General features: G+C 68.3%; 434 protein-coding genes and 1 pseudogene (2 of these 435 running past the window's edge). 217 read left to right on the top strand and 218 right to left on the bottom strand.

Going from position 1 to position 450,173, the window contains the following annotated elements:
* Positions 1 to 1,119 carry the 3' end of a BTAD domain-containing putative transcriptional regulator gene (locus ACIBG5_RS07225; protein WP_396390641.1) on the top strand. Its footprint begins 1,704 nt before the window's first position, so 1,119 of the gene's 2,823 nt are visible here — the last part of the coding sequence; its start codon lies off the left edge, out of view; it ends in the stop codon at positions 1,117 to 1,119.
* Here ACIBG5_RS07225 and ACIBG5_RS07220 read toward each other — a convergent pair.
* The 3 genes from ACIBG5_RS07220 to ACIBG5_RS07210 all read right to left on the bottom strand — a co-directional run bounded on the left by ACIBG5_RS07220 (position 1,095) and on the right by ACIBG5_RS07210 (position 6,942).
* A complete protein-coding gene (locus tag ACIBG5_RS07220) occupies positions 1,095 to 2,309 on the bottom strand; it encodes a PQQ-binding-like beta-propeller repeat protein (protein WP_396390639.1) in 1,215 nt (404 codons plus the stop codon). The two genes, ACIBG5_RS07225 and ACIBG5_RS07220, sit on opposite strands and share 25 nt — an antisense overlap.
* A gap of 34 nt (positions 2,310 to 2,343) precedes the next feature.
* Positions 2,344 to 6,261, bottom strand: coding sequence for an ATP-dependent RNA helicase HrpA (gene hrpA / locus ACIBG5_RS07215; protein ID WP_396390637.1), 3,918 nt, complete (start codon positions 6,259 to 6,261; stop codon positions 2,344 to 2,346).
* Positions 6,262 to 6,534: 273 nt separating this feature from the next.
* A complete protein-coding gene (locus tag ACIBG5_RS07210) occupies positions 6,535 to 6,942 on the bottom strand; it encodes a universal stress protein (protein WP_396390636.1) in 408 nt (135 codons plus the stop codon).
* A gap of 175 nt (positions 6,943 to 7,117) precedes the next feature.
* On the opposite strand from ACIBG5_RS07210, the gene ACIBG5_RS07205 reads away from it, so the two are divergent.
* Positions 7,118 to 7,912 carry a TIGR03619 family F420-dependent LLM class oxidoreductase gene (locus ACIBG5_RS07205; RefSeq protein ID WP_396390634.1) on the top strand — a complete coding sequence of 265 codons (795 nt, stop codon included), beginning with the start codon at positions 7,118 to 7,120 and terminating at the stop codon, positions 7,910 to 7,912.
* Here the strand turns inward: ACIBG5_RS07205 and ACIBG5_RS07200 are convergent.
* Genes ACIBG5_RS07200 through ACIBG5_RS07190 form a run of 3 tightly spaced genes read right to left on the bottom strand, consistent with a single transcriptional unit; the run spans position 7,898 to position 11,218 of the window.
* Positions 7,898 to 9,502 (bottom strand): AMP-binding protein, encoded by a 1,605-nt coding sequence (locus ACIBG5_RS07200; protein ID WP_396390631.1) that lies wholly within the window; start codon positions 9,500 to 9,502, stop codon positions 7,898 to 7,900. The two genes, ACIBG5_RS07205 and ACIBG5_RS07200, sit on opposite strands and share 15 nt — an antisense overlap.
* Positions 9,499 to 10,389 carry an SDR family NAD(P)-dependent oxidoreductase gene (locus tag ACIBG5_RS07195; RefSeq protein WP_396390630.1) on the bottom strand — a complete coding sequence of 297 codons (891 nt, stop codon included), beginning with the start codon at positions 10,387 to 10,389 and terminating at the stop codon, positions 9,499 to 9,501. The genes ACIBG5_RS07200 and ACIBG5_RS07195 overlap by 4 nt, the downstream gene beginning before the upstream one ends.
* Positions 10,390 to 10,399: 10 nt before the next feature.
* A complete protein-coding gene (locus ACIBG5_RS07190) occupies positions 10,400 to 11,218 on the bottom strand; it encodes an alpha/beta fold hydrolase (protein ID WP_396390628.1) in 819 nt (272 codons plus the stop codon).
* 78 nt (positions 11,219 to 11,296) lie between these two features.
* Between ACIBG5_RS07190 and ACIBG5_RS07185 the strand changes: the two genes are divergently transcribed.
* Positions 11,297 to 12,424, top strand: coding sequence for a M24 family metallopeptidase (locus ACIBG5_RS07185; protein WP_396390627.1), 1,128 nt, complete (start codon positions 11,297 to 11,299; stop codon positions 12,422 to 12,424).
* A 6-nt stretch (positions 12,425 to 12,430) separates the two neighbouring features.
* On the opposite strand, the gene ACIBG5_RS07180 is transcribed toward ACIBG5_RS07185, so the two are convergent.
* Positions 12,431 to 13,426, bottom strand: a complete 996-nt coding sequence (locus ACIBG5_RS07180; RefSeq protein WP_396390626.1) for a GlxA family transcriptional regulator — start codon at positions 13,424 to 13,426, stop codon at positions 12,431 to 12,433.
* Between the two features lie 70 nt (positions 13,427 to 13,496).
* On the opposite strand from ACIBG5_RS07180, the gene ACIBG5_RS07175 reads away from it, so the two are divergent.
* From ACIBG5_RS07175 to ACIBG5_RS07165, 3 genes are all read left to right on the top strand, one after another.
* A complete protein-coding gene (locus ACIBG5_RS07175) occupies positions 13,497 to 14,771 on the top strand; it encodes an MFS transporter (RefSeq protein WP_396390625.1) in 1,275 nt (424 codons plus the stop codon).
* A 46-nt stretch (positions 14,772 to 14,817) separates the two neighbouring features.
* Positions 14,818 to 15,297 (top strand): redox-sensitive transcriptional activator SoxR, encoded by a 480-nt coding sequence (soxR, locus tag ACIBG5_RS07170; protein ID WP_396390624.1) that lies wholly within the window; start codon positions 14,818 to 14,820, stop codon positions 15,295 to 15,297.
* Between the two features lie 68 nt (positions 15,298 to 15,365).
* Complete coding sequence (locus ACIBG5_RS07165; RefSeq protein WP_396390622.1) at positions 15,366 to 17,498, top strand: RecQ family ATP-dependent DNA helicase; 2,133 nt, start codon at positions 15,366 to 15,368, stop codon at positions 17,496 to 17,498.
* Positions 17,499 to 17,501: 3 nt separating this feature from the next.
* Here the strand turns inward: ACIBG5_RS07165 and ACIBG5_RS07160 are convergent, their stop codons facing one another.
* The gene (locus ACIBG5_RS07160; protein WP_396390620.1) at positions 17,502 to 18,296 is read right to left on the bottom strand and encodes an ArsR/SmtB family transcription factor; all 795 of its coding nucleotides are present in this window, start codon (positions 18,294 to 18,296) and stop codon (positions 17,502 to 17,504) included.
* Positions 18,297 to 18,406: 110 nt separating this feature from the next.
* Between ACIBG5_RS07160 and ACIBG5_RS07155 the strand changes: the two genes are divergently transcribed.
* From ACIBG5_RS07155 to ACIBG5_RS07145, 3 genes are read left to right on the top strand one after another with little or no spacing between them, the layout of a single operon-like run.
* Positions 18,407 to 19,201: a GNAT family N-acetyltransferase gene (locus ACIBG5_RS07155; RefSeq protein WP_396390619.1), complete on the top strand. Its 795-nt coding sequence runs from the start codon at positions 18,407 to 18,409 to the stop codon at positions 19,199 to 19,201.
* Positions 19,202 to 19,220: 19 nt separating this feature from the next.
* Entirely contained in the window at positions 19,221 to 19,973 is a 753-nt protein-coding gene (locus tag ACIBG5_RS07150) for an SDR family oxidoreductase (protein ID WP_396390618.1), read from the top strand.
* Positions 19,974 to 20,002: 29 nt separating this feature from the next.
* A complete protein-coding gene (locus ACIBG5_RS07145; protein ID WP_396390617.1) occupies positions 20,003 to 20,761 on the top strand; it encodes a MerR family transcriptional regulator in 759 nt (252 codons plus the stop codon).
* Here ACIBG5_RS07145 and ACIBG5_RS07140 read toward each other — a convergent pair.
* Positions 20,699 to 22,252, bottom strand: a complete 1,554-nt coding sequence (locus ACIBG5_RS07140; protein WP_396390615.1) for an adenylate/guanylate cyclase domain-containing protein — start codon at positions 22,250 to 22,252, stop codon at positions 20,699 to 20,701. The two genes, ACIBG5_RS07145 and ACIBG5_RS07140, sit on opposite strands and share 63 nt — an antisense overlap.
* A gap of 78 nt (positions 22,253 to 22,330) precedes the next feature.
* Between ACIBG5_RS07140 and ACIBG5_RS07135 the strand changes: the two genes are divergently transcribed.
* Positions 22,331 to 23,674 (top strand): CapA family protein, encoded by a 1,344-nt coding sequence (locus ACIBG5_RS07135; protein ID WP_396390613.1) that lies wholly within the window; start codon positions 22,331 to 22,333, stop codon positions 23,672 to 23,674.
* Here the strand turns inward: ACIBG5_RS07135 and ACIBG5_RS07130 are convergent.
* On the bottom strand, positions 23,671 to 24,615 hold the full coding sequence (locus ACIBG5_RS07130) for a M28 family metallopeptidase (RefSeq protein WP_396390611.1): 945 nt from the start codon (positions 24,613 to 24,615) through the stop codon (positions 23,671 to 23,673). The two genes, ACIBG5_RS07135 and ACIBG5_RS07130, sit on opposite strands and share 4 nt — an antisense overlap.
* A gap of 130 nt (positions 24,616 to 24,745) precedes the next feature.
* Here ACIBG5_RS07130 and ACIBG5_RS07125 point away from each other — a divergent pair, with 130 nt between their 5' ends.
* The gene (locus ACIBG5_RS07125) at positions 24,746 to 26,512 is read left to right on the top strand and encodes a M1 family metallopeptidase (protein ID WP_396390610.1); all 1,767 of its coding nucleotides are present in this window, start codon (positions 24,746 to 24,748) and stop codon (positions 26,510 to 26,512) included.
* Between the two features lie 237 nt (positions 26,513 to 26,749).
* Here ACIBG5_RS07125 and ACIBG5_RS07120 read toward each other — a convergent pair whose 3' ends face one another.
* Together ACIBG5_RS07120 and ACIBG5_RS07115 are read right to left on the bottom strand one after the other, a co-directional pair.
* Entirely contained in the window at positions 26,750 to 27,130 is a 381-nt protein-coding gene (locus tag ACIBG5_RS07120) for a tautomerase family protein (protein WP_396390608.1), read from the bottom strand.
* 9 nt (positions 27,131 to 27,139) lie between these two features.
* The gene (locus ACIBG5_RS07115) at positions 27,140 to 28,021 is read right to left on the bottom strand and encodes a GNAT family N-acetyltransferase (RefSeq protein ID WP_396390607.1); all 882 of its coding nucleotides are present in this window, start codon (positions 28,019 to 28,021) and stop codon (positions 27,140 to 27,142) included.
* Positions 28,022 to 28,152: 131 nt separating this feature from the next.
* On the opposite strand from ACIBG5_RS07115, the gene ACIBG5_RS07110 reads away from it, so the two are divergent.
* Positions 28,153 to 28,830, top strand: coding sequence for a GntR family transcriptional regulator (locus ACIBG5_RS07110; RefSeq protein WP_396390605.1), 678 nt, complete (start codon positions 28,153 to 28,155; stop codon positions 28,828 to 28,830).
* On the opposite strand, the gene ACIBG5_RS07105 is transcribed toward ACIBG5_RS07110, so the two are convergent.
* From ACIBG5_RS07105 to ACIBG5_RS07060, 10 genes are all read right to left on the bottom strand, one after another.
* Positions 28,812 to 30,569, bottom strand: a complete 1,758-nt coding sequence (locus ACIBG5_RS07105) for a gamma-glutamyltransferase family protein (RefSeq protein ID WP_396390603.1) — start codon at positions 30,567 to 30,569, stop codon at positions 28,812 to 28,814. The two genes, ACIBG5_RS07110 and ACIBG5_RS07105, sit on opposite strands and share 19 nt — an antisense overlap.
* Entirely contained in the window at positions 30,566 to 31,549 is a 984-nt protein-coding gene (locus ACIBG5_RS07100) for an ABC transporter ATP-binding protein (RefSeq protein ID WP_393390023.1), read from the bottom strand. The genes ACIBG5_RS07105 and ACIBG5_RS07100 overlap by 4 nt, the downstream gene beginning before the upstream one ends.
* Positions 31,546 to 32,544 carry an ABC transporter ATP-binding protein gene (locus ACIBG5_RS07095; protein ID WP_396390600.1) on the bottom strand — a complete coding sequence of 333 codons (999 nt, stop codon included), beginning with the start codon at positions 32,542 to 32,544 and terminating at the stop codon, positions 31,546 to 31,548. Before ACIBG5_RS07095 ends, ACIBG5_RS07100 begins: the two co-directional genes overlap by 4 nt.
* A complete protein-coding gene (locus ACIBG5_RS07090; protein ID WP_396390599.1) occupies positions 32,541 to 33,422 on the bottom strand; it encodes an ABC transporter permease in 882 nt (293 codons plus the stop codon). The genes ACIBG5_RS07095 and ACIBG5_RS07090 overlap by 4 nt, the downstream gene beginning before the upstream one ends.
* Positions 33,422 to 34,375: an ABC transporter permease gene (locus tag ACIBG5_RS07085; protein ID WP_360447047.1), complete on the bottom strand. Its 954-nt coding sequence runs from the start codon at positions 34,373 to 34,375 to the stop codon at positions 33,422 to 33,424. Before ACIBG5_RS07085 ends, ACIBG5_RS07090 begins: the two co-directional genes overlap by 1 nt.
* 49 nt (positions 34,376 to 34,424) lie before the next feature.
* Positions 34,425 to 36,116 (bottom strand): ABC transporter substrate-binding protein, encoded by a 1,692-nt coding sequence (locus tag ACIBG5_RS07080; RefSeq protein ID WP_396390598.1) that lies wholly within the window; start codon positions 36,114 to 36,116, stop codon positions 34,425 to 34,427.
* A 183-nt stretch (positions 36,117 to 36,299) separates the two neighbouring features.
* Positions 36,300 to 36,800 (bottom strand): GNAT family N-acetyltransferase, encoded by a 501-nt coding sequence (locus ACIBG5_RS07075; RefSeq protein ID WP_396390597.1) that lies wholly within the window; start codon positions 36,798 to 36,800, stop codon positions 36,300 to 36,302.
* Between the two features lie 183 nt (positions 36,801 to 36,983).
* On the bottom strand, positions 36,984 to 38,174 hold the full coding sequence (locus ACIBG5_RS07070; RefSeq protein WP_396390596.1) for an SWIM zinc finger family protein: 1,191 nt from the start codon (positions 38,172 to 38,174) through the stop codon (positions 36,984 to 36,986).
* Positions 38,171 to 41,002: a DEAD/DEAH box helicase gene (locus tag ACIBG5_RS07065; RefSeq protein WP_396390595.1), complete on the bottom strand. Its 2,832-nt coding sequence runs from the start codon at positions 41,000 to 41,002 to the stop codon at positions 38,171 to 38,173. The genes ACIBG5_RS07070 and ACIBG5_RS07065 overlap by 4 nt, the downstream gene beginning before the upstream one ends.
* Before the next feature lie 48 nt (positions 41,003 to 41,050).
* Positions 41,051 to 42,943 carry an ABC transporter ATP-binding protein gene (locus tag ACIBG5_RS07060; RefSeq protein WP_396390769.1) on the bottom strand — a complete coding sequence of 631 codons (1,893 nt, stop codon included), beginning with the start codon at positions 42,941 to 42,943 and terminating at the stop codon, positions 41,051 to 41,053.
* A gap of 172 nt (positions 42,944 to 43,115) precedes the next feature.
* Here ACIBG5_RS07060 and ACIBG5_RS07055 point away from each other — a divergent pair, with 172 nt between their 5' ends.
* Genes ACIBG5_RS07055 through ACIBG5_RS07040 form a run of 4 tightly spaced genes read left to right on the top strand, consistent with a single transcriptional unit; the run spans position 43,116 to position 48,416 of the window.
* Complete coding sequence (locus tag ACIBG5_RS07055) at positions 43,116 to 43,898, top strand: TetR/AcrR family transcriptional regulator (protein WP_396390593.1); 783 nt, start codon at positions 43,116 to 43,118, stop codon at positions 43,896 to 43,898.
* A 29-nt stretch (positions 43,899 to 43,927) separates the two neighbouring features.
* Positions 43,928 to 44,602: a TetR/AcrR family transcriptional regulator gene (locus ACIBG5_RS07050; RefSeq protein ID WP_396390592.1), complete on the top strand. Its 675-nt coding sequence runs from the start codon at positions 43,928 to 43,930 to the stop codon at positions 44,600 to 44,602.
* The gene (locus ACIBG5_RS07045) at positions 44,596 to 46,329 is read left to right on the top strand and encodes an ABC transporter ATP-binding protein (protein WP_396390590.1); all 1,734 of its coding nucleotides are present in this window, start codon (positions 44,596 to 44,598) and stop codon (positions 46,327 to 46,329) included. Before ACIBG5_RS07050 ends, ACIBG5_RS07045 begins: the two co-directional genes overlap by 7 nt.
* Complete coding sequence (locus ACIBG5_RS07040) at positions 46,326 to 48,416, top strand: ABC transporter ATP-binding protein (protein WP_396390588.1); 2,091 nt, start codon at positions 46,326 to 46,328, stop codon at positions 48,414 to 48,416. Before ACIBG5_RS07045 ends, ACIBG5_RS07040 begins: the two co-directional genes overlap by 4 nt.
* A gap of 62 nt (positions 48,417 to 48,478) precedes the next feature.
* On the opposite strand, the gene ACIBG5_RS07035 is transcribed toward ACIBG5_RS07040, so the two are convergent.
* Entirely contained in the window at positions 48,479 to 49,090 is a 612-nt protein-coding gene (locus ACIBG5_RS07035; protein WP_396390586.1) for a CGNR zinc finger domain-containing protein, read from the bottom strand.
* 84 nt (positions 49,091 to 49,174) lie between these two features.
* On the opposite strand from ACIBG5_RS07035, the gene ACIBG5_RS07030 reads away from it, so the two are divergent.
* Positions 49,175 to 50,347: an MFS transporter gene (locus tag ACIBG5_RS07030; RefSeq protein WP_396390584.1), complete on the top strand. Its 1,173-nt coding sequence runs from the start codon at positions 49,175 to 49,177 to the stop codon at positions 50,345 to 50,347.
* Here ACIBG5_RS07030 and ACIBG5_RS07025 read toward each other — a convergent pair.
* Genes ACIBG5_RS07025 through ACIBG5_RS07015 form a run of 3 tightly spaced genes read right to left on the bottom strand, consistent with a single transcriptional unit; the run spans position 50,325 to position 53,244 of the window.
* On the bottom strand, positions 50,325 to 51,137 hold the full coding sequence (locus ACIBG5_RS07025) for an alpha/beta fold hydrolase (protein ID WP_396390582.1): 813 nt from the start codon (positions 51,135 to 51,137) through the stop codon (positions 50,325 to 50,327). The two genes, ACIBG5_RS07030 and ACIBG5_RS07025, sit on opposite strands and share 23 nt — an antisense overlap.
* Complete coding sequence (locus tag ACIBG5_RS07020; RefSeq protein ID WP_396390580.1) at positions 51,134 to 52,327, bottom strand: M20 family metallopeptidase; 1,194 nt, start codon at positions 52,325 to 52,327, stop codon at positions 51,134 to 51,136. Before ACIBG5_RS07020 ends, ACIBG5_RS07025 begins: the two co-directional genes overlap by 4 nt.
* Complete coding sequence (locus tag ACIBG5_RS07015) at positions 52,324 to 53,244, bottom strand: 5'-3' exonuclease H3TH domain-containing protein (RefSeq protein WP_396390768.1); 921 nt, start codon at positions 53,242 to 53,244, stop codon at positions 52,324 to 52,326. Before ACIBG5_RS07015 ends, ACIBG5_RS07020 begins: the two co-directional genes overlap by 4 nt.
* A gap of 71 nt (positions 53,245 to 53,315) precedes the next feature.
* Here ACIBG5_RS07015 and ACIBG5_RS07010 point away from each other — a divergent pair, with 71 nt between their 5' ends.
* The gene (locus ACIBG5_RS07010; protein ID WP_396390578.1) at positions 53,316 to 53,756 is read left to right on the top strand and encodes an Lrp/AsnC family transcriptional regulator; all 441 of its coding nucleotides are present in this window, start codon (positions 53,316 to 53,318) and stop codon (positions 53,754 to 53,756) included.
* On the opposite strand, the gene ACIBG5_RS07005 is transcribed toward ACIBG5_RS07010, so the two are convergent.
* Complete coding sequence (locus ACIBG5_RS07005; RefSeq protein WP_396390577.1) at positions 53,729 to 54,577, bottom strand: alpha/beta fold hydrolase; 849 nt, start codon at positions 54,575 to 54,577, stop codon at positions 53,729 to 53,731. The genes ACIBG5_RS07010 and ACIBG5_RS07005 overlap by 28 nt on opposite strands.
* A gap of 132 nt (positions 54,578 to 54,709) precedes the next feature.
* Between ACIBG5_RS07005 and ACIBG5_RS07000 the strand changes: the two genes are divergently transcribed.
* From ACIBG5_RS07000 to ACIBG5_RS06990, 3 genes are read left to right on the top strand one after another with little or no spacing between them, the layout of a single operon-like run.
* The gene (locus ACIBG5_RS07000) at positions 54,710 to 55,564 is read left to right on the top strand and encodes a helix-turn-helix transcriptional regulator (protein WP_396390575.1); all 855 of its coding nucleotides are present in this window, start codon (positions 54,710 to 54,712) and stop codon (positions 55,562 to 55,564) included.
* 30 nt (positions 55,565 to 55,594) lie between these two features.
* Positions 55,595 to 56,278, top strand: coding sequence for an HAD family hydrolase (locus tag ACIBG5_RS06995; protein WP_396390574.1), 684 nt, complete (start codon positions 55,595 to 55,597; stop codon positions 56,276 to 56,278).
* Positions 56,203 to 57,021, top strand: coding sequence for an HAD family hydrolase (locus ACIBG5_RS06990; protein WP_396390572.1), 819 nt, complete (start codon positions 56,203 to 56,205; stop codon positions 57,019 to 57,021). The genes ACIBG5_RS06995 and ACIBG5_RS06990 overlap by 76 nt, the downstream gene beginning before the upstream one ends.
* Positions 57,022 to 57,081: 60 nt before the next feature.
* Here ACIBG5_RS06990 and ACIBG5_RS06985 read toward each other — a convergent pair whose 3' ends face one another.
* Both ACIBG5_RS06985 and ACIBG5_RS06980 read right to left on the bottom strand, forming a co-directional pair.
* Positions 57,082 to 58,752 carry a hypothetical protein gene (locus ACIBG5_RS06985; protein ID WP_396390571.1) on the bottom strand — a complete coding sequence of 557 codons (1,671 nt, stop codon included), beginning with the start codon at positions 58,750 to 58,752 and terminating at the stop codon, positions 57,082 to 57,084.
* A 171-nt stretch (positions 58,753 to 58,923) separates the two neighbouring features.
* Positions 58,924 to 60,399, bottom strand: coding sequence for a KamA family radical SAM protein (locus ACIBG5_RS06980; RefSeq protein WP_396390570.1), 1,476 nt, complete (start codon positions 60,397 to 60,399; stop codon positions 58,924 to 58,926).
* Positions 60,400 to 60,542: 143 nt separating this feature from the next.
* Here ACIBG5_RS06980 and ACIBG5_RS06975 point away from each other — a divergent pair, with 143 nt between their 5' ends.
* The 7 genes from ACIBG5_RS06975 (at position 60,543) to ACIBG5_RS06945 (ending at position 68,608) form a co-directional block, all read left to right on the top strand.
* A complete protein-coding gene (locus ACIBG5_RS06975) occupies positions 60,543 to 61,586 on the top strand; it encodes an L-erythro-3,5-diaminohexanoate dehydrogenase (RefSeq protein ID WP_396390569.1) in 1,044 nt (347 codons plus the stop codon).
* A 3-nt stretch (positions 61,587 to 61,589) separates the two neighbouring features.
* The gene (locus ACIBG5_RS06970; protein WP_396390568.1) at positions 61,590 to 63,173 is read left to right on the top strand and encodes an amidohydrolase; all 1,584 of its coding nucleotides are present in this window, start codon (positions 61,590 to 61,592) and stop codon (positions 63,171 to 63,173) included.
* Positions 63,173 to 64,750 carry a lysine 5,6-aminomutase subunit alpha gene (locus ACIBG5_RS06965; RefSeq protein WP_396390567.1) on the top strand — a complete coding sequence of 526 codons (1,578 nt, stop codon included), beginning with the start codon at positions 63,173 to 63,175 and terminating at the stop codon, positions 64,748 to 64,750. Before ACIBG5_RS06970 ends, ACIBG5_RS06965 begins: the two co-directional genes overlap by 1 nt.
* Complete coding sequence (locus tag ACIBG5_RS06960; protein ID WP_360457889.1) at positions 64,747 to 65,499, top strand: OAM dimerization domain-containing protein; 753 nt, start codon at positions 64,747 to 64,749, stop codon at positions 65,497 to 65,499. Before ACIBG5_RS06965 ends, ACIBG5_RS06960 begins: the two co-directional genes overlap by 4 nt.
* Entirely contained in the window at positions 65,500 to 65,889 is a 390-nt protein-coding gene (locus ACIBG5_RS06955) for a hotdog domain-containing protein (protein ID WP_396390564.1), read from the top strand.
* Positions 65,890 to 66,489: 600 nt separating this feature from the next.
* Complete coding sequence (gene lnt, locus ACIBG5_RS06950; protein ID WP_396390563.1) at positions 66,490 to 68,055, top strand: apolipoprotein N-acyltransferase; 1,566 nt, start codon at positions 66,490 to 66,492, stop codon at positions 68,053 to 68,055.
* 55 nt (positions 68,056 to 68,110) lie between these two features.
* The gene (locus ACIBG5_RS06945) at positions 68,111 to 68,608 is read left to right on the top strand and encodes an FxsA family protein (RefSeq protein ID WP_396390562.1); all 498 of its coding nucleotides are present in this window, start codon (positions 68,111 to 68,113) and stop codon (positions 68,606 to 68,608) included.
* A 312-nt stretch (positions 68,609 to 68,920) separates the two neighbouring features.
* Here the strand turns inward: ACIBG5_RS06945 and ACIBG5_RS06940 are convergent, their stop codons facing one another.
* The 5 genes from ACIBG5_RS06940 to ACIBG5_RS06920 are packed head-to-tail and all read right to left on the bottom strand — an operon-like array spanning position 68,921 to position 73,930.
* On the bottom strand, positions 68,921 to 70,087 hold the full coding sequence (locus ACIBG5_RS06940; RefSeq protein WP_396390561.1) for a GDSL-type esterase/lipase family protein: 1,167 nt from the start codon (positions 70,085 to 70,087) through the stop codon (positions 68,921 to 68,923).
* Positions 70,088 to 70,101: 14 nt separating this feature from the next.
* Positions 70,102 to 70,659 carry a DUF5666 domain-containing protein gene (locus ACIBG5_RS06935; RefSeq protein WP_396390560.1) on the bottom strand — a complete coding sequence of 186 codons (558 nt, stop codon included), beginning with the start codon at positions 70,657 to 70,659 and terminating at the stop codon, positions 70,102 to 70,104.
* A gap of 13 nt (positions 70,660 to 70,672) precedes the next feature.
* Entirely contained in the window at positions 70,673 to 71,902 is a 1,230-nt protein-coding gene (locus ACIBG5_RS06930) for an ABC transporter permease (RefSeq protein WP_396390559.1), read from the bottom strand.
* A complete protein-coding gene (locus tag ACIBG5_RS06925) occupies positions 71,899 to 72,594 on the bottom strand; it encodes an ABC transporter ATP-binding protein (protein WP_396390557.1) in 696 nt (231 codons plus the stop codon). Before ACIBG5_RS06925 ends, ACIBG5_RS06930 begins: the two co-directional genes overlap by 4 nt.
* Positions 72,584 to 73,930, bottom strand: a complete 1,347-nt coding sequence (locus ACIBG5_RS06920; RefSeq protein WP_396390556.1) for an efflux RND transporter periplasmic adaptor subunit — start codon at positions 73,928 to 73,930, stop codon at positions 72,584 to 72,586. Before ACIBG5_RS06920 ends, ACIBG5_RS06925 begins: the two co-directional genes overlap by 11 nt.
* A gap of 235 nt (positions 73,931 to 74,165) precedes the next feature.
* On the opposite strand from ACIBG5_RS06920, the gene ACIBG5_RS06915 reads away from it, so the two are divergent.
* Positions 74,166 to 74,537 (top strand): RNA polymerase-binding protein RbpA, encoded by a 372-nt coding sequence (locus tag ACIBG5_RS06915; RefSeq protein ID WP_131296220.1) that lies wholly within the window; start codon positions 74,166 to 74,168, stop codon positions 74,535 to 74,537.
* Positions 74,538 to 74,591: 54 nt separating this feature from the next.
* Here the strand turns inward: ACIBG5_RS06915 and ACIBG5_RS06910 are convergent, their stop codons facing one another.
* Complete coding sequence (locus ACIBG5_RS06910) at positions 74,592 to 75,386, bottom strand: class I SAM-dependent methyltransferase (RefSeq protein ID WP_396390554.1); 795 nt, start codon at positions 75,384 to 75,386, stop codon at positions 74,592 to 74,594.
* Between the two features lie 50 nt (positions 75,387 to 75,436).
* On the opposite strand from ACIBG5_RS06910, the gene ACIBG5_RS06905 reads away from it, so the two are divergent.
* Positions 75,437 to 76,027, top strand: a complete 591-nt coding sequence (locus ACIBG5_RS06905; protein ID WP_396390553.1) for a TetR/AcrR family transcriptional regulator — start codon at positions 75,437 to 75,439, stop codon at positions 76,025 to 76,027.
* Here the strand turns inward: ACIBG5_RS06905 and ACIBG5_RS06900 are convergent.
* On the bottom strand, positions 76,009 to 77,379 hold the full coding sequence (locus ACIBG5_RS06900; protein ID WP_396390552.1) for an MFS transporter: 1,371 nt from the start codon (positions 77,377 to 77,379) through the stop codon (positions 76,009 to 76,011). The genes ACIBG5_RS06905 and ACIBG5_RS06900 overlap by 19 nt on opposite strands.
* Positions 77,380 to 77,433: 54 nt before the next feature.
* Positions 77,434 to 78,198, bottom strand: coding sequence for a glycerophosphodiester phosphodiesterase (locus ACIBG5_RS06895; protein ID WP_396390551.1), 765 nt, complete (start codon positions 78,196 to 78,198; stop codon positions 77,434 to 77,436).
* 26 nt (positions 78,199 to 78,224) lie between these two features.
* Here ACIBG5_RS06895 and ACIBG5_RS06890 point away from each other — a divergent pair, with 26 nt between their 5' ends.
* Positions 78,225 to 79,355 (top strand): aminotransferase class V-fold PLP-dependent enzyme, encoded by a 1,131-nt coding sequence (locus tag ACIBG5_RS06890; RefSeq protein WP_396390549.1) that lies wholly within the window; start codon positions 78,225 to 78,227, stop codon positions 79,353 to 79,355.
* On the opposite strand, the gene ACIBG5_RS06885 is transcribed toward ACIBG5_RS06890, so the two are convergent.
* The gene (locus tag ACIBG5_RS06885; RefSeq protein WP_396390548.1) at positions 79,316 to 79,762 is read right to left on the bottom strand and encodes an FCD domain-containing protein; all 447 of its coding nucleotides are present in this window, start codon (positions 79,760 to 79,762) and stop codon (positions 79,316 to 79,318) included. The two genes, ACIBG5_RS06890 and ACIBG5_RS06885, sit on opposite strands and share 40 nt — an antisense overlap.
* Between ACIBG5_RS06885 and ACIBG5_RS06880 the strand changes: the two genes are divergently transcribed.
* Positions 79,737 to 80,195: an RraA family protein gene (locus tag ACIBG5_RS06880; RefSeq protein WP_396390546.1), complete on the top strand. Its 459-nt coding sequence runs from the start codon at positions 79,737 to 79,739 to the stop codon at positions 80,193 to 80,195. The genes ACIBG5_RS06885 and ACIBG5_RS06880 overlap by 26 nt on opposite strands.
* Before the next feature lie 35 nt (positions 80,196 to 80,230).
* On the top strand, positions 80,231 to 80,845 hold the full coding sequence (locus ACIBG5_RS06875; RefSeq protein ID WP_396390545.1) for a methyltransferase domain-containing protein: 615 nt from the start codon (positions 80,231 to 80,233) through the stop codon (positions 80,843 to 80,845).
* Here the strand turns inward: ACIBG5_RS06875 and ACIBG5_RS06870 are convergent, their stop codons facing one another.
* From ACIBG5_RS06870 to ACIBG5_RS06855, 4 genes are read right to left on the bottom strand one after another with little or no spacing between them, the layout of a single operon-like run.
* Entirely contained in the window at positions 80,846 to 81,697 is an 852-nt protein-coding gene (locus tag ACIBG5_RS06870; protein WP_360438963.1) for a carbohydrate ABC transporter permease, read from the bottom strand. It abuts the gene before it with no gap.
* Positions 81,694 to 82,620 carry a carbohydrate ABC transporter permease gene (locus tag ACIBG5_RS06865; protein WP_396390543.1) on the bottom strand — a complete coding sequence of 309 codons (927 nt, stop codon included), beginning with the start codon at positions 82,618 to 82,620 and terminating at the stop codon, positions 81,694 to 81,696. Before ACIBG5_RS06865 ends, ACIBG5_RS06870 begins: the two co-directional genes overlap by 4 nt.
* 6 nt (positions 82,621 to 82,626) lie before the next feature.
* Positions 82,627 to 83,982 carry an ABC transporter substrate-binding protein gene (locus ACIBG5_RS06860; RefSeq protein ID WP_396390542.1) on the bottom strand — a complete coding sequence of 452 codons (1,356 nt, stop codon included), beginning with the start codon at positions 83,980 to 83,982 and terminating at the stop codon, positions 82,627 to 82,629.
* 40 nt (positions 83,983 to 84,022) lie between these two features.
* Positions 84,023 to 86,809: a family 78 glycoside hydrolase catalytic domain gene (locus tag ACIBG5_RS06855; protein WP_396390540.1), complete on the bottom strand. Its 2,787-nt coding sequence runs from the start codon at positions 86,807 to 86,809 to the stop codon at positions 84,023 to 84,025.
* Positions 86,810 to 86,990: 181 nt separating this feature from the next.
* Between ACIBG5_RS06855 and ACIBG5_RS06850 the strand changes: the two genes are divergently transcribed.
* Positions 86,991 to 87,887, top strand: a complete 897-nt coding sequence (locus ACIBG5_RS06850; RefSeq protein ID WP_396390539.1) for a helix-turn-helix domain-containing protein — start codon at positions 86,991 to 86,993, stop codon at positions 87,885 to 87,887.
* Here the strand turns inward: ACIBG5_RS06850 and ACIBG5_RS06845 are convergent.
* Positions 87,868 to 88,557: a TetR/AcrR family transcriptional regulator gene (locus ACIBG5_RS06845; protein WP_396390538.1), complete on the bottom strand. Its 690-nt coding sequence runs from the start codon at positions 88,555 to 88,557 to the stop codon at positions 87,868 to 87,870. The genes ACIBG5_RS06850 and ACIBG5_RS06845 overlap by 20 nt on opposite strands.
* 87 nt (positions 88,558 to 88,644) lie before the next feature.
* Here ACIBG5_RS06845 and ACIBG5_RS06840 point away from each other — a divergent pair, with 87 nt between their 5' ends.
* Positions 88,645 to 89,892, top strand: a complete 1,248-nt coding sequence (locus ACIBG5_RS06840) for an FAD-dependent monooxygenase (protein WP_396390537.1) — start codon at positions 88,645 to 88,647, stop codon at positions 89,890 to 89,892.
* On the opposite strand, the gene ACIBG5_RS06835 is transcribed toward ACIBG5_RS06840, so the two are convergent.
* Together ACIBG5_RS06835 and ACIBG5_RS06830 are read right to left on the bottom strand one after the other, a co-directional pair.
* Positions 89,811 to 90,269, bottom strand: coding sequence for a PGPGW domain-containing protein (locus ACIBG5_RS06835; RefSeq protein ID WP_396390536.1), 459 nt, complete (start codon positions 90,267 to 90,269; stop codon positions 89,811 to 89,813). The genes ACIBG5_RS06840 and ACIBG5_RS06835 overlap by 82 nt on opposite strands.
* Before the next feature lie 36 nt (positions 90,270 to 90,305).
* On the bottom strand, positions 90,306 to 92,429 hold the full coding sequence (locus ACIBG5_RS06830; RefSeq protein ID WP_396390535.1) for a peptidoglycan DD-metalloendopeptidase family protein: 2,124 nt from the start codon (positions 92,427 to 92,429) through the stop codon (positions 90,306 to 90,308).
* Between the two features lie 178 nt (positions 92,430 to 92,607).
* Between ACIBG5_RS06830 and lpdA the strand changes: the two genes are divergently transcribed.
* Together lpdA and ACIBG5_RS06820 are read left to right on the top strand one after the other, a co-directional pair.
* The gene (lpdA, locus tag ACIBG5_RS06825; protein ID WP_396390533.1) at positions 92,608 to 94,005 is read left to right on the top strand and encodes a dihydrolipoyl dehydrogenase; all 1,398 of its coding nucleotides are present in this window, start codon (positions 92,608 to 92,610) and stop codon (positions 94,003 to 94,005) included.
* Positions 94,006 to 94,159: 154 nt separating this feature from the next.
* Positions 94,160 to 94,447 carry a hypothetical protein gene (locus ACIBG5_RS06820; RefSeq protein ID WP_396390532.1) on the top strand — a complete coding sequence of 96 codons (288 nt, stop codon included), beginning with the start codon at positions 94,160 to 94,162 and terminating at the stop codon, positions 94,445 to 94,447.
* A 6-nt stretch (positions 94,448 to 94,453) separates the two neighbouring features.
* Here ACIBG5_RS06820 and tsaA read toward each other — a convergent pair whose 3' ends face one another.
* From tsaA to ACIBG5_RS06805, 3 genes are read right to left on the bottom strand one after another with little or no spacing between them, the layout of a single operon-like run.
* The gene (gene tsaA, locus ACIBG5_RS06815; RefSeq protein ID WP_393389866.1) at positions 94,454 to 94,867 is read right to left on the bottom strand and encodes a tRNA (N6-threonylcarbamoyladenosine(37)-N6)-methyltransferase TrmO; all 414 of its coding nucleotides are present in this window, start codon (positions 94,865 to 94,867) and stop codon (positions 94,454 to 94,456) included.
* A complete protein-coding gene (locus tag ACIBG5_RS06810) occupies positions 94,864 to 95,619 on the bottom strand; it encodes a metallophosphoesterase (protein WP_396390531.1) in 756 nt (251 codons plus the stop codon). Before ACIBG5_RS06810 ends, tsaA begins: the two co-directional genes overlap by 4 nt.
* A gap of 9 nt (positions 95,620 to 95,628) precedes the next feature.
* A complete protein-coding gene (locus ACIBG5_RS06805; protein WP_396390530.1) occupies positions 95,629 to 97,140 on the bottom strand; it encodes a PstS family phosphate ABC transporter substrate-binding protein in 1,512 nt (503 codons plus the stop codon).
* 120 nt (positions 97,141 to 97,260) lie between these two features.
* On the opposite strand from ACIBG5_RS06805, the gene ACIBG5_RS06800 reads away from it, so the two are divergent.
* The 4 genes from ACIBG5_RS06800 to ACIBG5_RS06785 are packed head-to-tail and all read left to right on the top strand — an operon-like array spanning position 97,261 to position 101,206.
* On the top strand, positions 97,261 to 98,619 hold the full coding sequence (locus tag ACIBG5_RS06800; RefSeq protein ID WP_396390529.1) for a dihydrolipoyl dehydrogenase family protein: 1,359 nt from the start codon (positions 97,261 to 97,263) through the stop codon (positions 98,617 to 98,619).
* Between the two features lie 45 nt (positions 98,620 to 98,664).
* Complete coding sequence (locus ACIBG5_RS06795) at positions 98,665 to 99,684, top strand: energy-coupling factor ABC transporter permease (RefSeq protein ID WP_396390528.1); 1,020 nt, start codon at positions 98,665 to 98,667, stop codon at positions 99,682 to 99,684.
* Positions 99,681 to 100,439 carry a cobalt ECF transporter T component CbiQ gene (cbiQ, locus tag ACIBG5_RS06790; protein ID WP_396390527.1) on the top strand — a complete coding sequence of 253 codons (759 nt, stop codon included), beginning with the start codon at positions 99,681 to 99,683 and terminating at the stop codon, positions 100,437 to 100,439. The genes ACIBG5_RS06795 and cbiQ overlap by 4 nt, the downstream gene beginning before the upstream one ends.
* Positions 100,436 to 101,206 carry an energy-coupling factor ABC transporter ATP-binding protein gene (locus tag ACIBG5_RS06785; RefSeq protein WP_396390526.1) on the top strand — a complete coding sequence of 257 codons (771 nt, stop codon included), beginning with the start codon at positions 100,436 to 100,438 and terminating at the stop codon, positions 101,204 to 101,206. The genes cbiQ and ACIBG5_RS06785 overlap by 4 nt, the downstream gene beginning before the upstream one ends.
* On the opposite strand, the gene ACIBG5_RS06780 is transcribed toward ACIBG5_RS06785, so the two are convergent.
* On the bottom strand, positions 101,207 to 101,911 hold the full coding sequence (locus tag ACIBG5_RS06780; RefSeq protein ID WP_396390525.1) for a GntR family transcriptional regulator: 705 nt from the start codon (positions 101,909 to 101,911) through the stop codon (positions 101,207 to 101,209).
* A 138-nt stretch (positions 101,912 to 102,049) separates the two neighbouring features.
* Between ACIBG5_RS06780 and ACIBG5_RS06775 the strand changes: the two genes are divergently transcribed.
* From ACIBG5_RS06775 to ACIBG5_RS06725, 11 genes are all read left to right on the top strand, one after another.
* Positions 102,050 to 103,087, top strand: coding sequence for an Ldh family oxidoreductase (locus ACIBG5_RS06775; RefSeq protein ID WP_396390524.1), 1,038 nt, complete (start codon positions 102,050 to 102,052; stop codon positions 103,085 to 103,087).
* Positions 103,088 to 103,119: 32 nt separating this feature from the next.
* A complete protein-coding gene (locus tag ACIBG5_RS06770) occupies positions 103,120 to 104,349 on the top strand; it encodes an iron-containing alcohol dehydrogenase (RefSeq protein WP_396390523.1) in 1,230 nt (409 codons plus the stop codon).
* A gap of 22 nt (positions 104,350 to 104,371) precedes the next feature.
* The gene (locus tag ACIBG5_RS06765; RefSeq protein WP_396390522.1) at positions 104,372 to 105,799 is read left to right on the top strand and encodes an NAD-dependent succinate-semialdehyde dehydrogenase; all 1,428 of its coding nucleotides are present in this window, start codon (positions 104,372 to 104,374) and stop codon (positions 105,797 to 105,799) included.
* Positions 105,800 to 105,802: 3 nt separating this feature from the next.
* Positions 105,803 to 106,756, top strand: a complete 954-nt coding sequence (locus tag ACIBG5_RS06760; protein WP_396390521.1) for a carbohydrate ABC transporter permease — start codon at positions 105,803 to 105,805, stop codon at positions 106,754 to 106,756.
* Positions 106,746 to 107,603, top strand: coding sequence for a carbohydrate ABC transporter permease (locus tag ACIBG5_RS06755; RefSeq protein ID WP_396390520.1), 858 nt, complete (start codon positions 106,746 to 106,748; stop codon positions 107,601 to 107,603). The genes ACIBG5_RS06760 and ACIBG5_RS06755 overlap by 11 nt, the downstream gene beginning before the upstream one ends.
* Before the next feature lie 2 nt (positions 107,604 to 107,605).
* The gene (locus ACIBG5_RS06750; RefSeq protein ID WP_396390519.1) at positions 107,606 to 108,688 is read left to right on the top strand and encodes a mandelate racemase/muconate lactonizing enzyme family protein; all 1,083 of its coding nucleotides are present in this window, start codon (positions 107,606 to 107,608) and stop codon (positions 108,686 to 108,688) included.
* 85 nt (positions 108,689 to 108,773) lie between these two features.
* A complete protein-coding gene (locus ACIBG5_RS06745) occupies positions 108,774 to 110,093 on the top strand; it encodes an ABC transporter substrate-binding protein (RefSeq protein ID WP_396390518.1) in 1,320 nt (439 codons plus the stop codon).
* A 1-nt stretch (position 110,094) separates the two neighbouring features.
* Positions 110,095 to 111,141, top strand: a complete 1,047-nt coding sequence (locus ACIBG5_RS06740) for a mandelate racemase/muconate lactonizing enzyme family protein (protein ID WP_396390517.1) — start codon at positions 110,095 to 110,097, stop codon at positions 111,139 to 111,141.
* Positions 111,142 to 111,279: 138 nt separating this feature from the next.
* Complete coding sequence (locus tag ACIBG5_RS06735; protein ID WP_396390516.1) at positions 111,280 to 112,068, top strand: SGNH/GDSL hydrolase family protein; 789 nt, start codon at positions 111,280 to 111,282, stop codon at positions 112,066 to 112,068.
* A 45-nt stretch (positions 112,069 to 112,113) separates the two neighbouring features.
* Positions 112,114 to 113,142 carry a winged helix DNA-binding domain-containing protein gene (locus ACIBG5_RS06730; RefSeq protein ID WP_396390514.1) on the top strand — a complete coding sequence of 343 codons (1,029 nt, stop codon included), beginning with the start codon at positions 112,114 to 112,116 and terminating at the stop codon, positions 113,140 to 113,142.
* A gap of 32 nt (positions 113,143 to 113,174) precedes the next feature.
* Complete coding sequence (locus ACIBG5_RS06725; RefSeq protein WP_396390513.1) at positions 113,175 to 113,990, top strand: SRPBCC family protein; 816 nt, start codon at positions 113,175 to 113,177, stop codon at positions 113,988 to 113,990.
* Here the strand turns inward: ACIBG5_RS06725 and ACIBG5_RS06720 are convergent.
* The gene (locus tag ACIBG5_RS06720) at positions 113,937 to 116,243 is read right to left on the bottom strand and encodes an ATP-binding cassette domain-containing protein (RefSeq protein WP_396390512.1); all 2,307 of its coding nucleotides are present in this window, start codon (positions 116,241 to 116,243) and stop codon (positions 113,937 to 113,939) included. The genes ACIBG5_RS06725 and ACIBG5_RS06720 overlap by 54 nt on opposite strands.
* A gap of 84 nt (positions 116,244 to 116,327) precedes the next feature.
* A complete protein-coding gene (locus ACIBG5_RS06715) occupies positions 116,328 to 116,861 on the bottom strand; it encodes a MarR family winged helix-turn-helix transcriptional regulator (protein WP_396390511.1) in 534 nt (177 codons plus the stop codon).
* Positions 116,862 to 116,914: 53 nt separating this feature from the next.
* Between ACIBG5_RS06715 and ACIBG5_RS06710 the strand changes: the two genes are divergently transcribed.
* From ACIBG5_RS06710 to ACIBG5_RS06690, 5 genes are all read left to right on the top strand, one after another.
* On the top strand, positions 116,915 to 117,625 hold the full coding sequence (locus ACIBG5_RS06710; RefSeq protein WP_396390510.1) for an SDR family NAD(P)-dependent oxidoreductase: 711 nt from the start codon (positions 116,915 to 116,917) through the stop codon (positions 117,623 to 117,625).
* A gap of 36 nt (positions 117,626 to 117,661) precedes the next feature.
* Positions 117,662 to 118,711 (top strand): LacI family DNA-binding transcriptional regulator, encoded by a 1,050-nt coding sequence (locus tag ACIBG5_RS06705; RefSeq protein ID WP_396390509.1) that lies wholly within the window; start codon positions 117,662 to 117,664, stop codon positions 118,709 to 118,711.
* Positions 118,712 to 118,803: 92 nt separating this feature from the next.
* Complete coding sequence (locus ACIBG5_RS06700) at positions 118,804 to 120,105, top strand: extracellular solute-binding protein (RefSeq protein ID WP_396390508.1); 1,302 nt, start codon at positions 118,804 to 118,806, stop codon at positions 120,103 to 120,105.
* A 102-nt stretch (positions 120,106 to 120,207) separates the two neighbouring features.
* Positions 120,208 to 121,059, top strand: a complete 852-nt coding sequence (locus ACIBG5_RS06695) for a carbohydrate ABC transporter permease (protein WP_396390507.1) — start codon at positions 120,208 to 120,210, stop codon at positions 121,057 to 121,059.
* Positions 121,056 to 121,937 (top strand): carbohydrate ABC transporter permease, encoded by an 882-nt coding sequence (locus ACIBG5_RS06690; protein WP_360439068.1) that lies wholly within the window; start codon positions 121,056 to 121,058, stop codon positions 121,935 to 121,937. The genes ACIBG5_RS06695 and ACIBG5_RS06690 overlap by 4 nt, the downstream gene beginning before the upstream one ends.
* A 628-nt stretch (positions 121,938 to 122,565) precedes the next feature.
* On the opposite strand, the gene ACIBG5_RS06685 is transcribed toward ACIBG5_RS06690, so the two are convergent.
* The 7 genes from ACIBG5_RS06685 to ACIBG5_RS06655 all read right to left on the bottom strand — a co-directional run bounded on the left by ACIBG5_RS06685 (position 122,566) and on the right by ACIBG5_RS06655 (position 129,047).
* Positions 122,566 to 122,916 carry a YciI family protein gene (locus ACIBG5_RS06685; protein ID WP_396390506.1) on the bottom strand — a complete coding sequence of 117 codons (351 nt, stop codon included), beginning with the start codon at positions 122,914 to 122,916 and terminating at the stop codon, positions 122,566 to 122,568.
* Between the two features lie 84 nt (positions 122,917 to 123,000).
* The gene (locus ACIBG5_RS06680; RefSeq protein ID WP_396390505.1) at positions 123,001 to 123,444 is read right to left on the bottom strand and encodes a carboxymuconolactone decarboxylase family protein; all 444 of its coding nucleotides are present in this window, start codon (positions 123,442 to 123,444) and stop codon (positions 123,001 to 123,003) included.
* A 44-nt stretch (positions 123,445 to 123,488) separates the two neighbouring features.
* The gene (locus ACIBG5_RS06675; protein ID WP_396390504.1) at positions 123,489 to 124,271 is read right to left on the bottom strand and encodes a sugar phosphate isomerase/epimerase family protein; all 783 of its coding nucleotides are present in this window, start codon (positions 124,269 to 124,271) and stop codon (positions 123,489 to 123,491) included.
* The gene (locus ACIBG5_RS06670) at positions 124,272 to 125,540 is read right to left on the bottom strand and encodes an ABC transporter permease subunit (protein ID WP_396390503.1); all 1,269 of its coding nucleotides are present in this window, start codon (positions 125,538 to 125,540) and stop codon (positions 124,272 to 124,274) included.
* A 5-nt stretch (positions 125,541 to 125,545) separates the two neighbouring features.
* The gene (locus ACIBG5_RS06665) at positions 125,546 to 126,856 is read right to left on the bottom strand and encodes an ABC transporter substrate-binding protein (protein WP_396390502.1); all 1,311 of its coding nucleotides are present in this window, start codon (positions 126,854 to 126,856) and stop codon (positions 125,546 to 125,548) included.
* Positions 126,857 to 126,866: 10 nt separating this feature from the next.
* Positions 126,867 to 128,009 carry a mandelate racemase/muconate lactonizing enzyme family protein gene (locus tag ACIBG5_RS06660; RefSeq protein WP_396390501.1) on the bottom strand — a complete coding sequence of 381 codons (1,143 nt, stop codon included), beginning with the start codon at positions 128,007 to 128,009 and terminating at the stop codon, positions 126,867 to 126,869.
* Positions 128,010 to 128,021: 12 nt separating this feature from the next.
* Positions 128,022 to 129,047: a hydroxyacid dehydrogenase gene (locus ACIBG5_RS06655; protein WP_396390500.1), complete on the bottom strand. Its 1,026-nt coding sequence runs from the start codon at positions 129,045 to 129,047 to the stop codon at positions 128,022 to 128,024.
* A 96-nt stretch (positions 129,048 to 129,143) separates the two neighbouring features.
* Here ACIBG5_RS06655 and ACIBG5_RS06650 point away from each other — a divergent pair, with 96 nt between their 5' ends.
* From ACIBG5_RS06650 to ACIBG5_RS06640, 3 genes are all read left to right on the top strand, one after another.
* Positions 129,144 to 130,034, top strand: a complete 891-nt coding sequence (locus tag ACIBG5_RS06650) for a LysR family transcriptional regulator (RefSeq protein WP_396390499.1) — start codon at positions 129,144 to 129,146, stop codon at positions 130,032 to 130,034.
* Between the two features lie 42 nt (positions 130,035 to 130,076).
* Complete coding sequence (locus ACIBG5_RS06645) at positions 130,077 to 131,027, top strand: SDR family NAD(P)-dependent oxidoreductase (RefSeq protein WP_396390498.1); 951 nt, start codon at positions 130,077 to 130,079, stop codon at positions 131,025 to 131,027.
* 128 nt (positions 131,028 to 131,155) lie between these two features.
* Complete coding sequence (locus tag ACIBG5_RS06640; protein WP_396390497.1) at positions 131,156 to 131,977, top strand: putative protein N(5)-glutamine methyltransferase; 822 nt, start codon at positions 131,156 to 131,158, stop codon at positions 131,975 to 131,977.
* Here the strand turns inward: ACIBG5_RS06640 and ACIBG5_RS06635 are convergent.
* Positions 131,934 to 133,922: a GTP-binding protein gene (locus ACIBG5_RS06635; RefSeq protein WP_396390496.1), complete on the bottom strand. Its 1,989-nt coding sequence runs from the start codon at positions 133,920 to 133,922 to the stop codon at positions 131,934 to 131,936. The genes ACIBG5_RS06640 and ACIBG5_RS06635 overlap by 44 nt on opposite strands.
* A 241-nt stretch (positions 133,923 to 134,163) precedes the next feature.
* Positions 134,164 to 134,871, bottom strand: coding sequence for a UMP kinase (gene pyrH, locus ACIBG5_RS06630; RefSeq protein ID WP_396390495.1), 708 nt, complete (start codon positions 134,869 to 134,871; stop codon positions 134,164 to 134,166).
* A gap of 84 nt (positions 134,872 to 134,955) precedes the next feature.
* Between pyrH and ACIBG5_RS06625 the strand changes: the two genes are divergently transcribed.
* Positions 134,956 to 135,726: a DinB family protein gene (locus ACIBG5_RS06625; protein WP_396390494.1), complete on the top strand. Its 771-nt coding sequence runs from the start codon at positions 134,956 to 134,958 to the stop codon at positions 135,724 to 135,726.
* 59 nt (positions 135,727 to 135,785) lie between these two features.
* Positions 135,786 to 136,469, top strand: a complete 684-nt coding sequence (locus ACIBG5_RS06620; RefSeq protein ID WP_396390493.1) for a VOC family protein — start codon at positions 135,786 to 135,788, stop codon at positions 136,467 to 136,469.
* Positions 136,470 to 136,508: 39 nt separating this feature from the next.
* On the opposite strand, the gene ACIBG5_RS06615 is transcribed toward ACIBG5_RS06620, so the two are convergent.
* Complete coding sequence (locus ACIBG5_RS06615) at positions 136,509 to 137,273, bottom strand: SDR family NAD(P)-dependent oxidoreductase (RefSeq protein ID WP_396390492.1); 765 nt, start codon at positions 137,271 to 137,273, stop codon at positions 136,509 to 136,511.
* A gap of 106 nt (positions 137,274 to 137,379) precedes the next feature.
* Positions 137,380 to 137,709, bottom strand: coding sequence for a nuclear transport factor 2 family protein (locus ACIBG5_RS06610; RefSeq protein ID WP_396390491.1), 330 nt, complete (start codon positions 137,707 to 137,709; stop codon positions 137,380 to 137,382).
* A 79-nt stretch (positions 137,710 to 137,788) separates the two neighbouring features.
* Here ACIBG5_RS06610 and ACIBG5_RS06605 point away from each other — a divergent pair, with 79 nt between their 5' ends.
* Positions 137,789 to 138,592: a MerR family transcriptional regulator gene (locus tag ACIBG5_RS06605; protein ID WP_396390490.1), complete on the top strand. Its 804-nt coding sequence runs from the start codon at positions 137,789 to 137,791 to the stop codon at positions 138,590 to 138,592.
* On the opposite strand, the gene ACIBG5_RS06600 is transcribed toward ACIBG5_RS06605, so the two are convergent.
* A complete protein-coding gene (locus tag ACIBG5_RS06600) occupies positions 138,589 to 139,527 on the bottom strand; it encodes a helix-turn-helix domain-containing protein (RefSeq protein ID WP_396390489.1) in 939 nt (312 codons plus the stop codon). The genes ACIBG5_RS06605 and ACIBG5_RS06600 overlap by 4 nt on opposite strands.
* 142 nt (positions 139,528 to 139,669) lie before the next feature.
* Here ACIBG5_RS06600 and ACIBG5_RS06595 point away from each other — a divergent pair, with 142 nt between their 5' ends.
* A complete protein-coding gene (locus tag ACIBG5_RS06595; protein WP_396390488.1) occupies positions 139,670 to 140,458 on the top strand; it encodes an alpha/beta hydrolase in 789 nt (262 codons plus the stop codon).
* A 20-nt stretch (positions 140,459 to 140,478) separates the two neighbouring features.
* On the opposite strand, the gene ACIBG5_RS06590 is transcribed toward ACIBG5_RS06595, so the two are convergent.
* Positions 140,479 to 140,913 carry a GNAT family N-acetyltransferase gene (locus ACIBG5_RS06590; protein ID WP_396390487.1) on the bottom strand — a complete coding sequence of 145 codons (435 nt, stop codon included), beginning with the start codon at positions 140,911 to 140,913 and terminating at the stop codon, positions 140,479 to 140,481.
* 85 nt (positions 140,914 to 140,998) lie between these two features.
* Here ACIBG5_RS06590 and ACIBG5_RS06585 point away from each other — a divergent pair, with 85 nt between their 5' ends.
* On the top strand, positions 140,999 to 141,307 hold the full coding sequence (locus tag ACIBG5_RS06585) for an NIPSNAP family protein (protein ID WP_396390486.1): 309 nt from the start codon (positions 140,999 to 141,001) through the stop codon (positions 141,305 to 141,307).
* Between the two features lie 11 nt (positions 141,308 to 141,318).
* Here the strand turns inward: ACIBG5_RS06585 and ACIBG5_RS06580 are convergent, their stop codons facing one another.
* The 4 genes from ACIBG5_RS06580 to ACIBG5_RS06565 all read right to left on the bottom strand — a co-directional run bounded on the left by ACIBG5_RS06580 (position 141,319) and on the right by ACIBG5_RS06565 (position 144,040).
* Positions 141,319 to 141,786 (bottom strand): NUDIX hydrolase, encoded by a 468-nt coding sequence (locus tag ACIBG5_RS06580; RefSeq protein ID WP_396390485.1) that lies wholly within the window; start codon positions 141,784 to 141,786, stop codon positions 141,319 to 141,321.
* Between the two features lie 23 nt (positions 141,787 to 141,809).
* Positions 141,810 to 142,604 (bottom strand): alpha/beta fold hydrolase, encoded by a 795-nt coding sequence (locus tag ACIBG5_RS06575; RefSeq protein ID WP_396390484.1) that lies wholly within the window; start codon positions 142,602 to 142,604, stop codon positions 141,810 to 141,812.
* Positions 142,601 to 143,020 carry a VOC family protein gene (locus ACIBG5_RS06570; RefSeq protein WP_396390483.1) on the bottom strand — a complete coding sequence of 140 codons (420 nt, stop codon included), beginning with the start codon at positions 143,018 to 143,020 and terminating at the stop codon, positions 142,601 to 142,603. The genes ACIBG5_RS06575 and ACIBG5_RS06570 overlap by 4 nt, the downstream gene beginning before the upstream one ends.
* A 78-nt stretch (positions 143,021 to 143,098) precedes the next feature.
* The gene (locus ACIBG5_RS06565) at positions 143,099 to 144,040 is read right to left on the bottom strand and encodes a helix-turn-helix domain-containing protein (RefSeq protein WP_396390482.1); all 942 of its coding nucleotides are present in this window, start codon (positions 144,038 to 144,040) and stop codon (positions 143,099 to 143,101) included.
* A gap of 96 nt (positions 144,041 to 144,136) precedes the next feature.
* On the opposite strand from ACIBG5_RS06565, the gene ACIBG5_RS06560 reads away from it, so the two are divergent.
* The 11 genes from ACIBG5_RS06560 to ACIBG5_RS06510 all read left to right on the top strand — a co-directional run bounded on the left by ACIBG5_RS06560 (position 144,137) and on the right by ACIBG5_RS06510 (position 155,014).
* A complete protein-coding gene (locus ACIBG5_RS06560) occupies positions 144,137 to 145,147 on the top strand; it encodes a saccharopine dehydrogenase NADP-binding domain-containing protein (protein ID WP_396390481.1) in 1,011 nt (336 codons plus the stop codon).
* A 70-nt stretch (positions 145,148 to 145,217) separates the two neighbouring features.
* On the top strand, positions 145,218 to 146,816 hold the full coding sequence (locus ACIBG5_RS06555; RefSeq protein WP_396390480.1) for a hypothetical protein: 1,599 nt from the start codon (positions 145,218 to 145,220) through the stop codon (positions 146,814 to 146,816).
* A 15-nt stretch (positions 146,817 to 146,831) separates the two neighbouring features.
* Positions 146,832 to 147,791, top strand: a complete 960-nt coding sequence (locus ACIBG5_RS06550; protein WP_396390479.1) for a hypothetical protein — start codon at positions 146,832 to 146,834, stop codon at positions 147,789 to 147,791.
* Between the two features lie 244 nt (positions 147,792 to 148,035).
* The gene (locus tag ACIBG5_RS06545; protein WP_396390478.1) at positions 148,036 to 148,485 is read left to right on the top strand and encodes a helix-turn-helix transcriptional regulator; all 450 of its coding nucleotides are present in this window, start codon (positions 148,036 to 148,038) and stop codon (positions 148,483 to 148,485) included.
* A gap of 5 nt (positions 148,486 to 148,490) precedes the next feature.
* Positions 148,491 to 148,901, top strand: a complete 411-nt coding sequence (locus tag ACIBG5_RS06540; RefSeq protein ID WP_360448667.1) for a VOC family protein — start codon at positions 148,491 to 148,493, stop codon at positions 148,899 to 148,901.
* 61 nt (positions 148,902 to 148,962) lie between these two features.
* Complete coding sequence (locus ACIBG5_RS06535; protein WP_396390477.1) at positions 148,963 to 151,338, top strand: ATP-binding cassette domain-containing protein; 2,376 nt, start codon at positions 148,963 to 148,965, stop codon at positions 151,336 to 151,338.
* Between the two features lie 84 nt (positions 151,339 to 151,422).
* Positions 151,423 to 152,496 (top strand): HAD family hydrolase, encoded by a 1,074-nt coding sequence (locus ACIBG5_RS06530; protein ID WP_396390476.1) that lies wholly within the window; start codon positions 151,423 to 151,425, stop codon positions 152,494 to 152,496.
* A gap of 27 nt (positions 152,497 to 152,523) precedes the next feature.
* A complete protein-coding gene (locus tag ACIBG5_RS06525; RefSeq protein ID WP_396390475.1) occupies positions 152,524 to 152,919 on the top strand; it encodes a tautomerase family protein in 396 nt (131 codons plus the stop codon).
* Positions 152,912 to 153,979, top strand: coding sequence for a serine hydrolase domain-containing protein (locus ACIBG5_RS06520; protein ID WP_396390474.1), 1,068 nt, complete (start codon positions 152,912 to 152,914; stop codon positions 153,977 to 153,979). Before ACIBG5_RS06525 ends, ACIBG5_RS06520 begins: the two co-directional genes overlap by 8 nt.
* Positions 153,957 to 154,295 (top strand): putative quinol monooxygenase, encoded by a 339-nt coding sequence (locus ACIBG5_RS06515; protein ID WP_360448680.1) that lies wholly within the window; start codon positions 153,957 to 153,959, stop codon positions 154,293 to 154,295. Before ACIBG5_RS06520 ends, ACIBG5_RS06515 begins: the two co-directional genes overlap by 23 nt.
* Positions 154,295 to 155,014, top strand: coding sequence for a class I SAM-dependent methyltransferase (locus ACIBG5_RS06510; RefSeq protein ID WP_396390473.1), 720 nt, complete (start codon positions 154,295 to 154,297; stop codon positions 155,012 to 155,014). The genes ACIBG5_RS06515 and ACIBG5_RS06510 overlap by 1 nt, the downstream gene beginning before the upstream one ends.
* 160 nt (positions 155,015 to 155,174) lie before the next feature.
* On the opposite strand, the pseudogene ACIBG5_RS06505 reads toward ACIBG5_RS06510, so the two are convergent.
* Together ACIBG5_RS06505 and ACIBG5_RS06500 are read right to left on the bottom strand one after the other, a co-directional pair.
* Positions 155,175 to 155,306: pseudogene (locus tag ACIBG5_RS06505) on the bottom strand (DUF6596 domain-containing protein); the annotation flags it as partial.
* Positions 155,307 to 155,372: 66 nt separating this feature from the next.
* Positions 155,373 to 155,720: a YciI family protein gene (locus ACIBG5_RS06500; protein WP_396390472.1), complete on the bottom strand. Its 348-nt coding sequence runs from the start codon at positions 155,718 to 155,720 to the stop codon at positions 155,373 to 155,375.
* A 127-nt stretch (positions 155,721 to 155,847) separates the two neighbouring features.
* Between ACIBG5_RS06500 and ACIBG5_RS06495 the strand changes: the two genes are divergently transcribed.
* On the top strand, positions 155,848 to 156,363 hold the full coding sequence (locus ACIBG5_RS06495; protein ID WP_396390471.1) for a putative immunity protein: 516 nt from the start codon (positions 155,848 to 155,850) through the stop codon (positions 156,361 to 156,363).
* A 48-nt stretch (positions 156,364 to 156,411) separates the two neighbouring features.
* Positions 156,412 to 157,077 carry a class I SAM-dependent DNA methyltransferase gene (locus tag ACIBG5_RS06490; RefSeq protein WP_396390470.1) on the top strand — a complete coding sequence of 222 codons (666 nt, stop codon included), beginning with the start codon at positions 156,412 to 156,414 and terminating at the stop codon, positions 157,075 to 157,077.
* 30 nt (positions 157,078 to 157,107) lie between these two features.
* On the opposite strand, the gene ACIBG5_RS06485 is transcribed toward ACIBG5_RS06490, so the two are convergent.
* A complete protein-coding gene (locus ACIBG5_RS06485) occupies positions 157,108 to 157,884 on the bottom strand; it encodes a maleylpyruvate isomerase family mycothiol-dependent enzyme (RefSeq protein WP_396390469.1) in 777 nt (258 codons plus the stop codon).
* A 94-nt stretch (positions 157,885 to 157,978) separates the two neighbouring features.
* The gene (locus ACIBG5_RS06480) at positions 157,979 to 158,533 is read right to left on the bottom strand and encodes a dihydrofolate reductase family protein (RefSeq protein WP_396390468.1); all 555 of its coding nucleotides are present in this window, start codon (positions 158,531 to 158,533) and stop codon (positions 157,979 to 157,981) included.
* 266 nt (positions 158,534 to 158,799) lie between these two features.
* Between ACIBG5_RS06480 and ACIBG5_RS06475 the strand changes: the two genes are divergently transcribed.
* Positions 158,800 to 159,666 (top strand): GNAT family N-acetyltransferase, encoded by an 867-nt coding sequence (locus ACIBG5_RS06475; RefSeq protein ID WP_396390467.1) that lies wholly within the window; start codon positions 158,800 to 158,802, stop codon positions 159,664 to 159,666.
* A gap of 80 nt (positions 159,667 to 159,746) precedes the next feature.
* Here ACIBG5_RS06475 and ACIBG5_RS06470 read toward each other — a convergent pair whose 3' ends face one another.
* Positions 159,747 to 160,709 (bottom strand): aminoglycoside phosphotransferase family protein, encoded by a 963-nt coding sequence (locus ACIBG5_RS06470; protein ID WP_396390466.1) that lies wholly within the window; start codon positions 160,707 to 160,709, stop codon positions 159,747 to 159,749.
* Between the two features lie 324 nt (positions 160,710 to 161,033).
* Between ACIBG5_RS06470 and ACIBG5_RS06465 the strand changes: the two genes are divergently transcribed.
* The gene (locus ACIBG5_RS06465) at positions 161,034 to 164,570 is read left to right on the top strand and encodes an ATP-binding cassette domain-containing protein (RefSeq protein ID WP_396390465.1); all 3,537 of its coding nucleotides are present in this window, start codon (positions 161,034 to 161,036) and stop codon (positions 164,568 to 164,570) included.
* A gap of 164 nt (positions 164,571 to 164,734) precedes the next feature.
* Here the strand turns inward: ACIBG5_RS06465 and ACIBG5_RS06460 are convergent, their stop codons facing one another.
* A complete protein-coding gene (locus ACIBG5_RS06460; RefSeq protein WP_396390464.1) occupies positions 164,735 to 165,250 on the bottom strand; it encodes a GNAT family N-acetyltransferase in 516 nt (171 codons plus the stop codon).
* 286 nt (positions 165,251 to 165,536) lie between these two features.
* On the opposite strand from ACIBG5_RS06460, the gene ACIBG5_RS06455 reads away from it, so the two are divergent.
* Positions 165,537 to 166,358: a MarR family transcriptional regulator gene (locus tag ACIBG5_RS06455; RefSeq protein ID WP_396390463.1), complete on the top strand. Its 822-nt coding sequence runs from the start codon at positions 165,537 to 165,539 to the stop codon at positions 166,356 to 166,358.
* Positions 166,359 to 166,538: 180 nt separating this feature from the next.
* Complete coding sequence (locus tag ACIBG5_RS06450) at positions 166,539 to 167,780, top strand: RNA polymerase sigma factor (protein ID WP_396390462.1); 1,242 nt, start codon at positions 166,539 to 166,541, stop codon at positions 167,778 to 167,780.
* 3 nt (positions 167,781 to 167,783) lie between these two features.
* Here the strand turns inward: ACIBG5_RS06450 and ACIBG5_RS06445 are convergent, their stop codons facing one another.
* A complete protein-coding gene (locus ACIBG5_RS06445; protein ID WP_396390461.1) occupies positions 167,784 to 168,356 on the bottom strand; it encodes a DinB family protein in 573 nt (190 codons plus the stop codon).
* A 137-nt stretch (positions 168,357 to 168,493) separates the two neighbouring features.
* On the opposite strand from ACIBG5_RS06445, the gene ACIBG5_RS06440 reads away from it, so the two are divergent.
* Together ACIBG5_RS06440 and ACIBG5_RS06435 are read left to right on the top strand one after the other, a co-directional pair.
* Entirely contained in the window at positions 168,494 to 169,216 is a 723-nt protein-coding gene (locus ACIBG5_RS06440; protein ID WP_396390460.1) for a VOC family protein, read from the top strand.
* 42 nt (positions 169,217 to 169,258) lie between these two features.
* Positions 169,259 to 169,717, top strand: a complete 459-nt coding sequence (locus ACIBG5_RS06435) for an NUDIX hydrolase (RefSeq protein WP_396390459.1) — start codon at positions 169,259 to 169,261, stop codon at positions 169,715 to 169,717.
* Here the strand turns inward: ACIBG5_RS06435 and ACIBG5_RS06430 are convergent.
* A complete protein-coding gene (locus ACIBG5_RS06430; RefSeq protein WP_396390458.1) occupies positions 169,706 to 170,542 on the bottom strand; it encodes an aminoglycoside phosphotransferase family protein in 837 nt (278 codons plus the stop codon). The genes ACIBG5_RS06435 and ACIBG5_RS06430 overlap by 12 nt on opposite strands.
* Positions 170,543 to 170,716: 174 nt before the next feature.
* Between ACIBG5_RS06430 and ACIBG5_RS06425 the strand changes: the two genes are divergently transcribed.
* On the top strand, positions 170,717 to 171,559 hold the full coding sequence (locus ACIBG5_RS06425) for an aldo/keto reductase (RefSeq protein ID WP_396390457.1): 843 nt from the start codon (positions 170,717 to 170,719) through the stop codon (positions 171,557 to 171,559).
* Here ACIBG5_RS06425 and ACIBG5_RS06420 read toward each other — a convergent pair.
* A complete protein-coding gene (locus ACIBG5_RS06420; RefSeq protein WP_396390456.1) occupies positions 171,550 to 172,059 on the bottom strand; it encodes a hypothetical protein in 510 nt (169 codons plus the stop codon). The two genes, ACIBG5_RS06425 and ACIBG5_RS06420, sit on opposite strands and share 10 nt — an antisense overlap.
* Positions 172,060 to 172,133: 74 nt before the next feature.
* Between ACIBG5_RS06420 and ACIBG5_RS06415 the strand changes: the two genes are divergently transcribed.
* Positions 172,134 to 173,000, top strand: coding sequence for a LysR family transcriptional regulator (locus tag ACIBG5_RS06415; protein ID WP_396390455.1), 867 nt, complete (start codon positions 172,134 to 172,136; stop codon positions 172,998 to 173,000).
* A 97-nt stretch (positions 173,001 to 173,097) separates the two neighbouring features.
* Here the strand turns inward: ACIBG5_RS06415 and ACIBG5_RS06410 are convergent, their stop codons facing one another.
* Entirely contained in the window at positions 173,098 to 173,403 is a 306-nt protein-coding gene (locus ACIBG5_RS06410; protein ID WP_396390454.1) for an EthD family reductase, read from the bottom strand.
* A gap of 176 nt (positions 173,404 to 173,579) precedes the next feature.
* Between ACIBG5_RS06410 and ACIBG5_RS06405 the strand changes: the two genes are divergently transcribed.
* Complete coding sequence (locus ACIBG5_RS06405) at positions 173,580 to 174,482, top strand: LysR substrate-binding domain-containing protein (RefSeq protein WP_396390453.1); 903 nt, start codon at positions 173,580 to 173,582, stop codon at positions 174,480 to 174,482.
* A gap of 103 nt (positions 174,483 to 174,585) precedes the next feature.
* On the opposite strand, the gene ACIBG5_RS06400 is transcribed toward ACIBG5_RS06405, so the two are convergent.
* Both ACIBG5_RS06400 and ACIBG5_RS06395 read right to left on the bottom strand, forming a co-directional pair.
* Positions 174,586 to 175,137 (bottom strand): isochorismatase family protein, encoded by a 552-nt coding sequence (locus ACIBG5_RS06400; RefSeq protein WP_396390452.1) that lies wholly within the window; start codon positions 175,135 to 175,137, stop codon positions 174,586 to 174,588.
* A gap of 36 nt (positions 175,138 to 175,173) precedes the next feature.
* Complete coding sequence (locus ACIBG5_RS06395) at positions 175,174 to 176,145, bottom strand: helix-turn-helix transcriptional regulator (RefSeq protein ID WP_396390451.1); 972 nt, start codon at positions 176,143 to 176,145, stop codon at positions 175,174 to 175,176.
* A gap of 52 nt (positions 176,146 to 176,197) precedes the next feature.
* Here ACIBG5_RS06395 and ACIBG5_RS06390 point away from each other — a divergent pair, with 52 nt between their 5' ends.
* Together ACIBG5_RS06390 and ACIBG5_RS06385 are read left to right on the top strand one after the other, a co-directional pair.
* Entirely contained in the window at positions 176,198 to 176,734 is a 537-nt protein-coding gene (locus tag ACIBG5_RS06390; protein WP_396390450.1) for a DinB family protein, read from the top strand.
* Positions 176,735 to 176,774: 40 nt separating this feature from the next.
* Positions 176,775 to 177,719, top strand: coding sequence for a helix-turn-helix transcriptional regulator (locus tag ACIBG5_RS06385; RefSeq protein WP_396390448.1), 945 nt, complete (start codon positions 176,775 to 176,777; stop codon positions 177,717 to 177,719).
* Here ACIBG5_RS06385 and ACIBG5_RS06380 read toward each other — a convergent pair.
* Positions 177,704 to 178,138, bottom strand: coding sequence for a GNAT family N-acetyltransferase (locus ACIBG5_RS06380; RefSeq protein WP_396390447.1), 435 nt, complete (start codon positions 178,136 to 178,138; stop codon positions 177,704 to 177,706). The genes ACIBG5_RS06385 and ACIBG5_RS06380 overlap by 16 nt on opposite strands.
* 93 nt (positions 178,139 to 178,231) lie before the next feature.
* On the opposite strand from ACIBG5_RS06380, the gene ACIBG5_RS06375 reads away from it, so the two are divergent.
* Positions 178,232 to 179,113 carry a toxin-antitoxin system, toxin component gene (locus tag ACIBG5_RS06375; RefSeq protein WP_396390446.1) on the top strand — a complete coding sequence of 294 codons (882 nt, stop codon included), beginning with the start codon at positions 178,232 to 178,234 and terminating at the stop codon, positions 179,111 to 179,113.
* A 31-nt stretch (positions 179,114 to 179,144) separates the two neighbouring features.
* Here ACIBG5_RS06375 and ACIBG5_RS06370 read toward each other — a convergent pair whose 3' ends face one another.
* Both ACIBG5_RS06370 and ACIBG5_RS06365 read right to left on the bottom strand, forming a co-directional pair.
* Positions 179,145 to 179,570 carry a nucleoside deaminase gene (locus ACIBG5_RS06370; protein WP_396390445.1) on the bottom strand — a complete coding sequence of 142 codons (426 nt, stop codon included), beginning with the start codon at positions 179,568 to 179,570 and terminating at the stop codon, positions 179,145 to 179,147.
* Entirely contained in the window at positions 179,567 to 180,415 is an 849-nt protein-coding gene (locus ACIBG5_RS06365) for an LLM class flavin-dependent oxidoreductase (RefSeq protein WP_396390444.1), read from the bottom strand. The genes ACIBG5_RS06370 and ACIBG5_RS06365 overlap by 4 nt, the downstream gene beginning before the upstream one ends.
* 94 nt (positions 180,416 to 180,509) lie before the next feature.
* On the opposite strand from ACIBG5_RS06365, the gene ACIBG5_RS06360 reads away from it, so the two are divergent.
* From ACIBG5_RS06360 to ACIBG5_RS06350, 3 genes are read left to right on the top strand one after another with little or no spacing between them, the layout of a single operon-like run.
* Positions 180,510 to 180,971, top strand: coding sequence for an Lrp/AsnC family transcriptional regulator (locus ACIBG5_RS06360; protein ID WP_396390443.1), 462 nt, complete (start codon positions 180,510 to 180,512; stop codon positions 180,969 to 180,971).
* Between the two features lie 33 nt (positions 180,972 to 181,004).
* On the top strand, positions 181,005 to 181,850 hold the full coding sequence (locus ACIBG5_RS06355) for a hypothetical protein (RefSeq protein ID WP_396390442.1): 846 nt from the start codon (positions 181,005 to 181,007) through the stop codon (positions 181,848 to 181,850).
* Positions 181,847 to 182,623: an SDR family oxidoreductase gene (locus tag ACIBG5_RS06350; RefSeq protein ID WP_396390441.1), complete on the top strand. Its 777-nt coding sequence runs from the start codon at positions 181,847 to 181,849 to the stop codon at positions 182,621 to 182,623. Before ACIBG5_RS06355 ends, ACIBG5_RS06350 begins: the two co-directional genes overlap by 4 nt.
* 7 nt (positions 182,624 to 182,630) lie before the next feature.
* On the opposite strand, the gene ACIBG5_RS06345 is transcribed toward ACIBG5_RS06350, so the two are convergent.
* Together ACIBG5_RS06345 and ACIBG5_RS06340 are read right to left on the bottom strand one after the other, a co-directional pair.
* Positions 182,631 to 183,065, bottom strand: coding sequence for an OsmC family protein (locus tag ACIBG5_RS06345; protein ID WP_396390440.1), 435 nt, complete (start codon positions 183,063 to 183,065; stop codon positions 182,631 to 182,633).
* 30 nt (positions 183,066 to 183,095) lie between these two features.
* Positions 183,096 to 183,746, bottom strand: a complete 651-nt coding sequence (locus tag ACIBG5_RS06340) for an SDR family oxidoreductase (protein WP_396390439.1) — start codon at positions 183,744 to 183,746, stop codon at positions 183,096 to 183,098.
* Between the two features lie 42 nt (positions 183,747 to 183,788).
* On the opposite strand from ACIBG5_RS06340, the gene ACIBG5_RS06335 reads away from it, so the two are divergent.
* Positions 183,789 to 184,559: an alpha/beta fold hydrolase gene (locus ACIBG5_RS06335; RefSeq protein WP_396390438.1), complete on the top strand. Its 771-nt coding sequence runs from the start codon at positions 183,789 to 183,791 to the stop codon at positions 184,557 to 184,559.
* Here the strand turns inward: ACIBG5_RS06335 and ACIBG5_RS06330 are convergent.
* The gene (locus tag ACIBG5_RS06330) at positions 184,553 to 186,430 is read right to left on the bottom strand and encodes a propionyl-CoA synthetase (RefSeq protein ID WP_396390437.1); all 1,878 of its coding nucleotides are present in this window, start codon (positions 186,428 to 186,430) and stop codon (positions 184,553 to 184,555) included. The two genes, ACIBG5_RS06335 and ACIBG5_RS06330, sit on opposite strands and share 7 nt — an antisense overlap.
* A gap of 51 nt (positions 186,431 to 186,481) precedes the next feature.
* Here ACIBG5_RS06330 and ACIBG5_RS06325 point away from each other — a divergent pair, with 51 nt between their 5' ends.
* Positions 186,482 to 187,402 (top strand): threonine/serine dehydratase, encoded by a 921-nt coding sequence (locus ACIBG5_RS06325; protein WP_396390436.1) that lies wholly within the window; start codon positions 186,482 to 186,484, stop codon positions 187,400 to 187,402.
* Here ACIBG5_RS06325 and ACIBG5_RS06320 read toward each other — a convergent pair.
* Positions 187,395 to 188,018, bottom strand: coding sequence for a rhomboid family intramembrane serine protease (locus ACIBG5_RS06320; protein ID WP_396390435.1), 624 nt, complete (start codon positions 188,016 to 188,018; stop codon positions 187,395 to 187,397). The genes ACIBG5_RS06325 and ACIBG5_RS06320 overlap by 8 nt on opposite strands.
* 82 nt (positions 188,019 to 188,100) lie before the next feature.
* On the opposite strand from ACIBG5_RS06320, the gene ACIBG5_RS06315 reads away from it, so the two are divergent.
* Positions 188,101 to 189,330, top strand: coding sequence for a Cmx/CmrA family chloramphenicol efflux MFS transporter (locus ACIBG5_RS06315; protein ID WP_396390434.1), 1,230 nt, complete (start codon positions 188,101 to 188,103; stop codon positions 189,328 to 189,330).
* On the opposite strand, the gene ACIBG5_RS06310 is transcribed toward ACIBG5_RS06315, so the two are convergent.
* Complete coding sequence (locus ACIBG5_RS06310) at positions 189,272 to 190,687, bottom strand: APC family permease (protein WP_396390433.1); 1,416 nt, start codon at positions 190,685 to 190,687, stop codon at positions 189,272 to 189,274. The two genes, ACIBG5_RS06315 and ACIBG5_RS06310, sit on opposite strands and share 59 nt — an antisense overlap.
* Positions 190,688 to 190,805: 118 nt before the next feature.
* On the opposite strand from ACIBG5_RS06310, the gene ACIBG5_RS06305 reads away from it, so the two are divergent.
* Together ACIBG5_RS06305 and ACIBG5_RS06300 are read left to right on the top strand one after the other, a co-directional pair.
* Positions 190,806 to 191,765: a DUF389 domain-containing protein gene (locus tag ACIBG5_RS06305; protein ID WP_396390767.1), complete on the top strand. Its 960-nt coding sequence runs from the start codon at positions 190,806 to 190,808 to the stop codon at positions 191,763 to 191,765.
* A gap of 190 nt (positions 191,766 to 191,955) precedes the next feature.
* Positions 191,956 to 192,903, top strand: a complete 948-nt coding sequence (locus ACIBG5_RS06300; protein WP_396390432.1) for a transcriptional regulator TrmB — start codon at positions 191,956 to 191,958, stop codon at positions 192,901 to 192,903.
* A gap of 1 nt (position 192,904) precedes the next feature.
* Here ACIBG5_RS06300 and ACIBG5_RS06295 read toward each other — a convergent pair whose 3' ends face one another.
* From ACIBG5_RS06295 to ACIBG5_RS06285, 3 genes are all read right to left on the bottom strand, one after another.
* Entirely contained in the window at positions 192,905 to 193,534 is a 630-nt protein-coding gene (locus tag ACIBG5_RS06295) for an HNH endonuclease family protein (RefSeq protein ID WP_396390431.1), read from the bottom strand.
* Positions 193,535 to 193,647: 113 nt separating this feature from the next.
* Positions 193,648 to 194,406 carry a YaaA family protein gene (locus ACIBG5_RS06290; protein ID WP_396390430.1) on the bottom strand — a complete coding sequence of 253 codons (759 nt, stop codon included), beginning with the start codon at positions 194,404 to 194,406 and terminating at the stop codon, positions 193,648 to 193,650.
* Positions 194,406 to 195,350 carry an aldo/keto reductase gene (locus tag ACIBG5_RS06285; RefSeq protein ID WP_396390429.1) on the bottom strand — a complete coding sequence of 315 codons (945 nt, stop codon included), beginning with the start codon at positions 195,348 to 195,350 and terminating at the stop codon, positions 194,406 to 194,408. The genes ACIBG5_RS06290 and ACIBG5_RS06285 overlap by 1 nt, the downstream gene beginning before the upstream one ends.
* Before the next feature lie 34 nt (positions 195,351 to 195,384).
* Between ACIBG5_RS06285 and pepN the strand changes: the two genes are divergently transcribed.
* The 3 genes from pepN (at position 195,385) to ACIBG5_RS06270 (ending at position 200,008) form a co-directional block, all read left to right on the top strand.
* Positions 195,385 to 197,841 (top strand): aminopeptidase N, encoded by a 2,457-nt coding sequence (gene pepN / locus ACIBG5_RS06280; protein ID WP_396390428.1) that lies wholly within the window; start codon positions 195,385 to 195,387, stop codon positions 197,839 to 197,841.
* Between the two features lie 188 nt (positions 197,842 to 198,029).
* Positions 198,030 to 199,391: a septation protein SepH gene (sepH, locus tag ACIBG5_RS06275; RefSeq protein ID WP_396390427.1), complete on the top strand. Its 1,362-nt coding sequence runs from the start codon at positions 198,030 to 198,032 to the stop codon at positions 199,389 to 199,391.
* A gap of 203 nt (positions 199,392 to 199,594) precedes the next feature.
* Positions 199,595 to 200,008 (top strand): hypothetical protein, encoded by a 414-nt coding sequence (locus ACIBG5_RS06270; protein ID WP_396390426.1) that lies wholly within the window; start codon positions 199,595 to 199,597, stop codon positions 200,006 to 200,008.
* A gap of 317 nt (positions 200,009 to 200,325) precedes the next feature.
* Here the strand turns inward: ACIBG5_RS06270 and ACIBG5_RS06265 are convergent, their stop codons facing one another.
* Positions 200,326 to 200,709 carry a helix-turn-helix domain-containing protein gene (locus tag ACIBG5_RS06265; protein WP_360448800.1) on the bottom strand — a complete coding sequence of 128 codons (384 nt, stop codon included), beginning with the start codon at positions 200,707 to 200,709 and terminating at the stop codon, positions 200,326 to 200,328.
* An 89-nt stretch (positions 200,710 to 200,798) separates the two neighbouring features.
* Between ACIBG5_RS06265 and ACIBG5_RS06260 the strand changes: the two genes are divergently transcribed.
* Positions 200,799 to 201,617, top strand: a complete 819-nt coding sequence (locus tag ACIBG5_RS06260; protein ID WP_396390425.1) for an NAD(P)H-binding protein — start codon at positions 200,799 to 200,801, stop codon at positions 201,615 to 201,617.
* Here ACIBG5_RS06260 and ACIBG5_RS06255 read toward each other — a convergent pair.
* Positions 201,610 to 202,170: a TetR/AcrR family transcriptional regulator gene (locus tag ACIBG5_RS06255; RefSeq protein ID WP_396390424.1), complete on the bottom strand. Its 561-nt coding sequence runs from the start codon at positions 202,168 to 202,170 to the stop codon at positions 201,610 to 201,612. The two genes, ACIBG5_RS06260 and ACIBG5_RS06255, sit on opposite strands and share 8 nt — an antisense overlap.
* Before the next feature lie 95 nt (positions 202,171 to 202,265).
* Here ACIBG5_RS06255 and ACIBG5_RS06250 point away from each other — a divergent pair, with 95 nt between their 5' ends.
* On the top strand, positions 202,266 to 203,633 hold the full coding sequence (locus ACIBG5_RS06250; RefSeq protein WP_396390423.1) for an MDR family MFS transporter: 1,368 nt from the start codon (positions 202,266 to 202,268) through the stop codon (positions 203,631 to 203,633).
* On the opposite strand, the gene ACIBG5_RS06245 is transcribed toward ACIBG5_RS06250, so the two are convergent.
* Positions 203,623 to 204,600, bottom strand: a complete 978-nt coding sequence (locus tag ACIBG5_RS06245; RefSeq protein WP_396390422.1) for a zinc-binding alcohol dehydrogenase family protein — start codon at positions 204,598 to 204,600, stop codon at positions 203,623 to 203,625. The genes ACIBG5_RS06250 and ACIBG5_RS06245 overlap by 11 nt on opposite strands.
* 39 nt (positions 204,601 to 204,639) lie before the next feature.
* The gene (locus tag ACIBG5_RS06240; RefSeq protein WP_396390421.1) at positions 204,640 to 205,512 is read right to left on the bottom strand and encodes a helix-turn-helix transcriptional regulator; all 873 of its coding nucleotides are present in this window, start codon (positions 205,510 to 205,512) and stop codon (positions 204,640 to 204,642) included.
* 131 nt (positions 205,513 to 205,643) lie between these two features.
* Here ACIBG5_RS06240 and ACIBG5_RS06235 point away from each other — a divergent pair, with 131 nt between their 5' ends.
* Positions 205,644 to 209,462: a discoidin domain-containing protein gene (locus ACIBG5_RS06235; RefSeq protein ID WP_396390420.1), complete on the top strand. Its 3,819-nt coding sequence runs from the start codon at positions 205,644 to 205,646 to the stop codon at positions 209,460 to 209,462.
* 99 nt (positions 209,463 to 209,561) lie between these two features.
* Entirely contained in the window at positions 209,562 to 210,557 is a 996-nt protein-coding gene (locus tag ACIBG5_RS06230) for a Gfo/Idh/MocA family protein (protein ID WP_396390419.1), read from the top strand.
* A gap of 74 nt (positions 210,558 to 210,631) precedes the next feature.
* On the opposite strand, the gene ACIBG5_RS06225 is transcribed toward ACIBG5_RS06230, so the two are convergent.
* From ACIBG5_RS06225 to ACIBG5_RS06190, 8 genes are all read right to left on the bottom strand, one after another.
* Positions 210,632 to 211,189: a GNAT family N-acetyltransferase gene (locus tag ACIBG5_RS06225; protein ID WP_396390418.1), complete on the bottom strand. Its 558-nt coding sequence runs from the start codon at positions 211,187 to 211,189 to the stop codon at positions 210,632 to 210,634.
* Positions 211,186 to 212,466, bottom strand: a complete 1,281-nt coding sequence (locus tag ACIBG5_RS06220) for an ROK family transcriptional regulator (protein WP_396390417.1) — start codon at positions 212,464 to 212,466, stop codon at positions 211,186 to 211,188. Before ACIBG5_RS06220 ends, ACIBG5_RS06225 begins: the two co-directional genes overlap by 4 nt.
* Before the next feature lie 56 nt (positions 212,467 to 212,522).
* Positions 212,523 to 213,776: an enolase C-terminal domain-like protein gene (locus tag ACIBG5_RS06215; RefSeq protein WP_396390416.1), complete on the bottom strand. Its 1,254-nt coding sequence runs from the start codon at positions 213,774 to 213,776 to the stop codon at positions 212,523 to 212,525.
* Complete coding sequence (locus ACIBG5_RS06210) at positions 213,777 to 214,652, bottom strand: NAD-dependent epimerase/dehydratase family protein (RefSeq protein ID WP_396390415.1); 876 nt, start codon at positions 214,650 to 214,652, stop codon at positions 213,777 to 213,779. It lies immediately after the preceding gene.
* Entirely contained in the window at positions 214,649 to 215,530 is an 882-nt protein-coding gene (locus tag ACIBG5_RS06205; protein ID WP_396390414.1) for a carbohydrate ABC transporter permease, read from the bottom strand. Before ACIBG5_RS06205 ends, ACIBG5_RS06210 begins: the two co-directional genes overlap by 4 nt.
* Positions 215,527 to 216,453, bottom strand: coding sequence for a sugar ABC transporter permease (locus tag ACIBG5_RS06200; protein ID WP_360448836.1), 927 nt, complete (start codon positions 216,451 to 216,453; stop codon positions 215,527 to 215,529). Before ACIBG5_RS06200 ends, ACIBG5_RS06205 begins: the two co-directional genes overlap by 4 nt.
* A 4-nt stretch (positions 216,454 to 216,457) precedes the next feature.
* Positions 216,458 to 217,840 (bottom strand): ABC transporter substrate-binding protein, encoded by a 1,383-nt coding sequence (locus ACIBG5_RS06195; RefSeq protein WP_396390413.1) that lies wholly within the window; start codon positions 217,838 to 217,840, stop codon positions 216,458 to 216,460.
* A gap of 130 nt (positions 217,841 to 217,970) precedes the next feature.
* Positions 217,971 to 218,747: an alpha/beta fold hydrolase gene (locus tag ACIBG5_RS06190; RefSeq protein WP_396390412.1), complete on the bottom strand. Its 777-nt coding sequence runs from the start codon at positions 218,745 to 218,747 to the stop codon at positions 217,971 to 217,973.
* 63 nt (positions 218,748 to 218,810) lie between these two features.
* Here ACIBG5_RS06190 and ACIBG5_RS06185 point away from each other — a divergent pair, with 63 nt between their 5' ends.
* Both ACIBG5_RS06185 and ACIBG5_RS06180 read left to right on the top strand, forming a co-directional pair.
* Complete coding sequence (locus ACIBG5_RS06185; RefSeq protein ID WP_396390411.1) at positions 218,811 to 219,191, top strand: VOC family protein; 381 nt, start codon at positions 218,811 to 218,813, stop codon at positions 219,189 to 219,191.
* Between the two features lie 37 nt (positions 219,192 to 219,228).
* Positions 219,229 to 219,705 (top strand): GNAT family N-acetyltransferase, encoded by a 477-nt coding sequence (locus ACIBG5_RS06180; RefSeq protein WP_396390410.1) that lies wholly within the window; start codon positions 219,229 to 219,231, stop codon positions 219,703 to 219,705.
* A gap of 370 nt (positions 219,706 to 220,075) precedes the next feature.
* Here ACIBG5_RS06180 and ACIBG5_RS06175 read toward each other — a convergent pair whose 3' ends face one another.
* A complete protein-coding gene (locus ACIBG5_RS06175) occupies positions 220,076 to 220,894 on the bottom strand; it encodes a sulfurtransferase (RefSeq protein ID WP_396390409.1) in 819 nt (272 codons plus the stop codon).
* The gene (locus tag ACIBG5_RS06170; protein ID WP_360448853.1) at positions 220,891 to 221,544 is read right to left on the bottom strand and encodes a thymidine kinase; all 654 of its coding nucleotides are present in this window, start codon (positions 221,542 to 221,544) and stop codon (positions 220,891 to 220,893) included. The genes ACIBG5_RS06175 and ACIBG5_RS06170 overlap by 4 nt, the downstream gene beginning before the upstream one ends.
* Before the next feature lie 114 nt (positions 221,545 to 221,658).
* On the opposite strand from ACIBG5_RS06170, the gene ACIBG5_RS06165 reads away from it, so the two are divergent.
* On the top strand, positions 221,659 to 223,302 hold the full coding sequence (locus ACIBG5_RS06165; RefSeq protein WP_396390408.1) for a S8 family peptidase: 1,644 nt from the start codon (positions 221,659 to 221,661) through the stop codon (positions 223,300 to 223,302).
* On the opposite strand, the gene ACIBG5_RS06160 is transcribed toward ACIBG5_RS06165, so the two are convergent.
* The 5 genes from ACIBG5_RS06160 to ACIBG5_RS06140 form a co-directional block, all read right to left on the bottom strand.
* Complete coding sequence (locus ACIBG5_RS06160) at positions 223,299 to 224,420, bottom strand: alkaline phosphatase family protein (protein WP_396390407.1); 1,122 nt, start codon at positions 224,418 to 224,420, stop codon at positions 223,299 to 223,301. The genes ACIBG5_RS06165 and ACIBG5_RS06160 overlap by 4 nt on opposite strands.
* 4 nt (positions 224,421 to 224,424) lie before the next feature.
* Positions 224,425 to 225,033: a DUF5998 family protein gene (locus ACIBG5_RS06155; protein ID WP_360448860.1), complete on the bottom strand. Its 609-nt coding sequence runs from the start codon at positions 225,031 to 225,033 to the stop codon at positions 224,425 to 224,427.
* Positions 225,034 to 225,090: 57 nt separating this feature from the next.
* Positions 225,091 to 226,740 (bottom strand): FtsX-like permease family protein, encoded by a 1,650-nt coding sequence (locus tag ACIBG5_RS06150; RefSeq protein WP_396390406.1) that lies wholly within the window; start codon positions 226,738 to 226,740, stop codon positions 225,091 to 225,093.
* Positions 226,737 to 227,447 (bottom strand): ABC transporter ATP-binding protein, encoded by a 711-nt coding sequence (locus ACIBG5_RS06145; RefSeq protein ID WP_396390405.1) that lies wholly within the window; start codon positions 227,445 to 227,447, stop codon positions 226,737 to 226,739. Before ACIBG5_RS06145 ends, ACIBG5_RS06150 begins: the two co-directional genes overlap by 4 nt.
* Before the next feature lie 108 nt (positions 227,448 to 227,555).
* On the bottom strand, positions 227,556 to 228,611 hold the full coding sequence (locus tag ACIBG5_RS06140) for a P1 family peptidase (RefSeq protein WP_396390404.1): 1,056 nt from the start codon (positions 228,609 to 228,611) through the stop codon (positions 227,556 to 227,558).
* Positions 228,612 to 228,684: 73 nt separating this feature from the next.
* Here ACIBG5_RS06140 and ACIBG5_RS06135 point away from each other — a divergent pair, with 73 nt between their 5' ends.
* Complete coding sequence (locus ACIBG5_RS06135; protein ID WP_396390403.1) at positions 228,685 to 229,194, top strand: DUF2087 domain-containing protein; 510 nt, start codon at positions 228,685 to 228,687, stop codon at positions 229,192 to 229,194.
* Here the strand turns inward: ACIBG5_RS06135 and ACIBG5_RS06130 are convergent, their stop codons facing one another.
* Positions 229,195 to 231,894, bottom strand: a complete 2,700-nt coding sequence (locus tag ACIBG5_RS06130; protein WP_396390402.1) for a GNAT family N-acetyltransferase — start codon at positions 231,892 to 231,894, stop codon at positions 229,195 to 229,197.
* 43 nt (positions 231,895 to 231,937) lie between these two features.
* Between ACIBG5_RS06130 and ACIBG5_RS06125 the strand changes: the two genes are divergently transcribed.
* From ACIBG5_RS06125 to ACIBG5_RS06110, 4 genes are all read left to right on the top strand, one after another.
* Positions 231,938 to 232,981, top strand: a complete 1,044-nt coding sequence (locus tag ACIBG5_RS06125; protein WP_396390401.1) for an SLC13 family permease — start codon at positions 231,938 to 231,940, stop codon at positions 232,979 to 232,981.
* 183 nt (positions 232,982 to 233,164) lie between these two features.
* Entirely contained in the window at positions 233,165 to 234,886 is a 1,722-nt protein-coding gene (locus ACIBG5_RS06120) for an AMP-binding protein (protein ID WP_396390400.1), read from the top strand.
* Between the two features lie 43 nt (positions 234,887 to 234,929).
* Positions 234,930 to 235,697: an ABC transporter permease gene (locus ACIBG5_RS06115; RefSeq protein WP_396390399.1), complete on the top strand. Its 768-nt coding sequence runs from the start codon at positions 234,930 to 234,932 to the stop codon at positions 235,695 to 235,697.
* Entirely contained in the window at positions 235,694 to 235,942 is a 249-nt protein-coding gene (locus tag ACIBG5_RS06110) for a DUF2630 family protein (protein ID WP_396390398.1), read from the top strand. The genes ACIBG5_RS06115 and ACIBG5_RS06110 overlap by 4 nt, the downstream gene beginning before the upstream one ends.
* Before the next feature lie 45 nt (positions 235,943 to 235,987).
* Here ACIBG5_RS06110 and ACIBG5_RS06105 read toward each other — a convergent pair whose 3' ends face one another.
* From ACIBG5_RS06105 to ACIBG5_RS06090, 4 genes are read right to left on the bottom strand one after another with little or no spacing between them, the layout of a single operon-like run.
* Entirely contained in the window at positions 235,988 to 236,410 is a 423-nt protein-coding gene (locus ACIBG5_RS06105) for a TIGR03667 family PPOX class F420-dependent oxidoreductase (RefSeq protein ID WP_396390396.1), read from the bottom strand.
* A 17-nt stretch (positions 236,411 to 236,427) separates the two neighbouring features.
* A complete protein-coding gene (locus tag ACIBG5_RS06100) occupies positions 236,428 to 236,829 on the bottom strand; it encodes a CoA-binding protein (RefSeq protein WP_360448890.1) in 402 nt (133 codons plus the stop codon).
* A gap of 21 nt (positions 236,830 to 236,850) precedes the next feature.
* On the bottom strand, positions 236,851 to 237,504 hold the full coding sequence (locus ACIBG5_RS06095; RefSeq protein WP_396390394.1) for a LuxR C-terminal-related transcriptional regulator: 654 nt from the start codon (positions 237,502 to 237,504) through the stop codon (positions 236,851 to 236,853).
* Positions 237,486 to 238,766 carry a sensor histidine kinase gene (locus ACIBG5_RS06090; protein WP_396390393.1) on the bottom strand — a complete coding sequence of 427 codons (1,281 nt, stop codon included), beginning with the start codon at positions 238,764 to 238,766 and terminating at the stop codon, positions 237,486 to 237,488. The genes ACIBG5_RS06095 and ACIBG5_RS06090 overlap by 19 nt, the downstream gene beginning before the upstream one ends.
* Positions 238,767 to 238,874: 108 nt before the next feature.
* On the opposite strand from ACIBG5_RS06090, the gene ACIBG5_RS06085 reads away from it, so the two are divergent.
* The 8 genes from ACIBG5_RS06085 to ACIBG5_RS06050 all read left to right on the top strand — a co-directional run bounded on the left by ACIBG5_RS06085 (position 238,875) and on the right by ACIBG5_RS06050 (position 249,986).
* On the top strand, positions 238,875 to 239,642 hold the full coding sequence (locus ACIBG5_RS06085; protein WP_396390391.1) for an ABC transporter ATP-binding protein: 768 nt from the start codon (positions 238,875 to 238,877) through the stop codon (positions 239,640 to 239,642).
* The gene (locus ACIBG5_RS06080) at positions 239,642 to 241,564 is read left to right on the top strand and encodes an FtsX-like permease family protein (protein WP_396390390.1); all 1,923 of its coding nucleotides are present in this window, start codon (positions 239,642 to 239,644) and stop codon (positions 241,562 to 241,564) included. The genes ACIBG5_RS06085 and ACIBG5_RS06080 overlap by 1 nt, the downstream gene beginning before the upstream one ends.
* 133 nt (positions 241,565 to 241,697) lie before the next feature.
* Positions 241,698 to 244,160, top strand: coding sequence for a DNA topoisomerase (ATP-hydrolyzing) subunit A (locus ACIBG5_RS06075; protein WP_396390389.1), 2,463 nt, complete (start codon positions 241,698 to 241,700; stop codon positions 244,158 to 244,160).
* 5 nt (positions 244,161 to 244,165) lie between these two features.
* Complete coding sequence (locus ACIBG5_RS06070) at positions 244,166 to 244,873, top strand: LppX_LprAFG lipoprotein (protein WP_396390388.1); 708 nt, start codon at positions 244,166 to 244,168, stop codon at positions 244,871 to 244,873.
* The gene (locus ACIBG5_RS06065) at positions 244,870 to 246,567 is read left to right on the top strand and encodes an MFS transporter (protein WP_396390387.1); all 1,698 of its coding nucleotides are present in this window, start codon (positions 244,870 to 244,872) and stop codon (positions 246,565 to 246,567) included. The genes ACIBG5_RS06070 and ACIBG5_RS06065 overlap by 4 nt, the downstream gene beginning before the upstream one ends.
* Before the next feature lie 46 nt (positions 246,568 to 246,613).
* The gene (locus tag ACIBG5_RS06060; RefSeq protein WP_396390386.1) at positions 246,614 to 247,555 is read left to right on the top strand and encodes a sucrase ferredoxin; all 942 of its coding nucleotides are present in this window, start codon (positions 246,614 to 246,616) and stop codon (positions 247,553 to 247,555) included.
* On the top strand, positions 247,552 to 248,049 hold the full coding sequence (locus ACIBG5_RS06055) for a beta-class carbonic anhydrase (RefSeq protein WP_396390385.1): 498 nt from the start codon (positions 247,552 to 247,554) through the stop codon (positions 248,047 to 248,049). The genes ACIBG5_RS06060 and ACIBG5_RS06055 overlap by 4 nt, the downstream gene beginning before the upstream one ends.
* Complete coding sequence (locus tag ACIBG5_RS06050; protein WP_396390384.1) at positions 248,049 to 249,986, top strand: beta-L-arabinofuranosidase domain-containing protein; 1,938 nt, start codon at positions 248,049 to 248,051, stop codon at positions 249,984 to 249,986. The genes ACIBG5_RS06055 and ACIBG5_RS06050 overlap by 1 nt, the downstream gene beginning before the upstream one ends.
* Before the next feature lie 603 nt (positions 249,987 to 250,589).
* Here the strand turns inward: ACIBG5_RS06050 and ACIBG5_RS06045 are convergent.
* Positions 250,590 to 250,886 (bottom strand): hypothetical protein, encoded by a 297-nt coding sequence (locus ACIBG5_RS06045; protein WP_396390383.1) that lies wholly within the window; start codon positions 250,884 to 250,886, stop codon positions 250,590 to 250,592.
* A gap of 60 nt (positions 250,887 to 250,946) precedes the next feature.
* Here ACIBG5_RS06045 and ACIBG5_RS06040 point away from each other — a divergent pair, with 60 nt between their 5' ends.
* Positions 250,947 to 251,576 carry a TetR/AcrR family transcriptional regulator gene (locus ACIBG5_RS06040; RefSeq protein ID WP_396390382.1) on the top strand — a complete coding sequence of 210 codons (630 nt, stop codon included), beginning with the start codon at positions 250,947 to 250,949 and terminating at the stop codon, positions 251,574 to 251,576.
* A complete protein-coding gene (locus ACIBG5_RS06035) occupies positions 251,573 to 252,190 on the top strand; it encodes a hypothetical protein (RefSeq protein ID WP_396390381.1) in 618 nt (205 codons plus the stop codon). Before ACIBG5_RS06040 ends, ACIBG5_RS06035 begins: the two co-directional genes overlap by 4 nt.
* Here ACIBG5_RS06035 and ACIBG5_RS06030 read toward each other — a convergent pair.
* Entirely contained in the window at positions 252,183 to 253,001 is an 819-nt protein-coding gene (locus ACIBG5_RS06030) for a carbonic anhydrase (RefSeq protein WP_396390380.1), read from the bottom strand. The two genes, ACIBG5_RS06035 and ACIBG5_RS06030, sit on opposite strands and share 8 nt — an antisense overlap.
* 135 nt (positions 253,002 to 253,136) lie before the next feature.
* Here ACIBG5_RS06030 and ACIBG5_RS06025 point away from each other — a divergent pair, with 135 nt between their 5' ends.
* Positions 253,137 to 254,432: a hypothetical protein gene (locus ACIBG5_RS06025; RefSeq protein ID WP_396390378.1), complete on the top strand. Its 1,296-nt coding sequence runs from the start codon at positions 253,137 to 253,139 to the stop codon at positions 254,430 to 254,432.
* On the opposite strand, the gene ACIBG5_RS06020 is transcribed toward ACIBG5_RS06025, so the two are convergent.
* Entirely contained in the window at positions 254,429 to 254,758 is a 330-nt protein-coding gene (locus tag ACIBG5_RS06020; protein WP_396390377.1) for a hypothetical protein, read from the bottom strand. The two genes, ACIBG5_RS06025 and ACIBG5_RS06020, sit on opposite strands and share 4 nt — an antisense overlap.
* 170 nt (positions 254,759 to 254,928) lie before the next feature.
* On the opposite strand from ACIBG5_RS06020, the gene ACIBG5_RS06015 reads away from it, so the two are divergent.
* Complete coding sequence (locus ACIBG5_RS06015; RefSeq protein ID WP_396390376.1) at positions 254,929 to 259,134, top strand: BTAD domain-containing putative transcriptional regulator; 4,206 nt, start codon at positions 254,929 to 254,931, stop codon at positions 259,132 to 259,134.
* On the opposite strand, the gene ACIBG5_RS06010 is transcribed toward ACIBG5_RS06015, so the two are convergent.
* From ACIBG5_RS06010 to ACIBG5_RS05985, 6 genes are all read right to left on the bottom strand, one after another.
* The gene (locus ACIBG5_RS06010; RefSeq protein WP_396390375.1) at positions 259,131 to 260,432 is read right to left on the bottom strand and encodes a Gfo/Idh/MocA family protein; all 1,302 of its coding nucleotides are present in this window, start codon (positions 260,430 to 260,432) and stop codon (positions 259,131 to 259,133) included. The genes ACIBG5_RS06015 and ACIBG5_RS06010 overlap by 4 nt on opposite strands.
* Before the next feature lie 11 nt (positions 260,433 to 260,443).
* Complete coding sequence (locus ACIBG5_RS06005; RefSeq protein WP_131357761.1) at positions 260,444 to 261,274, bottom strand: carbohydrate ABC transporter permease; 831 nt, start codon at positions 261,272 to 261,274, stop codon at positions 260,444 to 260,446.
* Entirely contained in the window at positions 261,271 to 262,263 is a 993-nt protein-coding gene (locus tag ACIBG5_RS06000) for a carbohydrate ABC transporter permease (RefSeq protein ID WP_396390374.1), read from the bottom strand. The genes ACIBG5_RS06005 and ACIBG5_RS06000 overlap by 4 nt, the downstream gene beginning before the upstream one ends.
* Positions 262,263 to 263,744, bottom strand: coding sequence for an extracellular solute-binding protein (locus ACIBG5_RS05995; RefSeq protein WP_396390373.1), 1,482 nt, complete (start codon positions 263,742 to 263,744; stop codon positions 262,263 to 262,265). The genes ACIBG5_RS06000 and ACIBG5_RS05995 overlap by 1 nt, the downstream gene beginning before the upstream one ends.
* A 4-nt stretch (positions 263,745 to 263,748) precedes the next feature.
* Positions 263,749 to 266,883 (bottom strand): endo-1,4-beta-xylanase, encoded by a 3,135-nt coding sequence (locus tag ACIBG5_RS05990; protein ID WP_396390372.1) that lies wholly within the window; start codon positions 266,881 to 266,883, stop codon positions 263,749 to 263,751.
* Between the two features lie 210 nt (positions 266,884 to 267,093).
* Entirely contained in the window at positions 267,094 to 268,194 is a 1,101-nt protein-coding gene (locus ACIBG5_RS05985) for a LacI family DNA-binding transcriptional regulator (protein WP_396390371.1), read from the bottom strand.
* Between the two features lie 220 nt (positions 268,195 to 268,414).
* Here ACIBG5_RS05985 and ACIBG5_RS05980 point away from each other — a divergent pair, with 220 nt between their 5' ends.
* Positions 268,415 to 270,433, top strand: coding sequence for an MGH1-like glycoside hydrolase domain-containing protein (locus ACIBG5_RS05980; RefSeq protein WP_396390370.1), 2,019 nt, complete (start codon positions 268,415 to 268,417; stop codon positions 270,431 to 270,433).
* Here ACIBG5_RS05980 and ACIBG5_RS05975 read toward each other — a convergent pair.
* Both ACIBG5_RS05975 and ACIBG5_RS05970 read right to left on the bottom strand, forming a co-directional pair.
* Positions 270,402 to 271,046 carry an HAD family hydrolase gene (locus ACIBG5_RS05975; RefSeq protein WP_396390369.1) on the bottom strand — a complete coding sequence of 215 codons (645 nt, stop codon included), beginning with the start codon at positions 271,044 to 271,046 and terminating at the stop codon, positions 270,402 to 270,404. The genes ACIBG5_RS05980 and ACIBG5_RS05975 overlap by 32 nt on opposite strands.
* A complete protein-coding gene (locus ACIBG5_RS05970) occupies positions 271,046 to 273,130 on the bottom strand; it encodes a type IIA DNA topoisomerase subunit B (RefSeq protein WP_396390368.1) in 2,085 nt (694 codons plus the stop codon). Before ACIBG5_RS05970 ends, ACIBG5_RS05975 begins: the two co-directional genes overlap by 1 nt.
* A 460-nt stretch (positions 273,131 to 273,590) precedes the next feature.
* Here ACIBG5_RS05970 and ACIBG5_RS05965 point away from each other — a divergent pair, with 460 nt between their 5' ends.
* Complete coding sequence (locus ACIBG5_RS05965; RefSeq protein WP_396390367.1) at positions 273,591 to 273,833, top strand: hypothetical protein; 243 nt, start codon at positions 273,591 to 273,593, stop codon at positions 273,831 to 273,833.
* Between the two features lie 180 nt (positions 273,834 to 274,013).
* On the opposite strand, the gene ACIBG5_RS05960 is transcribed toward ACIBG5_RS05965, so the two are convergent.
* On the bottom strand, positions 274,014 to 275,489 hold the full coding sequence (locus tag ACIBG5_RS05960) for a PLP-dependent aminotransferase family protein (RefSeq protein ID WP_396390366.1): 1,476 nt from the start codon (positions 275,487 to 275,489) through the stop codon (positions 274,014 to 274,016).
* An 88-nt stretch (positions 275,490 to 275,577) separates the two neighbouring features.
* Between ACIBG5_RS05960 and ACIBG5_RS05955 the strand changes: the two genes are divergently transcribed.
* Positions 275,578 to 276,201 (top strand): LysE family translocator, encoded by a 624-nt coding sequence (locus ACIBG5_RS05955; RefSeq protein ID WP_396390365.1) that lies wholly within the window; start codon positions 275,578 to 275,580, stop codon positions 276,199 to 276,201.
* On the opposite strand, the gene ACIBG5_RS05950 is transcribed toward ACIBG5_RS05955, so the two are convergent.
* Complete coding sequence (locus tag ACIBG5_RS05950; protein ID WP_396390364.1) at positions 276,202 to 278,193, bottom strand: glycogen debranching N-terminal domain-containing protein; 1,992 nt, start codon at positions 278,191 to 278,193, stop codon at positions 276,202 to 276,204.
* Between the two features lie 42 nt (positions 278,194 to 278,235).
* On the opposite strand from ACIBG5_RS05950, the gene ACIBG5_RS05945 reads away from it, so the two are divergent.
* From ACIBG5_RS05945 to ACIBG5_RS05930, 4 genes are all read left to right on the top strand, one after another.
* Positions 278,236 to 278,721, top strand: a complete 486-nt coding sequence (locus ACIBG5_RS05945; protein WP_396390363.1) for a DUF456 domain-containing protein — start codon at positions 278,236 to 278,238, stop codon at positions 278,719 to 278,721.
* 112 nt (positions 278,722 to 278,833) lie between these two features.
* Complete coding sequence (locus ACIBG5_RS05940; protein WP_396390362.1) at positions 278,834 to 279,367, top strand: hypothetical protein; 534 nt, start codon at positions 278,834 to 278,836, stop codon at positions 279,365 to 279,367.
* A gap of 69 nt (positions 279,368 to 279,436) precedes the next feature.
* Positions 279,437 to 280,138: a response regulator transcription factor gene (locus ACIBG5_RS05935; RefSeq protein WP_360448976.1), complete on the top strand. Its 702-nt coding sequence runs from the start codon at positions 279,437 to 279,439 to the stop codon at positions 280,136 to 280,138.
* Positions 280,138 to 281,631: a sensor histidine kinase gene (locus tag ACIBG5_RS05930; RefSeq protein ID WP_396390361.1), complete on the top strand. Its 1,494-nt coding sequence runs from the start codon at positions 280,138 to 280,140 to the stop codon at positions 281,629 to 281,631. Before ACIBG5_RS05935 ends, ACIBG5_RS05930 begins: the two co-directional genes overlap by 1 nt.
* Before the next feature lie 458 nt (positions 281,632 to 282,089).
* Here ACIBG5_RS05930 and ppk2 read toward each other — a convergent pair whose 3' ends face one another.
* Positions 282,090 to 282,998 carry a polyphosphate kinase 2 gene (gene ppk2 / locus ACIBG5_RS05925; RefSeq protein WP_396390360.1) on the bottom strand — a complete coding sequence of 303 codons (909 nt, stop codon included), beginning with the start codon at positions 282,996 to 282,998 and terminating at the stop codon, positions 282,090 to 282,092.
* Between the two features lie 118 nt (positions 282,999 to 283,116).
* Between ppk2 and ACIBG5_RS05920 the strand changes: the two genes are divergently transcribed.
* Positions 283,117 to 283,959 (top strand): phosphotransferase, encoded by an 843-nt coding sequence (locus ACIBG5_RS05920; protein WP_396390359.1) that lies wholly within the window; start codon positions 283,117 to 283,119, stop codon positions 283,957 to 283,959.
* Positions 283,960 to 284,109: 150 nt separating this feature from the next.
* Here the strand turns inward: ACIBG5_RS05920 and ACIBG5_RS05915 are convergent, their stop codons facing one another.
* The 10 genes from ACIBG5_RS05915 to ACIBG5_RS05870 all read right to left on the bottom strand — a co-directional run bounded on the left by ACIBG5_RS05915 (position 284,110) and on the right by ACIBG5_RS05870 (position 293,756).
* The gene (locus ACIBG5_RS05915) at positions 284,110 to 285,165 is read right to left on the bottom strand and encodes a Gfo/Idh/MocA family protein (protein WP_396390358.1); all 1,056 of its coding nucleotides are present in this window, start codon (positions 285,163 to 285,165) and stop codon (positions 284,110 to 284,112) included.
* 1 nt (position 285,166) lies between these two features.
* Entirely contained in the window at positions 285,167 to 286,009 is an 843-nt protein-coding gene (locus ACIBG5_RS05910) for a sugar phosphate isomerase/epimerase family protein (RefSeq protein ID WP_396390357.1), read from the bottom strand.
* Positions 286,006 to 287,166, bottom strand: coding sequence for an ROK family protein (locus tag ACIBG5_RS05905; protein ID WP_396390356.1), 1,161 nt, complete (start codon positions 287,164 to 287,166; stop codon positions 286,006 to 286,008). The genes ACIBG5_RS05910 and ACIBG5_RS05905 overlap by 4 nt, the downstream gene beginning before the upstream one ends.
* Positions 287,167 to 287,255: 89 nt before the next feature.
* Positions 287,256 to 287,933, bottom strand: a complete 678-nt coding sequence (locus ACIBG5_RS05900) for a YidC/Oxa1 family membrane protein insertase (RefSeq protein WP_396390354.1) — start codon at positions 287,931 to 287,933, stop codon at positions 287,256 to 287,258.
* A gap of 45 nt (positions 287,934 to 287,978) precedes the next feature.
* On the bottom strand, positions 287,979 to 288,245 hold the full coding sequence (locus ACIBG5_RS05895) for a DUF6412 domain-containing protein (RefSeq protein ID WP_396390353.1): 267 nt from the start codon (positions 288,243 to 288,245) through the stop codon (positions 287,979 to 287,981).
* On the bottom strand, positions 288,245 to 289,564 hold the full coding sequence (locus tag ACIBG5_RS05890; protein WP_393389367.1) for an RNA polymerase sigma factor: 1,320 nt from the start codon (positions 289,562 to 289,564) through the stop codon (positions 288,245 to 288,247). The genes ACIBG5_RS05895 and ACIBG5_RS05890 overlap by 1 nt, the downstream gene beginning before the upstream one ends.
* A 273-nt stretch (positions 289,565 to 289,837) precedes the next feature.
* The gene (locus ACIBG5_RS05885) at positions 289,838 to 290,458 is read right to left on the bottom strand and encodes an HhH-GPD-type base excision DNA repair protein (RefSeq protein ID WP_360445922.1); all 621 of its coding nucleotides are present in this window, start codon (positions 290,456 to 290,458) and stop codon (positions 289,838 to 289,840) included.
* A 1-nt stretch (position 290,459) separates the two neighbouring features.
* Positions 290,460 to 290,873, bottom strand: coding sequence for a universal stress protein (locus tag ACIBG5_RS05880; RefSeq protein WP_131515653.1), 414 nt, complete (start codon positions 290,871 to 290,873; stop codon positions 290,460 to 290,462).
* Positions 290,874 to 291,252: 379 nt separating this feature from the next.
* Positions 291,253 to 292,731, bottom strand: coding sequence for a glutamate--cysteine ligase (locus ACIBG5_RS05875; RefSeq protein ID WP_396390352.1), 1,479 nt, complete (start codon positions 292,729 to 292,731; stop codon positions 291,253 to 291,255).
* Between the two features lie 245 nt (positions 292,732 to 292,976).
* Positions 292,977 to 293,756, bottom strand: a complete 780-nt coding sequence (locus ACIBG5_RS05870) for an MBL fold metallo-hydrolase (RefSeq protein ID WP_396390351.1) — start codon at positions 293,754 to 293,756, stop codon at positions 292,977 to 292,979.
* 18 nt (positions 293,757 to 293,774) lie between these two features.
* Here ACIBG5_RS05870 and ACIBG5_RS05865 point away from each other — a divergent pair, with 18 nt between their 5' ends.
* Complete coding sequence (locus ACIBG5_RS05865; protein ID WP_396390350.1) at positions 293,775 to 295,130, top strand: DNA polymerase IV; 1,356 nt, start codon at positions 293,775 to 293,777, stop codon at positions 295,128 to 295,130.
* Between the two features lie 19 nt (positions 295,131 to 295,149).
* Here ACIBG5_RS05865 and ddaH read toward each other — a convergent pair whose 3' ends face one another.
* A complete protein-coding gene (gene ddaH, locus ACIBG5_RS05860) occupies positions 295,150 to 295,911 on the bottom strand; it encodes a dimethylargininase (RefSeq protein WP_396390349.1) in 762 nt (253 codons plus the stop codon).
* A 69-nt stretch (positions 295,912 to 295,980) separates the two neighbouring features.
* On the opposite strand from ddaH, the gene ACIBG5_RS05855 reads away from it, so the two are divergent.
* The gene (locus ACIBG5_RS05855) at positions 295,981 to 296,490 is read left to right on the top strand and encodes a hemerythrin domain-containing protein (protein WP_396390348.1); all 510 of its coding nucleotides are present in this window, start codon (positions 295,981 to 295,983) and stop codon (positions 296,488 to 296,490) included.
* A gap of 3 nt (positions 296,491 to 296,493) precedes the next feature.
* Here ACIBG5_RS05855 and ACIBG5_RS05850 read toward each other — a convergent pair whose 3' ends face one another.
* From ACIBG5_RS05850 to ACIBG5_RS05835, 4 genes are all read right to left on the bottom strand, one after another.
* Complete coding sequence (locus ACIBG5_RS05850; RefSeq protein WP_396390347.1) at positions 296,494 to 297,225, bottom strand: MBL fold metallo-hydrolase; 732 nt, start codon at positions 297,223 to 297,225, stop codon at positions 296,494 to 296,496.
* Positions 297,222 to 297,614, bottom strand: coding sequence for a YccF domain-containing protein (locus ACIBG5_RS05845; RefSeq protein WP_360445936.1), 393 nt, complete (start codon positions 297,612 to 297,614; stop codon positions 297,222 to 297,224). The genes ACIBG5_RS05850 and ACIBG5_RS05845 overlap by 4 nt, the downstream gene beginning before the upstream one ends.
* A gap of 93 nt (positions 297,615 to 297,707) precedes the next feature.
* On the bottom strand, positions 297,708 to 298,844 hold the full coding sequence (locus ACIBG5_RS05840; RefSeq protein WP_396390346.1) for a saccharopine dehydrogenase family protein: 1,137 nt from the start codon (positions 298,842 to 298,844) through the stop codon (positions 297,708 to 297,710).
* Positions 298,841 to 299,725, bottom strand: a complete 885-nt coding sequence (locus tag ACIBG5_RS05835) for an SDR family oxidoreductase (RefSeq protein ID WP_396390345.1) — start codon at positions 299,723 to 299,725, stop codon at positions 298,841 to 298,843. The genes ACIBG5_RS05840 and ACIBG5_RS05835 overlap by 4 nt, the downstream gene beginning before the upstream one ends.
* Before the next feature lie 73 nt (positions 299,726 to 299,798).
* On the opposite strand from ACIBG5_RS05835, the gene ACIBG5_RS05830 reads away from it, so the two are divergent.
* From ACIBG5_RS05830 to ACIBG5_RS05815, 4 genes are all read left to right on the top strand, one after another.
* On the top strand, positions 299,799 to 300,389 hold the full coding sequence (locus tag ACIBG5_RS05830; RefSeq protein WP_396390344.1) for a TetR/AcrR family transcriptional regulator: 591 nt from the start codon (positions 299,799 to 299,801) through the stop codon (positions 300,387 to 300,389).
* Between the two features lie 9 nt (positions 300,390 to 300,398).
* Positions 300,399 to 301,202, top strand: a complete 804-nt coding sequence (xth, locus tag ACIBG5_RS05825) for an exodeoxyribonuclease III (protein ID WP_396390343.1) — start codon at positions 300,399 to 300,401, stop codon at positions 301,200 to 301,202.
* Positions 301,203 to 301,259: 57 nt separating this feature from the next.
* Entirely contained in the window at positions 301,260 to 303,353 is a 2,094-nt protein-coding gene (locus tag ACIBG5_RS05820) for a S9 family peptidase (RefSeq protein ID WP_396390342.1), read from the top strand.
* A 391-nt stretch (positions 303,354 to 303,744) separates the two neighbouring features.
* Positions 303,745 to 304,704: an RNA polymerase sigma factor RpoD/SigA gene (locus ACIBG5_RS05815; RefSeq protein ID WP_396390341.1), complete on the top strand. Its 960-nt coding sequence runs from the start codon at positions 303,745 to 303,747 to the stop codon at positions 304,702 to 304,704.
* A gap of 229 nt (positions 304,705 to 304,933) precedes the next feature.
* Here the strand turns inward: ACIBG5_RS05815 and ACIBG5_RS05810 are convergent, their stop codons facing one another.
* On the bottom strand, positions 304,934 to 305,650 hold the full coding sequence (locus tag ACIBG5_RS05810; RefSeq protein WP_396390340.1) for an HAD family hydrolase: 717 nt from the start codon (positions 305,648 to 305,650) through the stop codon (positions 304,934 to 304,936).
* Between the two features lie 45 nt (positions 305,651 to 305,695).
* Entirely contained in the window at positions 305,696 to 306,940 is a 1,245-nt protein-coding gene (locus tag ACIBG5_RS05805; RefSeq protein ID WP_396390339.1) for a type II CAAX prenyl endopeptidase Rce1 family protein, read from the bottom strand.
* Between the two features lie 48 nt (positions 306,941 to 306,988).
* On the opposite strand from ACIBG5_RS05805, the gene ACIBG5_RS05800 reads away from it, so the two are divergent.
* Genes ACIBG5_RS05800 through ACIBG5_RS05790 form a run of 3 tightly spaced genes read left to right on the top strand, consistent with a single transcriptional unit; the run spans position 306,989 to position 310,248 of the window.
* Positions 306,989 to 307,954, top strand: coding sequence for a Dyp-type peroxidase (locus ACIBG5_RS05800; protein ID WP_396390338.1), 966 nt, complete (start codon positions 306,989 to 306,991; stop codon positions 307,952 to 307,954).
* A gap of 55 nt (positions 307,955 to 308,009) precedes the next feature.
* Positions 308,010 to 309,572, top strand: a complete 1,563-nt coding sequence (locus ACIBG5_RS05795; protein ID WP_396390337.1) for an ATP-dependent DNA ligase — start codon at positions 308,010 to 308,012, stop codon at positions 309,570 to 309,572.
* Positions 309,565 to 310,248: a class I SAM-dependent methyltransferase gene (locus ACIBG5_RS05790; RefSeq protein WP_396390336.1), complete on the top strand. Its 684-nt coding sequence runs from the start codon at positions 309,565 to 309,567 to the stop codon at positions 310,246 to 310,248. The genes ACIBG5_RS05795 and ACIBG5_RS05790 overlap by 8 nt, the downstream gene beginning before the upstream one ends.
* Here the strand turns inward: ACIBG5_RS05790 and ACIBG5_RS05785 are convergent.
* Positions 310,154 to 311,428, bottom strand: coding sequence for an MFS transporter (locus ACIBG5_RS05785; RefSeq protein WP_396390335.1), 1,275 nt, complete (start codon positions 311,426 to 311,428; stop codon positions 310,154 to 310,156). The genes ACIBG5_RS05790 and ACIBG5_RS05785 overlap by 95 nt on opposite strands.
* Before the next feature lie 44 nt (positions 311,429 to 311,472).
* On the opposite strand from ACIBG5_RS05785, the gene ACIBG5_RS05780 reads away from it, so the two are divergent.
* From ACIBG5_RS05780 to ACIBG5_RS05765, 4 genes are all read left to right on the top strand, one after another.
* The gene (locus tag ACIBG5_RS05780) at positions 311,473 to 312,045 is read left to right on the top strand and encodes a TetR/AcrR family transcriptional regulator (RefSeq protein ID WP_396390334.1); all 573 of its coding nucleotides are present in this window, start codon (positions 311,473 to 311,475) and stop codon (positions 312,043 to 312,045) included.
* Positions 312,046 to 312,918 carry a phosphotransferase family protein gene (locus ACIBG5_RS05775; RefSeq protein ID WP_396390333.1) on the top strand — a complete coding sequence of 291 codons (873 nt, stop codon included), beginning with the start codon at positions 312,046 to 312,048 and terminating at the stop codon, positions 312,916 to 312,918.
* An 83-nt stretch (positions 312,919 to 313,001) separates the two neighbouring features.
* Complete coding sequence (locus ACIBG5_RS05770; RefSeq protein WP_396390332.1) at positions 313,002 to 313,490, top strand: GNAT family N-acetyltransferase; 489 nt, start codon at positions 313,002 to 313,004, stop codon at positions 313,488 to 313,490.
* Positions 313,491 to 313,554: 64 nt separating this feature from the next.
* The gene (locus tag ACIBG5_RS05765) at positions 313,555 to 314,427 is read left to right on the top strand and encodes a helix-turn-helix domain-containing protein (RefSeq protein WP_396390331.1); all 873 of its coding nucleotides are present in this window, start codon (positions 313,555 to 313,557) and stop codon (positions 314,425 to 314,427) included.
* Here ACIBG5_RS05765 and ctaD read toward each other — a convergent pair whose 3' ends face one another.
* The 4 genes from ctaD to ACIBG5_RS05745 all read right to left on the bottom strand — a co-directional run bounded on the left by ctaD (position 314,428) and on the right by ACIBG5_RS05745 (position 320,037).
* A complete protein-coding gene (gene ctaD, locus ACIBG5_RS05760; RefSeq protein WP_396390330.1) occupies positions 314,428 to 316,188 on the bottom strand; it encodes a cytochrome c oxidase subunit I in 1,761 nt (586 codons plus the stop codon). It lies immediately after the preceding gene.
* A gap of 87 nt (positions 316,189 to 316,275) precedes the next feature.
* Positions 316,276 to 317,070, bottom strand: coding sequence for an LLM class flavin-dependent oxidoreductase (locus ACIBG5_RS05755; protein WP_396390329.1), 795 nt, complete (start codon positions 317,068 to 317,070; stop codon positions 316,276 to 316,278).
* Positions 317,070 to 317,900, bottom strand: coding sequence for an alpha/beta fold hydrolase (locus ACIBG5_RS05750; RefSeq protein ID WP_396390328.1), 831 nt, complete (start codon positions 317,898 to 317,900; stop codon positions 317,070 to 317,072). The genes ACIBG5_RS05755 and ACIBG5_RS05750 overlap by 1 nt, the downstream gene beginning before the upstream one ends.
* 115 nt (positions 317,901 to 318,015) lie before the next feature.
* The gene (locus ACIBG5_RS05745) at positions 318,016 to 320,037 is read right to left on the bottom strand and encodes a glycoside hydrolase domain-containing protein (RefSeq protein WP_396390327.1); all 2,022 of its coding nucleotides are present in this window, start codon (positions 320,035 to 320,037) and stop codon (positions 318,016 to 318,018) included.
* Positions 320,038 to 320,246: 209 nt separating this feature from the next.
* Between ACIBG5_RS05745 and ACIBG5_RS05740 the strand changes: the two genes are divergently transcribed.
* Positions 320,247 to 320,816: a TetR/AcrR family transcriptional regulator gene (locus ACIBG5_RS05740; RefSeq protein WP_396390326.1), complete on the top strand. Its 570-nt coding sequence runs from the start codon at positions 320,247 to 320,249 to the stop codon at positions 320,814 to 320,816.
* Between the two features lie 66 nt (positions 320,817 to 320,882).
* On the top strand, positions 320,883 to 322,076 hold the full coding sequence (locus ACIBG5_RS05735; RefSeq protein ID WP_396390325.1) for a Cmx/CmrA family chloramphenicol efflux MFS transporter: 1,194 nt from the start codon (positions 320,883 to 320,885) through the stop codon (positions 322,074 to 322,076).
* Positions 322,077 to 322,090: 14 nt separating this feature from the next.
* Here the strand turns inward: ACIBG5_RS05735 and ACIBG5_RS05730 are convergent, their stop codons facing one another.
* Positions 322,091 to 323,278 (bottom strand): MFS transporter, encoded by a 1,188-nt coding sequence (locus ACIBG5_RS05730; RefSeq protein WP_396390324.1) that lies wholly within the window; start codon positions 323,276 to 323,278, stop codon positions 322,091 to 322,093.
* Positions 323,279 to 323,406: 128 nt separating this feature from the next.
* Here ACIBG5_RS05730 and lexA point away from each other — a divergent pair, with 128 nt between their 5' ends.
* On the top strand, positions 323,407 to 324,060 hold the full coding sequence (lexA, locus tag ACIBG5_RS05725; RefSeq protein ID WP_396390323.1) for a transcriptional repressor LexA: 654 nt from the start codon (positions 323,407 to 323,409) through the stop codon (positions 324,058 to 324,060).
* Between the two features lie 3 nt (positions 324,061 to 324,063).
* On the opposite strand, the gene ACIBG5_RS05720 is transcribed toward lexA, so the two are convergent.
* From ACIBG5_RS05720 to ACIBG5_RS05705, 4 genes are all read right to left on the bottom strand, one after another.
* Positions 324,064 to 324,924 (bottom strand): alkylmercury lyase family protein, encoded by an 861-nt coding sequence (locus ACIBG5_RS05720; RefSeq protein WP_396390322.1) that lies wholly within the window; start codon positions 324,922 to 324,924, stop codon positions 324,064 to 324,066.
* The gene (locus ACIBG5_RS05715; RefSeq protein WP_396390321.1) at positions 324,921 to 325,322 is read right to left on the bottom strand and encodes a MerR family transcriptional regulator; all 402 of its coding nucleotides are present in this window, start codon (positions 325,320 to 325,322) and stop codon (positions 324,921 to 324,923) included. Before ACIBG5_RS05715 ends, ACIBG5_RS05720 begins: the two co-directional genes overlap by 4 nt.
* A 153-nt stretch (positions 325,323 to 325,475) precedes the next feature.
* On the bottom strand, positions 325,476 to 326,657 hold the full coding sequence (locus ACIBG5_RS05710) for an acyltransferase (protein ID WP_396390320.1): 1,182 nt from the start codon (positions 326,655 to 326,657) through the stop codon (positions 325,476 to 325,478).
* Between the two features lie 184 nt (positions 326,658 to 326,841).
* Positions 326,842 to 327,498 (bottom strand): response regulator, encoded by a 657-nt coding sequence (locus ACIBG5_RS05705; protein WP_396390319.1) that lies wholly within the window; start codon positions 327,496 to 327,498, stop codon positions 326,842 to 326,844.
* Positions 327,499 to 327,566: 68 nt separating this feature from the next.
* Between ACIBG5_RS05705 and ACIBG5_RS05700 the strand changes: the two genes are divergently transcribed.
* The 3 genes from ACIBG5_RS05700 (at position 327,567) to ACIBG5_RS05690 (ending at position 330,565) form a co-directional block, all read left to right on the top strand.
* On the top strand, positions 327,567 to 327,965 hold the full coding sequence (locus tag ACIBG5_RS05700; RefSeq protein ID WP_396390318.1) for a pyridoxamine 5'-phosphate oxidase family protein: 399 nt from the start codon (positions 327,567 to 327,569) through the stop codon (positions 327,963 to 327,965).
* Between the two features lie 29 nt (positions 327,966 to 327,994).
* Complete coding sequence (locus ACIBG5_RS05695; protein WP_396390317.1) at positions 327,995 to 329,425, top strand: GAF domain-containing sensor histidine kinase; 1,431 nt, start codon at positions 327,995 to 327,997, stop codon at positions 329,423 to 329,425.
* Positions 329,426 to 329,878: 453 nt separating this feature from the next.
* Positions 329,879 to 330,565, top strand: coding sequence for a hypothetical protein (locus ACIBG5_RS05690; protein WP_396390316.1), 687 nt, complete (start codon positions 329,879 to 329,881; stop codon positions 330,563 to 330,565).
* A gap of 5 nt (positions 330,566 to 330,570) precedes the next feature.
* Here the strand turns inward: ACIBG5_RS05690 and wrbA are convergent, their stop codons facing one another.
* Together wrbA and ACIBG5_RS05680 are read right to left on the bottom strand one after the other, a co-directional pair.
* Positions 330,571 to 331,179: an NAD(P)H:quinone oxidoreductase gene (gene wrbA / locus ACIBG5_RS05685; protein ID WP_396390315.1), complete on the bottom strand. Its 609-nt coding sequence runs from the start codon at positions 331,177 to 331,179 to the stop codon at positions 330,571 to 330,573.
* A 31-nt stretch (positions 331,180 to 331,210) separates the two neighbouring features.
* Positions 331,211 to 331,651, bottom strand: coding sequence for a YybH family protein (locus tag ACIBG5_RS05680; protein WP_396390314.1), 441 nt, complete (start codon positions 331,649 to 331,651; stop codon positions 331,211 to 331,213).
* Positions 331,652 to 331,761: 110 nt separating this feature from the next.
* Between ACIBG5_RS05680 and sigJ the strand changes: the two genes are divergently transcribed.
* On the top strand, positions 331,762 to 332,661 hold the full coding sequence (gene sigJ, locus ACIBG5_RS05675; protein WP_396390313.1) for an RNA polymerase sigma factor SigJ: 900 nt from the start codon (positions 331,762 to 331,764) through the stop codon (positions 332,659 to 332,661).
* Between the two features lie 14 nt (positions 332,662 to 332,675).
* Here sigJ and ACIBG5_RS05670 read toward each other — a convergent pair whose 3' ends face one another.
* Entirely contained in the window at positions 332,676 to 333,812 is a 1,137-nt protein-coding gene (locus ACIBG5_RS05670; protein WP_396390312.1) for a cation transporter, read from the bottom strand.
* Between the two features lie 280 nt (positions 333,813 to 334,092).
* Between ACIBG5_RS05670 and ACIBG5_RS05665 the strand changes: the two genes are divergently transcribed.
* The 4 genes from ACIBG5_RS05665 to ACIBG5_RS05650 all read left to right on the top strand — a co-directional run bounded on the left by ACIBG5_RS05665 (position 334,093) and on the right by ACIBG5_RS05650 (position 336,893).
* Complete coding sequence (locus ACIBG5_RS05665; protein ID WP_396390311.1) at positions 334,093 to 334,839, top strand: class I SAM-dependent methyltransferase; 747 nt, start codon at positions 334,093 to 334,095, stop codon at positions 334,837 to 334,839.
* A gap of 77 nt (positions 334,840 to 334,916) precedes the next feature.
* Positions 334,917 to 335,315 (top strand): VOC family protein, encoded by a 399-nt coding sequence (locus ACIBG5_RS05660; RefSeq protein ID WP_396390310.1) that lies wholly within the window; start codon positions 334,917 to 334,919, stop codon positions 335,313 to 335,315.
* Between the two features lie 37 nt (positions 335,316 to 335,352).
* The gene (locus ACIBG5_RS05655) at positions 335,353 to 335,697 is read left to right on the top strand and encodes a YciI family protein (protein WP_393389255.1); all 345 of its coding nucleotides are present in this window, start codon (positions 335,353 to 335,355) and stop codon (positions 335,695 to 335,697) included.
* Positions 335,694 to 336,893, top strand: coding sequence for an RNA polymerase sigma factor (locus tag ACIBG5_RS05650; protein WP_396390309.1), 1,200 nt, complete (start codon positions 335,694 to 335,696; stop codon positions 336,891 to 336,893). The genes ACIBG5_RS05655 and ACIBG5_RS05650 overlap by 4 nt, the downstream gene beginning before the upstream one ends.
* 10 nt (positions 336,894 to 336,903) lie before the next feature.
* Here the strand turns inward: ACIBG5_RS05650 and ACIBG5_RS05645 are convergent, their stop codons facing one another.
* Complete coding sequence (locus ACIBG5_RS05645) at positions 336,904 to 337,611, bottom strand: hypothetical protein (protein ID WP_396390308.1); 708 nt, start codon at positions 337,609 to 337,611, stop codon at positions 336,904 to 336,906.
* Between the two features lie 123 nt (positions 337,612 to 337,734).
* On the opposite strand from ACIBG5_RS05645, the gene ACIBG5_RS05640 reads away from it, so the two are divergent.
* Genes ACIBG5_RS05640 through ACIBG5_RS05625 form a run of 4 tightly spaced genes read left to right on the top strand, consistent with a single transcriptional unit; the run spans position 337,735 to position 340,451 of the window.
* Positions 337,735 to 338,640 carry a DUF929 family protein gene (locus ACIBG5_RS05640; RefSeq protein WP_396390307.1) on the top strand — a complete coding sequence of 302 codons (906 nt, stop codon included), beginning with the start codon at positions 337,735 to 337,737 and terminating at the stop codon, positions 338,638 to 338,640.
* Positions 338,641 to 338,643: 3 nt separating this feature from the next.
* Positions 338,644 to 339,126, top strand: coding sequence for a vitamin K epoxide reductase family protein (locus ACIBG5_RS05635; RefSeq protein ID WP_396390306.1), 483 nt, complete (start codon positions 338,644 to 338,646; stop codon positions 339,124 to 339,126).
* A gap of 43 nt (positions 339,127 to 339,169) precedes the next feature.
* Positions 339,170 to 339,832 (top strand): DUF6766 family protein, encoded by a 663-nt coding sequence (locus ACIBG5_RS05630; protein WP_396390305.1) that lies wholly within the window; start codon positions 339,170 to 339,172, stop codon positions 339,830 to 339,832.
* A 1-nt stretch (position 339,833) separates the two neighbouring features.
* Positions 339,834 to 340,451, top strand: coding sequence for a UdgX family uracil-DNA binding protein (locus tag ACIBG5_RS05625; RefSeq protein WP_396390304.1), 618 nt, complete (start codon positions 339,834 to 339,836; stop codon positions 340,449 to 340,451).
* Position 340,452: 1 nt separating this feature from the next.
* Here the strand turns inward: ACIBG5_RS05625 and ACIBG5_RS05620 are convergent, their stop codons facing one another.
* On the bottom strand, positions 340,453 to 340,776 hold the full coding sequence (locus ACIBG5_RS05620; protein ID WP_396390303.1) for a plasmid stabilization protein: 324 nt from the start codon (positions 340,774 to 340,776) through the stop codon (positions 340,453 to 340,455).
* Between the two features lie 117 nt (positions 340,777 to 340,893).
* Here ACIBG5_RS05620 and ACIBG5_RS05615 point away from each other — a divergent pair, with 117 nt between their 5' ends.
* Positions 340,894 to 341,856, top strand: a complete 963-nt coding sequence (locus ACIBG5_RS05615; RefSeq protein WP_396390302.1) for a TIGR03557 family F420-dependent LLM class oxidoreductase — start codon at positions 340,894 to 340,896, stop codon at positions 341,854 to 341,856.
* A gap of 146 nt (positions 341,857 to 342,002) precedes the next feature.
* On the opposite strand, the gene ACIBG5_RS05610 is transcribed toward ACIBG5_RS05615, so the two are convergent.
* Positions 342,003 to 342,455 (bottom strand): nuclear transport factor 2 family protein, encoded by a 453-nt coding sequence (locus ACIBG5_RS05610; protein WP_396390301.1) that lies wholly within the window; start codon positions 342,453 to 342,455, stop codon positions 342,003 to 342,005.
* 79 nt (positions 342,456 to 342,534) lie between these two features.
* Between ACIBG5_RS05610 and ACIBG5_RS05605 the strand changes: the two genes are divergently transcribed.
* Complete coding sequence (locus tag ACIBG5_RS05605; protein ID WP_396390300.1) at positions 342,535 to 343,038, top strand: winged helix-turn-helix transcriptional regulator; 504 nt, start codon at positions 342,535 to 342,537, stop codon at positions 343,036 to 343,038.
* Here the strand turns inward: ACIBG5_RS05605 and ACIBG5_RS05600 are convergent.
* The gene (locus ACIBG5_RS05600; RefSeq protein ID WP_396390299.1) at positions 343,035 to 344,558 is read right to left on the bottom strand and encodes a DUF4041 domain-containing protein; all 1,524 of its coding nucleotides are present in this window, start codon (positions 344,556 to 344,558) and stop codon (positions 343,035 to 343,037) included. The two genes, ACIBG5_RS05605 and ACIBG5_RS05600, sit on opposite strands and share 4 nt — an antisense overlap.
* Before the next feature lie 493 nt (positions 344,559 to 345,051).
* On the opposite strand from ACIBG5_RS05600, the gene ACIBG5_RS05595 reads away from it, so the two are divergent.
* Positions 345,052 to 347,172, top strand: coding sequence for a DEAD/DEAH box helicase (locus tag ACIBG5_RS05595; RefSeq protein WP_396390298.1), 2,121 nt, complete (start codon positions 345,052 to 345,054; stop codon positions 347,170 to 347,172).
* Positions 347,173 to 347,180: 8 nt separating this feature from the next.
* Here the strand turns inward: ACIBG5_RS05595 and ACIBG5_RS05590 are convergent, their stop codons facing one another.
* A complete protein-coding gene (locus ACIBG5_RS05590) occupies positions 347,181 to 347,885 on the bottom strand; it encodes a helix-turn-helix transcriptional regulator (RefSeq protein ID WP_396390297.1) in 705 nt (234 codons plus the stop codon).
* 113 nt (positions 347,886 to 347,998) lie between these two features.
* Between ACIBG5_RS05590 and ACIBG5_RS05585 the strand changes: the two genes are divergently transcribed.
* Together ACIBG5_RS05585 and ACIBG5_RS05580 are read left to right on the top strand one after the other, a co-directional pair.
* Positions 347,999 to 348,508: a DUF2231 domain-containing protein gene (locus tag ACIBG5_RS05585; protein ID WP_396390296.1), complete on the top strand. Its 510-nt coding sequence runs from the start codon at positions 347,999 to 348,001 to the stop codon at positions 348,506 to 348,508.
* 1 nt (position 348,509) lies between these two features.
* Positions 348,510 to 348,926 (top strand): hypothetical protein, encoded by a 417-nt coding sequence (locus ACIBG5_RS05580; RefSeq protein WP_396390295.1) that lies wholly within the window; start codon positions 348,510 to 348,512, stop codon positions 348,924 to 348,926.
* Here the strand turns inward: ACIBG5_RS05580 and ACIBG5_RS05575 are convergent.
* On the bottom strand, positions 348,915 to 349,538 hold the full coding sequence (locus ACIBG5_RS05575) for a DUF1684 domain-containing protein (protein ID WP_396390294.1): 624 nt from the start codon (positions 349,536 to 349,538) through the stop codon (positions 348,915 to 348,917). The two genes, ACIBG5_RS05580 and ACIBG5_RS05575, sit on opposite strands and share 12 nt — an antisense overlap.
* A gap of 85 nt (positions 349,539 to 349,623) precedes the next feature.
* Here ACIBG5_RS05575 and ACIBG5_RS05570 point away from each other — a divergent pair, with 85 nt between their 5' ends.
* The 6 genes from ACIBG5_RS05570 to ACIBG5_RS05545 all read left to right on the top strand — a co-directional run bounded on the left by ACIBG5_RS05570 (position 349,624) and on the right by ACIBG5_RS05545 (position 357,731).
* Positions 349,624 to 350,820 carry a hypothetical protein gene (locus ACIBG5_RS05570; RefSeq protein WP_396390293.1) on the top strand — a complete coding sequence of 399 codons (1,197 nt, stop codon included), beginning with the start codon at positions 349,624 to 349,626 and terminating at the stop codon, positions 350,818 to 350,820.
* 143 nt (positions 350,821 to 350,963) lie between these two features.
* On the top strand, positions 350,964 to 352,505 hold the full coding sequence (locus tag ACIBG5_RS05565; protein ID WP_396390292.1) for a hypothetical protein: 1,542 nt from the start codon (positions 350,964 to 350,966) through the stop codon (positions 352,503 to 352,505).
* Entirely contained in the window at positions 352,502 to 353,797 is a 1,296-nt protein-coding gene (locus ACIBG5_RS05560) for a hypothetical protein (RefSeq protein WP_396390291.1), read from the top strand. Before ACIBG5_RS05565 ends, ACIBG5_RS05560 begins: the two co-directional genes overlap by 4 nt.
* Positions 353,797 to 355,635, top strand: a complete 1,839-nt coding sequence (locus ACIBG5_RS05555; RefSeq protein ID WP_396390290.1) for a hypothetical protein — start codon at positions 353,797 to 353,799, stop codon at positions 355,633 to 355,635. The genes ACIBG5_RS05560 and ACIBG5_RS05555 overlap by 1 nt, the downstream gene beginning before the upstream one ends.
* Positions 355,636 to 355,651: 16 nt before the next feature.
* Positions 355,652 to 356,959 (top strand): penicillin-insensitive murein endopeptidase, encoded by a 1,308-nt coding sequence (locus ACIBG5_RS05550; protein WP_396390289.1) that lies wholly within the window; start codon positions 355,652 to 355,654, stop codon positions 356,957 to 356,959.
* A 4-nt stretch (positions 356,960 to 356,963) separates the two neighbouring features.
* A complete protein-coding gene (locus ACIBG5_RS05545; RefSeq protein WP_396390288.1) occupies positions 356,964 to 357,731 on the top strand; it encodes an amidohydrolase family protein in 768 nt (255 codons plus the stop codon).
* On the opposite strand, the gene ACIBG5_RS05540 is transcribed toward ACIBG5_RS05545, so the two are convergent.
* Positions 357,679 to 358,944 carry a sigma 54-interacting transcriptional regulator gene (locus tag ACIBG5_RS05540; RefSeq protein ID WP_396390286.1) on the bottom strand — a complete coding sequence of 422 codons (1,266 nt, stop codon included), beginning with the start codon at positions 358,942 to 358,944 and terminating at the stop codon, positions 357,679 to 357,681. The two genes, ACIBG5_RS05545 and ACIBG5_RS05540, sit on opposite strands and share 53 nt — an antisense overlap.
* 252 nt (positions 358,945 to 359,196) lie before the next feature.
* On the opposite strand from ACIBG5_RS05540, the gene ACIBG5_RS05535 reads away from it, so the two are divergent.
* From ACIBG5_RS05535 to ACIBG5_RS05525, 3 genes are read left to right on the top strand one after another with little or no spacing between them, the layout of a single operon-like run.
* The gene (locus tag ACIBG5_RS05535; protein WP_396390284.1) at positions 359,197 to 359,928 is read left to right on the top strand and encodes an ArsR family transcriptional regulator; all 732 of its coding nucleotides are present in this window, start codon (positions 359,197 to 359,199) and stop codon (positions 359,926 to 359,928) included.
* Complete coding sequence (locus ACIBG5_RS05530) at positions 359,925 to 360,305, top strand: VOC family protein (RefSeq protein WP_396390283.1); 381 nt, start codon at positions 359,925 to 359,927, stop codon at positions 360,303 to 360,305. Before ACIBG5_RS05535 ends, ACIBG5_RS05530 begins: the two co-directional genes overlap by 4 nt.
* Before the next feature lie 26 nt (positions 360,306 to 360,331).
* Complete coding sequence (locus ACIBG5_RS05525; RefSeq protein ID WP_396390282.1) at positions 360,332 to 361,282, top strand: nucleoside hydrolase; 951 nt, start codon at positions 360,332 to 360,334, stop codon at positions 361,280 to 361,282.
* Here the strand turns inward: ACIBG5_RS05525 and ACIBG5_RS05520 are convergent.
* A complete protein-coding gene (locus ACIBG5_RS05520) occupies positions 361,267 to 362,139 on the bottom strand; it encodes a polysaccharide deacetylase (RefSeq protein ID WP_396390281.1) in 873 nt (290 codons plus the stop codon). The two genes, ACIBG5_RS05525 and ACIBG5_RS05520, sit on opposite strands and share 16 nt — an antisense overlap.
* Complete coding sequence (locus ACIBG5_RS05515) at positions 362,136 to 363,257, bottom strand: tRNA-dihydrouridine synthase (protein ID WP_396390279.1); 1,122 nt, start codon at positions 363,255 to 363,257, stop codon at positions 362,136 to 362,138. Before ACIBG5_RS05515 ends, ACIBG5_RS05520 begins: the two co-directional genes overlap by 4 nt.
* A gap of 120 nt (positions 363,258 to 363,377) precedes the next feature.
* Here ACIBG5_RS05515 and ACIBG5_RS05510 point away from each other — a divergent pair, with 120 nt between their 5' ends.
* Positions 363,378 to 363,974, top strand: coding sequence for a DUF1989 domain-containing protein (locus ACIBG5_RS05510; protein WP_396390278.1), 597 nt, complete (start codon positions 363,378 to 363,380; stop codon positions 363,972 to 363,974).
* Between the two features lie 3 nt (positions 363,975 to 363,977).
* Here ACIBG5_RS05510 and ACIBG5_RS05505 read toward each other — a convergent pair whose 3' ends face one another.
* Together ACIBG5_RS05505 and ACIBG5_RS05500 are read right to left on the bottom strand one after the other, a co-directional pair.
* A complete protein-coding gene (locus tag ACIBG5_RS05505) occupies positions 363,978 to 365,537 on the bottom strand; it encodes a PucR family transcriptional regulator (RefSeq protein ID WP_396390277.1) in 1,560 nt (519 codons plus the stop codon).
* Positions 365,538 to 365,597: 60 nt separating this feature from the next.
* Positions 365,598 to 366,332 carry a class I SAM-dependent methyltransferase gene (locus tag ACIBG5_RS05500; RefSeq protein WP_396390276.1) on the bottom strand — a complete coding sequence of 245 codons (735 nt, stop codon included), beginning with the start codon at positions 366,330 to 366,332 and terminating at the stop codon, positions 365,598 to 365,600.
* Positions 366,333 to 366,402: 70 nt separating this feature from the next.
* Here ACIBG5_RS05500 and ACIBG5_RS05495 point away from each other — a divergent pair, with 70 nt between their 5' ends.
* Positions 366,403 to 366,975, top strand: coding sequence for a GNAT family N-acetyltransferase (locus ACIBG5_RS05495; protein ID WP_396390275.1), 573 nt, complete (start codon positions 366,403 to 366,405; stop codon positions 366,973 to 366,975).
* 6 nt (positions 366,976 to 366,981) lie between these two features.
* On the opposite strand, the gene ACIBG5_RS05490 is transcribed toward ACIBG5_RS05495, so the two are convergent.
* The 3 genes from ACIBG5_RS05490 to ACIBG5_RS05480 form a co-directional block, all read right to left on the bottom strand.
* Positions 366,982 to 368,946: an acyl-CoA dehydrogenase family protein gene (locus ACIBG5_RS05490; protein ID WP_396390274.1), complete on the bottom strand. Its 1,965-nt coding sequence runs from the start codon at positions 368,944 to 368,946 to the stop codon at positions 366,982 to 366,984.
* A gap of 312 nt (positions 368,947 to 369,258) precedes the next feature.
* Entirely contained in the window at positions 369,259 to 369,927 is a 669-nt protein-coding gene (locus ACIBG5_RS05485) for a response regulator (RefSeq protein WP_396390273.1), read from the bottom strand.
* Positions 369,924 to 371,063: a sensor histidine kinase gene (locus tag ACIBG5_RS05480; protein ID WP_396390272.1), complete on the bottom strand. Its 1,140-nt coding sequence runs from the start codon at positions 371,061 to 371,063 to the stop codon at positions 369,924 to 369,926. Before ACIBG5_RS05480 ends, ACIBG5_RS05485 begins: the two co-directional genes overlap by 4 nt.
* 178 nt (positions 371,064 to 371,241) lie before the next feature.
* Here ACIBG5_RS05480 and ACIBG5_RS05475 point away from each other — a divergent pair, with 178 nt between their 5' ends.
* Both ACIBG5_RS05475 and ACIBG5_RS05470 read left to right on the top strand, forming a co-directional pair.
* Positions 371,242 to 373,356, top strand: coding sequence for an MMPL family transporter (locus ACIBG5_RS05475; protein ID WP_396390271.1), 2,115 nt, complete (start codon positions 371,242 to 371,244; stop codon positions 373,354 to 373,356).
* Between the two features lie 39 nt (positions 373,357 to 373,395).
* A complete protein-coding gene (locus tag ACIBG5_RS05470; RefSeq protein ID WP_396390270.1) occupies positions 373,396 to 374,799 on the top strand; it encodes a peroxidase family protein in 1,404 nt (467 codons plus the stop codon).
* On the opposite strand, the gene ACIBG5_RS05465 is transcribed toward ACIBG5_RS05470, so the two are convergent.
* Positions 374,784 to 375,098 (bottom strand): hypothetical protein, encoded by a 315-nt coding sequence (locus ACIBG5_RS05465; RefSeq protein ID WP_396390269.1) that lies wholly within the window; start codon positions 375,096 to 375,098, stop codon positions 374,784 to 374,786. The genes ACIBG5_RS05470 and ACIBG5_RS05465 overlap by 16 nt on opposite strands.
* Before the next feature lie 53 nt (positions 375,099 to 375,151).
* Positions 375,152 to 375,469: an antibiotic biosynthesis monooxygenase family protein gene (locus tag ACIBG5_RS05460; RefSeq protein WP_396390268.1), complete on the bottom strand. Its 318-nt coding sequence runs from the start codon at positions 375,467 to 375,469 to the stop codon at positions 375,152 to 375,154.
* Between the two features lie 83 nt (positions 375,470 to 375,552).
* Here ACIBG5_RS05460 and ACIBG5_RS05455 point away from each other — a divergent pair, with 83 nt between their 5' ends.
* From ACIBG5_RS05455 to ACIBG5_RS05440, 4 genes are all read left to right on the top strand, one after another.
* Complete coding sequence (locus ACIBG5_RS05455) at positions 375,553 to 376,761, top strand: MFS transporter (protein WP_396390267.1); 1,209 nt, start codon at positions 375,553 to 375,555, stop codon at positions 376,759 to 376,761.
* Positions 376,762 to 376,861: 100 nt separating this feature from the next.
* Positions 376,862 to 377,437: a dihydrofolate reductase family protein gene (locus tag ACIBG5_RS05450; RefSeq protein WP_393389151.1), complete on the top strand. Its 576-nt coding sequence runs from the start codon at positions 376,862 to 376,864 to the stop codon at positions 377,435 to 377,437.
* A gap of 192 nt (positions 377,438 to 377,629) precedes the next feature.
* Positions 377,630 to 379,333 carry an MFS transporter gene (locus tag ACIBG5_RS05445; protein WP_396390266.1) on the top strand — a complete coding sequence of 568 codons (1,704 nt, stop codon included), beginning with the start codon at positions 377,630 to 377,632 and terminating at the stop codon, positions 379,331 to 379,333.
* A 20-nt stretch (positions 379,334 to 379,353) separates the two neighbouring features.
* Complete coding sequence (locus tag ACIBG5_RS05440; protein ID WP_360446092.1) at positions 379,354 to 379,545, top strand: hypothetical protein; 192 nt, start codon at positions 379,354 to 379,356, stop codon at positions 379,543 to 379,545.
* On the opposite strand, the gene ACIBG5_RS05435 is transcribed toward ACIBG5_RS05440, so the two are convergent.
* The 7 genes from ACIBG5_RS05435 to ACIBG5_RS05405 all read right to left on the bottom strand — a co-directional run bounded on the left by ACIBG5_RS05435 (position 379,526) and on the right by ACIBG5_RS05405 (position 383,457).
* Positions 379,526 to 380,041 (bottom strand): sigma-70 family RNA polymerase sigma factor, encoded by a 516-nt coding sequence (locus tag ACIBG5_RS05435; RefSeq protein WP_396390265.1) that lies wholly within the window; start codon positions 380,039 to 380,041, stop codon positions 379,526 to 379,528. The two genes, ACIBG5_RS05440 and ACIBG5_RS05435, sit on opposite strands and share 20 nt — an antisense overlap.
* A 23-nt stretch (positions 380,042 to 380,064) precedes the next feature.
* Positions 380,065 to 380,478 carry a hypothetical protein gene (locus tag ACIBG5_RS05430; RefSeq protein WP_396390264.1) on the bottom strand — a complete coding sequence of 138 codons (414 nt, stop codon included), beginning with the start codon at positions 380,476 to 380,478 and terminating at the stop codon, positions 380,065 to 380,067.
* 58 nt (positions 380,479 to 380,536) lie between these two features.
* Positions 380,537 to 380,770: a hypothetical protein gene (locus ACIBG5_RS05425; RefSeq protein ID WP_396390263.1), complete on the bottom strand. Its 234-nt coding sequence runs from the start codon at positions 380,768 to 380,770 to the stop codon at positions 380,537 to 380,539.
* 274 nt (positions 380,771 to 381,044) lie between these two features.
* On the bottom strand, positions 381,045 to 381,506 hold the full coding sequence (locus ACIBG5_RS05420; RefSeq protein ID WP_396390262.1) for an organic hydroperoxide resistance protein: 462 nt from the start codon (positions 381,504 to 381,506) through the stop codon (positions 381,045 to 381,047).
* Between the two features lie 181 nt (positions 381,507 to 381,687).
* Positions 381,688 to 382,386, bottom strand: coding sequence for a cation diffusion facilitator family transporter (locus ACIBG5_RS05415; protein WP_396390766.1), 699 nt, complete (start codon positions 382,384 to 382,386; stop codon positions 381,688 to 381,690).
* 65 nt (positions 382,387 to 382,451) lie between these two features.
* Positions 382,452 to 382,835, bottom strand: a complete 384-nt coding sequence (locus tag ACIBG5_RS05410) for an ArsR/SmtB family transcription factor (protein ID WP_396390765.1) — start codon at positions 382,833 to 382,835, stop codon at positions 382,452 to 382,454.
* Positions 382,836 to 382,896: 61 nt separating this feature from the next.
* On the bottom strand, positions 382,897 to 383,457 hold the full coding sequence (locus tag ACIBG5_RS05405) for a DJ-1/PfpI family protein (protein ID WP_360446106.1): 561 nt from the start codon (positions 383,455 to 383,457) through the stop codon (positions 382,897 to 382,899).
* A gap of 205 nt (positions 383,458 to 383,662) precedes the next feature.
* On the opposite strand from ACIBG5_RS05405, the gene ACIBG5_RS05400 reads away from it, so the two are divergent.
* Genes ACIBG5_RS05400 through ACIBG5_RS05390 form a run of 3 tightly spaced genes read left to right on the top strand, consistent with a single transcriptional unit; the run spans position 383,663 to position 386,311 of the window.
* Positions 383,663 to 384,670: an ATP-binding cassette domain-containing protein gene (locus ACIBG5_RS05400; RefSeq protein WP_396390261.1), complete on the top strand. Its 1,008-nt coding sequence runs from the start codon at positions 383,663 to 383,665 to the stop codon at positions 384,668 to 384,670.
* Entirely contained in the window at positions 384,670 to 385,485 is an 816-nt protein-coding gene (locus ACIBG5_RS05395) for an ABC transporter permease (RefSeq protein WP_396390260.1), read from the top strand. The genes ACIBG5_RS05400 and ACIBG5_RS05395 overlap by 1 nt, the downstream gene beginning before the upstream one ends.
* Positions 385,478 to 386,311, top strand: a complete 834-nt coding sequence (locus tag ACIBG5_RS05390) for an ABC transporter permease (protein ID WP_396390259.1) — start codon at positions 385,478 to 385,480, stop codon at positions 386,309 to 386,311. The genes ACIBG5_RS05395 and ACIBG5_RS05390 overlap by 8 nt, the downstream gene beginning before the upstream one ends.
* 433 nt (positions 386,312 to 386,744) lie before the next feature.
* Here the strand turns inward: ACIBG5_RS05390 and ACIBG5_RS05385 are convergent, their stop codons facing one another.
* The gene (locus ACIBG5_RS05385; protein WP_396390258.1) at positions 386,745 to 387,524 is read right to left on the bottom strand and encodes a DUF899 family protein; all 780 of its coding nucleotides are present in this window, start codon (positions 387,522 to 387,524) and stop codon (positions 386,745 to 386,747) included.
* A 113-nt stretch (positions 387,525 to 387,637) separates the two neighbouring features.
* Between ACIBG5_RS05385 and ACIBG5_RS05380 the strand changes: the two genes are divergently transcribed.
* On the top strand, positions 387,638 to 388,561 hold the full coding sequence (locus ACIBG5_RS05380; RefSeq protein ID WP_396390257.1) for an RNA polymerase subunit sigma-70: 924 nt from the start codon (positions 387,638 to 387,640) through the stop codon (positions 388,559 to 388,561).
* On the opposite strand, the gene ACIBG5_RS05375 is transcribed toward ACIBG5_RS05380, so the two are convergent.
* The gene (locus ACIBG5_RS05375; protein ID WP_396390256.1) at positions 388,551 to 389,315 is read right to left on the bottom strand and encodes a carbohydrate deacetylase; all 765 of its coding nucleotides are present in this window, start codon (positions 389,313 to 389,315) and stop codon (positions 388,551 to 388,553) included. The two genes, ACIBG5_RS05380 and ACIBG5_RS05375, sit on opposite strands and share 11 nt — an antisense overlap.
* A 304-nt stretch (positions 389,316 to 389,619) precedes the next feature.
* On the opposite strand from ACIBG5_RS05375, the gene ACIBG5_RS05370 reads away from it, so the two are divergent.
* Together ACIBG5_RS05370 and ACIBG5_RS05365 are read left to right on the top strand one after the other, a co-directional pair.
* Positions 389,620 to 389,997: a PLDc N-terminal domain-containing protein gene (locus tag ACIBG5_RS05370; RefSeq protein WP_396390255.1), complete on the top strand. Its 378-nt coding sequence runs from the start codon at positions 389,620 to 389,622 to the stop codon at positions 389,995 to 389,997.
* A complete protein-coding gene (locus tag ACIBG5_RS05365; RefSeq protein ID WP_396390254.1) occupies positions 389,997 to 390,713 on the top strand; it encodes a neutral zinc metallopeptidase in 717 nt (238 codons plus the stop codon). Before ACIBG5_RS05370 ends, ACIBG5_RS05365 begins: the two co-directional genes overlap by 1 nt.
* 9 nt (positions 390,714 to 390,722) lie before the next feature.
* Here the strand turns inward: ACIBG5_RS05365 and ACIBG5_RS05360 are convergent, their stop codons facing one another.
* From ACIBG5_RS05360 to ACIBG5_RS05350, 3 genes are all read right to left on the bottom strand, one after another.
* The gene (locus tag ACIBG5_RS05360; protein WP_396390253.1) at positions 390,723 to 391,550 is read right to left on the bottom strand and encodes a YhjD/YihY/BrkB family envelope integrity protein; all 828 of its coding nucleotides are present in this window, start codon (positions 391,548 to 391,550) and stop codon (positions 390,723 to 390,725) included.
* Positions 391,551 to 391,667: 117 nt separating this feature from the next.
* Positions 391,668 to 392,474 (bottom strand): class I SAM-dependent methyltransferase, encoded by an 807-nt coding sequence (locus tag ACIBG5_RS05355; protein ID WP_396390252.1) that lies wholly within the window; start codon positions 392,472 to 392,474, stop codon positions 391,668 to 391,670.
* Positions 392,471 to 393,445: an alpha/beta fold hydrolase gene (locus ACIBG5_RS05350; RefSeq protein WP_396390251.1), complete on the bottom strand. Its 975-nt coding sequence runs from the start codon at positions 393,443 to 393,445 to the stop codon at positions 392,471 to 392,473. The genes ACIBG5_RS05355 and ACIBG5_RS05350 overlap by 4 nt, the downstream gene beginning before the upstream one ends.
* A 90-nt stretch (positions 393,446 to 393,535) precedes the next feature.
* Here ACIBG5_RS05350 and ACIBG5_RS05345 point away from each other — a divergent pair, with 90 nt between their 5' ends.
* On the top strand, positions 393,536 to 394,141 hold the full coding sequence (locus ACIBG5_RS05345) for a TetR/AcrR family transcriptional regulator (protein WP_396390764.1): 606 nt from the start codon (positions 393,536 to 393,538) through the stop codon (positions 394,139 to 394,141).
* 45 nt (positions 394,142 to 394,186) lie between these two features.
* Positions 394,187 to 394,639 (top strand): hypothetical protein, encoded by a 453-nt coding sequence (locus tag ACIBG5_RS05340; protein WP_396390250.1) that lies wholly within the window; start codon positions 394,187 to 394,189, stop codon positions 394,637 to 394,639.
* A 1-nt stretch (position 394,640) separates the two neighbouring features.
* Here the strand turns inward: ACIBG5_RS05340 and lhgO are convergent, their stop codons facing one another.
* A complete protein-coding gene (gene lhgO, locus ACIBG5_RS05335) occupies positions 394,641 to 395,834 on the bottom strand; it encodes an L-2-hydroxyglutarate oxidase (RefSeq protein ID WP_396390249.1) in 1,194 nt (397 codons plus the stop codon).
* Between the two features lie 256 nt (positions 395,835 to 396,090).
* Here lhgO and ACIBG5_RS05330 point away from each other — a divergent pair, with 256 nt between their 5' ends.
* Positions 396,091 to 396,573 (top strand): hypothetical protein, encoded by a 483-nt coding sequence (locus ACIBG5_RS05330; protein ID WP_396390248.1) that lies wholly within the window; start codon positions 396,091 to 396,093, stop codon positions 396,571 to 396,573.
* 201 nt (positions 396,574 to 396,774) lie between these two features.
* The gene (locus ACIBG5_RS05325) at positions 396,775 to 398,382 is read left to right on the top strand and encodes a hypothetical protein (protein WP_396390247.1); all 1,608 of its coding nucleotides are present in this window, start codon (positions 396,775 to 396,777) and stop codon (positions 398,380 to 398,382) included.
* A 53-nt stretch (positions 398,383 to 398,435) separates the two neighbouring features.
* Here ACIBG5_RS05325 and ACIBG5_RS05320 read toward each other — a convergent pair whose 3' ends face one another.
* Positions 398,436 to 398,624, bottom strand: coding sequence for a hypothetical protein (locus tag ACIBG5_RS05320; RefSeq protein WP_131365368.1), 189 nt, complete (start codon positions 398,622 to 398,624; stop codon positions 398,436 to 398,438).
* A gap of 151 nt (positions 398,625 to 398,775) precedes the next feature.
* On the opposite strand from ACIBG5_RS05320, the gene ACIBG5_RS05315 reads away from it, so the two are divergent.
* Entirely contained in the window at positions 398,776 to 400,263 is a 1,488-nt protein-coding gene (locus tag ACIBG5_RS05315; RefSeq protein ID WP_396390246.1) for an alpha/beta hydrolase, read from the top strand.
* Positions 400,264 to 400,317: 54 nt separating this feature from the next.
* On the opposite strand, the gene ACIBG5_RS05310 is transcribed toward ACIBG5_RS05315, so the two are convergent.
* The 7 genes from ACIBG5_RS05310 to ACIBG5_RS05280 form a co-directional block, all read right to left on the bottom strand.
* Positions 400,318 to 400,833, bottom strand: coding sequence for a GNAT family N-acetyltransferase (locus ACIBG5_RS05310; protein WP_396390245.1), 516 nt, complete (start codon positions 400,831 to 400,833; stop codon positions 400,318 to 400,320).
* The gene (gene vanX, locus ACIBG5_RS05305) at positions 400,834 to 401,442 is read right to left on the bottom strand and encodes a D-Ala-D-Ala dipeptidase VanX (RefSeq protein ID WP_396390244.1); all 609 of its coding nucleotides are present in this window, start codon (positions 401,440 to 401,442) and stop codon (positions 400,834 to 400,836) included. It abuts the gene before it with no gap.
* The gene (vanA, locus tag ACIBG5_RS05300; protein WP_396390242.1) at positions 401,439 to 402,476 is read right to left on the bottom strand and encodes a D-alanine--(R)-lactate ligase; all 1,038 of its coding nucleotides are present in this window, start codon (positions 402,474 to 402,476) and stop codon (positions 401,439 to 401,441) included. Before vanA ends, vanX begins: the two co-directional genes overlap by 4 nt.
* Positions 402,467 to 403,495 carry a D-lactate dehydrogenase VanH gene (gene vanH, locus ACIBG5_RS05295; protein ID WP_396390241.1) on the bottom strand — a complete coding sequence of 343 codons (1,029 nt, stop codon included), beginning with the start codon at positions 403,493 to 403,495 and terminating at the stop codon, positions 402,467 to 402,469. The genes vanA and vanH overlap by 10 nt, the downstream gene beginning before the upstream one ends.
* Positions 403,496 to 403,560: 65 nt before the next feature.
* Entirely contained in the window at positions 403,561 to 404,115 is a 555-nt protein-coding gene (locus tag ACIBG5_RS05290; protein WP_396390240.1) for a VanZ family protein, read from the bottom strand.
* Between the two features lie 17 nt (positions 404,116 to 404,132).
* Positions 404,133 to 405,278 carry a lipid II:glycine glycyltransferase FemX gene (locus tag ACIBG5_RS05285; RefSeq protein WP_396390239.1) on the bottom strand — a complete coding sequence of 382 codons (1,146 nt, stop codon included), beginning with the start codon at positions 405,276 to 405,278 and terminating at the stop codon, positions 404,133 to 404,135.
* Positions 405,275 to 405,889: a M15 family metallopeptidase gene (locus ACIBG5_RS05280; protein WP_396390238.1), complete on the bottom strand. Its 615-nt coding sequence runs from the start codon at positions 405,887 to 405,889 to the stop codon at positions 405,275 to 405,277. The genes ACIBG5_RS05285 and ACIBG5_RS05280 overlap by 4 nt, the downstream gene beginning before the upstream one ends.
* Before the next feature lie 87 nt (positions 405,890 to 405,976).
* Here ACIBG5_RS05280 and ACIBG5_RS05275 point away from each other — a divergent pair, with 87 nt between their 5' ends.
* A complete protein-coding gene (locus tag ACIBG5_RS05275) occupies positions 405,977 to 406,651 on the top strand; it encodes a response regulator transcription factor (RefSeq protein ID WP_360446158.1) in 675 nt (224 codons plus the stop codon).
* Positions 406,644 to 407,732, top strand: coding sequence for a sensor histidine kinase (locus ACIBG5_RS05270; protein ID WP_396390237.1), 1,089 nt, complete (start codon positions 406,644 to 406,646; stop codon positions 407,730 to 407,732). Before ACIBG5_RS05275 ends, ACIBG5_RS05270 begins: the two co-directional genes overlap by 8 nt.
* 46 nt (positions 407,733 to 407,778) lie before the next feature.
* On the opposite strand, the gene ACIBG5_RS05265 is transcribed toward ACIBG5_RS05270, so the two are convergent.
* From ACIBG5_RS05265 to ACIBG5_RS05245, 5 genes are all read right to left on the bottom strand, one after another.
* Positions 407,779 to 408,297, bottom strand: coding sequence for an RNHCP domain-containing protein (locus ACIBG5_RS05265; protein ID WP_396390235.1), 519 nt, complete (start codon positions 408,295 to 408,297; stop codon positions 407,779 to 407,781).
* Between the two features lie 79 nt (positions 408,298 to 408,376).
* Positions 408,377 to 409,207 carry a hypothetical protein gene (locus tag ACIBG5_RS05260; protein ID WP_396390234.1) on the bottom strand — a complete coding sequence of 277 codons (831 nt, stop codon included), beginning with the start codon at positions 409,205 to 409,207 and terminating at the stop codon, positions 408,377 to 408,379.
* A 466-nt stretch (positions 409,208 to 409,673) separates the two neighbouring features.
* A complete protein-coding gene (locus tag ACIBG5_RS05255; protein WP_396390233.1) occupies positions 409,674 to 410,150 on the bottom strand; it encodes a (2Fe-2S)-binding protein in 477 nt (158 codons plus the stop codon).
* Positions 410,151 to 410,157: 7 nt separating this feature from the next.
* Positions 410,158 to 412,500, bottom strand: coding sequence for a molybdopterin cofactor-binding domain-containing protein (locus ACIBG5_RS05250; protein ID WP_396390232.1), 2,343 nt, complete (start codon positions 412,498 to 412,500; stop codon positions 410,158 to 410,160).
* A gap of 135 nt (positions 412,501 to 412,635) precedes the next feature.
* Positions 412,636 to 413,880 carry a PucR family transcriptional regulator gene (locus ACIBG5_RS05245; RefSeq protein ID WP_396390231.1) on the bottom strand — a complete coding sequence of 415 codons (1,245 nt, stop codon included), beginning with the start codon at positions 413,878 to 413,880 and terminating at the stop codon, positions 412,636 to 412,638.
* A 116-nt stretch (positions 413,881 to 413,996) separates the two neighbouring features.
* Here ACIBG5_RS05245 and ACIBG5_RS05240 point away from each other — a divergent pair, with 116 nt between their 5' ends.
* From ACIBG5_RS05240 to ACIBG5_RS05230, 3 genes are read left to right on the top strand one after another with little or no spacing between them, the layout of a single operon-like run.
* Entirely contained in the window at positions 413,997 to 414,323 is a 327-nt protein-coding gene (locus ACIBG5_RS05240) for a PadR family transcriptional regulator (protein ID WP_396390230.1), read from the top strand.
* A complete protein-coding gene (locus ACIBG5_RS05235) occupies positions 414,320 to 414,676 on the top strand; it encodes a DUF1048 domain-containing protein (RefSeq protein ID WP_393389023.1) in 357 nt (118 codons plus the stop codon). Before ACIBG5_RS05240 ends, ACIBG5_RS05235 begins: the two co-directional genes overlap by 4 nt.
* A gap of 1 nt (position 414,677) precedes the next feature.
* The gene (locus ACIBG5_RS05230; RefSeq protein WP_396390229.1) at positions 414,678 to 415,004 is read left to right on the top strand and encodes a DUF1048 domain-containing protein; all 327 of its coding nucleotides are present in this window, start codon (positions 414,678 to 414,680) and stop codon (positions 415,002 to 415,004) included.
* On the opposite strand, the gene ACIBG5_RS05225 is transcribed toward ACIBG5_RS05230, so the two are convergent.
* The gene (locus tag ACIBG5_RS05225; RefSeq protein ID WP_396390228.1) at positions 415,001 to 415,660 is read right to left on the bottom strand and encodes a GAP family protein; all 660 of its coding nucleotides are present in this window, start codon (positions 415,658 to 415,660) and stop codon (positions 415,001 to 415,003) included. The genes ACIBG5_RS05230 and ACIBG5_RS05225 overlap by 4 nt on opposite strands.
* Positions 415,661 to 415,717: 57 nt before the next feature.
* Positions 415,718 to 417,271 (bottom strand): DUF1254 domain-containing protein, encoded by a 1,554-nt coding sequence (locus ACIBG5_RS05220; protein WP_396390227.1) that lies wholly within the window; start codon positions 417,269 to 417,271, stop codon positions 415,718 to 415,720.
* Between the two features lie 193 nt (positions 417,272 to 417,464).
* Between ACIBG5_RS05220 and ACIBG5_RS05215 the strand changes: the two genes are divergently transcribed.
* The gene (locus ACIBG5_RS05215) at positions 417,465 to 417,836 is read left to right on the top strand and encodes a carboxymuconolactone decarboxylase family protein (protein ID WP_396390226.1); all 372 of its coding nucleotides are present in this window, start codon (positions 417,465 to 417,467) and stop codon (positions 417,834 to 417,836) included.
* Here the strand turns inward: ACIBG5_RS05215 and ACIBG5_RS05210 are convergent.
* The 3 genes from ACIBG5_RS05210 to ACIBG5_RS05200 form a co-directional block, all read right to left on the bottom strand.
* Entirely contained in the window at positions 417,833 to 420,145 is a 2,313-nt protein-coding gene (locus ACIBG5_RS05210; RefSeq protein WP_396390225.1) for a LuxR C-terminal-related transcriptional regulator, read from the bottom strand. The genes ACIBG5_RS05215 and ACIBG5_RS05210 overlap by 4 nt on opposite strands.
* Before the next feature lie 101 nt (positions 420,146 to 420,246).
* Complete coding sequence (locus tag ACIBG5_RS05205) at positions 420,247 to 420,780, bottom strand: potassium channel family protein (protein WP_396390224.1); 534 nt, start codon at positions 420,778 to 420,780, stop codon at positions 420,247 to 420,249.
* A gap of 42 nt (positions 420,781 to 420,822) precedes the next feature.
* Positions 420,823 to 421,152: a carboxymuconolactone decarboxylase family protein gene (locus tag ACIBG5_RS05200; RefSeq protein WP_396390223.1), complete on the bottom strand. Its 330-nt coding sequence runs from the start codon at positions 421,150 to 421,152 to the stop codon at positions 420,823 to 420,825.
* A 234-nt stretch (positions 421,153 to 421,386) separates the two neighbouring features.
* On the opposite strand from ACIBG5_RS05200, the gene ACIBG5_RS05195 reads away from it, so the two are divergent.
* Entirely contained in the window at positions 421,387 to 421,818 is a 432-nt protein-coding gene (locus ACIBG5_RS05195; RefSeq protein ID WP_396390222.1) for a hypothetical protein, read from the top strand.
* Positions 421,819 to 421,855: 37 nt separating this feature from the next.
* Complete coding sequence (locus ACIBG5_RS05190; RefSeq protein ID WP_396390221.1) at positions 421,856 to 422,980, top strand: AI-2E family transporter; 1,125 nt, start codon at positions 421,856 to 421,858, stop codon at positions 422,978 to 422,980.
* A gap of 17 nt (positions 422,981 to 422,997) precedes the next feature.
* On the opposite strand, the gene ACIBG5_RS05185 is transcribed toward ACIBG5_RS05190, so the two are convergent.
* Positions 422,998 to 425,286: an arylsulfatase gene (locus tag ACIBG5_RS05185; RefSeq protein WP_396390220.1), complete on the bottom strand. Its 2,289-nt coding sequence runs from the start codon at positions 425,284 to 425,286 to the stop codon at positions 422,998 to 423,000.
* A 164-nt stretch (positions 425,287 to 425,450) separates the two neighbouring features.
* Between ACIBG5_RS05185 and ACIBG5_RS05180 the strand changes: the two genes are divergently transcribed.
* Positions 425,451 to 426,260 (top strand): MBL fold metallo-hydrolase, encoded by an 810-nt coding sequence (locus ACIBG5_RS05180; protein WP_396390219.1) that lies wholly within the window; start codon positions 425,451 to 425,453, stop codon positions 426,258 to 426,260.
* A 35-nt stretch (positions 426,261 to 426,295) separates the two neighbouring features.
* The gene (locus ACIBG5_RS05175) at positions 426,296 to 426,595 is read left to right on the top strand and encodes a hypothetical protein (protein ID WP_396390218.1); all 300 of its coding nucleotides are present in this window, start codon (positions 426,296 to 426,298) and stop codon (positions 426,593 to 426,595) included.
* A 181-nt stretch (positions 426,596 to 426,776) separates the two neighbouring features.
* On the opposite strand, the gene ACIBG5_RS05170 is transcribed toward ACIBG5_RS05175, so the two are convergent.
* On the bottom strand, positions 426,777 to 427,415 hold the full coding sequence (locus ACIBG5_RS05170; protein WP_396390217.1) for a response regulator: 639 nt from the start codon (positions 427,413 to 427,415) through the stop codon (positions 426,777 to 426,779).
* A gap of 273 nt (positions 427,416 to 427,688) precedes the next feature.
* The gene (locus ACIBG5_RS05165) at positions 427,689 to 427,958 is read right to left on the bottom strand and encodes a sigma factor-like helix-turn-helix DNA-binding protein (protein ID WP_396390215.1); all 270 of its coding nucleotides are present in this window, start codon (positions 427,956 to 427,958) and stop codon (positions 427,689 to 427,691) included.
* 308 nt (positions 427,959 to 428,266) lie between these two features.
* Between ACIBG5_RS05165 and ACIBG5_RS05160 the strand changes: the two genes are divergently transcribed.
* The 11 genes from ACIBG5_RS05160 to ACIBG5_RS05110 all read left to right on the top strand — a co-directional run bounded on the left by ACIBG5_RS05160 (position 428,267) and on the right by ACIBG5_RS05110 (position 440,009).
* Complete coding sequence (locus tag ACIBG5_RS05160) at positions 428,267 to 429,829, top strand: amidase family protein (protein ID WP_396390214.1); 1,563 nt, start codon at positions 428,267 to 428,269, stop codon at positions 429,827 to 429,829.
* The gene (locus ACIBG5_RS05155) at positions 429,826 to 431,115 is read left to right on the top strand and encodes an MFS transporter (RefSeq protein WP_396390213.1); all 1,290 of its coding nucleotides are present in this window, start codon (positions 429,826 to 429,828) and stop codon (positions 431,113 to 431,115) included. The genes ACIBG5_RS05160 and ACIBG5_RS05155 overlap by 4 nt, the downstream gene beginning before the upstream one ends.
* Before the next feature lie 128 nt (positions 431,116 to 431,243).
* Positions 431,244 to 432,263, top strand: coding sequence for an ABC transporter ATP-binding protein (locus ACIBG5_RS05150; RefSeq protein WP_396390212.1), 1,020 nt, complete (start codon positions 431,244 to 431,246; stop codon positions 432,261 to 432,263).
* A 1-nt stretch (position 432,264) separates the two neighbouring features.
* Positions 432,265 to 433,875: an ABC transporter substrate-binding protein gene (locus tag ACIBG5_RS05145; protein WP_396390211.1), complete on the top strand. Its 1,611-nt coding sequence runs from the start codon at positions 432,265 to 432,267 to the stop codon at positions 433,873 to 433,875.
* Positions 433,876 to 433,878: 3 nt separating this feature from the next.
* The gene (locus tag ACIBG5_RS05140; protein ID WP_396390210.1) at positions 433,879 to 434,823 is read left to right on the top strand and encodes an ABC transporter permease; all 945 of its coding nucleotides are present in this window, start codon (positions 433,879 to 433,881) and stop codon (positions 434,821 to 434,823) included.
* The gene (locus ACIBG5_RS05135; RefSeq protein ID WP_396390209.1) at positions 434,820 to 435,782 is read left to right on the top strand and encodes an ABC transporter permease; all 963 of its coding nucleotides are present in this window, start codon (positions 434,820 to 434,822) and stop codon (positions 435,780 to 435,782) included. Before ACIBG5_RS05140 ends, ACIBG5_RS05135 begins: the two co-directional genes overlap by 4 nt.
* A 23-nt stretch (positions 435,783 to 435,805) precedes the next feature.
* Positions 435,806 to 436,801 carry an ABC transporter ATP-binding protein gene (locus tag ACIBG5_RS05130; RefSeq protein WP_396390208.1) on the top strand — a complete coding sequence of 332 codons (996 nt, stop codon included), beginning with the start codon at positions 435,806 to 435,808 and terminating at the stop codon, positions 436,799 to 436,801.
* A complete protein-coding gene (locus ACIBG5_RS05125) occupies positions 436,802 to 437,005 on the top strand; it encodes a hypothetical protein (protein WP_360446217.1) in 204 nt (67 codons plus the stop codon).
* Positions 437,005 to 438,399, top strand: coding sequence for an amidase (locus tag ACIBG5_RS05120; protein ID WP_396390207.1), 1,395 nt, complete (start codon positions 437,005 to 437,007; stop codon positions 438,397 to 438,399). The genes ACIBG5_RS05125 and ACIBG5_RS05120 overlap by 1 nt, the downstream gene beginning before the upstream one ends.
* Before the next feature lie 9 nt (positions 438,400 to 438,408).
* Positions 438,409 to 438,591, top strand: a complete 183-nt coding sequence (locus ACIBG5_RS05115; protein WP_396390206.1) for a hypothetical protein — start codon at positions 438,409 to 438,411, stop codon at positions 438,589 to 438,591.
* Positions 438,588 to 440,009, top strand: a complete 1,422-nt coding sequence (locus tag ACIBG5_RS05110) for an amidase (RefSeq protein WP_396390205.1) — start codon at positions 438,588 to 438,590, stop codon at positions 440,007 to 440,009. The genes ACIBG5_RS05115 and ACIBG5_RS05110 overlap by 4 nt, the downstream gene beginning before the upstream one ends.
* Here ACIBG5_RS05110 and ACIBG5_RS05105 read toward each other — a convergent pair.
* Both ACIBG5_RS05105 and ACIBG5_RS05100 read right to left on the bottom strand, forming a co-directional pair.
* Positions 439,976 to 440,836, bottom strand: coding sequence for a GntR family transcriptional regulator (locus tag ACIBG5_RS05105; RefSeq protein WP_396390204.1), 861 nt, complete (start codon positions 440,834 to 440,836; stop codon positions 439,976 to 439,978). The genes ACIBG5_RS05110 and ACIBG5_RS05105 overlap by 34 nt on opposite strands.
* A gap of 196 nt (positions 440,837 to 441,032) precedes the next feature.
* Positions 441,033 to 443,012 (bottom strand): GAF domain-containing protein, encoded by a 1,980-nt coding sequence (locus ACIBG5_RS05100; RefSeq protein WP_396390203.1) that lies wholly within the window; start codon positions 443,010 to 443,012, stop codon positions 441,033 to 441,035.
* Between the two features lie 169 nt (positions 443,013 to 443,181).
* On the opposite strand from ACIBG5_RS05100, the gene ACIBG5_RS05095 reads away from it, so the two are divergent.
* Complete coding sequence (locus ACIBG5_RS05095; RefSeq protein ID WP_396390202.1) at positions 443,182 to 444,696, top strand: MFS transporter; 1,515 nt, start codon at positions 443,182 to 443,184, stop codon at positions 444,694 to 444,696.
* 9 nt (positions 444,697 to 444,705) lie between these two features.
* Here ACIBG5_RS05095 and ACIBG5_RS05090 read toward each other — a convergent pair whose 3' ends face one another.
* The 3 genes from ACIBG5_RS05090 to ACIBG5_RS05080 all read right to left on the bottom strand — a co-directional run bounded on the left by ACIBG5_RS05090 (position 444,706) and on the right by ACIBG5_RS05080 (position 447,382).
* The gene (locus tag ACIBG5_RS05090; protein WP_396390201.1) at positions 444,706 to 445,581 is read right to left on the bottom strand and encodes an NAD(P)-dependent oxidoreductase; all 876 of its coding nucleotides are present in this window, start codon (positions 445,579 to 445,581) and stop codon (positions 444,706 to 444,708) included.
* Positions 445,582 to 445,658: 77 nt separating this feature from the next.
* Positions 445,659 to 446,624, bottom strand: coding sequence for a hypothetical protein (locus ACIBG5_RS05085; RefSeq protein WP_396390200.1), 966 nt, complete (start codon positions 446,622 to 446,624; stop codon positions 445,659 to 445,661).
* Positions 446,625 to 446,749: 125 nt separating this feature from the next.
* Complete coding sequence (locus ACIBG5_RS05080) at positions 446,750 to 447,382, bottom strand: DedA family protein (RefSeq protein ID WP_396390199.1); 633 nt, start codon at positions 447,380 to 447,382, stop codon at positions 446,750 to 446,752.
* Positions 447,383 to 447,550: 168 nt separating this feature from the next.
* Between ACIBG5_RS05080 and ACIBG5_RS05075 the strand changes: the two genes are divergently transcribed.
* Entirely contained in the window at positions 447,551 to 447,916 is a 366-nt protein-coding gene (locus ACIBG5_RS05075) for a response regulator (protein WP_360446233.1), read from the top strand.
* An 11-nt stretch (positions 447,917 to 447,927) separates the two neighbouring features.
* Here ACIBG5_RS05075 and ACIBG5_RS05070 read toward each other — a convergent pair whose 3' ends face one another.
* From ACIBG5_RS05070 to ACIBG5_RS05055, 4 genes are all read right to left on the bottom strand, one after another.
* Positions 447,928 to 448,662, bottom strand: coding sequence for a YoaK family protein (locus ACIBG5_RS05070; protein WP_396390198.1), 735 nt, complete (start codon positions 448,660 to 448,662; stop codon positions 447,928 to 447,930).
* Positions 448,663 to 448,669: 7 nt separating this feature from the next.
* Positions 448,670 to 448,867, bottom strand: coding sequence for a hypothetical protein (locus ACIBG5_RS05065; protein WP_396390197.1), 198 nt, complete (start codon positions 448,865 to 448,867; stop codon positions 448,670 to 448,672).
* A 114-nt stretch (positions 448,868 to 448,981) separates the two neighbouring features.
* A complete protein-coding gene (locus tag ACIBG5_RS05060) occupies positions 448,982 to 449,602 on the bottom strand; it encodes a hypothetical protein (protein WP_396390196.1) in 621 nt (206 codons plus the stop codon).
* A gap of 98 nt (positions 449,603 to 449,700) precedes the next feature.
* Positions 449,701 to 450,173, bottom strand: the 3' portion of a protein-coding gene (locus tag ACIBG5_RS05055; protein ID WP_396390195.1) for a response regulator. It continues 295 nt past the right edge of the window; 473 of the gene's 768 nt are visible here — the last part of the coding sequence; the start codon falls outside the window, past its right edge — the gene reads right to left on this strand; its stop codon occupies positions 449,701 to 449,703.

The raw sequence follows: 450,173 nt of genomic DNA, 5'->3' as shown, positions 1-450,173 counted from the left end.
CCTGCGCCGGGTCGGTACCGGCTGCACGAGCTGCTGCGGCTACTGGCCCGTGAGGTCGGCGCGGAGCGATCCGTTGACGAGAGGACCGCCGCACTGACGCGGGCAATGCGCTGGCAGGTCGCCACCGCCTGGAGTGGGTACGCCATGCTGCGCCCGGGCGACCCGCGGTTGGACACCGCCGGTGCGTGGGCCGCTGGCGGTACGACCTTCACCGGGGTCAGGGCAGCGCTCGAATGGTTCGAGACCGAGCGGGCCAACCTGCTGGCCAGTGCCGAGCAGGCTGCCGCGACGGACGGCGTACCGGACGAGATCCCTGGCCAGTTGGCGCGGGCGCTGTTCGCGTTCTTCCACATTCGCGGTCATCGGGGGGACTGGATACGGCTCAACCAGACCGCGTTGGCGGTCGCACGCCGTATGAAGGATGCGTACGCCGAAGGGTTCGCGCATCGCGACCTGGGTGCGGCGTACGAACTGCAGGGCGATTTCGATCAGGCCGCGGGGCATCTGCGGGCTGGCCTGCGACTGTTCACCGAGGCGGGTGACGACACCAGGCAGGCCTCGTGTCTGAACGGCCTCGGCACTGTCTACGACAGCCTGCAACGCTACGACCAGGCTGCGGATTGCCTCTCGCAGGCACTGTCGATCGCCCGCCGGCTCGGCGACCCGCACGGCCAGGGCGTCTACCTGAACAACCTCGGTCCGGTCTTGGGGCAACTCGGCCGGTACGACGAAGCCTTGCGGCATCTCGCCGAGTCAGGGGCGATCTTCGCCGAGCTGGGCAACCGTCGCGGCCAGGCGGCGGCAGTCACGAATCTCGGTGAGGTCCACGAAGCCGCCGGCGCACCTGGCGAGGCGCTCCCGAGGTTCACCGCGGGTCTCGCGATCTTTCGCGAGCTGGCCGACGAGGCGGGCCAGGCGCATTGCCTGACCCACCTCGGCCTCGCCCATCGCGACCTGGGCCGCGTCGACCAGGCGCTCGAGTGTCTACGGTCCGCGCTGGCGATCTGTGAGCGCACCGACGACCAGCGTGGTGCGGCGCGGTGCCTACGGCTGATCCGCGAGACCCTTCGCCAGGCCCGACCGCATGGCAAGGGTCAACGACTGAGTGCGAACGAGTAGACGTTCCCGCCGCCGTTGTCGCCGTACGTTCCTGCGTAAACCTTGCCCTGGGCCACGACCGGTCCGGAGTCGACCGCGCCGGACACCCGAGCCGACCACAGCCGCTGCCCGTTGGTTGCGCGCAGTGCGTAGACGCTGCGGTCGTCCGACCCGACGTACACGACGCCGTTCGCCACCACCGGCGATGACATCACCACGCCGCCGGTGCGGAAGCTCCATCGCGCGGCCCCGGTCGCTGCGTCCAACGCGAGCACGCGGCGGTCGTTGTTCGTGCCGATGTAGACCGTGCCGTTGACGACTGCCGGCGAGGACTGGAACGACGCGAGGATGTTCGTGGCGTACCGCACCTTCCACCGCTGTACGCCGGTCTCGGCGTTCACGGCGTACACATTGCCGTCCCGCGAGCCGAAGTACACGGTGCCGTCGACCACGGCCGGTGTCGAGGAGTTGTGCCCGCCGGTCGGGAACGACCACAGAACGGCGCCGGTCGCCGCATCCAGGGCATAGACCTGCTGGTTGAGCGACGCCGCGAACACCTTGCCACCGGCAACAGTCGGGCTTGAGTAGAAGCCGGAACCGCGACCGCCGTTGGGCTTGGCGTCCCAGATCCGCGTACCGGTGGCGGCGTCCAGGGCCAGCACCTGGTCCTCGGTGGTGGCGGCGTACACCACTCCGCCGGCGACCACGGGCGATCCGTTGATGTTGCTGACCGAGGCTCCGGTGCGCCACCGGGTCGCTCCGGTCACCGCGTCGAAGGCCCAGATCTCGGCGGCCGGCCGGTTGATCCCCAGGTAGACCACGCCGTCGTCGATTGCCGGCGACGTGAACGTCCAGTCGCCGGTCAGCGCGCTGTCCGGCTTCGCCCAGAGCTGCTGGCCCGTGGCCGCGTCGAGCGCGTGCAGCCGGCCGTCCAGCCCGCCGACGTACACCCGGCCGTCGGCGGTCGCCGGTGAGGACCAGACGCTCCCTCCGATCTTGGTCACCCACTGCTGCCGCAATCCGCCGACGGTCGACACCGACAGCGCTGTCTCGGCAGTGTTGACGCCCTGGTGAGCAGGCCCGTTGCGGAACTGGGTCCAGTCACCGGTCGCGACGGCGCTCGCCGGGGCTGTACCCACAGCCACCAGCGGCGTCATGACAAGCGCAGCGAGCGCGCACAGGGCCCGCACCCTCAAGAATCGTCCAGTCATGACCCGACGATCCCGCGCCGGCATCAACGATCGATCAAGCCGTCGCGAGCGCCTTGCGGATCCGCTTCTCCGAGACCGGGTACGGCGTACCGAGGGTCTGCGCGAACAGACTGATCCGCAGCTCCTCGAGCATCCACCGCACCTCGAGAAGCTCCGGGCTCGGATACTTGCCGGTCGGTACGGCGTTGAGCCGGGCGCGGTAGTCGGCATCGAGCGTTTGGATGATCGCCATGCCCGAGCGGTCGCGCATCGCGTTGGCGCCGATCTTGTCGAGTCGTTGCTCCATCCCGCGCAGGTAGCGCACGAGATCGGGCAGCCGGGTGGCTCCGGTCTCGGTGATGAAGCCGGGGTGGACCAGACCTTCCAGCTGGCCGCGAACGTCGGACAACGCCGCGAGCAGCGCCGGGCTCGATGCCCGCGAGATCAGCTTGTCCACCGTGCGCGCGTGGGCCAGCACCTGCTCGACCTGCCGCAGAATCGTCAGCACCGTGTCCGCGAGCTCCGACCGTACGGCGTCCCGCAGTACGGAGAACGCGGTCAGGTTCCATGCCGGGCCGTGCGCCGCTGTCATCAACTGGTCGACGGCCGCGGAGATCGCGTCGTCGAGCAGCTCGCCGACGTTGCGGTGCGGGCCTGCCATCAGCGTCATCTTCTGCTGGTTGGTCAGGTTGCGCTGGACCACGTCGATCACGGACGGCATTGTCAGCAGCAGGAGCCGGCGGGTGCCGTTCCACATCGCTGCCGCCTGGTCACGTTCGGTCTCCTGCAGCCTGATCGCGACGGTCTTGCCCTCGTCGACGAGCGCCGGGTAGCCGGCGACCGTGAGCCCGTTGCGGTGCTCGGAGAAGCTGCGCGGCAGGTCGCCGAACGTCCAGTCGGCCAGGCCGGACCGCTCCAGTCCACTGACAGCCTTCGACGCGACCTGCGAGATGGCGGCCTTGGTCTTCGGTTTGAGGCGCTCCTTGAGCTTGGCCAGGTCCTTGCCCTCGGCCACCGTCTTGCCCTTGTCGTCGATCACCCGGAACGTCATCCGCAGGTGCTCCGGCACCCGGCTCCAGTCCCAGTCGCCCGGCTCGATCAGTACGTCGCGCAGGTTGCGCAGTTCACGCGCCATGGCGTCGGTGAGCGGACCGGAGGCCGGGTCGAGGTGGGGGAGGATCTGACGGGCGTGGTCCGGGGCCGGCACGATGTTCCGCCGGATTGCCTTGGGCAAAGACTTGATCAGGGTGGTGACGAGCTCCTCGCGGAAGCCGGGCACGCTCCACTCGAAGCCGTCCGCGGTGACCTGGTTCAGCACCAGCAGCGGAATGTGCACGGTCACGCCGTCCGCGTCGGTGCCCGGCTCGAAGGCGTAGGTGAGGTCGAAGGTCATCCCGTTCTGCATCCAGTGCAGCGGGAACTCCTCCTCCTTGACCTCGGCACCCTCGCGGACGACCAGGGACCGCTCGAAGTCGAGCAGGTCGGCGTCACGCTGCCGGGCGTTCTTCCACCAGGTGTCGAAGTGCCGACCGGTGACGACCTCCGCGCCGACGCGTTCGTCGTAGAAGGCGAACAGCGTCTCGTCGTCGACCAGCAGGTCGCGTCGGCGGGTCCGCTCCTCGAGCTCCTCGACTTCCTCGACCAGCTTGCGGTTCTCGTGGAAGAACTTGTGGTGCGTGTCCCAATCGCCCTCGACCAGCGCGTGCCGGATGAACAGCTCGCGAGAAACCTCGGGGTCGACCTTGCCGTAGTTGACCTTGCGCCGCGCCACGATCGGTACGCCGTACAGAGTGACCTTCTCGTAGGCCATCACCGCGCCGGCCTTGCGCTCCCAGTGCGGCTCGGAGTACGTGCGTTTGATCAGGTGCTGCGCGATGTCCTCGGCCCACTCGGGCTCGATCTTGGCGTTGACCCGCGCCCACAGCCGCGAGGTCTCGACCAGTTCGGCGGCCATCACGAACTGCGGCGGCTTCTTGAACAGTCCGGAGCCGGGGAAGATCGCGAACTTGGTGCCGCGGGCACCGAGGTACTGGTGCTGGTTGGCCGGGTCCTTCATGCCGAGATGGGACAGCAGACCGGACATCAGCGAGACGTGGACCGCCTGTGGGTCGGCCGCCTCGCCGCTGTTCAGCGCGACGCCGATCTGGGACGCGACCTGGCGGAGCTGGGCGAAGATGTCCTGCCACTCCCGGACGCGCAGATAGTTGAGGTACTCGCTGCGGCACATCCGGCGGAACTGGTTGCCGGACAGCTCTTTCTGCTGTTTCTTCAGGTAGTTCCAGAGGTTCAGGAACCCGAGGAAGTCGCTGGTGGGATCGCGGAAGCGGGCGTGCGCCTGCTGCGCCTGCGCCTCGGCGTCGGTCGGCCGCTCGCGCGGATCCTGGATCGACAGCGCGGCGGCGATCACCATCACCTCACGGACACAGCCGTGCTTGTCCGCCTCGACGATCATCCGGGCCAGCCGCGGGTCCAGCGGGATCTGGGCCAGCTGGCGGCCGATCGGGGTGAGCCTGCGGTGCCGCTCGGTCGCCTTCGCGGACTCGATCGCGCCGAGCTCGGTGAGCAGTTGCAGGCCGTCGGTGATGCTGCGCTTGTCCGGCTCGTCGATGAACGGGAACGCGGCGATGTCGCCGAGCCCGATCGAGGTCATCTGGAGAATGACGGACGCGAGATTGGTCCGCAGGATCTCGGGGTCGGTGAACTCGGGCCGGCTCTCGAAGTGCTCCTCGGAGTACAGCCGGATACAGATGCCGTCGCTGGTCCGGCCGGAGCGGCCCTTGCGCTGATTGGCGCTGGCCTGCGAGACGGGCTCGATCGGCAGGTGCTGGACCTTGGTGCGATGGCTGTACCGCGAGATGCGCGCCGTACCGGGGTCGACGACGTACTTGATGCCGGGGACGGTCAGCGAGGTCTCGGCGACGTTGGTCGCGAGGACGATGCGGCGGTTCGAGTGGGGCTGGAAGACGCGGTGCTGCTCGGCGTTGGAGAGTCTGGCGTAGAGCGGCAGGACCTCTACGGCCCCGGGGCGGCCGCGTTGGCCGGCGTACTTGTCGTTGAGCGCGTCGGCGGTGTCGCGGATCTCCCGCTCACCGCTGAGGAACACCAGTACGTCGCCCGAGGCCTCGTGCTCGAGTTCGTCGACGGCGTCCAGGATCGCCTGGGTCTGGTCGCGGTCCAGTGTGCTCGGGTCGTCCGGGTCGTTGATCGGGCGGTAGCGCACCTCGACCGGGTAGGTCCGGCCGGAGACCTCGACGATCGGCGCGGGGTTGCCCTGGCTGTCGGAGAAGTGTTCGGCGAACCGCTCCGGGTCGATCGTCGCGGAGGTGATGATGACCTTGAGATCCGGGCGGCGGGGGAGCAGGCGCTTGAGGTAGCCGAGGATGAAGTCGATGTTCAGGCTGCGCTCGTGCGCCTCGTCGATGATGAGCGTGTCGTACCGGCTCAGGTCGCGGTCGCGCTGCAGTTCGTTCAGCAGGATGCCGTCGGTCATGAGCTTCACCAGAGACCGCTCACTGACCTTGTCGGTGAACCGTACGGCGAACCCGATGGTCTCGCCGAGCTCCGTGCCGAGCTCCTCCGCGATCCGCTCCGCCACGGTGCGTGCGGCGAGGCGCCGGGGCTGGGTGTGACCGATCATGCCCTGGATGCCGCGGCCGAGCTCGAGGCAGATCTTCGGCAGCTGGGTCGTCTTCCCGGAGCCGGTCTCGCCGGCGACGACCACGACCTGGTGGTCCCGGATCGCGGCCGCGATGTCGTCCTTCAGCTGACTGACGGGCAGCTCCGGCGGATACGTGATCTCGGGCACCGCCTGCCGGCGCAACTCCACGCGCTGCTCGGCCTGCTCCACCGCCCCGAGCACACCCTGCAACGCCTGCTCGCGCTTGTGCGCTTCCTTCGTACTCCGAACCCGCTCCAGCCGCCGCCCGAGCTGCTCCCGGTCATACACCGAAAGCCCCTCGAGCCGCGCCACCACGTTACCCAGATTGAGCTCAGCGGCCGGAGTCTGATCCGATGACGGTTTCGGGCCACGCCCCCGGCGACGAGGACGCCGGTTGGTGGGAGCAGGGGAGGGACTGGGTGACTCGGTCCGGGCTTCTGGCATAACCCCACCAGTTTAGGCGCCCCACGCCAGCGCCTCACCTGGGTTTAGTGGACCGCCAGGCCATCACAACCGTCGCCTCCGCACCGGCCTGCGCGGGCGAACGTTCCGTCCGCGTGGATTGTGATGGCGTGGAGGTCCGGCTCCTTAGTCTTCGTCCCGAGACGACGCCTTCACGGCGAGCACGGGGACGGGGGACTCGAGGAGGACCCTTTGGGCTGTGCTGCCGAGGATCAGCTTGCCGACGGGGCTTCGGCGGCGGAGGCCCAGAACGATCAGGCCGACGTCTTCGGCGCCGGCTGCCTTGAGGAGTTCGCCGGCCACGTCGCCCGAGGAGACGGCCTGCTGGATCGTCACCTCGACGCCCAGCTCCCGAAGCCGAGCCTCGGCGGCGGCCAGCTCGTCGGCGTTGGCATAGCGAGCGTCGATGTACGAGTCGCCACGGCTGGTGTTCAGTAGCAGCACCGACGCTCCCCGCAGCTCGGCCTCCACGGCCGCCGCCGTGAGCGCGGCCTCACCCTCGGGAGTTGGCACATAACCGACCAGGATCTTCACAGGTTCACTCTCCCATCTCCGGACCTGTGCCACTCATCAACGACGCGGAAGCCGACCGGCTCACGCTCATCCGGCGCATCGTCCAGGCGATCGGAGCGGGTTGTGCAGTGGCGCACGTCCGCCCCACCCCGGTTGCTTGACTCTGACACCGGTGTGAGGCGATAGCGTCGACCGCATGGTCGAACTGCAAGTGGTGCTGCCTGACGAATCGGCGACCATGCCGCCCGAACGGCTGGTCGAACTGGCCGTCGCCGCGGAGGAACTCGGCTACGGTACGGCGTGGTTGCCCGATCACATCCTGCCGCCGGGTGAGTTCGGCTCCGAGTACGGCGGGGTGTACGAGCCGCTGGTGACGATCGGCTACCTCGCGGCACGGACGACGCGGATCCGGTTCGGGACCTCGGTGATGATCCTCCCGCTGCGCAACCCGTACGTCGTCGCGAAGCAGGCAGCGACCCTGCATCGGCTGTCCGGGGAGCGACTGGTGCTCGGCGTCGGCGTGGGGTGGACCGAGCAGGAGTTCGCCGCCGTCGGTGCTCCGTTCCGCGAGCGGGGGCGACGGACGGACGAGTCGCTGGAGATCATCCGAGGGTTGTTCGCCGGTGAGGACCGCGGCGGTGTCTTCGAGCCGAAGCCGCGCGCCCCGCTCCCGATCATGATTGGTGGCGACAGTGCGTCCGCCCTCCGTCGGGTCGCACGCTTCGGCGACGAGTGGCAGGGCTTGGGTCTCGATTCATCGTCCTTCCGCGCGGCCGTCGCGAAGATCCGCGCTCAGACAGACCGGCAGGTCAAGGTCGGCAGGCGCCTGCACTGGTCCGGTGCAGCGTCGGAACTGGACGCCGTCGTCCGGCAGGGCACCGAACTCACCGAAGCCGGCGCCGATTCCCTGGCAGTCTCCTTCGGCGACCACAACCAAACCCTGGACCGCATGACCCGCTTCCACGACGCTTTCGGACTAGCCGTCGAGTAGCCGATTGCGAAGAACCTTGCCGGTGGCGTTGCGGGGGAACTCGTCCACGATGCGGATCTCGCGGGGCGTCTTGTAGCGGGCCAGGTTCGCGCGGACGTGAGCCATCAGGTCGTCCTCCGACACCGGCTCGCGCAGTACGACGTACGCGATCAGCCGTTGGCCGAACTCCTCGTCCGGTACGCCGACCACCGCGGCCTCGGCGACCGCGGGGTGACTGGCCAGGCACTCCTCGACCTCGACCGGGTACACGTTCTCGCCGCCTGAGACGATCATGTCGTCCTCGCGGCCGTCCACGAACAACCGACCGAGCCGGTCCAGGTGGCCGAGGTCGCCGGTGCTCATCCGCCCGTCGACGACCGTCTTGCTGGAGCCATCGGAGTAGCCGCCGAACACGAGCCCGCCGCCGGCGAAGATCCGACCGGTCTCGCCGGTGGGCACCGGCCGATCGTGGTCGTCGAGGATCCGGATCGAGCTGCCGAGACACGGCCGCCCGACCGTCCCGGGCGCGGCGATCAGGTCGGCGGACGTCGCAATGGTCGCGATGCCGACCTCGCTCGATCCGTAGGCGTCACACAGCACCGGCCCGAACTGCGTGATGAACCGCTCGGCCAGTGGCGCGCCGAGCGCGGACGCACCGGAGATCACCGCCCGCAGCGACCGCAGATCGTGCGTCGCGATCTCCGTCGGGCCGAGCTCCAGCATCCGCCGCAGCATCACCGGTACGGCGACCATCGAGCCGGCTCTGGTCCGTTCGGCCGAGGCGAGCACCGCGCCGGCGTCGAACCGGCGGGCCAGCACCAGCGGCGAGCCGAGGAAGAGCGCGAGCATCGAGGTCAGCAGACCGAGTCCGTGGAACAGCGGCGGGCAGATGACCATCGGCTCGCCCGACCGCAACCCGATGCGATTGAGCGCGCTAGCGGTCAGTCCGGCGAGGCCGAGCGCGGTCGGCACGCGGGGCGCGGCCTTCGGCGTCCCGGTCGTGCCTGAGGTGAGGATGGTGATGTGCCCGGGCGAGTCCGGGTTCGGCGCTTCAGGTGCATCGGATGCGGCGAGCTCGTCGAGATCCGAGAGCACGGACGGGACGTCCGCCGGTGGGTCGAACTCCGCGTCGTGGATGAGTAGATCGGGTCGATGCCGCTCCAGCACCGCGGCCAGTTGCGGGGGAGCGAACTCGGTGTTCACGAACAACACGTCCGCGCCCACCCGGGAAGCAGACAACGTCGCCTCGAGGAAGCCGCGGTGGTTCCGGCACAGCACCGCCACCTTGCTGCCGGCAACGATCTTGTGCTGGGCGTGCATCGCCGCCGCGATCCGTTCGCACCGGTGGTCCAGCTCGGCGTACGTCGCACTGCCGTCCTCGTCGATCACGGCGGCGCGATCGGGGTAGCGGATCGCGGCGATCACGCCCAGTGCGGCCATCGACTGGCCCCAGTGGCGCAGAGCGCGCTCGATCCCGATGAGGTGTGAAGGTCGTGCGGACCGCCAGACTCCGGACCTGAGCAACGCGACGGACACACCGCCGACCTCGGCCGCGCCCTGGACCAGCCAGTCCGGCGGCCGGATCGGCGCGATCGGCCGCGGCGCCCTCACGGCTGCCCCCGGCGTTTGGATCTCCCGTCGGTACGTCGGAAGTATTGCTCGAAGAGCCGGTCGGTGGGCACGCGCAACAGGTTGCCCAAGGCATCCGCCGGCAGGACCATCGGTGGCGTGATGTTGTGCGGTCGTTCGGCGACCGCCGTACACACCTGATCGGCGGCCTGCTCGGGCGACAGTCCGGGCATCTTGTTCAGCAAGGGGGTCGGCTCGCTCATCCGCGTGTGCACGAGACCCATGTAGACGGTCGACGTAGTGACTCGGTCGCCGCGGATCTCCTGCGCCACGGACCGCAGCCACACGTCGAACGCGCTCTTCGAGGCCAGGTACGCCGACCAGCGGGCCATCGGCGGTGTCCGGACTCCGGCGGTCGAGACGTTCACGATGTGCCCGGAGCGGCGTTCGCGCATCGACGGGAGCAGCTCGAGGACGAGCTTGGCCGGGCCGAGGTAGTTGACTGCGTTCGTCCGCTCGATGTCGTGGAAGCGTTGGTAGGAGTCGGCGATCGATCGGCGGATCGACTTGCCCGCGTTGCTCACCAGCACGTCCACATGTCCGTGCTCGGCCAGCACTGTCCGCACGAGCTCCTCGACAGCGGCCGGATCAGCCAGGTTGGTGGGGTAGACGAACGCCGTACCGCCTGCTGCCCGGATCTCGCCGGCCACCACCTCCAGTTGGTCGGCCGTCCGAGCCACCAGCAGCACGGTCGCTCCGGCCCGGGCGAGTCGCCGCGCGGTCGCTTCGCCGATCCCGTACGACGCCCCGGTCACCAGGATGACCTGTCCACCGACGGCAGCGGCCAACTGGTCGTCGCCGATGCGCGCCCGCCCGTTGGTCAGCGCGACAAGCAACGACCACCCGATCGACCGCTTCCCAGTCACCATGACCGTGACATTACCCGCTGGTAGGCGGCTGCGGCAGGCCCTGCGCGTCGTCGGCGACCCGCTGCAACCACTCGCGGGTCAGAGCAGCGAACAGCTCCGGTTGCTCGAGTTGGAGGTTGTGCCCCGCCACGTCGAGGACGGCGAAGCTCGCCCGCGGGTAGTGGGGGAGCAGGACATAGGTGTCCTCGTATCCGGTGATCGAGTCCTGCCGGCCGCAGACGATCAGCGTCGGGCGGGTCCAGACGGGACCGCTCTCCGGATCGACCGACAGCCTGCGCTTCCTCTCGATGCGATCGAGCGCTGCGGTGTCGGCGATCGCGAGCCCTGGCGCAACGTCCTTCCGGTACGCCGCCAAGGCTGTGGCGGTCCGCACGACGGCCAGCTCGGTGAAGTCCTCACCCTCGGTCAGCGACTCGACGACGCCCGGCTCCGATCGCAGCACGACGTGCTCGGGCACGGTGCGGTCCGCGTTCTCGACGACCGTGCCGATCGGGCAGATCAGGCTGAGACCGAGCACCTGCTCCGGTCTCTCCCGAGCCAGGGCTCGCGCCAGGTAGCCGCCGTACGACTCCCCGATGAGCAGGAAGGGCTCGGCGCCGATCTGCTCGTCGACGAAGCTCTGCACGGCCGCGAGGATCCCGTCCGAGCTGTCGATGTCGCCGGCAGGGCTCTGCCCCATGCCGGGCAGGTCGGGGTAGAGCCGGCGATAGCCGGGCAGGTCGGTGAAGATCGGCTCGAGGCAGCCGGTCATCAGCCGGTGGTCGGGAGTCCAGCCGTGCAGCGCCAGCACCGGAGTGCCGTCGCCGTAGGACACGTGGTGCAGTGTCATCAGAATCGCCTTTCGCCGAGCCCGGTCAGGGCGAAACAAGTTGTAGCAATCGCCGCCGACAGTTCTAGAGTCGACCTCATGGCTCGTCGCTCACCCCTTGGTCCTGTCCCTGAATCCGCGGTTCTCCGTTCCCGCCTGGAGCGTGCCCGAGAGGCCGCGGCCGGTACCGGCCTTCTGATCGCGCCGGGTTCCGACCTGCACTATCTCCTCGGTCAGCCCGGCGGATCCTTCGAACGCCTCACGACGTTGGTGATCCCCGCCGACGGGGCCCCGGCACTCGTCGTACCGAAGCTGGAAGCACCTGGGTACGACGGCCTGCCGCTGGAGGAACTCGGGGTCGAGGTCGTCACGTGGGTCGACGGCGACGATGCGTACGGCCTGGCGGCGGATCGGCTGCGCGGTTCGCAGCGAGTCGCGGTCAGCGACTTCACGCCCGCGCTCCACGTGCTATCGCTGAGAGACGCACTGCCCAAGGCGGAGCAGACTCTGGCCGGTCCGATCGTGCGTGAGTTGCGGATGCGGAAGGACGCGGCGGAGGTCGAGGCTCTGCGGAAGGCAGGCGCGGCGATCGACCGCGTGCACGCCCGGGTCGGCGAGTGGCTGCGGCCCGGCCGGACCGAGGCGGAGGTCGGCGCGGACATCGCGGACGCGATCGTCGAGGAGGGTCACGTCGTGGCCGACTTCGTCATCGTCGCCAGTGGACCGAACGGTGCGAGCCCGCACCACGCCCTGTCCGATCGGGTCATCGAGGCGGGCGACGTCGTGGTCGTCGACATCGGCGGACCCGTTGCCGAGGGCTACAACTCGGACTCGACCCGGACGTACGCCGTGGGCACACCGCGCGACGCCGACGTCGCCGCGACGTACGCCGTACTGCGGGATGCGCAGCAAGCGGCGGTGGACGCGGTGCGGCCGGGGGTGTCCGCGGAATCGATCGACGCGGCGGCGCGGGAGGTGATCGCGGCAGCCGGCTTCGGCGACTTCTTCATCCACCGGACCGGTCACGGGATCGGGCTCGACGTCCACGAGGAGCCGTACATCGTCGGTGGGAACGGACTGCTGCTCGAGCCGGGGATGGCGTTCAGCGTCGAACCAGGCATCTACCAGCCGGGCCGGTGGGGTGCACGGATCGAGGACATCGTGGTCGTCACCGAGGACGGCGTCGAGCCGATGAACCAGCGGCCGCACGACCTCGTCGTGCTCTGACGCCCGTCAGCCGGCGCGGAAAGTCTTGCGGTAGGCGAGCGGCGACACCCCGAGCTCGGACCGGAGGTGGTGCCGCAACGACGCCGCGGTGCCCAGACCGGCAGCGTCGGCGACGCGGTCCACCGAGAGGTCGGTCGTCTCCAGCAGCTCACAGGCATGCCGCACGCGTTGCTGCAGCAGCCACGCTCCTGGTGACTGCCCGGTCTCGGCCTTGAACCGGCGGCTGAACGTGCGCACGCTCATCCGGGCGTGCGCGGCCAGCCCCGGCAAGGTCAGCTCCTCGTCGAGCCGCCGCAGCGCCCAGGCCCGGGTGGGCGCCGTACCGTCGGTGCCTTCGTCCGGTACGACGCGCTCGATGAACTGGGACTGGCCACCGTCGCGCCACGGCGGTACGACGCAGCTCCGCGCAGCGCGGTTGGCGACCTCGCTGCCGAAGTCGCGGCGGACCAGGTGCAGGCACATGTCGACGCCCGCGGCCAGACCGGCGGACGTGACCACGTCGCCGTCGTCGACGAACAGCAACTCCTCCTGCAGGTCGATGTGCGGGTAGATGCGCCGGAACAGCTCGGCTCGCTTCCAGTGCGTCGTGGCCGGCCGCCCGTCCAGGTAGCCCGCCGCGGCGAGCACGAACGCGCCGGTGCAGATCGAGGCGATCCGCGTTCCGGGACGGATCGTGGCGAGGGCGGCGGCGAGGTCGTCGGGCAGGATGCCCTCGTTGCGCGGCTTCGGGTAGTAGGTCCCCGGGATGATGACCGTGTCGGCTTCCGCGAGTTCCTCGGGTCCGTAGTCCGGGAGCAGGCTGAATCCGGCGCTGGTCCGGACCGGCGACCGGTCCAGGCCGCAGACGCGGACGTCGTACAGCGGCTTGCCGTCCGCGCGGGCCGCGGCGCCGAGCACGGCCGGTGGGATGGTCAGGTCGAAACCGACCACCGGTTCGAGGGCCAGGACGGCGACCCGGTGCGGGCCGACCGCGGCCAGATGCCGCTTGCCTCGGGCTGTCATGGCCATATCTTGACACATGGTGGCGGTATGGCCACTGGTTCGGCGACGCTCCGGACGGCAATCTAGGCGGGTGACGCAGATTCTGCCGACGAAAAAGGCTGCCCGGGTGCATCTCGCCTGGGCAGTCGCCGCTGTTGGGTTCGTGACCCTGATCGGCGCGGCCGGGTTCCGGTCCGTGCCGAGCGTGCTGCTCGACCCGCTGCACGACGAGTTCGGCTGGTCGCACGCGACGATCTCGTCGGCGGTGTCGATCAACCTGCTGCTGTACGGCCTGATCTCGCCGTTCGCCGCGGCGCTGATGGACCGGCTCGGTGTGCGCCGGGTGGTCAGCGGTGCGCTGGTGCTGATCGCTCTCGGCAGCGGACTGACGATCTTCATGAACTCGTCCTGGCAGTTGCTGCTCTGCTGGGGTCTGCTCGTCGGTGTCGGCACCGGATCGATGTCCATGACGTTCGTCGCGACCATCACCGGTCGCTGGTTCGTTGCCCGCCGCGGACTGGTCACCGGGATCCTCACAGCGGCCGGTGCGACCGGGCAGCTGATCTTCCTACCGCTGATCGCGAACCTGGCGACCGACTACGGCTGGCGTGTGCCGGCCCTGGTCGCGGCCGGCACCGCACTGGCCGTCGTGCCGCTGGTGTTGCTGTTCCTGCGCGACTACCCGAGCGACGTCGGACTGAGGGCGTACGGCGCTCCGGAGGGGAGCACAGCCGGGCAACGGGTCGAGTCGACCGGGAGCAGCGCAGTGCGCGCGGTGACCGCGTTGTGGACCGCGTTGCGACGGCCGGCGTTCTGGTTGCTCGCGGGTGGGTTCGCGATCTGTGGAGCGTCGACCAACGGTCTGATCGGTACGCACTTCGTCACGGCTGCGCACGACCATGGCATGCCGGCCACGACTGCGGCGTCGCTGCTGGCGCTGGTGGGTGTGTTCGACGTCGGCGGGACGATCGTGTCCGGCTGGCTGACGGACCGGTGGGATCCGCGGTACCTGCTGATCGGCTACTACTCGCTGCGCGGGCTGTCGCTGCTGATCCTGCCGTCGCTGCTCGGTCCGACCGCGCAACCGAGCGTCTGGGTGTTCATCGTCTTCTACGGCCTCGACTGGGTCGCGACCGTGCCGCCGACGGTCGCGCTGTGCCGGGAGTGGTTCGGAGTGGACGGGCCGATCGTGTTCGGCTGGGTGTTCGCGTCGCACCAGATCGGAGCCGCGCTGGCAGCCACCGGTGCGGGCGCGATCCGCGACGTGCAGGGCAGCTACAACCTCGCCTGGTACCTGGCCGGGGGACTGTGCGCGGCGGCCGCGCTGATGTCCGCGAGCATCGGACGCCGACTCGTGACCACCTGACTCTCTGAGCTAGCCTCGATCTAGGTTGAGGTCGGAGGGCGGAGCGGTGGACATCGAGCCAGGTGAGTTGACGGTCGGGCAGCTGTCGCAGCGCAGTGGCGTGGCGATCTCGGCGCTGCATTTCTACGAGCGGCAGCACCTGATCGTGAGTCGCCGTACGTCGGGCAACCAGCGCCGGTACAAGCGCGACACGCTGCGCCGGGTCGCCTTGATCCGGATCGCCCAGAGGGTCGGTATCCCGCTCGCGGAGGTGGCGGCGATCCTGGCGTTGCTGCCCGAGAGCCGCACGCCGACCCGGCAGGACTGGGAGCGCATCTCGGAGTGCTGGCAGGCCGAGCTGGACAAGCGCATCCTGCATCTCGAACAACTCCGGGACGACTTCAAGGACTGCGTCGGCTGCGGCTGCCTGTCCCTCGACCGCTGCGCCCTCGCCAACCCGTACGACGCTCTGTCCGCGAACGGACCAGGCCCGCAGCGACTGGTGGCCGCGAACGGCGAGCCGTGTCATCCAGGAAAGTGCGCCTGACCGAGGGTTTTCCACAGGTCGGAGGCCGCGCCCAGCGAACTGGGGGTGCAGGCGTCTAGGGTTTCGGCATGGCTGACTCCAGTGCGACGCTCACTCTGACCGACACGCGCGCGGGGATCGCGGGCGGCGTGATCCAGGCGATCGCGGGGGAGAGCGCGCGGTTGCGGCCCGATCAGGAGACGGCGGTCGCCGCCCTGTGCGAGGCGGGCGCGCGAGTGCTGGTCGTCCAAGCGACCGGGTGGGGGAAGTCGGCTGTGTACTGGGCGGCGACCGCGATTCGCCGGGCCGAGGGGGCTGGGCCGACGCTTGTCGTGTCGCCGTTGCTGTCGTTGATGCGGGACCAGGTCGCGGCCGCGAGCCGTGCCGGGCTGCGCGCGGCGACGCTGAACTCGAACAACATCGACGAATGGTCGAGCATCGAGCACGACCTGCGTTCCGGGGGCATCGACGTACTGCTGGTGTCGCCTGAGCGGCTCGCGAATCCGGGGTTCGGGCGGCGGGTGCTCGACGGGCTGGCCGGCCAGGTCGGGCTGCTGGTGATCGACGAGGCGCATGCGGTGTCGGACTGGGGCCACGACTTCCGGCCGGACTATCGCCGGGTGTCCGACGTACTGCAGCAGCTGAACCCGAAGACCCCGGTTCTCGCGACCACGGCGACAGCGAACTCACGCGTCACCGACGACGTCGCGCATCAGTTGGGCGAGTCCACGCTGGTACTGCGAGGTCCGCTGGCGCGATCGAGCCTGCAGCTGGCGGTGGTCGATGCGCTGTCGCCGCTGGATCGGTTCGCGTGGGTCGTTGATCACCTGCCGAAGCTGCCGGGATCCGGGATCGTCTACACGCTCACCGTGGCCGACGCGCAGCGGCTGGCGGCGACCATCCAGGAGGTCCACGGGCGCGATGTGCCAGTGGCGGCGTACACGGGTGGGTTGGAGGCGGGGGAGCGGGAGAGTCTCGAGGACGCGCTGCGCGCGAACCAGTTGAAGGCGCTGATCGCGACCTCGGCGCTCGGCATGGGCTACGACAAGCCGGACCTGGGGTTCGTGGTGCACGTCGGATCGCCGCCGTCGCCGGTGTCGTACTACCAGCAGGTCGGGCGGGCCGGGCGTGGCATCGACCACGCGATTGTGGCGCTGCTGCCATCGGACGCGGATGCCGGTGTGTGGGACTACTTCGCGACCGCGACCATCCCTGTTCCGGAGAACGTGAATCGTCTGCTGCAGGCCCTCGAAGCCTACGGGCCTGATCAGCCGGCCACTGTTCCCATGCTCGAGGCGGAGACCGGACTGCGCCGGACGCGGGTCGAGTTGATGCTGAAGCAGTTGGCGGTCGACGGTGCGGTCGACCGGGTCGAGCGCGGCTGGGTGCGGACCGGCGTGGAGTGGAGCTTCGACGCCGCGCACTACGACGGGATCGTCGCGGTACGGCGGCGCGAGGCGGACATCATGCGCGCCTACACGCGTGGCGACCGTTGCCTGATGCAACTGCTCCAGGAGTCGCTGGACGACCCGTCGGCCGAGCCGTGCGGCCGATGCTCGGTGTGCCTCGGGGCGTTGCCGGATCCGCTGCTGCCTTCGGCGCAGGCGGAGACGGTGGCGACGGTCACTCGGTTGTTGCGCGGCGAGGTGCATGTGCTGGAGCCGCGGAAGATGTGGCCGGGTGGCGCGTTCGGTGCGAAGGGGCGCATCCCCGCGGAGCTGATGGCCGAGCCCGGCCGGAGCCTCATCTACGCCGACGCTCCCGAATGGCGCGAGGTCCTCCGTGCCACCCTCAACGCAGATGCCGAGCTCCCAGCCCAGCCTCTCGAAGCCTTGAAGTCCGGCGCTGTCGCCGCGTTGTCGCGCTGGCGCAGCAGCTGGTCAGGTCGCCCCGAGGTCGTCGTACCGCTGCCGGCCGCGGGCCACGGCCGACTGACCTCGGCGATCGCCGACCACGTCGCATCCGTCGGCCACCTGGACCGCGCGGAGCTCACGATCAACCCGACCGGCTTCACCGACGACCTGTCCTCTGCCGAGGAAGCCAAAGTCTGGCGGGACGGCCTCCACGTCGACGACCAGACGGCACAGTCGGTCGCGGGCCGCACCGTACTTCTCCTCGTCGACGCCAGTTCCTCCCAGTGGCCCGTCACCGTCGCGGCCGCCAAGCTCCGCGAATCCGGTGCGGCGGCAGTCCTCCCACTTCTCATCCACAAGCGTCCGTAGGGACTACTTCACGGCCGCGAGTTCAGGGGTGGATTCGACGAAGGACTTGAGGTCGGACAGGAGTGCGACCCAGCCCTCGCTCACCATCTCGCGGATGGCGCTGCCCGGCCCGAAGCCGCTGTGGACAACGGTCAGCTTGACCTGGTCGCCGGTCGGCACGAGCTCGAACGTCGCCGTGGACAGGGGCTCAGCGCTGGCCCTGCGGTACAGGTCGTCATCCATGTCCACCGCCTTGGCGAACTCGGGCGTCATGTGATGCCAGGCGTAGGACAGCCGCGTGTAGGGGTCGTGCTCCAGCACGACCTGGCCTGGCCCAGCCATCGTGACGTCACCCTGGTGCCAGACCAACTCGGAGCCGGCGGTCCAGTCGGTCTCGAACTGGACACCCCAGTACTGCTCGGTGAACTTCGGGTCGATCAGTGCCTGCCACAGCCGCTCTGGCGTGGTCTTGATGTACGTGGTGTAGACGAAGTCGTTGTCGCCCATGGTTTCGGCCTCCAGAACCGTCTTGAGATCGGCGAACAGCTCGACGCGCCGGCGGTCGTACCGGTTGATCCAGCGCTCGGCGATGGCGTTGATCGGCTCGGCGTTCAGGTGGTGCAGCTTCTCCCGGCCCCGCCACACGGTGGTGACGAGGTTCGCCGTCTCGAGGACGGCGAGGTGCTTGCTCACCGACTGCCGGGCCATGTCGAGGCCGGCGCAGAGCTCCCGCAGCGTCTGCCCGTTGCGCGCGTTCAGCATGTCGAGCAACTGCCGGCGGCTGGGGTCGGCCAGGGCGCGGAACACCTCGTCGTCCATCGCACTCCGATCAGGACATGCAGCCGTCTGGCTGCATGATTGACGATAGGCAGCCAGACGGCTGCATGTCAACGCCCGAATCCGATTGACGTGCGCTGGAGGATGAGCGGGTGGAGATCAAGAGCCTCGGCTACCGGACCGATCTGTTGCTGCTGGAGCTGAGCGGCAGCGAATTCCAGGACGCCGGTGAGTACGTCGTGATCCGGACGCCCGCGAACCCGACGTACTGGTGGGGGAACTTTCTCCTGTACCGCTCGATCTTCGCGGCCGGTGACGTGAAGTCCCGGCTGGAGACGTACCGCGCCGAGTTCCCGGCCGGGAAGCATGTTGCCTTCGGCATCGACAGCGTCGACGGCGAGATCGGCGCCGAGGACGAGGTCGCCGCCGCCGGCTTCACGGTCGACCGGAACGTGGTGATGACCGCGAGTCACGTCGTCGCACCCCGCCGGCCCAATGACGAGTCGACGTACCGGTTCATCACCAGTGACGACGACTGGGAGCAGGTGACCCAGCTCGGCCTGGCGACCGCGACGATGGAGGTCGACGACGGGTACGTCGAGTTCACCCGGCGCAGGGACGCGGCGCACCGTGCGCTGGTGGAGGCCGGGCACGGGAAGTGGTTCGGCGCGTTCGACGATGACCGGTTGCAGAGCTCGCTCGGGCTGATGTTCGACGGCAAGGGTCTCGCGCGATTCCAGCACGTGCAGACCCACCCGGACGCCCGCAACCGTGGCATCGCGAGCACGCTGGTCCACCACGCGTCGACGTATGGGCTGACCGATGGTGGTGCGCGGACGCTGGTGATGGTGGCGGACCCGGAGTACCTCGCGATCAGGCTGTATCGCGCGCTCGGCTTCCAGGACACGGAAACCCAGCTGCAGTTCACCCTGCCGCCTGCTTCGTGAGGCATGGCAGGGTAGGGGCATGACTGGTACTGACGGACGGCGCGGGGTCGCTCTGATCACCGGTGGGAGCCGCGGCATCGGGGCTGCGGCGGCGGTCGCTCTGGCGGCCGACGGCTGGGACATGGGCGTGAACTACCGGACTCGTGCGGACGAGGCAGCACGCGTCGTGAAGGCGTGCGCGCGGCTCGGCCGGCGCGCGGTCGCTGTCCAGGCCGACGTGCTCGAGGCGGACCAGATCGAGCACCTCTTCGACACTGTCGCCGCCGCACTCGGGCCGATCGGTGCCGTGATCAACAATGCCGGCATCGTCTCGCCGTTGGGCCGGGTGGCGGAGTACGACGCCGAACGGCTGGACCGGGTCTTCCGGATCAACTCGATCAGCGCCTTCCTGGTCGCGGGCGCCGCGGTACGACGGATGTCCACGGCGTACGGCGGTACCGGGGGCGTGATCGTCAACGTGTCGTCGCGAGCGGCCGTGCTCGGCTCGGCGGGCGAGTACGTCGACTACGCCGCGAGCAAGGCCGCCGTCGATGCGCTCACGATCGGCCTGGCGAGCGAGGTGGCGGAGGAGGGCGTTCGCGTCCTCGGCGTCCGCCCCGGACTGATCGAGACCGACATCCACGAGCCCGGCCGGCTGGACCGCATCGGAACCACGCCGCCACTGGCCCGGCCTGGCAAGCCGGAGGAGGTCGCCGAGGCGATCGCCTTCCTCGCTTCCGATCGTTCGTCCTACATGACCGGCACGACCCTCGACGTCTCCGGCGGCCGCTGACCGCCGGAGCTCTTGAAGGGAGGTGTGGCGTGGGGTTGCGGCCGGTGGATCTGGCGCGGCGGGCTCGGGTCTCGACACAGTTGGTGCGCAACTACGAGGCGGCCGGGATCCTGCCGCCGGCGCCACGGAGTGCGAGCGGGTACCGCCAGTACGGCGATGAGCATCTGACCGCGCTGTTGACCTATCGGGCGCTGGCACCTGGGTTCGCGCCTGAGGTGGCGACGTCGATCATGCAGGCCGTACATGCGGGGAACCACGAGCTGGCCTACCGGCTGGTCGACGCCGCGCATGCCGGCCTCCACCAGCAACGGCTGGCGACCGATGCGGCCAGCGAGGCGCTCGGGGCGATGGCGGCCGAGTTCCTGGACGAGATGCCGGCGAACGGTCCGTCGTTGCTGGTCGGTGAGCTGGCGCATCAGCTGGGAGTGCGTACCTCGGCGCTGCGGGTCTGGGAGGCGGCTGGGCTCCTGTCGCCGACGCGGGAGCCCGGGACGAAGTACCGGAAGTACGGACCGGAGCAGATCCGTGATGCCCGGATCATCCACATGCTGCGGCAGGGGCGCTACTACTTCGAGCAGATCAGGCCTGTCCTCGACGGCCTCCGTCGTACCGGCAGCACCGAGGCTCTTCGCAGTGCGATTGCCGAGCGCCGGGCCGCGCACAACCGTCAGACGAATGCGATGCTCCACGGCTCGGCCTTGCTGCACCAACTCCTCCAGGAGAGGTCAGTGCGGGATGGCCAGATGGGTCGGGGCGGCGCGGCCCCTGACGGTCACCTGGTCACTTGAGTGCCAGTTCTGCGCCTCCGTCGGGACTGCCTCTGAGACGGCGGTCATCGAGGCGATCAGCCGGCCGGGCGTCGACTTGGCGAGTTCGCTGAGGCGGGCGGCTTCGTTCACCGGGTCGCCGATGACCGTGTACTCGTGCCGGCGTACGTCGCCGACCGTGCCCGCGACCACGATGCCGGCGGTGACCCCGATTCCGGCTGTGACCTCGGGCAGCTCGTCGTCGAGCCGGGCGGCCAGCGTGCGGGCGGCCCGGAGAGCACTTCCGGCCGCGTCCGGTAGCTCGGCCGGGGCGCCGAAGATCGCGAGTGCGGCGTCGCCGGCGAACTTGTTGACGAACCCGCCTTGCTGGTCGACCTCGTCGACCACGATCGTGAAGAAGCGGTTCAGCAGTTGCACCACCGCGGCCGGTGGGTGCTCGGCGGCCAGCTCCGTCGAGCCGATCAGGTCGACGAAGAGGACGGCGACGAAGCGATCCTCCCCGCCGAGCCGATCACTCGCGAGCGCCTCCTGCACCACCTCCGGACCGACGTACCGGCCGAAGACGTCCCGGATCCGCTCGCGCTCGCGCAGGCCTTCCGCCATCTGGTTGAAGCCCGACTGCAGCGAGCCGAGCTCGGTACCGTCGAAGACCGGGATGCGGATGTTCAGCTCTCCCTCGCCGATCAGCGTGAGCGCGTTGCGGACCGAGCGCACCGGCGCGACCACCGACCGGGCCGACAGTACGGTGAGCAACCAGCCGTTGCCGATGGCCACGATGCCCAGGGCAAGGATCACGACCGAGAGCCGGGTCGTGGAGACGTCCTTCTCGAACAGGGCGACGATGGCCGCCAGCATCAGGCCGGCCACTGGTACGCCGGAGCCGACCGCCCAGAAGATCACGATGCGGGCCTTGAGGCCCGCCGCGAGCACCCGGCGTGGCGGTGAGGAGTCGGCCAGCGCCCGCGCGGCGACCGGCCGGAGCGCGAACTCGGTCAACAGGTAGGAGATCGTGCAGGTGATGATCATGCCGTCGAAGACCGTGGCCGCGACGCGGAGCGCGTTCTCCGGCTGGAGGGCGAGCGTCATCGCGGTGAAGATCACCCCGGCGACCGACCAGAGCAGCACCTCGATCAACGTCAGCCTCAGCGGCAACTGGAGCGTCGCGAGCTGCTCCTTCCGGGTGGCGTGCCGTTCCTCGTCGACCCACCGGGTGACGTGGCGGGTGAGCCGCGTGCTCCAGATGCAGCCGATCGCCACGGCGAGAAGGAAGTACAGCGGGATCACGATCGCCTCGGCGAGCTGGAGCTCGTCGACCAGCGGCGGTCCGGGCAGCACGAAGACGGCCAGCACGAACACGACCGCGGCACCGATCAGGTTGGTGACGATCGAGAACGTTGTCATCAGCACCTGCAGCCGGAACCGCAGCAGCGTCGTACTCTGGTCGGCCGGTCCGAGCAACCACGATCCGAACGGCCGCCGCTTCAGCACGAGTTCGGGTCGTCCCTCGGACATCATGGTGACAGTCTGCTAGCAACCACCCCGGTTCCCGCAACCGTCTTATTCCTTGGCGAGTCTGGCTACCGTGGATCCATGGCGGTATGGCGGCGTGTCTCGCTGGCTGCTGCAGCGGCAGCCCTGGTCGCCTGCTCGGACAACACCACAACGCGGCCCTCGCCCAGCCCTGCGAGTACGCCGAAGTCTTCGCCGAGCCGTCCGCAACCGACTCCCACCGTCAAAGAAACTCAACCGCTCGTTCTCGTTATTCATCCGACCCGGGCGGCACAGGACATCGACCTGGCGACCGCGAAGGCGATCGCGCGGGGAACGACCAAGTCCTGGCGGGGATTCCGCGTCACGTCGTTGCGGGACGCGCAACGATCCACCAGCGCACTCGCAGTCGTGTCTGCTGCCGTGGTCGGGCCGAGTGTGCGGCCGCTGACGGTCGGCGGGATCGACCCGCTGAAGCAACCCGTGCGGTATCCGCTCCGGACAGCCGGTGCGCAGCCCACCGAGCCGGTCGTCGATGTGACGTTCGGCGGTGATGTCATGCTCGGCCGACGGGTGGCGACTGCGGCGGCCAGGACCGGTGATGTGGCCGGACCGCTGCGCGTCATCGGACCGAGGCTGGCCGCAGCCGACGTCACCGTCGTGAACCTGGAGAGCACACTGTCCCGGGCAGGAACGGCACAGCAAGGTGGTGACTCTTTCGCCGCCCCACCAGGCGTGGTGAAGGGTCTGCGGGACGCTGGCGTCGATGTGCTGTCGTTGGCCAACAACCACACCGGCGACTTCCAGGATCGCGCCCTGCTGGAGACGCTCCGGTTGGTGCGAGCCGGCGGCCTCCAGCCGGTAGGGGCCGGAGGCAATGTCGCGGAGGCCGTCCGCCCCGCAATCGTAGAGCGTGATGGAGTTCGGTTCGGCTTCCTCGCGTTCAATGCGATCGGCGAGACGCCACGCGCGACGCCAACGAGCCCCGGTGCGCTCAGCGTGCGGATGCCGCCACGGACAGGACCGCTGAACGCCGGCGACCTGGCTGCGCTCACGAAGGCCGTCGCAACGTTGAAGTCCGCCGTCGACGTTGTCGTCGTACTGCCGCATTGGGGCCAGCAGTACACGCACACACCCGTTCCGGCGCAGCGGACGGTTGCGACTGCACTGACCAAGGCTGGGGCGGATCTGGTGATCGGCGGGCATCCGCACTGGGTGCAGGACGTGCAGTTCGCGGCCGGGAAGGTGGTCGCGCACTCGCTGGGCAATCTGGTGTTCGACATGGACTTCTCCCAGCAGACCCAGGAGGGCGTCCTGCTGGAGCTCACCTATTGGGGCAAGGCACTCAAGGCCGCGCGGCTCACGCCGTACGTGATCGGTAGCGACTTCAGCCCGCGGGTCGTGACCGGCGACCGGGCGGAGCAGATCCTGTCGGACCTCCGCTAGCTGTCGAGCCAGGTGGTCACCACACGACCCATCCGGCCGAGCTGGGCGGGCGACACAACCCGAGGGAGGTCGCGGGCGCTGTGATACTCGGCGTACGGCGTGCTTCCCAGCCGGACGCCTGGTAGTCCGGAGCGAACGAACGACCAGTGGTCACTCGACCTGTTCACACACGCTCGACTCGGCACGCGAGCGCGCGCTGCGACCGTCCGAAGCTCGTTCCGCAACGCGACGGCGTTCGCTTGAGCAGAGCAGATCGGTACGACGGTTCCTACGCCGACGCGGTCGAGGGACACCATGCCGCGAAGCGCTCTGCGCTGTGCGGGCGGCAGCGCGGCCACATAGGTGCGCGAGCCGTAGTGGTGGCGGTTGTCGCCGTCGCCACGTGGCTCCTCGGCGCCGAAGGCAACAAAGATGGTCGGGAGCCTCGGTGCCCGGCGTTGGTAGAGCTGAGCGGTGCCGAGCAGGACGGAGACGCCCGAAGCGTTGTCCTCGGCGCCGGGCGCCTGGGGGACTGTGTCCAGGTGCGCGCCGACGATGCGGTGCGGCGCTGACGGTGTGAAGCCTGGTTTGGCGGCGATCAGGTTCCAGCTGGTCCCGGCGCGGACCGGCACGCCCCAGGAGACCCCTGACGGCACGCGCACAGGCTGACGCGTGGTCTGGTAGCCGGCGGCGCGGAAGCGCTGCTCCAGCCAGGTGAGAGCGCGCAGGTACGCCGGACCGGTCGCCTCACGTGGACCTAGGCCCGCGAGGTGGCCGACCGTCTGCAGTGCGGCGCGGGTGTCGAAGACAGCTGGGGTCGGCCGAGGGGTGGGCGTGGGAGTGGGCGTCGGTCGGGGTTGAGGTGCGCTCGAGGATGGTGCGGGAGAAGGGAGGCGTGGCGGAGCGCTGCTGGTGCACGCGGCGGCCAGCAGGACGAGGATGGCGGCCAACGCGGCCCGCATGTCTCCATGGTGCCGGGCCGCACCAAGACAGCAGTGTTTTGGCACGGTGGTGCTGTTGGCTCAGATTGGCCGCCTGATCATGCTCCAGCCTGGGTACTGTTCCCCGGACCACCTCTCTCGGGGAGACTCTGTGACGTACGACCGGCATTCCTATGCCGAACCTGCCTTGGTTCGGACCACCCATCTCGAGCTCGACCTCGAGCTGGACTTCGACGAGAAGGTGCTGGCCGGCACGGCCACGCACACGCTCGCCTGGACCGGCACCAGTGACCGGCTCGTGCTCGACACGCGGGATCTGACCGTGCTGGCGGTCGAGGGTGCGACGGCAGACGGCTGGGAGCCGCTCGAGTACAGCGTCGCCGTACCCGACAAGGAGCTCGGCTCCGCGCTGACGATCCGCACACCTCAGCACCAGCGGGTGCGCATCAGCTACCGGACCGCGCCGACCGCGACCGGACTGCAGTGGCTGGAGCCGTCCATGACCGCGGGCGGCGTCATGCCGTTCATGTTCAGCCAGTCGCAGGCGATCCACGCCCGCAGCTGGGTGCCGGTGCAGGACACTCCGAGCGTCCGCTTCAGCTACGCCGCCCATGTCACCGCACCGCCCGAGCTGATGGTGCTGATGAGCGCCGACAACGGGACGACGTCCCGGCGCACCGGTTCGTACGACGTGGTGATGCCTGAGCCGATCCCGTCGTACCTGCTGGCGATCGCCGCGGGCGACCTGGTGTTCGAGCCGATCGGTGAGCGGTCCGGCGTGTGGGCCGAGCCGGAGATGGCCCGGCGGGCGGCGACCGAGTTCGCCGACACCGAGGAGATGATGCGGGTCACCGAGGCGCTCTTCGGGCCGTATCGCTGGGGCCGCTACGACATCCTCGTGCTGCCGCCGTCGTTCCCGTACGGCGGCATGGAGAACCCGCGGATGACGTTCGCGACGCCGACCGTGGTGATCGGTGACAAGTCGCTGGTCAGCGTCGTCGCGCACGAGTTGGCGCACAGCTGGTCCGGCAACCTGGTCACCCAGGACAGCTGGGACGACATCTGGCTGAACGAGGGCTTCACGTCGTACGTCGAGAACCGGATCGTCGAGGCGGTCTACGGCACCGAGTTCGCGGTGATGGAGACGGCGATCAAGCAGCATGCGACCGTGGTGAAGCTGGACCCGCTGACGCCGGCCGAGCTGGCGGCGGAGCTGCCCGGGCTGAATCACCGGTCCGAGTACCACGGCACGACCTCGTGCGGCCCGCTGAAGGGGTCGTGGTTCCTGTCCTGGCTCGAGGAGCGGTTCACGCGCGAGGTGTTCGACCCGTTCCTGCGTGGCTACTTCGACCGGTTCGCGTTCCGCAGCATCAACTCCGAGGACTTCGTCGCGCACCTGCGCGAGCACCTGCTGGAGCCGCACCCGGGCGTGGTGACGGAGGCCGAGGTCGCGGCGTGGCTGGACGAGGCAGGCATTCCGGCGTTCGCGGCGCGGGCGGTGTCGGAGCGCTTCGAGGCGGTCGACGAGGCGCGGGACAGGTGGCTCGGCACGGGCGAACTGCCGCAGGGCGCGGCGGCGTGGACGACGCAGGAGTGGCTGCGGTTCCTGGACGCGGCGCCGGACGTGCTGGGTGCGGTGCAGCTGCAGCAGCTCGACCGGGAGTTCGGCCTGACCGGTACGGCGAACGGCGAGATCGCCCGCCGCTGGTACCAGATCGTTGCCGCCAGCAGCTACGAGGCGGCGTACGCCGAGCTGGCCGGGTTCCTCACGAACGTCGGCCGGATGAAGCTGGTCCTGCCGGTCTACCGAGCACTGGCCGGAACCGACCGCGAGTTCGCAGCCGAGGTCTTCGCCAAAGCCCGCCCCGGCTACCACCCCATCACCACCGCCGCCGTCCAGAAGATCCTCGGCGAGTGACCAGGCGAGCTCGGGCTCGCGTAGGAAACGACGAACCACAGTCGACGATGGCCACCGGAGCCAGCCTCAACGTCGCGGTCGCCGGCTCCCTGGTCCTGTACCGCTTGCTCTAGCACCCACCACCTGATCAGCGTGCAGCTCGACAGGACGTGTCCCCCTGGATTCGACGATTGGCCTGGCCCGTGAGCCTCACCAGTCCGGGGTCACCGGCGACACATCCTGTCGAGCTGCACAGGTCTAGAGATACTGCGCTTCGCCGTTGGCGAAGGACCAGTCGGGGGATGCGTTCTCGGTGAGCGTGATGAGGACGTTGCGCGGGTCGGTGCCGGTGTAGTCGTGGACGAGCTCGGCGATCCGGCGGTACATCGCCTGCTTGACCTCGTCAGGTCGGCCGGCTCGCAACGTGATGACGATGAACACGACATCGTCGTCGCGCTCGATGCCGGGGAAGCCCCCGTACCGCAGTGTGCTGGTGGTGCCGTCGTGACTCGTGAGCACCTGGAAGAGATCGTCGGGCGGGATGCCGATCGTCTCGATCAGCGCGTCGTGCACGGCGCGGCCGAGGCCGGCGAGACGGTCGGGGCCGGCCCGGAGGGCGTCGATCCGGATCAGTGGCATGCCGACATACTAGTAGGTACAGACATCCAGGGTGCAGCGGTGCGTGGTCTCGGTCGGTAGGTAGCCGAGCTGGTTGTTGACTCGCTGCATCGGCAGGTTCGTGCTGACCGTGTCGGTCAGGAGGCCGTCGAGGTCGGGGAAGTGGGTGCGGACCGAGCGGACCTGCTCGGCCTTCATCCACAGGGCGAGACCGCGACCACGGTGCGCCGGGAGGACCGCGGTGCCGTAGTGCTGCGCATCGCCCTTGCCGTTCCCCGGTACGACGAGTTCGGTGAAACCCACGATCGTCCCGGTCGACCTGTCCACGGCCGCCACGGTCGAGAGATGATCACCGCGCTGCTCGATCACCCGGGCCGCGTGCCGGGTCCGCTCCAGATCCCACGTGTCAGCGCCGTACGCGATGTCTCCGGAGGGCGCGTCGTCCATCCCGGACCGCGCGTCCGTGAACGTCTGCGCCAACTCATCGGGAACGACACCTGCCCACGACTGCAACCGGTAGCCCGGGTCCTGAGGAACGATCAGTACGGCGTCGTTGAGGTCGGCCAGCCGCAGACGCGCGTAGACGAGCGTCAGGCCGATCGTGAAACCGCGTGCCGTGAGGAAGTGGTACGCCGGGGAGTCGTCCGGAGTATCGGCCAGGATGGTCCGGACCTCGTGCGCACGGGCCGCGGCGACCACCGCGTCGAGGAGACGGGCGCCGATGCCGCGGCGGCGCTCGGCCGGGTGCACGTTCAGCTCGAGCTCAGCCAGATGGGCATGGGACTCGCGGCTGTTGAGCCGGAGGAAGGCCGATCCGACCGGGTTGCCGTCGGCGTCCGCGGCGAGCCAGGCGATCCGGCGGCTGAACGGCCGGAAGTCAGGATCCGTCAGGGGAGTCAGCGTGATGCTCAAGGCGGCAACATATCGCGCCGGTGGATCACGTGCCCTAAGTGTCCTGAGTCGGGAGTTCGACGTGAGATTTCGGACACTGGCTCGCTCCATCGGCTACCGTGCTTCGGAGCCGACGGGGAGAGGAGCACCGGGTGGATCAGCCGGGTGGGGCCAAGATACGGACGATCGGTGCGGACCATGTCGCCTTGCGCGAGCAGGTGCTGACGGAGCTGCGTCGCCGGATCGTGGACGGCGAGTACGGGCAGGGCGAGCGGCTGACCGAGACCCGGCTCGCAGACGACTTCGGGGTGTCGCGCAATCCGGTGCGTGAGGCGCTGCGGGTGGTGGAGGCCGAGGGCTTCGTCCAGATCCTGCCGCGGCGTGGTGCGGTGGTCGCCACCCTCGACGACACCGCGGTGCGCGACCTGTTCGCCGTACGGCAGCAACTGGAGACGCTGGCCGCCGGACTGGCGGCGGAGCGCGCGGACGCCGCCGACGTCGCGCGGTTGCAGCGGCTGCTCGAGGACGCGAACAAGGCGAGCGAGGCCAAGGATTTCGACCAGCTCGCCGAGCTGAACAGCGCGTTCCACCGCGCGGTGATCGAGGTCAGCGGCAACCGCTGGCTGCACTCGATCTCGACAGCGATGTATCACCACGTCCACTGGGTGTTCCGCGTCGGCGCCGCCCAGCGGGCGCCACACTCCACGGAAGAGCACATTCGCCTGGTCGACGCCATCGCAGCCAAGGATCCGGACGCCGCCAGCACCGCAGCCGCCCTGCACGTGGCGGCTGCAGCGAAGGCGGCTCTAGGTCAGCGTCCTACCGCATAGCCCTGCATCCCGCGCGGGTTGGCGGCCGCGGCCAGCACGCCGTCGGCCTCCTTGCGTACGGCGCACAGCCGGCCGAGGCTCCACGCATCGCCTTCGGTGACGACGTGCCCGCGCCGTACCAGCTCGTCGCGGACGGCTGAGCCGAGGCGGCTCTCCATCACCAGACCGCCCGGCTCGGTCGCCCTCGGGTAGAACGACGACGGGAAGCCCGTGGTGTGCCACGCGGGTGCGTCGATCGCCTCCTGCAGATCCATGCCGGCGCCGAGGTGCCGCAGCAGGAAGAGCAGCTGCCACTGGTCCTGCTGGTCGCCACCCGGCGAACCGCAGGCCATCACCGGCTGCCCGTCGCGCAGTACGAGCGTCGGCGTGAGTGTGGTCCGCGGCCGCCTGCCGGGTGCGAGCGACGCGGGCAGTCCATCCTCGAGCCAGAACATCTGTGCCCGGCTGCCGAGACAGAACCCGAGCTCCGGAATCGTCGGCGACGACTGCAGCCAACCGCCGCTGGGCGTGGCGGAGATGATGTTGCCCCAGCGGTCGATGACGTCGACGTGGCAGGTGTCGCCCCGCGTCACGCCGTCCGAGGAGACGGTCGGCTCACCGGTCGTGGCGTCGCCGAGGTCATTGCCCACGGCAATCGAATGCAGCACGGGCTTCCGGCCGTCCGGATGGCCGGGACGAAGCTCGCGCGTTGCCTCCGGACCGACCAGCTTCGCCCGCTCCGCGGCGTACGCGGGGGAGAGGAGGGTCTTCAGCGGTACGTCGGCGTCGTCGCCGTACCAGGCCTCGCGGTCGGCGTACGACAGCTTCATCACCTCGACGGTGGTGTGTACGCCGTCGGCGCTGTCCAGGTCGACGTCACCGAGCTCGGCCAGTACGGCGAGCGACTGCAGCAGAGCCGGACCTTGACCCCAGGGTCCGGTCTTGGCGACGGTGTAGCCGTTCCAGTCCAGCGTGGCCGGGTCCTCCCAGGTCGCCTGGAACGCGGCCATGTCGTCGCCCGTGATGAGTCCGGCGTGGTCCTCGCCGCTGGAGTCTCGATGCGGCAGCCTGGAGAACTTGTCGACCGCCTCGGCGACGAAGCCTTCACGCCAGGTCTTGCGGGCCTGCTCGACCTGCGCCTGCCGATCCGCGCCGGCCGCTTCGCCCTCGGTGACCAGTCGCTCGAGGGTGGCGGCGTACGCCTCGTTGCGGAACATGCCGGTCGGCGGTCGCCCGTCACGCAGCCAGAGCGCGGCAGACGTCTTCCAGTTCTCCTCGAAGAGCTCCTGCACGGTGCTGACCGTCTCACCGACCCGCGGCACCAGCGGGTGGCCGTTGCGCGCATAGTCGATGGCCGGCTCGAGTACGACGCGCAGCGGTAGTGTGCCGTGGTCGTGCAGCAGGAGCAGCCAGGCGTCGACTGCACCCGGCACCGTCGCGGCCAGCGGTCCAGAGCCGGGTACAAGCGTCAGGCCGAGCGAGGTGTAGTGGTCGATCGTCGCGCCGGCCGGAGCGACGCCCTGACCGCACAGCACGCGCGGTGTGGGGTTGTCGGCGGTCGCGATGATCCCCGGAACCTCACCACCTGGGCCGTTGAGGTGCGGCTCCACCACGTGCAGCACGAACCCCGCGGCCACGGCGGCGTCGAACGCATTGCCGCCGAGCTCGAGGATGCGCATCGCCGACTGGGACGCCAGCCAGTGCGTGGACGAAACCATCCCGAACGTGCCGCGCAGCGTGGGCCGGGTGGTGAAGGTCATCGGGCAACTCCCTCTCCAGTACGAACATCGGGACCGGTGCCGTTGTCGTCGACCAGATGACAGGCGACCTGGTGTCCACCTTCTCCGATCACGCGCGGCTCCGGGATGACTGTCCGGCATGTGTCGACCGCTACCGGACATCTGGTGTGGAATCGGCACCCGGACGGCGGGTCGATCGCCGACGGCAGGTCGTCACCGAGCAGTACGGGCCTCCGCGCCCGCTGCTCGGCCGGATCGGGCACGGGCGCCGCGGACAGCAGCGCCTGCGTGTAGGGATGCGCCGGTACGCCGAAGATGCGCGAACGCGGGCCTTGTTCGACCAGCTGCCCCAGGTACATCACGGCGACCTCGTCGGCCAGGTACTCGACCGCGGACAGGTCGTGAGTGATGAAGAGGCAGGCGAAGCCGAGGTCGCGCTGGAGGTCGGCGAGCAGGTTGAGGACCGACGCCTGGACCGACACGTCCAGTGCGCTCGTCGGTTCGTCCGCGACCAGTAGACGCGGCTCTGAGATCAGAGCACGAGCGATGCTGACGCGCTGACGCTGCCCTCCGGACAGCTCGTGTGGTGAGCGCTGGGCGACCTCTGGGCGCAGTCCGACGCGACGCAGCGACTCGGACACCTTGGCTGAGATGTCTTTGCGGTGCATGAGCCGCAGTGGCTCTCCGACGATGTCTCCGACGGACAGCCGCGGGTCGAGCGAGCCCGCTGGGTCCTGAAAGACGATCGACACGTTCCGGCGGTGTGGACGCAACTGCCGGCGGGTGAGGTGCGTGACATCGGCATCGGCGAGTCGGACCGTCCCACCGGTCGGCTCCAGCAGTCGGACGATGCAGCGCCCCACCGTTGACTTCCCGGAGCCGCTCTCACCGACCAGAGCGACCACAGAGCCTTGGCGGATCCGCAGGGTCACCCCGTCGACCGCCCGGACCGGACCGAAGTGCATGACGAGGTCTTCTACCTCCAGAGCGAGGGTGCTCATCGGACCTCCACTGATTCTCTGACCGGGTTCCAGCACGCGACCCGGTGGTGACCAGGGGTCAGGTCCGGCTCGGTCGCCGTACAGGTGTCGATTGCTCGCGGGCAGCGGTCGGCGAAGGTGCAGGCGTCCGGCTGTTGGGTGAGGACCGGCACCAGACCTGGGATCTCGTTCAGCCGGTGGCTCTCCGCGTGACGGCCGGCGGCGGGTGAGGCACCGAGCAGACCGGCCGTGTAGGGGTGCTGCGGATGCGCGAACAGTTCGTGCACGTCGGCTGTCTCGACGACGCGTCCGGCGTACATGACCGCCACCCGGTCGGCGAGGTCCGCGACCACTCCGAGGTCGTGCGTGATCAGGACGATGCTGGTCCCGAGCCGTTCGCGCAGTTCCCGCAGTACGTCGAGGATGCCGGCCTGGATCGTGACGTCGAGCGCGGTTGTCGGCTCGTCGGCGATCAGTACCTTCGGATCGCAGGCGACCGCCATCGCGATCATCACGCGCTGGCGCATGCCGCCGGACAGTTGGTGCGGGTAGTCGCTGATGCGGCGCTCGGCCGACGGGATGCCGACGAGCTTGAGAAGCTCGATCGAGCGGTCCCGGGCAGCCTGCCGGTTCAGTCCGATGTGCGTGCGGAGGACCTCGCCGATCTGGTGCCCGACCGTGAAGACCGGGTTCAGCGACGTCATCGGCTCCTGGAAGATGTACGCCACCTCGCGGCCGCGGATCGTACGGAGTGTGCGTTTGTCGGCGCCGATCAACTCGACCCCGTCGAGCCGTACCGAGCCGTCGACCGTGGCGGTGCGGGGGAGCAGCCCGGCCAGACTCATCGCGGTGACGCTCTTGCCGCAGCCCGACTCGCCGACGACCGCGAGGACCTCGCCGTCGCCGACCTCGAAGCTGACGCGGTCGACAGCCGACACCAGGCCGTCCTCGGTCCGGAAGGTGATCGAGAGGTCGTTCACCTGGAGAACCGGCGCTGTCGTGATTCCTGCGGTCATCGGCGGCTCGCTTTCGGGTCGAGCGCGTCGCGCAGGCTGTCGCCGACGACGTTGAACGCCAGCGTCAGCAGCATGATCGCGACGCCGGGCATCACCGCGGCCCACGGTGCGCGGGACGCGAACTGCTGCGCATCGGCCAGCATCGTGCCGAGGCTCGGCGCCGGTGGCTGGATGCCGAGACCGAGGAACGACAGCACCGCCTCGCCCAGGATCGCGGCCGGGAGCCCGACCGTGGTCTGGACGATGACCACTGAGGCCGCGTTCGGGAGGATGTGCCGGCCCATCACCCAGACATCTCCGGCGCCCTCGACGATCGCGGCCGCGACGAAGTCCAGTGACTTGAGCCGCAAGGTCTCGGATCGAACGATCCGGATCATGCCGGGGATCTGCGCGATGCCGATCGCGATGGCCGCGTTGCCGAGGCTGGCACCGCGGATCGCGGCCAGTCCGACCGCCAGGATCAGGAACGGGAACGCGAGCACGAGATCGGTCATCCGGGAGATCAGCGCGTCGATCGCCCGGAAGTACCCGGCCAGCAGACCGAGCGGTACGCCGACCACCAGTGACGTCGCGACCGCGAGCAGTGCGACGTGGAGCGAGGCTCGCAGACCGAACATGATCCGGGACAGCACATCGCGGCCGAGGTCGTCGGTGCCGAGCAGGTGTCCCGCCGTACCCGGGGGCGCGAAGGCCTGACCGAGATTCGTCTGGGTCGGTTCGTGCGGTGCCAGCCAGGGCGCGAACACCGCCAGGATCACCGCGATCACGAGCACCACGAGACCGCTGATCGCGAGCGGGTTGCGGAGGATCCGCCGTACCACCTTGCTGCGGTTGCTGCGCAGCGGCGTACCGGCGGTGATTGCTTCGGCGACGGCCATCACGCGTCACCTCGCACGCGGATGCGCGGGTCGATCACGGAGTACAGCAGGTCGACCAGCAGATTGATCACGATGTACGCCGTCGCGGTCACCAGGACGACCGCCTGGATCACGGGGTAGTCGCGCTGGAAGACCGCATCGACAGTGAGCTTGCCGAATCCCGGCAGGGCGAAGATGCGCTCGGTGACGACCGCGCCGGAGATCAATGCACCGAGCTGCAGGCCGACGATCGTGACCACCACGATCAGGCTGTTGCGTAAGGCATGTTTGCCGATCACCGACTTGGGTGGCAGGCCCTTCGCCTCGGCCGTCCGGATGTAGTCGGCCGAGAGGGCGTCGAGCATCGACGATCTGGTCTGCCGCATGATGACCGCGGCGAGACCGGTGCCGAGGATCAGCGCGGGCAGCACCAGGTGGTGCAGGTTGCCGGCCGGGTCACTGAAGAACGGCACGAATCCGGACGCCGGGAAGAGGCCGAGGGCAACGGACAGGTACAGGATCGCCATCAGGCCGAGCCAGAAATGCGGCACCGACAGGCCGAGCAACGCCAACGCGTTGGCAGCCCACTCGGCCGGCCGGCCGCGGCGGACAGCCGCGACCACCCCGGCGCCGACACCGATCAGGCTGGCGATCAGGATCGCCAGCACAGACAGCTCGATCGTCACCGGCAATGCACTGCCGATCATCCCGCGCACCGGCGCACCGGTCCGGATCGACTGGCCCAGGTCGCCCCGGGCGGCGTGACTGACGAACTGCCAGAACTGCACGAGCCACGACTGGTCCAGCCCGTACTGCTCCCGGATCGCCCGCAACGACTCTGGATCCCGGTCCTCACCGGCGAGGGCGAGCGCCGGGTCACCCGGCAACGCCCGTACGCCGGCGAAGACCACGATCGTTGCCAGCACCAACGTGACGGCCGACTGCCACAGCCGATGGAAGAGGTATCGCCTCACGAACCCCACCACCTCGCCCGTTCCCGCCGCCCGCAGGCGGAGAGAACGCTCACTTGGCGAATCCGGCGAACGCCGTCCGGATCACGCCGTCCGGGAACGTCTGGACACCCAGGAGCTTCTTCGAGACGCCGGTCAGGTTGCGCTGGCGGTACATGTAGATCAGCGGGTCGTCCTCCTGCAGCTTGCTCACGACATCGCCGTACAGCTTGATCCGCTGCGCCTTGTCGGTCGACTGCCGCGCGTCGGTCAGCAGCTTGTCCACGTCGGGGCTGCTGTAGCCGGCGACGTTCTGGCTGCCTTCCGAGCCGACGAAGTTGTAGATGTTCGCGTCCGGGTCGACCCGGCCGGACCAGCCGAGCTGCAACAGCTCGAACTCACCACGGTCCTGCTGGTCGAGCAGTGACGCGTACTCGACCGGCTTGATCTCCAGCTCGAACCCGCCGTCCTTCACCATCGCCTGCAGCGCCTGCGCGAGCCGCAGACTGTCCGGGTTGTTGGAGGTGATCATGCTGACCTTGTACGGCGTGGGCACGCCGGCGTCGGCCAGCAGTTGCTTCGCCTTCGCCGGGTCGTGCGGCGGGCAGACCTGCGCGGCGTCGGAGGTGAACTCGCTCTTCGGTGAGACCGGCGAGCAGGCGACCGTGTTCAGCCCGTTGAAGATCGTCTTCACCAAGGCTTCCCGGTCGATCGACAGCGCCAGCGCCTGGCGCACGCGCGGGTCCTTCGCGATCGGGGTGTCGAGCGGCTTGAGCGGCTTGCCGATGCCGTTCGCGTTCGCGACGTTGATGGTCAGGCCCTGGTACCCCAGCGACTGCGACTGCAGCACGGTCATCGTGCCGTCCTTCTGCAGCTGCGGCGCGTCCTGCGTCGACAGCGAGTCGGCGATCTGCGCGTCACCGGACTTCAGGTTGGCCGAACGGATGCTGGAGTCGGTGATGATCCGGTACTCGATCGCGTCCAGGTGCACCTTGGCGGCGTCGTAGTACAGCGGGTCCTTGACCACCTTGATCGAGTTCTGCGCGACCCGGCTGGCGAACTTGAACGGTCCGACACACACCGGTGCATTGGAGAAGTTCGCGCCGAGCTTCGACACCGCGGCCGGGCTCAGCACCATACCGGCCCGGTCGGCCAGCGCGGCGGTCAGCGGGGCGAACGGCTTCGACAGCTTGATCACCACGGTGTTCGGGTCCGGCGTCTCGATCGAGGTGATCGGGCCGAGTTCGCTCTTGCGGCCGGAGCCGGCGATCGTCAGGCCGCGCTCGATCGAGATCTTCACCGCGTTCGAGTCCATCGTCCCGCCGTCGGCGAACTTCACGCCCTGCTTCAGCGGGATGGTCAGGCTCAGCCCGTCGGCCGAGATGGTCGGCAGCGCGGTGGCCAGTTGCGGCACGACCTTCGCGTCCGGGCCGAGGTCGTACAGCTTCTCGCACATGGTGTGGAAGACGTAGCGCGAGTACAGGCTGCGCGACAGCGACGGATCCAGCTTGTCCGGGTCCGCGGACAGCGCGACCGTGAGCGTGCCGCCCTGCTTGACCTGTGCCGGGTCGGCCGGGTCGCCGAACACGTCTTTGCCCTCCGCCGACTGGGTTTCCCCGCCCCCGTCATTGCCGGCCGGCTCGACGGGAGAACAAGCCGTTCCGACGAGCGCGAGCGCGATCACCCCCACCATGGTTCCGGCGACCATCGGGCGGCGGCAGCTCCTGCTGGAGCGGTTCAGTAAGGACGGAAGTCGACGAGTCATCGCGTGCTCCTGAGTAGGCGGTCCTGTCGACTGTTTCATGTATACAAGGCAGGTGCGCAAGTGATTCGGCGAGTTTGGCTGAACCTTTTACGACCGCCTGCCGTAGTCACTGCCGAACGCCCGAGTGCCGACCGCCGCGAGGCCGCCGGAGGCTGTGTTACGCCCCGGCGGCCCCGCGGTCGATCAGGTCGTCACTGGATACGTGAGGTCACCAGTGGGCGGTCGCTGATCACCGAGGGCGAGCGCCATCAGGTTCGGTCCGTCGTACTGCGGGTGATGGATGCCGAACTCGATCGCCTGCCGGAATCCGAACCTCGGATAGTACGTGTCGTGACCGAGCACGATGACAGTCTGCTCATCACAATCACGCGCGGTGTCGAGCGCCGCGATGACCGCCGCGCTCCCGGCGCCTTGTCTCTGGTACGCCGGAAGTACGGCAACCGGACCCAGGGACACGATCGGGGTGTCGCCGACGTGGGCGCGGGTGAGCAGCGCGTAGGCAACCGGTCGGTCATCCGGTGTGGTTGCCACGAGCGACAACCCCGGCAGGATGGCGCTCGGGTCCGAACGCAAGGCATCGAGGAAGTCGACCTCGAACTGGCGGCCGAAGGCCTGCCAGGTGATGTCACGGACCGTGTCGGCGTCGGCCGGCGTCTCGGCGCGGGTGTTCCAGGTGATGGACAACGGAGAATCCCTTTCGGGCAAGGGGTTCCGCCGGTCTTGGTCAGACGGAACCCGGGGTGAGTTGGATGAGCGTGTCGACTGCCGGGCATGCGGCAGCACTCGTTCGCGCCGACATCAACTCACCTCCTCGATGCTCCGAAGTTCCCGCCACCTTAGCCACGTTGTCAGATGGTCGCACCGGATTTACGACTCGATGGCCAGGGCGGTGAGTGGATCGGTCGTGGCGGGTGCCGTTGGGGTCCAGGTGTCGTCGACCAGGCGGTACGGGTGCCAGCGGCCGTGGTGGTCGAGTCTGAGCTGGGTGTCCGGGCCGAGGACGAGTTGGTTGCCGAGGACCTGGATGGTGAGCTCGTCGTCGGCGGCAAGCAGTTCGGTCCGGGCGCGGGCGAGCTCGGCGGGATCGGGTGTCCAGGTGTGCTCGAGGACGTCGAGGCCTGGCGCTCCGCCGTACCGCCAGGCTTGGATGCCCAGGGCAAGCTCTTCGGTCCGGCCGGTTGCGGTGGCCAGGGTGTCACTCAACTCGGGGAAGTCCGCGGCCAGTCGTACTGCGTCCTGCCATTCGTCGAGCCTCTGCGGCTCGCTGGTGCCGTTGAGCAGCGCACTCAACAACGCGCGAGCCCGCCGAGCGGCGTCCAACACGAGCAGCGGCAACAGAGTCGGCCCGAAGCCTGCGGGCGCCTCGATCCCAGTCACCGCCAGCTCGTCGATGACGACCTTCCCCGGCAGGTCCGGAACGTCGGGCAGCGCGCCGACCGGAGTCGCGAGTACGTCGTGCAGTGACGCGCCGACGTCGTCAGCTTCGTCAGCCGGTGCCGTCTGGCTCCTCGTTTGCAGTTGGTCGAGCAAGTCGTCGCGGGAGGAGCCGCGGAGAAGGAGGAGGACGAACGGGTCGGAGTCGAGCAGCCAGGCGACTTGGTAGCAGAGGGCCGCCGCGTGCTGGCAGGGGAGTTCCCAGCCGTCGCAGGTACAGCTGGGGTCGAGGTCGCCGATACCGGGGAGCAGCGAGACGCCCGCGTCGGCGGCGGCTTCCACCAGGTCGTGCGGCATCTCACCGTCGAGGAGCGCGGCGATGTGGCCCGCGCGAGCGGCTACTTGGTCGAGGAAGCGTCTCCACTCGGAGTCACTCAGCTCATCGACTCGAACGACGGCCTCGAAGGTGTCGTCGGGGGAGTAGACGGTCGCCGCGATCCGGCCCGGGCTGATCGTGATCGTCCCGACCTGACCGGAGTTCGCGTACCGCCGTCCCTTCCGCAGCTGGTCCGCATCGAGCGAGGTGTCCTCGAGTGCCTGCACCCACGTCCGCGCCCACCACGAGCGCCCTTGAGTACTCCGCCGCTGTGCCGGAAAGGCAGGAAATCCCTGAGCCTCCGTCATCGTGCACCTCTTAGCTCAACGAGGTCGGCGAGTTCGGTGTCGGAGAGTTCGGTGAGGGCCGCCTCGCCGCCGGTCAGGACGGCCTCGGCGAGTTCACGCTTGCTGCTCAGCATGGTGGCGATGCGGTCCTCGATGGTGCCTTCGGCAATCAAGCGGTGCACCTGCACAGGCCGCGTCTGCCCGATCCGGTACGCGCGGTCCGTCGCCTGATCCTCGACCGCCGGATTCCACCACCGGTCGTAGTGCACGACGTGATCCGCCCGGGTCAGGTTCAGGCCGGTCCCGGCCGCCTTCAACGACAGCAGGAACACCGGCACCTCGCCGTCCTGGAACCGCTCGACCATCTCCTCACGCTTCGGCACGGGCGTCCCACCATGCAGCAGTTGCGTACCGATGCCGCGGTCGGCCAGATGCCGCTCGAGCAGCCGCGCCATCGCGACGTACTGCGTGAAGACCAGGACCGCGCCGTCCTCGGCCACGATCGTCTCCAGCAGTTCGTCCAGCAGTTCGAGCTTCCCGGACCGTCCGTTCAGGCGCGCGTCCTCGCCCTCCTTCAGGTACTGCGCCGGGTGATTGCAGATCTGCTTGAGTCCGGTCAGCAGCTTCACGATCAGCCCGCGCCGAGCCATCCGGTCGCTGGCCTGCACTTCCGTCATCAGCTCGCGAACCGTTGCCTCGTACAACACCGCCTGCTCACGCGTGAGGGACACCGGCTGATCGGTCTCCGTCTTCGGCGGCAACTCGGGCGCGATGCCGGGATCGGACTTGCGGCGCCGGAGCAGGAACGGCCGCACCAGCTTCGCCAGCCGCTCCGCGACCTCCTCGTCCTTGTCCGCCTCGATCGGCGCTGCCCACCGATTCCGGAACGTCCCGAGCCGGCCGAGCAGACCGGGCGTCGTCCAGTCGAGGATCGCCCACAGCTCGGACAGGTTGTTCTCCACCGGAGTGCCGGTCAACGCCACCCGCGCCTGCGACGGCACGGTCCGCAACGCCTTCGCCGTACTCGACGACGGGTTCTTCACATGCTGTGCCTCGTCGGCAACGACCATCGCCCACCGATGACCAGCCAGCCGTACGGCGTCGCGCCGCAAGGTGCCGTACGTCGTCAGCACGAAGCCGTGCTCGGCGTCGTCGAGTGATCTCGAGGAACCGTGGAAGCGACGTACCGGGGTGCCTGGGGCGAAGCGCTGGACCTCGCGCTCCCAGTTGCCGAGCAGGGACGCCGGACAGACCACGAGGGTGGGGCCCGCGGTGGCGGTCGACTCCTGGCGGTGCAGGTGGAGCGAGATGAGAGTGATCGTCTTGCCCAGACCCATGTCGTCGGCCAGGCAGCCGCCGAGTCCGAGCGAGGTCATCCGGGAGAGCCAGCGCAGACCGCGGAGCTGGTAGTCGCGGAGGGTGGCGTGCAGGCCGGCCGGTGCCTCGATCGGTTCGTCGGCGCGGTCCGGGTCGGCGATCCGGGCGCGCAGATCCGCGAGCCAGCGCGTCGGCTCGATCGTGACTTGGCGGCCGTCGATCTCGGCGCTGCCGGTGAGTGCGGCGCTGAGGGCGTCGATCGCGGTGACTGGTTTGAGGATCCGCTCGCGGGCCTTCCGAGCCAGGTCGGGGTCGATCAGCATCCACTGGTCACGAAGTCTGACCACTGGTCGGGTCGCCTCGGCTAGTTGGTCCATCTCTGCCTCGGTCAGTGGCTCGCTGTCAGGGTCATTGCCGAGGGCAACCTGCCAGCTGAAGTCGAGGGTGGCGTCGCCGCCGAAGAAGCTCGGCAGGTCGCTGGGCGGTCCGTCCGACGACGTGATCGCGGCCCGAGCGGTCAGCGCACGCCCGAGGCTCCGCGGCCAGTGCAGGTCCACCCCGGCTGCCGTCAGCCGCTGCGCCGATCCCGCCAGCAGCTCACCGATCTCCTCGTCGGCCAGCTCCATCCGATCCGGTACGGCGGAGTCCAGGAGGCGACCCAAGGGTGTCCACATGCGGGCGGCCCGCCGGATCGCCAGCGTCGCGTCGATCCGCGCCCGTGGACCGAATCCGGCGACGTCCTCGGCCCAGACGTCGTACGCGTCCCGCACCAGAGTCGGGTCCTTCAGGCTGTGCAGCTGCACTACCGCCGAGAACGCCAGTGAGTCGGCCATCTCGATCCTCAACGAGATCCGCACCCCGGTGTCCAAACCCACCGACACCTCGTCGGCCCACGACCGCAACCGCTCCGCTCGCTGCGGGGTGGACGCCGCGAACAGCCCGGACTGATGTGCCTTCGCAGCAGCCGGCGACCGCGGCATCCCATCCGCAACCGCATCCACGAACGCCCGCACCAGATCCTCAGCAACAGGCAACCGCACCCCACCGCCACCGGCAGGCCCGATCGGCGCCGGACCACCCGATGGGGGATCTGGTTCGAGGGGGAGGGCTCGGGCTGACGGTGGCATGGCTTCGGCCAGTTCGAGGAGGCGGGTGACATCGCCCGCATCGAGGGGACCGGCACGCCAGGCGTCGTGGCCGGCCGGGGAGACGCCGGGAAGAAGCTTGCCCCGGGCCACCAACTGCAGTGCGATCAACGAGGCGCCGCCCCAGAAGGCGGCCGACGGATGAGCGCCGTGCGCGCGCCGCGCACGGCCCAGCACCGGCACGGCCTCCGCGACGGTCAGCTCGATCGCGCGGACCGAGCGCGGCTCCGCGTCGACGACCAGCTCCAACTCCGTCTGCTCACCAACGCCCAGCGGAAGCTGCCCACCGGCCGGATCCCAGAACGCGATCCGGCCCTCCCGCGGCGGATCGGCCGGCTTGAACACCACCGCACACCCCAACAGCTCCTGCTGCCCCGTACTCGCCAACCCGACGTCCTCCCTAACCACTTCTCATGCGATCCGCAGCAAACGACCTCAGACCGTGACAGCCTCCACATCAGCCGCACCGCTGTCCGGCTGATCGAACTGCGTCCGGTACAGCTCCTCGTACCGACCGCGCGCAGCGAGCAGATCCGTGTGGGTGCCACGCTCGATGATCCGGCCGGCCTCGATCACGAGGATCTGGTCGGCAGCCCGGATGGTCGACAACCGGTGCGCGATCACCACCGCCGTACGTCCGGCCAGCGCCTCGGTCAGCGCTGCCTGGACAGCCGCCTCGTTGGTCGAGTCCAGCGCCGCGGTGGCCTCGTCGAGGATCACGACCCGCGGTTGCGCGAGCAGCAGCCGAGCGATCGTGAGCCGCTGCCGCTCACCACCCGACAACCGGTACCCACGTTCACCGACCACCGTGTCCAGCTGATCCGGCAGCGATCTGATCAGTTCACCCAGCCGTGCCCGGGTCAGCGCATCCCACAGGTCGGCCTCCAAGGCCTCCGGCCGAGCGAGCAACAGATTCTCGCGGATCGAGTCATGGAACAGGTGACCGTCCTGCGTGACCATGCCGAGCGTTTCCCGCAGCGACTCCGCCGACACGTCCCGTACGTCGACCCCGGCGAGCTTCACCGCGCCCGAATCGACGTCGTACAACCGGGGGATGAGCTGCGCGATGGTCGACTTCCCGGCGCCGGACGAGCCGACGAGCGCGACCATCTGCCCGGGCTCGGCGCGGAAGGACACGTCATGCAGCACCTCGACACCGCCGCGGGTGTCGAGCTTGGCGACCTCCTCGAGCGAGGCCAGCGAGACCTTGTCCGCGGACGGGTACGCGAAGCCGACCTGCGCGAACTCGACCGCCACCGGCCCCTCGGGCACCCGGCCGGCATCCGGCTTGTCCTTGATCAGCGGCTCGAGATCCAGCACCTCGAAGACGCGCTCGAAGCTGACCAGTGCGGTCATCACCTCGAGCCGCGCACTCGCCAGCGCCGTGAGCGGTGAGTACAGCCGGGTGAGCAGCAAAGCCATCGAGACGACAGAACCCGCGTCGAGCTGGTCGCGTAGCGCGTAGAACCCACCGAGTCCGTAGACGAGCGCCAGCGCGAGCGCCGACACCAGGGTCAGCGCGGTGACGAAGATCCACTGCACCATCGCGGTCCGCACGCCGATGTCGCGCACCCGCCGTGCCCGGATCGCGAACTCCAGCGACTCCCGCTTCGGCCGGCCGAACAGCTTCACCAGCGTCGCGCCCGGCGCCGAGAACCGCTCGGTCATCTGCGTGCTCATGGTCGCGTTGTAGTTCGCCGCCTCCCGCTCCAGCGCGGCCAGTTTGGTCCCGACCCGGCGGGCCGGTATCACGAAGATCGGCAGGAGGATCAGCGCGAGCAGAGTGATCTGCCACGACACCCCGAGCATCACGACCAGGGTGAGCACCAGCATCACGAGGTTGCTGACGACGCCGGACAGCGTGTCGCTGAACGCGCGCTGGGCCCCGATCACGTCGTTGTTCAGCCGGGAGACCAGCGCTCCGGTCCGGGTCCGGGTGAAGAAGGCGATCGGCATCCGCTGGATGTGGTCGAACACCGCCGTCCGCAGATCCAGGATCAGTCCTTCACCGATCCGCGCCGACAGCCAGCGCGTCCACAGGCTGATCCCGGCCTCGGCGATCGCGATCACCGCGATCAGGAGGGACAGCTGCAGAACGAAGCTGAACGCCTCCCCGCCCACGATCGCGTTGACCACCTTCCCGGCCAGCACCGGCGTCGCGACCGCGAGCACGGCCGCGCCGACGCTCAGCACGAGGAACGCGATCAGTTGCCGCCGGTGCGGGCGCGCGAAGGCGAGGATCCGCAGCAGTGTGGCCCGTGAGAACGGGCGTTTCTCGTCCTGGGCGTTCATCGCGTGGTACAGCGAGTTCCACGCGGTCATCTCCATGCTCACGGCTGTGCTCCGCTGGGATCGGTCGATCGGGAAGGTCGATGATTCAGGACAGCACCGACAGTTCCCGACCGTAGAACCTCGACAGTGCTTGAGGTCAATCGACTTTTAAACTGAGTACGCTGTACGAAGTGCGGTTGAGTGTAGCCAATCCGGAGGAATCGCGCACATGAATCAGGAGTACAGCGGCAGCGGCGACCCGGCGCGGAGCCTGGAGCTGCTCTGGCGCCGGCGGCCGCAGCCGACCCGCGGGCCGAAGCCGGCGCTCACGGTGGAGGGGATCGTCGAGGCCGCTGTGCGCGTCGCCGACGCCGAGGGGATCGGAGCGATGTCGATGCGCCGCGTCGCCGACGAGCTCGGTGCCGGCGCGATGACGCTGTACCGCTACTTCCCGGGCAAGGGCGAGTTGCTCGACGTCATGCTCGACACCGTGTACGGCGAACTGCCGCGGCGCGAGGTGGACGGGGACTGGCGAGCCCGGATCGACGAAATGGCCCGGGAGAACCGCGAGCTGTACCTGCGCCACCCGTGGATGCTCCAGATCGCGGTCAGTCGCCCTCCGCTCGGTCCGCACGTGATGGCGAAATACGAGTACGAACTCGCGGCGATCGAGGGCATCGGCCTGACCGACGTCGAGATGGATGCCACGGTGGCTCTGGTGAACGGGTACGTGCACGGCGCCGTACGGACCGACGTCGAGGCGCGACAGGTGATCCAGCGGTCGGGAATGACCGACAAGGAGTGGTGGCTGGCACACGTGCCGCACCTGGACAAGATCGCCGACGCCCAGCAGTTCCCGCTCGCGACCCGGGTGGGGACGACGGTCGGGAATGAGTTCGACGCGCCGTACGACTCCGATCATGCGTTCGAATACGGTCTTGCGCGGCTCCTGGACGGCGTGTCCGCGCTGGTGGAGAACCGGTCTGGCCCGAAAGTGCGAAACAAGTTGTGAGTGAGTACTCACTCAGTTAATCTCGACACGTGACACCACGAGCCACACCACTGCCACCCGAGGAACGGCGCGCCGCCATCGTCCGGGCCGCGCTGCCGTTGCTGGAGGAGTTCGGCGCCGACGTGAGCACCAAGCAGATCGCCGAAGCGGCCGGCATCGCCGAGGGGACGATCTTCCGGGCCTTCGGCAGCAAGGATGCGCTGATCGATGCCGTGATGGCGACCGCGTTCGACACCAGTGACCTGATCACGGCACTGGAGAACGTCGACCGCTCGCTGCCGCTTCGGGAGCGCACCATCGCCGCGGTCGAGGTCGGTCAGAACCGCCTGCGCAGCGTCTTCAAGCTCATGTTCACCCTACGGATGCGCCGGCCGCCCGACTTCAAGTCCATGCCGATGGACGAGGCCCACCGCAAGCGCCAGTCCGACCTGGCCAACGCCGCGTTCGCCGACCTGCTCCGCCCGGATCAGGACCAGTTGCGCTTCCCGCCCGAAGAGGTGGTCCGCCGGATCGGGCTGATCACCTTCTCCGCCACCCACCCAATGATTTCCGGTGGCGTCGTACTGACCGCCGAGGAGATCGTCGACTTCGCGTTCGACGGTGTCCGCTGGCACGACTCCGGTCAGCACGCCGCCCCCGGGGGTGTCGCCGAGTACGCACTCGGCGGTGCTCGCCATCACGACTCTGGGGATGATCGATGCTAGTTCGACTCTTGCGTACGCACCTGCGTCCGTACGTGGGAAACCTGTCCATAGTGGTCGTCCTGCAGCTGATCGGGACGATCGCTTCTCTCTACCTGCCCAGCCTGAACGCCGACATCATCGACAACGGCGTGGCCAAGGGCGACACCGACTACATCATGCAAACCGGCGGCTGGATGCTCGCTGTCAGCCTGGTGCAGATCATCTGCACGATCATCGCGGTGTACTTCGGTGCGAAGACCGCCGCGCTGTTCGGCCGGGACGTCCGCGCCGCGGTGTTCCACCGGGTCGGCGAGTTCTCCGCTCGGGAGGTCAACCAGTTCGGTGCACCGACACTGATCTCGCGCAGTACGAACGACGTCACCCAGATCCAGATGCTGGTGGTCACCACCTGCACGATGCTGGTAGCCGCACCGATCACGATGATCGGCGGCGTGTTCATGGCGGTCCGCGAGGACGTCGGCCTGTCCTGGCTGGTGGCCGTCGCCGTACCGCTGCTGGCGATCTGCGTCGGCTTCATCGCGAGCCGGATGGTCCCGCAGTTCCGGAAGATGCAGAAGAACATCGACGGGGTGAACCGGGTACTGCGCGAGCAGATCTCCGGCATCCGGGTGGTCCGCGCCTTCGTTCGCGAGCCGCACGAGGTCGAGCGCTTCGGCGAGGCGAACCAGAACCTGACCGACACGGCCATCCGGGCCGGCCGGCTGATGGCGCTGGTGTTCCCGACGGTGATGCTGATCCTGAACGTGTCGAGTATCGCGGTGCTGTGGTTCGGCGCCTCCCGGGTCGAGAACGGGACGATGGAGGTCGGTGCGCTGACCGCCTTCCTGAGCTATCTGATCCAGATCCTGTTCTCGGTCATGATGGGCGTGTTCGTGATGATCATGGTGCCGCGCGCCGCGGTCTGCGCGGATCGGATCTCCGAGGTCCTGGACACCGAGTCCTCGGTCCGGCCGCCGGTCACCGCGATCAAGTCGTTCACCGGTCGCGGTCAGTTGGTCTTCGAGAACGCGTCGTTCCAGTACCCGGGTGCGGCCGAGCCGGTACTGCGCAACATCGACCTCGTCGCGTCGCCGGGGCAGACGACCGCGATCATCGGCAGCACGGGTGCGGGCAAGACGACGCTGCTCTCGCTGGTGCCGCGGTTGTTCGATGCCACCGGCGGGCGGGTGCTCGTCGACGGGATCGACGTACGCGACATCGAGCCGGAGGCGCTCTGGGAGCGGATCGGCCTGGTGCCACAACGGCCGTACCTGTTCTCCGGGACTGTCGCCAGCAACCTGCGCTACGGCAACCCGGACGCGACCGACGAGGACCTCTGGCACGCGCTGGAGATTGCCCAGGGCAAGGACTTCGTCGAGGCGATGCCGGAAGGGCTGGAAGCGCCGATCGCACAGGGCGGCACGAACGTGTCCGGTGGTCAGCGGCAGCGGCTCGCGATCGCGCGGGCACTGGTCCGCAAGCCGGAGATCTACCTGTTCGACGACTCGTTCTCCGCGCTGGACCTGTCCACCGACGCCCGGCTGCGGGCGGCGCTGCGGCCGATCACGGCGCAAGCGTGTGTGGTGATCGTGGCGCAACGCGTGTCCACGATCGTCGACGCCGACCAGATCGTGGTGGTCGAGGACGGCGCGATCGTCGGCAAGGGCCGGCATGACGAGTTGCTCGACACCTGTCCGACGTACGTCGAGATCGTCGAGTCCCAGCGATCCGCGGAGGAGGCAGCATGAGCGAGGAGAACAAGACCCCGCCCTCTCCGAACGGACAGGGACCGGCGGCTGCGACGCCCGAGGCGGCGCCGGCCGGTGGTACGACGACGGTGAAGGCGACCGAGCGGCCGACCACGGGCCGGGCGTTCGGGCCTCCGGGTGGTATCCCGGGGGACAAGTCGATGAACTTCGGTCCGTCGGCGAAGCGGCTGCTCGGGCGGTTGCGGCCGCATCGGCTCCAGGTGACCGTTGTCGTCGCACTCGCGGTCTGCAGCGTCACGCTGTCGGTGCTCGGGCCGAAGATCCTCGGCCGCGCGACCGACATCATCTTCTCCGGTGCGATCGGCAAGCAGTTCCCGAGCGGTCTGACCAAGGACCAGGTGATCGAGCAGGCCCGGGCCTCGGGCAACGGCCGGCTGGCCGACCTGCTCGGCGGGATCGACCTGATCCCGGGCGTCGGCATCGACTTCGATGCCCTGCGCAACGTCCTGCTGATGGTGCTCGGCCTGTACGTCGGCGCGTTCTTCCTGTCCTGGATGCAGGGCTACATCCTGAACGGCGTGGTCCAGCGGACCATCCTCGCGCTGCGGTCCGACGTCGAGGGCAAGCTGAACCGGCTGCCGCTGAGCTACTTCGACGGCGCACCACGCGGCGAGCTGCTCAGCCGGGTGACGAACGACATCGACAACATCTCGACCAGCCTGCAGCAGACGCTGAGTCAGCTGCTCACCTCGCTGCTGACGGTGATCGGCGTCGTCACGATGATGTTCGTGGTCTCGCCGCTGCTGGCCCTGATCGCGCTCGTCACGATCCCGATCTCGATGGTCCTGACCGCGGTGATCGCCAAGCGGTCGCAGGTCCGGTTCGTCGCCCAGTGGCGTCATACCGGCGCGTTGAACGGCCAGATCGAGGAGGCGTTCACCGGGCACGAGTTGGTGAAGGTGTTCGGCCGGCAGAAGGAGATCGAGGAGAGCTTCGCGAAGAAGAACGAGGAGCTGTACCAGGCCGCGTTCGGGGCGCAGTTCATCTCCGGTCTGATCATGCCGGTGATGATGTTCATCGGGAACGTCAACTACGTGGTCATCGCCGTCATCGGTGGTCTGCGGGTCGCCTCCGGCACGATGTCGCTGGGCGACGTCCAGGCGTTCATCCAGTACTCGCGCCAGTTCACCCAGCCACTGACCCAGGTGGCCTCGATGGCCAACCTGCTGCAGTCCGGGGTCGCCTCGGCCGAGCGGGTCTTCGAGGTACTGGACGCCGACGAGCAGGTGCCGGACGACGCGACGCCGGAGAAGGTCACCGACTCCCGCGGGCGGGTCGCGTTCGAGCACGTGTCGTTCTCGTACGACCCGGACAAGCCGCTGATCACCGACCTGAGCCTGGTCGCCGAGCCCGGCCAGACGGTCGCGATCGTCGGTCCGACGGGTGCGGGCAAGACCACGCTGGTCAACCTGATCATGCGGTTCTACGAGCTGAACGGCGGGCGGATCACGCTCGACGGTGTCGATATCACCGAGCTGACCCGCCACGACCTGCGGTCGCGGATCGGGATGGTGCTGCAGGACACCTGGCTGTTCGGCGGCACGATCCGGGACAACATCCTCTACGGCAACCTGAAGGCCACCGAGGAGGACATGCTGGCCGCGGCCAAGGCGACGTACGTCGACCGGTTCGTGCACAGCCTGCCCGACGGGTACGACACAGTGATCGACGAGGAGGGCAGCAACGTCAGTGCCGGTGAGAAGCAGCTGCTGACCATCGCGCGGGCGTTCCTGGCCGATCCGCAACTGCTGATCCTGGACGAGGCGACCAGCTCGGTCGACACCCGCACCGAGGTCCTCGTGCAGCGGGCGATGGCCGCACTCCGCTCCGATCGCACCAGCTTCGTGATCGCCCACCGCCTCTCCACGATCCGCGACGCGGACCTCATCCTCGTGATGGAGAACGGCGCGATCGTCGAACAAGGCAACCACCGCGAGTTGCTCGCGGCCGACGGCGCCTACGCCCGCCTCTACAACGCCCAGTTCAGCGGCGCGGTAACAGACATCGACGAGGAAGCCGCAGCCCTGACACCTACCCCGGCAGCAGCCCCCGCCGTACGCCGATAATCCGGGACGGGGACGCCTACCACCAGGCGTCCCCGTCCACGGCTATTGGAGAGCCGAGACTCTCAGGCTGAGTGGGGCCGCGTGCGTCGAGCGTAGGCACGAGCCGCGCGGACCCGGTCGCCGCAGCGGGTGGAGCACCAGTGGCGGCGGCCGTGGCGGAGCAGGTAGCGGTTGCAAGGTGGGGAGTCACAGGCGGCGAGGGTGTCAGCGTCGGCGCTGGTGAGGAGGTCGGCGGCGCTGGCGGCGATGGTGGCCAGGGCGCGGTCGAGGGTCTCGTTCGGGGGACAGATCGCGGCGCGGTACGGACCGTTCTGCTCGTCCCAGAGCAACAGTGACGCTGTCGGGACGCGGGTCAGGGCGTCGTTGACGGCGGAGAGGGCCGATGGCAGCGCGGGAAGCCCTTCGACCCGGGCCGCGAACAGCGCGCGCACATGTTCGCGCAGGGCGCGTAGCTGCGTCGCGCACATCTCCTGAACACCGGCGTCGTCGGCCGCGAGCGCGTGGCCGGTGAGCCACTGGTTCACCGCCTCCGGCGTACCGAGGAGGTCGACGTACTGACCGCCGGGCAGCGCGATCGCGGTGTTGACGAAGTCGAGGGCCAGGTAGTCCTCGGCGCCGGGGGCAGGTGGCAGCGGGGCGGTTGGTGCCGGCTCCGCAATCGACGGCTCACTCATGGATCTCATGGTACAGCTTGCCAATATCCGTGAGAACCGCCTACGGTTCTCACGGATAAACCGCAATGTATTCGTGAGGAGATCATGAGAGGCACACTGCTGGCGTTGATGGTCTGCGTCTTCGGCGTCACCACCGGCGAGTTCGTGCTCGCTGGGATCCTGCCCGCGGTCGCCGGCGATCTGGAGGTCTCGATCCCCGCGGCCGGCCTGCTGGTGACGGCGTACGCACTCGGCATGATCATCGGCGGACCGTTGCTGACAGCAATCACCGCCGGCCGTCCACGCAAGCGACTGGTGCTGGCTCTGCTGGTCGTCGCCGTGGCCGGCAACCTGCTGTCGGCTCTGGCGCCCGGGTACGAGGTCCTGTTCGCGGCGCGGATCGTGACCGCGCTGGTGACGTCGACGTTCTTCGCGAACGCGATCGTCATCGTGATTTCGTCCGCGCCGGCGGGCAAGCAGGGGGCGACCGTCGCGAAGTTTGTCTTCGGCATGAATCTGGCCATGATCCTCGGCGCACCGCTCGGCACCTGGATCGGCGAGGCGTTCGGCTGGCGCGCGACGTTCGGTGCGATCACCGCGTGCTGCGCCGTCGGGCTACTCCTGGTCGCCCGCTTCGTGCCAGGCAACCAGGCCGGCACGCGTACCCGGGCGCTGGGGGAGTTCGCCGTCTTCCGCGATCGCGACCTGCTGCTTGCGATCACCACCACCGCGGTCGCGAACATCGGTCTGCTCATGGTGTTCACGTATCTCGCGCCGTTGCTGACCGGACCTGGTTCGTTCGCCGCAGGCGCGGTCGCTCCGATGCTGCTGATCTACGGTGTCGGAGCAACGATCGGCAACCTGCTCGGCGGCCGGCTGGCGGACCGGGCGTTGTTGCCTTCCCAGCTCAGCGCCCTGAGTGTGCTCGTCGTCCTGCTCATCGCGCTGCGGGTCAGTCCGACGCCGGTGGTCACCGGCTTGCTGGTGTTCGCTGCCGGAGCCGTCGGCTTCTCCGTGATCCCCGGCATGCAGAGCCGCGTCCTGAGCACGGCCGCGGCTGCCCCGACCTTGGCGATCGCCGTCAACGCCTCGGCGTACCAACTCGCGGCAGCATGTGCCGGATGGCTCGGCGGCCGGATCATCGCCGGCCCCGGGCTCCCCGCGATCTACCTGGTCGCCGCCATCACCACCGTGCTCGGGATCGGGCTCACCGCACTCGCGTTGCGCCGCGACCGAGTTGGTCCGGGCGAACTCGTCAGCCGGACAGAGAACGCGTGAGGAACTCCCGGAACTCGCCGGGCGCGGAGAACATCGGCATGTGATCCGCGCCCGGCAGCACCTCGAGCTCGGTGTTCGGGGCCTCGTCGGCCAGGCGTCGGGCCCAGAGTTGGGTGCCCTGGAAGTCGCGGCCACCGACGAGTACGGACAATGGCGGCTTGAGCTCGGCGAACCGGGTCTTGATCGGGGGATCGAGCTCCTCGCCGTGATGGACGGGCATCGTCAGCACGCGGGAGTTGGCGATCGCCAGGCCGATCAGCAGGCGGCGGTCGGCGTTGTTCACCATCGGGCACCAGCCGCCGACGTCGTACGCCGCGGCAGTCGGGATGCCGTCAACGGCCAGGATCTCCTCGAGACGGGTGAAGTGTGCCCGCATCACCACGCGAGCCGCCGCCTCCGCCGGGCTTGCGTCCGGGAACTCCCCGAACGATCCGGCCACCGCGCACACCCGGCGGACTCGGTCGGGATACCGGTGCGCGAACCCCAACGCCCGCCGGGCACCATCGGAGGAGCCGATCAGCACCGCACGCTCAACGCCCGCCGCATCCAGGACCGCTGCCAGGTCGTCGATCTCGCTGTACGCCGCGTACGACGGTGACGAGAGCCCGTTGTCCCGGTAGTCCCAGGTAGTGACTCGCGCCGTCTCCGACAGCCATGCCACCGTCGAATCCCACATCCGGACGTCGGCCAGGCCGCCGTTCAGGAGCACGACATCCGGGCCTTGGCCGTGCTGCTCGTAGTAGAGGTAGCCGTCGGGCACCTCCACGAAGTTCCTCGTCGCGTTGATCATCGGGCGAGGCGGCGTACGGCGAGTTCGGCCAGGAGGGCGGCTCCGTCGGGGAGGACGGAGTCGTCGAAGTCGGCCAAGGGCGAGTGGTTGTCGGCGGCCGCGTCGGGGTCGGCGGACCGGCAGGCGCTGAGGTTGAGGTAGACGCCGGGGACCTCGTTGAGGACATAGGACATGTCCTCGGCGCCACAGCGAGGGTTGGCGCGTTCGCGGAAGCGGTCGGGGCCGAAGACGTCGACGATGACGTCGCGGGCGAACTGATACTCCTCGACGTTGTTGACTGTCACCGGGTAGCCGATCCGGTACTCGGCCTTGGCGACCAGTCCGTGCGCCGAGGCCATCGCCTCGACCAGTTGGATCGACGCCTGCTGCACCTTCGCCCGGGCTTCTTCGGAGAACGTCCGGACGGTCGCGTCGAAGAACGCGTCGTCCGGGATGATGTTCTCCTTCGTGCCGCCCGCGATCCGTCCGACCGTGAGCACGACCGGGTCGAACACATCGAACTGACGCGTGATCATCGTCTGCAGAGCGGTCACGATCTCGCAGAGCACCGGGATCGGGTCCTTGCCGCGGTACGGCGTCGACCCGTGCGTTCCCGCACCCACGACGCGGACGTTCAGCTGGTCGGCCGCCGCCATGAACGAGCCCGGACGGCTGCTCCACATCCCGCGCGGTTGTCCTGCGGACCCGACATGCAGTCCGTACGCCGCGTCCGCACGTCGGCCGGCCGCCTCGAGCACGCCCTCGCGGATCATGATCGGCGCCCCGCCAGTGGTCTCCTCGCCCGGCTGGAACATGAACACCACGTCACCGGCGAGCTCAGCCTGCATCGCCGACAGGATCTTCGCGGCGCCGATTAACCCGGCGACGTGGAGATCGTGGCCGCAGGCATGCATCATCCCGGGATGCTGGGACACGTACGGGACGTCGACCCGCTCGCTCACCGGCAGCGCGTCCATGTCGCCGCGGAGCAGGACGACCGGCCCGGGACCGCCTCCGCCGCGCAGTACGGCGGTCACCGAGGACAGCTCCTTGCCGAGCGTGATCTCCAGCGGCAGGCCGGCGAGCGCGTCGAGGATGAGTTGCTGGGTCTTCGGCAGTTCGAGGTCGTACTCCGGCACCTGGTGCAGCGCCCGGCGGAGGGCGACGATCTCGTCGCGGAACTGCTCCGCCAGCTCGACAGTCCGGGTCATGCCTTCGGTCCCAGGTTCAGTGCGTTCATGACCCGCTGGGCGCTGCCGCCCAGCTCGAGCAGTTCGACCAGGTCGAGCCATCGTTCTGGGTCCTCCACCTCGCTCGGGATGGTTGCGTCGAACGTGCCGACCGGCGCGTCCTTGGCCACCGCGACCACCTTCGGCGCGACGTCGAGGTAGTCGCTCGCCTCGAGGATCTTGCGCTTCACCGACGGCGACATCGGCGTACTCGGATCCGCGGCCGCGGCCCGGATCGCGTCCAGATCGCCGTACGCCGTGACCAGGGAGGCTGCTGTCTTCTCACCGATGCCCTTGACGCCGGGCAGACCGTCGGAGGCGTCACCGCGGAGCGTCGCGAAGTCGGCGTACCGGTTCGCGGGGACGTCGTACTTGGCGAGCAGCGCCTTCTCGTCGTACACGTCGGCCCGGCCGACTCCGCGCGCGGCGGTGTAGACGATCCGGATGCCGCGGCTGTCGTCGATCAGCTGGAACAGGTCGCGGTCGCCGGTGACGACGTCGACCGGCATAGTCGCCTGGTGCGAGAGTGTGCCGATCACGTCGTCCGCCTCGTGATCGGCCGCGCCGACGATGGCGATGCCGAGGGCCTCCAGGCAGGCGCGGATGTACGGCACCTGGACCTCGAGCCGGTCCGGTACGTCCTCGACCTGCTCGCCCTTCGGCGTCACGAACTCGACCCGCTGCGCCTTGTACGACGGGATCAGCGCGACTCGCCAGGACGGTCGCCAGTTGTCGTCCCAGCACGCCACCAGGTGGGTCGGCCGGTGGTTCTCGGCCAGCCGCGCGATGAAGTCGAGCAGCCCACGGACCGCGTTGGTCGGCGTACCGTCGGCAGCCTTCATCGTGTCGGGGACGCCGAAGAAGGCGCGAAAGTACAGCGACGCGGTATCGAGCAGCATCAGCCGCTGGGTCGTCTCAGCCATGGGGCGATGCTTTCATGCCAGGGTGCCGCGGCAGTAGGGTCTCCAGGATGGAGGACCTGGACCGCAAGATCGTCGGGCTGCTTGCCAGTGACGGCAGGATGAGCTTCACCGACCTCGGCAAGGCGACCGGCCTGTCCACGTCGGCGGTGCACCAGCGGGTCAAGCGGCTCGAGCAACGCGGCATCATCCAGGGGTACGCCGCCACCGTCGACCACACCGCGCTCGACCTGCCGCTGACCGCGCTGATCTCGATCCGCCCGATCGACCCGTCCCAGCCCGACGACTCACCCGAACGCCTCCGCGACGTCGCCGAGATCGAGTCCTGCTACTCCGTCGCCGGCGACTCCAGCTACATCCTCGTCGTCCGGGTCGCCTCCCCGGTCGCCCTCGAAAACCTCCTGGCCACCATCCGGGGCCGAGCCAATGTCTCCACCACAACCACCATCGTCCTCAGCACCCCCTACGAACGCCGCCCCCCAGCCCTCTGACCCATCTCCGCCGCCTGCTGGGTGAGGACCTGGTGGAGTCGCTCCGCGGTGGCTCGGGGGTGGAAGGTGTAGGCGTTGTGAGCGCCCGGGAACGGCTCGCAGGGGACTCCGAGGTGTTCGGCGAGGAGTCTGGCGCACTTGTTCGGCCAGATGTGGGTCGAGTCCTGGCCGGCTGCGGGGACCACGCGGGCGGGGGAGTTCTTGAGGTCGGTGAGATTGACGGTGTAGGCGCGAATGGCTGGGGTGTCGTGGGTCAGGAGCACCGCTGCGTTCGGGAAATGGTCGGGGCCGGGGGTCCGCAGGGGGTTGTCGGGTTCGCGGTCGGTCGGGTCGATGTCGAGGAACTTCGCGAACCAGCGGAGGGCAGGAGCGACCCCTTTCGTTGTGAAGATTTCCTCGACTGTGAGGAAGTCCTGGATGGCGGCGGCGCGCTCCGCGGCCGGTAGCAGTTGGGTGACGGGGGCTTCATGGGCGACGACCACGCCGACCTGATCGGGATGCCTGGTGGTGAGTTCCAGCGCGATCAGGCCGCCGAAGCTGCTGCCATAGACGTACGCCGGTTCTGTGGTGACGGTGGCGAGCAGGAGGGACAGGTCGTCGGCGTGCGTGGCCAGCGTCAGCGCGGGGGTGTCGGTGGTGCTACCGGACAGGCCTCGGCGGGCGTAGGTGAGGACGGTGTACCTGTCGGACAGGTGGGTTGCGAGCGCTTCGGTCGCGCCGGCGTCCCCATGACCTCCGGAGATGAGGACGAGCAGGGGGCCTGAACCACGGACGAAGTGGTGCAGTCGGGCGCCGGGGACTTCCAGTACGGATTCCTTCATGAAACAGCCTTCCTCGTTAGGACCGGACAGGCGTCGACTATGCATCCGCCGTCGGCGGCTCGGGAGAGGAGCGGTTTGCCTAGGATCAGCGGTCCGAGGATGCGTTGGGCGAACGGTGGTATCACTGTCGCTATGGGGATGCACCGCGACGACCTCGCCGACTTCCTGCGCCGGTCCCGGGAGCGGCTGTCTCCGCGCGACGTGGGGCTGGTCGAGGGACCGAGGCGTCGTACGCCGGGACTCCGCCGCGAGGAGGTCTCGCAGTTGGCGGGCATGTCGGCCGACTACCTCATGCGGCTGGAGCAGGGCAGGAGCCCGCAGCCCTCGGTTCAGATGCTGGCCGCGCTGGCCCGCGCGCTGCGGCTGACGGCCGATGAGCGGGACCATCTATACCTGCTCGCTGGGCAGCAGCCGCCGGAGGGAGCACGGGCCGGGGAGTACCTCGCGCCGAGCATGCTCTACATCCTCGACCGGCTGGACAGCGTTCCGGTCCAGGTCTTGAGCGACCTCGGCGACCTGCTGGCGCAGAACGATATGGCGCTGGCGTTGTTCGGGTGCGTGTGCGACGTGGCCCACGAGGACCGCAACATCGTGCTGCGCTGGTTCACCGAGCCCGACGTGCGAAGTCACTTCGCGGCCGAGGAGCGCGAAGAGCAGGCCCGGCAGTTGGTCGCGGATCTGCGCGCCGCAGCGGCCCGCCGCGGGAACGACGAAGCCTCCCGCACCCTAGTCACGCGACTCCGCGCCGCCAGCCCCGAGTTCGCGGCACTCTGGGACCGGCACGAGGTCGCCGTACGCAGATCACATCCGTACCGGCTGAACCATCCGGACCTCGGCAGGATCGAGTTCGACTGCGAGGTACTGGCGACACCCGCCGCAGACCAGCGACTACGAGTCTTCACCCCGCCACCGGGCCACGCCGACACCCTGGACCTGCTGCGCACACTCGGCCCACAGCACCGGTGCGACGCTGCTGCCGGGCAGTAGCTCGTAGGCGGGCTGTCGTAGGGTGCCGCTGTGCGGCACATTCTCTTACTGGATCTGTTCAGCACTCTGGTGCCTGGTGGGGACGGTGAGCGGGGGCTGGTGCATCGGGAGATTGCCGACGTGCTGGGAGTCGAGGCCGGCGCCTTCGCGAGCGAGTTCGATGCGACGGCGTACGAGCGGTTCACCGGGGCGTACGGCGACCTGCCTAGCACGCTCCGGGTGATCGCAGCCAGGTGTGGCGCCGCGCCGACGGACCCTCAAGTGCGGGAGGCAACGAACCTGCGGCAGGCGCTGTCCCGGAAGCTCTTGATGGCGGTGCCTGACGACACGCTGAGGACCTTGGCCGAATTCACAGCAGCCGGATGGCGGATCGGGTTGGTCAGTAACGTGACGGCAGAGACTCAGCTGCAGTGGGCCGGCTGCCCCCTCGAGCCGTATTTCGAGGCCACGGCGTTCTCCGCCGAGGTCGGTGCCGCCAAGCCGGAGCCAGAGATCTACTTGACCGCCTGCGCCGCGCTCGACGTCGAACCGGCCGAGTGCATCTACGTCGGCGACGGGCGAGACAACGAACTACGTGCGGCCGCGGAACTCGGCATGTACGTGATTCGGACGACTGAGCATTCTGACAGCGACCCATCGTGGTCCGGGCCGACGGTCACCACGTTCGCGGAGCTTCGGGAGCTGATCGGTCAGACGAACTCGAGGCCGGCGTGAGAACCGTCAGGTCGGATCACGGGGATAGGTCGCGGGGCACGCGTCGGGCTCTCCTGGTCGATCTGTTCAGCACGTTGGTTGCTGATCGGGAGGCGGAGGATCTTGGGGTTGCGGGGGTGCTGGGGGTTGAGGGGGAGGCGTTCGGGCGGGAGCTGGAGGCGGTGGCGTACGAGCGGTTCACCGGGGCGTACGGCGATGTGGGAAACACGCTGCGGGTGGTAGCGGGGCGGTGTGGAGGTGCGCCTGGTGAGGAACAGGTGCGAGAGGCAACGGAATTGCGGCGAAGGTACGTGCGGCGGTTGCTGCATGCGGTGCCGGAGGGGACCGTCAGGACGTTGGGTGGACTGAAGGGGGCTGGGTGGCGGATCGGGCTGGTCAGTGACGCGACTGCGGAGACGCCGCTCGAGTGGGCCGACGGTCCGCTCGCGTCGTACTTCGAGGTGACCGCGTTCTCGGCCGAGGTGGGCGCTGTGAAGCCGGATCCGAAGATGTATCTGACGGCCTGTCACGCGCTGGAGGTCGAGCCCGGCGAGTGCGTGTACGTCGGCGACGGTGGGTACGGCGAACTCCCAGCGGCTGCTGCGCTCGGCATGTACGCGATCCGGACCACCGAGCACGCCGACAGCGCCCCGTCCTGGACCGGCCCGACGATCACCTCCTTCACCGACCTCCCCGCGCTGATCGCCGGGAGTGGGCCGCCAGCGGACCGTGGACAGGGTTTGGGGACCGCGGACACGGAATAACCTGTTCACGGTCCCCAGAAGGTGTTCACGGTCACGGCAAGGAACCGAGCCCGCGAGGGGCTAGTAGCCGCCGGCGGTGAGGAGTTGGGACTCGTGCGAGAGGATCCGCATCTTGCCCTTGCCCTTCGGCGGGATCAGGACGGCGACGTCGTGCATGCTCTCGCTGGTGAGGGCGTTGTAGTACTTCGCCGTCGGCGGGCTGAAGGCGATCGAGGCCCCGGAGGCCCAGTTGAAGTTGTAGCCCTGGCCGACCTGGAGCACGTAGTGCTCGGTGAGCGTCATGAAGACCAGGGCCGAGCCCGACGTGGTCTGGAAGGCGACCGGTGCTTCGGTGCTGCTGAAGGTGTAGCTGATCGCGTGATAGATCTGCGGCTGTTTGACCGCCCGCGCCTTGTCGTCGGAGATGTCCTTCAGCACCGCGCTGATGTCGGCGTTTGGAGCGAACGACGCAGCCCGCGGTGACTTGGCTCCGGCGTTCAGGTACTCCGTCAGAGCCTTCACGGCCGCCGGTGGCGCGGCGATCAGCTTCGCCGAGTCGGCAGCGGTGATCGGCCGCACACCGGCCAGATCCGGCAGCTTGACCGTGGTCTTCGGAGCCGCCGCGAAGGTGAGGAGCCACGGGCTGCCCGCGGTCTTGCGTTCCCAGACGCCGAGTTGCCGGTAGTCCTTGGTGTCGGAGATGCCTGCCGTCGCGACGAACCGCATCGGGTAACCGCCGTACTCGGGCGCGCCGACCACAGGCTTGGTGTAGGTGAAGGGCTTGCTGACGTCCTTGCCGGCCTTGTCGAGGGCGCGGTCGATCGCGTAGCCGGCCTGGCTCTCGCGCACCAGGTTGCCGCCCTCGACGGTCGCGATCAGCCTGTCGTCACGGCGCTTGTTGGCCGCGTTGTTGACCTCGTTGTAGTGCTTGATGACGGCGGCCGCCGTCTCGCTGGTGATCGCCGGCCGAGTCAGAGCGTCGACAGTGTTGGTCTGAGGGATCGCGGAGCAGCCGCTCACCAACGCCAGCACCCCGGTGACCGCCGCCACTCTGCGGACGGGTCCTACCTGACTGGGCTGCCGCGGCGCAGGCGCCTCGGCCTCACCCTGCGCGGTGACGGGCGGAGCGGGTGTGGACGTACGACGGCGCCGGAACAGCACCATGAAGATGCCCAGGGCAAGCAGCACCAGACCGCTCAGGAACACGATCAGGCAAGTGACGAAGGCGTTCGGGATCTCGATGCCCAGATCGGCCTGTACGTCGGGTGCGGTCTTCCCGTCAGCGCTCATGATCACCACGGAGTACGGGCCGTCCTCGATCTTCCAGGCCAGCTTCTGAGTGCCGGGCCCTGTTGCCTTCGCGACCCACCAGTCGAGAGTGCCGGGCGCCGCGAGGGGACCCGCGGTGCCCTTGACCTCCTCGGTCTTGAGCGTGGCCGGGTACTCCACCTGCACCAGTTCGGTATGAGCGATGTTCTTGAGATAGCTGGCGGTGTCGAACCCGCGGGCGACACCGACGAAGACCGGCTTGCCGGCCGTCGAGCGGACGTCCACGTGCAGGACGGGACCGTGCCGGTCGAGCATCGTCGGAGCACTGACGATGGCCAGACCCTTGCTGGTCAGATGCTGTTCACCGGCGTGGACCGTGTTGTCCGGGCCGACGAGCCAGAAGGCGGCTGCGCCTCCGGCGACGGCAACGATCAGACCGAGCAGGGCGATCAGGACACCAAGAATTGAGCGGATGACCCGCACACGCACTCCCGAGATCGCGGCATGCCCCAGACATGCCGGACGATTGACGACCCCAGATGCTAGCGGTTGAGCAGTGCAACACCGGCCCGAGACCGGGTCGGTTGCAGGAAAGTTGCAGGACGCCCCCGGTGCCACCCCCTGCATTGGTGGCACCGAAGGCGGGATCGGGTGTCAGTTGATCTGCAAGAGCTTCTGCGACTCGGCGGCGGCGCGGGAGGCGGCGGCGTGCTTCTCGGCTTCGGCGAGGGAGGTGCCGGCGTGCTGCCGCCACCAGTCCTGGCCCTCGGCCGGAAGGGTGTTGATCGGGTCGTAGTACTCGTAGGTGCGGTTGAGCGCCTCGGGATCCTGGTGCTCGATGCCGGTGCGGTAGTTCTTCTTCCAGTACGAGATGCCGCGGACCTCGTCGTACTCCGACAACTGGTGCACCCACCGCTTGCCGACGTACGGGACGTCGCAGACGATGCGTGGGGTGGCGAAGCCGGGGAGGTAGCCGAGGATGCCGTGCTGCAGGTGCTGCGCGTCGCGGACCGAGACCCGCCAGTGCTCCGAGAACGGGATCATGTCGCACATGTAGAAGTAGTACGGCGTGATGGTCGCGCCGTCGAGCAGCGCGAAGCACAGGTCGAGCAGCTGCGGCACCGAGTCGTTCACGCCGCGCATCAGCACGCCCTGGTTCCGGACGTCGCGCAGACCCGCCTCGAACATCGCCTTCGTTGCCTCGGCCACCAAAGGCGTCACCGACTGGGCCGCGTTCACGTGCGTGTGCATGGCGATCATGACGCCGCGCTGCCGCGCGATCGACGCCACCCGCTCGACGCCGGCCCGGACATCGTCCGACAGCCAGTGCTGCGGCATGCCCATCAGGGCCTTCGTTGCCAGCCGGATATCGCGGATGTTCTCGATCTCGAGCAGGCTGGTGAGGAACGACTCCAGCCGCGGCCACGGCATGTTCGCCACGTCGCCACCGGACACGACGACGTCCCGGACACCCGGCGTACGCCGCAGGTAGTCGAGCATGTCGTCGAGACGGGTCTGCGGCTTCGTGGTGAACTTCAGCTTGTCGATGACCGGGGTCGAGTTGCCGACCAGGTCCATCCGGGTGCAGTGACCGCAGTACTGCGGGCACGTCGGCAGGATCTCCGCAAGGACCTTGGTCGGGTAGCGGTGGGTCAACCCCTCTGTGGCCCACATCTCGTGCTCGTGCAACGAGTCCCGGGTCGCGTGCGGATGCGACGGCCAGTCGGTACGGCGGTCACTGAACACCGGCAGCATGTAGCGCCGGACCGGATCGGCGTAGAACGCCTCGGTGTAGTCGGAGGCTCCGGCCGGCACGATCGTGTTCAGCATCTGCGGCGGTAGCAGCATCGACATGGTGGCGCGCTCGGCCTGGTCCCGGGTCAGGTCCTCGTACAACCGCTCCTCGAGCAGGTCGCCCATCACGCCGCGCAGTTGCTTGACGTTCTTCACACAGTGCGCCCGCTGCCACTGCACCGACCTCCACTCCTCGGCCGTCACGTCCTTCCAGCCGGGCAGCCGGGTCCAGTCCGGCTCCACCAGCTCGGCCCGACGGTACGCGTACGGCTGGCCCGCGAGATCGCGCTCGCTGGGCTCCGGGACGCCCAGCTCCGGGCTGATCAGGTCGGTCACAAGTCCTCCGGGGGGCTTCAGGGGTAGTGCGGTCTCATGTGAGGATAGCGATAGAACTTCCCTTCAATACAACAGTACGCCGCAAGAATTCTCGTCAAGAGCTGGTTTGAGTAGTATTTTGCCTGATCTCTCAAGGAGGCCCCGTGTCGTCGAGCCCGGTAGGACTGCACCGCGTACTCGCGCCGTCCGGCGTGTTGCCGCAGGCGGCGGACAAGCTCGACGCACGCCCTGAGATCTGGCCTGACGAGGTGCGGATCGCGGTCGAGCGGCTGAATCTCGACGCCGCGTCGTACCGCCAGTTGGCCGAAGCGCACGGCGGCGACGGTACGGCGATCCGCCGCGCCGTGCTCGACATCATCGGGGCCCGAGGCAAGATGCAGAACCCGGTCACCGGCTCCGGCGGAATGCTGGTCGGCGTGGTCGACGAGGCCGGCCCGGAGTCGCCGCTCGGCGTGCGCAAGGGCGACCGGGTCGCCACGCTCGTCTCCCTGACGCTCACCCCGCTGCAGATCACCGACGAGCTTGCGAGCTGGGACGGCAGGAGCGAGCAGGTCCCGGCGCAGGGACACGCGATCCTGTTCGCCCGGTCGATCGTCGCGAAGCTGCCTGACGACCTGAAACCCGAGCTTTCGCTGGCCGTCATGGACGTCTGCGGAGCGCCCGCCCTGACCGCCCGCGTGGTCCGCGAGTATGTCGACAAAGGCACAAAGCCTGTCGTGTCAGTAATTGGCGGCGCAGGCAAAAGTGGATCGCTCTCGCTGGCCGCCGCACGGCAGGCCGGCGCAGCGCGCACCATCGGGATCGTGCCCGTCGAATCCGAGAAGGACCGGCTGACCGCCGCGGGTCTGGCCGATGCCGTCGCGCTGGCCGACGCGCGGGACCCGGTGGCCCTGGCCACAGCCGTCGAGGAGGCCGGGGGACCGGCGGACATCACCGTCGTCTGCGTCGACGTACCGGGCTGCGAGCACGGCGCCGTCTTGTCGACGGCGGCTCGTGGCACGGTGATCTTCTTCTCCATGGCGACGTCGTTCTCCGCTGCCGCGCTGGGTGCGGAGGGCCTGGCCGCGGACGTCACGATGCTCGTCGGCAACGGCTACGTGCCCGGGCATGCCGACTACGCGCTGGAGCTCTTGCGGACCGAACCGGGTGTCCGGGGTCTGTTCGAGAGCAGGCTGGCGGAGGATTAGTTCGTGCGCACACTTCTGACGAACGGTTCCGTCTACTCACCCGCCGACCCGCATGCCACCGCGATCGCCTTCGACGACGGCGTGGTGACCTGGCTCGGTGACGACACCGGCGCGGGCTCGTACGCCGACGGCGCCGACGAGGTGATCGACCTCGACGGCAAGCTGGTCACGCCGTCCTTCGTCGACGCCCACGTCCACACCGCCCAGACCGGCGCACTGCTGACCGGGCTGGACCTCGCCGGCACCACCTCGCTGACCGAAGCCCTCGACCGCCTCGCCGCCTTCGCCGCGGATCTTCCGGCGGACGCAGTGATCGACGGGGCCGGCTGGGACGAGACGAAGTGGCCCGAGGGTCGCCCGCCGACGGCCGAGGAGCTGGACCGGGCCGCCGCGGGCCGCCGGGTGTATCTGTCCCGCATCGACGGTCACTCCGGCGTGATCTCGTCGGCATTGGTGCCCGCGGCAACAGGCGACGGGTACGACGCCACCGGCCGGGTCGAGCGCGACGCGCATCACGCGGTCCGTGACGCACTCAGTGAACTGATCGGGCCGGACCAGCGGCGCAAGGACATCGAGGCCGCGCTGACGGCGATGGCGTCGAAGGGGATCGGGGCGTTCCACGAGATGGCCGCCCCACACATCGGCCCGCTGTGGGAGCTTCCGCTCGTACGCGAGGTCGCAGACCAGCTCGGTCTGTCGGCAACGCTGTACTGGGGTGAGCCCGGCGTCTTCGAGCACATCGCGACGTACAACCTGGCGGGTCTTGCGGGGGACCTGAACGCGGACGGCGCCCTCGGCTCGCGGACAGCTGCGTTGCGGGAGGCGTACGCCGACCGCGCGGACCACCGCGGTCACGCCTACCTGACGCCGGAGCAGATCGCCGAGCACGTGATCGCGTGCACCGAGCGGAATGTGCAGGCCGGCTTCCACTGCATCGGCGACCAGGCGCTCGACAACATCGTCCGCGGCTTCCAGTTGGCCGCCGAGAAGGTCGGCGTCCAGGCGCTGGTGGCCGCGCGGCATCGGCTCGAGCATGTCGAGATGGTCGACGAGGCCGCGATCGCAATCCTCGCGCAGTGCGGAGTGGTCGCCAGCGTCCAGCCGATGTTCGACGCGTTGTGGGGCGGCCCGGACGGAATGTACGCCGAGCGGGTAGGCGAGCGGTGGCGGGGGATGAACCCGTTCGGTTCGCTGGCGCGGGCGGGCGTCGTACTGGCGTTCGGTTCGGACTCGCCGGTGACCGAGCTTGGAGGCTGGGACGCCGTGCGGGCGGCCGCGTTCCACCACGAGAAGGCCGAGCGGATGACCGTGCGGTCCGCGTTCCAGGCCCACACTCGCGGTGGCTGGCGGGCGGCCGGGATCGACGACGCCGGTGTCCTCGCGCCCGGTACAGCGGCGACGTACGCGATCTGGCAGAGCGACGCGGACCTGGTCGTGCAGACGCCGGACGAGCGCGTCGCTGCCTGGTCCACGGATCCGCGGGCCGGTGTGCCCGTGCTGCCGGACCTCAGTGAGGGAACGCCTACGTGCTTGCGGACCGCCGTCGGCGGCCGCGTGGTTTATGAAGCTGAAGGATGGTCCCAGTAATGGTCGGTGTGACGCGTGCGGAGAAGAAGCTCGACCTTGATCCGGTCACCGTCCGGAAGGCTCGCAGCCTGGCCCGCAAGGCAGGCCGGCCGATCGTCAACCTGGCGCGGCAGCACACGACGGTCTCGGTCGAGCGAGCTGTACTGCGCTTAGCCGGACTGACCGGCGCGGACACCGAAGGCATCCCCTGGGTCAACCGGCTCGCGGACACGGTGCGTGCGGACGTCGGCCTGGAGCACGGACTCGCGCTGCCCGTGTGGGATGCACTGGTCCGGGGCGAGGCGGAGGACCTGGCCGTCCTCGCGCAGAAGGCCGCATCCGGCTCGGTGACGTTCCGGTTGCCCGAGGGACGGGACGCCGTACGGGCACAGGCCGCGGCGCGGAAGGCCGCCGCGGCCGGAATGAAACGGATCGACGGACGGCGGCGGGAGCGGGACCGGCTGATCAAGCGGCACGGTGACCCCGAGCAGCGGCCGTGGATCTACCTCATCGTTGCGACCGGCGACATCTACGAGGACATCCCGCAGGCGCAGGCGGCGGCTCGCGCCGGCGCTGACATCATCGCGGTGATCCGGTCGACCGGGCAGTCGCTGCTCGACTACGTGCCCGAAGGGGCGACGCGCGAGGGCTTCGCGGGCACCTACGCGACGCAGGAGAACTTCCGGCTGATGCGAGCCGCCCTCGACGAGTCGTCGAAGGAGCTCGGCCGCTACATCCGGCTGACGAACTACGCGTCCGGACTGTGCATGCCGGAGATCGCAACCCTGGCCGGACTGCAGCGCCTCGACATGATGCTGAACGACTCCATGTACGGGATCCTGTTCCGCGACATCAATCCGATCCGGACCTTCGTCGACCAGCGGTTCAGCCGGCAGATCCACGCCCGGGCCGGGATCATCATCAACACCGGCGAGGACAACTACCTGACCACCGCGGACGCGGTCGAGGCCGCGCACACGGTGACCGTCTCGCAACTGCTGAACGAGTATTTCGCCAAAGAGGCCGGCCTGCAGGACTGGCAGCTCGGCCTCGGGCACGCGTTCGAGATCAACCCGGATCTGCCGGACTCGTTCCGGCTCGAGCTGGCGCACGCGATGCTGGCCCGGCAATTGTTCCCGGACGCGCCGCTGAAGTGGATGCCGCCGACGCGGCACATGACCGGTGACGTGTTCCGTGGGTACCTGCTGGACGGATTCTTCAACCTGGTCGGCGCGATGACAGGCCAGGGCATCCTGCTGGTCGGGATGATGACCGAGGCCGTGGTGACTCCGTGGATCTCGGACCGGGACCTGGCGCTGCAGAACGTCCGTTACGTGTTGGGGGCCGCAGGCAACCTTCACGAGGACTTCCGTCCCGCTCCGGACGGTTTCATCGCTCAGCGCGCCCGGCAGGTGCTGGGGGAGTCGGTCGAACTGCTGGAGGAGATCGTCGACGACGGCCTGCTGAACGCGATCGGCGATGGCACCTTCGGCCTGATGAAGCGCCCCCAGGACGCCGGCCGCGGCCTCGAGGGCGTCGCTCGCAGATCGCCGGAGTACTACAACCCGGCGACCGAGCTGTTGGAGGAGGACCAGTGAGCATCATCCGGCCGTACGGCGACACCACCGGGGACGGCATGGTGCAGCTGTCGTTCACCCTGCCGGTCCCGCACGACAAGCGGGCCGAGGGAGCCGCCGTACAACTCGCGAACAAGATGGGTATGGATCCGGCGCTGGTCGTGCACGCCAAGGCGATGGGGCCGGACTTCACCTTCTTCGTGGTGTACGGACCGGTGAACCACCTCGTCGACACGTCCAAGGTCGAGGTGATCGAGCGCGACTACCCGCTGCTGTCGCCGAAGGAGGTGAACCTCGCGATCCGGAAGAACCTGCGCCGCCGGCTCACTGTGGTCGGCGCCTGCATCGGCACCGACGCGCACACCGTCGGCATCGACGCGATCATGAACATCAAGGGGTTCGCGGGGGAGAAGGGGCTGGAGTACTACCGCGAGCTGAAGGTGGTCAACCTCGGCGCTCAGGTCGCCGTGCCGGAGTTGGTCCGGCGGGCCAGGGCGGAGAAGGCGGACGCGATCCTGGTCTCGCAGGTGGTCACCCAGCGCGAGGCGCATGTGCTGAACACCAAGGAGATGTCGGCCGCGTTCCGGGAGGCGTACGCCGAGGACGCGCGGCCGGTGCTGGTTGCCGGCGGCCCCCGTTTCACCGAGCAGATGGCGGGCGACCTCGGCGTGGACCGCGTCTTCGGTCGCGGCACCACACCGGGCGAGGTGGCCAGCTACCTGGTCGATGCACTGGTGACGAAGCGAGTCCCTGCGAAGAGGAGTGCATAGGTGTCAAAGGCAACTATCGGCCAGAGTGCGACGCATCGGCGCTATGTGCCCTACAGCCATGCGCACTACGCCGGCAACCTCGTCGACGGTGCGTACGTGCTCGGACTGTTCGGCGACGTCGCGACCGAGGTGTGCATCCAGGCCGACGGCGACGAGGGCTTGTTCGCGTCGTACTCCGATGTGCAGTTCCTGCAGCCGTTGCGGGCCGGTGACGTTGTGGAGGTGACGGCGACGATCAGCCGGGTCGGGAACCGCAGCCGTGAGATCGAGTTCAGTGCGTCGGTGATCTGCCGCGGCCGGCCGGACGTGTCGGAGTCGGCGGCCGAGGTGCTGCCGGAACCGCTTGTGATCACGCGCGCAAAGGGAACCGTCGTCGTACCGGTTGAGTGACGAATAGTTGCCCAGGGTAACGATCACGTGGAGTGCCGAGACGGCTCTGTAACGTGACCTCGCTGAAATTCCCTCGTTTTTCCAGTAAGTGCGGGCGAATGTGTTACAACGGCCTCAAGGAGCCGCTGGAGAGGTTGACACCGTCGCCGTCAGCGAGCATCGTTTTGGGAGTCGTCATATCCCGTTTTATCAACGGTCACACGAAGTTCGGCCACCGGATGATCCCGCGACGCTGACCAGGCCAGTGCCAGGCCTGAGTCGACGGGGGCAGAGATCGCCGGTGGTTAGCCCCCCGCGGGGCAGAGGTGGAAGAGGCTCGGCGGCCAGTAGACAACAGCCGGACGGTTCGCAGCCAGTGGTCCGACGGTTGGTCCGAAGGAGCGCCGAGCCTCTTTCCTTGTGCCTGGGGCCGGACCGTATCCACGGTGATCGACGACCCTTCGACTTCTGAGGTCTTTCACTTCCTCGCACTCTGCTGATCTCCCTTCACTTTCCGCGATCGCTGCTTGTTGGCTACTGACCGGATACATTGGCGTGTCCGGAACGTTGTACGGTCGTGCGACCGGCGTCGGCCGGGCCGTGAGGACAAGGGGATACCGCGTGGACCGTTTGAAGGCTCTGGGACGCGTCCTGCCGAGGGTTGCGGTGGCCGTCGGTGCCGGCGCCCTGCTCGGCCTGGCCTTCGAACCGCACGACCATCCCTGGCTGACGATCATCGCCGTACCGCTCTTCCTGGCCGCGCTGAACGGCGCCTCGGCCAAGGCCGGCTTCCTGATCGGCGCCGGCTTCGGCATCACGTACTACGCGGTCCTGGTTCCCTGGCTCACGGTCATCGGTGGGGATGCCGCGATCGCGCTGGCCATCCTCGAAGGGCTGTTCTATGCGGTCTTCGGGTTGTTCGCGACGCAGGTGCTGAAACTCAAGCTGTGGATGCTGTGGATTCCGTGCATGTGGGTCGCGACCGAGTTCGCGGCCGCTTCCGTTCCGTTCGGCGGCTTCCCGTGGGGACGGCTCGCGTGGGCGCTCTCGGACTCCCCGGTCGGCAGGCTGGCATCATTCGTCGGCATCCCGGGCCTGAGCTTCGTCGTCGCGCTGCTCGGAGTCCTCGTGTACGCCGTACTGCGGTTGAAGAGCAGCGTGCGGCTCCGGATCGTCGCGCTGGTCGCGGGAGTGGCGATCGTCGGTGGCAGCTCGCTGATCACGCTGTCGACCGAGGGCAACGGCAAGACCGTGACGGCGGCGATGGTGCAGGGCAACGTGCCAGGCAAGGGACTGGAGTTCCTCGGCCGCGCCCGGACCGTCACGCGCAACCACCTGGCCGCGACGCTCGACCTGCAGAAGCGGGTCGAGGAGGGCACCGAGGCGAAGCCGGACGTGGTGATCTGGCCGGAGAACTCGACCGACATCGACCCGTTCCAGGACTCCGAGACCAGGGCCGACATCGAGGAGGCGGTCAAGGCCGTCGGCGTACCGATCCTGGTCGGCGCAGTCCTGGACGGCCCGGGCCCGAACGAGCGGCAGACCACCGGCGTCGTCTGGGACCCGGTCAGCGGACCCGGCCAGATCTACGCCAAGCGGCACCCGGTGCCCTTCGGTGAGTACATTCCCTTCCGCGACCAGTTGCTGCCGTACATCAAGCGCCTCGAGATGATCGGCCGGCAGACGGCTCCCGGCAAGGTCCCCGGCGTGATGCCGATCCGCGGCGTCACGTACGGCGATGTGATCTGCTTCGAGCTCGCCTACGACAACGTGATCTCGGACGTGGTCAAGGGCGGTGCCCAGGTCCTGGTGGTGCAGACGAACAACGCGACGTACGGCGACACCGGGCAGCCCGAGCAGCAGTTCGCGATCACCCGGATGCGGGCGATCGAGACCGGCCGGACCGTGCTGATCGCGTCGACCAGCGGGATCTCCGGCGTGATCCAGCCGAACGGCAAGGTCGAGCACAAGTCTGGGCAGTTCGTCCGCGACGTGTACGTAGCGAATGTGCCGATCCGGGACACGGAGACGCTGGCGATCAAGCTCGGCGGCTGGCCGCAGTGGATCCTGACCGGCCTCGGCATCGTCGGCATCGCGCTGGCCCTGGTGGCCCGCCGCCGGCGGCGTGACGACGGGCCGGACACCCCGCCCTCGCCGACGCGGAGCCGTGAGAAGGTTCCGGCCTGAGCCTTGCACTTCCCCGGTGCGCAACACTGGAGGGAATCGCCGGAAGGGGTAGGACATGCCGTGGCTCGTAGCACTGGCGCTGCTGGTGGTGCCGATCGTGGAGATCTTCGTGATCATCCAGATCGGCCAGGTGATCGGCGGCTGGCCGACGGTCGGACTGTTGTTCGTCGAGAGCGCTCTCGGCGCGTGGATCATCAAGCGCGAGGGCCGGCGGGCGTGGAACGCGCTACAGTCCGCACTGCAGACCGGCAAGATGCCCGGGCGTGAGCTGTCCGACGCGGCCCTCGTCCTGGTCGGTGGAACGCTGCTGCTGACGCCGGGCTTCGTGACCGACATCTTCGGGTTCTTCTTCGTCCTGCCCTTCACCCGCCCGCTGGCCCGGCGTGGCATGCACGCGTTCCTCGGGCGCCGCGTCGCCACCCAGTTCGGCGGTGCGAACCTGGGCGGCTTCATCCCCGGCGCCGGTCCGGCCCAGCCGCCGAGACAATCCCAGGGCGACGTCATCCAGGGCGAGGTCATAGACCCCGACAAGCACCACCCCCCGACCCAGTAGCAGCACCACCCCCGAGCCGACAACCTCACCAGCCGCCGTCTGACCGACTACTCCGGCGGACGCCCAGGCCATCACAACCGAGCCTGCCGGGCGGCGGTCCCGCGGGCAGGGGCCCGAGCGCCGCGAATGTGCGCGAATGTGATGGCCTGCACGTCCGCATCACTGGCGGGAACCGCGCCCCGCGGGGCGGACTCCCCGCACTCACCAACCCTCGCAACACATCCTCAACGGCCGCGAGTCGAGCGTGATCCAGGTCGACCCCACGCAGTTGGTGAGTGGCACACGTCCGCACTCCCGGACCGCCGGCGGGGGTCAGGCGAACGGGCCCTTGACCGCGAAGGCATGGTCGGCGAACCGTTCGGCCATCGTGCGATGGGTCTCGCCGTCGGGATGCAGATCGTCCGGTAGCGGTCGTACGGCGTTGTCCGCCTCGCCGTACAGGACGCGGCCGTCGAGGTAGTGGAGGTTCGGGTCGTCGGCAGCGCGTTGCTCGACGATCCGGGAGAGCTCGGCACGGATCACGGACAACGTCAGCTTGCCGGCCGCGACATCCTCCGGATCCCCGGTCGCCGCGAACCGGAGCTTTCCCTCACCGAGCGCGGACAGATCCCAGCCCGTCGGTCCCGGGGTGTCCTCGTGGATCGGGCACAGGATGGGGGAGACGACCAGCAGCGGAGTCGTCGGGTGGCCTTCGCGGATGGTGTCCAGGAAACCGTGGACAGCCGGGGTGAACGAACGCAGCCGCAGAGAGTCCGTGTTCACGATGTTGATGCCCAGCTTGACGCTGATGAGCTCAGCGGGGGTGTCCCGCATCGTGCGCGCGGTGAACGGCTGCAGGAATGAGCTGCCCGCGAACCCCAGGTTGACCAGCTCCACGTCACCCTGAGCGGCGGCCAACGCCGGCCAGGTGCCCGTCGGGCTGGAGGCGTCGGAGCCGTGGCTGATCGAGCTGCCATGGTGCAGCCACACTCGTCGGCCGCCGGCCGGGACCGGCTCGACCAGCGCATCGGTGCGCAGGGCAACGAGTTCGGTGGTCTCGTTGTGCGGCAGCCAGAGCTCGACGGTCTTCGGCTCGTCTCTCAGGCCGTCGAAGCGCACCGTGCCCGACCCACCGCGCCGGGTCTCGGCCGCCCCGGTCATCAGATCGATCGTGATGACATCGCCGGCCTCCACGCTGGCCTGTCCGATCAGCTTGCCGTCGACAACGAAGTCGTAGACGCCGTCCGGCCGCGTAGGTGCGCCCACGTAATCCCGCTTGGTGGGCAGAGTCTCCAGCTCGACCACGGTCGCGCGCGTCCGGAATACCAGACGTACTCCGGACGGCTGCGATTCCGCCATCTCCAGCTGCCCGTCGACGTACTGCGAGCGCGCCCAGGCGGGCAGCCGATGCGGCAGTACGCCGCGATCGGTCTGCTCCAGCTCGAGCGCGCCACGCAGGAGTTCGAGGGTGATGGGGGTGCTGATCAAGTTGCCGGCCACAACCTCATTATCTGTCAGCGGGACGGCGTGGCGCCGGGATTGCGGAAGCCGCCGGCGAGAGCGCCTTGACGAACGGTCGTGGCGGTCAGGGAGCCGTCGGCGTTCTGGCCGCTGACGACGACCTGCTCGCCGGCCTTCAGATCGGTCGCCGTCCCCTTGTTGGTGATCTCGTACGTCGTGTCGCCGGTCAACTTGACCGTGACGTCGCCGTTCTGCGTCTTCACCACGAGCTGCGAGCCGCTCGCTGAGACGACTGTTCCGATCGCCGCGCTGCCCTGCCCACCACCGGGCCGCTGTCCCTGGCCCTGACCCTGGCCTTGACCGTTCTGACCGCGGAAGCCGCCGTACCCGCCGCCGAATCCACGACCTGCCTGCGGCGACTGCGTCGTACTGTCCGAGGCGAAGGCCGCGTGCAGGCCCGCGCCGCCGGCCAGGCCGACGGCCAGCACGACAACGCCTGCGAGAACCGCGGTCGCGATCGGCAGGTTGAGGGTCTTCTTCGGCTTGAGCGCCGTGTCGACCTCCTCGTCGGACCCGATCTGGGCGAACTCATCGGGCGTCTGGTTGCTCATCGAACAGCCTCTCTCACTCGTGACGTAGTGCATCGATGGGACGGAGTCCGGCAGCGCGGTGCGCCGGCATGCTGCCGAAGAACAGGCCGACGGCCGCGGACACACCGAGCGCGAGCCCGATCGACGACGGCACCACCACCGGTTGCACCCCGGCCAGCTGGAAGCGGGTGACGATCAGCGCGACGGCGACACCGACCGCGCCGCCGATGAGACTGAGCAGCGTCGCCTCGATCAGGAACTGCCCGAGGATCGTCCGCCGGCGCGCGCCGAGCGCCTTGCGAATCCCGATCTCGCGGGTCCGCTCGGTCACGGTGACCAGCATGATGTTGGTGACCCCGATCCCGCCGACGACCAGACTGATCGCGGCGACGGTGGCCAGCAGTGCGGTGAAGGTCGCGGCGGTGTCCTGGCTGGTCTGCAGAATCTGCGCGGAGTTGGTGATACGGAACGGCGAGGTCTGGTCGGTCGGCACCTGGTGTCGCGCGGCCAGCAACTGGGTGACCTCGGCCTGCGCGGTGTCGACCCGGTCCTTGTCCGCCGCCTGTACGACGATCTGGTTCAGCGGACCGTATCCGGCCTGGGTGGCACGCAGCGTGCTGATCGGCACGATCGCGGTCGCGTTCGGATCCGAGAATCCGGTGCTGTCCTTGCTCGCCAGCACACCGCGGACGACGAAGTCCACTGCGCCGAGCTTGATGGTCTGGCCGACCGCGGTTGCGGGCCTGGTGAACAACTCGGTCGCGGCCGTCTGCCCGAGCAGGATGACCCGCTGCGACGTGTCGACATCCTGCTGGGTGAAGGACTGTCCGAGTTCGACCGGCGTGTTGGTGGCCGGCATGTACTCCGGCGTCGTACCGATCACCTGGTCCACGGTGTAGCTGGTGTCGCCGCTGGTCGCCGTACCCGAGCTCGTCATGACTGGGGCCACCGCGGAGACATCGGGCGCGAGGCGGTCGTCGGCCAGTGCGGCGGCGTCGGCGAGGGTCAGGCTGTACTGCTGGGCCGACGGTCCGGCCTGACCGCGGGCGAAGCCGCCACCACCGCCGGTCGTGGACACCGTGAGCAGGTTGGTGCCCATCGCCTCCAGCCGGGCCTGCACCGCCTTGCCCGAGCCGTTGCCGACAGCAACCAGAACGATGACCGCGCCGACCCCGATGGAGACGCCGAGGACGGTCAGCAGGGAGCGCAGCTTGTTCGCGCTGAGGCCGCGCAGCGCCGCACCCATGAGGTCGCGAGGTGTCATCGGCGGGTCACCTCGTCCGCGACGATCCGGCCGTCGGCGACCTGGATCAGCCGCCGGGCCCGGGCCGCCACGTCGTGCTCGTGGGTGATCACGACGACCGTGCGACCGTCGGCGTTCAGCTGATCGAACATGCCGAGCACCTCGTCGGTCGAGTGTGCGTCCAGATTGCCCGTCGGCTCGTCGGCGAGCAGGATCCGGGGGCCGGTGGCGAGTGCACGGGCGATGGCTACCCGTTGCTGCTGGCCGCCGGAGAGCTCGTTCGGCCGGTGGTCGGCGCGGTCCGACAGACCGACCAGGTCCAGCGCGCGGGCGGCTCGCTTGCGTCGCTCTGCACGCCGCAGATGCGCGTACGTCAGCGGGAGCTCGACGTTGGCCAGGGCGGTGGTCCGGGGGATCAGGTTGAACGACTGGAAGATGAAGCCGATCTTGCGGCCGCGGACGAGCGCCTGCTGGTCCTCCGTCAGCCGGGCGACGTTGCTGCCGTCCAGCCAGTACTCACCGCGGCTCGGGACGTCGAGGCAACCGAGGATGTTCATCAGCGTCGACTTGCCGGATCCGGACGAGCCCATCACGGCGACGTACTCACCGGCCCCGACGCGCAGGGAGACACCGCGTAGTGCGTGGACGGCGGTCTCGCCGGCGCCGTACGTCTTGGTGACGTCCCGGATCTCGATCAGGGCGTCAGCGGCCACGGTTGCCCCCGGCACCCGTACCGGTCCGCGGGAACTGTCCGGTCCCGAGCTGTCCCTGGCCTCCGCCGGGGAACTGCCCGGTCCGGGCGTTCTGGTTCGCCGTGCCACCGATCGCGCCCTGGAGCAGCTCGACCCGGTCGCCCTCGTTCAGTCCGGACGTGATCTGGGTGAAGCTGTCACCCCGCACGCCGACCTTCACTTCCCGCGTCCCACCGCCATCGGCCATCGTCACCGTGTACGTCGTGCCGCTGGTCGCGACCGCCGTACTCGGCACATAGAGAGCGTCGGCTGCCTTCGCGGTCTGGACCGTGACGTTGGCGGTCTGCCCGATCCGGGCGTTCGCGGGGATCTTGGCCAGCGAGAAGGTCGCAGAGTACGCGACGACACCGTTGGTGGTGGTCGGGGTCGGCGACACCGAGGCGAGCGTCGCGGTGAGCGTCGTACCGGGCTCCGCGTTCAGGGTGACGGTGGCCGACTGGCCGGCCTTGATCTTGATCGCGTCCGCCTCGGGGAACGACGCGGCCACCTGGAGGGACTTGAGGTCGGAGATGTCGACGAAGCCGGAGGCTGAGGTTGTCGTCGTACTCGAGGTGCTGGACCCTGAACCTTGACCTGAGGTCGAGCCTCCGCCGCCTGAACCACTGCTCGAACTCGAGCCGCCGGTGACCGAGCCGACGCTGCCGTTGATCGCGGTGATCGTGCCGGCGATGGGTGCCTTGAGGGTGGTCGCGTCGACCGCGGCCTGCGCGCCCTCCACGTCCTGGTCGGCCTGCTCCTTGTCGGCCTTCGCGCGGGCCAGGCTCGCCTCCGCGTTGCTGACCGCCACCTCGGGGCTCTGACCTTGGTTCTGGTTCTGACTCTGTGCCTGCTGCCCGTTGGTCGCTGTCGGGCTGGGGGAGGCCGACGCCTCCGCTGCGGCCTCGGCAGCGTCCTGTGCGTCGTCGAGCGACTCACCGGCCGCGGTGACCGAGTTGGCCGCGGCGATCTGGTTCTGGTCGGCGATCCGGAGTTGCCGCTCGGCGGCGGACGGGTCCACCTTGGCGATCGCGGCGCCCTTGGCGACCACCTGGCCGACCTTGACCAGGATCTGCGTGACCGTTCCGGACGTCTCGAACTGCGGCGACGCGGTCTGCGAGCTCTGCAGGGTGCCGCTGGAGCTCACGCTCGCGGTCACCTCGCCGCGGGCGACGGCGAAGGTCGGGCGGGTCGCGCCGGCGGCCGGCGTGTCCTTGCGGAAGAACAGGAGGTAGGCCGTGATCGCGATCGCCAGGACGACGGCCACCAGGGAGACGTTGAGCAGGCTGAGGCCACGGAGCTTGTGGCGGGGTAGCACCATGGGTGCAGACGCTAAGGACGTTTGCTGAGGAACTGATCCCTGATTCCTGGCAACTGGCTGTGAAGTTCGCGCGTCGTACGACGGACGGTTCGCGACACACCGTGATGTGTGAACGCTCGATGACAGGGCGTCACGACGGTGCTGTCAGGTGCATACATATGGCTCGGGCATGCCAAAATGGGAATGATCCGGGCCGGCCGACCGTTGGCACGGATGACGATCTCGGAGGTTTGACATGTCTAATCGCGTACTGCGTGGTTCGGGGCTGGGTGGGGTCAGCTTCGAGGATGACCGTGGTGTTGAGTTCGCTCCGCGCCAGATGATTACGTACGACTGCCCCCGCGGCCACGTGGTCGAGGTGACCATGGCGCACGACGCCGAGGTGCCCGCGATCTGGGAGTGCCCGCACTGCGGCAGCGAGGCTGCCCGCTCGACCGGTGAGAAGCCGGAGCCGAAGCAGGAGAAGCCGGCCCGTACGCACTGGGACATGCTGCGTGAGCGTCGCAGCATCTCCGAGCTGGAGGAGCTCCTCGCCGAGCGGGTCGAGCTGCTCCGCAAGGGCGAGATCGGCCCCGCGCACCTGCACCGGACCAAGCGCACCGCCTGAGCACAACCTGACGGGCCCTCACCGCAACGACGCGGTCAGGGCCCGTTTCTCATGTCAGCTGCGGGTCGCGGTCAGTGTCAGCGCGGTGAAGTCCATCTGGAAGCTGCCGCCGGCCGCGTCGACCGCAGCGCCGATCCCGGTCAGTAGCTCGTCGAACTTGCTCGGGTCGAACTGACTGGCGTCGCCGCCGGTGCGCACCTGCTCGATCCACTCGTCCCGGCTGTACGGGCGGCTCCACGGGAACTGCCACCGCTCCGGCTCGCCGAACGCGCCCGACTCGCGCATCCCGTCCGCGGCCTTGCCGAGGAAGGCAAGGTACGCGTCCAGCGGCGACGCCGACACGCGGTGGTACGCCGGCCGATCGGGGAGCACCTCGCGATAGACGGCGGCGAACGCCTTGGCCAGGTCGGACGGGGGCTGAAAGACGTTCCAGAACACGGCCAGCTGGCCGCCAGGCTCGAGCACCTCGGCGGCCTTGGCCGCACCGGCAACCGGGTCGATCCAGTGCCAGGTCATGCCGGCGACCACGGCGTCGAACGTCCGGCCGCCCGGATCCCAGGACTCGAACGGCGACACCTCGACCTCGACGCCGGTTCGGCGGGCGAACTCCGCCATCCGCTCGTCCACATCCACCCCGAGTACGTCGCACCCCGCCGCCTGCAGTTGCCGGCTGACGATGCCGGTCCCGCAGCCGACGTCCAGGATGTGGTTGCCGGGGCTGGCCTCGACCACGGTCCGGATCAACGCGTCGGGATACCGCGGCCGGACCCGATCGTAACGTTCGGCATCGACGCCGAACGACTCCGCCATCTGCCGCTGCTGATGAGGTTCTGGAGATAGAGTGGGCATGTGCCCACCATAATGGGCACCTGCCCACTCGCGTCAACGGAAGGGGTGTCATGCCGACGGGTGTGGCCATGCGCGACGTACGCGAGCAGTTGTTCGACGCCGCCGAACGCGTGCTGCTCCGAGATGGCCCGGACGCGTTGACGAGCCGGGCCGTCACCACCGAGGCCGGCTGCGCGAAGGGCGTGCTGCATCGGCACTTCACGGACTTCGACACGTTCCTGACCGAGCTCGTGCAGGACCGGATCCGCCGGCTCGGCGGTCAGGGCGATCTGCTGCTGGGATGCGTCGGTCGCGGGGCGATCGCCGACAACCTCACCGGCTTCCTGACCGAGTTGTTCAGCTCGGTCGCCGTCGCGATCGTCGGGTTGACCATCTCCCGGGACGGGCTGCGCGCCAGACTGCGGCAATCGAGCCCCACCGGGGTTCCGATACTCACCGAGGCCGTCGCCGCGATCGCCGGCTACCTGACTGCCGAGCGCGATCGCGGGCGACTCGATGCCGGTGCCGATGTCGACACACTGGCCCTGACCTTGATCGGATCCGCGCACATGCTGTTCGCCGACCGGACCGGCACACCGCCAAGTCCCGAAGCGCTGCAGCGGCTGGTCGGGTCTGTCGTACCTCAGACCAGCGTCGGCTGAGTGTTGCCCGCTTCGGTGATGCCGCGGCGCATGTCGACGCGGGAGAGCAGAAGCAGGCCGATGAGGAAGAAGAAGCCGAGGGCAACGATCGCGGGCCGGTAGGAGCCGGTGATCTGGTGGACCAGGCCGAAGACCAGCGTGCCGAGCCACGACGTACCGCGCTCGCCGGCCTGGTACAGCGAGAAGTACTCCGCCTCGCGGCCCTTCGGGATCAGCTGGCTGAACGCCGACCGGGACAGCGCCTGGGTCCCACCGAGGACGACGCCGATCGCGACGCCCATCGCCAGGAACGGCGCGATCTGCTTGGCCGGGAGCAGGAAGCCGGCGATCACGATCAGCATCCAGACCACCAGCCCGCCCATGATCGTCAGCTTGGTCCCGAACCGGCGGGCGAACCGCCCGAACGCGAGCGCACCGAAGAACGCCACGAACTGCACCAGCAGGATCGTTGCGATCAGCACCTGGGTCTCGAACCCGAGCTGCTTCTCGCCGTACGTCGACGACACCGAGATGACGGTCTGGATCCCGTCGTTGAAGAACAGGTACGCGATCAGGAACAGCAACGTCACCGGGTAGGTGCGCATGTGCTTGAGCGTCGCTGACAGCTGACCGAAGCTTTGCCGGACGATGTTGCCGCGCACGGGCTCGACCAGGACCGGCGGGCGGTTCCGCAGTTTGGTGAACGGGATGAACGTGAACGCACCCCACCACAGGCCGGCGCTGAGCAGACTGAGCCGAACCGCCGTCCCTTGGCTCAGACCGAGCGCGTCGTGGGCGGTGACCACGCCGAGGTTGATCGCGAGCAGGATGAAGCCGCCGAGGTAGCCGAACGCCCAGGCGCGCGACGAGACGTCGTCCCGCTCGTCCGGCCCGGCGATGTCGATCAGGATCGAGTCGTAGACGACCAGGGACGACCCCAGGCACAGGTTGCCGATCAGCAGGAGGAGCGCCCCGAGCTCCCAGCGGCCGCCGCCGACGAACACCATGCAGCAGGCAGCGAGCGCGCCGGTCCAGGCGAAGCCGCACATCAGCAACTTCTTGCGCGCCATCCGGTCCGCGATCGCGCCGACGACGGGCAGGAACAGCGCCGACACCAGCGTCGCGACCGTGACCACGTAGAAGGCCAGCGAACCGGGGGACAGGCCCAGCCCCAGGACGTCGAGGTTGGTGTGGCACGGCTTGTCCGTGGTTCCGACGTACCCGCAGGCGGCGGTCTCGGCGACGGAGGTCAGGTACGGCGCGAACAGCACCGTGCCGACCGTGGTGACGTAGCCGGAGTTGGCCCAGTCGTAGAGGCTGAACCCCCAGTACTCCCGCTTGTCGACCGCCGCCGGGGCGGAGAGAAGTCCCATGCGCAGGAGTGTGTCAGGTCCGGGGGACGAAGCGGCGTACCCGCGGATAACACTTCAGTGGCCGATTTCCTGCCACTGTCCGCGGTCAATGAGCACGTCCCGGAGGACGTCGGTGCGGTCGGTGATGATGCCGTCGATCCCGGCGTCGAGCAGGCGCCGCATGTCGGTCGGATCGTCGACCGTCCAGACGTGTACCTGCTTGCCCAGGGCATGGGCTCGCCGGATCAGCCCCGGCGTGAGCACCCGGAGCGGACCGTAGTTCTGCGGAATCTGCAGGCAGGCCCCGCGCGCCCTCAGCGGGATGGGCAGGAACCGGATCAGCGCTGTCTCCCAGTCGCCGTACCCTGTGCACAGGCGCGGCCCCAGCTCGCTCCGGATCCGGCGTACCCGGGACTGCGAGAACGACGAGACGCAGACGCGGTCGATCGCGTTCGCCGAGCGCAGTACCTCGGCGGCCGGGTGCAGCCCGTTCTCCGCCTTGATGTCGAGGTTGAACCGGATCTCCGGGAGATGTTCGAGCAGTTCGTCCAGCCGGGGGATCGGCTCGTGGCCGTTGATCCTCGCCTTGCTCACCTCGGACCACGGCAGCTCTGCGACCACGCCGGTCCGGTCGGTCACCCGGTCGAGCTTGCTGTCGTGGAACGCGATCACGACCCCGTCGCTGGTGGCGTGCAGGTCGGTCTCCAGGTACCGGTAGCCCAGTCCTACCGCATGCTCGAAGGCGCGCAGCGAGTTCTCGTAGCCGATGTTTTCCGGGTGCCTTGCGCCGCCACGGTGGGCCATTGCGATCGGCCCATCGTGGTCGAGGTAGGGGTACACGACAGGAAGTATGTACCGTTTGCGTGGTGACGCTACTCAGCCCCCGCCCCGACCTGTGGACCCTCGACCCCGGCGTACTGCACCTGAACCACGGTTCGTACGGCGCAGTGCCGCGGCGTACCCAGGAACTGATGGCCGCCCTGCGCACCGAGACCGAGGCCAACCCGATGGCATGGTTCCGCTCGGTGGCGGACCAGTTGACCACGAGCCGTCTCGAGTTGGCGTCGTACCTGCGGACCGACCCGGCCGGCTTCGCCCTGGTCCCGAACGCCAGCGCCGGGGTGACTGTCGCGCTCGCCACCCTGCCGATCCCACCCGGCAGCCGGATCGTGTTGACCAACCACGCGTACGGCGCGGTCCGGTACGCCGCCGAGCGGTTCGGCAGGGCCAATCGGGCCGAGGTCGTCGTGGTCGACGTACCGCTGGAGGCCGACGACGAGACGGTCGTATCACTGATCGCGGGTCAGCTCGACCAGGCGTCCGTGCTCATCGTGGACCAGATCAGCTCGGCGACGGCGATGGTGTTCCCGATCGGGGACCTCGTGGCGCTCTGCCGGGATCGGGACGTGGCGATCGTGGTCGACGGCGCGCATGCACCGGCCCTCATCGACGCGCCGGCTGCCGACGGCGCCGACTTCTGGACCGGCAACTTCCACAAGTGGCCGGCCTCGCCGCGGGCGACTGCGGGTCTGGTGGTCGCGGAGAAGTGGCGGTCGGAGGCGCTGCCGCTGATCGTGTCGTGGTCGGAGTACGACGAGCGGATGCCGGAGCGCTTCGACATGCAGGGCACGTACGACTACGTCCCCTGGATCGCCGCGCCCGAATCCCTGCGGGTGCTGGACGAACTCGACTGGCCGGTACGACGCTCGCAGCTGAGCAACCTGATCGACGAGGGCGCTCGCATCATCGCGAAGGCCTTGGCGACCGGTGTCGCCGAGGTCGTGCGTCCCGCGGCGACGATGCGGCTCGTCGAGCTGCCGTCGTCCGTCGACCTCACCGCCGGGGAGGCGTTCAAGGTCCGGGTGTCGCGTGAGCTGAAGGCCGAGATCACGCTGACCGGCTTCGACGGCCGCGGCTTCATCCGACTGTCCGCACACGCCTACAACTCGCTCCGGGACTACAAGTCCCTCGCCGAGCGGCTGCCTGCGTTGCTCTGAAGGTCGCTAAACGACCGCTCGCCGTGCACCGCCAACTCGGCCAGTACGGCGGCGGGGTCGCCGGCTTCGACGAGCTCGAGCAAGGTCCGGTGCCGCCCCACGTGCTCGTGGAGGTCCTCGTAGAAGTGCTCGCGGGCGTAGAGATTGCGCGCCATGCAGAGGAGCAGTTGTTGCTGCACTGATGCGTACGCCTCCTCGAGCCGCCGGTGTCCGGCGAGAGCGATGAGCGAGGCGTGGAAACGGTAGCCGGCCTGGACGAGACTGCCGCGGTCCTCGGCGTCCGCGCAGTGCTCCATCTCGGCCAGCGCCTCCTGCGCGTCCTTGAGCCGGTCGGGGAATCGCACCGGCACACCCAGCTCGATGGCGAGTCGCTCCAGTGCGGTGCGAAGCGTCAGGATCTCGAACACGTCCTGGTCGGTCAGCGGCAAGGAGGTCGGCTTCTGGGGTTCGGAGAACGGGATGGGCGCGGTGAAGGCCGGTGCGGCCGGGATCGTCACCGACGGGTACTGCCGGGACACCGCGGAGATTGTTGCCCAGCGCACCCCGATCTGTTCGCGGGCCCGGGGCCGCACGATCATCCCCGGCCGGATCAAGGTGGTGGAGACGCAGACCACCGTCGCCTGTGGTGGCACGCAGGTGAGCCCCGGCGACATGGTCGGCTGCGACGACGACGGCGTCATCGTGGTCCCGGCCGAGGTCGCCGACGAGGTCGCGGCCCACGCCCGCGCGATCCTGCTTGCGGACATGCGGGCCCGGCGCAAGCACTACGAGGCCCTCGGCATCAAGCCGGACACCTCAGTCGACTACGAGGCGGTCGAGGCGTACTACGCCGCCGTCTGACCGACTGTCGGTGGCGGCGGTTAGGGTCGCGGACCATGATCGAGACTTCGTACAACACCGTCGCCGCCGACTACCACCGACTCCTGAAGGACATCCTGCTGGAGCAGCCGTCCGAGCGTCCCGCTCTGGACCGGTTCGCCGAGCTGGTCGGGGACGGGCCGGTCGGCGACCTCGGGTGCGGCACGGGGCGGATCACGGCGTACCTCGCCTCGCTTGGACTGGATGTGTTCGGCATCGACCTGTCGCCGGGGATGGTCGAGGTCGCCCGCCAGGAGTATCCCGATCTGCGGTTCGAGGTCGGGAGCCTGTTCGACCTCGACCTGAAGGACGACGAGTTGGCCGGCGCTCTCGCGTGGTACTCACTGGTCCACACGCCGCGCGAGGATCTCCCGGCCGTGTTCGCGGAGATCTTCCGGGTGGTGCGGCCGGGCGGCTACCTGGTCCATGGCTTCAAGGTCGGCGGTGGGAGCCGGCACCTTTCCCACGCCTACGGTCATGACGTCGATCTGGAGGTCTACACGTTCGATCCTGCCGATGTGTCCGCCCTGCTGGCCGACGCCGGGTTTGCCGAGGTCGTGACGATGCCGCGACCGCAGATCCCGGGCGAGAAGGACCCGCAGGCGGCGGTGATCGTTCGCAAGCCGGAGTGATCAGCCCTTGACGGCGCCCGATGTCAGGCCGGCGACGATTTGGCGGTTGAAGAAGAGGAACATGATCAGGGGTGGGATCGTGATGAGCAGGATGTCCATGAACAGCAGGTTGTACTGGGTGCTGAACTGGCCGGAGAAGTTGTAGAGGGTCAGCTGGACGGTCGCGTTCTTGTCGCCGGGCAGGAAGTACAGCGGGTTCACGAAGTCGTTGAACACGTTGACCGACTGGACCACGACGACGGTGATGATGACGGATCTGAGCAGCGGGAAGATGACCCCGAAGAACAATCGCAACGGCCCGGCCCCGTCGATGATCGCGGCCTCGTCGAGCTCGCGGGGAATGGTCGCGACGAACGCCCGGAACAGCAGGATGCAGAACGACAACCCGAACGCGATCTCGATCAGGATCAAACCTGGCATGGTCTTGAACAGCCCGATCTTCTGCAGCACCCAGATCGTCGGCACGACGGCCGGCGGGATGATCAGCCCGGACAGCACCAGGAAGTTGATGAAGCCGTTCCACTTGCTCTTGCGGCGCTGCAGCACGAACCCGGCCATCGCCGCCAGCACCACCATCCCGGCGACGCTGGCCACGGTCAGGATCGTGCTGTTGATGAACGCGATCACCAGCATGTAGTCACGGGCCTTGACCACGTCGACGAAGTTCTGCACGAAGTGGAACTGGTGCGGCCAGGCGAAGTCCAGGTCCGCGGACTGCTGCCGGTCCTTCACCGCGGTCAGCACGATGAACGCGAACGGGATGATGAAGACGACGATCGAGGACACGATCGCGACCGCGCTGAGCAGGTAGCTGCGGCCCGGCCGGTGGTTGACGAGTTCGGCGGTACTCACATGTCCACCTCCTTCCGGTTCAGGAACCACGACAGCGGCAGGATGATCGCGGTGACGACCAGGAACAGGATCACGTTGCCGGCCGTGGACAGACCGTAGAACCCGGCCTGGTACTGCTTGTAGATCACCGACGAGATCACGTCCGAGGTGAATCCGGGTCCACCACGCGTCATCGCCCAGATCAGCTCGAACGACCGCAGGCCGCCGATCAGCGACAGGATGATCACGGTGACGGTGGCCGGCTTGCATAGTGGCAGCACGATCCGGCGGAACGACTCCCACGACCCGGCGCCGTCTACCCGGGCGGCCTCCATGTACTCCCGCGGGATCGACACGATCCCGGCGATGTAGATCAGGGTCGCCAGCCCGACGCCCTTCCACACATCGACGGCGGCGATCGACATCAGCGCCCACTTCGGGTCGGTCAGCCACCCGGGTCCCTGGATGCCGAGCACGCCCAGGGCCCCGTTGATGATGCCGCGCTCGGGGTTCATCAGCACCTGGAAGAGCAGGCCGACGCCGACCGTACTGACCAGCACCGGGAAGAAGACGACCGAGCGCAGGTACCCGCGGCCGACGATCTGCGAGGTCAGCAGGACGGCGAGCAGCAGGCCGAGCACGACCTTCGAACCCGACGTCACTACGGCGTAGATCAACGTGTTGGTGAAGCCCTTGACCAGGGCCGGCTCCTGGAAGAACGTGATGAAGTTCTCGAGCCCGATGAACTTGGACTCGAACAGGCTCCACCGGGTCAGGCTGTAGTAGAACGAGGCGAACGTCGGAACGAGAAACAGGACGGTGTAGATCACCGCGGTCGGCAGGTAGAACCACAACGAGTACGGCTTGTAGACCTTCCCCCCGGCCGCCGGAGCGGCCGGGGTCGCGTCGCTACGCGAGCGCGGGCGAATCGAAGTGATGGCCACAGACCTTCACCAACCAGCCAGTCCGAGCTGCTGGGCCTGCTTCTTGACGTCCTCGTCGTACCGGGCGGCGCCGTCCTTCGCCTTCCGGATGCCGGAGCCCACCTCGACGGTGATCTGCTCCAGCGACGGGCCCTTCACCGGCGACAGGAACTCCAGCGCCAGGCTCGACGAACCCTCCTTGTCGAGGTACGGCTGCATGTCCTTGATCGACTGCGGTACGTCGTCTCCCAGCGTGCAGCCCTTGACCGCGTACGGGCCGGTCGGTGCGCCGGCCGTGTTCTGCGACGCGCAGCCGTCCGGGCTGGCGACGAACGCCTGGAACTTCTTCGCCGCGTCCAGCTTGTCGCCCTCGGTGGTCTTCGGGATGTAGAGACCGCCCGGTGTCCACAGGGTCAGGCCGTTCTTGCTCGCGTCGTCACCAGGCAGCGCGAACAGGCCGACGGTCTTGGCCGCGTCGGGGTAGGTGGCGACCATGTTCGCGACCACACCGGACAGGATCGGGTAGTGCGCACCCTTGCCGGTGGCAAGCATCTTGAGACCGTCCGGGAGCTTGGCCGAGGCGAAGTCCTTGTTCTCGTACCCGGCGTCGTGGACGGCCTCGGTGTGCTCGAATCCCTTCAGCGCGGCCGGCGACGTCGCGTACTTCGCCTGGTTCTTCGTGTACTTGTCCGCGAAGTCCGGCTCGGCCGAGGACACGTTGTGGAAGTCGCCCAGCACGAACAGCTGTGAGGTCCAGGTCTCGCCGTAGGTCTGGATCACCGGCGCGACTCCGCCACCGGAGGCCTTGATCTTGGCGTTGTTGGCCATGAACTCGGCCCAGGTCTTCGGAATCTTCAGCCCGAGCTTGGTGTAGACCGGGATGCTGTAGAGGACCGCACCGCCCTGGAACCCGCCGACAGGTGCCCCGTACACCTGGCCGTCGGCGGTCACGGTCTTCTTGAAGTTCTCGTCCAGGTTGGCGACCCACGGCTCGTCGTTGACCGACAGCAGGTTCTTCTGCGGTGCGATCGCGTTGAACAGCGACCCGGTGTTGTAGTTGAAGATGTCGACCATGTCACCGGTGGACAGCCGGGTCTTGATGATGTTGTCGCCTTCGGTGCCACCCGGTCGGGTCTCCACCTTCACGGTGATGGTCGGGTTCTTCGCGTGGAAGTCCTTGGCGAGCTGCTCGGCTTCCTTCACGTCCTGATCCTGGTTGGTGGTCAGGTACGTGATCTCGACCGAAGCACCACCACCGGCGTCGTCACTGGAACCGAGACTGCCCGCGCTGCACGCGGTCAGTGCGAGCGAGCAGGCCGCAATGACGGCCAGTCCTCTCGTGCCTGGGCGGAACGTCATCATGACCTCCAAGGGATGTTTCATCAGGGCATCTGCAGCGGGGCGGAGTCGTCCAGGTTGTGGGTCAGTTGTTGTCGAGAAGGGCTTCGAGCCGGGCCTGAAGAGCTTTGGCGCTGGGGGAGAAGCCACGGGGGCTGATCGCTTCGACCAAGTCGGCCGCGGGCTGGTCGAGGTACCGCTCCAGCCGGCCGGCCAGGTCGGCGTCGTCGGCGACGACCTCGGTCTCCTGGGCCGCCGCGGAGATCTCGTCCCAGCTCGGCTCGTGGTCCATCAGTTGCCGGATGCTCGCATCTGCGGGCAGTGCCGGGGTCGCGGCGTACGTGTCGTCACCGGTCCATTCGTGCGTCCCGTGGCCGACCTCGACCTGCTCGTCCGCACCGGGTACGGCGACCTGCGCGCGGGCGCCGACCGGGACGGTCACCGTCAGCGTGATCCGGCCGTCGGCGCGCGTCCACGAGACCGCCGCCTCGCCGTACGGGGTGAGGTGCTTGGCGGAGACGCTCGTGAGGTGCGAGGAGAACAGCGGGCGTACCACGATCGTCCGGTACCCCGGATCGCCGGGGGCAAGACCTGCGACCCGCCGGTGCATCCAGTCGGCCACCGCACCAAGGGCGTAGTGGTTGAACGACGTCATCTGGCCGGGGTTGATGCTGCCGTCGGGCAACATGCTGTCCCAGCGTTCCCAGACCGTCGTGGCTCCCATCGTCACTGCGTACAGCCAAGAGGGGCAGCCTGTCTGTAGCAGGAGGCGGTACGCGAGGTCAGGATGTCCGGAATCGGCCAGTGCGTCGGCCATCAGCGGCGTACCGACGAATCCGGTGCTGATCCGGAAGCCCGACGTCCGGACGAGGTCGGCGAGACGTTCGCCGGCACGCTGACGCTGTGCGTCGGTGGGCAGCAGCGCCCACTGCAGGGCGAGCGCGTACGTCGTTGCCGCGTCACTCAGCACGCGACCGCCGTCGGTGGCGTACTCCGCTGCGAACGACTGCCGGACCCGCGCGGCCAGATCGGCGTACTCGCCGGCCAGCTCCGGGTCCCCGACGACCTCCGCGGCCTTGGCAACAACCTCCGCCGAGCGGGCCAGGTGTGCGGTCGCGATGACGTCGGGGTCGGCCTTCGCCCGGAACGGGTTGTCCGGCGGCGCGGTCGGGTCGAGCCAGTCGCCGAACTGGAACCCGCCGGACCAGAGCAGGTCGCTGCCGGCCAGGTTGGCCATCTTGTCGACCCAGGCACGCATGCTCGGCAACTGGCGGGCGAGCAGACCCGCGTCGCCGGTGCGCTCGTAGATCACCCACGGCACGATCGTTGCCGCGTCACCCCATGCGGCCGTGGCCGGACCGTTGTGCTTGAGCACGTCCGGGATCACGAACGGCACCGAGCCGTCCTTCTGCTGCTCGGCGGCCAGGTCGGCCAGCCAGTTGGTGAGGAAGCCGGCGGTGTCGAACAGGAAGCTCGCGGTGGGCGAGAAGACCTGGATGTCGCCGGTCCAGCCGAGCCGCTCGTCGCGCTGCGGGCAGTCGGTCGGTACGTCGACGAAGTTGCCCCGCATGCCCCAGACGACGTTCTCGTGGAAGCGGTTGAGCAGGTCGTGCGACGAGTCGAACCAGCCGGTGCGGCGCAGGTCCGATCCCACGACGACTGCTTCGAGGTCGTCGAGCCGCAGTTCGCTGACGCCGGTGACCTCGGCGTACCGGAAGCCGTGGAAGGTCAGCGGCGAGTCGAGCGTGACCTCGTCAGGCCCGGCCAGGACGTAGGAGTCGGTGGCCTTGGCGGTCCGCAGTGGGCGTACGCCGAGCTCGCCGTTCTCGAGCACCTCGGCGTGGCGCAGGACGATCTCGTCGCCGGCCGCGCCGCCGCGGGCCTTCAGGCGGATCCGGCCGACGACGTTCTGGCCGAAGTCGACCAGCGTCTTGCCCGTCGGCGAGCTCGTGATCTCGACTGCGGGCACGATCTCGGTGATGCGGACCGGCGGGCCGTCGGGTGCGACCAGGAGGTTGAGGTCGGCGTCGAGTACGTCGACCGCGGTGGCATCGCCCGGTGTCCGGCGGAGGTCCGTGCGCTGGCCGTCGTACAGGTCGTCGGCGACGACGGCGCTCTCGCGCGCGGTCCAGGTGTCGTCGCTGCCGAAGGTGTGGACCTGTCCGTCCTCGGTCGTGATCTCGAGCTGGGCGAGTACGGCGAGACGGTCGCCGTACAAGGAGTTCTTGCCGTGGAAGCCGAGCCGGCCGCGGTACCAGCCGTTGCCGACCAGGAACTCGAGCCGGTTCTCGCCGGACCGCACCAGGCTGGTCACGTCGTACGTCTGGTAGCGGAGCCGCTGCTGGTACGCCGTCCAGCCCGGGGCCAGCTCCTCGTCGCCGACACGTTGGCCGTTGAGCTCCGGTAGGTAGATGCCCTGGGCGGTGGCGTAGAGGCGGGCCTTGACGATGCCGTCGGGCAGTTCGGCGACGCCGCTGAGCAGGGGAGCGGGCGAGCCGTAGCTGTTGCCTCGCGGGCTGACGAAGCGTGCACTCCAGTCGGCCGATGTCAGCAGACCGGCCTCGACTGTCGCCGCGTCGCTCCAGTCACTCCACTCGTCGTTCCCACGCACTCGCACCCGGACCTGCGCCGACTGCCGCGACGCGAGTGGGTCACCGGGCCAGGGGACAAGGACCTGGTCGGGGGACTGGACCGTGTAGACCTGCGCCGAGCCGGTGGTGATCTCGACCTCGTACGCCGTCTGCGCGTACGCGGCGTCCGCGGTGGGGATCTGCCACGACAGCCGTGGGGTCGCGGTACCGATGCCTACCACGGGTCCGGCGTCGGTGCGGTGTTCGAAGCGGAGGAAGGCGGGTGCGGCGAGGTTCGACATAAGACTCCAACCGGCGAGTGAAACGATTCATTGGGTGCTGTGGCGAAAGGACTCGATGCGTTACGGATTGATGGCGGAGAGGTTTCGCCTGTCCCCCGATCCTGCGACCGATCGCCGCCGGGGGCTAGCCCGGAGTGCACTCGCGCTAGCACAAAATGCACCTTGGCCCGTATCGTGAGGCATGGCCGACGAGCCAGTGAGGACCAAAGGGACACTGCTGCACTTCGTCGAAGGGACGATCGTGCACGCGGGTCCGCATGTGCACGAGGACTGCCATCCACTGCACACGCACAGCTTCTTCGAGCTCGCGTTGGTGACAGGTGGTGAAGGGGTCCACCACAGCCAGGCCGGGCGTCAGGACCTGCGCGTCGGCGACGTGGTGGTGCTGCGACCAGGCGTGTGGCACGAGTACGAGCAATGCCGTTCGCTCGAGGTCTACAACTGCTGCTTCTCGGCCGACCTGGTCCAGCGCGAATTGGCCTGGACGCGCGAGGATCCCTTGCTGGGTTATCTGTTGTGGACTGGACCTTTCTCTGCCCAGCGGCGTGGAGTGCTGAGCACGCACCTCGACGACGAGACCCTCACCGAGGCGCTCGGTCACCTGGACGGCCTGCGGCAGCTACGCAATCAGTCGATGCGCCGGCATCGCGGTGATCTGATCGGGTGGCTGTCGTTGTACCTGAGTTGTGTCGCGCGGACCGTCGGCGAACGCGACGAACTCGGTCGCCAGACGCATCCCGCCGTACTGGCCGCGATGCGGATGATGGAGGCGGACCCGGCGCGGCCGTGGACGCTGACCGATCTGGCGCAGGAGTTGCACCTCGCGCCGGGGTATCTGGTGCGGTTGTTCAAGTCGGCGACCGGGATGCCGCCGATGGCCTACCTGTCCCGGCACCGAGTCGAGCTGGCCGCCGTTCAGTTGCTGCACACGGACCTGCCGATCGCCCGGATCGGGGAGGCCGTCGGGTGGCCGGACCAGAACTACTTCGCGCGGCGTTTCAAGTCTCACTACGGCCTCAGTGCAAGCACGTATCGGCAACGTTTCAATTCGCCGAAGCTCACGCATTCCTTGCCCTGATCAGGAGTTCGAGGCCGTCGAGGATGCGGTCGAGACCGAACGCGAGTCCCTGGTTCTCCTGACCGCTCGGGGTCCGTAGAGCGGCAGTGAGGCTCGGGAACCGGTCCGCCTCGGCGGCGAGGATCGCGGCGAAGGAAGCGGTGAAGGCCTCCTCGGTGAGACCTTTCCTGCCGCCGGGCATGGTGGCGGTCTGCAGTGCGATCGTGCGGACGTGGCCGGACAGGACAAGGATCGAGTCGAGTTGCTCGGTGCCGTTCAGGCCGGAGTCGGTCAGGGCCTGCACACCTCGATCGAGCCAGGCGGCCTCGTTCGGCCCGACGGGGCGGCGTCCAACCGTGGACAGCAGTAGCCACGGGTGGCGGTTGAAGCCCTCGAACAGATCCATCGCCCACGCGTGCAACGCCTCGCGCCAGGACAGCCCAGGATGTTCCGGCGGCTCGCCGATGGCCAGGTCGCTCATCACCGCGACCAGCTCGCTCTTGCCGGGCACGTAGCGGTAGAGCGCCATCTTGGTGACCGGCAGATCGTCGGCCACGCGCTGCATCGAGACCGCGTCGAGGCCCTCGACGTCCGCGATCCGGATCGCCGCCTCCGCGATACCGGTCAGTGTCATCGCCGGTTTCGGCCCGCGGCTCGGCGGCTGCTGCCGCCCCCAGAGGAGTTCCGTCATCGCCGTCCTTCCCAGATCACTTGAACTGTGTCTACCATACACTTTATTGTGTCCGACAGACACAGTTAACGATGATGGAGGCAGAAGATGAAGGTTCTGGTGTCGGGTGCGAGCGTTGCGGGCCCGTCGGTGGCGCTCTGGTTGGGCCGGTTCGGTCACGCTGTGACGGTGGTCGAGATCGCGCCGGCGCTGCGGCAGGGCGGGTACGCCGTCGACTTCCGCGGCGAGGTGAACAAGGTCGTCCTCGACAAGATGGGCGTGCTGCCAGACCTGCGGGCGCTGCAGACCGGCGGCACCGCGATGCGGTTCGTCGACGAGGACGGCCGGCAGCTGATGCGGATGCCGGAGGAGTTCGCCGGCGGCGAGCTCGAGGTGCTGCGGGCCGACCTGTCCCGAGTGTTCTACGAGCACAGCCGCGGGCAGGCGTCGTACCGGTTCGGTGACTCGATCGCGAGCCTGCGCGAGCATTCGGGCGGGGTCGATGTGCGGTTCGAGAGTGGGTTGGAGGAGACGTACGACCTGGTCATCGGGGCGGACGGCATGCACTCGGTCGTACGGCGGCTCGCGTTCGCGCCGGAGCAGGTGACCGAGCGGCATCTCGGCTACTACGTTGCCGGGTGGGAAGCGCCGAACACGGTCGGGATCAGCGGTGACGCGCTGCAGTACAACGTGCCCGGGAAGTTGGCGAGCGTCGGTGCGGACCGGCGTGACCCGGCGCTGGCGCAGACGTTGTTCGTCTTCAAGTCACCGCGGCTCAGCTACGACCGGCGCAATCCGGACGAGCAGAAGGCCATCGTCCGCGAGCACTTCGAGGACGTCGGCTGGCACGTGCCGTGGCTCCTGGACGAGTTGCCCGCGGCAACCGAGTTGTACTTCGACTCGATCAGCCGGGTGCAGGTGGATCGCTGGTCCACCGGCCGGGTGGTGCTGCTCGGCGACGCCGGGTACGGGGCGACGTTCGGTGCGTTGGGCACGAGTACCGCGGTGATCGGCGCGTATGTGCTGGCGGGGGAGTTGGCGGAGTCCCGCGGCGATTACCGGGCGGCGTTCTCGCGCTACGAAGCGCGACTGCGGAAGGCGGTGCAGACCACGCAGGACGGCAGCCGGACCGGTCAGTTCCTCGCCCCGGCGACGCAGTTCGGGATCACCGCACGGAACCGGATCCTGAACACGAAGTTCTTCATGAACCAGATGCTCAGGATGGCCCAGAAGTTCAGCAACCTGATCGAACTGCCGGCCTACCCGATGCTCGATCAGGGGAGCAGCGGGAGCCTCGCCAGCAACCTCTCCCAGGAGTCCGGGAACCAGCCAGGCACGCCGAGCACGGCCAGGTAGAGCCAGATCGCGATCAGCACGCAGATGAACAGCGCCACGGTGCCGAGCGTCTTCAGCCAGGCCGGCTGCTTGCCGGTCCAGGCGGTGAGCGCCTTGACCCAGTCCTTGACCTTGTAGAGCAGGCGCTGGGCCCACTCGAACTCGCTCGAGAGTACGGCGAGACCCGCGATGAACAAGGGGATCCCGCCCGGTCCCGGCAACCACCCGGTCAGCGGCGCGGCAATGAGCAGCAACCCACCGAGCACGCCCACGCCGATCCGGTAGACGAGATGCTTCGTCGGGTTCGCCCGGATGCGCCGCCGCCACTCCCACCGGTCGTCGTCAGCGTCCAGCGTGATGTTGTGATCAGTGCGGTCGGGAGTCTTCTGCTCGGCCACACGCCCAGCGTACGTGTTCGCCAAGCTCAAGCCTGGTCACGCACTGGCCGGTTTGCCGAATTCCCAGTGCCAGGGTTCCTCGCGGGAGCCGCCCTGCTCGGCCCAGGACGGGTGCACCCAGCCGTACGTCGCAGCGTGGTTCTTCATCCACTGGTACTGCTTCGTGCCGAACCGGTCGATGCCGCCGCACAGGTCGACCGCGACGCCCCAGCCGTGGTTCGACGTACCGGGGAGGGCGGCCAGCGACGGCTTGCGGGAGTACAGGTCGACCTGGGACGTGTAGGAGCGGTACGAGTCGGTGATGCACAGCGTCCTGCCGAACTGGGCGCGGTAGGCGGCGGCAAGTTGCGCGTACGCCGCTGCCGCGTCGCAGCGGAGCTTGTGGCCGGAGCCGAGGCCGCACAGCTTGCTGGACGGGATCATGCCGTTGCTGAAGCCGCCCCACCCGACGCTCGCCGACCCGGTGGCCAGGAACGGCATCGGGTTGACCGGGTCGCCGCCGAGCCGGACCTCGAAGTGCAGGTGCGGTCCGGTGGAGTTGCCTTCGGTGCCGACCGCGCCGATCCGCTGTCCGGCCTTGACCTGCGTCCCGTCGGCGACGTCGATCGCGCTCAGGTGCGCGTAGAGGGTCTCGAGGCCGTTGCCGTGGTCGATCCGGACCAGGTTGCCGGCCCAGGCCGGGTGCTCGACCCGGACGACACCGGACGTCGCCGCACGGACCGGCGTACCGACGGCGGCCGGGAAATCCTGGCCGGTGTGGATGCCGGTCTCCCACATCGAGCCGGCCTGGCCGAACGGTGTACCGATCTCATAGGTGCCGTCCGCGAGCGGCCAGGTCCAGGCGCCGGTGCCGATGTCGTACGACGTCGCGGTGTTGCCGCAACGGAAAGCGTACGAGGCGGACGTCGGGGTCGGGGCGACCTGCGGCTTGGCGGGCTTGCCCAGGGTCGGGCGGAGCGCGGAGTACAGGTTGTCCGGGACGGTGGTGACGACGACCGAGCCCTTGGCCTCGTCGGCGGCGATCATCTCGCCGTTGTCGAGGGCGACGCCGATGTGGACGAGGCCGAGCGACTTGCTGCCCATCACGAGCAGATCGCCGGGCTGGACCTGGGTCTTGGGCACCGCCTGGTAGTTCGGGTAGACCTTGCCGACCAGGTTGGGGAGCGTCGTGTAGGGCTGCCACGCGACCCGGGCCGCGCCGAGGCAGCCGTACTTGGCCGGGCCGGTCGCGCCGACGCCGTACGACTTGCCGAGCAGGCTGAAGGCCTGGTTGACCGCGCGGATCGTCTCGGCCGGCAACACCCGGATCGTCCGTCCGCCGGTGACGGTCGACGCCGCTCCGGGCACGGGCGCACCGGCCGCGGTCAGCGGCTTCAGGCCGGCCGGGAGCTTGGCAGGGTTCTTGAGTACGGCGGCCGCCGGTGGCTTGACCTTGGCGGTGGTGAGCTCGGTCAGGTACGTCTTCCAGCGCGTCAGGGCCTGGTGGTTGCGGGCGAGCTGCAGCTGCCTGGAGAGCTCGGACGCACCGTCGAGGTCGGCGGCCTGGCCTTCCATCGCCGTTGCGGCGAACGCGGCCTTCTGCTGGACCTGCTGACTGAGCTCCTTGGCCTTGGCGGCCGCCGCGTTCGCGGCGGCTCGCTTGCCGGCGGCTTCGGACCGGGTCCGGCCGGCCTCTGACTCGGCGGCCGTCGCGGCCTTGTACTGCGCGACCTGGGTGCTGCCGAGCTGGGTGATCGCGGTCTGGCGGTCGGCGATCTCCTGCAGGTTCTCCGCGACCGGCGCGAGCGACCAGATCATCGACTCCGCACCCATCACGGTCGGGATGCCGAGCTGGTAGGCCTGCGCGGTCAGCAGGCCGAGCCGGCGGCGCTGCTCGTCGGCCTTGCCCTTCGACGCGGCCGCGGTGGTCTCGGCCTTCTTGGCGGCGGCCTCAGCGGTCTGTGCTGCCTTGAGAGCGTTGGTGTAGGCGATCGTCGCCTTGGCGAAGTCGGCCTGGACGGCGGCGGCCTCGGCCTGGAGCTCCTCCAGGGTCCGGTTGACGTCCGTCACCGACGCGGGTGGTGGTGGGGTGGGGTCATCGGCGTACGCCGGCAGTGCGACCACTGCCAGCAGCGTGCCGAGTGCTGCCAATCGCAGCCCGCGACGGTTCCCCACAACCATCAGGCCCCCTATTCGTCTCGCCTCACGCGCGCGGAGGGAGACGGGCCCCCGCGCCAGGCCAGCGTAGGCGGCAAAAGCTCGTGGCGAAACCCTGGTCTACAGAACGTGACCATGAGGCGTGCCACAGAGCCCGTAGGTGGTGTCGGATCGATTGGAGTGACCGATTAAAGTTCACTTCATGGCCTCGCACTTTGACGTTGTTGTCCTCGGCGCAGGTCCGGGTGGGTATGTCGCGGCGATCCGCGCCGCCCAGCTCGGGCTCAAAACCGCCATCATCGAGAAGAAGTACTGGGGCGGTGTCTGCCTGAACGTGGGCTGTATCCCGTCCAAGGCGCTGCTGCGCAACGCCGAGCTGGCGCACATCTTCCGGGCGGAGGCGAAGACCTTCGGCATCAGCGGCGAGGTGAGCTTCGACTTCCCGACCGCGGTGCAGCGCAGCCGCAAGGTGGCGGACGGCCGGGTCAAGGGCGTCCACTTCCTGATGAAGAAGAACAACATCACCGAGTTCGACGGCTGGGGCTCGTTCACCGACGCCAACACCCTCGACGTGACGCTGAACGACGGCTCGTCGGAGACGGTCACCTTCGACAACTGCATCCTGGCCACCGGTGCGACCACCAAGCTGCTGCCGGGCACGCAGTTGAGCGAGCGCGTGGTGACCTACGAGGAGCAGATCCTCACCGAGGAGCTGCCGGGCTCGATCGTCATCGCCGGCGCGGGCGCGATCGGTGTCGAATTCGCCTACGTGCTGGCGAACTACGGCGTGAAGGTGACGATCGTCGAGTTCCTGGACCGGATGGTGCCGCTCGAGGACCCCGACGTGTCCAAGGAGCTGGCCCGGGCGTACAAGAAGCTCGGCGTCGACGTACTCACCTCGACCCGGGTCGACTCGATCGACGAGTCCGGCGAGAAGGTCAAGATCACCGTCACCGGCAAGGACGGCAACCAGCAGACGCTGGAGGCCGACAAGGTGCTGCAGGCGATCGGCTTCCAGCCGCGCGTCGACGGCTACGGCCTGGACAAGATCGGAGTCGCGCTGACCGAGCGCGGCGCGATCAACATCGACGGCTTCTGCCGGACCAATGTGCCGAACATCTTCGCCATCGGCGACGTGACCGCGAAGTTGATGCTCGCGCACGCGGCCGAGGCGATGGGTGTGGTCGCGGCCGAGACCATCGCCGGGCACGAGACGATGGAGCTCGACTACGCGATGATCCCGCGGGCGACCTTCTGCCAGCCGCAGATCGCGAGCTTCGGTTACACCGAGGAGGAGGCCCGCAAGCTGGGCCACGACGTCAAGGTCGCGAAGTTCCCGTTCACCGCGAACGGCAAGGCCCACGGCCTCGGCGACCCGACCGGTTTCGTCAAGGTGATCAGCGACGCCAAGTACGGCGAACTCCTCGGCGGCCACCTGATCGGCCCGGAGGTCACCGAACTGCTGCCCGAGCTGACCCTGGCGCAGAAGTGGGACCTGACCACCAAGGAGCTGGCCCGCAACGTGCACGCTCACCCGACCCTGAGCGAGGCCCTGCAGGAAGTGTTCCACGGCCTCGAAGGCCACATGATCAACTTCTGATCCCGGCTTGCGGCGAGCCCTCCGGACCAGGCGGTCCGGGGGGCTTCGTCGTTCGGGACCGAAGTCCTGAGGATCGAGGACTTTCGGCCGCAGTGCCGCAGCGGTGCCAGGTGATGGACTTCAGTGCCGGGATTCCTAGCTGAAGGCAGGCCGGATGACATCGTTTGACCTCGACGAGCCAGACAGCACCAACGAGCTGCACGCGGATGTGGAGACCTACCACCAGGGCGGCACGTGGTACACCCGGCGGTGTGACAGCCCCGAGCCGTTCGCCTCCGGGGCGAGCCGGCTGCGGCTGATCGCGATCGGCGTCGAGGTCGCCCGCTGGAACGGCCTCCGCCATGTCATCCGTGACTCCGACGGCACGGTCGCCGAGATCAACACCTACCTCACCGGCCCGTACCCGAGCCGCGCACCGACCGGGCAGCGCGTCCCTGGCTGAGGCATCTCAGCGGTCGGTGATGTCGCCGAGTACGGGTTTGACGTCGACGATGGGGGTGCCGTCGATGGCTTCGAGGTGATCGACGTGCAGGCGCAGGCCGTCGGTCGCCAGGATCGTCACGCGGTGCAGGCCGAGCGGGTTCGGGCGGTCGGGGGAGCGGGTGCTGAAGACGCCGGTCGCCGGACGGGACAGGTCACCGCGTGGATGAACGGTGAGAACGTCGCGTTCGGAGCGATCGAACCAGCTGATCAGGATCACCTCGTCGCCCGGAGCGAGGTCCTGAAGAGCGGCGCGGACAGACTCGTCGAACACGACCCACGCGTCCGGTGCGCCTTCGTCGCCCTGACGTGGAGCCTCCGCGCGGGTTGCGAGTGACGACTCGACCCGTCCGATCGGCCGGAGGACGAGGTCGCCGGTCACAGCGGAAACCTGTAGACGGTCTGCAGCGGTTCGCCAGGCGTGTGGACATGGAGGGCGAGACCTGGGTAGGCGGTGGGGTCGACGACACCGCTGCCCGAGGTCGGGGGTTCGAACGGGAGCGGAACGGTAGAGCGAATGCCAGGAGCTCCGAGGACGGGGTGGCCGGCGAACGTCGTGACGATCGGGTTGTGCACGTGGCCGGTGAGGATCGCGGTGATGGTCTTGCCGGTCAGGACCGTCTCGAGGCCTTCGCGGTCGTGGAGCATCCACTGGTCCATGACCGGATGATGCAGCTCGAGCGGAGGGTGATGCATCGCGACGAACACCGGTCCGTCGAACGACTCCCGCAGTACGCCGTCCAGCCAGGAGAGCGAGTCGTTGGACAGCAGCCCGTGGTCTTCACCAGGCACCGTGCTGTCGACCAGGACGAACCGCGCGCCGGCCACCTCCCGGACCTGATGCACCGGATGCCCGTCGCCGGGTGAGTCGACGTACGACGCCAGTCCGGCGCGGAGCGGCGCGCTCACGTCGTGGTTGCCCGGGAGCATCAGCACCGGTATGTCCGTCGACAGCTCGGCCGCGACTTCGGCGTACTCGGAATCCAGGCCGTGGTCGGCCAGATCACCGGTGACGAGGATGACGTCGACCGGCTGGGCGAAGGCCTTCAGGTACGACGTGATCCGGCGGAGCCTGGATCGTGGCCCGTCCGAACCGTCGAGATGCGGGTCGCTCAGGTGTGCGATGACGATCATCCCCGCAGACTAACCACAGAACCCGGTCGGGAGATCACTGCACGGGACGAGACCGCTGCGTTCGAGGATCGGGCGTGCCTGCGGCGAGCGTACGTACTCCAGGAAGGTCGAGGTCAGCGATCCGGTCTCCGGCACCTTGTAGGTGTAGGCGTGCTCGACCTCCCAGAACTTGTACGCCCCGGCCGCGACCTTCGAGGAGTCCGGTACGACGTCGTCGACGGTCGCGATCGTGACGTCGGGGAACTTCCGGGCGCCGCCGAGCTCGGCGTAGCCCATCGCGCCGCCGATCTCGTTGACCCGGGTCAGCAGCTCTTCCGTCGTACCGACCTCGCAGCGGTGGTACTTCGCCGCCGCAGCGTCGTCGTCCGTGCGGCAGTCGTCGGACGTGATCCCGAGCTCCTGGTCGCCGCCGAGCACCTTCTCCCGGAACACCCGTCGCGACCCCGAGTCCGGGCCGACCCGGCTGACCATCCGGATCGGCAGATCCTTGCCGCCGACGTCCTTCCAGTTGGTGATCTGGCCGTTGTAGATCGCCCGCAGTTGCGCGGTGGTCAGCGACGTCACCGCGGCCGACCGGTTGATCACCACGGCGAACACCACCACCGCCATCGGTTCCCCGCGCAGCGTGGGCGCGTCCTCGGCCGGTCCGTCCGACATGGCGATCACCTTGCTCGCCGCGGTCCCGTCCTGCGCCCCCAGGTCGCTGAGGCTGCGCACACCGCTGCGGCTGCCGTTCGCCGCGATCGTGATGTCGGCCTGCGTGCAGTCGGTCACGTACGCACTGCGCAGCTCGGTCATGGTCGGTTCCACAGCGGTCGACCCGATCACCCGGAGCTGCCCCGACTCGCAGTTGTCCGGCGGCTGCAGTACGTCGACCAGGAAGAACGCGACCAGCGCGCCGACCAGCACCAGCGTGGTCGCGCCGAACATCAACGTACGGCGGCCCGGCCCGCGCGGCCGTGGTTCGTGGTACACCCCGCCGCCGGTCGACCCACCGGCCAGATAGCCGGAGTGGGCGACGTCGCGGCCCTTCCCGGACAGCACGAGCAGGAACTTGAAGTGGTCGCCGCGGTTGATCGCGATCCGGGGCACCACGAGCTTCTCGGTGTCGACGTAGTCGGCCGGGTTCATCCGGCTCTCCAGCATCTTGCCGAGCGAGTCCGGCTGCGACTCGACCACCTTCATCCGCACGATCTTGCGGTCCGGGAACACGAACGAGACCTTGTCCTGCATGTCGCGCGCGTCGATGTCGGTCCCGCCGGCGTTGTCCAGCCGCAGCAGCACGATGCTGGGATCCTGGACCACCGTCCCTTGGTGGACCACCTCGACGTCGACCATTTCCCTGGCGCGGTTCTGCTTCGGATGCACCCCGATCTGCGCATCCACCTGGACCCGGTAGACGAGCCGTTTGCGGCGCAACAGGTAGCGGTCGAGCAGCCAGACGATCGAGGTGCCGAACAGCGTGACGGCGGCAATGACGGTCTCGATGTTGATGCTGCCGAAACCAGAGAAATCGAACAACGTATCCCCACTTCTACGAGTTCCGCAGCGTAGTGGCCCGCGGTGAACGATTGCTTACCGCGCGATGACGCGCAGGCTCAGAGCTTGGCCGGTTCCGGCCCCTTCTGCGAGATTGTCCGCATGGCTGAACAGGTGGACGTGGTCGTTGTCGGACTGGGTGTGGGCGGCGAGGAGGCCGCCGGGCGATTGGCACAGGCAGGGCTGCGCGTGGTCGGGATCGAGTCCCGGCTGGTCGGTGGCGAGTGCCCGTACTACGGCTGCATCCCGAGCAAGATGATGATCCGGGCCGCGAACCTGATCGCCGAGACCCGACGGGTCGACGGCATGGCCGGTACGGCGTCCGTCCAGCCGGACTGGGCGCCGGTGGCCAAGCGGATCCGCGTGGAGGCGACCGACGACTGGAACGACAAGGTTGCGGTGGACCGGCTCGTCAACAAGGGCGCGACGGTGCTGAAGGAGCGCGCCACGTTCACCGGCCGGAACACGGTCCGGGCCGGCGATCGCGAGTTCGAGGCGACCCGCGGCATCGTGATCGCGACCGGTACGATCCCGGCCGTCCCGCCGATCGACGGTCTGGCGGGTACGCCGTACTGGACGAACCGGGAGGCGATCGAGGCGGACACGCTGCCGGCCTCGATCGTGGTGCTCGGTGGTGGCGCGATCGGGATGGAACTGGCCCAGGTGTTCGCCCGGTTCGGATCGCGGGTGAGCGTGATCGAGGGTGCCGCCGAGGTGCTGTCGATGGAGGAGCCGGAGTCCGGCGTACTGGCCCGCGAGGCGCTCGAGCGCGACGGCGTCACGTTCCACACCGGCCTGCACGCCAAGCAGGTCGGGTACGCCGGGAACACGTTCACCGTCACGCTGGACGACGGGTCCGCGGTCAGCGGCGAGAAGTTGCTGGTGGCAACGGGACGCCGGATCGCGACCGACGAGCTCGGCCTGGACCAGCTCGGGCTCGACCCGAAGGCCCGCCGGATCGAGGTGGACGGCCACGTCCGGGCCGGCGACAAGGTGTGGGCGATCGGCGACGTCACCGGCGTCGGCGTGTTCACCCACAATGCGATGTACCAGGCTGACATCGCTGTCCGCGACATCCTCGAGGAGCCGGACGCACCGACGGCGAGTTACCACGCGATGCCGCGGGTGACGTTCACCGATCCGGAGATCGGCGCGGTCGGGATGACCGAGAAGCAGGCCCGGGAGGCGGGGCTGGACGTCCGGACCGGGTCGACCCCGATTCCGGCGTCGACCCGCGGCTGGATCCACAAGGCCGGCAACGAGGGCTTCATCAAGGTGGTCGCCGACAACGAGCGTGGTGTCCTGGTCGGCGCGACCAGTGCGGGTCCGACGGGTGGCGAGGTCCTCAGCGCGCTGGCGGTCGCGGTGCATGCGGCGGTTCCTGTGCACTCTCTGCGACAGATGATTTACGCATACCCGACATTCCACCGGGCGATCGGCGAAGCACTGAAGGCTTTGTGAAATTGCTTGTTGCGATCCGGTCGCAACTAGCTCACCATTGTTCAGGTGCATGTTCCTGACGGCTTCTTCGACGCCCCGACGTCCGTCGCGACCGGTCTGATCGCGGCGGGCGCGGTCGGCTTCAGCCTGCAGCGGGCCAACCGCGAGATCCGCGAGACCGGGCCGGCGCTGGCCGGGCTGACCGCGGCGTTCGTGTTCGCGGTGCAGATGGTGAACTTCCCGGTCGGCGCGGGGACCAGCGGGCACCTGCTCGGTGGTGCGCTGGCTGCGGCGTTGGTCGGCCCGTGGTCCGCCGTACTGGTGATGTCGACGGTGCTGCTGGTTCAAGGGTTGCTGTTCGCGGATGGCGGGCTGACTGCGCTCGGTACGAACATCACATTGATGGGTCTGATCACGGTGCTCGTCGGCTACTTCCTGACGCGTGCCGTGCTGAAGGCGCTGCCGCGCCGGGTCGGCAGCGTCGTACCCGCGGCCACGCTCGGCGCGCTGGTGTCCGTCCCGGTCGCGGCGCTGGCCTTCACCGGGTTGTACGCGATCGGTGGCGCGGTCGACATCCCGCTCGGCAAACTCGCCACCGCGATGGTCGGCTGGCACATCCTGGTCGGCATCGGTGAGGCCGTGATCACCGCGGCCGTGCTGAGCGCCGTGGTCGCGACGCGGCCCGATCTGGTGTACGCCGCGCGCCACCTGCAGCAGGACCTCGTCCTGGTCGATGCCGACGGCAACACTTCGACCGTCTCGCCGGACCGGCCGATCGCGGCCAAGCCGGCCGGGCGCCCGCTCGGTGTCGGGATCGCGGTGACGCTGGTGGTGGCGGGTGGGCTGAGCCTGTTCGCGAGCGCGCATCCGGACGGGCTGGAGTTCGTCGGGGCGAAGCTGGGCTTCGAGACGGCCGCCAAGTCGTCCGCCGTCGCCGGCAGCCCGCTGGCCGACTACGGGGTCAGCGGCATCGGCAACTCCGAGGTCTCCGGTGCTCTGGCCGGCATCATCGGCGTACTGGTCACGATCGTGCTCGGCCTGGCCATCGCCAAGCTGGCCTCACTCCGGGCGAACAAGGCATCGTGAGCGGCGACGGCCTGCTCGTGGCGGTGGACAGCAGAGTCCACCGAGTGCCGGCGCAGGTGAAGCTCGTCGCGTTGTTCGTCTTCGTCCTCGCCGTCGTGTCCACGCCGGCGGCGGTCTTCTGGGCCTTCGGTCTGTACGCCGCGATGCTCGTGGCTGCTGTGGTCGTGGCCAAACTGCCGGTGCACGTGCTGTCGCGGCGGCTGGCGGTGGAGACGCCGTTCATCGTGTTCGCGCTGCTGTTGCCGTTCGTGGCGACCGGCCCGCGGATCGACGTACTCGGAGTGGAGTTGTCGCAGTCCGGCGTACTCGGCGCATGGAACGTGCTCGCCAAGGGGACGCTCGGAGTGGTGGCGGCGATCCTGCTGTCCGCGACGACTGCGCCCCGCGACCTGCTGGCCGGCCTCGAACGGTTGCGGCTCCCCGCGACGCTGGTGGCGATCCTGTCGTTCATGATCCGCTACCTCAGCGTGGTGTCGGACGACCTGCACCGGATGCGGATCGCCCGGGAGTCGCGCGGGTACGCCGGTGGTCGAGTGGGCCATCTGAAGGCGGTCGCCGGGGGAGTGGGTGGCCTGTTCGTCCGTAGCTTCGAGCGCGGCGAGCGCGTGCACCTCGCGATGCGGTCCCGCGGCTACACCGGCCGGATGCCTCTGCTGAGTCAGACCGGAGCAGTCCGATCGCAATGGCTGGAAGGTCTCACGATCTCCCTGCTCGCGGTCCTCATCGCAGTCATGGCAAGGGTGGTGGGCCTGTGAGCGGTCCAGCGATTCACGTCGAGCGGCTCGTGTTTGCCTATCCGGACGGGCGGCAGGCGCTGTTCGGCGTCGACTTCATCGTCGAGCGCGGGGAGCGGGTCGCGCTGCTCGGTCCGAACGGTGCCGGCAAGACCACGCTGGTGCTACACCTGAACGGGATCCTCGGCTCGGTTGCCGGTGGGACCGGGAGCGGCCGGATCCAGATCGGCGGGACCGGCTTGCATCGGGAGCATCTCGCCGAGGTGCGGAGGAAGGTCGGCCTGGTTTTCCAGGACCCGGACGACCAGCTGTTCATGCAGACCGTGCGCGACGACGTGGCGTTCGGACCGGCGAACCTCGGGCTGCGTGGCGCCGAGCTCGACGAGCGCGTGCACGAGGCCCTTGTCCAGGTGGGCATGCAGGATCACGCCGATGTCGCACCGCACCACCTGTCATTCGGTCAGCGGCGGCGGGTCGCGGTGGCGACGGTCCTGGCGATGCGGCCCGAGGTCCTGGTGCTGGACGAGCCGTCGAGCAACCTCGACCCGGCGGCGCGGCGGGAGCTGGCCGACATCCTGGCCGGGCTCGACGTCACCCTGCTGATGATCACGCACGACCTGCCGTACGCCTTGCAGCTGTGCGAGCGCAGCCTGCTCATGGACGACGGCCGGATCGTTGCCGATGGCAAGACTCGTGACCTGCTCGGCGACGCCGAGTTGATGAGTGCGCATCGCCTGGAGCTCCCGTACGGATTCGACCCGCTGTCGGTGTCCGGCCCGGAGCGCTGATCAGGACGTCGTAGCGGCCTCCTCGACGCTTGCCGGGGTCGACTCGAAGGCGGACCGCAGCCGGCTGCGGGACGCATTCAGGTGGGCGTGCATCGCGGCGTCCGCGGCCTCGGTGTCGCGCTGCCGGATCGCGGTGACGATCAGGTCGTGCTCCTCCAGCGCGTCCTCGGTCACCCGGGAGTCGCGCAGCAGCCGGAACAGCTGCAGATGGCTGTGCAGCTTGGCGAAGATCTCTCCGAAGTAGCTGTTCCCGGTGGCAGCGATGATCGCCTGGTGGAACTCGGCGTCCTCGCGGGCGAAGGCGCCGTACGACATCGTGCCGGCCTGGTAGCGGACGCGCAGGTCGGCGGCGATCCCGGCGATCTGCTCGACCTCGACCCGCTGGTGCCGGCCGGCCGCGAGGCCGGCGCAGTACGGCTCGATCAGGAACCTCGCTTCGAAAAGATCCTCGAACCGCTCCGGAGTCAGTTTGGGGCTGGCGGAATATCCGATCAGATGTGTCTTGGTGACCAGATCTTCGGCCTCCAGCCGGTTCAGTGACTCCCGGACCGGGGTCTGGGACACGCCGAGCTGGCGGCTGACCACGTCGACCCGGATCCGCTCGCCGGGCTGGATCGCTCCGTCCAGCAGCCATGTCTGCAGCTGCTCGTAGACGACATCGCTCATCCGGGTCCGTTCGGGACGCTCGGCACCGCGTTCGCTCATCTGTCTTCCCTGTCCGGCCGGCGGGGTGGTGGGCCAGATCGTGAATCCGTATCCACAGACCATTGCAAATCATATCTGATCTGATCTAGCCTGCCAAGAATCGCCACGCTCCACCGATCCACCCCTGGGATGGTCGACGTGCACACAGACCTCGCAACAGCTCAGTCCCTGGCCGAACGTCTACTCGTCACTGCGGGTGTTCCCGCCCCGGCGGCGACCCAGCAAGCCGAACTTCTCCTGGTCGCCGAGGCGAAGGGAGTGCCGTCCCACGGCCTGCTCCGCCTGCCACGTCTGCTTCGCCGGCTGGCGAACGGCACCGCGAGCCCGACGAACACGGGCAAGCACGAATGGCTCAGTCCCTGTTACCTGTCCGTCGACGGCGAGCAGGGCCTGGGACCGGTGGTCGCGCTCCGCGCTCTGGAGGCGGTCGTTCCGGCGGCCGGACGTCACGGCGTCGCGGTCTGCTCGATCACGAACAACAACCACCTCGGCATGCTCGGCTTCTACGCAGGCCGGATGGCCGAGCGCGGCGTGGTCTGTCTGGGGATGACCACGAGCGAGGCGCTGGTCCATCCGTGGGGCGGTACCGAGGCGATCCTCGGGACGAACCCGTTGGCTCTCGGTGTTCCCGCGCGGCCGCATCCGCTGGTGCTGGACATGGCAACGTCGCAGGTCTCGATGGGCAAGGTCCATGACCACGCGCTCCGCGGCGTACCGCTCGAGCCGGGCTGGGCGCTGGATGCCGCCGGCAACCCGACGGTCGACCCCGTGGCGGCCAAGTGCGGATCGATCGCGCCGTTCGGGGGAGCGAAGGGCTACGGACTCGGGCTGGGCCTGGGTGCGATGGTCACCTTCCTGACCGGTGCCGCCTACGGAACGGCGGTCGGCGGGACGCTGGACGACACCCGCCCGAGTAACAAGGGCGACCTGTTCATCCTGATGAGCGGCGGTGGGTACTCCGCCTCGGAGTACCTCGACCAGGTCCGCGGCAGCCGACCTGCCGACCCCGCTTCACCGGTTGCGGTTCCCGGTGACGGATCTCGGGCGCGCTACCAGGAATCGGTGGCTCACGGCATCGAGATCGCCGACGAGTTGTGGCGCGAGCTGACCGCCCTGGACACAGCGCAGGACGCGGCCCGGGATGCAGCCCAGCCCGAAGCAGTTCTGGCCGAATGACCCCGCCCACGACCGGACAAGGACCCGCCACGATGACGATCACCACTGCCTCGTTCGGCGTACAACGATCACCGCGCACGGTGGTGTTCGGCGCCGGTCTGCGCTCGCTGCTCGGCCGCCACGCCGCGGAGTACGGGCGCAAGGCGCTGGTCTGCACGGACGAGCGGCTGGCTGCCTCGACCGAGTTCACCGAGCTGATCAACGACCTCAAGGACCACGGCATCGACGTGAGCGTGTGGTCCGACACCGCGCCCGAGCTGCCGGCCTCGGACATCGACGCCTGCTACAACGCGATGAGGTACGCCGGAATCGAGGTCGTGATCGGGATCGGTGGGGGCAGCTGCCTCGACCTGGGCAAGGCGCTGGCGTTGCTGCTCAGCCACGGCGGCCCGATCGACCGGTACTACGGGGAGAACGCCGTACCTGGACCGGTCCTGCCGATCATCGCCGTACCGACGACGGGCGGGACCGGGTCCGAGGTGACGCCGGTCTGCGTTCTCAGCGACAGCCGCCGTGAACTCAAGGCAGGCATCTCGTCGGCGTACCTCGTTCCCTCGGTCGCGATCTGCGACCCGGAGCTGACCTACACCTGCCCGCCCGCACTGACCGCGAGCGCCGGTGCCGACGCGGTGTCGCATCTGGTGGAGTCGTTCACCGCGATCCAGCGGCCGCCCACCGCGGTCGGCGAAGGTCGCGTGTTCATCGGCAAGAACGTGATCAGCGACTCCTACGCACGCTGGGGTCTCGGGCTGCTGGCCCGGGCCCTCCCGGAGGCCTTCGAGCATCCGGACGATCGGGAGGCACGCTCCGACGTGATGCTTGCGGCGAACGCGGGCGGCTATGCACTCGGAGTCGCCGGAACCGCTGCGGCGCACGCGCTGCAGTACCCGCTCGGTGCGCTGACCCACACCGCGCACGGTGTCGGAGTCGGAGTACTCCTCCCGTACGTGATGCGCTACAACGCTCCCGCCCGGGTCGCGGAGTTCGCTGAGATCGCGACGATCTTCGGCGTACCGGCGAGTGACGGCGGGGAAGCCCAGGCGCTGGCCGGCATCGAGGCGGTCGAACGCCTGCTGGACGGGATCGGCATCCCACCCACGCTGAAGGAACTCGGACTGACCGAGGACCAGCTTTCGTACGTCGCGTCGATGGGGCTGAAGTCGGTCCGGCTCGTCGACAACAACCCCCGGCCGCTGGATACCGAGGCGCTGTACGAGATCACTCGCGCCGCGTACGCCGGCGATCGCAGTAACCCGTTCTGACCAGGCCTTGGGAGCACACCAGATGATCTCTCCGCACGATCTCTTCATCGATGGTCAGTGGCGCCCGGCCGCCGACGGCCGGCGGTTCGCCGTGCACGATCCGGCCGACGGGTCCGAGCTGGCGCAGTTCGCGGCCGCCACCGAGGCGGACTGCCTTGCGGCGGTGGACGCGGCGGCCGATGCGCTGGCCGGCTGGGCGGCGACCCCGCCCAGGCAGCGCTCCGAGATCCTTCGGACCTGTTTCGACATCCTCACCGCCGAACGTGAGCTGTTCGCCGGCCTCATCGTCGCCGAGAACGGCAAGGCGTACGCCGACGCCCTCGGCGAAGCGAGCTACGCGGCCGAGTTCTTCCGCTGGTTCGCCGAGGAGGCGGTCCGGATCGGCGGCGACTTCCGGCTCTCGCCGTCGGGTGACAAGACGATCGTCGTCCGGCGCGATCCGATCGGGGTGTCGGTGCTGATCACCCCGTGGAACTTCCCGGCGGCCATGGCGACCCGCAAGATCGCTCCCGCTCTCGCAGCCGGCTGCTCGGTGGTGCTGAAGCCGGCGAGCCAGACCCCGCTGACCGCGGCGTACGTCGTCGAGGTACTCCGTCGAGCCGGTGTCCCGGCGGGTGTCGTGAACCTTGTGACGCCTGTGCCTGCCGGCCCCGCGGTGAGTGCGATGCTGCACCATCCCGCCGTACGCAAGCTGTCGTTCACCGGCTCGACCGAAGTCGGTCGCCTGCTGCTGCGGGAGGCTGCGGACCAGGTGGTCAGCTCGTCGATGGAACTCGGCGGGAACGCGCCGTTCGTCGTCCTGCCTGGTGCCGACGTGGACGCCGCGGTCGAGGGCGCGATGGTCGCGAAGATGCGCAACGGCGGATCGGCCTGTACGGCGGCCAACCGGTTCTACGTGCACGACTCGCTGGTCGAGGAGTTCAGCGCCCGGATCACGGTGGCGATGAAGGGCATCACGATGGGCCCGGGCGCCGACCGGTCGAACGACCTCGGCGCCCTGGTGTCGCCGGAGGAACGCGACAAGGTGGCCCGGCTGGTCGACCAGGCGGTCGCCGACGGGGCGACCCTCGCTCTGGGCGGTGAGACTCCGGAGGTGGGCGCCTTCTACCCGCCGACGGTGCTCACCGACGTACGGCACGGGAGCGCGATCAACCAGATCGAGATCTTCGGCCCGGTCACCGCGATCGTCTCCTTCAACGACGTCGACGAGGCGATCGCGATGGCGAACGACACCATCTACGGCCTGATCGCCTACGTGTACGGCGATCCCGCCCAGGCGCTCGCGGTCGCGCAGCGGATCGACGCCGGCATGGTCGCGGTCAACCGCGGCGTACTGAGTGATCCGGCGGCGCCGTTCGGCGGGACGAAGCAGTCCGGGCTCGGCCGCGAAGGCAGCTCCGAAGGCATCCTCGAATTCCTCGAGGAGAAGTACATCGGGATCGAGGTGTGACCGATGGCCAACGCCGTCCTTCCGACTCTGACACCGCCCGACGTCGACGGCGGACCCCCGGCCCGCAAGCGGGTGAAGGCCAAACCGAAACGGCAGAACCTGGCCGGCTGGCTGTTCGTCGGCCCGGTGATCTTCGGTGTGCTGTTCTTCCAGCTGGCGCCGGTCGCGGCGTCCCTCGTGGTGTCGCTGACGAACTGGACCGGACTCAACTCGCCGAAGTTCCTCGGCCTGGGCAACTACCGCGAGCTGTTCACCGTCGACGACACCTTCTACCCGTCGCTGCGGAACACGGTGATCTTCACCCTGGTCGTGGTCGTCCTGACCATCGGTATCGGCCTCGGGCTGGCGGTGCTGTGCAACCAGAAGGTCAAGGGCATCGGCGTCTTCCGGACCCTGTACTACTCGCCCGCGGTGACCAACGTGGTCGCGATCGGCTTCGTCTGGTTCTGGCTCTACAACCCGGACAACGGGTTGTTCAACTCGACGCTGAGGACGATCGGGATCGACGGGCCGGCCTGGCTGTCCGACACCAAGACGGCCCTGATCGCGGTGATCATCGTCGCGATCTGGCAGGGGGTCGGCTACCCGATGGTGATCCTGCTGGCCGGGCTGCAGAGTATCGACAGTTCGCTGATCGAAGCGGCCACAGTCGACGGCGCGTCGGCCTGGCGGCGGTTCTGGGCCGTCGTCGTACCACTGCTGACACCGAGCCTGTTCTTTCTGACGATCACGCAGTTCATCACGTCGTTCCAGGTGTTCGGGATCATCTACGTGATGACGTCCGGCGGGCCGAACAACGCCACCTCGGTGTTCATCTTCCACATCTACGAGACAGCCTTCGGGCACGGCCGATTGGGCTATGCCTCGGCGATGGGCTGGGTGCTGTTCGTCATCGTCGGCGTCGTCACCGCGATCCAGTGGAAGATGGAGAAGCGGTGGGTGCACTATGACAACTGAAGCGCTGCGGATTCCGGTCAACAAACCACCACGGCACCTTCCGCGCCGGATCGTCGTCCTCTTCGTCCTGATCTTCTTCGCCGTCGTGTTCGCGATGCCGATGCTGTGGATGGTGAGCGCGTCGCTCAAGCCGGAGAACGAGGTACTGCAGTCGCCCCCGACGTTCATCCCGTCGACGTTCCAGTGGGGCAACTACTCCCAGGCCGGCGACGGACTGCTGCCGTTCTTCGTGAACAGCTGCAAGCTCGCGGCGCTGAACGTCGGGTTCCTGCTGCTGTTCGCCTCGCTGGCCGGCTACGGCTTCGCCCGGCTCAACTTCGCGTTCAAGAACCTGGCCTTCGCGTTGTTGTTGTCGACGGCAATGATCCCGAGCATGGTGTACCTGGTCCCGCAGTACATGCTGTTCCGCGAGATGGGCTGGATCGACACCCACTACCCGCTCTGGATCCCGAACGTGCTGACGCCGGTCTTCGGTACGTTCCTGCTCCGGCAGGCGTTCCGCGGCGTACCGATGGAGCTGGAGGAGGCGGCCAAGCTCGACGGCGCGTCGACCTTCGGCACCTTCTGGCGGATCATGCTGCCGCAGGTGAAGCCGGCGCTGGCCGCGGTCGGCGCGCTGACCTTCATGGGCTCGTGGAACGACCTGTTCGGGCCCTTGATCTTCCTCAACTCGACGCGGCTGCAGACGATGCCGATCGCGCTCGCGCTGTTCAAGGGTGAGTACTTCACCCAGACCAATCTGATGATGGCGGCGGCGACGCTGACGATCCTGCCGCCGTTGCTGCTCTTCCTGCTGGCCCAGAAGTACTTCGTCCAGGGCATCACGATGTCCGGCCTGAAAGGATAGCCATGCGGATCACCCGGATCGAATCGATCATCCTGCTCGACAAACTCCACCTCGTGAAGGTGCACACCGACGAGGGCCTGGTGGGCGTGGGCGAGGTCAGCCCGATGAACGCCCACGTCTCGCACAGCGTGGTGGAACACGCGCTCGCTCCGTTGCTGGTCGGCGAGGAGGCCACCGACATCGAGCGGCTGTGGCGCCGGCTGTACACGAAGCCGTACAAGCTCGGACCCGGCGGCGCTCAGCTGAACGCCATCGCCGGCATCGACATCGCACTGTGGGACCTGCTCGGCAAGGCCGCCGGACTGCCCGTCTACAAGCTGCTCGGCGGGAAGTACCGCCAGAGCATGAAGGTGTACGCGAGCTCGATGGCCCGCGGCATGACGCCACAGGAGGAGGCCGAGCGGGCGAAGTCCTTCCAGGAGAAGGGCTTCTACGGCTACAAGATCCACTCGTCGACACCGTGGATGCACGACGACGGCTTCGACCAGACCATCGCGACCGTGACCGCGGTCCGCGAACTCGTCGGCGACGACTTCCCGATCCTGGTCGACGTCAACAACGCGTACTACGAGCACACCGCGATCAAGATGGCCCACGCGCTGGAGGACCTCGGGGTCTGGCACTTCGAGGAACCACTCGCCGCGCACGACTACACGGCGTACGGACGGCTGGCCGACGCGGTCGACATCCCGATCGCGGTGGGGGAGCAGGAGTACACCATCTGGCAGTTCCGCGATCTGATCACGGAGGGCCGGGTCGACATCCTGCAGCCCGATGTCATCAAGTGCGGCGGGATCACGGAGTTCAAGAAGATCGCCGTACTCGCCGACACCTACACCAAGCCGATCACCGTGCACAACACCCAGCAGACGGTCGGTACGTCGGCACACGCCCACCTCTGGGTGAGTACGCCGGCCTGCGTGTACCCGCAGGAGTACAACATCGAGCACAACCCGATCCTGGACGACGTGCCGATCTGGCAGAACCCGCTGGTCCCGGTGAACGGGGAGATCACGCCCTGGGAACTGCCCGGGCTGGGTGTCGAGCTGAACGAGGACGCGATCGCGAAGCTGCGCACCAACTGAGAGAGCCAACCCCCGCCCCATCCGAGCACTGCAACACCCGTCACGCGTGCCGCGTGGCGTCACCCCTGACAGAACAGGAACGACCATGACCGCAGGACAGTTTTCTCGAAGGTCGGTGCTCAAAGCCCTCGGCCTCACGACCGGGGCGATCGCGGTCGGTGCGCCGCTGGCAGCCTGCAGCGGCAACGGCGGCGCGGGAGGCGGTGGTGGTGGCAACGCATCCTGGCTGACCTGGGACACCAACAGCGGCACCCCGCTCTACACGGTCGCCGAGAACTGGGCCAAGCAGGCCGGCAAGACACTCGACATCCAGTCGGTACCGGGCGACGACTACGACACCAAGCTGCGCACCGTACTGTCGTCCGGCGCGGCACCGACGGCGATCCGGATCAACGACGACTACGTCAAGGGGTACTACGCGGAGGGCTCCCTGCTCGACCTGAAGCCGTACCTGGACAAGGACGGGATCAAGGCCGAGGACTACTTCCCGGTCGCCTTCAACTTCCCCAAGCAGGAAGACGGCGCGCACGCGGCCTGGCCGATCATGACGAACCCGGGCGTCATCTACTGCAACACCGACGCGTTCGCCGAGGCCGGCGTCGAGCTGCCGCCGAAGGACTGGGCCGCCAGCGGCTGGACCTGGGACGACTTCCTCGACGCCGCGAAGAAGCTGACCAAGCCGAACGGCGAGCGGTACGGCGCGCTGGTCTTCCCCGACACCTCGCTGGAAACCGTGTGGCCGGTCAACAACGGTGGCGACGGCATCTACTCGAAGGACGCCACGCGCTTCACGCTGGCGGAGCCGCAGGGTGCCGAGGCGGTCCAGTGGGTCGCCGACCTCGCCTTGGTGCACAAGGTTCACCCGGACTTCGCCACCGTCACGGCCGGCCGTCAGACCCCGAACTGGGCGCTCTCGCAACTGGGGACGGGCAAGGTCGCGATGCTGCTGTCGCTGACCAGCGGCATCCCGTACCTGCGCAGCAACGCGAAGGTGAAGTGGGACATCTTCCCGCCGCCGATGAAGGCCGCCCGCAAGACGGTCAACACGATGACCGTGCTGGCGATCCCGAAGGACTCGAAGGACCCCGACACGGCCTGGGACTTCCTCAAGTACTGCGCCGCCGCGGACGCGGCCAAGCTGCTCGCCGAGTCGCGCGGCTTCATGCCGGTCGCGAAGAGCTCGTCGGCGCTGTTCGTGCCGGACGACAAGGGACCGGCGAACCTGGCCCTGGTCACGCAGGCGCTGGACAACGCGGTGAACGAGAACTTCAGCCGCTACATCGAACGCGCCCGGACCATCTACCGGCCGGTGCTCGACGACGTCTGGAGCGGCAAGCAGACCGCCGCCGCGGCCCTGGGTAGCGTCAAGCAGAAGGTCGAAGACGTACTCGCAGGCAAGGGGTGACATGAAGATCACGGAGATCAGCGTCGAGGTGCTGTCGGAGGCCAAGGCGCATCCCGTTCGCGACGCGATCCAGTTGCTCGACCGCAACGGGCGTACCCGGGTGCGGATCGACACCGACGAAGGCATCACCGGGGTCAGCAACACCTACTTCGGGCGAGTGGCGAGCTCGCCGGCGGTGCTGGCCTCGATCGTCACCGAGCAACTGGCGCCCGCGATCGTCGGCGAGGACCCGACGCTGATTCGCGGGATCCGGCAGAAACTGCAGACGCTCACCGACTACCAGGGCACGGCCGGACTCTCGTCGTACGGGATCTCGGCGATCGATCTGGCGCTGTGGGACCTGCTCGGCAAGTCGCTGGACGTGCCGGTCTGGAAGCTGCTCGGTGCGCAGCGGACCGCGATCCCGACGTACGCGATGGTGGGCTGGCTCGAGTTGGACGTCACGGGCCTGGAGACCGTGTCGGCCAAGGCGATGGAGCAGGGCTTCCGTGGCGTGAAGATGAAGGTCGGCGGCGGCCCGCTGAGTGAGGACGTGCAGCGGATCAAGGCGGTCCGGGCGGTGATCGGGCCGGACGCGCCGCTGATGGTGGATGCCAACCAGGCGTTCGGGTACTCCGAGGCGCTGCGGCGGGGCCGGGTGTACGAGGAATTGGACTGCCGGTGGTTCGAGGAACCACTGCCGGCCGGCGACACCGATGCCCATGTCCGGCTGGCCGAGAAGCTGGACATCCCGATCGCAACCGGCGAGAACCGGTACGGGCAGGCGGCGTTCCGGGATCTGATCGCCCGCGGGGGAGTCGGCGTGGTGCAGCCCGACCTGAGGCGTGCCGGTGGGCTCACCGACTGTCTGGAGATCGGACTGATGGCAGCCGGCTTCGGTGTCCCGTACGCCTCACACGGCGGGGGTGCTCACATCCACGTCCTGGCCGCGTTGCCGAACACGATCTACGTGGAGAGTGGGCTGCTGCCCGCGGACGGCCGGGTCGAGTTGGTGGACGGCTGTTATCCACTGCCGCTCGGCCCCGGCTTGTCGTCGTGGAACGACTAACCGGAGACCTCGGCCTACCAGGATCGGCAACTGGCGGTGAACTTCTTACCAGACCCTTGTGTGTTACTCGCGAGTCAGCGAAGGTGACGATGAGTACTTCTGTCGCCACCTCTCGCATACGCAAAGGCGGTCCGCCCCATGAAGTCCATCGCCAGTTTGCTCACCGCCGCGGCCCTCGGCGCCGCGATGCTCCTCAGTCCCGGGGTCGCCCACGCGGCCGCACCGAACTACGTCGCACTCGGTGACTCCTACGCCTCGGGCGTCGGCACCCGCACCTACATCTCCAGTAGCGGTTCCTGCCAGCGCTCGACCAAGGCGTACGCCTACATCGACGCCGGCCGGATCGGAGCCAACCTGACCTTCGTGGCCTGCTCGGGGGCCCGGGTCGCCGACGTCACGGCGAACCAGCTTCCGTCGGTGACGGGCTCCACCAACATCGTCTCCGTGCAGGTCGGCGGGAACGACGCCGGGTTCTCGTCGGTGATCACCGAGTGCGCGAAGCCGTCCTGGCTCGGCAACTGCACCGGCGCGGTCGCCAATGCGCAGTCGATCATCAACAACACGCTGCCCGGCCGGCTGAACACCCTGTACTCGTCGATCAGGAGCCGGGCGGCGTCGGCCCGGGTCGTGGTGGTCGGCTACCCGCGGATCTTCAACGGGACCGACTGCAACGCCGGCACGTTCTTCAGCCCGGACGAGATGACCCGGCTGAACGCGACCGCCGACCTGCTCAACTCGAAGATCGCCGCCTCGGCGAGTGCGGCCGGGTTCGCGTTTGTCAACCCGACCCAGTTGTTCATCGGCCACTCCGTCTGCGGCAGCCCGGAGTGGATCAACGGTCTGTCCAACCCGGTCACCGAGTCCTACCACCCGAACGTCACCGGCCAAGCCAACTACGCCAACCTCGTCCAGCCCGCTCTGGGCTGACGAGGCACCTGTCTGCGGCACCCCTGCTCATGATGTGATGCAGGGGTGCCGCACAGGTCTGTCGACTGGCTTCTGGCCGCGCGTTTCGAGGCCAACTGCCTGGATCGCCCCGTCACCGATCCCGGTCCGGCTGCCGTGGCGGACGTCGTACACCGAACGGCCGGCCTGCAGGCCCAGGCCTGGCGTGGGGCGGCGCACGCCGTGCGGGCTCGATCGGCTGCCACGACCTTCGCTGATGTGTCGCAGGCGCAGGAGGTCGATCGATCCGTCATCCGCGGCTGGTTCATGCGCGGGACTCTGCAACTCGTCGCGGTGGAGGATGCCGGCCCGCTGCTCGGGCTGCTCGGTCCGAAGCTGATCAAGGACACCGAGCGCCGGTACGGCGAACTCGGCTTGACCGAGGCGATCCGGGCCGAAGCGGCCGACCTTCTCGAGGAGCATCTGCTCATCCACGGACCGACTGGTCGCGCCGAGTTGGCCGACGTACTCGTGAAGGCCGGGCTGATCGAGGAACCGCGGGGGCAGGCGGTGTATGCGCTGATCCGGCACACCGGACTGCTCGGACGGCTGTGTTACGGGCCCGGATATGACAAGGACGAGACCTGGGTCGCGGTCCGCGACTGGCTGGGGAAGCCGCTCGTGCTGGAAGGCGATGCCGAGGACTTGGCCCGTCGATACCTGGGGGCGTACGGCCCGGCGACGGCTCGGGACTTCGCGACCTGGTCGGGGCTGCCGGTGCCGGCCGCGCGGGCCGCGGTGCGGGCCGTGGCGACCGAGTCGTTCGAGATCGAGGGGGATGTGCTGGTCGCGGTCGAGGATCTGCCGGGGAGCGAGGCCGTGCGCCTGCTGGGGGAGTTCGACGCGTATCTGCTCGGGTATCAGGATCGGCGGCAGGCTCTGGCCGAGGAGTACCACCGGAAGGTGTTTCCGGGTGGCGGAATGCTTCGTCCGGCGGTGGTGCGGGGCGGGCGCGTCATCGGTACCTGGCGGCATGCGGATCGTTCGTACGAGCTCTTCGGCCCGCGGATGGACCTCGCCGATGAACTCGCGGATGTGGCCCGGTTCGCCGGTTGATCGTATATGCCTGATCGGGTATATATGAGGTCATGACCGAGACCTTGAGCACGGAGAACGGCCGGACAGTACTGCGGATGCAGCGGGCACTGCGGCATCCGGTGGAGAAGGTCTGGCGAGCGATCACCGAGCCGGGGCAGCTGGCCGGGTGGTTCCCCGCCGCGGTCGAGCTGGACCTGCGGCTCGACGGTGCGGTCACGTTCACGTTCGAGGAGGACCCGGGCGCGCCCGTCGACCTCGAGAACGGTGGCGTGATCCGCGCCTACGAACCACCGCACCTGATCGAGTACACCTGGGGCGTCGAGGTGCTCCGCTGGGAACTCGTCCCGTCGGGCGCCGGGTGCACCTTGCACCTCACCGCGACGTACGACGACCGGCCTGGATCCGCGAGCTTCTCCGGCGGCTGGACGCTGTGCTTCGACGCGCTCGAGCGGGTGCTCGGCGACACCGTGCCGGAGCGCGACTACGCCGTACTGCACGAGCACTTCGTCAAGGCGTACGGGCTCGACCAGGGCGTCGTGCTGGACGACGGGGGAGTGCGGTTCGAGCGGCAGTTGGTGCGGCCGAAGGAGGTCGTGTGGCAGTTGCTCACCGGAGCCGAGTCGGCGACCGTCGGCAATCGGCCGCCGGCCGGGTTCGTTGCCAAGGGCATTGATCCCGGTGCGGTGACCGACGTGACCGAGGCGGAGCTCCTGACCTACACCTGCTCGCAGGGCGAGGTCACCTGGGCCTTGCGCGACGGCAACGGCGGGGCCCGCCTGGTGGTCACCCAGACCGGCCCCGCCGCCGGCCACCTAGACGCTTGGCGCGACGTGATCGAGAACCTCGCCGCCGAGCTCGTTCGCTGAGGTGACGTACTCGCGGAGGTGCTCCGCGGTCAGCGTCGGGCTGCTCTCGACCAGATCGGCCGGGGTGCCGGTGAAGACGACGCGACCGCCGTCGCTGCCGGCCCCCGGTCCGATGTCGATCAGCCAGTCTGCGTGCGCCATCACGGCCTGGTGGTGCTCGATCACGATCACGGTGTTGCCGTCGTCAACGAGTTTGTCGAGCATCGCGAGCAACTGGTCGACGTCGGCCAGGTGCAGGCCGGTCGTCGGCTCGTCGAGGATGTAGATCGAACCGCTCCTGCCCATGTTGATGGCCAGCTTCAGCCGCTGGCGCTCACCGCCGGACAGCGTGGTCAACGGCTGCCCGAGACCGATGTAGCCGAGACCCACCGCCGCCAGCCGCTCGAGGATCGTGCCGGCCTGTCCCTTGGTGAAGAACACCCGCGCCTCGGACACCGTCATCCGCAGGACCTCGCTGATGTTCTTGCCACGCAGGCGATAGGCGAGCACCTCCGCGGTGAAGCGGGCGCCGTCGCAGTCCTCGCAGGTCGACGCGACCTCGGCCATCACCGCCAGATCGGTGTAGACGAGCCCGATGCCCTTGCAGGTCGGGCAGGCACCGACCGAGTTCGCACTGAACAACCCCGGCTTCACCTTGTTCGCCTTCGCGAACTCGGTCCGGATCGGGTCGAGCAGCCCGGTGTACGTGGCTGGATTACTCCGCTTCGAACCGCGGATCGGCTCCTGCCCGGCGATGATCACCCCGTCGCGTCCGGCCAGCGACCCGTGGACCAGCGAACTCTTCCCGGATCCCGCCACCCCGGTCACGACGGTCAGTACCCCGAGCGGAATGTCGACGTCGACGTTCCGCAGGTTGTGCAGCGTCGCGTTCTCGATGGCGAGCCGCCCGGTCGGCCGCCGTACGTCGTCCCGTACGGCGACGCGATGATCCAGGTACCGGCCGGTCAGCGTGCCGGACTGCTTCAACCCGTCCAGATCGCCCGCGTAGCAGAGACGGCCGCCGGCCAGACCCGCACCCGGTCCGAGGTCCACCACGTGGTCGGCGATCCGGATCGTCTCCGGCTTGTGCTCGACCACCAGCACGGTGTTGCCCTTGTCCCGCAGTTGCAGGAGCAGGTTGTTCATCCGCTGAATGTCGTGCGGATGCAGCCCGATGGTCGGCTCGTCGAACACGTACGTGACATCGCTCAGGCTCGAGCCGAGATGGCGCACCAGCTTCACCCGCTGTGCCTCACCGCCGGACAACGTCGACGACTCCCGGTCCAGGCTCAGGTAGCCGAGCCCGATCGTGACCATCGAGTCGAGTGTCTGGCGCAGTCCCTCAACCATCGGTCCGACGCCCGGATGTTTGACCCCGGCAACGAACTTGGCGAGGTCGCTGATCTGCAAGGCCGAGCACTCGCCGATGGTCAGACCGTCGACCATGACCGACCGGGCCGCCTCGTTCAGCCGGACGCCACCACACGCGGCGCAGGTCGGCTGATGCACGGCCCGCTCCGCGAACGCGCGAAGGTGGCCCTGCATCGACTCGCGGTCCTTGCCGAGGTACTGGCGCCGAAGCCGGACGACGAGGCCCTCGAAGGTCACGTTGCTCTTCCCGACCCTGATCTTCGTCTGCTCCTGATAGAGGAACTGCCGCCAGGTCTCCTCGGGATAGGCCTCGAGCGGCAGATTCGGATCGAACAGCCCGGAGTGCGCCATCACCTGCCACGGCCAGTCGCCGACGGCGTACCCGGGTGCCGTGATCGCACCCTGGTTCAGGCTCCTGCTCCGGTCGACCAACTCGTCCAGGTCGAACTCGGTGGTCCGGCCGAGTCCTTCACAGTCGGGACACATGCCCTCGGCCCGGTTGAAGCTGAACACCGACGGCGGACCGGCGTACGGCGTCCCGGCGCGACTGAAGAGGATGCGGAGCATCGTGTGGGCGTCGGTCGCGGTGCCGACGGTGGAGCGGGCGTTGGCGCCGATCCGTTCCTGGTCGACGACGATGGCGGCGGACAGGTTGCCGAGCGAGTCCACGTCCGGCCGGCCCAGACTGGGCATGAAGTTCTGCACGAACGCGGTGTAGGTCTCGTTGATCAGCCGCTGTGACTCGGCGGCGATCGTGTCGAAGACCAGCGACGACTTGCCGGAGCCGGAGACCCCGGTGAAGACGGTGAGCCGGCGCTTCGGGATGTCGAGCGAGACGCCGGCGAGATTGTTCTCGCGGGCTCCCCGCACCTGGATGGCATCGTGATTGTCGGCAGCAAGCATCCTTCAATTGTTTCATTGAACCGGTCGTACAAAGTTGGCTCGCGGATCCCCGCTTGCTTGCACGCAGAACCCTCTACGCCCGGGTTAAGGCTTGCGGGCTCGCCGGCCGACGTCGTCGAGCAACTCCTGGAGCTGGGACGCGAGCTCGGCGCGGCCGGTGGGGGACAGGGACGCGACCAGCTCGGACTCGCGGGTCAGCACCTGGTCGACGGTCCGCTCGATCAGGTCGTGGCCGGTCTGGGTGAGAGTCACGACGACCGCGCGGGTCCCATCACCGGCGGTCCGGCGGGTGACGAGGCCGGAGTCCTCCGCGCGGGCGACCCGTTGCGAGATGGCGCCGGCGGTGACGAGCGTTCGGCGGCTCAACTCACGGGTCGTCAACTCGTACGGCACTCCGGCTCGACGCAGCACACTGAGCAGATCGAGCGTGGCCGGGTCGACACCGAGATCGGCGAGCAGCCGCCGCCGGTCGTCGGCGAAGAGCTTGGCCAGCCGCCACAGGGGAGTGACGATCTCGATCGAGTCGGTCCGCGTCCCGGGCCGCTCCCGCCGCCAGGCGCGGGCGATCTCCGCGGCGGGGTACGGGCTCGGCGAATCGAGGGGATAGGAGTCGGCCACGACCACATGCTACGTTTAGATCTAAACATTTAGACCTAAACGTGAGGAATAACGTGACGAGGACGATCGTGGTGACCGGGGGAGCGACCGGGATCGGGCGGGCGACCGCCGAGTGGTTCCGCGCGGACGGCGACGAGGTGGTGATCACCGGACGTCGCGAGGACGTGCTGGACAAGACCGCGGCGGATCTGGGAGCCAGGGGAGTGGTGTGTGACGCGACCGACCCGGGACAGATCGAGCGGCTGCTGGATGCGCTGCCGGACCGGATCGACGTACTGGTCAACAATGCCGGCGGCAACACCGACTTCGGTGCGCCGGAAGGTGGCCTGGAGCAACTGAAGGCGAACTGGCTGACCAACCTCGAGGCCAACCTGCTCAGTGCTGTGCTGACGACGACGGCGTTGGCATCGCGGCTTACCACAGCGGTCGTGCATCTCGGCTCGATCGCCGGTGCCCGTGGTGCCGGCTCGTACGGCGCGTCCAAGGCCGCGTTGGCGATGTGGAACGTGGATGCGGCGACCGAACTCGGACCGCGCGGCGTCACCTCGAACGTGGTGGCACCTGGCTACACCGCTGAGACCGAGTTCTTCCAGGGACGGATGACGGCCGAGCGCCGTCAAACGTTGCTGGAAGCAACGATGATCAACCGTGAGGGGCAGGTCGAGGACATCGCCGGGACGATCCACTTCCTGGCCTCGCCGGCCGCACGCCACCTCACCGGTCAGGTCCTGCACGTCAACGGCGGGGCACTGAGTACACGCTGACTGTGTGACATCGTGGCCAGGTGTGACAATGGCGGCATGCGTGCCACCGTCAAAGACGTCGCCAAGCTGGCCGGGGTGTCCCCGAAGACGGTGTCGAACGTGATCAACGGCGTCGTGTTCGTGCGTCCGGAGACGCGGGCCAGGGTCGAGCAGGCGGTGGCCGAGCTCGACTACGTTCCCAACATGAGTGCGCGCGGCCTGCGCAACGGCCGCTCCGGAATGATCGCGCTCGCGCTACCCGACCTGCTCCGGCCGTACTCCGCGGAGATCGTCCATCTCGTGGTGGAGCTCGCGCACGAGCGCGGCTGGGGCGTGCAGATCGAGCAGACCGCGGCCGAGCCCAAGCGTGAGTTCGAGTTGCTGTCCAAGGCCCGCGCGTACCTGGTCGACGGCCTGATCCTGAACCCAGTGAACCTCGACGACAGCGCCGTACTGTCGGCCGGCCCGCTGCCACCACTGGTGCTGATCGGAGACGTCGACCAGGACCTGGTCAGCCAGGTCGCTATCGACAACGTCGCTGCGGCCCGCGACCTGACGAAACACCTGCTGGCGCAGGGATGCCGGCGGATCGCCGTCGTCGGTACGCCGGAAGTCCCACGCGGCTCGAGTGGTGCCGGCGTCCTCGCCGGTTCCGCCGAAGCCCCGGGTACGGCGGCCTCCCGGTTGCGGACTGCCGGCTATCACCAGGCGCTCGAGGAGGCCGGCGTACCGATCGATCCGGCGCTGGAGATCGGGCTGGACCGGTGGCGGCCCGAGGGCGCGGCCACGGTGGTGGGGAAGTACCTGGCCGAGCATGAACTGCCGGACGCGTTCTTCTGCTTCACCGACACGATCGCGTCGGGCACACTGTCGGCGCTGTGGAGCGCGGGCATCGCCGTACCGCAGCAGACCCTGGTGGCCGGGTTCGACAACATCCTGGAGAGCCAGTTCATGATCCCGCCGCTGACAACGGTCGACTTCGACCGGCGCGCGTTCGTCGAGGCGGCTCTCGACCTGCTCGGCGAGCGGATGAGTGACAAGAACACGGCGCCACGCCGAGTGATGGTCCCGCACCGCATCGTGATACGCAACAGCACCACACGCTAGCGGACACATTGCAGCAGAAATCCACACCGGCCTCCTGTGGAGTGCATTCTAACGATGTAATCATCGGTCCCGCCGCCCGAAGGAGAGACCGTATGACATCGTTTGATCGGCACATTTCCCGGCGTCGTCTGCTCTCCGGAGCGGCCGCGCTCGCTGGTGGCGGGATGCTGTTCGGCTGCGCGCCCGGTGCGTCGCGGTCGACCGCGGACCTCGACTACTGGCACCTGATGACCGGTGGCGACGGCATCGTGATGGCCGGCCTGGTCGACGCCGTCAACGCCGCGAACCTCGGCTTCCACGCGACCCAGACCGTGCTCGCCTGGGGACCGCCGTACTACACCAAGCTGGCGATGGCGTCGGCCGGCGGCCGAGCTCCGGACGTCGCGATCATGCACGCGTCCCGGATCGCCGGCTACGCGCCCGGCGGGCTGCTCGAGCCGTGGGACCTCGACCTGCTGGCCGAGGTCGGCCTGAAGGAGAGCGACTTCCCGCCGCTGGTGTGGCAGAAGGGCATGTACGACGGCAAGCTCTACTCGATCGCACTGGACACGCACCCGTTCGTCCTCTACTACAACACCGAGCACGCCACCAAGGCCGGCGTCACGGACGCCCTGCAGACGATGAAGAGCCCGGAGGAGTTCACCGAGGTCGCCACCAAGATGCAGGAAGTGACCGGGAAGCACGGTGTCTCGTACGGCTATCTGGGCGACGGCTCGCAGATGTGGCGGCTGTTCTACACGTTCTACCGGCAACTGGGCGCGGAGATGAAGCTCGTGCCGGGCCAGAAGGCGCAGGTCGACGAGGACGCGGCGGTGAAGGCACTGTCCTTCGTCCAGTCGTTGCTCGACGACAAGATCGCCAGCCGCAGCGGCGACGGCGGTACGGCGACCAGCGAGTTCCTGCACGGTGAGAGCGGGCTGTTCTTCGGCGGCGTGTGGGAACTGCCGGTGCTGAAGGACGCCAAGATGCCGGTCGACGCTCGTCCGATTCCGACACTGTTCGGCACCGACGCGGCGTACGCGGACTCGCACACGTTCGTGCTGCCGCGGCAGTCGAAAGCGTCACCGGAACGCCGCAAGCATGTGTACCAGTTGGTCGCGGAGATCCTGAAGCGGTCGGTGAAGTGGGCCGGTGCCGGTCACATCCCGGCGTACCAGCCGGTGGTCCGGAGTCCGGAGTACCAGGAGCTGAAGCCGCAGTCGAACTACGCGGGCATCCCGGCATACGTGAACTACGACCCGGACGTCTGGTTCGGCGGCGCGGGCAGTGACTTCCACAAGTACTTCGCCGAGAACGTCCAGAACGTGTACCTCGGCAGCGGTGACCCCGCCGCCGGATTCGAAGGTTTCGTCAAGCGGCTAACCGTGCTGCTCGACCGTCCGCAGCCGGTGTGAGAGGAGAGTCATCATGTCGACCGCCATCGACGCAACCACCACGCCGGCCGAGGTCGTTGCCGAAGGCCCCGGATCCGGACAGGACCGGGCCCGGCGCGGCGAGTGACCGGATGGGCCTTCGCGGCACCGTTCGCCGTCCTGTTCGTGCTGTTCCTGGTGGTGCCCGCGATCTACGGGCTCTACCTCAGCTTCACCGGCGAGACGCTGACCGGCTCGGGTGGTCAGCTGCTCGGGTTCGCCAACTATGCCGAGGCTCTGACCGACCCGGACATGTGGAAATCACTGGGTAACACCTTGTGGTTCACGGTCCTCAGCACCGTTCCGCTCGTCGTCCTCTCGCTGGCCTTCGCTCTGCTGGTGAACCTCGGGCTGCCGGGGCGCTGGCTGTGGCGACTGTCGTTCTTCCTGCCGTACCTGCTCGCCTCGACCGTTGTGGTGATGTTCTGGTCCTGGATGTACAACCCCAAGCTCGGGCTGATCAACGGCGTACTGGGTGAGTTCGCGATCGCGCCGGTGGCCTGGCTGCAGGATCCGAACGTGGCGATGATCTCGGTCGTGGTCACCACGCTGTGGTGGACGATCGGGTTCAACTTCCTGCTCTACCTGGCCGCGCTGCAGAACATCCCGGAGCAGCAGTTCGAGGCGGCCGCGATCGACGGCGCCGGCAAGTGGCGGCAACTGTTCTCGATCGTGATCCCTCAACTGGCGCCGACCACCGCGCTGATCGTGACGCTGCAGATCCTGGCGTCGCTGAAGGTCCTCGACCAGATCTACATGCTGACCAACGGCGGTCCGGCCGGCGCGACCCGGTCGATCGTGCAGTACATCTACGAGTCCGGTTTCACCGGCTACCGGTTCGGCTATTCGTCGGCCATCTCGTACCTGTTCTTCGCGATCATCGTGCTGGTGTCGCTGGCGCAGTACAAGCTGATCAACCGGAGGAACGCGGCATGAGTACGTACACGCTGGCCCGGAACATCAGGCAGGGGCACAAGCCGGGCGAGAACCCGTGGAGCATCTCCCGGATGGTGGCGCTGCTGGTGCTGGCATTCCTGGCCGCGACCTGGCTGGTGCCGTTCGCGTGGGCGGTGCTGACCTCGCTGAAGAGCGAAGCGGACGCCGGGGCGTCGACGATCAGCCTGAATCCGCCGGACGGCCTGGGTTTCGACGCCTACCGCAAGGTGCTCTCGGCCGGCGACATCCCGTCCTGGGCGTGGAACAGCCTGATCACCTCGATGGCGATCACGTTCCTCACCGTGGCCGTCTCGGCGCTGGCCGGCTATGCCTTCTCCCGGGTCAATTTCACCGGGCGGCGCTGGCTGTACGCCGCGATCATCGGCGCCATCATCATTCCGCCGCAGATGCTGATCGTGCCGTTGTTCCGCCAGATGCTCGCCTTCGACCTGGTCGACACCTACTGGGGAATCATTCTGCCGCAGACGATCGCGCCGGCGATGGTGCTCATTCTCAAACGTTTCTTCGACCAGATCCCGATCGAGCTGGAGGACGCCGCCCGGGTGGACGGCGCGAACCGGCTGCGGGTGTTCTGGTCGATCGTGTTGCCGTTGTCCCGCCCGATCCTCGCGGCGGTGGCGATCTTCGTCTTCATCGGTGCCTGGAACAACTTCCTCTGGCCGTTCATCGTCACCACCGACGCGGACCTGATGACGTTGCCGGTCGGCCTACAGACGGTGAAGAGCGCCTATGGCCTGCAATACGCGCAGAACATGGCCTCGGCGATCCTGGCGGCTTTGCCACTGGTGGTGGTTTTCCTGTTCTTCCAGCGCCACATCATCAAGGGTGTCGCGACGACAGGCTTCGGCGGGCAGTAAACGCGCTACCCAGGGGTAATCGTGGACAGCGGTCCCGGCACGCGGGATTCCGGTCACGATCCCTTGAAATGGTCGTCACTCTCAGCAAGGCTTCCATGATCACTTCCGCGTTCTTTCCGGGTGCGGACTGAACGGGGGAGTGTGCGGCTGCTGCCTGCGCGGCGGCCGCGCCAACCCGCCACTCGGGGGCAACAACAAGAGAAGGGGGACGCGTGTCAGCGATGACAAGGCTCGCCGAGCAGTGCCGTGATGTGAGGAGTCACGGCAACGCAGAGCTCGGACGGGCTTCGATCCAACCAGCGGTCTGCACCGGCATCCACGAGGTGAACTCGTCGATTCCGTCGGGGCGGCCGCGACGCGTGGCAGTGCTCAGACTGAGCAACGGTATGACGACCACGCTGCGACTCCGCGAAGGCGCACCAGCGCCGGAGCGGGGCGCGACTGTGTTCGTCCGGGGTGGCCGGGGCATGGGTGACCAACCTGCATCAGGTGGGGTCATCCTCGCGTCGGCACACCCGAGCTGAAACCCAGCGGCCAAGCACAGAGCTGAGTGACTCGCCGGTCTCAGATCCCAACGCCGAGCTGAGGCCGGCAAGTTTCTGTAGCTGTCCCTCCTTGCGGACGGCGCTCAGTCCGCCATCGGATCGGTCAGCGCGCGAATCTCGATCGGAGAATACGGAGCCTCCGGCAGCCGGGCCGCGATCTCCGTGGCCCGCTCCAGACTGCACTCGACCAGGTAGTAACCGGCCAGCACTTCCTTCGCCTCGGTGAACGGTCCGTCGGTGACCGCCGGGACGCCGTCGTTCACCCTGACCACTCGGGCGCTCGCGGTGGTCAGTCCGAGGCCGTCGACATACTCGCCGTTCGCCTTCAGCTCCTCGGCGACGATGCGGTGCTGTTCGAGCACCTGCTCGATTCCCGCCGCGTTCAGGGCATCCCAGGTGTCGGTGTTCCCGTAGATCAGCAGCATGTATTTCATCGCGAATCTCCGTCCTGTCCTGGGTACGTCGGAGCGCCGGTGCCTTTCTCGACACCGGCGCTCAGACTATGCGTAGCGCAGGTCCTACCAGGTGGCTCCGGCCGGGGTGCGGACGGTGGTGTTGATCCGGTTGAACATGTTGGTGAGCGCGATCATCATCACGATCCCGGACAGCTGCCGCTCGTCGAAGTGCTCGGCGGCCGCGGCCCAGATCTCGTCGGTGACCGCGCCCGGCCGGTCGGCGAGCCGGGTCGCGGCCTCGGCGAGCTCGAGCGCCGCACGCTCGGAGGCGGTGAAAAGGTCCGAGTCGCGCCAGGCGGCGACCTGGTGCAGCCGCTCGTCGGTCTCACCGTTCTTGAGCGCCGACTTGATCCCGCCGAACACGCAGGGGGAGCAGCCGTTGATCTGGCTGGCCCGCAGGTGCACCAGTTCGAGCGTCGACCCCGGGGCGCCGGCCTGGGCGATGGCCTTGTAGATGTTCTGGACGCCCTTGGTGGCGTCAGGGAGGATCTCGGCGGGGTTCGTCATCCGTGCATTCATGGGAGGTTTCTCCAGGTTCCGTGGTGTTGTCTTCACTCCCTCGACGGATCCCGGCGCGATGATGTGACAGCGGTCTGGAGATCAGTTTTCACGCGTTCGTCGACCGGCACACTGAGGTCGGAGTACTGGCCGGTGAGACAGATCGGCCCGCTGTAGTTGAGCTTTTCCAAGGCGGCGAACACAGCGGTCCAGTCGGACAGTCCTTCGCCGGCCTGGCCGAAGTACGTCTTCCAGCCGTCGTCGGTGTGGACGTAGTACGCGTTCTTGAGGTTGACGATGCCGAGCCGGTCGGCGCCGAGCTCGAGGGTGACGGCGGGGTCGTCACCGGCGAGCGCATCGTGCGCTGCGTCCCACACGAGTTTGAACGACTCCGGCAGCCCGTCGAGCAGTTGCAGTACGCCGAGCGTCGACGCGATGAACCGCCCGTGATGCGGTTGCACGCCGACCTGGACGCCGTACCGCTCCACCAGTACGGCGGCCTCCTCGAGCAGCACGCGATTGCGTCGTACCGATGCGGCGTACCCGTCTGGGCCGACGTCAGCCATGATCCGGATCATCGGTACGCCGGCCTCCGCACAAGCAGCGAAGACGCGCTCGGAGAGATCACTGGCAACGCTGATCGGCTCGATGCCCTCGGCCCGCAACTGTGCCGTGAACTTCGGCAGCTCGGTCTCCGCCGCCGCGGGAGTGACGTAGGAGGTGTCGCGGACCGGGACCTCGGCGCCGGCGAATCCGAGGCCGGCGACGAGCCGGCCCAGCTCGTCGCCGGGCAGCCCCGCCCAGGGTTTGGTGAAGACGGACCACAGATAGGTCATTCAGCGGCCTCCCAGCCCACTCATGGTGATACCTCGGACGAACCAGCGTTGCGTCAGGAAGAACAGGATGATCAGCGGGACCGTGGTGACGGTGGCGGCCATCAGCAGCAGATTCCACTGCGTGCCGTTGGTGTCCTGGAACACCTGCAGCCCGACCGACGCCGTCCGGGTGGCGTCGCTGTTCGAGATGACCAACGGCCACAGAAGGTTGTTCCACTGACCGATGAACTTGAACACCGCCAGGGTCGCGATCGCCGGGACCGCCAGTGGCACGATCACCCGGATGAACGCCTGCCAGCGGTTGGCACCGTCGAGCCGGGCGGCCTCCTCGTAGTCGCGTGGGATGCCGAGGAAGAACTGCGTGGCGGTGATCAGCACGATGAAGGCGAACAGCACGAGCGACTGCGCGGCGGCGTACCCCTGGTCGTAGTTCTCGAAGCCGGTCCGGTAGATGTACATCACCAACGTGGTCGTGCGCGTGCCCGGTCCGCCGTTCGTCATGATGAGGGCCTGGTCGAACACCTGGAACGAGCCGATGATCGAGGTGACGATCACGAAGAACAGTGCTGGTGACAGCATCGGCAGCGTCACGTTCCGCAAGCTCTGCCACGGCGAGGTGCCGTCGACTCGCGCGGCCTCGTAGAGCTGCTGCGGGATCGCCTGCAGACCGGCCAGGAACACGACCATGCCGAAGCCGAAGCTCTTCCACACGCTCATCAGGATCAGCGCCGGCATCGCCCAGTTGTCCGAGATCAGCCAGGCCGGCCCGTGGATGCCGAACAGCCCGAGCGTGGCGTTCGCCAGACCGTCGTGCGGGATGTAGAGCCAGATCCAGACGAACGCGACCGCTACCGTGATCGTTGCGTATGGCAACAGCAGGAGCGAGCGGAAGACGGCGATCCGGCGCAGGCCCTGATTCAGCAGCAGCGCCAGCGCGAGGCTCACCAGGATCGTCAGCGGCACGCTCACGAAGGTGAAGTACGCCGTGTTGCCGAGCGCCGACCAGAAGGTCGGGTCGGGGCCGAGGCGGGCGAAGTTGCGCAGGCCGGCCCAGGTGGGTGGGCTGAACAGGTTCCAGTCGAGCAGCGAGATGACGCCGGCGGCGACGACCGGGCCGGCGGTGAAGATCAGGAATCCGATCAGGCTCGGCAGCAGGAACAGCCAGGCGGTGAGCGACTCGCGGTTGCGCCAGCGCGGCGTCGGTTTCGAGGCGGGACGTGGTGGTACGGCGGTCGCCGGCACGGGTTGGGTGGTGGTGGTCAGGGCCATCGGGATCACCCCCTCCTGGCGGTGGCTTGGCGGATGTTGTCGAGGTGCTGCCGCATCAGTACGTCGAGACGCGGAGTCACTCCGGCGATTGCCTCGGGCACCGGGACCTGACCGAGGAAGGAGCGCGGCAGGTCCTGGCCGAGCAACTGCTTGACCTGGTTCCAGTTCGTGGTGACGTCGAACGGGTGTCCGCCCGCCACCTTGCCGGCCAGGATGTCCTGGACGATGCCGAGGTTGTCCGGCGGCGGCTGGAACGCGCTGCCGGCGCTGAACCGGGCCGGGTTGTTCCGGCCGGCCTTGGCGTAGATGTCCAAGGCGCCCGTACTGGTGAGCGTCTTCAGCAGCTTCCACGCGAGATCGAGATCGGCACCCTCGCGCACCCCCGATGGAATCGCGAAGCCGGAGCCGGAGACCCGCGGCGTGCTGCCGGCGGCACCGGCCGGGAACGGGATGATGTCCCAGTCGAACTCGGCCTTGCGCACGTTGACGACCTGCCACGGGCCGTTCTGCATGAAGGCGACGTTGCCCTCCAGGAAGTTCGACAGCGAGCTCTCGGTGACGAGGTTCTTGATCGGCGGTGTGACCTTGTTCTTGACGAACAGGTCGATGACGAACTGCACCGCCTCCATCGCCTCCGGCTCGCCGAGGATGCTGCGGGAGGCGTCCTCGCTCATCACGTTGCCGCCGGCGCAGTAGATCCACGACACGAGGTCGTCGATCGCCGGCGCGCAGGTGAAGCCGTACTGGTCCGGCGCGTGGGTCAGCTCGACGGCCAGGTCGCGGAACGTTGCCCACGGCATCGGCTCGGTCCGGGACGGCAGCGCGATGCCCTGCTTCTGCAGCAGGCTCTTGTTGTAGTACATGACGGTGGGCGCGACGTCGAACCCGATCGCGTACGTCTTGCCGTTGAAGCTCGAGATCTTCTGGATCGGCTGGTAGAAGTCGTCCAGGTCGAAGTCGGAGTCGCCCTCGATCAGGTCGTCCAGCGGCCGGTGCGCACCGCGGGCGGCGTAGGTCGGGATGAGCGTTCCGTTCAGCGCGGTCACCAGGCCGGCTGTCCCACTCACCAGTTGGAGGTCGAGCTTGGTCGGGTAGGGGCCGGACGGGGTCAGGGTCGGGATGGACTTCACCTCGAGCTGCTGCTCGACGTACGCGCTGAAGTCCTGCCAGACCTTCCGCTCCGCGGCGCTGCTCGACCACATGGCCCAGGTGGCCGACCCGGCCGGTGGACCGGACGAGCAGCCGGCCACGGCCAGCCCCAGCCCGGCCAGGCCGCTGAGTTCGAGAAAGCTGCGGCGGGACAGCTTCGTGCTCATGGTTGTCTCCTCACCGATAGAGCAGGTCGATCGACTCGGCGCGGATTCGCTCCTCGTCGACCTGAACGCCCAGTCCAGGGGCGGTGGGGACCGTTGCGACGGCCTTGGTGATGCTCAGTCCCTCGACGTACAGATCGGACAGCAGCTCCGGCCCGTTGAGCTCGGCGGGAAGGGCGAGCTCGAGCTGACTGAACACGTGCAGCGCGGCGGCGAACGCGATTCCGCAGTCGGTGAGGCCGCTGGCGAGGATCTCGAGACCGCCGGACAGCGCGGTCTGGGCGGTCTTGAGCGCGTTCCGCAGGCCGCCGGACTTGCAGACCTTGATCACGACCAGGTCCGCGGCGTCCAACCGGATCGCCCGAGCCAGGTCCTGCGCGGAGAAGCTGCCCTCGTCGATCGCGATCGGCAGGTCGATCAGCTCACGCAGCCGCTGCATCGCGAGCGTGTCCGTGCTCGGCACGGGTTGCTCGACACAGTGGATCGTGTGGATGTCCCTGGTCCGGTCAAGCAGTTGCCGCAGCGCGCTGGGGCGGTACGACTGGTTCGCGTCGAGCCACAAGGGCTTGCCGCCGGCCACCTCGGCCACGGTCCGGATCGCCTCGGTGTCCGCATCCAGATCGCCCCCGATCTTGACCTTGTACGCCGGGTAGTCCGACGACTGGATCGCATGGTCGCGGACCGCCTCCTGGTCGCCGACCCCGATGGCTGAGCAGAGCGGGATCTCGTCGTACACCTTGCCGCCCAGCAGCGCGTGCACGGGGACACCGGCGAGCTTGCCGGCCGCGTCGTGCATCGCGACATCGACTGCGGCGCGGGCGAAGGGGAAGCCGTTCGACACCGCGGGGCTGAGGCGCTTGGAGGCGCGCTGGTGGAAGAGCTCGACGTCGAACGGGGTGAGTTCGAGCAGGATCGGGGCGAGGTGCCGCCTGATCACGACGGCCATCGTCTCGGCGGTCTCGTAGCTCCAGCTGGGCAGCGCCCTCTGCTCTCCCCATCCGACCACACCGTCCTCGGTGGTCAGCTTCACGAACACCACCGCGGCGGCCTGATCCGGAGCGGCGCCGGGGGAGCCGACCGCTCCGCTGCCGAGCACGAACCGGCGGGCGAACGGGACAGCAACCGGGAAGACTTCGACCTGGGCGATCCGGGACATCGGGTCCTCCTCTCAGGCCGCGATCGACCAGACGGCCGGATCGACGAAGCTGGGTCCGCGCGTGCCGTCCTCGAGCCACTTCAGTGCGTCGGCCAGCACGTACCCGGCGAGCGCGAGGTGACCTTCCGCCGTATCGCCGGCGACGTGCGGACTGAGCAGCAGGTTGGACGCCTGGAGGATCGTCGCGTCGAAGGACGGCGGCTCAGGGTCGTAGACGTCGAGAGCGGCGTACAGGCGTCCGTCCAGCACGTGGTCGAGCAGTGCCTGCTGGTCGATCGCGGGTCCACGGGACGAGTTCACGACGACCGCGCCGTCGGGGATCCGCCCGATCAGCTCGCGGGAGATCATGCCCTTGGTCTCCGGCACGTTCGGGACGTGGATCGACAAGTACGCGCTCTCGACCGTCTCCCGCAGTTCGGCGGTGCGGACGCCGAGCTGATCCGCGCGCTCGGCAGTGAGGTAGGGGTCGTAGACCACGAGGTCGCAGTGGAAGGGCTGCAGCAGCGTGATGAGTGCGCGGGCGGTACTGCTCGCGCCGACGATGCCGACCTTGGCACCGGCGAGCTCGTGGCCGCGGAAGCCGGTCTGCTTCCAGCCACCGTGCCGGATCGCCTGGTCGAAACGGGGGAGACGACGGGCCAGGGTGAGCATCGAGGCGAGGCAGTACTCGCCGACGGACCAGGCGATCCGCGGGCCGGCCGAGAAGACGGCGACACCCTGGTCGAGGATGACCGGGTCGATCAGGTTCTTGACCGTGCCGGCCGCGTGCGCGACCACCTTCGGTCCGTTGCCGTCGGCCCACAGTTCCTTGCCGAGATGCGGCGTACCCCAGCTGGTCAGGAGTACGTCGGCGCCGGCCACCAGCCCGGGCACGGCTGCCGGGTCCAGCGCCGGTGGCTTGCCGGGCGCTGCCGGTCCGGCGGCGTGAGCGGACTGCGCCCAGACGACCTCGAACCGGTCCTCGAGCAGGCGGCGGGTCTGCGGGTCGACCACGTCGTCGGCACGTTCGGGGGACATCAGGGCAACGAGTTTCGGCACCGTGGGGGCTCCTTCGCTTGAGCGTCGCTTTGACGGTAGGCGCTTTCCGTTATGCAGGTCCAAGCCCGATTTCGCATGAACCGATACCGTGCCGGTATGGACCTCTCGCTCCAGCAACTGCGCGGCTTCGTCGCTGTCGCCGAGGAACTCCACTACGGCCGCGCCGCCCAGCGGCTGAACATGACCCAGCCGCCGCTGACCCGGCAGATCCAGGGCCTGGAGCGATCTCTCGAGGTCCGGCTGTTCGACTGGACCGGCCGGGGAGTCCGGCTGACCGCGGCCGGCGACGTCTTCCTCGAACACGCCCGTCGAGTACTCGCCCTGCTCGAAGTCGCCCCGGAGGCGACGCGGCGCGCGGCCGAGGGACAGACCGGGACCCTGCGGATCGCGTTCACCGCGATCGGCGCGTACGCCGTACTGGCCGACTTCCTCACCATGATCGCGAAGCGGACTCCGGCGGTGACCGCAGAGCTCACCGAGTTGGTCAGCCCGTCGCAGTTCGAGGCGTTGGCGAACTTGGAGATCGATCTTGGACTGGTTCGACCACCGATCCCGTCGCAGTTCGAGTCGGTGCTGGTCCACTCGGAGGACCTGGTGGTCGCCGTACCGGCTTCCCATCCGCTGGCGGAGGGAGACTCGCCGGTCGCGCTGGTCGACGTGACGGATGGCTACATCGGCTACAGCCCGGAAGGATCGCAGTACCTGTATGACATCTGTGCGGCGATGATCGGGATGGACCGGTACGCCGTCAGCCAGCTGGCCTCGCAGGTTCCGACGATGCTGGCGCTGGTCAGAGCCGGATTCGGATGTGCGTTGATCCCGCGCTCGATCAAGGCGATGGGGGTCGACGGGGTTCGTTACCGGGAGCTCGATCCGGCCGACGCGCACTCGGTGACGCTGCACGCCTGCTGGAGTCCGGACAGTCCCAACCCTGCTCTCCAGCGCCTGGCCGAGTCACTGCGCGAGAACCCGCACCTCGACGCGTGACCGCTTGACTTGGAGTGCACTCGAATCCGTAGTGTGCGGAGCATGACAGCACAGCACAAGATCGGTTCGGGATTCGGGCACGACAGCACCGCGGACGACGTCCTGGCCGGCATCGACCTGACCGGCAAGCTGGCGGTCGTCACCGGCGGCTACTCGGGCCTCGGCCTGGAGACGACCCGTGCGTTGACCAAGGCCGGTGCGCACGTCGTCGTACCGGCGCGACGGCCCGGCGCCGCTCGCGAGACGTTGGCCGACGTCTCGGGTGTCGAGGTCGACGAGCTGGATCTCGGTGATCTGGACAGTGTGCGTGCGTTCGCGGACCGGTTCCTCGCGTCGGGGCGCAGCGTCGACATCCAGATCGACAACGCGGCGATCATGGCCAGCCCCGAGACCCGGGTCGGCCCCGGCTGGGAGGCGCAGTTCGCGACCAACCACCTCGGCCACTTCGCGCTGGTGAACCGGCTGTGGCCCGCGCTGACGGCCGACGGCGGCGCTCGCGTCGTGTCGGTGTCGTCGACGGGGCACCGGCGGTCGGACATCCGGTGGGACGATCTGGAGTTCAGGCTGGGCTACGACAAGTGGGAGGCGTACGGGCAGGCGAAGACGGCCAACGTGCTGTTCGCCGTCCAGCTGGATGCCCTCGGCAAGGATTCCGGCGTGCGTGCGTTCGCGTTGCACCCAGGCGGGATCCTGACGCCGCTGCAGCGTCATTTGACCCGCGAGGAGATGGTCGGCTACGGCTGGATCGACGAGGACGGCAACCCGGTCGGCCGGGGCTTCAAGTCGCCCGAGCAGGGAGCGGCCACTCAGGTCTGGGCCGCGACGTCGCCGCAGCTCGACGGTCTTGGCGGTGTCTTCTGCGAGGACTGCGAGGTCGCGGAGGTCTCCACCGACGACAGCCCGGGCGTCCGGCCGTACGCCGTGGACCCGGCTTCGGCGGAGCGGTTGTGGACCGTCTCGGCCGAGCTCACGGGAGTGAACGCCTTCGGGTAATGTGGTCAGCACCGCAGCGGCGGACGAAGGAGGTGGGACCGATCACCAGTCAGGCAGGTTGGTTGCTCCCGCCTCGAGTGGTCAGCGTCGTTCGCTGACCGCGGGAGCCTCGTAGTCGAAGGGGTTCTGTGTCTGTTTCTTCTGTTCCATCATTCGACCTCGGCAGCGTTGTCGACCGGTTGCGCGCGGCCGGTTGCGTGTTCGCCGAGGACGAGGCGGCGATGATCGCCGAGACCGCTCGCGATGACGCCGAACTGAAGGCCATGGCCGATCGCCGGATCGCCGGGCTGCCGCTCGAACACGTCCTCGGCTGGGCCTCCTTCCGCGGGCTGCGGATCGCCGTTGATCCCGGGGTGTTCATTCCACGCCGTCGGACCGAGTTCCTGGTCGCCGAAGCGCTGCGGGTGACCTCGCCGGGCGCCGTCGTACTCGATCTTGGGTGTGGCTCGGGTGCTTTGGGTGCCGCGATCGCGGCCGAGCGGCAGGTGTCGTTGTACGCCGCCGACATCGAGTCGGCCGCGGTTCGGTGTGCGCGGCGCAATCTCGTGCCTTGGCGAGGGTCGGTCTATCAGGGTGATCTGTTCTCCGCGTTGCCGGATGAGCTGCGGGGGCGGATCGACGTACTGCTGGCGAATGTGCCGTATGTGCCGACGAACGAGATCCGGTTGTTGCCGCCGGAGGCGCGGTTGTACGAGCCGCATGTGACGCTCGACGGTGGGCCGGACGGGTTGGCGATGTTGCGCCGGGTGGCCGCGGCGGCGCCCGAATGGCTCGCTCCTGGCGGTTACATGTTCGTGGAGATGAGCGAGCATCAGGCGCCGCTGGCGAAGGCGGTGATGGTCGAGCACGGTCTGGCCGCCGAGATCGTCGCTGACGACGACCTCGGCGCGACCGTTGTGTATGGCATCAAACCCGCCGCTGCACGTGCAGGAGGTAGTCCCGCCGGTTGAGCGGGTCGTGGTCGGTGCGCGGGCGCTCCGGGATCGGTCCGGTCACCGGCTGGTAGCGCTCGAACGCCGACTCCACCACGCCCTCGCCGCGGGTGAGGGCGGGCAACTGCTGCTCGAACTCGTACACGGCCGCCGCGGGGATTTCTCCTTCCAGGGTTGAGGTTTCCGCGGCCAGTGCGGGCACCTGAGGGATCGCGCGCAGGCGGGCCAGCGCGGACAGGACGGCACGGGTCGTGTCGGTCGGCATCTCCAGCCGGAAGCGGTGCATCGGCTCGTGGACCTGGGTGCCGGCCTGCCGCAGCGCCGTCATCAGGACCAGGGGAGTGAGGTTCCGGAAGTCGCCCGCCGTACTCGACATGCTCTTGTCGAAGACGGCGTGCGCATGGCTCTGCCGGGCCGAGTAGCCCGAGTGCGTCATCACCACGCGCGCGTCCGGGATCTGCCAGCCGTGGATGGCCTGGTGGAGTGTCTCCCGGACGGTCTCCTCGACCGCCTTGATGAACGCGTACGGCATCGAGCCGAGCTCCACCTCGAGCTCGAACGTCACCCCGGTGTTGACCGGCGCCGGCTCGACCCGCAGACCGACGGTGGCCAGGAACGGGTTCGCGTCCTTCTTGTTGAACTCCACCGCCTCGCCGCTGCCGAGCAGCCGCTCGATGCAGATCGTGGTGGTCTCGCGGAACTCGACGTCGATCCCGAACTCGGTCGCGAGCGTCGTCTGGATGACCTCCTTCTGCACCTCGCCGTACAGCGACACGTAGGTCTCCTGCCGCAGGTCGTCCTGGCGCAGGTTGATCAGCGGGTCCTGCTCGGCGAGCTGAGACAGCGCCACCCGGAGATTCCCCTTGTCCGACGGCCGTGCCGGCGAGATCACCGTCTCCAGGGTCGGCGGAGCGAAGAATCCGGTCGTGGTGGCCGGGGTCGGCTGGTCGGTCGCGGTGATGCGATCGCCGATCTGGATGTCGGCGAGGCCCCACAGCTTCCCGATCTGGCCGGCGTTGACGGCGGCCGCCGTACCTTCGCCGATCACCTCGAGAGCGGTCAGCTTGGCCTCTCCGGTGTCGCCGAAGCGCAGCCGGTCGCGGACGTGCGCCGTACCGGAGAACATCCGGACGTAGGCGACCTTCTCGCCGGCCGGGCCGCGCTCGACCTTGAAGACCGATCCGTCGACCGGCTCCTGGTCGGTGCCGGCCAAGGGGAGGAACTCACGGATGCCCGCGGTCAGGGCGTCGGTGCCGACGCCGGTGATCGCGGAGCCGAAGTACACCGGGTGGACGAGGGCCTGCTTGGTCTGCCGGGCCAGCGCACACCGGAGAACGTCATGCGAGAGCGCCTTCTCGTTCTCCACGAACGTTCGCAGCAGGTCCTCGTCGTTCTCGGTGAGCACTTCGAGCAGGGCGCCGTACGGATCGCTCCCGTTGTACGGCGTGAAGGTCGCCTCGCGGGTGCCGAGCCGGGTGGCCGACCCCATCGGGACGATGGCCGGCGTCAACTTGTCCGCAATCGACTTGAGTACGGCGTCGTACTGCGCGCCGGACCGGTCGAGTTTGTTGACGAAGATCAGGGTCGGGATCTTCAGGCGCTGCAGCGTGCGCATCAGCACGCGCGTCTGCGCCTGCACGCCCTCGACCGCCGAGATGACCAGCACCGCACCGTCGAGCACGCTGAGCGCGCGCTCGACCTCGGCGATGAAGTCCGGGTGGCCGGGGGTGTCGATCAGGTTGACCGTGACCGGGTCGTCGTCATGACCGATCACGAACGACACGACCGCCGACTTGATGGTGATACCGCGCTGGCGCTCCAGCGCGAGGGAATCGGTCTGGGTACTGCCGCTGTCGACGCTGCCGATCTCGTCGATGACGCCGGCCGCGTAGAGCAGCCGCTCGGTCAGACTCGTCTTACCGGCGTCGACATGCGCCAGGATCCCGAGGTTCAGTAATTTCACGCAGCTTCATGTCCCTTGAACAGGTGTCGATGGCTTCCACGGCGAACATGAAGCGAGGTCGCATGGCAGCTCTCCTTGATTGGCACCTGTTTCGGACGACTCCGAGTACACCAGTCACCGGTAGAACCCGGCAAACGGTTTAGCCCTCCGCTACACCGTAGGCTGCTGCCATGCCCGTCCACTCCCGATGCGCGCGTGCCGGACCCCCTCGAAGCAGCCAGGGTCACGAAGGAACTACGAGCTAGTTGATCAGGGTGCCGACGGGGGTGCCTGTGCTGATGGAGGACGCGGCTCCGGCGCGGTCGATGTCGAAGACGTGCAGCGGGAGACGGTGGTCGCGAGCCAGGATGAAGGCGGACTGGTCCATCACGCCGAGGCCGCGGTCGATGACCTCCTGGTAGCTGAGGTGGTCGAATCGGCGGGCGTCCGGGAACTTGTTGGGGTCGGCGTCGTACACGCCGTCAGTGCCGTTCTTGGCGACCAGCAGGGCGTCGGCGCCGAGTTCGACGGCGCGCTGGACGGCGGGGTAGTCGGTGGTGGTGAACGGCTGCCCGTTGCCGGAGGCAAGCAGGACGATCGCGCCCTTCTCCAGGTGTCGCAGGGCGCGCAGCCGGATGTACGGCTCAGCCATGTTGTTGATCGGGATCGCGGTCATCAGGCGCGCGTCGCCGGCACCGAGCGCGGCCAGCCGGCCGCGCAGCAGGACGGCGTTGATGATGGTGCCGAGCATGCCGATGTTGTCGGCCTCGACCCGGTCGATGCCCCAGTCCTCGGCCCGGTTGCCACGGAAGACGTTGCCCCCGCCCACAACCACCGCGACCTGAACGCCGGTAGCGCGCAACGCGATCACCTCGTTGGCCAGGTGCGTGAGCCTCTCGCTGTCGAACCCGAACGCGTCACCCCCGGCAATCGCCTGGCCGGACAACTTCACGACAAGCCGTCGGTACATGCTGCTCCGTTCGGTCGGAAGGCGCTGCTGATCCCGGGCCATTCTGCCCTGGACGGCGCGGGGTGGGCGCGCGAAGCTGGGCCCGTGACCGAGTTCAAGCAGGACAATCTGGCCGGGGCGCGGTTCGAGGAGCTGTCGCTGCGGGACGCGGTGTTTCACGACGTCGACCTGGCCGGGGCGCGGTTCGACAATGTGAACCTCAGCGGCGCGACGATCCGCGGCGCGCGGCTGGTCGACGTGTCACTCGATGGTGACATCCGCGGCCTGCGGGTCTGGGGTGTCGACGTCGTACCGCTGATCGATGCCGAGCTCAACCGTCGTCAGCCTGGCCGGGAGAAGATGCGCCCGACCGATGCCGACGGGTATCGCGAGGCGTGGGAGCTGCTCGAGCGGCTCTGGGCCGAGACGATCGCCCGGGCCCGGGCGCTGCCACCGGAGCTGCTGCACGAGTCGGTGGACGGTGAATGGTCCTTCATCGAGACGCTGCGTCACCTCGTCTTCGCGACGGACGCGTGGGTACTGCGGACCGTCCTCGGCGAGCCGTCCCCGTGGGACCCGCTGGACCTGCCCCACGACGAGATGCACGACACCCCGCCCGTCCCGCGCGACCGGACCGTCCGGCCGGCGCTCGACGAAGTCCTCGCCCTGCGCGCCGACCGGATGGGCAGGGTACGCGCGATCATCGCCGAACTCACCGACGAGCGGCTGGCCGAGCGGACGACGCCGGTGCCTGAACCCGGCTACCCGGCGTCGGACAGCTATCTCGTCGACGGCTGCCTCGGCTGCATCCTCAGCGAGGAGTGGGAGCACCGCCAGTACGCCGAACGCGACCTCGCCGTACTGGAAAGGTCGTGATCAGAAACTGTCCGGGTGATGGCTTAGCGTTCGATGAACCGTGACCGAGGGGGTTGGCGATGGACATGTTGACGGTGCAGGCGATCCAGGATGCCGGGCTGGCGGATTGGCGGAAGCTGGCTCAACGGCTGCACGCACGGTTCCTGGTCGCGTCGTTCGCCGACGGGCTCAAGTTCCTGACCGCGATCGGCGAGACCTGCGCAGCAGCTGGGACCCAGCCCGACGTTCGGGTCGGTGCGACCTTCGTGGATGTGGCACTCGCGAGTCCCGATGCGGTGTACCGCGATCCGGACGGCGTCGAGTACGTGTTCCCGTCGGTGACTCAGCGAGATGTCGAGCTCGCGCGCCGGATCAGTGCGATTGCCGGGTCGCACGAGGTGCAGGCTGATCCTGCCGGAGTGGTGCAGCTGGAGATCGCGATCGACACCGCGGATCCCGAGAAGATCGGTCCGTTCTGGGCGGCGGTGCTCACCGGCAGCACGGACGCGATGCACGGTGTCGACGTCGGTGATCCGACCGACCGGGTCCCGAACCTGTGGTTCCAGCGCACCGATCCGCACGAGACTCCCCGCCAACGCTTCCACCTCGACCTGTGGCTACCGCCGGAGGTCGCTCACACCCGCATCGAGGCAGCGCTGGCTGCCGGCGGCACCATCACCAGCGACGCCGAGGCACCGGCGTTCACCGTCCTGGCCGACCCGGACGGCAACAAGGTCTGCATCTGTACGACGGAAAGCCGCTGAAGGTCAGCCTGCGCCGCCAGTCGGGGAGTGGCTGGACGGTCAGAGGTCGTAGCCGCCGGAGGCCTCGATGGTTTGGGCGGTGATCCAGGCGCTCTCGGGGGAGAGCAGGAACGCGATCACCTTGGCGAGATCGTCGGGCTCGCCGATGCGGCCGAGGGCGGTGCGGTCGGCGATCGGCGGGATCAGGTCGGGGAAGCGGGAGAACGCGTCGTCGCCGAGCCGGGTCCGGGTCACACCCGGAGCGACGGCGTTGACCCGGATGCGGCGTGCGCTGAGTTCCTTGGCGAGGTAGCGGGTGAGGACGACCTGCGCGCCCTTCATGCTCGCGTAGACCGAGTAGCCCGGCTCCGGCCGGGCGCTCGGCAGCGCAGAGGTGCTGGTCGTGTAGACGATCGACCCACCGTCTGCGATCAGCGGCAGCAGTGTCTGCGTGAGGAAGTACGGACCCTTGAGATGGACCTGGAGCATCTGGTCGAACAGTTCTGCGGTCGTCTCCTCGAACGGGACCGGCATCTGCCCGACGCCGGCGTTGTTGACGAGGTAGTCGAACGAGTTTCGGTCCCACCGCTCACGCAGCGCGTCCTCGACCGCGGTCCTGAAGCCGGCGAAGGCGTCACCGCTGCCGACATCGAGGGGCAGGGCGACCGCCGTACCGCCGTCCTTCTCGATCCGTTCGACCGTCTCCACGGCGCCGGACCGGTTGCCGCGGTAGGTCAGGATCACCCCGACCCCGCGCTGGGCGAGCTCGAAAGCCGCGCCCTGCCCGATGCCGGAACTCCCGCCAGTGATCACAGCGATTTGCATGATCGTGTCATTCTCCTAGAACGTCATGAACAGGTACCTCTCCAGTAGACGGTCCGGGATGGGCGGGTCGGTAGACGATTCCTCGCCGACGCTTGCACAATCCTGCTCATTCCGAAGCGATGACCAGTCGGGTGATCAAGTCTTCGTCGAGGCTGAAGGTGAAGTCGAGGTCGACGGTGCCGCCCGGGAAGTCCCCCTCGAGGTGATGGGTCGCGACGTACGTCGTGTCGTCCACCTGGCGAGCGGCGACAAGCTCGGCGGTGTAGGTGTACTCGCTCGCCGACCGGCCGAGCCAGGCGCGGATCTCGTCGCGCCCGCGGTACGTCGTGCCGTCGTCGGTGACCACCGCGTCCGCGGCGTACCACTGCGTCGCCGCATCGAGGTCGCGGGCAGTGTGAGCGGCCAGGTAGTTCGTGATCGTGGCTGGAAGGTTCATACCGTCGACTGTGGGTGCTCCCGGCGGGCGAGGGTCAAGGAATTGACTCTCTCGCCGGGGGAGGGTGCACAGTGGCGGCGTGCATCCGGGGCTGACGATCGGTGAGTTCGCGCAGGTGACGCACTTGAGTGTGCGCACGCTGCGGCGGTACCACGAGAGTGGTCTGCTCGAACCCGCGTCGATCGATGCCTCCAGCGGCTACCGCTACTACACGACCGAGCAGATCCCGTCGGCCCAGGTCATCCATCGGTTGCGGGAGCTCGACGTACCGCTGGCCGAGGTCGGCAAGATCCTGGCGACCGACGATCCACACGCTCGCGCCGAGTTGATCGCAGCGCATCTCGACCGTCTGCGGACTTCGCTCGACCGGACCCGAGCGGCGGTCACCTCGCTGCAGCGTCTGCTCCGGCCGGAGTCGGGCGATCTCGTCGTCGAACTTCGGACTCAGCCGGCGCGAATGGTTGCCGCGATCACCGATGTCGTCGACTTGGACGACGTACTGCCTTGGTACGACGGAGCGATGGCCGAGCTGACCGCCGCCGTCCACGGTCAGCTCGGACCCCCGGGTGGTCACTACGCCAACGAGCTGTTCTCGGCAGGCCGTGGCGCCGTACTCGTCTACCTTCCGGTCGCCGATCCGCCGTCGTACGGGCGAGTGCGTTCGGTCGAACTGCCCGCGGTGGAGCTCGCGGCCACCGTCCACCACGGCCCCCACGACGACATCGACGTCACCTACGGCCGCCTCGGGGCGTGGGTTGTCGACCACACCCTCGCGGTCGACGGACCGGTTCAGGAGACGTACGTCGTGGGTCCACGGGACGACCCGGATCCGGCGTCGTGGCGCACCGAGATCGCGTGGCCGGTGTTCCGCCTGACAGGCTAGTGCAGCCGCCGCCAGTCCTGCGGGGTCATGCCGTGGGCGGCGCGGAAGCGGCGGGTGAAGTGACCGGCGTCGACGAAACCCCACGCGGCCGCGATGCTCGCGATCGGGCGATGCCGGCTCGCGGGGTCGGTGAGTTGCCGCGTGGCGTGCGCGAGGCGCTCGGCGATCAGCCACTGCTCGAGGCTCAGCTGATGGTCGGCGAACAGCTTGTAGAGGTAGCGGACCGAGATGTTGTGCTCCGCCGCGATGCGGGCCGCGGTGAGCTCGGGGTCGGAGAGATGCCGTCGCACGTACCAGAGGATCCGGGTGAACAGTACGTCGGCCGGCGCGGGCGGATCGTGGTCGGCAACGGAGGTCAACAGCGCCCGGACGAGCTGGGTCGTCGCCGCACCAACCATCTCGGCCGACGTGGTTCCCTTGATCGACGCAAGGATCCCCGGCAGGACCGTGAGGTGATGGAGCACGAGCTCGTACAGCGGACTGGCGGGCAGCCGGTGCGCGGCCGCGCGGACTGCCTCGACGCTCAACCCGAGATCGCGGTAGTCGATCTGGAAGGCCTGAGACGCGCTGTGACCGCTCCATCCGAACTCGTACGGCGCGGTCAGATCAACCAGCATGAGTTCGCCGGTACGGACGCGCTGATCATGGCCGGCCTGGCTGAACATTCCCTCGCCGATCACCTGGACCGCGAGTGCGAGCCGTTCCGGACCGCCGATGCGGACGTGCTTCGGCGTCCGGACGAGCCGGATGCCGGAGCCCTCGTTGCGAAACAGATCCGGCGCACCGAGGAGCCAGAAGTCCATCCGTGCGTGGACGTTGCCGGCCGCGTCCTCGTGCTCGACGCGCGACGGCACGCTCGCCGACATCATCGCGGCGTAGAACGCCTCCGCCCGATCCTGTCTCGGGAGCGCAGCGGTATCCAGCAGCACGGCCATCGCCTTCCCCCTCCACCCCTGAACCTGGTGGGCGAAGCTGTGCACACACAGCCCAGATCCGTGCACGGTCATCCTACGGAGCCCGGCGTACCCGCAGCTAGGTTGCAGGCGGGCAGTCCCGACGACGGAGGGGTACGCGATCATGGCCGACACCATCGTTCTGGTCCACGGGTTCTGGGTCACACCGCGCAGCTGGGAACACTGGATCACGCACTACGAGGCTCGCGGGTTCCGGGTGCTGGCGCCCGGGTATCCGGGGTTCGAGGTCGAGGTCGAGGCGCTGAACGCCGACCCGACAACGATCCTGAAACTGACCGTGCCGGCCATCATCGACCACCTCGAGTCGGTGATCCGCGAGCTGGACACCCCGCCGATCATCATCGGCCACTCGGCCGGTGGCGCGTTCACGCAGGTCCTGCTCGACCACGGGTTCGGCGCCGCCGGCGTCGCGATGTGCTCCGCACCGACCGAGGGCGTGCGCGTCGTACCGCTCTCGCAGGTCAAGTCGACGTTCCCGGTGCTGAAGAGCCCGGCGAACCGGCACAAGTCCATCCCGATGAACTTCGAGCAGTGGAACTACGCCTTCACCAACACCTTCGCCGAGGACGAGGCGCGGCGGCTCTACGAGCGGTACGCGATCCCGGCCAACGGCGGGATCCTGTGGGGGAGCGTGCTGGCGAACTTCCAGCCCGGTCACCAGGACACCTGGGTCGACTACCACAACGACGCGCGGGCGCCGCTGCTGTTCGTCTCCGCGTCCGAGGACCACATCATGCCGCCCGAGGTGCAGCGCTCGAACGCCAAGCACTACAAGTCGAAGACGATCACCGAGGCCCGCGAGTACGACGGCTACGCGCACCTCCTGATGGCCCAGGACGGCTGGGAGAAGATCGCGGACGACGTACTGGACTGGGCCCTGAAACACGCCTGACAGGTCGCACTCGAGGAGCTTCAGCGGGTGGGGCGGGAGACGTAGGCCGTCTTCTCACCGGGGTCGAATCCGCACGCCTTGTAGAACTGGTGCGTCGCCGGGGTCCGCGAGCCGGTCATGAGCATGACCTTGTAACAACCCGCATCCCACGCCGCCTGCAATGTGCGCGCCATGATCTCTTTCCCGAGCCCGGTCCCGCGCCTTTCTGCGTCGACGACCACGTTCTCGATCACGGCGTACGGGGCCGCGCCGCGGGTCAGGTTCGGGATCAGATTGAAGTACGTCGTTGCCACGACGACCCCATCGACCTCCAGCACGAACAATCGCAGCCCCGGCGTGCGCAGGATCTCCGCGAAGACCTCAGCTTCCCGGCCGCCTGGCGAGTCCCGGGGATGTAGCTGCCGATACAGCTGCATCACGGCGTCGAAGTCCCCGGCGTCCGCCTCACGAAACATGGTGGGCAGCCTAGTCGAGGAGCTCCATGAGCGGGCGAGTGGTGAACTTGGTCCTGGCCAGGGCGGTCAAGCGGAGAGGCGCGGAATGATCACGTGTGTTGTCGACTACACCATCGATGCGGCGAAGGTGGCCGAGTTCGAGCGGTTCGCACAGCGATGGATCGAGTTGGTGAATGAGCACGGTGGGACTCATCACGGCTACTTCCTCCCGTCGGAAGGTGCGAGCGACAAAGCTCTGGCCCTGTTCAGCTTCCCGAGCCTGGCGGCGTACGAGCAGTACCGCCAACTGTTCGGCGTACATCCCGACTTCGTCGCGGCCGACAAGCTCCGCGACGACACCGGTTGCGTCATCCGCTACGAACGCACCTTCATGCGCCCGCTCCTCCCAGAGTGACCCGTCTGGAGTCATGAACAGATCCGTTGGCGCGTGATGGTCGGCTCCCACCCGGCGGAAGTCCGATGGTGCGTGGCTTCGAGGTGGAGTTGCCGGGGACCGTCGTACGCCAGGTGCTGGATGACGGGCCAGGCGAGCGCCGAGGTGTCGGCCGGATCCAGGAGGTCAGGGGCGAGCCACCGAACGGCGTGGATGTCCGGCTCGCTGGGATGCGGGTGAGGTGATCCGGCCGGGGTCGCGTGGAAATAGAGGATGTTCACGGTGCGGTCCCGCCAGCGGTGGTGGCAGTCCGCGACCAGTGGACCGACAGTGACGTGGACGCCGGTCTCCTCGTACGTTTCGCGGGCCGCGGCGCCGATTGCGGTTTCGCCGGGCTCGACGTGCCCGCCGGGGACTTCCCAGCGGACGACGCCGAGGCGTTCGTGGCGAACCAGCAGGATGCGGCCCGCGTCGTCGGTCGTGCAGGTGAAAGCCGTCAAGCGCTGCGGAAGGTGCAGCGGGATCATTCGGCGTCGAGGAACGTGGTGACGGTGTCTTGGACGAGGTTGGTTCGGGAGAGGCCGAAGAAGTGGGTGGTGCCGGGGAAAACAGCCAGTTGGCTGGTGGGGACGCCGGTCATGTCGCCGTTGACGTCGCCGCCGCGGAGTTGGAGGAAGCGGACCGCGTGCTCGAGTTTGACCGCGTCGCAGTCGCCGACGGTGAAGAGCGTCGGCGCGGCGATGCCGCGGATCTCGTCGTCGGACCAGCCGTCGACGCCCCGGTCGTAGCCGCCGAGCTTGGTCAGCAATGCCTGCAGGTGCTCGAGATCCGGGTGCGGCGACTTCGCCAGGTACTCCGCCTCCATCGGCGTACCGGCGATCATCTCGACCTTCATCTCGCTGATGGCTTCGTCGTTCGCACCACGTTCGCCGTCGCGGCTGAACGACACCGACGAGATCACGGCCTTCCGGACCAGCTCGGGGTGCTTGATTGTCAGGTACAGCGCCACCGCACCACCGACGCTGAACCCGAACAGATCCACCTTCGGTACGTCGAGATGCCGCAGCAGCCCGACCACGTCGGAGGCGAGGTCGATCGTGCCGAGCGGCCGGTCGATGTCGTTGGTGTACCCGTGCCCCTGGAAGTCGGTCGCGATGACCTGCCGGTTCTCAGCCAGCGCCGGCAGCAACGCGCCGAACTGCAGGTCGATGTTGAACAGGCCGCCGTGCAGCAACAGCAGTGGCGTCCCTCCGGAGCCGTGGATCTCGTAGTACATCTGCAGCCCGTTGACCGCGGCGTACCCAGTCTGCTTGCTCACAGCACCCCCACGAGGAGACAGAAAGGATGTCCGGCCGGATCGGCCAGAACATAGAGAGGCTCGGACCCAACCCCGGTCCGGTCGTACAGCAGCTCGGCTCCGAGCTCCTCGGCCCGGCGCCGGTGCCGATGGAGGTCGTCCACCGTCGGTACTGCGTAGTCGATGTGCGACTGCATCGGTACGTCGGCCGACGGCCAGGTCGACCGTGGCAACGCGTCGACCTTCTGGATCGCGAGCTGACGGTTGCCCTCGTCATCGACAAGCACGAGCCAGCTGTCGTCATCCGCCGTACCGTCAGCCGGCGGCTCGTCACCCGGCCGATAACGCAGACCCAGCAGCTCTCGGTAGAACTCAGCCAGCCCGCGACCATCCGTCGTGTCCAGGGCCGTATGCATTCGTCGCGGATACGTCGACATCCCACCACCCCGCTCCTCGGCGAGCCCCCATTCGACAACACCTCGATGACCGAGGCAACCCTTCCGTCCCCGGTCGGGTCAAGCTGAGATCGGGGTCCGGAAGGAGCGCCGGTAGGTGTCGGGTGGCACGCCTACGACGCGCTTGAACTGGCGGCGGAGGGTGGTGGCTGTGCCCATGCCGGTGGCGATGGCGACTGAGTGGACGCTCTGGTCGGTCGACTCGAGAAGCTCCTGGGCGCGGCGTACGCGCTGGGTCAGGAGCCACTGGAGCGGAGTCTGACCGGTGACCGATCGGAAGAGCCGGGTGAGATGGCGTGGGCTGGTGTTCGCGCGGCGGGCGAGGTCGGTGACGGTCAGCGGCTGATCGAGCCGCTCCTGCGCCCAACCCAGGAGCTGGGACAGCATGTGGTCACCCGACACAGGCACGGGCGTCGCGACGAACTGTGCTTGCCCACCGTCCCGATGCGGCGGTACGACGAGCCGCCGGGCGACGGCGTTCGCAACGGCCGCACCGTGGTCGAGGTGCACCAGATGCAGACAGAGATCCACCGCGGCGGCCTTGCCCGCGGCCGTCAGCACGCTGCCGTTGTCGGTGTAGAGGACATCCGGGTCAACATCCGCCAGCGGAAACCGCGCGCTCAGCTCCTTCGCATGCCCCCAGTGCGTCGTTGCCCGCCGACCATCCAGCAGCCCGGCCGCACCCAGCACGAACGCTCCCGTGCACAACGACGCAACCCGAGCACCCGCCTCGTACGCCGCCCGGACCGCATCCACCAGCTCCGTCGGCGGCGGTACGTCGACATCCGCGCACGCCGGCACGATCACGGTGTCCGCGTCGACCAGCCGGTCCAGCCCGTGGTCCGGTTTGACCGTGAACGGACCGACCTGGATCGACTCGGGTCCGCAGAGCAGGACGTCGTACCACGGCTCACCCGGTGGTGGGTTGCCGAAGATCTCGTACGCGACCCCGAACTCGAAGTGCAGCAGTTCCCCGGCGGTCGCGAGGGCGACAGTGTGCATGTCCGAAAGTGTACGCATGGTGTCGTTCCGGACTCTCACGGTTCCGCCTGCCGGACGGCGAGACTCGATGCCAGAGACAGTCTGATCGGAGGAACGATGGGTGTAGTCGTGGTCTACGGAGCGACCGGGCACACGGGTCGGTTCGTGGTCGAGGAACTGCTGCGCGGCGGAGTCACGACAGTCGCGTCCGGCCGTGACCGCAACGCGCTGGAGATGCTGGCCGCCAAGTGGGGAGACATCGAAGTACGCCCGGCCGCGGTCGACGACGCGCGTTCGTTGGACCGCGCGCTCGCCGGCGCGGACGTGGTCGTGAACTGCGCCGGCCCGTTCGCCGTCACGGGCGGTCCGCTGGTCGAGGCGGCGGTCCGGGCCGGGATTCCGTACGTCGATGTGGCCGCCGAGATCGAGGCCAACGTGGCGACGTTCGCCAACCACAGGGGAGCCCGGAGCCTGGTCGTGCCGGCGATGGCGTTCTACGGCGGCTTGGGTGATCTTCTGGTGACCGCGGCGCTGGGGGAGAGGACCGCCGCCGACGAGGTCCACGTCGCCTACGGCCTGAGCAGTTGGCATCCCACGCCAGGCACGCGCGCGGCCGGTCAGGTCTCCCATGATCGTCGTGGTGGCCGGCGGCTGCGGTTCACCAGAGGCGCGCTGCAGTATCACGACGACAAGCCTGTCGTGCAGGACTGGGTCTTCCCTGAGCCACTCGGCCGGCGCCGCGTGATCGCCGAGTTCACCATGACGGAGGTCGTGACGGTCCCGAGCCACCTGGACGTGCCCGAGGTTCGCACCTACATGACTGTCGAGGCAGCCCAGGACCTGCTGGGAGAGGACACGCCGCCGCCAACGCCGGTGGACGCGCTCGGACGATCCGATCAGACCTTCGTCGTCGACACCGTGATCCGGACCAGCAACGAGGAACTGCGAGCCACGGCGAGTGGGCAGGACATCTACGCGATCACGGCTCCGCTCGCGGTCGGCGCCGTACGGCGGATCCTGGCCGGGGAGACGCGGACATCGGGCTTGGCATCGGCCGGGGAGATGTTCGACGCCCGTGAGTTCCTCGACTCGTTGTCGCCGTACCTGAAGGTCGAGCTGCCGGACTAGTCCGGATGCGGGACAATTGGTGGATCCCCCTGCAGCACGTCACCGCCCATGACGCTGGAGGCCGCCCGCCATGCCCGACATCCGCCCGTCTCGTCGCGCCTTCCTCCGAGCCGGCGGCCTCGCCGCCGTCGGAGCGGTCGCGGGGAGCGCCCTCTCGTTCGCACCCGCATACGCTGCCCGAATCGACTACACCGCTCGAAAGACCTTCGACGACTGGGACCGCCTGTTCCAGCAGGGCGGACCTGGTCAGCCGGATCAGCCGAACGACAACACGAACGCGGACGGCCGGTCCGGGATGCTCGCCTGGAGCCAGTCGTACGTCCTGCTCGGGCTGGTCCGGATGTTCGAGACCTACCGGGACACGTACTACCTCGACCGTCTGGTCGACAACTTCGACCAGGTGCTCGCGGTCCGCGACAGCGAGCGTGGGGTCACCGACTACCGCGGGCTGTCGCTGCCGGCCTGGCGAGCGGATCACCCGTACACGACCGGCTTCACGACGCTTGCCGACAGCAACGGTCGTCCGCTGCTCGAGCTTCGGCAGGCGCTCTCGTACGCCGAGGACACCACGGTCACCGTGACCGCGGAGCCGGCGTCCTTCACGGTGTCGATGGTCAACCCGACCGTGGACCGTGAGGTCACGCTGACGGATCTCAGCATGGATCCTTCGAGTCCGGATTACGCAGTACGCCGGATCTACGCGGAGGCACCGGGACCGCTGCAGTTGACCGCTGTCGACGTACGTCCGAATCCCGCTGCCGGGGACACGCCGGCGAGCGGTGTCTTCGCGATGAAGACGAAGGCGGTGGTCTTCGCCGTTCACACCGGGATGATCACGTACCCGATCGCGAGCTTTGTTCGGATTGTCTACAACTCGACGATCCTACGAAGGCGGTACCGGACGAAGGCGGCGGCATACCTCCGGGCCTGCCGGGATGCGGTCGCCGTCCACGACTGGGAGTACCGCGACACCGCGTCGGACGGGGGATACCTGGTCTGGCCGAGATCCCAACCACTCCCGTACGACGGATGCGAGCAGCCGATCAACCAATCGCTCGGACTCGGGCAGACACTGATCGAACTCGCCCTCGTCACCGGTGACCGCGGCTATCGCCGGAAGGTCGCGGCGATGGCGAGGATGTTCGCCGGCCAGGTCGCGGTCGACGAGGGCGATGCCTATCGATGGCACTACTGGCCGACCGGTGGGCGGATCTACGACGGGTACACGAAGACGGGATCGCCGCAGAGCGACATCTCGGTGTTCACGCCGTCCGGTGGCCCGGCGCAGCAGTTCGAGGACATCAGCCACGGGGCGATCGACGTCGAGTTCGCTGTGCGGGCGTTCCGGGCGCGGCTCGGTTTCACCGGCCAGGACATGACGCGGATCGCCCGCACCTTCACCCAGAACGTGGCCACCACCGACGCCGACGGTCTGCCCGCCGTCAACACAACGGTTGCCGGCGGCACCATCGGCGCCGCCGCGGTCGCACACCAGGCGCCGCGCTGGATGCAGGCCACCGCTTGGGACCCGAAGATCCACGCCCACTGTCTAGCCCTCTACAACCGCTACCAGCCAACTCCCGAACATGACGGCCAACAGGCGATCGGCTTCGGCTGGCTCCTGGCCAACGTCGCCTACCTGAACTGGGCCTCGAAGCACCGCACCTGATGACATGATCGGCCGATGCGACCTGACCGCGAGGCCGAGTACGTCGAGCCCGCCGATCCGTTCTGCGGCCGCTGCACCGCGATGACAGAGTTCACCACCGCGCCGTCGACGTTCACTGTCTCGATGATCGGAACGTCTCTGCTCGGGTGGGGCAGCCGCTGCCGGGAGTGCGGGTCCGACGGTCGCGTGCTGTGGTTCGTTTTCGGGATCCCGTTGATCCCGCTCGGGCGGTACCGGGTGATCTCGTCGGGTGGCGGCGAGTACTACGGACGCAAGCGGCTCGCGGGCCGGCGGATCAGTGCCCTGACCGCTGCGCTGCAGGCCGTTCCCGACGTACCAGCGCAAGTGCTGGACGACGCGGCGTACCAGCAGGCCGATGAGCTGTGGTTGTCGGGCGAGCCTCGGGACGCCCTCCGACTCTTCGAGGAGGCGCGCGCATCGCACGAGGCGTCCTCGGCGGCTGACGATCCAGCGGTGATCCATCTGCGCCTGCGGGCCGCCCAGGCGCTGCTGGCCACTCACCATCGACATGCTGCGTTGGCTCTGTTCGAACACGTGGCAGCCGGCGCCGCGCTCCGCCTCGGGCCGGATCACCCAGTGAGCCGCTGGGCGGCTGCGGCTGCAGGCCGAGCGGCTGACTCTTGGACCAGTCCCAAGCGGCTCGCCGGCCTGCTGGCCGTCGCGGCGGATCCGACCGCGGAGATCCCGACCGATCAGGATGTCCGCGGGGCGACGCACCAGATCCGGCTGCACGCGTCGGCCGCCCGCGCCCACCTCCGCATCGGCAAGGTCGAACAAGCCCTGTGGTACGTCGACAACGCGCTAGGCGCCGGCTACGAGTTGCACGGCCCGGATCACCCTGACACGGCCGTCCTCCGCCATACCTTGCATACGGTCGCCGAAGCCGCCAACCCGCAAGACAAGAAGCTCCAGGACGAGATCCATGCCTGCCAACAGACCTGGCAACCCAAGTAGCCGATCAGATCCATCCCTCGAGAGCGGCCATGAACTCGGAGAAATGGCCGTACCAGATGGAGTGCCGGCCCAACCCGCCAGAACTGCTCCCCAGCCCCCAACATCCCGTGCAACAACACAGCAACCCGCCCGCCCTCACCCCACTCGACAGTCCTGAGCTGCATGGAGGCATGTCTATCCCACGGACGACGTCAAGTGGTTGGGGGTTAGGTAATCGTCGGTGGGGCGTGGCAGGATTTTTGGGGTGACGGGCAAGGCGGACGAGGCGCAGCGGCTGCAGGATCTGGCACGCCTGAGGCGGGTCAAGGACCGGATCGATCGGGAGTACGCGCAACCGCTGGACGTCGACGCACTCGCTCGAGGTGCGCACATGTCGTCCGGTCATCTGAGCCGCGAGTTCAAGCGTGCTTACGGAGAGTCGCCGTACGGGTACCTGATGACGCGGCGGATCGAGCGCGCGATGACGTTGCTGCGCCGCGGCGACATGAGCGTCACCGACGTGTGCTTCGAGGTCGGCTGCCAGTCGCTGGGCACGTTCAGCACCCGGTTCACCGAGCTGGTCGGGATGCCGCCGAGCATCTACAAGGAGCGCGCGGGGGACTCGACCCTGGGCATCCCGTCGTGCGTGGCCAAGCAGGTGACCAGACCGATCAGGAATCGAGAAGCACCGGCCGGCGATCAGCACGTAGCGTGACTCGCATGGACCTCAACATTCATGCGACGTTCCTTCCGCACAACGACCCGGACGCCTCCCTGGCCTTCTACCGCGACATCCTCGGCTTCGAGGTGCGCACCGACGTCGGGTACGGCGGCATGCGCTGGATCACCGTCGGACCTCCCGACCAGCCCGGTACGTCGATCGTCCTGTCCCCGCCGGCCGCCGACCCCGGGATCACCGAGGACGAGCGCCGTACGATCGCCGAGATGATGGCCAAGGGCACCTACGCCACCATTGTGCTGGCCACCAAGGACATCGACGGCCTGTTCGACCGGCTGCAGGCCACCGAGGCCGAGGTGATCCAGGAGCCGACCGACCAGCCGTACGGCATCCGCGACTGTGCGTTCCGCGACCCGGCCGGCAACCACATCCGGATCAACCAGGTTTCCTGACCCCGACGACCGTGCCAGACGGAAGCCGCCACCGCGGCTCCGCCCGACAGATGGAGACACCATGAGCAAGGCCACGCGGTCGCGCACCGAGAACGCTGCCGACAGCCACGACCTGATCCGCGTCACCGGCGCGCGAGTGAACAACCTGAAGGACATCAGCGTCGAGATCCCGAAGCGGCGGCTGACCGTGTTCACCGGCGTGTCCGGGTCCGGCAAGAGCTCGCTGGTGTTCGGCACCATCGCCGCGGAGTCGCAGCGGCTGATCAACGAGACGTACAGCGCGTTCGTCCAGGGCTTCATGCCGACGCTCGCGCGCCCGGACGTCGACGTACTGGACGGGCTGACGACGGCGATCATCGTCGACCAGGAGCGGATGGGGTCGAACCCGCGCTCCACGGTCGGTACGGCGACCGACGCGAACGCGATGCTGCGAATCCTGTACAGCCGGCTCGGGAAGCCACATGTCGGCGGCCCGCAGGCGTACTCCTTCAACGTCCCGAAGCGGATCGCGACCGGGGCCATGGTCGCCGAGAAGGGCGCGGGCGAGAAGACCGTCGTACGCAAGGCCGTGTACGCCGGCGGCATGTGCCCGCGTTGTGAGGGCATGGGCTCGGTCACCGACTTCGACTTGACCGCGCTGTACGACGACAGCAAGTCGCTGAACGAGGGTGCGCTGACGATCCCCGGATACAGCATGGAGGGCTGGTACGGCCGCATCTTCCGCGGCTCCGGCTACTTCAACCCGGACAAGCCGATCAAGAAGTACACCAAGAAGGAACTGCACGACCTGCTCTACCGGGAGCCGACCAAGATCAAGGTCGAGGGCATCAACCTCACCTACAGCGGGCTGATCCCTGCGATCCAGAGGTCGTTCCTGTCCAAGGACGTGGACGCGATGCAGCCACACGTCCGCGCCTTCGTGGAGCGGGCGGTCACGTTCACCACCTGCCCGGACTGTGACGGCACCCGGCTCAACCTGGAGGCGCGGGCATCCAAGGTCCACGGCAAGAACATCGCCGACCTGTGCTCGATGCAGATCAGCGATCTCGCCGCCTGGGTGCGTGAGCTCAAGGAGCCGTCCGTCGGTCCGCTGCTGGAGGCGCTGGGGGACACGCTCGACTCGTTCGTGGACATCGGGCTCGGCTACCTCTCGCTCGAGCGGCCGGCCGGGACGCTGTCGGGTGGCGAGGCGCAGCGCACCAAGATGATCCGTCACCTGGGCTCCTCGCTGACCGATGTCACCTACGTCTTCGACGAGCCGACCATCGGCCTGCACCCGCACGACATCCAGCGGATGAACGAGTTGCTCCTGCAACTGCGCGACAAGGGCAACACGGTCCTGGTCGTGGAGCACAAGCCTGAGACGATCGTGATCGGCGACCACGTCGTCGACCTCGGCCCGGGCGCCGGATCCGGCGGGGGCGAGGTGGTGTTCCAGGGATCCGTCGACAAACTGCGGACCAGCAAGACACTGACCGGGCGTCATTTCGACGACCGTGCTTCGGTGAAGGAGTCGGTGCGGGAGCCGTCGGGCGCGCTGGAGATCCGCGGTGCCGACCTTCACAATCTGCAGAACTTCGATGTGGACATCCCGCTCGGCGTTCTCACGGTTCTCACCGGTGTGGCCGGCTCGGGCAAGAGTTCGCTGATCAACGGGTCGGTGGCCGACCTGGATGGCGTCATCAGTGTCGACCAGGGCGCGATCCGCGGGTCCCGCCGGAGCAACCCAGCGACGTACACGGGTCTGCTCGACCCGATCCGGAAGGCGTTCGCGAAGGCCAACGCGGTGAAGCCGGCGCTCTTCAGTGCGAACTCCGAGGGTGCGTGCCCAGCCTGTAACGGGGCCGGCGTCATCTACACGGAACTCGGCGTGATGGCGACGGTCGAGTCACCCTGTGAGGAGTGCGAGGGCAAGCGGTTCCAAGCGTCCGTGCTCGAGTACAAGTTCGGCGGCAAGGACATCACCGAGGTGCTCGCGATGCCGGTGTCCGAAGCGGTCGAGTTCTTCGGCTCGGGACAGGCCAGTACGCCGGCCGCGCACAGGATCCTGGATCGGCTCGCGGACGTCGGACTCGGGTACCTGACCATCGGTCAGCCGTTGACGACGCTGTCCGGCGGTGAGCGGCAGCGGCTCAAGCTGGCGACGCACATGGGGGACAAGGGCGGCATCTACGTCCTCGACGAGCCGACCACCGGCCTCCACCTCGCCGACGTCGAGCAACTGCTCGGCCTGCTCGACCGCCTCGTCGACTCAGGCAAGTCGGTCATCGTGATCGAGCACCACCAGGCCGTGATGGCCCACGCCGACTGGATCATCGACCTCGGCCCCGGCGCCGGCCACGACGGCGGCCACATCGTCTTCGAAGGCACCCCATCCACCCTGATCGCCAACCCAACAACCCTCACCGGCAAACACCTGGCCGACTACGTAGCCTGAGCAGCGCCCCGGGCTCGGTGGCGCTGGGGCCCAGGGGCTGATATTTGGTCGTGGTTTGTGGGCTGGTTCGATGATGATGTGGCGATGACGGGAACGTATCTACGCGTGCAGGCTCGGTATCGGGGGCGGCTTGGCGTGGAGGTGGGTCTGTTCGTGGCGGTGGATCACCTGCGGCGGGCTGGGCGGTTGACGGATGAGCAGGTGGCGCTGTATCTCGACATCGACGACTGGTTTCTCGAGTACCTTCCCGAGCCCGGCTTCTACGCCGACGGGAATACCGCCGGCGCGGTCACGTGGTTCAAGACCCCGCTGCCCGCAGAGATGCAGACGCGAGTGGACCGGTTGTGCGCGGTCCTCGCCGCCCACGATGTGCCGTTCGATGTCGTGCACTCCGACCGCCCCGGCGAGGTGATCTACGAGGACGCGTACCAGATCGGCGTCATCCCGGCCGAGCGCGGTGAACCGACGCCGCTGCCGGAAGGCCTGGTCCTGGCGCCGACCAGCGCGGGATCCAAGCGTGGGGTCGCCGCATCGCCGATCCGGCATGTGCTGTTCGACGCGGACGGCGTACTGCAGGACCTCCCCGGCGGGTGGTACGCCGCGATGGAGCCGTATCTCGGAGAGCGGACGCGGGAGTTCCTGCATCGGACCTGGAAGGACGAGTTGCCGATGCTGGCGGGCCGGGGTGACTACATGCCGTTGCTGGCGGCAACACTCGCGGAGTACGGCGTCGAGACACGAGTCGACGTCGTCTACCAGGACGTGTGGCACCGCATCGACCGTATCGAAGAGTCCTTCGCGATCGTGGAGCAGCTCCGGCGCCACGGGTACGGCGTACACCTGGGCACGAATCAGGAGAGGTATCGCGGCGGACACATGCGTACGACGCTCGGGTACGACGACATCTTCGACGTCAGCTGCTACTCCTACGACCTCGGCGCCGCCAAGCCCGACCCCGCCTTCTTCACCGAGGCCGCGCACCGGATCGCATCCGACCCGTCCACCATCCTGTTCATCGACGACAACCCCGACAACGTGGCGTCTGCGCGATCCGTCGGCTTCCCTGCCGAGCTGTGGGACTTCACCCAGGGCCACACCACCCTCATCACCCTCCTCGCCAACCACGGCATCGAGGTCACCCCGGCGTACCAACGGTGACTCTTGCTGGATGAAAGGATTCGCGTCATGCCCACCGCGCTCGTCGAGGTTCGCCGCCGGTACTCCGAGGCCGAGGAGGTCGCCCTCATGGACGCGGTCCACGGCGCGCTGGTGGCCGCCTTCCGCATCCCACCGGAGGACAAGAACGTCCGTCTGATCGCGCACGAGCCGCACCGATTCGCCTGCTCACCGAACCGGGCCCAACCCGAATTCTTCACCCTGGTCACGATCGACTGCTTCGCAGGCCGCTCGGTCCAAGCCAAGCGCAACCTGTACGCCGAGATCGTCAACCGCCTCGCCCCATTCGGCATCCCCCAAGACCACGTCCTCATCACCCTCAGGGAAAGCGGGGCCGAGAACTGGGGCATCCGCGGCGGCCAAGCAGCCTCCGACGTCGACCTCGGCTTCGACGTGCATGTCTGACACCCCGGTGCGGACCCTCGCCCAGGTACAGCACGGCATAGATAGGGGCTGGCACACCGGAGCGCAGGTGTACGCCTCCGTGCACGGGCAGACGCGTGTCGACCTGGCCGTCGGCGAAGCGCGCCCCGGCGTACCGATGACGACCTCGACCATCGTCGAGTGGGCCTCCGCTACCAAACCAATCCCATCGGTTGCGATCGGACTCTTGTGGCAGCGGGGCTTGCTCGACCTGGATGATCCGGTCTGTCTCCACATCCCCGAGTTCGCCGCGGCCGGCAAGGAGACCGTCAGGATCCGGCACCTGCTGACCCACACGGGAGGTCTGACCAGCACCATCACCGGCATCGCCCCGCCGGAGGAAATGGTGGCCGACATCTGCGCGGCGCCGTTGGCGGACGGCTGGATCCCGGGCACGCGCAATGCCTACAACTCGGTCGCGCTGTGGATCGTCGCTGAGCTGGTGTCGAGAATCAGCGGCCGGTCGTTCTCGGAGTTCATCCGCAGCGAGATCTTTCAGCCGGCCGGCATGCACGACTGCTGGATCGGAATGTCAGCCGATGCGTACCAGGCTCACCGAGACCGGATTGCCGTCATCCCGGGTTTTGGTCCGTCCGGCACAGAAGCCTGGGTCACCTGGGGCCGCCCGACCGGCGGAGGACACGGCCCGATCGCCCAACTCGGCCACTTCTACGAGGCCCTTCTCAACGAGCGCCTACTGTCTGCGCGAACGCTCGAGGCGATGACGGCCCGCCAGGTGAGCGACGGGTGGGACGAGTACTTGCAGGAGACGGTTGACCGCGGACTGGGGTTCATGCTCGGTTCGTCCAACCCGGCCCACGGCTACGGGACTCGTGCGTCAGCTCGCACCTTCGGCCACGGCGGTCGAACCTGGAGTCTCGGCTTCGCGGACCCGTCCGAGCACGTGGTGGTTGCCGTCTACTGGAACGGGATGGCCGACGCGGACACTCAAGCTCGGCGCCTGCCGGATCTGCTCGATGCTTTGTACGACGACCTGGTTCTGACGGAAAGGATTGACAATGACGCTCACGTCGCGCGTTGAGTTCACTGCTCGTGAAGGGCGGCGGGACGAGTTCGTTCAGGCCGCCAAGGCGTTGGCTGCGGCGACTCGGGACGAGCCTGGGACGCTCAGGTACGACTGGTATCAGGACGCCGACCCGGACAGCTTCGTTGTGATCGAGGAGTACGTCGACAGCGCCGCAGCCTTCGCACACAACGAGCACTGCGACGACCTTCTGAAGCGGGCCTTCGAGCTCGGCGAGCTCACCGCGATGCAGTTGCACGGCGACATCTCACCGGAGCTTCAGGCGTTCGCCGACAACATGCCAGGCACCAAGACCTTTCCGCCGTTGGCCTGATGGCGACGGCCCGGTACGACGGTGTGGCCGACTGGTACGACGCGCAACTGGACACGGCTCCGCATCGGCACGACGTACTGCGAGCCAACCTGCCGACTGGTCAAGGTCCCTGCCTGGACATCGGCTCCGGGACAGGGCGGGATCTGGCCGTGATCGCGGAGTTCGGCTGGACGCCTGTCGGTGTCGAGCTCTCCACCGATCAGCTGCGACTGGCGCGCCCGCGGTCGAATCGCTTGGTCCAGGGCGATGTCGAACGGCTTCCGATCAAGTCGTCCGTCGTACCGATGGCTGTCAGTTCCTGGACCTCGACCGATGTCGAACACTTCGACAGGATGCTGTCCGAGGTCGCGCGCGTCCTGGTGCCCGGAGGCCGATTCCTCTTCTACGGCGTGCATCCATGCTTCAACGGCCCGCATGTAGAGGCATGCCCGGACGGCAGCCGGCTCGTGCACACCATCTACCGCGAGGCTCGACGGCATCTGTCGGCTCCATGGTGGGGGACCGACGGCATCAGGACCAAGGTGGGTGGCATGCGACACCTGTCACTAGCCGACTTCCTCAACGCCTTCATCGCTGCCGGACTGCGGATCGATCACGTGTCCGAGCCCGACGAGGAGCCCGTCCCGTGGGGCATCGTGGTGGCTGCCAGTTCGGTGAGACGTCGTTCCAGGAAGCGGCGTTCGGGGCCGTCTTCGGTGAGTTCTCTGGCCCGTCGGTAGGTGTCGCGCGCCTCGTCGATCCGGCCGAGGCGGCGCAGCAGTTCGGCCCTGGTCGAGTGCAGGCCTGGAGTACGTAGGACCCGTGGCCGCCCAGAGCGATCGCAGTGTCGAGCTCGGCGCGTCCGGCCGCGATCTGCGCGGTGTTCCAGCGGGATCGGTCCTGATCGACGAGCAGCACTAGTTCGCCGCCGCTGAATCGCGCCTCCCGGCGGGAGTCGTTGAGGAGCATCATCGCCAGCAATCCGTGGACTTCGGGCTCGTCCGGAAGTACTTCGGTGAGCGCCCGGCCCAGCCAGATCGCCTCGGACGCGAGGTCGTCGCGGCCGCGGCGGATGCGATCGGTGGCTCGGTTGCGAGGCTACCAATACACCTCCGAAGGGCGGATCTCGACCGCGCCACCGTAGCGTGCCGCCGGGACGCGGGCGGCCACCTCGATCGCCGCGTCCAGGTTGTCGGCCTCCAGGATGAACCAGCTTCCGACCGACTCCTTCATCCCGGCGAACGGCCCGTCGGTGGTCAGGGTCTTGCCGGCCTCGACCCGCACTGTCGTCGCGTTCTCGGGTCGACCCATCGGCAGTCCGGGCGTGACGCCCGGCGTCTCGTTGATCCCTTGGTAGTCGGCGTAGACCTGCTTCTGCTCGTCTTCGGACAGTGCGGCCTGCTGCTCGAGCGCGCCGCCTTGGTAGATCAACATGATGTACTTCATGGCTTGGCTCCTCCGATGACCGGACTCGTCATACCGAATCGTCGCAGTAAGACGAACAGCGATCCCGGAAATCGACACCCCAACACAAGAATCGTGCCTGGCCACCGTACGGAGGTGCGTGCCGACCATGATCCTTCCGAAGGTCCGAGACCCGCGCCTCGTGACGATCCGCCGAGGTGGAACCCTCACCGATTCGGATCACCACCTCCTGGCTCTCTGGGCGGCCACGTGCGCGGAACATGTCCTGCCCCTGTTCGAGTCGGTTCGGCCGGATGATCCCCGGCCGCGTCAGGCGATCGAGCACGCCCGCGCCTGGGTGCGTGGCGAGGTCAAGATGATGGAGGCTCGCGCAGCGGGCGGCCACGCGATGGGCGCGGCCAGAGACCTGAGTGGAGCAGCACGGCATGCCGCATACGCAGCCGGCCAAGCTGGAGCGGTCGCTCACGTCGCCGAGCACGACCTGGGCGCGGCCGCCTACGCCATCAAGGCCGCAGTTGCTGCCTCGCCAAAGGAAGAGGCCGAGATGGTACGCCGAGCCGAGTGCAAGTGGCAGCGCGCCCAACTCCCGAAGGCGATCCGCGCGCTCGTCCTCGACGACCAGCACCAACGAAACACCATCTGCTGGTCGGTCTTCGACTGCTGAGCGCGGCGGTTCCGGAGCGGGGGAGAGGTGGTCGATAGGGTCGGGCTGGTGACCCTTTCATCGAGTGTTCAGCCATCGGATCTCGAGGTCGTGCGCGCGTCGTACGACCGAGTGGCCGACAACTATGTCGACCTGCTCGAAACCACGGGGATGGGGGACATTCGTACCCAGCCGTGGCTGCAGGCAGCTGTCGACGCGTTCGCCGGCTCGGTCCGCGGTCTTGGCCCTGTGCTCGATGTCGGCTGCGGTCCGGGGACTGTCACGGCGTACCTGCAGGAGCGGGGGATCGAGGTGTCGGGTGTCGACCTGTCGCCTCGGATGATCGAGCACGCCAGGCGCCTTCACCCCGAGTGCAGCTTCGCCGTTGCCTCGTCCACCGAACTCGACCTCGAGCCGAGCTCGTTCGGCGGCATTCTCGGCTGGTGGTCGCTGTTCAACCTGCCACGCGAGATCCTGCCGAACGTCCTCGCCGCCTTCCATGACGCACTCGTTCCCGGCGGGCACTTCATGATCGCGACGCACGGGGGCGGTGACGATGTCGCTCGGACCGAGGCGTACGGCGGTGTCGCGGTGACCTGGACGACGTACCAATGGCGACCCGAGCAGCTGGCCGTCCTTCTGGAGGACGCCGCGCGACGCGTTGTGGCGGATCTGCGGATCCCGGCCGACGGCCAGTACGGTCCCCTCGTCATGCTCCAAGCCCGACGCACCTGACCTGACCGGCTTCGATGCCAGCGCTGTCGGTCAGTCGCTGACCCAGTCCATGTGGTCGATCCAGCGGTCAAGCAGTGCCCGGTCGCCGTCCAGTTCCAGGCTGGGTGCCGCGTCCAGCCGGCGGCGCCTGCTGAGCACGAGCAGGAGGTCCGCGGCCGGGCCACGCAGCGTGACGTCGGCCTCGGTGTGGGTGTGTTCCAGCACGACCCGGTCCGGATCCCGGCGGGCCAGCCACTCCCCGGGCGCGTCGGTGGCATGGAAGTGCAGGGTCTGGCCGTCGCCGCGCATCGCAGCGGCGAAGTCCGCCCTGTTCTCCCAATAGCCGCGCGACGTCATCGTGTCCAGCCAATCCTCCAGCGCCGCCACCGCAGGCTCCGGCGCCAGCTCATACCGCCGGTCGAGCGCCGCCGCCGCGTCCGCACGATGCACACACGCCTCACCGAACAACCGCCGCGACCAAAACGGCACCCCCGCCGCGGCACCGGACGGATCCCACACCGGCGCGTCATCGCCCACCGACGCGACCGCCCGCTGCGCCGCGGCCGCACCCTCGACCATCCAGGCGGCCCACTGCGCCGAATCGGCCGGCGCCGGAACATAGGCCGCGAACGCCCTACTCGGCTCGGCCAACTGCTCACCCACCAGCATCGCCACCATCCGATGCGTCGCACCGACATGATCGACCAGATCGGCCAGCGTCCACTTCGGACACGTCGGCACCGGCGTCGCCGCATCCCAGCCGTCCACCCACTCGGCGAACGTAGCCGTCTGCTCGACAACGGAGTTCAAATACGCGGACGTGTCCATCGCTGCCCCTCCAAGCGCTCCGTGGATAACTGTCTGATGCAGCCCGGCCCTGGGTCGTCGGCCGATACGAGAGCGTACGTGATCATCGTTCCCCTCAGACCCCAGCAGGCCGGTAGCGCAGCCAGACAACTCCGGAGCGGTAGGTCGTGGCCGTGACCAACTGCAGGCGGATCGGGCCGACTCCGTCGAGGATCCGCGGCCCGGCCGGCCAGAGGTGCGGATTCACCCAGAACCAGAACTCGTCGACCAGACCCTGCTGAGCGAGGGTGTCCGCCAGCTCCCCGCAGCCGGAGACGATCAGGTTGCCTGTGTGCTTCTTCTTGAGTGCGGGGACGGCCTGGGCGACGTCGCCGTCGATGAGGGTGGCGTTCCACTCCAGCGGTCCGGTGAGGGTTCGCGAGGCGACGTACTTCGGCATGCCGTTGACCCGCTCCGCGTAGTGGCCCATCGCCGGATCCTCGCCGAGGTGTGGCCAGACGGCGGCCAGTCCCTCGTAGGTCTTGCGGCCGAGAAGTAGCGCGTCGGCCAGGATCAGCTGCTCGAGGCCGGCGTCGCCGCTGTCGGCGTCGAGCTCCAGCCATTCATCGGGCGTGGGCGCCTCGAAGGCGCCGTTGACGGTGACTTGGTTGTGGATAATGACCTTTCCCATGCCAGCGAGGCTAGGAGCCGGCCCACCCGGTCCGCATCGGTCGAACGACTGGCGCTGAGCAGTACCGTCCCTATCTCATCTACGTCCCGTAGCCGAAAGCTCGAGCGGAGGCTGGAACTTGGTCGTATCTCCGGCGGCAACCCGGATAGCCTCCGTCGGCCGGCAGGGGAGTAGATGAGTCGGGAGTGACTCGGAGCTAAATCGGTTGAGGGAGTGGCGACGCTCAGATGATGCTGGACGGTCTGATCCAGCCATCGGAGGGTGCAGTGCGGCGACGAGATTTCGACGGCCCCGACGACCTCCGGTTGATGCAGGACCTGGTCCAGCGGACGTGGAGTCCGCGGTCGCGGCTCCACATCGGCGACGTCGCCTGGGAGCGCAGCGTGAACTTCCACCGGCACCGGGACACGTGGCGTACTGCGCTCTGGGAGGACAACGGCCAAGTGGTCGCGTGGGGATGGGCGGAGCTCCCCGATCACCTCTCGCTGGTGGTCGATCCGGTCCGGCCGGAGGTCGCTGCCGAGGTCATCGCGTGGTTCCGGTCGCTCGCCCCCTCAGGAGCCTGCAGCATCCTCGAGAGTGAGACGCACCTCGTCGCCGCGTTGGAGGCTGCCGGCTTCCACCCGGACGAAGAAGCCCCGTTCTTCACTCATCACCGCATCTCGCTGAGCGACCTCCGTAGTCCGGTCGTGCCGGACGGATTGACGCTCCGGCACGCGCGACCCGACGAGGTGGAGAAGCGGGGCGCGGGGCACCGCGCCGCCTGGTCCGACTGGGGTCCGTCGAAGGTGACCGACGAGGATTTCGCCGCGGTGATGACCACTTGGCCCTACCGGCCCGAGCTCGACTGGGTCGTCGAAGCCCCGAACGGCGACTTCGTGGCCACTGCGCTGATCTGGTACGACGAGGTGCACGGCATCGGTCTCGTGGAGCCGGTCGGCTGCGCCCCGGAGTACAGGCGTCGAGGGTTGGGGCAGGCGGTCAACCTTGCCGCGCTCCACGCCTTGCGCGAGGCAGGTGCCGCCGACGCGATGGTCTGTCCGCGCGGTGACGACGGATACCCGCAGGCACGGGCGCTCTACCAGTCCATCGGCTTCGAACCAGGCGCGAGAACCCAGCTCTACGTTGCCTGAGGCAAGAACTTCGTCGACCGGGCGGGGGAGCAGGATCAGCAAGCACGATGATCTGCGGGGGAGGATCGGCCTTCCCGGTCTCAAGCCGACGGACGCACGGTCGGAGTCGACGCCGGGGATCGGCTGCCCGAGTACTCGGAGAAGATCTCGTCGAGGACGCGCTTCGCGCTCGCACACACCGCCGCATCCTCGGGATCTTCGTAGGTATACCAATAGGTGGCGATTGCTTTCCACAGGGCCCAGCCGCGCCCACGCGCCCAGGTCACCGCGTCCACCGACAGCCGATCCCGGAACGCCTGGCGGCCATCGGCGGTCAGCAACGTCCAGGCGATCGCGAGATCGCAGGCCGGGTCGCCGACGCCGCATGTCCCGAAGTCGATGACGGCCGTCAACTGCCCGTTGTCCAGCAGAAGATTTCCCTCTGCGACGTCTCCGTGGAACCAGCGGTCCGCACCGTCCCAGCGTGCGTCGAGCGCGTTCGACCAGATCTCTCGGGCCAACTCGACATCGATGTGGCCGTCCAATTCCCCGAGCGCGCTGTGGGTGTTCTTGTCGTAGGTGCGCAGTGTGCCGCCCCGGAACCAGTTGTGAGTTCCCGGCTGGGGGCCGTCAGTGGCGTCGACGCTCTGCAAGGCGGCCAGGAAGCCGGCCAGGTCGAGGGCGAACTGAACAGGATCGGCGATGCGGTCCGCGGTGGCAGTCACGCCGTCGAGCCACTGGTAGATCGACCACGAATGCGGGTACTCCGCGCTCGGCTTGCCCTTCGCCAGTGGGACGGGGATCGGCAGCGGGAGTTGGCGAGCGAGCGTCGGAAGCCACCTGTGCTCCTTCTCGACCGCCTGGGCGTACTCGGACGCGCTGGGTATGCGCACCACCATGTCGGTGCCGAGATGGAACGTCCGGTTATCCCAGCCGCCGTTGGCCACGGGGTGGACGGGAAGACCGGCCCACTGCGGGAACTGCTCCTCAACGAGACGGCGTACCTGCGCTGCCTTGACGTCGATGCGCTCCGGCACGGGACCGAGATCCGGCGTGTTACTCAAGGCAAACATCCTCGGGTCATTGAAGTTGAAACGAGTCGAGTACTCCGAAAAACCGATAACACGATGCACGACACCGCATCACCAGCCCTGCACCGTACCGGCAGGAAGGGATCACAACGAGGTTCAACTGGCAGAACCTAAGCGCCGATAAGCGACATTATGTCAACTACCCGGCCTATCGCCGCTTCCCCAGCCTGTCCGGTTGGGATCGCTCACCGGTTGAATCCTGCGCGAAACCACCATGACGACCACCCGTCGGCGAGCGCCGCAGCGACTGGAAAATCGGCTGACTCTTTCCGCGCCGCGACCTAGGGTTTCGGATTGATGACCGACCTCCTCGCGCGGCTGCCGGATGCCCGCGCGACTGCCCCACCGCCGCCCGCCGATCCGGCCCGGCGGGTCGATTGGCGACGCCTCCGCGGGCCGGCCTCCGCGCTGGCGCTCGCGGCAGCGGCGATCGCGTCGCTGGGTTCCACACTAGGCAGTGTCGTGGCCGGACTGCTGGCGGCACAGCCCAGCTGGCGGCTGGTCGGATTGCTGATGGTGTGTGTCGTCGGCGGGGCCGTGATCAACAGCTTCGGCAAGATCCTTTGGGTTGGCGTCTCCGACAGGGTCGAGGGCCGGCTCCGCGCGGACGTGCTCCAGGCCGCCATCCGACAGCCCCTGGCCGTACTGAACGAACAAGCCGTCGGCGAGATCCTCGACCGCGTCGACGACGACTCCCACGAGGTCGGCACCCTGCTGCGTTCCCAGCTGTGGACGCTGGCGGGAATCCTCTTCGGGACGATCCCGATGTGGATCGTCGCCGGGGTGACCTGGTGGCCGGCCGCTGTGCTCTTCCCGGTGCTGGCCGTGATCACCTGGTTCGCCATCCGCAAGCTCCTGGCCGAGATCGCCAGCCGGAAGATCATCGAGGAGATGGCCTGGACCGACCATACCGCCGCACTCGAGGAAGGCATCGCGGCCCGCGACGATCTCCGGACGAGTCTTGGCCAGGCGCACGTCCTGGCCCGGGTTGCCCGGCTCTCGGCCACGGCGCACGAGAAGGTCAACTCGAGGGTCGCCGTGGACAGCCAGATCGCCCGTCGGGCCGGCGTGCTGTTGCATGGCCTGCTGGTAGCGATCGGCGTCGCCGGGATCGCCCTGGCCGTCGACAACCATCTCACCGTGGCACGGTTGGTGACGCTGTTCCTGGTCACCTCGACCTTCGTCGGACAGATCGCGATGATCGCCAACAATCTGCCCGATCTCCAGGCCGGACTCGGCGCCGTCACCCGGCTGCGGCAGATGCTGGCAGCCGAACCCGAACCGGAGGGCGGGTTGGAGCTTCCATTGGACGGCCCGGTCGACCTGGAGATCCGCGACCTGGACTTCTCGTACGCGGAGGGCACCTTCGCCCTCCGCGACATCAATCTGCAGGTACTGGACGGTCAGACCATCGCCTTGGTCGGACGCACCGGCTCCGGCAAGTCGACACTGGCGTCACTGATCTCGCGAGCCGTCGAGCCGCCGCCGGGCAGCGTGTTCCTGGCCGGTCACGATGTCGGCGATCTCGATCTGCACAAGCTGCGCGCGGCGGTCGGTGTGGTCACCCAGCGGACGGAGATCCTGGCCGGCAGCCTGGCCGAGAACATCGCCCTGTTCAACGACGACCTGCCGAGGCCAGTCATCGACGCGGCCGTGGTGGAACTCGGGCTCGGCGACTGGGTGGCAGGCCTGCCAGACGGCCTGGACACGCTGCTCGGCCCGGGTGGCACGTCGTTGTCCGCAGGCGAGGAACAGCTGGTCGCGTTCGCCCGGCTGCTGGTCCGCGACGTCAGGGTGGTGATCCTGGACGAGGCGACCGCGCGGATGGATCCGCTCACGGAGCGGCTGGTGATCGCCGCATCGGACCGGCTGCTCTCCGGCCGTACCGGCGTTCTGATCGCCCACCGGCTCTCGACGATCGCCCGAGCACCGCTGGTCGCAGTCCTCGATCATGGCCGGGTAGTCCAGCACGGAGTTCGTGCCGAACTGGCCGTCTCCCCCGGACCGTTCCGGGAACTGTTGCTGGCCGGCGGACCCGCCGACGACGGTCATGATCATCACCGCGAGCGGGATCGTGCGATCAATGCCCCGGCCGAGGCGGTCGGTGGTCGGCGCCGGATCGGCGAACCGCCCGAACATGCCGACGTCGGCACCGGACCCAGTCTTGCCCGCGGCGTCGCGCATGCGCTGCTGCTCCGTCCGGAATGGAGCGTGGTCGGCGCCGTGCTGTTCCTGTTCGCGGCCCTGACCGGTGCGCAAGGAGCGGTCACCGGTCTGGTGTGGGGTCATGTCGTCGAGGCCCTGCAACACGGGCAGGCACCGTGGTGGCTCGCCGTGGCCCTGGTGGCGACCGTGCTCGCTGCCCCGCTGCTGTTGGCCGAAGGCCTCGGGCGCTATCCGCGCCGGTGGGCCGAGGTGATGCTGCGGACGCGGATGTCGGTGCTCTTCGGTCAGACCGGACAGCACCGACTACCCCGGACGCCGCCGGGCGAGGTGGTCGCCCGCTCCATGGATGCCGGCCGGATCGTCCACTACGGCGACCGCTGGGTCGACTTCCTCAACGCGATGGTGATCGCCGTCGTCACCGCCGTACTCGGTGGCACCTGGCTGGCAGGCGCCGTGTTGCTGGCCGTGATGGTCTCGTCGGCGCTGGCCTCGACCGTCGGCCGCCCCGTCGCCGGTCGATCGGCGGCCGCGGCGTCGGCCGCCCGCGCTCGGTTCGGTCGTGCACTGGTGTCCGCACTGGACGCGGCCCGGACGATCAAGCTGGCAGCCGCGACGCCACAGGTGCACACCCATCTGAAGCATGTGGACGGTGGCCGGGTGGACGCCGCGGTGCGGGAACACCGGGTGCAAGCGTGCCTGGACGGCATCCCCGTCGTGATGGTGCAGGTCGGCGTGGTGTCGGCCTGGGCGGCGTACATGGGAAACATCTGGAGCCTGGCCACCGCGCTGCTGGTTGCCAATGCCGTCAACGGCTTCGACTACTTCGGACGAGTCGCCAGTTCGGTCGTCACCGACGCGCCGGGCACCCGGGCCTGGCAGGCCGAGACCAGCCGCTTCGCCGGCGGCACCGACCTGATGGACCTGCCGCCCGGTGTCGACCTGGTCGCCGGCATCGCGCCCGGACCCGAGCCGGTGCCCCGGACCCGGCTGCGTCGGTTGGACCTGGTCGACCTCAGCGCGATCCACGACGACGGCACGATCGGCGTCTCCGGCGTCAACCTGACCGTCGAGGCCGGGCAGTTGGTGCTGTTGGTCGGCCAGGTCGGTTCCGGCAAGTCCAGCCTGCTCTCCGCCCTGGCCGGACTGATCGATCATCGCGGCCAGCTCCGCTGGAACGGCGAACTCATCGACAACCCGCAACTGTTCCTGCGTCCGGGCCAGGTCGCGCATGTTGCCCAGGTTCCCCGGGTGCTGTCTGGCACCATCGCCGACAACGTACGGCTCGGGCACGCCCGCGCGTTCGAGGGTCCGGTCGCGGGCGCCCGCCTGGACGCCGACGTCGTCGACGCCGGCGGCAAGGACGCGCTGGTCGGCCATCGAGGCGTACGACTCTCCGGCGGCCAGGTCCAACGCCTCGCGCTCGCCCGCGCCCTGGCGACAGATGCGGAGCTGCTGCTGGCCGACGACGTCTCCAGCGCCCTGGACGCCACCACCGAGATCGAACTGTGGAAAACACTGCGGGAGCGCCGCGCGACGGTCATCGGCGCGACCTCGAAACGGGCTGCCCTGGCCCAGGCAGATCGGGTGGTCGTACTGGTCGACGGCGAGGTCGCCGCGGTCGGCCCCTGGTCCGAACTCTCCCCGCGTTGGTCCCACTTGGCCGGCTGACTCCTTCCCGCCGAGGGGTCAGCCGCACCCTCAGATCCGCCGCCGGGGGCCGCGCCAAACCAGGCGGGCATGGCTGCCCGATGATCGCTCCACCACCGGGTCGCACGGACCCCGACGCCGTGATGGACCAGGTCTGTGACCTCGGGTTCCATTGGCCTTGCGAGTCAGGGCAGGTGTACGAAGCCGAGGTAAGCGGCTCCGGCCGGCCCCGGACGCGAGGTTCCGTCCCGGATCCAGCCGTGCCGCTCGTAGAACCGGATGGCACGAGAGTTTCGCTCCCACACATCGACCTCGCCGACGGCGTCAGTACGGCGTGCGATGGAGACGAAGCGTGTCATCAGAGCGCTACCGACGCCGATGGACCACTGGCCAGGCTCTACGAAGATACCGACGAGCCGGACACGCGTCTCGTCAGGCGCTCTGGTCGGAAACACCCCGCTGGCATCCACTGTGACCACACCGACGATGTCATCGCCCAAGGCAGCTACCAGGACGGCGATCCGAGAATCGTCCACCATCTTGCGCCATGTCTCCCGGTACCCCTCGTCAGGCAGCGCTGCCACCTCATGGCCGCCGGCACGGTAGTACACAGCCCGCGACCGGGCATGCAGTTCCGCCAGCGCATCGCCGTCCCCCGGCACCGCGTCGCGAATGTGGACCACCTGGGTTGGCTCTGTCATGAGACACGAGGCTACGACTTCCCCCAAGAGGCGATCCAGCAGGCGATGACCAGGCAGATCCCTCTCGGCCGTACGCCGGAGGACTGGCAGCTGACGCAACGCCTGATGGTCGATCAGGCGTTGCGATTGTTCACGATCGACGCGGCGTACGGCACCTTCGAGGAGGGCGTGAAGGGCAGCCTCTCCCCCGGCAAGTACGAGCAGAAGGAATCCGCGCGACGGGTGTCGGATCGGGGCACTGGTGTTCGTGGCAGAGGTGAGCACCTGTCCACACCGAGGAGCAATCATGGAGTCCACCGCCCGCCACCTGCACCGGCTCGTGGAGCCGATCCACATGGTCACCTACATGTCCGAGGAGCCGACCGAGGCGCTCATGGCGCTCGGCCACCGCAACTACTGGGACGGCTACTTCGCCGGACGGGCCGCACCACTGGGACGTGTCCCGGCCGAAGTGGTCCATGCGATCTTCTACAACTTCGCCGACGGCGAGGTCGCCCGCCACATCCCCCGCGTCTGGGACACCGCCACGCCTGAGGCAGCCCTCGCCGCGCGTGAGCAGGGCAGCGCCGCCGCGCTGAGGCGGATTCTCGGCGACCTTGCGGACTCCCCCGGCCTCACGCGTGCCGCCGACCTCGCCACCAAAGCAGCGTCGAGCGCTCCGACGGAGGGACGGATCCTGTACGCCGGGCTCCGAGCACTCCCCGTACCCGAGGAGCCCGTGGCCAAGCTCTGGCATGCGGCCACCCTGCTCCGCGAGCACCGGGGCGACGGTCATATAGCGGCTCTGGTCGCCGCGGGCATCGGCGGGACGGAGGCCCACGTACTTCACGCGCTCTCCGTGGACATGCCCGCGGAGAAGTTCGGCCGGGTCCACCATCTCCCCGCAGCCCAGCTGGCCGCGGTCGTGAACGGAATGCGCGCCCGTGGCCTCGTCGACGACTCCGGCTGGCTCAGTGACGTCGGCCGGAAGACCAAGGAGCAGATCGAGTCACTCACCGACGACCTCGCGGCCGCGGCGTACGACGGCCTGGAGCCGAACGAGCTCGACCAGCTCATCGCGGACCTCGAGCCCATCTCCACAACGCTCGACGCGGCCGGCTCCCGGTGAGTGGCCCCGGAATGTCCTTGAAGAAATGCCGTGAGGCAGTATCGGATCAGGGCAGAGTTGTCGTTGCAGAGGTGAGCGGGTGCCCACGAGGGGCGCCACCCGAACCGCAGGAGATTCCGAGATGCAGTATCTGGTTTCTGTGATCGATGACAAGACCGACGTCGAGGTGCGGCCGTTCCGGTGAGCGCGGTCGACGCCCAGCAGGCGATCATCCAGGTCCACCACGAGGAGTGGGCGCGAGTGGTCGCCGCCCTGACCAGGCGCTTCGGCGACCTGGACATCGCCGAGGAGGCGGCCGCCGAGGCGTTCGCGATCGCTGTCGAGCGGTGGCCGGCCGACGGCGTACCCCCGAACCCCGGCGCCTGGCTGACCACGACGGCCAACCGCAAGGCCATCGACCGGATCCGGCGCGAGAGCAAGCGCGACGACAAGCACAAGGAGGCTCAGATCGTGTACGACGACGACCCGCCTGAGCGTCTCGGTGCGATCGACGACGACCGGCTCCGGCTGATCTTCACCTGCTGTCACCCTGCGCTCTCGCTGGAGACCCGGGTGGCGCTGACGCTGCGGATGGTCGGCGGTCTGACCATGCCCGAGATCGCCCGTGCCTTCCTGGTGCAGGAATCGGCCATGGGTCAGCGGATCACCCGGGCGAAGGCCAAGATCAAGGCGGCTCGGATCCCTTACCGGGTGCCGTCCGCGGAGGATCTCCCGGCGCGCGCCTCCGGCGTACTCTCCGTGCTCTTCCTCGTATTCAACGAGGGCTACCTCGCAACCGGCCCCGACACCGATCCCGTACGTCATGAGCTCACCGCTGAGGCGATCCGGCTCACCCGTCTGATCCGTGCTCTGATGCCGGCGGACGGTGAGGTGGCCGGGCTGCTCGCGCTGATGCTCCTCACCGAGGCCCGGCGTACCGCGCGAGTGTCGGCCACTGGTGAGCTCGTGCCTCTCGACGAGCAGGACCGTGGAGCGTGGGACGCGGCACTCATCGCCGAAGGCCATCGGCTGGTGCGTGAGCGCCTCGCCGCGGCCGCCGCCGGGGTGGCTCCGGGTCGCTACCAGGTCCTCGCCGCGATCAACGCCGTACACACCTCTGCCCGGGACATCCGCGACACGGACTGGTCGCAGGTCGTCGCCCTGTACGACCAACTCATCCGCATCGATCCCTCGCCGATCGTCGCCCTGAACCGGGCCATCGCGGTCGCCGAGCTGGACGGCCCGGAGGTGTCACTGGCGGCTGTCGACCGTCTCGACGACAAGTTGGCCGGCTACCACGCGTACCACGCGACCCGCGCCGACCTGCTGCGCCGGTTGTGCCGCAGCGAGGAGTCGCGCGCGGCGTACGACCGAGCCATCGAGCTGGCGGGTAACACCGCCGAGACCGCGCACCTGACCCGCCGCCGCGACCAGCTGGGGTAGTTGTCAGGTAGTCGCTTCCCGGGCTGCCTTCTCGACTCTCGACCGGTGTGCGTCCCAGTCGGTGTCGTCGGCAGTTGCGGTCGGCCGTGCGCCGACCGCGCCGTCCAGTTGCTCGCGCAGGATGTCGGCGTGGCCGGCATGGCGATTGGTCTCGGTGAGGACGTGGACCATCACGTTGAACAGCTTCACCTTCGGCCGCGGCCACCACGGGACGAAGCCGGGTGCGTCGATCGGCAGCGCCTCGATCGTGGCGTCGGCGTGGCGCCAGGCGCGCTTGTACCCCTCGATGATGTCGGCGTGTGATTCCTTCGCGGTGACCCACAGGTGGTCGTGGTTCGCGTAGCCAGGGTCGTCGAACTGGGGCAGCCGCTCCGGAAACGGGCGGCCGAAGATCTCGCCGAAGTACCGCGCCTCCGACAACGTCAGGTGCTTGACCAGACCCAGCAGGTTGGTCCCGGTCCTCGTGAGCGGCCGCCGTACGTCGTACTCGGACAGCCCCTCCACCTTGTACAGCAAGGATTCGCGGACCCAGCGCAGGTCGTCGTGCAGGTACTCCTTGGCAAAGTCGTCAATCACGCGAGCCACAGTGTCACACCCGACCCCACCCAGCCTCGGCGCGTAGATCCGAGGCGGAGTTAATCGCGTTGCGGGTGGTGGTCGGGCAGCCTAGCGTTGCAGTCTCGTGGCGGGTGCGGATCGGAGAGGCGATCAGGATGACTTCTCAACTTCTCGCGTTGTCTTTCGATGCGAACGATCCGGCCGGTGTCGCGCGTTTCTGGGCCGGCGTTCTCGGCTGGGAGATGGTCGACGACGCTCGCGGCGGGGTGGCGCTGCTGCCGAGTGACGACACCGGGTTCCGGCTGCGGTTCGTTCCGAGCGAGGAGCAGAAGACCGGGCCGAACCAGATGCACTTCGATCTGACCAGCCAGTCCCTAGAGCAGCAGCAGGAGACCGTGGCCAGGGCGCTCGAGCTCGGTGGTCGGCACATCGACATCGGCCAGCTTCCCGAGGAAGAGCACGTCGTACTCGCCGATCCCGAAGGCAACGAGTTCTGCGTCATTGAGCCGGGCAACAACTTCCTTGCCGACTGTGGATTCATCGGAGCGCTCTCGAGCGACGGATCGCAGCAGGTCGGGTACTTCTGGAGCGAAGCGCTCGGATGGCCGTTGGTCTGGGACCAGGACCAGGAGACCGCGATTCGCTCCCCCCACGGCGGTCCGAAGATCACCTGGGGCGGTCCCCCGCTGGATCCGAAGACGGGCAAGAACCGGCTGCATTTCGACCTCGCCCCTGCCGACGGTGGCGACCTGCAAGCCGAGGTCGACCGCCTCGTCTCCCTCGGGGCGAAGCGCATCGACATCGGCCAGGGTGACGCCGCCTGGGTAGTGATGGCCGACCCCGACGGCAACGAGTTCTGTGTGTGGCCCGCGGCGTAGTCCGCGCGAAAACTGTCCGGGGCAGGTGGGAGGGTCCTGGGCATGGCGATTCCTAGAGCGGCTGCAGTGGTGATGGATGCGGGCAACGTGTTGGTGATCAAGCGGTACCTGCGCCACGAGCGGGCTGACGAGTGCGTGATGTGCGAGGCGTTCGACGCATCGGGTCCGAAGTGCGAGGGACATGAGTACGCCGTACTGCCTGGCGGGCATGTCGAGGCGGGTGAAACACCGGGCGAGGCCGCGCTACGGGAGCTGTGGGAAGAGACGACGCTGACGGCCACGATCGACCGGCTGCTGTGGACCGGGACGCACAACGGACGACCCGCCTATTACTTCCTGATGGAGAACGTGGAAGGCGTTGCCGAATTGTCCGGGGAGGAAGCGGTGGAGCACTCCGAGCGCAACAGTTTCGAATTGCGCTGGACTTCCCCGGATCAGCTCGGAGAACTAGGAATGCATCCCGCCGACGTACAGGTTCGGCTGACCGAATTACTCGCGTAGGGCGGTGGCGAGCATGCGGTGGCCTTGTGCTTCGAAGGGTTCGTCGCCTACCTGGTGAGCCCAGACAGTGGTGTTGATGGCTTCGCGGAGTTGGATGCGGTGCCAGGTGGTGGGGTCGCGGGGATCCGAGCCGTAGCCGACGATGAAGGCGGGCTCCAGAGCGGGGTCGGTGGTGAATTGCTGGACTGCGAGCCGGACGAAGTCTGTGACCGCGGGCCTGAGATCGGCTCGGCCGAAATCGATGATGCCGACAGTGCCCTCGTCGATCAGCCAGTTGCGCGGCTGCCAGTCGCCATGGGTCGGAACCAGCAGGGCCACAGGGGTCGGCCAGGATGCAATCTCTGAACGCAAGCGCGCAGTCAACTCGGGCGCAATGGTGTGCTTCTTGTCCAGGTAGGCAAGGGATCGCTGGTTCTCCCGCGCCTCGTGGGTTTCGTCCGGTACGGCGATCTGGGCATGGAACGCCGCGAGCAGTTCACCAGCCTGGCGGTAGACGTCCGGGTCCCATTCCTGCTCGGTGCCTTGCACCAGCACCCCCGGCAGGAACTGCGTGATGAGAAGCTTGGCCTCCTCGTCGGCGTGGACGAGTCGAGGTGCTCTCCCCCGCGCGGTCCACGGCCCCAGCCACTCGCGATGGGCGCGGATCTCCCGGGCGATGTGTCCGTCATTCGGATCGCCGGCCTTGGCGATGTAGCGCTCGCCGTCGAGGTGGAGCTCGAGGACGGCGGTCCCGACCAGACCCCAACTGTGATCGGTCACGACCTCGACAGCGGGCATCCACTCCCGGAGGAGCTCACGCTGGCGCTCACTGAGTTGCGGAATCACCCGCCGAAGCCTATCGCAGCGCACAGAAATTCATCGAAAACCCTGGACGAATTGCGCCGGAGGTCTTATCCTGACCAAATGCAGAAAACACAACAGAATTACACTCTACCAACAAACCTATCATCACAAATTCCGGAAATCAAGTCCACGGAATTCTGGCGGCTCGGCGACCGCATGGTCCGCCGCATCGGATTCGGCACGAAGCGGCTCGCGGGAAGCGACGGCCGCGGGGCGGACGTGCAGGAGAAGGCGATCGCGCTGCTGCGCCGGGCGGTCGAGTTGGGCGTCAACCACCTCGACACCGCCGACTTCTACCCGACCTACGGGCAGGAGGGAAACAGCCGCGAGTTCGAGCCGCTCAACTGGGCGAACGACGCGATCTTCCGCGCGTTCGCGCCGTACGACGACGACCTTGTGATCGCGACGAAGGTCGGGCCGACGATCACCGGGCTGGCGCGGCCGGATGCCCTGCCTGCACTGGTCGAAGGCAATCTGCGCGCACTCGGCCGGGACTCGCTCGATCTCGTCTACCTGCGGCAGACCGGTCTCGACTCGGTCGCCGAGCACTTCGGTGTGCTGGCCGAGTTGAGGGCCAAGGGACTCATCCGGCACCTCGGCCTGTCGAACGTGCGGCTGGAGCACCTTGCGCAGGCTCAGGAGATCGCGCCGGTCGTCGCCGTACAGAACAGGTACAGCGTCGACTTCGGCCGGGTCAACGACGCGATCCTGGAGGCCTGTGGCGACCAAGGGATCGCGTTCGTCCCGTTCTTCACACTGACGGCGGACTCCCGCGAGACCGGCGGTGTGAAGCAGACCGACGTGATTCGCGAGATCGCCGCGGACCACGGTGCGACGCCGGCGCAGATCCGGCTCGCGTGGACGTTGAGTCGTGGCGACAACGTCCTGGCGATCCCCGGCACGGGGAACGCGCACCACCTGGAGGAGAACCTGGCGGCCGGCTCGATCCGCCTCTCCCCCGCCCAGCTCGAGGCGTTGGACGCTCTGCCTCAGTCGTAGTACCGGCGGGCGCTGCCGCCGATCGCGGTCACATCGGTGCCGTAGATGTGGACCGAGATCGCGGTGCTGTCCGTCGTGTTGTGCACCCGGTGAATGTCACCGGGCGGAGCGAAGCCGCTCACGTCGCCGACGTGGTTGTCGCTCTGGCCGACGATCCGGAGTTCGGCGTCGAACAGGTCCTCGTGCTCGACGCCCTGGATGACGCCGAACGCACACCAGGTGACGTGGTCATGGATCCGCGTCACCTGGCCGGGTCGCCAGACCAGGGCGATGATCGAGAACGAGCCGTCCGGTTCGACGTGCAGGGTGTGGCTGATGTAGCGGTCGGGCGAGCCGAGCCGCTGCTCGGGCGTCAGTACGTCGGGAGTGGGCAGGTTCCGGCGGAGTTCCTCGGCCACGAGCTGGGCCGTGTCGTTCCAGTCGGCGTGCTGGGAGATGGCGGTGCGGACGCCCGCCACGAGGTCGGTGAGTTGGCTGGTCGGAAGCGTTGTCGTTGTCATGTATTGAGCGTGCCCCCGCCAACCCATAACGTCTAATGCCAAGTCTTTAGGTCATCCATAGATGGAATTGATACATGCTCGATGTCACCAGGCTGCGCGTGATCGACGCCGTCGCGCGCCATGGCTCCGTCACCGCGGCGGCGCGCGAGTTGCACTACTCGCAACCGTCCGTCACGCATCATCTGTCCCGGCTGGAGGCGGAGACCGGCGCGCAGTTGCTGCAGCGGGTGGGTCGCGGGATCCGGCTCACCGAGGCGGGACGCATGCTGGCGGCCCGGGCCGCGGAGATCATCGGGCGGATCGACGCGGTCGACGCCGAGCTCGCGGCCCACGTCGGACTGACTGCGGGCAGAGTCCGCCTCGCCGGCTTCTCGTCGGCGATCGGGGCCCTGGTCCCGGGAGCGGTGGCAGCGCTGTCCGCGCAGCATCCGGGCCTGCGGATCAGCCTGATCGACACGCATCCACCCGAGGCCCTCGAGCTGCTCCGTATCGGGACGATCGACGTCGCGATCATCTTCCGGTACGACGAGACCGCGCCGGAGCCGAGCGGGATCCGGCTGCATCACTTGCTCGACGACCCGCTGTACGTACTGTCGTCGGGCCGGGAGGTCGAGCTGTCCGGGCTGCGTGACGCGACGTGGATCGCGGGTTGTGATCGTTGCCGGAGTCATCTTGTGTCGTTGTGCGCGGAGGAAGGCTACGAGCCTCGGATCGGCTACACCTCGGACGACATGGTGGTGATGCAGGCGCTCGTTGCGGCCGGCCTCGGCGTCACCACGATGCCCGGGCTCGCTCTTCGCACTCACCACGCCGACGGGGTGATCGCGAACGAGCTGCCTGGATCGCGGCGGCACGTCTACGCCGCCACCTACGGCGAACCACCGGACCCACCCGCGATCGCAGCCCTCCTCGCCGCCCTCACCGAGGCAGCCACTCCGTGACGCCGGCACGCCGCTGGCAGCCTGCCGAGGCGTCCGCCGATAGCCGGACCTGGCCGCAACGGCCGACCGAAAGCGTCCCGGAGCGTACCGGCCTGCCTCAGCCGGCCTGCACCGGATAGTGGATGATGACCGCACCGCCGGTGGCGTAGTTGGCGACATCGGCGGCCACCCGCTGGCCTTGCGGCGACGCCCGCGCCGCGGCCATGGCGGCGGCGTCAGCGAAGTCGCCTTCGAAGACCGCGAAGTACGGCGCTTCTCCCTTGGTCGCCGCCTCGTCGAAGCTGTAGCGCCACGCAAGCAGGCCGGGCCAATTCATGACCAGTGGAAGGTGGTTGGTCACGTAGTAGTCGCGGAAGTGGTCAGGGTCGGCGGGCTCGGAATACAGGACCACCAACTTATGCATGAATGCCTCCTGCATCGCCAGGTGCGGGACATCGGGATTCGGGTGACGGAGGTGGGTCCAGGACCGCGGTCAGTTGAATCGTCATATGCGCAGGTTAGGGCTTGATGTGTGGCCGAAGGAAAGACCGAGACGGGATAGACTCAGAACGGATCGTTATCAATCGACAGGGAGGCCATGTGGCGCCGGATACGGTGAGCCTGCGGTACTTTCTGGTGCTGGCGCAGGAGTTGAACTTCACCCGCGCGGCCGCACGGATCGGTATCGCGCAGCCCGCACTCAGTGCCCGGATGCGCCGATTGGAGGCGGAACTCGGTACGAGCCTGCTGGTGCGTAACACGCGTAGCGTCGCATTGACCACGGCCGGTGCGGCTTTGGCGGAGTCCGCGCCGCCCGCGCTGGCGGCGCTGGACCGGGCATGGGACACCGCCCGGAATGCGGGGGCCGGTGAACTGGGCACGCTGCGCATCGGATATAGCCTCAGCGCGGGGGCCGAGACGGCACCGGCCCTGGTGGACAGGCTCATTCGCAGCAGCCCGGGACTCGAGGTCGGCGCGGTCCCGATGGCGACACCGGAGATCTCCCCCGCGGTCGCCGACGGCCGCATCGATGCGGGGATCACCCGCGGTGAACAGCCGGGTCGTGGCGTGCGCCGGTTCCTGCTGCGGCGTGAGCGCGTCGGGGTCCAATTGGCACAGCATCATCCGCTGGCCGAACACCCGGAGATCGAGATCGCCGATGCGGCCGAGTATCCGCTGCGACTCCCCGACCGTACGGCCAACCCCGTGATCCACGATCAGCTGTCCGCACTGTTCCGCGACACCCGGCCAAATCCCCGATTCCGCACGCCCGCAGTCTCTTTCGACATGTTTCAGCGCGACCTACGCGACGGGCTCACCCTCGCCCCGGCCGGTGAAGCCGCGGTCACGGCGCTACCGGCCGGTCTCACGTGGCGACCGCTGCAGGGCGCACCCACCTTGACGCTCCACCTGGTCCTCCCGCGCGTGCAGTCACCACTCCACCGCCGCATCCTTAGGGTCGCCAAAACCTTGGCACACGAGCTGCACTGGCTGCCGGACTGACGCGCAGCAGGTCACGCGAGACGGATCCGCGCGCGTTCCTGCACGCGCTCGACCAGATTCAGCTCACTCTGACGGATCCGGTCACTGCGCGGGCTCCCGGAGCTCAGCTGAAGTCGACCTCCTTGGTGGGCTGGACGCCGGCGGTGCGGCCCGGCGCCGTGTGGTTCTCCCAGTAGAGGTTGGTGTGCGCGATGACCTTGTCCGGCGGCGGAGCGCCCCACTCGGAGAGGTCCTCGGTGGTGTGGGCGTCGGCGACCAGGGTGACGTCGTACCCGCGGACGAAGGCGCCGTGGATCGTCGAGCGGATGCACTCGTCGGTCTGCGCTCCGCTGACGAACAGCCGGCCGATCCCGCCCTTGGCCAGGACGTCCTCGAGGTTGGTGTCCTCGAAGGAATCGGCGAACGTCTTGTGGACCAGAGGCTCGGCCTCGTCGCGGTCGAGCTCAGGAACGAGTTGCCACTCGTCGCTGTCCTTCACCAGGTGTTTGCTCGAGTGCTGCACCCAGACGACCGGCACACCGCCCGCGCGCGCCTTGCCGACCAGGCTGCTGATGTTCGCGACGGTCTGATCGCGCTCGTGAGTTCCTTCGACGACGCCGTTCTGGACGTCGATCACTACCAGGGCCGTGTTCGGCCTGTCGGACAACGTGGACATGGACGTCCCTCCTTCTGTTCGACTAGATCGGTGACGCTAGACCTGCCCACCGACAGTTTCCGTCGAACCGCTCGCCCGCAACAGCCGGTGAGCGAGCTCCTCCGTCGCCTCGACCAGCTCCGGGCAGCCGATCACGCGGTACGGCGTTGTGATCGCGGTCAACTGGGAGGCGTACCAGTCGGGCTCGTCCGTGCTCGCGGTGAGCCTGGTGTGGTCGGCATCGATGGCCTCCAGGCGGCCCATACTGCGGGCGATCCAGCACCTGGCCTGCTCCAGCGGTGCGTCGATGACGACCTCGATCTTGTACTTCCAGCCCATCGCCAGGTGCTCCTCGACCAGCGCCAGCGCATCAAGGTCCGGCGGTGGGGTGAACGTCTCGGTCCGGGTCTCGATGCCGCGGATCTTGTCGACGCGGAGGATGCGCCGAGCGTTCTTGGCGAGCGACCAGCAGAGCAGATACCAGCGGCCCCGGCGGACGACCACCGCCCAGGGATCCACCTCCATCGACCATTCCTCACCCGGGCAGCGCTCGTATCGGAGGACGACCCGCCGGCAGTCCGCGCTGTCCGATACCAGGTGAGCCGTGATCGCCGGGTCCGGAGTGCGAGCGCCGGGATCCGGTCCGCGGGCACTGACCCGGCGTACGGCGTCGGTCGAGCGGGCGATGGCCTCCGGGAGAACACGAATGATCTTTCCGAGCGCGACCTCCACCGGATCATCGGCGCCGCGCGGACCTTCGAGCACCGCCATCACGAGCCCGAGTGCCTCGGTCTGGCTGAACATCAGCGGCGCGAGTCGCAGGCCGCGGCCGACCCGGTAACCGCCGTACGGGCCGCGGACCGACTCGATGGGGATGTCGGCTTCGCGCAGGATCCCGACGTAGCGGCGGGCGGCGCGCTCGGAGACACCGAGCTTGTCCCCCAGTTGGTCGGCCGTGATGCCCGGGCTGTTCTGGATCAGCTCCAGCACCATCAGGGTCCGGGCCGTCGGACTCACGTCGTACGCCATGCGTCACCATTCCGGAAGTAGTCCGTCCGGAACCGAGGGTAGCGTGCCGCGCATGGACCTGAACACCATGACGGAACTGCCCGCCGCCGGCGACGAGATCCAGACGCTGCTCGGCGTACTCGACCGCAATCGCCGCACCTTCGCCTGGAAGTGCTTCGGGCTCGACGCGGCCGGCATGAACACGCGAGTCGCACCGTCCACCATGACTCTGGGCGGCTTGGTCAAGCATCTGGCACTGGTCGAGGACGACATGTTCTCGAACCGCCTGTTCGGACGGGATCCGGGCGCGCCATGGAACGCGGTCGACTGGGACGCCGACCCCGACTGGGAGTGGCGGACCGCGGCCGACGACTCCCCAGAGGCACTGCAGGCCTTGTGGGAGGGCGCTGTGGAGCGCGCACACGCGTCGGTGGCCGAGGCACTGGCCGACGGCGGAATGGGCAAGGTCGGCAAGACAGACGACGGGCAGAACCTGCGCCGGATGGTGGCGGACATGATCGAGGAGTACGCGCGGCACACCGGTCACGCCGATCTGATCCGCGAGTCGATCGACGGCCTGGTCGGAGAGGGCCAACCGCTGCCACAGTAAGTGCTCACTCGGTGAGCGCTTTCTCTGCGACCATGAAGGGGTGCGCGCGGATCGACTGGTGGCTGTGTTGCTGCTGATGCAGGCCCGGGGCCGGGTGACCGCGGCCGAGGTGGCCGGCGAACTCGAGATCTCGGTCGCGACCGCGCGCCGCGACCTCGAGGCACTGTCCACCGCAGGCATCCCGGTCTACCCACAGCCTGGACGCAATGGTGGCTGGCAGCTCATCGGCGGCGCCCGCACCGACCTCAGCGGGCTGACCGCGACGGAAGCACAGGCACTGTTCCTGCTGGTCGGGCCGGCCGCGTCGATCGCCCCTGATGCGAAGGCGGCGCTGCGGAAGCTGGTGCGGGCGCTGCCGGACACCTTCCGGGAGCACGCGCAGGCAGCGGCAGAGGCGGTCGTGATCGACCCGGCGCGCTGGGGTGAGCACGTGAAGGAGCGGCCCGAGTTGGTACGTCGCTTGCAGGATGCCGTCGTACGACGGGTGAAGGTGCGGCTCGAGTACGCCGGACGCGGGCGTGATGCGTCGGAGCGAGTGGTCGATCCACTCGGGCTCGTGGACAAGGACGACGTCTGGTACTTGATCGCTTGGACCGAGAAGGGGCAGCGGACGTTCCGTGTCGATCGGTTGCTGTCGGCGGAGGTGACCGCTGCGAGGTTCGAGCGGCCGGCCGACTTCGATCTGTCCGCTGCCTGGGACGAGATCGTCGACCGGATGGAGGAACGGCGGTCCGGACTGACGGCGACCGTACTGATGGACGAGCGGTTCGTCTGGGTGATGCAGGACCGGCTCGGGCGCAACTGCGAGGTCGACGGCATGGAGGGCGACCGCGCGCGGCTGAAGGTCACCGCGCCGACACCCCTGATGATCGCGCAGCATCTGGCCGGCTGGGGTGGGTCGATCGAGGTCGTCGATCCTCCGTCCGTGCAGGCCGAGCTGGCGCGACTCGGCCAGGAACTCGCCGACCGCTACAGCGGGATCTGATACAGGATGAAGCCGCGGTTCTCGGCGACCTGGTCGTAGAGCCGGCGGGCCGTCGCGTTGCTCTCGTGGGTCGACCAGTAGACCCGGCCGCACCCGCGCTCCTTCGCCCAATCGGTGACGGCAGCAATCAACGCCCGAGCCGCACCCTTCCCCCGCGCTTCGGGAGCGGTGAACAGATCCTGCAGGTAGCAGGAGTCCGGCGCCGTCGTACTCGCGTGGGTCAGGAAGTGCGCGATGCCGACCAGTTGGCCGTCGAGCCGGGCGCCGAGCGCGTGGACTTCTTCGGCCCGCTGGAACCGCGTCCAGGCCTGGTCGAAGAACTCCGGCGGCATCGTGCGGCCGTAGAACTCGTTGTATCCGGCAAACAGTCGCTGCCAGCCGTCACGGTCGGTAGGTTGCAGCGGGCCGATGGTGAGCATGGCGGCACGCTGCCACACCGATGGTCCGGATGGCCCGGTGGGGTGAGTAGGGTGCCCTGGTTTGGTGTCCCTCTCGATTCTCAGGAAGCGTCCGTGACCACATCACCACCGCAACCACCGCAGAATCCGTACCCCGGTCAGCCGGGCGGTTACGGACCTCCGCCGGAGCAGTTCCCCCAATACACCCAGCCCGAACAGCCGGGCCAACAGTCTGGGCAGTACCCGGGCCAGCCGCAGTCCCAGCAGCCGGTCCAGGCCTACCAGCAGCAGCCGTTCCACCAGGCCCCGCCGCAGCCGGGCCAGCCAGGTCAGCAGGACCAGTTCGGGCAGCAGCCGCTGCCGGCGTACCCCGGTGCGCAGATGGGTCTGCAGTGCCGGTTCTGTGGTTCCTTCCCGGCGGTCGACGCGACCGTGCGCGGGCACCAGGGCCTGATCATCCTGATGCGGTTCCTGAAGCTGCAGGGACCGTTCTGCCGTAGCTGCGGCATCGCGTCCGTGCGCGACATGACCGCGAAGAGCCTGTGGCAGGGCTGGTGGGGTATCGGGTCGTCGATCGTCAACCCGATCACCATGCTGATGAACATCGGGCCGATGCAGAAGTTCAAGAGTCTGCCCGAGCCGGCGCCGGGCGCGCCGGGCCGGCCGATGGATCCGGGCAAGCCGCTGTTCCGGCGCCCGGCCATCCTCGGTCTGCTGCTCCCGATCCTGGTGATCGCGGCGATCGTGATCAGCAACCTGACCACGACCACCACCTCCGAGGCCGCGGTCGGTCAGTGCGTGGTGAACAACGGCACGGCCGACGACCCGGACGTGAAGGTGGTCGACTGCACGTCGTCCGAGGCGGCCTACAAGATCGTCGGCAAGCTCGACGACAGCACCGACGACTCCAAGTGCGACCAGTTCGAGGGTGTCGAGGCGTCGTACACGGTGGAGAAGAGCTCCACGAAGTACACGCTCTGTCTCGCGCCGCTCTGATCGGCCAGGGGCCGGCCGGTGCGGCCGGCCCCTACTGGTAGTAGCCGTCGACCGGCACGCGCGCCTCGTCGTACAGGGCAGGACCTTCCTGCGGTACGGCGGGGAAGCCGCCGGTCGGCTTGAGTCCGCCCAACTGGTCGCCCGAGAGCGCGTACACGACAAGGCCGAGGCCGGACCGGGCGAGCGCGCCGGAGCACATCCCACACGGTTCACAGCTGGTGTACATGGTCGTTCCCGAGGCTGTCTCGGCGTCGAGGTTCCGCGCCGCCCACACCGCCAGCTTGAGCTCCGGGTGGAAGCTGATGTCGCTGTCGGTGATGGTGGTGTTCTGCTCCTCGGCCAGCACGGTCCCGTCGGGGCCGACCAGCAGCGAGCCGAACGGCGGATTGCCGGCTTCGCGTGCGGCCGCGGCCAGTTCGATCGCGCGGCGGAGGAAGCCTTCAGCTTCGGGGGTCACGAGTTCTCCCATCGTCGGTGCGCGGCGATCGTCGCCAGCGCTTGCCAGGCCACTTCGGGCCGTTCGGTCTCGGCAGGATCCCCCGCGAAGGGATCCAGGACGACGCTCCGCGCGCCGAGGTCACGGAGGGCGTCGATATCGGTGAGAACCTGCTCGAGAGAGCCCTCTCCCGCAACTCTCTCGTCATCGGGCAGCGGCTCCGGGGTCAGTCGCAGCAGGATCCGCGGCGCGAACTCCGGCACCGGCCGGTCCTCAGCGGCGGCGATCGACCGCAGCTTGTCCAGGGCCGAACTCATCCAGTCGACCCGATGGCGCAGCGGATGCCAGGCGTCGCCGAACCGGACAGCCCGCCGGAGTCCCGCCGTACTGCCGCCACCGATCCACAGCGGGATGTGGCCCTCGCCGTAGTCCTTGTCGTCGGCCCAGACCCGGCGCAGCTCACCGAGCAACTCGTCCGTCTGCCGGCCCCGCCGCGTGAAGTCGGCGCCGAGTGCCTCGAACTCCTGCCGCGCCCAGCCGACTCCGACACCGAGGACGAGGCGGCCGCCGCTGAGCTGCTGCAGGTTCGCCGCCATCCTTGCCACCAGCAACGGATGCCGGTACGGCGCGATCAGCACGGTCGTACCGAGGCGGATCCCGTCGGTGATCCCGGCGAGCCAGCTCAACGTCGTGAAGGGCTCGTAGAACGGCGCCGGATACTGCTCGGCGACATCCGGCGTGATCGCGACATGGTCGGACACCATCAGCAGGTCGTAGCCCAGGCCTTCCACGGTCCGGGCCCAGCCGCGCAGCCGGGCCGGGGTCGCGCCGGGGCCGAAGTTGAGGACGTTCACACCAAGTTCCACGCCATCTAGGCTATCGAGGTGAACACGCTGTTTTGAAGGGATTCCTCCCGGTGTACGGCGCACTCGACCGGGGAATCACCGGTAATATCGCGGTATGACCGAGACTCTCGATTCGACCGACTGGGCCATCCTGGTCGCGCTGCAGGACGACGCGCGGATGTCGCTGACCGAGCTCGGCCGCCGGGTGAACCTCAGTGCGTCCGCAGCGACCGAGCGGGTCCGCCGGCTCGAGTCGACTGGCGTCATCAGCGGCTACCGGGCCGATGTCAACCTGACCAAGGTCGGGTACGCCGTACTCGCCGTCGTCCGGCTGAAGTATCCGGGCAACAAGCACGAGCCGCTCCGCCAGTTGCTCAAGGAACGGCACGAGATCCTGGAATGCCTGCGCACCACCGGCGACGACTGCTACACGCTCAAGGTCGCCGCGGCGTCCATGCCGCACCTGGAGGAACTCGTCAACGAGCTCACCGAGTTCGGCAGCACGACGACCAACCTCGTCTACACGGAGACCCAGCCGTACCGCGGTCCGCAGGCCGCGCCGGGCGAAACCCGGTAGCGGTCCGCGGCGGGAGTTGAGAGCGTTGGCGGGGTGACTCTGACGGTCCTCGGCATCGAGGTATCCCCCGCCCTGCTCGCACACTGGGTCGACTGGCTCGCGCCCGAGGTCCAGCCGTTCTACGTCACCTGGCAACAGGCGAAGGACTGGGACCTCGTGACGGACGACCGTGAGCCGACGCGGGAGCAACGCGACACCTATCGCGTCTACAGGCTGGACAGCTCCGCGACGCACGTGGCCTGGCTGGACGAAGCGACGTACGCCGCGCTTCCGAAGCCGACGCGGGCCGCACTGGTCCGCGCGCAGGTCCGTCACAACCGTGGCGCTGTGCCGACCGTGCGCCGGTGGCACACGATTCTCGGTCCGGAACTCCGCCGGCAAGCCGACGGTCATCGGTTCGTCTGGTGGAAGTCGTTGCTCGAGGACCGGGCCGAGCAGGTGCTCCCACACGTCGTCAGCGAGGACATCGGACCGAGTCGGCACGCCGAAGTCCGCGAGTGGCCGTCCACGCTCCCCCGCGTCCGGGAGCTCGCCGGGACATACCCAGCGGGCAGCGGGCCCAACTGCTTCGGGACCGTCATGGCGGCGGCCGGCGTCCACGGAGCGGACCAGGTCTGGATGGTGCGCGAGCCCTTCGAGGAGTGGCTAGCCGGCAACACTGCCCCGCGCGGACGGGACGACGTACCGGGGACCGTCTTCGTCTGGCGCAACCAGAATGGTCTCGTGGAGCATGCGGCGATCACGATCGGCGGCGGCTGGATGTTGCACAAGCCGTCGCAGTCGTGGATGACACCGCGCAAGATCCGCACGGTCGCGGAGGTGAAGCGCAGTACGAGGACTGCGGGCTGGCGATTAGAGCGTCGTAGGCTGTCGGTGTGAGGCTTCTCGTCACTGGGGCCGCCGGCTTCCTGGGGCGTGAGGTCGTGCGGCTGGCTGGGCATGACGTCGTTCCGACGTACCACACAGCTGCGGTCGCGGGCGGGGTTCGGATGGATGTCCGGGACCGCGGCGAGGTCGCGGATGTGCTGCGCCGGGTCCGCCCCGATGGCATCATTCACGCGGCGTTCCGGCAGTCCGACTGGGAGACCACTGCTGACGGGGCCGCCAACCTGGTCGTTGCCGCAAGAGGTGCCCGGCTCGTGTTCGTGTCGACGGATGTGGTGTTCGGCGGAGCCGATCAGCCGTACGACGAGGATGCGGCGCCGTGCCCGGTCACGCCGTACGGCGCGGCGAAGGCGGCGGCCGAGACGACGATCCGCGCCGTCGATCCATCCGCGGTGATCGCGCGTACGTCGATCATCGTCGGGAGCGACGGTACGTCGGCCAGCGAACGGCTCGTGCACGAGTTGGCGAGTGGGCAACCGGGGGCACTGTTCGCCGGCAACATCCGGTGCCCGGTGCACGTCAGCGACCTGGCCAGCGCGCTGCTCGAGTTGCTGGAATCAGACCACACCGGCACGGCTCACGTGGCCGGCCCGGACGCCGTCAGCCGACTGGAACTCGGCCGGTTGATCGCGGCTCGCGACGGCCTCGACCCGGACACGTTGCCATTCGTGCCGGGCCAGCCGTCGGACGTTCGCCTCGACAGCCGGGAGACACAGAAGCTGCTCACCACCCGCCTCCGCCCGGTCGGCGAGTTCCTGACGACGTAGGCCGTGTCTAGGCGGTTTCGTCGACCGTCGTCGTGACGGGTGTGCCGAGTTCGACCGTGCGGCTGACCGTGCAGAGGCGGTCGTGCGACATCTTCACCGCGCGCGGCAGGGCCTCCCGGGCCTTGTCGCCGTCCTCACCCTCGGGGTAGCGGATGGTGAACTCGACGGTGAGGTTCTCCATCCGGTTGCCCTCCTCGGCGTCGCGGACCTTGTCGCCGCGCACCTCGGCACGGAACTCGGTCGGCTCGGCCCGCCGGCTGACCACGATGTCGACGTCGATCGCCGAGCAGGTGCCGATCGCGGCCAGCAGCAGCTCGACCGGGGTGAAGTCGGTGTCCGCACCGCCGGATCCGACCCGGATGCTGCCGCCGCGCGCGTTGCGGACCTCGTAGCTGCTGTTCGCCAGGCGTTCGAACTGCACCTGCCGGAGTGTGTCGCTCATAGCCGTCACAATCTGTTGCTCGTGGCAACGTCAGAGAGTCGTCAAGGCCTCGGCCACCGGGGTGTGTCCGGCGACGAGTTCGAGGGTCCGGCCGATCGAGGCCGGGGTGTCGCACAGCCCCGCCAGCACCAGCGCCACGTCGTCGCGGCTGATCCTGCCGTTGCCCGTCTTGTCGGCCAGCAGCACCTGACCGGTGCCGGGGTCGTTGGTCAGACCGCCCGGCCGCAGCACCGTCCAGTCGAGGTCCCTGGACCGCAGGTCTTCCTCGGCAGCCCACTTGGCCCGCAGATAGACGGTGAAGGTCTCGTCGTCGGTCAGCGAGGGCGCCCGGTCGGCGCCCATCGAGCCGACCTGGATGTGCCGCCGTACGCCGGCCTGCTCGGACGCGTCGGCGAACAGCGCGGCCGCACCACGGTCGACCGTGTCCTTGCGAGCGTTCCCGCTGCCCGGCCCGGCACCGGCGGCGAAGACCGCCACGTCGGCGCCGGACAGCACCCCTGCGACGGCCGCGGCGTCAGCCTGCTCGAGATCCAGTACGGCGGCCAGCCCGCCGGCCGCGGTGAGGTCGGCCTCGTGATCGGGGTTGCGGACCAGCCCGACCACCTCGTGACCGTCATCGGCCAGCAGCCTCGTCAGCCGCAGCGCGATCTGTCCGTGTCCACCCGCAATCACCACTCGCATGCCCCGAGCCTAACTCGCCGCCGCATCAGGCAAACTGCTCCTGTGCCGCACGCAACAGCCGCCGACCGGAACCGGATCGCGTACCAGGTCCGCGGCGACGGGCAACCACTCGTCCTGCTGGCCGGCCAGGCCAACAACCACACCTGGTGGGACCCGGTCGGGGCCGACTTCGAGGCGATGTACCGGACGATCACGCTGGACTGGCGCGGCACTGGGGACAGCGACAAGCCGGACGAGGTCTACAGCACACCCGGCTTCGCCGAGGACGTGGTCGCGGTGCTCGACGACCTCGGGTTGCCGGCCGCGCATGTGTACGGCACGTCGATGGGTGGTCGGGTCGCGCAGTGGATCGCGATCAAGCATCCAGACCGCGTCAACAGGCTGGTGCTCGGGTGCACATCACCCGGTGCCAAACACGGCTACGAGCGGAGTCAGGAGATCCGCCGGGCTCTGGCCGACCCGCAACGTACCGAGAGAGTGCTGCTCGAGCTCATGTACACGCCGGCGTGGCTGGCCGTGAACCCCGCGTCGCACCCGGTGCTCGGTGACCCTGACATGCCGGCGTACGCGAAGGGGCGGCATCTGGTCGCGAGCAACAGGCACGACGCGTGGGACGGGCTGCCGAGCATCAGTGCGCCGACGTTGATCCTGCACGGGACCGACGACATCTTCAGCCCGGTCGCCAACGCGCAGCTCCTCGCGGACCGGATCCCCGGCGCCCGCGCAGAACTCATCCAGGGCGCTCGACACGCGTACTTCCACGAGTTCCGGGCAGTCGCCGGCCCGCTGGTACTGGACTTCCTGGCTCACTGACTGCGCAGGATCGGGCGGAGCGCGTCGAGCACGCTCGCGTCCTCGATCGTCGACGGCACCGCTTCGTCCCGCCCGTCGGCGATTCCGCGCATCGTCTTGCGCAGGATCTTCCCCGACCGCGTCTTCGGCAGACCGTCCACCACCGATACGTCCCGGAACGCCGCCACCGGCCCGATCTCCCGCCGTACCGCTGCCACCAACTCGTCCCGCAGGACATCCTCCGGGATGTCGGCACCAGCCTTGAGTACGACGAGACCGCGCGGGACCTGGCCCTTCAACGCGTCACGTACGCCGATCACCGCACACTCGGCGACCGCCGGATGAGCCGCAAGGACTGCCTCCATCGAACCGGTCGACAGGCGGTGCCCGGCGACGTTGATGACGTCGTCGGTGCGGCCCATCACGAAGATGTAGCCGTCCTCGTCGAGGTACCCGGAGTCGCCGGTCAGGTAGTAGCCGTCGTACCGGCTGAGGTAGTTGTCGATGTAGCGCTGGTCGTCGCCCCACAGCGTCGGCAGCGCGCCCGGCGGCAGCGGGAGCTTGATCGCGATCGCTCCCTCCACGCCCGCCGGCTGCGGCGTCCCCACGGCGTCCAGGATCTGCACATCCCACCCTGGCACTGGGACCGTGGCCGAACCCGGCTTGGTCGGCAGCGCCTCGAGTCCACGCGGGTTCGCGGCGATCGGCCACCCGGTCTCCGTCTGCCACCAGTGATCCACCACCGGTACGCCGAGATGCTCGTGAGCCCAGTGATACGTCTCGGGATCGAGCCGCTCGCCGGCCAGGAACAGAGTCCCGAAGGCGCTCAGGTCGTACTTCGACGCCAGCTTGGCCTCAGGATCGACCTTCTTGATCGCCCGGATCGCGGTCGGTGCGGTGAACAGGGCCTTCGCGCCGTGCTCGGAGATGACGCGCCAGAACGCACCGGCGTCCGGCGTACCGACCGGCTTGCCCTCGTAGAGCACTGTGGTCGCGCCGACCAGCAGCGGCGCGTAGACGATGTAGGAGTGGCCGACGACCCAGCCGACATCGGATGCGGTCCACCACACGTCACCCGGACCGATGTCGTAGATCGCGCGCATCGACCAGGCCAGCGCGACCGCGTGACCACCGTTGTCGCGGACCACGCCCTTCGGTTTCCCCGTCGTACCCGACGTGTAGAGGATGTAGAGCGGATCGGTCGCGGCGACCGGGACCGGATCGGCCGGCTTCGCCGCGGCGGTCAGCTCGGCCCAGTCGAGGTCACGCTCGCCCAGCTCGGCCAGCGCGGTCTCCCGCTGCAGCACTATGGTGTGCTCCGGCTGGTGCCGGCTGAGTTCGAGAGCCGCATCGATGATCGGCTTGTACTCGACCACGCGCGTGGGCTCGATGCCGCAGGACGCGGCCACGATCACCTTCGGCGTCGCGTCGTCGATCCGCGCGGCGAGCTCGCGGGGTGCGAACCCACCGAACACCACCGAGTGGATCGCGCCGAGCCGCGCACACGCGAGCATCGCGACGGCGGCCTCGGGCACCATCGGCATGTAGACGATGACACGATCGCCCGTACCCACACCGAGCGATGCGAGCGCCCCGGCGAACCGCGCAACCTCGTCCCGCAGTTCGCCGTACGTGTACGAGCGACCCGTGCCGGTGACCGGGGAGTCGTAGATCAGCGCGACGCGGTCGCCGTTCCCCGCCTCGATGTGCCGGTCGAGTGCGTTGTACGACGTGTTGAGCTCGGCGTCCGGGTACCACCGGTACAGCGGTGCGCCCGAGTCGTCCAGTGCCCGCGTCGGCGGCCGGGTCCAGGAGATCGCCTCCGCGGCCTCCAGCCAGAACCCGTCCGGATCAGCGAGACCCCGCCGGTAGCTCTCGTCATACGCGCCCATTTCTGGTGGCCTCCCAACCGTCGGCTTCTCTCATCGTGGCAGGGTTGGGGCATGACGGTAAGAGTCGATGAGGTGCGGGCGGCGGCGGAGCGGATCGCCGGACGGGTACGACGGACTCCGGTGATCGAGGTGGCGCCGGGCCTGGTCTTCAAGCTGGAGCTGCTGCAGCACACCGGCTCGTTCAAACCGCGCGGCGCCTTCAACCGGCTCCTGGTCGCGAAGGAACGCGGTGAGCTGACCGGGCAGGGCATCGTCGCGGCGTCCGGCGGCAACGCGGGTCTGGCCGCGGCCTACGCCGCCCGCGAACTCGGCGTACCGGCGCGGATCTTCGTTCCGGTCAACGCGCCCGCCCCGAAGGTCGCCAAGCTCCGCACGCTCGACGCCGAGGTGGTCCAGGTCGGGAACGAGTACGCCGAGGCGTATCAGGCAGCGGTGGAAGCGCGGGACGAGGGCGACGCGCTGCTGCTGCACGCCTACGACCAGCCCGAAGTCGTGGCAGGTCAGGGCACCATCGGGCTGGAACTGCTCGAGCAGGCCGGATCCTTCGACACCGTCCTGGTCGCGGTCGGTGGCGGCGGACTGATCGGGGGGATCGCGACGGCGATCGGCGACAACGCGCAGGTGATCGGTGTGGAGCCGGAGTTGTCGGCGACCCTGCATCGCGCACTGGAGGCCGGCGAGCCGGTCGACGGGCCGGTCGGCGGCGTGGCGGCGGACTCGCTCGGTGCCCGGCGGCTTGGTGATCTCGCGTTCGCGGCCGCTCGCGAGCACGGCGTACGATCGCTGCTCGTCGACGAGGAAGCCATCGTTGCTGCTCGTAACGAGCTCTGGCACGACTACCACCTGGCCGTCGAGCACGGCGCCGCCACCACGTACGCCGCGCTGAAGTCGGGCGCCTACCGCCGGGCCGACGGCGAGCGGATGGTCCTGGTGGTCTGCGGAGCCAACACGGACCCCGCGACGCTCACCTGACCGGTTTGGCCGGCCTGCGCTTGGACCGGTCGTCGGCCAGGATCCAGGCGGCCAGGACACCGGCGATCGCGCCGAACAGGTGTCCCTGCCAGGAGATCCCGTCCTGCGGAAGCAGCCCGCCGAGCAGCGCGCTCCCCCAGACCAGGACGACCACTACGCCGACCAGCACCTGGCTGATCCGGCGGTTGAACAGTCCGCGCATGATCAGGTAGGCGGCGTACCCGAAGACCAGACCGCTGGCGCCGATGGTGACCGTGTTCGGCGGCGAGATCAGCCAGGTGCCGAAGCCGCCGATCACGGTCACGATGGCGGTCACTGCGAACAGCCGGGCCGCACCGCCGACGGCGATCAACAGGCCGAGTGTCACCAGCGGCAGCGTGTTCGAGATCAGGTGGCCGAAGCCGAGGTGCAGGAACGGCGCGGTGATGATGCCGATCAGCCCCTGCGGATCACGCGCGATGATCCCGTACTGATCCAGCGCGCCGTTCGTCGCCGCGTCGATGATCTCGCTGAGCCACATCAGCCCGACCAGCACGCCGAGCAGCTTCAGTCCGCTCCCGATCCGGGCAGCGTCGACCGCCCCACCGGTCCGCTTCGCAGGTATCTGGGAGCTCATGTAACAACGATGCCGTATCCGGCCAAGTCTCAGTCCTTGACGAGCGCGGCGACAGCACACAGTGATCTCTGCGATACTCCCGGTGGCTATCGAGGTGAGGTGGGGGAACGCGATGCCGGTTGCCGTCTATGTGCTGGGCTTGAGCATCTTCGCGCAGGGAACGTCGGAGTTGATGCTCGCCGGTCTGCTGCCCGAATTGTCGGGCGATCTGCGGATCTCCATCCCGGCCGCGGGCCTGCTGATCTCCGCGTTCGCGCTCGGCATGCTGCTCGGTGCGCCGATCCTGGCGGTGGTCACGCTCAAGTGGTCCCGGCGTACGGCGTTGCTCGTGTTCCTCGGTATCTTCGCGGCCACCCATGTCGCGGGGGCGTTGACCCCGAACTACGCGATCCTCCTGGCCACCCGCGTCGTCGGCGCCTTCGTGTACGCCGGTTTCTGGTCGGTCGCGGCCGTCACAGTGGTCGCACTGGTGCCTGTCGACCGGCGGGCTCGCGCGATGAGCGTCGTCACCGGCGGCCTGACCATCGCCACCATCGTCGGTCTCCCGATCGGCACGGTGCTCGGGCAGCACCTCGGCTGGCGATCGGCGTTCTGGACGGTCGCCGGTTTGTGTGTCCTCGCGATGGCCGGTGTGTTCGCGACCATTCCCGATGGCAGGCCGGACCCGGAGAGCGCGCCGCGGCTGCGCGAGGAACTTCGCGGGCTCCGCCACGCCAGACTCTGGCTGGCCTTCGGCACGACCGCACTGGTCACTGCCACGATCCTGGTGGTGTTCAGCTACCTCGCTCCCCTGCTGATCAACACCACCGGGCTGACGCCGAGCGCCGTACCGGGAGTCCTCGCCCTCTACGGTCTCGGTTCGTTCATCGGCATCACGCTCGGCGGGCGGACCGCGGACGCCCTGCCGTTCCACACCCTCTTCGTGGGCATCACCGGTTTGGGCATCCTGTCCGCGGTCCTCGCCCTGACCGCGACGAATCCCGTCGTCACCCTCGCCGTGGTCGTCCTGCTCGGCGGCTTCGGCTTCGCCACCAACCCGGCGCTCAACGCCCGTGTCTTCAGCCTGGCCGGCGACGCCCCGACCCTGGCGACCGCGACCAACTTCTCCGCGTTCAACGTCGGCATCACCGCCGGGCCGTGGCTCGGTGGCCTCGCGATCGACGCCGGCGCCGGCTACCCGGCACTCGGCTGGATCGCGGTGGCCACCGGGCTCGCGGCCCTCGCGACGGTGGTCGTCGCAGCTTTCCTGCCGGTCAGTTCACCGGACCACTCGGGTCGATATGGCTCGGATCGAACTCGGCGTGCCGCTTGAACACGTACTTGTTCAACAGCCAGGTGATCGCCCACAACGCGACGCCGATCAGCATCAACCACCCGGCGATCTTGTAGTCCGCCGAGTCGCGCCCTGACAGCGGGCTGGCCAGGTACACGCACAGGATCACACCGAGCAGCGGGAGCGCGGTCGGGGCGTGGAAGTGCTTGTGCTCGACCCGATCCCGGCGCAGCACCAGCACGGCCACGTTCACGATCGCGAACACGCACAGCAGCAGGAGCGCCGTCGTCCCGCCGAGCGCGGCCAGATCGGCGTACCCGATCAGGACGAACGCGAGGAGCGTCGTGAACAGGATCGCGATCCACGGCGTCCGGCGCCGGCGCAGCACTCGGCCGAGCGGACCCGGCAGGACCTGCTCGTGCGACATGCCGTACAGCAGGCGGCTCGCCATCAGCATGTTGATCAACGCCGAGTTCGCCACCGCGAACATGGTGATCCAAGCGAACAGCTCGAGCGGGAAGCCCGGCGCACCCGCCTGGACGACCTTCAGCAGCGGGGTCGCGCCCTCGTTCAGGTCTTCCGGTGAGACCAGGGCGACCGCGGAGATCGCGACCAGCACGTAGATGACGCCGGTGATGCACAGGCCGGTCAGCATCACCTTCGGGAAGATCCGGACCGGGTCCTTCGTCTCCTCGGCCATGTTCACCGAGTCCTCGAAGCCGACCATCGCGAAGAACGCGAGTGCGGTCGCCGCGGTGACCGCGCCGAACGGCGACTCACCGGACGGGACGTTGAACTCGGTCAGCCGCGAGGTGTCGCCGTCGCCGCCGGCCAGCGCCCACGCGCCGATGCCGATCACGATCAGCAGACCGCTCAACTCGACACACGTCAGGACGACGTTCGCCTTCACGCTCTCGCCGACGCCGCGCAGGTTGACCAGCGCGATCAGCGTCATGAACGCGAGCGCGGTGATCATCAGCAGCGACCCGCGGTCCGGATCGATGTCGGCGGCCGAGAAGAAGTTCGCGGCGAACGCCTTCGACGCGCTCGACGCCGAGGTGAGACCGGAACACATCACCGCGAACGTGAGCAGGAAGGTGAGGAAGTGGATCCCGAACGCCTTGTGCGTGTAGACGGCGGCGCCGCCGGCCTTCGGGTACTTCGTGACGAGTTCCAGATAGCTGGTCGCGGTCAGCAGTGCGACCACGAACGCGCACAGGAACGGCAGCCAGACCGCCCCGCCGACCTCGCCGGCCACCTTCCCGGTCAGCGCGTACACGCCGGTACCCAGAATGTCCCCGACCACGAACAGGAGTAGTAGGCCGGGTCCCATGACCCGTTTGAGTTCAGGACGCTCGCCGGTCTGAGGTGCGGCGGCGCTGGGGCTTTCGCTCATCGTCGTCCTCCCTGGAATTCGGTGCGTCAGTCGACCACATTCCGGGGTGCATTCGCCACAGCCTGCGACCAAGGCCGTGGCCGGAAGGTGACCGGCGGCCTGGGAGCATAGGCCCGTGATGCACCTTCGTCTCATCGTCCCACCGGATCGCACCGGCCGCGTCCTGGACGCGCTCGTCGACGATCCACGGGTGACGAGCGTGGTCCGGCTGCCCGGCGCCGCGCAGCGACCGGCCGGCGACGTGCTCGAGTGCGACGTGACCCGGGAGGCGACCTCGGACATCCTCGCCTTCCTCAAGGCTGAGGGCCTGTACGACGAGGGTTCGGTGGCGGTCGCCGACGTCGACGCCGCGCCGTCGCGGAACGCTCGCGAGACCGAGAAGGCCGCCCCCGGTGCGCCGGACGACGCGGTCATCTGGGACGCGGTCGTCGACCAGGCCTACAACGAGGCCAGCGGCTCCTGGGTCTATTACGCCTTCCTCACCCTGGCGACCATGATCGCGTCGGTTGCCGTGGTCACCGATTCGTCCATCCTGGTCGTCGGCGCGATGGTCGTCGGCCCCGAGTTCGGAGTCGTCGCCGCCCTCGCCGTCGGGCTGGCCATGCGCAACCGGGCCCTGACTTGGCGGTCCCTGCGTCTGCTGGTGCTCGGATTCGTGGTGGCCATCGCACTGGCGACAGCGGCTGCCCTGCTGGCCCGTGCCGTCGGGTGGATCGATGCCGGGTCCGTCACTGCGGACCGTCCACTGACCGGGTTCATCTGGCGGCCGGACAAGTGGTCGGCGGTCGTCGCCGTTCTGGCCGGCTGTGCTGGGGTGCTCTCACAGACCGCCGGACGGTCGAACGCGCTGGTCGGCGTCTTCATCTCGGTCACCACGGTGCCGGCGGCCGGCGATCTGGCCCTGTCGCTCGCGCTGTGGGTGCCGAGCCACATCGGCGGCGCAGCAGCGCAGCTCGGCATCAATCTGGCCGGCATGACGGTGGCCGGTGTCGTCACCCTGCTCGTGCAGCGCGTGGTCTGGCGGATCTATCTGCGGGTGAAGGGGCGAGGTCAGGCGGGCGCGCGCGTTGAGGCTTGACCGGACGTCCCCTGTCCGATCCGCGCGCGCCCGGCAGACACAGTCGTACCCCACTCGGGGTGGATTCGCACCTGCGGATCGCCTGACGTATGCCGGACATGGCGCGAAGTCGCCATTAACGGGAAAACGATTCCACCTGCATCCAGGAGACGGGATAGCCTGTCCGGGATCCGGGCGATGGGAGGGACGGATGCTGGAGACGGTGGGGGTCGATCCGCCTGACGAGGAGGCGTACCGCGCCCTGCTGACCGCGTCCGGGTGCGGGATCGCCGAGCTGGCCAAGCTCCTCGACCGCGACGAGCGCGAGGTCGCCGCGACCGTCGAGCGGCTGGAGACCCTCGGACTGCTCACCACCACGTCGGACCATCCGATGCGGCTGCTGCCGACCCGTCCCGACGTGGCCGTCGACACCTTGGTCGCCGTACGTCGTGCCGAGCTGGACCGGGTTCGCGCCGAGGCAAGGGTGTTGCTGACGGAGCTGCGAGCGCAGGAGCAGCACCGGCCGGAGAACCTGGTCGAGGTGATCGTCGGTCAGGAGGCGATCGCCGCCCGGTTCGCGCAGTTGCTCAACGGGACCCGCGAAGAGTTGCTGGTGCTCGACCGGCCGCCGTACGCGTCGAAGACCGGGGAGTCGGAGCCGCGGGTGCACAGGCTGCTCAGCGACGGTGTGGTTGTCCGGGGCATCTACTCCCCCGACTCACTCGATCGTCCCGGCGGTGTCGACCAGGCCTACAGCGCGGCGGACGCCGGTGAGACCTCGCGGGTCCATCCGCAGCTGCCGATGAAACTCGCCGTGTTCGACCGCCGGGCCGCTTTGATGCCGCTGGACGTTGACCAGCTGGTCGACAGCGCTCTCGTCGTCCATCCGTGCGCATTGCTCGACGCACTGGTCGAGATGTTCACACTGTTGTGGGACCAGGCAGTTCCGGTAGTGCCGGTGGTCAAGACCGACCCGCTCGATGCGCGGCTGATGACGCTGCTCGGCGCGGGCCTCAAGGACGACGCGATCGCGCGGCAGCTCGGGCTGAGCAGTCGCACGGTCGGCCGCCGGGTGGCCGAGCTGATGGAGACGCTGGGCGCGCGGACCCGGTTCCAGGCCGGCATCCACGCCCAGCGTCGCCATCTCCTCGAGGACTGAGTCAGCAGGCCGCGAGCATCTGCTGCAGCGCGGTCTTCTCGGCCGACTGCAGCGACAGGCCGTAGGTGTACTTCACCCAGATCCACTCGCGGGCGTAGATGCAGTGCACCGAGGCGTTGGTCGGCTTCCACTCGGACGGGTCCTTGTCGCCCTTGGACCGGTTGCTCGACGCCGACACCGCGATCAGCTGCGCGATGCTCAGGTCGTTCGCGAACTGCTGGCGGCGGGCCGTGGTCCAGCCGTTCGCACCGGACTTCCACGCTTCGGCGAGCGGGACGATGTGGTCGATGTCGACGCCCGAGGAGTCGTTCACGTAGGTGGCGTCGTACACGCTGTACCAGCGACCGGTGGTCGGCTGGCAGCTGCTGTCGACGGTGACGCCGATGCCGTCGCGCTTGAGCACTTGTTCACGGGTGTCGCAGCTACCGGACTGGGTGATCCAGTGCGGGAACAGGTCCCGGCTGTACCCGCTCGTCGAGCCCTCCGTCTTCACGGTGAGGCTCGCCAGCTGGGTGGCCGCGGTACCGGCCGACGGCGGGTCCGGTGGGTAGGCGAGCGCCGGTCCGGCGCTCAAGGTGAACGCCGCGGTCGCGGCGACTGCTGTCAGTGCAGCGGTGATCGAACGTCGCATAGGTCAGGCCTCCGAGGGTGGGGCGGAATCCCCCCTGACGTACTGCCCTCAGCCTTCCCCGATCACAGGCGGTAAGAAACCACTCACCGGTGAAGGGCGTGTGAACGGTCCGGTCAGTCGTGCTCGACGACGGTGAGTGTCCAGCCGGGGCCGGTGCGGTCGAGTTCGGCGTTCCAGCGCTCGCTGACCAGCTTGTGCAGGGACTTCGGGGTTCCAGGGTCCTTGCCGGACTCGAGCAGGTGCCGCGCGACCAGGCCGCGGGTGTGCTTGGCCATGTGCGACACGACCGTCCGGACACCGTCGCGTTCACGGACGACGTTGACCGAGACCCACTTGGCCGCCTGGTCACCGCTCGGGCGCCACGCGGCGACGTACGTCGATGAGCGGCAGTCGACGATCACACCGCTGCTCTCCGACAGCACGGCCGCCAGCGGATCACGCCAGACCGACGCCAGCGGTCCATGACCGGGCAGCGTCGTACCCATCGAGAGCCGGTACGGCGGTACGCGGTCGGCCGGCCGCAACGCGCCCCAGGCCGCGGACACCACGAGCAGGCGGCTGCCCGCGCGGCGCTTGGTGCCCGCGGACATGCTCGCGTAGCCGAGAGCGTCGTACAGGACGCCGGAGTAAAGCTCGGACACCGGTACCGCGGGCTCGGTGCGCCAGCGGGTGTTGCGGTCGACCTCACCTTGCAGCGAGGCGCCGACGTCCAGAACGTCGTACGCGTCGGAAGACGCAGACACCTTCGCCAGCGTCTCCAGGACCTGCTCGCGGACGGGGTTCAGCTCCGGGAACGAGAGCGTCGAGAAGTCGACGGCGCGACCGCGGGACCGCCCGGTCTTGCCCTCGGACGGCGGCAGCAGAATCAGCATCAGGTGAGCTCGTCCAGGGCGGCCAGGTCGGCGGCGGTGGGGTCCCACAACCCGGCCGCGACGTTCTGCGCGATCTGCTCCGGCGTGGTGGCGCCGGCGATCACCGAAGCGACCGCGGGCTGGGACGCGAGGCCGCCGATCGCGACGTCGATCATGGTCAGGTCGCGCTCGGCCGCGAACGTCTCCAGTGCCTCGATCTTGTCGAAGTCGGCGCTGACCAGACGGTCCGGCTGTGTCGCCAGCCGCGTCCCGGCGGGTGCCTCCTCGCCGCGCTTGTACTTGCCGGTGAGCAGGCCGGAGGAGAGCGGGAAGAACGGCAGTACGCCGATGCCGAGGTGCTCGCACGCGGGCACCAGTTCGTCCTCGACCTCGCGCTCGAGCAGCGAGTACCGGTTCTGGGCGCTGATGAAGTGCTCGAGGCCGGCGGTCCGGGCGGCCCAGTCGGCGTCCACCACCTGCCAGCCGGCGAACTGGGAACTGCCGATGTACCGGACCTTGCCCTCGGCAACGAGCTCGGACAGCGCCGCAAGGGTCTCCTCGATCGGAGTGACCTGGTCCGGCAGGTGCAGCTGGTAGAGGTCGATCCAGTCGGTGCCCAGCCGCTGCAGACTCGATTCGACCGCCTTGCGGATGTACCGGCGGGAGGCGCGGGCACCCCAGTCCGGGCCGTTCACCCCGTGCATGTCGCCGCCGAACTTGGTCGCGATCACCACCTCGTCGCGCCGGCCACCGAGGGCTTTGCCGAGCAGCTCTTCACTGAACCCGTGCTCGCCCTGGTAGACGTCCGCGGTATCGAACAAGGTGATGCCCGCGTCCACCGCGGCGTTCACCACCACGTCTGTACGGGTCGCATCCAGCCGCCGCCCGAAGTTGTTGCAGCCGAGTCCGACCACGCTCACAGTCAGCCCCGAGTCACCCAGTTGCCGGTACTCCATCTCACTCATGTGCTCAGCCTAATCACGGCATACAGTGGCCCTCATGCCGAGTCTCACCGTGGACGGCGCCCGCACTCGGGCCGCCGCACTCTCCGTCCAGTCGTACGACGTCGATCTCGACCTCACCCAGGGCGAGCGCACGTTCGGGTCCACCACCACCATCAGGTTCAACGCGTCGGATCAGACGACGTGGCTGGACGTGCAACCCGACGAGCTGCTGTCGGTGACGCTGAACGGCGCACCGGTCGACGTCGCCGGGCTGAACGACGGACGGCTCGAGCTCACCGGCCTGCAGCCGGACAACGTGCTCGTCGTCGCTGCCTCGATGGCGTACTCCCACGACGGTGAGGGACTGCACCGCGCGGTCGACGCCGCCGACGGTCTCGTCTACACCTACGCGATGTCCTTCCTGGACGCCGCGCCGCGCATCTTCGCGTGCTTCGACCAGCCCGACCTCAAGGCGCCGTACCGGCTGAAGGTGACCGCGCCGCCGGAGTGGCTGGTGCTCGGCAACGGAGCCGCGACCCAGGTCTCCCCCGGTCGCTGGGAGCTGACCGAGACACTGCCGCTGTCGACGTACTTCGTCACCGTCGTGGCCGGGCCGTACCACCAGCTGACCGATTCCCACGACGGGATCGCGCTGAGCGTGGTGTCGCGGCAGTCGCTGAAGGAGGCGCTGGACCGCGAGGCCGAGGACATCTTCCGGGTCACCAAGCAGGCCTTCGACGAGTACCACCGGATGTTCGGCTACCGGTACCCGTTCGGCGAGTACCACCAGGCCTTCGTGCCGGAGTTCAACGCCGGCGCGATGGAGAACCCGGGTTGCGTGACGTTCCGCGACTCGATGGTGTTCCGCTCCGCGGCGACCGACGCCGAGCGCGGCCAACGGGCCCGGACGATCGTGCACGAGATGGCGCACCAGTGGTTCGGCGACACCGTCACGATGCAGTGGTGGAACGACCTGTGGCTGAACGAGTCGTTCGCCGAGTACATGGCGCACCGGGTGTCGACCGCCGCGACCGACTACCAGGACAACTGGATCGATTTCGCCTTCATCCGGAAGTGGTGGGGTCTGCAGGCCGACCAGCGTTCGTCGACGCACCCGGTCGCGGCCGACGCGGTCAAGGACGCGCAGGCCTCCCTCGACGACTTCGACGGCATCTCGTACGCCAAGGGCGCGGCGGTGCTGAAGCAGCTCGCCGCCTACCTCGGTGACGACATCTTCCTGGCCGGCGTCAAGGCGCACATCGTCGCGCACGAGTTCGCCAACGCGACGTTCGCCGACCTGCTCGCGAAGTGGACCGAGGCCGGTGCCGTCAACCTCGACACCTGGGCGCAGAACTGGCTCCGCACCCCGGGCGTCGACACGATCAGCGCCGTCCGCACCGAGACCGGCATCAAGCTGCGCCGCGTCGCGCCGGTCGCACACCCGGCGACACGACCGCACAAGCTGACCGTCGGTGGGTACGACGCCGACGGCCGCGCGACCACGGTCGACGTACTGCTGGTCGCGGACGAGGTGGACGTGCCGCTCGACTCGTCGGTCGCGGTGGTGATCCCGGACGCGGGCGACGACACCTGGGCGAAGATCCGGCTCGACGCGGACAGCCTGGCGAACCTCGCGACGGTGCTGCCGAAGATCGAGAGCGGGGTGACCAGAGCCGTCGTACTGAACAGCATCCGGGACGCGGTCGCGGACGCCGAGCTCGACCCGAAGCTCGGCTTCGAGGTGCTGCTCAGCATGCTGCCCGGCGAGACCAGCGACATCGCGGTCTCGTCGATTGTCGGATGGGCGCAGAGCCGGCTGCTCGGCATCTACCTGCCCTACGAGCCGTACCGCGGCCGGCTGGCCGACGTACTGGCCGAGCGGCTCCGGTCCGCGCCGGCGGGCAGCAGCCTGCAGCTCGCGGTGGCCCGCGGCCTGGTCAAGCTGACCGACGACGTGGACCTGCTGCAGGGCTGGCTGAGCGGCAGCGACGTACCCGAAGGACTCCCGGTCGACGCCGAGCTGCGCTGGATGGTGACACTGCAGTTGGCCCGCCTCGGCGCGATCGGCGATGCCGACATCGACGCCGAGCTCGCTCGCGACAACACCTCCGAGGGTGTCGTGCACGCCACCGAGTGCCGGGCCGCGTTGCCGACACCGGAGGCCAAGGAGCGGGCCTGGGCGATCATCATGGCCGACGCCGACGTCGCGAACTACGAGCTGTACGCCGCCGGCACGGGCTTCTGGCACCCGGCGCAGGCCGAGCTCACCGCGCCGTACGTCGACCGGTTCTTCGCCGAGATCGGCGGCACCGCCAAGTTCCGTTCCGGCTGGGTCATCGGGACCAGCGCGCATACGTCGTTCCCGCGGTACGCGATCGACGAGCGGGTGGTCGGGCTGGCCGGTGAACTGGCCGCCGACGATTCGGTCGCGGCCGGAATCCAGCGTGCTGTCGGCGACGACGCCGACGACATCAAACGCGCTCTGGCGGTCCGTTCGGCGTTCGGTGACTGAGTACTGAGTCGCGGTCACACCGTGTTGTGACTACTGTGACTGGTGTGATCACAAGGACCCTTGTGAGCAGGCAAGATGTGATTTCGTGACAGAACCTCCACAATGACCGGGCGGCACGGCGCGCCGGTCTTGGTCAGGCAGCACGTCACGGGAGAGACTGTCGAGAACCGCACAGGAGAACAAAGGCAATGCGCGAGGCGAGGCTCGTCGGTCTGAGCCAGGATGGCATGCAGCTCATCCTGGCGCTGGCAGAGACGGGTGAGGAGTTCGCCGTTCCGGTCGACGACCGGTTGCGTGCGGCCCTGCGCGGCGACCGTGCCCGACTCGGCCAGCTGGAGATTCAAATGGAGAGCGCGCTGCGCCCACGAGACATCCAGGCTCGTATCCGCGCCGGCGAAAGTCCCGAGGCGGTCGCGGCCGTCGCCCAGATGCCGATGGAACGCGTGATGGCGTTCGCCGGTCCGGTCCTGGCCGAGCGGGACCACATCGCGAGCCTCGCGCAGCGCGCCTCCGTCCGTCGCCGTGGCGGTGCCGACGCCCCGACCCGCAACCTCGGTGCCTGGGTCACCGAGCGGCTCCGCACCCGCCAGGTCGACCCGTCGTCGGCCGAGTGGGATGCCTGGCGGCGTGACGACGGCCGCTGGGCGGTCCGGGTCTCCTACTTCGTCGCGGCCGAGGACGCGGAAGAGCAGAAGGAAGAGAAGATCGCGATGTTCGCGTACGACGCTCCTGGTCGGTACGCGGTCCCCGACGACGACGAGGCCCGGTGGCTGGTGGGTGAGCAGGCGCAGGTGCTGCCGCCGCCGGTCCAGCCCGAGCACCAGCCAGGCGAGCGCCGGCTGAGCGCGGTGGCCGACATCGACCTGTCCATCGCGCCCGACCACGGGGCCGACAGCTACGAGGCCGGCTTCGAGGACACCGTCAGCCTGCCACGGCGAAACCAGCCGGTTTCCCGGGAGGCCGGCCATGACGGCCACACCACGCGCGACGCAGAGCGTGGTCCGCGCCGGGTGCACTCGGTGCCGGACCCGGACGAGGAGCCGACGCTGATCGACGTACCGGTCGAGCAGCCGCCGACGCTGCGTCCGGCCGTGCGTGCCGTCGAGCGTCCCACTCAGCTCCCGGCCGAGGCTGCCTCGATGGCTCCGCCTGAGGAGCGTGCTGCCGCGCGCGAGAACCCGTTCACCGAACGCCGCGCCACTCCGGATCGCACTCCCCCAGCTCCTGTGCGCCAGGCACCCGAGTCCCGCCCCGCCGAGCGCCCGGCTGGTCGCACTGCTCCGGCGGAGCGTCCCGCTCCGGCCGATCACCGCTCTGCGCCGACCACTCCGGCACCTGCCGACCCGACGCCGTCTCCGATCGAGGCACCCGCGCCCAAGCAGCCGGCCACCACCGAGCCGCCTGCCGCGGCCGCCGCCGACGCCGACGCCGTGCCTGCGGCGAACGAAGAAGCTCCGGCAGAGCCGAAGAAGAAGCCGGCCCGCCGCAACGCCAAGCGCGCCAGCGTCCCGAGCTGGGACGAGATCATGTTCGGCAAGAAAGCCGACTGATCCCGCCGTCGCCTGACCCATCACGGACTGTTGTCCCAGATGGCGGACCCTGTTTGGCAGGGTCTTCGAGCTCTGCCATCATCTTCGGCATGTTCCTGCTGTGTTGTTGCTGTTGTCGCTGACGCGCGCCGTCTCCGGCGCACGAGGCCCTGCCCCTTTCCGTGGCCCGCCCGCCGACACCAGCACTCACAGGATCTTTCCCCATGAATCTCCCGGCTCTCGCCGACCTGCTCGCGTCCCGTGGCCTCCGGCTGCTGCCCGGCTCCCACGCCGTACCGGTCGAGCTGCTCGTTCAGTTGCCTGACGCAACGATCGCCAAGTTCACCGCACGCGGTACGACGCTCCGCCTGCGCCGCTTCTCCCCCGACGCGCTCACCGCGATCACGATCGCCGCCGAGTGCGGTTGCGGCGACCACCACCCGCAGTCCGGCCCGGCCCGCGTCACCCTGAGCAGGTACGCCGTACCGCTCGACGAGCACACCCTCGACGGCGAACTCCTCTTCGGCTGGCAACACCACGAAGCCGGCCTCCTCCGCCTACCCGACGCCGCCACCCACTTCTTCACCCTCCTGGCCCAACTGCAGACCCCCACCCGCGAACTGGTCGGCGTCGCCTGATCCTTTACCACCACCATCCGAGGGGATCTCCGGCCTCCTGTCTGATGGGTGGGTTGGTTTCGGCTGAGGTGGCGGCGTGCAGATGGACAGGAGGTGTCGGGCCGACAGGTAGTGCGGTTGAGCGCGCGTGCATCCTATGTACGGTGTATCGCAGGTGCACTACCTGTCGCTCTGCACACCGCTGGTCGATGACCCGCACATTGTCCTGGCCATCACCTTGCCGCCGCCCGGACCCGTCGACCCCCGGGCATTGCCGGGCCGAGGGAGCGGCGATCGGGCCGGCCGGGCCGCTGGGTCAGGAGGCGGCGCGGTGCGGGTCAAGGGCGGCGGTGGGCCGGCTCGTGGGTGTCGTAGTGCGTGCGAGCCTCCTCGACCTTCGCGAGGTTCGGGGACCATTCGGCGAGGGAGTGGAAGAGTGGGGCGAGGCTGCGGCCGAGGTCGGTGATCTCGTACTCGACCCGTGGCGGCACCTCCGGGTAGTACGTGCGCTGCACCAGCCCGTCGCGTTCGAGCTGACGGAGCCGCTGGGTGAGGACCTTCGGCGTGATCACCCCGATCCGCCGCTCGAGCTCGACGAACCGCTGACGCCCGTACTCGTTCAGCGTCCACAGGATCGGCGTCGTCCACCGGCTGAAGACCAGATCGACCACCGGCGCGATCGGACACGCCTGCACCGGCTCCACCTCTGTGCGCTCGCTCACAAATCCGCCTCCCGCCAATACTTTCCTCTAGGTACCTACTATTCCACGGCAAGTAGCGTCCTCGTCAGTCAACCGAACGAGGAGCGAACATGATCGTGATCACCGGAGCCACCGGCAACGTCGGCCGTCCGCTAGTCCAGGCGCTGGCCGCCGCGGGCGAAGAGGTGACGGCGGTGTCCCGGCGGACCGCCGAGGTGCCGGAGGGGGTTCGACACCACCGGGCCGATCTGACCCGACCGGAGACCCTCGAGCCCGCCCTGGACGGAGCCGAGGCGGTCTTCCTCCTGACCGGCGCCGAGTTCCTGGCCGGCGGGAACCTGAACGATGTCATGACTGTGGTCCGGGCTGCCGGTGTCGAGCGGGTCGTGCTCCTGTCCTCACAGGGCGTCGGCACCAAGCGGCACCCGTCCGACCACGAGGATGCGCTGACCCGGTCAGGTCTCGACTGGGTGATCCTGCGGCCCGGCAACTTCGATTCCAACGCGCTGCAGTGGGCGCCGGCGGTCCGGGCTCAGCGAGTGGTGGAGGCGCCGTTCGCAGAGGTCGCGCTGCCCGCGATCGATCCGGCCGATATCGCCGAGGTGGCAGCGATGGCGCTCACGGACGCGGCCCACGCGAGCAACACCTACACGCTCACCGGGCCGGCTCCGATCTCGCCGCGGCAGCAGGCTCACGAGATCGCGCTCGCGCTGAACGAGCCGGTGCGGTTCGTCGAGCTGACCCGCACGGAGGCCCGGGACCGGATGGTGCGCTTCATGCCCAGGCCGGTGGTCGACGCGACACTGGACGTCCTGGGTTCGCCGTCGGCTGACGAGCAGGAGGTCAGCCCGGACGTCGAGAAGGTGCTCGGCCGACCCGCACGGACCTTCGGGGACTGGGCCATCCGCAACGTCGAGGCCTTCAGGTAGCTCGCACAAGCGGCAGGAAGACGTCGTCGACCAGCGAGGTCAGCGTCGACGCGGCGACCGGCTCGCTGGTGAAGAGCATCTCGTGGCGCAGCAGATTGGTGGGCGCGGTGAGCACCCGGTCGGGAACGTCCGCGGTCGGGATCTCGCCGCGCGCCGCGGCCCGCCGCACGATGGTCGCCATCACGCCGGTCATCCGGCTGGAGACCTCCGGATCCAGATCCGGCGCCTCGGCGAGCAGCCCATGGACGATGTCAGGCCCGAGTGAGGCGAACCGGTCGGCCATCCGCTGCAGGACGGCGAGCACATCGTCGCGCAGGCTCCCGGTATCGGGGATGTCCTCGACGATCGAGCCGGTGCGATACCGCATCGCGGCGATCACCAACTCCGCGCGGTTCCTCCATCGCCGGTACAGCACCTGCTTACCGGTGTGCGCCCGCGCCGCGACCCTCTCCATCGTCAAACCTGCATAGCCGGACTCCAGCAACTCGTCCCACGCAGCGTCGAGCAGGACAGCCTCGAGTTCGGCACCCCGCCGGCGCTGCGTCTGCTCCACGGCTCGACTCCCAAACAAGAGACCTTGCGTCTCCTAACGACCCGAGTCTACTCTGAAACTCGTAAGAGACGAACCGTCTCTAAGGGGATCCTCAGATGACCACCACAACCACTCCCGACCGCCTGGATCGCGCGGTCCTGAAACTCGCCGGCGTCCTCGTGCTCGGCGCGCTCGCACCACTGCTCGACAGCACGATCGTCAACGTCGCGATCCACACCCTCGGCACCGAACTGCGCACGGGCGTGTCCACAGTCCAGTGGGTCAGTACGGCGTACCTGCTGGCGCTGGCGATCGCGATCCCGATCACCGGATGGTCGGCCAACCGGTTCGGCGCCAAGCGGATGTGGATCGTCGCGCTGGCTCTGTTCCTGGCCGGCTCGATGCTGTGCGGAGTCGCGTGGAACATCGAGTCGTTGATCGCGTTCCGGGTGATCCAGGGCCTCGGCGGCGGGCTGATGCTCCCGATCCTGCAGACTCTGCTGTTCCGCGCGGCGGGCCGCGAGCGGATGGGCCGCCTGATGGCCGTCGTCACCTTGCCCGCACTGATCGGACCGATCCTCGGCCCGGTGATCGGCGGCCTGATGATCGCCCACCTCGACTGGCGCTGGATCTTCTACGTCAACGTGCCGATCTGCCTCGCCGCGATCGCCCTCGCCGTCCGCGTACTGAAGCCGGACCCGCAACCGACGGCGGCCGCGCTCGACGTGACCGGGCTCCTGCTCGTCTCCCCCGCGCTCGCCGGCATCATCTACGGCCTCACCCAGGTCGGCACCCACGGCGGCTTCGGCCACGCCGATGTCCTGCTGCCGATCGGCATTGGCATCGTCCTCCTGATCGCCTTCGCGGTCCGGCGTACCGATGAGCCGCTCATCGACCTCGGCCTGTTCCGAACGCGATCATTCGCCGCATCGACCACCCTGCTCTTCCTGACCGGTTTCGCCCTGTACGGCGCGATGCTCCTGCTGCCGCTGTTCTACCAACAAGCCCGCGGCGAGAGCGTGGTCGCGGCCGGACTCCTGCTCGTGCCCCAGGGCATCGGCAGTCTCCTCGCCCGCACCGCCGGCGGCCTCACCGACCGGTTCGGCCCTCGACCGGTGGTGTTCGCGGGCATCCTCCTCACCGTCGCCGGGACGATCCCGTTCGCCTTCGCGGGTACGGCGTACTGGCTGCTGGCGGTCGCGCTTGTCGTGCGCGGCGCCGGACTGAGCGCCGTCAGCCTGTCAGTGATGGTCGGCGCCTTCCGCGATCTGGAGCCGCGGCAGATCCCGGACGGAAGCAGCACGACCCGGATCATGCAGCAGTTGGGTGGTGCCTTCGGTGCCGCGACGTTGGCCGTGGTCCTGCAGAGCAACCTCGTCGGGCACCCGACGTCGACCGCCTACGCGGCCAGCTTCTGGTGGGCCATCGCCTTCACCGCTGTCGCCGCGGTACCTGCCCTCTTCCTGCCGGCTGTCAGGCGGTGACCCGGAGCAGAAGCTTGCCGGTGGTGGCGCCGGACTCGATCCGCCGATGCGCGTCGGCGGCCTCTTGCAGGGAGAGGGTCTCGGTCCGGACCTCGAGTTGGCCGCGAGCGGCCGCTTCGACGGCCCGCCGCAACCCCGCGCCGGCCGCGGCCGGGGTGGCGGCGGCGAACGCGGCGAGGTTGAACCCGGACACCGTCTTGTTCGTGAACCACAGCTCGTTGGCCGATATGCCGACATCGTCGGCGCCGGACGCATTGCCCATCACGACCAGGCGTCCCATGGGCGTCAACCGATCCAGACTCGTCCGCCGGCTCGCACCGCCGACCATGTCGACGACGACGTCGAACTCCCCCGCGTCGGCCACGTGATCGCGCAGGATCACCTCGTCGTAGCCGAACGCCTTGGCGGCCGCGAGCTTCTCCGGCCGACCGACGGTCCCGACGATCCGACCGGCCCCGAGCAGACGGGCCGCCTGGCCGAGCTGGCTGCCCACACCACCAGCGGCGGCGTGCACCAGCACGCTCTCGCCCGGCTCGATCCGCGCCACCCGGTCAAGCACCAGGAACGCCGTCGTACTGTTCGACGGCAACGCGGCCGCCAGTTCCAGGCCGAGTCCATAGTCGTCCAGAGGTACGACGAGCTCGGCGGCGGTCGTGACGACCTCGGCGTACCCACCGCTGTCGACAATCGTCAGCGCCGCGACCGGCTGTCCGACCGAGAGGCCTTCGACACCGGGGCCGAGAGCCCGGATCCGGCCGGACACCTCGATGCCGGGCACGAACGGCAGCGGGACGTCCACGACGCCCTGCCGGTACAGGACCTCCGCGAAGTTGGCACCCGCGTAGGCGACGTCGATCGCCACCTGTCCGGCCGCCGGGACCGGGATCGGGACGGTGGCCAGGCGCAGTACGTCGGCTGGGCCGAAGGAGGGGATGGTGACTGCGGTCATCTGCGTGTTCTCGCTCATGGCAACGATCCTGCGAGCCGGGCGGACGAACAGGCAGTGTCAGTTCATGGTGGGTGTGTCACCACCAGGCTGCGATGCCATCAGCCGCTCGAGCCGCTCCTCGGTGTCGGTGCCCGGACGCGGGTTGTGCAGGATCAGGTGATGACCCGGGTGTTCGAGCACCGGGAACATCGTCGCGTCGAACACGAGCAGCCCCGCCTCGGGATGCGCCACGGCCTTCACCGCGTTGAGGTGCTCAGCCGCGTCGTGCCGCGCCCACAGTTCGGCGAACTCCGGGCTGACCGCCGCGAGGTCGGTTGCGATCCGGTCGAACTCCGGGTCGTCGGGATAGCGAGCCGCGTCGGCCCGGAAGCCGGCGGCTACGTCCGGCGCCGCCTCGTCCCAGTGCTCGTGCAGTCCGCGGAAGCGCGCGTTGGTGAAGTACGAGACGAGGCAGTTGTGGTCGGTCTCGCCGTACCCGAAGACTCGGCGGGCGACGTCGTTCACGGCGGTGAAGTTCCAGTGCCGGTCGCGGATGTAGGCGGGGCGTGGCGACCAGGCGTCGAGCAGCCGCCGCATCTCGGGCGAGGCGGGCACCGTCGGCGCTGCCTCCCGCTGTGGTGGGTTCAGCCCGGCCAGGCGGTAGAGATGGGCGCGTTCGACATCGTCCAGCAGCAGCACCCGAGCCACCGAGTCGAGGACTTCTTCGGAGACCTTGATGTCGCGGCCCTGCTCCAGCCAGGTGTACCAGGACACGCCGACCCCGGCGAGGACGGCGACCTCCTCGCGGCGCAGGCCCGGCGTACGGCGGTTCCCGGCCGCGGGCAGTCCGACCTGTGACGGGGTCAACCGTTCCCGGCGACTGCGCAGGTACTCACGGAGTTCGGTCTGCCGGCGGCTGCGCGCCGCGCCTCCACGCTGATCCGTCCCCACTCGCGCAACGCTACCGGAAGCCCCTTTCCGGAGCCGGATGCTGGGCTCTTGAATAAGTAACACGCTTGGTTTAACTTATCCGCGCAGCTGCTCTCGCGTGTACTTCCGGCCCGCCACCTGGAGGTTTCAGCATGTCCAGACGCCTGCTCGCGTGGGTCCTTCCCGCCGTGCTGCTCGCCAGCGTCATCGCCGTACCGGCGGCTCAGGCCGCCACCATGTATCCGAGCGGCGTCGGCGCCGACCTCGGACCGACCCCGACCACGCTCGGCGTGAAGCCCGCCGCCGGCGACGACCCCGCCGGGTTGCGTACCGGCACCGAGCAGGGCCGCACGTACTGGCAGACCGACCAGGCTGCCGGCACCGGCTACCTGGAGTTCGACGTCGACCGCGACTATGTCGACGAGATCGGCACCGACGACGTCCTGGTGACGGTGACCTATCTCGACAGCGGCTCCGGCACTCTCGAGCTCCAGTACGACGCCGCCACGAACCCGCAGGCCGACGCGACCGACGTCCAGCTGACCAACACGGGTCAGTGGCGGACCGGCACGTTCGAGCTCACCGGCATCGGCTTCACCGACCGCCTCGGCGACGCCGACGTCCGCCTGTTCGGCAGCTCCGACATCACCATCTCCAGCCTCCGGATCAGTACGGCGGGAGCCTCGGTCCAGCTCGGGGCGTCGCCGATCCAGTCCGGCATCAGCCCTCGCGCCGGCGACCGGCCGGAGAACCTGATCACCGGCGTGCAGGAGGGCCGCCCCTACTGGCAGACCGACCACTCCGCGCCGTCTCCGGGCACGAACTTCTTCTACATGAACGTCGCCGACACCTACCTGTACGACAACCAGAGCCTGGTGCTGATCAGCATCGACTACTTCGACGCGGGCAACGGGCAGTTCGGCCTGCATTACGACTCCCCCGGCGAGACGATCCCGGAGAAGTTCAAGAACTCCGAGTTGGTCCAGTACGGCGACACCAAGACCTGGAAGACGCACACGTTCGCGCTCCCCGACGCCGTGATGACGAACCGCTCGAACGGCGGCGACTTCCGCATCCACAACGGCGACGGCTCGGTCGACCTCAAGGTCGCAGCCGTCCGCGTCGCCAAGGTCGCGACCACTCTCGATGTCACCGAGGGCCTGCTCGACCTGATCGACGAGGCCGCCAGGATCGAGAAGGCTGCCCGCGAAGGCACCCGCGACGGTCAGTTCCCAGCCGGCAGCCGCACCACCTTCCGGGCGGCGATCGACGACGCCCGCGCGATCGCAGCCACTCCGGGTGTGACCGACGTGCAGGTGAAGGCAGCCCTGCAGACGCTGCAGGTGAAGCTGGACGCCTTCACCGCGTCCGCTGTCGACACCAACTTCGCAGCCAGTGGTATGGCGTCCGCCAGCGGAGGCACCGGTGCCACGAACGTCAACGACGGTAATCACGACACCGCCTGGACCAGCGGCCAGGGCGACTCGTGGCTCCAACTCGACCTGGGCAAGCCGCGATCGGTGAACGACGTACGGGTCGAATGGGCCGAGGCGTACTCCCCCGACTACACCGTCCAGGTCTCGAACGACGGCCGGACGTTCACCGCCGTCGGACGCATCGGGTCACCCGGCGGCAACCAGATCAGCCGGACCCGCTTCGCGACCACCACGGCCCGGTACGTCCGGGTCGCGATGACCGGCGCGGACTCGTTCACCGTCAAGGAGCTCCAGCTCCGGCTGAGCCCGGTCGTCACCCCGAAGCCGCGGCTCGTGCAGACGACCAACCCGACCGAGGACGGCGTGATCGCCGACTTCGACGCCACCCAGTACGGCGCCGACCGCTCCGGCCGAAGCGATTCGACCAAGGCGATCCAGCAGGCCATCTACGCGTGCCAGGACGCGGGCGGCGGGACCGTCTGGCTACCGGCCGGCAAGTACAAGGTCACCGACACCATCGAGGTGCACGCGTTCTGCACCCTCCGCGGAGACCACGCCGAGAAGCTCGGGACCGGGACGGTGATCGTCGCGGATCTTGCCTCCGGCAACGACGGGCCGAGCCTGTTCCGGATCGGCGGCAGCGCCGGCGTCCTCGGCGTCACCACGTACTACCCGAACCAGAACGCCGCCGACCCGGTCCCGTACAACTACACCTTCGAGATCCCCGGCGGCGCCTGGATCGGCAACGAGAACTACATGATGGCGACCGTCGCCGACGTCACCATGCTCAACTCGTACCGCGGTATCGGCATCAGCACGATGCCGAACGACCACGGCAACGCACCGAGCTCCGGCCAGGTGCACGAGTCCAGCACGATCCGCAACATCCGCGGCACCGCGCTCTTCGAGGGAGCCCGTGCGTACAACGGCGCCGACGTCGGCACCTGGGAGAACGTTGCGTTCAGCAACTCCTTCTGGGCGGACGCACCGGCCGCCTACCACCCGCCGGCGCGGACCGCACTCGACGCGTGGACGCGGGCCTACGGCACCGGTCTCGTCCTCGGCGACCTCGAGTGGGACCAGTTCCACCGGATCTCGATCACCGACTATCACGTCGGCATCCACGTGGTCGCCGGTCAGCGGGCCCAGTTCACCGGCAGCTTCCTCCAGCCGGACGTACGCCGTACCGACGTCGGCGTGCTGGTCGACGTGATGGACGACCGCTGGGGCATGACACTCGCGGCAGGCAGGATCGAGGGCATTGACCACGCGATCCAGAACAACTCGCGCGGCTATGTGAAGGTCACCGGGACCACGCTCACCGGCGCGGTCGACGGCATCGTCCACAGGATGTCCGGCACGGCGCCGACGTACTCGCAGGAACCACTGCCAAAACCGAAGCAGTCCCTGTACGTCGTCGACGCGCCGCACGGGGTCGGGTATCTGCCGGCCGCCGACGCGACAAACGCCGTACAGAAAGTGCTCGACCAGGCTGGGCGGAACGGCGGCGGCATCGTCTACCTGCCCGCCGGGTGGTACCGGATCAGCACACATCTCCAAGTCCCCGCGAAGGTCGAGTTGCGCGGCGCGTCCGCGGTACCGAACCGGGATCAGGGCGGCGCCAGCGGCGGGACCGTTCTGCAGGCCTTCGAGAAGGACACCGAGACTGCGCTGATCACGTTGCAGAACCGCGCGGGTGTGCGTGGGCTGCGGGTCTTCTACCCCGACAACAACCCCGGCAGGGCCGAAGGCGTCGTGCCCTACCCCTACGCGATCCGCGGTCACGCCGGCGGGAACTACGTGATCAACGCCGGCTTCCCGAACGCCTGGAACGGGATCGACCTCAGTGGTGACGACGTCGTCGTCCGCAAGGTCGCCGGGGCGTTCTTCGACCACGCGATCGCGATCGGCCCCGGCGACAACGGCCGGATCGAGGGCGTGCTGTCGAACGGGAACGCGGTCACCCGGGTCGGCTACCAGCGGCCGTACTGGATGAACGAGGGCAGCATCTTCGAACTCGTCATCGACAAGTACATGCGCAAGACCGCCAAGATCGTCACCGTCGACGGTGCCCGCGGCCTGACGCTGCTGAACGTGTTCGCGTACGGCTTCCACGACGGGCTCGTGGTGAACAGCGGCCAGGTGGACGCGTTCAACCTGGGCACCGACAACCTCGGCACCGACGGTCACACCGTCAAGGTGGTGAGCGGCGACGTCGAGGCCACCAACCTGGCCCGCTACAACGGCGCCACCCTGTCGGGGCCGGCCACGCTACGCAACGTGATGGTGATCAACGTCGTCCAGCGCAGCATCAAGGTCCAGGCCAGTGGTCCGGGCACCGCGGCGATCGCCGGAAACGAGTCCGAACCGGGCACCTACGAGGTCGGCGCGCAGGTCACAGTGACTGCGACGCCGACATCGGATAGCGTTTTCCAGAACTGGACCGTCGACGGCGCAGTGGTCTCGACCGACGCGTCGTACACCTTCACCGTCGCCACGGACCAGGTACTGACCGCGAATTTCCAGGCCAAGTAGGAGCGAGATGGCTGACGCACAACATCAGGTCGCGATCGTGGGCTGCGGCATCATCGGCCGCACCCACGCGGACACCATCGCGGCACGGCCCGACGCGACGTGACCGCCCTCGTCGACGTCGACGCCGGTGCCCGGGAGGCGCTGGCGGCCCGGCTGAAGGAGGCGGGCCAGCCGGAGCCCAAGGTGTACGACGACCTGCCCGCGGCACTCAGCGGATCGGAGGTCTCGCTGGTCGCGATCTGCACACCGAGCGGTACGCACGCCGACCTGGCCGAGCAGGCGCTGAACGACAAGAAGCATGTCGTGGTCGAGAAGCCGCTCGACGTCGACCCGGCCCGGGCCCGCCGCTTCGGCGCGGCGGCCGCCCGGGCGGCGAGCCAGGGTGTGGTCGTGTCGGTGATCAGCCAGCACCGCTTCGACGCCGGCAGCGTAGTGGTCAAGGAGGCGATCGACTCCGGCCGGTTCGGTCAGCTCACGTCCTGCGTCGCGACGGTTGCCTGGTGGCGCAGCGACGAGTACTACGCCTCCGCGGACTGGCGTGGGACGTGGGCCCAGGACGGTGGCGGCGCGCTGATGAACCAAGGTGTGCACACGGTCGACCTGATGCTGTGGTTCATGGGCCGGCCGGTGCAGATCCAGGCGCAGGCGGTGCGGTCGACGCACCACGGGATCGAGGTCGAGGACACCTTGGTCGCGACGTTGACCTTCGAGTCCGGTGCCGTCGGCACTCTGCACGCGACCACCGCGGCCTTCCCCGGTGGCCGCACACGGGTGTCGGTGCACGGCACCGAGGGTGGCGCCGAGGTGGAGGACGACCTGCTGCGGCGCCTCAACGTCGGCGGCGTCAAGGACGAGGCGCCCGTGGACGCCGGTCCGCCCGGCGGCCACGAGGCGCAGTACGACGACATCCTGACGGCGATCGCGGAGGGCGGGAAGCCCGGGCTCACGGTCCAGGACGGTATCGAGGCACTCGCCACGGTCCGCGCGGTCTACATCGCGTCGACCCTGCAACGGCCGGTCAAGTTCCTCGACGTCCTCGAAGGCCGCTACGACGACGTCGAGGTCTCCCGAGGCATCCGCCTCCCACCCAACTGACCGGCCGTCGATAGCGGGTTGTTTCACCGCTGGCGCGAAATCAACGCGTCAGCGGTGAAACAACCTGCCAGTGATCACGCTCCGGGCTCGCGGTCGTTGAGGATGCGCTGGTACAGGTTGGAGTCCTGCCAGGCGCCGTTGATGTGCAGGTACGTCGGGGCGAGGCCGATCTGGACGAAGCCGGTGCGCTCGAGGACCCGTTGTGACGCGACATTGCGCGTCATCGTGCTGGCCGCGATCCGGTGCATCTTCAGCTCGGTATCGGCGATCTCCGCGACCAGGTTGACTGCCCGCGTGGCGAGCCCACGACCGACCGCATCGAGGGCGAGCCAGTACCCGATGCTCGCGCTGCGGAACGGGCCGGGCACCACATCCTGCAAGGTGAAGCTTCCGACAACTCGGTCGTCCTCGAACAGCAGCCACGGCACGACCACGCCGTTCTTGTAGCGCTCGAGTGTCATCGTGAGCCGTTCCAGCTGACCTGCAGGGGTGAGCCAGTTCGCCGGACGCTTGGGCTCCCAGGGGCTGAGGTGGTCCCAGCTGCGCGCGTAGGCGTCAGCGAGGGCGGGAGCGTCGTCGAGGGAGGCGATCCGGAGTTCGACTTCCGGGGTGAGTTGGCGGGGTGAAATCACTTCGGCAGCCTACGTGCCTGACTGGATCCGCTGACCCGAGGGGTGAACGCGTCGTGGAAGATCGTCGACGCGGCGCCGACCGCGGCCGCGTCGGTCTGCAGCATCGACTCCTCCACCTCGACGGGACGGGTCTCCCGCGCGACCGGATGCGCGTTCACCGCGCGGCCGATCTCGGCCAGGAAGATCTCCGAGATCTCCTTGCCGAACGCCGGCCCGCCGAGCACGACCAGGTCGATGTCGAGCAGGTCGACCAGCCCGACCGCTCCCTGGCCGACCACCCGCGCGACCTGGGTGACCGCCTTCCGGGCCGCCTCGTCACCGTCGGCCGCCGCCTTGCAGACCGCCTTGTACCGCTTGGCCTCGTCGGTCGCGCTCGGGTCGGTCTCGACGTACCCGTACTCCGCCGCGATCACCGGCAGTGAGGCTGTCGGGTTGCACTCGGGCACCATCCGCGGCCCGTTCTCCGCGTCCCACTCCCCCATCCGCAGCGCCGCGATCTGGCCGAACTCCCCGGCGTTCGCCGTACCGCCGCGATAGATCGAGCCGTTCAGGATCAGGCCGCTGCCGACGCCGGTGCCGAGATAGAGGTAGGCGAAGTCGCGGGCCCTGGCCGAGCGGCCGATCCAGCGTTCACCGATGGCGGCCGCCGTACCGTCCTTCTCGACCAGGACCGGGTAGTTGAGCTTCTGTTGCAGCAACTGGCGGATCTTCAGCCCGCGCCAGGCCGGCTGCAGCGGCAGCGCGAGCAGCGAGCCGTCCGCGTCGATCGGCCCGGGTACGGCGACGCCTACGCCGAGCATCGAGTCGAGGTCGACCTGGCTGATGCTCAGCGCCGCGGTCACGGTCGCCGCGGTCAGATCGACCAGCCGGCCGGCGTCGAGATCATCGGCGAGGTCGACTGTCTCGCGCCGCACGATCGTGCCGTCGAGGTCGACCACCGCGACCGTGAGCAGCTCGGGATCGATGTGGATGCCGACAGCGTGGGCCGCGTTCGAGCGCATCCGGACCGGCGTCCGTGGCTTGCCGAGCCGTTCGGCGCGCTCCTGCGCCTCCTCCACCAGCAGTCCCTGCTGCAGCAGGATGCGCAGGATCCGCGACACCGACTGCTGGGTCAGTCCGGTCCGGCGGGAGATCTCGGTCCGGCTGATGGTGCCGGCCAGCCGGATCGTCTCGATGATCACGGCCTCGTTGAAGGAGCCCAGGTCGTACTGGTTCGCGCCAGCGCGCCGCAACTCCGTCAGCACCGCTTTCTCGCCTGATTGGTCGTCCGTGCTCATCGCCCACCTCCCCGTCTGTCCCGATTAGCCGCGATCGTACTGCGCGTGAGCAGCTGTCACGGTGCTTCCAGCGCACCGTCGGGGCGCCGTACGCCGGCCGCCCACTCGTCGTGTCCGGACAGTTGCGCGGGATAACGTGCGGCCGCCTCCAGATCGATGTCGATCCCCCAGCCGGGCGCCTCGTTCGGCCGCAGCCAGCCGTCCTGGATCCGCAGCGCGCCGGGGAACACCTCGTGCGTCGCCTCGTTGTACAGGTGACCCTCTTGGATGCCGAAGGCAACAGAGCTGACGTCGAGGGCGACGTTCGCGGCGGCGCCGATCGGCGAGGTGTCGCCCGGGCCGTGCCACGCCGTACGGACACCACACAGCTCGGCCAGGTCGGCAAGCTTCCGAGCCGGCGTCAGACCGCCGATGTCGGAGACGTGCGAGCGGATGAAGTCCACACCCAGATCGCGGACCAGCCGGACCGCGTCACCCATCGACGTCGTCAGCTCACCGACTGCCAGCGGCACCGGAGAGGCGGCGCGGACCTCGGGCAGCCGGTCCCAGTGCTCGGGCGGCAGCACGTCCTCGAGGAAGAACAGACCGTACGGCTCGAGCGACCTCGCCAGCAGCACGGCCTCCTTCGGCGTCAGCCGCGAGTGGACGTCGTGCAGCAGTTCGATGTTGTCCGGCAGCGCCTGCCTCGCCTCGGCGAACAGCTCCGGAGTCGCGCGCAGGTAGTCCCGCGCCGACCAGCCGTTGTGGTACGGCGCATCCGGGTACAGCGTCGGCACCCGCGGAGCGCCGTACCCGCCGCCACCCGGCGTCGACATCTGCAGCCGGATGTGCCGCCAACCCTGAGCGACCAGCTTGTGCGCGTGCTCGAGCGTCTCGTCGATGGTGTGCCCACTGGCGTGGATATAGGTGTCGGCTGCCGCCCGCACCTTGCCGCCGAGCAGTTCGTAGACCGGCATCCCGGCGCGCTTCCCGGCGATGTCCCACAGGGCCTGGTCGACGCCGGAGATCGCGTTGTTCGTCACCGGACCGCCACGCCAGTAGCCGCTGAAGCCGGCCAGCCGGGTCAGGTCGCCGATGTCACCCGGATAGCGGCCGACGAGCAGCCGGGCCAGGTGCTCGTCGATGAACGTCTGCACCGCCTTCCACCGCTGGGTGAACGTCGCGCAGCCGAGGCCGTACAGGCCGGGCTCGGTGGTGTCGATCTTGACCACCACCAGCGGGATTCCTTGCGGTGCGGTGACGATCGCCTGGACCGCGCTGATCCGGACGTCGTCGCGTACGGGCCAGGGCTGGTCGAAGGTCGAGGGCATTCAGAGCTCCAAGGGAAGTGTCGGTAGGTCGAGTTCGTGCTGGGCCTGGAAGCCGAGCACGGTCCGCGCGGCAGTCAGGTCGATCGGCACCTCACGCCCGATGAACCGCCGCAGTCGCGGCACGTCCGTCGCGAAGGCGTCCAGCAGGGCTTCGGTCTCGTACGGCGCGTTCGTGGTGCCGGCGGCGACGAAGAACGTGTGCGCACCGGACAGTGGAGCCGTCAGCCCCAGTTCGATCGAGTACGCCGCGTCGCGGGTGTCCAGGTAGCTCCAGGCCTCCCGGAATCCGCCGGCCGGGTCCTCGCGGGCGCGGTCGGCCTGCCGCTGCAGCAGTTCGCCCGAGTTCACATGCGGGAACCGGAACGCGACCACGTCGATCCCCCACCGCCGCCACGCCATCCGCGCGGTGTTCTCGTCGTTCTGCTTCGACAGCGAGTAGGGATCGGCGACGTCGGTCGCCATCTTCTCGTCCCACGGGAAGTACGCCGGCTTGATGTCGTGCGGATTGAACGGCAGCCCGGTCGCGTTGATGCTGCTCGCGATCACCGCCCGCTTGATGCCCCGGGCACCGGCCTGGGCGAGCACGTTGAACGTCGACACCACGTTGACGCTGTACACGTCGTACGGCGTACCTGCCGACGGGTGAGCCAGCGCCGCGAGGTGCACGACCAGCTCTGCGTCCTCCAGCGCCTGGGCCACATCGGTCTCGGAGCGGGTGTCACCGACCAGAACCCGGTCGGCCTTCAGCTCCGGATGTTCGCCGTTCGACAGGGTGGTCACCACCGCGCCGAGCGCCGTCAGGTGCTCGACCGTGACCAACCCGATGCGGCCGGTGGCCCCCGTGACCGCCACCCGCCGGCCGTTGAGTGCATTCACTCCTTGATCCCTCCCGACATCCCCACACCTCTCAGGAACTGCTTCTGGAATACCAAGAACAGCACCACCGGGATCAGCACCGCCAGGAAGAGCGCGCTCATCTGCAGTGAGATCTCCGTGGTCTCGGCCACCCGGGGCAGCGCTACAGAGATCGGTTGCAGGCGCGGATCCGGCAGCACGAGCAGCGGCCACAGGTAATCCTTCCAGGAGCCGATCACGGTCAGCAGGGCGACCACCCCGACGATCGGTTTCGACAACGGCAGCACCAGCGAAGTGAACAGCCGCAGGTTGCTCGCTCCGTCGATCCGGGCCGCCTCGATCAGCTCGCGCGGGATCGCGTCGAAGTACCGCTTCATCACCAGGATGTTGAAGGCACCGGCCGCCTGCGGCAGCCAGACCGCCCAGAAGGTGTTCTGCAGGTTCACCCCGAGCAGGGGCATCTTGAGGATCGTCATGTAGAGCGGGACCAGCGAGATGACGCCGGGCAGGAACAGCGTGGCCAGCACCGCACCGGTGATGATCGGTCCCCACTTCGGCCGGAGCACGCTGAGCACGAAGGCACCCGTCGTACAGACGAAGAGGGTGGAGATCATCGAGCCGATCGCGATGATCGCGGTGTTGCCCAGGTACGAGCCGATCTGGACCCGGTTCCAGGCGTCCGGGATGTTCTGCCACTGGATCCCGGACGGCCACAGCTGCATCGGGCCGCGCAGGATGTCCTGGCTGGTGGACAGGCCGGACTTGAGCAGCCACAGCAGCGGGCCGATCCCGGCGATCACGACGCCGATGAACAGCAGCACCTGGATCGTGGGAAGGCCGTACTGGACCACCGACCGCTTCCGGTCCGCGGTCGAGATGATGCCGCGTTCGTGGCTCATGTGGTACTCCAGCGACGGGTCAGGAGGTGGTAGACGACCGACAGCACGCACAGCACCCCGGCCAGCAGCACGCTGAGCGCGGTCGCGGCACCGAAGTCGCCGTTGATGAAGGCGTACCGGTAGATCAGCAGCAGGATCGTGGTGGTCGCGTTGTTCGGGCCACCGCCGGTGAACAGGAACGGCTCGGTGAACACCTGGAACGTCCCGATCAGCTGCAGCAGCATCATGATCAGGATGATTCCGCGGATCTGCGGCAGGGTGACGTGCCAGACCCGCTTCCAGATCCCGGCCCCGTCCAGCTCGGCCGCCTCGTACAGTTCGGTCCGTACGCCGGTCAGTGCGGCCAGATAGATGATCGACGTGGCGCCGGCTCCGGCCCAGGTGGCCTCGAGCACGATCGCCGGCATCGCCAGGCTCTGCGAGTTCAGCCAGGCGAACGGCCCGAGCCCGAACCAGCCGAGGATGGAGTTGAAGACGCCCGCGCCGCTGGGGTCGTAGAAGAACTTCCACAACAGGATCGCCGCCACCGGCGGAACCACCGCCGGCAGGTAGGAGATCACGTTGTAGAGCCAGCCGGTCTTGCGCAGTTCGCTGATGAAGACGGCCAGGAACAACGGGACCGGGAAGCCGAAGATCAGCGCCAGCAGGCAGAAGTACAGCGTGTTGAGCGCCGCCTGCGGGAGCTGCGGGTCGGTCAGCACATAGCTGAAGTTGGCCATCCCGACCCACTCCGGCGCGGTGACCAGGTTGTTCTTCTGGAAGCTCAGCACCAGGCCGCGGACGATCGGGCCCCAGGAGAAGTACAGGAACGTCAGTACCAGGGGCACGGCGAAGATGACGCTGCTCAGTCCGCCGGAGCGGTACCAGGTGGCCAACGACCTGGCACTGCTCCGGTCGGACTTCGGCGTACGTTGACGGAGCATGTGACTACCGGGCCAGGCGCGCGTCGATCTTCGAAGCGGCGTCAGTCAGCAGTTTGTCGATGTCCGCGTCCTTCTTCGTCAGCACCTGCTGGACCACCGGGTCGAGCAGGGCGTAGACCTCCTGACCCTTGTTCGACGGCTCCGGCAGCAGCTTCAGCGACTTGGTCGAGTCGATGTAGCCCTGGAACTGGTTCACCGGGACGTTCACGTACGGCTCACGCCACTTGTTGAACTGGTCGTAGGTCTCCTGGCTCAGCGGCGAGATCCCCGGGCGGCCGACGAAACCCTTGTCCGCGATCGTGGTCTTGGCGTCCGCGACCGCGACCGACTCGGTCGTGTACTTGTCGAACTGCTCGAACTTGATCCACTTCAGCGCCGCGACGATCTCGTTCTTGGACGCCTTCGGGTTGATCATCTTCAGCGAGCCGCCGGTCAGTGTGCCGTGCGGGCCACCGTCCTGCGGGAGTGCGGCGTGACCGTAGTCGGCCGGCTTCATGCCGAAGTTCTTCACCGACATGTCGTAGGCGTCCGGCGCCTGCAGGACCATGCCGATCTTCCCGGCCGCGAAGTCCTGCCGGATCTCCTCCTGGTTGTAGAGGAAGTTGCTGCCCATCGAGTTGTCGGTCCAGCGCATGTCCTTCAGCAACTGCAGCGCCTTCTTGGTCGGCGCGTCGTTGAAGGTCGACTTCTTGCCGTCCTGGCTCTCGACCGTGCCGCCCATGCTGTAGGTCATCGTGGTCAGCATCCAGCCGCCGGTGTTGTCCTTGGTCAGCTGGGCGTAGCCGGCCTTGCCGGTCTTCTCGGTGATCTGCTTGGCGTACTGCCGGACCTCGTCCCACGACGTCGGCGGCTTGTCCGGGTCCAGGCCGGCCTGCGTGAACAGCGCCCGGTTGTAGGCCAGACCGACCGAGAAGACGTCGATCGGGACACCGTAGATCCGGCCCTTGTCGTCCTGGACGATCTTCAGCACGTTCGGGTTCAGGTCCTTGGTCAGGTCGACCAGCTTGAGCTCGTCGGTGATGTCCGGGAGCTGCTTGTTCGGAATCATGTTGGCCGGCTCGGTGAAGCTGATGTTCATCACCGTCGGCAGCGAGCCGCCCGCGACCTGCGCCTGGAAGGTCTGCGCGTCCCACTTCGTCTCGGTCGACTTCACCGTGATGTTCGGGTGGGCGGCGGTGAAGTCCTTGATCTTCTTCTCGAACGCCTTGATGTCGTTCGGCTTGTCGGGGGTCGGACGGTCCCCGATCGTGATGGTGACCGGCGCGTTCTCGTCGATCGCACCGGCCGCCGGGCCGGAGGACGGGGTCGTACCGTCGGCGCAGCCCGCCACCGCGAGCACCAGCCCCGCCACGCCCAGGCCGGCGCTCCACCTGCTCACTCTCGTCATCGGAACTCCTCGGGTTTCCGCATGCCGCCGATGTGCTCTGAGCCGCACACCGGCCAGGTCTCGAGTAAGTTAAACCAAGCGTGTTATTAATTCAATGCCTGCAAGCTACCGATTCCCGCAACGGTTTCGCTCAGCCGCCCAGATCGCCCATCGGCATGTACTTCGGCGACGGCGTGTCGCCGAGGAAGTCGAGCAGGAGGCCGTTCACCAGGGCGGGCTTCTCCAGCGGCAGAGCGTGCGAGGCGCCGGGAATGACGGCGAGTTGCGCGTCCGGGATCGCCCTCGCGACGGCGACGTTGTGCTCGATCCGGACGCAGTCGTCGTCGCCTTGCATGAGCAGGACCGGCATCGGCAGGTGCTGGACGCCGACGGGCTGGATGTCGGGGATCGAGCTCCACATCTCGGTCCCCTTGGCGAAGACGACGTCGAAGTGTTCGGGCCCGTCGGGCGACACCCGCTCGTAGTCCTCACGGGCGAACGACGCGAGTGACTCGAGGCCCTCGGGTGTCGTCATCAGGCGGTCGTTGGCGGGCGTTCCGCCGGCCCTGGTGAGCTCGGTGCCGATCATGACCAGTTTCCGGACCAGCTCCGGGCGGCTCAACGCCATGCGTACGGCGACCTTGCCGCCGTCGCTCCAGCCGATCACGTACGCCGACTCGAGTCCGAGCGCCGCCATGAACGCGATCATGTCCTCGGCGTAGCCGTCCATGGTCGCCGGTCCCTCGACATCCGGGCTCCGGCCGTGCCCGCGGCGGTCGGGGATGAACAGCTGATACCGCTCAGCAAGGGCCGGTGCCTGAGCCTTCCAGCTCTCCCCTGTCGTCGCACCACCGTGGATCAGGATCACCGGCTCACCGGTCCCCTGTGTCTCGTAGTAGATCCGGATTCCCCCCGCGTCGATCTCCATAATGTCGAACGTAGCAGCGGGCTTCCGACGTTCCCCGTGATACAGATTCGACGAGGAGGACCCATGACTGATGCGGTCGTGCACTTCGAGATCATCGGGACCGATCCGGTCCGGCTCCGGGAGTACTACGGCGAGTTGTTCGGCTGGGAGTACGAGGTCGGCGACACCGTGTCCGGGCAGGTTTCCGAGCCTGGCAACTACGGCTTCGTGGACGGCAGTACGACGGGCGCGCCCGGGCTGAACGGCGGTGTCGGAGGCGGGCCCGGTCTCCGGCCGAAGGCGCTGTTCTACGTCGGTGTGGACGATGTCGGGGCGGCGCTCGACCGGGCCGAGGCGCTGGGTGGCCGCCGGGTGTTCGGGCCTGACGGCGTACCGGGGAAGCTCGTGGTCGGGCAGTTCACCGATCCGGAGGGCAACCTCGTCGGGGTGGCCGGGCCGAAATAGCGTCGCGGCCGGTTCGCCGGTCGGCGAGGATGGCGGCATGATCCTCCGACCGGCGACGGCCGACGACTTCACGTTCCTGGCCGAGATGTTGCTGGAGGCATACAACTGGGACGGGGAGCCCTGGTTCACGCTGGACAAGCTCCGGGCCGAGGACAGTGCCTGGCGGTACGTCGCCGGCTGGCCACGGGCCACCGACTTCGGCGTCCTGGCCGAGGTCGACGGCGCCCTGGCCGGCACGACCTGGGCGCGCCAGTTGACGGCGGATCGTCCCGGGTATGGCTACATCGCCGACGACGTCCCCGAACTCACTCTCGGTGTCGCGCCGGGCTTCCGTCGCCAGGGCATCGCCCGCGCATTGCTCACGGAGCTCATCGCCATGGCCGGCAAAGCGTCGTACCAGCGGCTGGCGTTGAGTGTTGACCCAGGCAACCCGGCAGCCAGCCTCTACCGGTCGCTCGGGTTCCAGAAGGTCGCGGTCAACGGCACCTCGGACACGATGGTGCTCGACGTCTAGCCAAAGCCTCCGACGCGGAACTGCATGACTCGGTAGGGCCAGCCGGCGTCGGTCTTCCACTGGCTGACCGAGAGGTGCAGGTCGCTCAGGGTGGAGCCCGGGATGAGGTAGCCGCCGTACAACTGGGCGACGTGATTGTCGTCCTCCTGGCCCAGGCGCCGCGGCCCCAGGGCAATTCGGGGCGGTGTGGGAAATCGATTTCTGACTCACTGTCCCGAACGCGCCCAACGAAGTCAAGGGCTCGCTCGCCTGTCCACGTCCGCCACACCGCGGCTCGGACACCATCCGGGGACCTCGAACAAGTCACGACGTGTCCGAGGTCCCCACGACTTGTCCGAGGCTCCACGTCACACTCTGCCGGGGCCTGAGATCAGTCGTTGCCCTTGGCTGTGGGGCGGGTGGGGTCGGTGATCCATTCGGACCAGGAGCCGATGTACACCGTCGAAGGGATGCCGGCTACTTCGAGGGCCAGTGCTTCGTGGGCCGCGGTGACGCCGGAGCCGCAGTAGACGGCCACCTCGGAGGTGTTGTCGACGCCGAGGTCGGTGAAGCGGGCCTGGAGGTCAGCGGTCGGGAGGAAGTGACCGGTGGAGTCGACGTTGGCGGTGGTGGGGGCGTTCACCGCGCCGGGGATGTGGCCGGCGACCGGGTCCATCGGCTCCACCTCACCCGCGAAGCGTTCGGGAGCACGGGCGTCCAGGAGCACACCCGAGGCGGCGACCGCGGCGGCGCCGTCGGCGTCGAGCATCGGGATGTGTCCGGGCGTCGCTGTGAAGGTGCTGACGCTGTCAGCCGGGACGTCGGTTGTGACCTCTCCCCCAGCCGCCTCCCAAGCAGCCAGTCCCCCGTCAAGCACACGTACGTCGCGGACACCGAAGTACCGGAAGATCCACCAGGCCCGCGCGGCAGCCGTCGAGTTCGACGCGTCGTACACCACGACGGGCGTGTCCGCAGAGATCCCGGTACGCCGGAAGGTCGCCGTGACAGTCGTTGCTGCGGGCAACGGGTGGCGCCCGGGACCGAGTGGGCCGGACAGCTCGGTGTCCAGGTCGACGAAGTACGCGCCGGGGAGGTGGCCGGCGTCGTACGCCTCCTTGCCGGGCGGGCCGGCGAGATTCCACGTGGAGTCGATCAGCACCGGCCGCTCAGCCTGGGCGCGCAACTCATCGACAGTGATCAAGGGACTCATGACGCGGCTCCTCCGAACGGCAGGACTTCGGGTGACAGGGTGGCGCGGGCGCGCGCCTGGGTGAGCCGGCGCCGGTGGTGCCGGCGGCAGAGCACTTCGTACGAGACCTCGTGGTCGTGGGACACGATGTCGCCCACCACCAGCTGCTCGCCTTCCGTCACCATCTCTCCACCGATCGTACGGGCGTTGTGGGTGGCGCGTTCACCGCACCAGCACAGCGCCTCGACCTGCAGCACCTCCAGCCGGTCGGCGAGCTCGACCAACCGCGCCGATCCGGGGAACAGCGAGGCCCGGAAGTCGGTCAGGATGCCGAAGCAGAACACGTCGATCTGCAGTTCGTCGACCAGCCGGGCCAGCTGCTCGATCTGCAGCGAGCTGTAGAACTGCGCCTCGTCGCACACCGCGTAGTCGATCCGGCCGCCGTGCGTCAGTTCGCTGACGACGTAGTCCCAGAAGTCGAACTCGGGACGCACCTCGATCGCGTCGGCCGACAGCCCGAGCCGGGACGAGAGCACCGACTCGCCGGCCCGGTCGTGGCTGGTGAAGATCCGGCCGATCCGTCCGCGCGCCTTGTGGTTGTGATCCATCTGCAGCGCCAGCGTGGACTTTCCGCAGTCCATGGTCCCCGTGAAGTAGGTCAGCTCAGCCACGGGCGCTCATCCTGCCAAGTCAACGGTCCGGCTCGCACGCCGGGGTGTGTCGGTTCGGGGAACAATTCCGGGCGTCGGCTTGGGTTCTGTGCCTCCGGCCGGTTTGAATGGATCGTGCGCAAAGCTTTGATCCTCTTCCTCACGGCGTGTCTGACGGCCGTCACAGCCGGATTGCCGGCCGCCGCGACGCCGATACGGGCCGAGGCAGGGCTGCGTGCGTACTTCGTGATCACCGAGCCGCGGCAGACCGCCAAGGTCACCGGCGCGATCACCTCGAACGGCGGCACGGTCTATGCGACGTACGACGCCATCGGCGTGATCGTGGCGCACTCGACCTCCCCGGACTTCATCGGCAAGATGCGCAGCGTCAGCGGCGTACAGAAGGCCGGAGCGACCCGCACCTCGGACCTGCCGGGCGATGTCGGCAATCCGGCGATCCCGCCGGCCGTGACCGAGGTACCGACCAACGCGCCGGAGACCGACCGCGCTGACATGATGCAGATCGGTGCGGACCGCGCCTGGACGAAGACCCTCGGCGCGAAGACCGTCACGGTCGGCGTGCTCGACACCGGTGTGGACGACCAGCACCCGGACCTGAAGGCGAACTTCGACGCCACCAAGTCGGCCTCCTGCGCCTACGGCAAGGTCGACACGCGGCCCGGTGCCTGGCGCCCGGTCGGAGAACACGGCACCCACGTCGCCGGCACGATCGCCGCCGCGAAGAACGGCATCGGCATGATCGGCGTCGCGCCGGGCGTGAAGGTGTCGTCGATCCGGGTCGCCGAGGCCGGCAGTCAACTGTTCTTCCCCGAGGCCACCGTCTGCGCGTTCATGTTCGCCGCCGACAAGGGCGTTTCGGTGACGAACAACAGCTACTACACCGACCCCTGGCTGTTCCTGTGCCCGAACGATCCGGACCAGGACGCGATCGCCGAGGGCGTACGACGGGCTGTCGCGTACTCGGACACCAAAGGCGTGGTGAACGTCACCGCAGCCGGCAACGAGGACTACAACCTGGCCGACAAGTCCGGTGACGACGCGAGCCCGAACGACTCCGAGCCGGCCCCGCGCCAGGTGACGACCGATTGCCTGAACCTTCCGGGCGAGCTGCCGAACATGGTGACGGTGGCCTCCGTCGACGCCACCGGCGTCAAGTCCCGGTTCTCCAACTTCGGTGAGAACAAGATCAACCTCGCCGCCCCCGGCGAGAACGTGTACTCCACCATCCCGGGCGGCGGCTACCAGCAGATCAGCGGTACGTCGATGGCATCGCCACACGTCGCGGGTGTCGCCGCGCTGCTGCGCAGTGTCGATCCCAAGCTGACGGCCGCGCAGGTGCGAGGGAAGCTGGCCGAGCAGGCGAACGACCTGGCCTGCCCGGCGGGCTCGGCCGGTGAGTGCATCGGCACCCAGGCGAACAACTCCTACTACGGCGAGGGCATAGTCGACGCGGCCGAGGCCGTCGGGGAGGCCGCCGCGCAGCCGCAGGGCGCGATCGCGATCACCGAACCGTCGGAGCAGCTCGGGTTCGGCGGTGTGCCGGCCGTTCCGCTGCTGATGAAGGGTACGGGCGGCACCGGCGACATCAGCTACACCGCCCACGGTCTGCCGCCGGGCCTGAGCATCGACCCCGAGCGCGGCTGGATCACCGGCGTCCTGACGCCCGGAGCCGGGCGCTACAAGGTGACCGTGGTCGCCCGTGACGGCGAGGCGAAGACCGCGCAGACCAGCTTCTTCTGGGACGTCTGGAGCTTCTAGCCGGCGTCGACGAGCAGCGGGATCGCCATCTCGTCCTCGGTCAGCGAGCCGTGCAGGCCGATCAGCCCGGCCTCGTGCGGATAGCGCCGGCTCGCGACCAGCGAGATCTGACCCAGGGCGGCGACGATCACGTCACCCAGGCGCGGTGACACGCGGTCTTCCACGCTGCCGAACCACCCACGCGCGACCGCCTCCGCACGGCTGAGCACAATCGCGTCGTCCCCCAGCCGCTCCCGGTACGCCGCCAGTACGTCGGCCTCGGCGCCGTCGAAGCAGTACAGATGACGAAAGCGCGACTCGCCACCGATCAGGCGCAGGCCATCGGTGAGCGCGGGCTCGGCATCCAGGTCGACGCGGTCCTCCGGCGCGACGTCCATCATGCCGTGATCGGCGACGACGACAAGTACGGCGTCCCGCGGCAAGGCGGACCGGACCTGCTGGGCGAACAGGTCCGCGGCTCCCAGTTCCTTGCGCCACTGCCACGACTCCGAGCCCTGGTTGTGACCCGTGTAGTCCAGCTGCGAGTCGTACACATAGACCAGTGACGAGCTGCCCTCCCGGCTCGCGAACCGGGTCGCGTCCAGCCGGTCCTCGACGGTGTCCGCGCCCCGGTGCGCACTCCCCCGGAACGCTGCCGCCGTCAGCCCGGACGTGTCGAAGCGCGCCTTGCTCACGTTGCGCGTGGCGACTCCGGCGGCCGCGATCCGGTCGAAGACCGTGCCGTGCGGCTGCCACCGCCGCGGGTCCACCGGCGCATCCCACGAGAGCGCATTCAGCAAGGCACCGGACTCGGGCACGATCGACGTGTAGCCGACGATCCCGTGTGCACCCGGTGGCAGCCCGGTCCCGAGGCTGGTCAGGCTCACCGCAGTCGTCGACGGCACACCAGCCGTCAGACTGCGCCCAGTCGGCAGCAACGACGACAGGTACGGCGCCGCGTCCGCGTTCCGGCGCAGCAGATTCCACCCCAGTCCGTCGAGCAGCAGTACGGCGTACCGCGAGGCAGGCGGCAGGCCGAGCAGGTTGTGCTCGTTGGGGACCGACAGCGCACCTGCCACCGAGGGCAGTACGTCGGCAAGCGAGCCACCGCCGTACTGCGGGGCCACGGGCGCGATCATGGCACTACCGACTGGTGGCGAACGACAGTGCTTGGGCGAAGTCGAGCACTTGCTGGATGCCCGCCGGGCCGTCCGCGGCGGCACTGATCCGCAGCGAGATGTCGTCGGCGGCAACCGAGCCGGTGTAGCCGTGGTCGGCCTCGCAGTTCGGGTCGGCGCAGACGGCCGGCTCGAGGTCGATCCGGTTCACCATGCCCCACCCGATGGTCAGCACCACCTCGCCGCCGCCAGAGGCCGGGTCGCCCTTGCCCGAGGCGTAGCCGGCTGGATTCGGAACCACCCGGTTCACGACCACCGCGTTCACCCGCGGCAGCGGGATGGCCTCGGTCGACGTCGACGCGTAGGGCGCCCGGATCAGCTCGTCGGCGGCATGCTCGTCGGTGTGCCCGACGATCAGCCGGGACGGGGTCAGCGCCAGGATCGTGATGTGCCGCCGGACTTCGTCCCGATCGAACGTCGGCTCGTGCTGCAGCACGAACGCACGGATCGGCTCGCCCGCGATCGCCACCGCGAGCGAGTCCGTCACCACGTCCGGGTAGTAGCCACAGCGGTCGATCGCCTCGCGCAGGTCCGCCGAGACATCCGCGAGCTCCGGAACATTCAGGTCACGCATGCCCTCATCCTTGCACGGACACGCCACGGCCCGATCGCCCCTTGTGGACAACCGCGATCAGTTCGCACTTGCCTTCCGCAGGACCGGTGCCCCGGCGGTTCCGGCGACCGCGACCAGGACGAGCCCGACCACGACCTGCCCGATCAGCAGGACGAGGCCCGAGCTGCCCTCGGTGATGACCTTGCCGCCGCTGAGCGCCAGTCCGCACAGTGCACCGAAGCCGACCACCGGCAGCCCGACTCCGATCACGGGTATGAGGGCTGCCAACCGCGATGACCGCTCGATGACTCGCAGCGGCACTCCGGACCGGCGCAGCGCGCGTGCCGGGGTCGCATGGTCGAGCGCCGTACCGACCGCACCAGCCGCTGTCGAGGCCGCCACAGTCAGAAACACCAGCGCCAGCAGGAGCGCTACGCCGATCCGCATGTCCTGGAAGGACGGGTCGTCGTCCCCGGACGGCATGAACACCGAGATGAAGCCGGTGACGAAGCCGCTCAGCACGAGCGCAGCCACCGGGCGGAACGCTCCCTTCGGGTCGTCCACGAGCCGTCGGCCGGCCAGTAGCGCCACCGGGCCGTTGGCGAGGTTCGCCAACGTCTTGCCGATCAACTGCACCGCCCACGGCCCCATCACTCGTACGGCGAGCGCGGCGAACCCGATCCCGATCAGCAGCGGTACGACGGCCGCCCGCATGCCGTAGGCAGCCAGGATGATCGGACCGATGGCCAGCAGCCCCAGCCGCAGTGCACTGGTCGCCTTACGCGTCTGACCGCGTACGACGCCCAGCGGCGTGATGCTGACCCGGCCGAGACCGATCAGGGCGCTGATGACCGACAGGACAGGTACGGCGGCCAGCACGATCAGCACGTTCCACCAGCTCGCGGTGATGTCGTGCACGAACCAGCGCCCGCCACCGAGCGGAATGCGCGCGATGAGCGGAGTCAGCACGGTGTAGCCGACCAGACCGACGACAGCACCGGCCAGACCGAGCACGGCCTGCTCGACAGCGCTCAGCCAGAGCACCTGAGTCCTGGTGGCTCCGGCCAGGCGCAGTGCGGCCAGCCGGTGCTCTCGGCGCTTGGCTGCGACGCCGGCTGCCTGGCCGACCAGGCTGAGGATCGGGAACAGCACCAGAACGATGCCGAACGCCACGGCGATCAGCAGTCCGACCATCCGGCTGTCCATCACGTCGTCGTTCCAGCTGCTCACGTACTGCGGGTGCTCGTCCGGACTGATCGAGTCGACGCCACGGATGACGATGAACTCCTCCGGCGAGGACAAACCCTTGTCGCTGATCACTCCGGTCGGCTGCGCGACGCCGTACTGCTTGCTGAGGCTGGACCAGTGCTTGGCGACCTCGGGCGAGACGAAGACCTGGCCCGGCTTGGGCGTGTGGTCGAGGCCTGGAGGCGGCGGGAGTTCGTTCTGGTGCAGCGTGGCGAGGTCGAGGCGGATCGTCGGGTGGCCATCGATCCTCTCGCGGTCGGTCTGGTCGATGGCGCCGATCGCGGTCGCCGGGTCCGCGTGGTCCGCGCTCCGCCAGCCGATCCGGTCGGAGCGGTGGGCCAGACCGAGCGAGCCGGCGATCAGGAAGGTGACCAGCAGCGCGACGACGGCGGTCGCACCGAGCGCCGCGAGGTTGGCTGCCCGTCCGCCGGGACCTGGTCGGCGGACGAACCGCAGGCCGAGATCGGTCATCGGGTTCATCGGTTCGCCCCCAGCGACTCGCTCACCCGGCCGTCGACGATCCGCAGGACGCGGTGGCAGCGGGCGGCCACGGCGTTGTCGTGCGTGACGACGACCACCGCGGCACCGCGATAGGTGGCGGCGCCGACCAGCAGGTCGATGACCTGCGCGCCGGTCGCCGCGTCCAGCGCGCCGGTGGGCTCGTCGGCGAACACCGCCTGCGGCTCGCCGACCAGCGCCCGTGCGATGGCGACCCGCTGCGCCTGACCGCCGGAGAGTTCACCCGGACGGCGGCCGACCTCCGCGGCCAGACCGACCTGGGCGAGCATCATCCGCGCCCGGCCGACGGCGTCGCGCCGGCTCATGCCGTCCACCATCAGCGGCAGTGCCACGTTCTCGTCGGCGGGCAGCTCAGCAAGCAACTGGTTGTCCTGGAAGACGAACCCGAGCCGACGGCGGCGGAGCACGGTCCGTGCGGCGTCGTTCAGCTGGTCGACCCGTTCGCCGCCCAGCCACACCTCGCCCTGATCGGGCGTGAGGATGCCGGCCAGCACGTGCAGCAGTGTGGTCTTGCCGTTGCCGCTGGGGCCCATGACGGCGAGGGCTTCGCCGGATCGTACGGCGACGTCCACGCCGGCCAGCCCGACGACCTCTCCGTAGTACTTGACCAGGCCATGGCCGCTGAGGACGATCTGCGGCTGCGTGGGTTGGGGACTCTGGAAGCTCATACCCCAGAGCCTGTCGCGGACGGCGGCGGAGTTCGTCGGCCCGCGGACCGGTCTTGCCGTCGCCTTCAGGCGTCCTTCGTCAGCCCGGCGTAGTACTGGAGTCGTACGTCACTCGGTCCGGAAGGCTGACGGGTAGGCGTCGCGGTAGCTGGGGATGGCGCCGGCCGACGTCTCGACGGTCTGGGCGTTGAGCATCGCGTGCACGATCGCACGAGACAGCGTGCGGGACCCGGCCGCGAACACCGTTTCCAGCTGCCCGAGTGCGGTTGGATCGGTGACGCTCAACCGCGGCCGGTCGTCGTCAGGTAGGCGGGTCGACAGGGCGAAGATGCTGTCGCCGTCGACCAGCGTATGGATCGGGTCGAGCGCCCGAGCCAATCCGTCGTGCGCCACCATCGCCATCCGCTTCGCCGCCGCCTTCTCGAGCGGTACGTCGGTCGCCACGATAGCGATCACCGTGTTCATGGGCGGGCCGGGGATCAGGTTGCGGCCGGGTGCGGCCGGCGGTGGTGCCTCGGTCGGCGTCCGCAGGTGGATGAACTCGTCGCCGATGCCGTAGCGAGCGCCGTACAGGTTGCCGTCGCCGTCGACCGTCGAGCCGGCCGCGTTCACGATCACCAGTGCACCGACAATCGAGCCGTCGTCGAGCCGGACGCTGGCCGAGCCGACGCCACCCTTCAACGACCTGGCTCGTGCGCCCGCGCCGGCGCCGTGGTTGCCCAGGGCAACCGGTCCGTCGGTGGCGGCGGCGATCGCGTCAGCGCCCCAGGACGGTTCGGGCCGGGCCCGGAAGTCGCCACCGCGACCGAGATCGAAGATCACCGCGGTCGGGACGATCGGGACCACCTCGTTGTCGCCCAGCCCGACCCGCACTCCCTCGCCGCGTTCCTCCAGCCAGCGCATCACGCTGCCGGCCGTGTCGAGACCGTAGGCGCTGCCGCCGGTCAGGACGATCGCGTTCACACCGGCGTTCGAGTTCACCGGGTCGAGCAGGTCTGTCTCGCGCGTGCCGGGTGCGCCACCGCGGACGTCGACACCGGCCACCGCCGTACCGGGCACGTGGACGACTGTCGTACCGGTCAGGTACGGCGCGTCGACGCGCTCGACCTGGCCGACGAGAACTCCAGGGACATCGGTGATCGCATTGTGCGGACCAGGCTGCATGACCCAGATCCTGTCACGGTGCCGGTCGACACGGCGGCGAAATCGGGTTGCGGCCGACATTAGCGTGGAAGGCATGAACGCCGACCAGCTCTGTGGACTCCTGGCCGAACCGTCGAGGCTGCGGACGTACTCCGCCGTCGTCCTCGGCGCCACCACCGCGGATGAGGTTGCCGGGAGCACCGGACTGGCCCAGCCTGTCGTCGTCAAAGCCCTGCAGCGGTTGTTCAAGGGCGGTCTGGTGACGGCCGACGGTGATCGTCTGCAGGCAGACGAGTCGGCCTTCAAGGACGCGGTCCGCGAGAGCCGTCCGGAATGGGTGCCGCTCGATCCCGATCCGGAGCGGGACGCCGTACTGAGGTCCTTCATCCGCGACGGCCGGCTGACCCACTTCCCGACCTTCCCGGAGAAGTTCCGGATCGTGCTGGAGCATCTGGTGACGAGCTTCGAACCCGGCCGCAGCTACCCGGAGTCCGAGGTCAACGAGATCCTGAACCACTGGCACCCGGACCACGCCGCGCTTCGACGCGAACTGGTCGATGCGCGCCTGCTCAGCCGCACCGACAGCATCTACGCGCGGACCTGATCAGGTCAGGCGGCGGGCCGGGGCGTCCTGGCGGGGCTTCTCGTTCGGGGCGATGCGGATCGTGGTGTCCAGGACCGTGGCGCCCTCGGCCGCGGCCAGGACCGACCGCAGGTCCAGGCGCACGACCTCCTCCAGGTCGAGGGTCAGCCGGGACACCCGGTGCAGGAGGCTCTCGATCGCGGCGATGTCGACCGGATCGGAGCCGCGGTAGCCGTACAGCAGCGGCGCCGCGCGAACCTCGCGGACCATCTCCGCGGCGTCCCGCGTCGTCAGCGGCGGCATCCGGTACGAGCGGTCGCCGAGCAGGTCGGTCGCGACCCCGGACAGGCCGAACGTCACAACCGGTCCGAACGACACGTCCTCGAGCGCGGAGATGACCACGGGTACGCCGGGCGGCGCCATCTTCTGTACGACGAACTGGGCCCGGGCCGGATCGGCCGCGACCCCGAACATCTGCGTCATCTCCGCCCAGGCCGCGCGCATATCGTCCTCGTCGTGGATGTGCCGCCAGATGTCGGCCAGATCCGGCCGCATCCGCCACTGCTCCGCGGTCGCTTTGAGGATCACCTCGAACCCGAGATCCGCCGCGCGCGCCACGGCCTCGTCCGCGCTCAGCACCGGGAACGCCGGCAGCACGTTGATCCCGTAGAAACTGAGCAGCCGCTGCCGGTCCGCATCGTCCAGGTCGGCGCCACTCGGATGCCGCTGCAGGAACTCGGCGACGAAGTCCTCGGCCCCAGGAGTGTCCACGTCCGCCAGGTCCGGGATCCGGCTGTCCGATCGCCGCCGCCATTCGCCGTACTGCGTTGCCTTCGCCAGGGCACCCACGGCGTACTGCGGATTGAGGAACGACGGGATCGAGCCGCGGGCCGCACCGCCGTGGTCGTCCGGGACGCGGAGCTCCTCGGGCACGCTGCGCGAGGCGAGGAACGTGGAGACGACGGGCTTGTCCGACCCGGCCGCGGCAGCCGCGAGAACCTGAGCGACCGCGGCGCCGTTCGACTGCACCGGCGGGGTGTAGATCACCACGACGGAGTCCACCCGCTCGTCCTCGAACACCTCCGACAGCGCCAGTCCGAAGTCCTCGGCCGTCGCGTCCGCGCTGAGGTTGTACGGCTCCCCTGCCACGTCCAGGCCACAGCCCGCCATTGTGTCGAGCGCGAGCAGAGTCAGGGCGTCGGAATTGCTGACGATCGCGACCCGGCGGCCCTTCGGCAACGGCTGGTGGGCCAGCAGTTGGGCGACGTCGAACAACTCGCCGGTGGTGTCGACGCCGATCAGCCCGCTCTGCCGGAACAGCGATTCGATGGTGGCGGCAGGCAACTGACTGCGCCGGACCATCTGGCCCAGCGGCACTCCTTGGGTGGCGCGACCGGACTTCAGCGCGATCACCGGCTTGCGGCGGGCGAGCCGGCGCGCGACCCGGCTGAACTTGCGCGGGTTGCCCAGCGACTCCAGGTACAGCAGCACGACCTCGGTCGCCTCGTCGGAGTACCAGAACTGCATGAGGTCGTTGCCCGACACATCGGCCCGGTTGCCGGCCGAGACGAAGGTCGACAACCCCAGGCCACGGCCGACCATGTCGGCCAGGATCGGCACGCCGAGCGCACCCGACTGGCAGAAGAACGCGACCCGGCCCTTGCTCGGCATCAACGGTGACAACGTCGCGTTCAGCGACACCCCGGGCGCGGTGTTGATCAGACCGAGCGCGTTCGGCCCGATCACCCGCATCCCGTAGGACCGGGCCAGACCGACCAGGTATCGCTGGAGCTTCCGGCCTTCGGCACCGATCTCGGCGAACCCGCTCGACACCACGACCAGCCCGCGCACACCCTTCGCGGCGCAGTCCAGGACGACGTCCGCCACCAACTCGGCGCGTACGGCGACCACCGCGAGGTCGACCGTGTCGTCCACGTCCCGGATCGTCGGGTACGCCGGAACGCCCTCGATCTCGGTGGCCTTCGTGTCGGTGTTGACGGCGTACAGGCGGCCGGGGAATCCGCCGTCGCGCAGATTGCGTAGCAGCGCGTTCCCGATCGTGCCTTCGCGCCGGCTCGCTCCGATCACCGCGACCGCGTTGGGCGTCAGGAGCCGCGCGATCGACAAGGCCTCGGAGCGCTGTTCCCGGGCCTGCATCACGCCGAACGAGGTGTCGGTCGGCGCGATGTCGAACTCGACCACGATCACGCCGTCCTCGAACTCCCGGGCCACCTTGTAACCGGCCTCGGCGAAGACGGTGATCATCTTCCGATTGTCCGGCAGCACCTCGGCGACGAACCGGTGGATGCCGTTCTCCCGGGCCGCCTGGGCCAGATGCTCGAGGAACAACTGCCCGAGGCCGCGGCCCTGGTGGGCGTCCTCGATCAGGAAGGCGACCTCCGCGGTCTGCCGGCCGGTCCGCTCGTACCGTCCGACGCCGATCATCTCGCTACCGACGGTGACGATCAGTGCCAGCCGGTCGTGGTAGTCGACCTGCGTGAATCGCGCCACATCCCGGTCCGACAGCTGGGGGTACGGGGCGAAGAAGCGGTAATACTTCGATTGTTCGGATACGCGGGCGTAGAACGCCACCAGCAGATCAGCGTCACCCGGAGTGATCGGCCGCAGATGCGCGGTAGCGCCATCCCGGAGTACGACGTCCGCCTCGTAGCCGTCCGGGTATCCGGCCGGGTGGTGGAGGTCCTGCTCCGGCGGGGTCACCCGGCCCAGCCTACTCAACCAGCCCGGTGGGAGGTCGTGCATTTTGATCGCGCGAATCGCGCCTGTGCTGGTGTTCCTGAGCGCGGTGACCGTGATCGCCGAGCTGGCCGACGAGGCCAAGGTGTTCGACGTCGCCGCCCGGGAGGCGGCCCACCTGGCTCGGGGCAAGGTCTGGCGGTTGTGGCTGCTCGTCGTGGCGCTCGCCACCGGGCTGACGATCGTGCTGTCCCTCGATACGTGTGCGGTCCTGCTTACCCCGGTCGTGCTCGCGATGGCCCGGCAGCTGGACGTCCCGCCGAAGTTGTTCGCGTTCACCACCGTCTGGCTGGCCGGGACCGCCTCGTTGTTACTCCCGGTGTCGAACCTGACCAACCTGCTCGCGCTCCATCAGTTCCGCAAGCTCGACGTCGAGTACCTCTCGGTGAGCTGGCGGCCGGCGATCGCCGCGATCGTGATCACGGTCGCCGTGCTCGCGGTCCTGTTCCACCGGGACCTCGGCCGGAAGTACGTCGTACCGCCGACTCCTCAGGTGGACGACAAGGTGCTGTTCTGGGGTGCGGCCGGCGTGTGCGTGCTGCTCGGACCGGCGTTCGTGTCCGGGATCGAGGTGGCAGTGCCCGCGAGTATCGGAGCGGTGGTGCTCGTCGTGCTGTTCGCGGTACGGCGGCGGTCGACGCTCAGGTGGTCGCTGATCCCGGCGAAGCTTGTGATCACCGTGGTGGTGTTGTTCACCGTCGTCGGATTCCTCACCGACCACGGGCTGGAGGGCTTGCTGAACCGGGTCGCCGGGACCACGTCCGAGCTCCGGCTGAGCGCGACCGCGGCCCTCGGGGCGAACCTGGTCGACAACCTCCCGGCGTACCTGGCGATGGAGCCGGTCGCGTCGAACGACGCCCACCGGATGATGGCGCTGCTCATCGGCGTCAACTGCGGCTGCCTCCTCACTCTCTGGGGGTCCCTGGCCACTCTGCTGTGGCGAGCCCGCTGCGACGCCGCCCGCGTCGACATCACCTGGTGGTCGTTCCTGTGGCGCGGCCTCATCCTCACCCCACTCGTCGTCACCGGCGCGGTACTGGCGCTCGGCTGACCCACGAGACCGCGCGATGAGCCCCATTTGGTGGGCTGACCCATCAGACAGTGGGTTGGCCAGCGGCAGGCGGGTAGCCAACCCACCATCTCGTGGGTCAACCCACGAGATGGTGCCGCGGCACCCCCGACCGGCGGAGTGGCACGGTTTACCGAGCGGTAGTGGTTGGGCAATAGTGCGGTCATGAGCCCAGCGGACAGCGGTGAGCAGAGCACGGCGGACGTGACGCGGGAGTTCCGGGCGGCGCGGGACTTCCTGGTGGCGCATCGGGAGGACTACGAGACGGCGTACCGGGACTTCAGCTGGCCGCGGTTCGAGCGGTTCAACTGGGCCCGGGACTGGTTCGACGCGCTGGCGGTCGAGCAGCCCGAGGTGGCCGCGCTGACCATCGTCGAGGAGGACGGTGAGGTCAACTCACGGACGTACGCCGAGATGGCCGAGCAGTCCCGCAAGGTCGCCGGCTGGCTCACCGAAGCCGGTCTGAGGCCAGGCGATCGGGTGCTGATCGTGCTCGGCAACACCGTCCCGCTCTGGGAGACCATGCTCGGCTGCATCCGGGCCGGCGCTGTCATGATCCCCGCCACCACGCTGCTCACCGACGCCGATCTAGCGGACCGGATCACCCGCGGCAGTGTTCGTGCAGTCGTCACCAGCAGCGCGGAGGCCGGCCGGTACGCCGGTATCGCCGACGACTGCATCCGCGTCGCCGTCGGCGCACCGGTCGAGGGCTGGCTGCAGTACGACGACGCGGCGACGTACGACGGACCGGTCCCCGAAGTCGACACCGCGGCCGACGACTCGCTGCTGCTCTACTTCACCTCGGGTACGACGAGCCAGCCGAAGCTGGTCGAGCACACACAGGTCAGCTACCCGGTCGGTCACCTGTCGACGATGTACTGGATCGGTCTCCAGCCCGGCGACGTCCACCTCAACGTCTCCTCCCCCGGCTGGGCGAAGCACTCCTGGAGCAACGTCTTCGCGCCCTGGAACGCCGGCGCGACCGTGTTCCTGTACAACTACACCCGCTTCGACGCCGAGAAGATGCTGCGGGTCCTGCAGACGTACGGCGTGACCACGTTCTGCGCGCCGCCGACGGTGTGGCGGATGCTGATCCAGGCCGACCTGTCCGCGGTGAAGGTGCAGATCCGCGAGTGCATCTCGGCGGGCGAGCCGCTCAACCCCGAGGTGATCGAGCAGGTCCGTACCGCCTGGGACATCACCATCCGGGACGGGTACGGCCAGACCGAGACAACCGCCCAGATCGGCAACCCGCCCGGCCAGCCGGTCAAGCTCGGTTCGATGGGCCGCCCGCTGCCCGGCTACAGCATCGCGCTGATCGACCCGTCCACCGACGAGATCGGCGACGACGGCGAGATCTCCATCGAGCTGGCCCCGGCGCCGGTCCCGTTGATGCGCGGCTACCGCGACGCCCGGGAGCTGACCGACGAGGTGATGCGCGGCGGTTACTACCACACCGGCGACGTCGCGAGCCGGGACGAGGACGGCTACATCACGTACGTCGGGCGCTCCGACGACGTGTTCAAAGCCAGTGACTACCGGATCTCGCCGTTCGAGCTGGAGTCCGTGCTGATCGAGCATCCGGCCGTGGCCGAGGCGGCCGTCGTACCGTCGCCGGATCCGGTCCGGCTCGCGGTGCCCAAGGCGTACGTCGTACTGGCCGCCGGGCACCAGCCGTCGCGGGAGCTGGCCGGCGAGATCCTGCGGTTCTGCCGCGAGCACCTGGCGCCGTACAAGCGGATCCGGCGGATCGAGTTCGCCGAGCTGCCGAAGACGATCTCGGGCAAGATCCGGCGGGTCGAGCTGCGCGCGGACGAGGCGTCGAAGGTGGAGAGCGGGTCCGGCGGCGAGCACACGTACGACGAGGCCGACTTCAAGCAAGGGTGAGTCAGCGCACCCCGGGCGAGGGGGTGCGTGCTGAAATGGGCGGATGTCCCCCGACACCGGCCTGGGCCTCGCCGCGGTTGTCGTCCTGCCGCTGCTGATCGTGATCGGCGTGGCCGCGTCCCGGTACGCCGGAACGCGGCACGACAAGGGGATCGTCACCGCGGCCCTGCGTGCCGTCGTGCAGCTGGCCGCCGTCGGCGCGGTCGTCGGGGTCGCCCTGCAGCACACGCTCGGGGCCATCGCGTTCGTGCTGGTGATGTTCGTGGTCGCGACCTTCACCAGCACGCGGCGTCTCCATCAGACCGCTGTCATCCCACAGCAGTGGATGTACTGCGGGACCGCGATCGGTCTCGGTGCGTTCGTCGTACTCCTGCTGCTGATCGGGCCGGGCGTCGTACCGCGCAACCCGGCGACGATCCTGCCGATGGGCGGCATCATCATCGGCGGCACGATGACCGCCACCACGCTGGCCGGACGGCGGATGCTGAGCGAGTACGGGACCCGGTTCGGCGAGTTCGAGGCCGGGCTGTCGATCGGGCTGCTCCCGCCGGACGCGTTCAAGCTGGTGGTCGGCCCGGTGGCCGGCGACGCGCTGCTGCCCGCGCTCGACCAGACCCGAACGGTGGGGCTGGTGTCGCTGCCCGGGGCGTTCGTCGGGATGGTGCTCGGCGGCGCGTCGCCCACCGAGGCCGCCGCGTTGCAGCTCGTGGTCCTGCTCGGCCTGATCGCGTCCGAGTCGATCGCGATCCTGGCCATCACCGAACTCCTCGCCCGCGCCCGGCTTCCGGACGGGCGTACGGTTTCCTCATGACCGATGACAACAGCCTGTTCAGCCGGATCGACGAACTGGTCGCCGAAGAGCACGAGCTCCGCACCAAGCACGCCGGTGGGAAGATCAACGACGCCGACGAGCACGCCCGTCTGCGGTCCCTCGAGGTCGAGCTCGACCAGTGCTGGGACCTGCTCCGGCAGCGCCGCGCCAAGCGCGAGTTCGGCGAGAACCCCGACAGCGCCCAGCCCCGCTCCGCCGACACCGTCGAGGGCTACCTGAACTGAGCACTGCGATGCCCTCCTGGCTCTGGCCGGGAGGGCATCAGCAACTCAGAAACCGCGCAGTTTCTCTGGGGTGATGCGGATCAGGACCGAGTAGTCCTGGTGGAAGCCGTCGGTGGTCATCCCGAGGCCGGCGATGTCGTCGGCGTACTTCGCGTTGTAGGCGGCCAGGGCGTCGCCGGAGATCGGCTGCTCGTCGATCACCGCCGTACCGGAGATGACGCCGACGTCTCCCCCGCTGTGGGTGGCGTTGAAGTTCAGCGCCACCTGCGGGTGGGCGGCGACGTTGTGCAGCTTGGCCTTGTTCCGCTGACTGCTGATGAGCACCTCGCCGTTGTGCCAGAGGAACCAGACCGGGTTCGGCGCCGGCGTACCGGACTTGCCGACCGTGGTCAGCCACACCACGATTTCGTCGTCCAGCTGCCGCGCGATCCGCTTGCCGAAGTCGGTGGAAGTGTCGATCGTGAACATCAGGCCCCTTGGGTTGGTCAGGACGGACCGAGGCGCCCCCACTCGATGGCCGGGCAGTGGTTCATCACCATCGTGAGTCCCGCGGCCGTCGTCCGGGCGTAGGCGTCATCGTCCACTACATCGAGTTGGAACCACACCGCCTTGGCGTTGATTCCCACCGCCTGGTCCGCGATGTCGCCGGCCAGCTCGGACCGGACGAACACATCCACGCAGTCCACCGGGAACGGGATGTCCGCCAGCGTCGCGTACCCCTGCTCGCCGTGCACGGTCTCGGCCGCGGGGTGCACCGGCACGATCCGCTTACCGTGCCCCTGCAGGAACCGCGCCACGCCGTACGCCGCCCGGCTCGTGTTGTTCGACAACCCCACCACGGCCCAGGTCTGGCAGTCCGCCAGGATCTTCCGGATATCACTGTCCATACCTAGATCCTCTCGCGAGCTTCAACCCCGCAGGTAGGTGAGGACGGCGGAGACGCGCCGGTCCAGACCTTCGTCGAGCTGCAGCTTCGCGAAGATGTTGCCGACGTGCTTGCGTACGGCGGCCTCGCTGACGACCAGCTGCTCCGCGATCGACGCGTTCACCCGGCCCTCGGCCATCAGCGCGAGCACCTCCAGCTCCCGCGGCGTGAGCGCCGACAGCGGCCCGTCGTTCCGGCGCCGGGCCAGCAGCTGACGCACCACCTCAGGGTCGACCACCATCCCGCCGTCGGCGACCCGGTCGAGCGACTCGAGGAACTCCGCGACATGCCCGACCCGGTCCTTCAGCAGGTAGCCGATCCCGCCGGTCGTTGTCTCCAGCAACGATGACAGGTACGCATCCGCGACGTACTGCGACAGCACGAGGATCCCGATCGACGGAAGCTCGGCCCGGATCGCGGCAGCCGCCCGTAGCCCCTCGTCGCTGTGCCCCGGCGGCATCCGGACATCGGTGATCACCACATCCGGAGGGTCCTTGCGGACGACGGCCAGCAGTGTGTCCGCGTCTCCGACGGTGTCGCGTACTTCGTGCCCGGCGCGATCCAGGATGCTGGCCAGCCCCTCCCGCAACAGCAGCGAGTCTTCGGCCAGCACGATGCTCAGTCGCCGAGTCGGCACGGGCACTCCATCCTCAGTCGTGTCGGCCCACCGGATGGGCTGTCGATGACGAGTGTGCCTCCCAACGCGTCCAATCGGGTCACCAACCCGGTCAGTCCGGTCCCGGCACCGGCCCGCGCGCCGCCGATCCCGTCGTCGGTGATCGTGATGACCAACTGCTGCCGATCGACCCAACCGGCCACCTCGCAGTGCGTGGCCCGCGCGTGCTTCGCGACGTTCGCGAGCGCCTCACTGACCACGAAGTACGCCGCCGCCTCGATCGGCGACGGCAACCGCGACGGCAACGCCATCTGCACAGTCACCGGCAGCGGACTGCGGTCCGCCACCTCCCGTACGGCGGCCTCCAGACCGTGGTCGACCAGAACCCGCGGGTGGATCCCGCGGACCGCCTCGCGCAGATCGGCCAGCGCCGCCTCCGCCTCGGCATGCGCCTTCACCACCAGCCGCCGGCCCTCCCCCTCGGGCACGTCCAGCTCCGCCAGTCCGAGCGTCATCGTGAGCCCGACGAGCCGCTGCTGTACGCCGTCGTGCAGATGCCGCTCGATCCGGGCCCGCTCGGTCTCGAACGCGTCCACCAGATCCAGCCGCGACCGCCGCAACTCGGCCAGGTTCCGCTGCAGTTCGTCCTGCCGCGGGCCGAGCATCGCCCTCGCCAGCGACACTTCTGCTCCGGCGACCACACCGACCAGGTAGGAGCTGACGACGAAGAACGGTGGCCCGAACGCGACCAGGAAGATGAGCCCTTCCTGGGTCGAGTCCAGGATCCACGGCCCCATCCCCATCTCGTCGATGCCGGCAATGATCGGCGCGGCCAGCGTCGTGAGCAGGGTGGCCGCACTCAGCCCTGCCACGGCGGCACTGAGCGGCCAGACGAAGACGCCGAGGACGAATCCGTATCCGACGGACCGCAACGACGCCTGCTCGCGGCGGCGGAACTTCAGCTTCTCCCGCACAGACAGCGACGCGGGCATGTCCGCGTGCGGAGTCTTGATGCCGCCGACCAGCACCAATCCGGCACGCCACCGCTCGATCCGGCCGATCGCGACGCCGATCAGCGGGAACGCCGTCAGCAGCAGGACCCCGATCAGGATCGGGCTCAGGACGATGCTGGCCGCGGCCGCGACGATGAGGATGGCGAAGGTCAGTACACCGACCGGCACCGAGGTGAACAGATAGGCGTAGCTGCGCCACGGCCAGGACGACACCACGTAGCGCGGTGACGCGAGCGCTGCCCACGGCGTCATCGGTACGGATCTGTCCACCGTGCCACCCTAGGTCCAGGGCGGCCCGCCGGACGGTAGCGTGCGCGCTACTACAGGTCTCCTCCACAGGCCAGGGTGCAAACGCCGTACCGGCGGTTGGCTGGAACCATGACCGCTACCGCACCGACGTACCCGAGCGTCGTACCCACCGAGGCGCCGGCCTTGCTGCTGGACGGCATCACCAAGACCTACAGGTCCAAAGCCGGGGCGGTCGATGCGCTGCGAGGCGTGACGTACCACTTCGCCCGGGGCTCGTTCACGGCCGTCATGGGTCCGTCGGGCTCCGGCAAGTCGACGCTGCTGCAGTGTGCGGCGGGACTCGACCAGCCCACCGGCGGGAGCGTCGTTCTGGGCGGGACCAAGCTGAACGGGCTCGACGAGGTCGCGCTCACCAAGTTGCGGCGGGAGGAGATGGGGTTCGTCTTCCAGGCGTACAACCTGCTCCCTTCGCTGACCGTGTACGACAACGTGGCACTGCCACTGCGGTTGACCGGTCGCCGCCCGCGCCAGGGCGACGTCCATCGGGTGCTCGAACAGGTCGGGTTGGAGGGGAAGGCCAAGCGCAGGCCGGCCGAGTTGTCCGGTGGGCAGCAGCAGCGGGTCGCGATCGCGCGGGCGCTGATCACCCGGCCATCGGTGTTCTTCGCCGATGAGCCGACCGGTGCGCTGGACAGCGGGACGAGCCGGCAGATCCTCGGGCTGTTGCGCGAGGCAACCGACCGGGCCGGGCAGACGGTGGTGATCGTCACTCACGATCCGGTGGCCGCGGCGTACGCCGAGCGGGTGCTGTTCCTGTCCGACGGGCTGATCGCGGGTCACCTCGACCGCGGTACGCCGGGCCAGATCGCCGCGGCCATGAGCGACCTGGAACGCTGATGTTCTACCTCAGCCGCCAGACGGTCAGCCGTCACCGCTCCCTGTACGCCGGTTCGTTCGTGGCCTTGGCCGTCGGAGTCTTCCTCCTGGGACTCGCGGCCACCGCGACCGCCGCCACCATCGCCTACCGCGGCCCGCTCGCCGACAGCATCACCGTGACGACGCTGGGCGGCAACGACGCCGCACCGAGGCAGGTCCGGGTGCCGACCTCCGGCGCGGACACGTCCGGGTTGCAGGTCGTCCTCAGTATGGTCGGGACGATCAGCGGGTTCATCACGATCTTCGTCATCGCCAGCACGTTCGCCTTCGCGGTGGCGTCCAGGCGCCGCGAGATCGGTCTGCTTCGGCTCATCGGCGCGACACCACGGCAGGTACGGCGGATGATCCTCGGCGAAGCGTTCGTGGTCGCACTCGTGGCCGCGCTGAGCGGTGCGGTGCTGGCGCAGTTGGCGACTCCCCTGCTGCTGCGCAAGGCGTCGTACACCGAACTGGCGCCCGTGAAACTGGAGCCGGCCTCGCCATGGGTGCCGCTGGCGATCGCGGTCGGTGCCGGGCTGGTCGTGGCGATGCTCGGCGCCCGGTCCGCGGCCCGGCGGGCTGGACGGGTCGGGCCGATCGATGCGCTGCGCGAGGCCGCACTGGAGCCACCGCGGATCGGGCCGGTCCGGATCGTCTTCGGGCTGCTCTTCATGGCCGGGTCGATCACGCTCCTGACGCTGATCCGGCCGTCGACCGGCGAGGGCGTGGTGCCGCTGGCGATGTTCACGCCGATGCTCCTGGTCATCGCGCTGACCCTGCTCGCACCGCTGGTAGTCCCGTGGATCAGCCGGCTGTGGGCGCTGCCGCTGACCGCCTGGACCAAGGCCTCCGGGAGTCTGGCCCGCAGCAATGTGGTCGCCGCGCCAAGGCGCAGTGCGTCGCTGGCGGCGCCGATCCTGGCCATCTCGGCGGTCGCTGGGTCGATGGTGCTCAGCCTCAGCTTCGCCGCCGACAGCGCCGAGGCGACGATCCGCGATTCCGTTCGCGCACCGATCGTGGTGACTGGTGCCGCCAAGCTCGACGCCGGGCTGGGCACGGTGGACGCCGGGTTGCCGCTCCAATTCGTCCGGATCGACCAGGACGACGCCGAACTCGAGGATGCCGAAGGGATCGACCCGGCGATCGCCACGCAGACCCGCAATCTCACCGCGCTGTCCGGTGACCTGGGCAAGCTCACCGGAAACACTGTTGCCGTAAGCAAGGAAACGTCCGGGTTCGAGCGCTACAAGGTCGGCGACGAGGTGTCGGTCACGTTCCTGGACAAGACCGCCGCGAAGCTCCGGATCGTCGCGATCGTCCCGGACGCCTTCGGAGTCAGCCCGTCCTTCCTGATCCCGCTCGACCTCGCCCGCAAGCACGCTCCGTCCGCCGTACCCGACCGGAGCTTCGTTCTGCCCGCTCCCGGTGTCGATCTGCTCGGCACGATCGACCACGCCGTACCGGCGGCCGAGTGGGAAGCGGAGCAGGCCGAGGGCGTGCGGAAGGGCAACCAGTTCGGGCTGATCCTGCTGCTCGGCCCGGCCGCGCTGTACAGCGCCATCGCGATCGCCAACACGCTCCTGATGGGCAGTCTGCAGCGGCGACACGAATTCATCACCTCGCGGCTGCTGGGTGCCACGCCGGCGCAGATCCGCCGGATGGTCCTGTGGGAGTCCTCGCTGGTCGGCGTGGTCGCCCTCAGCCTCGGTACGGCGATCACGGTCACCGTCGGGATACTGCTCCGGCACGCCATGACGTCGGGGATGACCGACGTACCGGTGACGGTGCCGTGGGGTGTGCTGCTGGGTATCGCCGGACTTTGTCTGACGCTGGCGGTAGGGTCCGCTCTGGCCCCGACGACGTACATCCTGCGCCGGTCGCAGCCGTCCGCTGCGGTGGAATAGACCGGTATCGGGCGGATCGACCGACGCAACGGTGGGTCGTGGCCGGGCAAAAGGCCGTTCACCAGCGACAATGGGCACGGCGCCGGACCGTCGCGGCGCCGTACCGGTTCGATCGAGGAGCAGTAAAACCCGCATGGCACGCCGTTCCAGCACCACCGCCGAGCCCGAGGACTTCGAGGAGCGCATCCTCGACGTCGATGTCGCCGACGAGATGCGCGCCAGCTACCTGGAGTACGCCTACTCGGTGATCTACGCCCGGGCGCTGCCGGACGCGCGAGACGGACTGAAACCGGTCCAGCGTCGGATCCTGTTCTCGATGGCGGAGAACAACATCCGCCCCGACCGCGGACATGTGAAGAGCGCCCGCGTCGTCGGTGAGGTCATGGGTAAGTACCACCCGCACGGCGACGGCGCGATCTACGACGCGCTGGTCCGGACCGCGCAGCCTTGGTCGATGCGGGTCCCGCTGATCGACGGCCACGGGAACTTCGGCTCACTCGACGACGGTCCCGCCGCGATGCGGTACACCGAGTGCCGGATGGCGCCGCCGGCGATGGCGATGACGACCGGCCTGGACGAGGACGTCGTCGACTTCAAGCCGAACTACGACGGCCAGGAGGAAGAGCCGTCGGTGCTGCCGGCCGCCTTCCCGAACCTGGTGGTCAACGGCGCCTCGGGCATCGCGGTCGGGATGGCGACCAACATGGCCCCGCACAACCTGGTCGAGGTGATCCAGGCCCTGCGGCACCTGATCAAGACCCCGGCCGCCGACCTCGACGACCTGATGCGGTTCATCCCCGGCCCGGACCTGCCGACCGGCGGCAAGATCGTCGGCCTGGAGGGCATCAAGGACGCGTACGCGACCGGTCGCGGCAGCTTCAAGATGCGCGCCACCGCCCGGGTCGAGAACGTCACGCCGCGGCGCAAGGGCATCGTCGTCACCGAGCTGCCGTACTCCGTCGGCCCGGAGAAGGTGATCGAGAAGATCAAGACCCTGGTCCAGTCCAAGAAGCTGCAGGGCATCGCCGACGTCAAGGACCTGACCGACCGCACCCACGGCACCCAGCTGGTGATCGAGGTCAAGAACGGCTTCGTGCCCGAGGCGCTGCTGGAGCAGCTCTACAAGCTGACCCCGCTCGAGGACGCGTTCCACGTCAACAACGTCTGCCTGGTCGACGGCCAGCCGCGCACCCTCGGTCTGAAGACCCTGCTCGAGGTCTACCTCGACCACCGGTACGACGTGACCCGGCGGCGCAGCGAGTTCCGCCGCAAGAAGGCGCAGGACCGGCTGCACATCGTCGACGGCCTGCTGATCGCGATCCTGGACATCGACGAGGTCATCCAGATCATCCGGACCAGCGACGACGCGGCCGCCGCCCGGACCCGGCTGATGGAGATCTACGACCTCACCGAGGTGCAGACCAACTACATCCTGGACATGCCGCTGCGCCGGCTGACGAAGTTCTCCAAGATCGAGCTGGAGACCGAGAAGGGCGAACTGGAGCGCGAGATCGAGCGCCTGACCGCGATCCTCGAGGACCAGGCGCTGCTGAAGAAAACGGTCTCGGACGAGCTGGCCGAGGTCGCGAAGACGTACGGCACGCCGCGGCGGACCGTGCTGCTGGAGTCGTCGGGTGCGACCAAGACCGCGACCGTGCCGCTCGAGGTCAGCGACGACCCGTGCTGGGTCCTGATGAGCTCGACCGGCCTGCTCGCCCGGACGAATGGCGTGGAGCCGTTCGGGACCGGCGACACCAGGGCGAAGCACGACGCGATCGTGTCCGCGGTGAAGAGCACGGCCCGCGGTCAGTACGGCCTGATCACCAGCGCGGGACGGTTGATCCGGCTCGAGTCGCTCGACCTGCCCGCCGTACCGACGACCGCGAACGCGCCGAACCTGCAGGGTGGCGCGCCGGTGGCCGAGTTCGTCTCGCTCGAGCCCGGCGAGAAGGCGCTTGCCCTCACGACGATGGACCCGGACTCGATCGGCGTCGCTCTGGGTACGGCGGGTGGCGTGGTCAAGCGGGTCGTCCCGGACCACCTGAGCAACCGCGACTCGTGGGAGATCGTCGGCCTCAAGGAGGGCGACGAGGTGATCGGCGCTGTCGAGCTGACCACCGGCGACGAGGAACTGTGCTTCATCACGTCGGACGCGCAGTTGCTGCACTTCCCGGCGTCCGCGGTTCGGCCGCAGGGACGGACGGCGGGTGGCATGGCGGGCGTTCGCCTGACCGCCGGCGCAAAGGTGGTCTTCTTCGGTGCTGTGAGCGCTGGTCGCGACGCGCAGGTCGTCACCATCGCGGGCTCGTCGTCGGCGCTGCCGGGGACCGAAGTCGGCGCGGTGAAGGTGACGCCGTTCAGCGAGTACCCGGGCAAGGGGCGCGGCACTGGTGGTGTGCGGTGCCAGCGGCTGCTCAAGGGTGAGGACGGGCTGCTGCTCGGATTCATCGGGGCGGCTCCGGTGCGGGCCAGTGCGAGCAGCGGTGCCCCGGTCGAGTTGCCCCCGATCGACCCGCGGCGCGACGGCTCCGGCGTACCCGTGGCTCAACCGATTGCTGCGTGTGCTCCAGACAGTGTCAGTTACATGGCAGGCTGACCCCCATGAAGAGACTCGTCGCGCTCGGCGCGGTGCTGGTACTGGCGCTGGCTGGGTGCAGCGACAAGAAGGATTCCGGGGACGGCGGCGGCCAGTCCGGTGACGACCCGGTCGCGATGCTCACGGCGGCCAAGAAGGCCATCGACGAGGCGGCCAGCGTGCACATCGTGCTGACCGGCCGCGACCTGCCGGAGACCGCGCAGGCGCTGGCGTCCGGTGACGGCGTCGCGACCCATGCCCCGGCGTTCAAGGGGAAGCTGACCGTGCGCGCGGCCGGTTCGCCGATCGACGCGGAGGTCGTCGCGGTCGACGGCAAGGTCTACGCGAAGCTCCCGCTCACCGGTCGATTCCTCGAACTGACACCGTCCCAACTGGCCGGCCTCGGCGCACCCGACCCGGCCGTCCTGCTCGACCCGGCCAGGGGCCTGACCTCGGTCCTGCCGAAGGTGAAGGACCCGAAGATCAAGGGCGAGACCAGGGACGGTGCCAAGGTCCTGACCGAGATCACCGGCGCGGTCCAGGGCAAGTCGTTGCAGGGCATCTTCCCGAAGGCGCCGGCCGACCAGGACTTCCCGAGCACCTTCAAGATCGACAAGGACACCAAGCAGTTGGTCGCGGCGACCATCTCCGGTCCGTTCTACGAGGGCGCCACCAGCAGCTACGACGTGACCCTGGACAAGTACGGCGAGACGGTCGAGATCACCAAGCCGTGAGCGAGGACTCGCCCGTCGGCCGTGCGGCGCCGGTGAGCAGCCCGAAGACCAGGCTCACCCTGGCCTCGATCGCGGTGGCGTTCGCCGCGGCGGACACCTACGTCGTCGTACTGGCGCTGCCGGACATGATGGCGGGCGTCGGGCTGTCGGTGGACGAACTGCAGCGGGCCGCGCCGATCATCTCGGGGTTCCTGCTCGGCTACATCGCCGTACTGCCCCTGATCGGGCGGATCGCCGACGTGGTCGGGCGTACGCCGGTGCTCGTCGGCGCGCTGATCCTGTTCGCGGTCGGGTCGCTGATCACGGCCGGGGCGTACGACCTCTCGCTGGTGGTAACCGGTCGGTTTCTTCAGGGTGTGGGTGGTGGTGGGCTGGTGCCCGCGACGCTGGCCCTGGTCGCCGACCTGTGGCCGGCTGACCGGCGTGGACTCCCCCTCGGCGTCGTCGGTGCAGTCCAGGAACTCGGGGCGGTGCTCGGGCCGCTGCTCGGTGCGGCGGTGCTGGCGGTCGCGGACTGGCGGTACATTTTCTGGCTCAATCTGACCGTCGCTGTTCTCCTCGCGCTCCTCCTCCGCGGCCTCAAGCCTCCACCGCTGTCAGCCGCGGTCGGAGTCCTCGCCTGCATCGCACTCGGGCTGACCATCACCGCGCCTGAGCGACTCGCGACCGGCGTCACTCTGGGCTTGCCCTTCGTGCCCTTCACTGGGTCGTCCCGCCTGCTCACGCCGATCGGCGTGGTCACGCTCGTTCTGGCCCTGGTCTGGCTGGGTCTGGTCTTGTGGCGGACACGTGGTCGGTTGCGCGCTGTGTTGTCGCAGGTGGACCTCGTCGGCGCACTCCTGCTGGCTCTCGCGCTGGCCGGCGTGGTCTTGGCGTTCGCGACTGCTGACCCCGAGCGTGAGCTGATGGCGCCGGCCGGTCCATGGCTGCTGGTCGCTGCCGCGGTCTTCGCGGTCGGCTTCGCGATCTGGCAACGCCGTACGACGCGGGCGATCGTGCCGCGAGGTCTGCTGGGTGCCCGGCCGGCTTGGGGCTCGCTGGCGGTCAGCTTCCTGGTCGGATGTGCGTTGATCGCGGCGCTGGTCGACGTACCCGTCTTCGCGCGGACCACTCAGGGCGGCGGGCAGTTGGCCGCGGCGCTGGTGTTGCTGCGGTTCCTGATCGCGCTGCCCGTCGGTGCGGTCGTCGGCGGGTGGCTGACTAGGCGCTTCGGGCTTGGTCTCATCACCGGCGCTGGTCTGGCGCTGGCTGGGGCGATGTTCGTGGTGATGGCGTTCTGGGGGCGGAACGCGCTCGATCACTTCCCGGCGACCGTCGTACTGTTGCTGTGCGGCTTCGGGTTCGGGCTGGCGTTGTCGCCGGTCAACACGGCGATGCTCGGCGCGACGCCCGCGGACACCCACGGTCTGGTCAGCGCACTCGTTGTGGTGGCGCGCATGGTCGGCATGCTGGTAGGCGTGTCCGCGCTGACAGCGATCGGACTGCGGCGGTACTTCTCCATCGCCGACGACATCCCTTCGCCCAACGAGCTGTGCCCGTCGGCGCCCGGTTCCTGCCGGCCCTTCGTGGACGCGCTCCGCGACGCGGCTATTTCACAAGTTCACGCGATCTTCGCCGGAGCCGCGGTGTGCGCGTTCCTCGCCGCGATTCTGGCCGTCCTGCTGCTCGGCCGACGTGGTGTTGTGCACAGATGATGAGCATCACGCCGGACAGCCGTCCCACCTCGCGTACCGTGATGACGTGACTGTTCGACCCGACGCGACCGGTAGGCCCGGCTTGTGCTCGACGTTCTGCCGGGAGTTGCGCGAGCCGCTGGCCGGTACGGCGGTCGTCGCGAGCGGCTGGGTCGTTGTCGAGCAGCCGGGTCCCTGGGGTGCGAAGGCGCCGACGCACAGTCACCTCGATCCCGAGTTCGGTGGGAAATTCGACGATGCCTGCAAGAAGGCGGACGTCAGGTTCGGCCTGATTCGCGCTCCCGGCCGGCACTCGGACGCGATCGAACGGTCCCGCCAGGTGTACGTCGGCTCGACGATGCCCGGGCGGAGTTGGTTGCTCGGAGGCCTGGTCGACGAGCCGGCGGCGCTGCGGACGCTTGACCTGGACGCGGTTGCCCGCGGCGATCGGGATGCGGCCGTTGCCTCGCTGCCCGGGCTGAGCAAGGTCGACCATCCGGTGATGCTGGTCTGCACGAATGGCAAGCGTGACGAGTGTTGCGCGCTGCTCGGACGGCCGCTGGTCAAGGCACTGTCCGCGGCCGCGCCGGGCCGGGTCTGGGAGGCGAACCACCTGGGCGGGCACCGCTTCGCGCCGACCGCGACCGTGCTCCCCGCGGGCACCATGCACGGACACCTCACCGCCGAGGCCGCCGTCACCGTGCTCGCGGCCGCGGATCGCGGCGAGACCGTCCTGACCGGACTGCGTGGCCGGTCGACCTGGACCAAGCACGGTCAGGCCGCGGAGATCGCCGTACGCCGTCTCCTCGGTGAACTCTCACTGGATGCCCTCAGAGTCGCGGGCGAAGACCCTGAAGCTGTGACGGTGTGGCATCGCGACGGCCGGTCCTGGACTGTTCCGGTGACCAGTGTCGCCGCCGATCCACCCCGTCCGGAGTCCTGCGGAAAGGAGCCGTTCGCGATGTCGATCCTGCAAGCCGGAACCCCTGTGCCAGGTGAGGCCCGATGAGCACCGGGTTCGAGGACCTGCTGGCCGCCAACGCGGAGTACGTCGCCGACTTCCACTACGGCGGCTTCGACGGTCTGGCCCACGCCGGCATCGGCGTCGTCACGTGCATGGACTCGCGGATCCCACCGCTGGAGATGCTCGGGCTGAAGCCGGGCGACGCGAAGGTCCTGCGCAGCGCGGGTGGACGGGTCACCGAGATCACCATGACCGGGCTGGTGCTCGGCGTCCAGTTGCTCGGCGTCCGCCGGATCATGGTCATCCCGCACACCCGCTGCGCGATGGCCGCGATGTCCGAAGACGACCTGCGCGCCCAGGTGGAGAAGGCTGCCGGCAAGCCGGCCGGCTATCTGCCGATCAACGTCATCCCCGACCAGCTCGAGGCGCTCCGCCGTGACGTCGCCGCCGTCCGCGAGCACCCGCTCATCGGCGAGGACATCCTGGTCGGCGGCTTCATGTACGACGTCGACACCGGCCGCCTCACCCAGATCGACTGATGCCGGGGCTGACCGAGCCCGCGCTCCGGCCGTTGCCGCTGGCAACCCTCAGCCCGCAGGGGTGGTTGCTGGAACGGCTGCGACTGCAGGCGGACGGGATGGCTGGGCATCTGGACGAGTTCTGGCCGGATGTGGCCCGGAGTGGCTGGATCGGCGGGGATGCGGAGGGTTGGGAGCGCGGTCCGTACTGGCTCGACGGGATCGTCGGCGTCGCCTACCTGCTGGACGATGACCGGTTGAAGGCCAAAGTGCGGCGGTGGGTGGACTACATCCTCGAGCACCAGCAGGAGGACGGGTGGTTCGGTCCGCGCAGTGGCGAGTCGACGTACGCCGATCACGACAGTTGGCCGCGGATCATTGTGCTCAAGGCACTGCTGCAGCACCACGACGCGACGGGTGATCCGCGCGTTGTCCCGGCTGCGCTGAGGTTTCTTCGCCTGCTCGACGGGATGCTGGACGAGTGGCCACTGCGGGAGTGGGCGCGGTCTCGGTGGACCGACGTCGTGTGGGTGATCAACCAGCTTCACGACCTGACGGGTGAGGACTGGCTGCTGAGGCTGGCTGCGAAGTGCAAGGAGCAGGGGTTCGACTGGTTCGGGTATGCCGATCGGCTGCCGTTCACCGGGAAAGTGCCTGAGGCAACGTTACGGGCGTTCCAGGCGCAGCACGACGGCAACTGGATGAACGACGGCCACCTGTCGTCCCACGGCGTCAACGTCGCCATGGGCCTGAAGGCGATGCCGGTGTGGCAACGCCATGACGCGTCGGTCGACCAGAAGGCGCGGCTCCTTCACCTCATCGCGCAGCTGGACGCCCGTCACGGCCAGGCCAATGGACTCTTCAGCTGCGACGAACACCTGGCCGGCCGTCATCCGAGCCAGGGCACCGAGACCTGCACAGTCGTCGAGTACCTCGCCTCGCTCGAGGTCGCCCTCGAGTCCTTCGGTCCGGTCGAGCCGCTCGCCGACCGCCTCGAACGGCTGGCCTTCAACGCGCTGCCCGCCAGTACGACGCCTGACGAGTGGACCCATCAGTACGTCCAGCAGGCCAACCAGGTGATCTGCCACGTCACCGAGGACCGCATCTACACGAACAACGGCCCGGACGCGAACGTCTTCGGCCTCGAACCCCACTTCGGCTGCTGCACCGCCAACCGCCACCAAGGCTGGCCCCGCTTCACCTCCCACCTCTGGATGCGCTCCCCCGACGGCGCCTTCACCGCCCTCTCCTACGCCCCCTGCTCCTTCGAGTACGACGGCCTCACGGTCTCCGTAGCCGGCGCCTACCCCTTCTCGGACGACGTCGAAATCACCACCCACGGCACCGGCCGACTCCGCCTCCGAATCCCCACCTGGGCAACCAACCCCACCCTGACCATCAACACCCCCACCGACCCCAACCCACCCCACCACCAACACGCGCCGGAACCCACCCCCGGATCCGTGCATGAGATTGAGGTGTCGGGCGATCAGACCCTTCGTCTGCACCTCGGCGCGAGCGTCCAGGCGGTACCTCGTACGGGTGGAGCGGTCACCCTGGAGCGCGGCCCCCTGGTGTTCTCACTCCCGATCGGCGAAGACTGGCGCCAGATCGGCGGCGAAGACCCCCACGCCACCTGGGAGGTCCACCCCACCACCCGCTGGAACTACGCGATCAACCCCGAGCCCACCCACCTGTCCCGGAAACCGATCAGTTCCAACCCGTTCTCCCCCGCCACCGCCCCACTCCACCTCCAAGTCCGAGCCCACCAAATCCCCTGGCCCCTGGAACACGGCGCCGCAGCCGCACCCCCACCCACCCCAAGCCACTCCACCGACCCGACGACCGTCGGCGCTGACCCGTCCGGCCCGGATCCTGCCACCGGCGGGCCGGAGGAGCTCACCTTCATCCCGTACGGCTGTACGACTCTGAGGGTCACCGAGCTTCCGCAGATCTAGCTGTGTGCCCACCCAGGAGATTCGGCCGGGGTGAGCCGGCCGGCGCCGCGGACAGGATCTGGGGACCGCAGACAGGATCCCGGAACTGCGGACAGGATCCCGGGATCGCGGACAGGACCTCGGGACCGCGGACAGGACCTCGGGACCGCGGACAGATCCCGGGACCGCGGACAGGACCCCGGGACTGCGGACAGATCCCGGGACCGCGGACAGGACCCCGGGACCGCGGACAGGACCCCGGGACTGCGGACAGATCCCGGGACCGCGGACAGGACCCCGGGACCGCGGACAGGACCCCGGGACCGCGGACAGGACCTCGGGACCGCGGACAGGATCCCGGGACCGCGGACAGGAGCTGGGGACCGCGGACATGGCATGACCTGTTCACGGTCGCCAGAAGGTGTTCACGGTCACGCCGCACCGACCGCCCAGCCACCTGCCACCTGCCACCTGCGACCTGCCACCAAGGTCCTGCCACCAGGGTCCTGGCCACGACGCGCGGCGTCCCGCTCGGCCTGCCTGGAGCTGGAGTTGGAGCTGGAGGAGCTCACCCTGCCTTCCTTATGGGTGCACGACGCTTCTGGTGACCGAGTTGCCTGCGGTCTAGCGCTCCTCGATCAGCTCGATCTCGTCGACGGCCGACGTACCCTCACGGACCAGCGCGAAGGCCGCCTTCGTCTCGGCCAGGGTGGGCGCGAGCTCGCGCGCGGCCTTCAGGTCGTCGGCCGACTCCCAGCGCCACACCCCGGCCCACTGGTTCTCCCCGACCCGGCCGAGACGTGCCTCCGTCAGCCCCGGGATCGACGCCCGGACCGCATCGACCAGCGCGTTGTGCCGATCCAGCACCTCCCCCGCGTCCTTCGTCACGGCCTCGAACTTCGTGATCGCGATCAGCGACATGACTAGTGCCTCTCTCTAGAGTTGACTTATAGTGAACGAATCTAGAGATAGACTCTAGTCATGACCGTTGTCAAGCGACCGAGCAAGCGGGCCGAGAAAGCGCAGGAGACCCGCCGCCGGATCATCCAGGCCGCGACAGAGCTGTTCGTCGCCGACGGGTACGGCGCGACCAACCTGCAGGACGTGGCAGACCAGGCCGGTGTCGCGGTACAGACGATCTACTTCGTGTTCGGCAACAAGCGGGCCTTGCTGAAGGAACTGGTCGACGTCACGATCGCCGGCGACACCGAGCCGGTCGCGACCATGGAGCGCCCCTGGTTCACCGACGCGGTCGCGATGCGCACCGCCCCGGACATGCTGGCTGAATACGTCCCCGGCTCCAGCGCCATCCTCGCCCGGGTCGCACCGATCATGCGCGTCCTCGAGTCCGCCGTCGCGAACGATCCGGAGGTCTCCGCCCTCTGGCCACCCGACGAGGACCTGCGGTACGTCGTACAACGCGCGGCCGCGGAGGCCCTCGTCACCAAGTCGGGCCGCAGGAGAGGCCTGACCGTCGACGAGGCCGCCGATCTGCTCTACGGCATCCTCAGCCCCGAGCTCTACCTGCTCTTCGTCCGCGACCGCGGCTGGTCCCACGACCGCTGGGTCGAATGGGCCACCCAGACCCTCCGCACCCAACTCTGCGCGTGACCACCGACGTCAACGGAACGACCACACCCACCGCGACCAGAGCCCGACGCTGGAGCGAAGCTGCTCTTCTGCTGCTCGGCGCGATCGGACTGGTCGTCCTCGTGTATCCCACCTTCGTCCTCATGGAGGCGCTGCCGCGGGTCGATCCCTCCCACCTCGGGCACGGGGTCACCTACTCGGGTTCAGGCATCGATCACCGGTGGATCGCGCAGGCGCTGCTCTCAGCACTCCTCCTGATGCTCGTCACCGGACTCCCCATCGGCGGCCTGGCCGGGCGCGGTTCGCTCCCAGGTGCAGTTGCCCAGGTCATCGGGGGCCTGGCCGTCGCCTTCTGGGCTGTGGTCGGCACCGCGCTCACCAGCGCGTACTTCTGGGGCCCGGACGATCGCTGCACCTACGCCTCCTGCTCGCCGCTGCACCAACAGATCGCGGCGAATCTCGCACTAGGCGTGCTGACTGCGATCGTGATGATCGTGATGGCTCTGCTCGTCAACCGGCTGGCGTGGTGGATCCGCACACTGGTCCCGGCTGCGGTGTGGGTCGCCGTGCTCGTCGTCCAGCACGCGGTCTGGACGCGCTACCTGCTGCCACTGTTCCAGGCGCCGCCTACCTGACGGTCACCTTGCCGGTGTCGAGTTCGTAGTACGCGCCGACGAGTTTGAGCTTGCCGGACTTCCCCAGCGGGCCGATCACCGGCGACTGGCGCAGCTTCGCGAGCACCAGGTCGACGTTCGCGTGGACGGCGTTGGTCAGGCGGTCGCCCGCCTTCCCGGCGACCTGACGGACGGCCGGCGCGAGGGCGTCGACGATGTACCCCAGCTCACCGGCTTCCGCAGTTCGCCGAGGCGAGTCCAGCGCCTTGATCGTCGCGTCGAGTGCACCACAGCGCTGATGGCCCAGGACGACGAGAAGAGGAGTACGCAATTCCGCGACTCCGAACTCCACACTGCCGGTGACGGAGTGGTCGAGCGCCTCACCCGCACTGCGTACGACGACCAGGTCGCCGAGCCCTTGATCGAAGACGAGCTCGATCGGGACCCGGGAGTCGACACACCCGAGCACGGTCGCGAACGGATGCTGCGCCTTGCTCACCGCGACCCTGCGCGCGATTCCCTCGTCGAGATCCTCGTCCCGCTCAGCCACGAAGCGGGCATTGACGTCCAGCAGCCGCTGCAGCGCTTGGTTGCCATCAACAACAGCCAACAGCGGCGAGGGTGTCGGACCCGTTGTCGGGGGCAACGTCCCGCCGGCGATCTGCTCGGCAGCAGGCGTCACCTCGGGCGAGGCGTCGTCCGCACAGCCGGCGAGAACCGCGCCGGAAGCTCCGGCCGCGAGCAAACCCAGCATCCGGCGACGCGACGGCCGATTCCGGTACGGCGTGCTGGCAGAAAGCGCGTCCAGGGACGGAAGCGACGGTGTGTTCAACGGAGAGCTCCTCACAGGAGTGCGGCGTGGGGCGACGCCGCTTGTTCCGAAGGTAGCTGATTGCATACAGTCTGCAATACCCGCGAGATGTTCGGATCTCTCGGTTCCCGGGCCGAAATCTGATAGATACCCCTTATGAGACTCCGCCCCAGCTCATTCTCCCGATCCCTACTCGTCGGCGCCCTGGCCCTGACCACCGTCCTCTCCGGCGCGCCCACCGTGCACGCGGCGCCGGTCGTCACCGGTTGCCTCGACCAGTCCGTCACCGGCAGCGTCGAGGAGCAACGCCTGGACAACGGCGTCGCAGGCGGTCCGTCGGTCCCGGCCCAGATCCTGCAGCGATCCGGCTTCGACCATCAGGTAGCGCTCTTCACCCGCCTGCTCTGCACGATGCCGAGCCCGCGGGCCGCCGCGAACCTTGTCCACACACAAGGCGAGGCTCTCTGGCGTACGGCGACCCACCGCGCCCAACACCCGGTCACCGGCGCCGACGCACTGCCCGCCACCGACGACCGCGGCCTGTACTGGGCCAGGCTCTCGATGGCCCTGGCCCTGCGCCAGTGGCAACCCCACTTCGACCTCGGTACGACGGAACGCGCCGACCTGATCCGATCGCTCGAATACACCTCACGCGGCATCACCAGTAGCAGCTTCTCCCCCGGCGTTCGGAAGATCCTGGTCACCGGCTTCGATCCGTTCACGCTCGACGCGGACATCCGGATCGGCAACCCGTCCGGAGCGAACGCACTGACGCTGGACGGCCAGCGCTGGACGATCAATGGCACGACCTACCAGATCCAGACCGTGATGTTCCCGGTCCGCTACACCGACTTCGACGAGAACATGGTCGAGAACGCCCTCGCCCCGCACTACCGCCCTGGCCCGCAGCGCGCGGACCTGGTGATGACGGCCAGCCAGGGCCGGGTCGGCATCTTCGACCTCGAGGTCTACAACGGCCGGCGCCGGTCGGTCAGCTCGATCGGTGACAACAACAACCTCTGGGGCGGCGGCACCATCAACGCCCCGGTCGTCTCCCCCAGCATGCCGCCCGGCCCGGAGTGGCTGACCTCGAGCCTCCCGCTGGCACGGATGGCGCAGGCCGACGTCGCACCGTTCCGGACCCGCGTGAACACCTCGGTGCTGGAGATTCCGGCCGGGCAGACCGCGCCGGTCCGGCAGCCGTTGGGTCCGACACCCGGCTCGATCGCCTCGGAGGGCACCGGTGGCGGCTACCTGTCGAACGAGGTTGCCTACCGCAACACTCTCCAGCGCGACCTGCTCGACCCGTCGATGCCCGCAGGTCACCTGCATGTCCCGGTGCTGTCGTTCGACCCAGCCAACAAGACCGACATCACCGACCCGGCGTACGAGACCAACCGCGAAGACATCGTCCGCGGCGCCCACGCCGTACTCCGCCAAGCCCTGCATTAGGACTCAGAGAGGCCGTGCTGGTCGCGGCGGCGTAGAACGACCAGCGTGACGCCGAGCGCGACCGCGCCGAGGGAGATGCCACCCAGTGCGCCCAACGCGACGGAGTTGGTGTCGAGAGCAGTCGTTCGATCAACCGAATCGAGCGGTGCCGCCGGGGCAGGGGTGGGGTCGGCGTATCCCGGATAGCCGGTTCCTTCGTCCGGCCAGGGGTCCGCCTGTTGCGTCTGCGTTTGGTTCGGTTGCCACGGAGTGGCCGTCGCAGGCGCGGCCGTTCCGAGGGCGACGCCGAAGAGAACGACTGCGATCGCCATGCTGCGGTGCTTCATGATCCCGTCTCCTTGTCCTGACGTCCGGCGGAACCGCTCGCCGCGGTCCGGGTACGCCGTACGTCTGGTACTCCCGTTGTCGCCCACAGCGGTATCGCGACGCCGCAGGGCGGTATCACGGCGGTAACGCCGCCATTGACGGCGCTCCGGGCGGGCATGACAGTCGAGAGGTGGGTATCGACGTACTCGGTCCGCTCACGGTCGAGGGCGAGCAGAAGGTTCTCGGGCGACGTGATCGGATCGTGGTCGCAGCGCTGGCCGTCCACCCCGGGGAGGTCGTCAGCGCAGAGCAGCTGGCCGACGTGTTGTGGCGCGAGCGGCCGCCGCCGTCATGGCAGAAAGTCGTCCAGGGGTGCGTGGTCCGGCTCCGCAAGGTTCTCGGCACGCACGCGATCGAGACGCAGCCGCTCGGGTACCGGCTCGCCGTACCGCTCGACGAGATCGACGCTCAGCGCTTCGATCGTGCCGTGGTCCGGGCGCGGGCGTTGCTCGCGTCGGACGAACCCGAGCGATCGGCCATGGTCCTCGCCGACGCTCTGGCGTTGTGGCGTGGCCGACCGCTCACGGAGCTGGACGGCTGGGACACCGCCCGCATCGAGGCCTCCCGACTGATCGAGTTGCGGCACACGGCCGACGAGTTGTACGTCGAGTCGGCCCTGAGATCCGGACAGCACGACCAGGTCCTCGCCAAGGCACAGGCACTGGTCACTCAGGCGCCATTGCGCGAACGACGCTGGGTCCTGCTCGCCACGGCGCAGTACCGGTCCGGCCGGCAAGGCGACGCGCTGCGGACTATCCATCGACTGAAGAACGTCCTGAACCGCGATCTCGGCCTCGATCCCAACGCGGAAGTCGACGCCCTGGAGCAGGCGATCCTGCGCCAGGACCCGTCGCTGGTCGCGGCGAGCGCCCTGCCGGAGCCCAGCCCGGAATGCCCGTATCCGGGCCTCAAGCCGTACGACGTCGACGACGCCGACTCCTTCTTCGGCCGTGACGCCGACATCGCGGCCTGCCTGCGCCGACTCGCCGACGAATCGGTGCTGGCAGTCGCCGGCCCCTCCGGCTGCGGCAAGTCCTCATTGATCCGGGCCGGCGTCGCCGCCACGTTGCGCCGGGACGGCCGGCAGGTCGTGGTGATGACACCGGGGCCGCATCCGGTCGCAGCGCTCGCAGCGGCCATGTCCGGTACGACGGCACCGGTGCTCCTCGTCGACCAGTTCGAGGAAGTGTTCTCACTCTGCCAGGACAGGACCAAGCGGGTTGCCTTCCTGACCGCTCTGGCAGCGCATGAGGCATTGCTGATCATCTCGATCCGTGCTGACCGGCTGGCCGACGTCTCGGAGTCTCCGTCGTTCGCGCGATTGGTCGAGCGCGGCCTCTACCTGCTGTCGGCGATGACACCGGACAACCTGCGGGCGGCGATCGAGGAACCCGCCCGGCTGGCATCTCTGGTCGTCGAACCAGGCCTGGTGGACCTGCTCGTCAACGTGGTCGCGGACCAGCCGGGCGCGTTGCCACTGATGTCGCACGCCTTGCGCGAGACCTGGCAACGTCGCGAGGGACGCACTCTCACGGTCGCCGGCTACAACGCCTCCGGCGGCATCCGGAGTGCGGTCGCGCAATCCGCCGAAGCGGTCCACGAGCAGCTGTCACCGGAGCAGCGCACGGTCCTGCACGGCCTGTTGCTGCGCCTGGTCGCGCCGGGACCGGAGGGCGAACCGACCCGCAGCCGCTTGCCGCGTCGCCTGGTCGTGACACGAGCCGAGGACGACCAGATGATCGATCTGCTGGTCGCTTCGCGGCTGCTCACCAGCGACGCCGGAGTCGTCGAGATCGCCCACGAGTCTCTGGTCCGGGCCTGGCCCCGCCTCCGCGGCTGGCTCGAGGACGACCTGGAAGGCCAGCGCGTCCTGCATCATCTCGCGGTCGCCGCCGACTCCTGGAACAACCTCGACCGGCCCGGCAGTGAGCTCTATCGTGGCGTGCGTCTGGCCAAGGCGCTGGACTGGCGTGAGCGTACGACGCCCGCGCTGACCGCGACCGAGGAAGACTTCCTTGCCGCGAGCAAACGACTGTCCGAGACCGAACTCCGTGCGGCCGAGACCAGAGCCCGGCTCCAGTCGAGGGCCAACCGTCGACTCCGCGCCGCCCTCGCCACCGCGGCCGTCCTCCTGGTCGGCGCTCTCATCGCCGGCTTCGTCGCCGTCCGCCAGGCAGGACGCGCCGAAGTCGCCGCCGACCGCGAACTGGCCCGCCAGGTGGGTGCTCGCGCGCTGGTGACCGAGGACATCAGCCCGTCCCTCCTACTGGCCGCCCAAGGCGTCCGCTTCGACGACTCCCCGGACACCCGGACGAATCTGGTGGCCGCGATCAACAGACATCCGTCTCTGATCCGATCGATCTCCGCACCGCTGGGCCGGACCGAGAACGCCGATGTCTCGCCGGATGGCACCAGGATCGTCGCCGGCGACAACCGTGCCACCTTCCAGCTGTACGACGCCGCATCGGGACGAGTGCTCGAGTCGCACACCTTGTCTCCGGTCGCCGACGACGCGGTCGTCTTCACCCGCCCGGTGTTCAGCCCCGACGGCAGCCTGATCGCGGCGATCGCGGTGGACACCTACAACAACCCGGTCGACCCGGCCTGGCCGATACGGATGCTGAGGGCCGACACACTCGAGCCGGTAGATCCACAGCCCGTCTTTCCAGGCTCTGGAAGACCTCAGCTGAACAACCTCGCCTTCAGCGCAGACGGTCGCTATCTGGTGGCCGGAGCACGCGATCCGAACAGCGACTCGGCGTTCGCTCTCGTCTGGGACGTCGGAGCGCTCGATCGACTGCCGCGGAGGGTCGATCTCAGCACTGGGCCGCAGCGAGCAGTCCTCAGCCCCGACGGCCGGACGGTTTACCGGTCCTGGCCGCTCATTGCGTCCGACGTCGCCACCGGCCGGGAGATGTGGCAGCGACCCGATCTCAAGGGCGATCCTGTGGTCACCCCAAGCATCGGTCTGCCCATCGTGGAAACCTCCCGGAACGGTGAGCTGCTCGCCTATCTGCATCCCGGCCCCGTCCGCACCGAGCGGACTACGACGACGGTCGTCGATGCACGCACCGGGAAGACCGTTTGGGTGTTGCCGACTGCTCAGGACCCACCGCGCGACGCTGCCTTCTCGGCCGACGGCAAGCTGTTGGCCACCGCTCACTACGGGGGCGAGGTCGTCATCTGGGACCTGGACACGGGACAGGCGACGCAACGCCTGCGTACTGCGGAGGTCTCGTGGGGAGTCGCGCTCAGTCCGGATGGGCGGACGCTGTACACGGCCGGCGACGCAGGCATGCTGCGTGCCTACGATCTCGGTGGACAGCAGCGATACCTGCCCTGGATCCAGGGCGCGCCACCCCGCCGCTACACCCACGTTCTTGCCTCTGACGACGGCAGGCGGACGGCGTACCTGTGGAACGAAGCCGGCACGTCGTGGTTGAGCATCGCCGACTCGACTACCGGACAGCTGACTCGACCGACCCGGCTCGGGTTCGAAGTCCAGCGACAGGCCCATCCACCGGCATCCTGGCACCCGAACGGCCGCCGCCTCGTCGTCCACGGGTTCGAAGTGATCGCAACCATTGACGCCGAGTCCGGCAAGATCCTGACGACGCACGGCCTGAGCGCGCTGTCGGTCGCCTTCATCGACCACGGGAACCGCATCGTCGCGGGCAGTCATGATGGCAGCCACTACTTCGACGCCGACCTCAGGCCGAGCCGCGTGGCATTCGGCTTCGTCGCGGACTGCTGCACCGCGTCGTCCCCGGACGGAACGACCGCCGTGCTCTTCGAGGAGGGCCTGCGGGGCACGACGATGTCGTGGGCGATCGTCCAGTCGGCCACCGGTGAGGTCATCCGGACAGGAAAGCTGCCGACCTGGGCCAACTCGGCCGCCTACTCGCCCGACGGCCGCCTGATCGCGGGCGCGGGGACCGCCGGCGTGTTCACCATCGACACCGCCTCGGGTGCGCTCGAGTTCCCGCCACCCAGCGGCCGCAAGGCGGAAGGGGTCTCCGTCCGATTCTCTACGGACGGGACACGCCTCGTGTCCGGCGCGGCGGACGGTACCGTCACCGTCTGGGACGCCCGTACGCTCGACAGGCTGCTCACGGTAGCCACCAGTACCGAAGCCGATCCGATCCCCGTCACCCCGCGCTTCGCCCGAGGTGGCGAGGTCATCATCATCCCGTCGTACGACGGCAAGGTCTATCAATGGAACATCCGTAGCGCCCACACCCTCGCGCAGGCGTGCAGGATGGCCGGGCGCAACTTGACGGCTGCCGAATGGAACCAGATCTTCCCCGACCGCCCCTACCAGCAGACCTGCCCCTAGAGATCGAGTACGTCGCTGGTCCGCACCGCCTGGCCTGTCTCGAACGACCGGTTCGCGGCCAGGCCGGTGACCAAGGCCAGCGCCGCCTGACGGGCGTCGGCAACATCCGCTGCGTGCGTCGGGTCGTCGTCCAGCAACGCCGCGAGGACGCGCGCATCGGCTCCGCCATGGCCGGCGTGATCGTGATCGACCGTGTGGTCCTCGGGCGGTGACCACAGCGGCCGCAGGGTGATGCTCGTCCGGCCTGCCGTCGGCGCGGCGAGATCGCCGTGAACGGCTCCCCTGGCCGACGCGACACGCAGGTGCGGCATCGTCCATGTCGACTCTTCGACATTCAATTCGAGTCGGCCACCCGATCCGTTGAACATCACCCGATAGCCCTCGGCCGGCGAGTACGCGGTCAGGTGGTAGCTCATCGACGCACCGCTGTCGTAGGACACCAGCAGCGCCATGTCGTCCTCGATCGTGACGCCAGGTGCGAAGACGTTCCGGTCGCGGTAGTACCCGTCCTCGACCTCGGCGTCCAGGTAGAGCTCCTTCAGCGTCGCATTGTCCGCCAGATGCAAGGCGAACGGATCATCGAGCGATACCTCCGATCCATGAGCTCGCGCATACTCCCGCGCGTACCCGTGCTTGTGGTCCGGCCCGTAGAACGCCAACTGGCCTTGGCCGTAGACGATCCGGGGCTCCGCGCCGAGCCACCAGTTGACCAGGTCGAAGTGATGGCTGGCCTTGTGCACCATCAGGCCGCCGGAGTTGGCCTTGTCGCGATGCCAGCGACGGAAGTAGTCCGCGCCGTGTGAGACGTCGAGCAGCCATTCGAAGTGCACCGAGTGGATGTCGCCGATCGCTCCGCCGGCCAGCAGCTCACGGACCTTCCGGTGGACGGGATTGAAGCGGTAGTTGTACGCGATCGCCAGCTCGCCGCCGGTCTCGCGGACCGTGTCCAAGATGCTCTGCGCCTTGGTCGCGTCGGTGGTCATCGGCTTCTCGCTGATCACCCGGACACCGGCACGCAGCGCGGCCTCGATGTAGCGGTTGTGAGTGGCATCGACGGTGGTGACCACCAGCAGCTCGATCCGTTCGACCCGGATCATCTCGTCGAACCGGGCCGGCGGCCACTGATGGGCCGGCCGGCGACCGGCGGCCAGCAGCATCCGGTTGTGGAACGCCATCCGCACCGAGTTCGGGTCGCACAGCGCCACGACGTCGTACCCGTCGCGTTTGGCCAGCCCTTCGGTGAACAGCTGGGCACGGTTGCCGGTACCGACGATCGCGGTCCGTACGGGGGTGGGCATACAGAGTCCTCCTATTGCTTGACCGCGCCGGCCAGGCCGTTGACGAAGAAGCGTTGCAGGAGCAGGAAGAGCAGGATGATCGGCGCCAGCGTGATCACCGTGCCGGCGCACAGCAACGTCCACTCGGTCGAGTTCTCGCCGATGAACGCGTACATGCCGATCGCCAGCGTCCGCAGCTCCGGCCGCCCGAGAGTGAAGACCAGCGGGATGAAGAAGCTGTTCCAGGCGCTGATCGCGGTGAACAACCCGACCGTGGCCAGCATCGGGCCGGACAGCGGCAGCATGATCCGGGCGAACGTCTGGTGGAAGTTCGCGCCGTCGACCTGGGCCGCGTCCTCCAGCTCACGGTCGATGGCCATGAAGTAGCCCATGAACAGGAACGTGCCGAAAACCACGCCGCCGGACGCCTGCACGATGATCACCGACCACAGGCTGTTCAGCAGGTGCAGCCGCTGCATCAGGTCGAACACCGGAATGATCGTGTAGCCGTGCGGCAGGAACAGCGTCGCCGACACCAGTCCGAGGCAGAAGCCGCGCCCCGGGAAGCGTGTACGGGCAAGTACGTACCCTGCGGTGGAAGTGACTACTAAAGTGACCACTACCGTCCCGAGGGTGATCACCAAAGTGTTCAGGAAGTACCTGCCGAACGACGCCTCGCGCCACGCGTCGAGGTAGTTCGCCCAGAGAAAGTGCGAGGGCATCGGGTTGAGGCCCTCGCTGAAGAAGTCGTCGTCGCCCTTGAGTGAACTGCCCAGCGCCCAGAACAACGGGTACAGCCAGGCCAGACCGCTGACCAGCAAGGCGACATGGGTCATCACCGTGACCACCCGGCGGCGCGTCATGACTTTCCTCCCGTTGCCCGACGCTTCGCCAGTGATCGCAGTACGAGGACTTGTACGACCGAGAACACGATCAGCAGAACGCCGTAGACGAACGACGCGGCGGAGGCCAGACCGATGTCGGGCTGCACCGCGTTCGCATTACTGCCACCGAAGGCCAGGTGGTAGATGTAGGTGTTCACGACCTCGGTGGAGAAGTAGGGCCCACCACTGGTCAGCACCTGGACGAGGTCGAAGATCTGGAAAGTCCCGATGACCGCCAGGATCACGATCACCACGCCGACTGCTCGCAGCATCGGGATCGTGATGTACCGGAACGTCGCCAGCGGCCCGGCGCCGTCCAGCCGGGCCGCCTCGTACAGCTCGTCCGGGATCGTCTGCAGCCCGGCCAGGAAGTACACGAGGTTGTAGCCGAACGTGTGCCAGATCCCGACCAGGATGATGATCGCCAGCGCGAAGTGCGGGTCCCCCAGCCAGTCGACGTGCTGGTCGATCACGTGCAGCTTCAGCAGCAGATCGTTGATCGAGTCGCCGAAGTTCGACACCAGCAACTGGATGACGACACCGATCACCGCCGCCGACGTCACCACCGGCAGGAAGAACAACGTGCGGTAGAACGACGCGAACCGCAGCCGCTTGTTGTTCAGCACCAGCGCGAGCGCCAGGGCCAGGATCAGCTGGATCGGTACGACGAAGGCGGCGTACACGAAGGTGTGGCCGAGTGAGCGCCAGAAGATGTTGTCGTGCACGATCTGCCGGAAGTTGTCCAGCCCGACGAAGTCGGACGGGTCGCCGATCCCGTCCCACTTGTAGAACGTGTACCCGAGCGACGCCACGATCGGGTACACCACGAAGCCGAGCAGCAACACCATCATCGGGGCCAGGTAGACGTACGACCACAGGTACGTCCGGCGTCGCGCCCGCCGCCGTCCGGCCGAGCGGGGCGGCTCGGCCGTGGCGACGTCCTCGCGGACGCTGACGGTGACAACCATCAGGCGCCCGGTTTGGTGGTGTACGGCTTGGTCAGGTCCCAGTCCGGGAAGGCGAAGTCCTTCAGGCTCGCACCGGTGCCGACCTTCTTCACCGCGTCGGACAACGCTTGGTTCATCTTGTCCGTCAGCGACGTCAGCGTGCCCTGGACGTCCTTCAGCTGCCCGGTCCAGATGCCCGACAGGACGTCGTTGATGTCCGGCTTCACCGCGGGCAGCTCGAGGTTGGTCAGCAGCGGGTTGCGGATCGTCGGCTGCGGCCCGACCACGGCGGTCCCGGACATGGCGACGTACTGCGCGAAGGGTGCGAAGGTAACGCCCTTCGGGTCGTTGTTGTCGGCATAGACCGACAGCCCCTGGCCCTGCTCGACCCAGCGCTTGCCGGCGTCCTTGCTGTACAGCCAGTCGAACCACGCCCACGCTTCGTCGGCGTGCTTGGACTTCGACGACACGGCGACGAACTTGCCGCCGGGCGGGCCGTAGAACAGTGCCTTCGGGTCACCGTCCGGCGCGGGCAGGGTGACCAGGCTGTAGTCGGTGAACTTGTGCTCGGTCCACTCCGGCTGGTTCCAGACTCCGCCGATCGTCATCCCGAACCGGCCGCGTTCGAAGAACGCCCGGGCCTGCTCGTCCGAGATGCTCATCGAGTTCGGGTAGAACCAGTTCTTGTTCTTCCACTCCAGCAGCAGGTTGATCACGTCGGCGTAGTTCCGGTCGGTGCCGAACGTCCACTGGCCGACCCGGTAGTCCATCCCGTCGATCCCGCCGACGGCGGCACCGCCCGGCGAGCCGGCGCCGCGGACGAACAGATCGAGCCACCAGGCCAGGGTCGTGTTCGTCGAGTTGCCGAACCCGAACGGCGCGACCTTGCCGCCGCTCTTCGACGCGATCGCCTCGGCCGCGTTCGTCACGTCGTCCCAGGTCTTGGGCAGCTTCACACTGCCGTCGGACTCGGTCAGTCCGGCGTCCTTGAACACCTTGTTGTGGATGTACAGCTGCAGGGACGGCGCCGGTGCCGCGAACGGCGCGGTGTAGATCTTGCCGTCGAACATGTCGACGCCCTCGACGAAGCTGCTCTGCGGGAACCGGGACTGCCAGTCCTTCGTCGCCCACTTGTCCACCGGCAGCAGCCAGTCCTGCGTCACCTGCTGGCTGAGCTGCGGGCTCTTCGGCACCATCAGGATGTCCGGCGGGTTGTTGCTGCGGTAGGCCAGCGAGACCAGGTCGGCGTACTTGTCGCTGACCTGCGTGGTCTTCTTGACCGCGATCCCCGGATGTGCCTGCTGGAACAGCTTGATCTCGTTGTCCACCCACCCGGCCTGGCTGGCGTACCAGTCCCAGTAGGTGATGGTGGCCTGGGCCTTCGAACCGGTGCCGCTGCTGTTGTCGTCCGACGAGCAGCCGGCAAGTGCGCCGGCCGCGCCGGCGCCGGCCACCGCGGCTGCGCCCCGGAGCAGGGTCCGTCGTGAGATGCGGGATGACATTGCATTACCTCCGATGAGTGCTGGCAGCCGCGCCGCACGCCGGAGACGTGGACGAGGCGGTCTGGGTCAGGGGGCCGAGCCGCCAGGTGAGCGGGCTGCCGTCCCAGGTGACCGCGACGCGACGCGGCCGCTGGAAGGGCAGGAACGAGACGGTCTGGCCACGGTCGGACGGGCCGGGGCTGAACGAGTTGTCGCTGCCGACCGGAACCGGGATGTAGTAGTTGTTGGCGTTGCTGTAGCCGAAGTACGCCGTGTAGGTGCTGTCGGCAACGTTGCGTACGACGCAGGCAGCGGTCGGCTGCACCGGGTTGAACGCGGTCTCCGCTGGGCCGGAGGGCGGGTTGGCGACGGTCTTGGCCATCGGTGCGAAGGAGGCGTCGTCGACGAGCAGGTTGCCGGCACCTGTCGTCGTACTGATCCACCACTCGGCCTTGGTCAGCGTCCCGGTCCAGGAGACGTTGGTGTTGGCAGCCGAGATTCGCGTCCACCCGGTCGAGGTGACCGGTGCCGAACCGAGTCGGATGGTCGTCGATCCGGTCGACGTGGTCAGCTTCAGGCTGACCATGGCGGTGTCGGATCCGCTGACCAGCCGGACCCAGGCCGACGAGTCGTAGAGACCACCGTTGGTGACCGGCACGCCTTGTGCCGGGCCGGCCCAGGCCGCTTCACGACCAGTCACCGACAGGTCGCCGCTACCGGAGTGCGGGGTCGTCGACGCGTTCTTGAGGGTGCAAGTGCCGAGGCAGTACCAACCCGTCGTGGCCGACTGGTACTCCAGACTCCCGTTCCCCAGCACCGACGGAGTCGGCAGAGTCGGCGCGATGGCCGGTGGACCCTGAGCGGGTGGCGGGGTGCCGTCCGTCGGCGTGATCGCGAGGTCGTCGAGTGTGCACTGGGCCGAGGTCGGGTTGGGGTTGGACCAGGCGAACACCTGGACCCACTTCGTCCCGGTCGGCGGAGTGAAGGCCGCGAGCTTCTGCGTGTAGGCGCGTTCGTCGGCGTACGTCAGGTCGTACTGGAAGGTCGGCGTACCTGCGCTGGCTCCGCCGCGCACACCGACGTAGCACTGGGTGCCGCCGGCGTTGAGCCTTCCCCACCCTGACAGCAGGTAGCTCGTGCCCGGGGTGAGACCGGTGACGTTCTGCGTCACGCCCGATCCCGGTTCGAGCGACAGGGCGGTGTGTCCACTGTGTGCGTTCGCCGCCGTACCCGGGCCGGTGCCGAGCGAGGTCCAGCCACGGGTGCCGGTCTCGAAGTCACCGTCGCCGATCGGGTTCGGCGTGTCGGTCCGGACTGTCGTGGCGATCCCGTCGGCGATGACCTTCACCGAGGCGCCGGCGCTGGTCGGCATCGCGACCTTCACCTGCTTGGAGATGCCGTTCACGGTGACCGTCACCAGGTAGTCACCGAGGAACCCGCGGGTGCCGAACGTTCCGGCGGCGGTCGTCTGACCGTTCACGCTGGTGTGCCACTGACGCTCGATCAGGTCTTCCCAGACCAGACCGTTCGGCTTGGGTGACCAGTCGTCGTTGTAGAGCGCGACGCGCGGGTTGTAGATGTTCTTCGTCCAGATGCCGAAGTTGCTGATCTGGTTGACGTTCGGGTTCGAGAACATCGCGGTCATGAAGTCGCGGGTGTAGTCCGCCTGCAGTTGCAGGTCGTCGGTGTCCACGTCGAACTCGGTGATGGCGACCTTCACGCCGAGGCCGGCGAACTGGTCCACGATCGTCATCAGGTCGTCCGGCGAGGTCAGCTGCATGCCGTTGAAGTGGCTCTCGAAGCCGACCAGGTCGATCGGCGTACCGGAGGACTTCATCGACTGGACCAGGTCGTAGACGTGGTCGCGGTGCCGCTTCTCCCAGCCGTTGTTCTCGACGATGCCGTAGTCGTTCAGCGCGAGCTCGGCGTTCGGATCGGCCTGGTGGGCCAGCCGGAACCAGGACGCGATCTCGTCCGGCCCGAGGATGTCCTGCACGTTGTGCTCCGAGTACGGCTCGTTCACCACATCCCACTCGTCCACGATCCCGGCCAGGGCCGAGGCTTCGTCGGTGACGTGGGTGTTGATCCGCGCCCGGAGTGCGGCCGGATCGTTCTGCAGGTTGACCAGGTCCGGCGGCATCACGCCCCACGACGGCCAGACCAGGTTGTGACCGCGGATCCGGATCCCGTGCTCCCGCATCCACTGCAGCGCGGGGAGGGTGACGGTCTCCCGTTCGGTCGGGGTCTCCCAATGGTTCCACTTCAGGTTGTTGCCCAGGGCCCCTTGGTTGAAGAGCGTCGACGCCTTGCTCTGGTACTGCTGCAGGTCGTTCCCGCTGATCCCGCCGGACGGATCGCCGATCAGCCGGGCGCCGTCCGATGCGGCACCGAACTTGAAGGCACTCGTCTGCTGCACCGCCGAGACCGTCGCGCCGCTGACCGGATGGCCGGCCGGATCGACGACCGAGACGGCCAGGTTTCCCTTGCGGTACTGGTCGATCCGCGCATTCGCGTCGGCGCGCCAGGCGGCGTTCGCGTCGCGGCCCTCGTAGGTCGCCTGCGGGTAGCCGTCCGGCGTCCCCGGGCCCCAGTCCTGGACCGAGACCCCGGCGATCTGGAACTTCTGAGCGCCGTACCCGAGCCAGAGGTTCAGGTGCGCGGCGGTGGTGGTGCCTGCCGTGTAGGTGACGGCCGCACGGAACGGGAACTCGAATTTCTGCCAGTCCGAGCCGTACAGCATCGCCGCGTTCAGCGACTTCTTGAACGGCGACCCGTCGGTCTCGAACACCAGGTGCGCGTTACCGGTCGTGGCGCCCTGGGTCGGCTCGATCGAGCGTGCCCACAGGGTCGCGACCATCGCGTCTCCCACGGTCACGGTCGCGGCGGTCGGGACTCCGAGCGTGATCTCGTACTCGCCGTCGAGACCCGGGCTCTGCGGTCCGTTCGGGACGGTGATCTCGAGGGCCTTGCTGAAGTTGGGGTTTCCGGTGATCGGGACCTGCTGGGTGGCGTCGGTGGGGAGGCTCTTGAACTCGTTGAAGTTCGCGAGCGGGTCGGTCGGCAGGACCTCGAACGGCGTGGCGTCGGCCTGCGCGACCGGCTGGACGGCCACCGCCGCGACGACGGCCAGGACCACTCCGATGATCACTTTTCTGGACATGCCGATGGTCGGTTTTCTGAACACTCTGGCTCTGGTGAGCGGAAAGGGCCTCATGCTCCGGGTTCCTTCCAGAAGGCGCGCAGCAGCGCCTGACCCGCCGGCCGTCGGCCGGGGTCGGTGTGGTTACTGCCGCGGGTTCTGTGGGTGGGCGGCGCCGGATCAAGCGCCAGCAGTCGTCTGCTCGGTCGGGCGGGACCTCGATCCGGAGGATCAGGCCTTGGTGGTCTGGGATCGTCCGCGCCGGCTGCGGGTGACGGGCACCGGCCCGCAGCTCGCCCGGACGATCAGGCTGGTCGGCATGACGAGACGGGGTAGGTCGGCCGTGGGCTTCTCGCCGGGCGGCTTCGCCTCGGTGCCGGGGTCGTCGTCGTTCGTACCGATCTCGGACAGCAGCAGCTCGGCGGCCCGCTTGCCCATCTCGACGAACGGCTGCTGGATGGTGGTCAGTGGCGGCCGGATCTGTGCCGCCGACTCGATGTCGTCGAACCCGAGTACCGACACGTCCTCCGGCACTCGCAGCCCCGCCTCGGCGGCCGCGGTCATCACGCCGTACGCCGTGACGTCGGACTGCGCGAACACCGCCGTCGGGCGCTGGCCGGCGGGCAGCGCGAACAGCTCGCGGGACCGCGCACGGATCTGCTCGGGCACGAAGTCACCTGGCTTGGTGAGCTCGGGATCGGGCTGGATGCCGGCCTCACGCAGGGCGTCCAGGTACGCGCGGTACCGGTCCTGGCAGCACCGGTAGCGCATCAGGCCTTGCACACAAGCGATTCGCTCGTGACCCAACTGCATCAGGTGGTCCATCGCCGTCCGGGCACCGTCGTAGTTGTCGGCGGTGACCGACGGCAGGGCCACGTCGGCGTCGATGGTGTTCACCAGGACGACGGGCATGCCCTCCTGGTGAAGCTGGACGAGCGGCTCGAGCGGCTGTTCGTGGCTGACCACGAGCAGACCCGAGGACATGCTCGAGGTCAGGACCCGGTCGATCAGCGAACCGTAGTCGCGATCGTTGGTCGCCGTGTACAGGATGATGTCGAACCCGTGCTGCTCGGTCACGGCCGCGACCCCGAGGTTGATCGAGGCAACCATGTGCCAGGACAGGCCGGGCACGACCATGCCGATGAGTCGCGTGCTGCCCTTGGCCAGCGCGGTCGCCGCGAAGCTCGGCACGTAGCGATTCCGGCGCATCACCGCAAGCACGTGCCGCCGGGTCGCCGGGTCCACTTTCGGGCTGTTGTTCAGCACCAGCGAGACGGTGGACTTGGACAGACCGGACAGCGCGGCGATGTCGCGAATCGTCAGCTTCGCCATCCGGCCCCTCCCTTGATCGTGGCCGTTGGACTGGTCCAACGGCTGTGCACCGGAACGTAACAGCGCGCCCGATCCACGTCAACAGGCAGTACGCAATCGGTTTCCGCCCCGAGGCATTGCCCCGTCACCGGTTGTCGTGCCACCATCGAGCCACCGTGTTGGACCGGTCCTACGCAGGCCGGGATCACCTGCCGGGATCGGTCCGGCACGGTCCTCACCCGTGCTCGGCCTAGCGTTGCGCGGTACGCCGATCGCCCTTGCCAGCTCGTTCACCCGTGTCACCGGAAGGCCGCCCATGCCGCCGTACTCGCTCGACGACTTCTCCTTCGACCTGCGCCGCGCCGTACCCCCAGCCGAGATCTGGGTCGGCAGCGGCACCGGGACGGTCACCCAACTGTCTGGCACGGTGTGTGGCGTCGGTGCATGGTTCGCGCCTCCGTACGCCGCCCCGGACAGCCGGCTCACCGTCTCGTTCGAGGTCGACGGGCGATCGATCGTCGACGCCGCCCGGCCTGGTGCGGGCGACCGCGGTCTCCTTCCCACCGGCGGCACCTGGCGGCCTGACCGCCTGACCCGGCGCGGCACCTACCACCACTACGCCGATGGGGAGCTCGTCTCGCTGGCAGTGGAATCCACGCTCACGCCGCGGCATGGCTCCCCCGGCTACGAGCTCGTCCTCACGATCAGCAACCGCACCGGAAACACCCATGAGGTTGTGATCGAGCCGGAGCTGTCACCTACCCGCGCCCGCCAGGTCCCGCTGTCCGACTGGGGTTGGGTGCCTCCCGAGGCCGGCTCCGACGACGCCATCACGTTGACCCATGACGCCCTGACCGCGACCGTCGAGCCCGATGGTTCGGTCACGTTCAATCTCGGCGTCGGGACCACTGATGCGCCGACCACCGATGCCGTTCGCGTTTGGGAGTCCCGAGTTGCGCAGGCGGTCGGCCATCTCCCTACTGTCACCTCGGACATCCCCGGGCTCGAGCAGTACTACCGGCGTTCGCTGGCCAGCGGTCTCGTGTGCTGGTGGGATCACCCGGACTTCGTCACGACGCCGTTCATCGCGACGTCGGGACTCGACGGCGGTGCGTTGTGTGCCTATGCGTGGGACACCGGCGGCTACGCCCCGAACGTCCTCAGCCTGATGCTCGGCGACGACGTACTCGACATCATCGAATCGTTGCTCGAAGCCGACCTCACCGATCGCTACGCCATCGCTCCGGACGGGACCGGACTCGGCGTCGCCTACGCGTACAGCGGCTGGTCACTCGTTGCCCTGGCGCGCGCCGCCGCGGCGGAACGGTCTCTCGACCCGGCCCTCGTCGCCCGGCTGTACGACGTACTGATCACGCTCGACAAGGGGTTCCAGCCCGACGACCAGACCGGCGTACTGCGGGACTACGGCAACCAGAGCAACCTGCTCGAGATGCGGGGATCGGGCTGGGAGCACGTCGTCGCCAGTCCGAACGCCGAGCGGGCTTGGGCGCTCGAAACGCTGGCGGAACTCTCCGACATCACAGGCGCCGCGTTGCCGGCTGATGAGTTGCGGGAGTCCGCGCAACAGATCCGGAGCGAGGTGATCCGGCAACTCTGGGACAGCGAGGCGGGGTGGTTTCGCAGCCGCTACCCCGACGGTCATACCGAACTCGCCTACTCGATCCAGGCCTTCGACGTACTGCGGTCCGGCGCCTGCCCGCCTGATGTCGCCGATGCGCTGGTCAAGCATCTGCGACCCGGTGCGTTCCTCGGTGAGTACGGCGTCAGCAGTGTCAGCGCCGAGGACGAACGCCACTACGAGACCGCCGACATCGACTGGTCGGGCGCCGGCGCGTACACCGGCGAAGGCCCGCAACTCGCCCTCACCCTGTGGGAACAGGGCCGGCCCGAGGTCGCCTGGGATGTCCTGCGCCGGCTGCTCTGGATGGGCGACCACTACCCGTACTTCCCCCAGGACCACTACTGCGAGAAGCCCGGCGCGCCCGCCACCGGCCGCCGCATCAACATCATCGCCGGCCTGGCCGGCGCCGAAGCCATCGTCACCGGCCTCGCCGGCATCCGCCCGCACCCGGACGGCTCACTCCACATCAACCCGAACCCAGTTGCCGCCGGCACCATCGAACTCCGCGGTTTCACCTACCGCGACCACACGATCGACGTCGTGATCTCACCAGACCACACCGAGATTACCGTCGACGGCAGTCCCGTCAGCCCAGGCCAGGTCGTGCCGCCAAGATGATCGCGAACGCCTCAACCACCGACTCGACCTGATGATTCGCCCGCGGCACGTCGAGGGAGTGATGGCTGCCAACCCGGATCGTCCGCAAACCGGCATTGATACCACCCGCAATGTCGTACGCCGGATGATCACCAACCATCCACCCGTCGTCGAGGGACGCCCCCACCTCCTCGGCGGCCACCTCGAAGATCCGCGCATCAGGCTTCCGCACCCTCACCGCTTCCGAGATGCAGCAATGGTCGACCACATCAGCGATCCCGGTGTGCGCAAGCTTCCGACTCTGCTGCACCACCCCACCGTTCGTCACCACAACCACCCGCCACCCCGCCGCGCGCAACGACCCCAACCCCTCGAGCACATTGGGCTCGACCCACGTGAACGACGGATGCTCCCGGTCGTACTCGTCAACCGAGATCGCAACACCGAAGCGTCCCTGGAACCGCTCGAACAACTCCGCACGCGGCGTGAAGCCACCGTTGTCCTGAGCAACCAACCACTCGACCGCGCCACCATCGAGACCGGCACGGCCGACCCACCACCGAGCCCAGGCCAGGAACGCGCCATCCCGATCGATCAGCGTGTTGTCGAGATCGAAGCAGGCCAGCCGAGCCATCAGACGTCGATGCGGTTCTCGTCCAGTTCGTAGGCGCCTTGGACCAGGAACTCCTTGCGGGGCGCCACATCGTTGCCCATCAGAAGGTCGAAGACCTGGGCGGCGGCTTCGCCGTCGTCGACGGTGATGCGGCGCAGGGTGCGGTGGCGCGGGTCCATGGTGGTTTCGGCCAACTGGTCGGCGTCCATCTCACCGAGACCCTTGTAGCGCTGCGGTGGCTCCTTCCACCGGACGCCCTTCTTCATCAGTTCGGCCGTCTTGCGCTGGTACTCCGCGTCGCTGTAGGTGTACAGGAACTTGTCCTGGCCCTTCTTCGGGTTCGTCAGCTCGAACCGGTGCAGCGGCGGTACGGCGGTGTAGACCCGGCCGGCGTCGACCAGCGGTCGCATGTAGCGGAAGAACAGCGTCGCCAGCAGGCAGCGGATGTGGGCGCCGTCGGAATCGGCGTCCGCCATGAAGATGATCTTGCCGTAGCGGACCTGCTCGATGTCGAAGCTGCGGCCCGAGCCGGCGCCGACCACCTGGATGATCGAGGCGCACTCGGTGTTCTTCAGCATGTCGCCGACCGACGCCTTCTGCACGTTCAGGATCTTGCCCCGGATCGGCAGCAGCGCCTGGAACTCCGAGCTGCGCGCGAGCTTCGCCGTACCGAGGGCCGAATCACCCTCGACGATGAACAGCTCGGACCGGTCGACATCGTTGCTGCGGCAGTCGGCCAGCTTCGCCGGCAGCGCCGACGACTCCAGCGCGGTCTTGCGCCGCTGCAGCTCACGATGCTGACGAGCCGCCACGCGCGTCCGGGACGCGGCGACAACTTTCTCCAGCACCGCGCGCGCCTGCGCCTTGTGCTCGCGCTTGTTCGAGGTCAGGAACGACTCCAGCTCGCTCTGCACGACCTTCGCGACGATCCGCGACGCCGCCGGCGTCCCGAGCACCTCCTTGGTCTGCCCGTCGAACTGCGGCTCGGCCAGCCGGACCGTGACCACCGAGGTGAGACCTTCGAGTACGTCGTCCTTGATGATCTCCTCGCCGTTCTTCAGCAGGCGAGTTCCGTCCAGCGCGTTGGTGAAGCTCTTCGACAGTGCCCGCTCGAAGCCGGCCACGTGCGTGCCGCCCTTGGGCGTGGCCACGATGTTCACGAACGAGCGGACCTCGGTCTCGTACCCGTCACCCCAGCGGACCGCGATGTCGACGTCCAGATCCCGCTCGACGTCGGTCGGCGTCATGTGGCCGGCGTCGTCCAGCATCGGGACGGTCTCGGTGAAGTGGCCGGTCCCGGTCAGCCGGACGACCTCGGTCACCTTCTGGTCGGTGGCCAGGAACTCGCAGAACTCGCTGATCCCGCCGTCGTGCTTGAAGTGCTCCTCGGTGACCTCGTCGCCACGCTCGTCCCGGATCACCAGCAGCAGACCCGGCACCAGGAACGACGTCTGCCGCGCCCGGGTGACCAGCTCGTCGTAGTTGAAGCTGGCGTCCCGGGTGAAGATCTGCCGGTCCGCCCAGTAACGGATCCGGGTGCCGGTGACGCCCTTCTTCGCCCGGCCGGCCTTCCGCAGGCCCTTGGCCGGGGTGAAGCCCGCGCTCGCGCCCTCGGTGTCGAACTCACCGGCGACACCGCGCCGGAACGAGGTGGTCCAGACCGTGCCACCACGGTCGACCTCGACGTCCAGCCGCGCGGACAGCGCGTTCACCACCGAGGCGCCGACACCATGCAGACCACCGGAGGCGTTGTACGACCCGCCGCCGAACTTGCCGCCGGCGTGCAGTTTGGTGAACACCACCTCGACACCGCTGAGCTTGGTCTTCGGCTCGATGTCGACCGGGATGCCGCGGGCGCGGTCCTTCACCTCGACCGAGCCGTCCTTGTGCAGGACGACGTCGATGCGGTCGCCGTGGCCGGCCAGGGCCTCGTCGACGGAGTTGTCGATGATCTCCCACAGGCAGTGCATCAGGCCGCGGCTGTCGGTGGACCCGATGTACATGCCTGGCCGCTTCCGGACCGCCTCGAGTCCCTCGAGGACGAGCAGGTTGCGGGCGTTGTACGTCGGGTCGAGTTCGGTACTGCGAGGCGTCGGGGCGGCCACTGGGCTCCTTCACTGGTTCACAAGCCAACTGCGCGCCCGGGGCCGGACCGCCGGTCCGAACGCATGGTCACAGCCTATGCGGACCGACCCCCAAAACCCGGCAGGCGGGGCTGTCCGCGATTACGGCCCGGGTACCGGACATCCGTCACTTGGTCCGCTCCGAACCCGCGGCGTGGCAGCGAGAAAGATGTTTCGGCAGGTATCGATCCGGACTCGATCCGGGAGTGGTATTCGACACTCCGAACATCAGCGCGCTGTGAGCACTTCATGGCGCACAGTGAAAGAAGACACGCCCGGCGCCCGCCGCCACGCGAGAAATCGACGCCATCGGAAACGATTCCTCGTCAAGATGCGTCATAAGGGAACAGGTGGTTCGTCTCACATTCGGACACGTTGCCCCTACTGGGAAGCGATCCGTCTGTCAGGATGTTCCTATCTGGTGAGTACGGAACTAGATGAGATGAGGCCTCAAGTGACTACAGCACTCGCCCCGAGTTCGGCGCTGTCGACCGCGGATCGTTGTGACCGCTGCGGTGCGCAGGCCTACGTCCGTGTCACCCTGACCAGCGGTGGGGAGCTCCTCTTCTGCGCCCACCACGGCCGGGAGCACGCGGAGAAGCTGCGCAACATCGCGATCACCATCCACGACGAGACCGGTCGGCTCGAAGACGCCCCGGCCACCGCCACCGAAGACGAACGGTGATCTCGGCCTCATAAACGCGCCAACGGCGGCGCCAAAGACCTGCAGGACTCGATGGCGGTCCACCCGGAGGGGTGACCGCCATCCTTCTGTGCGGAGAGAAGAACGAGATGTGGGGTTGGTTGATGGCGGTCCACCCGGAGGGGTGACCGCCATCCTTCTGTGTTCGTGCGGCGGACGTCTTCAGACGACGGGTACGCCGGGGCCGGGGCCGTGCCGGCGGAGTTCGTGCCAGGCGGCGGCCAACCGGGACACTGCATCCTCAAGTATCGGCTCTGCGTAAGCGAACGGCACCCGTAGGTAATCGTCGTGCTCTCCCGTTGGATCCATCGCACGCCCGGCGACCACCTCGACACCATGCCGCAACGCCACCTGCGCATAGACCCGCGCATCCGTCTCCGGCAGCCGGATCCACAACGCCGACCCACCTTCGGGCTCCGACCATTCCCATTCGGGCAAACGCTCGATCAACAACTGACCCATCAGCTTCTTCCGCGCCGTCGAGACCCGCGCCCGCGCCGACGTCACCTCCGTCAGCCGCGGCAGCAACCGCGCCGTGAGCGCCTGATCGATCACGGGACTCCCCAGATCCGCCAGCGCCTTGTGCCGTGCCAGCCGCTCAGCCAGCGGTCGCGACGCGCGGATCCAGCCGATCCGCAACCCGCCCCACACCGCCTTCGACACCGACCCGATGGTGAGCACCTCACACCCGTCCGGCGCATACGCGGCCAGCGGCGGCGGAATCGCCGGCCCGGACGGATCCCACGCCGAGTACGCGTTGTCCTCCACGACCACCACGCCATGCTTCGCGGCGATCTCGGCAACCTGCCGACGCCGGTTCGCGGACATCAGCCGACCGGTCGGATTGTGGAACGTCGGCATCACGAACAACATGGCCGGCTGATGCTCGGCGAACGCGGCCGTCAGCAGATCCGGCCGGATGCCGGCATCGTCCAGCGGTACGCCGACCACCCGCCCACCAGCCGCGCCGAACAGATCGAAACACCCCGGCCAACTGGGCTGCTCGATGACGACCGCTGCGCCGCTCCGCAGGTACATCTGCGTGACCAGCGCGATCGCCTGATGCGCCCCGGTGGTGACCACGATCTCGTCGGGCGAAGTCGGCAGTCCGGACTCAGAAAAGTGATCAGCGATCCGCTCACGCAACACCGCCAGACCCCGCGGGTGGTACCCGACGTCGTCGAGCAGTGCGGGCAGGTCCCCAGTCGCCAGGTCGATCAGTTCGTCCGCGAGTTCCGGCAGTCCCGGGTCGACGGCGTACGTGAGGGAGATGACCTCGCCCGGACCGACCGCGATCCGGTGGAACAGCGAGTCGCCGTACCCGGCCGGCATTCGCTTGTCCGCTCGTGAACGACCACGTCCCGCGGCCCGGGCGACCGTCGTACCGCTCCCCCGGCGGCTCTCCACGAGCCCGCGGGCGCGCAGTTCGTCGTACGCCGCGACGACGGTGGAGCGACTGATCGCGAGAGCCTCGGCGAGCCGGCGTTCGGCCGGGAGGCGCGCGCCGACCGGGAGCTCGGTCGATCCGATCAACGCCGCGATGGCATCGGCCAGCCGCCGATACAGGCCACCTGCCTGACCGGTCAGCCGACTGCCGATCAGGTCGGCCAGGACAGCCGGGTCTCCAGAACGGTCCACTTCTCCCCCTATTGGCTCGGGTGGACTGGTTCCCGCGCCGCCAGGCTAGACGTAGAAGGCAGTCCAGTTCGAGTGGGAGGCAGGGATCATGGGGATCGGTCAATTGCTGGGATTCGCCGGCGCGACGGTGGTGCTGGTCGGAATGCCAGGACCGAACAACCTCTACATCTCGCTCCGCAGCCTGACCCAGGGCCGCCGGGCCGGCGTTGTGTCCGCACTCGCGATCGAGACCGGCACGCTGGTCTACATCGTGGTTGCGGCCCTCGGTCTGGCGACCCTCGTGAAGGCGTCGCCGACGTTGTTCACCGCGATCACTCTGACCGGTGCGCTCTACCTCGCCTTCCTCGGCGTGAAGATGCTGCAGGCTCCGACGGCGGAGCCGTACGGCGGCGTTCCGCCCGCACCGCTCGGCCGGATCTTCCGCGACGGCATCGTGGTGAACCTGCTGAATCCGAAGGCCGCGCTGTTCTTCCTCGCCTTCCTCCCGCAGTTCACGACGCGCGACGCCGGACCCGGTCAGCTCCGCACCGAGATGCTGCTGCTCGGCGCTGGCGCGATGCTGATCGGTCTGTCCCTGGACCTGTGTTACGCCGTCGGCGCTGACGCGATCGGCCGCCGGGTCCGCTCAGCCCGGACGACGAGCGCCTGGCGCAACCGGCTCGTCGCCGCCGTCTACCTCGTCCTGGCGACAGCCGCCGTACTCACTGTCTGATCAGTGCTGGAGATTCTTCGGGGCTTCCAGCACTGTGAGCTTCCCGGCCTCCAGACGCACCGACAGGACCTCGCCGCCGAGCCGCAGACCGCTGACCTCCAGGCGCTCCCACGGCAGATCCTCGGCCGGGTTCACGACCAGCCGGCCACCGGGAACGTCGGGCTCGATCCCGAGCGCGGCCACCACCACCGCGATCGCCGAGGCAGCCGCCCAGGCCTGTGGCCGACAGGACGCCGGGTACGGCGTCGGCGTCCGCTCCGCGGTTCTCCCCCGCCCGCCGAACAGCTCCGGCAGTCGGTACCCGAAGGCCTCCGCGGCGCGGATCAGTCCGTCCACGTACGACGAAGCCAGCGCCGCGTGACCGGTGGCGTACAGGCCCTGGACCGTCATCGCGGTGTCGTGCGGCCAGACGCTGCCAGTGTGGTAGCCGAGCGGATTGAACCGGGTCATTGCCGTGGACAACGTTCGCAGACCGAACCCACTGTCCAGGTCGTCGCCGGCCAGGACCTCCGCGACGGTCTGCTCCTCGTCGGCGTCCAGCAGTCCGGTCCCGAGCAAGTGCCCCATGTTCGACGCCCGGCCCGCCACTGCGTTCTTGGCACCGTCGAGTGCGATGGCCGGATAGCCGTCGACCCAGAACGCGCTGCGGAACCGCTCCTGCATCGCGGTCGCCCACAGCCGCCACTCGTCGCCGGACTCACCGTGCGCCTCCAGCAATTCGGCGCCCTGGACAGCCGCCGCGTAGGCGTAGCCCTGCACCTCGCACAGCGCGATCGGTGCCGTGGCCAGGGTGCCGTCCGGCCACTGGACGGCGTCGCCGGAGTCCTTCCATCCCTGGTTGGCCAGTCCGTGTCCCGACTCGTCGATGTACTCGAGGAAGCCGTCGCCGTCGGGGTCGGCGTACTCCTTGATCCAGGTCAGGGCGCGGACGAGGTTCGGCAGCAACTCCCGCACCTCGTCGGCGGGCATGCCCCAGCGCCACGCCTTGTGCAGCGTCGTGATCCACAGCTGCGTCGCGTCGTGCGTTCCGTAGTACACAGGCGGCAGGACCAGACCGCCACCGTGGTCGGCATCTTCGACCCTGAGCTCGTGCGGGATCTTGCCCGGTTGCTCTGCCGTGTCCGGGTCGACCTTGGTGCCCTGCTTGGCCGCAAGCGCACGCAGCGTTCCGGCGGCGAGTTCGGGATCGACCGGGATCAGCATGCCGGACGCGATCAGCGAGTCGCGGCCGAAGAGCGTCAGGAACCACGGAGGTCCGGCGCCGAGATACCGGTCGTCGCCGGCTGCGAGCTGCAGCGCCCGCACATCCTCGAGCGACCGCTCAACCCAGCGCTCGACCCTCTTGTCATCGCAGTCGACGTCGAGCCCGTACTCCGGCGTCGCCGGCGGCGGGTCGATGCTGAACCCGGTGGTCGACGGCGGGAACTCGGCGGTCACGCGAACCGTGAGGGTGAACTCCTCCCCCGGTTCGAGCCGCGGCGTCGCACTGACACCGGGATCGAGGCTCGCGCTCACCCGGGTGCCCGCGCTCTCCCAGTGCAGGACGGTCTCTGCGTCGCGCTCGGGCGTCAGGTCGGGCAGCTCGTCCGCCGTACTGTTGCGGACCGCGGCCATCGGGGCCAGATCGGTGCCCAGGGCAACATCAAGCCGGCACTCGATCGCCGCGCGCGAGCTGTTCACCAGCGTGATCCGCTCAGTCATGCCGTGGCGGTCGACGTCGCGGGTCCGGTACAGCATCACGGTCGGGTCGTGCCGGGTGTCGCCGACGCCCTCGACCTGGGCGACGTACTGGTGGGATGCCGCGCCTCGTTCGTCGGCGTGCACCGGGAGCGGCTCGCGGCCGTTGATCGTGACGACCGACCGGGACAGGATCCGGCGGTCCTGGGCGTACACGCCCTCCACACCGTTGCTCCCGGTCAACTGACCGGAACGCGGCGAGAGGACCACCCACGGAGCAGCGAGCGCGGTGACCAGTTCGTGCAGCTGGGACATACCTCCACCCTAAGGGCCCGGTTTTGCGGCACAGTTGCCCCCGTGGACACTCTTGGCACGTTCTTGATCGGGCTGGTGATCTTCGTCGGCATTCTGGGGATCGTGATCCCGGTGCTGCCGGGCGCCATCCTCAGCCTGGCGGCGATCCTGGTCTGGGCACTGGTGGAGAAGGGCCCGACGGCCTGGATCGTGCTGTCCGCGGCGGTCGTCCTGATCGGGGCCAGCCAGGTGGTCAAGTACGTCGTACCGGAGCGGCACCTGCGTGAGTCCGGCGTTCCCCGGCGATCGATGGTCGTCGGAGTCCTGCTCGGCATCGTCGGCTTCTTCCTGATTCCCGTGGTCGGCATGTTCGTCGGCTTCCCCCTCGGCGTCTATCTGTCCGAGTGGCAGCGGTTGAAGGCGCACGCGCACGCCTGGACGTCGACCAAGCACGCGCTCCGGGCGACCGGGTTGTCGATCCTGATCGAGCTCATCGGTACGTCGCTCGCCGCCGCCGTCTGGCTCGCCGCGGTGCTGTTCCTGGCCTGATTGCCAGGGTTTTCCAAGGTCCACCGGAGCCTCGTCTCAGGTCCGTGCGGCAGCGTGGGGAGTACCAGTGCCGGTGATTCGGCCGGCACGCAGTACGGAAGGCAGTAGACGCATGGCGACGTTGCAGAAGCTCTCGGACAAGCGCTGGCGGATCGCCGGCACAGTCGCCGCCGTCGCGGCGACCACAACCGCGGGTGGTGTTGCCTGGGCAGCGACCAACGCCGACCCGACGCCGTCCCCCTCGCCCTCCGCCTCCCCCTCGGCCCCGTCGAACCAGCCTGGCCCGGGCAAGGGCCTCGGCCACCGCGGCGAGTTCGGAATGGGCGGCGCGCTGCACGGCGAGTTCGTGGTGCCGAAGGACGGCGGCGGCTACCAGACCGTGGCGACCCAGCGTGGTGAGGTGACCGCGGTCAGCAAGGACTCGATGACGGTGAAGAGCGAAGACGGTTACAGCCGGACCTACACCCTTACCGAGGACACCCTCGTGAACGCCGCCCGGGACGGGATCGACGATGTCAAGGTCGGCAATACCGTCCAGGTGACCGCAGTGGTCGCGGACGGTAAGGCCACCGCGAGCTCGGTCAACGACGGCACCGTCCGGCAGGCGGCCGGCGAGAAGTGGGGCTTCAAGCGCGGGCCTCGCTGACCAGAGACTCACAGCTGATTGCCAGGAACCTTCCAGGGTTCCCACGGGTGCCGGCGGCAGACTGGGGACATGAGTCCGCATCTGCTGGTGGTCGACGACGAGCCGAACATCGTCGAGCTGCTGTCCGCGAGCCTGCGTTTCGCCGGGTACGACGTGACCACGGCGACCCATGGCGCCGAGGCGCTGCGCAAGGCGCGCGAGGTGGAGCCCGACCTCGTCGTCCTCGACGTGATGATGCCTGGACTGGACGGCTTCGAGGTGGTCCGCCGGCTGCGCGGTGAGGACCGGCATGTGCCGGTGCTCTTCCTCACCGCGCGCGACGCGGTCGAGGACAAGGTGCTCGGCCTGCACACCGGCGGCGACGACTACGTGACCAAGCCGTTCAGCCTGGACGAGCTCGTCGCCCGGGTCCGGGCGCTGCTGCGCCGATCCGGCCACCGCGAGCAGGCCACGCCGGATGCCGCCGTACTGAAGTATGCAGATCTCGAGCTGAACGAGGACAGCTACGAGGTCTTCAAAGCCGGTGAGGCGGTCCAGCTGTCGCTGACCGAGTTCAAGCTCCTGCGCTGCCTGCTGGAGAACGCCGAACGGGTGATGTCGAAGGGCCAGATCCTGTCCGCGGTCTGGAACTACGACTTCGCCGGCGACGCGGGCGTGGTCGAGTCGTACATGTCGTACCTGCGCCGTAAGGTCGACACCGGCGACCAGAAGCTGCTCCACACCGTCCGCGGGGTCGGCTATGTCCTGCGCACCCCACGAGGCCCCAACTGATGCAGCTGAACCACCGGCGCTTCACCGACCGGTACCCGCTCCGCGTCACCATCGTCGTCGTCCTGCTGACGTTGGTGGCGCTCGCACTTGTCGCCTCGGGTGTATTGGCGACCACGATCATGCGCGGGTACCTGGTCGACCGGGTCGACGAGCAACTGCAGCAGGCCTCGATGCCCCTGCAACGCAACCCGTTGGACCGGCCGATGGGGCCTGGCGACGGCCGGCGGCGGCCGCTACCGAGTGTCTTCGTGGTGCAGTTCAACGACTCCGAGGGCCAGGCCAGCGGTGGACCGTTCCGCGCCCAGTTGGTCGAGGGCGAGGCGCCGCTGCCAGACCTGCCCACGCTCAACCTCAACCAGGTCCGGGCGCTCGACGGGCACCCGTTCAACGTCGACGCGGTGTCGGGTGGTGCATCCTGGCGCGTGCTCGCCGTACCGCTGTCCGACGGCAGCGGTTCGGTCATGGTCGCGCAGAGCCTGCACGATATGAGCCGCACGTTGCAACGGCTGGTCGGGGTCCAGGCCGCGGCCGGCGTCATCCTGCTCGTGCTGCTGGCCGGCGTCGGGACCTTCGTCGTACGGCGAAGTCTTCGCGGACTGGAGGACGTCGAGAACACCGCTGTCGCGATCGCCGGCGGTGATCTGAGCCGGCGCGTACCGCAACGGGATCCACGGACCGAGGTCGGGCGGCTGTCGCTCGCGCTGAACCAGATGCTCGGACAGATCGAGACAGCCTTCGCGCAACGCACTGCGTCGGAGTTCGCCGCTCGCCGATCCGAGGACGTGGCCCGCAGATCGGAGGAGGCGGCGAGGCAGTCGGAGGAGCGGATGCGGCGGTTCGTCGCGGACGCGTCGCACGAGCTGCGTACGCCGTTGACGTCCATCCGGGGCTTTGCCGAACTGACCCGCCAGCGCGGGGACAGCGGCGACGCCGACACGATGCGCCGGATCGAGGACGAGGCGAAGCGGATGGGCCTGCTCGTCGACGACCTGCTGCTGCTGGCCCGCCTCGACCAGCAGCGACCGTTGCGGATGGAGCCAGTCGATCTGCTGCCGATCGCCGCCGACGCGCTGCACAACGCGCAGGCGGTGCAGCCCGAGCGGAACATCTCGCTGAAGATCCTGCCGGAATCGGAAGCGCCCGTGGTCGAAGGCGACGAGACCCGGCTCCGTCAGGTGCTCGGCAACCTGATCAGCAACGCGCTCCACCACACGCCGACGGACGCCCCGATCCTGGTCTCGGTCGGGACGCGCGACGGCGAGGCCGTGCTCGAGGTGAGCGACTCAGGTCCCGGGCTGACCGACGACCAGAAGGCGCGCGTCTTCGAACGCTTCTACCGCGCCGACTCCGCCCGGACCCGCTCAACCGGCGGCTCCGGCCTCGGCCTGTCAATCGTGGCTGCGTTGGTCGCCGCCCACCACGGCCGAGTCACCGTCACCGACACCACCCCCCACGGCGCCACCTTCACCGTCCACCTGCCCCTCAACCCCTAACCCCGCCCGCTGCGGCGCGGTCGGGGCGGCGCGGTCAGGGCGGCGCGGTCGGGGCGGCGCGGTCGGGGCGGCGCGGTCGGGGTCGGGTCCGCGGACATCTTGTGGTGACCGAGGACAGGTTATTTCATGTCCGCAGTCCCCAGATCCTGTCCCCGGTCCCCGGTCCCCGGTCCTGTTCCCGGTCCCCAGATCCTGTTCCCGGTCCCCAGATCCTGTCCGCGCTCCCCAGATCCTGTCCGCGGTCCCCAGGCCCGCCCACGCCGGGGGCGCGCCCACCCGGGCGTCCCCGATCCAGCCCGCCGTCCCCGGTCCAGCCCGCCGTCCCCGATCCCCAGCCCCGCCGTCCCCGGTTCCAGTCCCGGCCTCCCCGTTTGCCTGGCTGACCCACCGGCGGGTGGGTTGGCGAGCGGTGTGCGCCTGGCCAACCCACCGTCTGGTGGGTCAGCCCATCAGACGGGTCAGAGGACGGGGAAGGCGCGGGTGGCGGATTCGCCGTGTTCGAGGACCTCGGCGGCTGGGCCGAGGATCTTCGGGTCCGGGCGGCCGACGAGTTCGACGTCCTTGTCGGCGTAGTCGTACAAGCTCAGCACGTGCCGCATGGCCTCGAGCCGGGCGCGCTTCTTGTCGTTGCTCTTGACCACGGTCCACGGCGCGTGGTCGGTGTCGGTGTAGTGGAACATCGCTTCCTTGGCCTCGGTGTAGGCGCCCCACTTGTCCAGCGACGCGAGGTCGGTCGGCGAGAGCTTCCACTGCCGGACCGGGTCGATCTGGCGGATCGTGAACCGGGTCTGCTGTTCGGCCTGCGACACCGAGAACCACAGCTTCACCAGCAGGATGCCCGAGCGGACCAGCATCCGCTCGAACTCCGGCGCCTGCCGCATGAACTCCTCGTACTCGTCCTGCGCGCAGAACCCCATCACTCGCTCGACGCACGCGCGGTTGTACCAGGACCGGTCGAACAGCACCATCTCGCCGGCCGACGGGAGATGCTCGACGTACCGCTGGAAGTACCACTGGGTCTTCTCGCGCTCGGTCGGCTTCTCCAGGGCCACGATCCGTGCGCCGCGCGGGTTCAGGTGCTCCATGAACCGCTTGATCGTGCCGCCCTTGCCGGCCGCGTCGCGTCCCTCGAACACGATCACCAGCTTCTGGTGCGACCGCTTCACCCAGTACTGCAGCTTGAGCAGCTCGATCTGCAGCAGCCGCTTGTCCCGGTCGTAGACCTCGCGCGCGAGCCGTTCGCCGTACGGGTAACCCTCGCGCCAGGTGTCGACCGGCGTACCGTCCGCGCGCAACAGCACCGGGTCGTCGTCCTCCTCGTCGAGGACACGGAAGCCGAGCTCGTTGACCAGGTTCAGGGTGCTCATGAACACCAAGGTTCGGGTCTTCTGATGACATCCAGGTGAACGGCCTCAGCGAAAGTCCGGTGAACGCCACGCCGAGGATCGGGTAGCGTGTCCGGCTGGCTCCGGGTGGAGCCTTCACATGGGACTACGAACTGGGGGCGCCATGCAGACGTGGACGGAAGACGGCGAAGAGATCCCACTGACCGGTGGTGACGTGACCGAGGGGCTCGTCCGCGTCGGCGACACCGTACGGCGTCCGCCCGGTGAGCGGCCCGAAATGGTCCGGGACCTGCTGCGGCACCTGGAGTCGGTCGGGTTCGACGGCGCCCCGCGCTTCCTTGGGATCGACTCCGCCGGCCGCGAGGTGCTCAGCTACATCGACGGTGAGGTCGCCGGCCGGCCGCAGCCCGGCTGGATGGCCGACGAGGAGCGCATGACCTCGGTCGCTCGACTGGTCCGCGCGTACCACGACGCGGTCGAGGGATTCGGGATCCCTACCGACCTGCCGGCGCCGATCGAGGCGCCCGGCCTGCCCGAGCTCGATGATCCGCTGGAGCTGGTCGGCCATCAGGACATCACTCCGGACAACGTCGTGTTCCGCGACGGTCGCGCGTACGCGCTGATCGACTTCGACTTCGCCCGCCCGGTCAGTCGGGCCCGTGAGCTGGTGAACCTCATGTTGTGGTGGGCGCCGTTCGGCGACGACGCTGACCTCGACCCGGCCCAGCGAGGGCTCGATCGCCCACGCCGGTGCCGGCTGATCGCCGACGCGTACGGGCTGTCGTTGCCTGACCGTCACCGCCTGATGGATCTCTCGTCCGCACTCAACGAGCGGGGCTGGCACAACATGAAGTACCGCGCGGAGACGCTGGGGGGCGGCTGGCAGCGGATGTGGAGCGAAGGCGTCGGCGACTCGATCAAGCACCGTCAGGTGTGGCTGGACGACAACGCCGACTCCATCACCGCGGCCCTGCTCAGTTAAAGCAGGGCCGCAGGATCAGTGCACAACCGCCGGGGTCTCGTCGGAGGAGCCGACCTCCGGGCCGGCGCCGAAGAGGGCTTCAGCTACGGCCTCAACCGGATCCTCGACGGTCTCGAGGCCCGGTTGGGTCGTAGCTGAAGCCGGTCCCGCTCAGCGGGTGATGGCTACCTCGGACCCGTTCCGGGCGGACTCGTAGATCGCGGTCAGGATGCGGGCCATCTCGAGACCCTGCTCCGCCGTGGCGTCGGCCGGAATCTCCCGGCGGCAGATCTGCAGGAAGTGGTCGATCTGGTTGGCGAACCCGACCGTGAAGTCGAACCCGAGCGAATCGATCTGCGGCTGGATGTGCAACAGGGTGTCGTGCCGCTCGGTGATCATCAGCAGCTCGGGCTCGATCTCCGCGCCGCCCTTGTCGCCGTGGATCTTCACACTCGTCGAGTTGCGCGCGTGCAGCGAGTACGACGTGTCCACGTCGAGAACCGCCCCGTTCTCGAACCGGACCTGCGCGGTCGCGTAGTCCTCGACGTTGTTCACCCGGGTCTCCGACGCGGCCCGGTACCGGGTCAGATGCTTGATGTTGTCCCGAGCACCCAGCTGCGAGAAGGTCGCGCCCGACACCGACACCGGTGCAGGCATCCCCATCAGGTACCAGCACAGGTCGATGATGTGGACACCCAGGTCGATCAGCGGGCCACCGCCCGAGACCGTCACGTCACCGAACCAGCCACCGGGGTTGCCGGCGGCACGAATGATCGTCGCCCGCGCGGCGTAGATGTCGCCGAACTCGCCCTCGTCCAGGAACCGCTTGGTGACCAGGGCGTTCGGAGCGAAACGGCGTACGTAGCCGATCTGCAGGGCCTGCCCGGTCTCCTTGGTCGCCTGGACCAGCGCCTCGGCCTCGGCGACGTTCACGGACATCGGCTTCTCGACCAGCACGTCCTTGCCGGCCCGCAACGCCGCCTCGGCGAACTTGGCGTGCAGGAAGTTCGGCACGCAGATGCTCACCGCGTCGACCTCGGGATCGGACAGGATCTCGTCGACGACATCCGTCGCCTTCGGTACGCCGAACTTGTCGGCCTGTGCCTTGGCGCGGGTCCGGTCGATGTCGCACACGGCGACCAGCTCGGCCTGCGGATTCTTCTGGTACGAGATCAGGTGCTGGGTGGCGATGGAGCCCACCCCGATCACAGCAATGCGAGTCGTCATGTCAGGCAGCTCCAGCCAGTCCGAGAATGTTGTTGAGCGAGCGCTCGATGGCGTTCGGAGTCGACTCCAGGCCCTCGAACTCGAGGCTCACATGGAGTTCGGGCCTGGTCCCGACCAGCGCGAGCAGGCCCGCCAGGTCCAGATCTCCGTGCCCCGCGATCGTGCCGAGCAGGTAGTCGCCGGCCAGTGTCTTCAGCCAGCCATCCCCCGCCGATCGGCGGATGTGGAAGTCCTTCACGCCCACGATGGCCGCGATGTCGATCAGTCCGGCGGCGGTCTTGCCGGGCACCTCGCCGACGCAGAGTCCGTTGCCGAGGTCCAGCGTGACCCGGAAGTTCGGGCGATCCACGGCGTGCACCAGCCGGGCCAGCCGGTCGCTCCCGTTCATGAAGAAGCCGTGGTTCTCGATCGTCGACACGATGCCCAGCTCGGCGGCGTGGTCGGCGACCGCACGGCAGCCTTCGACGACCTTCTCGAACGTCGACTCGAACTCCCCCGGGTCCTGCTCGCGCCACGACCACGGGGCGACGTCGTGACGGAAGATGCGAGCTCCGAACCGGTGCGCGACATCCAGCTGCCGGCGGAGGCGGTCGATCTCCTTGTCCTCCGCTGTCCGCAGGTCGCCGCTGACCAGATAGTTCACGATCGGTACGCCGATGTCGCCGGCGTGCGCGGCCGCATCACGGACCACACCGTCGTTCTCCAGGTAGTACTCGCCGTCCATGGCGGCGATCTCCAGATGCCCCGCGGGTGACGACGCGACCCAATCCAGGACTGCGATCAGGTCCATCTCGCCGCTGGCCATGAGGCTGCGAAAGCAGTACGAGCTGACTCCTAGCTTCACTTGCTGGTCCTCTCCAGGTCGTGAGTGATCCGGCGCCACGGACTCGGGTAGTCGTGAACGCCGTAGATGCGTGTACTGAACTGGTCGAACGCTGTGCCGACCGCCCCGAGCACCACGGCCTCGCGGCCGAGGGCCGAGGCGACGAACGGTGGGCGCTCGGGGAAGAGCAACTCCCTCTCGACCGCGGCCTCGAGCGAACGAAGCAGCACGGCACTGTCATGCGCGGGTCCACCCCGCACGACCACGATCTCGGGATCGACGACCAGCAACACCGTGGCGATGCGTCCGGCGATCTGCGCACAGAAGTCGTCGATCTCCGCCTGGGCGTCCGCGTCGCCGGCAGCCGCCGCGCTCAGCACGGCCTCACCGGTCGGATGTGACGTCCAGATCAGCTGGCCTCGGTCCGCGTTGCGCGTCCAGCGCATGCCTCGCTGCGCGCCGAGCTCGCCGGCCAGGCGGTGGCGCCCTTGCCGAATGACGCCGTTCAGGACGATCGACACGGACAGCCGATGGCCGATCTGGAGATAGACGACATCGGAGTACCCGCGTCCCGCGCCCCCGCGCTGCTCGGCGAGTGCGGCCAGCTTGATGTCGTTGTCGATGGCAACCGGACGGCCGAGGTCCTGCGATACGGTCTCCGCGATCGGCAGGCCGACCAGTTCAGGGAGTGCGAGACTGGCGCGCAGGTGACCGTTCGCCTCGACCACACCGGGGAGAGCGAGTCCGACCGCACGAAGGCGTCCGAGATCGAGCGAGCTCTCGGCCGCCGCGGCGTGAATCGCGCTCCGAATTGACGAGATCTCAGCGGGCCGGTCCCGCTTCAGCTCGGTGTAGCCCAGTCGGCGGCCGGACAGGTCGCAGATGATGGCTCGCACCCCGCGCGGGCCCAGGTCCACTCCGGCAACGAGTCCCGCCTCCCGGGCGAACCGGAACGCACGCGCAGGCCGCCCCGGCCCCACGATCGACGCATCGGTGGGCACAACCAGACCAGCCTCGACGAGATCGTCGAGCACGGCGTGCACCGTGGGTCGCGAGAGTCCGGTCTCCGCGCTGATGACGCCGACGGTTTGCGCGTCGTCGGCGTCGGCCAGCGCGCGCAGACAGGCGACCTGATTGGCCGATCGCTCCGCCTGAGCGGCTCCTCGTACAGTGTCCATCGACCCCAACTTATTATGCAACCGGCTTTATTAAAGACGGTATCAGAATCAGTCGACAGGTGGCAACCAACTGTTGCTCAAGGCAACCGTCAGCGCTGCAGGATCGTGCGTTCGACGACGGTCCAGGTCGTCGTGGTGAGCAGGTAGAGCCCTGCGGCGAGCGGGAGGAAGGCGGCACTCAGCAGCGTGCCGAAGGGCAGGATCCGGGCGAGCCGGCGGGACAGGGGCGTCGCGGTCTCGTCGAGTTGGCGAAGCTGCAAGCGGGCCGAGAACCAGGCGACGACTCCCAGCAGTACGGCGAGCACGAGGAAGGCCGGCGTACCGGTGAGGACCGGCCAGTGCAGGCCGAGCGGTGCGCCGAGGAGGCTGCCGCTGATCAGTTGGTTCGACTCCCCCGCCACCATCGCCCGGGAGAACAGCGTGTACATCAGCCAGAAGAAGGGCAGCTGCGCGAGCGTCGGCAGCAGACCGGCGAAGACCGACGTACCGGATTCTGCTTGCAGCTTGGCGAGCTCGCGTTGGAGACGCTCGGGATCACCGCGGTGACGTTCGCTGAGCTTCTTCAGCTGAGGCATCAGTTCGGCGCGAGCACGCAACCCGCGATGCGCCCGCACGCTGAGTGGAACCAGACACAGCCGTACGACGAGGGTGCAGACGACGATCGCGATCACAGCGGCAGAGCTGCCGGCGAGCGGTTCGATTGCGGTGACGAGGGACGTGAGCAAGTGATAGGCACCGGCGACCGGTGCCTCCAGGAAGGAAGGCACAGCACAACTCCACGAGTGAGAAGGAACGGGTAGCGAGGAAGAGCGCTACCGTCCCGGTGCTCGTGGACGTGGCCTGCCCGCCGCGTCGGGATCGCGGAGAGACAGATAAGCAGTACGCCGGGCGTTGGCCCGGGTGGCGCTGACGCGCGCCGGCAGCGGCGAGGCGACCGGGCCCCGCGCCGACGAGCGCGCCACCAGGAGCAGAGTGAACAGCAAGGCCGCCGCCGTGAAGACGGCGGCGGCCAGAGTTGCCGTGTCGAGGACAGGCATCACCAGCGCGAGTACGCCGGCGAGTGCCTGACCCATCGTCATCAGTCCAGGTAGTCCCGCAGGACCTGCGAGCGGGACGGGTGGCGCAGCTTCGACATCGTCTTGGACTCGATCTGCCGGATCCGCTCGCGGGTGACGCCGTACACCTTGCCGATCTCGTCCAGCGTCTTCGGCTGGCCGTCGGTCAGGCCGAAGCGCATCGAGACCACACCGGCCTCGCGCTCGGACAGGGTGTCCAGCACCGCGTGCAACTGCTCCTGGAGCAAGGTGAACGAGACGGCCTCGGCCGGCACGATCGCCTCGGAGTCCTCGATCAGGTCGCCGAACTCGGAGTCGCCGTCCTCACCCAGTGGCGTGTGCAGCGAGATCGGCTCACGGCCGTACTTCTGCACCTCGATGACCTTCTCCGGGGTCATGTCGAGCTCCTTGGCGAGCTCTTCCGGAGTGGGTTCGCGACCGAGGTCCTGCAGCATCTGCCGCTGCACCCGGGCCAGCTTGTTGATCACCTCGACCATGTGCACCGGGATACGGATCGTCCGCGCCTGGTCGGCCATCGCGCGGGTGATCGCCTGCCGGATCCACCAGGTGGCGTAGGTCGAGAACTTGTAGCCCTTGGTGTAGTCGAACTTCTCGACCGCGCGGATCAGACCGAGGTTGCCCTCCTGGATCAGGTCCAGGAACAGCATGCCGCGGCCGGTGTAGCGCTTGGCCAACGACACCACCAGGCGCAGGTTGGCCTCGAGCAGGTGGTTCTTGGCCCGGCGGCCGTCCTCGGAGATCCAGTCGTACTCGTCGCGGACCTTCTCCTTCAGCTTGGCGGCCTCATCGCCGAGCTGCTCCTCGGCGAACAGGCCGGCCTCGATCCGCTTGGCGAGCTCGACCTCCTGCTCGGCGTTCAGCAGCGGGACCTTGCCGATCTGCTTCAGGTAGTCCTTGACCGGGTCGGCGGTGGCCCCGGCCACCATCACCTGCTGCTCGGGCTCGTCGGTCTCGTCGGCCTCGGAGACGACGAAGCCCTCGTCCTCGGTCAGCTCCTTCTCCAGCGGCTTCACCGCGTCCGGGCTGAAGTCGGCCTCATCGACATCGTCCAGCGAGCGCGGCTTGCCGGTCTTGGGGTCGATCGCCAGACCAGCTTCGGAGACGGCCTTCTTCGCCGGCGCTTTCTTCGCGGCGGCCTTCTTCGCGGGGATACCGTCCTCCTTGGTGCCGGCGGCAGACTTGGCCGCGGCCTTCTTCACTGCCGCCTTCTTGGCTGCAGGCTCGGTCACTCGGGCGCTGGTCCTCGGAGCCGTGCTGCGGGCGGTGGCGGCCACGGCCCGGGCTGACTCGGCGGGAAGATTCTCGGACGAGCTGGACGACACGAATTACCTCTCGTCTGACGCAGGGTTTGTACGGCGGTACGACGTTGTGTTGGTGCTGGTGGTGCCACGTACTCAGGGTGCTCTTGGGTATGACTGTGTGCGGCTGCTCGCTGGTCAGGCGGCGGCAACACTCCATTGTAATCCGCGAACCAAGCCCGGGCGCGCCACGACCCCCCGATCGGCGCGCTCAGGCCCCCGCCGGGCGGGTATCCCCGCTCCGGTGGAGGCCTGGTCGGTATCGCCGTCGAACAGTGCGTTTGCGGTCGTCCGTTCTCAGCCGTTCCGGGTCTGCCGCAGTGGACGGGCCACCACGCGTTGCCGGACCAACTGCTGCTCCTGCTTGAACTGTCTCACCTTCACCAAAGACGCCACGTCGATCACGTCCGCGACGGACTTGTACGCGCCGTCCTCGCCGTACGGCTCGGATGCCTCGCGCCAGCCCCGCGGCCGGACCTTGAGTTGCTTGCCGAGCAGCGCGACGAAGATCTTCGCCTTCTGCGCGCCGAAGCCCGGCAGGGCCGACAACCTGGCCAGCAGGTCGTCCCCTGACTTCACATCGGACCAGAGGCCCGAAGCGTTACCGCCGTACTCCTCGTCCAGGTGCTTGGCCAGCGTCTGGATCCGGGCCGCCATCGCGGTCGGGAACCGATGCACGGCCGGCGGACCGGCCACCACCTCGACGAACGCGTCCGGGTCGTAGTGCGCCACCGTGGACGGATCGAAGGGGCCATCCATCCGCTTGGCGATCGCGACCGGTCCCGCGAACGCGCGCTCCATCGGAATCTGCTGGTCCAGCAACATGCCCACCAGCAGGGCGAAAGGATCTCTGCTCAGCATCTCGTCGGCGTCGGGCTGCTGTGCGAGGCACAGCTTCTTGCTGCGTGTCGAAGTCACCTCAGTCCTCCCCTTCGTCGGCCTTTACGGCCAGCACCGGACACGGAGCGTCGAGCAGCACCCGCTGGGCATTGCTGCCGAGAATGAGCTTGCCGACCGGGGACCGGCGCCGAAGCCCGATCACGATGAACTCGGCATGCACCTGCTCGGCGACGGCCACCAGGTCCTCCGCCGGGTCGAGTCCACGCACCAGTTGCCGCACCTCGTAAGGCACACCGGTCGGGTCGAGTTGCTCACGTACCTCCGTCAACGCGGCGTCGCTCGCCGCGGCCTCATCGCTGTCGAAACTGCGCCCACCCCGGTGTGAGTTGACCACCACCAGCTTGGCGTCGCGAAGCGTCGCCTCTTCGGCCGCTCGCCGCAGGGCCGCACGGCCCTCAGCCTTCGGCACGTAACCCACGACGATGGTCGTCATCGCCCTGCCTCACCTCCGGGTGTCGTGTCGACCCGTCTCGAACGATACTGCTCCCGACCGTGGTCGGCATCCGCTGGATTTACACCAGCTGTGTCGCGGCCGTGACGGACGGCTGATCGTCGCGCGGGTAGTACTCCACCACCGCCCCGGCCGCCGATGTGGCAGCCGCGCCGGTGCCCGAGTACTACCCGCGAGAAGACTGTCTAACCTTCCGGTGGCCACACCCTTGCAGGGGTGTCACCCGACGCGCCACCCCTGTAGTCCGGGTCGTTATCGAACTCGTCCACCCAGTTGCCTTGGGCAAGGTCGCAGCGGTTCCGCCGGAGGGACCTCAGTTCCGCCCACACTGTCCGACGTTGTCGGAAAACAACTAACCGGTTCAGTCCACAGGCCACTCGTGCACAGGCGTGTTCTCGTGCATGTGATCGCGGTAGCGATGGAGCATTCCGCGCAGCGCGTCGCGCCGTCCGTACGATCCCTTTGTATACAGTCGGTGAAACTCGTCGGCCTGCCACGACGCACCGTTGCGGTTGGTCAGGCACCGCTGCTCGATGATTCCCAGCAGCCGATCACGCACCGCGGCGTCGACGCCCCAGGCGTCCAGACCGCGGGAAGCCAACGGGAGCAGGCGTCTGAGCACAAGCTCGGTCGCCCGCGCGGTCCCGACGCCCGGCCAGAAGACCTCCGCGTCGATGCCGTGCCGCGCCGCTGCGTGGAAGTTCTCCTCCGCCGCGCTGAACGACATCTGTGACCAGATCGGCCGTTCGTCGTCGGCCAGTGCGCGGACCAGGCCGAAGTAGAACGCCCCGTTCGCGATCGTGTCGACCACGGTCGGGCCGGCCGGCAGCACGCGGTTCTCCACCCGCAGATGCGGCTTCTCCCGGACAACGTCGTACACGGGCCGGTTCCAGCGATAGATCGTCCCGTTGTGCAGCCGCAACTCCGAAAGAGCTGGGGTGTCGCCGCGATCGAGAACGGCGATCGGATCCTCGTCGGAGGTGACCGGCAAAAGCGCCGGGTAGTAGCGGGAGTTCTCCTCGAACAGGTCGAAGATCGAGGTGATCCATCGTTCACCGAACCACACCCGCGGCCGGACGCCCTGCGTCTTCAACTCGTGGGTGCGGGTATCGGCGGCCTGCTCGAACAATGCGATCCGCGTTTCCCGCAATAGCTCCTTACCGAACAGGAACGGCGAGTTCGCACCCACGGCCAGCTGGACGCCGGAGATCGCCTGGGCCGCGTTCCAGTACCGCGGGAACGCGTCCGGTGTCACCTGCAGATGAAACTGCGTCGACGTACACGCGGCCTCGGGCACGATGCTGTCCGCGGTCACCTGCAACCGCTCGATGCCGTCGATCCCGATCTGCACGTCCTCGCCGCGGGCGGCGAAGATCTGGTCGTTGAGCAAGGCGTAGCGCGGGTTCGTGCTCAGCGCCTCGCGATGGATGTGCTCGGTCAGCAGCGTCGGCAGGATCCCGACCACCACCATCGACGAGCCGGTCCGGGCCGCCTTCTCCTCGGCCGCGTTCAGGCTGTCGCGGATGCTCGACTCCATCGTGTCCAGGCCGATGCCGTCGATCTGCCCGGGCGGAACGTTGATCTCGATGTTGAACTGGCCGAGTTCGGTCTGGAACGCGTCGTCCTCGATCGCGCTCAGCACCTCGGAGTTCTTGAACGCCGGATCGCACTTCTCGTCGACCAGGTTCAACTCGATCTCGATCCCCGTCATCGGCCGGTCCGGCGCGAACCGGGCCTCGCGCAGCATCCGCGCGAAGGCGTCGAGATTGCGATGGACCTGGTTGCGGAACGCCGTCCGATCCGCCCGGGTGAATTCGACCCGGTCGACTTCCTCGCCCATCTGCGCCTCCCCTGGTGGCTACTGGCCTCAGGCCGTGTCCGGTGATCCCGCGCCGTAGCGAGCAGGTGCTCGGTGCGGTGCATCGGCGTGCTGGAGCGAAGGTCTCGATGCGGAGCATCGTGGCCTTTGCGCCAGTGCGGCGAGGTGCCGTGCCGAGTGCCGCGCAGTAGGCGGGGGATTACCGGACATGGCCTTAGTGTGCCTGAAGGGTGCCCACCTGTGTGAGACGCAATCGCGTGGTGGAGTCAGACCGGATAGACGATGAAGTGATCGCGCACGATGCGGACCGGCTCCGGGCCGGCCTCGTCGAGGACCTGGGCCAGCTCCGTCAGTACGCCGGGATCGAGCGGCAACTCGTGCTCATCCGGATGCTTGTCGGCGCCCATCTCGAAGTCGCGGCCGGGCTCCCGGGTCAGCTCGATGTGCGCTCCCAGGATCTCCTCGACCGGATTGCCCGCGGCAACGAACCCGGCCAGCCGGGCCACACTCGCCCGGAACGCGGGCCAGTCGAAGACGTACAGCCGGCCGGGGTACAGCGAGTCGCCGCTGAACAGCACCTTCGACGTCCGGTCGTAGACGGCGATGTGCGACGCGTGGTGCCCCGGGATCGGGATGATGTCGAGCACCCGGTCGCCGAGATCGAGCTGGACCACCTCGTTCGGCCAGTCGGCGATCCCGAAGTACGCCGCCACGTCCTCGGCCGTCCTGCCGACGACCTGGTCGAACTCGTCGTCGCCACCGACATGGTCGCCGTGGCTGTGGGTGTGCGCGACGATCAGCTCCTGACCGGACAGCAGGCTCTCCACCACCGGCCGCAGCTTGGCGTCACCGGTCCCCGTGTCGAGAAGCAGGGCACGTTCGGTGCCGAGCAGCAGGTAGATGAACGGTCCTTCGAAACTGGTCCGAAGCGACTGGCGGATGATCGCCGTGCGTTGGTCGTACCAGTGGATCTGGTGTTCTGGGCTGGCCGGGTCGGTGCCGTCGTCCCAGTGCGCGGGGAATGTCATTCCAGAATTGTCGGTCATGCCAGGGAGACTGGTGCCGTGCGAGGGGATCCGTCGGTGCTGCATGTCGACCTGGACGCGTTCTACGCGGCGGTCGAGCAGCGCGACAAGCCGTCGTTGCGGGGCAAGCCTGTCGTGGTCGGTGGCGTCGGCGTGCGCGGTGTCGTCTCGACCGCGTCGTACGAGGCCCGCAAGTACGGCGTGCGCTCCGCGATGTCGACTGCGGAAGCGCGATCGCGCTGTCCGCACGCGGCGTACCTCGGTCCACGTTTCGAGGTGTACCGGCGGAGCAGCCACGCGGTGATGGCCGAGATGCGGGCGTTGTCGCCGCTGGTCGAGCCGTTGTCGCTCGACGAGGCGTTCATCGATCTGTCCGCGTCCGGGCTGACCGGGCTCACCGTCGAGGACGTGCAGGCGATCGCCCTGGATCTCAAGGCCGCGATCCGGAAGGCGAGCGGCGGCCTGACCGCATCGGTCGGCGCCGGTACGTCGAAGCTGATCGCGAAGATCGCCAGTGACCTGGACAAGCCCGACGGAGTGGTCGTCGTGCCGGCCGGGACAGAGGCGGAGTTCCTCGCGCCGATGCAGGTCACCGTGATCCCCGGTGTCGGGCCGGCGACCGCGCAGCGGCTCAGTATGGCCGGCGTGCGGACCGTCGCCGACCTCCAGCAACTCGACGAGGACGAGTTGATCCGTCAGGTGGGCTCCGCGCACGGCAGCAGCCTGTACCGGCTGGCGATCGCGGCCGACGACCGCCCGGTGGTGAGCGACCGGGAGACCAAGTCGGTCAGCGTCGAGGACACCTTCGAGACCGACATCATCGACCGCTCGCTGCTGGCCGCGATCGGCGACCGGATGGCGCACCGCGTCTCCGAGCGGCTGCAGAAGGCGCAGCTCTCCGGCCGCACAGTCACGGTCAAGACGCGGATGCACGACTTCACCACGCACACGCGATCGTCCACGCTGGCCGGGCCGACCGACGACGCCCGGGTGATCGCGCGAGTCGCGCGACGACTGCTCGACGACAGCGAGATCGGCGGCGGGATCCGCCTGCTCGGTGTGGGCGTCTCCTCGCTCGCGGACTGGATCCAGGACGACCTCTTCACCGAGAGCGAGTACGCCGACGCCCCGGTCGAGGTGGTCGAGTTGCCGGAGCGCCCGCGCGACCAGATCGGGTTCTACCCGGGTCAGGACGTCGCTCATCCCGACTATGGGCGCGGCTGGGTCTGGGGCTCGGGCCGCGGACGCGTGACCGTGCGGTTCGAGACCGCGGACACACCGCCGGGTCCGGTCCGGACCTTCGCGGTCGACGACCCGGCCTTGACAAGAGTTGTTACCGGCTCGGCGGAAGGAGACGACGAACCCGAAACGGGTCAGAACGGGTTGAATGAATGAGGAACGGCGAGGCCGCTACTCACCGCCGAAGACGCACCGACAGGCACGTGACACAGCCTTCGAGCTTCTCGAACTCGCTGATGTCGACGACGACCGGCGTGTAGCCGAACTGCTCGAGCAGCTTCGCGGACTCCGGCGCCGAGGCAGCCATCAGCAGGCGCCCCTCCCCCAGCAGTACGACGTGCGACCCGGCTTCCTCAGGCATCGGGCGGAACGACTCGAACGCCTGGGGGTCGTCGACGAGCGGCTCATAGCCGATGACGGTCCCGTCCGGTAGCGCGGTGACCGCGGACTTGAGGTGCAACACCTTCCGCACCGGCACGGCGCGGACCTCGGCTCCCAAAGGCGCAAAGGCCTCGCGGAGTTGCCGGATGCCCTCGTCGTTCGTGCGGCCGCCTTGGCCGGCGTACACGGTCGAGCCGATCTTGAGGATGTCGCCGCCGTCGAGCGTGCCGGGCTCGGTGATGTGGGTGATGCGGTAGCCCTGCGCCGCAACGGTGCGCTCGGCTTCGGCTGCCTCGGGTCGTCGCTCGTCCGCGCCTGATCGGGCGATCACCGCGAGGTCGCCGTACACCACCATCGTGTCCTCGACGAAGACGCCGTCCGGGCACTCGTCGCTCGCCGGCACCTCGATCGTGGTCCAGCCGTGCGCGTCGAGGGCGTCGACGTACCGCTGCCACTGGCGTACGGCGAGGTCCGCGTCGACCGGGGTGCGTCGGATGTGGGTGACCAGGCCCTCGGCGAGGCGCGGGCTGGGGCGTCGGACCAGGGCAGACGGCATCTGTGCAGGTTAACCGGTGCCGGCCTGGGTACCGGCCGGGCTGACGCTTCTAGATGTGGAGGGCAACCGATGCCGAAGATCCTGCCGGCGACCGGCGGCGATGTGGTCGAGATCATCCTGGCGGACCACCGGTGGTTCGAGGAGGCGCTGCGTGAACTGCGGGACGTGCGCAGCGATCGGTCCGCCGTACTGGCTGACCTGGCGACGGTGCTGATCGCGCACGCGGAGGCGGAGGAGTCGAAGGTCTACCCGACGCTGCGGCGCAAGGATGCCATCGACGCCGACGAGGTCGAGCACTCCGAACACGAGCACGACGAAGGCAACGCGGCGCTGCTCGCTCTGATGGAGGTCGACGACACCGGCAGCGAGAAGTTCAGCGAGAACCTACACGAGTTGTCCGAGGCGCTCACGCACCACCTGGGCGAGGAGGAACGCGACGTCCTCAACCCCGCCCGCACCGACGTGTCCGAGGAAACCCGGCGCAACCTCGGCGACGCCTTCGCCGAAGAACGCGCCCGCCTGATCGAGTCCGGCTGCGGCCACATCACCAACGTCCGCAAGATCGTCGAGAGTGCCTGAGGCTTACAGCGGGATCGTGAGGCCTTCCACGGCCGCGATCACCTCGCCGTCGAATTCCTGCCGTGCCTCGGCGACCGAGATCGACCGGTCGGAGCCGGGCCAGAAATGCGTCAGCAGCAAGCGCTTCGCACCGCGCGCATGCCGACCAGCCTCGGTCGCCGTCATCAGATAGCGCGGCGTCGTGTCCGGTGACGGCCCCTGATGGGTCGCGTCCGAGATCAACAGCTCCGTTCCCTCGGCCAGCTTCCGCAGGTCGGGTGACGGACCGCTGTCCCCGGTGTAGGCGACGGACACCCCAGGCGCAGTCAGGCGGACACCGAAGTTGGTCTTGTAGTGCGGCAGTTCCACGGTCTCGACCGCGAACGGACCGAGCCGTGTGGTCGCCGCGAGGTCGTGGACGTCGAAGACGGTCGCCGGATCCGGGTCCGGCTCGAGCGCCCGCAGTACGTCGACCACCCCCGGCGGACAGTGCAGCGGGACCGGCGGTGCGTCCGGTGCCTCGTAGAAGCGAACGCGCGCGAGACCGCTCACGTCGACGCAGTGGTCGGGGTGCTGGTGCGTGACGACGACCGCGTCGACCTCACCCTTGGGCCGATGCTCCAGCAGTCGCGGCAGCGCGCCGTACCCGAGATCAAGCACGACACTGATCCCGTCGTACTCGAGCAGGAAGCCGGCGCACGCTCGTCCGGCCTCCGGCCAGGCGCCGCACGAGCCGAGGACGGTCAGCGCCCTCAACGGACGGCGAACGGCTGGTCGGTCGGCACGATCTCCTTGCCCAGCGGCAGCAGCGAGATCGGGATCAGCTTGAAGTTGGCCAGGCCGAGCGGGATACCGATGATCGTCACGCAGAGCGCGATCCCGGTGGCCAGGTGTCCGAGCGCCAGCCACCAGCCGGCGAACACGACCCAGATGATGTTGCCCAGTACTGCGCCCGCCCCGGCACTCGGCTTGTCGACCATGGTCCGGCCGAACGGCCACAGGGTGAACCCGGCGATCCGGAACGACGCGATGCCGAACGGGATGGTCACGATCAGCACGCAGCAGATCACACCGGCGATCGCGTAGCCGACCGCCAGCCAGAACCCGGCCAGCACCAGCCAGATCAGGTTGAGAAGTGTCCTCATGCTCTCAGCCTGCCACCCCATGGGGTGCTCCAGAACGCTCCGCGCCACAAGCCCGGGATCATTCCGGGGGACCCTGACTCGGGAGCAGGCGTACTAGTACTCGTCGGTGCTCAGAGTGGCAAACGTCATCCCGGCGTTCACCAGGCGTTGCCGCAGCGCCGGTCCCATCGCGGCGGCGGTGGTGGTCTGGCCGGCTGTGGTGGGGAGGTCGTCGAGACAGAGGCAGAGGGCGCTCTCGGCCAGCATCTTGGCGGTTTCGTCGTACCCGGGATCGCCGCCGGCAACCTCGGTGATCACCTGCTTGCCGCCGCCACGACCGACGAAGCGGACGTTGAACCAGGATCTCGCCCGGCGCTCCGGGCTCGGCCCGTCGCCTGGCTGCAGCCGCTTGAGCAACGCGTTCCTCGCTGGCGGGATCTGGGCAGCCGCCATCAGCAGGACGACCCCACCGATGCCTCCGGCAACCATCGGGAGACGCTCGAGCGCGGCGTAGTGCGAGTAGCGGAAGTCCGGGCCGTACTCCTCGAGCAGCCGGGCGGAGTAGCCAACGATCTGTGGGTCGATGGTCGGCAACGGAACCGCCCAGAAGCCTTGCTGCCGGTGGATCCTGCCGGAGACCGCCCTGGCTTTCCGACCGTCCGGCCCTGGCTCGGCGCGGCGACGGGCCCGGTGTGCTTCGAGGTGCTGCTTGGGCCGGGAGAACGCCGTGATCGCGGTATGGAAGGTGCCCCCGGACGGACGGCCGCCGCCCCGCAGCAGACCGTCGACCTGGATCGGGACGCGCCGCGGCAACTGCTCGACGGTGAACTGGACACCGAGGTCGTACGGGATCGAGTCGAAGCCACAGGCGTGCACGATCCGGGCACCGGTCTGCACGGCACGTTGGTGATGGCGCACGTACATGCGATCGACGAACTCGGACTCACCGGTCAGATCGAGGTAGTCGGTCCCCGCGTCCGCACAGGCTGCCACCACTGGCTCGCCGTACTGGATGTAGGGACCGACGGTGGTGGCTACGACCTTGGCCGACTCGGCAAGGGCCTGCAGAGATCGGGGATCCGTGACATCCGCGTGCAGGACGTCCTTGCCGAAAGCCTCGAGCTTGCCTTGGTTGCGTCCGGCAACTGCCCACTTGAGGTCCGGCGGCGCGTTCTTGGCCAGGTACTCCGCGGTCAGGGCTCCGGTGAAGCCGCTCGCGCCGAGCAGGACGACGTCGTACTCGCGGCTCATTGGCCGGCAGCTTTCTCGGCGTCGGCGCGGCCGCCGGCGCCGGTTGCACGGGAGGAGGCCGCGGCGCCGCGCGCCTGGACGTCGGCGAGCGCGGCCCGATCGGCCTTCGGCACGCTGAACCGCGAGCCCGCCTCGATGACGTGCGGGATCACCCAGCGGAACACCTTCATCGCCCCGATCCAGCCCGGCACGTGCACGGTCCGACGGCGCTTCCTGATCCCGTCGACGAACTTGTCCACCGCGAAGTCCAGCGGGTACACCTTGCTCGCCAGCGGGATACCGGTGCGCATCTTGCCGAACACCGGGTGTTCGTCGGCGCCACGCACCATGTCGGTGTCGACGAAGGTCATGTGTGCGACACCGACCCGCACGCCCAGGTGCTTGAGCTCGGGCCGCAGCGTGTCCCCCATCGCCTCCACGCCGGCCTTCGCCACGTTGTACGCCGCCAGCCCGGGGATGTGGACGATCGCCGCGAGCGACGAGACCAGCAGCAGGTAGCCCTTGCTCTCCAGCAGATACGGCAGGGTCAAGTGAACGGTCCGCCAGACGCCGAACAGGTCGACGTCCACGACGCGCTCCCACATCTTCGGGTCCATGCTCCGGCTGAACCCGGGCGCGGCGATGCCGGCGTTCGCCATCACGACGTCGATCCGGCCGTACCGCTCGGCCACCGCCTCGACCGCGGCCCGCAGCGACTCGGTGTCGGTGACGTCGGCCTCCCACCACCCAGCGTCCGGCCCGCAGTCCTCGGCTACCTTCTTCAGCTCGCCCGGCTCCAGACCGATCAGCGCCAGCGTGGCGCCGTCCCGCGCCAGCTTCCGGGCGACCGCGGCGCCGATTCCGCGGGACGCACCGGTGATGAGGACGACCTGACCACGCATCTGGACCTCCAGCTTGTTGAGTGGATACTCAACAGTAAGTGCTTGTTGACCGATTACTCAATAGACTGGCGATATGACCCAGACCTCGTCCGCCCGGCTGCGCCCCGGCGAACGTCGCAACCAGATCCTCGCGGCCGCCCGCCGCGTCCTGGTCGCCGACCCGCACCGCGAACTCACGGTCGAACTGGTCGCCGCCGAGGCCAAGGTCTCCCCCGCACTGCTGTTCCACTACTTCGGCTCGAAGAAGAAATTTCAGTACGCCGTGATCGAGGAAGCGGCTGCCGAAGTCATGCTGCGCACCGCGCCCGACCCGTCGCTGCCGCCGGACGAGCAACTCCGGTCCGGCATCCGCGCCTTCGTCCGTGCGGTTCTCGAAGCACCTCAGCTCTACCGCGCCACCCTGCTGATGTCAGCCGCCGGCGACCCCGACGTACGCGCACTGCACTCCGAGATCCGCCAGGTCTTCAGCACGTGGGTCGTCAGCGCGGTGGCCCAGAGCGGCATCGAGATCACCCCCACGGTCGAGCTGGCCTGCCACGGCTGGCAGGGGTACGTCGAGCAGACTCTGCTCACCTGGATCGACAACCCCACCATCTCCCCCGAGGCCCTCGAACACCTCTGCGAACAATCCCTCGACGCCATCCTCACGACCACCGAGGGTTAGGGTTCACGGGTGCTGAAGGTCGCCACGGTGAATGTGAACGGTGTCAGGGCCGCGTTCCGGCGCGGGATGGGTCCGTGGCTGCAACAGACCGATCCGGATCTGTTGCTGATGCAGGAAGTTCGCGCGACGGACGACGTACTGCGCGAGCAGTTCGGCGGGGACTGGAACATCGCGCACGCGGAGCCGTCGATCGACGGGCACAAGGGCCGCGCGGGAGTCGCGGTGGCGAGCCGGCGGCCGATCAAGGACGAGCGGGGAGAGATCGGCCCGGAGCGGTTCGCCGGGTGTGGCCGGTGGGTCGAGGCGGACGTCGTACTGGACGACGGTACGACGCTGACGGCGGTGAGCACGTATGTGTTCACGGGTGAGTTCGAGACGCCGCCGCGGCAGGAGGAGAAGTACGCGTTCCTGGACGCGATCACCGCGCGGCTGACCGAGTTGCGCGCCGACGGGCGGCACGTGCTGATGTGCGGCGACCTGAACATCGCGCACCGCGAGGTCGACCTGAAGGCCTGGAAGGCGAACCGGAAGAAGAGCGGCTTCCTCCCCGACGAGCGCGCCTGGATGGATCGTTTGTTCGACTCGGGCTGGGTCGATCTCGGACGGCGCTTCGGCGGCGAAGGCCCCGGCCCGTACTCATGGTGGTCCTGGCGCGGCAAGGCGTTCGACAACGACGCTGGCTGGCGCATCGACTATCAGATCGCCTCGCCCGAACTCGCCGGATCCGCCACCGGTTGCGTCGTCCACCGCGCCCCGACGTACGCCGAGCGCTGGAGCGACCACGCTCCCGTCGTGGCGACGTACGACGTCTGATCGGACGGCCACGGAAACCGGCAGCCACGTCCGGTCTCCGGCGGGTAGTCTCGCGGCATGTCCGACTTGAACCCCTCCGCAGACAACACCGCCGCGAAGCCCCCGGTCGCCGCCCGGAAGCCGATCGAACGCAGTCATCACGGCGATGTGTTCGTCGACGACTACGAGTGGTTGCGGGACAAGACCGACGACGAGGTGCTGGACCACCTGCGCGCCGAGAACAGCTACACCGAGGCCCGCACGGCGCACCTCGAATCGTTGCGTGAGGCAATCTTCAAGGAGATCTCGGACCGCACCCTGCAGACCGACCTGAGCGTGCCGGCCCGGCGCGGCGGGTACTGGTACTACGCCCGCACGATCGAGGGCAAGCAGTACGGCATCCACTGCCGGGTGAAGGTGGACGGCGACCAGCCCCCGGCCACCGACGGCGAGATCGCCGGCGAAGAGGTGATGCTGGACGGCAACGAGGTGGCCGGCGACTCGGAGTTCTTCTCCCTCGGCACCGTCGACGTCTCCCCCGACGGCCGGCTGCTCGCGTACTCCGTCGACCTCAAGGGCGACGAGCGGTTCACCCTGCGGATCAAGGACCTCGCCACCGGCGAACTGCTGCCGGACGAGCTGCCCGAGGTGCACTACGGCTCGGCCTGGTCCGCGGACGGGTCGACGATCTTCTACACCAAGGTCGACGGCGCCTGGCGGCCGTACCAGGTCTGGCGGCACACCCTCGGCACGACCGAGGACGTGCTGGTGAAGGAGGAGCCGGACGAGCGGTTCTGGGTCGGCGTCGACCTGACCCGCAACGAGCAGGCGATCCAGATCGTGCTCGGCAGCAAGATCACCAGCGAGGTCTGGCTGCTCGACGCCAACGACCCCACCGGCGAGCCAGTCGTCGTCGTACCCCGCCGTGGCGGCGTCGAGTACGACGTCGAGCACGCCGGAGACCAACTGCTGATCACGCACAATGCGGACGCGGCGAACTTCTCCCTCGCGACCGCGCCGCTGGACTCCCCCGGCTCCTGGACCACGCTGCTCGAGGGCGACGAATCGAGCCGGCTGCTCGGTGTCGACGCGTTCGCCGACCATGTCATCCTGCACCGCCGTCGTGACGCCCTCACCGAGCTCGCGATCATGCGCCGTACCGAGGGAGGTTTCGGGGCGCCCGAGGTGCTGGAGTTCGAGGAGCCGATCCACACCGTGTCCCCCGGCCGCAACGACGAGTGGCACGAGACCCGCTACCGGTTCGGCTACACGTCTCTCGTCACGCCGGGTTCGACGTACGACGTGGACGTGGCGACCGGTGAGCGACGGCTGCTCAAGCGACAGCCCGTACTCGGCGGGGTCGACCTCGGCGCGTACACGCAGTACCGCGAGTGGGCGACGGCGAGCGACGGGACGAAGGTGCCGATCTCGCTGGTCGCACGCAAGGACGTCGCGAAGGACGGCAACGCGCCGGTCGTGCTGTACGGCTACGGCTCCTACGAGAGCTCGATGGACCCGTGGTTCTCGATCGCGCGGCTGTCGCTGCTGGACCGCGGCGTCGTGTTCGCGATCGCCCACGTGCGCGGCGGCGGCGAGCTCGGCCGGCACTGGTACGACGACGGCAAGATGCTGGCCAAGCGGAACACGTTCACCGACTTCATCGCCGCGGCCGAGCACCTGGTGAAGGAGGGGTGGACCCGGCCGGAGCGGATCGTGGCGCAGGGCGGCAGCGCCGGCGGCCTGCTGATGGGCGCGGTGGCGAACCTGGCGCCGGAGGCGTTCGGCGGAATCGTCGCCGAGGTGCCGTTCGTGGACGCGCTGACCACGATCCTGGATCCGTCGCTGCCGTTGACGGTGATCGAGTGGGAGGAATGGGGTAATCCGCTCGAAGACGCAGACGTGTACGAGTACATGAAGTCCTACTCGCCGTACGAAAACGTCGCCGCCCAGCGGTATCCGCGGATCCTTGCGATCACCAGCCTGAACGACACCCGGGTGTTCTTCGTCGAACCCGCGAAGTGGGTGGCCAAACTCCGCGCGGTCGCGGACGCCGACGTACTGCTGAAAACCGAAATGGACGCCGGCCACGGCGGCCGCAGCGGACGGTACGACGCATGGCACGAGATCGCCTTCAGCCTGGCCTGGGAACTCGACACCCTCGGTCTGGCCTGATCCCTCGTTTCGGGCGGGAACACGGCGGGTACCGGCGGCGTTGCTGCTGGTTGGAGAGGTTGGAGGCAAGGTTCCCCCGGCACCACGCACGGCGTGTGTTGTGCACCACACAAGACACCGGAGGTGGTGGTGATTCTGGACAGATTCTCAGGTTTCTTCCGTGGGGTGCCGCTGGGCACCGGAGGCGAATTCCCGCGCAAAGCAAAGGGAATTCGGACGCCCGGACGCAAAGGCGGCCGGGAAGCGGACACGAGCGGCTCCTGGACATCGGTTTCCAGGGCGCGATCGTGCCAGGAACTCTCAGGGAACCTTCAGGGTGTTTACACACTCGTCATGGAATCTTGAACCTCACTCGAGCGTTGCTCTCCATGTAACGACGAAGGGAGTTTCGGTGGCTCGCATGGCTCGTGTCCGCTCGGCGGACGACGGTATCGACGGCAAGGACAGCGTCGGTCTCTATCTCGAGGAGATCGCGCGGACACCTTTGCTGACGGCTGAGGAAGAGGTCGAGCTCGCTGAGACGGTCGAGGCAGGACTCCTGGCGGAGCAACTGCTGGCCGAGGGGCGGGTTGGACGCAAGAAGGGCGGAGCGCCCAAATATGCCACGGAGGAAGAGCTGGAGTGGCTGGCCGAAGAGGGCCAGCGCGCGCAGCAGCGGTTCGTGACCGCGAACCTCCGGCTGGTGGTGTCGATCGCACGCCGGTACGGGCGATCCCAGATGCCGCTGCTGGACCTGGTCCAGGAGGGCAACACGGGTCTGATCCGGGCGGTGGAGAAGTTCGACTACCGGAAGGGATTCAAGTTCTCGACGTACGCGACCTGGTGGGTGCGGCAGGCCATCACCCGCGGTATCGCGCAGCAGGCCCGCGTGGTCCGGCTGCCGGTGCACGTGGTGGAGCAGCTGAACCAGATCGGGTCGGCCCGGCGGACGCTGGAGCGCAAGCTCGGACGTGAGCCGGAGATGGACGAGATCGCGGCGGAGCTGGACCTGAACGTGGAGCGGGTCACCGAGTTGATCCGGATCGGCCGGGACCACATCAGCCTGGACAACCCGATCGACGACGAGGGCGAGACCTCGCTGGGCGACCTGATCGCGGCCGAGACCGCACCGGGTCCGGACCAGCTGGTCGCCGACGCGTCGGACCGCTCGGGCCTGTTCAGCCTGGTCGATCAGCTCGACCCGCGGTCGGCCGACGTGATCCGGCGGCGGTACGGCCTGCACGACGGCCGGCAGGCCAAACTCGCCGACATCGGCGCCGTGCACGGCATCTCCGCCGAGCGCGTCCGCCAGATCGAGCGCGAGGCCCTTGGCCGCCTCCGCCTGCTGGCAGACCCGACCCTCGCCGCGTAACCCCCACCCCGAAACCCCTCGAAGGACCCCCAGCCGCACCGGCTGGGGGTCCTTCACTTCTCAGCCCGAGTGGATCCACGACTCGACCGGCAGGTGGTCGCTCGGGAACTGTCCACTGCTGCTGAAGGTGTTGATGTTCGCCTCCGAGACACGCATCCCGGGGGTGGTGAGGATCCAGTACCGGTGTCCGACCGCTAGCCGTAGCGGGTCGAACACATGACGTGACCGGTCAGGCGACGGCCCTGTTCCAGGTGTCGATGAGCGCGGGCAGCTCGGACAGCCGCTGGACGGTCGCATCCGGCTCGCCCTCGGTGTGGCCGATCTGCTCCACCGGGATCGCGCTGTGCGGGATGTGCGCGGCCCGCATCCCGACGTTCTGCGCGCCCCACACGTCGTCGAACAGCCGGTCGCCCACGAACAGGCACCGCGACGGCTCCGACTCCCCCACCGCCCGCATGGCCGACAGGAACGCCTCCGGGTGCGGCTTCGTGTACGGGATCTCGCTGGTGTAGACCGCCCCGTCCAGCAACTCCAGTACGCCGTCCCGCTCGAAGATCTCCTCGTGGCGGCTACGCGACCAGATCGTGTTCGACAGCACTCCGACCTTGAGCCCGCGGGCCCGGAGATCGCGCAGAGTGTCGATCGCGTCGGCCTCGAGCTCGGTGTGCGGGTGCCACTGCCGCTCGTACTCGACCTGGGCCGCCGGGGTCATCACCACGTCGGCCAGCAGGCAGACCTCCTCGAGCGTGCTGCTCAGGTGATGGTCGCGCGACCGGGCCCAGACCGAGGCCTCCGCCTCGAACAGCCGGCCCGCGAGCTCGTCCGCCCGGGCCTCGTCGATCACCGCCGCCACCGTCCGCCAGACGGCGTACAGGTCGATGGTGTGCCAGGTCGCCAGTGTGCCGCCCCAGTCGAACAGGACGGCCTCGATCCTCGTGTTCGTCACGCGCCTACCCTGGCAGACGGTCCGGACAATTCTCGCCCGGTTTTCTCAGCTCACCCGGGCGATCCGGTGCCGCTTCGACACCCACACCACGGCGGCCGCGTAGAACGCGAGGCACGGGATGTCCAGCGCCAGCAGCGTCCACGGGGCGCCGCCCTGCTGGTCCCAGCCGTCCAGCTGGCCGGTTGCCGCAGGCAACAAGAACGCGAACAGGTTGTTCATCGCGTGCAGCGCGATGCCGGCTTCCAGCCCACCGGTCCGCACTGTCAGCCACGCGATGGTGACCGCGAACAGGAAGATGTCGGCCATCGCCCACCCGGTGTACCCGTGCGCCGACACGAATGCCAGGCTGCTGATCACGATGCCCGGCCAGGGCGAACGGAACAGCACCCGGAGCCAGCGCGCGCGCCCCTCCGGCCGGTCCGGGCCGTAGGCGCCGATCGCCTGCAGCAGCCAGCCGCGGAACACGAACTCCTCGGCCGCGGACTGGAGCGGCACCAGCAGCAGGATCACCAGCGCCGGCACGATGAACGCACTGAAGCCGACCCACGAGCCGTCGTCGGTCGCCGTGGCGTCACTGCTCGGGAAGATCGCGTCGGCGACGATACCCAGCCCGTAGGACAGCGCCAGGTAGCCGAGGCCGGGCAGGCAGCACATCAGCAGCCAGCGCCAGCGGATCCGGTTCAGAACGGACGCCACGCTCCAGGCCGGCCGGCGCTGGACGAGCCAGGCGGTCAGCATGACGAACGGCGTGAGGACTGCGAGCATCACCAGCGTGACGGCCAGGTTCTCGGTGTCGCTCGGGAAGATGTCGTTGCCCTGCGGCTGGACGAACTCGCCTGCGATCAGCGTGTGGACGATCTCCCAGCCGACGAGTACCGCCGCGGTGAGGAAGAAGGCGCCAGAGGCGAGGAACAGTGTCCCGACGATCGGCCGCCACCATCTGTGCTTCGGCGTCCGCGCGAGCCGGTGGTACGGCGAACCCGCGGGAGCCGGGATGATACGCGGCTCCCGGTAGGCGTACTGACCCGGGTACGGCGGCGGTGCGCCGTACTGCTGCTGTTGGTGCGGCCCGGGCCACTGCGGCTGGTAGGGGCCAGGCTGCTGGTAGGGACCTGGCTGCTGGTAGGGGCCGGGCTGTTGGTAGGGACCCGGTTGAGGGTAGGGCGGGGGCGGCGGGTACTGACCGGGCTGCGAGGATGGGCCAGGTTGGTACGGCGGGACCCACGGGTTCGGTTGGTTGCCGGGGGGCGGCGAGTCCTGTGGGCGCGGTTCGCCCGATTGCGGGTCCATGAATGGACTCTAGAAGATCGGGCCAAGGAGCTGGAGGAGAACACAGTGGTGACTGATCCGACCCTTGGTGCAGCAGCCACGACGCGAGCCTTGCCGCAGTCGGTGCTGATGCCATTGACCGGTTCGGCGATCTTCCTCGTGGTCCGGATCGAGCCGGGAGGCGAGGAGACCACCCGGGATCTGCTCGAACGGGTCAGCGGTCTGATCCGGTCCGTCGGCTTCCGGGTACCGGCCGGCAATCTGTCGTGCGTCACCAGCATCGGGTCGGACGCCTGGGATCGGCTGTTCAGTGGGCCGCGGCCCGCCCACCTGCACCCGTTCATCGAACTCGACGGCGCCAAGCACCGCGCCGTCTCCACTCCCGGTGACCTGCTCTTCCACATCCGCGCCGCGCACCTGGACCAGTGCTTCGAGCTGGCCGGCCAGATCATGAAGGCGCTCGACGGCGCCGCCACCGTCCTCGACGAGGTCCACGGCTTCAAGTACTTCGAGATGCGCGACCTGCTGGGCTTCGTCGACGGCACCGAGAACCCGGCCGGTTCAGAGGCGGAGGACGCCGTACTGATCGGGGCCGAGGATCCCGACTTCGCCGGCGGCAGCTATGTGATCGTGCAGAAGTACCTGCACGACCTGAAGGCCTGGAACGCGCTGTCCGTCGAGCAGCAGGAGCTGGCGATCGGCCGGACCAAGCTCGACGACATCGAACTGTCCGACGACGACAAGCCGAGCAACGCGCACATCGCGCTGAACGTCATCGAGGACGAGGACGGGAACGAACTGCAGATCCTGCGCGACAACATGCCGTTCGGGACGATCGGGACGCAGGAGTTCGGCACCTACTTCATCGGTTACGCCAACACTCCGTCAGTCACCGAACTGATGCTGCGGCGGATGTTCATCGGCGAGCCCGAGGGCAACTACGACCGCATCCTCGACTTCTCCACCGCGGTCACCGGATCGCTGTTCTTCACCCCCACGTCCGAGTTCCTCGACGATCTCCCGCCCGCACCCTGACCCTCGGAAATTCCGTGTGCGCCGGACTGTCGGTGGGATGGGCGAAACTGGGGTCATGTTGCTCACCGAGGTGGTCGAGACCTCGACCGCGCTGGCCGGGACGCGGTCGCGGCTGAAGAAGGCGGAGTTCATCGCCGGGCTGCTGTCGCGGGCGACCGAGCCGGCCGAGACCGAGATCGTGGTGACGTACCTGTCCGGTGAGCTGCGCCAGCGACGTACGGGTGTCGGATGGCGGACGTTGATGGACGCGCCGACGCCCGCCGAGAGCCCGTCGCTGACGGTCGAGGAGGTCGACAGCGCGTTCGCCGAGCTGGCCGAGATGTCCGGGGCCGGGTCACAGGCCCGCCGACGGGAGGCGATCGACGCGTTGTTCGGCCGTGCGACCGAGGACGAGCAGCGGTTCCTGCGGCTGCTGGTCGGCGGCGAGTTGCGGCAGGGCGCGCTGGACGGCGTGATGGCCGATGCAGTCGCCCGAGCGACCGGGATCCCGCTGGAGAAGATTCGGGCCGCGACGATGTTGCGTGGCGCGGCCGCGCCGGTTGCGGTGGCCGTACTGACCGAGGGCGAGGCGGGGCTGGCGCAGTTCGGGTTGGAGGTCGGGCGCGGCGTGCAGCCGATGCTTGCCCAGTCCGCGACGAGTGTCGTGGAAGCTCTGACCAAGACCGGTACGCCGGCCGCCCTCGAGTGGAAGCTGGACGGGATCCGGATCCAGGCGCATCGCGACGGCGACAACGTGGTGGTCTACACCCGCACGCTCGACGACATCACCAAGCGGGTGCCCGAGGTGGTCAGCGCCGTACTCGCGCTCGACGCGCAGCAGGTCGTGCTCGACGGTGAGCTGATCGCCTTGCGGCGGGACGGTCGGCCGGAGGCCTTCCAGGTCACCGGGTCGCGGACGGCGACCCGGGCGGCGACCGGGCCGGAGTCGGTCCCGTTGACGCCGTACTTCTTCGACATCCTGCATCAGGACGGGCAGGACCTGATCGGTCTCGACGGCGCCGCGCGGCACGACTGGCTGAGCAAGCTGATCCCTGAGGAGCAACGGATCCCGCGGCTGGTGACCGACGACGCGGACGCCGGGCAGGCGTTCTTCCTCGACGCGGTGAAGCGCGGCCACGAGGGCGTGATGGTCAAGTCCCTGACCGATCCTTATGAGGCCGGTCGGCGTGGATCCGGTTGGGTCAAGGTCAAGCAGACCCACACGCTCGACCTCCTCGTGCTCGCGGCCGAGTGGGGCCACGGACGTCGTACTGGCTGGCTGTCGAACCTGCATCTGGGTGCGCGGGACGAGGCGACCGGCGATTTCGTCATGCTCGGGAAGACGTTCAAGGGGCTGACCGACGAGCTGCTGCGCTGGCAGACCGAGCGATTCCAGGAGCTCGAGGAGCGCCGCGACGAGTACACCGTCTATCTCCGGCCGGAGGTGGTGGTCGAGATCGCCTTCGACGGCGTTCAGACCTCACCGCGCTACCCCGCGGGCATGGCGCTGCGGTTCGCCCGGGTACTGCGCTATCGGGACGACAAGACCCCTGATCAAGTTGATACCGTCCAGACGGTGCGAGCCATACACGAAGGTCTCGAAGCCGACGCGAAGCGGGAAGGTGGCGCGGATGTCTGAGCCACAGGAGGATCCGGACGTCGTGTCGCGCCGGATCGCCCACGAGTCGCTGTCCCAGGACGATCCGACGGGCTGGTTCGATCGGCTCTACTCCGCGGCCGAGGACGGCGCCGCCGTCGTCCCGTGGGATCGAGGTACGGCGCACCCGATGCTCACCGAGTGGGTCGACGAATCCCACCCGGACGGGACCGGCAAGACGGCGCTGATCGTGGGCGCCGGCACCGGATGGGACGCGGAGCTCATCGCGGACCTCGGCTATGAGACCACCGCGTTCGACATCTCCCCCACAGCCGTCCAGGCCGCACACCGCAACCATCCCGACTCCAAGGCGCAGTACGTCACCGCTGACCTGCTGGCCCCGCCTGCCGAGTGGCACCGCGCCTTCGACCTGGTCGTCGAGATCTACACCGTGCAGGCCTTGCCGATCGACCTCCAGCCTGCCGCCATCAAACAGGTCGGTGAGCAGGTAGCTCCCGACGGGACCCTGCTCGTGATCGCGGCCTCTCGCGCGGACGATGTTCCGGACTCCGAGGTCGAAGGTCCGCCGTGGCCGTTGACCCGTGCCGCTATCGAGTCGTTCGCTACGCCGGACCTGCGGCTGATTCAACTCGATCAGTCTCCGAGTCCGGTCGATCCCACGATCCTTCGCTGGCGGGCGGAGTACCTCCGCGACTAGCCAGGACCGCGCCGCGGACGTAGAGGGCGCAGCTCACGCCCATGAGGATCGCGGCGACGGTGAAGAGTGCCTCCGCCGAGGTGTGGTCGAGCGCCGGTCCGGCCGCGGCGCTACCGACGGCACCTCCGCTCATGATGATCGTCGCAGCGGCGGTGAGCGCGTTGCCGCGATGGCGTTCGCCCAGTCGCGGGATCATCACCGCAGATGACGGGCCGTTCGTCAGGCCGTTCGCGATGCCGAGCGCCGCGATCAGGGCGACCGCACCCCACAGCGGTACGGCGAGGATCAGGCCCACGAACGTCAACGCCTGCAGGAACTTCCCGGCCAGCGCCAGCCGAACAGACCGGACGCGGGAGGCCAACGCCATCGCGGCGAAGCTCCCGGCGACAGCGCCGCCGCCGAAGGCTCCGGTGAGTACGCCGGCCGCCGCGGCGGTCGCGTCGTACCGATGAACCGTGAGGATCGGGATCGCTACGAACAGCGCCTGGTACGCGGCCTCGCTGAACGTGCTGGCCGAGATCCACGAACTCACCAGCCGGTCGCGACGGAGTTCGCGCAGCCCGTCGAGAAGCCGCGGCCGAGCGGCCGTCACCTGCCGAGTCTCCCGGGGTACGGCGAGCCGCAGGATCGCGATCACCACGATCAGGGTCGCGATCGTCACGAGCAGCGTTGGTGCCGCGCCCATGGCAGTCACCAGTACGCCGGCGATCGGCGGACCGAGCAGCAATGAGGTGCGGTTCGCACCCTGAAGAATGCTGGTCGCCCGCGCCAGCAGACCCTCCCGGTCGCCGACCAGCTTGGACAGAAGCTCCTGCTGGCTTCCCATGTACGGCGTCCGCAGCGACCCGAGCAGGAAGACGAGCGCGGCCAAGGCCCACAACGGCAGGGCAGCTGCCTCGGCGAGCGTCACGATGGCGGCCACCAACGCCACGCTGACCACGTCGGATCCGATCATCCAGCGGCGCGCCCCGACCCGCTCGACCAGCCCACCGAGCGGGATCCCGAGCACGATCGCCGGCGCCAGCCCCGCGGTCATCACGACACCGACGTCCGTCGCGCTGCCGCCGTTGGTCAGCACCAGCCACGGAATCGCCATCGCCTGCACGGCCAGCGCGAACGACGACGCGATCTCGGCGACGAGTAACGGCCGGAGACCACGCTGCGCACTCAGGGTGTCCACTCAGCTAAAATAAAGCGCGCGCTCGGTTTTGTAAACTGGGACCCATGCCCCGCGTTTCGGACACCCACAAGGCCGCTCGACGGACCCTCATCCTCGACGCCGCCCGCACCTGCTTCGCCCGGAAGGGCTACCAACTGACGACCATCCGCGAACTCGAGACCGAGTCCGGGCTGTCGAGCGGGGCGATCTTCAACTACTACCCCACCAAGCTCGACATCTTCATCGCTCTCGCCGAGGAGGACTCCGCCCACGGCGCGCAGCGGTGGCGCGAAGGCGGTCTGCGTGCGGTCGTCGACGACTACGCGCAGACCGGACTCCGGTACACCGCCAGCTATCTCGAAGTCGGGCGCCAACTGCTGACGGATCCGGACTTCCGGCAGCGCTGGGAGCGGCGGGGACAGGTTGTCGTGGAGGCGGTCCGCGACCGGCTGCAGACCCTGCGGGACGTAGGATCCGTGCGTACCGATGTCCCGCTGGACCACCTGGTGACGTATTCGCTCATCACGCTCGACGGCACGCTGCTCCAACTTCGTCTGAGCACTCCCCTCGAGCAGGTCCACGGCGCGGTCGACCTGTACGAGCAGACTCTGCGACCCCCACAGGAGGCGACTCGCTAGATGACTTCTTCCGCCTGGTCACCGGTCGAACGGCTTGATGCGGCACAGATCGCCGCCGAGTTGGAGGAACAGACCGGCGTTCCGCTGGTTGTCGAGGGGCTTGGCGCCGGCGGTAGCGTCGGTGCCGCTGTCGTGCGGTGGCAGGACGGGCATCGCTCCATCCTGAAGTGGCGGCCGGGCGTGCGACTGCCGGACCTCGAAGCCGGTCCGCTGGCGGTCACCGAGGCGGCGCGAGTGGCGGGCGTGCCGGCGCCGCGGACCGAGCTCGCCGTCCAGCTCGGTACGGCGATCGCCACCGTCCAGGAGCTGTTGCCCGGAGCACCTATCAGGCGACTCGACGACCACGGGCTGACGCAGGCGCTGGACTTCAACTCATTGCACGCCGGGCTGCTCCGGGATCGACCGGATGTGCCGGCGCAGGACCTGTTCCTGGACCACGATGGGCCGGGCTTCTGCTTGCACGGTCCGCTGCGCGCACACAGCCGTCGTACCGCCCGGATCGAGGACTGGGTACGGGAGGTCGGAGCGGCGTACCCACCGCTGCTGGAGGGGGTCGACGCGGTTCACTTCGACTATCATCCGGGCAACCTCCTCGCCGTCGACGGGACCGTCACCGGGATCATCGATTGGGATGGCGCTGCGCGTGGCGACCGTCGATTCGACCTGGTCACATTGCGGTTCGGCGTGCATGCCGAGCCGCCGCTCGGACGGGTGACTCCGCGCCTCGACGCCATCCTCGACGCGCTGCCGGCCGACGTACTCCGCCCGCTGTGGGCCGTGATGAGTCTGCGGATGGTCGACTGGGCGATCCGCCACTACACGCCCGCGGCGGTCGAGCACTGGGCGGATCTCGCTGAGCAACGGATCGACTAGCGGACCAGCCGACTGAGCTGCTGGTCCGCTGGGCTGTCATTAGTCGGTTGAGGATGGACCATCGTGCTGGTTGAGTGCTCGCCATGGATACCCGCACCGCACGGCTGAGTTTGCACCCGATCGACGAGCTGGAGGCGCGGCGTATTCGCGATCGTGCACCCGACACCGACGACACCTGGGCGGCCGACTACCCGTTCGACGGAGACCTGGCCGCCATCGGCGGCTTCCTGCGCGCCACCGAGCAGAACGGCGACCAGCGTCCGTTCGGCTACTACCAGATCAGGCGTCAGTCCGACGGGCTGGCGGTTGGTGGCATCGGCTTCAAGGGGCGCCCTGACGGTGACGTCGTCGAGGTCGGCTACGGACTGGCGCCGTCCGCGCGAGGACACGGCTACGCGACGGAAGCACTGATGACCGTCATGCAGATCGCCGCCGCGCATGGCGTGACGACGATGCGCGCAGACACCGATCTCGGCAACGTCGCGTCACAGCGGACCCTCGAAAAGGCAGGCTTCGCCCAGGTCGGAGCCGACTCCGAGCTGTACTACTTCGAGGCCCGGATCGCGCGGTAGCCAGCTCGCTCATCCCGTCGGATCTCATGGGAACATATGTTCGATAATGCTGTAGACTCGTCCTATGGCGGGGCAAGGTGTTGTTGGGCCGACGGCGTTACGGATGATGCTGGGCAGTCATCTGCGGCGTCTGCGAGAGCGGGCTGGGGTGAGCCGGTCCGATGCCGGGTGGACGATCCGGGCGTCGGAGTCGAAGATCAGCCGGCTCGAGCTCGGCCGCGTCGGGTTCAAGGAGCGCGACGTCGAGGACCTGCTCAGCCTGTACGGCGTCACCGATGCGCGCGAGCGGGAGCGGCTCCTGGAGCTGGCGCGGGAGGCGAACAACCGCGGCTGGTGGCACCGGTACGGCGATGTCACGCCGGACTGGTTCGACGCGTATCTCGGCCTCGAAGCAGCGGCGGAACTGATCCGGACCTATGAGATCCAGTTCGTTCCGGGGTTGCTCCAGACAGCCGACTACGCCCGCGCCGTCGCTCGCCTGACGCCCGGCAACGCGCGGGCGGACGAGGAGATCGAGCGGATCGTCGCTCTTCGCACCCGGCGCCAGCGGGTCCTGGACCGTGAGCCACCGTTGAAGCTCTGGGCCGTCATCGAGGAGTCGGTCCTGCTCCGCCCGATCGGTGGCCTCGATGTCCTGCGTGACCAGCTCGACGCCCTCCGCGAGGCATCCCGTCGGCCCAACGTCACACTCCAGATCGTCCCGCTCCGCAGTCCCGGCCACGCCGCAACCGGTGGCGCGTTCACCCTGCTGCGTTTCCCCCAGCACGACCTGCCCGACATCGTCTACCTGGAGCACCTCACCAGCGCGCTCTACCTGGACAAACGCGACGACGTCGAGACCTACACCCAGACCCTGGACCTGCTGGCCGCGACCAACCCCGCACCCCAGCAGACCGAGCAACTCCTCACCGAGCTGCTCGATCGGCTGGCCGGTTGATCAGTCGGGCTCGCGCTCGGAGTCGGTCTCAGGTTCGGTCTCGGACTCGGTCTCAGGCTCGGTCCCGGCCTTGGTGAGCAGGTTGGACTGCGGCTCGCCCTGGGAGAACTCAGGGTGGTGGAAGTCGAAGGCGGGGCTGTCCGAGCGGATGCGTGGCAACTGCTCGAAGTTGTGCCGGGGCGGCGGCGACGACGTGGCCCACTCCAGCGAGCGACCCCAACCCCAAGGGTCGTCGACACCGACCGGAGGTGTGCGGCGGGACCGATAGACGTTGTAGAGGAACGGCAACGTCGAGGCGCCAAGGAGGAACGCACCGACACTGGAGACCTGGTTCAGCGTGGTGAAGCCCTCGTTCGCGCCGTACGTCGCGTAGCGGCGCGCCATGCCTTCCACACCGAGCCAGTGCTGGACCAGGAAGGTCGTGTGGAAACCGATGAACAACAACCAGAAGTGCAGCTTCCCGAGCCGCTCGTTCAGCATCCGGCCGGTCATCTTCGGCCACCAGAAGTAGAACCCGGCGAACATCGCGAACACCACGGTCCCGAACACCACGTAGTGGAAGTGCGCCACCACGAAGTAGCTGTCGTTGAGCTGATAGTCCAGCGGCGGCGACGCCAGGATGATCCCGGTCAGCCCGCCGAACAGGAACGTCACCAGGAAGCCGACGCTCCACAGCATCGGCGTGTCGAACGACACCGACCCGCCCCAGATCGTGCCTATCCAGTTGAAGAACTTCACCCCGGTAGGCACCGCGATCAAGAACGTCATGAACGAGAAGAACGGCAGATTCACGCCACCGGTCACGAACATGTGGTGGGCCCACACCGCGATCGACAGCGCGCCGATCGCCATCGTCGCCGCGACCAGACCGATGTAGCCGAACACCGGTTTGCGGCTGAACACCGGCAGGATCTCGGTGATGATGCCGAAGAACGGCAACGCGATGATGTAGACCTCTGGATGGCCGAAGAACCAGAACAGGTGCTGCCACAGCAGCGCTCCGCCGTTCGCGGCGTCGTACACATGGGCTCCGAGTAGTCGATCCGCCTCCAGCATCAGCAACGCGGCGGCGAGGATCGGGAACGCGATCAGCACGAGGATCGACGTGACCAGGATGTTCCAGCAGAAGATCGGCATCCGGAACATGGTCATCCCCGGTGCCCGCATGGTGATGATCGTGGTGACGAAGTTGACGCCACCCAGGATCGTGCCGAGGCCGGCCATCCACAGGCCCATCACCCACAGGTCACCGCCGACACCGGGCGAACGAATGCCGTTCGAGAGCGGCGCGTACGCCGTCCAGCCGAAGTCGGCCGCACCACCGGGAGTCGCGAACGCGCCTAGTGTGATCAGGCCGCCGAACAGGAACAGCCAGTAACTGAACATGTTCAGCCGGGGGAACGCGACGTCGGGAGCGCCGATCTGCACCGGCATGATCACGTTGGCGAAACCTACGAACAGTGGTGTCGCGAACAGCAGCAGCATGATCGTGCCGTGCATGGTGAAGAGCTGGTTGTAGACCTCTTCGTCCACGATCTGCAGGCCCGGCTCGGCCAGCTCGGCGCGGATGATCATCGCCATCAGCCCGGCGATCAGGAAGAACGCGAACGAGGTGACCAGATACAGCTGACCGATCACTTTGTGGTCGGTCGTCGACAGCAACCGTCCGATCACCTGCCCCAAAGGCCGCCGCGACGGTGCCACTCCCACCGACGGGCCAGTACGTTCAGTGATCCCGGTCTGTTCGCTGACGCTCGCCATTCGACCTCCCGCGACGCCCACCACGCCACCCACTGTCCGTTCGATTAGACACCCGGTCGGGCCCAGGGCGACAGAGGCAGGCCCACCTCAGCGCGGCGGGCCCGCGGTCAGGACGGCGCGTACGTCGGCCAAGCGCAGGGTGGACGGGTCGAAGTCGGTGAGGCACCAGGTGGCAGCGGCGTACGGCGCTGGGTCGGTCCCGGGAGGTAGCGAGATGACGATGTCGTAGTCCGTGAGGTCGCCACGGATGGACTCGAGGAGAGCGACGGACTCGGCGAGCTGGTCCGGGGAGGTCAGGTTGACCGGGAAGTAGCCGTCGTAGCGCGCGGCCCGACGGAGCGGTTTGAGTTTGCCCGGGAATCCGCCGACCCAGAGGGGGATGTGGCCCGCGATCGGGCGCGGCAGGAAGGTGACCGAGTCGACGGTGTAGTGCGTGCCGTGATGCGACACCGGGTCACCGGTCCAACCGGCGGTCAGGATCTCCAAGGCCTCGTCGAGCTGCTCGGCGCGGATCCGGTCGTCGACCTCGTCACCCGACCGGGAGAACTCCCCCGCGAACCGGTCACTGCCGAGTCCGACGCCGAGCGTGAGCCGCCCACCCGACAGTACGTCGAGCGTGGTTGCCTCCCGCAACAGTTTCACCGGTCGCCGGCGCGCGACCGGTGTCACCATCGGTCCGAGCCGCAGCCGGTCGGTCACGGCAGCCATCGCGGCCATCGTGATCCACGGATCCGCCACCGACGACACCGGCGCCCGCCACCACAGCTGGTCCCAGACGAACATCCCGTCCCAGCCGGCCTCCTCTGCCCCGGCCGCGAGACGCGCCACCTCGCGCGGGTCGGCGAGTTCGTCGAAGAGCGGAACCCACAACGCGAAGCGCATCATCGGCTCCCGGTGTGAGAGGCGATCGCGTCGACGAAGTCGTCCCACCGCGGCGCCGGCACTCCGTGGCCGACGTCCGGCAGAACCACGAGTCGGCCGTTGGGAACGGCGTCCCGGATGGCTTCGCCGTGTGCCAACGGGAACACGGGATCCAGCCCGCCGTGCACCACGAGCACCGGCATCGTCAGGTCGCCGAACCCACCGTTCACCGGACCGTCGAACGACATCGCGTAGTGGTTGGTCAGCGAAGCCTCGAAGTCCCGTGCCCGCGCCATGTCCCGCCGTACCAGGTCCCGGGCTGCAACCTCGTCGAAGTGCTCGAGGTACTCCGCCTCGATCGACCGTACGACGTACTCCTCGACCGAGGCCGGGTCGCTGAAGTCGGGTGGATCGAGGCGCGGCATCGCCCCGGACGGAGGGGGCAGGTCGTCGGCTCCCGTGGACGTGGACACGAACGTCATCGATGCCACCCTCGACGGATGGTCCACGCCGATCACGAGCGCCGTGCCGCCCGACATCGACTGCCCGACCACGTGAGCCTGATCGATGCCCAAGGCATCCAGCAGCCCGGCCGCGTCGGCGGCGAGGTCGCGCATCGAGTATCCGGGCCGGCCAACCGGGTACGACGTCGACAGGCCGGTGTCGCGCTGGTCGTAGCGGATGACGTACCGCCCACGCTCGGCGAGCTTCCTGCACAGTCCGCTCTCCCACCACAGCATGGACGCTGATCCCCCATGGATCAGCAACACCGCCGGGTCGGCCGGATCCCCGAAGGTCTCCGCACACAGCTCGACACCGTTGACCGGGTACAGCTTCTCCGAGGTAGTCATGTCCCCGACCGTAAGTCGGGGTCGGCCATCCCGAAAAACGATTCTTCGCGATCAAACCGATCGCCACCGCCGATAGACCGGGCCGCCGCCGAAGCGCGGCGGCCCGAGCTCGGCTTCAGCTGACCGTCAGCACCTTCGACGGTGTCTGCGTGCCCTGGTGATCCGCGTCGGCCAGCCACACCACGCGGTACGTGTAGGTGCCCCGCGCCGTCGGCTTGATGCTGAACGAGTACTTCCCGGTGGTCGTCAGCTTCGTCGTCGTCACCGCGACCCACGACGTACCGGACCGGCGCTGCAGGTAGACCGTCGTGCCGGCGTGCGGCGGATTCAGATATCCGTAGAACAGCGTCGCCGCACCGAGCTTGATCGCCGCCGGACTCAGGTACGCCGACATCGCGGGCCGCACCTGGACCAGCGCGGCCGCACTCCGCGTGCCGAGCAGCCCGGCGCCACCGTTGTAGCCCCACATGTAGTACGTCGACACGGTCGGCTTCCGCACCGACGTGACGGCACCGTTCGCATCCGCGGTGAGCGTCGCAGCGGTCGACCACTTGGTCGCGTTCTTCGCCTTCGAGTAGAGGATCACGCGTACGCCGCTCAGCTTCGCCGCAGCGTCAAGGCGCGTGATCGTCGTCGACAGCGTGACCGAGCCCGTGTACATCAGGGCTGCCGCGCTGGAAGTGATGGTGGCCTTCGTACCGACCAGCCGCACGTCCGCACCCGGACCGATCTTCCCGGTGCTGTCCTTCACCCAGGCGCGATAGGCGTAGCTCGCCGAGTTGGCCAAGCCGGTCGCGGTGGCACTGCTCGCCGTTCCTGCGTAGACCAACGTCCCTGACGTCGGCAGCGCCGGCGGAGTCGAACCGGCCGCGCTGCGGACGATGATCTGACCGATCGTCGTGTTCGCGGGATTGGTCCATCGGAGCGCCGCGGAAGCCGCGCTGCCTGTCACGGCGAAGCCGGTGACCGGTGGCGGTGGTGCGGTGACGTCGACCCAGTTCTTGTCGATCGACATCTTCACGCCGCCGTGCGTCTCCGAGGCGTTGCCGACGTACTGATGCACCCGCTGGTGGTTGGTCCAGTACGTCGCCGGGATGAAGCGGCTCGTCCCGGTCGGCGTCGATCCCCAGTGCGCGAACCAGATGTTGTCAGGCCGGGTGTACGCCGTACTGGTGTAGACGCTGGCCAGGTCCGCACCACCGGAGGCGGCGCCGACGTACGCGCCGCCGACGTACCCGAGGGCGATCATCTGCTGGGTCCAGCCGCTCAGGTACGACAGTACGGAGGCCTTGCACGCGGCGGTCGAGGTGTAGGCCTCGATGTCGCTGTAGATCGCACTGCGCGGCGCGAACCCGAGTGCCTTCGCGGCGGTGACAGCGTTGAACGCGGCGGTCCGGCCCTGCGCGAGAGCGGTCCCCGGGACCGTCGACATCCGGCTGCTGTACGTCGTACACGGCGCCTGCAGGCCGACGTCGATCAGCAGGAACTTCCAGCCCTTGGCGGCGTTCGCCGACACCCAGTCGGCGGTCAGGTTCGGCTGGTCGCAGGCTCGCAGTGCACCGCTGATGTAAACGCCGGCAGCCTTGTAGTCCGGCTGCCAGGCGTCCATCGCCGCCTGGCTCGGCGCGGTGCAGGTGTCGAAGGCGTTGCCGGTGAAGTTGCCAGTAGCGACCACGGAGGGCGTGACCAAGGCCGGCTGCGCGATCCGTGCGGACTGCGACTTCGAGACCACCCGGCCGGTGGCCAGTACGTCGCTCGCAGCCTGCTCCTCGCCGGGAGCGTAGTACGCGGTGGCGAGTACTCCGGCGTCCGCGATCGCGCGACGCAGCAGGCCTTCGCTGGAAGATGGTGCGCTGGTCAGCGGCTCGAGCACCAGCCCCTCGCTCCGGCCGACCAGATGCGCCGGGCAGTCGGCCTGAGCCGTACTGCGGCCGAGGTACACGGCCGGGCGGTCGAAGCGGACACAGGTTGACGGGCTGGCGGCCAGATCCACGACCGGCCATCTCGCCGGAACCGTCACCTGGTAGCCGCGGTACGAGACGGTCTTCGTCTCCTCCGCGGCAGCCGGACCGCTGGCGGTCAGTCCGGCCAGCAATCCAAGGGCAAGCGCGAGCACCCCAGGTTTGTACAGCCTCACAGAAGCTCCTCATTTTCGACGGACACGGCTGGTCCGGAAAGTGATGAGCCCCCAGTCCCAACCCCCTGCCCCCAGTGAAGGCGAGTGTCCCGCTCCTTGTCGAAGAGCATCCGGCACTCGCCCCGATGCCGGGATGCTATCGCCGCAGGTCACCTGCCGATACAAGCGGTTTTGCATCGATCGATCCATAACGTGTTATCGTTGACGTCATGGCCAGGCCGAGGACGTTCGACGAGGAGCGCGCTGTCGATGCCGCGATGAAGGTGTTCTGGACCTTCGGGTACGACGGCACCTCGACCCAGGACCTGTGCGAGGCGACCGGGCTCGGCCGGAGCAGCATCTACAACACCTTTCACAGCAAGCGTGACCTCTTCGACCGGGCGCTCCGGCACTACATGGAGGACCGGACCGGCGGTCAGCTCGAGGTGATCGAGAGCGACCTGCCGATCAGAGAGCGCGTTCGCCGCATTCTCTGGGACGCGGTCGAGCCGGATCCCACCGATCCGGCCGGTTGCCTGGTCGTGAACACACTGGTCGACCTCGCGCCCAACGATCCCGAGATCGCCGCAGCACTTGAGCGCGACCACTCCACCCGGCTGGCTGCGCTGACCACGGCAATCCGTACCGCGCAGGCGGCGGGCGAGATCGCCGGCCAGGATGCCGCCGGTCTCGCGGAGTACGTGTTCGTCGTCCTGAGTGGGCTGCGAGTCGCCGCCCGTGGTGGCGCGACACGCAGTGCCCAGGAAGCCGTCGTCGCGGCCGCACTCCGCGCCTTCTGAACAACCTCCGTCCGCGGTCACCGCTGCCCGCGTTGTGAACTGTTTGATCCAATACGAGGGAAACTCATGCCGCTCGCGGTCTATGTGCTCGGTCTGGCGATCTTCGCCCAGGGCACGTCCGAACTCATGCTTGCTGGTCTCCTGCCTGAGATCGCCGGCGACCTGAACGTGTCTATCCCGGCTGCCGGCCTGCTGATCTCGGCCTTCGCTGTCGGCATGCTGGTCGGCGCACCGATCCTGGCCGTCGTCACCTTGCGCTGGACACGGCGTACTGCACTGCTGGCCTTCCTGGCTGTCTTCGCGCTCACTCACGTCGTCGGCGCCCTGGCGCCGAGCTACGGCATGCTCGTCGCCACACGCATCGTCGGCGCCTTCGTGTACGCCGGTTTCTGGGCGGTCGCCGCGGTGACAGCCATCGGCCTGGCCGGGCCGGAGGCGCGCGGCAAGGCGATGAGCATCGTCGCCGGCGGACTCACGATCGCCACCATCGTCGGCCTCCCCGCAGGTACCGTCATCGGCCAGCACCTGGGCTGGCGAGGCGCGTTCTGGACCGTCGCCGTTCTGTCCGCGCTGGCCATGATCGGCGTCGTCGCCACCGTTCCGGGTGGGCGCTCCGGCACTACGCCTGATCTTCGCGCCGAACTGCGCGCGATGATCAACCCGAAGCTATGGCTCGCCTATGGCACGACGGCGATGTCCACGGCGGCGTACCTGGTGACCTTCAGCTACCTCGCTCCCCTGCTCACCGAGTCCACCGGCCTCACCGAAGGCTGGGTCCCGGTCGTGCTGGCGTTGTACGGCGTTGGTGCGCTGGCCGGCATCACCATCGGCGGCCGGACGGCGGATGCACGGCCCTTCGCGACGCTGCATGTCGGCATCGGTGGCGGGATCGCGGCATCCATCGTCCTTGCCCTCGGCACCGGGACGCCGTGGCTCGCGGTCGTGGCGATCGTGCTCGTCGGGGCCTTCGGCTTCGCGAACAACCCCGCGATCAACACCCGGGTCTTCGGCCTGGCCGGGTCCGCGCCGACGCTGGCGGCCGCATTCAACATCTCGGCGTTCAATGTTGGCATCACCATCGGACCATGGCTCGGCGGCCTGGCCATCGACGCCGACGCCGGCTACCCCTCCGTCGCCTGGATCGGCGCGGTCCTGGGTCTCGTTGCCCTGGGCACCGTTCTGCCGGCCGCCGTAAGCACTCGTCCAGGACGGGATCGGGCGGAGGTTTGGTCACCCGCCCGATCCTCGGTACGCGACTAGCTGCAGTCTGCTTCCTACCGAGGTTCTGACGCCGAAACGTGCCCAACCGGTGACCTGCGCGTCAGCAGACGGCTATTCACAGCGACGCCGGCCAGCAACGGCAGCAGGCCTGTGAAGGTCCAGATCAGGCCGGCACCAGCCGCGATCCAGCCCACGACCGCCGGCCCGATGAGGACTCCGGCGTAGGTGAACGTGGTCAGTCGCGACACCGCGGTCGCGGCGGCAGTCCCGCCCTCGCGACCGACAGCGCTGAAGATCAGCGGTAGCAGGACCGACCCACCGAGACCGACCAGTCCGAATCCGGCGATCGACATCGACCACAGCGGTACGGCGACCACCACGGCCAATCCGATCACGGCCACCGATGCGGCAATCCGGAACACGGCTGCGGCGCCGTACCGCTCGGTCAGACGGTCACCGATCAGGCGGCCCGCGGTCTGGCATGCCGTGTACGCCGTGAAAGCGAGGCCGGCGGTGGCCAGGTCGGCACCGCGTGATTCGTGCAGCAGCACTCCACTCCAACTGATCACGGCTGCCTCGCCGATCATCACGACGAAGCCCATCGCGCCGAAGATCAGCACCGGGCGGGTCCATCCCGACTTCCAGCCGGTCCGCTGCTCGCCGTTCGTCGTACCGGACCGGTCTGCCTCGGGCGGAAGGAGATTGCGGGTCGCCAGTTGACCGGCGATCAGCAGTGCGGCGGCGACCAGGAGAAACTGTGCACCGATGCCGACACCGGCGCGGGTGACTGCGGCGCTGACGAGGGACGCGAGTACGGCGCTCACGCTCCAAGCGGCGTGACAGCCGTTCAGGATCGGCTTCTCGCGAAGGCGCTCGACCGCAACCGCATGAGCGTTCATCGAGACGTCGACCGCGCCATGCACGAGACCCATGATCAGTACGGCGATGCCGAGCTGCACCGGGTTGCGGGCCAGACCGACGCCTGCCAGCAGGATGGGGAGCGCGGCCAGGCCGACCTGGATCAGCCGGCGGCTGCCGGAGCGCGCGACCAGGCCCCCCACGAACTGCATCGAGACCAGCGCGGCCGCGCCGAAGAGCGTCAGGACGATGCCCAGCTGGCTCTCGCTGAGCTGGTGCTCGACCTTGATCGACGGGATCCGGGCCAGGTAACTCGACACCAGACACCCGTTGACGAAGAACACTGCGGTCACCGACCAGCGTGCTCGATCTGTCGCGTTCATGACGACCTCCTCGAGCGCGCCCGATGCGCGCTCTCGGACCGGACGTCGGAGCCGGTTGGAGGATGTTGCCACTTCGGTGCGGCGGGTCGGATGCGATCCGGGACAGTGCCGCGCTCTAGGATCTCGTGGTGACTGATCTTGATCTGTTCGGGGACCTGGACACGGCGGCGCTACCGGAGCGGCAACAGCGGATCCTGGTGGTGATCCGGGACTGGGTGATACGGCACGGGTACTCCCCCAGCACCCGCCAGATCGGTGACGCGGTCGGCCTGCGATCCACATCCTCGGTGTCGAAGCACCTCGGCGCTCTCGAGGACAAGGGGTTCCTGCGCCGCAGCCCGTCGGTCTCCCGGCCGATCGACGTACGGATGTTCCTGCAGGACTCGCCGTCGCGGCAGTCGGGCGAGGACTCGGTGCCGGTGCCGGTGGTCGGTGACATCGCCGCCGGTACTCCGATCGCCGCGGTCGAGCACGTGGACGACGTACTGCAGCTGCCGCGCGGACTCACCGGCCGCGGGACCGTGTTCGGGCTGCGGGTCCGCGGCGAGTCGATGATCGACGCCGCGATCTGCGACGGCGACATCGTGGTCGTCCGGCAGCAGTCCGAGGCGCACTCCGGCCAGATCGTCGCCGCGATGATCGACGAGGAAGCGACCGTGAAGGTCTATCGCCGCCGCAACGGCCACGTCTACCTCGAGCCGCGCAACCCGGCGTACGAGGTCATCGACGGCGACAACGCGGTCGTTCTCGGCATCGTGGTCTCGGTCCTGCGCAGCGTCTGATCGTCACTCGTCCAGCAACTGGCCGAACAGGCGGACGGCGAGGTCCTCGGCTTCCCGCTGATTGATGATCTGCCCGGGAACTTGCGGATGCGCGGTCGTCCAGGCCTCGGCTGCGGCGCGGGTCGCGAAGAAGTTGAGGTAGTCGCAACAACAGTCGGCGGACGGGCCACCGCCGGGATCGGCGCCGATGAAGACGACTGCGCCAGCGGGATCCCAGTGTGCGGAGTCCGCTCGGCGGACGACCGTGATGCCACTCCCATCGGTGGGGTCGGTGGAGTGGATCACGGTGTCCTGGCCCAGCATCGGCGCGATGCCGAGCGCGTCGACAGCGCACATCGCGTACACGTCGACCTGGTCGGCGATCCGGACGCGATGCCTCGTCGGGGTGGCCGAGAACGGGTAGGCGACAGCGATCTCCCCGTCCGATGTCAGCCGGATCGCATCGAGCTCATGCAGTGCCCTGAGAACCTCCGTCGTACCACCGAAAGGCGGAGCTCCGGTGGTCGCGAAGGCGCGAAGAACCTCGCGGTGTGCTGCTCGCGTGACAGCATCCAGAGGTACGGCGCGCCGCCGCCACGTGCTGAGGATCTCGGTGGCCGGCGAGCCGGACGAGTTGATTGCCTCGCGCAACTGCTTGGTCGACGGGACGGAGAGACGGCAGGCCAGGCTTGGCGTTGCTCCCATCGCGAACGGGTTCTCACCATCGATCAGTAGCGTCGGTGAGCCTGCCATGCCGAAGCGCTCCGCGTCCGCGGGCGACTCGATCATTCGGGTGCTGATCGGAAGGTCGGAGACCTGCGCGAGACGCTCGAGCAGCGGCAGCAGGTTCGGGCAGTCCGGGACATGCAGAACCTCCAGCCTCATCGCTCCGCCTCCGGTCCGAGCGCCTCCAGCAACGCACAGCTGCGGTCGGCCCGTGGTAGGTCGCAGGTGGTGATCAGTACCGCGAGCGAGTCGTGCATCCGCTGGAGATCCCGGATCCGGGCCGCCAGATCCTGGCGCCGGTGCTCGGCCAGCGCTCGCGCCGCGTCACACCCGACCGGGCCGCCGGCGTCCAGGTCGAGCAACTCCTCCACCTCGTCGAGGCTGAAGCCGAGCTCCTGGGCGCGCTTCACGAACCTCAGCAGCTCCAGCGCCGAGGTCGGGTAGTCACGGTAGCCACCAGCCGTCCGCGGTGGCTCGTCGAGGAGCCCGCGGCGTTCGTAGTACCGCAGCGTCTCGACGTTCACGCCGACCTGGCCGGCCAGCTCTCCTGTCCGCATGCTTCCATCCTGAACCCTGGACCCAGGTCCGAGGTCAACCTCGCACGGTGGGCAGGTGGCCATCGCCAGGCAGTCAGCTGCCTCCGGCCGGTTCGCCCAAGCGCACAGCCGGCTGACCGTCCCGCTTCGCAACACCACCGCACGACTGTTGCCTCAGCGCGTCTTCCTTCGCTCCGTCGAGCCGATGCTCACCTGGGCCTGACGCTTCACCCCGAACAGCACCGACACCCCAGGCAGGACCGACAGCACCCACGCGAGTGCGGCGGCAAGCACAAATGCAGTTGGCAGCAGTACGGCGTACTTCATCCACAGGTTCGCGTCCCAGCCGACGACGTAGTACGCGACCGCGAGAATGATCGGCTGGTGGACGATGAAGAACGGCATCGCCGCCCGTGCGACCGGTGCCGGCAGCGGCCGCTGGAACGCGGGCGCCCGCATGCCGAACGCGAGCACCGCCGACAGCCAGCCCCACACCGCGAAGGTGATCAGCGTCGAGTACCAGATGTAGACCCACGAATAGCTCGGGTCCTCCCACCAGCCGTCGAGGAAGTCGATGATCCCGGTCGCCACCCCGAGCAGGAACGCTCCGAGTCCGAGCACCAGCGCGGGTACGGCGTCTCGTCGTACGGCGGCCATCAGCCGGTCGTCCGACATCACCAGACACCCGACCACGAAGAAGTCGAAGAAGAACACGAACTCGCCCCAGCCATGCTCCGGACCAGGCGCGGCGAGCAGCACAAGATGCACCGGCACCAGCGGGGCGGCCAGCAGCAGGATCCGTCCGCGCCGCTCGCACCGCCGCGCGATCCAGTCGACCATCCGCCGGCCCTGCGCGCCACGCAACCAGAGGAACACCGGCAGGCCGAGCAGCGCGAACTGCAGCAGGTAGATCAGGAACCACAGGTGATAGGTGTCCCGCAGCCACAACGGTGCGTGCCCACTCAGGTCGCTGAAGAAGGTCTTCACATCCCCGAAGAACGACGCATCGGACCCGCCCTTGTGGTGCTCCTCGATGAAGTACTGCGGTGGCGACAACAGCACATACGCGACCACGAACGGCACGAGCAGCCGCAGCACTCGCTCACGCAGGTAGCCGGCCGCGGTCCGCCACCGCAGGGCCAGCCACGCACCCGCGCCGGACAGCATGAAGAAGAACGCCAGCCCCCACAGCCCGAGGAACGCGATCGCGATCGAGATCCCCTCGCTCGTCTGGGCGTTCTTCACATGCCAGTCGGCGTCGTCGAACGGCCGCAGCGTGTGGAACACGAACACCCCGAACACGGCCAGCACCCGCAACCAGTCCAGGAAGTGCAGCCGCCCACCCTCGTCACCCATGCGCAAAGAATGGTGCCTGTGCCGGGCCACCGCCACTCGGATCCGGACCGTCGGTCCCGAAGTCCCGGGCCCTGCGACCCTGCCGCGTGGGGCACAGCGGCGGCTTCGATGGGAACACTGCTGGGAGGGGAGTCCGATGACAGTCGACCGCGGCCCTGCGACGGCGACCGGACTCGCCAAGCGGTCAGGTCTTCGGCCGGCGCTTGGCGCGTTCGACGGCGTACACGGCGGCCTCGATCCGGCGATCCATGCCGAGCTTGCGGAGCAGTCCGGACACGTAGTTCTTCACCGTCTTCTCGGCCAGGAGCATGCTCTGCGCGATCTGCCGGTTGGTCTTGCCTTCCGCGATCTCGTCGAGGATGCGGCGCTCCTGATCGGTCAGCGACTGGTACCGCGGGTCGTCCTGCTCGTGCTCCGGATTGCGCAGCCGTTCCAGCACGGCCCTGGTCATCGCGGGATCGAGCAGCGACTCCCCCGCGGCCAGGCGTCGTACCGCTCCGACCAGGTCCGTGCCACTCACCTGCTTGAGCAGGTAGCCGGCAGCACCGGCCATGATCGCGGTGAACAGGGCCTCGTCGTCGGAGAACGACGTCAGCATCAGGGAGGCCGGTGGATCCGCCATCGACGAACGGATCTCGCGGCACACGGTGATCCCGTCGCCGTCGGCAAGCCGCACGTCCAGTACTGCGACGTCCGGCCGCAGCGCCGGGATCCGCGCGGTCGCCTGGGCCGCCGTCGCCGCCTCCCCGACCACCTCGATGTCCGGCTCGTTCTCCAGCAACTGGCGCAGGCCGAGCCGGACGACCTCGTGGTCGTCAAGCAGGAACACCTTGATAGCCATCGCACCTCGATCCCCCCAGGCCCGACCGTCTCGCTCAGAGTAGCGCCGCACCAGCCCTGGAGGTCGTGATGCACACCGAACGGCGTTTCGGCCCGGCCGGAATCGATCTCCTCGAGGACCGCGAGTGCCTGCGCCTGCTTCGGACGGTGCCGGTCGGCCGGGTCGTCTTCACTCGCGGCGGTCTGCCGGCGGTGCGGGTGGTGGGGTTCCGGGTCGATGAGGACACCATCGTCTTCGTGGCGGACGACGAGGGGGAGGGGATCCGGGCCGCGTTGCGAGGCGACGTGGTGGCCTTCGAAGCGGACGACCTCGATGCCGACCAGCACGGGGGATGGACCGTGACAGCGGTCGGGCACCTGTCCGTCGTACCTCCGGAGGAGGCACTCGTCCTGGCGCCGTCCGAGCCCGGCCGGCAGCTGATCCGGCTCGGCGTGGAATCGCTGAGCGGCCACCGACTCCTCGTGTAAGGGGTGTCCCGCCCCTTACCGTGGTGGCCGTGAGTCGGAAACCGAGTGGGGCCTGGGACGACGGTGCACTGGACCGGATCCTCGCTGCGGCGTGCGCGCTGGCCGGGGCGGGCCACGGCGTACTGAGCGTGTTCGGCCAGGACGGCACCGGGATCGTCCATCGCAGCGTCCTGGGCGACGCCGCGCCGGCATCGCGCTCGATCGACGTACCCATCCACGGCCGCGACGGAGTCGTGGGCAGCCTCTCGTTGAGCCGCGGGACCGAGTTCAGCCCAGACGACGAGCGAACCGTGACGACGAGCGCTCTCGCTGCCGGCGTGGTGATCGACAGCGTCTGGTGGCATGCCGACACCGAGCGGCGGCGCCGCTGGTACGAGGTGACGGCCGAGATCACCCAGCTGATGCTCGGCGCCTTCGAGCCGCAGGAGGCTCTCCAGCTCATCGCCCGCCGGGCCCGCGAGGTCTCCGGCTCCCGGCTCGGCGTGGTGATTCTGTCCGCCGATGACGAATTGATCATCGAGGCGATCGACGGCCCGGACGAGTTCCAGCGGTACGTCGGCCGGACGGTCGTCCTCCCGATCCTTTACGAGGTGATGCATGGCGATCGCCAGGTGCTGATCGACGACATCGTCGACGTCGCGAAGCAGAGCGGGCGGATCGACGAGATCCCCGAGGTCGAATCACTGGGACGGATCGTCCTGGCACCGCTGCCGGCCGGAACGCATGTGGCCGGTGGACTGCTGCTCGTGGCCGCCGAGCGGGGCGCCGTACTCGAGGTCAGCGAAGGGACCGACCTGGTCCGGATGTTCGCCAGTCAGGCCACCATCGCCCTCGACCGGGCGCAGGCTCAGCGCGATCAGTCGATGATCGCGGTCCTGTCCGACCGCGACCGGATCGCCCGGGATCTGCACGATCTGGTCATCCAACGTTTGTTTGCCACCGGCCTGCAGTTGCAGGGCATGCAGTCGATGGTCCAGCCCGAGGGACGGGAACGGATCAAGCGAGCGGTCGAGGACATCGATGCGACCATCCGGGACCTGCGGGCCGCGATCTTCGAGCTCAATCATCAGCCGCGCCGGCGGTCGCTGCGGGCCGACGTTCAAACGCTTGTCGCGGAGTACGCCGGTCCGCTCGGCTTCCGGCCGGTGCTGACGTGTTCCGGACCGCTCGACCTCGCCGTACCGGCAGCCGTCCGCCCACAGATCCTGGCCGCCATCCGCGAGTCGTTGTCGAACGTCGTCCGGCATGCGCAGGCGTCGGCCGTGTCGGTCGAGGTGACGGTGGCCGAAGGCGAGGTCGTGACGCGGGTCAGCGACGACGGTGTCGGGTTCACGCCCGGGGACCAGCAGAGCGGACTGCGCAATCTGCGCGAACGAGCCGAGGCCCTGGGTGGTGCCGTACGGCTCGAGAGGAGACAGCCGCACGGCACCATCCTCGAACTCCGCGCCCCTCTCGGCTGAGTTCGATCGGCCGGTGCCGTGCGGCCGATGAGGTCAAGCCGCACGACAACCGATGCTGGGGACACGCTCCTCCACGCAGCCCCAGCGATTCAGGAATCGACCCCTGACGACTCCCCCGAAATCCAGTCGTCCCACCGGGCGATTCCCTCTTCCTTCGCCCCCCGGGAGAGAAGCCGTCCCCACCTATCGGCTCCTACCCCGGCGGACCAGGGGCCTCCCTCACTTGCTCCTGCTCCGGTCTGGCGCGAATGGAAGGAGGCCGGGACTCGCGATGCAGTGCCCGCGGTGGCTGTTCTGGATCGGCCGGGCACCGCATTCGCCGGCCTCCCTCGCCCCTCTATTCCAGCCCTCGGCCACTGTCCGGATCAGGGCCAAAGGTCCCAAATCCCCCGCCACACGGCCCGCAGGATCCCGGCGTACGACGATCTGCGGGCCTGCGTGGGACGCTGAGGCATGCGGATCGTGATCGCGCTCGGGGGGAATGCGTTGCTGCGGCGGGGCGAACGGCCCGATGCGGACATCCAGATCGCCCGCCCGGCCGTCACGCTCGTCACCCAGACCGTCGTCGACGCGGACGATCCGGCCTTCGGCATCCCGACGAAGTACGTCGGCAGCGGCTACCCCGAGGACGACGCGCGCAAGCTTGCCCTGACGAACGGATGGTCGGTCCGGCCGGACGGCGCGCAGTGGCGCCGCGTGGTCCCCTCGCCGGTGCCGCGACGAGTGGTGGAACTCGACGCCGCCGAACTCCTGCTGCGCAGCGGTGTCACCGTGATCCTCGGAGGCGGTGGCGGCGTACCGGTGGTCGAGGACGGCGGCCGTCTTCGCGGAGTCGAGGCTGTCGTCGACAAGGACCTCACCGCGGCCCTCATCGCGACCGAGTTGCGGGCGGACCTGCTCGTGATGCTCACCGACGTGGACGCTGTCTACCTCGACTACGGCACACCGGCTCAACGACCGTTGCGCGACGTCAGCACCGCGGACCTCGCGGCCGTCACGTTCTCGGCCGGATCGATGGGCCCCAAGGTCACGGCCGCCCGGCGCTTCGCGGAGGGGACGAAGGGCCGGGCGGCCATCGGGTCACTCGACGACGCCACCGCCGTGATCGCGGGCACCGCCGGGACCCAGATCGCGCCCTGACCGGATCAGGCCGCGCGACCGGCCTTGAGGGCCGCCGCCGTCTCGACGGCCCGGCGCGCCTGGTACCGCGCCGCCTCGAGGTGGATGTCGTCGACTGGTCCGTCTCCGGTCACGTGCGACGTGCCGTAGGGGTTACCGGTCTTGTACTGGATCTCGTCGGTGTAGCCGGGCGGCACGATGATCCCGCCCCAGTGGTAGAAGACGTTCGACAGCGAGAGGATCGTCGACTCCTGCCCACCGTGCTTGGTGCCGCTCGCGGTGAACGCGGTGTACACCTTGTCGGCCAGCTGATTGGCAGCCCACAACGGACCGGTGCTGTCGATGAACGCCTTGAGCTGCGCGGCCGGCGTACCGAAGCGGGTCGGCGTGCCGAACAGCACCACGTCAGCCCAGGCGATGTCGTCCAGCACAGCCTCGGGTACGTCGGCGGTGGCGTCCACGTGCTCACGCCACTCCGGTCTGGAGTTGATCGCCTCGAGCGGCGCGTTCTCTCTGACCTTGCGGAACCGGATCACGGCGCCGGCCTTCTCCGCGCCTTCGAACGCGGCCTGGGCGAGCGTGTGCACAGTGCCGGTGGCGCTGTAGTAGATGATCGCGGCCTTCACGGGTTCCATCAGAAACGGGGTCCTTCCAGTGCTCAGGGGGTCAGGGTTGGAGGTCGAGCAGGGCTCTGCCGGTCGGGAAGTCGACCGGCACCGACACCTGGTCGTGCACGATCAGCCAGGCGCCGTCGAGCTTGCGGAAACAGGCCGTCCAGCGGACCCAGTAGTCGGTCGGAGCGCCGCTACGCAACGTGCCGCTGATGTGGTTCAGGCTGTACACGACGGCCAGATCGCCGCTGACCAGCACGGTCAGGTCCCGCACCTCGTAGCTGGGTGGCTCCTGGTACGCCGCGAAGACGTTCACCCAGTTCTGCCACTTCTTCTCGGCGCCTAGGTGCCGCAGCGGCGGTTCGATGTCGAACGAGACGAGATTCGGCGCGAACATCGTCTTGAGTCCGTCGAGGTCACCTGCCTGGACCGACGCGACCAACGTGTCGATCCGTTGCCGGATGTCTACTTCGTCTACCGCGTTCTGTGTGGTCATGATCGGTCCGACGAGGCAGCCCGGCGAACTGTGAGCTCACACTTCGCCTGCCTGCCTCGTCGGACCCATTGAAGGGCACAGTGAAGGCAGCAGATGTCGAAGGGAGCACCATGACCGGGTCGGATCCGAGCCTGAGCGCGATCATGAGCGAGCGGCGGCAGCTGATCAACCTCGCCTACCGGCTGCTGGGCTCGCTGGCCGACGCCGAGGACGTCGTCCAGGACACCTATGCCCGGTGGTACGCGATGTCCCGCGAGGAGCAGGACGCGATCGACAACCCGGCCGCCTGGCTGACCAAGGTCGCCAGCCGCATCTGCCTCGACCTGCTCCGATCGGCCCGCGCCCGGCGCGAGCGGTACGTCGGCGAGTGGGTCCCGGAGCCGGTGCCCGACCAGGCCGAGTGGCTCGGCGATCAGCCGGGCGGCGACCCGGCGGATCGCGTCACCCTGGACGAATCCGTCAACATGGCGTTCCTGGTCCTGCTGGACTCGATGACCCCGGCCGAGCGGGTGGCGTTCATCCTGCACGACGTCTTCCGCTATCCGTTCCCCGAGGTGGCCGAGATCGTCGGCCGGACGCCGGCGGCCTGCCGGCAGCTGGCCTCATCGGCGCGCAGGCGGATCAGTACGGCGCAGAGCCCGACGGCACCCACCAAGCAACAGGCCGAGATCGTCCGCGACTTCAAGGCAGCCTGGGCGGCGAAGGACATCCAGACGCTGATCACGCTGCTCGACCCCGACGTGGTCGCGATCGGCGACGGTGGCGGCGTGGTCACGGCCGCTCCGCACCCCGTTCACGGTGGCACGCAGGTCGCGCAGTACTTCGCCGATCTGGTCGACCGTGCGCACGGGCTGGTCGTTCTGGAGCGGACCGTCAACGGTCAGCCGGGGCTGGTCATCCAGCGCGAGGGCGTCACCGAGACCGTCATCGCGTTCGACATCGCCGACGACCGCATCAAGCACATCTGGGCCGTCCGCAATCCGGAGAAGCTCCGCCCCTGGACAACCTGAACGACGGCGGTCAGCTACCGAGTCACCGGTACGACGGTGTAGCCGCAGGCCCGGATCGCGGCGAAGCTCTGCACCCGGACCTCGGCCGAGCCGAAGCTCGCCACCACCCGCTTGGTCTCCAGGTCGAACTCCGGCGGCGCGACCCCGAACTCGCCGACCGCCTTGGTGATGGTCCGGATGCAGTGCCGACACGTCATGTCCGGCACCTCGAACACCTCGCCCTGGCCGTCCACGCTGCCGGTCTCCTCCGAATCCTCGACGGCGACCGTCACGACCTTCAGCAGCCGCGTGAACGCGTCGACGAACGAGTTGGCGACCTGGATCACCAGACTGACCCGGCGCCCGTCGACGGAATGTGGGGCGTGCGCGAGGCATCGCGGTTGCTCAGCGGATCCGAGTGCGACGTACTGCGCTGCGCTTGGATCGCTGTCGTCGGAGGCGCGGGCCGCCTCGATGCGGGCTTCCTTCATCTCCCGCAGCGCCGCGACCGTGTCGGCCGAGTAGGTCATGCGGCCGCCGAAGCAGACCAACTGCACCGGGATCAGACCGCGCCGATACGTCGACGCCTGGAGACCCCAGTGCCAGGTCCCGGCCACGGTGTTGAAGATCCCGCTGTCCCGCAGCGCCTCCGCGAACCCGGCCGGCTCGTCGTACGGCGTCGTACCCGCGAGATAGGCATGCTGGGTGAGGACCCGCGCGGCGGCGTCGACTCCTGTCCGCAGGATCTCGGCCGGCACCTTGTCCGTGGTGATGGCAGCCAGCAGGTCCGACTGCACCGAGTCAACGGCCTCGGCACGCTCCGCCAGCCGGGCGTCCGCCCGCAACCTCGCCCACAACGCCAGCGTTGCTTCCCGCGCAACGATCGGGACTGCCGGACCGAGGGATCCACAGTGGGCGACGTTCGTCACGCCCTCACTGTCGACCCAGGTCACCCGATGTGAGGCACTCGTGACCAGCTTCGGCGGGCACGGCCACAACCTGCTCCGAACGAACTCGGCCTGGTCGGTGCTGGAGGCAACCGACTCCACCGTGCAGGTGAGCCGGAACGGTGCCGTCGCGATGGGCACTGGTTCGTCGAAGACGTCGTACGCGAGTTCGGTCAGCAACCGCGCGACGCCGCTGCGTCCGGCAAGGGCAGGTTCATCGATCACCACAGAGCTCCTCGCCTCGGACGCACGGGCCCTTCCGATGCTAGGAACCAGTCACGCTCCGGCGTCGTCGCCGACGGCGTGTCGCCGCACGATCCACGACCGTCTGCAACGACCGGATTACTCAGCAAGCGGCTGATTCCCTTGAAAACAAGGCAATTCGAGGCACAGGGCGACAGCCACAGCGCGGGCAGTGATAGTTGCCCACTTTCCTTGGTTCCTGGTCGGGTCGTAGGCATGATGGGCCGGGCGGTGGCTTCGCTACTCGTCATGGGGGAAATACATGTCAGTCCGTCACACCATCAATACCGCGGTCAACAAGACTCTTCGGCCCACGGGCTTCCAACTCGTCCGGGGTCACAGCGCCGATCCGGCGATCAGTGCGTTCCTGCCGGCCAAGCGCATCGTCAAACAGGCCGACCGGGCCGGCCAATCGGTCGGCGACTTCCTCGACAGCTACAGCGCGGAGCCCGGCGCCACCGCGGAGACGGTCGAGGCGATGCTCGAGCTCAGTGGTCTCACGACCGCGGAGCGCGTCTGCGAGATCGGGCCTGGCTCGGGCCGCTACTCGACCAGGATCCTGTCGGCGCTCCGGCCGGGCTCGTACGAGGTGTACGAGACCGCACCGGACTGGATCGCCTACCTTCGCCGGGAACTGCCTGGTCTCGTCTTCCAACCGGCAGACGGCAAAACCCTGGGGTCGACGCATTCAGCCTCGGTCGACCTCGTGCACACGCACAAGCTGCTCAGCTACATCCCGTTCGCGACCGCACTCGGCTACCTCGACGAGATGGCCCGGGTGGTCCGCTCCGGCGGCACGGTCGCGTTCGACATGGTCACCGACGACTGCCTGGACGACTCGACCACCAAGGTCTGGCTGACCGAGCCGGACCGGATGACCATCTACTCGGTCGCCCCGCGAGCCTGGCTGTCCGGCTTCCTGGCCCAGCGCGACCTCGCCCTGGTCGGCAGCCGCTTCGTCCCGCTCAGCGGCGGCCGCACCGAACTCCTGGTCTTCCGCCGCAACTGACCGATCCGCGGGTGTCGTAAACCGGTCGGTGCCGATCGTCTCCTGAGTGAAACCCACTCACAACCAGGGAGACGACCATGCAACCGACCGTGAACATCCTGGACATCGCGGTGTCCGATCTGGGCGCGGCCATCGAGTTCTACAAGCGGCTCGGGCTCGACTTCGTCCGGGACCAGTACATGCCCGACGACCACGCCGGCTGCGACCTGCCCAACGGCGTACACCTGATGCTCGACACCGACGAGATGCGCGCCAAGATCACCGCGCGCTGGACGCCGCCGAGCCAGGGGCGGATGTTCCTCGCGTTCGAGTTCGAGACGGCGGCCGAGGTCGATGCGGCGTACGCCGAGTTGACCGCGGACGGGGTCACCGGGCTACAGGAGCCGTACGACGCGCCGTGGGGCATGCGGTACGCCACGGTCACCGACCCGTCCGGGAACGGCATCGACCTGTACGCCGACCTCCCGGCGAGCTGACCCGCGACGGGCCAGACTGATCCCAGGAGGTGGTGCAGTGAAGTACGTGCTCATGTTCGTCGACACCCCGGAGTTCACCAAGGAGGTCGAGGCGATGAGTCCGGCCGAACTGGAGGCGGCGTACGGGCGGGTGAACCAGTGGTTCATCGACAACGCGGACCGGATCAGTGCCCGGACCGGCAAGCTGCAGGGTGCGGCGACGGCGACCACGGTCCGGCTGGACGGGCCGGAGCCGGTGACGACCGACGGACCGTTCATCGAGGGCAAGGAAGTGATCTCGGGCGTGATCGAGATCGATGTCGCGGACCTGGACGAGGCGCTGCGGATGGTGAAGACCTGGCCGGCCTGCCCGGTGATCGAGATCCGTCCCGTGGAGTCATGACCGACCTCGCGTCCGCTGATGAGCTGGCCCGGGTGGTGCGCGAGCACGCGGGCCGGCTCGCGGCGTCGCTGATGTCGCTGCTCGGCGACTTCTCCGCCGCCGAGGATCTCGTCCAGGATGCTGTCGAGAGTGCGCTGCGGCGGTGGCCCGAGGAGGGCATCCCGGACCGGCCCGACGGGTGGCTGTTCACCGTGGCCCGGCGCCGCGGCCTCGACGTACTGCGGCGGCAGGAGAACTACCGGACCAAGCTGGCGCAGCTGCAGTGGCCGGTACGGCCTGAGCCGGATGACCGGCTGCGGCTCATCTTCACGTGCTGCCACCCTGCGCTGGCCAGGGAGGCTCAGATTGCGCTGACTCTCCGGGTCGTCTGTGGTCTGACGACGGCGCAGATCGCCGCGGCGTTCGTCGTACCGGAAACCACCGTGGCGCAGCGGATCACCCGGGCGAAGCGGAAGATCGCGGACGCGGGGATCCCGTACCGCATTCCCCGCGACGACGAGCTCGGCGAACGGCTGAGCGAAGTGCTGACCGTCATCTATCTGCTCTTCAACGAGGGCTACCTGTCCAGCACCGCCGAGCAGGCGCATTCGCGTGACCTCGTCGACGACGCGGAGTGGCTGACCGCACTACTGGCCGGTCTCCTGCCGAACGAGTCTGAGGTGACGGGCCTGCTCGTGCTGATCCGGCTCCACCGTGCTCGGGTCGCCGCGCGTTTCACTGCTGACGGTCAGATTGTCTTACTGCAGGACCAGGATCGGTCGCGATGGGACCATGCCGCGATCGCCGACGCGACCGCCCTGCTGATGCGGACGGCGCGCAGGCACCACTCCCCCGGGCTGTATCAACTCCAGGCGGCCATCGCCGCCTGTCACTGCGAAGCGGCCACATGGGCCGAGACGGACTGGGAGCAGATCCTCGTTCTCTACAACATGCTGCTTCGCCTGCAGCCGAACGCTGTCACCCGTCTGCATCGCTCAGTCGCCGTGCGGTACGTCGAGGGCGTGGAGCCGGCGTTGGCCGAGCTCGAGGAACTGGAGGGCGCACTCGGCAAGTACGCCCTGTTCCACGCCACCCGCGCCGAACTGCTTCGCGCGGCGGGACGCCCGTCCGAGGCTCATCACGCCGACCAGCAGGCGGTGGTGTTCACCGCCAACCCGGCGCAACTGAACCTCCTCCACGACCGCCTGAGCTCCTGACGGCCTGTCGTCAGTCCGCGTCGCTCCGCCGGACGATGGTCGGGTCGCGCCGCCCCCGGCCGACATCGATGCCCTTGTTCTGCATCCGCAGCCCGATCGACAGCGCCCGTACGCCGGTCGCGCCGAAGAAGCCGAGTTTGTACGACTCCCCCGGCGCCCCGGCTTCCCAGTACGGGACGTTCAGTTCGCCGTACTTGATGTAGTAGACCTCCGGCTCCGCGCCGGCCGCGATCCGCGCCGCGTCCTGAGCGCAGGCCGGCACCTTCCGCGTTCCGCGCCCCGGCGGCGTCCAGAGGACGTCACCTGTCGACGGTCCGTGCCGCGGATCGAAGAAACACGGCACCCGCCGCTCAGGGACTGGCTGCCCGGCGAGCCTGGCTTGCACACACGCCAGCGCAAAGCGCCCGTCGGTCAGGGTGTCGACGATCGCGCTGATCCCTTCCGGAGCAGCAATCCGCGGCGCCGCGGTCTTGGCCTTCTCGTACGCGTCGAGCGCGGTCTGGTAGTCGTGGTGCGTCGCGTCGTCCAACTTGGTGCCGTCGAGCGTCGTCCCGAACCGTGTCAACTGCTCTCCGAAGTGGGTAACGTCGTCCTCGGCGAGTTGCCGTACCCGCTCCACCTCGAGCGCCCGCCCGGCCCGCGCCACCCGCCGCGCGCGAAAGTACGCCAGCGCACCGGCAAGCCCGCCGCAGGCGATCAAGGCGACTATCCACTCCATCTACCGATGATAGGACGCAAGCCCCAACAGCCGCCGCGCTCAACTGGTGGACGGCGCGGAACTTCCGGGGGTGGTCGGCAGTTGAGTGAATGGGCGTTTACCGGTGGTGAGACGAGGAGAGTCATGGCAAGGCGTGTCGAGCAGAAGGCTCGGGCTCGGGAGAGGATCGCAGCGCAGCAGGCTGCACAGGCGCGGGCGGAGCGGCGCCGGCGCGTGCTGCTCGCGGCGGGTGCGGTGGCGGTTGTGGTCATCGTGGTCGCCGGTCTGGTGATCATCCGGCTGGCCGGCGGCGGGAAGGACAACACCGCGACCGCGCCGTCCGGTGCCGCCGACTCGCAGATCACGAGCGCGCTGGCGTCCGTCCCGGACTCGACGTTCACCGAGGTCGGCACCGACGCCGTGCAGGGCGGTCCGTCGGCGATCACGGCCCCGCCGCTGACCGCGGGCGGGAAGCCGAAGGTGCTCTACATCGGTGCCGAGTACTGCCCGTTCTGCGCCGCCGAGCGCTGGCCTGTCACGGTCGCGCTCTCGCGGTTCGGGACTTTCAGCAACCTCGGTACGACGCACTCGTCGGCCAGTGACGTCTTCCCGAACACCCCGACCCTGTCGTTCCACGGAGCGAAGTACACGAGTCAGTACCTGACCTTCACCGGCGTCGAGACGACCACGAACCAGCAGGTCAACGGGCAGTACGCCCCGCTGGACACGCCGACGGCCGAGGACCAGAAGACGTTCGACACCTACAACGCGCCGCCGTACGTGAAGGAGGGGGGCTCGATCCCCTTCGTCGACCTCGGCGGGAAGTTCGTCGCCTCGGGCGCGTCGTACAGTCCGGAGATCCTGGCCGGGAAGACGCAGGCCGAGGTCGCGGCCGCGCTGAAGGATCCGTCCAGCCCGATCGCGAAGGCGATCGTCGGCTCCTCCAACCTGTACACCGCCGCGCTCTGCCAGGTCACCGGCAACCAGCCCTCGAACGTGTGCTCGAGCGCCGCCGTCACCGCGGCCGCCGGCAAGCTCGGGAAGAGCTGAGACGTGAGCAAGACTGCGGGGACAGAGCAACAATCCGAGCAGGTCGCACCGCTGGGATGGTTGCCCTGGACAACCTTGGGACTGTCGATCGCAGGCGTCGCAGTCGCGGCGTACCTGACCTATGAGCACTTCACCGCGGGGTCGACGCTCGCCTGCCCGAACACCGGCGTGGTCAACTGCCTGAAGGTCACATCGAGCGAGTACTCGGCCGTCGTCGGCATCCCGGTCGCGCTCCTGGGACTCGGCTTCTTCGTCGCGATGACTGTCCTGTGCCTGCCGCAGATGTGGCGCGCCACCTCGCCATGGCCCGGCCGGGTGCGCCTCGCCGCGGTCGTTGTCGGAGTGCTGTTCGTCTTCTACCTCGTCTGGGCCGAGCTCTTCCAGATCGACGCGATCTGCCTGTGGTGCACCGTCGTCCACGCGTTGACCCTCGTGCTGTTCGGGCTGGTCGTCGTACGGGAGGCGCTGGCGCCGACCAGCACCTGAGCCGCGCTGTCTACGTTCGCCCAGGGCCGGGTACCGGTCGGTCATGCGATGGTTTCGGCTTCGGGCGCTGTTGACGGTCAATCTGGTGCTGTTCTTCGTGTTCCTGATCGGTCTCGTTCTCACCGGTCACGCGCAGGACAACGCTGAGCTCACCGATCACGGGCAGCCGACCGAGACCCTGGGCCAGTACGTCGGTTCGTCGTCCTTCGGCGAGGCGGTATTCGAGAACTGGGAGTCCGAATTCCTGCAGATGGGCATGTACGTCCTTCTCACCGCCTACCTGGTGCAGAAGGGCTCCGCGGAGTCCCGCCCGATCGACGAGGCCACACCGCAGGACGAGGACCCACGGGATCACCGCGCCGATCGTGAGGCACCCTGGCCGGTACGACACGGGTCGCCGGTGGTGCTGAAGCTGTACGAGAACTCCTTGGCGATCGCCTTCGGGCTCGTGTTCCTGCTGTCGTTCTGGCTGCACGCGGTCACCGGTGCGGCGTCGTACAGTCAGGAGCAGGAACTGCACGGCGGTATGGCGGTGACGACGTGGCAGTATCTGGGGACGTCACAGTTCTGGTACGAGTCGTGCCAGAACTGGCAGAGCGAGTTCCTCGCCGTGGCGGCCATTGTCGGTGGGTCCATCTACCTGCGCCAGCGCCGCTCGGCGCAGTCGAAGCCGGTCCACGCACCACACTCGGCCACGGGAGGCTGACGTGAACGACTTCACCGGCGCCGCGCAGTGGGTTCCCCACGACGGCGGGATGCGGAAGATCACGGCGACGCTCCCGGACTGCCGTGGCTGCGACCTGCACGAGTACGCCGAGCAGGTCGTGCCGGGCGAAGGACGGGTCCGCGCCCGGATGATGCTGATCGGGGAACAACCCGGCGACGTCGAGGACAAGGAAGGGCACGTCTTCGTCGGGCCTGCCGGCCGGCTGCTGGACAAGGCGCTGGTCGAGGCGGGGATCGAGCGCTCCGAGGTGTTCCTGACCAACGCGGTCAAGCATTTCCGGTTCGAACGCCAGGGCAAGCGCCGGATCCACAAGACCCCGTCGGCCGGTCAGATCGTTGCCTGCCGCCCCTGGTTGGACCGCGAACTGGAGATCGTGAAACCCGACCTCGTCGTCATCCTCGGCGCCGTCGCCGCCCGCGCCCTCATCGGCTCCGGCTTCAAAGTCACCGAACGCCGAGGCTCGCCGGTGCAGCTTCCCGACGGCCAAGCCGCGGTGGCGACGGTCCATCCGTCAGCCGTCGTACGGTCCCAGGAATTCCGTCGCGACTTCGCCCACTTCGTCGACGACCTCCGCGCCGCCAGAGAGCTACTGCAATGAACTACCTGCCGACGGCCTTGGCGAGTTGGGCTTTGGTCATCTTCGAGCGGCCCTTGATGTTCATGTGCTTGGCCTCGTTGTAGAGCTGTTCCTTGGTCCGGCCCTTCGAGCCGCTGTGCGAGCGGAGTCCGCCGCGGCGGCCCGACGAGATGTCGTGGGTCGACGTACGGCTCTTCTCCTTGGCCTCGCCGGAGCGGGCGCGTTCCTTGTTCACGGTCCGCGCGGCGATCTCCTCCGCGGTGTCCTCGCTGCGGCCACGCTTCTTCAGGCCGGACTTGATGTGCTCGTACTGCCGTTCGCGCTTGGCGTTCGATCCTGCGGGCATGATCCGCTCCTTCCGACGCTCCGGCCGGTACCCCGACATCTCTCACACAATCAGCCGCGTGCATGGATGAAACGGGAGCGGGCACTCGGCGGGTAACTCAAACGATCGGAGTACGACGTGAAGATCGGCTACTTCCTGTCCAGTGAGGAGTACACGCCGGCACAGTTGATCGAGCAGGCGCGGCTGGCCGAAGACGCCGGGTTCGACGGGCTGTGGATCAGTGACCACTTCCATCCGTGGAACGACGAACAGGGTCAGAGCGCCTTCGTCTGGTCCACCATCGGCGCGATCTCCCAGGTGTGCGAACTCCCAGTGACCACCGCGGTGACGTGTCCGACGGTGCGGATCCATCCCGCGATCATCGCGCAGGCGGCCGCGACCAGCGCCGTACTGCTGAACGGGCGGTTCCAGCTCGGCATCGGTACCGGCGAGGCCCTCAACGAGCACGTGCTCGGGTCCGTCTGGCCGACGGTCGACGTACGGCTGGCGATGCTCGAGGAGGCGGTCGAGATCATGCGGCGGCTGTGGACGGAGGAGGGGTTCGTCTCGCACCACGGCAAGCACTACACCGTCGACACCGCCCGGATCTACACCCGGCCGGAGGCGCCGCTACCCATCTACATGTCCGGCTTCGGGCCGGAGGCAACCGATGTCGCCGCGCGGATCGCGGACGGCTACATCACCACCACGCCGGACCGCGAACTGCTGCAGCGGTTCCGCGACAACGGCGGTGGGGACAAGCCGGCGCAGGCCGGGTTCAAGGTCAGCTACGCGCCGACCGAGGAAGAAGGCATCGAGCAGGCGCACCGGATCTGGGGGAACTCCGGTCTGCCGGGCGAACTGTCTCAGGTTCTGCCGTCACCCCGGCACTTCGAGCAGGCGAGCCAACTCGTCACGAAGGAATCGACGGCGCAGTCCGTCACCTGCGGATCCAAGGCAGACGCACATGTCGAGGCGTTCATGCCGTACGTCGACGCCGGCTTCGACGAGATCTACGTCGCCAACATGGGACCGCACTCCGTCGACATGATGAACCTCTACCGCACCGAAGTACTCCCCGAACTCCGCCGCCGCGCCTGAGCCCGCAGCAGCTTCCGGCTGTGCAGACCGACAGGTAGTGCACCTCCGAGACACCGTACACAGAACGCACGCCCGCTCAACTGCACTACCCGTCGACCCAACACCTCCTGTCCACCTGCACGCACAAACCGACCACGGTGGCTGACTCAGTCGGTGATTGGCAGTGCGTGGGCCTCCGGGTAGCCGGTGGTGGCCAGGCGGTTGAGGGTCTTCTCGAGTACGGCGGTGTCCTCGAGGGTGCGGACCTCGGTGATCTTGCCCCACCGCAACCGCAGGAACTGGTGTACGACGTTCTCGTAGTGGGAGCCGTCGACCACGCCCACGTGGACTGTGACCGCGGTTGCGACTCGCGTGTCCCACGGCCAGCCCGCGACCAAGATGTCTTGTACGTCGAACCGGGTGTCCGGGAGCAACCGGAAACACCGTTCCCACCAGCGCCGCAACGCATCGTGCGTGTGCCGTTCACCGCCCAACGCGTGATCGCCGTAGAACCGGTAGGTGAAGGCCGGCGCCATCCCCGCGACCATGGCCTCCCAGTTCCCGGCGCTGATCTCCGCGAACGCCTTCCGCACCTGCGCCGCCACGATCCGGTGGTACATGCCCCGCTCCCCTCTCGTCAGCCGTCGCCTCCACCGTAGAGATGGTGAGTTCAATACCGCAACTGACTAGAGTGGTGACATGCGGAACACCAGCTTCGCCTCGATGCACTGCTCGCTCGCCCAGTCCCTCGAAGTCATCGGCGACTGGTGGACCCCCTTGGTACTGCGCGACCTCTACCTCGGCCTGAGCCGCTTCGACGAGTTCGTCACCGACCTCGGAATTTCGCGCAATCTGCTCACCGACCGGCTCACCACGCTGATGAACGGCGGCCTCGTCGTCCGTACGCCGTACCAGGACAACCCGGTCCGCTACACCTACGCCCTCACCGAAGCCGGCCGCGAACTCATCCCGATCCTGATGGCTCTCACCGCCTGGGGTGACCGCTGGGCCACTCCACCCGCCGGGCAACCGCTCCACTTCACCCACACCACCTGCGGCCACCGCACGACACCAACAGTCACCTGCTCGGAATGCGGCGACCCTCTCACCGCGGCCGACGTCTCCCCGTCCCCCGGCCCCGGCGGCCGAACAGCGCCCGGCACCGCCCTCATCGCCACAGCGCTCACCGATCTCGGGCGTTAGGCAGGCGTCGCGCCGCCGCTTGCCCGCCACTCGAGAGCTTCGGGCAGATCGTGGTACTCGAGAAGGTGCTGCCCCGCGATCCGGGCCAGTTCGTCACGGACCTCGGCGGGCGTCGCATAGAAGTACTCGCGCCGCAGGTTGACCTTGTTGACGCGCTTCTCCGCGAACGCCGCATGGAGTCCGCCCTCGAGGCCGAGCGCGTCCTCGCTGAAGATGATCGCGTGGACGTCGAACCTGAACGGAACCGACGCGTCGCCCAACTCGCGCACCCGGTCCAGCGGATCGAGTCGCCGCGTCATGCCGATCTTGATCATGTTCTGACCGAACGATCCGAGGTTCGAGATGATGTAGACATAGCCGGCCCGGATGTTCGCCTCGCGCTCCTCGACGCCGGCGATCGACGATTCGATCTCGGCGATCTGTGCCTGGAGTTGGTCGATCGCGGCCGTATCGCCTGTCGCTTGCACCCGAGCCAGGGCGGTCTCGTAGTGCGACCGCTCCTTCAGCAGCCTCGACTTCTCCCGCTCGAACTCGCGCCGCGCGGCTTCCTCCTCGCGTTGCTGCTCCCGCTGCGCGCGAATGCGTTCCTTCTCCTCCTCGACCTTCGAGAGGTAGTCGGCAGTCAACAGGACCTCGTCGACGCGCAGCGCGTGGTAGTCCTCGCTGATTCTGATGTTCATGCTCTGACCGAGCCGCGCGATGGACTCGCGAGCCTTGGACAGGCGCTCGACACTCGACGCCCGGCGATGTGGCCGGACTGTCCGGACACAGTTGTCCGCCTCGGCGTTGTACGCGCGCAGCATCAGTTTAGAGATCTCGCGAACCATCTTGGCGCCCTCACGCGCCGAGTTGTTGACCTGCCAGGTCGTCGAAGCCGTGACCGCGCCGTCGCCTCGCGCGAGCGCCTTGTACCGGTCCTTCAGCTCGGCCAGCCGCGCCTTGTAGGCAACCGCGTCCTCCAACGGATGCGAGTACTCGTAGATGCCCACCTCCTGCAGCATCGCAACCTCGTTGGTCTCGATGACCTCCTGCCGTACGGCGGTCAGCTCGGCCTGAGCGTCGGACACATCCTGCCGGGCGCTGCCCAGCGCAGACTGCACTTGACCGAGCTCGCCGCGCAGGCGGTCCGTCTCCGCAGCGATGGTCAGCGCATCCATCCCACCGAGCTGATCCACCAGGTGGTGCAGACGCTCGACCTCGTTCTCCAGGCGCTTCTTCCCGCCGAACAGCCCGCGTCCCTCGCGGCGGCCCGGAATGTCGAGTCCGACCGCCTCAGCTGGAGCGGTCTGCTGCTCCGCGTGCTCGGTCCGCGCCGCGTGCCTCGCGCGGACCGCAACCGTACTCTGCAGCGGAGGTTCCGGTACGGCGCTCGCGTGCGATCCGACGGGCACATTCTCGACCCACAGCTGCCACCCAGGCGGGGCCGGCGGCCAACTCGGGTCGGGTTCCCAGCCCGGCTCAGGGACGAAGCCGGCCGGCGGGCTCGGCCAGTTCGGCGGCGGGTTGAATCGATACGACATGCAGCACGCTCCCCCACGTCAGACACGTCACGACCAGACGGCCGCCCCGCGGGCCCCACACCAGCCTCGCCCTCCCCGGCAAGGCCGCCCACGCAAGCCCATATCGCTGTACGACACGAATCCGTTACATCTCGCCACCCCGAGCAGCGCTCGTCAGACGACCCGGATCGGAACTTTACCGAGGGTGAACAGCCGTGGCCGCGGACGCAGGCTACTATTGGCAGAGCACCGAACATCGGCAATGCCGACCGCCCCCGGCGACGGCTGCGTCTTGGCCCGGAGGTCACAGTCATCGACTAGAGGTCGCCAATCGCACGCGGTGGCCGGTCCCGGTGGAGTCCGGGACAGCGATCGCTCGCGGAAGCGGTGGTTCTGCGCCGTTTCCCGGTGGCCCTACCGGACTCTCGGCGCGACGTGTCGCGGCGGCGGGATGGCCGTGCGGTGCTGCGTTCAGCCATGGCTCTCGCGCCGTGGCAGTACTGAGGAGGAGTCTTTGGCCCCACGAGGCCAGCGCCAGTCCGGCGCTGCCCGTTCCGCTCCCCGTCGCCGGCGTCCTGCCCGCGATGGTGACGGTCTGATCCCGGTCCTCGCGCGTGCTGTGCGGGAGGTCGAGGGCGCGGTCGAGCGCTCCGACGTACGCCCGTCGGTGCGCACCAAGTTCCAGGTCGTCGCACTGCTGGTGCGCGAGGAGCGTGCCCGCGTGAACGCGGACCAGAACGCGACCGACACCTACCGCGCCGAGCAACTCCGGCGGCTGGACGGCGTCGCCACGATCCTCGCCAAGGCGGCGGCCCGCGAGACCTCGCTCCTCGGGCTGCTGGCCGAGGATGCCGTCGTCTCCGAGGCGGGTACGCGGCTCAAACGCGACATGCTGAAGTCCGCCGGCGTCGAGGCGCCGCATGAGGAGCCCGCGCCGACCGAGCCGGTGACTCCACCAGATGCCGCGCGCCGCGTCGTACCGCAGGCAGTGGTCCAGCGTCAGCTCGCCAACCCGTTCCTCGCGCCCGACTTCTCGGCTGCCCCGTCGCGCCCGCCGCGCCCGCGCCGACTGGCCGGCTGGGAGCTCATCGGGCCTCTGCTCAAGTCGTTCGAGTACGCCGGCGCCGCGGCCAGCATGACCTTGCCCGAGCCGACCTCTCTGAACGCGGCCGGCGGCCTGGAGCTCATGCCACACCAGGCGCGCCTGATCGCGTCCGCCGCGGCCGGCCACCGCACGTTCCTGCTCGCCGACGAGCCGGGCCTCGGCAAGACCGCTCAGGCCCTGCTGGCCGCTCGCGCCGCCAACGCTTATCCCCTGCTGGCCGTCGTACCGAACGTCGTGAAGACGAACTGGGCTCGCGAGGCCGGCCTCTGGACGCCGCAGAAGACTGCCACGGTGATCCACGGCGACGGCGACACGATCGACGGGTTCGCGGACATCGTCGTCGTCAACTACGAGGTACTCGACCGTCACGTCGGCTGGCTCGGCGACCTCGGCTTCCGCGGCATGGTGGTCGACGAGGCGCACTTCATCAAGAACCGGAAGTCGCAGCGGTCGCGCAACGTCCTGCAGCTGTCCGAACGCATCCGGACCCGTACGCCGCGTCCCTTGCTGATGGCACTCACCGGAACGCCGCTGATCAACTCGATCGAGGACTTCACCGCGATCTGGCAGTACCTCGGCTGGATCGACGAGAAGGGTCCGCGGGCCGAGCTGATGGAGTCGCTCGAGGACACCGAGCTGACGCCGGCCGACCCCGGCTTCTACGCCGCCGCCCGCGCGTCGGTGATCGACCTCGGCATCGTCCGCCGCCGCAAGGTCGACGTGGCCGCCGACATCCCGGCCCGCCGGATCGCCGATCTGCCCGTCGAGCTCGACGGCGCCCTCGGCCGCTCGATCCGCGACGCCGAGCGCGAGCTCGCCAACCGCCTTGTGCAGCGGTACCGGACCGCACTCGAGACGCGGACGTCCGGCACCACCGTGGAGGGCATCGACCACGAGCTCGTCCGCCGGGTCGCCGGCTGGGAGCGCACCGAGATGGCGAACGCGAAGACCGGCGAGAACGTCTTCACCCTGGTACGCCGGATCGGCACCGCGAAGGCCGGCCTGGCCGCCGACTACGCCGCGCAGCTCGCGCAGAACGTCGGCAAGGTCGTCTTCTTCGCTCGCCACATCGAGGTGATGGACGCCGCCGAGGAGCTCTTCACCGAGCGCGGCATCCGCTTCTCCTCGATCCGGGGCGACCAGACCGCGAGGAACCGGCAGAAGAACATCGACGCGTTCGTCAACGACCCAGAGGTCTCCGTCGCGGTCTGCTCGCTGCTGGCCGCCGGTGTGGGCCTGAACCTGCAGGTCGCGTCGAACGTCGTACTCGCGGAGCTGTCCTGGACGAACGCCGAGCAGACGCAGGCGATCGACCGGGTCCACCGCATCGGCCAGGACATGCCGGTGACCGCCTGGCGGATCATCGCCGCCCAGACCATCGACACCAGAATCGCCGACCTCATCGACAGCAAGTCCAGCCTCGCCGCCCGGGCCCTCGACGGCTCCGACGACGAGGTCTCGTCCTCCGCGGACTTCCAGCTCGAAGCCCTGGCGGCCCTCCTGACGGACGCCCTGGAGAACACACTCTAGGCGGCCTGTCAGTCGGCGGTGATCTCGACGCAGCACTCGCCGCCGGCTGGGTCGAGGACGGCGCGGACGGTGGTTGCCCGCAGGCCGTTGAGCATCCCGGTAAGGAACGCGTGGTTGATGCCGCAGACTGCGTCGGGCTGAGCCTGCGCGAGTGGGTGGAACGGGCAACTCTGCAGCCGGACGCAGTTCGGGCGTGGACGGTCCGGTTCGAAGCCGGCGCGCGACAACGTTGCCTCTGACAACGTCAACGCACGTTCCGAACTCAATCGGCCGGGGCGGGATCGGGCGCGTTCCTCTTCGCCGACGCGTTCACCTCGGCGGAACGCCGCCTTGAGGGTCGAGTCCATCGGGCTGAGGTCGTCGTCATGGCTGAGGACACCGTCGAGGAGGATCTCCGCGAGCAGGTCCGGCTGGCGCGGCGGGATCGACACCCGCACGTCGGTCTCGACCGGTTCGTACAGCTTCGGTGCACGGCCGACCTTGCGAAGCCTGCCGCCGTGCTCGTAGTGGGCTCGCAGGAGCCTGGCCTCGACCAGCTTCTCCAGGTGGAACGCGGCCAGTTTCCGCGAGATCCCGACCTCGGCCGCCGCCTCGTCCCGGCTGATCGCCCGGCCGGCCCGACGGCAGAACTCGAACATCCGGCGCCGGGATTCGTCGCTCAACGCCGAGACCGCCCTGATCGTCGCGTCCGCACCGAGCCTCTCGTCAGCCACCCGTCCACGATAACGGACACGAACATTGGCGAAAAGCGACGCCGACGCGCGCCAACCTCTTGACCTGCCAGTCCGAATAAGACCAAACTCGGTTGGTGAAATAGGAGGTGCCGATGTCCGATCGGTCGTCTGCCGCGAAGCACCCGGTCAGTGCGCTGCTCACCGGGCCGTACGGTCACCCGTTCCACCCGATCCTGGTGACGATTCCGATCGGCGCCTGGGTGGCCAGCTTCGTCTTCGACATCGGGTCGCAGGCGGCGGACGCGGCGTACCTGGTCCAGGCGTCGACGTGGCTGATCGTGATCGGCATCGTCGGCGCTCTCGCGGCCGCGGCCGTCGGGCTACTGGACTTCTTCGCCATCCCGCCCGGCACACCGGCGTTCCGGACCGGGTTGATCCACCTGGTCCTGAACGTGGCGGTCGTCGTGGCGTACGTCGTCAACGCGCTCTGGCGCCGCGGATCCGATGCTGACGAGGTCGCGGTCGGTCCGATCGTCCTGTCGGCGGTCAGCTTGGCCGCACTCATGGTGTCGGGCTATCTCGGGGGAAAGCTGGCCTTCCGGTACGGCGTACGGGTCGCCGAGGAGGACGACCAGGCCGAAGGTTTCGAGCCGAGGAGATGACATGGGTATCGCAGCACTCGTCACGTGGCTGATCACCGCGGTCGGTGGTTTCTACCTGCTGTTCACCTGGATCAGCAACGGCGGGCCACGCAAGCCGAGCACGAGCAAGTTCCGGCCGGCACTGATCTTCAGTCACTTCGCCCTCGCGGCCATCGGGCTCGTCCTGTGGATCATCTACCTGATCGCCGACAGCGACGCCCTGGCCTGGGTCGCGTTCATTCTGCTCGTGCCGGTCGCCTTGCTGGGGTTCGCGATGCTGCGACGCTGGCTGCCGACGTACCGAGCGCGTGCGGCGGCCGAGGTGGCAGCAGCAGACGTCCCGGCTGAGCGGCACTTCCCCGTCGCTGTCGTTGGCGGCCACGGCCTGTTCGCCGTCGTCACCGTGGTGCTGGTTCTGCTGGCGGCCCTAGAGGTCTGAGGTGAGTTCGCCGACGGGCAGTTCTGCCTTCACCGTGTTGGTGGCGGGCGCGAGCGGGCAGGTCCACAGCGGGCTGTAGGCGCACGACGGGTTGTAGGCGAAGTTCAGGTCCACGATGAGCCGGCCCTCGCGGATGTCACCGCCCAGGTCGGCGCCCTTGACGGTGTCCAGCAGATAACGGCCACCGCCGTACGTGCGTGATCCTGCCAGTGCGTCCTTGACCGGCACGAACACACCACCGCCGTACGACTCCAGCCACCACACGTCGAGGTCGCCGATCGCGGGCAGATGCAGTACGCCGACCCGCGAGAACGGGATCACGCCGTCGGTGGCCGAGGGGACCTCCCAACGGACCGGCTCGACATCCGTGTCGACCTCGACCTCGAACCGCAACTGCGGCCGGTAGTCCCCCACCGGAACCCCTTTGAAGCCGTCGCGCTCCTCGACAGGCGATGCAGGGTGGGTCGCCAGCAGTTCATCTCTCCCTGCCCGCCACAGCGCATGCCCTTCGGCCGGGTCGCCGGCCGCTCGCACAACGCCGTACAGCGCGAACACGCGCCGCCGCCAGTCAGCCGTATCCAGCGCGCCCGGTGCTCCCCGCTCTTCGCTCACCCAACCACCCTACGGCGCCACTCCACAGTGCGAGTGGCTGGCACGGAGCTTGCAGACGGGGGATGGTTAGGAGGGGGTGGGGCGCGTGGAGTTGGCGTTGGAGGGACGGGTCGGGCTGCGGGTGGAGTTGCGGCCGCAGATCGTCGCGTTTGCCGAGCTGCTGCAGCTGCCGGCGGTCGGGGTGGACGAGCTTGTCGAGCGGGAACTGGGCGACAACCCCGCGATCGAGCGAGTCGACGACGGCGCTGGGCGCGGACCTGCTGCTGGGGTGACCGAGTGGGTTGACGGCGGCGAGGTGGGTGCCCTGCGGGCGGAGGCAGGATTGCTGGTGCCTGCCGCCGATGGAGCCATCGTGGAGTACGTCGTGGGCTGCCTGGACCAGCGTGGGCGGTTGACGAGTACGACGACTGAGATCGCCGGCTGCCTCGGAGTCAGTACGACGCGGGTCGTGAGTGCGCTCGCGGCCGTGCAGAAGGTTGGGCCACCTGGGATCGGGGCTCGGGATCTGCGGGAATGCCTGTTGCTCCAGATCGAGGACTGGACTCCGACCGTCGTCAGAGCAGTGGTGGACCGGCATCTCGAGGACCTGGCCGGCCGGCGGTTCGACCGAATCGCCAACGCCCTCGGAACGTCCGCTGCGGAGATCCAGACAGCGGCGGACTTCATCAAGGAGCAGCTAGTGCCGTTCGTGGCACTCGATCTCGGGTGCTGGCCGCCGCGGACCACGAACGCCCGGGCCGAGGTGCTGCGGCCGGACTACGTGTTCGCGGACGAGTTCACGATCGAGATCGCCGAGGAGGCTCGGCATTCGCTGGCGATCAGTTGGTCGTATCGGACCGGCGGTGCGGAGGCCCAGGAGTGGCTGGCGCGGGCGAGGCTGTTCATCAGCCGTCTGCACCAGCGCTGGCAGACGATGCGCGCGGTCGGCGAGGCGATTGTCGACAATCAGAAAGTCTTCCTGGCCGGGAGGTCCGGCTGTCCCGCTCCCCTGACCCGCGCCGACGTCGCGCGCACGGTCGGCGTCCATGAGTCGACGGTGTCCCGCGCGGTGTCGGCCCGTTGGGCGCAGCTGCCGTCGGGACGCCTCACCCCGATGGCGGACTTCTTCTGTACGTCGGCCGAACCGCGCGACGCGGTTCGCGACCTGATCGCGCACGAGGCCCAGCCGCTGTCGGACGGCGAGATCGCGCGGCTGCTGTCGACCACGGCCCATCCGATCGCCCGTCGTACCGTCGCCAAATACCGGGCCCAGCTCGGAATCGCCGCGCAGTCCCGACGCTGAAGCGAACTTCGCCGGCGTAGCCCATCCAAGGTCCAGTAGACGAAGAAGACTTCGGCGGCCGCACCGATGACCCCTGGCACGGATCGTGCATCCCTGTGGTCGAACAGATCTCGCGACAGATCGGGTGACCGGGGAGGGTCTTCGTGCAGCAGCTGGATCCGGTGCATGAGCTGGAGCTCGCGACCCGCGCCATCGAGGTGCGGGACCGCGCGGGAGCCGTGCCGGCGCTGCGTGCCATGGCGACCAGCCTGGCCGGACTCCTCCCGGCCGCGACCTCCGAGCAGGTGGCGCGGCTGGTGGATCAGAGTCTCCCGCTCTGGATCCGGCTCCAGGAAGGTTCCGATCCGGCGCGGGTCAGCACGTTGCTCGGGCTCGAGCTGGAGGGACTGAGCGCGGAGGACCGCGAGCTCGAGGTGACTCGTGAGCTGGTGCGGTCGGCCTGGGATCGGTTCGCGACCTTGACAGATGGACCAGAAGGAAGGAACGGCGTGATGGCGGCTTACGGATACGAAGGCTCGTTCGGTCCGGGCGAGGTCTATGCCGAATTCGGCGAAGGTGAGCAGTACGGCGAGTACGGCGAGGGCGAGTTCGGCCAGGGCGAGTTCGGCCAGGGCGAGCAGTATGGCGAGACGGAGTACGGCCAGGGCGAGTACAACGAGTTCGGCCAAGGGGAGCAATACGGCGAGAGCGAACAGTACGGAGAGTTCGGAGAAGGTGAGTACAACGAGTTCGGGGAGGGTGAGCAGTACGGCGAAGCCGAGTTCGGTGAACTGCAGGAAGCCATGCCCGGTGAGCTCGAGCAGTTCGAGGCCGAGCTGCAAGAGCTGAACGGCGAGTACTCCAGCCCACTCGGCGAGCAGCAGGAGATGGAGCTGGCCGCGCAGTTGCTCGAGATCCGCGACGAGGCTGAGCTCGAGCAGTTCCTCGGCGGCCTGATCAAGAACGTGGCCAAGGGAGTCGGCGGCTTCCTCGACTCGCCGACCGGCAAGGCCCTCGGCGGGATCCTCAAGAACGTCGCCAAGAAGGCGCTGCCGATGGTCGGCGGTGCGATCGGTTCGTTCGTTGCCCCCGGCATCGGTACGGCGATCGGCACCCGGCTGGGCAGTATGGCGACCAAGCTGTTCGAGGCCGAGGTAGGTGAACTGGAGGCGCTCAGCCAGGACGAGGCCGAGTTCGAGGTCGCCCGCCGGTACGTCCGGTTCTCCGCCGCCGCGACCCGCAACGCGGCATTGTCCCCGCGGCACGGACAGCCACAGCGGACAGCCCGCGCAGCCGCCTACGGTGCAGCGCGCCGGCATGCGGGTGGAGTGGCTCGGCGCTATCCGTCGTTCGCGCGGCCGGGTCAGTGGCACGGCTCGCAGCAGCAACGCCGAAGGCGGCACCATCACCCGCAGCAGCCCGGACCGTACCCCTACGCCGCCTGGCCGTACCCGGTGCCGCCGTTCCCACCGCCCTATCCGGTCCCACAGCAGGAGCCTCCGCAGCAGGAGCCCCCGGGCGGCGCCGCGCCGAACGGTGCGGCACCCAAACCGGCCGGAGGACCGCCGCCGGACGCGCCGCCACCCGATGCCCCACCGGACTCCGGCGGGCAGAGCGAGTACGGGTACCACGGGTCGTCGTCGAGGCAGGGCTCAGGCGGTCGCTGGGTACGCCGCGGCAGCCAGATCGTGCTCTACGGGGCGTGACCGCGATGCCCGACGCCGTGTGGTTCCTGGAGCAGGAGTGCCGTGCGCTGCGCACGCGGCTGGCACTCGTGCAGCCGTTCGTGCTGCACGAGTCGATGCTGCCGGCGGCCGCGCTGGCGCCGGACGCCTTGCTGGCGGTCGAGCGCTTCCTGATCCAGGGCCGCGAGGAGCTACGGCGTCGACTGGACGCCTACTACGACTGGCTCCTCGGCGCCGGTGCTTCGGCGCCACCCGACGAGCAGCAACGCCGGTTCGTCAGCCTGCGCTGGCGGTTCAACGACGTACTCACGCAGTTCGACACGTTCCAGCAGGCCATCACCCAGCGCAGCGAGAGCCGGATCGGTATCTGGCTGTCCGGCCTGGATGTGGCAGCCCGGGATGCGTTGCAGCTTCCCGGCATCGCCGTACCGCCGATCATCTGCTATCTGGATCGGGGGCAGGGCGCGGCGATCCGGCGGGCGCGGACCCGGTTGGCAGGTGGCGACCCGAGCCCGACGGCCCTGGTCCTCATCCCGCGCGAGCGGATGATCGGCTCGAGCGGAATCGCGTCGTCGCTCCTGCACGAATGCGGCCACCAGGTCGCGGCCCTGCTGGAGCTGGTCCCGTCCCTGCACCACGAGGTACGGCGCTACGCGCGGAGGCGACCGGACGATGAGCGGCCCGCCTGGCAGTTGTGGCAGCGGTGGCTGTCCGAGATCGTGGCCGACCTGCATTCGGTCGGCAAGCTCGGGATCGGCTCGACGCTCGGGCTGATGGGTGTCGTCAGCCTCCCCCGCGTCTTCGTCCTGCGAATGACCGAGGGCGATCCGCATCCGTTCCCCTGGATCAGGGTCCACCTCAGCTGCGCGCTCGGCGACGTTCTCTATCCACATCCGCAATGGGCGGCCGTGGCGCGGTTGTGGGACGAGCTCTACCCGGCGACGGGTCTCGATGCGGCGCGGCAACGGCTGTTCGCAACGCTTCGCCGTACCTGTCCGTTGCTGGCCGCACTCCTCGCCGGCCACCGCCCGCCGGCTCTGCGCGATCACACGCTCGCAGACCTCTTCCCGACCCGCGAACGCACTCCTGACCGGCTCGCGCGGCAGTACGACGACGTACTGACCGACCCCGGTCGGCTGTGCCGGGAACCTCCGACGCTGGCGTTCGCGATCCTCGGCCAGGCCCGCGCCGACGGCCGGCTCAGACCCGAGGACGAGAGCACGGTCGTCAACGACCTGCTCACCCGGTGGGCGCTCGACTCCACGTTCGCCGCCGCCGGCACATCTCTCACCAGTTCAAAGGAGACACCCTGATGCCAAGCAACGAACCCGAGGTCATCCTGACCCCCAGCCCGGAGACGATCGAGCAGGGCGGCCGCGTCCGGCTCACCGCCAGGCTCGACACATCCGAGACCTATTTCATCACCGAGGCGTCCTGGAACTTCCCGGGTCGCGGACCGTTCATCGTGCAGACCTACGACCCCGACGACGAGGTCACCGAGGCCAAGGCGGTCTGGCACGTTCCGGACGACCAGACCCCCGGGACCTTCGACATCCGCGTGAAGGTGACTGCGGAGCTGCAGCCGGTCAGGCGGGGCAGCGGCGGTTCTCCCCCGGCGCCGATCACCGTCGTCGTCAATGGCAAGGAGGAGGTCACCGTGCGGGCCCGGCCGTTCGCTTCCGGCGATGCGGTCGCGGTGACCATGCGCCGCGGCGACGTGGTGGAGACCGACGACCAGGCGTTCTGGGTCGCGATCCGCAACAGCACCCAGGCCCTCTCGTTCAACCGGTACTCCGAGTTCCTGGCCGGCACCATGCGCAGACGCGACGTACGCCGGCTCGCCAAGCTGCAGAAGGTCCGCGCGCTGCCGTTCCCGGACATGGACCAGTACCGGGTGCTGAAGACCGCGACCGAAGTGTTCATGATGGCGCACTGCGGTGTCCGGGTCGACGCGAACCGGCTGGGCCGGCCGTTCAAGGGACTCAACCTCGACGAGGAGCGGGTCCGGCTGAACCGTCCGGATCTGGACGACGACCCGTTCCGCGCCGAGATCAGGCACCAATGGGAGGACTACATCACCGAAGGCCCGCGGCTGCCGGGTGAGGAGGACCAGGCGTTCCTGCCGTACCTGGCGGTGATCCGGCTCAAGCTCGGCGATGTCGACATCGTCGGCGACCGCGACTTCGGCGTGAACACCTACGGCATCCTGCAGAGCAAGCTGACCAATCCGTGCCTGATCGAGCTGATCTGGAACTACTGGCACCGCGAGGCTCATCTGGTGCACGCGATGTCGGCGCTGCTGCTGCGCTTCCAGAACGTCCGGACCGGTCGTGGCCCGGACCCCCTCGCGCATCTGGAGATCGATCCGCTCCGGCCGTTGAGCAACCTGATGTGGGGCATGGTCAACGACGAGCAGCACCGCCTCACCGACACCCGGGTCGCGTACGAGTTGTTCCACCACTACGGCATCAGCATGTTGCAGCCCGGTCAGCCGCCGATGCGGCCGGCCGACAGCAGGGTGCATTTCCTCAGCAGCTTCCACCGGTTGCTGCACGTGGTCTCGATCTTCCTGAAGGAGGACGACGACACCACAGTGCTCGCGGATGCCTTCCCCGTCCTCAACGCACTCAAGGAGGTGCACCTGCAGCTCACCGAGGGGCAGGGAAACCAGTACCTCGAGCTGCCCTGGCAGGCGCGCCAGGAGGATCTGATGTACCAGTACATGCTCGCGCGGCCGGAGATGCGGGAGTTCCTGCCGAGCCGAGTGATGGTCGCCTACCCGGAGGCCTGGATGGACCCGGTGGAGACCGTCAAGCGCCTGTACGGCTGGCCCGATGCGTCCGTACTGCACTTCCGCGACCTGGCGATCTTCGGTGAGCAGCTCCTGCTCGGCATCCGCTACGGCAACTGGAACGACATCAGGCTGCCGCAGCAGGCCGCCAACTGGGTCCGCTACTGGCGTCCGGAGCTGCAGGGCTACATCCACGCCTACCAGGCGGTGACCGGAGCCGATCTCACTGTCGACCCGGTGGACACCACGATGCCGTCGATCCTGCTCCGGCAGCGACTGCTCGACCAGTTGGCCGGCACTGGCTCTCGTCGTACGTCGGCGGCGCCCGTGCAGCTGCCCGGTTACTCCGGAACGTTCTGACCAGGGAGGCTGAATCATGACGACCCAAGCGTTCCTCGACGAGACGTGGGGCGAGGTCTCCACCCCGGGCGGCGCAGACGCACTGGACAACGCCCTGCCCCAGTCGGGTCCGGGGTTCTACTGCAAGAGCACTGGCCGCCAGTTCGGTCGCCGCGAGACGCTGCGCGCGGTGACCGCGATCGCCGCTGAATGGGCTCGGCGGCACCCGAGCGGGCCGAGGATCGGGATCACCGACATCAGCCTGCGCGGCGGCGGACCGATGTCGCCGCACAAGTCGCACCAGAAAGGAACGGACGTCGACATCCGGCCGGTGCGCAACGACGGCAAGGAGGAGCCGGTCAATTACACGATGCCGGTGTACTCCCGTCCGCTCACCCAGGAGTTGGTCGACCTGATCCGGGGCAACCCGGTGCTGCAGGTGTCGCGGGTCTTCTTCAACGACCCACAGGTCAAGGGCGTCTCCCCGCTAAGTGGTCACCACGACCACATGCACGTCTCCTTCACGACCACGCCCGCGACCGGGGGGTCCTTCCCAGCGGCAGGCGGTTCGTACGTGCCCAGCGCGCCTCCGCCGCAGGCGGCTCCAGGCGGTTCCTACGTGCCGAGCGCTCCTCCGATGCAGGCGGCTACAGGGGGCGGGGCTCAGAATGTCCGGCTCGGCACGATCCACGCGACACGGCCCGACGGCACCCGCTTCACCTATCAGTTCACCAGCGACGACCTGGTCTGGACCGCGCGGTTCATCGTCGGTGAGGCCGGTGGGCGTGACAACGCGGACAACCGGGCGGTCATCTGGGCGATGATCAACCTCTACGGTCTGATCCGGCATCGCCAGTACCCCACCTTCCACGGATTCCTGCGGGCGTACTCGACACCGCTGCAGGCGTCGCTGAAGAACTGGGGTGCCGCCCGCCGGCACATGCACAAGCCGGAGTTCGTCAAGACGGGTGCGACGTACCCGCCACCGGCGCCGCCGGGGATCCCGGTCGGTCAACTGCGGCAGTTCCTCAAGCTCCAGAGCACCGCATGGTCGGCGCTCCCCCAGCCTGCGCGGAACCTCGCCACCACCGCCCTGACCGGCGCCATCCCGAACCCGATCGGCAACGCCACCCAGTTCGCCAGTACGGCGGTCTACTTCCGCGACCGCCACGGACGGCTGCCAACCGACCCGCAGTGGACCAAGTTCACCCAGGACTACGCCAAGGGCCAGCGCTGGCAGTGGATCGGCCAGCGTGCCGGCCTCAACCAGCGGAACAACGCGTTCTTCATCGAGGACCGGTTCTCGAAGTTGCCGGCGGGCGCCGTACGAGTCCAACGGCCCTAGGGCGATGACCATCGTCGACGCCCACTGCCATGTGGGGAGAGGAGACACACTCACCGGGCCGTGGGACGTCGGCCGGTTGGACCACTACCTGCGGCGGGCCGACGCCGCGCGGATCACGCACACGGTCCTCTTCTCGGTGTTCCACGGCGACTACCTGACCGCCAACCGGTCCGTGGCGCGGGTGGTGGCCAGCAAGCCCGAGCGGTTCATCGGGTTCGCGTTCGTCCACCCAGCCCGGGATGCCGGGCGGGTCGCCGAGTTGGTGCACGAGGCCGTGCACCAACTCGGCTTCCGCGGGCTGAAAGTGCACCGGCACGACGCGGCACTGACGCCCGAGATCGCGCGCGCCGCGGACCGGTTCGGTCTGCCGGTGCTCTACGACCCGATGGGCCAGGTGGCGCCTCTGGAGCTGTTCGCCACCGAGTTCCCGCGGGTCGCGTTCATCGTGCCGCACCTGGGCAGCTTCGCCGACGACTGGGCCGCGCAGCGTGCGGTGATCGACCTGCTGGTGCGACTGCCCAACGTGTACGCCGACACCTCCGGCGTACGGCGGTTCGACCTGCTCGTCGACGCAGTACGCCGGGCCGGGCCGGAGAAACTCATCTTCGGCTCCGACGGGCCGTGGCTGCATCCCGGACTGGAGCTCGCGAAGATCAAGGCCCTCGGCCTCTCGCGGCGGGACGTACAAGCCGTCCTCGGCGGCACTTTGCTGGGACTACTCAGCCCTCTTGGAGCTGAGCGGCCCGCCGCAGTTGGAGCGCCCGCTCGCTGACGGTCAGGATCCGCGCGGCCCGCTTCAGATTCCCGTCTTCCTGCGCGACAGCCATCCGAACCGCGGTGTCCCGCGCGACGTCACCGATCTCCTTCAGGGACGCCCCTCCGGCCAGTGCTTGCATCACCGCACCCTCGAACGCACTTCCGGTCCGCCACACCTCCCGCGCGTCATCCGGAGGCCGCTCATCATCAGGTACGTCGCCAACCGTGATCGGTCCTTGCCCGACATGCCGTTGAGCAATCCGCTCGACCAGCGTCCTCAGATCCCGCACGTTCCCGGGGTACGGCCGCCCGGTCAGCAGTGCACTGACTGCCGGGTCGAATCCGCCGGCGGCCTCCTGCATCGCAGCGAAGTGCTCGGCGAGCGGAAGAATGTCGCGCGTCCGCTCGCGGAGGCTCGGCAGGGCGCACCGCCACGCGGCGATCCGATGGTAGAAGTCCCGCCGGAACGCCCCGCGCCTCTCGTCGTCGAGCAGGTCCCGGTTCGTCGCACAGATCAGCCGGAACGTCGTCCGGTGCCAGGTGTTCCCACCGACGCGCTTGTACGCCCCCTCCTGGATCACGCGGAGCAGCTCGGCCTGGAGCTGCAGCGGAAGCTCACCCACCTCGTCGAGGAACAAGGTCCCGCCGTCGGCCTGTCCGAAGGCGCCGACCCGCTGGGCGACCGCGCCGGTGAACGCTCCCCGCTCGTGCCCGAAGAACTCGCTGCCGGACAGCGAGGGCACCACCGTCGTGCAGTCCAGTACGACGAGGTCGCCCTTGTCCGGCCTCGGGTCCAGCGCATGGACCAGCCGCGCCACGAGCTCCTTACCCGTCCCGCTCTCACCGGTGATGAGCAACGACAACGTGGTGAAGTGCGCGACCTCGACGATCTGGCGCAGTACCCGTCGCCAAGCCGGCGAGCGCCCGACCAACTCCTCGGTCACCGCGACCGAGTCCATCAACGCGTCGACCTGCTGCCACCGCCGCAACCGCTCCACCGCATCCGACGCCGGATCGTCCGACCGGTCCCAGGCGATGACATCGGCCGCGCCCGCCGCCATCAACTGCCATGACCCGTCGACGTCGACCGACGCACCAGCCGGCACGACAACCAGCACCCGCCGCTCGCCGTCCGCGGCCGCCGCGCGCACGAACGCCACTTCCCGCTCGGTGATGGTGTCCACGACAACGACACCGATCCGCCCCACAGCTGGTGCCGACTCCGGCACCACTACGCCCTCCCCCGCCAGCGCGTCACAAACCACCTGCGCCGCACGCGACTCCCCCGCAGCCCCGAGACAGCGCATCCACACGGGCCCAATTTCCCCACGAGACATAGCGCTGTATCCCCACGATCGCCCCAGCCCCCAGCGACCTTCCAACCGTACGCGCATCCACACCGTCAGACCACAGCCTGCAACCTCCAGCTGCTGTCGACGACGGGTGGTCCATCAAATGCATTTGATGTAATGTCAGGCGCCGTGAACGGTGTGCCTGAGTTCGTCCGGCTGGTCAGTCATCCGCTGCGATGGCAACTGGTGGCCGAGCTCGCTCGAAGCGATCTGCGAGTGCGTGAGTTGGTCGCCGTTGTCGACGAGCCGCAGAACCTGGTCTCGTACCACCTGAGGCTCCTGCGCGACGGCGGCCTGGTGGCGTCGCGGCGCAGCAGCTTCGACGCCCGCGACAGCTACTACCACCTCGACCTCGACCGCTGTGCGGAGGCGCTGGCCGATGCCGGCACCGCGCTGCATCCGGCGCTCCGGATGACGCCGGTGCCCGAGGACCCGCCACGCCGTTCGAGCGTGTTGTTCGTCTGCAGCGGCAACAGCGCACGCTCGCCGATTGCCGAGGCGCTCCTGCGACACCGAGCCGGGAACCGCGTGCGCGTCAGCAGTGCCGGGACCCGGCCCAAGGACCGAATCCATCCGCACGCCGTGCGAGTACTGCGGGAGCACTACGACATCGACATCGAGGAGCAAGCACCACGGTCGCTCAACTCGACCCTGCACAGTCGTTTCAAGCGCGTGATCACCTTGTGCGACACAGCGCGCGAAACGCTCGCCGACAACCCGCCCCGCGCGCATTGGAGCATCCCCGACCCTTCGGCCGGCGACGACGGCCGGAGCAGTTACTCGAGGTTTGTCTCCGCGGCGGCGGACATCGACAACCGTGTTCGGCACCTGCTGCCGAGCCTCAAGGAGGACCAACCATGAACGACGAGGAGACCTTCGCCAGCGTCCGCTACATCGTCGACGACGTCCCGGCGGCCATCGACTTCTACACCAGCCAGCTCGGTTTCGTACTGCGGAGCAACCCGGCGCCGGTGTTCGCCGACGTCACCCGCGGACCACTGCGCCTCCTGCTCTCCGGACCGCAGACCTCTGGCGCCCGCGCCACCCCGGACGACGCGTCGGACGCCGGCCGAAACCGCATCCATCTGATTGTCGACAATCTCGACGCCGAGATCGAACGGCTCGAGGCCGCCAAGGTCCCGTTCCGCAGCGAACCCACCTCCGGCCCAGGAGGCCGCCAGATCCTGATCGCCGACCCGGCCGGCAACCTCATCGAGCTGTTCCAGCCCGCAGGCTGACGGCGGCCCGGCACTAGCATGTGCGGGTGGCGATACCGGTGGTGCTCGACTGCGATCCTGGGCATGACGATGCGATGGCGTTGCTGCTGGCAGTCGCGGACCCTGCGATCGACCTGCGCGCGGTCACCACCGTGGCCGGCAATCAGACGGTCGAGAAGTGCACCATCAACGCTCGCCGGGTGCTGTCGCTGGCCGGGGCGCGAGATGTCCCGATCGCTCGCGGGGCCGACCGCCCGTCGGTGCGGCCGTTGCGGATCGCCGACGACGTACACGGCGAGACCGGGCTGGACGGTCCGCTGTTCGACGGCGACCCGACGGTGCCCGAGGCAACGATCACGGCCCACGAGCTACTGGTCGACGTACTGACCACGCATGAGTCGCTGGTCACGATCGTGGCGACCGGCGCGCTGACGAACGTCGCCCGGCTGCTCGCGGAACGCCCGGAGCTGACCGACCGGATCGACCAGGTCGTCTGGATGGGCGGTTCGACCGAGCGTGGCAATGTGACGCCGTACGCCGAGGCCAACTGCTTCGTCGACCCCGAGGCCGCGGACCAGGTCCTGCGATCGGGCGTCCCGTTCACGATGTGCGGCCTCAACGTCACGCATCAGGCGCTGGTGACGGACGACGTACTGGCGTCCTTCGCACGCATCGGCACGCCGCTGGCCGGCATCTGCATCGAGTGGATGACCTTCTTCGCCTCGACCTACCAGCATCTCTGGGGCTTCACCGCGCCACCGCTTCACGATCCGGTCGCCGTCGCCCGAGTCATCGACCCCACCATCGTCCGCTGCGTCGAGGCCAACGTAGTCATCGAAACCAAGGGCGAGTGGACCGCCGGCGCCACCGCCGTAGACCTCCACCACTACACCGGGCGGGCGCCCAACGCCCAGGTCGCCATCGAACTCGACCAAACCGCCTTCTGGGCCAAGCTCATCGACGCCATCACTCTCCTCGGTCATCAACCCAACGGGTAGACGGATGGATCCGCCACGACGGCCGGCGGAGTTCGTGGTGGGAGTGTGGGGTCGGCGCGGGCAGCGGCGGCCAGGTCCCGGCAGCGGGCGAAGGTGATGTCGCCGCAGGATTGGGCGTACTCGATCAGGTCGCGCAGGGCGAGGAGACGGCTCGGACGGCCGGACAGGAACGGATGCAGGCACAGGTTGAACAGACAGCGATAGTGCCGCATCGCGTCCAGCTCCGCGCGCCACAGCTCCAGGACCTTGCGCGGCGACTCGATGACCGTGCCGATCTGCGGCGACGGGAGATACGCGTACTGCTCCCAGTCGTCGAGTGACCAGTGCACCGGCAGCTCCACGACCGGCCGGCCGCCGACATCGAGTAGGTACGGGCGGTCGTCGCCCATCAGCGATGAGTCGTACGAGAGCCCGTGCTCGGCGACCAGGTTCAGCGTGGTCCGGGTGGCCTCCCAGAGCGCGGCCCGGTGGCCGTGGATCTCGATGCCCTGCGCAACGAATACCTCGAGGGCCCGCTCGAAGTCCGCCCGCTCGTCCGCCGCGGTGAGCGTAGTCGGCGCGCGATGACTGTAGGAATGGTGAGCCACCTCGTGACCACGCTCCTGGATGGTCGCCGCGAGCCCCGGCCGCTGCTCGGCGACCCAGCCCGGCACGAAGAACGTCGCCGGCACGCCGAGATCCGCGAGCAGCTCCAGGATCCGCGGTACGCCGACGTCCGGGCCGTACGCCTGGTGCGACATCGTGGTCAGGTGATCGGCGTACCGGCGCCCGGCCGCGAGGATCGGCGTCTCGGCGTCGACGTCGAAGGTGAGCGTGACGACGGCCTGTGCCCCGCCATGCCACGTCGGGGTCGTCATGACCGAGCAGTCTGCCACTGCTTCGCGTTGGCCAGGGTCGCCGCCGGCTCGAGCATCCCGCGGTCGAACCGGTCGAGCTGGTGCTCGTCGGCGAGTCGCCGGGGCAGATCGGGGTTCGCGAGTGCACCCCGGGCGATCGAGACGAGATCGGCGTGGCCGTCGGTCAGGACGCGATCCGCGCGCTCCGGGTCGTGCATGCCGCCGTTCGCGATCACCGGCAGCCCGCTCACCTTGCGAGCCAGCCCGGTGATCGTCTGGCCGCCCGGCAGCCGAGCGGTCTCGAGCCAGTCCCGGCCCTCGCTGGCGATGTGCAGATAGTCGACGCCCTGAGCGGCCAGGATCCCGAACACGACCTCGGCGTCGTACGCGCCGCCGGGCCAGCGGTACTCGAGATCGTTCACCTTCGTCTGCGAGAGCCGTACGCCGACGACGAACCCGGGCGGTGTCGCCGCGACGATCGCTGCGGCGACCTCGGCAGTCAGCCGGATCCGGTTCGCCACCGGTCCGCCGTACGCATCCGTGCGCTGGTTCGTGTAGACGGTGAGGAACTGGTCGAGCAGGTATCCGTTAGCGCCGTGGATCTCCACGCCGTCGAATCCGGCTTCGTGCGCCCGGACCGCTGTCGCGACGAAGCCGGCGATCACCTCGTCGATCTCGCTCGCGGACAGTTCGCGCGGCGTCGGCCACGGACCCTGCCCGCCGTACTCGGACAGCATCTCGCCGATCGGCTGGACCGCCGACGGCCCGACTCGCTCCGCGCGGTGCGGATTGCCCTGCGAGATGGCGCCGGCGTGCATCAACTGGGCCAGGATCGGCCGGCCGGCCGCATGGACCCGGCGAGTCACCTCCCGCCATCCCGCCACCTGAGCCGAGGTGGTGAGACCCGGCTGGTTCAGATAGCCCTGGCTGTACGCCGGGTCGGTGTAGGTGCCTTCGGTGATCAGCAGGCCGAACCCGCCCTCGGCGAACGCCGCGTAGTAGTCGGCCATCTCGTCGGTCGGTACGCCGTCCGGCGTCGCGGACACGCGTGACATCGGCGCGACGGCGAATCGGTTCGCGAGCTCGACCGTGCCGACTCCGATCGGTCGCAGGGCCGGGTGAGTTGTCGTCAGTTCCATGCCTTGAACTTCATCAGCGTCGGGTGCAGCCTCGCGATGGATCAAGCCACAAGATCAGCCCTGTCATGCTGGACGATCGTCCACTGCAGGCCGATGACTCGACCTGCTGGAGTTGGTGGCATGCAGACAGTTGCTCGTACCCCGGTGCCCGCCCGGGCCGGACGCGCCGTCCTGGTCCAGCGGGGCGACCACGTCCGCGTCGTCGACGTCGCCGGCGGACAGGTCGGCGATCTCTTCGCGTACGTCGCCGCGCCGTCCGGGATCACCACCGAACACCTCAGCGCCTCGCACACGAGGACAGCAACCAGCCGGCTCTTCCCCGCCATCGGTGAAGCCTTCACCACCAACGAGCGGCGCCCGATCCTGACCCTGCTCGAGGACACCTCACCGGGCCGGCACGACCTGCTCATCGCAGCCTGCGACGACGCCCGGTACGCCGGACTCGGCGTACCGGATCATCCGTCGTGTGCACGGAACCTGCGGGACGCGCTCGGACGCGACATTGACGTCGTGCCGCAGCCGGTCAACCTCTTCATGCAGGTGCCGGTGCGCCGCGGCGGCATCCTCGACTGGTTGCCCGCGGCCACAGCCCCCGGCGACTCGGTCACGTTCCGCGCCGAACTCGACTGCCTGGTCGTGGTCTCCGCGTGCCCGCAGGACCTGACCGTCATCAACAACTCCCGGCCGACCGATCTCGCCATCGAGGTCGTGCGCTGACGGCTACCCGGCGAGCTCGTCCGCTTCCAGGGCGAGGTAGAGATCCACCCGGTCCTCGGTCCGGGCGACGTCGCGCCCGGTCAGCTCGGTGATCCTGGCCAGGCGGTTCCGCAGGGTGTTCACATGAACGTAGAGCGCGGCGGCGGTTGCGCCGTACTGGCCGTCATGAGCGAGGAAGGCTCGCAGCGTGGACTCGAGCTCACTGTCCCGCGTGGCGTCGTGCTGCCGTAGCGGTCCGAGCACACCGTCCGCGAAGCCGCGCAGTGTCCCGGCGTCCTGCAGTCCGAGAAGCAATCGGTGGGTCCCCAGTTCCCGGAACGACGCGACCGTGTGTCCTCCGCGCCGGCGGCGCAACACCTGGCAGGCCTCGCGGGACTGCACCAACGGCTGCCGCAACTCTCGTGCCGAGGCGGCGGTGTCACCGAGCCCGACGACCGGCCGGCGATCCGGGAATCGCTTCCGGAGCACGGTAGACAGCGCCTCGGCCAGCTCCTTGAGCTCCTGCCGGGGCTCTTGCAGTACCGCGACCACATCCTGACTGCCGCCGGCGACGACCACGGCCAGCCCCTGAGCCAGGAAGACCTCGCCGATCGTCTCCGACAGGCCCGGCAAGGTCGACTCGGCACCGTCGGCGAACGCGACCGTGAGCACGGCCAGCCGACCGGATGGATCCACTCCGAACGCCCGGAGCCGGTCGGGCACCTCGGCCGCCCGCTGCGCACCGGACAGAATCATGTCCAGGAGTTCACTCGCGAACCGCAGCTCGATCGCCTGGATCGCCTGCTGCTTGGCCACCTCGAGGCTGAGGAAGCGTGCCACCTGGTCGAGCGCATCCTGCTGCGGCTTCGTCAGCTCGGTGACCGGCCGAAGGCACAACAGGGCAGCGTCCGTGTCGCCGACGGCACCGACCAGGAACACTGTCGCGCGACCTTCCGGCCCACCGAGATCGATCTCCAGCGGTGGTGGATGGCGGGCCAGTCCGTCGGCAACGCGTCGGCGCTGGTCTGTCGACAGGTCCACGCCCGCCGACGCCAGCGGCCTCGCCATCCGGTCCACGACCGCCAGCGGCAGCTCGTGCTCGCGCCGCAGTACAGCCAGTACGCCGGAAGCGCCCGCACCGTGCGAGATCGCCGAGGCCAGCGCATCACCGCGCCGAACCATGCCGACCAGAGCGTCCCGTCGCTCGTCGGCCTGCAGTGCCGACGCAGCCTCGGCCACCGCGGTGAACGGAACCGCGATCGAGATCTCCGCCAGCGGCAACCCCTCCTGCCGGCACGCCTCGATCAGCTCGGCCGGGGTCTGCGGCATCACGTCACGCAGCCCGAACACAATGCCCGCGGCACCGGACCGTCGTACGTTGGCCGCGAAGTCGGCCGCGGACGTCTCCCGCAGCCACAGTCCGTTGGTCAGCACGATCTCGCCGGTCCGAAGGTACGGCGACGGGTCCGGCAACTCGGTGCTGTGCACCCACAACACCTCCCGCTCGACCGCTCCCTCCTCGCCCGGAACCAGCAGCCGCAACTCCAGCGACCGATCGCTCAGCAGCGCACCAAGACTCAACATCCTGTGAACATATCCAGTGATCCGCAGATCAACTAGAGATACGCCCACTGAGAGAGGACGTCAGGCCGGGGTTTCGGCGGCGACGATCAGGAAGTTCGGGAGACGGGTGTAGGCGACCGCGCCTGGCACGGAGGCTGCGGCGGCTGGGTCCAGCGTTGGCTCGACGACCTCGCGGAGGCGGCAGCCGAGGGCGGCCAGTTCGTTCAGGTACGCCGAGAGGGGGCGGTGGAAGTCGGGGGCGGCCGGACCGTGGACGACGTACTCCTCCAGGTATCGGTCCTGGCGGTACTCGCCGTGCTCGCGCCAGGTCGTCAGCAGGTTCTCGAAGGCAGGGTGGACCAGGGCGAAGACGAACAGGCCGCCGGGTCGCAGTGCTTCTACGCAGGCGCGCATCGCGGGCTTCCAGTCGGGGATCGCCATCAACACCATGCTGCAGACCACGGAGTCGAAGGCTCCGCCGAGGTCTGGCAGCCGGGTCAGGTCGGCCTGGACATACCGGACGCCCTGGCCGGTCTCGGTTTCCTTGTCACGAGCGAAGGTGACCATGGCCTCGGTCGGTTCGACGCCAACAACCTCAGCTCCGCGCTCGGCGAGCATGCGGCTGAAATACCCGTTACCGCATCCGGCGTCCAGCACCCGCCGTCCCCGTACGTCGCCCAGCAGCCGCAACAGCACCGGGTTCACCAGATGCCGCTTGACGAAGTCCCCCTCCTCCGCGGTCGCCTCCATCGCCTCCTGCGTACTCGAGGCGTCCCACTGACTGATCGCGGCTTCATTCGTCCAAGTCGAGTTCACCCGCCGACCCTAGGACGCCCGGCAGCACATCTCGACCGAAATATCGCGTCGGTCGTGGGATCGTGGTGGCATGTCGATTGAGGTTCGGCCGGCTGAGGTGTTCGAGGATGTTCGTGCCGTCATCGGGCCGAAGTCGCCGACGTCGAATGTGTGCTGGTGTTTGAGCTACCGGATCCCGTCCAAGTTGAACAACGAGCTCCGCGGACCGGACCGAGGCGAGTACGTCGCTGAACTGTGCCGTGCGGACCTGTCTCCGGGAGTTCTTGCCTATGACGACGAGACGCCGGTGGGGTGGGCCGCGGTCGCGCCGCGCGCGGACACGTCGTTCGCCCGCAACCGCAAGATCCCGCAGGTCGACGACCTCCCGGTCTGGTCGCTGTGGTGCATCCGGGTCCGTCCGGGGCACCGCAAGCAGGGCATCTCCCACGCCCTGATCGACGGTGCGGTCGAGTTCGCTCGCGAGCACGGCGCGCCGGCGATCGAGGCGTACCCGCTCGACAGCGGCGACGCCAAGGTCGACCTGACGATGGCCTACCCCGGCATCCGCAAGAACTTCGAACGCGCCGGCTTCACCAAGGCCGCCGACACCACCTCCGTCCTGGCCGGCCACCCCCGCATTCTCATGCGCCTCAACCTCAGCTGACTGTTCTCAGCGGTAGCGGCGGGAGACGTTTTCGGCCGTGGACTCACCTGGTTGCCATTCGCTGATCCAGGGGCCGGTTCCTTCGGAGGGGTCGACGATGCCGGATTCGAGCCAGGTGTAGGCGCCGTCGAGGACGTGGTTCGCGAGGCGGCGGTCGGTGTCATCGGTGTTCTTCCAGAGCCGCTCGAACAGGTGGTCCACCCGGAGCCTTGCCTGTTCGCAGAAGGCGCCTGCCAGCTCGTACGCCGTCTCGCCGCGCGCCGGATCGTCCGCGCGCAGCATCTCGGCCCGGGAGCAGGCGGCCGCCATCGCGAACAGCTCCGCGCCGATGTCGACGATCCGTCCCAGGAAGCCCTGCCGGTACTCGAGCTTCGCCTGCCAGCGGCCCATCCCGTAGAACGTCTGCCGTGCGAGCTTGCGCGACGTGCGCTCGACGAACCGGAGGTGTTTCGCCAGCGGCCCGAACTCGGCGTACGACGTCGGCGCCGAACCCTTGCCGACGGCAAGCTGTGGAAGCCATTTCGCGTAGAAGCCGCTCGCCTTCACCGCTGCCCTCGCCTTGGCCTGCAGGTCGGCATCCGCCGAGGCGAGGTCGCCGGCCGCGGCCAGGTGCGCGTCGACGGCTTCACGGGCGATCAGCAGGTGCATGATCTCCGTCGATCCCTCGAAGATCCGGTTGATCCGCAGATCACGCAGAATCTGTTCGGCCGGCACCGCACGTTCCCCGCGTGCCGCCTGCGAGTCGGCGGTCTCGTAGCCGCGACCACCACGGATCTGGACCAATTCGTCGGCGATCAGCCACGTCATCTCACTGGACCACAACTTCGCCAGCGCGGCTTCGATCCGGATGTCCTTGCTCCCCGCGTCGGCCAGCTTCGCCGAGAGGTCGAGCACTGCCTCGAGCCCGAACGTGGTGGCGGCGATGAACGAGATCTTCTCGGCGACCGCGGCGTGCTTGCCGACCGGCCGGCCCCACTGGACCCGTTCCGCGGACCACTCCCGGGCGATCTTCAGACACCACTTGGCGGCCGCGGTGCAGGTCGCCGGGATGGAGAGCCGGCCGGTGTTCAGCGTGGTGAGCGCGATCCGCAGACCGTCACCCTCGCGACCCAGGCGGTTCTCGACCGGCACGCGGACCTGGTGGAACCGGGTGACGCCGTTCTCGAGGCCGCGCAGTCCCATGAAGGCGTTGCGATTCTCCACCGTGATGCCTGGTGCGTCGGCCTCGACCACGAACGCGCTGATGCCACCGCGACCGCCGTCGTGTTTCGGCACGCGCGCCATCACGACGACCAGTTCAGCGATCACTCCGTTGGTGGTCCAGAGCTTCACGCCGTCGAGCAGATACGCCTCGCCGTCCTCGGTCGGGGTCGCGGTCGACGCCATCCGGGCCGGATCGGATCCGACGTCGGGCTCGGTCAGCAGGAACGCCGTCACCGCGCCGGCGGCGCACCTCGGCAGGAACTCGGCCTTCTGCTCGTCGGTGCCGAACATCTTGACCGGCTCCGGTACGCCGATCGACTGATGTGCGGACACCAGTGCGCCAAGGCTGGGATGAACCGATCCGACCATCATCAGGGCCTTGCCGTAGTACGTCGTCGACAGGCCGAGGCCGCCGTACTCGGTCGGGACCTTGATGCCGAACACGCCCAGCTCGGCGAAACCCTGCAGGTACTCGTCCGGGACCTTCGCCTCCCGCTCGATCAGCTGGCCGTCGAGGGTCTCGCAGTACGCCGTCAGTTTGGCCAGGAACTCCTCGCCTCGCGAGACGTCATCCGGGGCAGAGCGCGGGTGTGGGTGGATCAGCGACAGGTCGAAGTCACCGAGATACAGCTTCTTGGCGAAACTCGGCCGGTCCCATTCGGTCTGCCGTGCCGCCTCCGCGACTTCGCGGGCCTCGCGCTCGCTGGCGTTCCGCGCTGTTCCCGGCTGCTCGGTCATCTGGTCCGTAGGTACCTGCTCCGTCGTCACGCCGCATCTCCCTGCTCGAGGGCACGCCCTGACCCACCAGTCTTACCCGGAAGTAGCTTTCTGTGAACCGTAGGGCGCACGGATCGGCCCAGGAAGCGGAACCGGATCCGTCGGCTCGGCCGGCCCGGTCGGCTCGAGCGGTTCAGGCGGCATGTGAGGCGCCGGCGGCTCCGAAGGCTCCGGCGGCTCTGGCGGCGGCATAGGCGGCTGGACCGCCCAACCCGAACATCCCTTGCCCATCGCCCGATCCTTCCCGGGGCCACTGCTCCTCGTAGTGCCCACGTGCCCCATCAACCCCGGATCCATTCGGGTCTACGACTTCCCACGGTGATTGATGCGGCCGGTTTCGAAGGCCCAGATGGCGATTTCGACGCGGTTCCGGGCGCCGATCTTGCCCATGACGCTGGTCAGGTGGGTTTTGACGGTGCTGAGGCTGATGTGGAGGTCTGTCGCGATCTCGGCGTTGGTCCGGCCGGTGGCCGTGGCGATGAGGACCTGCTCCTCGCGCGTGGTGAGTGGATCGACGAGCTGAACCGGCGTATGGCCGGCGGGTGGGTCGGAGAACGCGGCGAGCAGCCGCGCGGTGATCCTCGGCGCGATCAGGGCGTCGCCGTTGGCGGCGGCGTGGATCGCCTGGACCAGAAGGTCCGGCCCGGCATCCTTGAGCAGGAAGCCCCGCGCGCCCGCCTTCAGCGCGCCGTACACGTACTCGTCCACATCGAACGTCGTGATCACCACGATCGCCATCGGGTCGTCGACGCCGGCGCCGGCGAGCTCGCGGGTCGCGGCGATCCCGTCCATGCCAGGCATCCTGATGTCGAACAAGCACACGTCGGGCCGAAGCCGGCGCGCCAGCTCCACGGCCTCCCGCCCGTCGGCCGCCTGGCCGACCACTTCGATGCCGGGTTGCGCCTCGAGGATCATCGCGAGCCCAGTACGGACGAGATCCTGGTCGTCGGCGACGAGCACCCGGATGCTCATCGGCCCGCCGTTCGCGGCAGCACGACGTCAACAGTCCAGCCCTGGTCCGAGGAAGGCCCAGCGGCGAACGAGCCGCCGAGAAGCATCGCGCGCTCGGTCATCCCCACCAACCCATAGCCGAGGGAAGTCGCGGGCGCCGAGGCGCCTTCTCCGTCGTCGCGGATGGTGAGCCGTACGGCGTCACCGTCCACCGCCACGCGGACATCGATGCGAGTCGCCTGACGTGCATGCCGTACGGCGTTCGTGATCGACTCCTGAGCGATGCGGTAGATCGCCGCATCCACCGCCGGTCCGAGATCCTCGACATCGCCCGACACCTCGACCTGAACCCGATCCCCCACGCTGCGCGCGAGCCGCTGCAGGTCAGCCACTCCCGGGTTCGGCGCGAGCGCCGCCGTCCCTTCATCGCGCAGTACGCCAACCATCCGCCGCATCTCGGCGAGAGTTCGTGTGCCCTCCGCTTCGATCACCGCGAGCGCGTCCACCGCAGCCTCGGGACGGGACACGGCGACGGCCCGGCCGGCTTGCGCCCGGATGACGATGGCCGACACATGATGGGCGACCGTGTCGTGCAACTCGCGAGCCAACTGCTCGCGCTCGCGGAGCCGCACCTGGTCCAGTTCGCGCAGCCGGGCAGTCGACCGGTACCGCACGGCGGCCCCGAGCGTGGCCGGGAACAACAAGAACATGCTGCCGACGACGGCTTCGACGTACCCGGTGAAGTCGCTGATGTTCGCCAGCACCATCGCGGCCAGGATGATCACGAGCCCGATGCCGATCTCGCGCCCGGATCCCCAGCGGACGAGCGCGTAGGGCAGCAGGATCACGCAGATCATCGAATTCAGGCCGAAGGGTCCGCGACCGCTGATCAACGCGATGATGTCGATCACGATCACGGCACCGAACACCGCGGCCACCACGGCGAGAGGCTGAGTACGTCGCCACAGGAGCGCCCAGACGACGGCCACGGCCACCACGATCGCGACGGGCCTCCAGACCACGTCATCGCGGACCACGCCCTCGATGACCACCGCCGTCAGCAAGCCGGCAACGAGCACCCAGTCGCGCCACACCCGCTTGGGCGGGTACGGCGCTCGCGGCTCGGCCAGTAGCGAGCGGACGGCGTTTCTCAACATGCCCACAGCGTAAGGACTTCGTGCGCCCAGCGGATCGGCTCAAAGTACGGCTCGTGGCTCGGCTGATCGGCCGAGGAAAGTCCGCCCCATTGCCCGAGGCGCGGTCCTGCTCGTCGCCGACACGATGATCGCGAACCCTCGCCGGATGATCGCGAACCCTCGCCGAAGGAGCTGAACCATGAGGTCGAACCTTTACAGACTGGGCCGGTACGCCGCACGCCGGCCGTGGGTGGTCATCGGGGCCTGGCTGGTGGTGGCGGCGCTCGTGGTCGCGGCGTCCGGCGCCTTCGGCAAGAAACTCGAGGAGTCGTTCGGGGCACCGGGCGTGGACTCACAGTCCGCGACCGATCTGCTGTCGGCCGCCGGGGCCGATCAGGCCGGCCTGACCGCGCAGGTGGTGGTCACCCCGCGCGACCAGAACGCAACGCTCACCTCGCCGGAGCTGCGGACTGCTCTGACCCAGGTCCGGTCGACCGCGGCCGGGCTTCCTCAAGTGCTTCGCGTGGGCGATCCCGTCATCTCACACGACGGCCGGGTCGGTCTCATCCGCCTTCAATACCCGGTGCTGGACAAGCTGGAGCCGAGCGACCTGGACAACCTCAAGTCGTTGGCAGTCGCGGGTTCGCCGCTGCGGATCGAGCTGGGCGGCGACCTGTTCTATGCGTTCGAGGAGGGCCAGGCGGGCCTCGGCGAGGCGTTCGGTCTGATCGCGGCGATCGTCATCCTGCTGCTCGCCTTCGGTTCGATCATCGCGATGGGCCTGCCGATCGGGATGGCGCTCTTCGGCCTCGCGCTCGGGATCAGTTCGCTGTCACTCGTCACGTACCTGATCGAGCTGCCCAGCTGGGCGCCTGTGCTCGGCAGCATGATCGGTCTCGGCGTGGGTATCGACTACGCGCTGATCATCGTCACGCGGCACCGCGAGTCGCTGGCCCGCGGGGTGAGCGTCGAGGAGTCCGTCGGTCGGGCTGTCGCCACCGCTGGTCGGGCTGTGCTCTTCGCCGGCGGCACGGTGGTGGTCGCGATCCTCGGACTGGCCGTGGCCGGCGTACCGTTCATGACCGCTGGTGGCGTTGCCATCTCGCTCATCGTCCTGATCATGGTGCTCGCGTCGCTCACCTTGCTACCCGCTTTCCTCGGCCTTGCCGGGCACCGGATCAACCGCCTCCGGGTACGTCGCGTGCGGTCCTCCCCCGGCCCGGGATGGCAACGCTGGGCGGGACATGTGTCGCGGCACGCCACCGCGTATGCCATCAGCGCGACCGTGCTGCTGCTGGCACTCGCCGCACCGGTTCTCGCGCTGCGGGTCGGCACACCCGATGACGGTGCACTTCCCGTGCAGCGAACCGAGCGCCGGGCGTACGACCTCGTCGCCGCGGGATTCGGTGCCGGGAGCAACGGTCCGCTGGTCATCGCCGTCGACATCTCGAAGGACTCCACCGTCGTGCAGCCGCTCGTCGACGCCGTCAAGGCCGATCCGGGTATCGCCTCGGTCGCACGTCCCGAGGTGAACACCTCGGCCGGAGTCGCGACGCTGATCGCCGTACCGACGACCGGACCGCAGGACGATGCCACGATGACCACGGTGAAGCGACTCCGCGCGGAGGTCTTTCCTTCAGTACTGCGGCACAGCCCGGCGACCGCGCATGTCGGTGGTCAGACGGCGACGCTCGCGGATGTCGGTGCCAAGGTCAACGATCGGCTCGGGCTGTTCATCGGCGCGGTGATCCTGCTGTCCGTCGTGCTGCTGACCGTCGTCTTCCGCTCGGTCGTCGTACCGCTGAAGGCGGCGTTGATGAACCTGCTGAGCATCGGCGCGTCGTTCGGCGTGATGGTGATGGTGTTCCAGTGGGGCTGGGCGGCCGGCCTGATCGGGCTGGAGTCGACACTTCCGATCCTGCCCTTCATCCCGATGTTCATGTTCGCCGTGGTGTTCGGTCTGTCGATGGACTACGAGGTCTTTCTGCTCACCCGGATCCGGGAGGAGTACGTGCGGACCGGCGACAACCACAGTGCGACGGTCCACGGCATCGCCACCACCGGCCGCGTCATCACCTCGGCGGCGCTCATCATGATCTCGGTCTTCGTCAGCTTCGCCCTCACCGACGATCCGACCGCGAAGATGTTCGGTCTGGGCCTGGCGGTTGCCGTGCTGATCGACGCCACCATCGTGCGGCTGGCCCTGGTCCCAGCCCTGATGACTCTCCTCGGCGATGCCAACTGGTGGCTTCCACGGCCCTGGCGGACGCGCACGCGCGACGTCACAGACCGAGTGGCTGTCCTGTCTAAGTGAGCGACTGGTCTGTCCCCGTCCTTCATGGAGGTCATTCAGGTGCCCCACAGCGCTCCACCCCAGGTGCATGGCAGTCACCAGGTCGCCCGGGACCATTGCCTCAGCCCGGCACGCGCCGTCGACCGGCCCACCGGCTCGGCGCGCTACGGGCGGATGTTTCCCGGGCTGGAGCCGCTCGGCACCGACCCTCAGGTGCTGATGCGCGCAGGCGGCACTGGTGGGATCTGCGACGCGGCCGCCGCCCTGGACCAGCTCAGTGCGGGCGACGACGCGACTGAAGCCGCGGGCTGGCCGTTCTTCGGTCAGTTGATCGCACACGACATCACGGCCGACCGCTCCCCCATCGCCGGGGGCATCGACGCCGAGGCTTTGCGTAACGCCCGCACTCCGAGGCTCAACCTGGAGATCGTGTACTCCGACGGCCCGATCGGATCGCCGTACCTGTTCGATCTGGGCGACCCGGCGAAGTTCCTGCTCGGTCCCGACGGTGGCGACGTACCGCGCAATCACCAGGGCGTCGCGTTGATCGGTGACCCGCGCAACGACGTCCATCTGTTCTCGTTGACGCTGCACGTCGCCCTGCTGCATGCGCACAATCGGATTGTTGACAAGCTGCGCGCGAACGGCGTACCTGAGGCCGATGTCTTCGGCCAGGCCCGGACCGCGCTGACGTGGCACTACCAGTGGATCGTGGTGCACGACTTCCTGCCGCGGCTGGTCGGCGCGTCACTGGTGGAGCAGGTGCTCGCCGAGGGCGGCCGGTGGTTCACGCCGGCGCCGCTGCAGGCGTACATCCCGCTGGAGTTCGCCGACGCCGCGTACCGGTATGGACACGGCCAGATCCGGCATACCTACCAGCTCGTCGAGGGCGGTCCCGCCGTACCGCTGTTCCCCGACCTGGTTGGGTTCGGGCCGCCGCCGGCCGACCGGCGTCTCGATCTCGCGCAGATCTTCGATCTGCCTGGCCGCCCGCCCGCGCAGCGCGCCAAACGCCTCGACGGTCGGCTCGCAGCCAGCCTCATCGGGCTGCCCGAGCAGGTGACCGGCGCGGTCGACACCGCGTCCTACCGCTCGCTGGCGGTACGCGACCTGCTCCGCGGCGAGACGACCCAGCTGCCCAGCGGCGAGGCGATCGCCAGGCTCATCGGCGCAGAGCCGCTGACCGCCGACGAGCTGGAGCAGAACTGGCCGCACGGTACGCCGCTGTGGTTCTACATCCTCAAGGAGTCAGAGCACCGCGGCAACGGCGACCGGTTAGGCCCGGTCGGCGGCCAGATCGTCGCGGAGGTCTTGATCGGCCTGCTTCGCGCCGACCCGGCCAGCTACTTGAGCCTCGAGCCCACCTGGGACCCGACTCTGCGCACCGCCGGACCAACCTTCGGCCTGGCCGACCTACTCACCCTGAGCATGCCGCCGGCCGGGATCGGTCAGGAACGGTCGTAGTGGCTTGGCGGGAACGGGTGCTTTTCCGTCAGTGGATAGACCTCGCCCTCGGACTCTTCCCGGCGGAGCTCCGCCTCGGCTTCCTGGTACTCCTCGGACTCGGTGAGGTCGGTCGGCACCGGCTCGTCGGTCGCCGGCGGTACGTCGTCCGGATCGTAGTCGTCGATGCCGGCCTCGACCCGCTCCTGCTCGGTCCGCCGGGCCAACTCGTCGTCATCGGGGTGCAGCGACGAAGCCCCGCCATGCTCCCGCCGATCGCGCCGAGCATCCTCAGACGTCTCGAACGGTTCATCCGTCATGATTCCTCCTCAAGCGCGGCTGGCGGTCATGCGGCCGTCAGGAACCACAGTAGTCACGCCTCGCTCGGCACCGGAGCGACCTCGAAGTGGGTGACTGTGTCCTCCCGCTCGAGGAGGTACTCGTCGTCCTCGGGGTAATACTTCGCGTGGCTGATGTCGTCGCCGGCGAAGGCACGGATGTGGTCGAGGTCGGTCCACCAGCTCAGCGTGATGATCTCGGTCCGGCCGTCGCCGAGATCGCGGGTGAGCAGCTGTGCGCCCTGGTTTCCCGGCGTACGCCGATAGCCGGACATCCCGGTGCGCTCGACGATGTCGACGTACTCGGCCGCCTTCTCGGTGGGCACCCAGCCCCGCCACATGCGCGCGATCATGCGCTCACCGTACGCCGGACAGCGGGGCGCGGATCTGCTCGGGCCGGATAGGGTTTCGACAGCCGCGACTTGGGGGGAGGCCCATGCTCGACCGGTCCGAGTCTGCGCTGAGCATCGTCGTCCAGTCGCGTTTCTACCGTTCGGCGTTCCTGTCCTTGCTGATCGCCGGGATCGGGGTGTCGGCCGCGACGCCTCAGCTGACCCTGTTCCTCGTCCGCGACCTGGGCGCTCCCCTGCCCGTGGCCGGCCTGTACTACGTCACCAACCTGGCCGCGCCGATCGCCGGCTACGCAGTCGGCCGATTGTCGGACCGGAGCCACGATCGACTGCTCTGGTTCCGCATCTGCGCGCTGATCGGGACTGCCGCCTGGCTCGCGATGGCAGCCGCGAACACGGTCTGGCTCCCGTTCGTGATCAGCGCCGTGGCGCTGAGTGTCGCCGGCGGATCCATGGCGCAGCTGTTCGCGGCCTGCCGGGACGAGCTGAGCCGGCACCCGACGAAAGCCGAGAACCGGGTCGTGGCAACGGTCCGGATGGCGTTCACGACCGGCTGGATCCTCGGACCGGTCTTCGGGAGCTGGTTCGGCGGGGTGTTCGGGCTTCGGGCGCTCTTGGTGGCGACCGCCGTCTGCACCTTCGCGCAACTGATCCCGCTCGGGCGCCAACGCGTGGAGCGCTATCACAACTTGTCCCTGCCGCCGCGACCCGCGAGCCGGCGGCAGATCGACCAGCTGATGCCGTTGCTGATCTTCACCGCTGTCTGCGTACTGGCGATGACCGGTGACACGATCAAGTTCGGCTATCTGCCCATCTACATGGCCGAACAGCTCCATGTCTCCGATTCGGTGCGCGGCGCGGTGATCGGCGTACAGCCTTTGCTCGAATTGCTGCTGCTACCCGTGGTTGCCCGGCTGGCCGACCGCTTCGGGCCGATGCTGGTCATGACGGGAGGCGCCGCGCTGGGCCTGGCCGGGAACCTCGCTTACGCGACGAGTACCTCGGTCGGAGGACTGTTCCTCGGGCAAGCACTCACGGCCGGACTGTGGGCCTGCGTCGGCGCGCTCGGAGTGTCGATCGCACAGCAGCTCTACCCCGAGGGCGTCGGTACGGCGTCCGGCATCTTCCTCAGCGCGATCCCGCTCGGTTCCGCGGTCGGCGGCACGATCGGCGGCATCGGCGTGGCAGCCATCGGGCTCCCCCACGTCTTCTTCGTGCCGGCCATGCTGACGACGTTCAGCATGGTCGCGTTCGGCGTACTCACGGCGCGCAACCACCTGCGCATGATCCCGTGATCTCGCGGCGGATGTACGTTGTCGACGCGATGTGTCGTACCCGGCGGCCCTTGTTCGACGCATTGACGACAGCACGTCACATCACCCCAAGGAGGAACTGATGCGCACCCTGATCGCCACCGCGTTCGTCTCACTCGACGGCGTCGTCGAGGCACCCGGCGGGGAGCCCGGCTACCGCAACTCCGGCTGGACGTTCAAAGACGTCGCGTTCGACGAGGCGGCGTACGAGCTCAAAGGCCGCGAGCAGGAACAGGCCGCGGCCATGATGATGGGCCGGGTCAGCTACGAGGCCTTCTCACCGGTCTGGCCGGACATGCTCGACGACTTCCCGCGCTACAAGGTCCTGCCGAAGTACGTCGTGTCGACCACCCTGCAGGACAAGGACCTGGTCACCAACTGGGGCGACATCACCATCCTGCGCTCGCTGGACGACGTCGCCGCCCTCAAGGAGACCGACGGCGGCCCGATCATCATCCACGGCAGCGCCACCCTGGACCGCAACCTCTCCGACGCCGGCCTGATCGACCGCTACCACCTGCTCGTCTTCCCCGTCCTGCTAGGCGCCGGCAAACGCCTCTTCAGCGACACCGACAAGGACAAACAAAACCTCACCCTGGCAGAAAGCCAGTCCTACCCCAACGGCATCCAGAAACTCGTGTACGACGTCACCCGCTGACCGCCCGATCCGAGACACCCCGGACGGACACCCACCCCGGTGCCCGTCCGGCGTCTCACCCGCGCGTAGCGGCGGCGTGGGAGTGACCAACCACACCCGCACAGGACAGATGATCGGGGGCGTGGGCGGTTGGGATGTGCTTGGGGCGTGGGTATCGTTAGTTTTGCTAACGATATTGTTTGGGGTGTACACGTGAGTTCTGCACCGGTCGGTACGTCGTCCCGGTTCACTGTCGATGCCGATCATCCTCGCTACAAATGGATCGCGCTCTCGAACACCACGGTGGGCATGCTGATGGCAACCATCAACTCCTCCATCGTGATCATCTCGCTGCCGGACATCTTCCGCGGCATCAAGCTCGATCCGCTGCAGCCGGGCAACGTGAGTTACCTGCTGTGGATGCTGATGGGCTTCCTGCTCGTCACCGCGGTCCTGGTCGTCTCCCTCGGCCGGCTCGGCGACATCTATGGCCGGGTGAAGATCTACAACCTCGGTTTCGCCGTGTTCACGGTGGGGTCGATCGCCCTGGTGTTCGACCCGTTCACCCAGGGCAGCGGAGCACTGTGGCTGATCCTGTGGCGCCTGGTCCAAGGCGTCGGGGCCGCGATGCTGTTCGCGAACTCGACCGCGATCCTTACCGACGCGTTCCCGTCCGATCGGCGGGGATTCGCGCTGGGCATCAACCAGGTCGCCGCCATCGGCGGGTCGTTCGTGGGGCTGGTTATCGGCGGTCTCCTCGCACCGGTGGACTGGCGGCTGGTCTTCCTGATCTCCGTACCGTTCGGATTGATCGGCACGGTCTGGTCGTACAAGAGCCTGCGCGAGACGAGTGTCCGCACGCGGGCGCGCGTCGATTGGGTCGGCAACGCACTGTTCGCGGTCGGCCTCACCGCGATCCTGGCGGGCATCACGTACGGCATCCAGCCGTACGGCGGCCACGACATGGGCTGGACGAATCCGTGGGTACTGGCCGGACTGATCGGCGGCGCCGCCTTGCTGGCCGTGTTCAGCGTGGTCGAGGCACGGGTCGAGGCGCCGATGTTCAACCTGTCGCTGTTTCGCATCAGAGCATTCACGGCAGGCAACCTGGCTGGTCTGCTGGCCTCGGTGAGCCGGGGCGGACTGCAGTTCATGCTGATCATCTGGCTGCAAGGCATCTGGCTGCCGCTGCACGGCTACAGCTTCGCCAGCACGCCACTGTGGGCCGGCATCTACCTGCTGCCACTGACCGTGGCGTTCCTGATCGCGGGACCCTTGTCCGGCTTCCTCTCCGATCGGTACGGCGCGCGGGCCTTCGCAACCGGCGGCCTACTGCTGGCGGCACTCAGCTTCCTCGGTCTCATGATGCTGCCCACCAACTTCAACTACTGGGCCTTCGGCGGCTTGCTGGTGTTGAACGGCATCGGTTCCGGGCTGTTCTCCGCGCCGAACACCACCGCGATCATGAACAGTGTTCCGGCCAACCGGCGCGGCGTCGCGTCCGGGATGCGCGGTACGTTCTTCAACTCCGGTACGTCGCTGTCCATCGGCATCTTCTTCAGCCTGATGATCGTCGGCCTCGCGCAGACGTTGCCGGCAGCACTGACCTCCGGCCTCGAAGCGCACGGGGTCTCCGCAACGGTCGCAACCGGCATCGGACAGCAGCCGCCCGTCGGCAGCCTGTTCGCCGCCTTCCTCGGCGCGAACCCGATCGGAACGCTTCTCGGCAGCCTGCCGGCCTCGGCCATCCAGGGCGCCGACCTGAACACCCTGACCAGCAAGCAGTTCTTCCCACAACTCATCGCCACCCCGTTCCATCACGGCCTGGTGATCGTGTTCGGCGCAGCCATCGCAATGTCGCTCATCGCCGCCGTCGCCTCACTCTTCCGCGGCACCCGCTACGTCCACACCGACTGATCCTCGAGGGAGCAAGCAAAATGAAGAAGCCACTGATGGTTGTGGTGGGTGTTGTGGTGGCGCTCCTGGGCCTCCTCTTCACCCTGCAAGGCGCCGGTGTCATCGGCGGCAGCGCGATGAGCGGCACCACGTTCTGGACGGTCGCAGGCCCGATCATCATCGTGATCGGCCTGGTCGTCGCCGCCGTCGGAGTCAGGGGCCGGGCACGCTGATCAGGGTGCGGAGGGCACGGAGCGCGTAGTACAACCTGGACTTCACGGTGCCGGGAGGTACGCCGAGTTCGCGGGCGGCCTCGGTGACGGATCGGCCGCGGTAGTACAGCTCCACCACGACGTCGCGGTGTGCGGCGGACACCTGGCGAAGGGCGTCGCCGAGCATCATGGTGTTCACCACGGACTCGGAGTGATCTCCATGGATGCGGCTGTGCTCGGCGATGTCCCCCAGCTCCAGGGGACGAAGGGATCGGGCCCGGGCGCGGTCGGCGACGAGGTTCCGCGCGACCGTGAGCAGCCAGCCGAGCACCGAGCCTTTGTCCTCGACCAGGTCGTCGGCGTGTTTCCAGGCCCGGACCAGCGTCTCCTGGACGATGTCCTCGGCTCCGCTACGGTCGCCTGTCAGCCGAGTGACGAACAGCAGCACGCTCCGCCCGTACTCGGCGTACAAGCCGTTGACCAGTACGTCGGCCCGGCGGCGGTCCGCCTCACCCATGACTGCCCTTCCCGGCGAGATCGTCAGCGCCGGCCGTCGGGCGCCATCAGCGCGACTGCGGTCGGCAGCACAAGACCCGCCGCGACGAGCGCGAACAGGAGCAGGCGCAGGTGCTCCCTGTCCAGTTCGCCGTACAGCTGCCACGCCGGGTGAGGTACGTCGAGCGCGAGGGCAGCCTGGGCCGCCCGCAGGTTGATCACCGATTCCAGCTCCGACATCCTGCGGAGCCGCAAGACGCGGTCATCCGAGCGTGCGTACCTGTCGTGCCGCTGCAGCAACTGCCGAAGGCTGACCGCGATCTCCTCGATCGGCGGCCCGATCGGTTCCAGAGCACTGTCCGGGTAGCCGAGCCGCCGGGACCTGACCCGGCGTACGACGAGATAGGTCACGCCCGACAGCAGCGCAAGCGACAGTCCGCAGAGAATGACGACGATCATGTGCCCGGAATCCCTTGACTTGAAGCGATCTGGGTCCCCTAGGCGAGTGGTGCCTGCTTCACCGGGTACTGCGCGCGATGCGCCGGTGCTCGGCGAGCTTCAACGCGTTGCATCCGTTGGCCTCGCCAATGATGTAGTGCACTACGCTCATCACGATCGCGTCGAGTTGAGTGGGTTCGATCCGGTCCGAGTCGCAGACCCGGCACCGCATCAGCCACTCGCCGGCCCGCTCGCTGCAGACGACGACCGGGGCGCCGTCAGTTACCGGGTTGTATTCCACGACCACGTTCACTGTTCGACCTCCTCGTACCGTCGGGCGCGGCACCGTCCGGGGGCAGATCGCCCTCCGGCGAGGGGTGGAACGGGTTAGCCGGGGCCGGCTCCCGTCACACCTCCCGGGACACCTGTGGGGACTCTCCCAGACTGGGCCGTCCGCCCCTTCCCGGTCGACACCGCCAGCCCCCGTCCCTCCCCCCTGCTAGCAGGAATCCGGAGGAAGCCCACGGACAGCATGAAGGCACCTCCTGCGGCTGTACGCCGTAGGAGGTGCCTGCGCCGTCGTACGGTCAGGCGGCGGCCTGTTCGATCTGCTGCCCGTCGACGCTGAGGATGACGTCGATGTTGCCGCGGGTCGCGTTGGAGTACGGGCACCGCTGGTCCGCGCGGAGCATCAGGTCCGCAGCGTCGGCGGCCGAGAGATTCGGTGCGTGCAGGTCCAACGTCACCTGCAGGCCGAACCCGCCGTGACCGGTCGGGCCGATCCCGACGCGGGACCGGATCTGGGAGTCGGCGGCATCGAGCTTGCGACCCTGCGCGACGCCCAGGAGCGCCGACTGGAAGCAAGCCGCGAAACCCACCGCGAACAGTTGCTCGGGATTCGTGCCGGGACCACCCTGGCCGCCCATGTCCGCGGGTACCGACAGGTAGACGTCCAGATGACCATCGGTAGTCTGACCATGCCCGGCGCGGCCGCCCTCCACGGTCGCCTCGGCGGTGTAGAGCACCCTGCTCAACGGTGTGGCTGGCATTTCTGCTTCCTTCCTGACGCGCTGACAGACGGAGTCCCCAGGACGCGGGGGCTCACCTCCGACGATTTCGCACGAGCGGGCCGATGTCGCTGCGGCCAGCCGCCGACTTCGCGTACAGCCAGCCGGACGTCAGTCCTTCCCGTTAGCCGGTACGTCAGGAGAGCCCAGCAGAGCGATCGGGTCAGTCCTTGCAGCAGTCGTCGGCGCATCCGTCCGTGCATCCGTCACCGGCACTGCCGTCGGCGAGGGGTGCACAGCAGCCTTCGCCGCGCCAGGCTTGGAGACCCTCGCGCACCGCGACGCCGGCGATGACCAGTCCGGCGATCGGATCGGCCCAGCCCCAGCCGAGGGTCGCGTTCAGCACCAGGCCGAGGAGCAGGACGGCGGACAGGTAGGTGCAGAGGAGGGTCTGGGTGGAGTCGGCAACGACTGCGTTCGAGCCGAGGGCCCGGCCGGTACGGCGCTGCGCCCACGACAGCAACGGCATGACGATCAGCGAAGCGATCGCCAACCCGATCCCGACTGGCGAGGTGTCCGGGTCAGCGCCCGTGATCAGCGTCCGGGTCGACTCGAAGCCGACGTACGCCGCGAGTGCGAAGAACGAGAACGCGAGCAGCCGCAACGCCTGACGTTCGCGGGTCTCCGGGAGGTGATGGCGGAACTGCCACAAGATGATCAGTCCGCTGGAAACCTCCACGACCGAGTCGAGCCCGAAGCCGACCAGCGCAACGGAGCCAGCCACGAGGCCCGCGCTGATGGCGACCGCGGCCTCGATCACGTTGTAGGCGACCGACGCACCGGCGAGCAGCTGAGCACGGCGGCCCAGGCGGCGCCGCTCCTCCGGATCACTGGTCCAGGTGCTGGACGGGGCGGTGGTGATCTGCACCGGCTGCACCTGCAACTCCGGCCGACCAGCAGATTCATGGTGCTCTGGATGGTTGTGGCTCATGGCGTGGTGTCCTCGGGCTGCCGTGCTGCCTCGCCGAAGTTCGGGCAGAGTGCGACTGCGTCGCCGGTCAGGCTGAGCAGCCGCTCGGCCGCCGACAGCATCTCGAGCGTCGCCTCAGGATGCGTGAGGCTGAACACCGAAGCCCGCCCCTGCGGGCGGGACTGCACCAGCCCGCAGTCCCGCAAACAAGCCAAATGCTTCGACACCGTCGACTGCGCCAGCCCGAGATGCTCAGTCAGATCCACCACACGATGCTCACCGAGCGCCAGATGCCGCACGATCGCGAGCCGAGACACATCACTGAACCCATTGAAAAGACACGCCGCCACCACCAACGCCCGAGTCTCGTCAACCCCAACATCGACCAAACCAGGTGTCATCGCCATCCAGCGATATTATCGGCTGAGATCCCACAAGGGAACCTCCGCGGGCTTCGGGCAGTCAGGCCGGGGCGTGCTCTTTCAGGATTGTCATGAAAGCTCGCATCCACGCGGGGTGGTCGGGCCAGGCGCGGCCGGAGACTACGTTGCCGTCGACTACCGCGTCGCCGTCGACCCATTCCCCTCCCCCGGCCGTGATGTCGAGTGCAAGCGCCGGGTACGCCGACGTCTTCCGCCCGTTCAACAGGCCGGCAGCCGCCGGGATGAGTGGTCCGTGACAGAGTTGGGCCACAGGCTTCGACTCGCCGTAGAAGTGCTTCACGATCCGCTGGCAGTCGGCGTCGTTGCGGATGTACTCCGGTGCACGCCCACCCGGAATCACCAGCGCGACGTACTCGGCCGGATCCACGTCGGCGAACGCGATATCGGCCTGCCAGGTGTGCCCGGGCTTCTCGGTGTACGTGTCGAACCCGTCCACGAAATCGTGCACCACGAACTGCAACTTCTTCACCGCGGGCGCCGCCACGTGGACGTCGTACCCCTCCTCGAGCAGCCGCTGGTAGGGGTAGAACACCTCCAGGTCTTCGGCGGCATCACCGGTCAGAATCAGCACCTTCGCCATCACGCCATCTCCTTCGCAGCCGGGGCTTCCACTCGTCAGCCTCTGCCTGCCGACCGAAGCAGGTCAAGGGTCGACGACCGCGGCCTGGGCGAGCGCGAAAAGTCGAGTGCCGGGCCGAATCCGAACTGGTATGGTCCGATGACGCCCCGCAGGTCCCGGTGTGCGCGTGCGGAGACCTGCCGTCAGTGGAAGGTTGGATGCGCACGTGATCATCGAGGTCTCCGATCTCACCAAGGACTTCTCACGGCCGGATGTGCGCCCGGGACGCTTCGCGGGCACGCGATCGCTGTTCACCCGGGCCCGCAAAATCACCCGAGCGGTCGACGGGATCAGTTTCCAGATCGACGACGGTGAGTTGATCGGATTTCTCGGTCCGAACGGCGCGGGCAAGTCCACCACGATCAAGATGCTCACCGGCATCCTGGTCCCCACCTCGGGCACCGTCACGGTCGCCGGCCAGGTCCCGTGGCGTGATCGGCGCCGGAACGCACGCACCATCGGCGCCGTCTTCGGGCAGCGGACCCAACTCTGGTACGACCTCCCGTTGCGCAACTCGTTCGAGATCATCCGGGACCTCTACACGATGGACCCGGCGACGTACCGGACCCGGCTCGGGGAGTTCACTGAGCTGCTCGACCTGGACGAGTTCATCGACACCCCGGTGCGGTCGCTCTCGCTCGGTCAGCGGATGCGCGGCGACCTGGTCGCCGCGATGCTGTACGCCCCGCGGATCCTGTACCTCGACGAACCGACGGTCGGACTCGATGTCGTTGCCAAGGGCAAGATCCGGGAGTTCGTCGCGGAGATCAACGCCGGCCGCGGTACGACGGTCATCCTGACCACCCACGACATGGACGACGTCGAGCGGCTCTGCCGGCGGGTGGTGATCATCGACCACGGCAAGATCCTGTACGAGGGCGATGTCGAGATGCTCAAGGCGCAGTACGTCACCAGCCGGGACGTCGTGGTGCACTGCACGGACTTCGACGCCACCACGATCGTGTCCCCGTTCGCGGAGGTGGTCTCGGCCGACACCTTCAAGGCGACGCTGCGGTTCGACCCGGACGCGACGGCCGCACCGAAGGTCGTCCACGACCTCACCTCGCGCTACCCGATCACGGACCTGTCCCTGCTCGAGCCGGACCTCGAGGACGTGATCCGGCAGCTGTACACGGAGCGGACGCCGGTGGCCGCACGCAGTACGGGCGACTGATGCCCGTCGACACACTGAGCACCCGCCTGACCGGGCTTCGCGGCTTCTACCGGGCCGGGTATCAGTCCGTCCTCGCCTACCGCGCGGACCTTCTGTTCGGGATCGTCGGGCTGGTCATCCAGGCCACGCTGACCGTGGTCGTCTGGCGCGTTCTGTTCGTCGGTCACGAGCAGGTCGCCGGAATCGGGAGCGCCACCGCGGTCGCGTACGCCGTTCTGGCAGCCTGTCTTCAGGCCGTCGTCATGCCGTGGCAGTTCTCGTCACTCCCACTGCGAGTCATGCGCGGTCAGATCGGCGTGGACATGATCCGGCCGCGGTCGCTGATCAGCCAGAACCTGGCCCAAGCCGGCGGCACGATGGTCGGCAGACTTCCGCTCGGGGCAGCGGGCCTGGTCACCGGCCTCGCGCTCGGAGCGGTGAAGGCGCCGCACACCGTACCCGACCTGCTGGCCTCGGTCGTGTCGATGGCGCTCGGTGTCGCGAACATCATGACCATCAATCTGCTGGTGTCCATGACCGCGTTCTGGACTCTCGAGATCGGCGGCATCATGATCCTCTACCGGTTCGGGTCCGCGTTCCTGTCCGGCGCCTTGATCCCACCGTGGTTCATGCCGGAGTGGCTGCAACCGATCATCGGCTGGCTTCCGTTCCAGGCGCAGATCTACGCGCCGCTGTCCATCTGGTTCGGGACCAGGCATGGAGCCGACCTGGTCGGCACGCTGGCGCTCCAGCTCGGCTGGGTGGTGGTGCTCTTCCTGCTCCTGCAACTGGTCTGGCGCCGAGCCGTCCGCAAGGTGGTGGTGCTCGGTGGCTGAGCAGGTCACGACCCTGACCGCGGTCCGGGAGGATCTGCGCGCGAGCCGGATCCTGCTGAGGGCCGGCTGGCGGGCGGCGATGAGCTATCGCGTCAGCTTCCTCTCGGCGATCCTCGGCGGGATGGTGCTGCAGGGTACGCAACTGTTGTTCATCGGGGTCCTGCTGGCGAAGTTCAACGTCATCGACGGCTGGCGGTTGAACGACATCGCGTTCCTGTTCGGGATGCGACTGGCCGCGCATGCGTTCTACGTGGTGCCGTTCGGTGCGCTGCTCTCGATCGACCAGGCGATCCAGCAAGGCGATGTCGACCGTTACCTGCTGCGCCCGGCCGGAATCTATCTGCAGGTCGTGACCCGCTACGCACCACTCATGGCCCTCGGCGACGCTCTGCTCGGGTTCGGAGCGCTGGCGGTCTTCGCCCCTCAGGCCTCGGTGGACTGGACGCCGGGAAAGGTGGCGTTCCTGATCGCCGCGCTGGTCGGTGGTGGCCTGGTCGAGACCGGCATGCAAACCTTCCTGGCCGGGCTGTCCTTCCGGATGACGTCCACCATGTCCCTGCGGATCCTCGCCGACGACACCATCACCCGGTTCAGCGGCTATCCGCTGACGATGTTCAGCCGCTGGGGATTCCTGTCCCTCACCTTCATCTTCCCAATGGCGTTCATCGCCTACCTCCCGGCCACCGTGCTCCTCGATCGAACCAACGACCTGCCGATACCTGCCTGGCTGGCGTATCTCTCACCGGCCGGCGGGCTGGTCGTCTTCGCCCTCGGTCTCGCCTTCTTCAACCGGATGATCCGGAGGTACAACAGCCCGGGCAGTTGAGGCCGCCAGGACCCGATTGATCGCACTCGGTCATGGTCAGAGCACGGGCCGTTCGCGTCGCGATTCTCCCTCCTGGAAACGCCTAATTAAGGCTTCCCGCAGACCGTCCGCCGTGCCACTCTGCTGCTGTCGACAGGGCGAGCTGGAGGTGCGCCGAGAGATGAGCCTGGCAAGTCAATCGATGGTCCTTGTCACTGCGATTCGCCTGGCCAATGGTCATGACGATGTGGACGGTGTGACGACCGTCCGATGGGAGGGCAATGCGGGGCCGGAGGAAAGCTCTATCGGCGATCTCGTACTCTGGATCGCCCGGTCACGGGGGCACGCGTACCTCCAATGGCCCAGCGGACAGCGCGGGCCGCGCCTGCACGTGGCCAACCATCCGACGCGACGCTCGGTGCGCAGCGGCCTGACGGCCGACGGCAGCGACGGCCTACTGTCCTTGCCGCGGTTCTGACGCTGGTTGTCCACAGCAATGACCCTCCGGGTCGCCGGCGGATTCGTCCTGCCGTACGGCGCCCGGCCTGGTCCACTGCGGGACGGGACGGCCGTCCTGGGCCCACCAGGTGTAGGTCCGGTACTGCGGCCAGCCCGCCGGTGAGTCCTCCCACTCTTCCTGACGGCCGTACACCGTCAGATCGAGCAGGCGGGCCTGCAGCATGGTCGTCTCGACACCGCGGCCGATCGTCTCACCGGTCAGGAACACCCGATCGCCGATCCTCAAATAGCAGGCGATGTTACCTGGGTCGTCAAGCAGGCCCGGCCCGACGCCGGGGTCTTCGACACCGGCCATGGAGTACCACGGCAGGGTGTAACCCATGAACTCACGGAACGGGGCGATCTCCTCCCACGGTCCCTCGCAGAAGACTGCGAACGACACTCCGCGATGGTTCAGATAGCTGGCGTCGTGGACGTCGAAGATCGACGCGGTGCACCCCTCGCACTGACCTTCGATCCCCTTGCCGGTATGCCACATGTGCTTGTAGGCGATGAGTTGGTCGCGGCCATCGAACACGTCCCCCAACGAGACGGGCCCGCCCTCGCCGACCAGGCTCGCCGACGCGTCGACCTCGGTCATCGGCAGCCGGCGCCGGGCCGCGGCGATCGCGTCGCCCTCCCGGGTGTGGGCCTTCTCGCGGGCGAGCAGCCCCCGGCGTTCGCGGAGGAAGGTCTCCCGGTCGACGATCGGTGGCGTGGCGGTCGCTTCGGTCATGGCGTCGTCCTTTTCGGTTGGTGCTGTCTGAAGGTTGGACGAGCGACCCGCCGAATCGTCATCGCTTTTCTTTCGCCCACTTGGTCGATGGCACCGTTGGTACGGTGAACCGCATGACGAGCGCCGCGGCCGACGACCGGTTCCGGGACGCGTTCGACGAGCACCGGCGCTCGCTGCATGCGCACTGCTACCGGCTCGCAGGCAACGTCGCCGATGCGGACGACCTGGTGCAGGAGACGTTCCTGCGCGCCTGGCGCTCTCGCGCGCAGTACGAGGGCCGGGCGGCGATCCGGACCTGGCTCTACCGGATCTCCACCAACGTCTATCTCGACCACCACAAAGCAGCGGCGCGGCGGACCGTACCGGCAGGCGATCCCCTGGAGTGGTGCACCGATATCGGCCCCTACCCTGACGCCGTGCCGGGCGAGGACCCACAGGCCGACCTGGTGGCGCGGGAGACCGTCGAGCTCGCGCTGATCGCCGCGCTGATGTATCTGCCGCCACGGCAACGGGCGGCGTTCGTCCTTCGGGACGTGTCAGGCTGGACGGCGGCCGAGATCGCCGGGGCCCTCGACCTCGCGGTGCCTGCGGTGAACAGTCTGATCCAGCGCGCCCGGCGGACGATTCGCCGGCACGCTCCGGGCGATCCGCGGCACTGGCGCCGGCCGGCGCTGACCGCCGAGGACGAGGAGATCCTCCGCCGGTACGCGGCAGCGACCGACCCAGCCAGCCTCCGGGAGTTGCTGGCCGACGACGTACGCATCACCATGCCGCCGGACGCACCGGTCATCGGGATCGATGCCGTTGCCGAGTTCCTGACCAGGCCGCTGGACTGGCGAACGTTCCCGTCCGCCGCCAACGGCCGTCCTGCCCTGATCTGCTATCTGCGCAGCCCCGGCAGCGATCAGTACGACGCCATGGTCGTCGACGTCCTCACCATCGAGAACGGCCGGATCGTGGAGAGCAACGCCTTCGTCGGACCGCACCACGTGGCCGCCTTCGGCATGCCACCCGCCGTATCGGCTGTCAGTCGGTGAACGCGTTGCGCATCGACACCAGCTCGATGCCCCGCTCCTCGATCGCCTTGCGGACCTCCGGGTCGGTCACGATCTCCTGGTCCGACAGCCGGTACTCCTCGGCCCACCGGTAGGTGTACGTGCCGGGCGACGTCATCGCCGCGAGTTCCGGATGAGCGGCGGCGCAGTGCGTGACCAACAGGTGTACGCCGGGCGTCAGGCCGGCGATGTGGTCGAGCATCCACGCCTTCTTGCCGTCAGCCTCCCGGTCGCTCAAGGTCACGATCGAGGCGAACCGCTGCGACTCCACCGGGCCGTAGATGAACGGCTTGCCGGCAGCGTTCGAGACCTCGTCGTACGCCGACTCCTGCGCGGACTGCCCCATGTGGACGTCCAGGTAGTCGATCGAAAGCCCTTCCGCGGCGAACTTCGCCACCTGGGCGGACAGCTCGCGGACGGAGTCGGCATGGGTGATCGAAGCCCGCGCCGCGTCGACCGTGCGGAGGAACGTTCCGTCATCACCGACCAGCGACGGTCCGTCGGTCAGCGGCCGCCACCGCAGGAAGTCCCATTCGCAGGTCAGGGTCTGATGCACGCCGAGCGGAATCCCGGACTCACGCGCCAGCGCCGCGGCCTCGGTGAACCAGGGGCACGCAGCCATGGTGGAGGCCTGCGTCAGGATCCCCTCCCGGAACGCCTCCATCGTGCCGACATTGACGGCATGACACATACCGAAGTCGTCACCTTGAACAATGAGCCTGATGTCACCAGCCACGCGCACTCCTCAGATCAGCGGACGAACCCGAGGACGACCGTACCCCCGCACTCAGGACCTCAGTCCACCTGCTGTGGTCAGACGTGTCCGGCCGGGGTGGGTCCGGTTCGGGGTGTGAAGGTCTGGCGAGGAACTCGAGCCTGACCAGCACGGGCGGTGACTTCCTCACCCACGTCGGGTGAGCACGTCGCCGATCCACGGTCCGGACCCGAGCTCATCCATGCCGGGTGATCCCAGACGGCCGCCGGACCGCGACCGTGGTCCCGAGAGGGACTGATCGGCGCGACAGCGAAGGGATGCAGTCATGAGTTTCTGGGACATCATCTGGTTCATCATCGTCACGTTCGCGTTCGTCGCGTACCTGATGGTGCTGTTCCACATCATCACGGACATCTTCCGCGACAAGTCGCTCGCGGGCTGGGCCAAGGCCCTCTGGGTGATCTGTCTGGTCTTCTTCCCGCTACTGACCGCCCTGGTCTACCTGATCGCCCGCGGCAAGGGCATGGCCGAGCGTTCAGCGGCGGCGTGGGGAAGCGCGAAGGCCGCGCAGGACGACTACATCAAGTCGGTCGCCGGGTCCTCGTCGCCGGCCGAGCAGATCAACCAGGCACAGCAACTCCTCACCGCGGGCACGATCACGCAGACGGAGTTCGACACCCTGAAGGCCAAGGCCCTCGCGTAGTGACAGCCGTCGACCCGGTGCTCCGACGCCTCAGGCTCGCTGGATTCGCGACCACCGTCGCGGTCCTGGCGGCCGCCTGCGGCGGGACGACGTCGGCGCCACCTGCCGGTACGACGACCGCGACACCAGAGGCTGCGACTACCGGCACCTCGGCGCCGGTCGATCTCGCTGCCATGCGTGTGGACGAGGAGTCCGCCGTCAAGGCGGTGGACACCTACTGGCGCACGCACTTCTCCGAGCACTTCGACGGCCAGTACAAGAGCCCTCGGGTGGAGGGCAGCTACGTCGGTGCGAACGGACCGTCGTGTGGAGGAGAACCGTCGGTGCCGTTCAACGCGTTCTACTGCGGGCCGGGCGACTTCCTCGCGTGGGACGAGCAGTTGATGGAAGCCGGCTACAGCCAGATCGGGGACGCGTGGATCTACCTGATCATCGCCCACGAGTGGGGCCATGCGATCCAGGCCAGGCTGAACCGGGACCAGGTCTCCGTCCAGGCGGAACTGCAGGCGGACTGCCTGGCCGGCGCCGCGCTCCAGGGCGCGGCGAAGGACGGGCTGATCGAGATCGAGCCCGGCGACAGCGAGGAGCTCGCCCAGACGCTGGCCGCTGTCGCCGACGACTACCCCTGGACCAACGAGAGCGATCACGGCAACGCTCAGGAACGGACGTCGGCCTTCAACACCGGAGTACAAGGAGGAGTGCAGGCCTGCGCCTGAACCGGCCGGTCAGGTACGGCGCTCGTCGTGCTCGGCGAGGGCCGCACTGAGCTGGGCGCCGACGACCGCTGAGCCGACGATCACGAGAGCGAGCACGACCAGCCACGAGATCAACGCGATCGCTACGCCGATCACGCCGTACCGCTCTGTGTTGCGCTCGATCAGGTGCGGTACGTACACGGCGCCCGCCGAGGTGACGACCACCTGAGCTACCGCGCTGACGACGGCGCCAGGGAAGAGCAGGCGCCAGGAGACCCGACGGCTCAGCAGCAGCCAGCTGGCGAGCCACCACCCCGGAACCGCCGTACAGATCTGAGCGATCACGGTGATCAGGAGGCCGACCGGCAGCTCATCAGCCAGACTCGCCAAGTAGCCCAGCAGGATCAGGGCGATGAGCAGGAGGAACGCACCCTCGATGCCGTTGACCGTCCTGCGCAGCCCGCGAGCAGGCAGGTTCCACGCCAGTTCGTAGGTCCGCTGGACCGATCGCGCGAAGCTGCTCGCGGACACCAGGACGGTGATCACGCTCAGGAAGGTCAGACCGCCCGAGTCGCCCGGCGGCCGCCCGAACAGGGACCGCACCGCATCCGCGGACGGGCCGGTCAGCGAGAACCTGTCGATCACCCAGTCACCGACCGCCAGCGAGTCGGAACTGCTGAACCACGTCGCCAGCACGACCAGCAGCGGAATCAGCGCGATGAAGGCCTGCCCCGCCAGCGTCAGCGCCCGGTCGTAGAACCTGATCTCGATCGAGGCGACCACGATCCGCCAGACGACGCTCTGCCGCACGATCCGCACCACCCGCAGCACCAGCGGATGCTCGGCCCACCGGCTCACCACGGGTCCCAGCCCTCACCCATCGCATCGCTCCCCCGGGCACACGCATCACGGACTTACGACGCTAGGCGCGACCGCGGGCGCAGTACTCCTCCCTGACGGGTGAGGACGCGCAGACTAATGGGCTCGGGCGACCGCCTGGATGGCTCGGAGCCGGCCGTCGGACAGACCGTCGGTGAGGTTCTTCACCCGATCGCGGAAGTTGGGGACGAACGCGTGCAGCCCGAGCGGATTGGGTGGAAGTGACTGCATCGCTCGCATCATGGCACCGACTTGCTCGGTCAGATCCGTCCAGTGCTCGACGGTGAATCCGGCCGACTCGATCGCGGCACGCAGGGCTGCCGGCGTGCTCAGATGGGTGTGCTCGGGTACGTCGGCCCACGGCATCGGGTAGTCGAGCCGGCGCTCGTCGCCGGCGGAGATGTCCCACACGGCGAGCTGACCGCCGGTCCTCAGAACGCGCCTCGCCTCCTGATAGAGGCGGTCCTTGGCGGCCACGTTCATCTGGACGTGCTGGCTGAACACGACGTCGAACGACGACTCGTCGAAAGGCAGCGCGGTCACGTCCCCCTGCCGTACGACGATCCGATCGTCCAGGCCGACGAGACCGTTGAGCCAGCGGGCGGTGTCGCAGTACTCCTCGGACAGGTCGACCGCCGTCACCGCGCAGCCGAAACCGGCAGCGAGGTAGCGTGCGGTTCCTCCGATGCCTGTGCCGGCGTCCAGCACCTCACTGTCCGGCGTGAGGTCGACCAGGTCCACAAGCTGGACGGTCACGAGTCGGCCGCCGGTGTGGTAATCCTCGAGCAGCGCGAGATCGGCTGCCTGGAGCCCGTCCAGGTCTTTGCCAGCAGCAACGAGGGCCTGCTCGATGGCGGCCCGGGACTTGCCGGTCACGTACTGGGCCGGAAGTGCGTCTGTCATGCCTCCTCCACTCCGTGACCCGACGCGATGCCGGCGATCGCGGCGGCCAGGAGGTCCGGGTGTTCGCTGGTGGTCAGGTGGCCGCCCGGGAAGCTGATGATCCGGGCTTCGGGCACCCTTTCCCGAGTGGCCGTGATCTGCCGGTGCTCGTAGGGGTCTTCGGTGCTGCCTCCGACGTACAAGGGCACTGTGCCGTTCAGTTCTCGGGCGATTGCGGCGAAGTCCCAGCGCGCCGCGTTGCGGCGGTGTTCCTTGACGAAGCCGGCACCGTCGTGGAGGAACATCGCTCCGTCGCGGCGGACCACTGCCGACCAGAGTTCCTTGAGTTCGGTCTCGGTCGGGTCGTAGTCGCGGGAGTACATGCGGGCCTGCCTCCAGCCCCGGACGAACGACGCGAACGAGCGTTGCAAACTCCGCGCTCCGAGGGCACCGAGCGGAGACCGGAGCATCGGAGTGCCCTGCCACGGGTGCGTATGCGCGTCGGCGAACAAGCCGCCGTTCACCATGAAGACCGCGGCGATCTCCGGCCCGGTCCGGCGGCGCAGGAGTTCCAGAAGCGTCAGCGAACTGTAGTCGAAAGTGACCACGACGGTACGACGCACGCCGTGGTGCCGCCACAAGGCGCCGACGAGATCGGCCCGTCCGACCGTGGAATGCGGGTAGCGCTTGGGCTTGTCCGAATCCCCCTGCCCGACGGGGTCGACGTACAGGCGTGGACCGACGCCGGCGGGGAGCAGACGATCCACCTGCGCCCAGCCGTACGAACCGTCCGGGAATCCCGGCAGCATCGTCAGCCACACGGCATCCCCAGCTGTGGGCGTCGCGCGCTCGAAGACTTTCAGCACGCCGGGTCTGGTGGCGGCCTCGTCATCGGTCAGTACACGTGCGGACTCGGCGTCGTACCAGATCCGTCGGCCGCCTACGAACCATGCGTCCGCGGTCACCCACGGCGTGTCGGTCGTCGTCTCCATGTGGGGTCCTCCCTGGAATTGATGTGGACACCGTCCACATTAGCTCGGTTTGGTGGACAGTGTCCACATTGATAACCTGAGCTGGTGAGCATCGGCGAGGAAGCACCACGGTCGCGGCGGCGCCCGCGAGGCGACGTACGCGCCGGCTTGGTCGCCGCCGGGGTCGAGCTGGCTCGCACGGGCGGTCCTGACGCGGTCGTACTGCGCGAAGCGACCCGGATCGTCGGCGTCGTACCCAACGCCGCCTACCGGCACTTCGCCGACCGCGACGAGCTACTCGCCGAGGTCTGCACCGTGGCCATGAACGAGCTGGCCGACCGCATGGCCGCGGATATTGCTCGCGTCCGCGGCAAGCGCGGGAACCCCGGTGCGGCCCAACGCAGGCTGGGCGCGATCGGGACGGCGTACCTGCGGTTCGCGCATGAAGAGCCCGGGCTGTTCGCCACCGCGTTCGCTGTGCCGCAACAGCACGGCTATAACGACCGCACTCCGCTGGGCCTGCTGCGGGACGCGCTGGACGAGCTGGTGGAGGCCGGCGTCCTCGATCCGCAGCGACGCGAGGGCATCGAATACCCCATCTGGTCCATCGTGCACGGAACGGCCGTACTCACCGGCCAAGGCCCACTCCGCGATGCCCCCGATCTCCGCCAGATCGAAAGCCTCAGCCTGGCCTTCATCGCCAACAGCCTCACGTAACGACCGCGTTAGGCTGGCTTGGCCGACGTCGATCTGGAGGCCGTGATGGATGCTGATGCCAAGCAGCGCGTCAAGGATGCGCTGATCGCTCAGGCCGAGGCGGGGCTCCGGTCGTCGCGGGCGAGTGTGGCGGAGCACGACTCCGCCGCAATGCTGGACTCCGACGCGGCGGATTCGGTCGACGACCTGTCCCAGTCCGGCGAGGCCGCTGACCTGGGCGGGCTGCTCGACGACGTCGAGGCTCGGCAGAAGCGGATCCTGACCCACATCAAGGCGCTCGACTTCGGGATCAAGACGGCCGTGGCGCCAGGCGCACTCGTCGGCTTCGACGGGGAACGGTACGTCGTCGGTGTGGTGGCTGAAGCGTTCGAATGCGACGGCGTCACGTACGAGGGGCTCTCCTCCGACTCACCGATCTACGCGTCGCTCAAGGGTCTGGGGCTCGGCGACACGTTCAGCTTCGGCAGCCGCGAACACCACGTCGACTTCCTCGCGTGACTCAAGCTCGGCGGCCGCAGAGCTCCTGGGCGATGTGTTCACCGATCGGCAGGCAGGCCGTGGCGGCTGGGGACGGCGCGTTGAGGACATGCAGTGTCCGGCCGTCATGGAGGTACAGGAAGTCGTCGACGAGTTGCCCCTGCTTCGTCACCGCCTGAGCACGGACGCCCGAGCCTGCCCGCCGTACGTCTGCCACCTGCAAGTCGGGCAACATCCGCTGCGCGGCGCGGACCAATGCCTTGCCGGTGAGTGAGCGCAGAAATTCCTGTGCCCCGGTCTTGCCGTATCGCCGCGCGAGTCGCCAGGAGCCTCGGTAGGTCAACGACTCCCACAGGTCCTTCGGCACGATCTTCGACCAGCGGTAACCCTCCCGAGCCAGCGCCGGTACGGCGTTCGGCCCGATGTGCACCGTGTCGTCGATCCCGCGGGTCAAGTGCACTCCCAGGAACGGCAGATCCGGGTCGGGCACCGGATACACGAGTCCCTTCACCAGATAGTCACGCTCCGGCACGATCTCGCTGTACTCACCGCGGAACGGCAGGATCCGCACGCCCGGCTCGAGGCCCGAGGCCCGAGCGAGCCGATCACTGTGCAGACCGGCACAGACCGCGACCCGATCCGCCTCGATCACCTCGTCCGTCGTCTGCACCCGCACCACCGAGCCGGCACTCTGGACCGAGGTGACCGTCACGCCCGTGCGGATCTCGCCACCCTCCGCCCGAACGTCGTCGGCCAGCGCACGCGACACCAGCTTGAAGTCCACGCGCCCGGTCGAATCGACCGCCAGCGCACCTCTCACGCGCAGGTGCGGTTCACGCTCCCTGACCTCGTCGAGGCTCAGCCGCCGTACCGGCACGCCGTTCTCATGCCCCCGATCAAAGAGCCGGTCGAGCTGCACCATCTCGGCCTCGGTCGTGGCGACCACGAGCTTCCCGGGGACATCCACCGGAATCTCCTTGGCCTCGCAGAACTCCCGCAGCGCCGCCCCACCGGCCACCGCCAGCCGCGCCTTGAGCGATCCAGGCTTGTAGTACAACCCCGAGTGAATGATGCCCGAGTTGTGTCCGGTCTGGTGGGCCGCAACCGCGGACTCCTTCTCCAGCACGACAACCGGCGTACCCGGATCCAGCCGCTGCAAAGCCCGCGCCACCGCGAGCCCCACAACACCCCCACCAACCACCACCGCCGACCCCATCAGGCCTCCCGTACCTAGACGTCCCCCCGGACAAGTTACCGGTGCGGCCCGAGCTCGAGCCTCTCCGCACAAAAGAACCGCCGGACCACCCCCGAGATACATCCCATCCGCGGTACCTACGCCTGCCGCTCGTCCCGGGTGTCCGCCGGGTCTCATCCAGGTGGGGTGAGGCGCTGGCCGGGCGTGGAGGGAGAGCATCCAGGTGCGGCCCGCTGCTGGTTGCGGCCGGCGGACGCAGCGAGAGGAGAGGGCAGACATGGCTGAGGGTGGTGGGAAGAAACTCGCCGGCTTCGTGGTTTTCGCCGGCGCGTTGCTCATGGTGGAGGGCCTGATCAATGTGGTCCACGGGCTCACCGCTCTGCTCTCCGACGAGCGGCTGGGGATGCACCAGGAAAGGCTCGTCATCGTGAACGTGACCGCCTGGGGATGGGTGGTCCTGATCTCCGGGCTGCTCCTCATCCCCATCGGCGGCGCCCTGCTGACAGGAGCCTCCTGGTCCCGGATCGCCGGGATCGTGGTCGTCAGCCTGCACGCGGTGACGCAGATCGCGTGGCTCAGCGCCTATCCCGTCTGGGCGGTGCTGATGCTCGCGCTGGACGTCATCGTCCTGTACGCCCTGACCGCCAAGTGGTCCGAGGTGCAAGACAGCCTGGGCGGCGTAGGCGACGCCCCCTGGAGCGCGATGGAAGGCCCCGAATACTCACAGGCCGATCGCGGCCCAGCCCCTCCCCACGTCTGACAGCCCCGGCCGCTCAGACGAGCGCACCCGCCGGCCCGGACGCAGGCTGGCGGGTGACATCTGCGCACAGGCGCCCGGCGAGCGTCGGTGTTCGCCGCCGGCCCCCACGTTCGAAGCGTAGCCCCGCGTTCTCGGCGAGTCGTTGACAAGTGTCCGGGTGCGGATCAGTGTCTGAAGAAGGCTGCTCCAGGGGGAAACACCATGCCAGCTTCAGGGGAGATTTCTGTTGCGGACAGCGCTCCGAAGGAAGTCAAGGATCGCTCGAAGAAAGAGGCGAGGACGCCGCAGTTCGACGCGACTGTCGGCGTTCCTGCTATCAAGGTGCCGAAGCGGAGTGGGACGCCCAAGCATCGGCTGGTGGCGATCGGGGATTCGCTGACGCACGGGTTCCAGAGTGGGGCGGTGTTCAACACCGACATCTCCTATCCGGCCATCATCGCCTACGAGCTCGGGTGGCTCGACAAGTTCCGCTATCCGCGTTATCCCGGGTACGGCGGCCTGCCGTTGAACATGGAGCTTCTTCTCCGTGAGTTGGCGGACCGCTTCGGCGCCGAGCTGAACCTTTTCGAAGTTCCGCTGGCGCTGTTCGCGGCCAGGTCGTGGATGGGCAAGCTCGAGGACTACTACGAACGTGGCGACGGCAGCCACGTGCCGATGACCACCGGGTACAACCACGCCTTGGCCGTGTACGGCTGGGATCTGCGCGACGCGCTCGAGAAGACCTATGACACCTGCGCCGCACGGATCGGCTCGCCCCGCGACGATCTGATTCACCAGATCGTCCAGAACCACAACGATCGGGCCGCCCTGTCCGTCTATCCGAATGGGTCGGACGACGATCGGAAGCTGACTCTCTTCCAAGCCGCGGCCAAGCTGGGAGACGAGAAGGAGGATGCCGAGTGCGGCATCGAGACTCTGATCGTCTTTCTGGGCGCCAACAACGCGCTGAAATGCGTGACCCAACTGCGCGTCGGCTGGAGCGGTGACGACTACCGTGAGCTCGGCAAGAAGGAGCAGTACACGGTCTGGCAGCCAACTCATTTCGCCGCCGAGTTCGCGGAGATCGTCGACGAGATCAAGAAGATCAACGCCCGGCACGTCATCCTCTGCACTGTCCCGCATGTGACGATCCCGCCGATCAGCCGGGGCATCGGCACCAAGATCCAGCCGGGTTCGCGGTACTTCCCGCACTACACCAGACCGTGGATACGCGACGAGGACTTCGACCCGCGCCAGGACAAGTCCATCACCGGCCCGGAAGCGTTCGCGGTGGATGTCGCGATCGACATGTTCAACCAGACCATCGAGGACGCCGTACGCGCTGCCCGTAAGGGGAACCCGGCACGCGACTGGTACCTGCTGGACGCCGCCGGCCTGCTCGACCGGATGGCTTCGCGCCGCTTCATCACCGATCCCAACGCGCGACCGGACTGGTGGACGCCGTACCCACTGCCGCCCGCTCTGAAAGCGCTTCAACCCGTCGTCGACTCGCGGTACCTCGCCAGTGACGGGCGAGGCGGACGTGCCGCCGGCGGCCTCTTCTCACTCGACGGCGTCCATCCGACCACGGTCGCCTACGGCATCCTCGCCCAGGAAACGATCAACATCCTCCGCGTCGCCGGCGTCCCCTTCACCACTCCGAACGGCACGCCGCGCCCGGACCCCGTCAACGTCGACTTCGACCGCCTGATCCGCCTCGACACCCTGGTCCAACGCCCACCCGGGAACGTCACCCCAACCCTCGACATCCTCAGCTGGGCCGACGAGAAACTCGACTGGGCCAAGCGAGCCCTCACCTTCCTCAGCTGAACCGCAAGAAGCGCCTTCCGTCACCAACCGCTCTGGATCGGCCGGGCGTCGGGTCAGAGTTCGCCGCCCAGGGCGTTGGCGAGGCCGTCTCGGGTGAGGCCGAGGCGGTTCAGCATCTCTGCGTCCGCGTCGTTGTCGGGGTCGAACTGATCTGGCAACTGGTCTGCGACCGACTCGGCGACATCGGGTCCGTAGGCGCGGCGAATGATCGCGATGGCCTCGGCCTTCGTGAGAACCGCCATGATTCCTACCTTTCAAGGGCTTGGGCGCGATCGCCCGCCGTTGGCTCCTGGCAGAGCTGTTCACGTCAGGTGTAGCACGCGGTGTCGAACTGGCAGCACCTCGTTCGACGCACTGCCAGGCGACGTGATCGACCAACGAGAGGAAGCTCCCATGCCTTCATTCATCGAGCGCTTCCGCGCGCGCAGACGACGGCTGCTGGCCACCGCACTGGCGGCCGTCGCGGCGGCGAGCGGACTCACACTGGGCACCACGCCGGTACCCTCCGCCGCACACGTGGGTGGCAGCTCACTGTCCTGGACGCCTTGTCCCGGAGTACCCGAGCCGGCCCTGGGGCTGGAATGCACCACGGTTCGCGTCCCACTGGACTACGCACAACCTGCCGGCGAGACCATCGAGATCGCGGTCTCGCGGCTGCCGAGCACCAACCCTGCTCGCCGGCGTGGCGTGCTGTTCCTCAACATCGGCGGCCAAGGTGACTCGCAGGCGGCGCTGCCGCTCACGTTGGTGTCGCTGGGCCTTCCTGCCAGTGTGCGGGAGAGCTATGACCTCATCGAGTTCGACCCGCGCGGCATCGGACGCAGTACGCCGCTGACCTGCAACCTGCGGCCCGACCAGGCGGCCACGCTGATCCCGCCGCCGTACGCACGGACGGCCGCGGACGTCGACCAGCGTGCCGCCGACGCCCGGCAGATCGCCGAGCAGTGCGCGCAGTCCAGCACCGCGCATCTGCTGCCCTACATCACCAACACCAACGTCGCGAGGGACATGGACCGGATCCGCCAAGCTCTCGGCGAGCAGCGGATCTCCTACATCGGGTACTCGCACGGAACCTACCTCGGCACGCTCTACGCCGCGCTCTTCCCGAAGCGCACCGACCGGATGGTGTTCGACAGCGTCAGCGGTGTCGGTGGGCTCGATGTCGTCGGTGCTCGGAGGTGGGGCCTGGGATTCGAGCTGCGGTTCCCGGACTTTGCGCGGTGGGCCGCATCTCAGGACGCGACGTACGGACTCGGTGCCACCCCGGCGCAGGTGCGGACGCGGTACCTGCAGATTGTCGACAAGCTCGACCAGGCACCAGTCGCCGGAATCAGCGGGGCCGTTCTGCGCGCCATGACGTACGGGATGCTGTTCAGCGATTCGATCTTCCCGGCCCTGGCGTCGGCCCTGCAGGCACTCGCCGGCGGCCAGGCACCGCAGCTGCCGCCTCCACCCGCGGGCGGAGACTTCTCCGGCATGCTTGCGCTGGTCTGCAACTCCCCCGGTTGGTCTCGGGACGTCGACACCTACCAGCGCCACGTGGCTGTCGACCGGATTCGCTACCCGCTGTTCGGCCCGGCGGCGGCCAGCGTCTGGCCGTGTGCGTTCTGGCCGGCCAAACCCGAGCCGCGAGTAGACATCAGCAAAGCAGGATCGTCGACAATCCTGCTGGTGAACAATCTGCGCGATCCTGCCACGCCGTACGTCGGGGCCGTCGAGCTGCACCGGAAGCTCGGTGCGGGATCCCGCCTGATCACCGTCGACCAAGGCGGCCACCTGTCCTACCTCTTCGGCAACAACACGTGCGCGAAGAACATCGAGACCACCTTCCTGGTCGACGGCAAGCGCCCACCACGAGACTCGTTCTGCCCCGGCACCTAACGCTCGCTCCCGGGCAGCGGTGCGGAATCAACCAACCGCACCGCTGCCCAGTCCTCAGGAACTGCGTCGCACGCTCCGCTCGGGATCATTGAGCAGTCCGCGAGCGGTTCCGCTGAGCTGGTTGAGATCACGCAGGAACCGGGAAGACGTTCCTGCTTGGTCTAGGTAACCGCGGCGTCGGTAGAACGCGTGTGCATCCTGGCGGCGGTCCGCGCTGGTGACCTCCATGCGTACGCATCCCTGGCTTGCAGCGAACAATTCCGCCGCCGCAACCAGTTGGCCGCCGATGCCCTGGCCGCGTGCGTGATCGGAGACGACCAGAGCCATGATCCTGCCGGAGGAGCCGGCGAGCTGGAAGAACGGACAGATGTGGACCGCGAGCAGGCCGAGAAGGTTGCCGTCAGCATCGGCCACATAGGCTGCGCTCGAGGGGTCGTCACCCCAGGTCTGGATTCTGGTTGCTGTTGTCGCGGTGCCGTCCTGGGCATACCCGAGCTGCTCAAGCAGCTCGTTGACGGCGGCCGCATCGGTCGTGTGTGCCGGTCTTATCTGCACGCTGTCCCCGGTCAACTAGGTGATGAGAAAGTCGAAATAGGTGTCTGGGTAGGGTTCGTCCCGCAGTGTGTAATGCCACCATTCGCAGTGGTAGGAGCTGAACCCGCTGGCTTCCATGACAGAGCGAAGGTACGTGCGGTTTGCCGCTTCGACCGGCGTGATTCCCTTGGCTCCATGGTGTGAGACCGAATCCATCAGGTCATGGTCACCTCCCATGGAGGCGAGTTCACCGGTGGTCAAGTGATAGAGCGTCAGGTCAACAGTGCTGCCTCGGGTGTGACCCGACCTGGCGGCCACATATCCCCTGTCGAACATCTCGGCCCTGTCGATCTTCGGATAGTGCCGTAGCTTCGTCCGCCCGTCCTCCGGTTGCTTCGACCAGCGTAGAAAGCTGTCCACGGCGCGCTGAGGGCGATAGCCGTCCCAGAGAAGCAGGCCGAAGCCGAGGGAAGCCGCCGACTCTTGTGCTCTTCCCAGGGCGGCGCACATGGCCGTCGTACCGACAATTCGGTTGGCCAGATACCCGTCGACCGGCTTGCCGGTGAAGTTGTCCCAGGTGGCGTACTTGGCATCCCACCGTACGCCGGGTACGAACTCGTCCACGAAGACAAGGTCAGCTTTCATCGGAGCTTGCCTGTCACCGCCAGCGACACCATCGCGTCGATCACCTCGGCCATCGGCATCCCGGCGGCGGCCATCATCCTCGGATAACGGCTGTACGACGTCATGCCAGGGAACGTGTTGACCTCGTTGAGGACCACCTCACCGTCTTCGGTGAGGAACATGTCCACCCGGGCGATTCCCCTGCAGCGCAAGGCACGATAGATGGCCTTCGCTGTCTCCTGAACGAGCGAACGCGCTTCCGCCGAGATGTCAGCCGGAACGATCGGTGTCGAGTTGTCAGAACCGGTCTCGGGCGAACTCTCCTGATGGATTCGGAAGAAGCCATGAGTCAGCGCGATCCGATCCACCTCGCCGACCACCAGATCCAGATCGTTCCCCAGGACGGCACATCCGACCTCGCTGCCGACGACGGCTTCTTCGATCAACACCTTCGAGTCATACTGCCGTGCGAATTCCATTGCGCTCGGCAACTCTTCCTTCCGGGACACCTTGCTGACACCGAAAGACGAGCCCGAACGGGCCGGCTTGACAAAGACCGGATAGCTGAACTGGTCGGCGTCGATGTTCTCGTCCGCCGAGACCGTCCAGAAATTCGGCGTAGCGATCCCCGCGCTGCCGGCCACGATGTAGGCCAGGGACTTGTCCATACACAGCGCGGAACCTTGGATGTCGCACCCTGCATAGGGGATGCCGGAGAGCTCCAAGAGGCCCTGGATCGCGCCGTCCTCGCCGAGTTTGCCGTGCAGAACAGGCAACACCACGTCCAGACTGATCGTCTCGTATCGTCCCTGCTCCAGGACCAGCAATCCGTGGACGCCTCGGTCCGGCGACAGGACGACCGGACGGCAGTCACCGGTCTCCCAGCCTACGGCCGGGCCGTCACAGAGCATCCACGCACCGCTCGTCGTGATCCCGATGTAGTACGGTTCGTACTTTTCGGCATCGAGGTGTTGTGCGATCTCTTGCGCAGATTTGACCGAGATGGGGTGTTCTTCGGAACAGCCGCCGAACAGAATGCCGATCTTCATATCCATTGCTGCTTTCTGTGTTCGAACGCGAGGCAGTTGGTCAGAGAGTTCTCAACGGTGTCACTCAGGGCACGGTCGGTGTAGTAGGCGGTGTGTGGACTGATCAGCACAGTGGGCAGTTCGTGGAGTCGCAACAACAACTTGCTGTTGATGGGTTCATTTCTGCAGTCGGCGTAGAAGATTCCTTCCTCCCCTTCGAGGACGTCCAGCGCCGCGCCACCGATGCTGCCGCTTTCCAGGGCTGGAACAAGGGCCTCGGTGTCGATCAGAGCGCCGCGCCCGGTGTTGACGATGAATGCGCCGTACTTCATCTGCCTGATACGTTCGCGATTCAAGAGGTGGCGCGTGTCCGCGGTGAGCGGCGTGTGGAGCGTGACGATGTCGCTTTGCTCGAGCAGTTCGTCGAGCCGTACGAAGTTGGCACCCGCCTTGGGCCGCTTGTCATACGCCAGGACACGGCAGCCGAAGCCTCGTAGCCTGTCCATGACTGCGGTGCCGATGCGACCCGTTCCGATGACCCCGACAGTCAGGTCGCGGAGTTCTTTCCCGCGCACCTCATTCAGTCTGTAATCATGAACATCTACACGCCGCATGATGGATTTCGCATCGCGCACCGCCATCAACATGAGCATCAGCGTGTAGTCGGCCACGCTGTCGGGTGAATAGTCGACATTCTCGACGAGGATCCCGACGCTCTCGGCGTACTTCACATCGACGTGGTTGTACCCGACGCTTCTCGTGGAGACGTACTCCACGCCGGCCCGGCTGAGCGCCAGCAGAGTGGGGTTGGTGATCTGGGTCTTGTGACCGACGCTGATGCAGCGGTTTCCGGAGGCGAGGTCGACGTTCGCTTCAGATACTGCCTCGGCTGTGATGGTTGGCGTGACCGCACAACGAGGAGCCAACTCCCGGAACAGAACCGCCTCGTCCTGCCCGCATCCAAAGATCGTGATTCCCGTGACCGGGGCGGCCGAGGTGGACGACGCCAGCCATCGAACGAGAGCCGCTGGTTCGCTGTAGGTCATGCCACCCAGTCAAGGGGGCACGGTGTTGTCCGCCTGTATGCGGATTTCGATACGCCGACGAAATGCTAACGACGGGTAACCCGTGGCCGAGTGACGACAGGAATGCACCACCAGCGGAACGACGCCAGCGCGGCCAGCCCGGCGCCGGCGGTGTTGAGCAGTACGTCGTCCACCGAGGACACCCGGTCCAGCCGCAGGACGTACTGCGCGACCTCGACCAGGATCGAGCAACCCGCCGCGAGCGCCAGGATCCGCGGAACCGACGCCAGCGCGGCGAACCGGAGGGGGACGAAGAACCCCAGCGCTGCGAACACCAGCAGGTTGCCGGCAACCTGAGGCGTCGACATCGTGAGTAGGTCCCGCAGCGGTACGAGGCTCACCCGGCCGGGGACCTCACCCGCGCGGCTACCCGGCAGCAGGATCATCCATACCCACGGCACCGTCCCGTAGACGATGCCGACCTCCGCGAGCGAGGTGCGCCACGGCCGCGTTACGCCAGTGGCTTTCCGCCGGTGTGCCAGCACCCACACCACCAGCGCGGCCAACGGCAGCAAGGCCACGGTCAGGAAGGCAACGCCAGTGAACGTGTCGAACCAGCGGTCCCACCCGTTGATGATCACGCGACCCCCACTTTCCGTCAGGTCATGGAATCTAGTCGTCCGCGCCGCCTGATGGACTCGCGCCTGCTCATGTAGAGGTCGAAGGCCCGGTAGACCATCGGCCGCAGCGGCAGGTCCCACTCGCCGACGTACCTCACAGCCCGTCCACCGGTGCCGACCTTGAACTGGATCAGCCCGAAGTGCGGGTCGTCGGCGTCGAGGGTTGAGGTGATGCCGCGCAGATTGTAGACAACGCAGCCGGCCGCCAGCGCGTCGCGGATCATCGCCCACTGGCAGGCGTTCGATCCGCGCACCTCACGCTTCTCGGTGGAGGAGGCGCCGTAGGAGTACCAAGCCTGGGCGCCGACGCGGACCATGATGGCGGCGGCGACCAGGTCGCCCCGGTGGCGGGCCCCGTAGAGCCTGATCCGCTCGGGATCCTCGGCACTCATCGCCGCGACCATCGTCGCGAAGTAGCGCAGCGGCCGGGGCGTGAAGTGGTCGCGCTCGGCGGTGTGGACGTACAGGTCGTGAAACGCCTCCAGATCCTCGCCGACCGTGACCTCGACGCCCTCCTTGGCTGCCCTCTTGACGTTGCGTCGCCACAGCTGGTTCATGCCCCTGAGCAGGTCGTCCTCGGTCCTACCGGCCAGCGGAAGCTCGAAGTTGTACTGCGGATGCCCAGCGCCGAACCCGTTCTCCGGACTCTGCAGCAGCCAGCCGGCGTCCCGCAGGTGGCTGGTTACCCGGGCACCGACCGGGTCGACGCGCTGGCTGGGTAGATCGGTGAGCCGCTCGATGCCCGGGTCAGCAATTCCTTCCTTGACCTGGGCAGCACACCAGGTGTCCGTGCGTACCGGCGGACCGAGCCGGATCGCGAACGCGCCGCGTGCCTTGAGGTACGCCGCCAGCGGGTCGAGCCACGCGTCAATCTCTCCGGTCCACTCGATCACCGGCCCCTCTGGCACATAGGCCAGCGTGTAGCGCTCGAGCCGCGGTACGGGGCGGTGAAGCACGAGCCCGGCGCCGACCAGTCGCCGGCCGTCGTACCAGCCGAGAGACTCGCTGCGCCACTCCGTCTTGACGCTCCCCCATGCCGGGGTCTGCAGGAAACTGACCGACCGATGTGCCTGCACGAACGCCAAGTGCTCGGCGGCGCCGATCGGCTGGACAGTCAGGGTCACTGCTGCATCCTGGGGTCGTGCGTAGGGTCGGCGTACCTGGGTGGGCAACCGTGATCGACGGCCTCAGGGCGCAGTTCGTAGTGCCAGGGCTCGTTGTCGTAGATCTGACACAGTCCGTACGCAGCGCCGTACTTGGCCAGCCACGCGGTCGCATCTGACCGCCCGATGTCGATCGCCTGCCCCAACACATGAGGCGACGTGGCTGGGGTCGCCACCCATCGGGCTGCTTCCTCCCTCGAGCCGTACTTCGCGACCGCCTCACTGAGCAGTTGCTCCTGGTACGCCGGGGAACGCCAGCCACTGTTGACGAAGAACTCGACCCCGTCGTCCGCGGCATCCGTCGCGGCCTTACGCAGCGCACCGAGCAACTCCGGGTCGAGGTTGGCCACACCGGGAATCTCGTCGTCGAACACCTTGACGCCCGCAGGGACGAAGCCATCGGCCAGTGCACCGTGGCGAGCGTCGCTGGGCGATGCGACCGGGAATGAGAACGTCGTCAGCGACTGGTGGATGAAGACGCCGACAAGCGCCACATTGGCGACGACGAATGCCGCGCGGACGGTCAGTTTGGTACGGCGGCCTGCTGTCTGTGCCGGTTCGCTGGCGGACATGCGTTCAGTCAAGGCAGCGTGCTGTTGCCGGCGCGTATCCGGTTTTGGATACGCCGACGATATGGTCCGGCTCGTACCATCAAGAGTGTGCGCGTGCTGATCGTCGAGGACGAACCCGAGATGGCGGACGCCGTCCGCGATGGCCTCCGCCTGGAAGCGATCGCGGCCGATATCGCCGGTGACGGTGACACGGCGCTCGAACTGCTGAGCATCAACACCTACGACATCGCCGTACTCGACCGCGATATCCCCGGCCCGTCCGGCGACGAGATCGCCAAGCGGATCGTTGCCTCTGGCAGCGGTATGCCGATCCTCATGCTGACCGCCGCCGACCGGCTCGACGACAAGGCCTCCGGGTTCGAACTCGGCGCCGACGACTACCTCACCAAGCCCTTCGCGCTCCAGGAACTCGTGCTCCGGCTCAGAGCGCTCTACCGCAGGCGCGCCCACAACCGACCACCCGTGCGGGAGATCGCCGGTCTCCGGGTGGATCCGTTCCGCCGCGAGGTCTACCGTGACGGCCGGTACGTCGCGCTCACCCGCAAGCAGTTCGCCGTACTCGAAGTCCTCGTCACTGCCGAAGGCGGCATCGTCAGCGCCGAAGCGCTCCTGGCGCAGGCGTGGGACGAGAACGCGGATCCGTTCACCAACGCCGTACGCATCACTGTCTCCGCCCTGCGCAAACGCCTCGGCGAGCCCTGGATCATCGCGACCGTGCCGGGCGTCGGCTACCGCATCGACACGGGAGACGAGGGTGGATAGAGAGCCTGGTTGGAGCGTTCGCCTCAAGCTCACCCTCAGCTACGCGGGGCTCGTGATGCTTGTCGGTGTCTCGCTGCTCGCGGTCGTGTGGGTGTTCCTGCTGCGCTACGTACCGGTGGTGCTCTTCCCCTCGCCCATGTCCATACCCAACCGCTCCGACCTGATGGCGGCCTTCCTCCCGAAGGCCATCATGATGCTGATGTTCCTGCTTGTCGTCGGCCTGGTCGGAGGCTGGATTCTCGCCGGCAGCATGCTTGCGCCCCTGACTCGCATCACCAATGCCGCCCGGCAGGCGACGAACGGATCGCTCTCGCACCGGATCATGCTGGAAGGCCGCCAGGACGAGTTCCGCGAACTCGCCGACGCTTTCGACACCATGCTCGCCCGGCTCGAAGCACACGACGCCGAACAGAAGCGATTCGCGGCCAACGCCTCCCACGAACTGCGCACCCCACTGGCGATCACGCAGACCCTTCTCGACGTGGCCCGCAACGATCTGAACGGCGACAACCGCGCACTGGTCGATCGCCTTCACGCCGTCAACACCAGGGCGATCGACCTCACCGAAGCATTGCTTGTACTGAGCCGCGCCGACCAACGGTCCTTCACCCGAGAACACGTCGACCTGTCCCTGCTGGCCGAAGAAGCCACGGAAACGCTCCTCGCACTCGCCGAGAAACAGGGCCTCACCATCGAGACGTCCGGCACCGTCACGCCCACCATCGGCTCCCACGCGCTGCTGCTGCAGCTGACCACGAACCTCGTGCACAACGCGATCGTCCACAATCTGCCCGACCACGGCACCGTGTGGGTCACGACCAGTGCCCGCCCCAGGACCGTACTGCTCACGGTCGAGAACACCGGCGAGAGTCTCACTCCACAGCTGGTGTCCACGCTGGCTGAGCCGTTCCAGCGCGGCACCCAACGCATCCGCACCCACCACGCAGGCGTCGGCCTCGGCTTGGCCATCGTCAGAAGCATCACCCAAGCCCACGACGGAACCCTCACGCTCACTCCCCGCCCCTCGGGCGGCCTCCGGGCAACTGTCGAACTACCCGCCGCACCACACCCCAGCGTCTGACGATCAGGGGAAGCGCCCGGCGCTTCCCCTGATCGAATGGCCTCACTCAGGCCTTGGCCTTGCGTGCCCTCGGCTTGCGAGGGGCGGGATGCGAACCGTTGCCATTGCCCTCCGTCTCGGACTCGGCCGCGAACGGGATGAACGGCATGGTCAGCGGCAGCGCCGCCAGCCGCATCAGGAGCAGGACGTTGTCATCACCGGCGGTCTTGTTGAGCCGGAGGCGGCCGCAGTTGGTGCACCGGTGGATGAGGACCCAACGGCCCTCGCCGCGGACCGTGACCGCGATCGGTTCCATACCGCCGCTGCAGTCGGCCTTGCGATCACCCGGCACGTTGCGGTCGAGATGGCGCGACCACAGACAACTCGGGCAATGATTTCGATGGGTAGTTCCGGGGGCGTCGAGAGAGACCTCTACGCCGCAGTGTTCACAGCTGAACGAACGTGCGAATGCCAAGCCAAAGACCCTTTCAGAGCGAAGCTGCTGGACAAGACAGACATCGGCTTCCCTCCTCCCGGTCCGCGCCGACTCGTCCGGCGCACGTCCCCCCAGCAGATCAGCCCCCATCCCCACCGTCAATCGATTAACGGCGCCCGCTTGGACGAAGCGTCATGGTTCGAGCAAGCTCAGCAGGATCCGCGCCGCATCAGGACTGCGCGAGCTGCGGGATGAACGCGGCGAGCGCACTGGTGAGCAGCGGCGACAGGACCGCGAAGCCGGTCAACGGATTCCGCAGCAGGGAGACGTCGAGGTGCAGGAGTGCCTCGAGTCGACTCCGCGCATCTACCCACGCCTCTGTCGGCTGACCGTCCCACGGGAGGGGGTACGCACCATCCACAACACCTCGGGCACATCGCCGCCATGCTGCGACCAGTGGCACATTCAGCACCGCTGCCAGTACGGCGAACAGCGCACCGTAGTACAGGACGTTCGCCGCAGGGAACTCGTCCGCCCGATCCGGATGCACATCGAGGAACGCAGCACGCAGTGTGCTCGACGTGACGATGGCCGCGACCACACCGATCACGAACGCCCCAACGCACAGCACCAGCAGATCCCAGAGACGCAACATCTGGAGGATCACTTCACGGTGCGGGCTATCAGAGTCGATCGGGCCGCGAGATTCCTCGCCTGGTCTCGCCGGGATCGGCGGCAACTCCCCGATCCGATGCTGTAGGACCTGGCAGGTGTGCAGCGCGAGCCAGACGAGCACGAGCCACGGAATCGCGGCAATCAGTGCGCTCACCAACACAACACCTGTCCGGGCGTCGAGATTCTGCACCGGAACGTCGGGGTTGGCGCCGCCGGCAACGATTCGGCCGGCAATCACAACCCCGAGTCCCGCCGCGGCACAGATGACGTACGTCCAGCGCAGGGACTTGGAGGCGTCGATCCCCCACGTGTCCGCGGCAACCAGAACACGGATCGCCGTCACTGCCAGCCCGACGAACACCAGGATCGCCGCAGCCCCGACCATCCTCCAGACCATCCAAGGCACACCACCGACGAAGGCCTCGCTCTCCGCCGAACCCGTCGAGTCCCCCGCCCCAAGCACCGCAGCCAGCGCAAACAAGAGCACAATCGCGCCGACAGTGACAACCGGCGGCCCCAGCCCCGGCCTCCCTCGTGCATCCCGCACAGCCAGCCCCTCCTCCGCCGCCGACCAGCGTTACTGTCCCGAGACTTCAGCCGGTTGGGGCATCCGACCCTCCCGCGAGTCGTTGAACGCAGTGTGCACCCACCGACTCCTGATGAACAAGGGGCCGGCCGACTGAGACCACGACCACCGTGGTTGCCCTAGGCAACGCCTGCCCGTGCGGCTGAGGGGTGTTCTGCGGGCTCGTGGTGGATTCGGCCTCTGGTGGTTGACAGGGCGCGGCCGGTGGCTGCGGAGCGGGCCGCGTCGGCCTCGACACAGCCGCCGGACAATCACGCACGCTGCCTCACATGTCCTCGGCGCCGGCCTTGATGGCCTCGCGGATCCGGGAGTAGGTGCCGCACCGGCAGATGTTGCGCAACTCGTCGAGGTCCGCATCGGTGATCTCGCGGCCTTCCGCGTGGGCCTGCTTGACCTTGGCCACGGCCGCCATGATCTGGCCGGGCTGGCAGTAGCCGCACTGGGAGACATCGTGGTCGAGCCAGGCCTGCTGCATCGGGTGCAGGTCTTTGCCGACGGTCGCCGGCAGGCCTTCGATCGTCGTGATCTCGTCGGCCGGCTCGATGTCCTTGACCTGCACCGAGCACGGATTGAAGGCCTTGCCGTTGATGTGAGAGGTGCACGACTTGCAGACCTCCAGCGCGCACCCGTACTTCGGGCCGGTGACGCCGAGCAGGTCGCGGAGAACCCACAGCAGACGAACGTTGCCCTCGGCCTCGACGCTGATCTGCTTGCCGTTGAGTGTGAAAGTGTGGGTTGCCATGGATTCCTCAGAACGTGTGGTCGAGACCGTCGGTCGGTGACTGCGGGGTGGACGGCTCCAGCGGCAGCGGTTCGAAGCCCAGCTTGCCGTGGTTGATCGGGAAGTACGTCGGCATCGTCCCGGTGGCGCGGGCGTAGGCACACGCGACCGCGGCGAAGGCCGGGGCCACCGCCAGCTCACCAGCACCGCTGGGGCTGTCGCTGGTGTTGGGCATGATGACCACCTGTACGTCCGGGGGTGTGTTCCACTGCCGGGTGTAGAAGTAGTTGTCCCAGCTGCCTTCGAGCGGCATGCCGTTCTTGATGTGCAGACTCGAGGTCAGCGCGAGCGCGATGGCGTCCTGCAGGCCACCGATCATCTGCGCTTCCAGCCCGCGCGGGTTGATGCAGAACCCGGGATCGACCACGATCACGGCCTTGGTCACGCGCGGGCCGCTCACGCCGTCCCGAATGGGTCTGTTCACCGTTTCCGGCCGGCAGTCGATCTCGACCAGGGTCGCGACCGCACCGCGGTACTCCGCGTGCACCGCGACCCCCTGCGCCGTGCCTTTCGGCATGGCCTTGCCCCATCGGCCGACCTCGGCCGCCTTGTTCAGCACCGCCAGCAGTCGCTTGTCCTTGAGGAAGTTGCGACGGAACCGCACCGGGTCCTGGCCGAACTTCGCGGCGAGCCGGTCGACCACAAGCTCCTCGGCACACACGACGTTCGGCGAGTAGATGTTGCGCATGCTGCCGGTGTTGAACTTCAGCGGGATCTCGTTCAGCAGCTGCGTGGTGACACCGAAGTTGTACGGCGAGGACTGGCTGAGCGCGAAGATCGTCTCGGCGAACGAGAGGTTGCCACTGACCGGCAGGTCCGCGGCGAACGCGGTGATCATCTCTCCGAGCCCGTGACCGAAGTCCGTCTCCACACTGGTGTGCCGCTGCTCGTAGCTGAGCACGTTGCCGGCCAGATAGTTGACCCGGACGCGCGACGTACACATCGGGTGGACGCGGCCCTGGCGGAAGTTGTCCGTGCGCGACCACGACAGCTTCACCGGCTTGCCCATCTTCTGGGAGATCTCCGCCGCCTCGGCCGCCACATCATGGAACAGATGCCGGCCGAACGAGCCGCCGCCCTGGATGACGTGCACCTTCACCTCGTCGACCGGCAGACCGAGCCGTTTGGCGATGTCCTCCTGGGCGACGATCGGTACCTTGAGACTGGCCCAGATCTCGGCGCTGTCCGGGGTGACGTCGGCGATCGCACAGTCCGGTTCCAGCGGGCTGTTGCTGGCGAAGGCGAAGACGAACTCGGCGTCGATCGTGTTCGACAGCAGCGGCGGCACGGCCATCGGCAACTGGGCCGCACGGAGCTTCGCCAGCACGGTGGCGTCGGACTCGCCGTCCACAGTTCCGGGGCCCCAGGTCGCGTCGACCACCTGGATGGCGTCGATGCACTGGCCGAACGTCTCGCCTCGGATCGCCACACCGTGGGTGATGGCGGCGACATCCGTGATACCGGGCATCGCCCGTACGGCGGCGAGATTGTTGACAGACTTCACGGTGCCGTTGATCGTCGGCGGCCGGGCCACCATGGTCGGCTTCGCGTTCGCAACCTGCAGATCCGTCCCGAACTGCTTGCGGCCGGTGACGATGTCGTGAGCGTCGACGCGGTTGTGCGGGCGCCCGAGGATGCTGAACTCTGACTGGGGTTTGAGCTCGGCGGACACCTTGATCGTCCGGGAACTGGCGGCCGCCCGGGTCAACGATCCGTACGTCGCCGTACGCCCGCTCGGTCCACTGACCACACCCTTGCGAGTCGTCACCTTGCCGGCCGACACTCCCCAGTGCGCAGCGGCCGTTTCCACCAGGCGCTGCCGAGTGATCGCAGCGGCTGTGCGTACCGGGAGGTACATGCTGCGCATCGAGTTCGAGCCGCCGGTCAGCTGATTCATCAGCAACTCCGGCCGGGCATCGGCGAGCCCGATGGTGACCTTGTCCATCGGCAGGTCCAGTTCCTCGGCGACGATCATCGCGATCGCCGTGGTCATGCCCTGGCCGACCTCTGCCCTGGGTACGGCGAAGTACGCGGTGCCGTCGGTCTTCAGTTCAACCGAGATCAGGCCCGAGGTGGGCGCGGCCGCGAGCTTCTGCAGATCGCCGAGGTCGAAGATCTCCTCGGGCTGCGGCAGTGAGGGAACCGCGGCATCCGCCGGCCGGGGATCGGCCGAGCCGGCGATCCAGCTCACACCGACCGCCAGGGTCGGCGCGGCGAGAATGTACCCGAGCACGCGACGGCGGCCCAGCAGGCCACGCTCGCCGGCCGGCTGTTGTGTTGACTCGTCCGGCGACCGACGGTGTTCGGCCATGAGGATTCCTCCGTGTTTCGACCAGTGCAGGGAACGCAGTCTGACAGCGGAGAAGGCGCCGCGGCATGGCCAGAACGCCTACGTTTGGCCCGGCCGGACTGTGCACAACGCACAGCGGCAGAGCTCAGCGGATCATCAGCGGCCCTGCGGCGGAAACAGCCTGACGGCCCGGATCGCCAGGCCGAGATCCAGGTGGGAGGCGGCGTCGGTGAGGTCCCGACCGGTGATCTGATGGATCCGGTGGAGGCGATTGATCACCGTGTTGCGGTGGCAGTACGCCAAATCGGCCGTGCGCCGGACGGAACCGCCGGCGGCGACCCACCTCTCGAGGGTGTCGAGCAGTAGCTCACGTTCGGCTGCCGGCACCTCCATGAGCGGCACCAGCCACGTCTGGACGAGTTGCTCGGCCAGCTCCGGGGCGCTGAGCAGCAATGCCTCGGGGAGCCGTTCGGTCAGCGACGCGACCCCGGTCTCGCCGCTCGGCAGGGTTCGCCGGGCCAGCGTCGCCTGACGGTACGCGACATCCACATCGGCAAGTCCTGAGACGACGCCTGACATGCCCGCGGGCGCGCGGACGGCGTCGCGCAGCGATCGGAGTACGGCGTCCTGAGACTCCGCGCCCAAGGCAAGCAACCCGACGACCGTGTGCGTTCGCACCTGCCACGCCGAGCCGACGTGGACGCCGGCCAACCGCCGTCTGAGCGACGCGACCGTGCACTCGTCGTCGACCAGGTTGTCGATCGCCACCACGGCGTACGGGCCGTTCACCGGTACGTCGAGGACGGTCGCGGCCTCCTGGACGAACGCCCGGTCCTTCGCTCGGCCGTGCAGCAAGCCTTCCCAGAGCGTCGATCTGCGTCGCTCGTCGGCGCGGACGAGTTGGCGTTCCGCGGTGTGATACTCGGCCGCGACCTGCGACGACGTACTGTCGACGACCTCCCAGACCTTGCTCGCGATATCCAGCAGGGCATCGGAGTCGACCACGCCCTGCGCCCGGGCCTCGTCGATCAGCGCCTCCCACACCAGCCGACCGCCGAGCCGGAACGAGCGCAGTACGTCGTCCAGCGGTATCCGCTGCTCGGCCCGGCGGCGTCCCGTCTCCCGCGCCGCATCGAAGTACTCGTCAGCCGCGGATCCGCCGAGCCTGCGGTCGGTGTCGGCGATCATCTGGACGACCCGGGCGACGTTGTCATGACATGACCGCCACAGGTCGTCCGGCGGAACCGAATCCAGCTCGCGATAGGCGGGGTTCTGCTCGTAGATGGTCTGCACCAGCGCGTCGGTCACCGGCCGCAGGTGAAGCAGCAAGCTCCCGGCCAGCGCCTCCGCGGTCCGCGGCACCACCGTCCGCCCGACGTCCCGCCGTACCACCTCACTCATAGTCGGCACAGCATCGCACACCGTTGCCACGCCGCACAGTCCTGGCGGCGTCGCCGGACTACTCGGTGATACCGTATAGTGGTACTCGGTGCTACGGAGTACTGAGAGGATCCGCGATGGACGACCTGACGGAGATGTTGAAGGGCACGCTCGAGGGCTGCGTGCTCGAAATCATCGGCCGGGAGGAGACCTACGGGTACGCCATCACGCGCCGGCTGAACGAACTCGGCTTCGCCGACGTCATCGAGGGGACCGTCTACACCATCTTGCTGCGACTGGAGAAGAACGGGCTCGTTCAGGTGACGAAACGACCATCCGAGCTGGGGCCGCCGCGCAAGTTCTATGCGCTCGACGACGCGGGGCGCGAAGAACTCGGGAGGTTCTGGGCGAAGTGGGAGTACCTCTCATCCCGGATCGACAAACTCAAGGAGGGCGGACGATGAACTTGTGGGAACGCATGACAGGCAGCGATCTCACCAGGGAGTACAAGGCGTTCGAAGCCCGGGCCGCGGCCTTGCCGGCCGACTACCGGGCGGCGTGGGACCAGATCAAGGCTCACCTCTTTCCCTACGGGAGCTTCACAGGCCGCAACCTGATGCCGATCATGGACGGCGCACTCGGGCTGCTCGAAGAGACGGCGGCGGACGGGCAGAGCGTTCACGACGTGCTGGGTGACGACGTCCAGGGCTTCTGCGCGGCGCTGGCCGGCGGAGAAGGGGCGCGGAGCTATCGCGACCGGTGGCGCGAGCAGTTGAACCGGAACGTCGCAAGGAAACTGGGCCAGCTAGGAGGCTGACGTGGGCATCCAGGACATCATCGAGGGCAAGAAGCAGTGGCGGGCGCACCTGGCGCGAGTCAAGGCGCTTCCACCGGACTATCAGATCGTCTACAAGGAGATGCAGAAGTACTTTTTCAAGATCGGACCGGTCGAGTTGACCGACGGGAACCTACTCGCAGAGATCGTCGACTTCTTCGAGGAGGGCGTGGCGGCCGGCAAGGGAGTCCTGGAACTCATCGGCAACGACGTCGCAGCCTTCTGCGACGACCTGATCAAGGACTCGCGCACCTACGCCGACATCTACCAAGAGTCCCTCAGCGGGAACCCCGCCGCGACCGAGGACTAGGAGCTCAGCCCGACGCCGACGACGAAGCCGCCGATCAGGATCATCATCGCGGCACCGACCGTAGTGGAGTGCGCGGCGATCCACCCCTTCGCCGAGAGGAGCCGAGGTTCCATCCGCCGCGGAAACAGGATCGTCGCGACGATCGGAACGCCCACGGTGCAGGTGGCGATCACGGTGTAGAAGACCACCAGCCCGAGATTGTCGCGGAACGCCAGGTCCGCCCCGACGATCGCCAGGCCCGCCGCCGCAGCCAGAAGGATCGCCTTCGGACGAAGGTTCAGCGCCAGGCCGATGCCGAACACAGACAGAGTGCCGAACGTGCCGATGCGGTCGAGCCAGCTCGGTCCGCTTCCGCTCCCAGCGCGAGACCGACGTGCGAGGGTCACCACGCCCAGCAGCACGAGGGCACTGCCGATCGCCACCTCCACCTTCCCCACGAGGGCGTCGTGTTCGCGCGGTCGTCCGGGAAGCGCATGGCCGGCCACGGCCGCCAGCGCGACGGTGGCGAAGGTGCCGAGCAGTGTGCCGACCAGGAAGCCCAGGCCGGAGCGGCTGCGGCTCTCCGACAGCAGGATGAAGATGGTGGCGGTGATGGGGACGCTGCTCAGCGCCGCGGCAAGGGCCAGCGGTATCAGCTGAAGCAGCGCCTGCCCCATCGCGTCTCCGATCCCGCCCCGACGAGCAGGCTTCCGGCTTGGCGTACGTCGCGACGGCTAGGTGATGGGCTCGATTTCGCTGGGCCGCCAGGTCTTGTCGAAGAAGGGTTGGAGTGGGCTGTACAGACGCAAGATGACGAAGAACCCCTTGCCCGGAAGAGTCTGGATCCAGTTCCCGTCGCGCACGCCGTCGGGCTGTTCTGGTCCGAGGACCACGGCGGTTGAACCGTCCGGGTCGGCCGTCGCCGCCGGCGTCGGATAGCTCTGGCTTCCGGCGCGGGGGAATCGTTGCGGTGTCTGGAGCATTGACCGGGTCTCGTTGTCGTACAGCGTCAGCGACCAGAATCGCGCCTCGGGGATGCCGGGCGGCAAGACGACGCGGTAAGTCTCGGCCCCGTCGAAGTAGTTCTTGTCGGCGTCGGTGAACGCCATGACGTACTGCGAGCCGACGTTGGTCAGCCGCATGCACATCGCGGGTGTGATGCCGGTGTAGCCGTAGAAGAACGCCGTACGGGCATGCAGCTTGCGGGCACCGGTCGGCGCGAGCGGCTGTATGCCGTCGGGACCGACCAGAGGCGGCGGTGTCTCGAAGTTGTAGCCACCGACGAAGAGCATGTTCGACCAGGACGAGCCCGGGTAGTACTCGAAGGCTTCTGCCTGGCGCGGATTGAACACCAGTGCGCGGGAGGTGGCATTGCCGACGGCCGCGGCCTGCTCCAGGATGCCGCGCATCCGCTCGTCCGGTGCGAACGGCCGGCCTTTGACAATGCCGATCGCCTCCAGTTGCCCCAGGGTCTCGGGGTCCGTGGCGTCGGCCGGCTCCTGCTGGACGATCTCGTTCAGCAGTTCGAAGAAACCGAAGTCGGACGGCGGAATGGTGTTGAACGCCTTGCCGCTGGCTTCGACGAATCTCGTCTCCGGCGTCGGGGTGGAGGTCCCCGGATGGACCTGGCCGCTCAACAGCGTGGCGATGCTGGTGCCCTGTCCACCCTCGACATAGGGGTACAGCTTCAGGGTCGTCTTGATCCGCTCGACCGTCGGCCCGGGATCGTCGTGGTCCATGAACGCTCGCCCCAGCAGCACTACCCGCGTCGTGCGGGAGTGCGCGACGTGGAAGCCGCTGTCCGGCAGGGAGCCGCCATGGCCCGGGCCGACCAGCAGGAACCTGCCGCCCTCACCGCGATCCGGTCCCGGCAGGCCGAAATCGACGATCCACTGGAACCACATGTCGTCGAAGATGCCGAGCGCCTCCGGTGGCGTCTCGACGACCATCGGTCCGGCGGACAGGTCGACGACGCCGACGAAGTACACCGTGTCCGCGTTGGCGGTGAGGAACAGAGACTGGGAGTCCATCAACTCGGAGAAGATGAGGATCGAGTTGTCGTCCGCGCCGGCGTCGATGAAGCCCTTGCGCGCTGCGTACGTCGAGGCACCGGCGAACGCGTTCAGGTACGCAGTGACGCCGTGCAAGAAGTCCAGGTGGTCATATGCTTTCTCGACCGTGGTCCGGCTGGGTGCACCGTTCACGAAGTCGAGCGGTCCGATCCGGGTGTCCACGAAATCCGGAATCGAGATCGACTCCAGAGTTTCCTTCGGGATCATGTCTGACATCACTGCCGCCTCTCCACCACGTCGCGCCTGGCGTTCGCCCGCGTCACTCGTCTCGTTCGTTCCGAGCATCGGTTCCCAGCGTGCTCGACGACCTGCCGCAGGGCATCACTCATATCGAGTGACTCCGACCGCGGATTCATGTGATCTGCGTGATGCGGATTGCGTCTGGTCCGACGCGCAATAGAGGTTCAGCATGCGGAAGGATGAGTTGGTCGTGGACTACATCGAACGACTGCGTCGTCTGGCCATCAACGACGCATGCCTGGCCGACGATGGTGGAGACGACCACTCAGTACTGGATCCCGTCCTTGATCAGAGAACGCGAGCGTTGCTACGCCTCGCCGCGCTGGTCGCGGTCGGCGGGGCTGTCCCGACGTACGGCGCGCAGACGGATGCCGCGGTGGACGCGGGAGCGACGGCGGCGGAGATCGTCGACGTACTGTTCAGCATCGTTCCGATCACCGGACTCCCACGAGCGGTGGCCGCAGGACCCAAGGTGGCGCTGGCGTTGGGTTACGACGTCAACGAGGAGCCGGATCGGCAGTTGGTGGATGAAGAGGGCTAACCGCCGAGCAGCCCGATCGCCATCGCGTGTTGCACGGCGTCGTTGCGTGAGGAGACTCCCAGCTTCCGGTAGATCGAGGCGACCTCGGAGCTCACGGTATTGCGGCTGACGAACAGTCGCTGGCCGATCTCGCCGATGGTGAGATGCGTCTGCAGGTACGGCAGCAGCCGCAACTCGGCCGGGGTCAGGGGCGATCCACCGCTCGCACCGGTCCGGGCACTCGAGGTGACGATCCTGCGAAAGTCCGAGACCTCGTCGACCAGGGCACCCAGCGCAGGCCGATGGAGCAGGACGTCGTCGATCTCACGCAACAGGTGACGAGCGGTCGAGGCGTCGCCGATGCTCCAGTACGCCTTCGCGAGCTGGAGCCGTCCACGGACCGCGAAGAAGGGCAGCACGAACGTGCAGGCCGGGCGCGCTCGCATCGCATTGGTGAGCTGGCGGTCCGCCTCGTTCAGATCGCCCCGGTGCACGGCCAGCCGCGCCGCCTGAGCAAAGGCGATCACACTCGTGGCGTAATCGTGCATCCGATGCCTGTCGATGAGCGCGAGAGCCCGATCGACGTGCTCGCCCGCCTGCGCCCACCGCCCGCGATCCATCTCCACCGATGCCAACTCGGACTCGCTCTCGACGATGGTGTCGGTATTGCCGAGCGCCTCGGCCACGGCCGACGTTTCCACGAACAGTTCGCACGCCTCGTCGACGTCTCCGAAGAGGAGATGGGCTTCAGCCGACATGCACAGCGCAGTGTCGCGCCACGGGCTCCAGGGCGGTTCCTGAGCAAGCGCGAGGTTCGCGTCGATCAGCATCTGCTCCGGCCCGGAGGCGCACATGACCGCCCGAAGCATTGCCCGCGCCGAGTCGAACGACGCCGTGCCGTCCGCCGGCACCAGATCGAACGAAGCCGCATCCACGATCGCCGCCCAGCGTTGCGCTTCGCCGGTCTGACCCGCCAACGCGGTAATCCAGCCGGCGAGCACGGCGAGCGGCGGATATTCCTCGATGGCAGAGTCCCCCAGCGCGGACAGCCACCGCTGCACTGTCGTGATCTGGCCGGAGCTGTACGTCGGCAGTGCCAACGCTGTCACCAGCCGGACACAGCGACTTCGCTCGGTCGTGTTCAGCAGGTGTTCCAGGGCGAGCACCGGAGATCCGTTCGACTCGTACCAGTCGGCCGCGCGCAGATGCAGCTTCATGACGACCTCGGGCTCGACCCTGCGCAGCTCACCGAGAAGGAACTCCCGGAACAGCGCGTGGTAGCGGTACCACAGACGCCGGCGGTCGAGCGGTATCAGGAACGAGTTCGAAGCCTCGATGGTGCGCAACTGCTGCTGTCCGCCAGGTTCTCCGAGGAGGGCATCGCACAACGGTGCATGGAGTTGGTCCAGGACGGCCGTGCGGCGCAGGAACGCCTGCGTTGTGCCGGGCAACTGGCTGAGCGACTCGCGATACAGGTAGTCGGTCACGTACCGGTCCTCACCGGACACAGCCACCGCCTGCCCGTGGCTCTCACGCGCGATCGCCGCGGCGAGGTACAGGCCGGCCGGCCAGCCTTCGGTTCGAGCCGTCACCCCGGCCACCACATCGGGCGCCACCTGGACGCCGGCGGCCGCGAAGACCTGCTCGGCACCGACCGCGTCCAGGGCCAGCTCGGCCGCGCCGAATTCCACCACGTCCGCCGCCGACCGCAGCCGCGGGATGTGAGGTTGCTCCGAACGACTCGCAGAGACCAACTGAGAGCCCCGCGGGATCCCTGAGATCACCACGCCCAGCACGTCGTGGCAGGCCGACGACCGCAGTTCGTGAAGGTCGTCCAGCATCAGTACGAACGGTGCCGGGCTGGTCCTGAGTACCGACGCCAGGCGCGGCGCGCCACGACCCAGCGGCGATACGCCCGGACTGCGCAGGTCGGCCAGCAGGTCGGCATCTGCCGGTGAGACCCGCGCGTACGCGGTCGCCAACACGGACAGAAGCAACGCGGGGTCGTCATCGAAGCGGTCAAGAGACACCCAGACGATGCGACGATTCTCCGCCCGTGCCCACTGAGCCAGCAAGGTCGACTTGCCGTACCCCGCAGACGCGGTGACGCCGACCACACGGCACTGGCTGGCGCGAGCCGCCTCGATCAGGCCGGCGCGACTCACCGAACCCGGGCGCGCCTGCGGGACCGACAACTTCGCGTCCAGTAGCAGCCGATCCAGCCCGCCGACGACCGGCGCCGCTCCCTGCGATTCCTCGCCCACCATGCGTAGCCGCCCCCACCTGCTCCCGCTCGCAACCTTGCCGCAGGAGCCCGCGGATCGACTCATCCGCGCAGGGTGACTTCCATCGACCTCGAATACGGCCGCCGCCCGCACGCACGACGGAACCACCGTCGACCGGCCGGTCAAGCGTTCGCTTTCGCTCGTCGCTACTCCGCCGCCACCCGCGCTTTACCTCGTTTGGTGGCGCCGAGGATGACCTGAATGCCCACCCCGAGGACCACCAGGTCCAACAGCATCTGGGCGGCGACGACGAGACGTGACGCCTCCCCCCGGGGTGAGATGTCGCCGAAGCCGACCGTGGAGAAGACGGTGATCGTGAAGTAGAGCGCGTCGGATCGGGTCAGCGGCTCGGTGAAAGCGCCGGAGTCGTCCAGGCTCATGATGAAGTAGGTGGACGCGAACAGCAGCAGGAACAAGGGCGCTGTCGATGCCAGGGACTGGGTAGCCCGGATGGCCGGATAGGCGGCTCGGAGGATGGCGCGGACCTGCCACGCAATCGTTGCCATCAACAACACAACACCGATCACAAGGTCAAGAACGAGGTACCCGTCGGACCGGCGATCGAGGGGCAGCACGTAGTACAGAACGACCAGGGCAGCCGCGGTGACCCCTGCGCGGAGCAGACCCCGCGCGATCAGCCACCGGCGGCGCCCGGAGGTCAGATCGTCAGCAGGAGTCACCTGCGAACTGTCACTTGGTGTCATGACAATGGCCTGCGCCGGCTATCCGTTGCTTTCAGCCTCGAGCTCTGCGATCTCGATGGCGACGTCGAGCGCCTCGACGATCCTCCCCGTCGCCGAGGCAACACGCGCCGTACCGACAATCGGCGCGATCGCAGCCAGGACACCGCGGACCTGCTCGGCATCGACACCCAGCTCGCTGGCCGCGCCGAGGTTCAACAGGTACGAGACCGGTGGCGCGTCGACGGCGACCAGGGCGGCGATACGGACGAGCATCAGGACCTCGGGATCGAGACTCGATACCGCAACCGAGTCGGCGGTCATCCGTGCGAGCTGGTCGAGGACAGGCCTCTCGGTGGTGGATTCGGACATGATGCATCCCCTCGTTCGCTGGGTGGACTGTTCCTGGTTCGATTCCACTCCGATCCGCGCGGTTGCCGCATCATCCAGATCGCGTGAAGCGGCGGTCCGCACCCGGATTTCACACGATGAGAGTGATTCCACCCGGCGTTCCCGGTTGTGGGATGGACTCAAGTCAGTTGCGCCATGGCTACTGCGACAGCGTTGTCGCCGTCCGTCGTGGTGCCCCGTGAAGGAGGGTCCGAAATGGCAGAGCAGACAGCACCTGGTCATCGATCCGCGGTCCAAGCGGAGGAGAAGAGTAGTTGGGCAGTCGGGTTCATCTTGTTCGCCGGCATCATGATGATCGTGGCCGGCGGCTTCCAGGCCTTCATGGGTCTGGTCGCACTCTTCGAGAACGAGTTCTACGTTGCCACCCGCAACTACCTGCTCCAGTTCGACGCCACCGCCTGGGGCTGGATCCACCTGCTCGGCGGCTTGCTCGTCGTGGGCGCCGGGTTCGCGGTGATGGCCGGCAAGATGTGGGGACGGGTCATCGGCATCATCTTGGCGGTGCTCAGCCTGCTGGCGAACTTCGCCTTCATGCCGTACTACCCGTTCTGGTCGCTGACCATCATCGCGGTCGACGTCTTCGTGATCTGGGCACTGATCGCCCACGGTCGCGACGCCACCGCCTGATCACGAATCATCCTCCTCACGTTGACAGGAGCATCGGATGACCAGCGCGCCAGCGTCGATACGTGACGCCTACGAGCGAGCCCGCCCGTTCGCCCTGACGATCCTGCTGGGCGTCGCCGCCTTCACGATCGCGCTGGCCGGGCTGAGGTCTATCGCAGACATCATCGGGCCGGCCTTCCTGGCGCTGGTCATCACGATCACCCTGCATCCGATCCGCATCCGGCTCGAACGGCATCAGCGGATCCCGGGATGGGTCGCGTCGATCCTCATGGTGATCGCCGCGTACCTGCTGCTGCTCCTGCTCACCCTTGCCCTGGTGGTGTCGGTCGCACAGCTGGCCGCGCTGGTCCCGCAGTACAGCGCTCAAATCACCGACGCGATCGCGAACGCAGGGAACGCGCTGCGAGACCTCGGCGTCAAGCAGGACCAGATCAACGCAGTCGTCAACGCCGTCGACCCCGGACAACTCGTCGACCTCGCGATGTCGGTGCTGTCCAGCACGCTCGGCGTCCTCAGCAACCTCTTCTTCCTGCTCACCGTCCTGCTCTTCATGGCCTTCGACACCGACTCGACCCGCCGCGGTTTCGCCATGCTCAGCGACCGCTTCCCCAACCCCGTGGGTGCGCTCGACAACTTCGCGCACGGAACCCGCAACTACATGGGCGTCTCGGCCAGCTTCGGACTCGTCGTCGCGGTGCTCGACGGACTGGCCCTCTGGATCATGGGCGTCCCCGGCGCCTTCGTGTGGGCAGTGCTCGCCTTCGTCACCAACTTCATCCCCAACATCGGCTTCATCATCGGAGTGATCCCACCGGCGCTCATCGCGCTACTGGACGGTGGCCCCGGGCTGATGATCGCAGTCATCGTCGTCTACAGCGTGATCAACTTCGTGATCCAGTCCATCATCCAGCCACGCGTCGTCGGTGATGCGGTGGGGCTGACTCCCACCTTGACCTTCATGTCGCTGGTGTTCTGGACCTGGGTCATCGGACCGCTCGGCGCGCTGCTCGCCGTACCGCTGAGCCTTCTCACCAAAGCACTCCTGGTCGAAGCCGATCCCCGCACCCGCTGGGCACTGCCACTGATCTCCGGCAAGACGGACCCGGCCGACACGCCTGATCCACTCGCGAACCAACCATTGGCCGACACGGAACCGGTCTGAGATCGCCCGGCACCACGCTACTGGGCTTCGATGGTGACGGTTTTGAGGGTGCCGGTGAAGCGGAAGGGTGGTTTGTAGGCCGGCGAGATGGGTGTGCCCCAGTCCTCGCCGACGTCGAAGGTGTCGTCGGTCGAGAAGTACACCGGGACCGTCTTGTCGATCCGGCCGTTGCCGACGGCTTGCCCGTCGAGTCGCAGCGTGCCGGTGCCGCCCTTGCCCGGGCCACCGCCGTCGTAGGCGAAGTCGAAACGGATGGTTGACGGGCCCTTGGGCAACGCCTCCGTTGACGTGATCGTGTAGTGCTCCTTCCCGAGCCAGTTGTATTGGAAGGTCGGCGTACCCTCCAGCACGTAGAAGGCGAACCCACCGGTCTCGCCGCCCAGGGTGACGAGCATGCCCTCGGCGTCGCCGTCGGGGTTGTCCACGTCGGCGATGACGGAGAAGGACCGGTTCTTGATGTCGATGACCCCGTCCTCGGGAAGCCGGATGGTGCCGGCGCTGTAGCTGGCCCGGTTGCCGGAGACGAGTCGCGGCCGTTTGGCGGTCAGTAGTTCGAAGGCGTTGTTGACCATCGGGTAGACGTTGTAGGTGCGCGCCTCGTGGTCGAACAGCGCCTGGAGTTCCGCGAGCCGCTCCGGGTGCTGTGCCGCCAGGTTGGTGGCGTGGCCGAAGTCGTTGCGCAGGTCGTAGAGCTCCCACGCGTCCTCGTCGAAAGGCACCACCTGCTTGGCGGCGGCTGTCACGCCGTCGAGTCCGTGGCGGGTGCCGGCCCACCAGCCGTCCTGGTAGATGGCGCGGCTTCCGGTCAGTTCGAAGTACTGCGTCGTGTGCCGGTCCGGCGCGGTGGCGTCGTCGAAGGTGTAGGCCATGCTCACGCCGTGCATCGGCATCTGGTCGATGCCGTTCACCTGTGTCGGCTCCGGCACGCCCACCATTTCGAGGATGGTCGGCGTGACGTCGATGAGGTGATGGAACTGCCTCCGGAAGCTGCCGCGGTCGGTGATGCGCGCCGGCCAGGACATGACCACTGCCGTGCTGCACCCGCCGCCCGACGTCACCATCTTGCCGTACGTGTACGGGGTCGACGTGGCGTAGGCCCATGCGGCGGGATAGCAGCCGTGCGAGGTCGGGCCGCCGAACTCGTCCAGGCGCTCGACAAGGTCGTCCAGCGACTCCGTGAGCCCGTTGAAGTAGGTCAGTTTGTTCATGGCGCCGTGCAGGCCGCCCTCGGGCGTCGGGCCGTTGTCACCGGCGATGAAGATGACCAGGGTGTTGTCCAGTTCGCCCAACTGGTCGACCGCGTCGACGATTCGGCCGACCTGGTGGTCGGTGTGCTCGACGGCGCCGCAGAACACTTCCATCCAGCGCGCGCCAACCTTGCGGTCATTGTCGGTGAGTTCATCCCACGACGGCAGCGCCTCGGGCCACGGCGACAGTTCGGTGTCGGCAGAGACGATTCCCAGCTCCTTCTGCCGCGCGATGATGCGATCCCGGAGTACGTCGTAGCCGTCGTCGAACTCCCCCCGGTACTTCTCGATCCACTCTTTGGGCACACCCACGGGCGGCTTGTGCCCGTTCGGGGCGTAGTAGGCGATCCACGGCTTGTCGGGCTGGATGGACTTCTGTCGCTGGATCCAGCCGATGGTTCGATCGGCCATGTCGGCCTCGAGGTGATAGCCCTCCTCGGGTGTCCTCGGCGGCTCCAGCGGCGTGCCGTTCTCCCACAGCGGCGGATGCCACTGGCTCACACCGGGACCGAAGAACCCGTAGAAGTACTCCGCACCCATGCCCATCGGCCACCGGTCGAACGGCCCGGCGGCAGTGATCTCGTGCATCGGGGTCAGGTGGGTCTTGCCGATCCACGCCGTGGCGTATCCGTTCAGGCGCAAGATCTCCAGCACCGTGGCGGCGCTGCGCGGAACGGAGGCGTTGTACCCCGGGAACCCGGCCGACGCCTCGGGCACGCTGCCCATCCCTACGGCGTGGGAGTTGCGCCCGGTGAGCAATGCGGCTCGCGACGCCGCACAGACGGGAGTGGTGTGGAAGTTGGTGTAGCTCAGGCCGTGCCGCGCCAACCGATCGAAGACCGGCGTACGCGCGGGCCCGCCGAACGCGCTCATGTGCCCGAAACCGATGTCGTCACCCATCACCAGCAACACGTTCGGGGCACCCGCCGGCGGCTTCAACGGCTCCGGGAAGTCGGGCGACGAGTCCGCAAACGCCGTTCGGATCTCACCATGGAACGACGGATCAGGCGGCGGCAGCACCCGCCGGTCGATCGAAGCCGCATCCGGAACCTCAGCCATCGTCCCCCGCTTTCCCAGCACTTCGCGAGACCCACCCACAGGACTCGGAACCTACGGCGAGCCACACACGCCTGCATCACACACAAGAGATGATTCGGCTCAAGACGGCGTCCGCGTGCAGATGCGGAGTAAGAGTAGGTAGGTGTCCAACGACAGGGAGCATCATGCGGATCGGTGAGATCGACATCCACCCGGTTACCGACGGCGTTTTCCGGGCTTCGCCCGCGTACTTCGGGGACCACGCGCGCGCCGAGGGCCACGAGGACCTCTTCACCCGCCACGGCATGGCCTGGCTGCCGATCGGCTGCTTCCTCGTGCGAACCAAGGACCGGACGGTTCTCGTCGACGCGGGCATGGGACCGGATATCGCCGATGCCAGTCCTCGGCGGCTGCTCATCGGCGGGCAGTTGCCGCTGGGGCTCCGCGCCGTCGGCATCAGCCCGTCGCAGGTCACCGACGTCATCTGCACCCATCTTCATTCCGACCACTGCGGGTGGCTCTTCGACCTCGACGCCGCGCCGATGTTCCCCAACGCCGCCATCTGGATCGGCGCGGGCGACTGGCACCACTTCGTGCAGGACCCGGCGCACGCGATGCGCGAACACATCCGGCACGGCCTCCGGATCGCAGCGGATCGCGGCGACCGCCTGCGCCTGGTCGATCGCGACACCACGGTCGCGCCAGGCATCACCCTGACCATGACGCCCGGACATACGCCCGGTCATCTGTGCGTCATCGTCTCCTCCGGAACGAGTCGCGCGCTGCTGCTCGGCGACGCGATCATCTGCCCGGTCCAGCTGGACGAGCCGACCTGGCGGTCAATGGGTGACGTCGATCCCGAACTCGCCCAGCAGGTTCGCGAGCGACTGTTCCGTGAACTGGAGGACGGCAACACTCTGGGCGCCGGCGCCCACTTCCCCGAACTCCAGTTCGGCCGGGTCCTGGCCGGCCAAGGCCGACGCTGGCTCACCTGAGCGCTCTCGCGTGGCGTTGGGGACATGATGATTCGGTGACTACGAACGAACAGACGGCACAGCCGTCGCCGACGAAATGTTGGTGTTGCGACAAGGAGTACGACGAGCGCGAACTGGTGCGGTTGGGCGCTCATCCGGAGGTTGGGATCTGTCTGGCGTGTGCCCTCGATGTGCAGCAGCGCGCCGGTGAACGCGAAGACGAACTCAGACCGACGGCGACCACGAGGCTACGAACCGGCGTACGGCGCTCACGCGAATGGGTGATCGCCCGTGACTGGCACAACCGGCCGGTCCTCGGCCCATTGCTGCGTCGGATCAACCGCCATCTTCCGTAGCGTGGATCGGCCGGTAGGTGCCGTCCGTCAAGAAGTCGTGTTGTCAGGGGTGGAAGATGACCTGTGGGTACTTCGGGCTTGCACGGCGGCTCGTCATCAAGAATCCACCACGCGACGGACCCTCGGTCCCCCGCTGGAATGACCTCGGCTCCCAGACGATACGGAAGCGCAACTCGTCGGGTCAGCGTGTCTCGAGGAACGTGACCACTGCGAGCACCCTGCGGTGGTCGTCGTCGGTCTCCGACAGGCTCAGCTTGGACAGGATGTGCCGGACGTGCTTCTCCACGGTTCCTTCGGTCACCCACAGTCGCCGGGCAATGCCTGCGTTGGACCGTCCCTCGGCCATCAGCGCAAGCACCTCGTGCTCCCGCTCGCTGAGACCGGCCAGCGGGTCGTCACGGCGCCGCGCGGTCACCAGCTCCTGCACCAGAGCTGGGTCCATCACCGATCCACCCTTGACGATCCGCTCCAGTGTGTCGATGAACTCGTCCACATCTGTCACGCGGCTTTTCAACAGGTAACCGATCCGCTGACCGGTGGCGAGCAGCTCCATCGCATCCTCGACCTCGGCGTGGGCCGACAACACCAGGATGCCGATCTCCGGAAGCTCGGTGCGGATCTGCCGCGCGGCATCCAGTCCGTCGGTGGTGTGCGTCGGCGGCATCCGGATGTCGAGCACGACCAGGTCGGGCTTCAGTTCGCGCACCATCGGAAGGATCCACGTACTGTCGCCGGTCTGCCCGACCACCTCGAACCCGGATCGCTGCAGCAGGCTGGCCAGGCCTTCACGAAGGAGGACATCGTCCTCGGCCAACAACACACGCGTGACAACGGCACCATTGCTGTGCCGGTGCTGCGGAGACGGCCCGGTCGCCATGACAAAGGGTATCCCGATCCGTTCCCGCCCGCAGCCATCCGAATTCCCGTGCTGCAGGTGACCTCAAGTCACCGGGTGCCCCGCGCTCCTTACAAGCCGGTAGGCCGGTGTCTCGAGAGCATCTCGCACCTTCAAGGTTTCGTCGTCCAATCCGGGCGGTGGAGCGGCGGACCCGGCGTGGAGGGGTGAGTACTCAAGACCGCCGGGTCCGCCGGTCTAGTTGCCCATGACTGCTTCCATGGGCACCGCTGACGGGCGCCTCTGCGCGCGGACCGGCAGCAGTCGTACCTTCAGGGCCTTGTGGCCGCGGTGGATCCGCGACATCACGGTTCCGCGGGGAACCCCGACGATTCCCGCGATCTCCTGGTAACTCCCGGAGACATTCCCGGTCATCCGCACGGCAGCGACGTACAACCGCGGCCGAAGCGGAACCGCCTCGGCTTCGAAGCGGTCCTTCAGCTCGCCAGGACTGCGGAGTGTTCGCACCCTCGAAGCATCCCGCGGCAAGGTGGCCGTGTCGTCGCGGTGAGCACTCCTCCGCTGGGCATGCTGCCGGGAATCATCACTACCCGCTAGCAGGAATCGCCCGCACAAGCGTTCGGTCACCCGGTGTCACGACCCCGGCGCTGGCTCGGCGGTGGGGCCGCGTTGCTGACCAACTGCCGGGGCATCCGCGCAGGTCAGGGACGGGTCAGGCGCGAGGCGAACCCGCTTAACACGGTGCGAACGCAACTGGGCCGGTGATGTAACCCGGGCTCGCGACCGTCGATCATCCGACGATCGAGGAGGCCGCCATGCATCGAGTTCCCGATCTACCCGAGCTCCAGGCAACCGCTGAACGGCTCGGCACGCAGCTCAGCAGCGAAGAGGCGGAGGTCTATCGCCGCCATCTGACCCGGATGCTCGCCGAATTCGACGACTTCGTCCAGGCCCGCACCGCCGAGGTCCGGCCACCGCGGTTCCCGGGCGCCCGTGAGCCCGGCTACCGCCCGGGCCCGGACGAGGACCCGCACAACGCGTGGACCTGGAAGTGTTCCGTCGCGGGCAGTGGCGAGGGCATCCTGACCGGCAAGAGCATCAGCTACAAGGATCACACCGCGGTCGCCGGCATGCCGATGGCCTTCGGCGCGCACGCTCTGTCCGGCCACGTGCCCGACTTCGATGCGACCGTCGTTCAGCGTGCCCTGGAAGCCGGCGCGACGGTGGTCGGAAAGAACGTGATGAACGGCTTGGCCGGCGGCTACGGCTTCGGCGGCGGCGTCGGGGACTACGGCCGGCCACTGAACCCGCACAACCCACTGCACCTCACCGGTGGGTCGTCGTCCGGATCCGCGGCCGCACTGGTGGACGGCGAGGTGGACATCTCGTTCGGCGGCGATCAGGGCGGCTCGATCCGGATCCCGGCCGCCTGGTCCGGCACCGTCGGGCACAAGCCGACCTTCGGCCTGATCTCCCACTTCGGCATCGGCTTCGGCTCGGACCAGAGCATCGACTACACCGGCCCGATGACGATGTCGGTGCGCGACGCCGCCCTCGCCCTTGAGGCCGTCGCCGGGTACGACGGACTCGATCCGCGCCAGACCCGCGACGTACCCGACTCGTACGACGCCACGAGCGGTCTGACCAACGAAATCGAAGGACTGCGGATCGGCGTACTGCGGGAAGGATTCCTCGGCGCCACCGAGGCGGTGACGGACTCGGTCCAGCAGGCGATCGAGGTGTACGAGAAGCTCGGCGCGGTGGTCACCGAGGTGTCCGTGCCGGAGCACCTGACCATCGGCGCGGCGCAGATGGCGTTGTCGGCCGAGGCCGCGCTGGCGGTCCGCGGCTCCGGGTTCTACGGCGCGTTCACTCGGACCTACTACCCCGAGGACACGATCGCAGCGATCACGCGGGCCTGGCAGCGCGACCAGGAACTACTGGATCCGCGGGGCCTGCTCACGCTGATGGCCGGCGAGTTCAGTCGCCGCTATTGGGCCGGCCGGCTGTACGCGAAGGCGCAGAACGTCCGGCCGGCGTTCATCGCGGCGTACGACCGGGTCTTGTCCGAGGTCGACCTGCTGGTGATGCCGACGACGATCACCCAGGCACCGCGCTTCGAGCCGATCGACGACCGAATCACCGCGCTGGACTTCGCGTTGCAGAGCCCCGTCTCGCAGAGCGCGGTCGCGAACACCCGGCCGTTCAACTTCACCGGCCATCCCGCGCTCGCGGTGCCGTGCGAGAAACGCGACGGGCTGCCGGTCAGCATCCAGCTGGTCGGCCGGATGTTCGACGACGCGCTGCTGCTGCGCGCCGCGCACGCGTTCAGCCAAGCCGTTCCGTTCACGGAGTGGCTCGCTGTCGAGGCGGCATGACCAACCGAGGCATCTTCCGATCGCTGCAGGTTCGCAACTACCGGAACTTCTTCTGGGGTGGAACGGTCAGCAACATCGGGGTCTGGATGCAACGGACCGCGCAGGCGTGGGCCGTCGTCGTGCTCAGTCACGGCGACGGCCTGGCCCTCGGCATCGCGACCTTCCTGCAGTTCTTTCCGACCGTACTGCTGGGCCTGGCCACCGGGGCCCTGGTCGACCGGGTCGACAAGGTCCGGGTCTTGATCGTGACCCAAGGGCTGGTCGGGCTGGGCAGCGTGGTGATGGCGGTCCTCGACGGTCTCGGGATCCTCACCCTGGTTCAGGTCTGGGTGCTGGCCGGTGCGATGGGCATCGTCACCGCGTTCGACATCCCGGCCCGGCAGGCGGTGGTGTCCGAGCTGGTCGGCCCCGATCGGGTGGTGAACGCGATCGGGCTCAACTCGGCCTCGTTCAACGTCGCCCGGCTGATCGGGCCGGCGATCGCGGGCCTCCTGATCGGCGTGGCCGGTACGCCGTTGATCTTCGCGCTGCACGCGATCAGTTCGGCCGGCATCCTGATCGCGTTGTCGCGGATCGACCGCTCAGAACTACGCCAGGTGCCGCGCTCACCTGTGAACCGGGGGCAACTAGTAGCGGGCCTGCGGCAAGTAGCCGGCGATCCAGTGCTGGCAACGGTGATCGTGCTGGCCGGCGTGATCGGGATCGTCGGGGCGAACAGCCTGCAGGTGGTGTTGCCGCTGGTCGCGACCGAAGTGTTCGATGTCGGAGCAGTCGGCTTCGGCCTGATCACGTCGTGCCTCGCGGTCGGTGGTCTCACCGGAGCGCTGCTGGCCGCATCGACCAGCGGGATGCCGAGGTACCGCTGGGTCATCGGTGCCGCGGCGGCACTCGGAGGCAGTCTGGTGATCGCCTCGCTGATGCCGGTGCTGGTTGCCTTCGGCATCGCGCTGGTCTGTTGCGGCGGGATGTTCATGTCGTTCGCCGTACTGGCGAACACGTCCGTTCAGCTGACCGCCGAGCCGGGGCTGCGCGGGCGGGTCGTGGCCGTCTACCTGACGTTCTTCCTCGGTGGCGGTGCGCTCGGCGCTCCAGTGCTGGGGATGCTGGCCGAGCACGTCGGCCCGATGCGGGCGATCGGCTTGGCCGGCGCGCTCGGCCTGCTGGCCGCCGCGGCCGGAGCGGTCGCCATGATGATCGTCCGGTCCCGTCCGGTAATACTGGCGAATTCCCCCGGCATGATTCCGGGAATCGTTTACGAACGAGATACCGAAGTCGTCGACCACTGAAACATCAGCGCCATAGTTTGAACCTGAAACTCCTTCTACGACAGGGCTTCGGGCCCCGTCCTCACTCCGCTGAATACGTGCCGGAGCCGGTCGAGAAATCCCCTGGAAGGAACACAACAATGTCAATGATGACCCAAACCCGACAGGTCGGGAAAACGACGCCGACGATCTCGCCCGCGTTACAGGTGCGTCACCTGGTCACCGAGTTCCGCAGCCGGTACGGCGCGGTCCGCGCGGTCGACGGGGTGTCGTTCACGGTGCCGCGCGGCCGAGTGCTGGCGGTGATCGGCGAGTCCGGCAGCGGCAAGAGCGCGATGCTGCGCTCGATCATCGGGATCAACCCGCCGACCACCCTGATCACAGGCGAGATCTCGGTCGGTGGCCGGGACCTGCAGACGATGTCACCTCGGGACCGCCGCACGGCCCGCGGCAGTGACGTGTCGATGGTGTTCCAGGATCCCCTGACCGCGCTGGACCCTGTCTACACGATCGAGAAGCAACTGGTCGAGGCGATCCGCAAGCACCACGAGGGTCTGGGCAGGTCCGAGGCCCGGTTGCGGGCCCTCGAGTTGCTCGAGCTCGTCCAGATCCCGTCGGCCGCCACCCGGCTGAAGGCGTACCCGTCGGAGCTGAGTGGCGGCATGAGGCAACGAGTGGTGATCGCGATGGCGATCGCCGGCCGGCCGACGGTGCTGCTCGCCGACGAGCCGACTACCGCGCTCGATGTCACGGTGCAGGCCCGGATGATGCGACTGTTACGGCAGATCCAGCGCGACATCGACATGGGTCTGGTCATCGTCACGCACGACCTCGGCGTCGCGGCCGAGCTCGCCGACGAGGTGGCGGTGATGTACGCCGGCCGGTTCGTCGAGCACGGCTCCGCCGTCCAGGTGCTCACGGCACCATCGCATCCGTACACCGAAGGCCTGATCGAGGCGAACGTCCGGGCCGGGCAGGATCGTCGGCCCAACGCGATCCCGGGGGCGCCGCCGAGCCTCGACCAACTGCCACCCGGCTGCGCCTTCGCGCCCCGCTGCGGCTACGCAGTCGGCGCCTGCTGGGAGAGCCGGCCGACGGCCAAGACAGTGAACGACGGCCACTCGAGCAGCTGCCTGCTCGTCCACGGCGAGACCGCACTGGCGTCCTGACATGCATCTCCGCCCACGCATCAGACACGCCCTCCTCGCGCTGCTGCTCGTCGTACTGGCCGGGTGTACGGCGGCAGCCGCGAGCGGACCGCCGCCGGCCGGTGGTGAGCTCCGGATCGCCATGTCCGCGGGCAACATCCCGTTCCCGTCCACCCCGCCGAACGAGGGGTACGAGGGGTACCGGTTCGTCGGCAACAACATCTACGACGGCCTGACCCGGCTGAATCTGAACCAGTCGGCCGCCTTGCCGACTCCCCAGCCGTCACTGGCCGAGTCCTGGACGCCGTCGAAGGACCTGACGACCTGGACCTTCAAGCTCCGTCAGGGCGTCCACTTCCACGACGGTACGACGTTCGACGCGGACGCGGTGATCTTCCAGTTCGATCGGCTGCGCACCAAGACCTCCCAGTACTACGACACGAAGTCCGCAGCCAGTGCGGCCGCGTCGTTCAGGTACTTCAAGTCCTGGCGCAAGGTGGACGCCCGGACCGTCCAGATCACCACCACCAAGCCCTACGCGTGGCTGCCGTGGGATCTCGCCGCCATCTTCTTCCCCAGCCCGGCGGTGGTGAAGAAGTACGGGAACAACGACTACAACAAGCATGCCTCCGGCACCGGTCCGTTCCGGATGACGAAGTACGTCGACGGCGAGGAGATGGAGCTCACCCGCAACGACGACTACTGGCGTGGCCCCGTCAAGCTCGGCCGGATCGTGCTCTATCCGCAGCCCGAACCCGCCTCACGACTGTCGATGCTGCAATCCGGTGAGGTCGACTGGGCAGAGGTCCCGTCACCCGACTCGGTCCAGCAGTTACGCAACGAGGGCTACCAGATCGAGATGGGCAAGTACCCGCACGGGATCATGCCGCGGTTCAACCTGTTCCGGGCGCCCTTCAAGGACAACCTCGAGCTGCGCCAGGCACTGAACTACGCCCTCGACCGCCAAGGCACCGCCGCCTTGCTGAACAACGTCGGCTATCCCGCGACCGAGTACGTGTACGACGGCAACCCGTCGTACACGAAGAAGACGCAGGGTTACAGCTACGACGTGGAGAAGGCGAAGCGGCTGCTCGCCGACGCGGGCTATCAGCCCGGTCAGCTGACGATCACGATGGCCTATCCGACCGGTGGCTCCGGGAATATGTATCCGGACACCATGATGCAGAAGCTGCAGGCCGACTTCGCCGCGATCGGGGTCCGCACGAATCTGCGGCCGCTGGAGTGGAACACGATCATCTCGATCGGTCTGGACGGCCTGAACGCCAAGCAGTGGAGCGATATCGACATCCTCTGGGCCTCCCCCGCCGCCGGGATGATGCCGACCGGCTACAGCGCCACCTACTTCTGCAACCGCCCCGGCGGACTGCCGAACGCCACCGGCCTGTGCGACCCCGCGATCGACGCCGCTCTCACCGCGGCCAGTCAGCAGCCCGACGTCGCGGCGCAGTACCGGTATCTGCAGCAGATGATGGATGTCGCGCTGAAGAACGCGTACTTCCTCTTCTGGATGCACGACCTCAACCTGCGGGTGCTGAGCCCGAAAGTGCACGGCTACGTCCAGCCCCAGTCGTGGTGGGTGGACTTCACCCAGATCTCGGTCGAGGAGGACTGACCCATGCTGCGTGTCGTGGTACTTCGGATCGGGATGGCGGTGCCGATCCTGTTCGGCGTCTCCGTCATCGTGTTCCTGCTGATGAACGTGCTGCCCGGGTCGGCGGAGGCCTCGCTGGTCAGCGACGACATGTCTGCCGCCGAGCGGCAGGCGATCCGCGACGAGCTCGGGCTCAACGACCCGCTGCCATTGCGGTACCTGCACTGGCTGGGTGACGCGCTCCAGGGCAATCTCGGGTACTCGGCCCAGCGCCGCCGCGACGTCACCGACCTGCTCATGCAGGCGTGGGGCAATACGGCCGTCCTGGCAGTCGTCTCCGCCGTGTTCGGGATCAGCCTGGGCCTCTGGCTCGGGTACGTCGCCGGGACACGTCGCGGCTCGTTGATCGACCGGATCACCGGCGTACTCAGCCTGTCCGGCTTGAGTATCCCGTCGTTCTTCCTGGCGATCATCCTGCTCGCGGTGTTCGCCGGCGGGCTGCGGCTGCTGCCGTCAGGTGGTGCGAACCTCGACTCGGGACTGCTGATGGCACTGCGAAGTCTGGTGCTGCCCGTGCTGTCCGGATCACTGATCACCATGGCGATCACGGCGCGGGTGACCCGCGCGAGCATCGTCGACGTGGCCGGGGCGGACTTCGTGGAGACGCTGCGGGCCAAGGGACTGAGCGAGCGGGAGGTCCGGCAGCACATTCTGCGGAACGCGATCTCGCCAGTGCTGACCACCTCCGGCGTCCAGATCGGCGCCCTGCTCGGCGGTTCGGTGCTGGTGGAGACGATCTTCCGCTGGCCGGGGATGGGTCTGCTGGTGTTCACCGCGATCTCGGCCCGGGACCTGCTGGTGGTCCAGGGCGCCACGTTGGTCATCGCGGTCACCTTCGTGCTGGTCAACCTGGTCGTCGACCTGCTGCAGGCCTGGATCGACCCACGGGTGAGAGGAGCGGTCGCATGAGCGAGACAGTGGTTCCGACCCTGCTCGACAAGAGCTTCGGCGCGAGTACGACGGATGCCGACCGCGCGGAGGCCGCGCGCCGCCGCGACGAGTGGAACGCGGCCCGGACCAGCGAACGACCGACATCCTTCTGGCGAGCGACGCTGCGCCGGTTCGTCGCCAACAAGGTCGGAGTGGTTGCCGCGGTCATCGTTCTGCTGTTGGTGCTCGGGGCAATCTTCGCCCCACTGCTCACCAGCGCGGACCCCTTGCTCGGCAAGCCGCTCGACCGGCTGCAGAACCTCGGCTCGCCGGGTCACCTCCTCGGCACCGACGAGCAGGGCCGCGACATGCTCGCCCGAGTCCTGTACGGCGGCCGCCTGTCACTGCTCGCGGGATTCGTACCGACGCTCGGCGCGTCCCTGATCGGTACGGCGATCGGCGTCACCGCCGGCATCGTGCGTGGCGCGGTCGGGACGGTCCTGATGCGGGCGATGGACATGCTGTACGCGTTCCCGGCGATCCTGCTCGCGATCGCGGTCGGCGCCTCGCTCGGTCCGGGCCTGACCAACACGATCATCGCGGTCACGATCGTGTTCATCCCACCGGTCGCCCGGGTCGCCGAGTCCGCGACCCGCCGGGTCGTCGTCCAGGAGTTCGTCGAGGCGGCCCGGCTGAGCGGCGCGAGCCGGCTGCGGGTCGCCCGCACCCAGGTGCTGCCGAACGTGCTGAACGACGTGATCGTCTACTCCTCCGGCCTGGTCGGCGTGGCGATGATCATCGCGGCCAGCCTGAGCTTCCTCGGCCTCGGCTCGGCGCCGCCGGCGCCCGAGTGGGGCTACATGCTGAACAGCCTGCGTGGCATGGTGAGCGTCGCCCCGCTGGTCGCGATCGTGCCCGGTTTCTTCATCTTCCTCACCTCGGTGGCCTTCAACCTGGCCAGCGACGCGCTGCGGGAAGCCATGGACAGCCGGCTCTGAACCGGTGCGGAAGGAGAACCCCGATGGAGTTGCTCGAACTGATCGGCGTCTCGAAACAGTTCCACGTCCGGGCCGGCGGCCGCCGGGCCAGGCTGTCCGCGGTCGACCAGGTCTCGCTGACGGTCCGGCCGGGGACGACGCTCGGCATCGTCGGCGAGTCCGGATGCGGAAAGTCCACCCTGGCCCGGGTGATCGTCGGCCTGCACCTGGCCGACGACGGCGAGATGATCTTCGACGGCAAACAGGTGCTGACCGGCAAACGCCGTACGCCGGCCGAGCTGCAGCGGATGCAGATGGTCTTCCAGGACCCGTCGTCGGCGCTCAATCCGCGTGCCACGATCAGTGAGTCGATCGGGTTCCCGCTGCAGGTCCAGGGCGTGCCGAAGACGGTGATCGCGGAGCAGGTCGAGAAGGTGATGCGGGACGTCGGTCTGCCCGCGGCGTACGCGTCGCACTATCCGCACCAGCTCAGTGGTGGGCAGCGCCAACGAGTCAACATCGCGCGGGCGCTGGCCCTGCAACCGAAGCTGGTCGTCCTGGACGAGGCGGTCTCGGCGCTCGACAAATCGATCCAGGCACAGGTGCTCAACCTGCTCAGCGACCTGCAGGAGGAGTACGGGCTGACCTACGTCTTCATCAGTCACGACCTCAATGTCGTGCGCTACATCAGCGACGACGTCGCGGTGATGTATCTCGGCCAGGTGGTCGAGAGCGGTGATGCGCAGGAGCTCTACGACAACCCCAAGCACCCCTACACCCAACTGCTGCTGTCCTCGGTCCCGACACTCGACCCGACCCAGAGCACGCGCGACGAACCGGTCGACAGCGCCGACAGCACTGAGATCCCCAGTCCGATCGATCCACCGAGCGGCTGCCGGTTCCGTACCCGGTGTCCGTTCGCGATGGATGTCTGCGCACAGGTCGCACCGCCGAGGGTCGCCGTCACCGAGGGCCGCACGGTCGCCTGCCACCTGTACGCCGACTCCGCAGTACCACTCCCCCACCCGCAGGAGGTTTGAATGTCCACACCCGCAGAGGTCGTCCCCGCGATCCTGGCCGCGGCCCAGCTCACCGTCTCCGAGAGCGAGCTGGCCACGTTCATCCGGGACTACCCGCTGATGCGACAGGCGGCCGACGCGCTGTACCGGCCCGAGTTCGACCCCGACGAGCCGGCGATCCGCTTCGACCCGCTCGACTTCTACTCCGCCGGAAAGGACGCCTGATGACCACCATCAAGGACGCAGCGGCCGCCTTGCGTGACGGCAGCCTCACCTCTACCGCACTGACCCAGCAGATCCTGGACCGCGCCGTCGCCCTCAACCCCGCTCTTGGCGCGTACGTCGAGATCACCGCGGACGCGGCCCTCGAGCAAGCAGGCGCGGCCGACACGGCCCTGGCCGCCGGGGACGATCGCGGTCCGTTGCAGGGCATCCCGCTCGCGATCAAAGACATCATCGCGATGAAGGGCGCACCCACCACCGCCAACAGCCATGTGCTCGCCGAGGACTGGGGAGCCGGGACGGACGCACCGGTCGTCGCCCGGCTCCGTGATGCCGGCGCAGTCTTCGTGGGCAAGTCGACCACCAGCGAGTTCGCCTGCGGGTTGCCCGACGCAACGAAACGCTTCCTGGTCCCGCACAATCCCTGGAACGTCGACCACACGCCGGCCGGGTCCAGCTCCGGCACCGGCATCGCCGTCGCGGCCGGTCTCGCCCTTGGCGGGCTCGGCACGGACACGGGCGGTTCGGTCCGCAGCCCAGCTGCCGTGAACGGCCACACCGGCCTGAAGGTGACCTTCGGCCGGGTGCCGAAGAGCGGGGTCGTCCCGCTCGGTTTCAGCCTGGACAGCATCGGCCCGATGGCACGCAGCGCCTGGGACTGCGCGGCGCTGCTCGAGGTGATGGCGGGATACGACCCGACTGATCCCAACTCCGCGCAGCAGCCGGTCCCGGCGTACACGCAACTGCTGGACGGTTCAGTGGACGGGTTGCGGATCGCGCTGCCGATGCCGTACTTCTTCGACCACGAGCAGCTGGATCCGGAGATGCACGACGCTGTGCTCACGGCCGTGAAGCAGCTGGTCGGGCTCGGTGCGTCCTCGACCGAGCTGGACCTCCCGTACGCGGCCGAGGCCAAGGACGCGAACCACATCATCATGGTCTCAGAGGCGTACGCCTACCACCGCAACGATCTCGTCAGCCGCTGGAACGACTACGGCGTCCACACCCGGCCGACGCTCGCCCGCGGAGCCTTCTACACCGCCGGTGACGTCGCCCAGGCGCAGCGGTTCCGCCGGTTCTTCTCCCGTCAGGTCGCGGAGCTGTTCACGAGCTACGACGTGATCATCACGCCGTCCGCGCCGGTACCGGCTGAGCCTGCCGCCGGACTGTCACCGAGCAAGCGCCTGCTGACCCCCAGCTACACCGGCCAGTGGAATCTCACCGGCCTGCCGGCGGTCGCCGTACCAGCCGGATTCTCCAGCAGCGGGCTGCCGCTGTCGATGCAGATCGTCGGCAAACCGTTCGCCGAGGCCACCGTGCTGAAGGTCGCCGACGCACTGCAACGCGTCAGCGACTGGCACCTCGCCGTACCGCCGGTCGACGCCCTCGCCGCCTGAAAGGACACCATGAGTAACGAATCAGAACCTCTCGCGACCGTGCTCGCGCTCGCCGGAGTAGAGCCGGCCGAAGCCGAACTGGTGCCGATGGCAACGGCTTTCGGCACCGCCCGGGAGAACGCCGCGCTGGTGTACTCCGTCACCGCCGCCCGTTACGAGGAACCGGGCCTGATCTTCTCCGCGCGGCCATGACCGCGCGGACGATCTCCGCTGCGCTCGCATCGCTGCGATCCGGCGAGGTCACCGCGTCCGGCCTGGTGGACGAGGCGATCACGGCTGCGGATGCCCATGACGGCGAGCTCGGCATCTACCTGGCCCGGTTCGACGAGCCGGCGCGGGAAGCCGCCGCCGCGGCTGACGAGATCTATGCGGCCGGTGATCCGGCCGGTCCCCTGCTCGGCATCCCGCTGGGCATCAAGGACATCATCACCACGGTCGAGGGACCGACCACCGCCCAAAGCCTCGTCCACGACCCGGCCTGGGGCGACCAGCTCGACGCTCCGGTGGTGGGCCGGCTCCGCGCCGCGGGCGGCATCATCAGCGGCAAGACGACCACCATGGAATTCGCGACCGGCGTGCCCGATCCGTCCAAGCCGTTCCCGATCCCCCGCAACCCGTGGAATCCCGATCACTGGACAGGCGGGTCCAGCTCCGGGACCGGCAACGGTATGGCGGCCGGGGCGTTCCTCGGTGGGCTGGGCACGGACACCGGTGGCAGCATCCGGATCCCGGCCGCGTTCTGCGGGATCTCCGGGCTCAAGGCCACCTTCGGACGCGTGCCGAAGTCGGGGTGCGTCCCGCTCGGCTACAGCCTCGACAACATCGGCCCGATGGCCCGCTCGGCCCGTGACTGCGCGATCATGCTGACCGTCCTGGCCGGGTGCGACGCGAGTGACCCGTGTTCGGTGGACGAGCCGGTGCCGGACTACGAGAACGCGTTGACGGGTGACCTGGGTGGGCTGCGGATCGGCGTCGACCCACTCGCGGAGTACCGCCGGGCAGACCAGGATCCGCGGCTCGGCGAGCTCCTCGAGGCGGCTCTCGCCGTACTGACTGCGCGCGGTGCCACCGTCGTACCGGTGCGGCTGCCGTACTACCGGGAGCTGACCGCGGCCACCGGAATCACGTCGCGGAGCGAGGCGTTCGCGTACCACGCACCCGATCTGCGCACCCGGTGGTCCGACTACTTCGCGGCCACTCGGCAGGGCGTCGGCATCGCGGCCGCGTACACAGGTGCCGACTACGTCCAGGCCCAGCGGGTACGACGGGTCGGTCAACGGGAGTTGGCGTCATTGTTCACCGAGGTCGACCTGATCGTCACTCCGACCGCGAGCGTCGAGGCCTTCACGATCGACGGGCTGAGCAGCCTCGCGACCGAACGCTTCCGTGCGATGCACACCTCCTATTGGAATGCGGTCGGCAACCCGGCCCTGTCGATACCGATGGGGCTCGGCGTACGAGGTCTCCCACTCGGGTTACAGCTCGTCGGAAGACCGTTCGACGAGGCGCTCGTACTGCGAGCCGGCGACGCCTACCAGCAGGCCACGGACTGGCACTTGCGGCAGCCCGCGCTCGCTCAGACCTCGGCCGTCCCTGTGGCTGTGGCCTGAGGCAACGGCATCGAGGGCGCCCCGCTCGGCGGCGTCCTCGATACCGGCCCGCGCATCACGGTGGCGAACACCAGCCGGTCGGAGCGCGCATGCGACACGCTGTACTCCAACGGGTGACCGTCCAGCGCCCGCACCACCCGGCTGGTGTCGAGCAGGGCGAACCCGACGTCGACCCGCAGCGCCTCCGCGCTGATCGGGTCCGCGCTCGAGCAGCCGATCTGCAACTCGGTATCACCGACCGGCTCATGCAGTACGTCGGCGATCAGCTCGTACGGCGATCGGTTCAGGCTCGCGAAGGAGCCCGTCAGCAGCACGGCGAACGGATCGGCCGGCATGAACGCGGACCGGATGCTGAGTGGAAATCCGTCGAGCGACGTGACCGACTCCAGGATGACCACCTCTGCTCCGACCGGAAGCTCCAGCCGCTCGGCGATGAACGCGGGCGCCTGATGCAGGCTGGCGTACGTCGTCCGGATCGCCACCCGCGTCCCCTGAGTGTTGACATCCTGCGCGAGATCCTGCGACACCTCGATGCCGTGCTGCAACGCGCTCGGGGTCAACGCGAACGTGCCGGCGCCGCGAACTCGCTCGACGAGTCCCTGCTCAGCCAGGATCGCCAGTACGTCTCGGATGATGCTGCGACTGACGCCGTACTTGCGGATCAGAGCGTCTTCGGCAGGTAGCGGCGCTTCGGCCCAGTCGCCGCTGAGCAGTTCGGTACGGAGAAGATCGCAGACCCACTGGACCGTGCGCGAGCGTCCCGGACCGCGCCGGGAGCCACGGTGGTGGTCTGAACCGTGCTGCCACTGTCGGGAGAGGTGTTCCACCGGATCTCCTCCGACCGCCGGACGACGAGATTGCCGTTACGCTACGTCCGCTGGACGACCTGCCAAAGCGATAACTCCGTGGCCTGGGTCACAGCCCGCGTCCTTCTGGTTCATCAAGAGCGGGGACGAGCTCACGCACCGCTGGCCGGGCACAGGCGTCGTCCCGGCCGACGCAGCCGGCGGGCGTTTCGTTGGGCTAGGCACCGTCCAAGGGGAGCGAGACATGGATCGCCGTACCGTGTCCGACCGGGCTGATGACGAGGATCGACCCGCCCAGAGACTCGACTCTGTCCTGCAGTCCGACCAGACCTGATCCACCGCGTGGTTCGGCACCGCCCGCGCCGTCATCCCGGACGGACAGCCGCAGTGCGTCGTCCCGTTCCTCGAGAGAGACCTCGGCGCGCGATGCGCGGGCGTGCTTGGCCATGTTGGTGAGAGCCTCGGACACGACGTAGTACGTCGCTACCTCCAGCGGCGGCGGGTACCGGGACTGGGTCTCGACCATCAGGTCGACCGGGACAGTCGAGCGACGGACCAGCGTCCGCAAGGCCGGGCCGAGGCCACTTTCGACCAGGACCGCCGGGTGGATGCCCCGGGCTAGCTCGCGCAGCTCGTCCACCACCTCGGTGAGGTCGTGGGCGGTCTGGCCGATGTCGGTCCGCAGCCTCGGCAGGTACGCCGGTACGCCGCTCTGGGCGACGCGTAGTTCTAGCGCAAGCGATACCAGCCGTTGCTGGGCTCCGTCGTGCAGGTCCCGCTCCAGCCGGCGCCGCATCTCGTCCCCGGCGGCGACCACCCGCGCGCGGGACGCCGTGAGCTGTGCCCGGCTCTCCGCGTTCGCGATGGCGGTGGCGACGATCTCGGTGAACTCGACCATCCGCTGCTCGGCGGCCGGGTGGAAAGGGTGACCTCGCGATGCGATGGTGATGCCACCCCAGCAGAGCCCCTCGACGACGATCGGGCTGGCCACCGCCGACCGGACGTCCCATTCCTGAACGAATTCGGGGAGGCGCCCGCGCATCTCGTCGTCCAGGTCGTACCGAGCCGACTCGCCCGTCGCCTGCACTGTTCCGATCGCAGACCGCGACTCCAGCGTCCGGCGCTCGCCGACCCGGATGGCGTCCTCGCGCAAGCCACGGCTTCCCATCAGCGTCGCCGTTCCGTCGGCCTCGAACCGGAAGATCGCGGTGAGGTCGGCGCCGGTCAGCCGGCCGAGCTCCTCGGCCACCGTGGCGAACACGAGTCTGCGTTCCGCCCCGCGCGCGACCAGCGTCGCCACCCGCCGCAGTGCGGCCTGCTCGTCGGCCATCCGGCGCAGCTCGGCCCGTGCTTCCGCGTTCTCGATGGCGGTGGCGACCAACTCGGTGAAGCTTGCGATCTGTGACTCCGTGTTCGCCGCGAAGGGCTCATCGCTCTTCGTCGAGGCGGCGATCACCCCCCACACCTCGCCGGCCACCAGGATCGGGCAGCCGACGGATGAGCGGATCCCCAGCGCCTGGGCTTCCTCGGCGATCGCTCCGGTAGCGCCCACGAAGCTGTCGAGCCGGACCGGCCGACCGGTCTGCCGCACCTCGCTGGCCACGCTCAGTCCGTCCAACTCGATCCGTGTGCCGACAGTGAGGCGGGCGGGCACCCTGGTCCAGGCGGCGACACCGGTCACGGTCCCGTCTGCCTCGTAGCGCTCCATCCGGGCCAGATCGGCCCCGCACAACAGCCCGACCTCGCGGGTGACAGCCTCGAACACCGCCGCGGGCGACTCCGACTCCGCAACCAGGGTCGCGACCCGCCGCAACGCCGACTGCTCCTCGGTCAGGCGCACCGACTCCACCGCCGCCCGCCGCGACCGCGCTGCCAGCTCGGACACCACGAACGAGGTCACCAGGAACACCCCGAGCACCACCAGGTTCCGGGAGTCGGCGAGCCAGACCGAACCCTCAGGCGGCAGAAGAAAGGCGAACGCCACGACGCTGAGGACCGACGTGACCGCCGCCAGCCGCGCTCCCCACACCACCGCCATCGGCAGGACGGCGAGCAGGTACAACACCAGCAGGCTCAGCACCGGGACGTACGGCTTGAGCAGCGCGACCACACCGGTCACCACCGCTACCAGGGCCACGCTGGCCAACAGCCCGCGCAACCAGCGGGCGCTGGCTGGATTCAGCCGGCTCCGTGCCATCATCGCTTCCCTCGGACACGCCGACGGACCAGCTCGCCGCAGGCGCCCGCGGCAGACCGCCGAACCTGGCTCTCGATTGTGCCACCAGCTAGCAGGGGGTGCGGAGCCCCTCCTGACCAGCACCGGGAATGGCCGCTGGCGGCGATGCCCGGCAACTATCAGTCGGCCGATGCTGGTGGTCGTGGACAACGACCGGATGAGCGCCACGGGCGCAACGGCAGCACCTCCCGCGACCGGCCATCCGCTGCGCTGGCGGACCTTGGCGGTGACCCAGCTCGCTGCGTTCATGGCGCTACTCGACGTCAGCATCGTCAACGTGGCGCTGCCGTCCATCGAGCGAGTGCTCGCAGTGCCGGCCGGAACCGCGCAGTGGGTGGTGTCCGGATACGCGCTCAGCTTCGGGCTGGCGCTTGTACCGGCCGGCCGGCTCGGCGACGCGCTGGGCCGGCGCCGGATGTTCCTGATCGCCCTGACCGCGTTCGTGCTGACCAGCGCTCTCACGGGTGCGGCGCCGACCATCGGTCTGCTGATCGCCGCACGGCTGCTGCAAGGCGTCGCCGGCGGCATACTCGTACCGCAGAACTCCGGCTTGATCCAGGAACTCTTCCAGGGAGCCGAACGAGGCAGGGCGTTCGGCATCCTCGGTGCCACGATCGGAGTGGCCACCGCGGCAGGTCCCGTGGCCGGAGGTCTGATCATCACGCTGATCTCTGGACCGGATGCCTGGCGCTGGGTCTTCTACGTCAACGTGCCGATCGGTGTGGTCGCCCTGCTGCTGGCCGCGCGCTGGGTTCCGGCCCGTTCGGGAGCCCGCCGCGGCAGGCCCCACCTGGACCTGACCGGGTCGCTGCTTCTCGGCGTCGGCGTGCTCTGCCTGCTGCTCCCGGCGGTCGAGGCCGAGAGCCACGGTCTGGGAGGCGACTGGTGGCTGTTCGTGGTCGCCGCGTTGCTGCTCACTTTCTTTGCCAGGTGGGAGCTACGTACCGCACGCAGGGGCCGCGAGCCGGTACTCGACCCACGGCTGGCACACACCTCCGGCTTTCCCGCCGGCTCGATCATCGGCATGGTCTACTTCATCGGCTTCACCGGCATCTGGCTGGTGCTCGCGTTGTTCTACCAGGACGGATACGGCTTCTCACCGCTGCGCTCCGGGCTGGCAGTGACACCGTTCGCGATCGGGGCCGCGGTGTCGGCGGCTGTCGCGGGGCGCCTGGTCTCGAGGTTCGGTCGGGTGCTGACCGTGACCGGCCTGACCGCGACGATCGCCGGACTGGTGACTACCGCGCTTCTGCTGCGCCACGTCGGTGGCGACACCGCGGCGTGGGCGACCGCCGGGCCCTTGCTGGTAGCCGGACTGGGCGGCGGCATGGTCACCTCACCCAACATCACGCTGTCCTTGCAGCACGTCCCGGTACGGATGGCCGGCGCGGCGGGTGGCGCCCTGCAGACCGCTCAGCGGATCGGCTCGGCGATCGGCACCGCCGTACTGGCGACAATCTTCTACCACGTCCTGATGAGCTCCGACCATGACTACCCACCGGCGGTCTCCGACGCGCTGCTGAGCGCCTCCGCGCTGATGCTCGTGGCCTTGCTGATCGCCGTCGTCGACCTCGTCCGGCACCGGCGACCTGACCGCGGCGCGGGACCCACGGTTACCGCCACCGAGCGCTCATCGCGAGCATGAGGCCCATGGTCACTCCGGACGTCGTCCCCCATCCGAAGTGATCGTGGGGATCACCGCCGAATAGTCGAGGTCGCCCGCGCCGGCCGCGGCGGCCTCCTCGAGCCAGTCACGTGACGCCGCCGCCACCTCCAGCCGCCGGCCGAACTGGTCGGCGATCTCAGTGACCAGGTTGAGATCCTTGAGGGCCAGGCTGAGCTTGAAGCTGGCAGGGTAGTTGCCGGATTCCACATTGGCGCGTTTGGCCTCGACGGTGCCCGCGATCGGAGTGTCAGTCAGTACGTCGAGTACGACGGAACGATCCAGGCCGAAGTCGTCGCCGAGGGCAAGGGCTTCGCCGAAGGCGGCGATCGCCGCGCCGAGCGTGGAGTTCACGACGACTTTGGTGGCCGCACCCGCTCCGAGCCCGCCGACGTGGTGCAGCGTGCCGAGTGGCGTGAGGATCGGCTCCACGCGCTGGAAGTCGGCCGGATCCGCGCCGACGTAGATGGCCAGCCGGCCGGTCGTGGCCTGGGGAACGCTGCCCCGTACCGGTGCGTCGACCATGGCGACGCCATCTGGGAGCCGGGATGCGACCGAGCGCACCGCGTCCGGACCCACGGTCGACATGTCAATGAGCAACTGCCCCGGTGCCAGCGCGGCGGCGACGCCGTCCTCGCCGAACACCACCTGCTCGAGCGCTTCCGCGTTGGTCACCATGGTGATCGCGGCATCGACACCCGCGATCGCCTCCATCGGCGTGGATGCGGCGGCAGCGCCGCGGTCGGTCAGCGGTTTGGTCTTCTCAGCGGTCCTGTTCCATACCGTCACGTCGTGACCGGCCTCGAGCAACCGAGTGGCCATGGGTGTGCCCATCAGGCCGAGACCGATGAATGCCAGCTTTGCCATTGTGTGTTCCTCTCACATGCCTTCCGGGTGCGCACGCGCACCGCGGAAGGGCGGTTGATCTCAAAACGGAGTACCGGTTAGCGGGTGGGTGTGATCACCGCGTAGACGTGGTGGAAGCCGATCACGTCGATCTTGCCGTCGAGGAAGCTCTGCGCGCTGATCCGATCCACCGTCGCGTAGCCGGGTTCGTAGAAGAGCAGGTCAGAACCTTCGCGGCCGATCAGCAGGATGTAGTGCCGTGGGATCCAGTCACCGATCAGCACCGGCACCGGCTGATGACTGCCGGCAGCTTTGACCGCATCCTCCAGCGCCGGCTTGCCACCAGTCCCGGTGACCAATCGCGACTTGTACCGCGTTCCCAGCGCGTCAGCATGCCGGTTCAGCTCGGTACTCACTCCGGCCGGTGTCGAGCCCAGCCGCTTCGGCCAGAAGCGGTTGGTCGCATCGTGGATCCGATGTTCCTCGGCCGTCAGCCGCGCCTGGAAATGCTCCGCGCTCGCATCGGATCGATCGGTGCTGTCGCCGGTCGTGAGGTACAGCGCGTACAGCGGATCTGCCATCGCCCGCGCCATCAGGATCGTCATCGACCCGCAGCTTGTGTTGTCGGTCTGTTGCACCGGAGAGAAGCGGTACGCCACCCATCCCGGTCCGTCCGGATCGATCAGGCTGAGGTGTCTGCGCAGCCATTCGGGTTTCTTACCTCGAATCAGCCGCGCGAACGTGACGATGTCGTCGGCGTTGTGCCCGGCCGCCAATGCCTGAAGGAGATACGGCCGCTCCGCGGAGCCGGCCGCGCCCAGCGTCGCGTCCACCCGGGCCTGATCACCGGGTGACGCGTCGGCCAGCGTCTTCGCCACCCGCGCGGCCGACGAGGCCACGGTCGGCGGATCGCAGTCGGGCTGCACGTGCGGACCGATTCCGTACCCGGTCAAGGACAGGAGCAGCGTCGATACAACCGCCGGCCGGCGCACGAAGGCGGTCCAGCGCCGTACCGTTCGAGCAGGCCTGAACGCCTTGGCCCACAACCTCGATCGGGTTGCCACGATCAATCCCTTCCGACCACTCCCGGGGTGTTTCCGACCTCCCCTCCACGGTGTCGCCAGAACGCCCGGAAGTCGTCAGGGTGAGCGGCCATTCGCCATACCGGCTGGCGGTAAACCTGCGGTCGTCAACGAACCCGGCGGCGCTTCCTCCGGATGCGGACGACGAGGACGGCCGCGGCCAGGGCGATCAGCACCAGTGGCACATAGGTCAGAGCGTGGGCAAGCGTTGCCAGCGAGGCAGCAAAGGCGTAGCCGAGCAATACGCAGCCCGCGCCCCAGACCAGGGCGCCGACAGCGTTCCACGGCAGGAAAGTGTGCAGGTACGGCATCTGGGCCATGCCGGCCATACCCGGTGTCAGCGCTCGCAGGCCCGCGGTGAATCGGCCGAGCAGCACCGCGCGTCCGCCGTACCGCCGCAGGAAGTCGTCAGTACGCCGCCACCGATCGTCACCGACCCGGCGACCCAATCGCGATGAGCGCAGCCTCGGCCCGAGTCGGCGACCGACCTCGTACCCCACGCTGTCGCCGAGGGCGGCCGAACCGACCGCGACCGCCACCATAGGCCACAGGGCGATCCAGCCCTGGCGGGCAGCGAATCCGGCCACCACCAAGGCCGTCTCGCCGGGGAGGACCAGCCCGGCCATGACCGCGGCCTCGGCACAGGCGAGACCGCCGGCGATGACGTAGAACCACGCCCCGAGCTGTCCACCGAGCTGCTGCAGGAATCCGAGCATCGTCAGGTCGTCCGCAGCCGACACCGGTTGATCGAGTGCTTCACGTCACCCACGGTGCCAGCCGGCCCGCTCCTCTTCGATACCGCCAGCACGGGGCACTGGGTACCTGCCAGCAGGATTCCCGCAGCCTGGTGACACCAAGGTCCAGCTAGCCGGATTGTCCGACGAGCGGACGGTTGACATGCTGATGCCATGGAGTTGCGCTGCTTGATCGTCGATGACAGCCCTCACTTCCTGTCGGCTGCTCGCGGTCTACTGGAGCGTGAGGGCATGGTGGTGACTGTTGCCTCGAACGGGAACGATGCCGTTCGCCGCGCCACGGAACTCGGACCGGACGTCACGCTGGTCGACATCGACCTCGGCGGGGAGAGCGGCTTCGACGTCGTACGCCGGTTGATCCGTGAGACCGACCTGGCGCCGTCCACTGTGATCCTGGTCTCCACCCACGCCGAGGAGGACTACACGGAGCTGATCTCGGCGAGCCCGGTCGCCGGCTTCCTGCCCAAGACCAGACTGTCCGCTCTCGCTATCCGCGACGTGCTGGGGCTCCCGGCCTGACGGCGACGGCACTACGGGGCTTGAGTCCAGGGCGCGCGGGAACGGGCGAGCCGACGGGCGGTGATGCAGGCGACCGCGAGCAGCACGGTAGCGATCAAGAGCGGTGCCGCGTGCCGGCCGCTGTGCAGGAGAAGTGCGCCGATGAGGCCGCCGAGGAACATGGCCGCGGCGGACAACAGACGCCGGCCCGCCCTGGACCCGGGGCCGCCGGCCAGCCGGCTGTCGGCCGCCGTACCGGTGATGGTCAGCGTCAGCACGGTGGTCGTGAGATCGGGGACTGCCAGCGACCGGGCCGTGGCGTTCTGCACGCCGAGTCCGAGCCCGAGCAGGACGAGGAGCGGATAGCGGGTGCCGTCCTGTCCGGGCGTGCCGGACAGCTCGGCGACGACGAACGCCGCGCCGACGAGGAGAACCTCCACGACCAGTGCGCGGTAGAGAATGCCGGCTCGGTGCGCCTCGCCCCGGCGAATGACCCGCCCGCCAAGCAACGCTCCCCCGGCGAAGGCAGCCAGTGCCACGACCGTGGCGACGAGCGAGAACCCGCCGACTCCGGCGATCGCGAACCCGCCGAACACCACGTTCCCGGTCATGTTGGCGACGAAGACATGACCAAGGGACAGATAGCTGAAGGCGTCCACCAGACCCGTGACCACCGTGAGCACGAGCATCAGTGGTTGCAACGGCCCGTGGCGATCGTTGCGATCCGGTACGACGGTACGCCACGCCTCCCGCAGAGCGACGGTCACGCGACCCTCACTGGGCGCCGCCCCGGAGGGCCGCGACCAATCCCATCGCCGACAGCTCGATCTCGGCCAGTTCGACGTACAACTTGCGGACCTCGTCCGCACCCCAGTTCGGCGAACTGAACTGGTGATGCGTGATCGCCGTCATCATCAGAAATCGAGCCTGGGTGGAATTGAAAGCACCGCCCAGCCAGTCTGCACGTTCCATGTCCGCTTACCTCGCAACCGTGTTGCTGTCATTCCGGGAGCAACCTCGCTACGACCAACGATGATGCGAACCGGGCTGCCTGTCGTCCGGGCAGGCGTCCACACCACGTACCGGCTAGCGGGAATCTCGGCCGTCGTCGCCGGCCAGGAACCGGCTGGGATCGCCGGCGGCGCTGGCGTTCTTGCCCAGCCAGGCGTTGAGTCCGCGGGGGTCGCGACGTTCGAGTTCGTCCAGATAGTGCTGTCTGGCTTCGACAATGCGCAGGCGAGCGGCCGCCGTGGTCGCGGCCCGCAGGGCGTCGTAGCTGTCCTGCCATCGTGTGCACAGCTCGGCCGTGGTGAGCGCACCGTTGTAGAGCCTGCCGGGGACGTGCCCCAGCCGGCGGCCGAACCAGCGCATCGCGGGTGGTGACGTGACACCGAGAATCACCACCAAAGATGGACCTGCAGGACCTAGGAGGACGACATAGCCCGCGCACGCGACGACGGCTGCAATCACTGTGGCGGCGACGACAGCTGCTTTCCACGCTCTGGCGGGGACACTGGCATCCGCCGTCTTCGACCAGGCATTGGCCCCCACGGCCGATCCGATCAGGGAGGCGACGAAGAACAGCGGGAACACCAGATCGGTCGGCACGAAGAACAGTCCTGCCAGCAGGCCCAGTACGCCGACCAGGCCGTACAAGCCGCTCCACACGAGCCTGTAGGCCTTCAGCCAGTTCGTACGGCGCCTCATCTCAAGTCCTCTCTGAATCTCATCGTCCGACGCGGATGATGGAGCGGCAGACCCGGCGCCGAGGATGGGTGAGTACTCGAGACGCCGGGTCCGCCGGTCTAGTGGGTCCGCTCCCCAACCGCCAGCGGCACGGACGCGGCCTTCAGCCGGTAACCCAGACCGCGGGCGGTGACCACGTGCTGAGGGTTCGCCGGGTCGCGCTCGACCTTCAGTCGGAGCCGGCGGACGTGCACGTCGACGATCCGGCTGTCGCCGAAGTAGCCGTATCCCCAGACCTTGGAGAGCAGGTGTTCCCGGCTGCAGATCGCGCCTTCCGCACCGGCCAACTCGGCCAGCAGCTTGAACTCGGTCCTGGTCAGCGGCAACGGCAAGCCGTCCCGCGTCGCCTCCAGGCAGGCGACATCGATCAGCAGATCGCCGACCGTGAACTGTTGCGACTGCGGCGGCGAGGCGGGCTCGATCCGGCGCATCACCGCGCGGATCCGGGCCGACAGCTCCTTGGCTACCAGGGGTTTCGTGACGTAGTCGTCCGCACCCGACTCCAGGCCGGCGACCACGTCGTGGCTGTCGG

This window comes from Kribbella sp. NPDC050241, assembly GCF_044459685.1.
In the GTDB taxonomy this organism is placed as follows: domain Bacteria; phylum Actinomycetota; class Actinomycetes; order Propionibacteriales; family Kribbellaceae; genus Kribbella.
This window is presented reverse-complemented; position numbering and strand designations above follow the sequence as displayed.

Excerpts from the sequence above, each read along its gene's own strand:
- ACIBG5_RS07220 (WP_396390639.1), bottom strand. The coding sequence starts at position 2,309 with ATGACTGGACGATTCTTGAGGGTGCGGGCCCTGTGCGCGCTCGCTGCG.
- ACIBG5_RS07205 (WP_396390634.1), top strand. The coding sequence starts at position 7,118 with ATGGTCGAACTGCAAGTGGTGCTGCCTGACGAATCGGCGACCATGCCG.
- ACIBG5_RS07195 (WP_396390630.1), bottom strand. The coding sequence starts at position 10,389 with ATGGTGACTGGGAAGCGGTCGATCGGGTGGTCGTTGCTTGTCGCGCTG.
- ACIBG5_RS07190 (WP_396390628.1), bottom strand. The coding sequence starts at position 11,218 with ATGACACTGCACCACGTGTCCTACGGCGACGGCACTCCGGTGCTGGCG.
- ACIBG5_RS07185 (WP_396390627.1), top strand. The coding sequence starts at position 11,297 with ATGGCTCGTCGCTCACCCCTTGGTCCTGTCCCTGAATCCGCGGTTCTC.
- ACIBG5_RS07180 (WP_396390626.1), bottom strand. The coding sequence starts at position 13,426 with ATGACAGCCCGAGGCAAGCGGCATCTGGCCGCGGTCGGCCCGCACCGG.
- ACIBG5_RS07165 (WP_396390622.1), top strand. The coding sequence starts at position 15,366 with ATGGCTGACTCCAGTGCGACGCTCACTCTGACCGACACGCGCGCGGGG.
- ACIBG5_RS07160 (WP_396390620.1), bottom strand. The coding sequence starts at position 18,296 with ATGGACGACGAGGTGTTCCGCGCCCTGGCCGACCCCAGCCGCCGGCAG.
- ACIBG5_RS07150 (WP_396390618.1), top strand. The coding sequence starts at position 19,221 with ATGACTGGTACTGACGGACGGCGCGGGGTCGCTCTGATCACCGGTGGG.
- ACIBG5_RS07140 (WP_396390615.1), bottom strand. The coding sequence starts at position 22,252 with ATGTCCGAGGGACGACCCGAACTCGTGCTGAAGCGGCGGCCGTTCGGA.
- ACIBG5_RS07135 (WP_396390613.1), top strand. The coding sequence starts at position 22,331 with ATGGCGGTATGGCGGCGTGTCTCGCTGGCTGCTGCAGCGGCAGCCCTG.
- ACIBG5_RS07130 (WP_396390611.1), bottom strand. The coding sequence starts at position 24,615 with ATGCGGGCCGCGTTGGCCGCCATCCTCGTCCTGCTGGCCGCCGCGTGC.
- ACIBG5_RS07120 (WP_396390608.1), bottom strand. The coding sequence starts at position 27,130 with ATGCCACTGATCCGGATCGACGCCCTCCGGGCCGGCCCCGACCGTCTC.
- ACIBG5_RS07105 (WP_396390603.1), bottom strand. The coding sequence starts at position 30,569 with ATGACCTTCACCACCCGGCCCACGCTGCGCGGCACGTTCGGGATGGTT.
- ACIBG5_RS07100 (WP_393390023.1), bottom strand. The coding sequence starts at position 31,549 with ATGAGCACCCTCGCTCTGGAGGTAGAAGACCTCGTCATGCACTTCGGT.
- ACIBG5_RS07095 (WP_396390600.1), bottom strand. The coding sequence starts at position 32,544 with ATGACCGCAGGAATCACGACAGCGCCGGTTCTCCAGGTGAACGACCTC.
- ACIBG5_RS07090 (WP_396390599.1), bottom strand. The coding sequence starts at position 33,422 with ATGGCCGTCGCCGAAGCAATCACCGCCGGTACGCCGCTGCGCAGCAAC.
- ACIBG5_RS07080 (WP_396390598.1), bottom strand. The coding sequence starts at position 36,116 with ATGACTCGTCGACTTCCGTCCTTACTGAACCGCTCCAGCAGGAGCTGC.
- ACIBG5_RS07070 (WP_396390596.1), bottom strand. The coding sequence starts at position 38,174 with ATGACGGAGGCTCAGGGATTTCCTGCCTTTCCGGCACAGCGGCGGAGT.
- ACIBG5_RS07060 (WP_396390769.1), bottom strand. The coding sequence starts at position 42,943 with ATGGAGATGACCGCGTGGAACTCGCTGTACCACGCGATGAACGCCCAG.
- ACIBG5_RS07055 (WP_396390593.1), top strand. The coding sequence starts at position 43,116 with ATGAATCAGGAGTACAGCGGCAGCGGCGACCCGGCGCGGAGCCTGGAG.
- ACIBG5_RS07045 (WP_396390590.1), top strand. The coding sequence starts at position 44,596 with ATGCTAGTTCGACTCTTGCGTACGCACCTGCGTCCGTACGTGGGAAAC.
- ACIBG5_RS07040 (WP_396390588.1), top strand. The coding sequence starts at position 46,326 with ATGAGCGAGGAGAACAAGACCCCGCCCTCTCCGAACGGACAGGGACCG.
- ACIBG5_RS07035 (WP_396390586.1), bottom strand. The coding sequence starts at position 49,090 with ATGAGTGAGCCGTCGATTGCGGAGCCGGCACCAACCGCCCCGCTGCCA.
- ACIBG5_RS07030 (WP_396390584.1), top strand. The coding sequence starts at position 49,175 with ATGAGAGGCACACTGCTGGCGTTGATGGTCTGCGTCTTCGGCGTCACC.
- ACIBG5_RS07025 (WP_396390582.1), bottom strand. The coding sequence starts at position 51,137 with ATGATCAACGCGACGAGGAACTTCGTGGAGGTGCCCGACGGCTACCTC.
- ACIBG5_RS07020 (WP_396390580.1), bottom strand. The coding sequence starts at position 52,327 with ATGACCCGGACTGTCGAGCTGGCGGAGCAGTTCCGCGACGAGATCGTC.
- ACIBG5_RS07015 (WP_396390768.1), bottom strand. The coding sequence starts at position 53,244 with ATGCTGCTCGATACCGCGTCGCTGTACTTTCGCGCCTTCTTCGGCGTC.
- ACIBG5_RS07010 (WP_396390578.1), top strand. The coding sequence starts at position 53,316 with ATGGAGGACCTGGACCGCAAGATCGTCGGGCTGCTTGCCAGTGACGGC.
- ACIBG5_RS07005 (WP_396390577.1), bottom strand. The coding sequence starts at position 54,577 with ATGAAGGAATCCGTACTGGAAGTCCCCGGCGCCCGACTGCACCACTTC.
- ACIBG5_RS07000 (WP_396390575.1), top strand. The coding sequence starts at position 54,710 with ATGGGGATGCACCGCGACGACCTCGCCGACTTCCTGCGCCGGTCCCGG.
- ACIBG5_RS06965 (WP_396390567.1), top strand. The coding sequence starts at position 63,173 with ATGGTCGGTGTGACGCGTGCGGAGAAGAAGCTCGACCTTGATCCGGTC.
- ACIBG5_RS06945 (WP_396390562.1), top strand. The coding sequence starts at position 68,111 with ATGCCGTGGCTCGTAGCACTGGCGCTGCTGGTGGTGCCGATCGTGGAG.
- ACIBG5_RS06935 (WP_396390560.1), bottom strand. The coding sequence starts at position 70,659 with ATGAGCAACCAGACGCCCGATGAGTTCGCCCAGATCGGGTCCGACGAG.
- ACIBG5_RS06930 (WP_396390559.1), bottom strand. The coding sequence starts at position 71,902 with ATGACACCTCGCGACCTCATGGGTGCGGCGCTGCGCGGCCTCAGCGCG.
- ACIBG5_RS06920 (WP_396390556.1), bottom strand. The coding sequence starts at position 73,930 with ATGGTGCTACCCCGCCACAAGCTCCGTGGCCTCAGCCTGCTCAACGTC.
- ACIBG5_RS06915 (WP_131296220.1), top strand. The coding sequence starts at position 74,166 with ATGTCTAATCGCGTACTGCGTGGTTCGGGGCTGGGTGGGGTCAGCTTC.
- ACIBG5_RS06910 (WP_396390554.1), bottom strand. The coding sequence starts at position 75,386 with ATGCCCACTCTATCTCCAGAACCTCATCAGCAGCGGCAGATGGCGGAG.
- ACIBG5_RS06905 (WP_396390553.1), top strand. The coding sequence starts at position 75,437 with ATGCCGACGGGTGTGGCCATGCGCGACGTACGCGAGCAGTTGTTCGAC.
- ACIBG5_RS06900 (WP_396390552.1), bottom strand. The coding sequence starts at position 77,379 with ATGGGACTTCTCTCCGCCCCGGCGGCGGTCGACAAGCGGGAGTACTGG.
- ACIBG5_RS06875 (WP_396390545.1), top strand. The coding sequence starts at position 80,231 with ATGATCGAGACTTCGTACAACACCGTCGCCGCCGACTACCACCGACTC.
- ACIBG5_RS06860 (WP_396390542.1), bottom strand. The coding sequence starts at position 83,982 with ATGAAACATCCCTTGGAGGTCATGATGACGTTCCGCCCAGGCACGAGA.
- ACIBG5_RS06855 (WP_396390540.1), bottom strand. The coding sequence starts at position 86,809 with ATGTCGAACCTCGCCGCACCCGCCTTCCTCCGCTTCGAACACCGCACC.
- ACIBG5_RS06850 (WP_396390539.1), top strand. The coding sequence starts at position 86,991 with ATGGCCGACGAGCCAGTGAGGACCAAAGGGACACTGCTGCACTTCGTC.
- ACIBG5_RS06845 (WP_396390538.1), bottom strand. The coding sequence starts at position 88,557 with ATGACGGAACTCCTCTGGGGGCGGCAGCAGCCGCCGAGCCGCGGGCCG.
- ACIBG5_RS06840 (WP_396390537.1), top strand. The coding sequence starts at position 88,645 with ATGAAGGTTCTGGTGTCGGGTGCGAGCGTTGCGGGCCCGTCGGTGGCG.
- ACIBG5_RS06830 (WP_396390535.1), bottom strand. The coding sequence starts at position 92,429 with ATGGTTGTGGGGAACCGTCGCGGGCTGCGATTGGCAGCACTCGGCACG.
- lpdA (WP_396390533.1), top strand. The coding sequence starts at position 92,608 with ATGGCCTCGCACTTTGACGTTGTTGTCCTCGGCGCAGGTCCGGGTGGG.
- ACIBG5_RS06820 (WP_396390532.1), top strand. The coding sequence starts at position 94,160 with ATGACATCGTTTGACCTCGACGAGCCAGACAGCACCAACGAGCTGCAC.
- ACIBG5_RS06810 (WP_396390531.1), bottom strand. The coding sequence starts at position 95,619 with ATGATCGTCATCGCACACCTGAGCGACCCGCATCTCGACGGTTCGGAC.
- ACIBG5_RS06800 (WP_396390529.1), top strand. The coding sequence starts at position 97,261 with ATGGCTGAACAGGTGGACGTGGTCGTTGTCGGACTGGGTGTGGGCGGC.
- ACIBG5_RS06780 (WP_396390525.1), bottom strand. The coding sequence starts at position 101,911 with ATGAGCGAACGCGGTGCCGAGCGTCCCGAACGGACCCGGATGAGCGAT.
- ACIBG5_RS06770 (WP_396390523.1), top strand. The coding sequence starts at position 103,120 with ATGACGATCACCACTGCCTCGTTCGGCGTACAACGATCACCGCGCACG.
- ACIBG5_RS06765 (WP_396390522.1), top strand. The coding sequence starts at position 104,372 with ATGATCTCTCCGCACGATCTCTTCATCGATGGTCAGTGGCGCCCGGCC.
- ACIBG5_RS06760 (WP_396390521.1), top strand. The coding sequence starts at position 105,803 with ATGGCCAACGCCGTCCTTCCGACTCTGACACCGCCCGACGTCGACGGC.
- ACIBG5_RS06755 (WP_396390520.1), top strand. The coding sequence starts at position 106,746 with ATGACAACTGAAGCGCTGCGGATTCCGGTCAACAAACCACCACGGCAC.
- ACIBG5_RS06750 (WP_396390519.1), top strand. The coding sequence starts at position 107,606 with ATGCGGATCACCCGGATCGAATCGATCATCCTGCTCGACAAACTCCAC.
- ACIBG5_RS06745 (WP_396390518.1), top strand. The coding sequence starts at position 108,774 with ATGACCGCAGGACAGTTTTCTCGAAGGTCGGTGCTCAAAGCCCTCGGC.
- ACIBG5_RS06740 (WP_396390517.1), top strand. The coding sequence starts at position 110,095 with ATGAAGATCACGGAGATCAGCGTCGAGGTGCTGTCGGAGGCCAAGGCG.
- ACIBG5_RS06735 (WP_396390516.1), top strand. The coding sequence starts at position 111,280 with ATGAAGTCCATCGCCAGTTTGCTCACCGCCGCGGCCCTCGGCGCCGCG.
- ACIBG5_RS06725 (WP_396390513.1), top strand. The coding sequence starts at position 113,175 with ATGACCGAGACCTTGAGCACGGAGAACGGCCGGACAGTACTGCGGATG.
- ACIBG5_RS06720 (WP_396390512.1), bottom strand. The coding sequence starts at position 116,243 with ATGCTTGCTGCCGACAATCACGATGCCATCCAGGTGCGGGGAGCCCGC.
- ACIBG5_RS06705 (WP_396390509.1), top strand. The coding sequence starts at position 117,662 with ATGCGTGCCACCGTCAAAGACGTCGCCAAGCTGGCCGGGGTGTCCCCG.
- ACIBG5_RS06700 (WP_396390508.1), top strand. The coding sequence starts at position 118,804 with ATGACATCGTTTGATCGGCACATTTCCCGGCGTCGTCTGCTCTCCGGA.
- ACIBG5_RS06690 (WP_360439068.1), top strand. The coding sequence starts at position 121,056 with ATGAGTACGTACACGCTGGCCCGGAACATCAGGCAGGGGCACAAGCCG.
- ACIBG5_RS06685 (WP_396390506.1), bottom strand. The coding sequence starts at position 122,916 with ATGAAATACATGCTGCTGATCTACGGGAACACCGACACCTGGGATGCC.
- ACIBG5_RS06680 (WP_396390505.1), bottom strand. The coding sequence starts at position 123,444 with ATGACGAACCCCGCCGAGATCCTCCCTGACGCCACCAAGGGCGTCCAG.
- ACIBG5_RS06675 (WP_396390504.1), bottom strand. The coding sequence starts at position 124,271 with ATGACCTATCTGTGGTCCGTCTTCACCAAACCCTGGGCGGGGCTGCCC.
- ACIBG5_RS06670 (WP_396390503.1), bottom strand. The coding sequence starts at position 125,540 with ATGGCCCTGACCACCACCACCCAACCCGTGCCGGCGACCGCCGTACCA.
- ACIBG5_RS06665 (WP_396390502.1), bottom strand. The coding sequence starts at position 126,856 with ATGAGCACGAAGCTGTCCCGCCGCAGCTTTCTCGAACTCAGCGGCCTG.
- ACIBG5_RS06660 (WP_396390501.1), bottom strand. The coding sequence starts at position 128,009 with ATGTCCCGGATCGCCCAGGTCGAAGTCTTCCCGGTTGCTGTCCCGTTC.
- ACIBG5_RS06650 (WP_396390499.1), top strand. The coding sequence starts at position 129,144 with ATGGACCTCTCGCTCCAGCAACTGCGCGGCTTCGTCGCTGTCGCCGAG.
- ACIBG5_RS06645 (WP_396390498.1), top strand. The coding sequence starts at position 130,077 with ATGACAGCACAGCACAAGATCGGTTCGGGATTCGGGCACGACAGCACC.
- pyrH (WP_396390495.1), bottom strand. The coding sequence starts at position 134,871 with ATGTACCGACGGCTTGTCGTGAAGTTGTCCGGCCAGGCGATTGCCGGG.
- ACIBG5_RS06620 (WP_396390493.1), top strand. The coding sequence starts at position 135,786 with ATGGACATGTTGACGGTGCAGGCGATCCAGGATGCCGGGCTGGCGGAT.
- ACIBG5_RS06615 (WP_396390492.1), bottom strand. The coding sequence starts at position 137,273 with ATGCAAATCGCTGTGATCACTGGCGGGAGTTCCGGCATCGGGCAGGGC.
- ACIBG5_RS06610 (WP_396390491.1), bottom strand. The coding sequence starts at position 137,709 with ATGAACCTTCCAGCCACGATCACGAACTACCTGGCCGCTCACACTGCC.
- ACIBG5_RS06600 (WP_396390489.1), bottom strand. The coding sequence starts at position 139,527 with ATGGCCGTGCTGCTGGATACCGCTGCGCTCCCGAGACAGGATCGGGCG.
- ACIBG5_RS06595 (WP_396390488.1), top strand. The coding sequence starts at position 139,670 with ATGGCCGACACCATCGTTCTGGTCCACGGGTTCTGGGTCACACCGCGC.
- ACIBG5_RS06590 (WP_396390487.1), bottom strand. The coding sequence starts at position 140,913 with ATGTTTCGTGAGGCGGACGCCGGGGACTTCGACGCCGTGATGCAGCTG.
- ACIBG5_RS06585 (WP_396390486.1), top strand. The coding sequence starts at position 140,999 with ATGATCACGTGTGTTGTCGACTACACCATCGATGCGGCGAAGGTGGCC.
- ACIBG5_RS06570 (WP_396390483.1), bottom strand. The coding sequence starts at position 143,020 with ATGTCGACGTATCCGCGACGAATGCATACGGCCCTGGACACGACGGAT.
- ACIBG5_RS06565 (WP_396390482.1), bottom strand. The coding sequence starts at position 144,040 with ATGCACACTGTCGCCCTCGCGACCGCCGGGGAACTGCTGCACTTCGAG.
- ACIBG5_RS06560 (WP_396390481.1), top strand. The coding sequence starts at position 144,137 with ATGGGTGTAGTCGTGGTCTACGGAGCGACCGGGCACACGGGTCGGTTC.
- ACIBG5_RS06555 (WP_396390480.1), top strand. The coding sequence starts at position 145,218 with ATGCCCGACATCCGCCCGTCTCGTCGCGCCTTCCTCCGAGCCGGCGGC.
- ACIBG5_RS06550 (WP_396390479.1), top strand. The coding sequence starts at position 146,832 with ATGCGACCTGACCGCGAGGCCGAGTACGTCGAGCCCGCCGATCCGTTC.
- ACIBG5_RS06540 (WP_360448667.1), top strand. The coding sequence starts at position 148,491 with ATGGACCTCAACATTCATGCGACGTTCCTTCCGCACAACGACCCGGAC.
- ACIBG5_RS06535 (WP_396390477.1), top strand. The coding sequence starts at position 148,963 with ATGAGCAAGGCCACGCGGTCGCGCACCGAGAACGCTGCCGACAGCCAC.
- ACIBG5_RS06530 (WP_396390476.1), top strand. The coding sequence starts at position 151,423 with ATGACGGGAACGTATCTACGCGTGCAGGCTCGGTATCGGGGGCGGCTT.
- ACIBG5_RS06525 (WP_396390475.1), top strand. The coding sequence starts at position 152,524 with ATGCCCACCGCGCTCGTCGAGGTTCGCCGCCGGTACTCCGAGGCCGAG.
- ACIBG5_RS06520 (WP_396390474.1), top strand. The coding sequence starts at position 152,912 with ATGTCTGACACCCCGGTGCGGACCCTCGCCCAGGTACAGCACGGCATA.
- ACIBG5_RS06515 (WP_360448680.1), top strand. The coding sequence starts at position 153,957 with ATGACGCTCACGTCGCGCGTTGAGTTCACTGCTCGTGAAGGGCGGCGG.
- ACIBG5_RS06510 (WP_396390473.1), top strand. The coding sequence starts at position 154,295 with ATGGCGACGGCCCGGTACGACGGTGTGGCCGACTGGTACGACGCGCAA.
- ACIBG5_RS06500 (WP_396390472.1), bottom strand. The coding sequence starts at position 155,720 with ATGAAGTACATCATGTTGATCTACCAAGGCGGCGCGCTCGAGCAGCAG.
- ACIBG5_RS06495 (WP_396390471.1), top strand. The coding sequence starts at position 155,848 with ATGATCCTTCCGAAGGTCCGAGACCCGCGCCTCGTGACGATCCGCCGA.
- ACIBG5_RS06485 (WP_396390469.1), bottom strand. The coding sequence starts at position 157,884 with ATGGACACGTCCGCGTATTTGAACTCCGTTGTCGAGCAGACGGCTACG.
- ACIBG5_RS06480 (WP_396390468.1), bottom strand. The coding sequence starts at position 158,533 with ATGGGAAAGGTCATTATCCACAACCAAGTCACCGTCAACGGCGCCTTC.
- ACIBG5_RS06465 (WP_396390465.1), top strand. The coding sequence starts at position 161,034 with ATGACCGACCTCCTCGCGCGGCTGCCGGATGCCCGCGCGACTGCCCCA.
- ACIBG5_RS06460 (WP_396390464.1), bottom strand. The coding sequence starts at position 165,250 with ATGACAGAGCCAACCCAGGTGGTCCACATTCGCGACGCGGTGCCGGGG.
- ACIBG5_RS06455 (WP_396390463.1), top strand. The coding sequence starts at position 165,537 with ATGGAGTCCACCGCCCGCCACCTGCACCGGCTCGTGGAGCCGATCCAC.
- ACIBG5_RS06440 (WP_396390460.1), top strand. The coding sequence starts at position 168,494 with ATGACTTCTCAACTTCTCGCGTTGTCTTTCGATGCGAACGATCCGGCC.
- ACIBG5_RS06435 (WP_396390459.1), top strand. The coding sequence starts at position 169,259 with ATGGCGATTCCTAGAGCGGCTGCAGTGGTGATGGATGCGGGCAACGTG.
- ACIBG5_RS06425 (WP_396390457.1), top strand. The coding sequence starts at position 170,717 with ATGGTCCGCCGCATCGGATTCGGCACGAAGCGGCTCGCGGGAAGCGAC.
- ACIBG5_RS06420 (WP_396390456.1), bottom strand. The coding sequence starts at position 172,059 with ATGACAACGACAACGCTTCCGACCAGCCAACTCACCGACCTCGTGGCG.
- ACIBG5_RS06415 (WP_396390455.1), top strand. The coding sequence starts at position 172,134 with ATGCTCGATGTCACCAGGCTGCGCGTGATCGACGCCGTCGCGCGCCAT.
- ACIBG5_RS06410 (WP_396390454.1), bottom strand. The coding sequence starts at position 173,403 with ATGCATAAGTTGGTGGTCCTGTATTCCGAGCCCGCCGACCCTGACCAC.
- ACIBG5_RS06400 (WP_396390452.1), bottom strand. The coding sequence starts at position 175,137 with ATGTCCACGTTGTCCGACAGGCCGAACACGGCCCTGGTAGTGATCGAC.
- ACIBG5_RS06395 (WP_396390451.1), bottom strand. The coding sequence starts at position 176,145 with ATGGCGTACGACGTGAGTCCGACGGCCCGGACCCTGATGGTGCTGGAG.
- ACIBG5_RS06390 (WP_396390450.1), top strand. The coding sequence starts at position 176,198 with ATGGACCTGAACACCATGACGGAACTGCCCGCCGCCGGCGACGAGATC.
- ACIBG5_RS06380 (WP_396390447.1), bottom strand. The coding sequence starts at position 178,138 with ATGCTCACCATCGGCCCGCTGCAACCTACCGACCGTGACGGCTGGCAG.
- ACIBG5_RS06360 (WP_396390443.1), top strand. The coding sequence starts at position 180,510 with ATGACCGAGACTCTCGATTCGACCGACTGGGCCATCCTGGTCGCGCTG.
- ACIBG5_RS06345 (WP_396390440.1), bottom strand. The coding sequence starts at position 183,065 with ATGAGCGACACACTCCGGCAGGTGCAGTTCGAACGCCTGGCGAACAGC.
- ACIBG5_RS06340 (WP_396390439.1), bottom strand. The coding sequence starts at position 183,746 with ATGCGAGTGGTGATTGCGGGTGGACACGGACAGATCGCGCTGCGGCTG.
- ACIBG5_RS06330 (WP_396390437.1), bottom strand. The coding sequence starts at position 186,430 with ATGGGCGCGTATGACGAGAGCTACCGGCGGGGTCTCGCTGATCCGGAC.
- ACIBG5_RS06325 (WP_396390436.1), top strand. The coding sequence starts at position 186,482 with ATGACGGTAAGAGTCGATGAGGTGCGGGCGGCGGCGGAGCGGATCGCC.
- ACIBG5_RS06320 (WP_396390435.1), bottom strand. The coding sequence starts at position 188,018 with ATGAGCTCCCAGATACCTGCGAAGCGGACCGGTGGGGCGGTCGACGCT.
- ACIBG5_RS06310 (WP_396390433.1), bottom strand. The coding sequence starts at position 190,687 with ATGAGCGAAAGCCCCAGCGCCGCCGCACCTCAGACCGGCGAGCGTCCT.
- ACIBG5_RS06305 (WP_396390767.1), top strand. The coding sequence starts at position 190,806 with ATGCACCTTCGTCTCATCGTCCCACCGGATCGCACCGGCCGCGTCCTG.
- ACIBG5_RS06300 (WP_396390432.1), top strand. The coding sequence starts at position 191,956 with ATGCTGGAGACGGTGGGGGTCGATCCGCCTGACGAGGAGGCGTACCGC.
- ACIBG5_RS06295 (WP_396390431.1), bottom strand. The coding sequence starts at position 193,534 with ATGCGACGTTCGATCACCGCTGCACTGACAGCAGTCGCCGCGACCGCG.
- ACIBG5_RS06290 (WP_396390430.1), bottom strand. The coding sequence starts at position 194,406 with ATGCTGATTCTGCTGCCGCCGTCCGAGGGCAAGACCGGGCGGTCCCGC.
- ACIBG5_RS06285 (WP_396390429.1), bottom strand. The coding sequence starts at position 195,350 with ATGAGTGAGATGGAGTACCGGCAACTGGGTGACTCGGGGCTGACTGTG.
- pepN (WP_396390428.1), top strand. The coding sequence starts at position 195,385 with ATGCCGAGTCTCACCGTGGACGGCGCCCGCACTCGGGCCGCCGCACTC.
- sepH (WP_396390427.1), top strand. The coding sequence starts at position 198,030 with ATGCGCGAGGCGAGGCTCGTCGGTCTGAGCCAGGATGGCATGCAGCTC.
- ACIBG5_RS06270 (WP_396390426.1), top strand. The coding sequence starts at position 199,595 with ATGAATCTCCCGGCTCTCGCCGACCTGCTCGCGTCCCGTGGCCTCCGG.
- ACIBG5_RS06260 (WP_396390425.1), top strand. The coding sequence starts at position 200,799 with ATGATCGTGATCACCGGAGCCACCGGCAACGTCGGCCGTCCGCTAGTC.
- ACIBG5_RS06250 (WP_396390423.1), top strand. The coding sequence starts at position 202,266 with ATGACCACCACAACCACTCCCGACCGCCTGGATCGCGCGGTCCTGAAA.
- ACIBG5_RS06245 (WP_396390422.1), bottom strand. The coding sequence starts at position 204,600 with ATGAGCGAGAACACGCAGATGACCGCAGTCACCATCCCCTCCTTCGGC.
- ACIBG5_RS06235 (WP_396390420.1), top strand. The coding sequence starts at position 205,644 with ATGTCCAGACGCCTGCTCGCGTGGGTCCTTCCCGCCGTGCTGCTCGCC.
- ACIBG5_RS06220 (WP_396390417.1), bottom strand. The coding sequence starts at position 212,466 with ATGAGCACGGACGACCAATCAGGCGAGAAAGCGGTGCTGACGGAGTTG.
- ACIBG5_RS06215 (WP_396390416.1), bottom strand. The coding sequence starts at position 213,776 with ATGCCCTCGACCTTCGACCAGCCCTGGCCCGTACGCGACGACGTCCGG.
- ACIBG5_RS06205 (WP_396390414.1), bottom strand. The coding sequence starts at position 215,530 with ATGAGCCACGAACGCGGCATCATCTCGACCGCGGACCGGAAGCGGTCG.
- ACIBG5_RS06200 (WP_360448836.1), bottom strand. The coding sequence starts at position 216,453 with ATGCTCCGTCAACGTACGCCGAAGTCCGACCGGAGCAGTGCCAGGTCG.
- ACIBG5_RS06195 (WP_396390413.1), bottom strand. The coding sequence starts at position 217,840 with ATGACGAGAGTGAGCAGGTGGAGCGCCGGCCTGGGCGTGGCGGGGCTG.
- ACIBG5_RS06190 (WP_396390412.1), bottom strand. The coding sequence starts at position 218,747 with ATGGAGATCGACGCGGGGGGAATCCGGATCTACTACGAGACACAGGGG.
- ACIBG5_RS06185 (WP_396390411.1), top strand. The coding sequence starts at position 218,811 with ATGACTGATGCGGTCGTGCACTTCGAGATCATCGGGACCGATCCGGTC.
- ACIBG5_RS06180 (WP_396390410.1), top strand. The coding sequence starts at position 219,229 with ATGATCCTCCGACCGGCGACGGCCGACGACTTCACGTTCCTGGCCGAG.
- ACIBG5_RS06175 (WP_396390409.1), bottom strand. The coding sequence starts at position 220,894 with ATGAGTCCCTTGATCACTGTCGATGAGTTGCGCGCCCAGGCTGAGCGG.
- ACIBG5_RS06160 (WP_396390407.1), bottom strand. The coding sequence starts at position 224,420 with ATGATCGCGCCCGTGGCCCCGCAGTACGGCGGTGGCTCGCTTGCCGAC.
- ACIBG5_RS06155 (WP_360448860.1), bottom strand. The coding sequence starts at position 225,033 with ATGCGTGACCTGAATGTTCCGGAGCTCGCGGATGTCTCGGCGGACCTG.
- ACIBG5_RS06150 (WP_396390406.1), bottom strand. The coding sequence starts at position 226,740 with ATGAACCCGATGACCGATCTCGGCCTGCGGTTCGTCCGCCGACCAGGT.
- ACIBG5_RS06145 (WP_396390405.1), bottom strand. The coding sequence starts at position 227,447 with ATGAGCTTCCAGAGTCCCCAACCCACGCAGCCGCAGATCGTCCTCAGC.
- ACIBG5_RS06140 (WP_396390404.1), bottom strand. The coding sequence starts at position 228,611 with ATGCAGCCTGGTCCGCACAATGCGATCACCGATGTCCCTGGAGTTCTC.
- ACIBG5_RS06135 (WP_396390403.1), top strand. The coding sequence starts at position 228,685 with ATGAACGCCGACCAGCTCTGTGGACTCCTGGCCGAACCGTCGAGGCTG.
- ACIBG5_RS06120 (WP_396390400.1), top strand. The coding sequence starts at position 233,165 with ATGAGCCCAGCGGACAGCGGTGAGCAGAGCACGGCGGACGTGACGCGG.
- ACIBG5_RS06115 (WP_396390399.1), top strand. The coding sequence starts at position 234,930 with ATGTCCCCCGACACCGGCCTGGGCCTCGCCGCGGTTGTCGTCCTGCCG.
- ACIBG5_RS06110 (WP_396390398.1), top strand. The coding sequence starts at position 235,694 with ATGACCGATGACAACAGCCTGTTCAGCCGGATCGACGAACTGGTCGCC.
- ACIBG5_RS06105 (WP_396390396.1), bottom strand. The coding sequence starts at position 236,410 with ATGTTCACGATCGACACTTCCACCGACTTCGGCAAGCGGATCGCGCGG.
- ACIBG5_RS06100 (WP_360448890.1), bottom strand. The coding sequence starts at position 236,829 with ATGGACAGTGATATCCGGAAGATCCTGGCGGACTGCCAGACCTGGGCC.
- ACIBG5_RS06085 (WP_396390391.1), top strand. The coding sequence starts at position 238,875 with ATGACCGCTACCGCACCGACGTACCCGAGCGTCGTACCCACCGAGGCG.
- ACIBG5_RS06080 (WP_396390390.1), top strand. The coding sequence starts at position 239,642 with ATGTTCTACCTCAGCCGCCAGACGGTCAGCCGTCACCGCTCCCTGTAC.
- ACIBG5_RS06075 (WP_396390389.1), top strand. The coding sequence starts at position 241,698 with ATGGCACGCCGTTCCAGCACCACCGCCGAGCCCGAGGACTTCGAGGAG.
- ACIBG5_RS06070 (WP_396390388.1), top strand. The coding sequence starts at position 244,166 with ATGAAGAGACTCGTCGCGCTCGGCGCGGTGCTGGTACTGGCGCTGGCT.
- ACIBG5_RS06055 (WP_396390385.1), top strand. The coding sequence starts at position 247,552 with ATGAGCACCGGGTTCGAGGACCTGCTGGCCGCCAACGCGGAGTACGTC.
- ACIBG5_RS06050 (WP_396390384.1), top strand. The coding sequence starts at position 248,049 with ATGCCGGGGCTGACCGAGCCCGCGCTCCGGCCGTTGCCGCTGGCAACC.
- ACIBG5_RS06045 (WP_396390383.1), bottom strand. The coding sequence starts at position 250,886 with ATGTCGCTGATCGCGATCACGAAGTTCGAGGCCGTGACGAAGGACGCG.
- ACIBG5_RS06040 (WP_396390382.1), top strand. The coding sequence starts at position 250,947 with ATGACCGTTGTCAAGCGACCGAGCAAGCGGGCCGAGAAAGCGCAGGAG.
- ACIBG5_RS06025 (WP_396390378.1), top strand. The coding sequence starts at position 253,137 with ATGAGACTCCGCCCCAGCTCATTCTCCCGATCCCTACTCGTCGGCGCC.
- ACIBG5_RS06020 (WP_396390377.1), bottom strand. The coding sequence starts at position 254,758 with ATGAAGCACCGCAGCATGGCGATCGCAGTCGTTCTCTTCGGCGTCGCC.
- ACIBG5_RS06010 (WP_396390375.1), bottom strand. The coding sequence starts at position 260,432 with ATGCCCACCCCCGTACGGACCGCGATCGTCGGTACCGGCAACCGTGCC.
- ACIBG5_RS06005 (WP_131357761.1), bottom strand. The coding sequence starts at position 261,274 with ATGACGCGCCGCCGGGTGGTCACGGTGATGACCCATGTCGCCTTGCTG.
- ACIBG5_RS06000 (WP_396390374.1), bottom strand. The coding sequence starts at position 262,263 with ATGGTTGTCACCGTCAGCGTCCGCGAGGACGTCGCCACGGCCGAGCCG.
- ACIBG5_RS05995 (WP_396390373.1), bottom strand. The coding sequence starts at position 263,744 with ATGTCATCCCGCATCTCACGACGGACCCTGCTCCGGGGCGCAGCCGCG.
- ACIBG5_RS05990 (WP_396390372.1), bottom strand. The coding sequence starts at position 266,883 with ATGTCCAGAAAAGTGATCATCGGAGTGGTCCTGGCCGTCGTCGCGGCG.
- ACIBG5_RS05985 (WP_396390371.1), bottom strand. The coding sequence starts at position 268,194 with ATGGCGAAGCTGACGATTCGCGACATCGCCGCGCTGTCCGGTCTGTCC.
- ACIBG5_RS05975 (WP_396390369.1), bottom strand. The coding sequence starts at position 271,046 with ATGGCTCGGCTGGCCTGCTTCGATCTCGACAACACGCTGATCGATCGG.
- ACIBG5_RS05965 (WP_396390367.1), top strand. The coding sequence starts at position 273,591 with ATGAGGCCTCAAGTGACTACAGCACTCGCCCCGAGTTCGGCGCTGTCG.
- ACIBG5_RS05955 (WP_396390365.1), top strand. The coding sequence starts at position 275,578 with ATGGGGATCGGTCAATTGCTGGGATTCGCCGGCGCGACGGTGGTGCTG.
- ACIBG5_RS05950 (WP_396390364.1), bottom strand. The coding sequence starts at position 278,193 with ATGTCCCAGCTGCACGAACTGGTCACCGCGCTCGCTGCTCCGTGGGTG.
- ACIBG5_RS05940 (WP_396390362.1), top strand. The coding sequence starts at position 278,834 with ATGGCGACGTTGCAGAAGCTCTCGGACAAGCGCTGGCGGATCGCCGGC.
- ACIBG5_RS05935 (WP_360448976.1), top strand. The coding sequence starts at position 279,437 with ATGAGTCCGCATCTGCTGGTGGTCGACGACGAGCCGAACATCGTCGAG.
- ACIBG5_RS05930 (WP_396390361.1), top strand. The coding sequence starts at position 280,138 with ATGCAGCTGAACCACCGGCGCTTCACCGACCGGTACCCGCTCCGCGTC.
- ppk2 (WP_396390360.1), bottom strand. The coding sequence starts at position 282,998 with ATGAGCACCCTGAACCTGGTCAACGAGCTCGGCTTCCGTGTCCTCGAC.
- ACIBG5_RS05920 (WP_396390359.1), top strand. The coding sequence starts at position 283,117 with ATGGGACTACGAACTGGGGGCGCCATGCAGACGTGGACGGAAGACGGC.
- ACIBG5_RS05915 (WP_396390358.1), bottom strand. The coding sequence starts at position 285,165 with ATGACGACTCGCATTGCTGTGATCGGGGTGGGCTCCATCGCCACCCAG.
- ACIBG5_RS05905 (WP_396390356.1), bottom strand. The coding sequence starts at position 287,166 with ATGGACACTGTACGAGGAGCCGCTCAGGCGGAGCGATCGGCCAATCAG.
- ACIBG5_RS05895 (WP_396390353.1), bottom strand. The coding sequence starts at position 288,245 with ATGACGATGGGTCAGGCACTCGCCGGCGTACTCGCGCTGGTGATGCCT.
- ACIBG5_RS05880 (WP_131515653.1), bottom strand. The coding sequence starts at position 290,873 with ATGACGACCATCGTCGTGGGTTACGTGCCGAAGGCTGAGGGCCGTGCG.
- ACIBG5_RS05875 (WP_396390352.1), bottom strand. The coding sequence starts at position 292,731 with ATGGGCGAGGAAGTCGACCGGGTCGAATTCACCCGGGCGGATCGGACG.
- ACIBG5_RS05870 (WP_396390351.1), bottom strand. The coding sequence starts at position 293,756 with ATGACCGACAATTCTGGAATGACATTCCCCGCGCACTGGGACGACGGC.
- ddaH (WP_396390349.1), bottom strand. The coding sequence starts at position 295,911 with ATGCCGTCTGCCCTGGTCCGACGCCCCAGCCCGCGCCTCGCCGAGGGC.
- ACIBG5_RS05855 (WP_396390348.1), top strand. The coding sequence starts at position 295,981 with ATGCCGAAGATCCTGCCGGCGACCGGCGGCGATGTGGTCGAGATCATC.
- ACIBG5_RS05845 (WP_360445936.1), bottom strand. The coding sequence starts at position 297,614 with ATGAGGACACTTCTCAACCTGATCTGGCTGGTGCTGGCCGGGTTCTGG.
- ACIBG5_RS05840 (WP_396390346.1), bottom strand. The coding sequence starts at position 298,844 with ATGAGCCGCGAGTACGACGTCGTCCTGCTCGGCGCGAGCGGCTTCACC.
- ACIBG5_RS05835 (WP_396390345.1), bottom strand. The coding sequence starts at position 299,725 with ATGCGTGGTCAGGTCGTCCTCATCACCGGTGCGTCCCGCGGAATCGGC.
- ACIBG5_RS05830 (WP_396390344.1), top strand. The coding sequence starts at position 299,799 with ATGACCCAGACCTCGTCCGCCCGGCTGCGCCCCGGCGAACGTCGCAAC.
- ACIBG5_RS05820 (WP_396390342.1), top strand. The coding sequence starts at position 301,260 with ATGTCCGACTTGAACCCCTCCGCAGACAACACCGCCGCGAAGCCCCCG.
- ACIBG5_RS05805 (WP_396390339.1), bottom strand. The coding sequence starts at position 306,940 with ATGGACCCGCAATCGGGCGAACCGCGCCCACAGGACTCGCCGCCCCCC.
- ACIBG5_RS05795 (WP_396390337.1), top strand. The coding sequence starts at position 308,010 with ATGTTGCTCACCGAGGTGGTCGAGACCTCGACCGCGCTGGCCGGGACG.
- ACIBG5_RS05790 (WP_396390336.1), top strand. The coding sequence starts at position 309,565 with ATGTCTGAGCCACAGGAGGATCCGGACGTCGTGTCGCGCCGGATCGCC.
- ACIBG5_RS05780 (WP_396390334.1), top strand. The coding sequence starts at position 311,473 with ATGCCCCGCGTTTCGGACACCCACAAGGCCGCTCGACGGACCCTCATC.
- ACIBG5_RS05775 (WP_396390333.1), top strand. The coding sequence starts at position 312,046 with ATGACTTCTTCCGCCTGGTCACCGGTCGAACGGCTTGATGCGGCACAG.
- ACIBG5_RS05770 (WP_396390332.1), top strand. The coding sequence starts at position 313,002 with ATGGATACCCGCACCGCACGGCTGAGTTTGCACCCGATCGACGAGCTG.
- ACIBG5_RS05765 (WP_396390331.1), top strand. The coding sequence starts at position 313,555 with ATGGCGGGGCAAGGTGTTGTTGGGCCGACGGCGTTACGGATGATGCTG.
- ctaD (WP_396390330.1), bottom strand. The coding sequence starts at position 316,188 with ATGGCGAGCGTCAGCGAACAGACCGGGATCACTGAACGTACTGGCCCG.
- ACIBG5_RS05755 (WP_396390329.1), bottom strand. The coding sequence starts at position 317,070 with ATGCGCTTCGCGTTGTGGGTTCCGCTCTTCGACGAACTCGCCGACCCG.
- ACIBG5_RS05750 (WP_396390328.1), bottom strand. The coding sequence starts at position 317,900 with ATGACTACCTCGGAGAAGCTGTACCCGGTCAACGGTGTCGAGCTGTGT.
- ACIBG5_RS05740 (WP_396390326.1), top strand. The coding sequence starts at position 320,247 with ATGGCCAGGCCGAGGACGTTCGACGAGGAGCGCGCTGTCGATGCCGCG.
- ACIBG5_RS05735 (WP_396390325.1), top strand. The coding sequence starts at position 320,883 with ATGCCGCTCGCGGTCTATGTGCTCGGTCTGGCGATCTTCGCCCAGGGC.
- ACIBG5_RS05730 (WP_396390324.1), bottom strand. The coding sequence starts at position 323,278 with ATGAACGCGACAGATCGAGCACGCTGGTCGGTGACCGCAGTGTTCTTC.
- ACIBG5_RS05720 (WP_396390322.1), bottom strand. The coding sequence starts at position 324,924 with ATGAGGCTGGAGGTTCTGCATGTCCCGGACTGCCCGAACCTGCTGCCG.
- ACIBG5_RS05715 (WP_396390321.1), bottom strand. The coding sequence starts at position 325,322 with ATGCGGACAGGAGAGCTGGCCGGCCAGGTCGGCGTGAACGTCGAGACG.
- ACIBG5_RS05710 (WP_396390320.1), bottom strand. The coding sequence starts at position 326,657 with ATGGGTGACGAGGGTGGGCGGCTGCACTTCCTGGACTGGTTGCGGGTG.
- ACIBG5_RS05705 (WP_396390319.1), bottom strand. The coding sequence starts at position 327,498 with ATGGCTATCAAGGTGTTCCTGCTTGACGACCACGAGGTCGTCCGGCTC.
- ACIBG5_RS05700 (WP_396390318.1), top strand. The coding sequence starts at position 327,567 with ATGCACACCGAACGGCGTTTCGGCCCGGCCGGAATCGATCTCCTCGAG.
- ACIBG5_RS05690 (WP_396390316.1), top strand. The coding sequence starts at position 329,879 with ATGCGGATCGTGATCGCGCTCGGGGGGAATGCGTTGCTGCGGCGGGGC.
- wrbA (WP_396390315.1), bottom strand. The coding sequence starts at position 331,179 with ATGGAACCCGTGAAGGCCGCGATCATCTACTACAGCGCCACCGGCACT.
- ACIBG5_RS05680 (WP_396390314.1), bottom strand. The coding sequence starts at position 331,651 with ATGACCACACAGAACGCGGTAGACGAAGTAGACATCCGGCAACGGATC.
- sigJ (WP_396390313.1), top strand. The coding sequence starts at position 331,762 with ATGACCGGGTCGGATCCGAGCCTGAGCGCGATCATGAGCGAGCGGCGG.
- ACIBG5_RS05665 (WP_396390311.1), top strand. The coding sequence starts at position 334,093 with ATGTCAGTCCGTCACACCATCAATACCGCGGTCAACAAGACTCTTCGG.
- ACIBG5_RS05660 (WP_396390310.1), top strand. The coding sequence starts at position 334,917 with ATGCAACCGACCGTGAACATCCTGGACATCGCGGTGTCCGATCTGGGC.
- ACIBG5_RS05650 (WP_396390309.1), top strand. The coding sequence starts at position 335,694 with ATGACCGACCTCGCGTCCGCTGATGAGCTGGCCCGGGTGGTGCGCGAG.
- ACIBG5_RS05645 (WP_396390308.1), bottom strand. The coding sequence starts at position 337,611 with ATGGAGTGGATAGTCGCCTTGATCGCCTGCGGCGGGCTTGCCGGTGCG.
- ACIBG5_RS05640 (WP_396390307.1), top strand. The coding sequence starts at position 337,735 with ATGGCAAGGCGTGTCGAGCAGAAGGCTCGGGCTCGGGAGAGGATCGCA.
- ACIBG5_RS05630 (WP_396390305.1), top strand. The coding sequence starts at position 339,170 with ATGCGATGGTTTCGGCTTCGGGCGCTGTTGACGGTCAATCTGGTGCTG.
- ACIBG5_RS05620 (WP_396390303.1), bottom strand. The coding sequence starts at position 340,776 with ATGCCCGCAGGATCGAACGCCAAGCGCGAACGGCAGTACGAGCACATC.
- ACIBG5_RS05610 (WP_396390301.1), bottom strand. The coding sequence starts at position 342,455 with ATGTACCACCGGATCGTGGCGGCGCAGGTGCGGAAGGCGTTCGCGGAG.
- ACIBG5_RS05605 (WP_396390300.1), top strand. The coding sequence starts at position 342,535 with ATGCGGAACACCAGCTTCGCCTCGATGCACTGCTCGCTCGCCCAGTCC.
- ACIBG5_RS05600 (WP_396390299.1), bottom strand. The coding sequence starts at position 344,558 with ATGTCGTATCGATTCAACCCGCCGCCGAACTGGCCGAGCCCGCCGGCC.
- ACIBG5_RS05585 (WP_396390296.1), top strand. The coding sequence starts at position 347,999 with ATGTCCGATCGGTCGTCTGCCGCGAAGCACCCGGTCAGTGCGCTGCTC.
- ACIBG5_RS05580 (WP_396390295.1), top strand. The coding sequence starts at position 348,510 with ATGGGTATCGCAGCACTCGTCACGTGGCTGATCACCGCGGTCGGTGGT.
- ACIBG5_RS05555 (WP_396390290.1), top strand. The coding sequence starts at position 353,797 with ATGCCAAGCAACGAACCCGAGGTCATCCTGACCCCCAGCCCGGAGACG.
- ACIBG5_RS05550 (WP_396390289.1), top strand. The coding sequence starts at position 355,652 with ATGACGACCCAAGCGTTCCTCGACGAGACGTGGGGCGAGGTCTCCACC.
- ACIBG5_RS05545 (WP_396390288.1), top strand. The coding sequence starts at position 356,964 with ATGACCATCGTCGACGCCCACTGCCATGTGGGGAGAGGAGACACACTC.
- ACIBG5_RS05530 (WP_396390283.1), top strand. The coding sequence starts at position 359,925 with ATGAACGACGAGGAGACCTTCGCCAGCGTCCGCTACATCGTCGACGAC.
- ACIBG5_RS05520 (WP_396390281.1), bottom strand. The coding sequence starts at position 362,139 with ATGACGACCCCGACGTGGCATGGCGGGGCACAGGCCGTCGTCACGCTC.
- ACIBG5_RS05515 (WP_396390279.1), bottom strand. The coding sequence starts at position 363,257 with ATGGAACTGACGACAACTCACCCGGCCCTGCGACCGATCGGAGTCGGC.
- ACIBG5_RS05510 (WP_396390278.1), top strand. The coding sequence starts at position 363,378 with ATGCAGACAGTTGCTCGTACCCCGGTGCCCGCCCGGGCCGGACGCGCC.
- ACIBG5_RS05505 (WP_396390277.1), bottom strand. The coding sequence starts at position 365,537 with ATGTTGAGTCTTGGTGCGCTGCTGAGCGATCGGTCGCTGGAGTTGCGG.
- ACIBG5_RS05495 (WP_396390275.1), top strand. The coding sequence starts at position 366,403 with ATGTCGATTGAGGTTCGGCCGGCTGAGGTGTTCGAGGATGTTCGTGCC.
- ACIBG5_RS05485 (WP_396390273.1), bottom strand. The coding sequence starts at position 369,927 with ATGAGCATCCGGGTGCTCGTCGCCGACGACCAGGATCTCGTCCGTACT.
- ACIBG5_RS05480 (WP_396390272.1), bottom strand. The coding sequence starts at position 371,063 with ATGTTGAGAAACGCCGTCCGCTCGCTACTGGCCGAGCCGCGAGCGCCG.
- ACIBG5_RS05475 (WP_396390271.1), top strand. The coding sequence starts at position 371,242 with ATGAGGTCGAACCTTTACAGACTGGGCCGGTACGCCGCACGCCGGCCG.
- ACIBG5_RS05465 (WP_396390269.1), bottom strand. The coding sequence starts at position 375,098 with ATGACGGATGAACCGTTCGAGACGTCTGAGGATGCTCGGCGCGATCGG.
- ACIBG5_RS05460 (WP_396390268.1), bottom strand. The coding sequence starts at position 375,469 with ATGATCGCGCGCATGTGGCGGGGCTGGGTGCCCACCGAGAAGGCGGCC.
- ACIBG5_RS05455 (WP_396390267.1), top strand. The coding sequence starts at position 375,553 with ATGCTCGACCGGTCCGAGTCTGCGCTGAGCATCGTCGTCCAGTCGCGT.
- ACIBG5_RS05450 (WP_393389151.1), top strand. The coding sequence starts at position 376,862 with ATGCGCACCCTGATCGCCACCGCGTTCGTCTCACTCGACGGCGTCGTC.
- ACIBG5_RS05440 (WP_360446092.1), top strand. The coding sequence starts at position 379,354 with ATGAAGAAGCCACTGATGGTTGTGGTGGGTGTTGTGGTGGCGCTCCTG.
- ACIBG5_RS05435 (WP_396390265.1), bottom strand. The coding sequence starts at position 380,041 with ATGGGTGAGGCGGACCGCCGCCGGGCCGACGTACTGGTCAACGGCTTG.
- ACIBG5_RS05430 (WP_396390264.1), bottom strand. The coding sequence starts at position 380,478 with ATGATCGTCGTCATTCTCTGCGGACTGTCGCTTGCGCTGCTGTCGGGC.
- ACIBG5_RS05420 (WP_396390262.1), bottom strand. The coding sequence starts at position 381,506 with ATGCCAGCCACACCGTTGAGCAGGGTGCTCTACACCGCCGAGGCGACC.
- ACIBG5_RS05410 (WP_396390765.1), bottom strand. The coding sequence starts at position 382,835 with ATGACACCTGGTTTGGTCGATGTTGGGGTTGACGAGACTCGGGCGTTG.
- ACIBG5_RS05405 (WP_360446106.1), bottom strand. The coding sequence starts at position 383,457 with ATGGCGAAGGTGCTGATTCTGACCGGTGATGCCGCCGAAGACCTGGAG.
- ACIBG5_RS05395 (WP_396390260.1), top strand. The coding sequence starts at position 384,670 with ATGCCCGTCGACACACTGAGCACCCGCCTGACCGGGCTTCGCGGCTTC.
- ACIBG5_RS05385 (WP_396390258.1), bottom strand. The coding sequence starts at position 387,524 with ATGACCGAAGCGACCGCCACGCCACCGATCGTCGACCGGGAGACCTTC.
- ACIBG5_RS05380 (WP_396390257.1), top strand. The coding sequence starts at position 387,638 with ATGACGAGCGCCGCGGCCGACGACCGGTTCCGGGACGCGTTCGACGAG.
- ACIBG5_RS05370 (WP_396390255.1), top strand. The coding sequence starts at position 389,620 with ATGAGTTTCTGGGACATCATCTGGTTCATCATCGTCACGTTCGCGTTC.
- ACIBG5_RS05355 (WP_396390252.1), bottom strand. The coding sequence starts at position 392,474 with ATGACAGACGCACTTCCGGCCCAGTACGTGACCGGCAAGTCCCGGGCC.
- ACIBG5_RS05350 (WP_396390251.1), bottom strand. The coding sequence starts at position 393,445 with ATGGAGACGACGACCGACACGCCGTGGGTGACCGCGGACGCATGGTTC.
- ACIBG5_RS05340 (WP_396390250.1), top strand. The coding sequence starts at position 394,187 with ATGGATGCTGATGCCAAGCAGCGCGTCAAGGATGCGCTGATCGCTCAG.
- lhgO (WP_396390249.1), bottom strand. The coding sequence starts at position 395,834 with ATGGGGTCGGCGGTGGTGGTTGGTGGGGGTGTTGTGGGGCTCGCGGTG.
- ACIBG5_RS05330 (WP_396390248.1), top strand. The coding sequence starts at position 396,091 with ATGGCTGAGGGTGGTGGGAAGAAACTCGCCGGCTTCGTGGTTTTCGCC.
- ACIBG5_RS05325 (WP_396390247.1), top strand. The coding sequence starts at position 396,775 with ATGCCAGCTTCAGGGGAGATTTCTGTTGCGGACAGCGCTCCGAAGGAA.
- ACIBG5_RS05320 (WP_131365368.1), bottom strand. The coding sequence starts at position 398,624 with ATGGCGGTTCTCACGAAGGCCGAGGCCATCGCGATCATTCGCCGCGCC.
- ACIBG5_RS05315 (WP_396390246.1), top strand. The coding sequence starts at position 398,776 with ATGCCTTCATTCATCGAGCGCTTCCGCGCGCGCAGACGACGGCTGCTG.
- vanX (WP_396390244.1), bottom strand. The coding sequence starts at position 401,442 with ATGAAAGCTGACCTTGTCTTCGTGGACGAGTTCGTACCCGGCGTACGG.
- vanA (WP_396390242.1), bottom strand. The coding sequence starts at position 402,476 with ATGGATATGAAGATCGGCATTCTGTTCGGCGGCTGTTCCGAAGAACAC.
- vanH (WP_396390241.1), bottom strand. The coding sequence starts at position 403,495 with ATGACCTACAGCGAACCAGCGGCTCTCGTTCGATGGCTGGCGTCGTCC.
- ACIBG5_RS05280 (WP_396390238.1), bottom strand. The coding sequence starts at position 405,889 with ATGTCCGCCAGCGAACCGGCACAGACAGCAGGCCGCCGTACCAAACTG.
- ACIBG5_RS05265 (WP_396390235.1), bottom strand. The coding sequence starts at position 408,297 with ATGGGGGCTGATCTGCTGGGGGGACGTGCGCCGGACGAGTCGGCGCGG.
- ACIBG5_RS05260 (WP_396390234.1), bottom strand. The coding sequence starts at position 409,207 with ATGGTCGGGGCTGCGGCGATCCTGGTGTTCGTCGGGCTGGCAGTGACG.
- ACIBG5_RS05255 (WP_396390233.1), bottom strand. The coding sequence starts at position 410,150 with ATGGCAACCCACACTTTCACACTCAACGGCAAGCAGATCAGCGTCGAG.
- ACIBG5_RS05250 (WP_396390232.1), bottom strand. The coding sequence starts at position 412,500 with ATGGCCGAACACCGTCGGTCGCCGGACGAGTCAACACAACAGCCGGCC.
- ACIBG5_RS05245 (WP_396390231.1), bottom strand. The coding sequence starts at position 413,880 with ATGAGTGAGGTGGTACGGCGGGACGTCGGGCGGACGGTGGTGCCGCGG.
- ACIBG5_RS05240 (WP_396390230.1), top strand. The coding sequence starts at position 413,997 with ATGGACGACCTGACGGAGATGTTGAAGGGCACGCTCGAGGGCTGCGTG.
- ACIBG5_RS05235 (WP_393389023.1), top strand. The coding sequence starts at position 414,320 with ATGAACTTGTGGGAACGCATGACAGGCAGCGATCTCACCAGGGAGTAC.
- ACIBG5_RS05225 (WP_396390228.1), bottom strand. The coding sequence starts at position 415,660 with ATGGGGCAGGCGCTGCTTCAGCTGATACCGCTGGCCCTTGCCGCGGCG.
- ACIBG5_RS05220 (WP_396390227.1), bottom strand. The coding sequence starts at position 417,271 with ATGTCAGACATGATCCCGAAGGAAACTCTGGAGTCGATCTCGATTCCG.
- ACIBG5_RS05215 (WP_396390226.1), top strand. The coding sequence starts at position 417,465 with ATGCGGAAGGATGAGTTGGTCGTGGACTACATCGAACGACTGCGTCGT.
- ACIBG5_RS05210 (WP_396390225.1), bottom strand. The coding sequence starts at position 420,145 with ATGAGTCGATCCGCGGGCTCCTGCGGCAAGGTTGCGAGCGGGAGCAGG.
- ACIBG5_RS05200 (WP_396390223.1), bottom strand. The coding sequence starts at position 421,152 with ATGTCCGAATCCACCACCGAGAGGCCTGTCCTCGACCAGCTCGCACGG.
- ACIBG5_RS05195 (WP_396390222.1), top strand. The coding sequence starts at position 421,387 with ATGGCAGAGCAGACAGCACCTGGTCATCGATCCGCGGTCCAAGCGGAG.
- ACIBG5_RS05190 (WP_396390221.1), top strand. The coding sequence starts at position 421,856 with ATGACCAGCGCGCCAGCGTCGATACGTGACGCCTACGAGCGAGCCCGC.
- ACIBG5_RS05185 (WP_396390220.1), bottom strand. The coding sequence starts at position 425,286 with ATGGCTGAGGTTCCGGATGCGGCTTCGATCGACCGGCGGGTGCTGCCG.
- ACIBG5_RS05180 (WP_396390219.1), top strand. The coding sequence starts at position 425,451 with ATGCGGATCGGTGAGATCGACATCCACCCGGTTACCGACGGCGTTTTC.
- ACIBG5_RS05160 (WP_396390214.1), top strand. The coding sequence starts at position 428,267 with ATGCATCGAGTTCCCGATCTACCCGAGCTCCAGGCAACCGCTGAACGG.
- ACIBG5_RS05155 (WP_396390213.1), top strand. The coding sequence starts at position 429,826 with ATGACCAACCGAGGCATCTTCCGATCGCTGCAGGTTCGCAACTACCGG.
- ACIBG5_RS05150 (WP_396390212.1), top strand. The coding sequence starts at position 431,244 with ATGACCCAAACCCGACAGGTCGGGAAAACGACGCCGACGATCTCGCCC.
- ACIBG5_RS05145 (WP_396390211.1), top strand. The coding sequence starts at position 432,265 with ATGCATCTCCGCCCACGCATCAGACACGCCCTCCTCGCGCTGCTGCTC.
- ACIBG5_RS05140 (WP_396390210.1), top strand. The coding sequence starts at position 433,879 with ATGCTGCGTGTCGTGGTACTTCGGATCGGGATGGCGGTGCCGATCCTG.
- ACIBG5_RS05135 (WP_396390209.1), top strand. The coding sequence starts at position 434,820 with ATGAGCGAGACAGTGGTTCCGACCCTGCTCGACAAGAGCTTCGGCGCG.
- ACIBG5_RS05130 (WP_396390208.1), top strand. The coding sequence starts at position 435,806 with ATGGAGTTGCTCGAACTGATCGGCGTCTCGAAACAGTTCCACGTCCGG.
- ACIBG5_RS05125 (WP_360446217.1), top strand. The coding sequence starts at position 436,802 with ATGTCCACACCCGCAGAGGTCGTCCCCGCGATCCTGGCCGCGGCCCAG.
- ACIBG5_RS05120 (WP_396390207.1), top strand. The coding sequence starts at position 437,005 with ATGACCACCATCAAGGACGCAGCGGCCGCCTTGCGTGACGGCAGCCTC.
- ACIBG5_RS05115 (WP_396390206.1), top strand. The coding sequence starts at position 438,409 with ATGAGTAACGAATCAGAACCTCTCGCGACCGTGCTCGCGCTCGCCGGA.
- ACIBG5_RS05110 (WP_396390205.1), top strand. The coding sequence starts at position 438,588 with ATGACCGCGCGGACGATCTCCGCTGCGCTCGCATCGCTGCGATCCGGC.
- ACIBG5_RS05100 (WP_396390203.1), bottom strand. The coding sequence starts at position 443,012 with ATGGCACGGAGCCGGCTGAATCCAGCCAGCGCCCGCTGGTTGCGCGGG.
- ACIBG5_RS05095 (WP_396390202.1), top strand. The coding sequence starts at position 443,182 with ATGCTGGTGGTCGTGGACAACGACCGGATGAGCGCCACGGGCGCAACG.
- ACIBG5_RS05090 (WP_396390201.1), bottom strand. The coding sequence starts at position 445,581 with ATGGCAAAGCTGGCATTCATCGGTCTCGGCCTGATGGGCACACCCATG.
- ACIBG5_RS05075 (WP_360446233.1), top strand. The coding sequence starts at position 447,551 with ATGGAGTTGCGCTGCTTGATCGTCGATGACAGCCCTCACTTCCTGTCG.
- ACIBG5_RS05065 (WP_396390197.1), bottom strand. The coding sequence starts at position 448,867 with ATGGAACGTGCAGACTGGCTGGGCGGTGCTTTCAATTCCACCCAGGCT.
- ACIBG5_RS05060 (WP_396390196.1), bottom strand. The coding sequence starts at position 449,602 with ATGAGGCGCCGTACGAACTGGCTGAAGGCCTACAGGCTCGTGTGGAGC.